Annotated in this window: 344 protein-coding genes, 3 tRNA genes and 1 other RNA gene (2 of these 348 running past the window's edge); 202 read left to right on the top strand and 146 right to left on the bottom strand. The window is 72.2% G+C overall.

Going from position 1 to position 358,068, the window contains the following annotated elements:
- The 3 genes from LOK46_RS12850 to LOK46_RS12840 all read left to right on the top strand — a co-directional run.
- Window positions 1-1,161, top strand: partial view of an autotransporter assembly complex protein TamA gene (locus tag LOK46_RS12850; protein WP_273564587.1) — the 3' portion only. 798 nt of this gene lie to the left of the window's left edge; the window shows 1,161 of its 1,959 coding nt (coding positions 799-1,959); its start codon lies off the left edge, out of view; it ends in the stop codon at window positions 1,159-1,161.
- On the top strand, window positions 1,162-5,517 hold the full coding sequence (locus LOK46_RS12845) for a translocation/assembly module TamB domain-containing protein (protein ID WP_273564111.1): 4,356 nt from the start codon (window positions 1,162-1,164) through the stop codon (window positions 5,515-5,517). It begins immediately after the preceding gene.
- 132 nt (window positions 5,518-5,649) lie between these two features.
- Entirely contained in the window at window positions 5,650-5,967 is a 318-nt protein-coding gene (locus tag LOK46_RS12840) for an HPr family phosphocarrier protein (protein WP_273564110.1), read from the top strand.
- 3 nt (window positions 5,968-5,970) lie between these two features.
- Here LOK46_RS12840 and LOK46_RS12835 read toward each other — a convergent pair whose 3' ends face one another.
- From LOK46_RS12835 to LOK46_RS12820, 4 genes are all read right to left on the bottom strand, one after another.
- Complete coding sequence (locus LOK46_RS12835; protein ID WP_273564109.1) at window positions 5,971-6,690, bottom strand: endonuclease III domain-containing protein; 720 nt, start codon at window positions 6,688-6,690, stop codon at window positions 5,971-5,973.
- A 62-nt stretch (window positions 6,691-6,752) separates the two neighbouring features.
- On the bottom strand, window positions 6,753-7,616 hold the full coding sequence (locus LOK46_RS12830; protein WP_273564108.1) for a hypothetical protein: 864 nt from the start codon (window positions 7,614-7,616) through the stop codon (window positions 6,753-6,755).
- A gap of 104 nt (window positions 7,617-7,720) precedes the next feature.
- Window positions 7,721-8,815, bottom strand: a complete 1,095-nt coding sequence (locus LOK46_RS12825; protein ID WP_273564107.1) for a CobW family GTP-binding protein — start codon at window positions 8,813-8,815, stop codon at window positions 7,721-7,723.
- A gap of 78 nt (window positions 8,816-8,893) precedes the next feature.
- Window positions 8,894-10,411: a D-alanyl-D-alanine carboxypeptidase family protein gene (locus LOK46_RS12820; RefSeq protein ID WP_273564106.1), complete on the bottom strand. Its 1,518-nt coding sequence runs from the start codon at window positions 10,409-10,411 to the stop codon at window positions 8,894-8,896.
- A gap of 268 nt (window positions 10,412-10,679) precedes the next feature.
- On the opposite strand from LOK46_RS12820, the gene queE reads away from it, so the two are divergent.
- Complete coding sequence (gene queE, locus LOK46_RS12815; protein ID WP_273564586.1) at window positions 10,680-11,312, top strand: 7-carboxy-7-deazaguanine synthase; 633 nt, start codon at window positions 10,680-10,682, stop codon at window positions 11,310-11,312.
- A gap of 279 nt (window positions 11,313-11,591) precedes the next feature.
- Here queE and LOK46_RS12810 read toward each other — a convergent pair whose 3' ends face one another.
- The gene (locus tag LOK46_RS12810) at window positions 11,592-12,503 is read right to left on the bottom strand and encodes a DUF6925 family protein (RefSeq protein ID WP_273564105.1); all 912 of its coding nucleotides are present in this window, start codon (window positions 12,501-12,503) and stop codon (window positions 11,592-11,594) included.
- A gap of 175 nt (window positions 12,504-12,678) precedes the next feature.
- Here LOK46_RS12810 and rfbC point away from each other — a divergent pair, with 175 nt between their 5' ends.
- From rfbC to rfbA, 4 genes are all read left to right on the top strand, one after another.
- On the top strand, window positions 12,679-13,230 hold the full coding sequence (gene rfbC / locus LOK46_RS12805; RefSeq protein ID WP_273564104.1) for a dTDP-4-dehydrorhamnose 3,5-epimerase: 552 nt from the start codon (window positions 12,679-12,681) through the stop codon (window positions 13,228-13,230).
- Between the two features lie 93 nt (window positions 13,231-13,323).
- Window positions 13,324-14,373, top strand: coding sequence for a dTDP-glucose 4,6-dehydratase (rfbB, locus tag LOK46_RS12800; protein ID WP_273564103.1), 1,050 nt, complete (start codon window positions 13,324-13,326; stop codon window positions 14,371-14,373).
- The gene (gene rfbD, locus LOK46_RS12795) at window positions 14,373-15,278 is read left to right on the top strand and encodes a dTDP-4-dehydrorhamnose reductase (protein WP_273564102.1); all 906 of its coding nucleotides are present in this window, start codon (window positions 14,373-14,375) and stop codon (window positions 15,276-15,278) included. Before rfbB ends, rfbD begins: the two co-directional genes overlap by 1 nt.
- Window positions 15,275-16,174 carry a glucose-1-phosphate thymidylyltransferase RfbA gene (gene rfbA / locus LOK46_RS12790; protein WP_273564101.1) on the top strand — a complete coding sequence of 300 codons (900 nt, stop codon included), beginning with the start codon at window positions 15,275-15,277 and terminating at the stop codon, window positions 16,172-16,174. The genes rfbD and rfbA overlap by 4 nt, the downstream gene beginning before the upstream one ends.
- 30 nt (window positions 16,175-16,204) lie before the next feature.
- Here rfbA and LOK46_RS12785 read toward each other — a convergent pair whose 3' ends face one another.
- Entirely contained in the window at window positions 16,205-16,471 is a 267-nt protein-coding gene (locus LOK46_RS12785) for a hypothetical protein (RefSeq protein WP_273564100.1), read from the bottom strand.
- A 169-nt stretch (window positions 16,472-16,640) separates the two neighbouring features.
- On the opposite strand from LOK46_RS12785, the gene LOK46_RS12780 reads away from it, so the two are divergent.
- The 4 genes from LOK46_RS12780 to LOK46_RS12765 are packed head-to-tail and all read left to right on the top strand — an operon-like array spanning window position 16,641 to window position 21,098.
- Entirely contained in the window at window positions 16,641-17,738 is a 1,098-nt protein-coding gene (locus tag LOK46_RS12780) for an OpgC family protein (protein ID WP_273564099.1), read from the top strand.
- Entirely contained in the window at window positions 17,699-18,565 is an 867-nt protein-coding gene (locus LOK46_RS12775) for an SGNH/GDSL hydrolase family protein (RefSeq protein WP_273564098.1), read from the top strand. The genes LOK46_RS12780 and LOK46_RS12775 overlap by 40 nt, the downstream gene beginning before the upstream one ends.
- 56 nt (window positions 18,566-18,621) lie before the next feature.
- Window positions 18,622-19,962, top strand: a complete 1,341-nt coding sequence (locus LOK46_RS12770) for a lipopolysaccharide biosynthesis protein (protein WP_273564097.1) — start codon at window positions 18,622-18,624, stop codon at window positions 19,960-19,962.
- Window positions 19,959-21,098 carry a GNAT family N-acetyltransferase gene (locus LOK46_RS12765; protein ID WP_273564096.1) on the top strand — a complete coding sequence of 380 codons (1,140 nt, stop codon included), beginning with the start codon at window positions 19,959-19,961 and terminating at the stop codon, window positions 21,096-21,098. The genes LOK46_RS12770 and LOK46_RS12765 overlap by 4 nt, the downstream gene beginning before the upstream one ends.
- Before the next feature lie 154 nt (window positions 21,099-21,252).
- Here the strand turns inward: LOK46_RS12765 and LOK46_RS12760 are convergent, their stop codons facing one another.
- Entirely contained in the window at window positions 21,253-21,537 is a 285-nt protein-coding gene (locus LOK46_RS12760; protein ID WP_273564095.1) for a hypothetical protein, read from the bottom strand.
- A 171-nt stretch (window positions 21,538-21,708) separates the two neighbouring features.
- On the opposite strand from LOK46_RS12760, the gene LOK46_RS12755 reads away from it, so the two are divergent.
- Complete coding sequence (locus LOK46_RS12755; protein WP_273564094.1) at window positions 21,709-21,963, top strand: hypothetical protein; 255 nt, start codon at window positions 21,709-21,711, stop codon at window positions 21,961-21,963.
- 10 nt (window positions 21,964-21,973) lie between these two features.
- Here the strand turns inward: LOK46_RS12755 and LOK46_RS12750 are convergent, their stop codons facing one another.
- The 3 genes from LOK46_RS12750 to LOK46_RS12740 form a co-directional block, all read right to left on the bottom strand.
- Window positions 21,974-24,355 (bottom strand): sensor histidine kinase, encoded by a 2,382-nt coding sequence (locus LOK46_RS12750; protein WP_273564093.1) that lies wholly within the window; start codon window positions 24,353-24,355, stop codon window positions 21,974-21,976.
- Window positions 24,356-24,542: 187 nt separating this feature from the next.
- Window positions 24,543-27,167, bottom strand: coding sequence for an aminopeptidase N (gene pepN, locus LOK46_RS12745; RefSeq protein WP_273564092.1), 2,625 nt, complete (start codon window positions 27,165-27,167; stop codon window positions 24,543-24,545).
- A gap of 105 nt (window positions 27,168-27,272) precedes the next feature.
- Window positions 27,273-28,115 carry an acyltransferase family protein gene (locus LOK46_RS12740; RefSeq protein WP_273564091.1) on the bottom strand — a complete coding sequence of 281 codons (843 nt, stop codon included), beginning with the start codon at window positions 28,113-28,115 and terminating at the stop codon, window positions 27,273-27,275.
- 707 nt (window positions 28,116-28,822) lie between these two features.
- Here LOK46_RS12740 and LOK46_RS12735 point away from each other — a divergent pair.
- The 9 genes from LOK46_RS12735 to murD all read left to right on the top strand — a co-directional run bounded on the left by LOK46_RS12735 (window position 28,823) and on the right by murD (window position 39,194).
- The gene (locus LOK46_RS12735) at window positions 28,823-29,263 is read left to right on the top strand and encodes a VOC family protein (RefSeq protein ID WP_273564090.1); all 441 of its coding nucleotides are present in this window, start codon (window positions 28,823-28,825) and stop codon (window positions 29,261-29,263) included.
- 51 nt (window positions 29,264-29,314) lie between these two features.
- Window positions 29,315-29,713, top strand: an RNA gene (rnpB, locus tag LOK46_RS12730) — RNase P RNA component class A.
- Between the two features lie 424 nt (window positions 29,714-30,137).
- Window positions 30,138-31,202 carry a 16S rRNA (cytosine(1402)-N(4))-methyltransferase RsmH gene (gene rsmH / locus LOK46_RS12725; protein ID WP_273564089.1) on the top strand — a complete coding sequence of 355 codons (1,065 nt, stop codon included), beginning with the start codon at window positions 30,138-30,140 and terminating at the stop codon, window positions 31,200-31,202.
- The gene (ftsL, locus tag LOK46_RS12720; protein WP_273564088.1) at window positions 31,199-31,612 is read left to right on the top strand and encodes a cell division protein FtsL; all 414 of its coding nucleotides are present in this window, start codon (window positions 31,199-31,201) and stop codon (window positions 31,610-31,612) included. Before rsmH ends, ftsL begins: the two co-directional genes overlap by 4 nt.
- 6 nt (window positions 31,613-31,618) lie before the next feature.
- Window positions 31,619-33,511 (top strand): peptidoglycan D,D-transpeptidase FtsI family protein, encoded by a 1,893-nt coding sequence (locus tag LOK46_RS12715; protein ID WP_273564087.1) that lies wholly within the window; start codon window positions 31,619-31,621, stop codon window positions 33,509-33,511.
- 24 nt (window positions 33,512-33,535) lie between these two features.
- On the top strand, window positions 33,536-34,993 hold the full coding sequence (locus LOK46_RS12710; protein ID WP_273564086.1) for a UDP-N-acetylmuramoyl-L-alanyl-D-glutamate--2,6-diaminopimelate ligase: 1,458 nt from the start codon (window positions 33,536-33,538) through the stop codon (window positions 34,991-34,993).
- Window positions 34,994-35,012: 19 nt separating this feature from the next.
- Window positions 35,013-36,461 carry a UDP-N-acetylmuramoylalanyl-D-glutamyl-2,6-diaminopimelate--D-alanyl-D-alanine ligase gene (locus LOK46_RS12705; RefSeq protein WP_273564085.1) on the top strand — a complete coding sequence of 483 codons (1,449 nt, stop codon included), beginning with the start codon at window positions 35,013-35,015 and terminating at the stop codon, window positions 36,459-36,461.
- Between the two features lie 77 nt (window positions 36,462-36,538).
- The gene (gene mraY / locus LOK46_RS12700; protein ID WP_273564084.1) at window positions 36,539-37,624 is read left to right on the top strand and encodes a phospho-N-acetylmuramoyl-pentapeptide-transferase; all 1,086 of its coding nucleotides are present in this window, start codon (window positions 36,539-36,541) and stop codon (window positions 37,622-37,624) included.
- Between the two features lie 205 nt (window positions 37,625-37,829).
- On the top strand, window positions 37,830-39,194 hold the full coding sequence (murD, locus tag LOK46_RS12695) for a UDP-N-acetylmuramoyl-L-alanine--D-glutamate ligase (RefSeq protein WP_273564083.1): 1,365 nt from the start codon (window positions 37,830-37,832) through the stop codon (window positions 39,192-39,194).
- Window positions 39,195-39,207: 13 nt separating this feature from the next.
- Here the strand turns inward: murD and LOK46_RS12690 are convergent, their stop codons facing one another.
- A complete protein-coding gene (locus tag LOK46_RS12690; RefSeq protein ID WP_273564082.1) occupies window positions 39,208-40,683 on the bottom strand; it encodes a methyl-accepting chemotaxis protein in 1,476 nt (491 codons plus the stop codon).
- Between the two features lie 265 nt (window positions 40,684-40,948).
- Here LOK46_RS12690 and LOK46_RS12685 point away from each other — a divergent pair, with 265 nt between their 5' ends.
- The 12 genes from LOK46_RS12685 to LOK46_RS12630 all read left to right on the top strand — a co-directional run bounded on the left by LOK46_RS12685 (window position 40,949) and on the right by LOK46_RS12630 (window position 55,630).
- Window positions 40,949-42,115: an FtsW/RodA/SpoVE family cell cycle protein gene (locus tag LOK46_RS12685; RefSeq protein WP_273564081.1), complete on the top strand. Its 1,167-nt coding sequence runs from the start codon at window positions 40,949-40,951 to the stop codon at window positions 42,113-42,115.
- On the top strand, window positions 42,112-43,221 hold the full coding sequence (gene murG, locus LOK46_RS12680; RefSeq protein WP_273564080.1) for an undecaprenyldiphospho-muramoylpentapeptide beta-N-acetylglucosaminyltransferase: 1,110 nt from the start codon (window positions 42,112-42,114) through the stop codon (window positions 43,219-43,221). The genes LOK46_RS12685 and murG overlap by 4 nt, the downstream gene beginning before the upstream one ends.
- Before the next feature lie 50 nt (window positions 43,222-43,271).
- Window positions 43,272-44,678, top strand: coding sequence for a UDP-N-acetylmuramate--L-alanine ligase (murC, locus tag LOK46_RS12675; protein WP_273564079.1), 1,407 nt, complete (start codon window positions 43,272-43,274; stop codon window positions 44,676-44,678).
- A 199-nt stretch (window positions 44,679-44,877) separates the two neighbouring features.
- Entirely contained in the window at window positions 44,878-45,804 is a 927-nt protein-coding gene (murB, locus tag LOK46_RS12670) for a UDP-N-acetylmuramate dehydrogenase (RefSeq protein ID WP_273564078.1), read from the top strand.
- A 111-nt stretch (window positions 45,805-45,915) separates the two neighbouring features.
- Window positions 45,916-46,839: a D-alanine--D-alanine ligase gene (locus tag LOK46_RS12665; protein ID WP_273564077.1), complete on the top strand. Its 924-nt coding sequence runs from the start codon at window positions 45,916-45,918 to the stop codon at window positions 46,837-46,839.
- Entirely contained in the window at window positions 46,806-47,759 is a 954-nt protein-coding gene (locus LOK46_RS12660; RefSeq protein ID WP_273564076.1) for a cell division protein FtsQ/DivIB, read from the top strand. Before LOK46_RS12665 ends, LOK46_RS12660 begins: the two co-directional genes overlap by 34 nt.
- Before the next feature lie 52 nt (window positions 47,760-47,811).
- Window positions 47,812-49,134, top strand: a complete 1,323-nt coding sequence (gene ftsA / locus LOK46_RS12655) for a cell division protein FtsA (RefSeq protein WP_012319319.1) — start codon at window positions 47,812-47,814, stop codon at window positions 49,132-49,134.
- A gap of 92 nt (window positions 49,135-49,226) precedes the next feature.
- Entirely contained in the window at window positions 49,227-51,002 is a 1,776-nt protein-coding gene (gene ftsZ, locus LOK46_RS12650; protein ID WP_273564075.1) for a cell division protein FtsZ, read from the top strand.
- A gap of 437 nt (window positions 51,003-51,439) precedes the next feature.
- The gene (gene lpxC, locus LOK46_RS12645; RefSeq protein WP_273564074.1) at window positions 51,440-52,387 is read left to right on the top strand and encodes a UDP-3-O-acyl-N-acetylglucosamine deacetylase; all 948 of its coding nucleotides are present in this window, start codon (window positions 51,440-51,442) and stop codon (window positions 52,385-52,387) included.
- A 187-nt stretch (window positions 52,388-52,574) separates the two neighbouring features.
- On the top strand, window positions 52,575-53,456 hold the full coding sequence (locus LOK46_RS12640; protein ID WP_273564073.1) for an outer membrane protein assembly factor BamD: 882 nt from the start codon (window positions 52,575-52,577) through the stop codon (window positions 53,454-53,456).
- A gap of 183 nt (window positions 53,457-53,639) precedes the next feature.
- Window positions 53,640-55,313: a DNA repair protein RecN gene (gene recN / locus LOK46_RS12635; protein ID WP_273564072.1), complete on the top strand. Its 1,674-nt coding sequence runs from the start codon at window positions 53,640-53,642 to the stop codon at window positions 55,311-55,313.
- Between the two features lie 116 nt (window positions 55,314-55,429).
- A complete protein-coding gene (locus LOK46_RS12630) occupies window positions 55,430-55,630 on the top strand; it encodes a hypothetical protein (protein WP_024830024.1) in 201 nt (66 codons plus the stop codon).
- Between the two features lie 15 nt (window positions 55,631-55,645).
- Here the strand turns inward: LOK46_RS12630 and LOK46_RS12625 are convergent, their stop codons facing one another.
- Window positions 55,646-55,891 carry a hypothetical protein gene (locus tag LOK46_RS12625; protein WP_273564071.1) on the bottom strand — a complete coding sequence of 82 codons (246 nt, stop codon included), beginning with the start codon at window positions 55,889-55,891 and terminating at the stop codon, window positions 55,646-55,648.
- 304 nt (window positions 55,892-56,195) lie between these two features.
- Between LOK46_RS12625 and pstS the strand changes: the two genes are divergently transcribed.
- The 6 genes from pstS to phoB all read left to right on the top strand — a co-directional run bounded on the left by pstS (window position 56,196) and on the right by phoB (window position 61,697).
- Window positions 56,196-57,236, top strand: a complete 1,041-nt coding sequence (pstS, locus tag LOK46_RS12620) for a phosphate ABC transporter substrate-binding protein PstS (protein WP_273564070.1) — start codon at window positions 56,196-56,198, stop codon at window positions 57,234-57,236.
- 85 nt (window positions 57,237-57,321) lie between these two features.
- Window positions 57,322-58,299 carry a phosphate ABC transporter permease subunit PstC gene (gene pstC, locus LOK46_RS12615; RefSeq protein ID WP_273564069.1) on the top strand — a complete coding sequence of 326 codons (978 nt, stop codon included), beginning with the start codon at window positions 57,322-57,324 and terminating at the stop codon, window positions 58,297-58,299.
- A 12-nt stretch (window positions 58,300-58,311) separates the two neighbouring features.
- A complete protein-coding gene (gene pstA / locus LOK46_RS12610) occupies window positions 58,312-59,202 on the top strand; it encodes a phosphate ABC transporter permease PstA (RefSeq protein ID WP_273564068.1) in 891 nt (296 codons plus the stop codon).
- A 22-nt stretch (window positions 59,203-59,224) separates the two neighbouring features.
- Entirely contained in the window at window positions 59,225-60,040 is an 816-nt protein-coding gene (gene pstB / locus LOK46_RS12605) for a phosphate ABC transporter ATP-binding protein PstB (RefSeq protein ID WP_273564067.1), read from the top strand.
- Window positions 60,041-60,152: 112 nt separating this feature from the next.
- Window positions 60,153-60,872, top strand: a complete 720-nt coding sequence (phoU, locus tag LOK46_RS12600; protein WP_273564066.1) for a phosphate signaling complex protein PhoU — start codon at window positions 60,153-60,155, stop codon at window positions 60,870-60,872.
- Window positions 60,873-61,001: 129 nt separating this feature from the next.
- Window positions 61,002-61,697, top strand: coding sequence for a phosphate regulon transcriptional regulator PhoB (gene phoB, locus LOK46_RS12595; RefSeq protein ID WP_273564585.1), 696 nt, complete (start codon window positions 61,002-61,004; stop codon window positions 61,695-61,697).
- A gap of 171 nt (window positions 61,698-61,868) precedes the next feature.
- Here phoB and LOK46_RS12590 read toward each other — a convergent pair whose 3' ends face one another.
- Window positions 61,869-64,052 carry a protein-disulfide reductase DsbD family protein gene (locus tag LOK46_RS12590; RefSeq protein ID WP_273564065.1) on the bottom strand — a complete coding sequence of 728 codons (2,184 nt, stop codon included), beginning with the start codon at window positions 64,050-64,052 and terminating at the stop codon, window positions 61,869-61,871.
- 167 nt (window positions 64,053-64,219) lie between these two features.
- Window positions 64,220-66,058: an aminopeptidase P family protein gene (locus LOK46_RS12585; protein WP_273564064.1), complete on the bottom strand. Its 1,839-nt coding sequence runs from the start codon at window positions 66,056-66,058 to the stop codon at window positions 64,220-64,222.
- A gap of 138 nt (window positions 66,059-66,196) precedes the next feature.
- Here LOK46_RS12585 and LOK46_RS12580 point away from each other — a divergent pair, with 138 nt between their 5' ends.
- On the top strand, window positions 66,197-66,451 hold the full coding sequence (locus LOK46_RS12580) for a hypothetical protein (protein ID WP_273564063.1): 255 nt from the start codon (window positions 66,197-66,199) through the stop codon (window positions 66,449-66,451).
- Here LOK46_RS12580 and LOK46_RS12575 read toward each other — a convergent pair whose 3' ends face one another.
- Together LOK46_RS12575 and LOK46_RS12570 are read right to left on the bottom strand one after the other, a co-directional pair.
- On the bottom strand, window positions 66,452-66,640 hold the full coding sequence (locus LOK46_RS12575) for a ribosome modulation factor (protein ID WP_273564062.1): 189 nt from the start codon (window positions 66,638-66,640) through the stop codon (window positions 66,452-66,454). It lies immediately after the preceding gene.
- Window positions 66,641-66,690: 50 nt separating this feature from the next.
- Window positions 66,691-67,611 carry a 50S ribosomal protein L11 methyltransferase gene (locus LOK46_RS12570; protein WP_273564061.1) on the bottom strand — a complete coding sequence of 307 codons (921 nt, stop codon included), beginning with the start codon at window positions 67,609-67,611 and terminating at the stop codon, window positions 66,691-66,693.
- A gap of 277 nt (window positions 67,612-67,888) precedes the next feature.
- On the opposite strand from LOK46_RS12570, the gene LOK46_RS12565 reads away from it, so the two are divergent.
- The 4 genes from LOK46_RS12565 to modB all read left to right on the top strand — a co-directional run bounded on the left by LOK46_RS12565 (window position 67,889) and on the right by modB (window position 70,050).
- The gene (locus tag LOK46_RS12565; protein WP_273564060.1) at window positions 67,889-68,032 is read left to right on the top strand and encodes a hypothetical protein; all 144 of its coding nucleotides are present in this window, start codon (window positions 67,889-67,891) and stop codon (window positions 68,030-68,032) included.
- 156 nt (window positions 68,033-68,188) lie between these two features.
- A complete protein-coding gene (locus tag LOK46_RS12560; RefSeq protein ID WP_273564059.1) occupies window positions 68,189-68,386 on the top strand; it encodes a hypothetical protein in 198 nt (65 codons plus the stop codon).
- 140 nt (window positions 68,387-68,526) lie between these two features.
- A complete protein-coding gene (gene modA / locus LOK46_RS12555; RefSeq protein WP_273564058.1) occupies window positions 68,527-69,342 on the top strand; it encodes a molybdate ABC transporter substrate-binding protein in 816 nt (271 codons plus the stop codon).
- Between the two features lie 15 nt (window positions 69,343-69,357).
- Window positions 69,358-70,050: a molybdate ABC transporter permease subunit gene (gene modB / locus LOK46_RS12550; RefSeq protein ID WP_273564057.1), complete on the top strand. Its 693-nt coding sequence runs from the start codon at window positions 69,358-69,360 to the stop codon at window positions 70,048-70,050.
- 30 nt (window positions 70,051-70,080) lie between these two features.
- Here modB and LOK46_RS12545 read toward each other — a convergent pair whose 3' ends face one another.
- Window positions 70,081-70,737: a glutathione S-transferase gene (locus tag LOK46_RS12545; protein ID WP_273564056.1), complete on the bottom strand. Its 657-nt coding sequence runs from the start codon at window positions 70,735-70,737 to the stop codon at window positions 70,081-70,083.
- Window positions 70,738-70,799: 62 nt separating this feature from the next.
- Here LOK46_RS12545 and modC point away from each other — a divergent pair, with 62 nt between their 5' ends.
- From modC to LOK46_RS12530, 3 genes are all read left to right on the top strand, one after another.
- The gene (gene modC, locus LOK46_RS12540) at window positions 70,800-71,903 is read left to right on the top strand and encodes a molybdenum ABC transporter ATP-binding protein (RefSeq protein ID WP_273564055.1); all 1,104 of its coding nucleotides are present in this window, start codon (window positions 70,800-70,802) and stop codon (window positions 71,901-71,903) included.
- A gap of 179 nt (window positions 71,904-72,082) precedes the next feature.
- Window positions 72,083-72,523, top strand: coding sequence for a TadE/TadG family type IV pilus assembly protein (locus LOK46_RS12535; protein WP_273564054.1), 441 nt, complete (start codon window positions 72,083-72,085; stop codon window positions 72,521-72,523).
- Window positions 72,520-74,163, top strand: a complete 1,644-nt coding sequence (locus LOK46_RS12530) for a TadG family pilus assembly protein (protein WP_273564053.1) — start codon at window positions 72,520-72,522, stop codon at window positions 74,161-74,163. The genes LOK46_RS12535 and LOK46_RS12530 overlap by 4 nt, the downstream gene beginning before the upstream one ends.
- Before the next feature lie 38 nt (window positions 74,164-74,201).
- On the opposite strand, the gene LOK46_RS12525 is transcribed toward LOK46_RS12530, so the two are convergent.
- The 6 genes from LOK46_RS12525 to LOK46_RS12500 all read right to left on the bottom strand — a co-directional run bounded on the left by LOK46_RS12525 (window position 74,202) and on the right by LOK46_RS12500 (window position 79,536).
- Window positions 74,202-74,792 carry a PAS domain-containing protein gene (locus tag LOK46_RS12525; protein ID WP_273564052.1) on the bottom strand — a complete coding sequence of 197 codons (591 nt, stop codon included), beginning with the start codon at window positions 74,790-74,792 and terminating at the stop codon, window positions 74,202-74,204.
- A 467-nt stretch (window positions 74,793-75,259) separates the two neighbouring features.
- Window positions 75,260-76,420, bottom strand: coding sequence for a M20 aminoacylase family protein (locus LOK46_RS12520; RefSeq protein ID WP_273564051.1), 1,161 nt, complete (start codon window positions 76,418-76,420; stop codon window positions 75,260-75,262).
- Window positions 76,417-77,700, bottom strand: coding sequence for a GNAT family N-acetyltransferase (locus LOK46_RS12515; RefSeq protein ID WP_273564050.1), 1,284 nt, complete (start codon window positions 77,698-77,700; stop codon window positions 76,417-76,419). The genes LOK46_RS12520 and LOK46_RS12515 overlap by 4 nt, the downstream gene beginning before the upstream one ends.
- 134 nt (window positions 77,701-77,834) lie before the next feature.
- Complete coding sequence (locus LOK46_RS12510; RefSeq protein WP_443192896.1) at window positions 77,835-78,095, bottom strand: lysozyme inhibitor LprI family protein; 261 nt, start codon at window positions 78,093-78,095, stop codon at window positions 77,835-77,837.
- Between the two features lie 215 nt (window positions 78,096-78,310).
- A complete protein-coding gene (locus LOK46_RS12505; protein WP_273564049.1) occupies window positions 78,311-79,060 on the bottom strand; it encodes a glycerophosphodiester phosphodiesterase family protein in 750 nt (249 codons plus the stop codon).
- A 2-nt stretch (window positions 79,061-79,062) separates the two neighbouring features.
- Window positions 79,063-79,536, bottom strand: coding sequence for a RidA family protein (locus tag LOK46_RS12500; RefSeq protein WP_273564048.1), 474 nt, complete (start codon window positions 79,534-79,536; stop codon window positions 79,063-79,065).
- A 373-nt stretch (window positions 79,537-79,909) separates the two neighbouring features.
- Between LOK46_RS12500 and LOK46_RS12495 the strand changes: the two genes are divergently transcribed.
- The 4 genes from LOK46_RS12495 (at window position 79,910) to LOK46_RS12480 (ending at window position 85,020) form a co-directional block, all read left to right on the top strand.
- Window positions 79,910-81,100 carry an aspartate aminotransferase family protein gene (locus LOK46_RS12495; protein WP_273564047.1) on the top strand — a complete coding sequence of 397 codons (1,191 nt, stop codon included), beginning with the start codon at window positions 79,910-79,912 and terminating at the stop codon, window positions 81,098-81,100.
- A 168-nt stretch (window positions 81,101-81,268) separates the two neighbouring features.
- The gene (gene argF / locus LOK46_RS12490; RefSeq protein WP_020094164.1) at window positions 81,269-82,249 is read left to right on the top strand and encodes an ornithine carbamoyltransferase; all 981 of its coding nucleotides are present in this window, start codon (window positions 81,269-81,271) and stop codon (window positions 82,247-82,249) included.
- 277 nt (window positions 82,250-82,526) lie between these two features.
- A complete protein-coding gene (locus LOK46_RS12485; RefSeq protein ID WP_273564046.1) occupies window positions 82,527-83,564 on the top strand; it encodes an Hsp33 family molecular chaperone in 1,038 nt (345 codons plus the stop codon).
- 169 nt (window positions 83,565-83,733) lie between these two features.
- A complete protein-coding gene (locus tag LOK46_RS12480; RefSeq protein WP_273564045.1) occupies window positions 83,734-85,020 on the top strand; it encodes a hypothetical protein in 1,287 nt (428 codons plus the stop codon).
- A gap of 90 nt (window positions 85,021-85,110) precedes the next feature.
- Here LOK46_RS12480 and speG read toward each other — a convergent pair whose 3' ends face one another.
- Genes speG through apaG form a run of 3 tightly spaced genes read right to left on the bottom strand, consistent with a single transcriptional unit; the run spans window position 85,111 to window position 87,273 of the window.
- Window positions 85,111-85,680 (bottom strand): spermidine N1-acetyltransferase, encoded by a 570-nt coding sequence (gene speG / locus LOK46_RS12475; protein ID WP_441010247.1) that lies wholly within the window; start codon window positions 85,678-85,680, stop codon window positions 85,111-85,113.
- Window positions 85,677-86,846, bottom strand: coding sequence for an acetylornithine deacetylase (gene argE, locus LOK46_RS12470; RefSeq protein ID WP_273564044.1), 1,170 nt, complete (start codon window positions 86,844-86,846; stop codon window positions 85,677-85,679). The genes speG and argE overlap by 4 nt, the downstream gene beginning before the upstream one ends.
- Window positions 86,847-86,880: 34 nt before the next feature.
- Window positions 86,881-87,273, bottom strand: a complete 393-nt coding sequence (gene apaG / locus LOK46_RS12465; RefSeq protein WP_012319280.1) for a Co2+/Mg2+ efflux protein ApaG — start codon at window positions 87,271-87,273, stop codon at window positions 86,881-86,883.
- 256 nt (window positions 87,274-87,529) lie between these two features.
- Here apaG and LOK46_RS12460 point away from each other — a divergent pair, with 256 nt between their 5' ends.
- Both LOK46_RS12460 and LOK46_RS12455 read left to right on the top strand, forming a co-directional pair.
- Window positions 87,530-88,654 carry a 2'-deoxycytidine 5'-triphosphate deaminase gene (locus LOK46_RS12460; RefSeq protein ID WP_273564043.1) on the top strand — a complete coding sequence of 375 codons (1,125 nt, stop codon included), beginning with the start codon at window positions 87,530-87,532 and terminating at the stop codon, window positions 88,652-88,654.
- A 35-nt stretch (window positions 88,655-88,689) separates the two neighbouring features.
- Complete coding sequence (locus LOK46_RS12455) at window positions 88,690-89,151, top strand: Lrp/AsnC family transcriptional regulator (RefSeq protein ID WP_012319278.1); 462 nt, start codon at window positions 88,690-88,692, stop codon at window positions 89,149-89,151.
- Between the two features lie 22 nt (window positions 89,152-89,173).
- Here the strand turns inward: LOK46_RS12455 and LOK46_RS12450 are convergent, their stop codons facing one another.
- From LOK46_RS12450 to LOK46_RS12420, 7 genes are all read right to left on the bottom strand, one after another.
- The gene (locus LOK46_RS12450; protein ID WP_273564042.1) at window positions 89,174-89,695 is read right to left on the bottom strand and encodes a cysteine dioxygenase; all 522 of its coding nucleotides are present in this window, start codon (window positions 89,693-89,695) and stop codon (window positions 89,174-89,176) included.
- Window positions 89,696-89,942: 247 nt separating this feature from the next.
- Window positions 89,943-90,674: a 6-phosphogluconolactonase gene (pgl, locus tag LOK46_RS12445; RefSeq protein WP_273564041.1), complete on the bottom strand. Its 732-nt coding sequence runs from the start codon at window positions 90,672-90,674 to the stop codon at window positions 89,943-89,945.
- Between the two features lie 55 nt (window positions 90,675-90,729).
- Entirely contained in the window at window positions 90,730-91,707 is a 978-nt protein-coding gene (gnd, locus tag LOK46_RS12440) for a phosphogluconate dehydrogenase (NAD(+)-dependent, decarboxylating) (protein WP_273564040.1), read from the bottom strand.
- Window positions 91,708-91,869: 162 nt separating this feature from the next.
- Window positions 91,870-94,719, bottom strand: a complete 2,850-nt coding sequence (locus tag LOK46_RS12435) for a bifunctional transaldolase/phosoglucose isomerase (RefSeq protein WP_273564039.1) — start codon at window positions 94,717-94,719, stop codon at window positions 91,870-91,872.
- Between the two features lie 83 nt (window positions 94,720-94,802).
- Entirely contained in the window at window positions 94,803-96,878 is a 2,076-nt protein-coding gene (tkt, locus tag LOK46_RS12430) for a transketolase (RefSeq protein WP_273564038.1), read from the bottom strand.
- A complete protein-coding gene (locus LOK46_RS12425; protein ID WP_273564037.1) occupies window positions 96,875-98,764 on the bottom strand; it encodes a glycoside hydrolase family 15 protein in 1,890 nt (629 codons plus the stop codon). Before LOK46_RS12425 ends, tkt begins: the two co-directional genes overlap by 4 nt.
- A gap of 108 nt (window positions 98,765-98,872) precedes the next feature.
- Window positions 98,873-99,475, bottom strand: a complete 603-nt coding sequence (locus LOK46_RS12420; RefSeq protein ID WP_273564036.1) for a hypothetical protein — start codon at window positions 99,473-99,475, stop codon at window positions 98,873-98,875.
- Window positions 99,476-99,697: 222 nt separating this feature from the next.
- Between LOK46_RS12420 and LOK46_RS12415 the strand changes: the two genes are divergently transcribed.
- The 8 genes from LOK46_RS12415 (at window position 99,698) to LOK46_RS12380 (ending at window position 112,056) form a co-directional block, all read left to right on the top strand.
- The gene (locus LOK46_RS12415) at window positions 99,698-100,285 is read left to right on the top strand and encodes an ANTAR domain-containing response regulator (RefSeq protein ID WP_026605088.1); all 588 of its coding nucleotides are present in this window, start codon (window positions 99,698-99,700) and stop codon (window positions 100,283-100,285) included.
- On the top strand, window positions 100,282-101,283 hold the full coding sequence (locus tag LOK46_RS12410; RefSeq protein WP_273564035.1) for a CmpA/NrtA family ABC transporter substrate-binding protein: 1,002 nt from the start codon (window positions 100,282-100,284) through the stop codon (window positions 101,281-101,283). Before LOK46_RS12415 ends, LOK46_RS12410 begins: the two co-directional genes overlap by 4 nt.
- 891 nt (window positions 101,284-102,174) lie before the next feature.
- Window positions 102,175-103,443, top strand: coding sequence for an NAD(P)/FAD-dependent oxidoreductase (locus LOK46_RS12405; RefSeq protein WP_273564034.1), 1,269 nt, complete (start codon window positions 102,175-102,177; stop codon window positions 103,441-103,443).
- Between the two features lie 10 nt (window positions 103,444-103,453).
- A complete protein-coding gene (locus LOK46_RS12400; protein WP_273564033.1) occupies window positions 103,454-105,271 on the top strand; it encodes a NirA family protein in 1,818 nt (605 codons plus the stop codon).
- Entirely contained in the window at window positions 105,268-106,872 is a 1,605-nt protein-coding gene (locus tag LOK46_RS12395) for a sulfite reductase subunit alpha (protein ID WP_273564032.1), read from the top strand. The genes LOK46_RS12400 and LOK46_RS12395 overlap by 4 nt, the downstream gene beginning before the upstream one ends.
- A 170-nt stretch (window positions 106,873-107,042) precedes the next feature.
- On the top strand, window positions 107,043-109,739 hold the full coding sequence (locus LOK46_RS12390) for a nitrate reductase (RefSeq protein ID WP_273564031.1): 2,697 nt from the start codon (window positions 107,043-107,045) through the stop codon (window positions 109,737-109,739).
- 198 nt (window positions 109,740-109,937) lie between these two features.
- Window positions 109,938-111,410 carry a siroheme synthase CysG gene (cysG, locus tag LOK46_RS12385; protein WP_273564030.1) on the top strand — a complete coding sequence of 491 codons (1,473 nt, stop codon included), beginning with the start codon at window positions 109,938-109,940 and terminating at the stop codon, window positions 111,408-111,410.
- Between the two features lie 145 nt (window positions 111,411-111,555).
- Complete coding sequence (locus tag LOK46_RS12380) at window positions 111,556-112,056, top strand: cupin domain-containing protein (protein ID WP_273564029.1); 501 nt, start codon at window positions 111,556-111,558, stop codon at window positions 112,054-112,056.
- Between the two features lie 163 nt (window positions 112,057-112,219).
- Here the strand turns inward: LOK46_RS12380 and nudC are convergent, their stop codons facing one another.
- The 5 genes from nudC to LOK46_RS12355 form a co-directional block, all read right to left on the bottom strand.
- Window positions 112,220-113,122, bottom strand: a complete 903-nt coding sequence (gene nudC, locus LOK46_RS12375; RefSeq protein ID WP_273564028.1) for an NAD(+) diphosphatase — start codon at window positions 113,120-113,122, stop codon at window positions 112,220-112,222.
- A 7-nt stretch (window positions 113,123-113,129) separates the two neighbouring features.
- Window positions 113,130-113,549, bottom strand: a complete 420-nt coding sequence (locus LOK46_RS12370) for an HIT domain-containing protein (RefSeq protein ID WP_273564027.1) — start codon at window positions 113,547-113,549, stop codon at window positions 113,130-113,132.
- Window positions 113,550-113,630: 81 nt separating this feature from the next.
- Window positions 113,631-114,224 (bottom strand): hypothetical protein, encoded by a 594-nt coding sequence (locus LOK46_RS12365; protein WP_273564026.1) that lies wholly within the window; start codon window positions 114,222-114,224, stop codon window positions 113,631-113,633.
- 143 nt (window positions 114,225-114,367) lie between these two features.
- Complete coding sequence (locus LOK46_RS12360) at window positions 114,368-115,231, bottom strand: universal stress protein (protein WP_273564025.1); 864 nt, start codon at window positions 115,229-115,231, stop codon at window positions 114,368-114,370.
- Between the two features lie 27 nt (window positions 115,232-115,258).
- The gene (locus LOK46_RS12355; RefSeq protein ID WP_273564024.1) at window positions 115,259-116,407 is read right to left on the bottom strand and encodes an acyltransferase family protein; all 1,149 of its coding nucleotides are present in this window, start codon (window positions 116,405-116,407) and stop codon (window positions 115,259-115,261) included.
- 316 nt (window positions 116,408-116,723) lie between these two features.
- Between LOK46_RS12355 and LOK46_RS12350 the strand changes: the two genes are divergently transcribed.
- On the top strand, window positions 116,724-117,425 hold the full coding sequence (locus LOK46_RS12350) for a DUF4142 domain-containing protein (protein ID WP_273564023.1): 702 nt from the start codon (window positions 116,724-116,726) through the stop codon (window positions 117,423-117,425).
- A 218-nt stretch (window positions 117,426-117,643) separates the two neighbouring features.
- On the opposite strand, the gene LOK46_RS12345 is transcribed toward LOK46_RS12350, so the two are convergent.
- The 3 genes from LOK46_RS12345 to LOK46_RS12335 all read right to left on the bottom strand — a co-directional run bounded on the left by LOK46_RS12345 (window position 117,644) and on the right by LOK46_RS12335 (window position 119,725).
- Entirely contained in the window at window positions 117,644-118,309 is a 666-nt protein-coding gene (locus tag LOK46_RS12345; protein ID WP_024830057.1) for a carbonic anhydrase, read from the bottom strand.
- A gap of 44 nt (window positions 118,310-118,353) precedes the next feature.
- Window positions 118,354-118,869: an NUDIX hydrolase gene (locus LOK46_RS12340; RefSeq protein ID WP_273564022.1), complete on the bottom strand. Its 516-nt coding sequence runs from the start codon at window positions 118,867-118,869 to the stop codon at window positions 118,354-118,356.
- 112 nt (window positions 118,870-118,981) lie between these two features.
- Window positions 118,982-119,725, bottom strand: coding sequence for a DUF429 domain-containing protein (locus LOK46_RS12335; protein ID WP_273564021.1), 744 nt, complete (start codon window positions 119,723-119,725; stop codon window positions 118,982-118,984).
- A 126-nt stretch (window positions 119,726-119,851) separates the two neighbouring features.
- Here LOK46_RS12335 and LOK46_RS12330 point away from each other — a divergent pair, with 126 nt between their 5' ends.
- Both LOK46_RS12330 and dut read left to right on the top strand, forming a co-directional pair.
- Window positions 119,852-120,733 carry an HpcH/HpaI aldolase/citrate lyase family protein gene (locus tag LOK46_RS12330; RefSeq protein WP_273564020.1) on the top strand — a complete coding sequence of 294 codons (882 nt, stop codon included), beginning with the start codon at window positions 119,852-119,854 and terminating at the stop codon, window positions 120,731-120,733.
- Complete coding sequence (dut, locus tag LOK46_RS12325; RefSeq protein WP_273564019.1) at window positions 120,730-121,200, top strand: dUTP diphosphatase; 471 nt, start codon at window positions 120,730-120,732, stop codon at window positions 121,198-121,200. The genes LOK46_RS12330 and dut overlap by 4 nt, the downstream gene beginning before the upstream one ends.
- A 234-nt stretch (window positions 121,201-121,434) precedes the next feature.
- Here the strand turns inward: dut and LOK46_RS12320 are convergent, their stop codons facing one another.
- Complete coding sequence (locus LOK46_RS12320; protein WP_273564018.1) at window positions 121,435-122,310, bottom strand: ATP-binding protein; 876 nt, start codon at window positions 122,308-122,310, stop codon at window positions 121,435-121,437.
- A gap of 167 nt (window positions 122,311-122,477) precedes the next feature.
- Between LOK46_RS12320 and LOK46_RS12315 the strand changes: the two genes are divergently transcribed.
- From LOK46_RS12315 to LOK46_RS12295, 5 genes are all read left to right on the top strand, one after another.
- Window positions 122,478-122,921 carry an OsmC family protein gene (locus tag LOK46_RS12315; protein ID WP_091979120.1) on the top strand — a complete coding sequence of 148 codons (444 nt, stop codon included), beginning with the start codon at window positions 122,478-122,480 and terminating at the stop codon, window positions 122,919-122,921.
- 79 nt (window positions 122,922-123,000) lie between these two features.
- Window positions 123,001-123,366 (top strand): YybH family protein, encoded by a 366-nt coding sequence (locus tag LOK46_RS12310; RefSeq protein ID WP_273564017.1) that lies wholly within the window; start codon window positions 123,001-123,003, stop codon window positions 123,364-123,366.
- A 100-nt stretch (window positions 123,367-123,466) separates the two neighbouring features.
- The gene (gene serS / locus LOK46_RS12305; protein WP_273564016.1) at window positions 123,467-124,813 is read left to right on the top strand and encodes a serine--tRNA ligase; all 1,347 of its coding nucleotides are present in this window, start codon (window positions 123,467-123,469) and stop codon (window positions 124,811-124,813) included.
- On the top strand, window positions 124,813-125,577 hold the full coding sequence (surE, locus tag LOK46_RS12300; protein WP_273564015.1) for a 5'/3'-nucleotidase SurE: 765 nt from the start codon (window positions 124,813-124,815) through the stop codon (window positions 125,575-125,577). The genes serS and surE overlap by 1 nt, the downstream gene beginning before the upstream one ends.
- Window positions 125,574-126,221 carry a protein-L-isoaspartate O-methyltransferase family protein gene (locus LOK46_RS12295; RefSeq protein WP_273564014.1) on the top strand — a complete coding sequence of 216 codons (648 nt, stop codon included), beginning with the start codon at window positions 125,574-125,576 and terminating at the stop codon, window positions 126,219-126,221. The genes surE and LOK46_RS12295 overlap by 4 nt, the downstream gene beginning before the upstream one ends.
- 34 nt (window positions 126,222-126,255) lie before the next feature.
- Here LOK46_RS12295 and LOK46_RS12290 read toward each other — a convergent pair whose 3' ends face one another.
- The 6 genes from LOK46_RS12290 to LOK46_RS12265 all read right to left on the bottom strand — a co-directional run bounded on the left by LOK46_RS12290 (window position 126,256) and on the right by LOK46_RS12265 (window position 131,683).
- On the bottom strand, window positions 126,256-127,134 hold the full coding sequence (locus LOK46_RS12290) for a phytoene/squalene synthase family protein (protein ID WP_273564013.1): 879 nt from the start codon (window positions 127,132-127,134) through the stop codon (window positions 126,256-126,258).
- On the bottom strand, window positions 127,134-127,532 hold the full coding sequence (locus LOK46_RS12285; protein ID WP_273564012.1) for an Mth938-like domain-containing protein: 399 nt from the start codon (window positions 127,530-127,532) through the stop codon (window positions 127,134-127,136). Before LOK46_RS12285 ends, LOK46_RS12290 begins: the two co-directional genes overlap by 1 nt.
- A gap of 13 nt (window positions 127,533-127,545) precedes the next feature.
- Window positions 127,546-128,487: a protein translocase subunit SecF gene (secF, locus tag LOK46_RS12280; protein ID WP_273564011.1), complete on the bottom strand. Its 942-nt coding sequence runs from the start codon at window positions 128,485-128,487 to the stop codon at window positions 127,546-127,548.
- A gap of 189 nt (window positions 128,488-128,676) precedes the next feature.
- Window positions 128,677-130,281, bottom strand: coding sequence for a protein translocase subunit SecD (gene secD / locus LOK46_RS12275; protein WP_273564010.1), 1,605 nt, complete (start codon window positions 130,279-130,281; stop codon window positions 128,677-128,679).
- A gap of 56 nt (window positions 130,282-130,337) precedes the next feature.
- A complete protein-coding gene (yajC, locus tag LOK46_RS12270) occupies window positions 130,338-130,670 on the bottom strand; it encodes a preprotein translocase subunit YajC (protein ID WP_273564009.1) in 333 nt (110 codons plus the stop codon).
- A 131-nt stretch (window positions 130,671-130,801) separates the two neighbouring features.
- A complete protein-coding gene (locus LOK46_RS12265; protein WP_273564008.1) occupies window positions 130,802-131,683 on the bottom strand; it encodes an alpha/beta fold hydrolase in 882 nt (293 codons plus the stop codon).
- 126 nt (window positions 131,684-131,809) lie between these two features.
- On the opposite strand from LOK46_RS12265, the gene LOK46_RS12260 reads away from it, so the two are divergent.
- Window positions 131,810-132,202, top strand: a complete 393-nt coding sequence (locus tag LOK46_RS12260; RefSeq protein ID WP_273564007.1) for a YidB family protein — start codon at window positions 131,810-131,812, stop codon at window positions 132,200-132,202.
- A gap of 434 nt (window positions 132,203-132,636) precedes the next feature.
- Window positions 132,637-132,978, top strand: a complete 342-nt coding sequence (locus tag LOK46_RS12255; protein WP_273564006.1) for a YidB family protein — start codon at window positions 132,637-132,639, stop codon at window positions 132,976-132,978.
- Between the two features lie 145 nt (window positions 132,979-133,123).
- Here LOK46_RS12255 and LOK46_RS12250 read toward each other — a convergent pair whose 3' ends face one another.
- Window positions 133,124-134,590, bottom strand: coding sequence for a peptidoglycan DD-metalloendopeptidase family protein (locus LOK46_RS12250; RefSeq protein WP_273564005.1), 1,467 nt, complete (start codon window positions 134,588-134,590; stop codon window positions 133,124-133,126).
- Window positions 134,591-134,781: 191 nt separating this feature from the next.
- On the opposite strand from LOK46_RS12250, the gene LOK46_RS12245 reads away from it, so the two are divergent.
- Window positions 134,782-135,321, top strand: coding sequence for a GNAT family N-acetyltransferase (locus LOK46_RS12245; RefSeq protein ID WP_273564004.1), 540 nt, complete (start codon window positions 134,782-134,784; stop codon window positions 135,319-135,321).
- Between the two features lie 116 nt (window positions 135,322-135,437).
- Here the strand turns inward: LOK46_RS12245 and LOK46_RS12240 are convergent, their stop codons facing one another.
- The 5 genes from LOK46_RS12240 to LOK46_RS12220 all read right to left on the bottom strand — a co-directional run bounded on the left by LOK46_RS12240 (window position 135,438) and on the right by LOK46_RS12220 (window position 140,244).
- Entirely contained in the window at window positions 135,438-136,715 is a 1,278-nt protein-coding gene (locus LOK46_RS12240; protein WP_273564003.1) for a porin, read from the bottom strand.
- Between the two features lie 223 nt (window positions 136,716-136,938).
- Window positions 136,939-137,787 carry a 23S rRNA (adenine(2030)-N(6))-methyltransferase RlmJ gene (locus LOK46_RS12235; protein ID WP_273564002.1) on the bottom strand — a complete coding sequence of 283 codons (849 nt, stop codon included), beginning with the start codon at window positions 137,785-137,787 and terminating at the stop codon, window positions 136,939-136,941.
- 66 nt (window positions 137,788-137,853) lie between these two features.
- A complete protein-coding gene (locus LOK46_RS12230; protein WP_273564001.1) occupies window positions 137,854-138,528 on the bottom strand; it encodes a ribonuclease T2 family protein in 675 nt (224 codons plus the stop codon).
- A 2-nt stretch (window positions 138,529-138,530) separates the two neighbouring features.
- The gene (locus LOK46_RS12225) at window positions 138,531-138,992 is read right to left on the bottom strand and encodes a hypothetical protein (RefSeq protein ID WP_273564000.1); all 462 of its coding nucleotides are present in this window, start codon (window positions 138,990-138,992) and stop codon (window positions 138,531-138,533) included.
- Window positions 138,993-139,248: 256 nt separating this feature from the next.
- The gene (locus LOK46_RS12220; protein ID WP_273563999.1) at window positions 139,249-140,244 is read right to left on the bottom strand and encodes an extensin-like domain-containing protein; all 996 of its coding nucleotides are present in this window, start codon (window positions 140,242-140,244) and stop codon (window positions 139,249-139,251) included.
- Between the two features lie 111 nt (window positions 140,245-140,355).
- Here LOK46_RS12220 and LOK46_RS12215 point away from each other — a divergent pair, with 111 nt between their 5' ends.
- Window positions 140,356-141,588 (top strand): amidase, encoded by a 1,233-nt coding sequence (locus LOK46_RS12215; RefSeq protein ID WP_273563998.1) that lies wholly within the window; start codon window positions 140,356-140,358, stop codon window positions 141,586-141,588.
- 39 nt (window positions 141,589-141,627) lie between these two features.
- Here the strand turns inward: LOK46_RS12215 and LOK46_RS12210 are convergent, their stop codons facing one another.
- Entirely contained in the window at window positions 141,628-142,773 is a 1,146-nt protein-coding gene (locus LOK46_RS12210; protein WP_273563997.1) for an AI-2E family transporter, read from the bottom strand.
- 264 nt (window positions 142,774-143,037) lie between these two features.
- Here LOK46_RS12210 and LOK46_RS12205 point away from each other — a divergent pair, with 264 nt between their 5' ends.
- Window positions 143,038-143,184 (top strand): hypothetical protein, encoded by a 147-nt coding sequence (locus LOK46_RS12205; protein ID WP_273563996.1) that lies wholly within the window; start codon window positions 143,038-143,040, stop codon window positions 143,182-143,184.
- Window positions 143,185-143,211: 27 nt separating this feature from the next.
- Here LOK46_RS12205 and LOK46_RS12200 read toward each other — a convergent pair whose 3' ends face one another.
- The gene (locus tag LOK46_RS12200; RefSeq protein ID WP_273563995.1) at window positions 143,212-143,679 is read right to left on the bottom strand and encodes a molybdenum cofactor biosynthesis protein MoaE; all 468 of its coding nucleotides are present in this window, start codon (window positions 143,677-143,679) and stop codon (window positions 143,212-143,214) included.
- 167 nt (window positions 143,680-143,846) lie between these two features.
- Between LOK46_RS12200 and LOK46_RS12195 the strand changes: the two genes are divergently transcribed.
- Complete coding sequence (locus LOK46_RS12195; protein WP_273563994.1) at window positions 143,847-144,866, top strand: gamma carbonic anhydrase family protein; 1,020 nt, start codon at window positions 143,847-143,849, stop codon at window positions 144,864-144,866.
- 10 nt (window positions 144,867-144,876) lie between these two features.
- Here LOK46_RS12195 and LOK46_RS12190 read toward each other — a convergent pair whose 3' ends face one another.
- From LOK46_RS12190 to LOK46_RS12145, 10 genes are all read right to left on the bottom strand, one after another.
- The gene (locus tag LOK46_RS12190; protein WP_056534124.1) at window positions 144,877-145,605 is read right to left on the bottom strand and encodes an amino acid ABC transporter ATP-binding protein; all 729 of its coding nucleotides are present in this window, start codon (window positions 145,603-145,605) and stop codon (window positions 144,877-144,879) included.
- Window positions 145,606-145,757: 152 nt separating this feature from the next.
- Window positions 145,758-146,450 carry an amino acid ABC transporter permease gene (locus tag LOK46_RS12185; protein WP_273563993.1) on the bottom strand — a complete coding sequence of 231 codons (693 nt, stop codon included), beginning with the start codon at window positions 146,448-146,450 and terminating at the stop codon, window positions 145,758-145,760.
- Window positions 146,451-146,506: 56 nt separating this feature from the next.
- A complete protein-coding gene (locus LOK46_RS12180; RefSeq protein ID WP_059409257.1) occupies window positions 146,507-147,229 on the bottom strand; it encodes an amino acid ABC transporter permease in 723 nt (240 codons plus the stop codon).
- An 89-nt stretch (window positions 147,230-147,318) separates the two neighbouring features.
- Entirely contained in the window at window positions 147,319-148,242 is a 924-nt protein-coding gene (locus tag LOK46_RS12175; protein ID WP_273563992.1) for an amino acid ABC transporter substrate-binding protein, read from the bottom strand.
- Between the two features lie 391 nt (window positions 148,243-148,633).
- A complete protein-coding gene (locus LOK46_RS12170) occupies window positions 148,634-149,755 on the bottom strand; it encodes a branched-chain amino acid ABC transporter substrate-binding protein (protein ID WP_273563991.1) in 1,122 nt (373 codons plus the stop codon).
- Window positions 149,756-149,804: 49 nt separating this feature from the next.
- On the bottom strand, window positions 149,805-150,173 hold the full coding sequence (locus LOK46_RS12165; RefSeq protein ID WP_273564582.1) for a DUF6867 family protein: 369 nt from the start codon (window positions 150,171-150,173) through the stop codon (window positions 149,805-149,807).
- 5 nt (window positions 150,174-150,178) lie between these two features.
- Window positions 150,179-150,976 (bottom strand): ABC transporter ATP-binding protein, encoded by a 798-nt coding sequence (locus tag LOK46_RS12160; protein ID WP_273563990.1) that lies wholly within the window; start codon window positions 150,974-150,976, stop codon window positions 150,179-150,181.
- Entirely contained in the window at window positions 150,973-151,860 is an 888-nt protein-coding gene (locus LOK46_RS12155) for an ABC transporter ATP-binding protein (protein WP_273563989.1), read from the bottom strand. The genes LOK46_RS12160 and LOK46_RS12155 overlap by 4 nt, the downstream gene beginning before the upstream one ends.
- Window positions 151,860-153,254, bottom strand: coding sequence for a high-affinity branched-chain amino acid ABC transporter permease LivM (gene livM, locus LOK46_RS12150; protein ID WP_273563988.1), 1,395 nt, complete (start codon window positions 153,252-153,254; stop codon window positions 151,860-151,862). Before livM ends, LOK46_RS12155 begins: the two co-directional genes overlap by 1 nt.
- Complete coding sequence (locus tag LOK46_RS12145; RefSeq protein ID WP_012319217.1) at window positions 153,254-154,171, bottom strand: branched-chain amino acid ABC transporter permease; 918 nt, start codon at window positions 154,169-154,171, stop codon at window positions 153,254-153,256. Before LOK46_RS12145 ends, livM begins: the two co-directional genes overlap by 1 nt.
- A gap of 241 nt (window positions 154,172-154,412) precedes the next feature.
- On the opposite strand from LOK46_RS12145, the gene LOK46_RS12140 reads away from it, so the two are divergent.
- The 5 genes from LOK46_RS12140 (at window position 154,413) to LOK46_RS12120 (ending at window position 159,255) form a co-directional block, all read left to right on the top strand.
- Entirely contained in the window at window positions 154,413-155,693 is a 1,281-nt protein-coding gene (locus tag LOK46_RS12140; protein ID WP_273563987.1) for a dicarboxylate/amino acid:cation symporter, read from the top strand.
- A gap of 124 nt (window positions 155,694-155,817) precedes the next feature.
- Window positions 155,818-156,723, top strand: a complete 906-nt coding sequence (locus LOK46_RS12135) for an amino acid ABC transporter substrate-binding protein (RefSeq protein WP_273563986.1) — start codon at window positions 155,818-155,820, stop codon at window positions 156,721-156,723.
- Window positions 156,724-156,819: 96 nt separating this feature from the next.
- On the top strand, window positions 156,820-157,494 hold the full coding sequence (locus LOK46_RS12130; protein ID WP_273563985.1) for a DUF1007 family protein: 675 nt from the start codon (window positions 156,820-156,822) through the stop codon (window positions 157,492-157,494).
- Window positions 157,485-158,477 (top strand): nickel/cobalt transporter, encoded by a 993-nt coding sequence (locus tag LOK46_RS12125; RefSeq protein WP_273563984.1) that lies wholly within the window; start codon window positions 157,485-157,487, stop codon window positions 158,475-158,477. Before LOK46_RS12130 ends, LOK46_RS12125 begins: the two co-directional genes overlap by 10 nt.
- A 61-nt stretch (window positions 158,478-158,538) precedes the next feature.
- Window positions 158,539-159,255, top strand: coding sequence for a hypothetical protein (locus tag LOK46_RS12120; protein ID WP_273563983.1), 717 nt, complete (start codon window positions 158,539-158,541; stop codon window positions 159,253-159,255).
- Here the strand turns inward: LOK46_RS12120 and LOK46_RS12115 are convergent, their stop codons facing one another.
- The gene (locus LOK46_RS12115; RefSeq protein ID WP_273563982.1) at window positions 159,256-159,843 is read right to left on the bottom strand and encodes a histidine phosphatase family protein; all 588 of its coding nucleotides are present in this window, start codon (window positions 159,841-159,843) and stop codon (window positions 159,256-159,258) included. It lies immediately after the preceding gene.
- A gap of 44 nt (window positions 159,844-159,887) precedes the next feature.
- Window positions 159,888-160,283 (bottom strand): VOC family protein, encoded by a 396-nt coding sequence (locus LOK46_RS12110; protein WP_273563981.1) that lies wholly within the window; start codon window positions 160,281-160,283, stop codon window positions 159,888-159,890.
- A gap of 458 nt (window positions 160,284-160,741) precedes the next feature.
- Between LOK46_RS12110 and LOK46_RS12105 the strand changes: the two genes are divergently transcribed.
- Window positions 160,742-162,379 (top strand): methyl-accepting chemotaxis protein, encoded by a 1,638-nt coding sequence (locus LOK46_RS12105; protein ID WP_273563980.1) that lies wholly within the window; start codon window positions 160,742-160,744, stop codon window positions 162,377-162,379.
- Window positions 162,380-162,386: 7 nt separating this feature from the next.
- On the opposite strand, the gene recF is transcribed toward LOK46_RS12105, so the two are convergent.
- Window positions 162,387-163,541, bottom strand: a complete 1,155-nt coding sequence (gene recF / locus LOK46_RS12100) for a DNA replication/repair protein RecF (RefSeq protein ID WP_273563979.1) — start codon at window positions 163,539-163,541, stop codon at window positions 162,387-162,389.
- Window positions 163,542-163,762: 221 nt separating this feature from the next.
- Window positions 163,763-164,884 (bottom strand): DNA polymerase III subunit beta, encoded by a 1,122-nt coding sequence (dnaN, locus tag LOK46_RS12095; RefSeq protein ID WP_012319207.1) that lies wholly within the window; start codon window positions 164,882-164,884, stop codon window positions 163,763-163,765.
- A gap of 224 nt (window positions 164,885-165,108) precedes the next feature.
- On the opposite strand from dnaN, the gene LOK46_RS12090 reads away from it, so the two are divergent.
- Window positions 165,109-166,437, top strand: a complete 1,329-nt coding sequence (locus tag LOK46_RS12090; protein ID WP_273563978.1) for an MFS transporter — start codon at window positions 165,109-165,111, stop codon at window positions 166,435-166,437.
- A gap of 22 nt (window positions 166,438-166,459) precedes the next feature.
- Here the strand turns inward: LOK46_RS12090 and LOK46_RS12085 are convergent, their stop codons facing one another.
- Together LOK46_RS12085 and LOK46_RS12080 are read right to left on the bottom strand one after the other, a co-directional pair.
- Window positions 166,460-166,696: a hypothetical protein gene (locus LOK46_RS12085; protein WP_273563977.1), complete on the bottom strand. Its 237-nt coding sequence runs from the start codon at window positions 166,694-166,696 to the stop codon at window positions 166,460-166,462.
- 117 nt (window positions 166,697-166,813) lie between these two features.
- Window positions 166,814-168,073: a hypothetical protein gene (locus tag LOK46_RS12080; RefSeq protein ID WP_273563976.1), complete on the bottom strand. Its 1,260-nt coding sequence runs from the start codon at window positions 168,071-168,073 to the stop codon at window positions 166,814-166,816.
- Between the two features lie 314 nt (window positions 168,074-168,387).
- Here LOK46_RS12080 and LOK46_RS12075 point away from each other — a divergent pair, with 314 nt between their 5' ends.
- From LOK46_RS12075 to LOK46_RS12040, 8 genes are all read left to right on the top strand, one after another.
- Entirely contained in the window at window positions 168,388-168,822 is a 435-nt protein-coding gene (locus LOK46_RS12075) for a hypothetical protein (protein ID WP_273563975.1), read from the top strand.
- A 90-nt stretch (window positions 168,823-168,912) separates the two neighbouring features.
- Entirely contained in the window at window positions 168,913-169,314 is a 402-nt protein-coding gene (gene flgB, locus LOK46_RS12070; protein WP_273563974.1) for a flagellar basal body rod protein FlgB, read from the top strand.
- A 65-nt stretch (window positions 169,315-169,379) separates the two neighbouring features.
- The gene (flgC, locus tag LOK46_RS12065) at window positions 169,380-169,787 is read left to right on the top strand and encodes a flagellar basal body rod protein FlgC (protein WP_020094248.1); all 408 of its coding nucleotides are present in this window, start codon (window positions 169,380-169,382) and stop codon (window positions 169,785-169,787) included.
- Window positions 169,788-169,831: 44 nt separating this feature from the next.
- A complete protein-coding gene (gene fliE / locus LOK46_RS12060; protein WP_012319201.1) occupies window positions 169,832-170,146 on the top strand; it encodes a flagellar hook-basal body complex protein FliE in 315 nt (104 codons plus the stop codon).
- 48 nt (window positions 170,147-170,194) lie between these two features.
- Window positions 170,195-170,461, top strand: a complete 267-nt coding sequence (gene fliQ / locus LOK46_RS12055; protein WP_273563973.1) for a flagellar biosynthesis protein FliQ — start codon at window positions 170,195-170,197, stop codon at window positions 170,459-170,461.
- A gap of 51 nt (window positions 170,462-170,512) precedes the next feature.
- Entirely contained in the window at window positions 170,513-171,274 is a 762-nt protein-coding gene (fliR, locus tag LOK46_RS12050; protein ID WP_273563972.1) for a flagellar biosynthetic protein FliR, read from the top strand.
- A gap of 53 nt (window positions 171,275-171,327) precedes the next feature.
- Window positions 171,328-172,395 carry a flagellar biosynthesis protein FlhB gene (gene flhB, locus LOK46_RS12045; RefSeq protein WP_273563971.1) on the top strand — a complete coding sequence of 356 codons (1,068 nt, stop codon included), beginning with the start codon at window positions 171,328-171,330 and terminating at the stop codon, window positions 172,393-172,395.
- A 195-nt stretch (window positions 172,396-172,590) separates the two neighbouring features.
- Complete coding sequence (locus LOK46_RS12040; protein ID WP_273563970.1) at window positions 172,591-175,371, top strand: ATP-binding protein; 2,781 nt, start codon at window positions 172,591-172,593, stop codon at window positions 175,369-175,371.
- 132 nt (window positions 175,372-175,503) lie between these two features.
- Here the strand turns inward: LOK46_RS12040 and recA are convergent, their stop codons facing one another.
- From recA to rpsL, 16 genes are all read right to left on the bottom strand, one after another.
- Window positions 175,504-176,565 (bottom strand): recombinase RecA, encoded by a 1,062-nt coding sequence (recA, locus tag LOK46_RS12035; protein WP_373866322.1) that lies wholly within the window; start codon window positions 176,563-176,565, stop codon window positions 175,504-175,506.
- Window positions 176,566-177,066: 501 nt separating this feature from the next.
- Window positions 177,067-177,330 carry a 30S ribosomal protein S17 gene (gene rpsQ / locus LOK46_RS12030; RefSeq protein WP_273563969.1) on the bottom strand — a complete coding sequence of 88 codons (264 nt, stop codon included), beginning with the start codon at window positions 177,328-177,330 and terminating at the stop codon, window positions 177,067-177,069.
- A gap of 21 nt (window positions 177,331-177,351) precedes the next feature.
- Window positions 177,352-177,567, bottom strand: coding sequence for a 50S ribosomal protein L29 (gene rpmC, locus LOK46_RS12025; protein WP_020094255.1), 216 nt, complete (start codon window positions 177,565-177,567; stop codon window positions 177,352-177,354).
- Between the two features lie 12 nt (window positions 177,568-177,579).
- Complete coding sequence (gene rplP, locus LOK46_RS12020) at window positions 177,580-177,993, bottom strand: 50S ribosomal protein L16 (RefSeq protein ID WP_012319193.1); 414 nt, start codon at window positions 177,991-177,993, stop codon at window positions 177,580-177,582.
- 11 nt (window positions 177,994-178,004) lie between these two features.
- Window positions 178,005-178,751, bottom strand: coding sequence for a 30S ribosomal protein S3 (gene rpsC, locus LOK46_RS12015; protein WP_012319192.1), 747 nt, complete (start codon window positions 178,749-178,751; stop codon window positions 178,005-178,007).
- A gap of 10 nt (window positions 178,752-178,761) precedes the next feature.
- The gene (gene rplV / locus LOK46_RS12010; RefSeq protein ID WP_012319191.1) at window positions 178,762-179,148 is read right to left on the bottom strand and encodes a 50S ribosomal protein L22; all 387 of its coding nucleotides are present in this window, start codon (window positions 179,146-179,148) and stop codon (window positions 178,762-178,764) included.
- A gap of 1 nt (window position 179,149) precedes the next feature.
- Window positions 179,150-179,428: a 30S ribosomal protein S19 gene (rpsS, locus tag LOK46_RS12005; RefSeq protein WP_012319190.1), complete on the bottom strand. Its 279-nt coding sequence runs from the start codon at window positions 179,426-179,428 to the stop codon at window positions 179,150-179,152.
- A 5-nt stretch (window positions 179,429-179,433) separates the two neighbouring features.
- Window positions 179,434-180,270 (bottom strand): 50S ribosomal protein L2, encoded by an 837-nt coding sequence (gene rplB / locus LOK46_RS12000; RefSeq protein ID WP_273563968.1) that lies wholly within the window; start codon window positions 180,268-180,270, stop codon window positions 179,434-179,436.
- Window positions 180,271-180,295: 25 nt separating this feature from the next.
- Entirely contained in the window at window positions 180,296-180,592 is a 297-nt protein-coding gene (locus tag LOK46_RS11995; RefSeq protein WP_020094257.1) for a 50S ribosomal protein L23, read from the bottom strand.
- Complete coding sequence (rplD, locus tag LOK46_RS11990) at window positions 180,589-181,209, bottom strand: 50S ribosomal protein L4 (RefSeq protein WP_020094258.1); 621 nt, start codon at window positions 181,207-181,209, stop codon at window positions 180,589-180,591. Before rplD ends, LOK46_RS11995 begins: the two co-directional genes overlap by 4 nt.
- Window positions 181,209-181,934, bottom strand: coding sequence for a 50S ribosomal protein L3 (rplC, locus tag LOK46_RS11985; RefSeq protein ID WP_020094259.1), 726 nt, complete (start codon window positions 181,932-181,934; stop codon window positions 181,209-181,211). The genes rplD and rplC overlap by 1 nt, the downstream gene beginning before the upstream one ends.
- A 51-nt stretch (window positions 181,935-181,985) precedes the next feature.
- Window positions 181,986-182,294 carry a 30S ribosomal protein S10 gene (gene rpsJ, locus LOK46_RS11980; RefSeq protein ID WP_043351245.1) on the bottom strand — a complete coding sequence of 103 codons (309 nt, stop codon included), beginning with the start codon at window positions 182,292-182,294 and terminating at the stop codon, window positions 181,986-181,988.
- 81 nt (window positions 182,295-182,375) lie between these two features.
- The gene (tuf, locus tag LOK46_RS11975) at window positions 182,376-183,566 is read right to left on the bottom strand and encodes an elongation factor Tu (protein WP_012319185.1); all 1,191 of its coding nucleotides are present in this window, start codon (window positions 183,564-183,566) and stop codon (window positions 182,376-182,378) included.
- Window positions 183,567-183,623: 57 nt separating this feature from the next.
- Complete coding sequence (gene fusA, locus LOK46_RS11970) at window positions 183,624-185,699, bottom strand: elongation factor G (protein ID WP_273563967.1); 2,076 nt, start codon at window positions 185,697-185,699, stop codon at window positions 183,624-183,626.
- Between the two features lie 30 nt (window positions 185,700-185,729).
- Entirely contained in the window at window positions 185,730-186,200 is a 471-nt protein-coding gene (gene rpsG / locus LOK46_RS11965) for a 30S ribosomal protein S7 (protein WP_012319183.1), read from the bottom strand.
- A 128-nt stretch (window positions 186,201-186,328) separates the two neighbouring features.
- Window positions 186,329-186,700, bottom strand: a complete 372-nt coding sequence (rpsL, locus tag LOK46_RS11960; protein ID WP_007557568.1) for a 30S ribosomal protein S12 — start codon at window positions 186,698-186,700, stop codon at window positions 186,329-186,331.
- 401 nt (window positions 186,701-187,101) lie between these two features.
- Here rpsL and LOK46_RS11955 point away from each other — a divergent pair, with 401 nt between their 5' ends.
- From LOK46_RS11955 to LOK46_RS11870, 18 genes are all read left to right on the top strand, one after another.
- Window positions 187,102-187,416: a hypothetical protein gene (locus LOK46_RS11955; RefSeq protein WP_273563966.1), complete on the top strand. Its 315-nt coding sequence runs from the start codon at window positions 187,102-187,104 to the stop codon at window positions 187,414-187,416.
- 71 nt (window positions 187,417-187,487) lie between these two features.
- Window positions 187,488-188,291 carry an ABC transporter substrate-binding protein gene (locus LOK46_RS11950; protein ID WP_273563965.1) on the top strand — a complete coding sequence of 268 codons (804 nt, stop codon included), beginning with the start codon at window positions 187,488-187,490 and terminating at the stop codon, window positions 188,289-188,291.
- A 19-nt stretch (window positions 188,292-188,310) separates the two neighbouring features.
- The gene (locus tag LOK46_RS11945) at window positions 188,311-189,048 is read left to right on the top strand and encodes an amino acid ABC transporter permease (RefSeq protein WP_273563964.1); all 738 of its coding nucleotides are present in this window, start codon (window positions 188,311-188,313) and stop codon (window positions 189,046-189,048) included.
- A complete protein-coding gene (locus LOK46_RS11940; RefSeq protein ID WP_273563963.1) occupies window positions 189,045-189,740 on the top strand; it encodes an amino acid ABC transporter permease in 696 nt (231 codons plus the stop codon). Before LOK46_RS11945 ends, LOK46_RS11940 begins: the two co-directional genes overlap by 4 nt.
- A 201-nt stretch (window positions 189,741-189,941) precedes the next feature.
- Window positions 189,942-190,319: a hypothetical protein gene (locus tag LOK46_RS11935; RefSeq protein WP_273563962.1), complete on the top strand. Its 378-nt coding sequence runs from the start codon at window positions 189,942-189,944 to the stop codon at window positions 190,317-190,319.
- A 409-nt stretch (window positions 190,320-190,728) separates the two neighbouring features.
- Window positions 190,729-191,097 carry a 50S ribosomal protein L14 gene (gene rplN / locus LOK46_RS11930; RefSeq protein WP_010686182.1) on the top strand — a complete coding sequence of 123 codons (369 nt, stop codon included), beginning with the start codon at window positions 190,729-190,731 and terminating at the stop codon, window positions 191,095-191,097.
- On the top strand, window positions 191,097-191,411 hold the full coding sequence (gene rplX, locus LOK46_RS11925; RefSeq protein WP_012319178.1) for a 50S ribosomal protein L24: 315 nt from the start codon (window positions 191,097-191,099) through the stop codon (window positions 191,409-191,411). The genes rplN and rplX overlap by 1 nt, the downstream gene beginning before the upstream one ends.
- On the top strand, window positions 191,404-191,970 hold the full coding sequence (gene rplE, locus LOK46_RS11920; protein WP_020096277.1) for a 50S ribosomal protein L5: 567 nt from the start codon (window positions 191,404-191,406) through the stop codon (window positions 191,968-191,970). Before rplX ends, rplE begins: the two co-directional genes overlap by 8 nt.
- 40 nt (window positions 191,971-192,010) lie before the next feature.
- Window positions 192,011-192,316, top strand: coding sequence for a 30S ribosomal protein S14 (gene rpsN, locus LOK46_RS11915; RefSeq protein WP_010686179.1), 306 nt, complete (start codon window positions 192,011-192,013; stop codon window positions 192,314-192,316).
- Window positions 192,317-192,326: 10 nt separating this feature from the next.
- Window positions 192,327-192,722, top strand: a complete 396-nt coding sequence (gene rpsH / locus LOK46_RS11910; protein ID WP_010686178.1) for a 30S ribosomal protein S8 — start codon at window positions 192,327-192,329, stop codon at window positions 192,720-192,722.
- 22 nt (window positions 192,723-192,744) lie between these two features.
- Window positions 192,745-193,278, top strand: a complete 534-nt coding sequence (gene rplF / locus LOK46_RS11905; protein WP_192711550.1) for a 50S ribosomal protein L6 — start codon at window positions 192,745-192,747, stop codon at window positions 193,276-193,278.
- Window positions 193,279-193,288: 10 nt separating this feature from the next.
- A complete protein-coding gene (gene rplR / locus LOK46_RS11900) occupies window positions 193,289-193,651 on the top strand; it encodes a 50S ribosomal protein L18 (protein WP_020096279.1) in 363 nt (120 codons plus the stop codon).
- A 105-nt stretch (window positions 193,652-193,756) separates the two neighbouring features.
- Complete coding sequence (rpsE, locus tag LOK46_RS11895; protein ID WP_043355033.1) at window positions 193,757-194,344, top strand: 30S ribosomal protein S5; 588 nt, start codon at window positions 193,757-193,759, stop codon at window positions 194,342-194,344.
- Between the two features lie 12 nt (window positions 194,345-194,356).
- Complete coding sequence (gene rpmD, locus LOK46_RS11890; RefSeq protein WP_012319172.1) at window positions 194,357-194,548, top strand: 50S ribosomal protein L30; 192 nt, start codon at window positions 194,357-194,359, stop codon at window positions 194,546-194,548.
- Window positions 194,549-194,558: 10 nt separating this feature from the next.
- Complete coding sequence (gene rplO / locus LOK46_RS11885; RefSeq protein WP_273563961.1) at window positions 194,559-195,062, top strand: 50S ribosomal protein L15; 504 nt, start codon at window positions 194,559-194,561, stop codon at window positions 195,060-195,062.
- A gap of 146 nt (window positions 195,063-195,208) precedes the next feature.
- On the top strand, window positions 195,209-196,555 hold the full coding sequence (gene secY / locus LOK46_RS11880) for a preprotein translocase subunit SecY (RefSeq protein WP_149314229.1): 1,347 nt from the start codon (window positions 195,209-195,211) through the stop codon (window positions 196,553-196,555).
- Between the two features lie 171 nt (window positions 196,556-196,726).
- Window positions 196,727-197,329: an adenylate kinase gene (locus LOK46_RS11875; protein ID WP_273563960.1), complete on the top strand. Its 603-nt coding sequence runs from the start codon at window positions 196,727-196,729 to the stop codon at window positions 197,327-197,329.
- Between the two features lie 94 nt (window positions 197,330-197,423).
- Window positions 197,424-197,654, top strand: coding sequence for a hypothetical protein (locus LOK46_RS11870; RefSeq protein WP_273563959.1), 231 nt, complete (start codon window positions 197,424-197,426; stop codon window positions 197,652-197,654).
- 51 nt (window positions 197,655-197,705) lie between these two features.
- On the opposite strand, the gene LOK46_RS11865 is transcribed toward LOK46_RS11870, so the two are convergent.
- On the bottom strand, window positions 197,706-198,062 hold the full coding sequence (locus LOK46_RS11865) for a hypothetical protein (protein ID WP_273563958.1): 357 nt from the start codon (window positions 198,060-198,062) through the stop codon (window positions 197,706-197,708).
- 250 nt (window positions 198,063-198,312) lie between these two features.
- Here LOK46_RS11865 and rpsM point away from each other — a divergent pair, with 250 nt between their 5' ends.
- The 5 genes from rpsM to rplQ all read left to right on the top strand — a co-directional run bounded on the left by rpsM (window position 198,313) and on the right by rplQ (window position 201,889).
- Window positions 198,313-198,681 carry a 30S ribosomal protein S13 gene (gene rpsM, locus LOK46_RS11860; RefSeq protein ID WP_091789266.1) on the top strand — a complete coding sequence of 123 codons (369 nt, stop codon included), beginning with the start codon at window positions 198,313-198,315 and terminating at the stop codon, window positions 198,679-198,681.
- A gap of 172 nt (window positions 198,682-198,853) precedes the next feature.
- Complete coding sequence (rpsK, locus tag LOK46_RS11855) at window positions 198,854-199,243, top strand: 30S ribosomal protein S11 (RefSeq protein ID WP_010686167.1); 390 nt, start codon at window positions 198,854-198,856, stop codon at window positions 199,241-199,243.
- A gap of 34 nt (window positions 199,244-199,277) precedes the next feature.
- A complete protein-coding gene (locus LOK46_RS11850) occupies window positions 199,278-200,150 on the top strand; it encodes an MBL fold metallo-hydrolase (RefSeq protein WP_273563957.1) in 873 nt (290 codons plus the stop codon).
- Window positions 200,151-200,258: 108 nt separating this feature from the next.
- Entirely contained in the window at window positions 200,259-201,278 is a 1,020-nt protein-coding gene (locus tag LOK46_RS11845) for a DNA-directed RNA polymerase subunit alpha (RefSeq protein WP_010686165.1), read from the top strand.
- A gap of 200 nt (window positions 201,279-201,478) precedes the next feature.
- Complete coding sequence (gene rplQ, locus LOK46_RS11840; RefSeq protein ID WP_273563956.1) at window positions 201,479-201,889, top strand: 50S ribosomal protein L17; 411 nt, start codon at window positions 201,479-201,481, stop codon at window positions 201,887-201,889.
- Window positions 201,890-202,374: 485 nt separating this feature from the next.
- On the opposite strand, the gene LOK46_RS11835 is transcribed toward rplQ, so the two are convergent.
- From LOK46_RS11835 to LOK46_RS11800, 8 genes are read right to left on the bottom strand one after another with little or no spacing between them, the layout of a single operon-like run.
- Entirely contained in the window at window positions 202,375-204,261 is a 1,887-nt protein-coding gene (locus tag LOK46_RS11835; RefSeq protein ID WP_273563955.1) for a response regulator, read from the bottom strand.
- A complete protein-coding gene (locus LOK46_RS11830) occupies window positions 204,258-205,976 on the bottom strand; it encodes a response regulator (RefSeq protein WP_273563954.1) in 1,719 nt (572 codons plus the stop codon). The genes LOK46_RS11835 and LOK46_RS11830 overlap by 4 nt, the downstream gene beginning before the upstream one ends.
- A complete protein-coding gene (cheB, locus tag LOK46_RS11825) occupies window positions 205,973-207,037 on the bottom strand; it encodes a chemotaxis-specific protein-glutamate methyltransferase CheB (protein ID WP_273563953.1) in 1,065 nt (354 codons plus the stop codon). The genes LOK46_RS11830 and cheB overlap by 4 nt, the downstream gene beginning before the upstream one ends.
- Window positions 207,034-209,280: a hybrid sensor histidine kinase/response regulator gene (locus tag LOK46_RS11820; RefSeq protein WP_273563952.1), complete on the bottom strand. Its 2,247-nt coding sequence runs from the start codon at window positions 209,278-209,280 to the stop codon at window positions 207,034-207,036. The genes cheB and LOK46_RS11820 overlap by 4 nt, the downstream gene beginning before the upstream one ends.
- A 12-nt stretch (window positions 209,281-209,292) precedes the next feature.
- Window positions 209,293-210,966, bottom strand: coding sequence for a methyl-accepting chemotaxis protein (locus tag LOK46_RS11815; RefSeq protein ID WP_273563951.1), 1,674 nt, complete (start codon window positions 210,964-210,966; stop codon window positions 209,293-209,295).
- A 36-nt stretch (window positions 210,967-211,002) separates the two neighbouring features.
- The gene (locus tag LOK46_RS11810; protein ID WP_273563950.1) at window positions 211,003-211,575 is read right to left on the bottom strand and encodes a chemotaxis protein CheW; all 573 of its coding nucleotides are present in this window, start codon (window positions 211,573-211,575) and stop codon (window positions 211,003-211,005) included.
- Window positions 211,575-213,095 carry a CheR family methyltransferase gene (locus LOK46_RS11805; protein ID WP_273563949.1) on the bottom strand — a complete coding sequence of 507 codons (1,521 nt, stop codon included), beginning with the start codon at window positions 213,093-213,095 and terminating at the stop codon, window positions 211,575-211,577. Before LOK46_RS11805 ends, LOK46_RS11810 begins: the two co-directional genes overlap by 1 nt.
- Before the next feature lie 7 nt (window positions 213,096-213,102).
- On the bottom strand, window positions 213,103-213,597 hold the full coding sequence (locus tag LOK46_RS11800) for a chemotaxis protein CheW (protein WP_273563948.1): 495 nt from the start codon (window positions 213,595-213,597) through the stop codon (window positions 213,103-213,105).
- A gap of 206 nt (window positions 213,598-213,803) precedes the next feature.
- On the opposite strand from LOK46_RS11800, the gene LOK46_RS11795 reads away from it, so the two are divergent.
- The 7 genes from LOK46_RS11795 (at window position 213,804) to LOK46_RS11765 (ending at window position 220,933) form a co-directional block, all read left to right on the top strand.
- A complete protein-coding gene (locus tag LOK46_RS11795) occupies window positions 213,804-214,046 on the top strand; it encodes a hypothetical protein (protein WP_273563947.1) in 243 nt (80 codons plus the stop codon).
- Between the two features lie 270 nt (window positions 214,047-214,316).
- The gene (locus tag LOK46_RS11790) at window positions 214,317-215,138 is read left to right on the top strand and encodes a DeoR/GlpR family DNA-binding transcription regulator (RefSeq protein ID WP_273563946.1); all 822 of its coding nucleotides are present in this window, start codon (window positions 214,317-214,319) and stop codon (window positions 215,136-215,138) included.
- Between the two features lie 84 nt (window positions 215,139-215,222).
- Window positions 215,223-216,755, top strand: a complete 1,533-nt coding sequence (gene glpD, locus LOK46_RS11785; protein WP_273563945.1) for a glycerol-3-phosphate dehydrogenase — start codon at window positions 215,223-215,225, stop codon at window positions 216,753-216,755.
- 55 nt (window positions 216,756-216,810) lie between these two features.
- On the top strand, window positions 216,811-218,316 hold the full coding sequence (glpK, locus tag LOK46_RS11780) for a glycerol kinase GlpK (RefSeq protein ID WP_273563944.1): 1,506 nt from the start codon (window positions 216,811-216,813) through the stop codon (window positions 218,314-218,316).
- 293 nt (window positions 218,317-218,609) lie between these two features.
- Window positions 218,610-219,341 carry an MIP/aquaporin family protein gene (locus LOK46_RS11775; protein WP_273563943.1) on the top strand — a complete coding sequence of 244 codons (732 nt, stop codon included), beginning with the start codon at window positions 218,610-218,612 and terminating at the stop codon, window positions 219,339-219,341.
- A gap of 134 nt (window positions 219,342-219,475) precedes the next feature.
- Window positions 219,476-220,459 carry a lipoyl synthase gene (lipA, locus tag LOK46_RS11770; protein WP_273563942.1) on the top strand — a complete coding sequence of 328 codons (984 nt, stop codon included), beginning with the start codon at window positions 219,476-219,478 and terminating at the stop codon, window positions 220,457-220,459.
- Window positions 220,460-220,474: 15 nt separating this feature from the next.
- On the top strand, window positions 220,475-220,933 hold the full coding sequence (locus LOK46_RS11765; RefSeq protein WP_273563941.1) for a type II toxin-antitoxin system RatA family toxin: 459 nt from the start codon (window positions 220,475-220,477) through the stop codon (window positions 220,931-220,933).
- Window positions 220,934-221,044: 111 nt separating this feature from the next.
- Here the strand turns inward: LOK46_RS11765 and LOK46_RS11760 are convergent, their stop codons facing one another.
- Both LOK46_RS11760 and LOK46_RS11755 read right to left on the bottom strand, forming a co-directional pair.
- The gene (locus tag LOK46_RS11760) at window positions 221,045-222,262 is read right to left on the bottom strand and encodes an FAD-dependent oxidoreductase (RefSeq protein WP_273563940.1); all 1,218 of its coding nucleotides are present in this window, start codon (window positions 222,260-222,262) and stop codon (window positions 221,045-221,047) included.
- 23 nt (window positions 222,263-222,285) lie between these two features.
- A complete protein-coding gene (locus LOK46_RS11755) occupies window positions 222,286-222,783 on the bottom strand; it encodes a CinA family protein (RefSeq protein WP_273563939.1) in 498 nt (165 codons plus the stop codon).
- Window positions 222,784-222,886: 103 nt separating this feature from the next.
- On the opposite strand from LOK46_RS11755, the gene LOK46_RS11750 reads away from it, so the two are divergent.
- Complete coding sequence (locus tag LOK46_RS11750) at window positions 222,887-223,285, top strand: MAPEG family protein (RefSeq protein WP_273563938.1); 399 nt, start codon at window positions 222,887-222,889, stop codon at window positions 223,283-223,285.
- 343 nt (window positions 223,286-223,628) lie between these two features.
- Here the strand turns inward: LOK46_RS11750 and LOK46_RS11745 are convergent, their stop codons facing one another.
- Complete coding sequence (locus LOK46_RS11745) at window positions 223,629-224,960, bottom strand: bifunctional 2-C-methyl-D-erythritol 4-phosphate cytidylyltransferase/2-C-methyl-D-erythritol 2,4-cyclodiphosphate synthase (protein WP_273563937.1); 1,332 nt, start codon at window positions 224,958-224,960, stop codon at window positions 223,629-223,631.
- Window positions 224,961-225,131: 171 nt separating this feature from the next.
- Between LOK46_RS11745 and dusB the strand changes: the two genes are divergently transcribed.
- The 3 genes from dusB to ntrC are packed head-to-tail and all read left to right on the top strand — an operon-like array spanning window position 225,132 to window position 228,811.
- Entirely contained in the window at window positions 225,132-226,157 is a 1,026-nt protein-coding gene (gene dusB / locus LOK46_RS11740; RefSeq protein WP_273563936.1) for a tRNA dihydrouridine synthase DusB, read from the top strand.
- The gene (locus LOK46_RS11735; RefSeq protein ID WP_273563935.1) at window positions 226,154-227,296 is read left to right on the top strand and encodes a two-component system sensor histidine kinase NtrB; all 1,143 of its coding nucleotides are present in this window, start codon (window positions 226,154-226,156) and stop codon (window positions 227,294-227,296) included. Before dusB ends, LOK46_RS11735 begins: the two co-directional genes overlap by 4 nt.
- A gap of 48 nt (window positions 227,297-227,344) precedes the next feature.
- The gene (gene ntrC, locus LOK46_RS11730; RefSeq protein ID WP_273563934.1) at window positions 227,345-228,811 is read left to right on the top strand and encodes a nitrogen regulation protein NR(I); all 1,467 of its coding nucleotides are present in this window, start codon (window positions 227,345-227,347) and stop codon (window positions 228,809-228,811) included.
- Between the two features lie 101 nt (window positions 228,812-228,912).
- Here the strand turns inward: ntrC and LOK46_RS11725 are convergent, their stop codons facing one another.
- A complete protein-coding gene (locus tag LOK46_RS11725) occupies window positions 228,913-229,182 on the bottom strand; it encodes a hypothetical protein (protein ID WP_273563933.1) in 270 nt (89 codons plus the stop codon).
- An 88-nt stretch (window positions 229,183-229,270) separates the two neighbouring features.
- On the opposite strand from LOK46_RS11725, the gene LOK46_RS11720 reads away from it, so the two are divergent.
- The 11 genes from LOK46_RS11720 to LOK46_RS11670 all read left to right on the top strand — a co-directional run bounded on the left by LOK46_RS11720 (window position 229,271) and on the right by LOK46_RS11670 (window position 240,253).
- Window positions 229,271-229,444, top strand: coding sequence for a ribosome modulation factor (locus LOK46_RS11720; protein WP_012319140.1), 174 nt, complete (start codon window positions 229,271-229,273; stop codon window positions 229,442-229,444).
- Between the two features lie 107 nt (window positions 229,445-229,551).
- Window positions 229,552-230,742, top strand: coding sequence for a cystathionine beta-lyase (gene metC / locus LOK46_RS11715; RefSeq protein WP_273563932.1), 1,191 nt, complete (start codon window positions 229,552-229,554; stop codon window positions 230,740-230,742).
- Window positions 230,739-232,172 carry an MmgE/PrpD family protein gene (locus LOK46_RS11710; RefSeq protein WP_273563931.1) on the top strand — a complete coding sequence of 478 codons (1,434 nt, stop codon included), beginning with the start codon at window positions 230,739-230,741 and terminating at the stop codon, window positions 232,170-232,172. Before metC ends, LOK46_RS11710 begins: the two co-directional genes overlap by 4 nt.
- A 165-nt stretch (window positions 232,173-232,337) precedes the next feature.
- A complete protein-coding gene (locus tag LOK46_RS11705) occupies window positions 232,338-234,059 on the top strand; it encodes an ArnT family glycosyltransferase (RefSeq protein WP_273563930.1) in 1,722 nt (573 codons plus the stop codon).
- Entirely contained in the window at window positions 234,056-234,838 is a 783-nt protein-coding gene (locus LOK46_RS11700) for a glycosyltransferase (RefSeq protein WP_273563929.1), read from the top strand. The genes LOK46_RS11705 and LOK46_RS11700 overlap by 4 nt, the downstream gene beginning before the upstream one ends.
- Window positions 234,832-235,164, top strand: coding sequence for a lipid-A-disaccharide synthase N-terminal domain-containing protein (locus tag LOK46_RS11695; protein WP_273563928.1), 333 nt, complete (start codon window positions 234,832-234,834; stop codon window positions 235,162-235,164). The genes LOK46_RS11700 and LOK46_RS11695 overlap by 7 nt, the downstream gene beginning before the upstream one ends.
- Window positions 235,161-235,763 (top strand): pyridoxamine 5'-phosphate oxidase family protein, encoded by a 603-nt coding sequence (locus LOK46_RS11690; RefSeq protein ID WP_273563927.1) that lies wholly within the window; start codon window positions 235,161-235,163, stop codon window positions 235,761-235,763. Before LOK46_RS11695 ends, LOK46_RS11690 begins: the two co-directional genes overlap by 4 nt.
- Before the next feature lie 150 nt (window positions 235,764-235,913).
- Complete coding sequence (gene rarD, locus LOK46_RS11685) at window positions 235,914-236,810, top strand: EamA family transporter RarD (protein ID WP_273563926.1); 897 nt, start codon at window positions 235,914-235,916, stop codon at window positions 236,808-236,810.
- A gap of 52 nt (window positions 236,811-236,862) precedes the next feature.
- The gene (locus LOK46_RS11680) at window positions 236,863-239,253 is read left to right on the top strand and encodes a hybrid sensor histidine kinase/response regulator (protein WP_273563925.1); all 2,391 of its coding nucleotides are present in this window, start codon (window positions 236,863-236,865) and stop codon (window positions 239,251-239,253) included.
- A complete protein-coding gene (locus LOK46_RS11675; protein WP_273563924.1) occupies window positions 239,250-239,531 on the top strand; it encodes a hypothetical protein in 282 nt (93 codons plus the stop codon). Before LOK46_RS11680 ends, LOK46_RS11675 begins: the two co-directional genes overlap by 4 nt.
- 107 nt (window positions 239,532-239,638) lie before the next feature.
- Entirely contained in the window at window positions 239,639-240,253 is a 615-nt protein-coding gene (locus LOK46_RS11670) for an NIPSNAP family protein (protein ID WP_273563923.1), read from the top strand.
- 52 nt (window positions 240,254-240,305) lie between these two features.
- Here the strand turns inward: LOK46_RS11670 and LOK46_RS11665 are convergent, their stop codons facing one another.
- Together LOK46_RS11665 and LOK46_RS11660 are read right to left on the bottom strand one after the other, a co-directional pair.
- Window positions 240,306-240,572, bottom strand: coding sequence for a GCG_CRPN prefix-to-repeats domain-containing protein (locus LOK46_RS11665; RefSeq protein ID WP_273563922.1), 267 nt, complete (start codon window positions 240,570-240,572; stop codon window positions 240,306-240,308).
- Window positions 240,573-240,711: 139 nt separating this feature from the next.
- Window positions 240,712-241,734 (bottom strand): P1 family peptidase, encoded by a 1,023-nt coding sequence (locus tag LOK46_RS11660; RefSeq protein ID WP_273563921.1) that lies wholly within the window; start codon window positions 241,732-241,734, stop codon window positions 240,712-240,714.
- 109 nt (window positions 241,735-241,843) lie between these two features.
- Between LOK46_RS11660 and LOK46_RS11655 the strand changes: the two genes are divergently transcribed.
- Window positions 241,844-242,713 (top strand): NAD(P)-dependent oxidoreductase, encoded by an 870-nt coding sequence (locus LOK46_RS11655; protein WP_273563920.1) that lies wholly within the window; start codon window positions 241,844-241,846, stop codon window positions 242,711-242,713.
- 161 nt (window positions 242,714-242,874) lie between these two features.
- Window positions 242,875-244,533: a methyl-accepting chemotaxis protein gene (locus LOK46_RS11650; RefSeq protein WP_273564581.1), complete on the top strand. Its 1,659-nt coding sequence runs from the start codon at window positions 242,875-242,877 to the stop codon at window positions 244,531-244,533.
- A gap of 13 nt (window positions 244,534-244,546) precedes the next feature.
- Here the strand turns inward: LOK46_RS11650 and LOK46_RS11645 are convergent, their stop codons facing one another.
- Window positions 244,547-245,404, bottom strand: a complete 858-nt coding sequence (locus LOK46_RS11645) for a S49 family peptidase (protein WP_273563919.1) — start codon at window positions 245,402-245,404, stop codon at window positions 244,547-244,549.
- Window positions 245,405-245,637: 233 nt separating this feature from the next.
- Between LOK46_RS11645 and LOK46_RS11640 the strand changes: the two genes are divergently transcribed.
- The 6 genes from LOK46_RS11640 to LOK46_RS11615 all read left to right on the top strand — a co-directional run bounded on the left by LOK46_RS11640 (window position 245,638) and on the right by LOK46_RS11615 (window position 251,081).
- The gene (locus LOK46_RS11640) at window positions 245,638-245,943 is read left to right on the top strand and encodes a hypothetical protein (protein ID WP_273563918.1); all 306 of its coding nucleotides are present in this window, start codon (window positions 245,638-245,640) and stop codon (window positions 245,941-245,943) included.
- Window positions 245,944-246,157: 214 nt separating this feature from the next.
- Window positions 246,158-248,911 carry a DNA gyrase subunit A gene (gene gyrA, locus LOK46_RS11635; protein ID WP_273563917.1) on the top strand — a complete coding sequence of 918 codons (2,754 nt, stop codon included), beginning with the start codon at window positions 246,158-246,160 and terminating at the stop codon, window positions 248,909-248,911.
- 49 nt (window positions 248,912-248,960) lie between these two features.
- Window positions 248,961-249,464, top strand: a complete 504-nt coding sequence (gene coaD, locus LOK46_RS11630) for a pantetheine-phosphate adenylyltransferase (protein WP_273563916.1) — start codon at window positions 248,961-248,963, stop codon at window positions 249,462-249,464.
- Window positions 249,465-249,491: 27 nt separating this feature from the next.
- Window positions 249,492-250,040, top strand: coding sequence for a peptidylprolyl isomerase (locus tag LOK46_RS11625; protein WP_273563915.1), 549 nt, complete (start codon window positions 249,492-249,494; stop codon window positions 250,038-250,040).
- A gap of 7 nt (window positions 250,041-250,047) precedes the next feature.
- On the top strand, window positions 250,048-250,545 hold the full coding sequence (locus LOK46_RS11620) for a hypothetical protein (protein WP_273563914.1): 498 nt from the start codon (window positions 250,048-250,050) through the stop codon (window positions 250,543-250,545).
- Between the two features lie 77 nt (window positions 250,546-250,622).
- Entirely contained in the window at window positions 250,623-251,081 is a 459-nt protein-coding gene (locus tag LOK46_RS11615; RefSeq protein WP_091715579.1) for a peptidylprolyl isomerase, read from the top strand.
- 159 nt (window positions 251,082-251,240) lie between these two features.
- Here LOK46_RS11615 and mobA read toward each other — a convergent pair whose 3' ends face one another.
- The 3 genes from mobA to LOK46_RS11600 all read right to left on the bottom strand — a co-directional run bounded on the left by mobA (window position 251,241) and on the right by LOK46_RS11600 (window position 253,429).
- Window positions 251,241-251,855: a molybdenum cofactor guanylyltransferase MobA gene (gene mobA, locus LOK46_RS11610; protein WP_273563913.1), complete on the bottom strand. Its 615-nt coding sequence runs from the start codon at window positions 251,853-251,855 to the stop codon at window positions 251,241-251,243.
- Window positions 251,856-251,859: 4 nt separating this feature from the next.
- Complete coding sequence (gene apbC / locus LOK46_RS11605) at window positions 251,860-253,008, bottom strand: iron-sulfur cluster carrier protein ApbC (RefSeq protein ID WP_273563912.1); 1,149 nt, start codon at window positions 253,006-253,008, stop codon at window positions 251,860-251,862.
- A gap of 136 nt (window positions 253,009-253,144) precedes the next feature.
- Window positions 253,145-253,429 carry a hypothetical protein gene (locus LOK46_RS11600; protein WP_273563911.1) on the bottom strand — a complete coding sequence of 95 codons (285 nt, stop codon included), beginning with the start codon at window positions 253,427-253,429 and terminating at the stop codon, window positions 253,145-253,147.
- 127 nt (window positions 253,430-253,556) lie between these two features.
- Here LOK46_RS11600 and LOK46_RS11595 point away from each other — a divergent pair, with 127 nt between their 5' ends.
- The 8 genes from LOK46_RS11595 to LOK46_RS11560 all read left to right on the top strand — a co-directional run bounded on the left by LOK46_RS11595 (window position 253,557) and on the right by LOK46_RS11560 (window position 264,293).
- The gene (locus LOK46_RS11595) at window positions 253,557-254,060 is read left to right on the top strand and encodes a pyridoxamine 5'-phosphate oxidase family protein (RefSeq protein ID WP_024830124.1); all 504 of its coding nucleotides are present in this window, start codon (window positions 253,557-253,559) and stop codon (window positions 254,058-254,060) included.
- Between the two features lie 357 nt (window positions 254,061-254,417).
- The gene (gene pncB / locus LOK46_RS11590) at window positions 254,418-255,710 is read left to right on the top strand and encodes a nicotinate phosphoribosyltransferase (RefSeq protein ID WP_273563910.1); all 1,293 of its coding nucleotides are present in this window, start codon (window positions 254,418-254,420) and stop codon (window positions 255,708-255,710) included.
- A gap of 265 nt (window positions 255,711-255,975) precedes the next feature.
- Entirely contained in the window at window positions 255,976-257,430 is a 1,455-nt protein-coding gene (locus LOK46_RS11585; protein WP_273563909.1) for an MmgE/PrpD family protein, read from the top strand.
- 114 nt (window positions 257,431-257,544) lie between these two features.
- Window positions 257,545-259,620 (top strand): AI-2E family transporter, encoded by a 2,076-nt coding sequence (locus tag LOK46_RS11580; protein WP_273563908.1) that lies wholly within the window; start codon window positions 257,545-257,547, stop codon window positions 259,618-259,620.
- A 108-nt stretch (window positions 259,621-259,728) separates the two neighbouring features.
- Entirely contained in the window at window positions 259,729-260,517 is a 789-nt protein-coding gene (gene hisN, locus LOK46_RS11575; protein ID WP_273563907.1) for a histidinol-phosphatase, read from the top strand.
- Window positions 260,518-260,575: 58 nt separating this feature from the next.
- A complete protein-coding gene (locus LOK46_RS11570; protein ID WP_273563906.1) occupies window positions 260,576-261,703 on the top strand; it encodes a hypothetical protein in 1,128 nt (375 codons plus the stop codon).
- 87 nt (window positions 261,704-261,790) lie between these two features.
- Window positions 261,791-263,236 carry a YcjX family protein gene (locus LOK46_RS11565; protein ID WP_273563905.1) on the top strand — a complete coding sequence of 482 codons (1,446 nt, stop codon included), beginning with the start codon at window positions 261,791-261,793 and terminating at the stop codon, window positions 263,234-263,236.
- Between the two features lie 28 nt (window positions 263,237-263,264).
- The gene (locus LOK46_RS11560; RefSeq protein ID WP_273563904.1) at window positions 263,265-264,293 is read left to right on the top strand and encodes a YcjF family protein; all 1,029 of its coding nucleotides are present in this window, start codon (window positions 263,265-263,267) and stop codon (window positions 264,291-264,293) included.
- Between the two features lie 7 nt (window positions 264,294-264,300).
- Here the strand turns inward: LOK46_RS11560 and LOK46_RS11555 are convergent, their stop codons facing one another.
- From LOK46_RS11555 to LOK46_RS11545, 3 genes are all read right to left on the bottom strand, one after another.
- Window positions 264,301-264,528: a hypothetical protein gene (locus LOK46_RS11555; protein ID WP_012319110.1), complete on the bottom strand. Its 228-nt coding sequence runs from the start codon at window positions 264,526-264,528 to the stop codon at window positions 264,301-264,303.
- A 154-nt stretch (window positions 264,529-264,682) separates the two neighbouring features.
- Window positions 264,683-265,234: an RBBP9/YdeN family alpha/beta hydrolase gene (locus tag LOK46_RS11550; protein WP_273563903.1), complete on the bottom strand. Its 552-nt coding sequence runs from the start codon at window positions 265,232-265,234 to the stop codon at window positions 264,683-264,685.
- Window positions 265,235-265,280: 46 nt separating this feature from the next.
- On the bottom strand, window positions 265,281-266,354 hold the full coding sequence (locus tag LOK46_RS11545; RefSeq protein ID WP_273563902.1) for a UV damage endonuclease UvsE: 1,074 nt from the start codon (window positions 266,352-266,354) through the stop codon (window positions 265,281-265,283).
- A 113-nt stretch (window positions 266,355-266,467) separates the two neighbouring features.
- Here LOK46_RS11545 and LOK46_RS11540 point away from each other — a divergent pair, with 113 nt between their 5' ends.
- From LOK46_RS11540 to LOK46_RS11515, 6 genes are all read left to right on the top strand, one after another.
- Entirely contained in the window at window positions 266,468-267,658 is a 1,191-nt protein-coding gene (locus tag LOK46_RS11540; protein WP_273563901.1) for a YihY/virulence factor BrkB family protein, read from the top strand.
- Between the two features lie 99 nt (window positions 267,659-267,757).
- The gene (gene msrB, locus LOK46_RS11535) at window positions 267,758-268,168 is read left to right on the top strand and encodes a peptide-methionine (R)-S-oxide reductase MsrB (RefSeq protein ID WP_273563900.1); all 411 of its coding nucleotides are present in this window, start codon (window positions 267,758-267,760) and stop codon (window positions 268,166-268,168) included.
- 318 nt (window positions 268,169-268,486) lie between these two features.
- The gene (locus LOK46_RS11530; protein ID WP_273563899.1) at window positions 268,487-269,470 is read left to right on the top strand and encodes a hypothetical protein; all 984 of its coding nucleotides are present in this window, start codon (window positions 268,487-268,489) and stop codon (window positions 269,468-269,470) included.
- A 284-nt stretch (window positions 269,471-269,754) separates the two neighbouring features.
- Window positions 269,755-271,128 (top strand): dicarboxylate/amino acid:cation symporter, encoded by a 1,374-nt coding sequence (locus tag LOK46_RS11525; protein WP_273563898.1) that lies wholly within the window; start codon window positions 269,755-269,757, stop codon window positions 271,126-271,128.
- Window positions 271,128-272,066 (top strand): ROK family protein, encoded by a 939-nt coding sequence (locus tag LOK46_RS11520; RefSeq protein ID WP_273563897.1) that lies wholly within the window; start codon window positions 271,128-271,130, stop codon window positions 272,064-272,066. The genes LOK46_RS11525 and LOK46_RS11520 overlap by 1 nt, the downstream gene beginning before the upstream one ends.
- Window positions 272,067-272,166: 100 nt before the next feature.
- Entirely contained in the window at window positions 272,167-273,063 is an 897-nt protein-coding gene (locus LOK46_RS11515; RefSeq protein WP_273563896.1) for a bestrophin family protein, read from the top strand.
- A 3-nt stretch (window positions 273,064-273,066) separates the two neighbouring features.
- Here LOK46_RS11515 and LOK46_RS11510 read toward each other — a convergent pair whose 3' ends face one another.
- Entirely contained in the window at window positions 273,067-273,648 is a 582-nt protein-coding gene (locus LOK46_RS11510) for a histidine phosphatase family protein (protein WP_273563895.1), read from the bottom strand.
- 151 nt (window positions 273,649-273,799) lie between these two features.
- Between LOK46_RS11510 and LOK46_RS11505 the strand changes: the two genes are divergently transcribed.
- The 3 genes from LOK46_RS11505 to metH all read left to right on the top strand — a co-directional run bounded on the left by LOK46_RS11505 (window position 273,800) and on the right by metH (window position 279,772).
- A complete protein-coding gene (locus tag LOK46_RS11505) occupies window positions 273,800-274,810 on the top strand; it encodes an ArsR/SmtB family transcription factor (protein WP_273563894.1) in 1,011 nt (336 codons plus the stop codon).
- A 56-nt stretch (window positions 274,811-274,866) separates the two neighbouring features.
- On the top strand, window positions 274,867-275,784 hold the full coding sequence (gene metF, locus LOK46_RS11500) for a methylenetetrahydrofolate reductase [NAD(P)H] (RefSeq protein ID WP_273563893.1): 918 nt from the start codon (window positions 274,867-274,869) through the stop codon (window positions 275,782-275,784).
- A gap of 235 nt (window positions 275,785-276,019) precedes the next feature.
- Window positions 276,020-279,772: a methionine synthase gene (gene metH / locus LOK46_RS11495; protein ID WP_273563892.1), complete on the top strand. Its 3,753-nt coding sequence runs from the start codon at window positions 276,020-276,022 to the stop codon at window positions 279,770-279,772.
- Window positions 279,773-279,907: 135 nt separating this feature from the next.
- Here the strand turns inward: metH and LOK46_RS11490 are convergent, their stop codons facing one another.
- The 4 genes from LOK46_RS11490 to LOK46_RS11475 all read right to left on the bottom strand — a co-directional run bounded on the left by LOK46_RS11490 (window position 279,908) and on the right by LOK46_RS11475 (window position 284,861).
- Window positions 279,908-280,912: an SMP-30/gluconolactonase/LRE family protein gene (locus LOK46_RS11490; protein ID WP_273563891.1), complete on the bottom strand. Its 1,005-nt coding sequence runs from the start codon at window positions 280,910-280,912 to the stop codon at window positions 279,908-279,910.
- A 51-nt stretch (window positions 280,913-280,963) separates the two neighbouring features.
- Window positions 280,964-282,694 carry an L-arabinonate dehydratase gene (araD, locus tag LOK46_RS11485; RefSeq protein ID WP_273563890.1) on the bottom strand — a complete coding sequence of 577 codons (1,731 nt, stop codon included), beginning with the start codon at window positions 282,692-282,694 and terminating at the stop codon, window positions 280,964-280,966.
- 16 nt (window positions 282,695-282,710) lie between these two features.
- A complete protein-coding gene (locus tag LOK46_RS11480) occupies window positions 282,711-284,060 on the bottom strand; it encodes an MFS transporter (RefSeq protein WP_273563889.1) in 1,350 nt (449 codons plus the stop codon).
- Between the two features lie 81 nt (window positions 284,061-284,141).
- Window positions 284,142-284,861, bottom strand: a complete 720-nt coding sequence (locus tag LOK46_RS11475) for a ribonuclease activity regulator RraA (RefSeq protein WP_273563888.1) — start codon at window positions 284,859-284,861, stop codon at window positions 284,142-284,144.
- 240 nt (window positions 284,862-285,101) lie between these two features.
- Here LOK46_RS11475 and LOK46_RS11470 point away from each other — a divergent pair, with 240 nt between their 5' ends.
- The 6 genes from LOK46_RS11470 to LOK46_RS11445 all read left to right on the top strand — a co-directional run bounded on the left by LOK46_RS11470 (window position 285,102) and on the right by LOK46_RS11445 (window position 290,538).
- Entirely contained in the window at window positions 285,102-285,755 is a 654-nt protein-coding gene (locus LOK46_RS11470; RefSeq protein ID WP_273563887.1) for a GntR family transcriptional regulator, read from the top strand.
- A gap of 129 nt (window positions 285,756-285,884) precedes the next feature.
- Window positions 285,885-287,555, top strand: a complete 1,671-nt coding sequence (locus LOK46_RS11465) for a thiamine pyrophosphate-binding protein (RefSeq protein WP_273563886.1) — start codon at window positions 285,885-285,887, stop codon at window positions 287,553-287,555.
- A 59-nt stretch (window positions 287,556-287,614) separates the two neighbouring features.
- A complete protein-coding gene (locus LOK46_RS11460) occupies window positions 287,615-289,192 on the top strand; it encodes an aldehyde dehydrogenase (NADP(+)) (protein ID WP_273563885.1) in 1,578 nt (525 codons plus the stop codon).
- Between the two features lie 82 nt (window positions 289,193-289,274).
- Window positions 289,275-289,349 (top strand) — tRNA-Gln (locus LOK46_RS11455).
- A gap of 155 nt (window positions 289,350-289,504) precedes the next feature.
- Entirely contained in the window at window positions 289,505-289,912 is a 408-nt protein-coding gene (locus LOK46_RS11450) for a hypothetical protein (protein ID WP_273563884.1), read from the top strand.
- A gap of 77 nt (window positions 289,913-289,989) precedes the next feature.
- The gene (locus tag LOK46_RS11445; RefSeq protein WP_273563883.1) at window positions 289,990-290,538 is read left to right on the top strand and encodes a metal-dependent phosphohydrolase; all 549 of its coding nucleotides are present in this window, start codon (window positions 289,990-289,992) and stop codon (window positions 290,536-290,538) included.
- Between the two features lie 53 nt (window positions 290,539-290,591).
- Here the strand turns inward: LOK46_RS11445 and LOK46_RS11440 are convergent, their stop codons facing one another.
- The gene (locus tag LOK46_RS11440) at window positions 290,592-290,831 is read right to left on the bottom strand and encodes a hypothetical protein (protein ID WP_273563882.1); all 240 of its coding nucleotides are present in this window, start codon (window positions 290,829-290,831) and stop codon (window positions 290,592-290,594) included.
- Window positions 290,832-291,709: 878 nt separating this feature from the next.
- On the opposite strand from LOK46_RS11440, the gene ybaL reads away from it, so the two are divergent.
- Complete coding sequence (ybaL, locus tag LOK46_RS11435; RefSeq protein WP_273563881.1) at window positions 291,710-293,584, top strand: YbaL family putative K(+) efflux transporter; 1,875 nt, start codon at window positions 291,710-291,712, stop codon at window positions 293,582-293,584.
- Between the two features lie 61 nt (window positions 293,585-293,645).
- Here ybaL and LOK46_RS11430 read toward each other — a convergent pair whose 3' ends face one another.
- The 3 genes from LOK46_RS11430 to LOK46_RS11420 form a co-directional block, all read right to left on the bottom strand.
- Window positions 293,646-294,824 carry a DUF1624 domain-containing protein gene (locus LOK46_RS11430; protein ID WP_273563880.1) on the bottom strand — a complete coding sequence of 393 codons (1,179 nt, stop codon included), beginning with the start codon at window positions 294,822-294,824 and terminating at the stop codon, window positions 293,646-293,648.
- On the bottom strand, window positions 294,824-295,042 hold the full coding sequence (locus LOK46_RS11425) for a hypothetical protein (RefSeq protein WP_273563879.1): 219 nt from the start codon (window positions 295,040-295,042) through the stop codon (window positions 294,824-294,826). The genes LOK46_RS11430 and LOK46_RS11425 overlap by 1 nt, the downstream gene beginning before the upstream one ends.
- 181 nt (window positions 295,043-295,223) lie before the next feature.
- Complete coding sequence (locus LOK46_RS11420; protein ID WP_273563878.1) at window positions 295,224-296,126, bottom strand: AraC family transcriptional regulator; 903 nt, start codon at window positions 296,124-296,126, stop codon at window positions 295,224-295,226.
- Between the two features lie 96 nt (window positions 296,127-296,222).
- On the opposite strand from LOK46_RS11420, the gene LOK46_RS11415 reads away from it, so the two are divergent.
- The gene (locus LOK46_RS11415; RefSeq protein ID WP_273563877.1) at window positions 296,223-296,969 is read left to right on the top strand and encodes an SDR family oxidoreductase; all 747 of its coding nucleotides are present in this window, start codon (window positions 296,223-296,225) and stop codon (window positions 296,967-296,969) included.
- Window positions 296,970-297,011: 42 nt separating this feature from the next.
- Here LOK46_RS11415 and LOK46_RS11410 read toward each other — a convergent pair whose 3' ends face one another.
- The 5 genes from LOK46_RS11410 to LOK46_RS11390 form a co-directional block, all read right to left on the bottom strand.
- Entirely contained in the window at window positions 297,012-300,053 is a 3,042-nt protein-coding gene (locus LOK46_RS11410; RefSeq protein WP_273563876.1) for a PAS domain-containing protein, read from the bottom strand.
- Complete coding sequence (locus tag LOK46_RS11405; RefSeq protein ID WP_273563875.1) at window positions 300,037-300,249, bottom strand: hypothetical protein; 213 nt, start codon at window positions 300,247-300,249, stop codon at window positions 300,037-300,039. The genes LOK46_RS11410 and LOK46_RS11405 overlap by 17 nt, the downstream gene beginning before the upstream one ends.
- A 123-nt stretch (window positions 300,250-300,372) precedes the next feature.
- Window positions 300,373-302,835: a two-component system VirA-like sensor kinase gene (locus tag LOK46_RS11400; protein WP_273563874.1), complete on the bottom strand. Its 2,463-nt coding sequence runs from the start codon at window positions 302,833-302,835 to the stop codon at window positions 300,373-300,375.
- Complete coding sequence (locus LOK46_RS11395) at window positions 302,832-303,893, bottom strand: cytochrome-c peroxidase (protein ID WP_273563873.1); 1,062 nt, start codon at window positions 303,891-303,893, stop codon at window positions 302,832-302,834. Before LOK46_RS11395 ends, LOK46_RS11400 begins: the two co-directional genes overlap by 4 nt.
- A gap of 2 nt (window positions 303,894-303,895) precedes the next feature.
- Window positions 303,896-304,657 carry a response regulator gene (locus LOK46_RS11390; protein ID WP_273563872.1) on the bottom strand — a complete coding sequence of 254 codons (762 nt, stop codon included), beginning with the start codon at window positions 304,655-304,657 and terminating at the stop codon, window positions 303,896-303,898.
- Window positions 304,658-305,032: 375 nt separating this feature from the next.
- Between LOK46_RS11390 and LOK46_RS11385 the strand changes: the two genes are divergently transcribed.
- The 4 genes from LOK46_RS11385 to LOK46_RS11370 all read left to right on the top strand — a co-directional run bounded on the left by LOK46_RS11385 (window position 305,033) and on the right by LOK46_RS11370 (window position 308,866).
- Window positions 305,033-305,335, top strand: a complete 303-nt coding sequence (locus LOK46_RS11385; protein ID WP_273563871.1) for a hypothetical protein — start codon at window positions 305,033-305,035, stop codon at window positions 305,333-305,335.
- 149 nt (window positions 305,336-305,484) lie between these two features.
- Window positions 305,485-306,768 (top strand): glycosyltransferase, encoded by a 1,284-nt coding sequence (locus LOK46_RS11380; RefSeq protein ID WP_273563870.1) that lies wholly within the window; start codon window positions 305,485-305,487, stop codon window positions 306,766-306,768.
- Window positions 306,759-308,012 (top strand): Bcr/CflA family efflux MFS transporter, encoded by a 1,254-nt coding sequence (locus LOK46_RS11375; protein ID WP_273563869.1) that lies wholly within the window; start codon window positions 306,759-306,761, stop codon window positions 308,010-308,012. The genes LOK46_RS11380 and LOK46_RS11375 overlap by 10 nt, the downstream gene beginning before the upstream one ends.
- Window positions 308,009-308,866 carry an alpha/beta fold hydrolase gene (locus tag LOK46_RS11370; RefSeq protein ID WP_273563868.1) on the top strand — a complete coding sequence of 286 codons (858 nt, stop codon included), beginning with the start codon at window positions 308,009-308,011 and terminating at the stop codon, window positions 308,864-308,866. Before LOK46_RS11375 ends, LOK46_RS11370 begins: the two co-directional genes overlap by 4 nt.
- Before the next feature lie 39 nt (window positions 308,867-308,905).
- Here the strand turns inward: LOK46_RS11370 and LOK46_RS11365 are convergent, their stop codons facing one another.
- Complete coding sequence (locus tag LOK46_RS11365; RefSeq protein ID WP_273563867.1) at window positions 308,906-309,145, bottom strand: hypothetical protein; 240 nt, start codon at window positions 309,143-309,145, stop codon at window positions 308,906-308,908.
- Between the two features lie 244 nt (window positions 309,146-309,389).
- Between LOK46_RS11365 and LOK46_RS11360 the strand changes: the two genes are divergently transcribed.
- From LOK46_RS11360 to LOK46_RS11345, 4 genes are all read left to right on the top strand, one after another.
- On the top strand, window positions 309,390-310,640 hold the full coding sequence (locus LOK46_RS11360) for a cytochrome P450 (RefSeq protein WP_273563866.1): 1,251 nt from the start codon (window positions 309,390-309,392) through the stop codon (window positions 310,638-310,640).
- A 391-nt stretch (window positions 310,641-311,031) separates the two neighbouring features.
- Window positions 311,032-312,333, top strand: coding sequence for a glycosyltransferase (locus LOK46_RS11355; protein ID WP_273563865.1), 1,302 nt, complete (start codon window positions 311,032-311,034; stop codon window positions 312,331-312,333).
- Window positions 312,334-312,598: 265 nt separating this feature from the next.
- Window positions 312,599-312,844 (top strand): hypothetical protein, encoded by a 246-nt coding sequence (locus LOK46_RS11350; RefSeq protein ID WP_273563864.1) that lies wholly within the window; start codon window positions 312,599-312,601, stop codon window positions 312,842-312,844.
- A gap of 8 nt (window positions 312,845-312,852) precedes the next feature.
- Window positions 312,853-313,803, top strand: coding sequence for an adenylate/guanylate cyclase domain-containing protein (locus LOK46_RS11345; RefSeq protein WP_273563863.1), 951 nt, complete (start codon window positions 312,853-312,855; stop codon window positions 313,801-313,803).
- A 344-nt stretch (window positions 313,804-314,147) separates the two neighbouring features.
- Here LOK46_RS11345 and LOK46_RS11340 read toward each other — a convergent pair whose 3' ends face one another.
- Window positions 314,148-315,752 carry an ATP-binding cassette domain-containing protein gene (locus tag LOK46_RS11340; RefSeq protein WP_273563862.1) on the bottom strand — a complete coding sequence of 535 codons (1,605 nt, stop codon included), beginning with the start codon at window positions 315,750-315,752 and terminating at the stop codon, window positions 314,148-314,150.
- A gap of 237 nt (window positions 315,753-315,989) precedes the next feature.
- Between LOK46_RS11340 and LOK46_RS11335 the strand changes: the two genes are divergently transcribed.
- From LOK46_RS11335 to LOK46_RS11300, 8 genes are all read left to right on the top strand, one after another.
- On the top strand, window positions 315,990-316,739 hold the full coding sequence (locus LOK46_RS11335) for an SDR family oxidoreductase (RefSeq protein WP_273563861.1): 750 nt from the start codon (window positions 315,990-315,992) through the stop codon (window positions 316,737-316,739).
- Window positions 316,736-317,728 carry a sigma-70 family RNA polymerase sigma factor gene (locus LOK46_RS11330; protein ID WP_273563860.1) on the top strand — a complete coding sequence of 331 codons (993 nt, stop codon included), beginning with the start codon at window positions 316,736-316,738 and terminating at the stop codon, window positions 317,726-317,728. The genes LOK46_RS11335 and LOK46_RS11330 overlap by 4 nt, the downstream gene beginning before the upstream one ends.
- Window positions 317,729-317,814: 86 nt before the next feature.
- Window positions 317,815-318,312, top strand: a complete 498-nt coding sequence (locus LOK46_RS11325) for a peptide deformylase (protein ID WP_273563859.1) — start codon at window positions 317,815-317,817, stop codon at window positions 318,310-318,312.
- Window positions 318,313-318,458: 146 nt separating this feature from the next.
- Window positions 318,459-319,226, top strand: coding sequence for an FkbM family methyltransferase (locus tag LOK46_RS11320; protein WP_273563858.1), 768 nt, complete (start codon window positions 318,459-318,461; stop codon window positions 319,224-319,226).
- A gap of 183 nt (window positions 319,227-319,409) precedes the next feature.
- Window positions 319,410-320,528, top strand: a complete 1,119-nt coding sequence (locus tag LOK46_RS11315; RefSeq protein ID WP_273564580.1) for a sensor histidine kinase — start codon at window positions 319,410-319,412, stop codon at window positions 320,526-320,528.
- Entirely contained in the window at window positions 320,525-320,983 is a 459-nt protein-coding gene (locus tag LOK46_RS11310) for a response regulator (protein WP_273563857.1), read from the top strand. Before LOK46_RS11315 ends, LOK46_RS11310 begins: the two co-directional genes overlap by 4 nt.
- 67 nt (window positions 320,984-321,050) lie before the next feature.
- Window positions 321,051-321,245: a ComEA family DNA-binding protein gene (locus LOK46_RS11305; protein WP_273563856.1), complete on the top strand. Its 195-nt coding sequence runs from the start codon at window positions 321,051-321,053 to the stop codon at window positions 321,243-321,245.
- Window positions 321,246-321,634: 389 nt separating this feature from the next.
- Window positions 321,635-322,879: a capsule biosynthesis protein gene (locus LOK46_RS11300; protein WP_273563855.1), complete on the top strand. Its 1,245-nt coding sequence runs from the start codon at window positions 321,635-321,637 to the stop codon at window positions 322,877-322,879.
- 278 nt (window positions 322,880-323,157) lie between these two features.
- Here the strand turns inward: LOK46_RS11300 and LOK46_RS11295 are convergent, their stop codons facing one another.
- The 3 genes from LOK46_RS11295 to LOK46_RS11285 are packed head-to-tail and all read right to left on the bottom strand — an operon-like array spanning window position 323,158 to window position 328,416.
- Entirely contained in the window at window positions 323,158-325,881 is a 2,724-nt protein-coding gene (locus LOK46_RS11295) for an ATP-binding protein (RefSeq protein WP_273563854.1), read from the bottom strand.
- A 58-nt stretch (window positions 325,882-325,939) separates the two neighbouring features.
- Window positions 325,940-326,977, bottom strand: a complete 1,038-nt coding sequence (locus LOK46_RS11290; protein ID WP_273563853.1) for an HD-GYP domain-containing protein — start codon at window positions 326,975-326,977, stop codon at window positions 325,940-325,942.
- Between the two features lie 53 nt (window positions 326,978-327,030).
- A complete protein-coding gene (locus tag LOK46_RS11285) occupies window positions 327,031-328,416 on the bottom strand; it encodes a TadE/TadG family type IV pilus assembly protein (RefSeq protein WP_337251970.1) in 1,386 nt (461 codons plus the stop codon).
- Between the two features lie 429 nt (window positions 328,417-328,845).
- Between LOK46_RS11285 and LOK46_RS11280 the strand changes: the two genes are divergently transcribed.
- Both LOK46_RS11280 and LOK46_RS11275 read left to right on the top strand, forming a co-directional pair.
- Entirely contained in the window at window positions 328,846-329,448 is a 603-nt protein-coding gene (locus LOK46_RS11280; RefSeq protein WP_273563851.1) for a TadE/TadG family type IV pilus assembly protein, read from the top strand.
- A complete protein-coding gene (locus LOK46_RS11275) occupies window positions 329,442-330,029 on the top strand; it encodes a TadE/TadG family type IV pilus assembly protein (RefSeq protein ID WP_273563850.1) in 588 nt (195 codons plus the stop codon). Before LOK46_RS11280 ends, LOK46_RS11275 begins: the two co-directional genes overlap by 7 nt.
- Window positions 330,030-330,117: 88 nt before the next feature.
- Here the strand turns inward: LOK46_RS11275 and LOK46_RS11270 are convergent, their stop codons facing one another.
- Window positions 330,118-330,339, bottom strand: coding sequence for a hypothetical protein (locus tag LOK46_RS11270; RefSeq protein WP_273563849.1), 222 nt, complete (start codon window positions 330,337-330,339; stop codon window positions 330,118-330,120).
- 429 nt (window positions 330,340-330,768) lie between these two features.
- Here LOK46_RS11270 and LOK46_RS11265 point away from each other — a divergent pair, with 429 nt between their 5' ends.
- Window positions 330,769-330,936: a hypothetical protein gene (locus tag LOK46_RS11265; protein WP_273563848.1), complete on the top strand. Its 168-nt coding sequence runs from the start codon at window positions 330,769-330,771 to the stop codon at window positions 330,934-330,936.
- Between the two features lie 20 nt (window positions 330,937-330,956).
- Here LOK46_RS11265 and LOK46_RS11260 read toward each other — a convergent pair whose 3' ends face one another.
- A complete protein-coding gene (locus LOK46_RS11260) occupies window positions 330,957-331,337 on the bottom strand; it encodes a TonB family protein (protein ID WP_273563847.1) in 381 nt (126 codons plus the stop codon).
- Between the two features lie 87 nt (window positions 331,338-331,424).
- Window positions 331,425-332,174: a sigma-70 family RNA polymerase sigma factor gene (locus LOK46_RS11255; protein ID WP_273563846.1), complete on the bottom strand. Its 750-nt coding sequence runs from the start codon at window positions 332,172-332,174 to the stop codon at window positions 331,425-331,427.
- Window positions 332,175-332,473: 299 nt separating this feature from the next.
- Between LOK46_RS11255 and LOK46_RS11250 the strand changes: the two genes are divergently transcribed.
- The gene (locus LOK46_RS11250) at window positions 332,474-332,719 is read left to right on the top strand and encodes a hypothetical protein (RefSeq protein WP_273563845.1); all 246 of its coding nucleotides are present in this window, start codon (window positions 332,474-332,476) and stop codon (window positions 332,717-332,719) included.
- Between the two features lie 35 nt (window positions 332,720-332,754).
- On the opposite strand, the gene LOK46_RS11245 is transcribed toward LOK46_RS11250, so the two are convergent.
- From LOK46_RS11245 to LOK46_RS11190, 12 genes are all read right to left on the bottom strand, one after another.
- Entirely contained in the window at window positions 332,755-333,072 is a 318-nt protein-coding gene (locus tag LOK46_RS11245) for a metal-sensitive transcriptional regulator (RefSeq protein WP_273563844.1), read from the bottom strand.
- A gap of 109 nt (window positions 333,073-333,181) precedes the next feature.
- Window positions 333,182-334,039 carry a manganese catalase family protein gene (locus LOK46_RS11240; protein WP_273563843.1) on the bottom strand — a complete coding sequence of 286 codons (858 nt, stop codon included), beginning with the start codon at window positions 334,037-334,039 and terminating at the stop codon, window positions 333,182-333,184.
- 431 nt (window positions 334,040-334,470) lie between these two features.
- Window positions 334,471-334,752 (bottom strand): hypothetical protein, encoded by a 282-nt coding sequence (locus tag LOK46_RS11235; protein WP_273563842.1) that lies wholly within the window; start codon window positions 334,750-334,752, stop codon window positions 334,471-334,473.
- Between the two features lie 123 nt (window positions 334,753-334,875).
- Window positions 334,876-334,950: transfer RNA gene (locus LOK46_RS11230), tRNA-Thr, on the bottom strand.
- 103 nt (window positions 334,951-335,053) lie between these two features.
- Window positions 335,054-335,488 carry an NUDIX hydrolase gene (locus tag LOK46_RS11225; protein WP_020092221.1) on the bottom strand — a complete coding sequence of 145 codons (435 nt, stop codon included), beginning with the start codon at window positions 335,486-335,488 and terminating at the stop codon, window positions 335,054-335,056.
- Between the two features lie 226 nt (window positions 335,489-335,714).
- Window positions 335,715-337,322: a heme biosynthesis protein HemY gene (locus LOK46_RS11220; RefSeq protein WP_273563841.1), complete on the bottom strand. Its 1,608-nt coding sequence runs from the start codon at window positions 337,320-337,322 to the stop codon at window positions 335,715-335,717.
- A gap of 125 nt (window positions 337,323-337,447) precedes the next feature.
- Entirely contained in the window at window positions 337,448-339,373 is a 1,926-nt protein-coding gene (locus LOK46_RS11215; protein ID WP_273563840.1) for a translation initiation factor 2, read from the bottom strand.
- Between the two features lie 372 nt (window positions 339,374-339,745).
- Entirely contained in the window at window positions 339,746-340,453 is a 708-nt protein-coding gene (locus tag LOK46_RS11210; RefSeq protein WP_273563839.1) for a uroporphyrinogen-III synthase, read from the bottom strand.
- 3 nt (window positions 340,454-340,456) lie between these two features.
- Window positions 340,457-341,332 carry an aldose 1-epimerase family protein gene (locus LOK46_RS11205; RefSeq protein WP_273563838.1) on the bottom strand — a complete coding sequence of 292 codons (876 nt, stop codon included), beginning with the start codon at window positions 341,330-341,332 and terminating at the stop codon, window positions 340,457-340,459.
- A 76-nt stretch (window positions 341,333-341,408) separates the two neighbouring features.
- On the bottom strand, window positions 341,409-343,160 hold the full coding sequence (locus LOK46_RS11200) for an ABC transporter ATP-binding protein (RefSeq protein ID WP_273563837.1): 1,752 nt from the start codon (window positions 343,158-343,160) through the stop codon (window positions 341,409-341,411).
- A gap of 79 nt (window positions 343,161-343,239) precedes the next feature.
- Window positions 343,240-343,608: a hypothetical protein gene (locus tag LOK46_RS11195; RefSeq protein ID WP_273563836.1), complete on the bottom strand. Its 369-nt coding sequence runs from the start codon at window positions 343,606-343,608 to the stop codon at window positions 343,240-343,242.
- A 25-nt stretch (window positions 343,609-343,633) separates the two neighbouring features.
- The gene (locus LOK46_RS11190) at window positions 343,634-344,320 is read right to left on the bottom strand and encodes a DNA-binding protein (RefSeq protein WP_273563835.1); all 687 of its coding nucleotides are present in this window, start codon (window positions 344,318-344,320) and stop codon (window positions 343,634-343,636) included.
- 328 nt (window positions 344,321-344,648) lie between these two features.
- On the opposite strand from LOK46_RS11190, the gene LOK46_RS11185 reads away from it, so the two are divergent.
- Both LOK46_RS11185 and LOK46_RS11180 read left to right on the top strand, forming a co-directional pair.
- Window positions 344,649-345,314 carry a response regulator transcription factor gene (locus LOK46_RS11185; protein WP_020092230.1) on the top strand — a complete coding sequence of 222 codons (666 nt, stop codon included), beginning with the start codon at window positions 344,649-344,651 and terminating at the stop codon, window positions 345,312-345,314.
- Entirely contained in the window at window positions 345,314-346,645 is a 1,332-nt protein-coding gene (locus LOK46_RS11180) for a sensor histidine kinase (RefSeq protein ID WP_273563834.1), read from the top strand. The genes LOK46_RS11185 and LOK46_RS11180 overlap by 1 nt, the downstream gene beginning before the upstream one ends.
- A 9-nt stretch (window positions 346,646-346,654) precedes the next feature.
- Here the strand turns inward: LOK46_RS11180 and LOK46_RS11175 are convergent, their stop codons facing one another.
- On the bottom strand, window positions 346,655-348,046 hold the full coding sequence (locus LOK46_RS11175) for an aminotransferase-like domain-containing protein (protein WP_273563833.1): 1,392 nt from the start codon (window positions 348,044-348,046) through the stop codon (window positions 346,655-346,657).
- A gap of 114 nt (window positions 348,047-348,160) precedes the next feature.
- Between LOK46_RS11175 and LOK46_RS11170 the strand changes: the two genes are divergently transcribed.
- On the top strand, window positions 348,161-348,484 hold the full coding sequence (locus LOK46_RS11170) for a DUF1127 domain-containing protein (RefSeq protein WP_273563832.1): 324 nt from the start codon (window positions 348,161-348,163) through the stop codon (window positions 348,482-348,484).
- Window positions 348,485-348,579: 95 nt separating this feature from the next.
- On the top strand, window positions 348,580-349,482 hold the full coding sequence (locus tag LOK46_RS11165) for an EamA family transporter (RefSeq protein ID WP_273563831.1): 903 nt from the start codon (window positions 348,580-348,582) through the stop codon (window positions 349,480-349,482).
- 93 nt (window positions 349,483-349,575) lie between these two features.
- Here LOK46_RS11165 and LOK46_RS11160 read toward each other — a convergent pair.
- Window positions 349,576-349,652: transfer RNA gene (locus tag LOK46_RS11160), tRNA-Asp, on the bottom strand.
- 372 nt (window positions 349,653-350,024) lie between these two features.
- Between LOK46_RS11160 and LOK46_RS11155 the strand changes: the two genes are divergently transcribed.
- The 9 genes in view from LOK46_RS11155 to nuoH are tightly spaced (at most 42 nt apart) and all read left to right on the top strand, a layout consistent with a single transcriptional unit that may run on beyond the window.
- A complete protein-coding gene (locus LOK46_RS11155; RefSeq protein ID WP_007560754.1) occupies window positions 350,025-350,390 on the top strand; it encodes an NADH-quinone oxidoreductase subunit A in 366 nt (121 codons plus the stop codon).
- A 42-nt stretch (window positions 350,391-350,432) separates the two neighbouring features.
- The gene (locus tag LOK46_RS11150) at window positions 350,433-351,020 is read left to right on the top strand and encodes a NuoB/complex I 20 kDa subunit family protein (RefSeq protein ID WP_010686017.1); all 588 of its coding nucleotides are present in this window, start codon (window positions 350,433-350,435) and stop codon (window positions 351,018-351,020) included.
- A 9-nt stretch (window positions 351,021-351,029) separates the two neighbouring features.
- Window positions 351,030-351,677, top strand: a complete 648-nt coding sequence (locus LOK46_RS11145) for an NADH-quinone oxidoreductase subunit C (protein WP_273563830.1) — start codon at window positions 351,030-351,032, stop codon at window positions 351,675-351,677.
- Window positions 351,678-351,693: 16 nt separating this feature from the next.
- A complete protein-coding gene (locus LOK46_RS11140) occupies window positions 351,694-352,884 on the top strand; it encodes an NADH-quinone oxidoreductase subunit D (RefSeq protein ID WP_273563829.1) in 1,191 nt (396 codons plus the stop codon).
- 10 nt (window positions 352,885-352,894) lie between these two features.
- Entirely contained in the window at window positions 352,895-354,268 is a 1,374-nt protein-coding gene (nuoE, locus tag LOK46_RS11135; RefSeq protein WP_273563828.1) for an NADH-quinone oxidoreductase subunit NuoE, read from the top strand.
- Between the two features lie 9 nt (window positions 354,269-354,277).
- Window positions 354,278-355,579, top strand: a complete 1,302-nt coding sequence (gene nuoF / locus LOK46_RS11130) for an NADH-quinone oxidoreductase subunit NuoF (RefSeq protein WP_273563827.1) — start codon at window positions 354,278-354,280, stop codon at window positions 355,577-355,579.
- Between the two features lie 5 nt (window positions 355,580-355,584).
- Window positions 355,585-355,794, top strand: coding sequence for a hypothetical protein (locus LOK46_RS11125; protein WP_273563826.1), 210 nt, complete (start codon window positions 355,585-355,587; stop codon window positions 355,792-355,794).
- A 10-nt stretch (window positions 355,795-355,804) separates the two neighbouring features.
- A complete protein-coding gene (gene nuoG / locus LOK46_RS11120) occupies window positions 355,805-357,886 on the top strand; it encodes an NADH-quinone oxidoreductase subunit NuoG (RefSeq protein ID WP_273563825.1) in 2,082 nt (693 codons plus the stop codon).
- Between the two features lie 13 nt (window positions 357,887-357,899).
- On the top strand, window positions 357,900-358,068 hold the 5' end (the start) of the coding sequence (nuoH, locus tag LOK46_RS11115; protein WP_273563824.1) for an NADH-quinone oxidoreductase subunit NuoH. 854 nt of this gene lie beyond the right edge of the window; 169 of the gene's 1,023 nt are visible here — the first part of the coding sequence; the start codon lies at window positions 357,900-357,902; its stop codon lies off the right edge, out of view.

Raw genomic sequence — 358,068 nt, 5'->3', positions numbered from 1 at the left:
TACTCGCCCCAGGCGGTGGCGGCGATCCGCCGGTCGGTGGCGCGGATCGAGGGGATCGGCGGCGTGCGGGTCCGAGAGGGGACGACCCTCGACGCCGACGGGAACCTGCCGCTGTTCGTCGCGGTCACCGAGCGCGAGCGCAACCTCGTGGGCGTCTCGGCGCGCTACTCCACCGTCGACGGGCCGGGGGTGCGGGCCTACTACGCCAACCGCAACCTGTTCGGCGGCGGCGAATCTTTCCGGGTGGACGCCGACATCTACTATCTGGGTCTCGGCAACGACCCGTTCGCCAACCAGCGCAAGCTCGCGGGGATCGGCACCAACGGCCTCGGCGGACGCCTCTCGGCGACCTACGTCCAGCCCGCCCTTTGGGGGACACGCAACGATTTCCTGGCGAACGCCTTCATCACCCGCGAGGTGCAGCAGAGCTACTTCGTGGACGGGGGCGGCGTCTCGGGGGCGATCCGCCACCGGTTCTCGGACACGTTCTCGGCGCAGATCGGGCTCGACGCGCAGGCGGGCCGGTCGAAGGATGCCCTCGGCACGGTCAATTACCGGCTGATCGGCGTGCCCGCCTCGGTCACCTACGATTCCACCGACAGCCTCCTCGACCCGACCCGGGGCGTCCGGGCCATCGCGTCGCTGGCGGTCTATCCCGGCGCGATCTCCTCGCCCGGCATCGTCGTGGCCAAGGCGCAGGGCTCCACCTACTACGCCCTGGACGACGAGGCCCGCGTGATCCTGGCCGGCCGCGTCGGCTTCGGCTCGGTCTCGGGCGCGCCGCTGGGGGAGATCCCCGACAATTTCAGGTTCTTCGCGGGCGGCGGCGGCTCGGTGCGGGGCTACCCGTACCGGACCCTCGGGCCGATCGGTCCCTTCAACCTGCCGATCGGCGGCCGCAGCCTGCTCGAGGCCTCGATCGAGGCGCGCATCAAGGTCACCGACACGATCGGCGTGGTGCCGTTCTTCGACGCCGGCACCGCCTTCGCCTCGGCGACGCCGGATTTCGACGAGAAGATCCGCAAATCCGTGGGCATCGGCCTGCGCTACTACACCGGCATCGGCCCGATCCGCGCGGACGTCGCCTTCCCGCTCGACCCCTACAAGGGCGGACACGTGCGTCCCGCCGTCCTGTATCTCAGCCTGGGGCAGGCGTTCTGAATGGTGTTCCGAACCGGACTCACGAAGCGCGCCGCGCACAAGCCCGCCCGCCACGGTCGGTGGGAGCTGGCGCTCGTCCTGATCTGCCTCGCGCTGCTGCTGCCCTATACCCTCGCGGTGACCCGCGCCGACGACGGCGACAAGTCCGTGCTGGGCGGCCTCCTGTCCCGCGCCCTCTCGACGCCCTCGTCGCGGGTGGCGATCGGCGCGATCGACGGCGCCCTGTCCTCGGACGCGACCATCCGGGACGTGGCGATCAGCGACCGCGACGGCGTCTGGCTGAAGCTCGACCGGGCCCGCATCGTCTGGCGACGGCTGGCCCTCCTGTCGGGACGGCTCGAGGTCGACAGCCTCGAGATCGGGCATCTCGACGTCCTGCGCCGGCCGATCCCCAGCCCACCGCCGCCGGAGGCCAAGCCCGACGGGCGCCTCCTCCCGGACCTGCCCGTCAAGGTCGAGATCAAGGGGTTCAAGCTGGCCGAACTGACGCTGGGCGAGGCGGTGGCCGGGCAGCCGGCGCGGCTGTCGGCCGAGGGCAGGGCGAAGCTCGGCGCGGCCAGCGAGGGGCTCGACCTGCAGGCCCGGGCGCAGCGCCTCGACGCGCCGGGCCGCTTCCTGCTGTCGCTGCTGTTCGTGCCGGACGGCGAGCGGCTGGAGCTGAAGGCGAACCTCGTCGAGCCGGCGGGCGGCCTGCTCTCGAAGGCCGCGAACCTGCCCGGCACCCCGCCGATCGACTTCGCGCTCGACGGAACGGGCACACTGGACGCCTGGGGCGCCAAGCTGGACTTCACGGCGGGTCCCGACATCGGCGCCAAGGGCGGGGCGAAGATCTCCCGGATCGGGGCCGAGCGACGGCTCGCCCTCGACCTCGCGGCGCGGATCGAGGGGCTGATGCCCGGCCCGGCCGCGGCGGTCTTCGCCGGCACCACCAAGCTCGACGGCGGCCTCGCCTTCGCGGATAGCGGCGCGTTCCGGATCGACCGCCTGGACCTGACTTCCCGCACGGCGCGCCTGACGGCCGGCGGCAGCCTGACCCGCGACCGGGTCGCCGACCTGACGCTGCAGGCGCGCGCCCTGCCGACGGAGGGCGACGTCACCCGGGCCGGCGAGGCCGAGATCGGCAAGCTCGTCTTCGACGGCAGCCTCAAGGGACCGCTGGCGGCACCGACTGTCCGAGGGCGCCTCGACGCGGCCGCCCTCCGCAGCCGCGAGTCCAGCCTGGACCGGATCGACGCCAGCCTCGCCGTTGACCCGCAGGGCGACCCGTCGGCGCAGCGCTTCGCCATCGCGGCGGACGGCCGGGTCGACGGGCTGAAGCTCGCCGACCCGGCCCTGCGCCGAGCGATCGGCAGCCGGGCCACCGTCACGCTCCGGGCCTCGACCGGTGCCGACGGCGTGCTCGACGTCGCGGCGCTCAAGCTCGACTCCGACACGGCGCGGGCCGCCTATGCCGGCCGGGTCGGCCAGAACACCCTGACCGGCACCGTCGACGCGGCGCTGCCGGACCTCTCCGTCTTCTCGGGCCTCGCGGGCCAGGGCCTCGCCGGCAGCCTCGACGCCAAGGCGCGGCTCAGCGGCGATCCGGCGCGCAAGGCTGTTGCCGCCGACCTCGCCGTGACGACGAGCGGCCTCGTCACCGGGATCCGGGCGGCCGACCGCACCCTCGGCCGCGCGCCCGGCCTCCAGGGGCGCGTCTCCCAGACCTACGACGGGTACGGCTTCGACCATCTGCGCCTGGAAGGCGCCGGCGTCACCGCGACCCTGCAGGGCGAGGCGACGGCGTCCCGCGCGGACGTCACCGGACGGATCGATCTCAAGAGCCTCGCGGATCTCGACGGGCGCCTCACCGGCAGGGCCGGGGTCGACGCGCGCCTGACCGGATCTCTGGAGCATCCGGACGTGAGTGCGACCCTGACGGCGCCGTCCGCCACGGCGGCCGGCAAGCCGATCCGGGATCTCCGCGTCGAGGCGGTCCTGCGGGACGCGCTCCTCGCGCCGGATGGCACGGTCCGGCTCGGCGGCGACGTCGGCGGCAAGCCGCTGACCGGCGGCGCGCACCTCGCGCGCGTCGGCGGGGACTGGGTCCTCGACCGGCTCGGCCTCGATCTCGGCTCGGTGTCCGTTGTCGGCCAGGCGACGATCGCGGCCGAGACGTGGCTGTCGGCCGGCGCGCTCACCGTGCGGGCCGGCGACCTGACGGACATCGCGCCCCTGGTCCCGGAACCGGTCGCGGGCCGCCTCGACGCCGCGCTGACCCTCGCCCGCGACGGCGGGCGCCAGGACGTGACCCTCCGCGCCACCGGGGCCGGTCTCCGCTACGGCGAGACCGCCCTCGCGCGGCTCGACGCGGACCTCACGGGCCGCGACCTGCGCGCCCACCCGGTCCTCGACGGGCGCGTCGAGGCCGACCGGCTCGTGGCCGCCGGCCAGCAGGTCGACACGATCCGACTCGCCGCGAACGGCACCCCCGCGTTCAGCGACGTGAGCCTCAACGCGAAGGCGCGCGGGTTCACTCTCGACGGTGCCGCGCGCGTCGTCCCGGCCGCGGACACGCGGATCGAGATCCAGCACCTGTCGGCGGCGCGCGGCAACGACCGCTTTGCCCTCACCGGGCCGGCGTCGATCACCCTCCGGGACGGCGGCGCGGTGATCGACGGCCTGTCGATCGCGGCGGGGTCAGGCCGCATCACGGTCGCGGGCCGCGCCGGGCGGGATCTCGACCTCAAGGTGGCGATCCGGTCCCTGCCCCTGTCGCTCGCCCGGATCGCCGCGCCGAGCCTCGCCCTCTCGGGGACCCTGGACGGCGAGGCGGATCTCCGCGGCCCCGCGACGCGTCCGGAGGGGCGCTACGCGGTCAGCGTCTCCAAGCTGGTCGCCCCGGAGACGCGGCAGGCCGGGCTGCCAGCGATCGACGCGACCGCGAAGGGCACGCTGTCGGACGGGCAGGCGAGCCTGGACGGCCGGGTGACGGCCGGGCGCGGCGTCGCCCTGACGGTCTCCGGGTCGCTGCCCGTGGAAGCCGGGGGACCGCTGGACCTGCGCGCGCGCGGGACGCTGGATGCCGCACTCGCCAATTCCCTGCTGAGCGTCGGCGGCCAGAGCGTCACCGGCAAGGTCGCCATCGACGGCGGCGTCACCGGCACACTGGCGGCGCCGCGGGCCCAGGGCGCGGCGGTCCTGAGCGGCGGCAGCTTCACCGATCCGCTGAACGGGCTCCGCTTCACCGGGATCGAGGGTCGGGTCACCGGCCGCGGTGACAGCGTCGTGGTCGAGCGCCTGACCGCCACCGCCCGCAACGGCGGCCAGGTCTCCGTCACCGGCCGCGTCTCCCTCGCGCCCGACTTCCCGGGCAACTTCCACGTCGTCGCCGACAAGGCCGAACTCGTGTCGAGTCCGCTGATGACGGCCGTGTCGAGCCTCGACATCACGTTGGCCGGCCCGCTGGCGCGGACGCCGCGGATCGCCGGCCGGGTGAACGTCGTGTCGATCGACGTCGCGGTGCCGGACCGGCTGCCGGCCACCATCCGGCCGCTGCCGGGCGTCCGGCACGTCAACACGCCGCCGGCCGTGAGGGCGCGCCTCGCGCAGCGGGCGGAGCGGAAGGCCGCGACCCGTCCCGGGCGGCGGGGCGGGAAGCCGGCTGTCCCGTTCGACGCCACCCTCGACGTGACGATCGACGCCCCGAGCCACATCTTCGTGCGCGGGCGGGGCATCGACGCCGAACTCGGCGGCGCGCTGCGCGTCACCGGCACCTCCGCGTCGCCCAACGCCAACGGGGCCTTCTCGCTGCGGCGCGGACAGTTCGAGCTCGTCGGCCAGCGCCTGGATTTCAGCCGCGGCCGGCTGACCTTCGCCGGCAGCCTGACCACGCCCGAACTCGATTTCGTTGCCGAGACCAAGGCCACCGACGTGACCGCCCGCATCGCCGTCTCGGGCTTCGCGGACGCGCCGCAATTCTCCCTGACCTCGGATCCGGTCCTGCCGCAGGACGAGATCCTGTCGCGGATCCTGTTCAAGAAGGCGTCGGCCGGCCTGTCGCCGTTCCAGGCGCTGCAGCTCGCCCAGGCGGTCGCCCAGCTCTCGGGGGGCGCCGCCGGTCCCGACGTGTTCGAGCAGGCACGCAAGAGCCTCGGCCTCGACAGCCTCGACGTCTCCACCGGCGCGAGCGGTGGGCCGGCGATCGGCGCCTCGCGCTACATCTCGGATCGGGTCAGCGTCGGCGTGAAGGCCGGGGCGAAGCCGGCCGACACCGCCGTCGGGGTCGACTTCGACGTCACGCGGCGGATCAAGCTGAAGGGCGAGGCCGGGAGCGACGGCCGCACCAGCCTCGGCGTCGGCGCCGAGTACGAGTGGTAGCCGGCGCGGGGTCACACAGCCGCCCGTTCGACCGCGCCCTGGGTGCTGCGGGATCGACACGCCCGGTCAATGGTTTAGGTTCGACGCAGGCGGCCGCCAGGGCTGCCATTCGGGCGGGAAACATCACGGGCGATGGACGAGCTTTTCGAGACCGATGACGATCCGCCGGTTCCGGAGGGCGGCCTTCTCCGCAAGCTCCCGATCATCAACAGGCGGGGCCTCCATGCCCGCGCCTCCGCGAAGTTCGTGCAGACCGTGGAGCGCTACGACGCCGCAGTGACGGTCACCCGGGCCGGCGAGACGGTCGGCGGGCGCTCGATCATGGGCCTGCTGACGCTCGGGGCCGCCATGGGCACGCAGATCGCCGTCACCGCCGTCGGCCCAGACGCGGCGAGCTGCCTCGACGCCATCGAGGCCCTGCTGGCCAACCGCTTCGGCGAGGACGAGTAGCGTCTAGACTGTCGCCTTGCTCGGCCACGCGCACAGGTCCGAGACCGGGCATCGGGGGCAGTCGGGCTTCCGGGCCGTGCAGATGTCCCGCCCGTGTCGGAACAGCCAGACATGGGCGTTGTCCTTGAAGGCGTCGGGCACGATTCGGGCGAGACCGTCGGCCACCGCGTCGACCGTCGGGCCCTGGACGAGGGGGATCCGGTTCGAGATCCGGAAGATGTGGGTATCGACCGCGATCACCGGCTCGTGGAAGGCGAAGTTCGCCGTGACCTCGGCGCTCTTGCGGCCGATCCCCGGCAGGCGGCGCATCTCCGCGGCGCTGCGCGGGACAGTGCCGCCGTACTCCGCGACCAGGACCGCCGACAACCTGACGATGTTGCGCGCCTTGGAGGGCCCGAGCCCGACCGGCCGGACGATCTCCGTGATCCGCGCCTCTCCCAGCGCCGCCATGCCGGCGGGATCGCGGGCCTGGGCGAACAGCGCCTCCGCGATCCGCGAGACGGTCGGGCCGGTGGACTGAGCCGAGAGCAGCACGGTCACGAGCAGCCGGAACGGGTCGGTGCGGTCGAATCCGGCCTTCGGATCCGGGTCCCTCTCGGCGAGGCGCGCGAGGATCGCCGCCGCCCGGTCCGCGTCGGACGGCCCGCGCGGCCGCGGCGCCGCCCGTGCGGCCACCTTCCGGCGCGGAGCGGGTCGAACGCCGTGGGGCAGGTCGCGGGTCATGGAGGCGAGCTAGGGTCGGCCGCCCCGGTCGACAGGCGTCCCGGACGCGGCGGATTGACCGCTCAGGCCCGGGCGCGGCGCCAGGGCACCGCGTGGGCGCCGGCGCACAGGTGGAGCGTCCCGGCGACCACCGCGCCGGCCCGGCGCCGGAACTCGACCCGCAGCGCGCCGCGGCGGGCGAACAGCCGGGTGACGACGCGGACCAGCGACGCCTCGGCGGGGTCGGCTATGATCGGCCGCGCGGCGGTGCGGGCATCGAGGGCGAGGAAGGTCTCGACAGCGTCGCGGACCGCCGCCGGCTCGGTGACGGCGAGCATCTCGGTCTCCGCCGGCTCCCAGCCCTCGGAACGCACGCCGATCAGGTTTTCGGCCGGGATCGGCCGGGCCCCCGCCGGGCGGCTGGCCGCCAGGACGGGGCGCCGCGGCTCCGGATCCGGGGCCGGCGCGGATCGGCCGACCAGACGGAGAGGGCGGCGCAGCGCCCCGAGGCGCTCCCGCAGCGCCCGGTCGACGGCCTCCGCGGCCGCGCGCTCCACGAGAGCGGCCGCGTCGGGCTCGGCGGGCTGCCAGGGCCGAGCGCGGCTGCCCCAGACCGATTGCGGCATCGCCAGCGGGACGACCCCGCGCAGGGTCTCGGGACCGTCGCCAGCGTCGCGGCTCCAGGCGAGGGCGACGGCGACCGGACCGCCGGCCGGGCGGTGCTGGGCGAGCGGGAGGAGGTGGTCCGGGTCGCGCAGCGGGTCGGCGACCGCGTTGCGCACCAGCATGGCCCGCCACGCGGCAACGGAGGCCGCGTCGACCGCACCGGGTCGCTGCAGATCGACCCGCCAGGTCGCGGCCTCGGCGCCGGAGCCGGCCTCAGGGGCCGGCACGAGCTCCGGTCGCTCGGACAGGCCGCCCTGTATCACGGTGAAGCGTCGCACCATCCGCGTGTCCTGCCTCTCGACGATCCGTCCCGATCCGGGACGATCCGGCGCCTCCGGGGCGCCCTTCGCGTCGAGGGCTTCAAGGACGGTGCCGACCGCCGGCGTCAGAAGCCGGGGATCGCCAGCGGGTTGTCGGTGAGGGCGGCGGCATCCGGCGCGTCGACCCGGGGGCGGCCGAGAAACGCGTCCCAGAGCTGGCGCACGAAGGCCGGATCGAGGTCGCGCAGGATCAGCACGAGCCGTGACGTGTGGTCGGGATCCGGCCAGGCCGGCAGGGTGACCGGCGCGTGGAACACGTGCTGGACGCCGTGGACGACGAGGGGACGCTCGGGATCGTCGGCGAGGGCGACGAGGCCCTTGAGCCGGAGCAGCTTCGGCCCGTGGCCGGAGCGCAGGAGATCCATGAACATCTCGAAGGCGGGGCGCGGGACGGGCGCCGCGCTGGTCAGGCAGACCGCCTGGATCGACGCGTCGTGGCGGTTCACGTCGGCGTGGCGGTGATCCGCCTGCTCCAGCGCCGCGTCGCCGAGCCACGCGCGCACGTCGGCGGTCTTGCCGTCGAGGCCGAACAGGCCGCCGAGGAGCGTCTCCGAGGGGGCGTCCGGCGCGACGATCGGGGCGGCCGGGTTGAGCGCAGCGAGGCGCGCGCGGATCCCCGAGAGGTCGCCCGCGAGGTCGGCCTTGGTCAGCACGATCCGGTCGGCGATCGCGGCCTGCCGCAGGGCTTCCGGATGGGCGTCGAGGGTCGCGGCGCCGGTGAGCGCGTCCACCACCGTCACCACGGCCTGGAGGCGGTACCGCAGCACGAGGTAGGGGTGGTAGATCAGCGCGTGCAGGATCGGCGCCGGATCGGCGAGGCCCGTCGTCTCGATCACGACCCGCCGGAACGGCCGGATCCGGCCGTTGTCGCGCTTGCGCAGCAGATCCTCGAGGGTGGCGATCAGGTCGCCCCGCACCGTGCAGCACAGGCAGCCGGCGCCGAGCAGGATCATGTCCTCGTCGACGGTCTCGATCAGCAGGTGGTCCAGGCCGATCTCGCCGAACTCGTTGACGATCACCACCGTGTCGGCGAGCGCGGGATCGCGCAGCAGCCGGTTCAGCAGGGTGGTCTTGCCGGCTCCGAGGAAGCCGGTGAGCACGGTCAGCGGGATCGGCTCCGGGCGGCGCGGGTCCGGAGCGGGGGCGGCGGTCTCTGACATGGGCGACGGCATGGGCGACGAAGTGGGGTGTGGCGGCCTCCGCGGCAACGCGGCGGCCGGCCGGGCACCCGCGCGGGCCTACTCGTCGGCCGCCGCCTTCTTGGCGGCCGGCTTCCTGGCCGGAGCCTTCGCGGCCGCCTTGTCGGACTTCGTCTCGGCCTTGGCGGGCGCCGGCTTGTGGGCGGCCGCCTTCGGCGCCGGCTTGGTCAGGCCCTTCCCGGGCTTGGCCTCCGGCATCCCCGGCGTGACGTCCGACGTGTAGGCGCTGGCGTTCCGCGGCACGCCGTGGCCCGGCTTCGCGGCGACCTTCGGGGCGGATCTGGCGGCGGCTTTCGCGGCCTCGGCCCGCTCAAGACGCGCCGCGCGCGCCTGCTTGGCCGCCTCCGCGGCCGCCATGCGCTTGGCCTTGGCGGCCTCGAGCTTGGCGGCGCGGGTGTTGGCGGCGGCGGCCTTCTGCTCGGCCTCCTGGGCCTCGAGGATCTGCTGGCCCTCGGCCGGGTTGCGACCGACCCAGACGGCGATCGGCTGGAGCGGCGCCCGCGGCGGCAGGGACCGCGCCCGCAGGGCCGGGTTGGAGAACGCCGCCAGCGCCAGCGCCGGCGAGTTCGCCGCCGAGCCGCCGATCAGCTGCGCGGCCGAGCCGGGAGCGCTCAGCGCGCCGGGGCCGTCCTCGATGGCGGGGGGCTTCTTGCCGCCGCACACGAAGGGACGCATGTCCGGGGGCGCCGGGATTGCGGAGGCCGGCAGCGCGTCGAGGGTCGGGCTGGTCCAGCCGGCGCTCTGGCCGAAGGCGTAGTCGAACAGGTCGGCGGTCTTCACGTCGCGCTCGCGCGGGGTCGGCTGCCCCATCACGATGGTGACGATCCGCCGGCCGTTGCGCGTGGCGGTCGCCACGACGTTGAAGCCGCCCGAGCAGATGAAGCCCGTCTTCATCCCGTCCGTGCCGGGATAGCGCCCCAGCAGGCCGTTGTGGTTCGCCATGACGGCGCGGCCGAACTGGATCGCCGAGATCGAGAACAGGTCGTGGGAATCCGGGAAGTCGCGGATCAGCGCCCGGGCGAGGACCGCCATGTCGCGGGCGGAGGTCCACTGGCGCGGGTCGGGCAGGCCGTTGGGATTGTACCAGCGGCTGTCGTGCATGCCGATCCGCTGCGCGGTCTCGTTCATCAGCGCGGCGAAGTTCTCGACGGATCCGCCGAGCGACTCGCCGATCGCGTAGGCGACGTCGTTCGCCGACTTGACCATGATGATCTTCAAGGCGTTGTCGAGGGTGAGCTGCGTCCCCGGCTTGAACCCCATCTTCGAGGGCGGCTCGGCGGCGGCGGCGGCCGAGATGGTGATCATCGAGTCGAGCGAGACCTTGCCCTGCCGGACGAGGTCCAGGGCGACGTAGGTCGTCATCAGCTTCGTGATCGAGGCCGGGTACCAGGGATCGGTCGGCGCCTGCGCGTAGATGACCTTGCCGGAATCCACGTCGGCCACGAGGATCGGCACCGTCACGGCGTTCGCGGCGCCGATCCCGACCAGGCCCGCCCCGAGCAGACCCGTCAGCGCCGCAAGCCCGACGGTGAGGCGTCGGTGGAGAGAAGAGGACATTCGAGCCCGACTCGTCAGAGGATCGCCTGGATCGACGCCCTGGGGCGTCGGATTTCCGGCCGGCCAGCCGGAGAGCGGCGCAACCCGGTCGGCCGAAGGCGGTCGCCGGACTGCATCTCGGCATGAACGAGCCTACCGTGGCAAGAGCAAGGCGAGATCGTATCGCGGGTCTGCACGGCGCGGTTGTCGGTGGCCCGCGGGAGCGGCACGGCTTATGTGCAGGCCGAGCGCGCGGGCCGGATCGCGCGCGGCGGTGACTGGGACGGTTGTGGCTTACGCGGTCAAGGAGATCTTCCACACGCTCCAGGGGGAGGGCGCGCAGGCGGGCCGTGCCGCCGTGTTCTGCCGCTTCGCCGGATGCAACCTCTGGTCCGGGCGCGAGGCCGATCGCGCCGCCGCGGCCTGCCGGTTCTGCGACACCGACTTCGTCGGGATGGACGGGGAGGGCGGCGGGCGCTTCGCGGACGCGGCCTCCCTCGCCGGCGCGATCGCCGCCACCTGGGCCGGGGGCGCCGAGAACCGCTACGTCGTCTTCACCGGCGGCGAGCCGCTGCTGCAGCTCGACACGCCGCTGATCGAGGCCGTTCACGCGGCCGGTTTCGAGATCGCGATCGAGACCAACGGCACGCTGCCGGCGCCTCCGGGGATCGACTGGATCTGCGTCAGCCCCAAGGGGAGCAACGCCCTCGCGCAGGTCTCCGGCCACGAGCTGAAGCTCGTCTACCCGCAGGCGGACGCCGATCCCGCGGCATTCGTGGGCCTCGCCTTCCAACACCGCTTCCTCCAGCCCATGGACGGGCCTGACCGGGTCGCCAGCACCGAGGCGGCGATCGCCTATTGTCGGCGGGACGCCCGCTGGCGGCTCTCGCTGCAGACCCACAAGATGATCGGCATTCCCTGAGGGGCTCGTGTCCGGTCCCGCGATCGGGTTCGGACGAAGTGATCGCCGAGCCGGTGCCGCACGAGGCGCCGGTCCCCTCTCCCGTGCGGGAGAGGAACAGGGTGAGGGATCAGGTCCGTCCGAAAAAGGCGCGAGCTGACGGAGCTTCGAGGGCGTGCGACCCGGACGCGTCTCGTCCCTCACCCCAACCCTCTCCCGCACGGGAGAGGGGGCATGGCGCGGCTGTCTCGACCGGGATGTCCGGCCCTCCGAACCGGTGCGACGCGCTCGGAAACGGCCCTAGCCGCCGCTGGCCCTCAGCTGCGCGCGCGCCGCGCGGATCGCCAAGCGCGCGTACCGCCCGCCCGCGCGGGACGGATCGGGATCCTGGCCGTCCAGCACAGCGCGGCGCAGGGCCACCAACTCGGGATCGCCCCATCGGTCGAGGACACGCCCGAACGCCGCGTGGCGCCCGGCGTCGAAAGGGGTCGGCCGCCCGGCCCCGTCACGCGCGGGATGGGCCGGGTGCAGCGTCCCGCAGGGCACCCAGCCCCGCGGGATCGGCGCGGTGGCCGCGTGCGTCCGTCCGAGTCGCAGGATCTGCGGCAGGACGTGGGTCCGCGGCACAGGCCCCGCGGCCGCCCGATCGGCCTCCGGGGCGAAGACCTCGACGCGACCGATGCGGGTGACGACGACCTGGTCCAGACCCGAGACGAGAGCGGGCGGCATCGCCCCGTCGCCGGTCGCGAGGAGCGGTCGGCCCGCCGCGGCGCGCAACCTGCCGATCCGCTCGGGGTCGGCGGTCCGCAGGCAGGCATCCGCGGCGCGCAGCCCGAGGCCGAGGTCGAACACGAGCGCGGCGCGGTCCTCCGTTCGGACCGCCGCCACGTCGGGGCCCAGCTCGGTCAGAACGGTGCGCCGGCCCATCGCGCAGGCGGCCTCGGGAAGGCAGAGCGCGACCGCCTGGCTCCAGCCGCCATCGAAGCCGGTCTCGTAGGCGAACGGCCGGAGATCCGGATGCGCCCGGATCGCGAGCGCGCCGCGGAGCGTGACGAGGCCGGTCGCGCCGTCCCCGAGGGGCCACGCCGGCTCGTCGGGTTCCCGCGCGAACGCGGCGCCGGCTCCGTAGGCGCCGAGGCTCCACGTGCAGGCCGGATCGGCCAGCTGGACGCACAGCAGGCCGTCCACCGCGGGTCCGGCTCCGCCCGTCATCGGCCCCTCTCGTGCACGCCACCGCAGCCGGCACGCCTTGACACGGACAGCGAATGACCGGAAGTCGCGGGGCATCACCGAGGTTGTGGTCGGCGAGGCGGGCGCGCGACCCGGAACGACCGACGCGGAGACGTCCGCTGGACCTCGCGACGGGATCCGCAAGAAGGGCGCTGGCATGGACGTCATCGAGACCGAGATCCCGGACGTGAAGCGCATCGTCCTGAAGCGCTTCGGCGACGCGCGGGGCTGGTTCTCGGAGACCTTCCGGGCCGACACCCTGGCGCGGGCCGGCATCACCACGCCGTTCGTGCAGGACAACCAGTCCTTCTCGGCCCCGCAGGGGACGGTCCGCGGCCTGCACTTCCAGATCGCCCCCCGCGCGCAGGCCAAGCTGATCCGCGTGCTGCAGGGCGCGATCGTCGACGTCGCGGTCGACATCCGCACCGACTCGCCGACCTACGGGAAGTACGTCGCCGTCACCCTCGACGCCGAGAACGGCGAGCAGCTCTACATCCCGCACGGCTTCGCGCACGGCTTCTGCACCCTGACCCCCGACGTCATGGTCGCCTACAAGGTCGACGACTACTACAGCCCGGAGCACGACCGCGCGCTGTTTTGGAATGATCCGGCGATCGGGATCCCGTGGCCGATCTCGGCCGAGGCCGCGATCCTGTCCGACAAGGATCGCCGGGCGCCGAAGCTCGCGGATCTCGGCCGCGTCTTCTGAAGAGCGCGGCCCGGCCGCAATTTTGTCACGACGGCCGGTCTTAGGCTGCCCCGACTTTCTCAGTTCTCGTTCGATCCGAAGAGGTAACCCACCATGCGCATCCTGGTGACCGGAGGCTGCGGCTTCATCGGCTCGGCGCTGGTGCTGCACCTCGTCAACGATCTCGGCCACGACGTCTGCACCCTCGACGCGATGACCTACGCGGCCAACCCGGTCTCGCTGGCGCCGCTCGCCGACAACCCGCGCCATCGCCTGGTCGAGGCCGATATCTGCGACCGCGCCGCCGTGCAGAAGGCCTACGCGGACTTCAAGCCCGAGGCGGTGATGCATCTGGCCGCCGAGAGCCACGTCGACCGCTCGATCACCGATCCGGGCGCCTTCGTGCGCACCAACGTGATCGGCACGCAGACCATGCTGGACGGCGCCCGCGGCCATTACGAGGCCTTGCCGGAGGCCGGGAAGAAGACCTTCCGCTTCCTCCACGTCTCCACCGACGAGGTCTACGGCTCGCTGCCGCCGGACGCGTTCTTCACGGAGGAGAGCCGCTACGATCCGCGCTCGCCCTACTCGGCCTCGAAGGCGGCCTCCGACCACCTCGCCCGCGCCTGGCACGAGACCTACGGCCTGCCGGTCCTGGTGACCAACTGCTCGAACAATTACGGGCCGCGTCACTTCCCCGAGAAGCTGATCCCGCTGATGATCCTCAACGCCCTCGAGGGCAAGAAGCTGCCCGTCTACGGCGACGGCCTGAACGAGCGCGACTGGATCCACGTGGAGGACCACGCCAAGGGCCTCGTGGCCGTGCTGGAGCGTGGCCGGATCGGCGAGACCTACCTGCTCGGCGGCCGCGCGGTGCGCAACAACCTCGCGGTGGTCAAGGCGCTGTGCGCGGCCTTCGACCGGCTGCGCCCGCAGGGCGCCCCGCACGAGCAGCTGATCAGCTTCGTGGCCGACCGTCCGGGCCATGACCGGCGCTACGCGATCGACTGCACCAAGGCCGAGAGCGAGCTCGGCTGGCGCCCGCAGAAGACCTTCGAGCAGGCGCTGGAGGAGACCGTGACCTGGTACCTCGGCAACGAGGGCTGGTGGCGCCCGATCCGCGAGGGCCGCTACAAGGGCGAGCGCCTGGGGCTCAACGGCTGATGGACGTCCTCGTCCTCGGCGGCGCCGGGCAGGTCGGCACCGAGCTGCAGGCCCTGGCTTGGCCGGACGGCGTCACCGTCCACGCGCCGGGCCGCGCGGAACTCGACATCACCGACGCGGACGCCGTCGCGGCGGCGCTCGCCGCCCGCGCCTACGGGGCGGTGATCAACACCGCCGCCTACACGGCCGTCGACAAGGCCGAGTCCGACGTCGTGGCGGCGTGGCGCCTCAACGCCCTCGCCCCGGCGATCCTGGCGGCCGCCACGGCGGCGCGCTCCATCCCGCTGGTGCACGTCTCGACCGACTACGTCTTCGCCGGGACGAAGCCCGACGGGGCCTACCCGCCCGACGCGCCGATCGACCCGCAGAGCGTCTACGGCGCCAGCAAGGCCGCCGGCGAGCTGGCGGTGCGCACCGGCAACCCGCGCCACGCCATCGTGCGGACCGCCTGGGTGGTGAGCCCGCACCGGGGCAACTTCGTCAAGACGATGCTCCGGCTCTCGGCCGAGCGCGACGCCCTGACCGTGGTGAACGACCAGCACGGCTGCCCGACCTCGGCCGCCGACCTCGCCGCCGCCCTCGCGACGATCGCGCGAGCCATGGCCGCGGATCCGGACGCGCCCGCCGGCACGTTCCACTGCGTGAACCGGGGCGACACCACGTGGTGCGGCTTCGCCGAGGCGATCGTGGCGGGCTCGGCCCGGCGCGGCGGGCGCTCCGTGCCGGTCAAGGGCATCCCGACCTCCGTCTACCCGACACCGGCCCGGCGGCCGGCCAATTCGCGCCTGTCCACCGACAGCCTCACGGCCGCCTACGGCATCGCGCCGCGGCCCTGGGAGGCGGCGCTCGACGACATCCTGGATCGGCTCGTCGGGCCGGTCTCAGAGGGAGTTTCCAAGCCATGAAGGGCATCGTTCTGGCCGGCGGATCCGGCACGCGCCTGCACCCGGCCACGCTGTCGATCAACAAGCAGCTCCTGCCGGTCTACGACAAGCCGATGATCTACTACCCGGTCTCGGTGCTGATGCTGGCCGGCATCCGCGAGATCCTGATCATCTCGTCGCCGGAGCACCTCGACAACTACAAGCGCCTGTTCGGCACCGGCGAGCAGTTCGGCCTGAAGTTCTCCTACGCCCTCCAGCCGCGGCCGGAGGGCCTCGCCCAGGCCTTCGTGATCGGGCGCGACTTCGTGGGCGACGACGACGTGGCGCTGATCCTCGGCGACAACCTGTTCTTCGGCGCCGGCATGGGCGAGCTCCTGGAGCGCGCGTCGAGCCGCAAACAGGGCGCGACCGTCTTCGCCTACCATGTCGACAACCCCCAGGCCTACGGCGTGGTCAACCTCGACAAGTCGGGACGGCCGACGAAGATCGTCGAGAAGCCGCAGACCCCGGAATCGACCTGGGCGGTGACCGGCCTGTACTTCTACGACAACCAGGTGCTCGACATCGCCGCCGACGTGAGGCCCTCGGCCCGCGGCGAGCTGGAGATCACCAGCGTCAACGAGGCCTACCTGCAGCGCGGTCAGCTGCACGTGGAGCGCATGTCCCGCGGCTACGCGTGGCTGGACACCGGGACCCACGACAGCCTGCTGGAGGCGAGCGAGTTCGTCCGCACCCTGCAGAACCGGCAGGGTCTTCAGGTGGCCTGCCTGGAGGAGATCGCCTACCTGCAGAAGTTCATCACCCGCGACCAGCTGGTGGCCCGCGGCGAGATGTTCGCCAAGACCAATTACGGGCAGAACCTGCTGCGGCTCTCCCGCGAGAGCGAGGAAGATCTCCGCCTGCGTCGCGGCAAGTAGCGCCGTCGGCGGCGCCCGGTCGCCGCCCCGCTAGCGGGGGGCGCAGCCGATGCAGATGCCGCGCATGAGCCTGTCGTTCTTCGCCTCGCGCGGCGTGCGCACGCGCCGGTCGTCCGGTGTCGCCGCGCCGGCCCCGCGGCTCGGCGGCATGACGCGGCCGACCGTCGAGGTGTTGGGGGCGGTCGCCGTGGAGGCGGGGCCGCCGCCGGTGCCGGTCTGGGCCTGGGCCAACGCGGGGCCGGCCGCCAGGACCGGCAGGAGGAACGCGAGGCCGAGGGCAACGAGGGGGCGGGTCATGGGTGCGGAACTCCGTGCCGGGCCATAACGCGGGTGTGACCATCCGGTTCGACCGGGCGGCGCGATCCCCACCTTTGTTCGCCTTTGCAGAAGCGATGCGGCGCCGTATCACGGGCCGCGTTCCCGCCGCCGCCATCCTGAAGCGTCGAAACTCGGAGCCGCCGCGACGATGCGGGACCCCAACGCGATCGACTTCTGGCGCGGCTTCGCCCTGATCACGATCTTCATCAACCACATCCCGGGCAACACCTTCGAGCGCTACACCTTCTCGCAGTACGGCATCTCGGACGCGGCCGAGCTGTTCGTGTTCCTGGCGGGCTGGTCGATCGGGATCGCCACCCGAGGGCGCGACGGCAACCCGGAGCCGCCCGGCCGGAGCGTGGTGCGGCTCCTCGCCCGCACCGTCGAGGTCTACCGGGCGCAGCTCACCGTGATGCTGCTGGCGCTCGCCCTCATCGCGGGCGCGGCGCTGCTGCTCGACAACCCGCTGATCCTCGAGTGGCACAATGCCGGCAACTTCTTCGCGGACCCGATCCAGTCGGTCTGCGGGATGGCGCTGCTGACCTACCAGCTCGGCTACTTCAACATCCTGCCGCTCTACGTTCTGCTGATCGGCATCGCGCCCGTCTTCGTGCTGGTCGGCCGCTTCAGCCTGCTCTCGGCCCTGGGGCTGTCCGTGAGCGTCTACCTCGCGAGCCTCGTCTTCGGGTGGAACGTGCCGTCCTGGCCGGGCGAGGGCGACTGGTTCTTCGATCCGCTCTGCTGGCAGCTCCTGCTGGTGCTGGGCTTCGTCCTGCAGGGCTGGAACCTGCGCTCCGACGCCCTGCGCCGCTGGTCGCGGCGCCTGTTCCCGGCGGGCGTCGTCATCGTTCTCCTCGGGATCGTGCTCGCCGTGACGGAGATCCGCCCGGACCCGATGCTCGTTCCGGAGCCGCGCCTGCTCTTCACGTTCGAGAAGACTTACCTGACACCGGCGCGACTGCTACATTTCCTGGGGGTATTGTTAGCGTTTGCACCGCTTTACGCGGTTCTCGCCCCCCGAATCGGCCGCGTCGTCGGTTATCTGAGTCAGATGGGCCGGAATTCACTGGCTGTGTTCTCGATGGGCTCGATCCTGAGCCTGATCGGGCAGCTCGTGCGTTTCCAGACGGGCGGCGGCGCGCTGATCGATATGCTGGTCGCCGGCTCGGGCCTGGTCGGGCTGGGGTTTACGGCATGGTTCGTCGAATGGCGCAGCCGCAGCAGATCGGCGCGACCCCGCACATGACGCGGGTCCGGCTCGCCGCGGCGCTGGCCGCCGTCCTGCTGTCGGGCACCGCCGGCGGAGCGGCCGAGCAGGCGGCCGTTCCGGCAGCGGACGATCCGGCCCTGTCGCAGGAATGCCGGGTCCCGGGCGCGCAGCTCTACACCGTCGCCCAGCTCGGCGCCGTCAAGGCGGCGCTGGCTGAGAACCGGCCCCTCAAGATCCTGGCGATCGGCGGGAGCGCGGCCCCGGGCGCCTCGGCCTCCTACCCGGCCAAGCTCGAGGCCGCCCTGGAACACGCCCTCCCGAAGGTCGACGTGGTGATCGACCACCGCGGCCTTCCGGGCGAGATCGCCTCCGGGGCCGCCGAGCGCCTGCGCACCATGGTGGCCGAGGCCGAGCCCGACCTCGTCGTCTGGCAGGTCGGCACCCACGACGCCATCGCGCGCGTCGACGTGGACGCCTTCGCGAGCGCGCTGGCCGAGGCCGTGGGCTGGATGCGGTCCCACGGGATCGACGTGGTGCTGGTCGACCCGATCTACACGGCCAGCATGGCGGCCGACGTCGACTACAACCGGATCGTCGAGGCGGTGCGCAGCGTCGCGACCCAGCAGGGTGTGCCGCTGGTCCGGCGCTACGAGGCGCTGCAGTACCTGTCGCGCCGCAGCGACAAGGGCGAGGGCCACATGCTCGGCCGCCAGTTCCGGCTCAACGACCTCGGCCTGCGCTGCATGGCCGAGCACGTGGCCCTGACGATCGCGACCTCGCTGCTGCGGACGGAGGCGCCCAAGGAGCCCAAGGCGGCCCCGGCCCAGCCGCCCTTAACCGAGCCGCAACGCGCCCCGGGCTAGACCGGACGGCCAGAGATCGGCCTCCCGCCGAGTTCGGGTCCGGCGCGGAGCGCGTAGTGTCAGCCACGGCCCTCCCTGTCCTCGCGCTCCGGCACCTCCGGGCGCTGCGCGGCGGCCCGCAGCGGGCTGCCCTGACGGTCTTCGCGATCCGCGTGGGGTCGGCCGGCTTCGCCTACGGCGCCCAGGTGCTCGCGGCGCGGCTGATGGGCTGGGACGCCTACGGGATCTTCGCGTCGGTCTGGGTCTGGACCGCGATGCTGGGCCACACCCTGACCCTCGGCCTGTCGCAGGGCGCGTGCCGGTTCGTGCCGGGCGATCAGGCGCAGGGCGACCTCGACCTCGCGCGCGGCTACATCCGGGCCGGCGCCCTCGTGACCGGCGGGGCGGCGCTCGCCGTGGCGGGCCTCGGCGCGGCGCTGCTCGTTCTCGAGCCGGACCTGTTCGCCCCCGCCTACTGGGCGCCGATCATGGTCGCGCTCTGCGTGATGCCGCTCTTCGCGCTCCAGGATTACCTCGAGGGCGTTGCGCGCAGCCAGAACTGGGTCGGGCTCGCCATCGCGCCGCCCTACCTCCTGCGCCAGACCCTGATGATGGCCTGCATGGTCGCGGCGATCCTGCTCGGCGCGCCGCCCCGGGCCGAGGTCGCGATGGCCTGCATGCTGATCGCCGCCGCGGTCGCGACCGCTCTGCAGGCCGGCCTGCTCGCCGCGCGGCTCCGGCGGGAACTGCCGCCCGGGCCGCACCGCTACCGGTGGCGCACGTGGCTCGGCACGGGCCTGCCGATCGCCGCGATCGACCTCGCCAATGCCGGCTTCACCTTCGTCGACGTGATCGTGCTCGGCGCCCTGGTGAGTCCGGCGGAAGTCGGGGTCTACTTCGCGGCGACGCGCATCCAGCAATTCGTGGTGTTCGTGCATTACGCGGTCAGCGCGGCGACGCTCCAGCGCTACAGCGCCGCCCAGGCGCAGGCCAACCGCTTCCTCCTCGCCGAGCTGGTCCGGCGCCAGGGCCGCCTGACGGCGGCCGCGACGCTCGTGGTCGGCGGCGCGATCCTGGCGGTCAGCCCCCTGCTGCTGGCCATGTTCGGGCCGGGTCTCGGCGACAGCGTGCCGATCCTGTGCATCCTGATCGCCGGCAGCGTCGGGGCGAGCCTGTTCGGGCCGGGCGAGGATCTGCTGACCATGCTGGGCGGGGAGCGGCTCTGCGCCGGCATCACGGCGGGGAGCCTCCTCGCCGCCGCCGGCCTGTGCCTCGCCCTGGTCCCGGCCCTCGGGATCCTCGGCGCGGCCGTGGCGGTGGCGGTGGCGACCGTGGGCCGGACCGCCCTGCTGGCGCGCGCCGCGGGGCGGATCCACGGGCTGCCGACGCCGGTCTGGGCCGCCGGGACGGTCCGATGATCCCGGCGCGCACCCTCGGCACGGCGACCGGAGGCGCGGTCACCCTCGGCGACGCACCGGAGCCGGAGGCCTGGGACGCGCTGGTCGCGGCGAGTGCCGCGCCGCACCCGCATTTCTCGCGGCACGTCATCGAGGCCCATCGGACCGCCGGGCTGCTGCCGGCGGCCCTCCGTTACGTCACGGTCCGCGCGGGCGACCGGCTGGTCGCGCTGCTGCCGTACCGGGCGGCCCGGGACCTGTCGGTCCTCGGCGGCCGGAGCCTGCGGCCCTTCCTCTCGCCCTACGTGACCGCCACGGCGCCCCTGATCGCCGACGGTCCGGACCGGGCCGCTCACGCGCTGGCCCTGGTGGGCGGCCTCGAAGTCGCCGCCGGCGGCCGCGCCTGGCGCTGGCCGCTGCTGCCGACCGGGGAGGGCGCCGTGCCGGAGATGCTGGCGGCGATGCGCGCGCGGGGCTGGGCCATCGGCACGGTCGCGGGCTTCGACCGCCCGGTCATGGATCGGCGCGCCGATCACGCGGCGTTCCTCGCCGATCATCCCGACCGCGCGCGCTTCAAGGATCTGCGCCGCCGGGCGCGCCGCCTGGCGGAGATCGGAACCGTCACCCTCGCGAGCGCCACGGCCGGCGCGGAGCTCGCCCGCCTCGTCGCGGCCTTCCTCGACCTGGAGCGCGCCGGGTGGAAGGGGCGGGCCGGCACCGCCATGGCCTGCCGGCCCGAGAGTGCCGCGCTGGCCCGGGCGCTGTTCACCGCCGCTCCGGGTCCGGTCGGCGTCCGGGCCGACGCGCTGACCCTCGACGGCCGGCTGGTCGCCGTCAGCCTCGCCCTGGTCAACGGCGGTGTCGCGACCTTGCTGAAGACCGCCTACGACGAGGACCTGCGCAGCCACGCCCCGGGCCTGCTGCTGGAGGCCGAGATCGTGCGCGCCTGCCACGAGACCGCTTTCGCCGACCGGCTCGACTCGGCGACTCTGGAGGGATCGGCCCTGGAAGGTCTCTACCGCGACCGGGTTCCGGTCGCCGAGATCATCGCCGTCCCGCCCGGTCGACAGGTGATCTCGTTGGAGCGGCGCCTCCGGCTCGCCCGGTTCGAAGGGGACGGGCGGGCGGCCGCGAAGCGGGCCCTGCGGCGGCGCTAGCGCCGGTCGCGATCGGCTCAGACGGCTTGGAAGGCCGGCGACCCCGGTCGAGACATCCGCGCCGTGCTCCCTCTCCCGCGCGGGAGAGGAGACCCGCGCCTCGCCCGGCGCCGGCCCGACGATCGCCTCCGTCTCGCTTCGAGCGGGCGCGGCTCTAGCGGCCCCGGTACAGACCGTCGCCCTGCACCTGGTCGTAGACGCCGTGCCCGGTCCGATCGCGATAGGCGCGGCCGGCGATCGCGCCGGGGGTCGGCGGCGTGCCGGGCTGCGCGAAGCTCGTCTCCGGCCGGTAGGCCGGCCCCCAGCCGATCTCCTCGTCACCCGCGGGATCCTTGCCCGGGAAGCCGGTGACGTAGCCCGTGCTCTGCGCGAGCGCGGGCCCGGCGGCGAGCCCGAGCAGGAGCGCCAGGGTGCAGCGGTACGTTGTCTTGGATCGCATCGGCCGTATCCTCCACGTCCGGTCCGCCGAGCGGACCACCTGCGGAGCAAACCCGGATCCGGAACGGAGGGTTTTCCGGCGTGTACTCATGCCGCGGGCGAGACGGCGAGCGGGCTGCTCGGACCACCGGCGGCCCGCGCGGGGCGGGCGATGATCGCGGAGGCGGGCATCATGGACGACTGGAAGGCGGGGCTCCGGGCGGAGATGCGGGCCATCGACATCGCCACGGGCGACGCGGCCTCGGCGCAGCTGCCGGACCTGCTGCGACGCCTCAGGCGCCATCAGGCCGGTCTCGGCGGCAACCCGGTCCTGTCCCTCTACCGGCGCTGGCGCATCCGGCGCCTCGCGCGCGCTGTCGCCGAGGCGCGCTGGCACGCGGAACAGGCGCGTCTCGCGCGCCGCGGCGGGCTCGATCCGCGTCCGTGAGCGGTCCCGCTCAGGCGACGGCGGAGCGGCCTGCCGCGGTCCGGGCCGCCCGCGGCGCCTCGCGCATGACCGTCGCCGCATCGGCCGTCGCGGAACTGGTCGAGCCGGTCGGAACGAGGGCCTCCGGCCGCTCGGCCGGGGCGGCCGGCAGCCGTACGAGCACGATGGTGCCCACCGTCTCCTCGGAGCGGATCCGGAGCGAGCCGCCGTGCAGCTCGACCATCGAGCGGGTGATGGCGAGCCCCAGGCCCGAACCCTTGTGGCATCGGGTCATCTGCCGCTCGACCTGCGTGAAGGGCCGGCCGAGGCGGGCGAGGTCGGTGCGCGGGATGCCGATGCCGTTGTCCTCGATGTAGAGGTGGGTGCAGGCGCCGGCGCGGCGGCCGCGGACCGCGACGCGGCCGCCGGCGGGCGTGAACTTCACGGCGTTCTGCACGAGGTTGGCGAGGATCTGCCCGATCGCCTGCGGGTCGGCCAGGAGCTCGAGCCCCGGCACGACGTCGACGCTGACGGTGATCGCCTTCTCGCGGGCGGCCGCCTCGACGGGCGCGAGGGCCGCACTGACGGCGGTCTCGGCGGAGATCGCCCTCGGGCTCAGGCGCACGCGCCGGGCCTCGAGCCTGGCCATGTCGAGGATGTCGTCGATCATGGACAGCAGGTGCGAACCGCTCTCGCGGATGTCGCGGCAGTACTCGGTGTAGCGCGGGGTGCCGAGCGGGCCGAGCACGGCGTTCTCCATCACGTCGGCGAAGCCGATGATGGCGTTGAGCGGCGTGCGCAGCTCGTGGCTCATATTGGCCAGGAACTCGGCTTTGGCCTGGTTGGCCGCCTCGGCGGCCGCCTTCTGGTCGAGGTAGCGCTCGGCGAGGTCCGCGAGCTGCTGGGTCTGGAGTTCGAGGGTGCGGCGGGACCGTTTGAGGTCCTTCACGGTCTCGATCAGTTCGCGCTCGGAGGCGAGGAGCTGTTCCTGATTCCGCTTCAGGCTGGTGATGTCGGTCCCGACCGAGACGTAACCGCCGTCCTTGGTGCGCCGCTCGCTGATCTGCAGCCAGCGGCCGTCGCTGAGTTCGGCCTCGAAGGTGCGGGCCGCCACGCCGGTCAGCGCCATCCCGGCCTCGGGCGATTCCCGCCGGACCTGGGGCAGCACGCCGCGGCCCATCACGTCCGTGTAGCTCCGGCCGGCCTGCGCATCCTCGGGGCTCAGGGCGTGGAGGTGGCGGAACTTCGAATTGCACAGGACCAGGCGGTTGCCGGTATCCCAGAGCACGAAGGCCTCCGAGATCGCCTCGACGGCGTCGCGCAGACGCATGTCGGCCGCGGCGTTGGTCTCCTCCAGGGCCCGCTGCTCGCTGATGTCGTTGGCGATGCCGACGAGGTGGCGACCACCGTCGGCGGCGTCGGCCACGACCTCGGCGCGGGCGCGCAGCCAGACATAGGCCCCGTCGGCGCCGCGCATGCGGAAGGCGTGGTCGATATGTGTCTGGTTGGCCGCGAGCCCCCGGGCGAGGCTGTACAGGTCGCCGTCGTCGGGATGGACGAGGCCGTTGACGTCCCCGAACGAGAGGTACTCGTGCTGCCGCCGGTAGCCGAGGAGGGTGTACATCGAATCGGACCAGTAGATCCGGCCCCGCGCGATGTCCCAGTCCCACAGCCCGCAGGCGCCCCGGCGCAGGGCGGTCTCCAGGCGGCCGCGGATCTGCTCGCGGGCGCGGTCGGCGCGGGCGGCCTGACGGGTCTGAAGGCCGTAGGCGAGCCCGACGCCGACGATGACGATCGCGGCGGCGGCGATCAGGACGATCTGGTCGCGGGTGCGGGCACTCCAGCCGCGCAGCAGCGGCTCGACGGGCTGGAGCACCGCCACCTGTCCCGCACCGCCGGGCAGGCTGTGCATGGCGGCGAGCACGCTCTCGCCGCCGGGAAGTTCGAGCGCCATGGCGCCCGCGCGCTCGCCGAGGCCGGAGAGCGGCTCGCTCTCGCCGAGCACCGCCGCGAGGGTCGTCCGGTCGGCGGGCAGCGGCGGATGGGCGGCGACGATGCGGGTGTCGGGGCGGACCACCAGCAGGCGGCGGCCGGGATGCCGCTCGCTCTCGGGCATCAGGGCGCGCAGGTCCTCCGCCACGGTGCCGGCCGGGTCCACCGCCCGCGCCGCCAGACGGGCGAAGCCCTCGACCTCGGCCTTCGCACCCGCCAGGATCTCGGCCCGCTGGCCCTGGATGTGGAGCGCCGCGAGCCCGACGAGGCAGGCCAGAAACACCGCGAGCGTTCCCGGCACGGCGTAGCGCAGCCAGCGCTCGGCCTGGCCGAGCCGCGGGTCCCGGCTCCGCATGGGCCAGGAGATCGTGAGACTCGAATCCGCACGCGCGGAGAAGGAAGCGGAAGCCGCCTCCGGCATGGCCGAACCTCGCCCGTGGGAACTGTGATCCGGTGCGGGCACCCGGCCCCCGAAGGCCCCCCGAATCTGACTGAATACAATCACTTCGGGGGGCAGTTTGTCCACGGATTTTTTACCATAAGGGCTTGACGAAAGCCGGGTGTTGCCCGGCCGCCCGAGAATCGATTTCTACCGCAGGTTCAGATGCTTAGCCACCTCCGAGGGTGCGCGCGACGATGTCGGCCGTGTCCCGGGAAAGCCCCGGGATCGCCTTGATCCCATTCAGCATTTCGACCGCTTTGGCGCCGCGTGATTTTTCCAGCCGGCGCCAGGATCCGAAGGCCGTGAGGAGCCGCGCGGCAACCTGTGGGTTGGTCGAATCGAGCGCCGCGACCGTGTCGGTCACGCGGGCGAACCCCGCCCCGTCCCGCCGGGCGAACTGGGTCGGATTGCCGAACGCGAAGCTCCCGATCAGCGCCCGCACGCGGTTCGGGTTGGTCATGGTGAAGGCCGGGTGTTCCTGCAGCCGCGCGATCCGGTCGAGGGTGCCGGGCTCCGGGATCTGGGCCTGGATGGCGAACCACTTGTCGAGGACGAGGGGCTCGTCGGCGTAGCGGGCCGCGAACTCCGCGAAGGCGGCCTCGCGGGTCTCCCCGGGGATCAGCGCCAGCGTGCCGAGGGCGGCGAGCCGGTCGGTCATGTTGGTGGCCTCGGCCAGGCGCTCGGCGGCGCGGGCGGCGCCCGCCCGGGGATCGCCGGCGGCGATCAGGTCGAGGGCGGCGTTGCGGAGCGACCGGCGTCCCGCCGAGGCGGCGTCGGGGCTGTAGGGCGCACCGGCCACCGGCGCGAGCGCCGCGTCGATCGATTCGAGCCGCGGCCGCAGGGCCTGGCCCAGACGCGCCCGCAGGTCGAATCGCGCGCGGTGGATCGCGTCGGGATCCACGTCGGCCGGGACCGCGTCGGCGGCCTCGCCCTCGCTCGGCAGCGCCAGGACCAGGGCCGCGAAGGCCGGGTCGGCCAGGGCCTCGGCGTCGAGGAACCGGCCGAGTGCCGCGGCGAACGCCTCCGTGCGATCGGCGTCGGGCTCGAGGATCAGCCGCAAAGCCACGTCCTGCGCGGCCTGCCAGCGGTTGAACGGGTCGCTGTCCTGCGCGAGGAGCCGCATCCGCTCCGCGTCGGTCAGGGCGAGGTCGAGCCGTACCGGGGCCGAGAAGTCGCGCAGGAGCGAGGGGACCGGCTCCTCGGCGACCGCGTCGAACACGATCTCGGCCTCGGGGCGGTCGAGCACGTAGACGCCGTCCCGCACGTCCGGGCAGGTCGCCGCCGTCAGCGGCCCGGTCGGCCCGACCAGACCGAGGGCCACGGGGATCACCAGGGGCGGCCCGTCGGGCTCCGCGCCGCCGCCGGGCAGGCTCTGGGCGAATCGGAGGGTGCAGCGCGCGGCGGCCGGATCGTACGCGGCCGCGACGGCGAGGCGGGGCGTGCCGGGGCGCTCGTACCAGCGGGCGAAGGCGTCGAGATCGCGCCCGGTCACCGCCGCGAAGGCCGCGAGGAAGTCCTCCACGGTGGCGGCGCGCCCGTCATTGTCGGCGTAGTACCGGTCCATGCCGGCCCGGAAGGCCTCGGGACCGATCAGCGTCCGCAGCATCCGGACGATCTCGGCGCCCTTGTCGTAGACGGTCGCCGTGTAGAAGTTGTTGATCTCGGCGTAAGCCCGCGGCCGCACCGGGTGCCGCAGCGGCCCGGCATCCTCGGCGAACTGGCGCGCCCGCAGGGAGCGCACCTCGGCGATGCGGTGCACCGGCCGCGAGCGCATGTCGGAGGAGAATTCCTGGTCGCGGAAGACCGTGAGCCCCTCCTTCAGGCAGAGCTGGAACCAGTCCCGGCACGTGACCCGGTTGCCGGACCAGTTGTGGAAGTACTCGTGGGCGATGATCGCCTCGATCGCGGCGTAGTCGCCGTCGGTCGCGGTCTCGGGGCTCGCCAGGACGTATTTGTCGTTGAAGATGTTGAGGCCCTTGTTCTCCATGGCGCCCATGTTGAAGTCGGACACCGCGACGACGTTGAACACGTCGAGGTCGTAGGCGCGGCCGAAGGCGGTCTCGTCCCAGGCCATGGAGCGGATGACGGCGTCGAGGGCGTAGCCCGCCCGGTCTTCCTTGCCGGGCTCGACGTAGACCGCGCAGGTGACGGGGCGACCCTCCATGGTGGTGAAGCGCGTCTCGACCTTCCCGAGCCGGCCGCCCACGAGGGCGAACAGGTAGGCGGGCTTCGGGTGGGGATCGTGCCAGATCGCGAAGTGGCGGCCCGGCCCGGCCTCGCCGGTCTCGACGGGATTGCCGTTGCCGAGCAGGACCGGCGCCTCGGCCCGGTCGGCCTCGATGCGCGTGGTGTAGACCGACAGCACGTCCGGCCGATCGAGGAAGTAGGTGATCCGGCGGAAGCCGTCGGCCTCGCACTGGGTGCAGTAGACCCCGTTCGACCGGTAGAGGCCCATCAGCTTGGTGTTGGCGGTCGGATCCACCTCCGTGACGAGGCGCAGCGCGAAGGGCCGCCGCGGCGGATCGCGGAGGATGAGTCCGGACGGCGTCGCCGCGAAGGCGTCGGGCGCCAGCGGCGCGCCGTCGAGTTCGGCCGAGACCAGCCGGAGATCGTCGCCGTCGAGGGTGAGCGGCGCCGCGGGAACACCCACCGGGTTCGGCCGCAGCGTCAGGGTCGCGTCGATGCGGGTCGCGTGCGGGTCGAGACGGATGTCGAGGTCGACGCGATCGATCAGGTAGTCGCTGGGCCGGTATTCCTCGAGGCGGATCAGCGGCGGCGTCTCGGTGCGCATTCGGCTCACTCCGTGTGCGGGAGGGGCCCGTTCTGGTCCCTCGGAGCGCGCGGCGCAACGATCGGAGCCGTCGAAACGGCGCGCGTCGGGCGGCCTTCGCCCGGCTCAGAGCCCCGGGGCGGGGCGGCTCTCCGCGAGGAGGGGGCGGTCAAGGCCGATCCTGTCGAGCGTGGCGGACAGGCGGCCGCGGACGAACGGCTCGGCCCAGCGCATGACGGCGAAGCTCAGGAGCAGCATGGCGCCCCACGCGGCCACGAGCGCCGCGTAGGGCGGGACCCCGGCGCCGACGAGGCGGTGAATCAGGGCGGCCCCGTTAACGTTGTGCAGGAGGTAGAGCGGGTAGGTCATCAGCCCGAGCCGCCGGGCCAGCGCGCAGCCCCGCTCGCCGAGCCGCGCGCGGAGCCACGCGTTGCCGCGCACGCTCGCGACGATCATCAGGACGCGGACCGCGAAGACGAGGCGCGGGAGGAGCGGAGCCTCGCTCCGGCTCATCTGGAACAGGAACGACTCGGCCGCGTCGCCGATCTCGACGAGCGCCCCGACCGCGCAGACGGCGATCACGCACAGACGTCCAGCCGTCGGCCCCTTGACCAGCGATAGCCACAGGAAGACGCCGAGCGCGAAGAAGCAGCCGTGGCGCAACAGCGTCAGCTCGGCCACGCGGCTCGCCGCGAGGGCGCCGAGGCTCGGCACGGCCAGTGTCGCGACCCAGAAGAGGGTGCTGGCGGCGCCGACCGCCGCGCAGACCGGGCCGATGCTCCGGAATCGCCCGAGCCGCAGCAGCGCGAAGACGAGGGCGTAGAAGGCGATCTCCACGCCGAGGGTCCAGTAGACCCCGTCCAGCCACGGCTCGACCGGAACGAACAGGACGCAGTCGAGATAGGCCCGCAGCACGTGCCGGACGGATCCCATGCGGCCGATGGCGAGTGAGACGAGCGCGGTGAGCATGGCGCAGATCCAGACCGCCGGCACGAGACGCAGGAGGCGGCTGCGCAGGAAGGCGCGCGGTCGCGTGCTCGGCCGAGTAGGCGATCACGAAGCCCGAGATGACGAAGAACAACTCGACCCCGATCCATCCGAACCACGTCCAGGCGAACAAGCCCGGGTAGGCCGCGGCGGAATCGAAGGCCCGCCCGGCCGTCGAGAGCGGCGCCTGCCAAGCGTAGGCGCCGAGATGAAACGTCATGACCAGTATCGCGGCGAGTAATCGCGCCGCATCGAGGCCGATCATCTGTGCATCATGCCTGCCGCGCCCGGGTTCCTGCGCCTTCATCACGGCCTCCGACGTTCGAAACCGCGCGCGTCATCCCGTTGAGTAAGTCCAATCCGTCGCAACGGGGCTACAACTTGCTGGGTAAGCCGCGCACCATCCTTTGGCCGAAGGATCTCTCCGTCGGCGGATCCAGAGAGTGCTGCGGGACCGACCGGATGCACGCGGCGCGGCATCGGCCGTCGGGCGGATGGCTCCGGAGGGCAGGTCGCCACAGTCTCGAGTTCGGCTCGACGGGTTCCGGCTCGCCGGAACGTCCGGGCCGTTTTGTCCCGAGTCTGTACCGGACGGCCTTCTCACCGCCGGGACGGCCGCTAGCTAGCGGGGCGAGTCAGCCGGAGGCGGGCCAGGGGTCCGTTCTCGAAGAGCAACAGGACAGGTCCCGATGGAATTTCTACACACCATGGTCCGGGTCGCCGACCTCGACCGGGCGCTCGCCTTCTACGTCGACACGTTCGGCCTGAAGGAGGTGCGCCGCGTCGAGAACGAGAAGGGCCGCTTCACCCTCGTGTTCCTCGCCGCGCCCGGCGATGTCGAGCGCGCCTCGACGACCAAGTCACCGCTGATCGAGCTCACCTACAACTGGGATCCGGAGACCTACTCGGGCGGGCGCAATTTCGGCCATCTCGCCTACCAGGTCGACGACATCTACAGCTTCTGCGCCAAGTTGCAGGAGAAGGGCGTCACCATCAACCGGCCGCCGCGCGACGGCTACATGGCCTTCGTGAAGTCGCCGGACGGCATCTCCATCGAGATCCTCCAGAAGGGCGGCGCCAAGGAGCCGCAGGAGCCGTGGAAGTCAATGGAGAATACCGGCACCTGGTAGCGGGCCCGCACCCTTGACCCGGACGGCCCCGCGGGCGCATCTGCCCGCGGATCAGCCGGCCGGGCGGCCGCTCCGGACGCGCGAGCGTACGGGGAGGAAAGTCCGGGCTCCATGGAGAGACGGTGCCGGATAACTTCCGGCGGGGGCGACCCCAGGGACAGTGCCACAGAGAGCAGACCGCCCCGGATCCGTCCGGGGTCAGGGTGAAAGGGTGCGGTAAGAGCGCACCGCGGACGCGGCAACGCGGACGGCACGGCAAACCCCACCGGGAGCAAGACCGAATAGGGGCGGCGCGCCCTTCGCGAGAAGGGCAGGCCGGCTCTCCAGGCCAGTCGCCCGGGTTGGTTGCTCGAGGCGGTCGGCAACGATCGTCCCAGAGGAATGGCTGCCACGTCGGCGCGCGCGAGCGCTCCGGCCCTACAGAACCCGGCTTACAGGCCGGCTGATCCACCTCCCGATAAGACCTGCGGCTTCAACGCCTTATCGATCCGGCGCCGCGTCCGCGGCGGACGCGGCGCCGAAGATTCCGGTGCGGCAAAAACCTTCGGTTAACCTTGCCGGGTTCAGATCGGTCCGCGCGGCAGCGCCAAGCTTGTGCGTTGACGATCCTCCGAGGCCCATGATACCCGGCATACTCCCGTCAACGGCGTGTATCGGATCGCCGAGCGCACCCTGCCATCGCGCAGGTCCCGTCCGTGCGCGGCGTCTTGCGCGCTCCGCATCCGGTGCCGTTCCCGTCACGCGCGCCGCGCTCGCGCGGCCCGGCACAGGGCACCATGAGACGCACGAGCCGCACCCGCGCCCGGATTTCCAGGGCGCGCCGACAATCCGCCCGTCCTCGCGCGCCACGGCGCGCCGCACCGGCGAGGCGGTCATGAGCCGGCGCCGCTCCTCCCCCGAGAGTTCGCCCCACCACGGCGGCGGCGATGCGGCGGCAGAACTGCACGTCCCCGTCCTCCTCGCGGAAGTCGTCGACGCGCTCGGCACCGCGGGCGGGATCACGGTCGACGGCACGTTCGGTGCCGGCGGCTACACCCGCGCGCTCCTCGCGGCGGATCCGGCCCTGCAGGTCGTCGCGATCGATCGCGACCCCACGGCGATCGCGGGCGGACAGGCGCTCGTCGCCGAGTCCGGCGGGCGCTTGCGCCTCCTGTCCGGCCGCTTCGGCGACCTCGACAGCCTCCTCGTGGAGGCCGGCATCGCGCAGGTCGACCGGGTCGTCCTCGATATCGGCGTCTCGTCGATGCAGCTCGACGCGCCGGAGCGAGGCTTCTCGTTCCGCAGCGACGGCCCCCTCGACATGCGCATGGCCAGCGACGGGCCGAGCGCCGCCGATCTCGTGAACGAGGCCGACGAGACCGTGCTGGCCGACATCATCTACCATTTCGGCGAGGAGCGGCGATCGCGCGCGGTCGCGCGGACCATCCTCGAGGCGCGACGCCGCGGGCGGATCGAGTCCACCGCGCAGCTGGCCGAACTCGTAGCGGGCGTGGTCCGGACCGAGCCCGGAAGCCACATCCACCCGGCGACGCGGACCTTCCAGGGCCTGCGGATCGCCGTGAACGACGAGCTCGGCGAGCTGGTCCGTGCCCTGCACGCGGCCGAGCGCGTGCTCAGGCCCGGCGGCCGGCTCGCCGTCGTGACGTTCCACTCGCTCGAGGACCGGATCGTCAAGCAGTTCTTCGCGGCGCGCAGCGGTCGCTCCGCGCAGGGCTCGCGCCACCTGCCCGGCGGCCCCGTCGAGACCGTCCGCAGCTTCCGTCCCGTCACCAAGGGCCCGGTCCTGCCGGGCGAGGCCGAGACCGCCCGCAACCCGCGCGCCCGCTCGGCCAAGCTCCGGGCCGCGGAGCGCACCGAATCCGACGTTCCCGAACCGCTGGCCGCGCTGACCGCGCTGGCGAGCCTGCCCGACGCGGCCCGCGGAGGCCATCGCCGATGATCCGCCTCCTGAACCTGCTGGCGGTGGCCGGCCTCGTCGCCTCGGCGATCTACGCCTACTCGATCAAGTACGACACGCTCTACCAGGGCGGACAGGTCTCGAAGCTGCAGACCGCCCTGCACAAGGAGCGGCAGGCGATCGCCGTGCTGCGCGCCGAGTGGCAGCTCCTGACGCGGCCGGACCGCCTCCAGGCGGCCGTCGACAAGCACCTCGCCCTGGAGCCGATCGGCACCAGCCACCTCGCGCGCCTCTCGGATCTGCCCGCCCGGCCGGAGCGCGGCGACGAGATCGGCCGGCTGCTCGCCGCCACGGCGACGCCCAAGGACAAGGGCGCGATCGAGCCGCGCACGACCGGCGCGATCACCCGCACCGTCACCACGACCCGCACCCCGACGACGGCTTCGAGGTAAACCCCCGTGTCCGATCACGCCGACCAGACCCTAGACCCGGCGGTCGAGCCCGCCGTGTCGGACCACGAGGCGGCGCTGCTCGAAGCCGCCGCGCTGGCGCACGCCGCCAGCGCGCCGCGCCCCCTGGAAGAGGAGGCGCGCGAGCCCGAGCCGCGCGCCGACCGCGCCAAGGCGCTCGTGCGCAGCATGTTCCGGCTGGCGATCGAGCGCTCGCACATGCGCGTCGCGATGGTCGGGCTGGTCTTCGTCGGCGTGTTCGGGACGATCTCGGCCAAGCTCCTGATGATGGCGATCTTCGGGGAGCCGCCCAGCCAGGAGCACCGGGTCGCGGCCGCGTCCTCGACCGCCTTCCGGCCCGACATCATCGACCGCAACGGCGAGATCCTGGCCACCGACATCCGCACGGTCTCGGTCTTCGCCGAGCCGGGCAACATCTACGACAAGGACGAGGCGGTCGAGCTGCTCACCGCCGTCCTGCCGGAACTCAACGCCTCCGAGCTGCGCGCCAAGCTGACGCAGCGCAAGGACAAGAAGGGCGCGGGCTTCGTCTGGGTGAAGCGCGAGCTGACGCCGAAGCAGCAGGCCGAGGTCCACCGGCTCGGCATCCCCGGCATCGGCTTCCTGCCCGACCACAAGCGGGTCTACCCGAACGGCGTCGCGGCTGCCCACATCCTGGGCGCGACGAACCTCGACGGCATCGGCATCGCCGGCATGGAGAAGTACATCGACTCCACCGGCCTGCAGGCCCTCAACAGCTTCGGGCTGATCAACAAGCAGGCCGACCTGAAGCCGGTGCAGCTGTCACTCGACCTGCGGGCGCAGTTCGCCGTGCGCGACGAGCTGGCCTGGGGCATCGACCACTTCAAGGCCAAGGCCGGCGCCTCGATGATCCTCGACGTGAAGACCGGCGAGGTCATCGCGCTCGTCTCCATGCCGGATTTCGACCCGAACGACCCGAAGGACGCGCTCTCGCCCGACCGCATCAACCGGATGAACGTCGGCGTCTACGAGATGGGCTCGACCTTCAAGGCGATGACCCTCGCCATGGCGCTCGATTCCGGCAAGTACAACGTCAACTCGACCTTCGACACCCGGGGCGGCGTGTTGAACTGGGGCCGGCAGAAGATCCACGAGTACCACGGCACCAACCGCGTCATCACCATGCCGGAGGTGTTCACCCACTCCTCCAACATCGGCTCCGCCAAGATGGCGCTGGGCGTCGGGGTGCCCGGCCACAAGGCCTTCCTGAAGAAGATGGGCCTGCTCGACCGGCTGCGCACCGAGCTGCCCGAGAGCGCGGCGCCGATCGTCCCGTCGCGCTGGACCGAGATCAACACCATCACGATCGCGTTCGGCCACGGCATCGCGGTGGCGCCGATCCAGGCCGCGGCCGCGGTGGCGGCCATCGCCAACGGCGGCGACCTGATGACGCCGACCTTCCTCAAGACGACGCCCGAGGCGAGCAGGGCGCGGGCCACGCACGTGCTCTCCGGCCAGACCTCCGAGGCGATGCGCTACATCATGCGGCTCAACGCGGCCGAGGGCTCGGCCAAGAAGGCGGCGGTCCCGTACTACTTCGTCGGCGGCAAGACCGGCACCGCCGAGAAGGTCATCGGCGGCCGCTACATCCACAACCGCCTGTTCACGACCTTCATGGCGGCCGCGCCGATGAACGATCCGAAGTACCTGTTCGTCACCATCATGGACGAGCCGCAGGGCCTGCCGGAATCGGGCGGCTACGCCACGGCGGCCTGGAATTCCGGCGTGGTCACCGGCAAGGTGATCGAGCGCGTGGCGCCGATCCTCGGCCTGCCGCCGCAATTCGAGCCGCCGGTGAGGCCGTTCCCGCAGATGGTCAAGCTCAACGCCTACCACGTCAACCAGCTCGGCGGCCCATGAGGGTGGATCGATGAGGGTGGATCGATGAGCGCGCGGCTCGCCGACCTCTTCCCCGAGGCCGCCGGCCCCGCCGCGGACCTGACCGCCGCGGACCTCACGGCCGACAGCCGGCAGGTCGCGACCGGCACGGTGTTCGTCGCCGTTCCCGGCACGAAGGCCGACGGCCGACGCTTCGCCGCGCAGGCCGCCCAGCGCGGCGCCGTCGCGGTGGCCGGGGAGGGGAGCCGTCCCGCCGACCTGCCGGACGCGGTCGCCTGGATCCCGGTCGCCGACGCGCGCCGGTCGCTCGCCCTGGCGGCGGCCCGCCTCGCGGGCCCGCAGCCCGAGACCGTGGTGGCGGTCACCGGCACCGCCGGGAAGAGCTCGGTGGCCGACTTCGTCCGCCAGATCCTGGCGCGCCTCGGCCGCGACTCCGCGAGCCTCGGCACCGTCGGCATCGTCACCAACCGCGGCGCGCAGTACGGCTCGCTCACGACTCCGGATCCCGTGACGCTGCACCGGACGCTGGCGCGACTCGCCGCGGACGGCGTCACCGACCTCGCCATGGAGGCCTCCTCCCACGGGATCGAGCAGCGCCGGCTCGACGGCGTGCGGCTCGACGCGGCGGGCTTCACCAATCTCGGCCGGGACCATCTCGACTATCACGCGAGCATCGAGGAGTACCTCGCGGCCAAGCTGCGCCTGTTCACCGACCTGCTGCCGCCGGGCCGGCCGGCCATCGTCAACGCCGACGGCGCCTATGCCGAGCGGGTGATCGCCGCGGCGGAGGCCGCCGGCCGGCCGGTCCGCACGGTCGGGCGCGGCGGCCGGGACCTGCGGGTCGAGGGGGTCCGCACGGAGGGGTTCGCGCAGGCCGCCCGCGTCCTGTTCGCGGGTCGGGCGCGGGACCTGCGCCTGCCGCTCGTCGGCGAGTTCCAGGTCGAGAACGCCCTGGTGGCGGCCGGCCTCGCGCTGGCCACCCCGGCGGGGGCGGCCGATCCCGACGGGGTCCTCGCGGCCCTCGACCATCTCACCGGCGTCCCGGGCCGCATGGAGCGGATCGGCGAGGCGCGGGGCGGACTCTGCCTCGTCGATTACGCGCACAAGCCCGAGGCCCTGGAGAGCGTGCTCGCCGCGCTCCGCCCCTTCGCGTCGGGCCGGCTGATCGTGGTGTTCGGCTGCGGCGGCGACCGCGACCGGGGCAAGCGCCCGCTGATGGGCGCCATCGCGCAGCGGCTCGCCGACGTCGTCATCGTCACGGACGACAACCCGCGCACCGAGGACGCGGCCGCCATCCGCCGGGCCATCCTGGACGCGGCGCCGGGCGCGGAGGAGATCGGCGACCGGTCGGAGGCGATCGGCAGCGCCGTCAACCGGCTCGGTCCGGGCGACGTGCTGGTCGTCGCCGGCAAGGGCCATGAAACCGGCCAGATCGTGGGGGATCGCACGCTGCCGTTCTCGGACCACGCGGTCCTGCGCGCCGCGATCGACGCGGCGGCCTGAGGACGACGGGGGACCGACGATGACCGCACTCTGGACGCGGGAGGAGCTGGAATCCGCTACGGGCGGCCGGTTGACCGGCGCCGGGCGCGCGATCGGCGGCGCCTCGATCGACACCCGCACGCTCCAGCCCGGCGACCTGTTCTTCGCGATCCGCGGCGACACCCGCGACGGCCACGACTTCGTCCCCGACGCCCTGGGGCGCGGGGCCGGCGCCGCCGTTGTGGGCGCCGCGCGCGCCGAGGCGCTCGCCGCCCACGGCCCCGTCCTGGCGGTCCCCGAGGAGGGCGCCGACCCGGTCCTGACCGCGATGGTGCGCCTCGGCGCCGCCGCCCGGGCCCGGACGCGCGCGCAGGTCGTGGCGGTCACCGGCTCGGTCGGCAAGACCGGGACCAAGGAGGCGCTGCGCCACGTGCTGTCGGAGCAGGGCGAGACCCACGCCTCGGCGGCCTCCTACAACAACCACTGGGGCGTGCCCCTGACCCTGACGCGGATGCCGCGCTCAGCGCGCTACGGCGTGTTCGAGATCGGCATGAACCACGGCGCCGAGATCGTGCCGCTGACCGCCCAGGTCCGGCCGGACATCGCGCTGATCACCACGATCGCGCCCGCCCATATCGAGCATTTCGCCTCGCTGGCCGCGATCGCGGACGCCAAGGGCGAGATCTTCTCCGGGCTCCAGCCCGGCGGCGTCGCGATCCTGAACCGCGACGCCCCGCATTTCGACCGGCTGGCCGCCCACGCCCAGGCCTCCCGGGCGGGCCGGGTGGTGACCTTCGGCGAGCATCCGGATTCCGACGTCCGCGCCCTGAAGATCGTGCTGCGGCCCGACCTGTCGGTGATCGACGCGGCGGTGATGGGCCAGCCCGTCACCTACAAGCTCGGCACGGCCGGCCGGCACGCGGCGCTGAACTCGCTGGGCGTCATGGCGGTGGTCCACAGCCTCGGGGCCGACCTCGCCCGCGCGGCCCTGTCGCTCGGCGGGCTGACGCCGCCGGCGGGGCGCGGCGAGCGCACCGCCCTCGAGATCGGCGGCGGCACCGCCTACCTCGTCGACGAGAGCTACAACGCCAATCCCGTCGCCGTCCGCGCGGCGCTGGCGACCCTCGCGGGGATCGAGACCGGACCGCGCGGCCGCCGGATCGCGGTGCTGGGCGATATGCTGGAGCTCGGCGCCGCCGCACCCGACCTGCATCGCGGCCTGGCGGAGGCAATCGAGGCGGCCCGGGTCGACCTCGTCTTCACGGCCGGTCCGCTGATGCGCAACCTGTTCGAGGCCCTGCCGGTGAGCCGCCGCGGCGCGGTGGCCGACACCGCGGCCGACCTGCTCGAGCCGCTCGCCCGGACCCTGCGGTCCGGCGACGCCGTCATGGTGAAGGGATCGAACGGCAGCCGCATGGGCCGGATTGTCGAGGCGCTGAAAGCCCGCTACGCGGTCGATCCGACCCGGCGGACCCAGGCCGTCCCGTGACCGACACGCCTGCGCGCACGGCGCGACTGGCGCCGTCCCCCGTAACCCGCGCCTGAACAAGGGGGCCGAGCGCCCGGATGCTGTACCTTCTCTCGGACCTGAGCAGCAGCTTCACGCCGCTCAACGTGTTCCGCTACATCACCTTCCGCACCGGCGGCGCGCTGTTCACGGCGGGCCTGTTCGTGTTCTGGTTCGGGCCCTGGATCATCTCGCTGCTGCGGATCCGCCAGGGCAAGGGCCAGCCGATCCGCGAGGACGGGCCGCAGACCCATCTGCTGACCAAGCGCGGCACGCCGACCATGGGCGGCCTGATGATCCTGGCCGGCGCCGTCGTGGCGATCCTGCTCTGGGCCAACCCGCGCAACCACTACGTCTGGGTGACGCTGACCGTCACCCTCGGCTTCGGCGCGATCGGCTTCTATGACGATTACCTCAAGGTCACGAAGCAGTCGCACAAGGGGTTCTCGGGCAAGTTCCGGCTCGCCCTCGAGGCGGTGATCGCCATGGCGGCCTGCCTGACCATCGCGGTCTACTCGCCCGCCGCGCTCCAGAACCAGCTCGCCTTCCCGGTGTTCAAGGACGCGCTCCTCAATCTCGGCTGGTTCTACCCGCTGTTCGGCGCCTTCGTGATCGTCGGCGCGGGCAATTCCGTGAACATGACCGACGGCCTCGACGGCCTCGCGATCGTGCCGGTGATGATCGCCTGCGGCACCTTCGGCTTCATCGCCTACCTCGTCGGCAACTCGTTCACCGCCAGCTACCTGCAGGTGAACTACGTTCGCGACACGGGCGAACTCGCCGTCGTCTGCGGCGCGGTGATCGGCGCCGGGCTCGGCTTCCTCTGGTTCAACGCGCCGCCGGCCCAGATCTTCATGGGCGACACCGGCTCCCTGGCGCTGGGCGGCCTGCTGGGCTCCATCGCGGTGGCGACGAAGCACGAGATCGTCCTGGCGATCGTCGGCGGCCTGTTCGTGCTCGAGATGATGTCGGTGATCATCCAGGTCGCGTCGTTCAAGCTCACGGGCAAGCGCGTGTTCCGCATGGCGCCGATCCACCACCATTTCGAGCAGAAGGGCTGGAAGGAGCCGCAGGTCGTGATCCGGTTCTGGATCATCGCGGTGATCCTGGCGATGGCCGGCCTGGCGACGCTGAAGCTGCGCTGAGAAATCGTGCTAGAGGGGCGACCTGAGAGGTCGATCCGATCCTCGCCCTCGTCCTGAGGCGCGGCCGCGGAGGGGAGCCTCGAAGGAGGCATCCGGCCGGCCGCGCGATCCCGGGAGCCCGCCTTCGGGGTCGCCGATGCCGGAAGCTCGGGATCAGGGTCCGATTCGGATCGGCTGGGTCCGGCCGCCGCATTCAGAGTTCCGCATGACACCCGTCACCGTCTTCCAGGACAAGACCGTCGCCCTGTTCGGGCTCGGCGGCTCGGGGCTCGCCACGGCGCTGGCGCTGAAGGCGGGTGGCGCGGGCGTGCAGGCCTGGGACGACAATGCCGACAGCCTCGCCCGCGCGCGGGAGGCCGGCATCGAGACGCGGGACCTGCGCGAGGCCGACTGGTCCGACTTCGCCGCCTTCGTGCTGAGCCCCGGCGTGCCGCTGACCCACCCCGAGCCGCACTGGAGCGTCCGGCTCGCCCGGGACGCCGGCGTCGAGATCATCGGCGACATCGAGCTGTTCTGCCGGGAGCGGCGGGCGCAGGCGCCGGAGGCGCCGTTCGTGGCGATCACCGGGACCAACGGCAAGTCGACCACCACGGCGCTGATCGCCCACGTGCTCGCGCAGGGAGGCCGCGACGTCCAGATGGGCGGCAACATCGGCACCGCGATCCTGTCGCTGGAGCCGCCGGCCGCCGGCCGCGTCCACGTGATCGAGATGTCGTCGTTCCAGATCGACCTGACGCCGAGCCTCGACCCGAGCGTCGGCGTGCTGATGAACATCACGCCGGACCATCTCGACCGGCACGGCACGATGGAGCAGTACGCGGCCATCAAGGAGCGCCTGATCCGGGGCGCCGGCCTCGCGGTGGTCGGAGTCGACGACGCCCCGAGCCGCGCCATCGCGGATCGCCGCGGCGCCGACCTCTTGCGCGTCCACGTGCCCCACGGCGACGTGCTGTGCACCGACGCGCTGACCGTGCGCGACGGGATCGTCCGCGAGCCGGACGGCACGGCCCTCGCCGACGTCAACGGGATCGGCTCGCTCCGGGGGGCCCACAACTGGCAGAACGCGGCGGTCGCGGTGGCCGTCGCGCGGGCCCTCGAGCTGTCGCCGGAGCAGATCCAGGCCGGGCTGACCTCGTTCCCGGGCCTGCCGCATCGGATGGAGGAGGTCGGGCGGCGCGGCCACGTGCTGTTCGTCAACGATTCCAAAGCGACGAACGCGGATTCCACCGAGAAGGCCCTGACCGCCTTCCGCGACATTCACTGGATCCTCGGCGGCAAGGCCAAGGAGGGCGGCATCTTCCCGCTCGTGCCGTATTTCGAGCGGGTCGCCCACGCCTACCTGATCGGCGCGGCCTCGGACGCCTTCGCGGCGACCCTGGAGGGCGCCGTGCCCTACACCCGCTGCGAGACCCTCGAGAACGCCGTCCCGAAGGCCGCCGAGAACGCAGCCGCCTCGGGCGCACCGGAGCCGGTGGTGCTGCTGTCGCCGGCCTGCGCGTCCTACGACCAGTTCCGGAACTTCGAGATCCGCGGCAACCGCTTCCGCGAGCTGGCGCAGGCGCTGCCCTGAGGCAGCGCAGCCTTCATCGCGCCAGGACCTTGGCGGCGTCGCGGGTGGTGTCGACCGCCTGCGAGACGTTGGCCACCGACTGGACGATCGCCCCGATATTGCCGGTGATCGCCGTGACGGCCCCCGCGGCGCTCTGCATGCTCTCGGCCAGATCCCGGGTCACGGCGCTCTGCTCCTCGATGGCGGCCGCGGTGGCCACCACGGTCTCGCGCATCACCGAGACCGAGGCCCCGATCGAGCCGAGCGCCTGCACGACCTCCTGCGAGACGCGCTGCACGCTGGCGATCTCACCGTTGATCTGACCGGTGGCGCGCGCCGCCTGGTCGGCCAGCGCCTTCACCTCCGAGGCGACGACCGCGAAGCCGCGACCCGCCGCGCCTGCGCGGGCGGCCTCGATGGTGGCGTTCAGCGCCAGCAGGTTGATCTGGCCGGCGATGTCCTGGATCAGGCCGACGATGCCGGTCATGGCGGTCGCGGTCTCGGCGAGGCGCTTCGTGTGGCCGTCCGCGTCCTGGACGCAGGCGTAGGCGGTATCGGTGGCGCTCTGGGAGCGCACGATGCTCTGGGACATCTCGGCCACCGAGGCCGCCAGCTCCTCGGCCGCCGCCGCGACGGTCTGGACGTTCCCGGAGGTCGAGTCCGCCGCCGAAGAGGCCAGCGAGGCCGCCCGGGTCGAGTGCGTCACCGCCTGCTCGATCTCGCCGAAATTCTGATCGATCAGGGTCCGCAGATTGGCGAACAGCCGGACCTGATCGCTGATGTCGGTGGCGAACTTCACCACCTTGTAGGGGCGGCCGGCGGCATCGAGGATCGGGTTGTAGGAGGCCTGGATCCAGACCTCGCGCCCGTCCTTGCCGATCCGCCGGAACTGGGCCGCCTGATAGGTGCCGTTCCGCAGGGCCGCCCAGAAGGCCCGGTAGGCCTCGCTCTCGCGGTAGGCGGGCTCCACGAACAGGCTGTGATGCTGCCCGATCACCTCGGCGCGGCTGTAGCCCATCGCGGCGAGGAAATTGTCGTTCACCGCGATCACCGTGCCGTCGAGGTCGAAGGCGATCACGGCCTGCACCTTGTCGATCGCGGCGATCTGCCCGGCGCGGTCGGCCTCCTCGGTCCGCTGCTGCGTGATGTCGGTGGCGAACTTCACCACCTTGTAGGGCCGGCCGCGGACGTCGAGCATCGGGTTGTAGGACGCCTGGATCCAGATCGATCGGCCGCCCCGGCCGACCCGCTGGAACTGGCCGGACTCGAACGCGCCGGAGCGCAGGCGCTCCCAGAACGCCCGGTAGTCCGGGGCATCGCGCTGGGCCGGTTCCATGAACATGCTGTGGTGCTGGCCGACGATCTCCGGCAGCGTGTACCCGACCACGTCGAGGAAATTCCGGTTCGCCGACAGGATCCGTCCCGCCAGATCGAACTCGATCACGCCCTGAACCCGGTCGAGGGCCGCGAGCTTGGCATGCGCTTCACGGACGTTCAGGGCAGAAAACATGGCGTGCCGGCTTCCGCTGGGCGGATCGGGCGCGGTGCACCGCGACCCGCCGGGGGGATACATCCGGAAGTTGCAATGGGAAGATTAACATAGAGTATCTTTTTACTAGTATTGCGCCTGCTTAATACAGCATTTCAGCGGCTGCGGGTCGCGCGCCCGGCGCGCGCCGACGCGTCGGCCATAAGGCTCCGTTTACCATTCCTGCCGAGGATCCCGGCCGACCCGCGCGGATCGGCATCCGCGCGGCCTGGAGTCGTTGCCCGGCATGATGTCACGCGCGGAACGCACCCCCCTGACGGACTGGTGGTGGACGGTCGATCGCGGGCTGCTCGCGGCCCTGTTCGCCCTGATGGTCGCGGGCCTCGTCTTCCTGATGGGCGGCGGCCCGCCGGTGGCCGAGCGGATCGGCCTGCCGACCTTCTACTTCCTCAACCGGCAGGCGATGTACCTCGCGCCGACCATCCTGCTGATCTGCGCGGTCTCGTTCCTGTCGCTGCGCGGCATCCGGCGGCTCGCGCTGGTCACCTGGGTCTGCGGCGTCGTCCTGTGCCTGCTCGCCGGCAAGTTCGGGCCCGAGATCAAGGGCGCGCATCGCTGGATCCAGTTCGGCTCCTTCGGCCTGCAGCCCTCGGAGTTCGTGAAGCCGGCCTTCGTGGTCGTCGCCGCCTGGGCCTTCTCGGAGGGCGCCCAGCGCCGCGACATGCCGGGCGGCATCCTGGCGCTGCTGCTCCTGCCGATCACCATCGTGCCGCTGCTGCTCCAGCCCGATTTCGGCCAGACCATGCTGATTACCATGGTGTGGTGCGCGCTGTTCTTCGTGGCCGGCCTCCACCTGATCTGGGTGGCCGTCCTCGGCGTGCTGGGCCTCGGAGGTGTGTTCGCTGCCTACCTGTTCTTCCACCACGTCCGCGAGCGCTTCAACAAGTTCCTCGACCGGGATTCCGGCGGCGGCTTCCAGGACTTCTGGTCGCGCGAATCGTTCCGCTCGGGCGGCTGGTTCGGCACCGGGCCGGGGGAGGGCGTGGCCAAGCGCCACCTGCCGGACGCGCATACCGACTTCATCTTCTCGGTCACCGGCGAGGAGTTCGGCGTGATCGTCTGCCTCTGCCTCGTGGCGCTGTTCGCCTTCATCGTGCTGCGCGGCCTCAAGCTGGCGCGGCGCACCGACGACACCTTCTCGCGGCTGGCGATCACCGGCCTGACCACGCTGTTCGGCCTCCAGGCCTGCATCAACATGGCGGTGAACACCCAGCTGATGCCCGCCAAGGGCATGACGCTCCCGTTCGTCTCCTACGGCGGCTCCTCGCTGATCTCGCTGGCGCTCGGCACCGGCTTCCTGGTCGCACTGACCCGCAAGCGGCCCCGCACCGTCATGCTCAGCCAGAAGCCCCCCGGCACCGCGCCCGCCACCGTCGCCGGGGTGATGCGGTGACCGTCTTCACGCCCACGATCCTGCTCTGCGCGGGCGGCACCGGCGGACACCTGTTCCCGGCCGAGAGCCTCGCCCACGCGCTGCGGGCCCGCGGCATCCGGGTGGCGCTCGCCACCGACGCCCGGGTCGATTCCATCGCGTCCGAGTTCCCGGCCTCGGAGGTCGTCACCATCGCCTCGGCGACGCCGTCGGGCCGCTCGCCGCTGAAGCGGGCCGGCGCGGTGCTCACGCTCGGCCGGGGCTTCGGCGTGGCCGCCAGGGAGATCCGCCGGATCAACCCGGCCGCCATCGTGGGTTTCGGCGGCTACCCGACCGTTCCACCGGTGCTCGCCGGCCAGATCCTACGCGTGCCGACGATCCTGCACGAGCAGAACGCCGTGATGGGCCGGGCCAACGCCTTCCTGGCGCGGGGCGCCCGCACCATCGCCACCGGCTTCAAGGTCGTGCGCGGCGTGCCCGACAAGGCCCGCGCCCCGCGGATCCACACCGGCAACCCGCTCCGCCCCGCGGTGATCGAGGCGGTCAAAATCCCGTATCCCGCTTTCGGCGAGGGCGACGCCCTGCGGCTCCTGGTGTTCGGCGGGAGCCAGGGCGCCCGCGTGATGGGCGAGGTCGTGCCGGAGGCGATCGCCCGCTTGCCCGACGCGCTGCGCGCCCGGCTGCACCTCGTCCAGCAGGTCCGCCCCGAGGACCTGACGGCGGTGCAGAACCGCTACCTCGCCATGGGGCTCGCCGGGATCGAGGCGGCGCCGTTCTTCAAGGACCTTCCGGCGCGGATGGCCGCGAGCCACCTCGTGGTCTCGCGCTCGGGTGCCTCGACGGTCTCGGAACTCGCGGCGATCGGCCGCCCGGCGATCCTCGTGCCGCTGCCCGGCTCCCTCGACCAGGACCAGGCCGCCAACGCCGCGACCCTCGACGCGATCGGCGCGGCGCTGGCGATGAAGCAGGCGGATTTCACGCCGGAACGCCTCGCCGCGGAGCTCACCGCCTGCTTCGAGACGCCGGCAAAATTGACCGCGGCGGCCGATGCGGCCAGAAGCGCGGGCATCCACGACGCCGCCGAGCGGCTGGCCGAGGTCGTCATCGAGACGGCCGCCCGCACCTGATTCCTTGAGGGATTCCGCACCGGCGGGCCCGCCACCAGACGGTTCGACCCATGAAGCTGCCCGACAAGCTCGGCCCCATCCACTTCATCGGCATCGGCGGCATCGGCATGTCCGGCATCGCCGAGGTGATGCACAATCTCGGCTACACGGTGCAGGGGTCGGACGCCTCCGACAACGCCAATGTCCGCCGCCTCGCCGAGAAGGGCATGCGCACCTTCGTGGGCCACAACGCCGACAACGTCGCAGAGGCCGCGCTGGTCGTGGTCTCGACGGCGATCCAGCGTGACAACCCTGAACTGCAAGCCGCCCGGGAGCGCCGGCTGCCCGTCGTGCGCCGGGCCGAGATGCTGGCCGAGCTGATGCGCTTCAAGTCCTGCGTGGCCATCGCGGGCACGCACGGCAAGACCACGACCACGTCGCTCGTCGCCACACTGCTCGACGCCGGCAACCTCGACCCGACCGTGATCAACGGCGGCATCATCAACGCCTACGGCACCAATGCCCGCATGGGCGCGGGCGAGTGGATGGTGGTGGAGGCCGACGAGTCGGACGGCACCTTCCTGAAGCTGCCGGCCGATGTCGCGATCGTCACCAACATCGACCCCGAGCATCTCGACCATTTCGGCTCGTTCGACGCGATCAAGGACGCGTTCCGGCGCTTCATCGACAACATCCCGTTCTACGGGTTCGCCGTGATGTGCATCGATCACCCCGTGGTGCAGGACCTCGTCGGCCATATCGAGGACCGGCGGATCATCACCTACGGTGAGAACCCGCAGGCCGACGTGCGCCTCATCGACGTGGACCTGCGCGGCGGCCAGAGCCGCTTCCGGGTGATGATCCGCGACCGTCGCCCCGGTTACCGGATGGAGATGGAGGATCTCGTCCTGCCGATGCCCGGCAAGCACAACGCGCTGAACGCCACCGCGGCGCTCGCCGTCGCGCACGAGCTCGGCGTGAAGCCGGACGCGATCCGCCAGGCGCTCGCCGGGTTCGGCGGCGTGAAGCGGCGCTTCACCCGCACCGGCGAGTGGAACGGCGCGACGATCTTCGACGATTACGGGCACCATCCGGTGGAGATCAAGGCGGTGCTCAAGGCCGCCCGCGCCTCGACCGAGCACGGTGTCATCGCCATCGTGCAGCCGCACCGCTACACCCGGCTGCAGTCGCTGTTCGACGATTTCTGCACCTGCTTCAACGATGCCGACACGGTCATCGTCGCGCCGGTCTACGCGGCCGGCGAGCAGCCGATCGAGGGCTTCGACCGCGACAGCCTCGTGGCTGGCCTCCGCTCCCGCGGCCACCGCGACGCCCGGGCGCTGGAGCGGCCGGAGGAACTCGCCGGGATCATCGCGGACCTCGCCAAGCCCGGCGACTACGTGGTCTGCCTCGGCGCCGGCACGATCACCCAGTGGGCCTACGCCCTGCCGGACGAACTCGCCGCGCGGGGACGGTAGGCGCGGTGCGTGAGCCCGCCCCGGGAGGCGTGTCGGGTCGGCGGCGCCGTCGACCGTCCACACTGGGCTGCGCTCTGAGGATGAACCCGGTGGCGACTCTCCGGACCCCGGCCTCGCAGCGTCCGCCGCAACCCCGATGCGACGACACCAGGATCGCCGCATCCCTCTCCCCGCGGGCGGGGCGAGGGGAGACACACAGATGACCGCCTCTCTGCACGATCGCATCCGGGCCGCCGCGCCCGACCTCCGCGGGCGCCTGCTCGCCGACCAGCCGCTCGCCGACCTCACCTGGTTCCGGGTCGGCGGACCGGCCGAGGTCCTGTTCACCCCGGCCGACGAGGAGGATCTCGCCCGCCTGCTCGCGTCCCTCGATCCGGACGTGCCGGTCACGGTGATCGGGCTCGGCTCGAACCTGATCGTGCGGGACGGCGGCGTTCCGGGCGTCGTGGTCCGCCTCGGCGGCAAGGCCTTCGGCAGCGTCGCGATCGACGGCGACACACTGACCGTCGGCACCGCGGTCCCGGACATGCGCCTCGCCAAGGCGGCCGCCGAGGCCGGGCTCGACGGGCTCGCCTTCTATCGCGGCATCCCCGGCTCGATCGGCGGCGCGCTCCGCATGAACGCGGGCGCGCACGGCGGCGAAACCACCGACGTGCTGGTGGAAGCCCGCGGCATCGACCGCGGGGGCGCGTTGCGCACCTTCGGCCACGCCGACATGGGCTTCTCCTACCGGCACTCGGACGCCCCGGAGGACGTGATCTTCACGCGCGCTGTCTTCCGCGGCCGGGCCGGCGACCGGGTCGCCATCGAGGCCGAGATGGAGCGGGTCACCGCCGCCCGCGAGGCCGCGCAGCCGATCCGCGAGCGGACCGGCGGTTCGACCTTCGCCAACCCGGACGGCGGCAAGGCGTGGCAGCTCGTCGACGCCGCCGGCTGCCGGGGGCTGAGGCGGGGCGGGGCCCAGGTCAGCGAGATGCACTGCAACTTCCTGATCAACACCGGCAGCGCGACCGCGGCCGACATCGAGGGTCTCGGCGAGGAGGTTCGCCGCCGCGTCCGGGACACCAGCGGGGTCGAACTGCGCTGGGAGATCCGGCGCATCGGCCGGCCCACCGGCGCGACGTAAGAACTGTGTTCCGGACGCGCCGGTGCGGCCGAGATACGACGCTCGGCCGCCACCGCGACCGTTCGGGTGCGTCCAGATCCTGATTGAAGCCGACCTATTCGAGGTGCCCTGATGTCCAAGCACGTCGCCGTCCTGCTGGGCGGCACCTCCGCCGAGCGCGAGGTCTCCCTCAGTTCCGGCAAGGCCTGCGCCGACGCGCTCGAAGGGGAGGGCTACCGGGTCACCCGGGTCGATGTCGGCCCCGACATCGCCTCCGTGCTGACCGCGCTCAGGCCGGACGTGGCCTTCAACGCGCTCCACGGACCGGACGGCGAGGACGGCACCATCCAGGGCCTGCTGGAGATCCTCAAGATCCCCTACACCCATTCCGGCGTCCTCGCCTCGGCGCTGGCCATGAACAAGGAGCGGGCCAAGACCGTCATGCGCGCCGCCGGCGTCGACGTGCCCGAGGGCCGGATCGTTAACCGTCGTGAGGCCGCCAGGACACACCCCCTGCCGCCACCCTACGTCGTGAAACCGATCGCGGAAGGCTCATCGGTGGGTGTCATCATCGTGCGCGACGGCCGCTCGCACCCGCCCCAGATCCTCGCCTCCGAGGAATGGACGTTCGGCGAGCAAGTCCTTGCAGAACCTTACATTGCTGGCCGCGAACTCACCTGCGGCGTGATGGGCGACAAGGCCCTCGGGGTCATCGAGGTGAAGGCCGCCACGGGGGACTGGTACGATTACGACGCCAAGTACGCCCCGGGGGGGTCGGTTCACGTGCTCCCGGCCGAACTTAAACCAAATGTTTACCAGCGTGTCCAAGAACTGTCGTTAACGGCGCATCAAGCACTGGGCTGTCGGGGCGTCAGCCGTGCCGACCTTCGCTACGACGACACACCGGGTGGAACCGGTCTGCTCGTGGTGCTGGAGGTCAACACGCAACCCGGCATGACCCAGACGAGCCTTGTGCCGGAGATGGCGGCCCATGCGGGCCTGAGTTTCGGTGAGCTCGTCCGATGGATGGTGGAGGACGCTTCCCTGAATCGCTGAGCGGCGACGCCGCCGGCCGGAGCGGTCCCGCGCGCCTCGCCGGCGCGATCCTGGGCCGGCTCGCCGGCCGCGTGACGTCCCGGTCGCTCTCGGTTCGTCGGGCCCGCCCGAGTCAGCGCCTGAGCGAGCGCCTGCCCCGCGGCGCCGGAATCGTGGCGGTCTCCGTGTCCGCCGCGGCCGTGGCGCTCGCCGGTTTCGTGGCGAGCGGCCGCTACGACGCTTTCGTGGCCGAGCAGGGCCGCCCCCTCGACATCGCCGCGCGCGTCGCCGGCTTCGGCGTCGAGCGCGTCACCATCTCGGGCATCTCCCGCATGTACGAGCGCGAGGTCCTGGCGGCCGCCGGGATCGACTGGCGCTCCTCGGTCCCGTTCCTCGACGTCAACGACGTGCGCGAGCGGCTGCTCCGCGTGCCGTTGATCGCCCAGGCCTCGGTCCGGAAGATCTACCCCAACGAGATCGCCATCACCCAGGTGGAGCGCGAGCCCGCGGCCCTCTGGCAGAAGAACGGCGAGATCAGCGTGATCGCCGCCGACGGCACCGTCATCGACGCGATGCGGGACGACCGTTACGCCAGCCTGCCCCTGGTGGTCGGCGAGGACGCCAACACCAAGCTCCCGGAATACCTCGCCCTCATCGCCGCCGCCGGGCCGCTCGCCGAGCGGATCAAGGCCGGCACCTACGTGTCCGGCCGGCGCTGGACCCTCAAGTTCGACGGCATCGACGTGCGCCTGCCCGAGGCCGACCCGGCCGCCGCGCTCGCCCGCCTGGTCCGGTTCGAGCGCGAGGCCGGCCTGCTCGAGAAGGACATCATCGCGGTGGACCTGCGCATGCCGGACCGCCTGGTGGTGCGCCTGACCGAGGAGGCCGCCGCCGCCCGCGCGGAAGCCCAGAAGGCGAAGAAGAAGGGCGCGGCCAGCTGATGCCCTTCCTGTCGATCTCCGCCCGTCCCGCATCCCGCGCCCGGTAGCGTCAATGCACAGCCAACACGGCCTCACGCCGCGCTTGAAGCCGCTCTCCGCCCGGCGCTCGACCACCCTCTCGGTGCTCGACATCGGCACGAGCAAGGTGGTCTGCCTCATCGCCGAGCTGCAGCCCGCCGAGGCGCTCACGACGCTCCGCGGCCGCACGCACCTCGCGCGCATCATCGGCATCGGTCACCAGCGCTCCCTGGGCCTGAAAGGCGGCGCCATCGTCGATCTCGCCGCGGCCGAGAGCGCGATCCGTCAGGCGGTGCACGCCGCCGAGCGGATGGCCAAGGTCGAGGTCCAATCGGTCATCGTCAACATGTCGGGCGGCCGGCTCGCCTCGCAACATTTCCAGGCGCGGGTGAACGTCCGCTCGGGCACCGTCACGGGCAGCGACGTCGAGCGGGTGCTCGAGACCGCGAGCGCCCACGGCGTCAGCCCCGGCCGGGCCGTGCTGCACGCGCTGCCCACCGGCTACGCCCTGGACGGGCAGGGCGCCGTCATCGACCCGTCGGGCATGATCGGCGAGGCGCTCAGCGTCGACCTGCACGTCGTCACCAGCGAGCTCGCGGCCGCCCGCAACGTCATGCTGGCGGTGGAGCACTGCCACCTCGGCGTCGAGGCGGTGATCGCCACGCCCTACGCGGCCGGCCTCTCGGCGCTGGTCGACGACGAGGCCGAGATGGGCGTCTGCGTCGTCGACATGGGCGGCGGCACCACCAGCGTCGGCGTGTTCTCCGGCGGCCACCTCGTCCACGTGGACGCCCTGGCGGTCGGCGGTCACCACGTCACCATGGACATCGCCCGCGGCCTCTCCACCCGCATGGCGGCGGCCGAGCGGCTGAAGACCCTCTACGGCTCGGCCCTGTCCACCCCCTCCGACGACCGCGACATGATCGCCGTGCACGGCGTCGGCGAAGACGAGGGCGAGGCGCCGGCCCACATCCCGCGCTCGCAGCTCGTGCGGATCATCAAGCCGCGCGTCGAGGAGGTGGTCGAGCTGGTGCGCGATCGCCTGCGCGACGCGGGCTTCGCCGCCCAGGCCGGGCGGCGGGTCGTCCTCACCGGCGGCGCCAGCCAGCTCGTCGGTCTGCCCGAGGTCGCCCGCCGCGTCCTCCAGGGTCAGGTGCGGATCGGACGGCCCCTCGGCATCCGGGGTCTGCCGGAAGCCGCCAAGGGTCCGGCCTTCTCGGCGGCGGTCGGCCTGCTCGTCTACCCGCAGGTGGCTCATGCCGAGCACTTCGAGCCGCGCGGGCACGGTGCCTTCGCGGCCACGGGCACCGACAACTACCTGAACCGGGTCGGCCGCTGGCTCCGGGACAGCTTCTAGGTTTCACGCCCGCCCGCTCGCGCGGGGGGATCGAAGGGAATCCGGCGCCCAGGCGTCGCACGGACAGCACAGTTAGCGAGAGGCTCGACACCATGGCCATCACCCTCCAGGCGCCGGACATCCGGGAACTGAAGCCCCGCATCACCGTCTTCGGCGTCGGTGGCGCCGGCGGCAACGCCGTCAACAACATGATCGAGTCGGGCCTGCTGGGCTGCGAGTTCGTCGTCGCCAACACCGACGCGCAGGCGCTCACCTCCTCGAAGGCCGAGCGGGTGATCCAGATGGGCCTGGGCGTCACCCAGGGCCTCGGCGCCGGCTCGCACCCGGAGGTCGGCTCGGCCGCGGCCGACGAGGTGATCGACGAGATCCGCGACCAGCTGTCCGGCGCCCACATGTGCTTCATCACCGCCGGCATGGGCGGCGGCACCGGCACCGGCGCCGCCCCGGTCATCGCCCGCGCGGCCCGCGACATGGGCATCCTGACGGTCGGCGTCGTGACCAAGCCGTTCCAGTTCGAGGGCATGCGCCGCATGCGCACCGCCGAGTTCGGCATCCAGGAGCTGCAGGCCGCGGTCGACACCCTGATCGTGATCCCGAACCAGAACCTGTTCCGGGTCGCCAACGAGAAGACGACCTTCGCGGACGCCTTCGCGATGGCCGACCAGGTGCTCTACTCGGGCGTCGCCTGCATCACCGACCTGATGGTGAAGGAGGGCCTCATCAACCTCGACTTCGCCGACGTGCGGGCGATCATGCGCGGCATGGGCAAGGCCATGATGGGCACCGGCGAGGCGTCGGGCGAGAAGCGCGCCAACCGCGCCGCCGAGGCGGCCATCGCCAACCCGCTCCTCGACGACGTGTCGATGAAGGGCGCCCGCGGCCTGCTGATCTCGATCACGGGCGGCTCCGATCTGACCCTGTACGAGCTCGACGAGGCCGCCACCCGCATCCGCGAGGAGGTCGACCAGGACGCCAACATCATCCTGGGCGCGACCTTCGACGAGAGCCTCGACGGCATCATCCGCGTGTCGGTGGTCGCCACCGGCATCGAGCCGGCCCTGATCTCGGCGAACTCGCCCAACAACCCGGCGATCGCCGAGACCGAGCAGCGCATCGCCGAGGTTGCCGAGCGCCTGCGCGCCGAGGCCCGCTCGCGCGCCGCCTCGCCGGTGCCGAGCATCCGCACCGAGTCGGTCGCCCCGGCGCCGATCCCCGCCCCGGCCCCCGCGCCGCTCTCGGCCCCCGAGATGCGCCCCGAGGCGCGGATCGAGAGCCGCATCGAGGCCGCCGCGCCGATGAACCGCGACGACGTCGTGCTCGCCCCGGTCCAGGCCCGCGCCGCGGCGCCGTTCGTCCCGGCCCCCGCGCCGCAGCGCGTCGAGGCGGCGCCCGCCGTCGAGGCCGGCCCGTTCGTGCCGCCGCGTCCGGCGGCCCCGACGGGCACGCCGCTCGCCCGCGCCCCGCGCATGCCGCAGATCCACGAGCTGCCGCCGATCGCCCAGACGCAGATCATGGCGAACCGCGCTGCCGAGGAGGCCGCTCCGGAATCCAAGCGGACCTCGCTGCTGCGCCGGCTCGCGACGGTGGGCTTCGGCGGTCGCCGCGAGGACATGGAGGGTGCCCCGGCGGCCCGGCCGGCCTCGGCCGCCGCCCCGCAGCCCCACATGGCCCAGCCCCACATGGCCCAGCCTCACATGGCGCAGCCCCACGTGCCGCCGGCCCCGCGCGCTCCGGCCGCCCCGGCGGTCCCGCAGTACCGCCCGGCCCAGGGCAACCTCGACGCGCAGGGCCGGCTCGCGCCTCAGCCGCGGATGATGGACGACGATCAGCTCGAGATCCCGGCCTTCCTCCGCCGCCAGGCGAACTGAACGGTCCGGGTCTCCGACACGGTCTGGGGCTGGCGGGAAACCGCCGGCCCCTTCGCGCTGCAGCAAAGCAACTCATGGTTGTTGCAGTGGTGAATTGAGTTCGACAAGGCTGTGCACCGTGGCGCTCGAGCCGGGGCGCGTGGTGCATCCGCGCCACAGAACGGCCGCGGGTTAGTCACGTATTAACCAACCTTTAAGCCTTTGGTGGACCAGCGCTTTGTGGTGACGAACCGCTAAGCGTGTCTGTAACAGACCGTAAGAATCCGTGATTTGGCTGCCCTGTGCGGCGCAGCTATAGAAACCATGTGATCGAGACGACACGCAGCAGGACACAACCTGATCGCGTGGGCTAGGGCATCAAGCAGCGGACGGATCAGTCAGCTTCTCCTCACCTCCAGTCGGGGTGTCGGGATCTGGTCGCGCCCGGGGGCTAAGGAATGCGAACGCATAAACAGACGACCCTCAAAGGGCCGGCGACTCTCTCGGGGATCGGAGTTCACTCCGGCAACCCCGCGGAGATCACCATCCGACCCGCTCCGGCCAATCACGGCATCGCCTTCCTCCGCACCGGTACCACTCACGGCAACGACCGCCTGATCAAGGCGCATCACGCCCTCGTCTCAGCCACCGAACTCTGCACCGTCCTGGGTGACGTCGAGACCGGCGCCGTCGCCACCGTCGAGCACCTGATGTCCGCCCTGTACGGCCTGGGCGTCGACAATGCTCTGATCGAGATCGACGGCCCCGAGATGCCGATCCTCGACGGATCGGCGCTCCCCTTCGTCCAGGCGATCGACCAGATCGGGATCGCCACCTGCGACACGCCGCGCCGCTGGCTCAAGATCCTCCGGCACGTCCGGATCGAGGCCGGGACATCCTTCGCGGAGCTGCGCCCGATCGATCGCGGTTTCCGCCTCGACGTCGAGATCGATTTCGAGAGCCCGGTGATCGGCCGCTCCCGCAAGGCGATGGACCTGTCGCCCGCCACCTACCGCCGCGAGATCGCCGGCGCCCGCACCTTCGGGATGATGCGGGACGTGGAGCGCTACTGGAAGGCCGGCTTCGCCCTCGGCGCCTCGCTGGAGAACACCGTGGCGGTCGGCGAGACCGCGGTGGTCAATCCCGAGGGTCTGCGCTTCCAGGACGAGTTCGTCCGCCACAAGATCCTCGACGCCGTCGGCGACCTCGCCCTGGCCGGCCTGCCGATCCAGGGGGCCTACCGCTCCTATTGCGGCGGCCACCGGATGAATGTCGGGGTGCTGTCCGCCCTCTTCGCCGACCGGGCGAACTACGCCATCGTCGAGGCGCAGGGCTCGCGCCGCGAGACCGTGCTGTCCGAGCTCGGCGTCGGCCTCGGCATCGCCGCCTTCGCGGGCGACCTGTAGCCCCTGTGACCGGCGGGACACAGCCCGCGACCGATCCTGGCCGCCGCAGCCTTGCCGCTTTCGTGCCCGAATCGAGCGGCAGGGTTTAACGGTCCGTGAACGGCGGGCACGGCCCGGGGCGGGCCGGATCCACCCACGCGATGGCATGACGGCGCGAAACGGCGCCGGTTCCGGGAAAGAGCGCCAGATGCCTGTCACCATTCGTCATCGCCGGGCAGCGGCCTTCGCGATGCCCTTCGTGGCCGTCCTCGGCCTGGGCCTCGGCGGCTGCGACTTCGACCCGACCAGCATCTTCGCCGAGAAGTACAAGCCCGAGGTCGTGCCGGACGTTCCGGCCGACAAGCTGTACAGCGACGGCCTGGCGAAGCTCGAGGACAGCGACTACGAGGGCGCGGTCAAGAAGTTCGACAACCTGGACAAGCAGTACCAGTATTCCGAGTGGTCCCGGAAGGCGCTGCTGATGACGGCCTACGCCAATTACGAGGGCCAGAAGTACGACGACGCGATCAGCGCCTCGAAGCGCTACCTGCAGCGCCACCCGGCCAGCAAGGATGCCGCCTACGCGCAGTACCTGATGGCGATGTCGAACTATAAGCAGATCCCGGACGTCACCCGCGATCAGGAACGCTCCGAGAAGGCGCTCGTCGCGCTGCAGGAGCTGGTCCAGAAGTACCCGACCTCGGAATACGCCGCGGACGCGAAGGCGAAGATCCAGATCACCCGCGATCAGCTCGCCGGCAAGGAGATGGAGATCGGCCGCTTCTACCTCGAGAAGCGCAATTTCCCCGCGGCGATCAACCGCTTCCGCGACGTGGTCGCCAAGTATCAGACCACCCGGCACGCCGAGGAGGCGCTCGAGCGCCTGACCGAGGCCTACTGGGCGCTCGGCATCACCCAGGAGGCGCAGAACGCCGCCGCGGTGCTCGGCCACAACTTCCCGGAAAGCCCGTGGTACAAGGACGCCCACGCGCTGCTGGCTCAGGGCGGCCTCGAGCCCCGCGAGGAGAAGACCTCGTTCCTCTCGAAGATCTACCGCACGGTGACCGGCAAGACCGCCTCGGCGGAGTAAGCCTGCGAGCCCGCTCAGGGCTGTCCCGAGAATCGTCGAGGCCCGGAGCCGCCGCTTCGGGCCTTTCCCGTTGCGGCGCCCGTTGCGGCACACCGCCTGAGCGGTGCGACGCATTTTTGGGGTGAATCCGCGCCGCAGCGGCCTTATGTCTGCGGTCCCATCCTGAGGAATCCCCGTCGCCGCATGCTGGCGCAGCTCGCGATCCGCGACATCGTCCTGATCGACAGGCTCGAACTGAATTTCCGATCGGGGCTCAGCGTCCTGACCGGGGAGACGGGCGCGGGCAAATCGATCCTGCTCGACGCCTTCGCCCTGGCGCTCGGCGGCCGCGGCGTCGGCCGCCTGGTCCGCCACGGCGAGGCCCAGGGCGCGGTCACGGCCGTGTTCGACCTGCCCCTCGATCATCCGGCGCGCCGGATCGCGGCCGAGGCCGAGATCGACACCGAGGGCGACCTGATCCTGCGCCGGACCCAGATGGCGGACGGCCGGACCCGCGCCTTCGTCAACGACCAGCCGGTGGGCGTGCAGGTCCTGCGGGCGATCGGCGCGGCCCTCGTGGAGATCCACGGGCAGCACGACGACCGGGCCCTGGCCGATCCCGCCTCGCACCGGGCGATCCTCGATGCCTTCGGGGGGCTTCAGACCCAGCTCGCCAAGGTCGCCGCCGCGTCGCGGACCGTGCGGACGGCCCGCACCGCGCTCGCCGAGCACCGCGCCCGCGTGGAGGCGGCCCGCAAGGAATCCGACTTCCTGCGCCACGCCGTGGAAGAGCTTGCCGCCCTCGCGCCGCTCGCCGGCGAGGAGGCCCAGCTCGCCGAGCGCCGCACGATCATGCAGCAATCCGAGAAGGTCGCGCGCGAGCTCAACGAGGCGCTCGAGGCCGTCGGCGGGCCCCATTCCGGCGTGCCGCACCTCTCGGCCGCCCTGCGCAAGCTGGAGCGGCGCGCGGCGCAGCTGCCCGCGCTGGTGGACCCGTGCGTGAACGCCCTCGACGCCGCCATGGTCGCCCTCGACGAGGCCCGCGCAGTCCTCGAGGCGGCGGTGGCCGAGACGGAGTTCGACCCCCGCGACTTGGAGCGCGTCGAGGAGCGGCTCTTCGCCCTGCGCGCCGCGTCGCGCAAGTACGATGTCCCGGCCGACGACCTCGCGGCCCTGGCGGAGCGCTACGCCGGCGACGTGGCGGCGATCGACGCCGGCGAGGCGGCGCTAGCCGGGCTCGAGCAGGCGCTCGCGACGGCGGAAGCCGCCTACGCCGAGGCGGCCGAGAAGCTCAGCGCCGGGCGGCGCCGGGCGGCCAAGCAGCTCGACGCCGCCGTGAAGGCCGAGCTGCCGCCGCTCAAGCTGGAGCGGGCCCGCTTCATCACCGAGATCGCCACGGATCCGGAATCCCGCGATCCGGCGGGAACCGACCGGGTCGAATTCTGGGCCCAGACCAATCCCGGGACCAAGCCCGGCCCGATGATGAAGGTCGCCTCGGGCGGCGAGCTGTCGCGCTTCATGCTGGCGCTGAAGGTCGTGCTGGCCGACAAGGGCTCGGCCCCGACGCTCATCTTCGACGAGATCGACACCGGCGTGGGCGGCGCGGTGGCGGACGCCATCGGGATGCGGCTCGCCCGGCTGGCGGCCACCGTGCAGGTGGTCGCGGTGACCCACGCGCCCCAGGTCGCCGCGCGGGCCGAGACGCATTTCCTGATCGCCAAGGCGCCCGTGAAAGGGGCCAGCCGCGTCGCCACGCGCGTGGCGAGCCTGCCCGTCGCCGAGCGCCGGGAGGAGATCGCCCGGATGCTGGCCGGCGCCACCGTCACCGACGAGGCCCGGGCGGCCGCGGCGCGGCTCCTTCAGGGCGCCGACGCGTGACCCGGCGACAACCTTAACCGTTGGTTGAAGGTAATAATTCGTTAACCATTCATAGTGAGAGTACCGACATCCCGGTGCCGCGGCAGGTTTGGGCGGTTGAAGGGCGGGAGGGAGCCATGAAGCCGTCAGTCGTCGAGTCCGATGGGTCTCTGCCTGCGGGACAGCCTCTGAAACGGGCGGTCGACACCCGCCAGCTCGGCCTCACGCTCCGCACGGTCTACGAGGGCAGCGTCGACACGCAGCCCATCACCGACACGCATGTCGAGCTGCTCCTGCGCCTGCGCCAGAAGGAGCGGGAGCTGCGCCGGGCGGTCTGACCCGGCACCGCGCCGCTACCAGCGGCGCGCGCCCGGCCGCCGACGATACTCGGCGGCGCGAATCAGCGTCAGCACGCGGTCGAGACTCACCAGCAGCTCCGCCTCCTCGACGCGCGCCGCGGAGGCCGCGTTTGGATCGCGGCTGAACTTCTGACGGGCCTGCGCCAGCGCCAGGGCCCGCTCCACGGCTTCCCGCTCGGCGTGCAGGGCCAGCCAGGCCGGATCGGATTCCGTCGCCGCATCCACCTCGTCGCCGCCCACGATCCGCGCGTCCTTCTGCTGCCGGCTGCTGCTCCTGGTGGAGAGGAACGCGCGAGAGCCCGGAACCGTGCCGCGCCCGGGCGAAGCGCGATGGCATCCCGCGCGTCACCCCGCGCATCACCCCGCGCATCACCCCGCGCGTCACCCCGCGTGTCATCCCGGTGTCATCTACTTGTCGTAACCGCCCGGCCATCGGGCGGCCGGCGCTGGGTCTCTTCGGAAGATCGGCCGCAGAGCTCTGCCGCGGGCACGGGCTCGCCGGCGGGGCAGCGCAGGCTCAAGCCCGACGGCAACGGAGATTCCTTTGAGACCCTTCGCTTACGCGCTCGCCGTCGGCCTCGCGACGGTTCAGCTGGCGTCCGCGGCGCTCGCCGCCGATATCACCGGCGCCGGCGCCACGTTCCCCTTCCCGGTCTACTCCAAGTGGGCCGAGGCCTATCGCAAGGAGACCGGCTCGGGCCTCAACTACCAGTCGATCGGCTCCGGCGGCGGCATCAAGCAGATCCAGGCCAAGACGGTCGATTTCGGCGCCACCGACGCGCCCCTGAAGCCCGAGCAGCTGACCAAGGACGGCCTCGTCCAGTTCCCGACCGTGATGGGCGGCGTCGTTCCGGTGGTGAACATCCCGGGGATCGAGCCGGGCAAGCTGAAGCTCACCGGCGACGTGCTGGCCGACATCTACGCCGGCAAGATCGCGAAGTGGAGCGATCCGCGCATCGCCAAGCTCAATGACGGGCTGAAGCTCCCCGACGCCAACATCACCCCGGTCTACCGCTCCGACGCGTCGGGCACGACCAACATCTTCACCACCTACCTGTCCCAGGTCTCCGAGCCCTGGAAGAAGGAGTACGGTGCGGCCACGACGATCTCCTGGCCGGTCGGTCAGGGCGGCAAGGGCAACGAGGGCGTGACCGCCACCGTGAAGCAGGTTCCGAACGCGATCGGCTACGTCGAGTCGGCCTACGCCAAGCAGAACAAGCTCTCCTACGCCCTGCTGCAGAACAAGGCCGGCAAGTACCCGCAGCCCGACGACAAGGCGTTCCAGGCCGCGGCGGCGAGCGCCGACTGGAAGGCGACCCCGGGCTTCGGCATCTCGCTGACCAACCAGCCGGGCGAGGAGGCGTGGCCGATCACGGCCGCGACCTTCATCCTGGTCCACAAGGACGCCGCCGACCCGGCCAAGTCCGCCGCCGTGCTCAAGTTCTTCGACTGGGCCTACAAGAACGGCGACAAGCTCGCCACCGACCTCGACTACGTCCCGCTGCCGGACAACGTCGTCGAACTGATCCACCAGGAGTGGAAGGACGTGAAGGGCAAGGACGGAAAGCCTGTCTTCAACATGTGAGCGTGGCGGGGAGGGGGTGGGAACCTCCTCCCTCGCTTCCGGGAACGCACCGCGCTACCACGCCACCCTTCGCAGAGAACCGCGGATGCCCGCTTTGACCGAATCGATCGCCCTCGGCCGAACCCGTTCCGCGACCGCGCGGAAGGCGCCGAGCCGGAGCCTCGACACCCTGTTCCGGACCTGCTCGTACGGCGCGGCCCTGCTGGTGCTGCTCGTGCTCGCCGGCATCCTCGGCTCGATCCTGTACGGCGGCTGGCCCGCCTTCCGCGAGTTCGGCTTCGGCTTCCTGACCTCCAGCGCCTGGAACGTCGGGACCGAGCAGTACGGCGCCCTGGTCGCGGTGATCGGGACCGTCGCCTCCGCGTTCCTGGCCCTGCTGATCGGCGTGCCCGTCTCGCTGGGCATCGCGGTCTACCTCACCCAGCTCTGCCCGGGCTGGGCCCGCAAGCCGGTCGCCATGACGATCGAGCTGCTCGCGGCCGTGCCGAGCATCATCTACGGCATGTGGGGCCTGTTCGTGTTCGCGCCGCTCTTCGCGCGCTACATCCAGATCCCGGTCTCGAACCTCGTGGAGGGCATGCCGATCGTCGGCACGCTGTTCTACGCCCGGGTGCCGTCGGGCGTCGGCGTGTTCACCGCCGGGATCATCCTGGCGATCATGATCGTGCCGTTCATCGCCTCGATCGCCCGCGACATGCTCGACCAGATCCCGACCGTGCTGCGCGAGAGCGCCTACGGGATCGGCTGCACCACCTGGGAGGTCGTGCGCCACGTGCTGGTGCCGCAGGCGGCCGTCTCGATCATCGGCGCGATCATGCTCGGCCTCGGACGGGCGCTCGGCGAGACGATGGCGGTGACCTTCGTGGTCGGCAACGCCAACCGGCTCTCGGCCTCGATCTTCGACCCCAGCTCGACCATCGCGTCGCGCATCGCCAACGAGTTCAACGAGGCGGACGGCCTCCAGCTGAACGCGCTGATGGCTCTGGGCTGCATCCTGTTCGTGATCACCTTCGTGGTGCTCATCATCGCCCGGCTGCTGACGCGCCGCGTCCAGGCCGCCTGAGGAGCACGCGCGATGGTTTCCTCCAGCACGATCGCCGCCACCGCCCAGCGCCGCCCCGGCCGGGTCCGCCAGGGGCGCCGCGTCGCCGACCGGACACTGCGCATCGCCTGCACCGGCGCCACCGTGGTGGGTGCCCTGGTCCTCGGCTCGATCCTGGTGATGCTGATCGTCCAGGGCGTGCGCGGCTTCACGCCGGCCCTGTTCACCAACCCGACCCCGGGCCCCGGCTCCGAGGGCGGCGGCATCGCCAACGCCATCCTGGGCAGCGTCGTGCTGACCGGGATCGGCATCCTGATCGCCACGCCGGTCGGCGTCATGGCCGGGACCTTCCTGGCCGAGTACGGGCGCGGCTCGAAGCTGGCCGCCCTGATCCGCTTCCTCAACGACGTCCTGCTCTCGGCGCCGTCGATCCTGATCGGCCTGTTCGTCTACACCCTGATGGTGCGGCCGATGGGCACCTACTCGGGCTGGGCCGGCGGCGTGGCGCTCGCGATCATCGCCGTGCCGGTGATCGTGCGCACCACCGAGGACATGCTGCGCCTCGTCCCCGGCACCCTGCGGGAGGCCGGCGCGGCGCTCGGCGCGCCGCCCTCGACGGTGATCATGAGCGTGACCTGGCGGGCGGCCTCGGCGGGCATCGTCACCGGCATCATCCTGGCGCTCGCCCGCATCGCCGGCGAGACCGCGCCGCTGCTGTTCACCGCGCTCAACAACAATTCCTGGTTCTCGGCCAACCTGATGGGCGGCGTCGCGAACCTGCCGGTGATGATCTACCAGTTCGCCCTCTCGCCCTACCCGAACTGGCAGGGCCTCGCCTGGGCGGGCGCGCTCCTGATCACCGCCACCATTCTGGCGCTGTCGATCATCGCGCGCCTCGTGATCAAGCCGCAGATCTCGCGCTGAGCCCCCCTTCGAGGACACGACGATGAACGCCGCCTCCGCGATCCCCACGGTCGAGCTGAACCGCAACCGCGCCGAAGAGGGCGGCCCCGTGCGGATCGCCGTCAAGGACCTGAACTTCTACTACGGCAGCTTCCACGGGCTGAAGGACGTCAATCTCAACTTCCACGACCGGCAGGTGACGGCGCTGATCGGGCCGTCCGGCTGCGGCAAGTCCACCCTGCTGCGCTGCTTCAACCGGATCTACAGCCTCTACCCGGAGCAGCGGGCCGAGGGCGAGATCCTGCTCGACGGCGAGAACATCCTCAGCCCCTCCGTCGACCTGAACGAGCTGCGCTCGCGGATCGGCATGGTGTTCCAGAAGCCGACGCCGTTCCCGATGTCGATCTACGACAACGTGGCCTTCGGCCTGCGCCTCTACGAGAAGCTGCCGAAATCCGAGCTGGACGGCCGGATTGAGGAATCCCTGCGCAAGGCTGCCCTCTGGGACGAGGTGAAGGACAAGCTCCGGCAGGCGGGGACCGGCCTGTCGGGCGGCCAGCAGCAGCGCCTGTGCATCGCCCGGACCGTGGCGCAGAAGCCGGAGGTGATCCTGTTCGACGAGCCGACCTCGGCCCTCGACCCGATCTCCACCGGCCGCATCGAGGAGCTGATCGAGCAGCTGCGAGACGAGTTCACCATCGTGATCGTCACCCACAACATGCAGCAGGCGGCGCGCATCTCGCAGTTCACCGCCTTCATGTATCTGGGGCAGCTCGTCGAGTTCGGTCCGACCAACCGGATGTTCATGAACCCGACGGAACGCCGCACACAGGACTACATCACCGGCCGCTTCGGCTAGTCTGACCGGAGGCTCCGGTCCCGGGACCTGCCGGTCGGCGCCCCGGGCGCGCCGGCAAGTCCCCGCAAGCCGCCCCGGCGCGCCGTTCCCGGGACCCATCGAAGGATCCACCATGCCCGGCCATATCGTCACCTCCTACGACACCGACCTGGAGAACCTGCGTCGCTCGATCTCGGAGATGGGCGGCGTGGCCGAGAAGATGACCGCGGAGGCGACCGACGCCCTCGTGCGCCGGGACGACACGCTCGCCCAGGCGGTGATCCTCGCCGACAAGCGCCTCGACGCGCTGCAGCGGGACATCGAGGAGCGCGCCGTGCTGCTGATCGCCCGGCGCCAGCCCCTGGCGATCGACCTGCGCGAGACCATCTCGGCGATCCGCGTCTCCGGCGACCTCGAGCGGATCGGCGACCTCGCCAAGAACGTCGCCAAGCGCGTGGTGGCGATCTCCGACCAGGCGCCGGCCCAGAAGATCGTGCTCGGCGTGCGGCACATGAGCGACCTCGCCGAGGCCCAGCTCAAGGACGTGCTCGACGCCTACGCGAGCCGCGACGTCAAGGCGGCCCACGACGTCTGGGAGCGCGACGGCGAGATCGACGCCCTGTACAATTCGCTGTTCCGCGAGCTGCTGACCTACATGATGGAGGATCCGCGCAACATCTCGTTCTGCACGCATCTCCTGTTCTGCGCCAAGAACGTCGAGCGCATCGGCGACCACACCACCAACATCGCCGAGACGATCCACTACCTCGCCACGGGCGAGACCCTGGCGGGTGACCGGCCGAAGAACGACGCGTCCAACTACGCGACGGTGGACGGCATCCAGGCGCCGTGAGCCCCCGACCCCGGCTCCCGCGCCTTCCTGTGGGCGCGGCCGGGGTCACTCTCCGTGCAGGTTGAGGCAGGGCGGCGCCTCCTGCACCTTCCGCGGGACCGCCGGTAGAACGAGTCTTCGAACGTGAGCATGCAAGTCCTGATCGTCGAGGACGAGGAGGCCCTGACCACGCTGCTGCGCTACAACCTGGAGGCCGAGGGCTTCCTGGTGGACTCGGCGGCGCGCGGCGACGACGCCGAGCTGCTCCTGGCGGAGCGGATCCCGGACCTCGTCCTGCTCGACTGGATGCTGCCCGGCCTCTCGGGGATCGAGCTGTGCCGCCGGATCCGGGCGCGCCGCGAGACCGAGCGCCTGCCGGTGATCATGCTCACCGCCCGGGGCGAGGAGGGCGACCGCGTCCGCGGTCTCGGCACGGGCGCCGACGACTACATCGTCAAGCCGTTCTCCGTCCCGGAGCTGCTCGCCCGGATCCGCGCGCTGCTGCGCCGGGCCAAGCCCGCCCACGTCTCGGACCGGCTGGCGGCGGGCGACCTGGAGCTCGACCGCACCGGCCACCGCGTCCGCCGCGGCGGCGAGGAGCTGCATCTGGGCCCGACGGAGTTCCGGCTCCTGGAGTTCCTGATGCTGGCGCCGGGCCGGGTCTTCTCCCGCGAGCAGCTCCTCGACGGGGTCTGGGGCCACGACGTCTACATCGACGAGCGTACCGTCGACGTCCATGTCGGGCGGCTGCGCAAGGCGCTGAACGGCCCGCGACAGACCGACCCGATCCGCACGGTCCGCGGCTCGGGCTACGCCTTCGACGAGACCTTCTCGCTCGAGGCCTGAGGCGGCCTCACGGGCCGTCCGGATAGGACATCGCTCCGGCGCGCCGTCATCGCGAGCGCGGCGAAGCGACCCGGGGCGGCGGGACGCCGGTGAGCGTGGCGCTGCTGGGTTGCTTCGCTCGCGATGACGGTGGGACGGGCGCGCCGATATTCAGCGTCCCCCCTCAGGGACTCAGCGCGCCAGCGCCGCGCTCCGGCCCGCGGCGGCCGGCACCGCCTCCAGCGCCGCCAGCACCGTCCCCTCGGTCAGGATCTGCGGGAGCACCTGGGGCTCTCCCGTCCCGGTGTAGAGCAGGTAGAGCGGGACGCCGCTCCGCCCGTGCTTCTCGAGGAGGCGGGTGATCTCGGGGTTCTGGTTGGTCCAGTCGCCCTTCATGTAGGTCACGCCGCGCTCGGCCATCGCGGCCCGCACCGCCCTGGTGTTGAGCGAGGTCGCCTCGTTGACCGCGCAGGTGATGCACCAGGCGGCGGTCATGTCCACGAAGACGGGGCGGTGCGCGTCGACCAGGGCGTCGAGGCGCGCCTGCGTGAACGGCTCGACCCCGTCGGCGGCGGCCTGCGCGGCCGGCGCGGCGCGGTCCCGGGGCAGGGTGACGGCGAGGGCCCCGACGGCGGCCAGCGCCAGCGCCGCGGCGGCCTGCGCGATCCGGCCGGCCCGGGGCGGGGCGGCGCGGCCGTGCTCCCAGGCCCAGGCGGCGAAGCCCACGAGGACGAGGCCGATCAGCGCCGCCAGCAGCCCGCGCGGGTCGACCTGCTGCGCCAGCACCCAGATCAGCCACGCCACGGTGGCGTAGACCGGGAAGGCCAGGACCTGCTTGAGGGTCTCCATCCAGGCGCCCGGCCGCGGCAGCGCGCGCAGGGCCGGCGGCCAGAGCGTCAGGAGCAGGAAGGGCAGGGCGAGGCCGAGCCCGAGGCTGGCGAAGACGGCGAGCGCCACGCCGGCGCTCTGGGTCAGCGCGAAGCCCACCGCCGAGCCCATGAACGGCGCCGTGCAGGGCGTCGCCACCAGGGTGGCGAGCACGCCGGTGAAGAAGGAGCCGCTCAGGCCGCCGCGGCGGGTGAGGCCGTCGCCGAGGCCGGCGAGCCGGCCGCCGACATGGACCGCGCCGGAGAGGCTCAGGCCCATCGCGAACAGCAGGTAGGCGAGCCCCGCCACGATGGCGGGCGACTGGAGCTGGAACCCCCAGCCGATCGCGGCCCCGCCGCTCTTCAGGCCGATCAGCGCGGCGGCGAGCGCCAGGAAGCTCGCCAGGACGCCGGCCGTGTAGGCGAGGCCGTGGAGCCGCAGCCGGGCCGGCCCCTCGCCCGCGTGCCGCACGAGGCCCAGCACCTTGATCGACAGGACCGGGAAGACGCAGGGCATCAGGTTGAGGATCAGGCCGCCGAGGAAGGCGAAGGCCGCGGCGGTTGCCAGCGTCAGCGCGTCGAAGTCGGCGGCGGCCGGCGTGGTCGCAGGCGGCGTGGTCGCAGGCGGCGCGGTCGCGGCCGGCGCCGCGGCGGCCGGCAGCACCGGCTCGTCGCCGTACGCGAAGGCGAGCCGGCGGGTCCCGGCGGCGTCGACCTCGTCGACCGTCAGGACGCCGGGCAGAGTGGAGGGGACCGGATCGGTCGGGCTGCTCCGGGCGAGGGTCAGGTGCAGGCCGGTCTCGTCGACCGCCATCACCTGCGCGGCGGCGTTGTCGATCGCCGTCTCGGCGTACGGGAAGTACGCGGCGTTCCGGACCGCCTCGGGCTTGAGGCCGGTCGCGGCGAAATCGAGGCGCAGGGTGTCGCCCTGGCTCGACAGGCGCAGGGGCCAGAGCGCCGGAACGGGCAGCGCGGCGCGGGCGCGCGCGAACAGCGCGGCGTTGGCCGGGTCCGGCTCGGCCCTGCCCACCGGCAGGGTCAGGGCGAGGTCGGCCGAGCCGGGCACGCACTCGGTCTCGCAGACGAGATAGGTCAGCTTCGCCTGGATCCGCACCGGGTCCGCCGGGTCGAGGCTCGGCGGCGGCGTCACCGGGACGAGGAGCGTGACCTCGCCCTCGTAGCCGTAGTTCATGAGCGTCGCGATCGGGATGCGCTCCGGCGCCGGCCAGCGGATCGCGCTCGCGTTGAAGCCGGCCGGCAGGGTCCAGGTCACCTCCGGAGGCAGGCCGGAATCTCCCGGATTGCGCCAGTAGACGTGCCAGCCGGGCTTGATCTGCATCCGCACCGCCAGCGTGAACGGCTGCGCGCCGGCGACCGCGGCGGGCTCGGCCACGAGGCTCGCCCGCACGAGGTCCGCGGGCGTGCGGAAGCCCTGCGGGAACCCCTGCGCCGCGGCGGCCGAGAGGCTCGCGGCGAGGGCCAGGATCAGGATGGCGAGGCGGCGGATCATGCTGTCCCTTCGCGCGCGGGGCGGCCGCGGTTTCACGCGCGGCGCGTCGGGCCCGGCGCGGGCGTTTCCGTGGCGCCGGGTCTTACCATGGACCGCGTCCGGGGTCGCGTCCGGGGTCGCGTCCGGGGTCGCGTCCGGGGTCCCGTCCGGGGTCGCGTGCGTGCGGCTCACCCCTCCAGCGGTGCCGTCGCCCGCTCCAGCCAGTCGCGCGTCGCGGTGTCGAGCCCGGGCGCCAGGGTCTCGCGCACCCGGGCGTGATAGGCGTCGATCCAGGTGCGCTCCCCGGGTTCGAGCAGGTCCGGCCGGATCAGCCGGCGGTCGTAGGGGGCCAGCGTCAGCGTCTCGAAGCCCAGCATCGGGCGCTCGCCGCCCGCGATCGTCCGGGTCTCGACCAGGACGAGGTTCTCGATCCGGATTCCGTAGGCGCCGCGCGCGTAGTAGCCCGGCTCGTTCGACAGGATCATGCCGGGCTCGAGCGCCACCGTGCCGGTCTTGGCGATCCGCTGCGGCCCCTCGTGCACCGACAGGAAGGCGCCGACGCCGTGACCGGTGCCGTGGTCGAAGTCGAGGCCGGCCTGCCAGAGCGGCGCCCGCGCGAAGGCGTCGATCTGGGCGCCGGTCGTGCCGACCGGGAACACCGCCCGGGCGATGGCGACGTGACCCTTCAGCACCCGCGTGAAGCGGTCGCGCATCTCCGGGCTCGGCGCGCCGACCGCGACCGTGCGGGTGATGTCGGTGGTCCCGTCCGGGTACTGCGCCCCGGAATCGATCAGGAACAGCTCGCCCGGCCGGACCGTCCGGTCGGTGGCGCGGCTGACCCGGTAATGGACGATCGCGCCGTTCGGCCCGGACCCCGAGATGGTGGGAAACGAGACTTCGCGCAGGTCGCCGCCCGCGGCCCGGAAATCCTCCAGCGCCTCGACGGCGGCGATCTCGGTGAGGCCGCCGGCCGCGGCCGCACCGTCGAGCCAGGCGAGGAAGCGCGCGACGCTCGCCCCGTCCCGGGCATGGGCGGCGCGGGCACCCGCGATCTCGGCGGCGTTCTTGACCGCCTTCATGCCGGTGATCGGATCCTTGCCGACATCGGCCGTGCCGCCGGCAGCCTCGATCTTCTCCTTCAGGGCGACGGCGCCGGTCGCCGCGTCGAGGCGGACGCGCGCGCCCGCCAGGGACGCCAGCCCGTCGTCCAGGTCCGCCCGCGTCAGGATCTCGGCGATCGGCGCGAGCGCGGCCCGCAGGGCCGGATCGACGTTCGGCGAGACGAGGAACAGCCGCGCCAGCCCCTCGCGCGGCAGGATGGCGTAGCCCAGCGCCAGGGGCGTGTGGGCGACGTCGGACCCGCGCAGGTTGAAAGCCCAGGCCAGATTGTGCGGGTCGGAGATCACCAGGGCGTCGCAGCCGCCCTCGGCGAGCGCCGCCCGGATCCGGCCGAGCTTGTCGGCGGACGCCTCGCCGCACAGCGCGTCCGGGTGGACCACCACCGGCCCGGCCGGCGGCCGCGGCCGCCCGGCCCAGACCGCGTCGACGAGGTTCGGCACCGCCCGCACCGTACCGCCGGCGCGGGTCACGGCCCGCTCCAGGCGCGCCAGACCGTCCGGCGTGTGCAGCCAGGGATCGTAGCCGAGCACCTGATCCCGCCGCAGGTTGGCGCCGATCCAGGCCTCCGGCGTCGATTCGGCGAGCGGTACCACCGTGACGAGGCCGGTATCGACCTGCTCGGGCGCCTGCAGGGTGTAGCGCCCGTCGACGACCAGCGCCGCGGACTCCATCAGGATCGCGGCCGTCCCGGCCGAGCCGGTGAAGCCGGTGAGCCAGGACAGCCGCTCGGCGTCGGCGGGAACGTATTCCGACTGGTGCTCGTCGGCCCGCGGCACCACGAAGCCGTCGAGCCCGGTCTCGCGCAGGGCCGCCCGCAGCGCCTCGATCCGCTCGGCGCCCTTCCGGTGGCTCGGGTCGTCGAAGCTCTGGAAGCGCTGACGCGGTCGGGACGGCTGGGTCTCGGTCATGCGGCGAGCCTAGCGCCCGCCGCTCCCGCGTCGCAACACCCTGTTCTCACGACAAAGAGGTTGGTCGGAGGTTGGTTGCGGTGCTTAATGATCGTTAGCAATCTTATCACACCGCCGATTTTCGCTTATTACTCAGACATGCCACGCCGCGTTTACTACCGGATCAGCGACAGACCCGACGGCCGCTTCGACGCCGTCGTGACGATCGAGCCCGACACGGTGGTCCGCCGCGACGGTTTCGACTCGCTCGCCGAACTCGAGGAGTGGATCGACGGCCTGCGCGCACTGATGGCGGCGCTCGGCGCACCCGTGTCGCAGGCGGACGCGGCCGGGTCGCCGGCCGAGACCGCGGACGAGCCGGATCGGCCGGGCCGGCTGCGGACCGCGCGCTGATCAGCCGTTCGTGATCGGCAGGTCCGGCGCGCGGTCCGCGGGCGCCCCGTCGTAGCCCTCGATCCAGGCCCGGCGCGCGGGCGAATCGACCGGATAGGGGCAGGCATCCTTGGGTCGGCCCTGTGCCCGGGCGCGGGCGCCCTCGGCGATGGGGTCCGCGGGCGGATCGTGGAGCGGCGTCTGGCTCATGGCCGGACAACACGCCGGCGCGCGGGGAGTTCTGGGCGGTTCCGCGCCGGTCAGCGCCGCGGACGCGGTGCCGCACCGCCGCGCGTCAGGACCAGGGCGACCCACCCCTCGATCACGCCGCGCCGCACGAGGGAGAAGCCCTGGAGGCGGTAGGCGGAGAGCACGCCGGGCACGTCGCGCTCGATCAGGCCGGACAGGACCAGCACCCCCTCGGTGGCGACGACGCGCGCCAGGGTCGGCGCGAGGAGCCTGAGCGGCCGGGCCAGGATGTTGGCGAAGACGAGGTCGAAATGGCGCGGCCGGTCGGCGAGGCGGTGGCGGACCCCGGGCCCCTCGTAGAGCTTGAGATAGGGGCCGAGCCCGTTGGCGCGGGCGTTCTCGCGGGCCGTGCGCACGGCCTCCGCGTCGAGGTCACCGGCCACCACGGGCTGCCGCAGCGCCTTGGCGGCCGCGAAGGCCAGGATCCCGGTTCCCGTACCGACATCGAGGACGTGGATCGGGCGTCGGCGCTTCAGCTCCGAGACCAGGGCGCGGAGGCAGCCCAGGGTCGTTCCGTGATGCCCGGTGCCGAAGGCGAGGGCGGCCTCGATCTCGATGGCCAGATCGTTGCCCCGCACGGAGTCGCGGTCGTGCGAGCCGTGCACGAGGAAGCGGCCGGCCCGCACCGGCTTCAGGCCCTCCAGCGATGCGCGCACCCAGTCCTGCTGGGCGATCGTGCGGAACTCCGCCGCGTCGGCCGAGTCGCCGATGACCGGGCGGATCAGCGCGCGGACGTACTCCTCGTCGGGCGCGTCCGCGAAGTAGGCCTCCAGGCGCCACGTGCGCCCGTCCTCGTCCTCGAAGGCCGCCACCGCGGTCTCCGTGGGATCGAACATCTCGCCCAGCAGGTCGGTCATCGCGCGGGCCGAGCGTTCGTCGGTCAGCAGACGCAGGACGTGGGACGGGCGATGGGGCGGCAGGCCTTCGAGCATGGTGCCGGGCTGTAACCCCGGAGCGCGCCGGGGCCCAGGGGCCGGCGCGAAAAAATCCGGGCCCGGCCGGGGCGGGCAGCCGGAGCGGAGCCGCAATCCCGCCCTTGTTGCCGGACAGTCACAAGCGCCAATACTTATTTTTCATGCGACCCAAATCAGTGTCCATGGCCGCATCGTGTGCTTAAACAATCTCGGCTTCCCCAAGGCCAGACCCTCAACTCGGGCGCGCCGCACTTCCCGGAGCGGCGCGCCGGTTTTGACAGACGATCGTGCTGCCATGACCGCGCCTCTCCTCATCAGCGTCGCCTTCGCGGCCGTGACCACGGCCGCGGCCACGCTCTGGGCGCTGCTGGTCGCGAACGGCATGAACGGCCTGCCGGAGGCGCGCCCAATCGAGCGGCACGATATCCGGACCTGGTAGGACCGCGGGCCCGATTCGCGCGAGCCGGCGCTCAGGAATGCTGCAGGATGTTCGCGCGTTAACCAAATGATGTACCGCAGCCGCGGAACCGGCCGCTGACAGCGGCGTTTTTGCCGGCTTTTTCCGTGAATCACGATTGAGCAGGGTGCGTACAGCGTGACCAAGTCCCGGCGTTCCGGCCCCCGCGGGCCCGTGGTCGTCAACTGCACGGCCTTGCATGTCCGACCGCGCGAGCGGATCTTCGGGGGCCCCGCACCGGACGGGCCGCTCCCGGGCCATCTCCTGGTCCTGCTGAGCCGCCTGCATCGGGCGGAGGCCGAGCCCAAGGACCGGCCGGAGGCCAAGCTCGGCTGACCTGGACTGGCTTCGACTGACGTTGCGGGGACCGCACGATCCGCCGAGGCCGCTGGCCCTTGGCCGGCGGATCGCGCGCTCCTATGATCCCCGTCGTTCCCCGCCGTATATAGCGGGTCGCGACCGGGGAGATTTCACTGATGCGCCTGACCCGACGGATCCTGGCCGCGCTCGCGCTCGCGGCCCTGGCCCTCGCGCCGACAGACAGGGCCGCGCGCGCGGACGAGCCGGTCGTCGTGTTCGCGGCCGCGAGCCTCAAGAACGCCCTCGACGACGCCGCCGCCGCCTGGACGAAGGCGACCGGCAGGACCGCGCGGATCTCCTACGCGGGCTCGAACGCCCTCGCGAAGCAGATCGAGGCCGGGGCGCCGGCGGACCTGTTCATCTCGGCCGACCTCGCCTGGATGGCCTACGTCGACCGGGCCGGGCTGCTGAAGACCGGCTCGCGGATCGACCTCCTCCGCAATGCCCTGGTGTTGATCGCCCCCGGGCCGAGGGACAGCGCCGCGGATCCGCAGGTCGCCCTGGCGCCGAACCTCGGCACCACGCTGACGCGGATGCTCGGCGGCGGGCGGCTGGCGATGGCGACGATCGACGCCGTTCCCGCCGGCAAGTACGGCAAGGCCGCCCTGGAGAAGCTCGGCGCCTGGGACGCCGTGAAGGGGCAGGTCGCCCAGGCCGAGAACGTGCGCGCCGCCCTCCTGCTGGTTGCCCGGGGCGAGGCGCCGCTCGGCATCGTCTACGCCACCGACGCGGCCGCGGACCCGAGCGTCCACGTAGTCGCGACCTTCCCGGCCGACAGCCACCCGCCGATCGTCTATCCGGCGGCCGTGACCCGGGATTCGCGCAACCCGGACGCCGGGACGCTGCTCGCCTACCTGCGCGGCCCGGACGCCCGGGGCTCCTTCGAGCGCCAGGGCTTCACGGTGGTCGCGCCGCCCGGCGCCAGCCAGTAGCGGCGCGCCGCCCCCTTGCTCGGCCTCACGCCGGAGGAGTGGATCGCCGTCGGCCTGAGCCTGCGGGTGGCGACGGTGGCGACGCTCGCCAGCCTCGTGCCCGGCCTCGCCGTGGCGTGGCTGCTGGCGCGGCGCCGCTTCCCGGGCCGCGCCCTGCTGGACGGCCTGGTCCACCTGCCGCTGATCCTGCCGCCGGTCGTGACCGGCTACCTGCTCCTGCTGGCCTTCGGCCGGCGCGGACCGCTCGGCGCGCCCCTCGCCGAGATCGGCGTCGTCTTCTCCTTCCGCTGGACCGGGGCGGCGCTCGCCTGCGCGGTGATGGGATTCCCGCTCATGGTGCGGGCGATGCGGCTGTCGATCGAGGCCGTGGACCGGCGCCTGGAGCAGGCGGCCGGGACATTGGGCGCGAACCCCTTCGCGGTGTTCCTGACGATCACGCTGCCGCTCAGCCTGCCCGGGTGCCTCGCGGGGGCCGTGCTGGCCTTCGCCAAGGCGATGGGCGAGTTCGGCGCGACCATCACGTTCGTCTCGAACATCCCGGGCGAGACCCAGACGCTGCCGTCGGCGATCTACACGCTGACGCAGGTTCCCGGCGGGGAGGGGCCGGCCCTGCGCCTCACCCTGATCTCGATCGCGCTGTCGGTCACGGCCCTGCTGGTCTCGGAGTTCCTGGCGCGGCGGGCCGGTCGGCGGCTGGGGGCGGGCTGAATGGCGGCTGATCCGGGGCGAGACGCCCGCTCAGGCATACGCGTAGGGGCCGCCCTGCTGCAGCGCCCGCCGGTAGGCCGGGCGGGCGTGGATGCGCGCGAGCCAGTCCGCGACGCGCGGGCCCGCGCCCGTGCCGCGCGCCGCGAAGGCCTCCAGCGGGAAGCTCATCAGGATGTCGGCCGCGGTGAAGTCGGCGCCGCAGAAATACGGCCGGCCGGCGAGCTCCGCCTCCCAGAAGGCCGCGTGCCGGCGCAGGTCCGGATCGACGAAGCCCCGCAGCACCGTGTCGGCGATCCGGCGGACGAGGGGCCGCAGCGGCCAGGGGCTGCCCGGCGCCAGCCGCCCGAAGATCAGCTTCAGCAGCAGCGGCGGCATCGCCGAGCCCTCGGCGTAGTGCGACCAGTAGACGTAGCGCCGCCGCTCCTCCGTCCCGGGTCCGGGCACCAGCCGCGCGCCGGCCAGATCCGTCAGGTAGGCGACGATCGCGCCGGTCTCGGCGACCACCGTCTCGCCGTCGGTGATCACCGGCGCTTTGCCGAGGGGGTGCACGGCCACGAGTTCGGGCGGCGCGCGCAGGGTCCGCGGATCGCGGGCGTGGCGGATCACCCGGTAGGGGAGCCCGAGTTCCTCCAGCAGCCAGAGCACGCGCTGCGAGCGGCTGTTCTCGAGATGGTGGACCGTGATCATCGCGGGCAAGTCCGGGCCGGCGCCGGGACGCGCCGGGGCTCGTGTTACCCGAGTCCCGGCGCGTGAGCATCCAGGTCGACGTCCAGCTCCGGCGCGGCGCCTTCGTGCTCGAGGCCGCCTTCGAGGCCGGGCCGGGGCTCACCGCCCTGTTCGGGCGCTCGGGTTCGGGGAAGACCACGCTGATCGACCTGATCGCCGGCCTCGCGCGGCCGGACCGGGGCCGGATCGTGGTCGGCGGCACCCCGTGGGTCGACACCGCTTCCGGCTTGATCCTGCCGCCGCACCGGCGGCAGGTCGGCGTGGTGTTCCAGGACGCGCGGCTGTTCCCGCATCTCAGCGTCCGGTCCAACCTCGGCTACGGCCGGGTCTTCGCGCGGCACCGCGCCGACCCGGCGGCCTTCGCGGCGGTGACGGGCCTGCTCGGCATCGACCACCTCCTCGACCGGCGGCCCGCGGGCCTCTCGGGCGGCGAGCGCCAGCGGGTGGCGATCGGGCGGGCGCTGCTGGCCAGGCCGCGCCTCCTGCTGATGGACGAGCCCCTGGCGGCCCTGGACGAGGCCCGCAAGGCCGAGATCCTCCCCTACATCGAGCGCCTGCGCGACGAGGCCGGCGTGCCGGTCATTTATGTCAGCCACGCCGTCTCCGAGGTGGCCCGGCTCGCCACCACGGTGATCGTGCTGGAATCGGGGCGGGTGGCCGCCGCCGGCCCCGCGGAGACGATCCTGCGCCGCGCCGACCTCGTGCCGATCCACGAGGCCGAGGCCGGCGCGCTCCTCGACATGGTCGTCGAGGCCCTCGACGCCGCCACCGGGCTCACGCGCCTGACGGGCGCCGCCGGGAGCCTGCTGGTGCCGGGCCTGTCGCGCCCGGCCGGGACGCGGCTGCGGGTGCGCATCCCCGCCCGCGACGTGCTCGTCGCCACCGAGCCTCCCCGCGGCCTCAGCGCCCGCAACGTGCTCGCCGGCCGGATCTGCGGCCTGACCGCCGCGGGCGCCGAGACGGCAGTGGAGATCGACTGCAACGGCGCCCGTCTCGTGGCGCGCGTGACCGGCGCGGCCGTCCGCGAACTCGGCCTCGCGCCGGGGCGCGAGGTCCACGCCATCGTCAAGAGCGCGTCCTTCGATCCCGCCGGGATCGGTCTGCTGCGGCCGCCGCGGGCGATCTGAGGCCGCGACACTGCGCGGTGGCAACGAGCCCGTCGCGCGCGGGAGACGCGTCCGCGGCGTCGACTGCTCGTCTTGGTTGTAAAATCAAATATCAAAACAACCATTAGTTAGAACATCGCCGCCACGATGGGCCGTGCAGTGGTCTCGCTGCGCGAGTCGCGGAGGGCGATGCGATGGGCATGCGGCGCTTGCGCCGGCGGAGCGCGCCGAGCGGATGGACCTGCCGGCGCGGCAGCTCCGCGGTGGAGTTCGCCCTCGTGGCGCCCGTGCTGTTCCTGCTCTTCGCCGGGATCGCGGTGTTCGGGATCTGTCTGGGCGCCGCCCACAATCTCCGCCAGATCGCCGCCGAGGCCGCCCGCGCCTCCGTGGCCGGCGTCACCGACGCCGAGCGCGCGAACCTCGCCCAGACCATGGTGAACCGGAGCCTGAGCGCCGGCGCGATGTTCCGGCCGGGCAGCATCGTCGTGCAGGTCGGGCCGGATCCCAGCGACGCGACGGTGTACACCGTCACCGTCACCCTCGACGCCGCGACGCTCGGCGTCAACGTCTTCGGGCGGCTGCTGCCGATGCTCCCGACCGTGCTGCGCAGCAGCGTCAGCGTCCGGAAGGGCGGCCTGTGACCGGCCGGGGCGGGTGCCTGCGGCGCTTCGGGGTCGCGCGCGGCGGCAACGTCGCGATCCTGGTGGCGCTCGGCAGCGCGATGCTGATGGGGGCGGGCGCGGTTGGGATCGATCTCGGCCTGGTCTTCCAGGCGCGGCGCAAGGCGCAGGGGGCGGTGGACATCGCCGCCATGCTGGCGGCCGTCGATCCGAGCCAGGCCGACACGGTCGCCCGCCGGTCCCTCGGCGACAACGGCTACGGCGCGGCGACCGCCACGGTCGCGCCCGGCAGCTACGACGCGAGCACCAAGGGCGTCGCGCCGGGCGGCCGGTTCAGCGCCGGCGGCAGCCCGGCGAACGCGGTGCGGGTCGGCCTCTCGACCTCGGTCCCGGTGACCTTCGGCCGGGCGATCGGCCTGCCCGCCACGGTGCCGCTGCGGGTGACGGGGACCGCCGCGAGCGCGCAGTTCGCCGCCTTCACGATCGGGTCCGGCACCCTGAAGCTCGAGGGCGGCATCGCCAACGCCCTGCTCGGCGCGCTGCTCGGGGCCAAGCTGTCGCTCAGCGTCAGCGACTACGATGCCCTGGCCAGCGCCCGCGTCGACGGGCTGCGCGTCCTCGACGCCCTCGGGGCGAGCCTCAACATGCAGGCCGCGAACTACACCGACATCGTCCAGGCGAATGCCAGCGTCGGTCAGATGCTGATGGCGCTCCGGGTCGCCGCGTCGGACAACGGCAGCGCGGTGTCGGCCCTGTCGGGGATCCTCAACGCCCTGCCGAATGCCGGAAACCTCGTCGCGATCGGCCAAGTGGACGGGCTCGGCGACGCCGCCGCGCTGGCCCCGCCCCGGGGCTTCGCCGGCCCCTCGCTCAACGTGCTGAACCTCCTGGGCGCCGCCGCCTCCCTGGCGAACGGCCAGAACCAGGTGGCGGTCGATCTCGGAGCCACCGTGCCGGGACTGCTCTCGACCCGCCTGACCCTGGCGATCGGCGAGCGCAAGCGCAGCTCCGGCTGGGTCCGGCCGGGCAGCCGGAACGCCACCGTGCAGACGGCGCAGACCCGGCTGCTGATCGAGACCACCGTCACGGCGCTCGGACTCGGAACCATCACCCTGCCGGTCTACGCGGAGGTGGCACCGGCACAGGCGACCCTGCGGTCGCTCAGCTGCGCCGGGTCCGGCGGACGCAAGGTCACCCTCGACGCGCAGACGGGACTGGCGACGCTGGCGATCGCGCAGGTGCCGCGCACCGCGATCAACGGGGGCAGCGCGAGCCCCGACCTGTCGCAGCCCGCGCCCCTGATCACGCTGCCACTGTTGGGGATCACCGTCTCCGGGCGCGCCCAGGCGACGCTCGGCACCGCGTCGCAGACCCTCGTGTTCTCGGACGCGGACATCGCCAACCACACGGTGCGCACGGTCGCCTCGGGCAACCTGACCCAGTCGCTCACCGGCAGCCTGCTGCGCAATCTCGTGCTGAGCGTCGGCGACGTCGGCGTGCCGCCGCTGATCCATTCGACCCTGACGACTGCTCTGGGCACCGTGACGCCGGGTGTCGACCTCGTGCTCGACACCGTCCTGCGCAGCCTCGGCCTGCGTCTGGGCTACGCCGACCTCGACGTCGACGGCACCCTCTGCAACCAGGCCGTGCTGGTGCAGTGAGCCGGGCCGGACGGCCCGGCAGGACGCGGCAGCCCCGCTCAGTGGCCGCCGTGCCGCGCGCCGGTCGCGGAGGCCTTGGCGATGCGCCGTCCGAGGTGCAGCAGCAGCATGTCGATGAGGAGTTGAAGCTCGGAATCCGCCACCCCCTCGAGGGCGTCGCGGCATTCGAGAGCGCGGTCGACCGCCTGGGTGAGCGCGTCCGCGGGCTCGGCCATCGCGCGCGTCGCCGACGGCTCGTCGGTCACGTCGATGATGACGCCGTGCCCGAGGCGCCGGCTCGACGCGCCCGGCGGGATCCGGCCGCGATCGAGGATCCGGCGGACCTGACCCGAGGGCGACAGCGTCCGGTACTCGGCCACGAACAGGCCGCCGCGCTCGCGCACCGCCTTGAACTGCCGCACCACGGCCGGCCGATCCTCGGGATGGACGCAGGCCTTGGCGACCGAGAGCGTGAGGGGGCGACCGGCGAGTCCGGGATCCCCGGCCAGCACCTCGGCGGCGCCGGCATCGAGGACGCACCGCTCGGCGCGCGGGGACCACGACCACGTGCCGATGATCCCGGAGGCGTCGAGGGCGGCCGAGAGGTCGACCGGCCGAGGGCAGGGGCCCTGGATTGCGTCGGCAATCATGGGCGAACTCCGGTTCCAGCGCGCACCATGCCCGCCTTCGTCGGAGACATACAACCGCTGATGGAATTAATGAGCGGTTAACTCAACTCGATAGCCCATCACCCATCAACGGCATTCCCCTGTGCGGACGGCGAAATCCCGATCCCCTGGGGGCCGGACCCCGTCGATCCGACCCCAGATCGACCCGCTCAGGTTGCAATTGTGAGCGCGCCTCAGCCGAGCTGCGTGAGCAGCGTGAAGGCGCCGAATATCAGGACCGCCCCGACCGAGGTGGCGAGCAGGATGAGCGCCGCGCGCGATTCCCGCATCTCCGGTGACATGGCGCCCTCCCATCGCGGCCCGCGTTGGCTCGCGGGCGAATTCCGTCAGGATTCGCACCGATCGGCCGCGCTGTCGACGGCGACCGGGCGCGCGCGGCGACATCGCCCGCCGTCCGGAAAGTCCCGGACGGCGGGGACCGCCTCACGTCAGGCCGCGGTGCGGCGCTCCACCATCCGCGCCAGGAAGGCGCTGCCGATCGGGATGATCGAGTCGTCGAAGTTGTAGCCGGCATTGTGCAGGCCGGGCCCCGGATTGGCGCCGAGCCAGACATAGGCGCCGGGGACCGCCATGGTCATGTCGGCGAAGTCCTCGCTGCCCATCTTGGGCACGACGTTCGCCTCGACCTTGTCGGCGCCCAGGAGCTCGGTGGCGACCTCCGTGGCGGCGGCCGCCTGCGCGGGGGCGTTCTCCAGGACGGAGAACACGTCCTGCAGGTCGACCGTGACCTCGGCGCCGTAGGCCGCGCCGAAGCCGGCCGCCAGCTCGCGCATGCGGGTGCCGGCGAGCGCCCGGATCTCCTTGTCGAAGGTGCGGATCGTGCCGGCGAGATGGGCCGTCTCCGGGATCACGTTGTAGGCGGAGCCCGCCTCGATCCGGGTGATCGACAGGACGATGGACTTCAGCGGATCGGCGTTGCGCGACACGATCGACTGGAGGGCCTGGGCGAGGCCGGTGGCGATGATGATCGGGTCGACGCCCCGGTGCGGCTGGGCGGCGTGGATGCCCTTGCCGCGGATGTGGATGTCGAAGAAGTCCGCCGCCGCCATGATCGGGCCCGGCCGCAGCTTGATCATGCCGTGGCCGCCGCCGGGCTGGTTGTGCAGGCCGTAGATCTCGTCGCAGGGGAAGCGCTCGAACAGGCCGTCCTTCAGCATGGCCCGGGCGCCGCCGCGCCCCTCCTCGGCCGGCTGGAACACGAACACCGCGGTGCCGTCGAAGTCGCGGGTCTCGGCGAGGTAGCGCGCCGCGCCGACCAGCATCGTGGTGTGCCCGTCATGGCCGCAGGCGTGCATCTTGCCCGCGTAGGTCGAGCGATAGGGGAGGTTGGTCTCCTCCTCGATGGGCAGGGCGTCCATGTCGGCGCGCAGGCCGATGCGCTTCCCGTTGTCGGTGCGGCCCTTGAGCAGCCCGACCACGCCGGTGCCGCCGACGCCGCGATGGACCTCGCAGCCGAACGTCTCGAGGAGGTCGGCCACGATGCCGGCGGTGCGCACCTCCTCGAAGCCGAGCTCCGGATGGGCGTGCAGATCGCGGCGCAGGGCCGTCAGCTCGTCGGCGTAGGTCTTGATGCGGTCGATCGGGCTCATGACTCGGCACTCTCGGGGGAGGATGTGTTGGGAGACGAGGTTTCGGACGGCGTCGCGCCCTCGCGGGCGTCGCCCGCGTCCGTGCGCCGGAACGGCGTCAGCGTGTCGAGGACGTCGACCGCCTCGGCGACGTGGGCGCGCTCCCGCTGCAAGTAATCGGCCACCGCGCGGCGCAGCGCCGGGTCGGCGATGTCGTGGGCCGAGTGCATCAGGACCGGCCGGTAGCCGCGGGCGAGCTTGTGCTCGCCCTGGGCCCCCGCCTCGACCCGCTTCAGGCCCCGGGCGATCGCGAAGTCGATCGCCTGGTAGTAGCAGATCTCGAAATGCAGGAAGGGGTGGTCCTCGATGCAGCCCCAGTTGCGCCCGTAGAGCGCCGTGTCGCCGATCAGGTTGATGGCCCCCGCGATGTAGGCGTCGCCGCGCTTGGCCATCACGAGGAGCACCCGGTCGGCCATGCGCTCGGACAGGAGCGAGAAGAACCGGCGGTTGAGGTAGGGCCGTCCCCATTTCCGGGAGCCCGTGTCCATGTAGAAGGCGTAGAACGCGTCCCAGTGGGCCTCGGTGATGGCCGCGCCGGTCAGGTGCTCCACGGTGATGCCGGGCGCCAGGGCGTCGCGGCGCTCCTTGCGGATGGTCTTGCGCTTGCGCGAGGCGAGGGCGGACAGGAAATCGTCGAAGGTCGCGTAGCCGTCGTTGTGCCAGTGGAACTGCTGGTCGGTGCGCTGCAGGAAGCCGGCCGCGCCGGCCCGCTCCCACTCCGCCTCGCGCATGAAGGTGACGTGGACCGAGGAGGCCTTGGTCTCGCCCCGCAGCGCCCGCAGGCCCGCGACGAGGCCCGCCGTGGCCTCGTCGGGATCGGCACCCGGGGCGATCAGGAAGCGCGGCCCGGTCACCGGCGTGAACGGCACGCTGACCTGGAGCTTGGGGTAGTAGGCGCCGCCGGCCCGCTCGTAGGCGTCGGCCCAGCCGTGGTCGAAGACGTACTCGCCCTGGCTGTGCGATTTCAGGTAGCAGGGCGCCACGCCGAGGCGCGCGCCGTCGCGCTCGACCGAGACGTGGAGCGGCAGCCAGCCGGTCCTGCGCGAGACGCAGCCCGAATCCTCCAGCGCCGACAGGAAGGCGTACGACAGGAAGGGGTTGTGGGTCTCGTCGCCCGCCGCCAGGGTCTCGGGCGAGAAGGCGCAGGCATCCCAGTCCGCTGCGCCGATCTCCTTCAATCCGGGAAGCGCGCGCACGGTCAGTGCGGCGGTCTCCGGCGTCGGCCCGGGTGCTTGCTTCATGGGCCGGAGTCTAGCCCGTGACCGGCCGGGAGCAAGCGGGCGGATGCGCGCGGCGACCATGGCAGCGTTGTCAGACGGCCGCCGACGTCACCCGCCGCGCGCTCCGAACCGGACGGCGCCGTCGCGGCCCGCGCTCACTCGCCGAGCCGGCCGACGCACGAAACGTCGTCCGGCTTGCAGTCGAGGTACCCCTTGAGGACCTTGGTCCGCGCGTCGGTGAGGCCCTTCAGGCAGCCGTTGTACTCCATCGCGTAGGCCGAGCCCCCGTCGAATCCCATGGTCTCGAGGAAGCAGGTCGCGTCCCGGTACGGCAGCCAGGCCTTCTGGGCGCCCCGCAGGGCGTCCTTCGTCTTCGGACCGATCTTCTTCATCAGCTGCCCGTAGACGGCGTTCAGCGCCGTGTCGGCGGCCCGGTAATCGGCAGCCGCGCAGGCGTTGAGATCCGCCTGGGTCGTGCCCTCGCACGGGTCGGCCGCCGAAGCGGGCGCCGGGGAGAGCAGGGTCGCGGCGAGGGCGAGCCCCCGCAGAGCCGCGCGAAGCGTGCGCGCGCGTCACTCGAAGCGGTCATGGCGATCTTGGTCGGACGGAATCGGTCAGGGCGTAGGAAAATTTACGGGACGAACCCCTCGAACACCATCTGATCCGCGTGCGCGGCCGCGCGGGCGCGCTGCTCCGCGGTCCGGACCGTCCAGGTCATGACGGGGACCTGACCGAGCAACCGGCAGAGGTAGGTCGGCGCGCAGGGCAGGTCGTCCACCCGCCAGGACAGGAAGTCGGGCCGCGTCTCGGCGAGGTGCAGCAGGTCGGAGAGGGACCGGCGGAGCGAGGGCGTCAGGGCCGCGTAGACCGGATCGTCCTGCGTCGTCTCCGCCACGATGCCCCGCGGGACCGTGGCGGGGCAGAGGTCGCGCAGGGCCGCGACCACCTGCGGGTCGAAGGATTTCAGCGCCACCGGCCCGGCGCAGGCCGCGGCGATCTCGGCGGTGCGGGTCGCGAGCCGCAGGTCGCCGTCGTAGCGGGACTTCACCTCGATCACCACCGGCACTGCCCCGGCCACCGCCGCCAGGAAGGCCGGCAGCGTCGGGATCGTCTCCCCGGACCCGGCGACGGTGAGCGTCCCGAGTTCGGCGGCCGACCGGTCGGCGACCGCCGCGCTCGTCCCGGTCAGGCGCCCGAGGGCGGCGTCGTGGAAGACCATCGCCTCGCCATCGGCGCTCAGCTGGACGTCGCACTCGATGGCGAAGCCGCCCGCGGCCGCCGCCCGGGCCGCCGCCAGCGTGTTCTCCGGCCGGCCCGCCGCGCGGTCGTGCAGGCCGCGATGGGCGATCGGCCGCGCGGTGAGCCAGTCGGGGGCGGCCACCCTCAGCGGACCTCGAACATCGCCTCGACCTCGACGGCGGCGTCGAGGGGCAGCTCGGCCACGCCGACGGTGGAGCGGGCGTGGCGCCCGCGGTCGCCGAGGAGCTCGACCATCAGGTCGGAGGCGCCGTTCATCACGCCGGCCACGGCCGAGAAGCCCGGCGCCGCGTTGATGAAGCCGCCGAGCCGCACGCACTGGACCACCGCGCGATCGAGGTCGCCCACCGCGGCCTCGAGCTGGGCGAGGACGTTGAGGGCGCAGAGGCGCGCGGCCGCCTTGCCGGCCTCGGCCGAGACGCCGCCGCCGACCTTGCCCTTGTGCTCGGCCGCGATGGCGCCGTCCGCGCCGAAGCAGACCTGGCCGGAGATCACCACGAGGTTGCCGGTGTGCACGAACGGCACGTAGTTGGCGACCGGCGCCGCCGCCTTCGGCAGGGACAGGCCCAGCGCCTCCAGGCGTTCCTTGATCGAGCTCATCGGGTTCTCCCTGGTTCCTGCGAATCCGCGGGAGCAGGAGCACGGCCGCCCCCCGCGGCGCAAGGGCCGCGCGCCGCGAGGGCCGGGATCGCGGCGCCGGCGACCTGTCCCGGTGCCGGCCTTCCGGCCCGCTCCGCCGACCCGCGATTCTCCGGCGGCCCCGGGCCGGACCGCCGCAGATTTGCCGCCGAGATCAGCTCTATCGGTGTCGCGTGCAGGCCTGCCGTGCGGGGCCGCCGGGCACTGAAACGTTGACAGGGGCCGGCTCTTTCATAGTAATCGCGCGCGTGCCGCCCAGGACTGAGGCGGCACTTTCATTTGGAGCCGGCTCAACGCTCGCTCCGGGATCCTGCGTGAAACGGAGATGGGACCCGTGACGTCAGCCCTTCTGCCGACCTACGTCCGCGCGCCGCTCGCCTTCGAGCGCGGCGAGGGCGCCTGGCTCGTGACGGAGGGCGGGGAGCGATACCTCGACTTCGGCGCCGGCATCGCGGTGAACGGCCTCGGCCACGCCCACCCGCACCTCGTCGGCGCGCTGACCGAGCAGGCGGGCAAGATCTGGCACACCTCGAACCTGTTCCAGATCCCGGGCGGCGAGCGCCTCGGGCAGCGCCTCGTCGACGCGACCTTCGCGGACGTGGTGTTCTTTTGCAACTCGGGCGCGGAGGCGAACGAGGCGGCGATCAAGATCGCCCGCAAGTACCACGCGGCCGGCGGGCAGCCGGAGCGCTACCGGATCGTCACCTTCGCGGGCGCCTTCCACGGGCGGACGCTGGCGACGCTCGCGGCCGGCGGGCAGGAGAAGTACATCGAGGGCTTCGGTCCGAAGGTCGAGGGCTTCGACCAGGTCCCGGCCGGCGACTGGGCGGCGCTGGAGGCGGCGATCGGGCCGGAGACGGCGGCGCTGATGATCGAGCCGATCCAGGGTGAGGGCGGCGTGCGGGAGATCCCCCACGCGGACCTGCGCCGGCTGCGCGAGATCTGCGACGCCAACGGCCTCCTGCTGATCATGGACGAGGTCCAGACCGGCGTCGGCCGCACCGGCCGGCTGTTCGCGCACGAATGGTCCGGCATCACCCCGGACATCATGAGCGTCGCCAAGGGCATCGGCGGCGGCTTCCCCCTGGGCGCCTGCCTCGCGACCCGCGAGGCCGCGCGCGGCATGACCGCCGGCACGCACGGCACCACCTTCGGCGGCAACCCGCTCGCCATGGCGGTGGGCAACGCCGTGCTGGACGTGGTGCTGGCGGAGGGTTTCCTCGCGCGCGTCGCCCGCTCCGGCCTGCTGCTCAAGCAGAAGCTCGCGGCCCTGCGCGACCGCCACCCGCACGTCATCCAGGAGATCCGCGGCGAGGGGCTGATGCTCGGCCTCAAGCTCGGCGTGCCGAACACCGAGTTCGCCGCCGCCGCGCGGGACGCCCATCTGCTGGTCATCCCGGCGGGCGACAACATCGTCCGCCTGCTGCCGCCGCTGACCATCGGCGAGGCCGAGATCGACGAGGCGGTCCGCCGCCTGGACGCGGCGGCGTCCGGCTTCGAGGCCGTGCGCGGCGCGGCCGAGTAGGATCGATCCGCGCGATTGAGAACACCGCCCTCCGGACCCCGGAGGGCGGCCCGAAGCATTTCCGGGCGCGGTCGATCCCGCCGCGCGTGACGGACATGCCCCTGCCAGGAGGTAGAGTGCGGTTCATGATCAGGTGATCGTTGAGCAGACTCTAGTTATTGTGACGCGATGAAAGCCCAGATTGACGGCCGGGCACAGGCCCCGGCCAGGCACCTGAACGGTGCCGGCCCTCGTCATTTCCTCGACCTCAAGGATTTCTCCGGGGCGGAGCTGCGCCGGGTCCTCGATGCCAGCGCCGCCATCAAGGCGCGCCGCCGCAAGGGCGAGCTGGCCGCCGAGCGCCCGCTCACCGGCAAGACCCTCGCCATGGTGTTCGACCGGCCCTCGACCCGCACCCGCGTCTCCTTCGACGTGGCGATGCGCGAGCTCGGCGGCGAGACCCTGATGCTCACCGGCTCCGAGATGCAGCTCGGCCGCGGCGAGACCATCGGCGACACCGCGCAGGTGCTCTCGCGCTTCGTCGACGCGATCATGATCCGCATCCTCGACCACGGTCAGATGCTGGAGCTGGCCGAGTACGCCACCGTCCCGGTGATCAACGCCCTGACCAAGGTCTCGCACCCGTGCCAGATCATGGCCGACGTGCTGACCTTCGAGGAGCATCGCGGGCCGATCCGGGGCCGCAAGGTCGCGTGGTCCGGCGATTCGAACAACGTGCTGGCGAGCTGGGTCCACGCCGCCGCCCGGTTCGACTTCACGCTCAACGTCGCGAGCCCGCCGGAACTCGCGCCGCCGCCGGCGCTCCTCGCCTGGGCGCAGCAGGAGGGCGCCGACGTCCACGTCACCACCGACGCCTTCGCGGCGGTGGACGGCGTCGATGCCGTCGTCACCGATTGCTGGGTGTCCATGGGCGACGACGACGAGGCGCACCGGCACAACCTGCTCAGCCCCTATCAGGTCAACGACAAGCTGATGGCGGCGGCGAATCCGGGCGCGATCTTCATGCACTGCCTCCCGGCCCACCGCGGCGAGGAGGTGACGGCCGAGGTGATGGACGGTCCGCGCTCCGTGGTGTTCGACGAGGCCGAGAACCGCCTGCACGCGCAGAAGGGCATCCTGGCCTGGTGCCTCGGCGCCAGCGGGCTCTGATCCCGCCGGCACACTGTCCGGCCTCGCGCTCGCGGGGTCGGCGCACCATATAGGCGTGAGCGGGCGGCCCGTGCTGCCCGTCTCCCCATCACGGCCGCCGGAAGGCGGCATCCCGGCGACGAGCGGGGCGCGCTGCGCCGCCGCTCCCGCTCCGGGCTGGACGGGGTGAGGGATCCGATCGCTCCGCCAAGGTCATCGCCTCACGCCGCCCGGCCTCCGGGAGGACGGATCCCCGCATTGCCGGCACGCGCCGCCGGACGCATCGATCGGAGAGGGCATGACCTCAGGAACGCAGTCGCACCCCCAGTCGCCATCCCAGACCCAGAATGCCGGCAACGGCCATGCCGGCGCGGACGACGCCGTGCTGCCCTTCGCCGTCGAGGCGCTGGACGTGCGCGGCCGCGTCGTCCGGCTCGGCCCGGCCGTCGACACGATCCTGCGCCGCCACGGCTACCCGGACCCGGTTGCGCGCCTCCTCGGCGAGGCCGCGGCGCTGACGGTGCTGCTCGGCTCGTCGCTGAAGTTCGAGGGCCGGTTCCAGCTCCAGACCAAGACTGACGGTCCGGTCGCGATGATCGTGGTCGATTTCGAGGCCCCGGATCGGCTGCGCGCCACCGCGCGGTTCGAGCCGGAGCGGGTCGCCGCCCTCGGCACCGGCCCGCTCAAGGATGCCGAGCTGATCGGCACCGGTCATCTCGCCATGACCATCGACCAGGGCACCGCCGCGAGCCGCTACCAGGGCGTCGTCGCCCTCGAGGGCCAGAGCCTGGAAGAGGCCGCGCACCAGTATTTCCGCCAGTCGGAGCAGATCCCCACGCAGGTGCGCCTCGCCGTGGCCGAGGCCGTGGAAGAGGGGGCCGGGCGCTGGCGGGCCGGCGGCCTGCTCGTGCAGTTCCTGCCCCAGTCGGTCGACCGGGCGCGCCTCGCGGACCTGCCCCCGGGCGACATCCCGGAGGGCCACGCGCACCTCTCGGGGAACGCGCCGGAGGACGATGCCTGGGTCGAGGCCCGCTCGCTGGTCGCGACCATCGAGGACCACGAGCTGGTTGATCCGCACGTGTCCAGCGAGCGGCTGCTCTACCGCCTGTTCCACGAGCGCGGGGTGCGGGTGTTCGACCGTCAGCCGGTCCACGAGACCTGCCGCTGCTCGCGGGAGCGCGTGATGGGCATGATCCGCTCGTTCACCCCGCAGGAGCGGCACGAGATGGTGGCGGACGACGGGCGCATCGTCATCACCTGCGAGTTCTGCTCCCGGCGCTACGACCTCGATCCCCGGGAGGTCGAGGCCGAGATCTCCGGACAGCCGAGCCAGTAGAAGGCCGGGCAGCGGGTGTGCGGAGCAGCATACCCCCGTCTACGGCCAAGCTTTTCCGCGCGAAACGCACTGAGATCGGTATTCGTTGCGTAAATTTTTGAGCCCTCGAGGCTGAACCGTTTCGCGACCTTTGACGTTGCGTGGCAGATTCAACATTGGAGGGTTCGCCATGCGGAAATTGTCGATCGGATTGGCCGCGCTGCTGATCAGCACCTCGGCCTACGCTCAGCAGGGTGGCGCCGATCGCGGCGCCGGGATGGGCGGTCGCGGCGGTCAGGGTGGCGCCGAGTCCGGCATGAAGGCCGGCGGCGGCGAGCGCGGCGGCATGCAGGGCAGTGCGCAGGGCAGTGCGCAGGGTGGCGCGCAGGGTGGCGCGCAGGGCGACATGAAGGGCGGTCGCCAGGCGGCGTCCGACCGCTCCGGCGCCGAGGCGGGGCGGTCCGCGCAGGGCCGCGAGGCCGGCGGCGAGGGCCGCACCGGCCAGGATCGCACGGCTCAGGACAAGGACCGGGCCGGCGCCGAGCGGGGCGACCGCGACGGGGCCCGCGCCGACCGGAACGAGCGCGGTGATCGCGACGGCGCGCGTGCCGATCGCGGTGACCGCCGCGGTGACCGTCGCGCCGACCGCGCCGATTTCCGCGGCCGGACCGACGCGAGCCGGACGGATGTCCGGTCCGAGCGGGTCGAGGGCGGCTTCCGCCACGAGGGCCGCTACGTGTTCATCGGCGGCCGCCGGGTCGTCTACGGCTCGCCGGAATATCGCCGCCTGATCGTCACCGAGAACCGCGGCCCGCGCGAGCGCTACGTCGTGATCCGTGGCCAGCGGGTGCTGTACGGCTCGCCCGAGTACCGCCGCCTGGTCAGTGTCCGCGAGACCGGCCCGCGCGAGCGCTACGTCGTGATCCGCGGGCAGCGGGTCCTGTACGGCTCGCCCGAGTACCGCCGCCTCGTCACCGTCCAGGAGGACCGCTTCGTGACGATCCGCGGCCAGCGGGTGCGCTACGGGTCGGCCGAGTACCGGCGCCTGAGCGGCGGCGGCGCGGTCAGCGCGAGCTTCCGCTCCGAGCAGCGCGCCGGCGCGCGCTTCGACAACCGCGGCGAGCGCGACGGCATCCGCAACGCGTCGCGGAACGAGGGCCGCAACGACGGCCGGACGGACCGGAACGACCGCGGCCAGGATCGCGGGATGGACAAGGCCTCTCGTCAGCAGGAGGGCAAGAACGACGGCATGCGCAACAGCGACATGCGCGGCGGCCAGCAGGACGGCATCCGCAACGCCTCGGATCGCGGCGGCCAGCAGGGCGGCATGAAGTCCGGCGCCGAGGGCGGCCGGACGGGCGGCGCCGAGCGCGGCGGCATGAGCGGCAGCGCGGGCGGCACCGGCTCCATGGGCGGTGGCGCGCAGGGCGCCGGACGGGCCGGCGGCCAGGCGGGCGGTGCTGCCGGCCGCAACTGAGCGGCGTGCGCGTGGGGGGAGGGGCCGACGGGCTCCTCCCCCGCGTCGTTTCGGGTCGACGGCGTCCGCGGGCGGCGAACCGGACCCGGTTCAGACCTTCAGGACGGGCTCCGCGATGTCGCCGCCCCCGCCGCGGGCCCTCAGGTATTCGGGCTGGAACAGGCACATCCGCACGGCGTCGCGGTAGCGCCCGTTCACGAAGAACTCGTCCTTCAGCACGCCCTCGGGGTGGAAGCCGCAACGCTCGTAGATCCGCACGGCCCGGGCATTGTCCCGGTCGACGTGCAGGTAGAGCTTGTGGATGTTGAGCACGCTGAACGCGTAATCCATGGCGATCCGGGTGGCCTGCCAGGCGTAGCCGCGGCCCTGGAAGCTCGGGTGGATCGCGATCTGGAACTCGCAGCGCCGGTGCAGGTGGTTGATCTCGACGAGCTCGATCAGCCCGGCCGGCTCCCCGCTCGGATCGGCCACGATGAAGCGCCGCTCGGTCTGATTGTGGATGTTGCGCTCGTACAGCTGCTGGAGTTCCGCGAAGGACTCGTAGGCCTCCTCGAACCAGTAGCGCATGATGCTGTCGTTGTTGTTGAGCTGGTGGACGAAGCGCAGGTCCTCCCGCTCCAGCGGTCGCAGCTTGATGGTGATACCGGTCATCGCATTCATGACGCGCGGGCCTCGATCAGTTTGCGCAGGAACTGCTCCCCCTGGCCCAGGGCGTCGAGGGTGATGAACTCGTCCGGCTGGTGCGCCTGGGCGATGTCGCCGGGGCCGCAGACCACTGTCGGGAGTCCCGCAGCCTGGAACCGCCCGGCTTCCGTGGCGTAGGGGACCGCGACGGTGCGGTTGCGTTCGGCGAGGCGCAGGCAGAGGCGCTCGGCCGCAGAGCCCGGCTCCGGGGCGAGGCCGGGGATGTCGACCTCCTCCAGGGTCTCGATCCGCCCGAACTCGCCGTAGCGGTTGAGGCGCTCGCGGGTGACCCGCTCGACCTCGACCGCGAACAGCCGCGGGATCTCGGCCGGGTCGAGATCCGGCAGGCCGCGGTACTCCCAGAGGAAGCGGCACTCCTTGGCGAGGATGTTGCGGGCGGTGCCGCCCTGGATCGTCCCGACATGCACCGTGGTCGAGGCCGGGTCGAACCGCCCGGACCGGTCGCCGCGCTCGATCATCAGGTCGGCGATCCGGTTGAGGCCGGCGACGAGGTCGCAGGCCGCCGACACGGCGTTCGCGCCGAGGGCGGGGCGGGCGGAATGGGCCTCGTGGCCGTGGACCGTCGTGAGGCAGGTGACGATGCTCTTGTGGGCGTCCGCCACCTCCATCCCGGTGGGCTCGCCGACGATCACCGCGGCCGGCCGGGGCAGCCCGGCGCCGAACCGCGCGATCCCGTCCATGGAGCCGAGGCAGGTCGTCTCCTCGTCGTAGGAGAGCAGGATGTGGATCGGCCGCGTCAGGCCGGCGGCGATCATGTCCGGCACCAGGGCCAGGGCCAGCGCGTCGAAGCCCTTCATGTCGACCGCGCCCCGTCCGTAGGCCCGACCGTCGGCGACGCGCAGGGTGAACGGGTCGCCGGTCCAGGCCTGGCCCGCGACCGGCACCACGTCGGTATGGCCGGACAGGACGGTGCCGCCGTCGACCATCGGGCCGACCGTGGCGAGGATGGCGGCCTTGTCGCCCGCCGCGTTCGGGAGGCGCAGGTACGGGACGTCCCAGCCGTCGAGATAGGCGCAGACGGCGTCGATCAGGGCGAGGTTGGACTTGTCGCTCTCCGTGTCGAAGGACACGAGGCGGGCGAGCATGTCGAGCGGGCTCAGCCGCTCGCCGGTCGCGGACATGGGTTCCTCCGGGGCGAGGCCCCGGGCCGGGACCTCAGTGCAGGCTGCGGCGGACGTGCGGGCTGTCGAGGGAGAAGGCGGGGATCTCGGCCTCGAAGCTCTCGCCGGCCACCGTCGCCATGGTGTAGCTGCCGGCCATCAACCCGTCGGGCGTGTTGAGCGGACAGCCGCTGGTGTAGCAGAAGGACTCGCCCGGCTCCAGCACCGGCTGCTTGCCGACCACGCCGGTGCCGCGGACTTCCTGGCAGGCCCCGTGGCCGTCGATGATCCGCCAGTGGCGCGAGCGCAGCTGGACCTGCTCGCTGCCGTTGTTCACGATCTCGACCGTGTAGGCGAAGAAATACCGGCTCTCGGTCGGCGAGGACTCCTCCTCGACGAAACGAGACTGGACCGTCACACTTATTCCCCGCGTCTCGGCCTTGTACATCGCCCTAATTGGCCCTTCTTCGGACGGTACGACTCGTTGAAGCCGAATGGAACGCGCTTCCTGGCCGGTGGTAGTGGGCGGCGGAATCGCCGTCAATTGCGGCGGACTACCTCGCGCGGCGCGGCGACCCGCCGGGCGCGGCGCCGGCATGACCGGGCCTCCGGAAGCGGTTAAGCCCGCGTTAGCGGGTCCCGGCGGACAACGCTGATCGGAGTGACGCGGACCTGCCGGGGCGCGCGAGGGAGTCAGGGGCGCGATGAACGCGGGCGCAGCCACGGGAGCCGCCGAGTCGAGCGCGGACGGCCGGTCGGGCATCCTGCCGGCCCAGGCGATCGCCGCCCTCGCGCAGGCGGGCGCCATCCGGACCGCGAGCCCCTTCGCAGCCGATCAGATCCAGCCCGCGAGCCTCGACCTGCGCCTGGGCGCCAAGGCCTACCGGGTGCGGACGAGCTTCCTGCCCGGCTCGGGACGGACGGTCCAGGCCTGCGTCGACCGGCTGTCGCTGCACGCCGTGGACCTGCGCCCGGGCGCTGTCCTGGAGACGGGCTGCGTCTACATCGCGGAGCTTCAGGAGAGCCTCGCCCTGCCGGCCGACCTCGCGGCGGCCGCGAACCCGAAGAGCTCGACCGGGCGCATCGACGTCTTCACCCGCGTGATCACCGACCGGGGCGAGGCCTTCGACCAGGTCGAGCCCGGCTACGACGGGCCGCTCTACGCGGAGATCTCGCCGCGCACCTTCCCGGTCCTCGTGCGCAGCGGCTCGCGGCTGTCGCAGATCCGCTTCCGCCGCGGGGCGCCGCGGCTGACCGAGACCGAGCTCGGCCTGCTGCACGCCCGCTCGGCCCTGGTCGACGCCGGCAACCCGTCCTTCCAGGGCGGCGTGGCGGTGTCGGTGGACCTCGCCGGCTTCGACGGCCTGATCGGCTACCGGGCGAAGCGCCACACCGGCCTCGTGGACGTGGACGCCCCCGGCCGCCACCGGGCCGCGGATTTCTGGGAGCCCCTCGCGGCCGACGGGTCGGGCAGCCTGATCCTCGATCCCGGCCAGTTCTACATCCTGGCCTCCAAGGAGGCGGTGCAGGTCCCGCCGGACCACGCCGCCGAGATGGTGCCGTTCGATCCCCTGGTGGGCGAGTTCCGCGTCCACTACGCGGGCTTCTTCGACCCGGGCTTCGGCTATGCCGGGGCCGGCGGCGCGGGCGCGCGGGCCGTGCTGGAGGTCCGCTCCCGCGACGTGCCCTTCCTCCTGGAGGACGGGCAGATCGTCGGCCGCCTCGTCTACGAGCGGATGCTCGACCTGCCGGAGACGCTCTACGGGGCGGGCGCCGGCTCGAACTACCAGGCCCAGGGGCTCAAGCTGTCGAAGCACTTCGCCCTGTAGTCCGGTCCGGACCCGCCGACGGGAGCATCGCTCGCATGGACGCCGTGGACCGGAAGATCCTCGATCTCCTCCAGCAGGACGCGACCCTCCCGGTGGCCGAGCTCGCCGAGCAGGTCGGCATCAGCGCGGCGCCGTGCTGGCGGCGGGTGAAGAAGCTGGAGGCCTCCGGGGTGATCCGCCGCCGGGTCGCCCTGGTGGACCGCCGCAAGGTCAACGTCCCCACCACGGTGTTCGTGGCCGTCAAGGCGCCGCGCCACGCCGCCGACTGGTCGGACGCGTTCCGGCGGGTGGTCGCCGGCTTCCCGGAGATCGTCGAGGCGTGGCGCCTGACCGGCGAGATCGACTACCTGCTGCGGATCGTCGTCCCGGATATCGAGGCCTACGACGCGGTCTACCAGCGCCTCATCGCCAAGCTCGACTTCTCGAACCTGTCCTCCTCCATCGCCATGGAGGAGATGAAGTACACGACCGCCGTCCCGACGATCTACGTGGCGTGACGCGGCCGCGCCGCGGCGGGACTCAGCCCGCCGCCACCGCGTAGGTCCGGTGGATCGACGAGTCCTGCGCCCGGTGGTCGTAGCCGTAGACGTGGATCGAGACGGCCGCCTCCGGCCCATCGTTCGCGATCCGGTGCAGGTTGGGTCCCGAGGGCATCATGCAGGCGACGAAGCCGGGCGCGCGGACGACGTCCCGCGTCGCCACCGCGTGGGTCTCGCTGATCGGGCGGTACCACGTCTCCCGCAGGCTGCCGCGCAGCAGGCCGAAACAGCACGAGCAGTGATGGTCGTGGACCGGCGTGACCGTGCCGGGCGCCCAGACCATCGCCCAGACGCTGATCGCCTCGGTGCCGAACAGGAGGTTCCGGCTCAGGCCGGGCCCCCGGCCGACCAGCCGCGACGGATCGAGCAGGTCCGGCTGGGCCAGCAGGCGCACCAGGGTCGCCCGGGCCGAGGCCAGATAGGCCTCCGGCGAGCGGCGCGCGGAGCGGGCGAGGTTCGCCATCATCGCCTCGACGTCGGTCGGGGTCGTGGTCTGCGGCATCGGCCGGTCTCCTTCGGTGCCCTTCACGAGGCTGCGCGAAGGATATCCGAGGCCCGGAACCGGCGGGTTGCGTTCTCGAGCGCGATATGGCGCCCGACGGCAAGATCATTGCGCGAAACCACGCGCGCGGGAAATCCGGTTGCGAGGGTGCCGTCATCCTCGCGAGACTGACGCCGGAATCCCGACCCTGGTGGCGAAGCACAGCCACGCGCGCGGACGGGCCGTCCGCGGGTAGCAGGATCGACGGTCAGATTTGACCGGCGGCGGCCTCGTCGAGCAGCCACGCCACGGCGCCGGTGCTGGTCACGCGCCCGGCGGGCAGGGACTCGCCGGCGGCCAGCCGGGCCAGCGGCGCCCGCTTGCCGGCCCCGGTGACGAGGAACAGCACGTGCCGGGAGGACGCGAGCGTCGGCAGCGTCAGGCTGACCCGGGGGACGAACGGCTCCAGGCCGGCCTCCGGCACGGCGGCGACGAGCCGCCGGGTCTCGTCGACGGCGGGCTTGCCGGGAAACAGCGAGGCGGTGTGGCCGTCCTCGCCGAGGCCGAGCAGCACGAGGTCGAACAGCGGCCGGGCGGGATCGAGGCGCTCGGCGCCGTAGAAGTCGAGGAGCGTCCGCTCGTAGGCGCGGGCGCCCGCCTCCGGGCCCGCGTCGGACGGGATGAAGTGGAGATGCGTCGGCGGGATCCGGGACCCGTGGCCGAACGCCTCCCGGACCATCCGGACGTTGCTGCGCGGATCGTCCCAAGGCACGGCGCGGTCGTCCCCGAAGAACCAGTGAATCCGCTCCCACGGCACCCGGGCCGCGTAGTCCGGCCCGGCGAGCAGGCCGTACAGCACCTTGGGCGTCGAGCCGCCCGAGAGGCAGAGCGCGATCCGCTCGGACCGGCTCTCGCCGCAGGCCACGATGATCCGCTCGGCCGCCTCGCGAGCGACCGCCTCCGGATCCTTCAGGACGTGGGTTCCGACGGGAAGGCTCATGGGTTCGGGCCCTGCGGCTTCGGGGGTCGGACAGGTCGGCCTGCGGGCGTCCCGCTCAGCCCTTCGGCTCCTGGTGGCCGCCGAAGCCCTTGCGCATCGCCGAGAGCAGCTTGTCGGCGTAGCTCGCGTGCTCGCGGGAGCGGAAGCGGCGGTAGAGGGCGGCGGAGAGCACCGTCGCCGGGACGCCCTCCTCGACGGCGGCGTTGATGGTCCAGCGGCCCTCGCCCGAGTCCTCGACGTAGCCGGAGAAGTCGGTGAGCTGCTCGTCGCCCGCGAGCGCCTGGGCGGTCAGGTCGAGTAGCCAGGACGAGACGACGCTGCCGCGGCGCCAGACCTCGGCGATGTCGCCCATGTTGAGATCGAAGCGGCGCTCGGCCGGCAGGTCGGACGCGTTGGCGTGGCGGAGGATGTCGAAACCCTCCGCGTAGGCCTGCATCAGGCCGTACTCGATGCCGTTATGGACCATCTTGACGAAGTGGCCGGCGCCGGTCGGCCCCGCGTGGATGTAGCCCTGCTCGGCGCGGGGGTCGCGCCCCTCGCGGTTCGGCGTCTTCGGGATGTCGCCGATGCCGGGCGCCAGGGTCTTGAAGATCGGGTCGAGGCGGTCGACCGCCTCTTTGTCGCCGCCGATCATCATGCAGTAGCCGCGCTCCAGGCCCCAGACGCCGCCCGAGGTGCCGACATCCACGTAGTGCAGGCCCTTCTCCTTCAGGGCGGCCCCGCGGCGGACATCGTCGCCGTAGAAGGAGTTGCCGCCGTCGATGATGCAGTCGTCCGCCTGCATCAGCCCCGAGAGCGCCTCGACGGTCTGCTCGGTGATCGCCCCGGCCGGCAGCATCACCCAGGCCGCGCGCGGCACCTCCAGCTTGGAGACCAGATCCTCCAGGCTCGACGCGCCGACCGCGCCGGCCTCGACCAGGGCGGCGACGGCCGCCGGGTTCTGGTCGAACACCACGGCGGTATGCCCGTCGCGCAGGAGACGCCGGACGATGTTGCCGCCCATCCGGCCGAGGCCGATCATGCCGAGTTGCATTGCTGCCCTTCCTTACCGATTGCCCCCGCGCGGCGAGGGTCAGGCCCCTACGGCTTCACCGACGTCACAGGCGATCCGCGCGCCTCGCCCGCTCGCGGGACGAGGCCTGCCGCGGCGGCCCGGCGGCGGGCCGGGAAGCACCCCGCCGCCGGTCCGGGGCGGCTAGACGACCGCCATCTTCAGGGCTGCCGCGACCCGGACGAGGCCGGCCTTCGTGTCGCCGCCCTTGAGATGGACCCGCAGCGCCCGTCGGCCGCGCTCGGCGAGGACGGCGAAGTCCCCCCGCGCCTGCGCCGCGACGACGGTGCTGAACCCGAGCTTCCGGCCCGGGATCGGCAAGTCCTCCGCAGCGTCCGAAGTGATCTGCAGGAACACGCCGGTGTCCGGGCCGCCCTTGTAGGCCTGGCCGGTCGAGTGGAGGAACCGCGGCCCGAATTCCAGGCAGGTCGCGACCTTGCGGGCGTCGCGCACGGCGATCCGCGGCTCCTGCAGGATGGCGGCGGCCTCGGCGTCGCGCGGGACGTAGGCCAGGAGCCCCAGGTAATCGCCGTCCTTCAGGCGTCCGATCTGCGCCTTGATCGCGGCCTCGAGCCCCTCGGCGGCCGGCTTGAGGGCGTCGGCGTTCCGCGGATCGGCGTAGAGCGCCACCCAGTCGTCCTCGTAGAGCGGCGTCTCGGCGGGGAGGGCGCCCTTCGCCTCGGCCTCGGCGAACAGCTTCTTGGTCTCGACCTTGCTGGCCTCGACGTCGGGCTGGTCGAACGGGTTGATCCCGATCACCGCGCCGGCCACCGCGGTGGCCATCTCCAGGCGGTAGAATTCCTGCGGCAGCTGCTCGATCGAATCCAGAGTGATGCGGGCGATCGGGTGGCCGTCCCGCTCCAGGGCGCGCAGGGCCTCGTCCTGCGAGGCCTCGGCGTTGCCGTCGAGGCGGAGGTAGATGAAGAACCGGTCGTGGCCGTAGACCGCCGGAACGCCGACCGGCTCGCCATCCACCGGCACGAGGCCCTTGCCCTGCTTGCCGGTCGATTCCGCGATCAGCTGCTCGGCCCAGGCGCCGAAGCTCGCGATCGCCGGGGAGGCGACGGTCGTCACCTTGTCGCGGCCGGCGAGCGCCGCGGCTCCGATGGCCGTACCCAGCAGGACGCCCGGGTTCACGGCCGGCGGCACGGCCGGGCCGCAGGAGCGGACCATGATGCGGGCGGTCTCGAGGAGCGCCTTCACGTCGAGGCCCATGGCGGCGGCCGGCACGAGGCCGAAGGCGGAAAGCACCGAGTAGCGCCCGCCGATCTGCTTCACGCCGTAGAAGATCTTCTTGAAGTTGTCCGCCTGCGCGGCGCGCTCCATGTCGGAGCCCGGATCGGTCACGGCCACGAAGTGGTCGCCGGCCCGGTCGCCGAGCACCGCCTTGGCGCGGGCCAGGAAGTAGTCGCGGAAGACGTTCGGCTCCAGGGTCGAGCCGGACTTGGACGCGACGATGAACAGCGTCTTGGCCAGGTCGATGCTCGCCTCCAGGGCGCGCACCTGATCCGGGTGAGTCGAGTCGAGGATCTGGAGCTTCGGGAATCCCTCGCGCTGGCCGTAGGTCAGGCTCAGGACCTCCGGGCCGAGGCTCGACCCGCCCATGCCGAGCACGACCGCGTCGGTGAAGCCCTGCGCCCTCACCCAGTCGGAGAAGGCGGCGTAGTCGGCGGCCTTCTCGAGCTCCTCCTCGACGATGTGCAGCCAGCCGAGCCAGCTCGCCTCGTCGTGGCCGGACCAGACCGAGGCGTCGCCCGCCCAGAGCCGGCGGATCGACCCGCTGGCACGCCAGGACTCGACGGCCTTCTTCGCCTCGGTCGCCAGGGTGTCGTCCATGGCGAGGCTCTGGCCGTCCAGCCGGTGCCCCAGCAGCGCGACGCGCTTGCCGGCGACGGCGCCCAGCAGGTTGTCGGCGGCGTCGATGAAGAGCTGCACGCCCTCCTTCACCAGCTGCTCGGCGACCGCCTCGATGTCGATCCCGGCCCGGGCGAGGCGGCTCATCACCGCCTCGGCGCCCGGCACGTCCTCCTCGATCGTCGCCCGCACCACGCCGTGGTCGCGGAACGCGTCCATGGTGGCGGGCGGCATCGTGTTGACGGTGTTCGGCCCGATCAGCTCCTCGACGTAGAGGACGTCGGAGTAGGCCTTGTTCTTCACGCCCGTGGAGGCCCAGAGCAGGCGCTGCGCCTTGGCGCCCTTCTCGGCCAGGGCGGTCCACTTGGATTCGGCGAAGATCGTCTTGTAGCGCTGGTAGGCCAGCTTGGCGTTGGCGATCGCCACCTTGCCCTTGAGCTGCTCCAGGGCGAACTTCTCGTCCGGGTCGTTGGCCTGCGCGATCTTCTCGTCGAGGAGCTTGTCGACCAGCACGTCGATCCGGCTGATGAAGAAGCTCGCCACGCTGGCGATCCGCGACACGTCGTGGCCGGCCTTCGCGCGCGCGTCGAGACCGTCGATGAAGGCGCGGGCCACGGCCTCGTAGGCCTCCTGCGAGAACAGCAGGGTGACGTTGATCGAGATGCCCTCGCTGGTCAGCTGCCGGATCGCCGGAATGCCCTGCGGCGTGGCCGGCACCTTCACCATCAGGTTGTCGCGCGAGACCGCCTTGTGCAGGCGCCGCGCCTCGGCCAGCGTCTCCTCGGTGTCGAGGGCGAGGTAGGGCGAGACCTCCAGGCTGACGTAGCCGTCGGCGCCGTCGCTCGCCTCGTAGACCGGGCGGAGCACGTCGGCGGCCGCCTGGATGTCGGCGATGGCGAGCCCCTCGTAGAGGTCGATGACGCGGCTGTCGCCGGTCGCCTGCACGGCCTTCAGGCTGTCGTCGTACTCGTCCGAGTGGCCGATCGCCTTCTCGAAGATCGACGGGTTGGAGGTGACGCCCCGCAGGCCGTCGCGCTCCACGAGCTGCTTCAGCTCGCCCTTCTCGATGAATCCGCGGGCCACGAAGTCGAGCCAGACCGCCTGATCCTGTTCGTCGTGCAGGGCCTTGAGCGCGTTCATGTCGGTTCCTCGCCTCGCGTACCGCGTACTCTCGCCCGAACGCACCCTCCCGCCCGGATCGGGCGGGAGAGCGGGCCCCCGGGCTACGTCCTGTGCTTGGCCACCTGCGCCTTCGCGGCGTCCAGGACCTTCTCGGGGGTAAAACCGAACTTGGTCTGGAGATCCTTGATCGGCGCCGAGGCGCCGAAGGTGTGCATGCCGATGATCGCGCCCTCGGAGCCGGCGTAGCGGTCCCAGCCGATGACGCTGCCCTGCTCGACGGCCACCCGGGCCTTGACGGCGGGGGGCAGCACCGAATCGCGGTAGGCCTCGTCCTGGCGCTCGAACAGGTCCCAGGACGGCATCGACACCACCCGGGCCTTCACCCCCTCGGCCTTCAGGGCCTCGTAGGCGCCGACGCAGAGCTGCACCTCGGAGCCCGACGCGAGCAGGATCACGTCGGGCGTGCCCTCGCTGTCGGCCAGCACGTAGCCGCCCTTGGCGGTGCCGGAGGCGGCCCCGTACTTCGCGCGGTCGAGGGTCGGCAGCGGCTGGCGCGAGAGGGCGAGAACCGCCGGCTGGTTCTTCAGCGTGAAGATCACCCGGTAGGCCTCGGCGACCTCGTTGGCGTCGGCCGGGCGCAGGGTCACGAGGCCCGGGATGCAGCGCAGCGACAGGAGCTGCTCCACCGGCTGGTGGGTCGGCCCGTCCTCGCCCACGCCGATCGAGTCGTGGGTGAAGATGTGGAAGACCGGCAGCTCCATCAGGGAGGCGAGCCGGATCGGCGGCCGCATGTAGTCCGCGAAGACCAGGAAGGTCGCGCCGTAGGCCCGCAGCCCGGAGAGGCCGAGCCCGTTCACGATCGAGCCCATGGCGTGCTCGCGGACGCCGAAATGCAGGTTGCGACCGCCCGGCGAGAACGGGCCGAACGAGCCCGCGCCCTCGAAGGTCAGGTTCGACTTGTTGGACGGGGCCAGATCCGCCGAGCCGCCGAGCAGGAACGGCACGTGCTGGGCGATGGCGTTCAGCACCTTGCCGGAGGATTCGCGGGTGGCGAGGCCCTTGGCGTCCGGCTCGAAGACCGGGATGTCCTTGTCCCAGCCGGCCGGCAGGCGGCCTTCCAGGAAGGCGTTCAGGTCCTCGGCATGATCGGCATCGGCCGCCTTCGCCTTGCCGAGCAGGTCCTGCCACGCGTCGTAAAGGCCGGCGCCGCGCTTGCCGATGCCGTTGCGGAAGTTCTCCTGCACGCCGTCCGGCACGAGGAACTGGGCGTCCTCCGGCCAGCCGTAGGCGCGCTTGGCGCCCTTCACCTCGTCCTCGCCGAGCGCGTCCGAGTGGGCCTTGGAGGTGCCCTGCTTCTTCGGCGCGCCGTAGCCGATCACCGACTTCACGATGATGAGCGTCGGGCGGTCGTTGGTGGCCAGGAAGGTCTCGATCGAGCCCGCCAGCGCGTGCACGTCGTTGGCGTCGGCCACGCGCAGCACCTGCCAGCCGTAGGCCAGGAACCGGGTCGCGACCTCTTCGCCGAAGGCCAGCTCCGTGTGGCCCTCGATGGTGACGGTGTTGTCGTCGTAGATCCAGCAGAGGTTGGCGAGCCGCAGGTGGCCGGCCAGAGAGGCGGCCTCCGAGGCGACGCCCTCCATGAGGTCGCCGTCCGAGCAGACCGCGTAGACGTTGTAGTCGAACAGCGGCAGGCCCGGCCGGTTCAGGTGCTGGCCGAGGAAGCGGCTGCCCATGGCCATGCCGACCGAGTTGGCGACGCCCTGGCCGAGCGGGCCCGTCGTGGTCTCGACACCGGTGGTGAAGTGGTATTCCGGGTGGCCCGGGGTGCGGCTGTCGAGCTGGCGGAACTTCCTGATGTCCTCCAGCGACACCGCCGGGGCGTTGCCGCCGTCGCTCTCGGCGACGCCCGCGAGGTGCAGCAGCCCGTAGAGCAGCATCGAGGCGTGGCCGCAGGACAGCACGAACCGGTCGCGGTTCGGCCAGTGCGGGTGCGCGGGGTCGTAGCGCAGGTAGCGGTTCCACAGGGTGTAGGCGACAGGCGCCAGCGCCATGGGCGCGCCGGCATGGCCGGAGTTGGCCTTCTGCACCGCGTCGATCGCGAGCGTCCGGATCGTGTTGATGCTGAGCGTATCGATCTCAGCGAGGGCCGCCTTGGCGGGAGTGTCAGCACCGCTCATGATGTCGCGTCTTCCAGTTCGCCTCGCGCGGTCCGCTTCGCGGCTTCGCGCTGCCGTAGGACGGCGGGAGGGGCTCCGTTGGCCTTACCACCCTGCCGATCCGCCGGCCCTTCGCCGCGCGTATAGCTGAGCAGCGTGTTGACGAGCGCGACGTGGGTGAACGCCTGAGGGAAGTTACCCACAAGACGCTTGGCTTGCACGTCGTATTCCTCGCTGACGAGGCCGAGATCGGTGCAGATGCCGATCAGGCGCCCGATCAGCGCCCCGGCCTCGTCGCGCCGCCCCAGGCCGATGAGGTTGTCGACGTACCAGAAGGTGCAGGGGAGGAAAGCCCCCTCGGTGCCGGTCAGCCCGTCGGTGGTCTGCCCCTCGGTCTCGTAGCGCAGGATGAAGCCGTCCCGCATCAGCCCCTTTCCGATCGCCTCCACGGTGCCGACCACCCGGGGATCGTGCTGCGGCAGGAAGCCGGTATGGGCGATGAGCAGCAGGCTCGCGTCCAGCGCCTTCGCGCCGTAGGACTGCACGAAGCTGTTGAGGGCGGGATCGAAGCCCTTCTCGCAGACCTCGGCGTGGATCTCGTCCTTGATCGCGCGCCAGCGCGCGGCCTGCTCGTCGGTGGCGCCGTTCTCGTGCATCTCGTGCATGCGCAGGGCCCGGTCGAACGCCACCCAGGCCATCACCTTCGAGTGGGTGAAGTGGCGGCGTCCGCCGCGCACCTCCCAGATCCCCTCGTCGGGCTCGCGCCACGCCGTCTCCAGGTGGTTCAGGATCGCGAGACCGACCCGTATCCCGTCCTTGCTCACCGGCAGGCCGCGGGCATGGGCCTGATAGAGCGCGTCGAACAGCTCGCCGTAGACGTCGAGCTGGAACTGGCTGGCGGCAGCGTTGCCGATGCGGACGGGCCGCGAGTTCTCGTAGCCCGGCAGCCAGTCCAGCTCGATCTCGGGCAGCAGCCGCTCGCCGGCGATGCCGTAGAGGATGTGCGCCTGCTCGGGATTGCCCGCCACGGCCCGGAGCAGCCAGCCCAGCCAGTCGCGCGCCTCGTCGATGTAGCCCCCGTCCATCAGGGCGATCAGCGTCAGGGTCGAGTCGCGCAGCCAGCAGAAGCGGTAATCCCAGTTCCGGATCCCGCCGAGCCCCTCGGGCAGCGAGGCAGTGGGCGCCGCCACGATGCCGCCGGTGGGTTCGTAGATCAGCGCCTTGAGGGTCAGCAGCGAGCGCTGGAGCATCCGGTCCCATTCCGTGCCGCCGGTGCAGCGCGACGACCATTCGCGCCAGTGCTGGTCGGTGGCCTCGAGGACCTTGCGCGGCTCGATCGGGGCCGGGTCGTCCTCGTGCGAGGGGCCGTAGCTCAGGACGAAGCGGTGCTTCTCGCCGGCGTGGACGGTGAACTCGGAGACCGTCGTCTGCGCGTCCGATCCTTTGAGATGGACGTCGGTGCGCAGCACGACCTTGTGGGGGCCCGAGACGGCGCGCAGGTCGCCCAGCTCCGAGCGGGAGACCCAGGGCACGGCCGAGCCGTAATCGAAGCGGACCGCCATCTCCATCCGCATGGCGACGCGCCCGTGCACGCCCTCGACGAGCCGCACCAGATGGGACCCGTCGCCGACCGGCATGAAATCCGTGACCAGGACCTCGCCCTGCCGCGTCGTGTGGCGGGTCTCCAGCACGAGGCTGCCCGGCCGGTAGGACCAGCGGGTCTCGACGTTCTCGGCCTCGGGGAAGATCTTCCAGAAACCGTGAGCCTCGGTTCCCAGGAGGCTGGTGAACAGGGCGGCGGCGTCGAAGCGCGGCCAGCACAGCCAGTCGACGCTGCCCTGCCGGCTGATCAGCGCGGCGCTGCGGCAATCCCCGACGAGCGCGTAATCCTCGATGCGTGCAGCCATCCGGCCCCGGCTCCGGTCCGCGGCCGGCCGTCCGGGCCGTCCGCTGCGACGCACCTAGGACGTCGGGTCACGAGATCCAGAGGTTCGGGCGCTCGCCGCCGGGCGCGGTCAGCGCAGGCAGTCGGCCACGGCCAGGGCCACCGTGCCCTGGACCGCCTTTGCGCTGCTGCGCACGAGATTCGCCGCGTCGCCGACGGCCCGCGCGGCCGGAACCAGGGTCTCCACCACCGAGGCCGCGAAGGGCAGGGCCTGCGACGGGAGCAGGGCGTCCTCGACCTCATCGCCGGCCGCCGCGCGCGCGGGCGCCATGGGATCGGGGTTGCTGCGCGGCGTCTCGGGGCAGCGCCGGCCCGGGCAGGCGTGCCGGCCCGCGGCCGCGACGTGAGAGGTCGCGCGGGCGGCCACGGCCGGACGGGCGGGCAGGGACCCCGTCCGCGCGATCACGGCGTCGAGCGGGTACTGCTCGGCGAACGCGATCACGGCGGGCGGACGGCCCGGCGCCGCGACGGCGGCCATCGGCGCGAAATCCGTGGGTCCGGGAGCGGCGGACACCCCCGCCTCGGCCCGTGCGTCGGGCTGTCCCGGCTTCGAGGTCGGGCAGTAGAGGGAGGCCACGCCCAGGATTGCCACGACGGCCAGCGTCGGCAGGAAGGGCATGGACACGCGGCCGTGGGCGGCGTCCGTCAGGGCGGGCTGATCTGGCCTGCGCATCCGAATCACCGATCTCCCTGACCGCCGCGAGGCCTGCACAGTGCGGCCAGCATTGCGGCGGAAGCTGGACCGTTTCTTTGCGCAGGGGTTACTGGTGCCGCGGGATGGGATTCCGCGGAAACCTCCGCCGACGGGCCCGCCGCGGGCACGGGCCTTGCTTAGCTTGCGGTGGCCCGAGCCGGGCCGGGCTCCAGAAGAAGACCCGCCCCGTACCGGGCCAAGATGACCGAAACCAATCTCACCGTCGCCGTGATCGACCCGAGCCGCGCCCGCGCGGCGATCCTGGAAGAGGGCCTGCGCGCCGCCGGAATCGGGCGCGTGGTCGTGATTCCCGACACCGCCGACCTCATGGAGCGCGTCGCCGCGCTCAAGCCCGACGTGGTGGTGATCCATCTGGAGAGCCCGAGCCGGGACATCCTGGAGCAGATGTCGGGCGTCTCCCGGCAGGTCGAGCGGCCCGTGGCGATGTTCGTCGACCGCTCGGACTCGACCATGATGCAGGCCGCCGTCGATGCCGGCATCTCCGCCTACGTGGTGGACGGGCTGCGCGCGGAGCGGATCAAGTCGATCCTCGACATCGCGATCCTGCGCTTCAACGCCTTCGCGCGCCTCCAGCGCGAGTTGACGGAGGCGCGGGGCGAACTCGCCGATCGCAAGCTGATCGAGCGGGCGAAGGGCATCCTGATGACCATGAAGGGCCTCTCCGAGGACGAGGCGTACAAGCAGCTGCGCCGCAAGGCCATGAACGAGAAGCGCAAGATCGCCGACATCGCCCGGGCGATCGTCACCACCGCGGACCTGCTCGGATGAGGCTCCAGCTCGGCTACGTTCCGCTCTGCGATGCGGCGCCCCTGATCGCGGCCCACGAGCTGGGCTTCGCCCGGGCCGAGGGGCTCGACCTCGACCTCACAGCCGAGCCCTCCTGGGCGACGCTGCGCGACCGGCTGGCGCTCGGCCATCTCGACGGTGCGCACATGCTGGCGCCGCTGGCGCTGGCGAGCCGGCTCGCCCTGTCGGGTCCGCCCTCCGACCTGATCGTGCCGCTCCAGCTCAGCACCGACGGCAACGCCATCACGCTGTCCCGCACCCTCTGGACCACGATGGACCCGGACAGCGAGGCCGTGGCGGATGTCGCCCGCGCCTTCGCGGGCGTGGCGGAGGCGCGGCACCGCGCCGGCAGCCCCCTGACGCTCGGCACGGTGCACCCCTTCTCGTGCCACAGCTACCAAGTGCGGCTGTTCGCCGAGGCCGGCGGCCTCGACGCGGCGGCGTTCCGCACGGTCGTGGTCCCGCCGCAGCATTGCGTGGAGGCCCTGGCGCGCGGCCTGGTCGACGGGTTCTGCGCGGGCGCGCCCTGGAACGACGTGGCGGCCGCGGCCGGCCACGGGCGGATCGCGGTCCACGGCAGCGCCCTCGCGCCGAACGCGACCGAGAAGGTGCTGGCCGTTTCCGCGCGGCTCGACGGCGCGATCCTGCCGCTGGTGCGGGCGGTCGCGCGCGCCGGACGCTGGTGCGCCGATCCGGACAACCGGACCGAACTGATCCATCGCCTCGCCCGCCGGACCTACCTCGACCTCGATCCCGCTCTGGTCGGGCGGGCCTTCGCCGGCGATCCGGTCGCGTCCGCCGAGCCGGGCCCGCGCATCCGCTTCGGCGAGGCGGTCGAGGAGCCGCGCGCCGCGCAGGCCCGGTGGCTGCTGGAGCAGATGCGGGCGACGCAGCAGGTCCCCGCGCAGTTCGACATCGCGGCGGCGATCGCGACCGTCTACAGGCCGGATCTGTACCGGGCGGCGATCGCCGATTCCTGATGGCGGCGACACTTCGCGCCGTTCGTCACGGGCCCGCGGAATCGACGCGAACAGTCGCGGAACGTCGGGCAGGCTCGCCCGTTGTGCTTCCGCCATGCCTGGATGCCGCAAGCTCGAAACTGGATCGTTGATCTCGCATCCGCGCGGGCGGGTCGAGCTTCGACGCTATGTGACCCGGGGAGGCCGGGTGCCCCGCGCCTGCAACGACAATCGTCGGGCGGGCTCGCACCACGCCTGGTACTGGGTCCTGGCCGCCGGCGCGATGCCGACGCTGGGGCTTCTGGCGATGCTGTCGACCTTGCTCTAGCGGATCGCCGCTTCCAGACGTCGGATCACGACGAGGGTCTGGACGCCCGCGAGACGTCTATGGGACGACGTCGCGCTTCCGCCAACACGATACTGTAGACAACGGCGCAGCGGCATCGCTGCGGCAATTATCGAATTCATTAGATCTCAGTCAAAAACGTCGCATCGCCGATCGCGCCACTCGTGCACGCGCACCGATCGACTGCGCGCGAGCCCGCCGCCGCCGCGAGCTCTGGAATCTCCCGACCTCTCACCACGCCCCCGAAGCTCCGGTCTGCCGGTGATCGCTTTTGCGACGGGCCGCACAGTTTTTGTGCAGTGCCGCGGCCGCCGCTCCGACCCGCTGCCAAGCACCCGCGCGCCGTTGATCCTGGGGATCCGCGCGCCCCTCGCGGGCCGCGTCGCGTCTGGCACGGAACCTGCAATCCTCCCTGGGTCCGTCAAAGGCGACGGACAGCGCCGTCAGCGAGGCCGCTGATCCGGTTCTCCCTGAGGCTGAAGCCTGCCGGGAGACGACCGGCAGCGGCTTTTTCGTGGGCGGTCCGCCAACGACCCTGCAATCGAGGTTCCAGACGCGATCGAGCGATGGCGACATCCCCTAAGGACACACGCGGACACGACGCGCGCGCCGGGAACGGCCCGCCGCGCGAGAGGCTGGTCGTCGTCGGCAACGGCATGGCCTCCCTGCGCTTCCTGGAGCGGCTGACCGAGGCCGCGCCCGGCCGCTACGAGATCACCTGCATCGGGGCCGAGCCCACGGCCGCCTACAACCGGGTCCTGCTCTCCTCGCTGCTCGGCGGCGAGGTCGACGAGGCGGCCTGCGCCTTCCGCGGCCTCGACTGGTACGCGGATCACGGCATCCGCCTGATCACCGGCGCGCCGGTGACGCGGATCGACCGGGAGAACGGGCTCGTCGTCGTCGGCGAGACCCACGTCCTGCCCTTCGACAGGCTGGTCCTCGCGGTCGGCTCCCTGCCGATCCGCCTGCCGAAGCCCGGCATGGACCTTCCCGGCGTCATCACCTTCCGCGACCTCGCCGACGTGGCGGCGATCCGCACGGCGGCCGTCCGGCACGCCCGGGCCATCGTCATCGGCGGCGGCCTCCTGGGCCTCGAGGCGGCGGTCGGGCTCGCGCGCCTCGGTGTCGAGACCACGCTCCTCCACGTCATGGACCGGCTGATGGAGCGCCAGCTCGATCACCACGCCGCCGGGCTGGTGAAGCGCGCCATGGAGGCGCGGGGCGTGCGGGTCATCCTCAAGGCCGACACCGCCCGGATCGAGGGCGCGTCCCGGGTCGAGCGTCTGGTCCTGGCGGACGGCACCGCGCTCCCGGCCGACCTCGTGGTGATGTCGGTGGGCGTGCGCCCCTCGGTGGCACTGGCCCAGGCCGCGGGGCTGGCGATCGGCCGGGGCATCACGGTCGATGACCGGATGACGACCTCGGACCCGCGCATCTTCGCGCTCGGCGAGTGCGCCGAGCACCGCGGCCAGATCTACGGCCTGGTCGAGCCCGCCTACGAGCACGCTGACACGCTCGCCCGCCACCTCGTCGGGGAGCCGGCCGAGTACCGGGGCACCGCCCTGTCCACGAGCCTCAAGGTGTCGGGCCTGCCGGTCTTCTCGGCGGGGATCGTGGACACGCCCGACGATGCCGAGGCGATCGTGCTCTCCGACCCCGGCGCCGGCCACTACCGGAAGCTGCTGGTGCGCGACGGCCGGCTGATCGGCGCGGTGTTCGTCGGCGACATCGCCGAGCAGGGCGCCTGCAAGGGGCTGATCCGCTCCGGCGACCCGATCGAGAATCTGGACGACTTGATGTTCGGGCGCCCCGTGCCCGAGCCGCTCGCTGCTTGAGGAGGCGCGGATGTCCGAGACCACCACCCAGAGCGCCGCGGGCGCGTTCGAGGCCGAGCAGAAGCGCTACCTCGAAGGCTTCGCCTCCGGGATCGCCGCCGTCCGCCTGACCGGCGGCCTCGCCGCCGGCGGGGCTGGGGCGGCCGCACCGCCCGCCGAGCCCACGGGCCCGGACGCGATCCACATCAAGGCTCAGGACCGGACCGTCAAGGATGGCGGCAAGCTCTGCGACCAGGAGAAGTGGAAGCGCGCCGAGAACCCCTTCGACGGCCACAACCGCCTGATCCAGGAGGCCGCCGCCGGCAAGCAGCCGAAGCCGGAGGACAATTTCCGCTGGCGCTACCACGGGATGTTCTGGGTCGCGCCCAATCAGGTCTCGTACATGTGCCGGATGCGGATCCCCAACGGGATCCTGCACCATTGGCAGTTCGCGGGCGTCGCCGACCTCGCCGACCAGCACGGCGGCGGCTACGTCCACGTGACCACCCGGGCGAACCTGCAGGTGCGCGAGATCGGCCCCGAGCACGCCCAGCCGTTCCTCGACGGGCTGACCGATATCGGGCTGACTGCCCAGGGCGCCGGCGCCGACAACATCCGCAACGTCACCGGCTCGTCCACCGCCGGCATCGACGCCCAGGAGCTCTTGGACACGCGCCCGCTCGCCAAGTCCTGGCACACCTGGATCCTGAACGACCGCTCGCTCTACGGCCTGCCGCGGAAGTTCAACGTCGCCTTCGACGGCAGCGGCGTGATGCCGACGCTGGAGGAGACGAACGACATCGGCTTCCAGGCGGTGGAAGTGCTGGACGGCGCCGCGGTGGCGCCCGGCATCTACATGCGCCTCGTGCTCGGCGGCATCTCGGGCCACCGGGACCTCGCCCGCGACACCGGCATCGTGCTGAAGCCCGAGCAGTGCAACGCGGTCGCCGACGCGATCATCCGGGTGTTCATCGAGAACGGCGACCGGACGAACCGCAACAAGAGCCGGATGAAGTACGTCCTCGACGCCTGGGGCTTCGACAAGTACCTCGCGGCCGTCGAGGACAAGCTCGGCCGCAAGCTCGACAGGGTCGCGCCGGAGCACGTCGCGCCGCGCAAGCCCACCGACCGCTTCGCCCATGTCGGCGTGCACGCCCAGAAGCAGCCCGGCCTCAACTGGGTCGGAGTCGTGCTGCCGGTCGGCAAGATGACCAGCGATCAGGTGCGGGCGCTCGCCAAGATCGCGTCCGAATGCGGCGACGGGCAGATCCGCCTGACCGTCTGGCAGAACTTCATCTTTTCGGGCGTGCCGGACGCCAAGGTGGCGGAAGTCGAAGCCCGCGTGGACGCGCTCGGCCTGACTACGAAAGCCGCGGGCATCCGCTCCGGCCTCGTCGCCTGCACCGGTGCCCGCGGCTGCAAGTTCGCGGCCTCCGACACCAAGGGTCACGCCCTGGTCATCGCCGACCACATCGAGCAGGCGCTGCCGAACCTCGACGTGCCGGTGAACGTCCACCTCACCGGCTGCCACCACAGCTGCGCCCAGCACTACATCGGCGATATCGGGCTGATCGGCGCCAAGGTGGTGGTTTCCGAGGAGGGCGACACGGTCGAGGGCTACGACGTCGTGGTCGGCGGCGGCTTCGCCGAGAACCCGAAGATCGGCACCGAGATCTGGAAGGCCGTGAAGGCCGAGGATGCGCCCGCCCGCGTCGAGGCGCTGCTGCGCGCCTACCTCGCCCTGCGCCAGGGGCCCGAGGAGAGCTTCCAGGCCTTCACCGGCCGCACCGGCGCGGAGGCGCTCCGCGACGCCGCCGAGGACCAGCCCGCCCTGAAGGCCGCCGCATGACTCAGCACGTCTCGCCCCCCCTCGTCCTGATCCCCGAGACCGCGCCCTTCAACGAGGACCAGCGCGCCTGGCTCTCGGGCTATTTCGCGGCTTTGCTCGGCCCCTCCGTCGCGGGTGCCACGGCGCTGGCCCCCGGCGATGCACCCGCGACCGGCCCGAAGCTCGCCGACAACGACGACGCGCCCTGGCACGACCCGTCCGTGCCGATCGGCGACCGGATGGCGATGGCCAAGGACCGGTCCGAGCCGCAGAAGCTGATGGCCGCCATGGCCCAGCAGGATTGCGGCCAGTGCGGCTACAACTGCGCGGACTACGCCAACGCCATCTTCCTCAAGAACGAGGCGCGCCTGAATCTTTGCCAGCCCGGCGGCAAAGAGACCCTGCGCATGCTCAAGAAGCTGGACGAGGAGTTCGGCGCCGCCGGAGGGGCCCCCGCGGCGCCGAAGGCGGACGACGACGCCCCGAAGGCGGCGGCCGACCTCGGGCCGCTGGGCTACTGCCGCGAGAACCCGGTCGAGGCGCTGTTCCTGTCCCGCCGCCGCCTCAACGATCCGGGCGGCGAGAAGGAGACGTGGCACGTCGAGATCGGCCTCGACGGCACGCCGATCCAGTACGAGGTCGGCGACTCGCTCGGCCTGTTCCCCGCCAACGCCCCGGCGCTGGTGGACGCGGTGATCGCGGAGCTCGGCGCCCGCCCCGAGCGGGTGATCGGGGAAAAAACCCTGCGCGAGCACCTGCTGATCAACTACGCGCTCGGCGCGGCGCCCGACAACCTCTACCAGCTCCTGTCGCTGCTCACCTCGGGCGCGGCGCGCAAGAAGGCCCAGGCGCTCGCCTCCGGCGAGGATCCGGACGGCGACGCCGCCTATCTCGACGTGCTCGGCGCGCTGCACAAGTTCCCCGGTGCGCGGCCCGACGCCGAGGTCTTCCTCGAGGCCCTCGACGAGCTGCAGCCGCGGCTGTACTCGATCTCGTCCTCGCCGAAGATGGATGTCGGCCGCGTGTCGCTGACGGTGGACGCGGTGCGCTACAACCACCGCTCGCGGCTGCGGCTGGGCGTCGCCTCCACCCACCTGGGCGAGCGCCTGCCGGAACAGACCAAGGTGAAGGTCTATCTCCAGAAGGCGCACGGCTTCGGCCTGCCGGCCGACCTGTCGAAGGACGTGATCATGTGCGGCCCCGGCACCGGGATCGCGCCGTTCCGGGCCTTCCTGCGCGAGCGCGCCGCCACGCGGGCGCCGGGCCGCAACTGGCTGTTCTACGGCCACCAGCGGCAGGCCTCGGACTTCTTCTACAAGGACGAGCTGAACAGCCTGAAGGACGACAAGGTGCTCACCCGCCTGTCCCTGGCCTGGTCCCGGGACGGCAAGGAGAAGACGTACGTCCAGGACCGGATGCGCGAGAACGGCGCCGAGCTGTGGAAGTGGCTCGAGGGCGGCGCGCACTTCTACGTCTGCGGCGACGCCAAGCGCATGGCCAAGGACGTCGAGCGGGCGATCATCGACGTGGCGGCGCAGTTCGGCGGCAAGAGCCCCGAGGACGCGGTGGCCTACCTCGCGGCGCTCAGGAAGGCCGGCCGGTATCAGGCCGACGTGTACTGAGGCGCGCCGCGCGCTCCTCCCCGTCGCGGAGGGGAATCGGAGTGGGGGACTGGAGGGACCGAGACGCTCGATCCTGAGCCACCCCACCCCCTGACCCCTCCCCACGAGGAGGAGGGGAACAGCGGCGCGAAGCTTGCTCCCGCCCAGGACGACCCTGCGAGGATCCAGCCATGACCCAGCCAGTGGCGGCGCCGACGGTGCGGACCACCTGCCCCTATTGCGGGGTCGGGTGCGGCGTGCTCGCGACTCCGGACGGGCAGGGCGGCGCCACCATCGCGGGCGACGCCGACCACCCGGCCAATTTCGGCCGCCTGTGCTCGAAGGGCTCGGCGCTGGGCGAGACCCTGTCGCTCGAGAACCGCCTGCTCCACCCGCAGGTCGACGGCGCGCGGGTCTCGTGGGACGCGGCGCTCGACACGGTCGTGGGCAAGCTCCGCGCGGTGGCGGACGAGCACGGGCCGGACGCGATCGCCTTCTACCTCTCGGGGCAGCTCCTGACCGAGGATTACTACGTCGCCAACAAGCTCGCGAAGGGCTTCATCGGCACGCCGCACGTGGACACCAACTCGCGGCTCTGCATGTCGAGCGCGGTGGCGGCCCACCGGCGGGCCTTCGGCTCCGACACGGTGCCGGGCTGCTACGAGGATCTCGACGAGGCCGACCTGATCGTGCTGGTGGGCTCCAACACGGCCTGGTGCCACCCGATCCTGTTCCGCCGCATGGCCGACGCCAAGGAGCGCCGCGGCACCAAGTTCGTGGTCATCGACCCCCGCCGGACCCAGACCGCCCAGGAATCCGACCTGTTCCTCGGCATCCGGCCGGGCACCGACAGCGCCCTGTTCTCGGGCCTGCTGGTCTACCTGTCCGACAACGGTTTTCGCGATCGCGCCTTCGTCGATTCCCATACGGCCGGCCTCGACGGCGCCCTCGACCGCGCCCGCCAGATCGCGCCGGATCTGGCGGCGGTCGCCGCCGTCACCGGCGCGCCGGAGGCCGACATCGCGGCCTTCTACGCCCTGTTCGCCGGCACCCGCCGGGTCGTCACGGCCTTCTCGCAGGGGGTGAACCAGTCGGCGCAGGGCACCGACAAGGGCAACAGCATCATCAACTGCCACCTCATCACCGGCCGCATCGGCGAGACCGGGATGGGTCCGTTCTCCCTGACCGGCCAGCCCAACGCCATGGGCGGGCGCGAGGTCGGGGGGCTGGCCAACATGCTGGCCGCCCACATGCACTTCACCCCCGAGGAGGTGGACCGGGTGCGCCGCTACTGGGGCGCCCCGCGGATCATCACCGGCGAGGGTATGAAGGCGGTGGCGCTGTTCGAGGCGGTCAGCCGGGGCAAGATCAAGGCCCTCTGGGTGATGGGCACGAATCCGCTGGTCTCGATGCCGCGGGCCGACGCGATCCGCGAATCGCTCGCCGGGCTCGATCTCTACGTGGTGTCCGAGGCGGTCGCGGATTCCGACACGGCCCGGGGATGCGGCAAGACCACCGTGCTTCTCCCCGCCCAGGCCTGGGGCGAGAAGGACGGCACGGTCACCAACTCCGAGCGGCGGATCTCGCGCCAGCGCCGCTTCCTCGCGAGCCCGGGCGAGGCCCGGCCGGACTGGGCGGCGCTGGCCGAGGTCGGCCGCCGCCTCGGCCACGCCCGGGCCTTCGCGTTCGACTCCGCCGCGGGGATCTTCCGCGAGCATGCCGGGCTCTCGGCCTACGAGAACAACGGCACCCGCGACTTCGACCTCGGCGCGCTCGCGGACATCGGCGACGCCGCCTACGACGTGACCCTGCCGGTTCAGTGGCCGATCCCGAAGCGCTCCGGCTTTCGCGGCACCCATCAGGGCAAGGCGAGGCTGTTCGGCGACGGCCGGTTCTACACCTTCGACCGGCGCGCCCGCTTCGTCGCGGTGCAGCCGCCGGCCCTCGCGCTCGCGGCCTCGACGGCGTTCCCGCTCATGCTCAACACCGGCCGGGTCCGCGACCACTGGCACACGATGACGCGCACCGGGAAGAGCCAGCGCCTCTCGGCGCACCGGGCCGTCCCGTTCGTCGAGGTCCATCCGGACGACGCGGCGACCCACGGCCTGGTGGAGGGCGACATCGCCCGGCTGACGACCGCGCACGGCGCGGCCGAGTTGGAGGTGATGGCCACCGACACGGTGGTGCCGGGCAGCCTGTTCATGCCGATGCACTGGGGCGGCGCCTTCGCGTCGCAGGCCCGGGTCGGGGCGCTGGTGCGGGGCATGACCGACCCCGTCTCGGGTCAGCCCGAACTCAAGGCGACGCCCGCGGCGATCGCCCCCGTCGGCTACCGCGCCCGCGGCTTCCTGATGACCCGCCGGCAGGTGGCCATGCCCGAGGGCTGGTGGTGGGCGCGCGCCGCGATCACCGGCGGCTGGGGCGCGCAGTTCGCCACCGCCGACAGCTCCCGGGCGGTGGCGCTTATGGTGCGCGGGCTGATCCAGAGCGAGGCGCTGTCGGGCTGCGAGCTGGCGGAATATGCCGACCACGCCCGCGACCGCTACCGCTGCGCGGTCTACGACGGCGACCGCCTCGTCGCCTGCCTCGCCTACGCGCCCGCCGGGGAACGGCCGGATTGGGAGGCCGCCAAGGCCCTGTTCGCAGCCGAGGCGCCCGGCCCCGCCGAGCGACGGGCGCTGCTCTCGGGCCGCGCGGCCACCGCTTCGGCAGGGCCGGTGGTCTGCGCCTGCCACGGCGTCGGCGCCGACGTCATCGCCACGACCATCGCGGGGGGCGCCGCCTCCGTGGAGGCGGTGGGCGCCGCCTGCAAGGCCGGCACGAATTGCGGCTCGTGCATACCGGAGATCCGCAAGATGCTGGCCGGGCAGACCGCCCGCGCCGCGTGATTATCTGATACACTCGCTGACGAGGACTGATCGGCCCATCCGATCCCCTCATCCTGAGGCGCCCGCGTCGGCGGGCCTCGAAGGCGCCCTCCAGCCGGCCGCGCAATCCCTGGAGCCCTCCTTCGAGGCTGCTGCGCAGCACCTCAGGATGAGGGGGCAGACGGCAGCGGCCGGTTCGAGACGATTCAGGACAGGCCCGTGACCGAGACCCCCCTGCGCGCAGCCCGCGCCCCCCGCGAGACCAAGGCCGCCGGCCTGGAGCCGCTGGCGGTGCTGCCCGTCTTCGTGCCCCTGCGCGGCAAGCGGGTGGTCCTCGCCGGCTCGTCCGGCGGCGCCCCCTGGAAGGTCAAGGTCCTCGCGGCGGCCGGCGCCCATGTCGACGTCTACGCGCCCGAGCCCAGCGAGGAGTTGCGCGCGGTGCCGGGCGAGATCGTCGACGGGCAGGTGGTCCTGCACGCGCGCGCCTGGAGCCCGGACGATCTCTGGGGCGCGGCCTTCTGCATCGGCGCGATGGAGGACGAGGCCGAGTGCGTCGCCTTCGTGGCGGCCGCCCGCGGGGCCGGCGCCATCGTCAACGCGGTGGACCGGCCGCATCTCTGCGACGTGAAGTTCGGCGCCATCGTCAACCGCTCGCCGCTGGTGGTCGGCATCTCGACCGAGGGCGCCGCCCCGGTCTTCGGCCAGACCGTGCGCGCCCGGATCGAGGCGATGCTGCCCCGCGGGTTCGCCCGCTGGGTCGCGGCCGCCCGCGACTGGCGCGACGGCGTCACCGCCCGCTTCCACGGATTCGCCGACCGGCGCTTCTTCTGGGAGCGCTTCACCGACCGGGCCTTCGCGGAGCCCGACCGGGCGCCGTCGGATCAGGATCTCGCCGAGCTGCTCGGCGAGACCGAGACCGCCCCGAAGGGGGGCGCCGTGACGCTGGTCGGGGCCGGCCCCGGCGACGCGGAGCTCCTCACGCTCAAGGCGCTGCGGGCGCTGCGCAACGCCGACGTCATCCTCTACGACGACCTCGTCGCACCCGAGATCCTGGACTACGCCCGCCGCGAGGCCCGCACCATGCTGGTGGGCAAGACCGGCCACGGCCCGTCCTGCCGCCAGGACGACATCAACGCGCTGATGGTGCAGCTCGCCCGCTCCGGCAAGCAGGTGGTGCGGCTGAAATCCGGCGACCCGCTGGTCTTCGGCCGGGCCGGCGAGGAGATCGAGGCCTGCCGGGCGGCCGGCATCCCGGTGACCGTGGTGCCGGGCGTCTCGGCCGCACAGGGTGCGGCGGCGTCCCTCGGCCTGTCCCTGACCCATCGCGACGCCGCGCGCCGCCTGCAATTCGTCACCGGCCACGACCGCCGCGGCGCCCTGCCGGACGATCTGAACTGGGGCGCGCTCGCCGATCCGAGCGTCACCACGGTGGTCTACATGCCGAAACGGACCCTGCGGGCGCTGCTCGCGCGCGCCGTGGCGGAGGGTCTGGCGCCCGCGACGCCGGCGCTGCTGGTGTTCAACGCGACGCGCCCGAACCAGCAGGCGCTGCGCGGCACGGCCGCCGACCTCGCCGACCGGGTCGAGGCGGCCGGCCTCGACGGTCCGGCGCTGCTGATGGTGGGCGAGGCCTTCTCCGAGATGCGCGGCGCGCTCCCGGTCCAGGCCGAGCAGAGCCGGGTCGCGGTCTGAGGCTGTCCACGCGGACGGCGCTCCGCGGGACGATGCCAGCTCCTCCCGCGACGATCTGCGGCGGCCGCGGAACCTAGGCAACAGGGGAGCCGGAGCCACAACAGGCCGCGGGGACGAGATCCCCGGCACATCTCGGGAGGGTGGAATGACGCGATCCTGGCTTCGCGCAGCAGCGGCGCTGGCGGTGCTCGGAGGCGTCGCGCCGGCGACGGCCGCGGAACACGATCACGCCGGCCTCGTGGTCGTTCCTGACGGAGCCGCGGCCATCTACGAGCCGGGACCGCCGAACCTGCCGAAGGGCACGCAGATCAGCCGGGTCGCGGGCGATCCGTCGAAGCCCGGCCCGTTCGTCCTGCGGGTGAAGGTCCCTGCCAACTCGGTGATCGCGCCGCACACCCACGCGAAGCCGGAGACGCTGACGATCCTCTCGGGCTCGATCTATCACGAGCACGGGCGCACCCTGGACAGGACCAAGGGCTCGGCCCTGAAGGCGGGCGGCTTCGTCTACCTCCCGGAGGACATGCCCCACTCCCTCTGGACCACTGACGAGCCGGTGGAGTTGCAGGTCAACGGGTCCGGCCCGTTCGGGCTGAAGTACATCAACCCCGCCGACGACCCGAGCCGGAGCGCCGGCAAGCCCGGCTAGAGCGGCTGCCCCTTCGTGCGCGTGGGTCGACGCGTTCCGCTCCGTCATCACGAGCGGAGCGCCGTGATCCAGGGCAGCGCGACATCGGTCAGCGGAGCGCCGCCTGGATTGCTTCGCTCCGCTCGCGAGGACGGCAGCGCCGGAGTCATCGACGCTCCGGGGCTCAGGTCTCGCCGGCCACGAAGGCGCGCATCAGGTAATTGGCGATCGCCATGGGCGGCGGGGCCTGGATCCCCTCGGGATGCGTCCCCGCCAGCATGGCCGCGACCTCGGCCCGGGTGAACCAGCGCGCATCCTCCAGCTCGCTCGGATCGGTGACGATGGCCGCGTCGAGGCCCTCGGCGGCGCAGCCGAGCATCAGCGAGGACGGGAACGGCCAGGGCTGCGACGTCCGGTAGGTGACCGCGCCGACACGGATCCGCGTCTCCTCGAACACCTCGCGGCGGACCGCGTCCTCGATCGTCTCGCCGGGCTCCAGGAAGCCCGCGAGGCAGGAATACATGTGCGGCCGGAAATGCGGCCCGCGGCCGAGCAGGCAGGTGTCGCCCCGGCGCACCAGCATGATCACCACCGGGTCGACCCGGGGGAAGTGGTGGGCGCTGCAGCTCGGGCACTCGCGCCGGAAGCCGCCGGCCCGCGCCACGGTCGCGGTTCCGCAATTGGCGCAGAAGCCGTGGCGGGCGTGCCAGTCGAGCATCGACTTGGCCACGGCGAGCAGGCCGAGCTCCTCGGCCTCCACGGCGGCTTCGGTGGCGATCGACCGGAGGTCGAGGGTGCGGGTCGGCCCGTCGGCGAAGCGCTCCGCGGCCTCGGCGGGCGCGGCGGCGGCGAAGACCGGCCGCCCGTCCCGGTGCCCGAGGAAGATGCGCGTCCCGCCCTCGAGACCCGCCGCCTCCGCGACCGCGATCAGCGCGGTCTCTCCGCGCAGCACGATCCGGTCGCCGCAGATCAGCACGAGGCGGGCCTCGGGCGTGTCGAAGGCGGGCACCGCCTCCTCGGGCTGCTCGGCCGAGTGGCGGTCGAGGCGGTTGCGGACGAAGCCGAGGGTGTCGCGGGGATCGGTCATGCCAGGGTCAGGCCGCGGAGAAGAGGGCGCCGGCGCGCTCGAGGAGCTGGGCGCGGGCGTGGAGCGGGTAGGGCTTGCGCGTCTCGAACCCCCAGACCGGCCCCGGCCAGGCGGGATCCGACCGGAAGCGGCCGACGACGTGGACGTGGAGTTGCGACACCACGTTGCCGAGCGCGCCGATATTGACCTTGTCGGGCTTGGACAGGGCCTGCATCACCCCCGTGGCGAGATGGATCTCCTGCCAGAGCGCCGCCGCCTCGGTTTCGGAGAGGTCGGTGATCTCGGTGAGGTTCGGGCGGCGCGGCACGAGGATCAGCCACGGGAACCGGGCGTCGTCCATCAGCAGCACGCGGCACAGGGCGAGGTCGCCCACTTCGGCCGTGTCGGCCGAGAGGCGCGGATCGAGGGTGAAGGCGGACTCGGTCATCACCGACCGGTGTAGCGCAGCTTCCGCGTCGGCGCGCGGGTTTGCTGCGCCGTCGGTGACGCAGCGTCCCGGCCGGCCGGGTCAGAGCCCCGGCACGACGCCCTGGCGGCCCACCGCGATCGTCCCGGCCACCAGCTCGCCGTCGTCGCCGGAGCGCGCGAAGATCGTCACGGCGGCGCCCGGCTGAAGCATCGCCTTCTCGCCCGGCGAGAACTGCGTCACCGGCGTGCCGTCGGGGATCGCGAAGGACGATTGGCCGCCGTTGTAGGCGACGGTCAGGCGCATCGGCGCGCCCCGCTGCAGGTCGGCGACCCACCCGGCGGTGAGGCGCGCACCCTGCCCGGTGTCCCACGACTGGCTACCCGCCTCGAATCCGCGCTCGGAGGGCGAGTACAGGGTCACGGCGCTCGCTTGCCGCGGCTCGGAATCGGACGCGCCGAGGATGCTGACGTAGCTCTCCGGCTTGATCGCCCGCAGGCTGGCGCCGTTGACCGCGTAGATGCGGGTCCGGGGGCCCATCTGCACCGCCAGGGTGCTGCCGCTGGCGCGGCGGATCTCCAGGCGCTCCGAGTCGGCCCGGACCACGGTGCCGCGGAACCGGACGGTCGTCGGCTCCGCGCGGGCGGTGGGGATCGCTGCGATCGACAGAAGACCGGCGAGGAAGAGACGTCTCACGGGGCTCGTCACGGGGCTCCTTTCGAAGAGGGCAAGCCGTCGGGCGTGCCGTCCGGGTGCGGGACCCGAACGCCGGGGACCGGCCCCGGTTCCCGGCGCTCGCAGGACGGTGCCGTGTCCCGTCAGTGGGGTTCGCGGCGGGCTCAGTGCGCCATCAGGACCGGCATGTCGGCGTAGGCGAGGACGTGGCTGGTGACCCCGCCGAAGATCATCTGGCGCAGGCGGCTCTGGGTGTAGGCGCCCTTGATGAGGAGGTCGCAGCCGAAGGCACTCGCCTCCGCCAGGAAGGTCTCGCCGGGCACCCGCCGGCCGGCCGGCAGGGCCCGGTGCGACGCGTCCACGCCCTCGCAGGCCAGCGCCTGGGCGAGATCCTGCGCCGTCGGGCCCGGCACCATGCCGCCCTCGACGCTGAGCACGAGCACCCGCTCGGCCCGCCGCAGGAACGGCATCGCGAAGGCCACCGCCCGGGCGGTCTCGGTCGAGCCGTTCCAGGCGATGACGACCGCCTCGCCGAGGCTCGCCGGTGCCGCGGGCGGCGCCAGCAGGATCGGCCGGCCGCTCTCGAACAGGGCCGTCTCGAAGGTGGTCATGCGCGGGGCGTTGTCGGTCGTGCCCGGGCGCCCGACCACCGTGGCCGAGAACAGCCGCGCGTACTGGCCCAGGAACGCGTCGCCGGTGGGCACGTCCTGCCGCCAGCGGTAGCGCGGGCCGGCATCCGGCACGCGATCCGGTATGCAGAGCCCGTCGCGGGCGTGCCGCGGGATACCGGCGCCGTCCATGAAGGCGATGAAGCGGCCGCCCGCCTCCTCAGCCTCGGCCCGGTCGGCCTCCTCGTCGCGCAGCCACGTCATGCCGCCGACCATGTCGACCGGCACGTACTCGGCCAGCGCCGGGCGCAGGGACACGCCCTCGATCAGACTGCCGAAGCGCGTCGCCGCCAGCCGCGTCGTCTCGAAGACGGAGGGCAGGGCGTCGTGCATCGCGACGGGTACGAGCAGGGTCTTCATGCTGGCCTCCTCCTCGGGCACGCGAGGCTAATCCGCCCGGCCGCCCGGTGGAACAGGGGCCGGCACGGCGCGCACACGGTTTTGCGGCGCGCCCGGGTCGAGCCGCCGCCGGAGGGCCCGGGTCAGGGGCTGCTCGACGAGGCGGTGGACCACGAGCGCGGCCGCGGCGCTGCCGGCGAGCATGAGCGCCATGCTGCCCCAGGGATGCAGGGCGGGGGCCAGGCCGAACCGGAGCAGCACTTCGCGCACGAGGCGCAGCGCGAACGGATGCACGAGGTAGAGGGCGTAGGACGCGTCGCCGAGCCCGACGAGCCCGCGCACGGGGGACGGCAGCCGCGCGAGCGCGGCCGCGTCGCGGGCCGGCCCGAGCGCGGCGGCCACCAGCAGGACGGCCGGCCCGCCGACGAGGAGCGGGCGCAGGAACCCGTCGGCCTCGCCGAGACCCGCGAACGCCCGCGCGGCCAGGGCCAGCCCGAGCACCCCCAGCACCGCGAGCCCGACCCGCACGGGGAGGGCGGGCCGGAATCCCGCGCCCCAGGCGAGGGCGAGACCGGCCCCGGCGGCGAACTCGAGCACGATCGGGTCCGACCAGAAACGGAGCGGCACGGGCAGGCCCGGCACGAGGGCGCCGAGGGCGACGAGGCCGGCCAGGATCGCGCACAGCCACGCGACGGCGCCGCGCCGCCCGAAGCCGAGGCCCGCGGCGAAGAGTGCGTAGAAGGCCGCCTCGTAGTTCAGGGTCCAGCCGAGGCCGTAGAGCGGCTGGACGGTGCCGTCCGGGCGAGCCGCCGGCCAGAACAGGAAGCTCGCGACGAGGGCGGCCGGGTCGCGCACCAGCGCCGCCGCCTCGCCGAGAAGGTCCGGCCGCGCGAGCGCGAGGACGAGGTAGAGCAGGCTCACCAGCCAGTAGAGGGGCACCACACGGGCGACCCGGTGGCCGAGGAAACGGACGCGTCCGCCCGGCCGACCCGCGAGCCGGCCGCCGGCATGGACGATGACGAAGCCGGAGATCACGAAGAACAGGTCGACCCCGCCCCACCAGGGCAGCAGCGTCGCGGGGTCGATCGCTGGGCCGGCGCCGCGGCCGGCGAGGAGCCCCGCCTCGTGCCGCGCGTGGTGCCACGCCACCATGAGGGCGGCGGCGGCGCGCAGGACCTGGACGGCGACGAGGATCACGGGGCGCCCGCGCGCGCAGCGACGCCATTCGCGACGCAAGCCGCAGCCGGCGTGACCCGGCCGCGGCCGGGCTCGCATCCCCGAAGGAGCGTGACCGGCACCCTGTCGGATCCGCCGGAACGGCGGCGGGCGCGCGGGATTAGTTCGGCTCGGGAACCGTAGCTCTCGCGGCGAAAACGGCAGGAACCATAAGCCGATAACCTCGTTGACGGACCAATTCGCGAACACGCCGGCGCCGAGTGGTCAGCCAAGGCGTCCGTGCTGCGCATGCGGCGTCCTTCCGCGGTTCGCGTGTCCATTTCGAACAGAGGTCCCGATGCTGAAGAACTACGCTGCCGCGTCCGCGCTCGTCCTAGCGCTGTCGACCCCGGCCATGGCTCAGAGCGCCAACGACTTCCGCATGCAGTCGATGCAGGCGAACGCCTTCGAAATCCAGTCCTCGCAGATCGCCCTGTCCAAGTCGCGCAACCCGCGCATCCGCTCCTACGCCCAGGAAGTGCTCCGTGACCACCGCGCCGCCAACGTGGCCCTGGCCGGCGGACAGATGAACGGCGTCGCCGGCGATCCCGGCCTCGGCGGCCTGATCACCGCGCCGATCGCGGTGGCGGGCAGCGCCGTGGGCGCTGGCGTCGGTGCGGCGACCGGCGTGGTCGGCGGCACCCTGTCGGGCGGCCCGGTCGGCGGCCTCGAGGGCGCGGGTGCCGGCGCGGCGCGCGGCGCCGCCGCGGGCGGCCAGATCGGCCGCGGCGACGTGGCGGCTACCGGCGCGTCGACGATCGTCCCGCCGAACCCCGAGCAGCAGGCGATGCTGGCCCAGCTGTCGGCCGCTCCGGCCGGCGCGCGCTTCGACCGGCTGTACGCCTCGCAGCAGATCCAGGCCCATCAGATGACCATCGCGATGACCCAGGCCTACGCCCAGGGCGGCCCGAACCCGGCGCTGCGCAACTACGCCCAGCAGGCCCTGCCGGCCCTGGAGATGCACCTGCAGCACGCCGAGCGTCTCCCGGGCGCCATGTAAGGCGGCAACGCCCGCGGCCCGGCCTCGGCCGGGCCGAACGAGAGGCGGTGGGCGCGAGCCCGCCGCCTTTTTTGTCGGTGGGTCTGTCGCGGCCGTGATGAGCGCAGACCCGACGGGATGGTCGACCTTCGCGGATGCGCCGCGTCCCGGCGGGCCGGCCGGTCCAGATCCGGGACACGATTGGTCGGGCCCCGGATCTCAGCGTTCGCGCTAGGCGCTCACTCGCACGCGATGGCGGCGACGGAGCGGACGGCCTGGCCGGTCGTGTCGATCGGCGCCTTGAACACGCCGGACTGCGGATCGCGCACCAGCAGGGAGCCGCTGGCCACGCCGAAATGCGCGCCGTGGATCTCCAGGCGTCCGTCGTCGACCCGCTCCTTCACGAACGGGAAGGTCAGCAGGTTCTCCATGCTCTGGACGACCACGGCGTGCTCCAGCTTGGTCAGGTAGTCCGGCGCGCCGGGATCGCCGGCCTTGTCCTCGGCCTGACCCACGAGCGAGACCCACTTGCCGATGAAGTCGCCGGGCGAGAGCGGCTTGGCCTTGTTGGCCCAGGCCTTGATGCCGCCGCAGGTGGCATGCCCGAGCACGACGATGTGCTTCACCTCCAGGGCCTGGACGGCGAATTCCAGGGCCGCCGAGGTGCCGTGATACTGGCCGTCCGGCTGGTAGACCGGCACGAGGTTGGCGACGTTGCGGATCGTGAACAGCTCGCCCGGGCCGGCATTGAAGATCGCGCTCGGGGAAACCCGGCTATCGCAGCAGCTGATGACCAGGATCTCCGGATTCTGCGTGGAGGCGAGCTGCGCGAAGCGCCGACGCTCGGTCGGGAAGCGATCGAGGAGGAAGGACCGGTAGCCTTCGGTCAGGTAGACGGGGAACATAAAGTCGTCTCCAGTTAGACAAATCCGCGACAGCGGGAGTGAAATCAAAGTCCTCGCCAAGCAAGAACGCGCGGCTGGGCCGGAATAGTCCCGCGCGCGAGATCCGACGCGAGATCGGCGAGGCCGGCCGGCTCGACGTGCTCGCCGCTGGCGCGCAGCTCGTCGATCGGCCACCAGCGCGTCCCGATCAGCGGGTTGTCCTCGGTCTCGGCGAGGCGGCTCGTGTCGACCCGGTCGTCGGGCAGGCGGACGAGGAAGTAGCGCTCGCGGGCGTCCCGCGCCTGCCGGAACAGGTGGAACGGGCCGTCGCAGGCCCCCACCTGCGGGCCGATCGCGGCGTCGCCGCGGCCGATCTCCTCTTCGAGCTCCCGGCGGCAGGCGGTGACGTGGTCCTCGCCGGGCTCCAGGCCGCCGCCGGGCATGAACCAGAACCGGAGCGGCTCCCCGTCAGGCCCTCTCGCGTGGACCGACGTGTAGGCGATCAGCAGGATCCGATCCCGCGGATCGAGCACGATCGCGCGGGCGATGTGACGGACGGGCAGGGGGTTCGCGGCGCTCATGCAGCCAGAGCTAGCGCGCGCGCCGGGAACGGACACCGGCCGCGCGCGCACCAGCGTGCAAAACAGCACGTTGCGGCCCGTCGGCGCGCCCAGCCGCGATGGGCCCGGCGGCTCAGGAAGGCGGGCGCAGCGCCGGCGCCCAGATCACTACGGGGAGCCCGAACGCGTCCCGCTCGGGCGGATCCGGCAGCGGCACGGCCCGACCGAGATGGATCTCGCGGGCCACCACCAGGGCGGCCAGGGCGTCGAGATGGTCGTCTTCCGGGACGCCCGTCACCCGCGACCCGATCAGCGCGCCCGGCAGGCCGGCCGCCGCGAGGAGCGCCCGCCGGAGGTCCAGCCCCTCGCGGGCGCGCCTGCCCTTCTTGGGCAGGCCGAGAGGCCGCCCGCCGTTGAGGGCGTGGAAGGCCACCTCGGGATGGACCTCGTGGAGCCGCGCGCGCGCCTCCGGGCGCTCGCGCAGGAGCACGTCGACCGCCCGGACGTAGCGGAAGATGTTGTAGCCCTGGATCGACGGCGCGAAGGGCGGGTCGCTCGCCGCCCGCGAGGCGGCCTTCGCGGCCGCGTAGTCGGGGGCGTAGACGGCGCTCCTGGGCGGCATCGGGAACACCGACGCCCGGGCCGGCCCGAGCCGAGCGCGGGCGGCCCGGTCGGCGGCGCGGCCGCCGCCGGTGATCCGCTCGGGCAGCCCGATCGGCACGTCGATCCCGACGATGGCGGGCCGCTCCGGCGCGTCGAGGAGCGCGGCGACGTCCGTGAACAGGGCGCAGCGGTGCCGGTCGGGGTCGTCCAGGTCGAGGAGCGCGCCCGCCCAGGCGCCGCGGCAGCCGTCCAGTCCCGCGATCCAGCGCGCCATGCCGTTCCTCCGCCGCCGTCCGCGCGGCCGCCGTTCTCGCCGGACGTTCTTGCCGGCGTTCTTGCCGGGATGCGCGCGGAAAGCTATCCGCGTCGCCGAGGGCGTCGCCGGCCCGGGAGAAGCGTGATGAGCGAGATCCGTCCCCGTCGCAGCGTGCTGGCGATGCCGGGCTCCAACGCCCGGGCGCTGGAGAAGGCGCGGTCGCTCCCCGCCGACGTGATCCTGATCGACCTCGAGGACGGCACCGCCCCCGCCGCGAAGGCGGCGGCCCGCGCCCAGGTCGCCGCCGCGGTCGCCGCGCGGGGCTTCGGCCAGCGCGAGATCGTGGTCCGCATCAACCCGCCCGAGACCGAGGAGGGCGAGGCCGACCTCGTGGCGCTCGCGCCGGCCGCCCCGGACGCGATCCTGGTGCCGAAGGTCCGGACCTCCGACGCGCTGATCGCCGTGGGCTCCCGCCTGCGCCGGCTCGGCGCGCCGCTGGCGACGCGGGTCTGGGCGATGATCGAGACGCCGATGGCGGTGGTCAACGCCGCCGAGATCGCGGGCGCGGCCCGGGACGTGGACGGGCGGCTCGGCGCCCTGGTGATCGGCCCGAACGACCTGCTGAAGGCGTCGCGGATCCGGCCGCCAGGCCGGGCCGCGCTGATGCCGTGGCTGATGAACGTCCTGGCCGCCGCGCGGGCCTACGAGATCGAGGCGATCGACGGCGTCTTCACCGACCTCAACGACGCGGCCGGGTTCGAGGCCGAGTGCGCGCAGGGCCGCGACCTCGGCTTCGACGGCAAGATGCTGATCCACCCGAGCCAGATCGGTCCGGCCAACGCCGCCTTCGGGCCGGACACCGCGGAGATCGCGCACGCGCGCCGGCTGATGGACGTCTTCGACGCGCCGGAGAACCGCGAGCGCGGGGTCATCGCGGTGGACGGCAAGATGGTCGAGCGCCTCCACGTCGAGGCGGCGCGGCGGACGCTCGCCATGGCCGAGGCGATCGCGCGGATATCCGCGTGAGCGACCTGCCGGAGGTCGGGCTGCGGCTGCTCGACCCGCGCCTGCCGGGCTGGGGCTTCCCGCGCTGGGGCTCGTCGGCCGCGGCCGGCCTCGACCTGCACGCCTGCCTCGACGCGCCCCTGGAGCTGCAGCCCCGAGGGAGGCCGGTCCTGATCCCGGCGGGGTTCAGCGTGCTGATCCGCGATCCCGCCTGGTGCGGGCTGATCTTCCCCCGCTCGGGGCGCGGCCACCGCGAGGGCCTCGTGCTCGGCAACGGCACCGGCGTGATCGACGCGGATTACGAGGGCCCGCTGCTGGTCTCCGCCTGGAATCGCGACGAGTCCGAGCCCGTGCGGATCGAGCCCGGCGAGCGGATCGCGCAGCTCGTCTTCACGCGGATCACCCGGCCGGCGCTGACCGTGCTGGAGGGCGCGACCGGCCCCGGCTCGGAGCGGGGCGCGGGCGGGTTCGGGTCGAGCGGGCGTTAGCGCGCCTCCCGCCGACCTGGATACCGGTCCGGCGCAGGAGAGGGCGTCAGACCGGTTCCGATTGAGGCCTCGGTGGGTGTGCCAATCCGTCATCACGAGCGGAGCGAAGTGACCCAGGGCAGCGCGACATTGCCAGGCGTGGCGCTGCCTGGATTGCTTCGCTCCGCTCGCAAAGACGGTGGGGCCGACGCGAGCACCGGGAATCGGGTCACACCAAAGACTTGGAGCTGCCCCTCAGTCCAGCGTCTTGCCGAGCCGCCCGGCCAGGTCCTGGATGAACTGGAACGCGGTCCGGCCCGAGCGCGAGCCGCGGGTGGTGGCCCATTCCAGGGACTCGGCGCGCAGCTGCTCCGACGGCACGGCGAGGGCGTAGCGGTCGGCGTAGGCGCGGATCATCGCCAGGTACTCGTCCTGGCTGCACTTGTGGAAGCCGAGCCAGAGGCCGAACCGGTCCGAGAGCGAGACCTTCTCCTCCACGGCCTCGCCGGGGTTGATCGCGGTCGAGCGCTCGTTCTCCACCATGTCGCGGGCGAGCAGGTGCCGGCGGTTCGAGGTGGCGTAGAACAGCACGTTCCCAGGACGCCCCTCGATGCCGCCGTCGAGCGCCGTCTTGAGCGACTTGTACGAGGTGTCGTCGGCGTCGAACGAGAGGTCGTCGCAGTAGACGAGCCAGCGGTGCGGGTCCGGCCGCAGCAGGGCCATCAGGTCCGGCAGCGCCTCGATGTCCTCGCGGTGGATCTCCACGAGCTTCATCGGCAGGCTGCCGGCGGGCCGGCGGGCGTTGATCTCGGCGTGGGCCGCCTTGACCAGCGAGGACTTGCCCATGCCGCGGGCGCCCCACAGCAGGGCGTTGTTGGCCGGCAGGCCGCGGGCGAAGCGCTCGGTGTTCTCCACCAGCGTGTCGCGCGCGCGGTCGATGCCGGTGAGCAGGGCCATCTCCACCCGGGCGACCTGCGGCACCGGGGTCAGGCGGCGCTCGGGCCCCCACAGGAAGGCGTCGGCGGCGTTCGGGTCGAAGGCCGGCGGGGTGGCGGGCGCGGACCGCTCCAGCGCATTGGCGATGCGCTCCAGGAGCGGCATCAGGGTGTCGAGGGTCGCGGGGCTCGTCATCGGATCGGGGGGTTCGCGTGCGGATCGGTCGGGCGGCCGGTTCTACGGGGAAGATGCGGGGAAATCATCCGTTTCCGGATGCATGGCGCGGTCCTCGCGAACGCGAACCGGGATCGGGCGTTGATACTCCCGGCAGGTCGCGCCGACACGTCCGCCGGGGAGCATCGATGGAAGCGGAACCGACGATCCGGATCACCCAGGTCGCGGATTACGTCTTCACCGTCGACTTCAGCGCCGCCCTGCCGGCGCTCCGCACCGACGAGGCGCCGCCGATCGGCGGCGGGACCGGGCCGTTCCCCGAGCAACTCCTGATCTCCGGGGTGGCGAACTGCCTCTGCGCCAGCCTCGTCTTCGCCCTCGGCAAGTTCCGCCAGGACGCGCGCGGCGTCGCGGCCGAGGCGTCCTGCCGGGTGGAGCGCAACGCCGAGGGGCGGCTGCGCGTCACCGGGATCGGCGTCCACATCCAGCTCGGGGCCGCCGCCGCCGACATGCCGCGGATCGACCGGGTGCTGGAGCAGTTCGAGCGGTTCTGCACCGTCTCGGAGAGCGTGAAGGCCGGGATCCCGGTCGCCGTGTCGGTGGCCGACCGCGACGGCACGCGCCTGAAATGACGCGCGCTATGGAAAGATCGGCCGACCGGCGCATTGCCGCAGCACCGAACGGCCGCGAGGGCCGAACTGAGGAGACGCCATGACGGACCAGACGCGAGAGCCCGCCCGCGCCCCCGAGGCGCTCGCCGCCCTGTTCAACCGGCGCGCCAATGCCGGCGACGTCGAGGGGCTCGTCGCCCTCTACGAGCCCGACGCGGTGCTGGCGGCGGGCCGCGTCGTCGCCACGGGCCACGCCGAGATCCGGACCTTCTACGCCGACCTGCTGGCGCGCAAATCCGACTTCCCGGCGCCGGAAACGCCGCCGCCCCTGCGCAACGGCGCGCTGGCCATGACCTTCGCGCGGCTGCCCAACGGCGCGTTCTCGGTGGAGGTCGCCCGCGAGCAGCCGGACGGCACGTGGCTCTGGGCGATCGACCAGCTCAAGCTCGCGCCGCCGAAGGACTGAGGGCCGCCTCGGACCCTCCCGCGCGCTTGTCCCACCGGACGCGATGCGGCAAAGCGGGGCCCGCGCGCTCGACGCCGCGCAGAAGACCCGAGCCGACTCGATGCACGACATCCGCGCCATCCGGGAGAACCCGGACGCCTTCGACCGCGACCTCCAGCGCCGGGGCCTCGCGCCGCTCTCGGCCGAGCTGATCGCCCTCGACGAGGCGCGGAAGTCGTCGGTCTCGGCCGCGCAGGCCAACCAGGAGCGGCGCAACGCGCTGGCCAAGGAGATCGGCGGCGCCAAGAAGGCCAAGGACGAGGACCGGGCCGCCGCCCTGATGGCCGAGGTCGCGGCCCTGAAGGGCGCCGAGCCGGAGTTGAAGGCCGCGCAAGACGCGGCCGACAGGACCCTGGTCGACCGCCTCGCCGCGATCCCGAACCGGCCGAAGCCCGACGTCCCCGAGGGCGCGGACGAGCACGGCAACGTCCTCTACCGCAGCCACGCCGCGACCCGCGAGCGTCTGACCGAGGGCAAGGAGCATTTCGAGCTCGGCGAGGCGGCCGGCCTGATGGATTTCGAGGCGGCCGCCAAGCTGTCCGGCTCGCGCTTCGTGGTCCTGAAGGGCCAGCTCGCGCGGCTGGAACGGGCGCTCGGCCAGTTCATGCTCGACCTGCACACGCAGGAGCACGGCTACTTGGAGGTGGCGCCGCCGGTGCTGGTGCGCGACGCCGCCATGTTCGGCACCGCGCAGCTGCCGAAGTTCGAGGACGACCAGTTCTCGGTCTTCAAGGGCCTCGATTACGTCAAGTCGCTGCAGGGGAAGGCCGGGGCGGACTCCGGGCCGGTCAGCGACGAGCATTTCTGGCTCGTCCCCACCGCCGAGGTGCCGCTGACCAACCTCGTCCGCGAGTCGATCCTCCGCGAGGAGGAACTCCCCCTGCGCTTCACCGCGCTGACGCCCTGCTTCCGGGCCGAGGCCGGGGCTGCGGGGCGCGACACCCGTGGCATGTTGCGCCAGCACCAGTTCAGCAAGGTCGAGCTGGTCTCGATCACGACGCCGGAGGAATCCGCCAACGAGCACGAGCGGATGCTGACCAGCGCCGAGGCGGTGCTGAAGAAGCTCGATCTACCCTACCGGGTGATGACCCTCTGCACCGGCGACATGGGCTTCGCCAGCCAGAAGACCTACGACATCGAGGTCTGGGTGCCGGGCCAGCGCACCCACCGCGAGATCTCGTCCTGCTCGGTCTGCGGCGAGTTCCAGGCGCGGCGGATGAACGCCCGCTACCGGGGCAAGGACGGGAAGCCGGCCTATGTCCACACCCTCAACGGCTCGGGCGTCGCGGTCGGCCGCGCGCTCATCGCCGTGATGGAGAACTACCAGAACCCGGACGGCAGCATCACGATCCCGTCGGTGCTCCACCCCTACATGGGCGGGCTCAACCGGATCGAGGGCACCCGCTGATGCGCATCCTGGTCACCAACGACGACGGCATCCACGCCCCGGGGCTCAGTACCCTGGAGGAGATCGCCCGGGAGCTCTCGGACGACGTCTGGGTCGTGGCGCCGGAGAGCGACCAGTCCGGCGTGTCGCACTCGCTCTCGCTCAACGACCCGCTGCGGCTGCGGCAGGTCTCCGAGCAGCGCTTCGCCGTGAAGGGCACGCCGTCGGACTGCGTGATCCTGGGCGTGCGCCACATCCTAGGCGATCACGGGCCGGACCTCGTCCTGTCGGGGGTCAACCGCGGCCAGAACGTCGCCGAGGACGTGACCTATTCGGGCACGATCGCGGCCGCCATGGAGGGGACGATCCTCGGCATCCGCTCCATCGCGCTGAGCCAGGCCTACGGCGCGGGCGGGCGCGGCGCGCTCAAGTGGGACTGCGCCCGGACGCACGGCGCGAAGGTCGTCCGCAAGATCCTGGAGACCGGGATCGAGCCCGGCATCCTGGTCAACGTGAACTTCCCGGACTGCGAACCGGCCGACGTGCAGGGGATCGCCGTGGCGGCGCAGGGCTTCCGCAACCAGGCGCTGCTGTCGATCGACGCACGGGTCGACGGGCGCGGCAACCCGTATTTCTGGCTGGCCTTCGCCAAGGCCCGGTTCGAGCCGGGCCACGGCTCCGATCTCAAGGCCATCGCCGAGAAGCGGATCTCGGTGACGCCCCTGCGCCTCGACCTCACCGACGAGCCGACGCTCACGCGCTTCGCGCAGGCCTTCGCCGAGTGATCGATCTGGGCAGCCTGGAGGCGGCTGCCGGCAACGCGGCCTTCGTGATGGCGCTCCGGGGCCGCGGTCTGCGAGACACCGCGGTGCTGCGGGCTATGGAGCAGGTCCCGCGGGACACCTTCGCGCCGCCGCCGCATCGGGAGCACGCGCGGCGCGACATCGCCCTGCCGCTGTCCTGCGGCGCCTCGATGACGGCGCCGTCCACGGTGGCGCTGATGCTGGCGCGGCTGCGGCTGGAGCCCGGCCAGCGCGTCCTGGAGATCGGCACGGGCTCGGGCTACGTGACCGCGCTGCTCGCCCAGCTGGGCGCCGGGGCGGTGCTCAGCCTGGAACGCTACACCTCGCTGGCCGGGGCGGCGACGCGGCGGCTCGCGGCCCTGTCCGAGGTGCATGTCGTCCGGGCGGACGGGCTCGCCCCGGACCTGCCGGACGGCGGCTTCGACCGCATCCTCGTCCACGGCAGCGTCGCGGCGATCCCGCCGCACTGGCGCGCGGCCCTCGAACCTAGCGGACGGCTGGTGACGGGCCTCAGCGGCGACGGGGTTTGCCGGGTCGCGGTGCTGGCGACGCCGGAGGCCGAGCCGGAACTGGGTGCGCCGGTGCGGCTCGCAGCGCTGGTGCCGGGGCTGGCGCGCGTGCTCTGACAACGCTCCGCCCGCAGAGACGCCGAAGCCGCGGCTATCCCACCCGCCTTGCCGCCCGCCAGAGACGCCACAGCCGGCGCCAGCGCGGAAGCTCGACGAGTGTGTTGAGCGGATCGTAGGAGGCTCGCTCCATGGCGGCGAGGTAGGGTTCGACCAGTGCCACGGGCAGGAACGCCGCCCCCGCCGAGGGCGCGATGGTCGGGCGCGCCGCCTCGAAGGCCTTCAGGTGCTGCCGGGCGAGGTCGCGCAGGTCGGCGCAGGCCCTGCGCAGGCCCGGCCCGCCGCGGCCGGTGACGATGTCCTCGCGGGTGACGCCGTAGCGGCCGAGGATGTCGGCCGGCAGGTAGACCTGGCCCGAGCGGGCGTGCCACGGCAGGGCGCGCAGGAGCCCGGTGATCCCGTAGGCCACTCCGGCATGCCCGGCCGCGCCCGCGCCGCCCGGCTCGGTGCCGTTGCCGATCACGAGGCTCGCCAGCCGGAACAGCGCCGAGGCGGTCTCGCCGCAATACCCCTCCAGGTCGTTCACCCGGGGCATCGGATCCTCGTAGAGGTCGAAGACGCGGGCGTCGATCAGGTCGACGAAGGGCTGGCGGCCGAGGCGGTTCGCCCGGATCGCCTCTTCAAGGGCCGCTGCCACCGGGTTGGCGCGCACGTCGCCCCGCGCCTCACCCTGTAGGGCGTCGCGCCACCATTGCAGGCGGATCTCGCCGGCCATCGGGTTCGAGACGGCCTCGCGCACCCGCGCGATGGTCAACGAGAAGGCGTAGAGGGCGAAGAGGTGCGGGCGGGCGGCGGCCGGGGCGAACAGGGTCGCGTAGTAGCGGTCCGGGTCGCCGGCCCGCACGAGGCCCTCGCAATGGGACTGCGCGAAGGCGAGCCCGGTCTCGGCGGTCTGGCCGTCGACCTCCGGCATCAGGCCACCGCGATCAGCGCGGCCGCGACCTTGCGGTTCTCGGCCACCAAAATGTTGTAGGTCCGGGCCGCGGCGCCGGTCTGCATCACGTCGAGGCCGACGCCGAAATCCTTCAGCCAGCCCCGGAGCGCGGGGTCGATCGCCGCGATGTCGAGGCCGGTCCCGACCAGCAGCAGCTCGACGCCGCCGGCCTCGGCCTGGACCGGGCGCAGGGCCGTGCGGTCGATGCCCCGCGGGTCCGTCACGTCCCAGGCGCGGACCCCGGAGGGCAGCAGCAGGAGCGAGCCGCGATGCGACATCCCGGCGAAGCGGAAGCCGCCGTTGCCGTAGGTGTCGATGATGTGGCGCCCCGGCACGAAGCCGGAATCGAAGCTCTTCGGACTTGGCTGATCGGCCATCTCGGGAAAGGGACTACTCCGCCGGTTGCGGGACGCCGGACCGCTCCGACGCCGCGCGGGCGCCCGAGAGCATCAGGCCCAGATAGATCAACACCGGTGTCGAGACGAAGATCGCCGAGTAGGTGCAGATCAGGACGCCGCAGAGCATCACCACGGCGAAGCCCTTGATCGCCTCGCCGCCGAACAGCACCAGCGCCAGCAGCGACAGCGCGGACGAGATCGACGTCATCACCGTGCGCGACATGGTCGAGTTGATCGACAGGTTGAGCAGATCGACGGTGGGAATCGTCTTGTAGCGGCGCATCAGCTCGCGGGTCCGGTCGAACACCACCACGGTCTCGTTCAGCGAGTAGCCGACGATCGTCAGGATCGCGGCGATCGAGGTCATGTTGAACTCGATCCGGCTGATGATGAACACGCCGACGGTCAGCACGATGTCGTGGAGGGTGCCCACGATGGCGCCGAGCGCCAGCTCCCGCTCGAACCGGAACCAGAGGTAGAGCAGCACCGCCACGACCGACAGGACGACGCCGAGCGTGCCGGACTGGACGAGCTCGCCGGAGACGCGCGGGCCGACGGTCTCGGTGCGGCGGAAATCGTAATCCTTGTCGAAGGCGGCGTGCGCCTTGTTCATCACCGCGGTCTGGCCCTGCTCGCCGGGCTGGAGCGGCAGGCGGACCAGCACGGTGCCCTGGTTGCCGAGCTCCTGCACCTCCGGCTCGCCGAAGCCGAAGCCCGCGGCCGTGTGCCGGATCGACGCCACGTCCGCGGTACCGGACTTCGCCTGCAGCTCCACCAGGGTGCCGCCCTTGAAGTCGATGCCGAAGTTCAGGCCGATCGTCAGGAACAGCGCCACGGTCGCGAGCGAGAGCAGCGCCGAGAGCGGGAAGGTGAGGCGCCGGAATCGCATGAAGTCGAAATGCGATTCATCGGGCCAGAGGCGGAGCAGGCGCATGGTCGATACTCTATTCGCGGACAGTCGCGACGAAGATGGGCGGGCGCGGGTCCCCTCTCCCGTGCGGGAGAGGGACAGGGTGAGGGGGTGCCCTGTCCAGATAGGTCGTACCCTCACCCCAACTCTCTCCCGCACGGGTGAGGGGGTCCGTCGCGCCGCCCGCGCTTCCTTCGTCGACCCTCCAAAAAATCAGAACGGCAGGGCCTTCGGCCGGAAGGTCTTGTACCACACCGCGATCATCATCCGGGTCAGCGTCACTGCCGTGATGACCGTGGTGAGGATGCCGAGGATGAAGACCACGGCGAAACCCTTCACGGGGCCCGAGCCGAGGAAGAACAGGATCAGGGCGGCGATCGCCATGGTCGAGTTCGAGTCGATGATGGTGGCGAAGGCCCGGTCGAAGCCCGCCTGCAGCGCCGAGATCAGCGAGCGGCCGGCATGGCTCTCCTCGCGCATGCGCTCGTAGATCAGCACGTTCGAATCCACCGCGGTCCCGATGGTGAGCACGATGCCGGCGATGCCCGGGAGTGTCATGGTCGCCTCCAGCACCGACATCAGGCCCAGGATCAGCCCGACGTGGACGATCAGCGCGATGTTGGCGATGAAGCCGAAGGTCCCGTAGGTCGCGAACATGAAGGCCACCACGAGGCCCGCCGCCACCAGGGTCGCGAGCTTGCCGGCCTCGATGGAGTCGCGGCCGAGGCCCGGGCCGACGACGCGGCGCTCGACCACGGTGAACTTCGCGGGCAGCGCGCCGGCGCGCAGCAGGACCGCGAGATCGTTGGCCTGCTGCACGGTGAAGTTGCCGGTGATCTGGCCCGAGCCGCCGGTGATCGCCGAGCGGATCACGGGGGCCGACACGACCTCGTTGTCGAGGACGATCGCCATGCGCCGGCCGATATTCTCCGAGGTGGCCTGACCGAAGCGCTGCGCGCCGCGCAGGTTGAACTTGAAGCTCACCATCGGCTCGTGGGACTGCTGGTCGAAGGCCGGCTGCGCGTCGGTCAGCTCACCGCCATCGGCCATCACCCGGCGCTCGACCGGGACCTTGGCGCCCTTCTCGTCCTTGGAGGGCAGCATGTCGACGTCGCCCGAGGGGCTGTCGGCGAGCATGCGGAACTCGAGCTTGGCGGTGGAGCCGAGCAGCCTCTCCAGGCGCTCCGGGTTCTGCTCGCCCGGCACCTGGATCAGGATCCGGTCGGCGCCCTGCTGCTGGATCGACGGCTCGGTCGTGCCGGTGGAGTCGAGGCGGCGCCGGATGACCTCGATGCCCTGGCTCACGGCCCGGCGAGTCCGGTCGGTGATCCCGGCATCGGTCAGGGTCAGGCGGATCACGCCGCCGGGCTGCTCGGCGATGTCGAGGGTGCGGGCCGCCGTCTGGCCCAGCGAGGTGGTGATCGGCTGCGACAGCTCCTGGAGCTTCGGCAGGACCTTGGCCCGCGCGGCGGCGTCGTCGATCTTCACCTGGACGCCGCGCTGGAGCAGGCCGATGCCGCCGTCGGCGCGGACATTCTCCTGCTGGAGCACGCGGCGCACGTCGTCGCGCAGGGCCTTGGCCTGCGAAGCGATCAGCTCGTTCTGGTCCACCTCGAGCAGGAGCTGCGAGCCGCCCTGCAGGTCGAGGCCGAGCACGATGGCGCGCGTCGGCACGACCCAGCTGGGGAACCAGGAGGGCAGGCTGGCGACGAAGCTCTTGCGCTGCTCGGGCGAGAAGAAGCTCGGCACGGCGAGCATCAGCCCCACCAGGATCAAGCCCAGCGTCGCGATGATCTTCGCACGGGAGAAGCGCAGCATCGGCCGTCTTTTTCTCTTTTGGGCCGGCGCACGGCGCCGGCCGGTTCAACCGGAAATCAGGCGGCCTTCACCGTGCCCTTGGCGCGGACCTCGGAGATCATCGTCCGGACCACCCGCACGCGAACGTTCGGGGCGATCTCGACCTCGATCTCGGGCTGGTCGTCCGAAGCCTTGGTCACGCGGCCGACGAGGCCGCCGTTGGTGACGACCGTGTCGTCGCGGCGCACGGACTTGAGCAGCGCCTGGTGGTCCTTGACCCGCTTCTGCTGCGGTCGCAGGATCAGGAAGTACATGATCACGAAGATCAGGACGAACGGGACCACCTGAAAGGCGATCTCCGCTCCGCCAGCGGCCGCACCGGCCCCTTGCGCAAAGGCGGGGGTGATCAACGAGCGTCTCCTGCGAATGGTGCGCAGGCCTGCCGCCGGATGTGGCGCCCGCAGACCTGTCGAAAAGCGCGCGGACTATAGCCAGGGGCTTCCCGAAAGCAACGCCGAAGCGTCGGGCATCCGCGGCGCGCTCACAGCAGGGCGCGGATCGCCGCCGCGAAGGCGTCCGGCGCCTCCTGGGGAAAGTTGTGGCCGACCCCCGCGACGATCTCACGCCGGTACGGGCCGGTGAAATGGCGGGCGCCCGTGTCGGTGGCGGGCGGCGGCCCGACGCCGTCATCGGCGCCGAGCAGCACGATCGACGGCACCGTGATCGCCGGCTGGGCCGCCAGCCGCGCCTCGATCCCGACCAGCGCCGGATCGCTCGGCACGAGGCCGAAGCGGTGGCGGTAGGAATGCACCACCACGTCGACGAAATCGGGATTGTCGAAGGCGCGGGCGGTCTGCGCGAAGGTCTCCGCGTCGAACGCCCAGGTCGGCGACCAGAGCTGCCAGAGCAGGCGGCAGAAGGCGTCCCGGTCGTCGGCGAGGCCGGCGCGGCCGCGCTCACCGTGCAGGTAGTACTGGTACCAGAGGCGGTGCTCGGCCTCCGGCGCGACCGGCCGCCCGGCGGCCGGGATGTTCTGGATGTTGTAGCCGACGCCGCAGCTGACGAGGCCCCGGGCCCGGTCCGGCCAGAGCGCCGCCACCACGCAGGCGGCCCGGCCGCCCCAATCGTAGCCGGCGAGCACGGCGTTCCCGATGTCGAGGGCGTCGAGGAAGGCGAGCAGGTCGGCCCCGAGCGCCGCCTGCTCGCCGGAGCGCGGCGTGGCCGGATCCAGGAATCGCGTCGGCCCGTAGCCGCGCAAGTACGGCACGAGGCAGCGCACGCCGCCCGCGGCGAGCCGCGCGGCCGCGGACGCGCAGGCGTGGACGTCGTAGGGGAAGCCGTGGAGCAGCACCGCCGGCGGTCCGTCGGCCGGACCGTATTCGAGATAGGCGACCTCCAGGACGCCGGCACGCACGCGCTTCATCGATGGCTCCCGGGTTCGCGACGCCGGGATCCTAGCGGGTTCGCCGCGCAATTGCCGCACGCGCTTGCCGTCGCCGGTTCGCGCCCGACTTCACGCTGCGACGAAGAAGCGCGACGGTGGAGAACCATGGGCCTGCTCGACGGTGCGAAGACTCTGATCGGCGATGTGGTGGCAGCGGCCGACCGGGTCCTCGAGGAGACCGGCAGCGGCAAGCTCGCGCTGTCGCTGGCGAAGTTCTATCCCGGCGGCCTCCCGGCCTTCCTCGACCGCCTGCGGGAGACCGGGCACGGGGATGCGGTGGGATCCTGGCTCGGTTCGGGCGCGCGGCAGACCGTGCCGGAAAGCGCCATCGCGGCCTGCCTGCCGGAGGGCGTGACCGAGCGCCTCGCCTACGACCTCGGCGTTCCGGAGGCGCGCGTCCCCACGGTGCTGGCGGAGTTCGTGCCGGCGGCGGTCGCCGGCCAGAGCGAGAACGGCACCCTGAAGCCGCAGCCGAATTTCAGCACGCAGGTCCGCTGATCGCTCAAGGTCTCGCGGGACGGTGCACGTCATCCGCGGCGGCGCGGTCGCGCCGCTCAGGTGGCAACTCTGCCTGGCGAGGCTTAACCACGACAGTGCGCCGCTCTTCAGGCAGGAGCCGCCGCAATGGCGGTACGCGCCGTTGAGCGGTCGGACGAAGACTCCATCCGCCACAGGGCGCTCCTGGGCCGGGCGCACCGTCTCCACGTCCGACACCGCCGCGCCGACGGACGCGACCGCGAGCAGGCATGACGGCGCCAGGGATCTCATGAGAACCGACCGGGGACCGACGTCCCGGCCGGAATTCCAGGCCGAAGACCGGGCGCTGTCGACTAATTCGCGGCCCACCCGGGCGCGCCGCGATCGGCCGGCCTCTCCCTCTTGGCGGAGATCGCCCTAGACTCCCGGAGATCGATCATTCGACGGGGGTCCACATGAGTCTGCTCAACACTCTCGGCGGCTCGCTGGGGCAGATCGCGCTCAAGGCGCTACCGGGCGTGATCCAGCAGGTGCTGCCCGGCGGCCTGAACGCGCTGCTCGATCAGCTCCGGCGCTCCGGCTACGAGAGCAAGGTCAATTCCTGGCTCGGCCGCGGCCCGAACGAGCCGATCACGGCCGACGACCTGCGCAAGGTCCTCGACAACGAGCAGGTGCGCCAGATGGCGGAGAAGCTCGGCGTCCCGATGGACCAGCTGTTCCCGACCCTGGCGCAGGCCCTGCCCGAGACCGTCGACCGTCACAGCCCCGACGGGACGCTGCAGGCGCCGAAGTCCTAGGACAGCCGGAGAAGGTCCGGAGGCGGGGCGGCGCGGCCGACCGGCGGACGATAACGCGAAACGGCGGCCCCGTCCGGGACCGCCGCCGCGTCTTGCCGTCCCGTTCCATCCGGCGCGGTCTTGCCCCCGCGTCGCGCCGTTCGCCTCAGTTGCTGGCGAGCTGGGACATCGGGTCCACGGGCGCGCCGCCCTTGCGGATCTCGAAGTGCAGCTGCGGCGAGGTCACGTTGCCGGAGGCGCCGGACTTCGCGATGGTCTGGCCGCGCTTGACCTTGTCGCCGGGCTTCACGTCGATCTCGCCGTTGTGGGCGTAGGCCGAGACGTAGCCGTTGGCGTGGCGCACGAGGACCAGCTTGCCGTAGCCCTTCACGTCGGACCCGGCGTAGGCGACCGTGCCCTCCTCGGCGGCCTTGACCGGGGTGCCCTCCGGGACGGCGATGTTGATGCCCTCGTTGCCGGAGGTGCCGTAGCCGGAGATCACCCGACCCTTGGCGGGCCAGCGGAAGTTCTCCGCCGCCTCGGCCACCGAGCCGGTGGCGGCGGGCTCGGACTTGGCCGGCGCGGCAGCGGCCGGGGCGGCCTTCGGCGCCTCCTTGGCGGCGACCTTCTCGACCTTCTCGGCGGCGGCGGCCTTCTGGGCGGCCTCCTTGGCGGCCTTCGCCTCGGCGAGCTTCTGGGTGGCCTCCGCCTTCGCGGCGGCCTTCGCCTCGGCCTTGGCCTCCTGAGCCTTCGCCTCGGCCTTCGCTCTGGCCTCGGCCTTCGGATCCGCCTTCTTCTCGTCGGCCTTAGCGACCTGTCCGGGGCGCACGTGCTTCGGCTTCTCGCCCTCCTTCAGGGCGACGTCCTTGCGGGTCTTGGCGTCGGCGACCTTGCGGGCGGCGGCGTCGCGGGCGAGCGCCTCCTTGCGCTCCGCCTCCTTCTCGGCGGCGGCGGCTTTCTGCGCGGCCTCCTTGGCGGCCTTCGCCTCGGCCAGCTTCTGGGCGGCCTCCTTGGCGGCTTCCTTGGCCTCCTCGCGCTTGGTCGCGATCTTGTTCTCGACCTGCTTGGCGTCCTCGCGCTTCTCCTCGGCGGCCCGGGCCGGCCGGGCGGTCATCGGGGACGCGGCGGGGTTCAGCCCGGAGGCGTTGTAGACCGGGATCACGATCTGGCGGCCGGGCGTGATCTGGTTCGCGTTGCTCAGGCCGTTGGCGGCCAGGATCGCCGAGGCGGGCACGCCGAAGCGGGTCGACATCTGGTTCAGGCTGTCGTTGCGCGACACGGTGATCTGCGTTCCGCCCTCGGCGCTCCAGCCGACCTTGCCGGTCGAGGCGACGCGGGTCGCGGGGGCGGCGGCGTTGGTCTGAACCGGCGTCGCGGCGGCGGACGGCCGCGCGGCGGCGGGCGCGCCCAGCGCCTCCGACTGGATGCGGCCCGTCCGGACCGGCGGGACGGATTTGAGGCTCCCGTCCGGCAGGCTGCCGGTGGCGGAGGGTTCCGAGTCGAACGGGTTCGAGAACGGGTTGGTCAGACGCGACGCGTCCGAGGAACAGGCGGCAGCCGCACCGCCGATGATGCCGATGAGCGCGACGCGCGACAGCGTCCGCAACATCTGACCCGTACCGCGCACCCGCATCGACGCACCCGTTTGCCTGACGCAACCTGATGCGCCAATGAAGACGGATTCAGGTTAAGCAACCGTTCCCGTTCAGGATGTCTGCGACCCTCGAGCGAAGGTGGGTGCAAGGTTTTCGCTCGGTGCCGGGGATGATTCCCGCTTGCGGGATCGTCCCTTTTCGTAACCGGCCGGCACCCCACATCGAATCCATGTTTACCATCCGCGGCGCGCGCGACACCCTGGTCGACCTGCCGACGATCGAGACGGCGCGTCTCGCGATCGCCGCCCTCCGGCCCGCGGACGCGCCGGCCGTCCGCGCGCTCACCGACGATCCGGCGATCACCGCGGCGGTGGATTTCCTGCCGACGCCGTTCACCCTGCAGGATGCCGAGGACCTGATTCGCAGCGGCGCGCGGGGCCGGGACTGCTTTCTCGGCGCCTGGACGCGGGACGGCGCGGCCGATTCGGCCGGCGGCGCGCTCGTCGGCGTCTTCGGCACGCATCTGCGCGGCGCCGGCACGATCGAGATCGGGTACTGGGTCGGCGGTGCCGCCCGCGGGCGCGGATTCGCCTACGAGGCCGTCTCGGCGATCCTCGGGCTTCTCGGCGCGCGCTTCCCGGCGCGCCTCGTCGTGGCGGAGTGCCGTCCCGCGAACGTCGCCTCCTGGGGCCTGCTGGAGAAGCTCGGCTTCCGCGACACCGGCGAGGAGGGGCACCGGCCGGGTCGGCGCCTGCTCAGGCGGAACTGACGCCCGGGGATCGGATCGGGTTGTGACCCGACGGCGCGCGCCCACGAGAAAGCCCCCGGACCGGAGGCCGGGGGCTCGAGGACGACCGGTTTCCTGAACCGGACCGGGCGGTCCGATCAGAAGGTGATGCCGGTCTCGACCATGTAGCGGTCCTGTGAGGTGCGGTTGCCGGTGCGGCCGAAGCCGGTGCCCAGCGTGCCCTCCGCGATGTTGCCGCGGGTGATCCCGCCGAGCTCGACGTGGGCGTACTCCACCCGGAAGAAGTAGCGGTCGAAGGTGAAGGTCGGGGTGACGGTCACCGAGAAGGCGTTGCTGCCCGCGCCGAAGCCCAGCAGGTTGGTCCCGCCCGACCCGCGGACGCCCGTCTGCTCGGTGTACTCGACGCGGCCGGCCAGGGCGAAGTTGTCGGTGAACGAGTAGGCCGCCAGCAGCGCGCCGCCGTAGGTCGAGGCCGAGTTGGCGATGCCGACGCGCAGGTCACGCTCGACGTTGGTGAACTGGAAGTACGGCGAGATGATCCACGGACCGTTCGCGTAGGTGTAGTTGATGTTGAAGATGCCGCTGTTCTGCTGGAGGTTCGGCGTCGCGAACTGGTAGCGCGGGCTGCGGTCGAGGGCGTTGGTCCGGCCGAGGTTCAGGCCGCCGTTGACGCCGATCGTGTTGTAGTCGTCGAGCTTGTAGGCGACGTTCCCGGTGAACCACGTGATCTCGTTGGAGAAGAACCCGTCCGTACCGGCGACCGACACCGAGAGCGGGCCGCTGCTGTAGTTGACCTGCACGCCCTGGTTGATGAAGTTCTCCTGCACGAACAGGAGGCCGCGGTTGATGTTCAGGTTCTGATAGGTGAACAGCAGCTCGGTGCCGATCATGGTGAACATCCGGCCACCCTGGACCGACCATTCATCGTTGATCTGGATCTTGCCGTAGGCGACCGGGACCGGGCCGAACAGCAGGTCGGTCTGGGTGAAGGTGCTGAGCGTGGGGAAGCCGAGCTGCGGGATCGAGTAGCCGCCGGCCTGGATGTAGAACTGGAACGCGCCCTCGGGCTTCTGGATGATGCCCTGGACGTTCGAGAAGTCGAACCGGGCCGAGCGGTCGCGGTCATTGGGCGCCGCCGGGGTCGAGAACGACGCGAACGGGTTCGACTGGGTGTAGCCGTAGCCGGTGATGGCGCCGCCCACGTAGAGGTCGCCGAGCGGTCCGGCCGAGAAGCAGCTCGGGTTCGGATTGGCCTTGATCACGCCGCCGTAGGCCGGGCCGAGGAGCGTGGCCTTGCAGGGCTCGGCGGGCGGCGCGACCGGAACCGGCGCCGGGGCCGACAGGTCGGCCGCGAGGATGCTGGTCGAGGACAGCAGCACGGTGGCCAGGCCCGCCAGGGTGGATCGCTTCAGCATGGTGTCGCAGCTCGTTCGGGTTCGTCGACGGCCAAGCTGACATCGCGATGCGATTGACACAAAATCAAACATGAAGCAGTTGCTTAATTTTTAAGCAGTTCCGTATCGCTGCTTACGTTCGATGCGGAAATGTGACTTTGCCGCCACAATTGTATCGGAACCCCGACCTTTTCCTTCCGCGAGGGTCCGGAGGTCTTCCGCGCGGCGCCCCAATTCTACCGAGTCAGGCCGCTGGCCCGATCGGGTCGCAGCGAAATCCTCCGAAATCCTGCCGGGCCAGACGTTCGGCGAGCGCCGGCAGGAACAGCATCGCTTCCTCGGCGAGGCGCCAGGGCGGGTTGACCACGATCAGGCCGCTGCCGGTGAGTCGCGTCGGATCGTCCGGCCGGTCGATCAGCAGGTCGAGCCGCAGGGCCGGCCGGGGCAGGGCCGCGCCGAGGTCGCGGACCATCCGGTCGAGGGCCGCGGCGTCCTTGACCGGGTACCAGGCCAGGAACAGGCCGGTCGGCCACTTCGCCACCGCGCGGGCCAGATGGGTGCCGAGGCGCTCGATCTCGCCGGGCACCTCGTAGGGCGGGTCGATCAGCACGAGTCCGCGCCGCTCCGGCGGCGGGATCTGCGCGTTGATCGCGGTCCAGCCGTCGAGGTTCATCACCTTGGTGCGGGGATCGCGGGCGTAGCGGCCCTGCAGGGTAGCGGCGTCCGCCGGGTGCAACTCGACGAACACGCCCTTGTCGCCGGGGCGGAGCGCCTCGCGGATCACGGCCGGCGAGCCCGGGTAGGCGGTGGCGCCGTGGCGCGCCCGCACCGCCGCCACAGCGGCGCGATAGGGCGCTAGCAGCGCCTCCACCTCCGGCGCGAAGGGCGCCGCCATCCGGCCCCAGCCGTCCCGCCACTCGCCGGTGCGGGCCGCCTCGTCGGCCTCGAGATCGTAGACGCCGAGCCCCGCGAAGGCGTCCAGCGCCCGGAACGGCTTGTCCTTGAGGCGCAGGTGGTCGAGCACCCGCGCCAGGACGAGGTGCTTGAGGACGTCGGCGTGGTTGCCGGCGTGGAAGGCGTGCCGATAGTTCATGGCAGCGCGCTCAAGCTGATCCCGCGCGCCGGGTCCAGGGTCCGGCGCGCAAAAGACCGAAAAAACTCAGCGGGCGGCGTCGAGACTGACCTCGGGCGCCCGGCAATTGCCGCGGGCGACCTCGGGGCAGGGGGTGAAGCCGCGCAGGTCCTTGCCGAAGCAGATCCGGACCTCCTGCAGCTGCCCGCGGGTGCAGGTGACCGCCATCATGTCGGGGCGCAGGCCGCGATTGGCCGCCACGAACTGCCGGGCGATCTCGATCGGCGCGAGCGTCTGCGGCGAGGAGCCGCCCTTGAGCCCGTCGGGGATCGCCACCGCGAGCCGCGCCGCCCGGGCGGCCGCGAAGTAGGCGGTGGGATCGAGACCCGAGCAGGTGCCGTGCTTGCGCCACTCGTAGCGGGCCAGACCCTCGCTCGGGTAGACCTGCCCGGCGACCTCCATGGCCTGCCGGGTCGGCGCGCGGTTCACCGCCGAGCAGTTCTGCGGGTAGCCGCTCGCATATTGCGGCCACAGGCCGTGGACGACGAAGCCTAGGCCGCGCCCGGGGGCGCACTGGACGGCGTCCTGGCGGGCGCCCGGCCCCGCGCAGTAGGTCGGCGACCACGACAGGGCGAGCACGTAGAAGTTGAAGTCGCCGGGCGTGCCCTGGCGTCCGAAGCCGCCGTAATCCTGGGCGGCGGCCGGGGCGGCGACCGACCCGGCGAGGAGCAGGCCCGCGAGGCCGGCGACGCGCCCGCGCATCGTCAGGGACGCGCCATCCGGCAGGCGGTGGCGTAGGCGTAGGAGAGGTCGCGGTCGAGGCCGTGGATGCAGAACTCGACGCCCCAGGTCGCCCCGATGATGCCGAGGCTCTCGCGCACCGAGTAGTCGACCTTGCGGCGGACCCCGTCGGAGGTGGTCACGGTCGCGGTGCAGAACCGGCGCGGATAGGTGTCGAGGCCCCAGGGCCGCCAGGCGGTGCGCTCGATCGTGTCGAAGGACAGGATCGTCATCGACGAGTTCCAGAACTTCGCCTCCTTCTCGGCGAAGTTGGTCGAGACCCGCTCCAGCACCGACGGGTCCTGGCAGCCGGGGATCTGCGCGTCGAACGGGAAGATCCGCTCCTCGGCGGGCTCGATGTCCTCCCGGGCCGAGCGGGCGAGCGCCGGCTGGACCAGGGCGAGAAGGGCCAGCCCGAGGGCGAAGCCGTGAAAGACCGGGCGCATGGCGCGTGCCTCGACGGATGTGCGATCCTGCATCCGCGAACGATGGCTTCGCCGCGCCGCCAGTCAAGCTCCGGCAGTCCCGCGCCGGCGCTTTGCCGGCCTGTGCGGCGCGGCCGCTACAGTCGCCGGTCGAAGGAAGAGGCGGGATCGGTATTCAGCCGGATCCGCCTCCGTCCTCGCGAGCGCCGGAGGCGAACCCGGGATGATGGCCTTCGGACCGGCGCCCGGTGCGGAGCCGGGGGCGCCGCGCCGTCTCTCAGTAGATCGGCTCCGCGCTCGGCGGCGCGCCGAGTTGCAGCGGCTCGTCGTACTCCTGCGCGGGCTCCTCGGGGGCGGCGGCGACCCGGGGCGCCGGCCGCGCGGGCGGCGCCGCGGTGTAGGCCGAGGCCGCGGCCGGGCGGTCGAGGGGCCGGGCAGGCGCCCGGGCGACCTGGGTCGCGCTCCCGGCCTTCGACATCGGCGACACGCCGTAGGGATCGTCCTCCTCGACATCCACCGGCGCCTGAGGGCCGGCGGGCTGGCGCTGCGGCGGGATCGGACGGCTCAGCGGCCGCTCGGCGCCGGTGCCGAGTTGCGGCGTGAACTTGATCAGCGGCTTGCAGATCCGGCGCAGGCCGCGCGGGTCGTGCCGGGCGAGATCGACGTGGATGTGGTCGTAGTGGAACACGTTCGAGCCGGGCGCCAGCACGGTGGTGAAGCGCTGGCAGGCGCCCAGGAAGATCTCGCGCAGGAAGCCCTGCTCGGCCTCCGTGCCGCGCCAGCCGCCCTTGACGGTGATCACGTGGCCGTCGGCGAGCTTGATCGACATGACGTCGATCGCGTTCCCGAAACCGTGCTCGGAGAGCTTGGCGCCGGGCTGGTTGTTGCGGCCGCGGCAGGAATAGGAGCCGGCGTTGATCTCGGCCACCGGCACGCCGAAGTAGAGGTTGGCGGCCGGCTGGATCGTGTCGGCGAGCCACGCCTCGGCCTCGGCCAGCGCCGGGCAGCCCAGCGTCATCCGCTGCTTCAGCAGCACCGAGCCGCCCCCGAGCCGCGTCACCCGGAAGGGCTGCTGCATGCCGCAAGGCCCCGGACCATCCATCGCCGCGATGGGCGTGATGTACTCCGAGGGCTCGACGAGCTTCTTGGCCAGGCAGACCTGCTCCGCCTGATCGCGCCACGGTTCGCGTCGCTCGAAATGGTTGATCGAGCACGCGGTGAGGCCCGCACCGAACAGCGCAAGGGCCGAGAACAGGGATACGCCACGCCACATGACCCGGACGATGCGCACGGTCGCGTAAAGCGTTCGTCAACGGCGTTTCGGGAATGCCGTCGGCTGTGGCGTCTCGGTTGACAGCGCCGCGGACCGCGGACTGAATGCATTATGCTCTCGCTTCTCGACCTCCGCGCCCGCATCGAAGCCGGCACCCTGACGCCCGCGGGCGCGATCGACCTGTGCCGCGCCGCGATCGCCGCGCGGGAGCCGGACCTGCGCGCGCTGGTCACCCTCGACGCGGCCCCGGCGATCCCCGAGACCGGGCCGCTCGCCGGCATCGCGGTCGGCGTGAAGGACATCATCGACAGCGCGGGCCTGCCGAGCCAGATGGGCTCGCCGATCTACGCGGGCTGGATGCCCCGGGGCGACGCCGCGGTCGTGAGCCGGCTGAAGCAGCTCGGCGCCGTCGCCCTCGCCAAGACCACCACGACGGCCTTCGCGAGCAGCGATCCGACCGAGACGGTCAACCCGCACGATCCCGGCCACACGCCCGGGGGCTCCTCGGCGGGCTCGGCCGCCGCCGTCGGCGCCGGGATGCTGCCGCTGGCCCTGGGCACGCAGACGGCGGGCTCGGTGATCCGGCCCGCGAGCTTCTGCGGCTGCGCGGCGGTGAAGCCGTCGTTCCGGCTGATCCCCACGGTCGGCGTGAAGACCTACTCGTGGGCCCTCGACACGGTCGGGCTGTTCGCCGCCGGGGTCGCGGACGTCGCGCACGCCCTCGCGCTCGTCACCGGGCGGCCGGAGATCGAGCGGGCGGAGGCGGGCTCGGCGCCGCGCATCGCCGTGGTGCGGCAGGACTTCGCCGGCCCCCCCGAGCCGGAGGCCGAGGCCGCGCTCACCCGCGCCCGGCAGGCGGCCGAGCGGTCCGGGGCGCGGGTGAGCGACCTCGCCCTGCCGACGGAGCTGGCGCAGGCCTGGGAGCGCCACCGTCTCATCCAGAACTACGAGGGACGGCTGGCGCTGGCCTGGGAGTACGACACGCAGGCCGACGCGCTGCCGCCGCGCACCCGCGCGCATCTCGACGACGGGGCCACGATCAGCCCGGCCCAGTACGACGACGGGCGCCGCCACGGCCATCACGCCCGGCGGGTGCTGAAGGGCCTCTTCGCCGATTACGACGCGATCCTGACCTTCTCGGCGCCGGGCCCGGCACCCGCGACCCTGGTCTCGACCGGCGACCCGCGCTTCAACCAGCTGTGGACGCTGATGGGCGTGCCCTGCGTGAACGTGCCGGTGCCCGGACACCGCCTGCCGGTGGGCGTCCAGGTGATCGGCCGGTTCGGCGACGACGGCCGGGCCCTGGCGGTGGCCCGGATGATCGAGGCCGCGCTGCGCGGCTGACCGGCCGGCCGCGCCCGACGGCGCGGGTGCCCGGGACGCTCAGCTGCTCGGCTGCTCGTGGAGCGTGTCCTCCACGTAGAGCTGCTCCAGCAGGACCTTGATCACCGCCATCAGCGGCAGGGCGAGGGCGATGCCCCACAGCCCGAAGATCACGCCGAGGATCAGCTGGCCGGCGAAGATCGTGGCCGGCGGGATGTCGAGCGCCCGCTTCTGGATGAACGGCGTCAGGCCGTAGCTCTCCAGGCACTGGACCGCGAGATAGACGCCGACCGCGCCGATCACCGCCTTGGTGCCCGAGGCCAGGGCGGCCAGGACGATGACGAGGCCCGCCACCAGCGGCCCGACCGTGGGCACGAAGGCGAGCAGGCCCGCCTGCAGGCCCAGGATCAGCGCGCCGCCGATACCCAGGAAGGCGAGGCCGGCCCAGGTGCACAGGAAGATCACCGCCATGATGATCAGCTGGCCGAACAGCCAGTGGCGGAGGGTCTCGCCGGCCCCGTCGAGGACCTGGCTGGCGCGCCAGCGCTTCGCCGGCGGCACGAACCGGACCACGCCGTCCCGGTAGGCCTTCGGGTCGGCCGCGAAGGCGAGCCCCAGGAAGGCGATCACCAGGACGTTGCCGAGGGCGTCGAACAGGCCGAGGATCACGGCCGCGGCCGGCCCCAGGACGCTGCCGGCATCCGAGACGATCGAGCTGCTGCCCTTCAGGAGTCCGTTCGCGAGGCCGCCGAGCCCCCCCTCGCGCTGGCCCGAATCCGTCGAGCCGTCCTTACCACCGCCCTCCGGCGCGAGGCTCGGCACGTCGATGCCGCGCTCGGACAGCCAGCCCGTGACGGTCCCGGCCTGATTCTTGATCGTCGTCCCGAGATCGCGGCCCTGCTGCACGATGGTGGCGCCGCCGTAGCTCCCGAAGCCGATCACCGCGACGGCGACCGCGAGGCTGGCGATGGACAGCCGCAATCCCCGCGGCAGGGGCAGGACACGGCCGAGCCCGCGGGTCAGGCCGTCGAGGAACACGCCGAGTAGCACCCCGGCGAAGATCAACAGGAGCGTGCCGGCCGACATCCAGGCCAGGGCCAGCGCCGCCACGAAGCACACCACGGCGATCCCGGAGGCCGCCATCGGCGCCGCCCCGCGCCAGGACCCGACCGGGCCGTCCTGTTCCTGAAGCCTGCTGTCCGACATCGTCACTCCTGCACCGCGGGCTCACGAACGCCGCCGGCCCTCGGGGGTCAAGTGCGGGCACGCGGGTTCTCGGGGTGAAGCGTCCCGGAAATGTCGTTCCGCGCCGGCGGGCGGCGCCTCCGGCTCGCTCGGCGCCGCGGACTGTCCTCATCGACCGTCGTTCCAGGGCCGCGGCGCCGCGCGGCCCCGGGGACCGCAGGGCCTCCCGCGCGTTGTCCGCGCACGCCGCCGGACAGCAGGGTCCGGCCGATTAGGAGAGTCCCCATGAGCACCCACGGCGACACCTATGTCCGTTCCCTCGGCCCGGGCCAGACCGTCGATACCGGCGATCAGCTCAGCAGCGTGGTCCTGCTCGGGATCGCGGTCGCCGGCGCCGCGGTCGCGGTGCTGCTCAACGCGCTGATCGTGTAGCGGCCCCTGCGGCCCGGGGCTCGGTCCTCAGCCCCAGCGGCCGGCCGCGGCCTCGTCCTGGGCGGTCGCGTCGACCCAGCCGCCGGTCGTGCCGTCGGCGAGGTGCTCCCGCTTCCAGAACGGGGCGCGAGTCTTGAGGTAGTCCATCAGGAAGTCCGCGGCCTCGAAGGCCGCGACCCGGTGGCTGGCGGCGGTGACCACCAGCACGATGCCGTCGCCCGGGCGGACCAGGCCGTGCCGGTGGATCACCCGCAGGGCCTGGAGCGGCCAGCGGGCCATCGCCTCGTCGGCGACGCGCCGGATCTCGGCCTCGGCCATGCCGGGGTAGTGCTCCAGCTCCAGGGCTGTCAGCCGGCCGCCCTCGTCCCGGCACAGGCCGGTGAAGGTCACGACGGCGCCGGCCCGGCCGCCCAGCGCGGCGCTCAGGCCGGCGATCTCGGCGGCGGTGTCGAAGGGCTCGGCCTGGATGCCGACGCTCGGGACGGGGACGCTCATGGCCCGATCCATAGGAGTCCGCGGCTTTGCCGGCCAGCCCCGTCCCTGTCACACCCGGTGCCGCCTCTATATGACACGGTCCGTCGCGCCCTGCCGGCCCGGCGCGCGGCCCGCCATCGTCCGGATGTCCCCGCGGGCTCCGGACGGCGCTGGAGAAGGATATCCGCGTGACCCCCGACCTGATCCTACCCTACGACGGCGTCCAGCCGGACTTCGCCAGTCGCCCCGTCTGGTGCGGCCGCGGCAGCACGGTGATCGGCGCGGCCCGGATCGGCGCGCAGGCCTGGATCGGCGACGAGGCGGTGATCCGCGCCGACGGCCAGACCGTCACCCTCGGCGACCGCTTCTGGCTCGGCCACCGCTCGACGGTGCACATCGCCACCCGGACGCACGGCACCCGGGTCGGCGACCGGGTCACGGTCGGGCGCAACAGCGTCGTCCACGCCTGCACGCTCGGCTCCGACGTCGTCGTCGAGGACGACGTGGTGATCCTCGACGGCGCCGAGGTCGGCGACGGCGCGGTGATCGAGGCCGGCGCGACCGTCTTCCCCCGGGCGTCGCTGCCCGGCGGCTTCGCCTACGCGGGCAGCCCGGCCCGTCCCAGTCGCGCGATCGGATCCGACGAAGTCGCCGAGCGTGCCGAGCGGGTGCGCGAGCGGATGGGCGACGGGCCCGCGCTTCCGCCCCGGGACGCGCCGGAGATCGAGGACAGCGTCTTCGTGGCGCGCACCGCCCGCCTGCGCGGGCGGGTGAGCCTCGGCGCCGGCGCGAGCGTGCTGTTCTGCTGCGACCTGAACGCGGAGGTCGGACCGATCGTGGTCGGCGCGGACACCAACATCCAGGACAACACGGTCATCCGCCCCCGGGCAGACGGGGTCGTCATCGGGCGCGACACCACCATCGCCCACAATGTCCGGATCGCCGATTGCAGGATCGGGGCGCGGGCGCTGATCGGCATCGGCGCCACGATCGCCTCAGGAACCCTGATCGCCGACGACGTCATGCTGGCGGCCGGGGCCACCACCGATCCCGGGCAGATCCTGGAGGCCGGCTACCTCTGGGGCGGCCGCCCGGCCCGCATTCTCGCGCCCCTCGACGCCGAGAAGCGCGCCATGATGATCCGCATCGTCGAGGGCTACTGCCGGCACGGTCGGGAATACCGGGCCGCGCAGGAGGCGCTGGCCTGACGGCCCGCCGTCAGTGCTGCAGGATCTTCGACAGGAAGGTCTGCGCGCGCTCGGAGCGGGGGCTGCCGAAGAACTCGTCCTTCCTGGCATCCTCGACGATCTCACCGCGATCCATGAAGATCACCCGGTCGGCGACCTTGCGGGCGAAGCCCATCTCGTGGGTCACGACCATCATGGTCATGCCCTCCTTGGCGAGCTCGACCATCACGTCGAGCACCTCGCCGACCATCTCGGGGTCGAGGGCCGAGGTCGGCTCGTCGAACAGCATCACCACCGGGTTCATGGCGAGGGCCCGGGCGATGGCGACGCGCTGCTGCTGACCGCCCGAGAGCTGGCCCGGGAACTTGTTCGCGTGGGCGCCCAGGCCGACCCGGGCGAGCAGGTCGAGGCCGCGCTTCTTGGCGTCCTCGCCGCTGCGGCCGAGCACCTTGCGCTGGGCGATGGTCAGGTTCTCGGTGATCGACAGGTGCGGGAACAGCTCGAAGTGCTGGAACACCATGCCGACTCGCGAGCGGAGCTTCGGCAGGTTGGTGGCCTTGTCGGCCACCTTGGTGCCGGCCACCGTGATCTGGCCCTTCTGGAAGGGCTCCAGGGCGTTGACGCACTTGATCAGGGTCGACTTGCCCGAGCCCGAGGGTCCGCAGACGACCACGACCTCGCCCTTGGCGACCTGGGTGCTGCAGTTCGTCAGAACCTGGAAGTCGCCGTACCATTTGCTGATGTTGTCGATGGCGATCATCGTCTCGCCGGGGGCCGCCGCGGGCGCGCCGGAGATCAGGCTGCCCGGCTGCAGGCCGGCATCCTTCGGCGCGTGGCTGGCATCGGCGACGGGTTCGGCGGCGGTGGGGGCCGGCATCGGGGACGAGGTCATGACACGGTCTCCAGTGTCGGTCAGCGGATGATGGCCACGCGGCGCTGCAGGCGGCGCACGAGGTACGAGGCCGAGAAGCAGATCGCAAAATAGACCACCGCGGCGAAGACATACATCTCGACGAGACGGCCGTCGCGCTGGGCGACCTTCGAGGCGGCGCCCATGAAGTCGGTCAGCGAGAGCACGTAGACCAGCGACGTGTCCTGGAAGAGGATGATGGTCTGCGTCAGCAGCAGCGGCAGCATGTTGCGGAAGGCCTGGGGCAGGATCACGTTGCCCATGGTCTGCCAGTAGTTCATCCCGAGGGCCTGGGCGGCGGCCGTCTGGCCCTTCGGGATCGACTGGATGCCGGCGCGCATGATCTCCGAGAAGTAGGCCGCCTCGAAGGCCATGAAGGTGATCAGGGCCGACGGGAAGGCGCCGACCTGGATCGGCGTCGAGGATCCGGTCAGGTAGGCGCCGATATACGGCACCAGGAAGTAGAACCAGAAGATCACCAGAACCAGCGGCAGCGAGCGGCAGAGCTCGACGTAGCCCTTGGCGAGGTGCCACAGGCCGGGAATGCCCGACAGGCGCGCCATCGCCAGCAGCGTGCCGATGATCACCCCGCCCACGGCGGCCATGGCGGTGAGCGTCACGGTGAAGACCATGCCCTGACCGAACAGGTAGGGCAGGGACGAGACGATGACGGAGAAGTCGAAATTCGAGAGCATCGGGGCCTGTTACCGGTGGCCGTCGGGCGGGGTGGCGGAGTGGAAGCGGGCGGCCCTCAGCGCTGGCCGGGGATGGCGACCGCCTTCTCCAGGAAGGTCGCCGCCGTGACGACCACGAGGTTGATGATCACGTAGAGGATCGTCGCCGCCGTGAACGCCTCGAACACCTGGAACGAGAATTCCTGCATCGAGCGGGCCCGGGCGGTCAGTTCCAGCAGGCCGATGGTCAGCGCCACCGACGTGTTCTTGAGATTGTTGAGGAATTCCGAGGTCATCGGCGGCAGGATGATCCGGTAGGCGTTGGGCAGCAGCACGTAGCGGTAGGTCTGGTAGGTGGTGAAGCCCATGGCGGTGCCGGCCATGCGCTGGCCTCGGGGCAGCGACTGGATGCCGGCGCGGACCTGCTCGGCCACGCGGGACGCGGTGAAGAAGCCGAGGCAGACCACCGCCGTGTAGAACGGCGCGTCCGGCAGTTGCTTGATCGCGTCGCCGATCCGGGTCGGCACCACTTCGGGCAGCACGAAGTACCAGAGGAACATCTGCACCAGCAGCGGCACGTTGCGGAACAGCTCGACATAGGCCGTGCCGATCGCGTTCGCGGGCTTCGACGGCAGGGTGCGCAGCACGCCGACCAGGGAGCCCAGGAAGAAGGCGATCACCCAGGAGCACAGCGCGGTCGTGATCGTCCACATGAGCCCCGAGAGCAGCATGTCGAGATACGTGCCGTTGCCCTCCGGCGAGGCGTCGAAGAAAATCCGCCAGTTCCAGTTGTAGTTCATCGCGCCGCTTCTACCGTGAACTTACAGAGACGCACCGCAGGCCGGAGCCCGCGGTGCGCATCATGGCATGAAACCGTACCGAACGGATCTCAGTAGGCCGCCGGATCGGGGCTCGAGATCGGGGTCGTGAACTGCTTCTTCATCTCCGCGCTCATCGGCAGGTTGAGGTTGATGTTGCGCGGCGGGATCGGCTTGGTGAACCACTTGTCGTAGAGAGCCTTGCCCTCTGGGCTCGTGTAGAGCTTGGCAGTGGCGTCGTCCGCGACCTTCTTGAACTCCGTGTCGTCCTTGCGGAGCATGATGCCGTAGGGCTCGGGCTTCGACAGGGCCTCGGTGGAGATCTCGTAGGCGGAGGGGTCCTTCGACGAGGCGGCGAGCGAGGCGAGGAGCACGTCATCCATCACGAAGGCGGCGGCGCGGCCGGTCTCGACCATCAGGAACGCCTCGGCGTGGTCCTTGGCCGGCAGGATCGTCAGGCCGAGCTTCCGCTCCGTGTTGGCCTCGTTGATCTGCTTGATGTTCGTGGTACCCGAGGTCGACACGACGGTCTTACCCTTCAGGTCCTCGATCGTGTGCAGGTTGGCCGACTTCTTCGAGACGTAGCGGGTCGCAGTCAGGAAGTGCGAGTTGGTGAACCACACCTGCTTCTCGCGCTCGGCGTTGTTGGTGGTCGAGCCGCACTCGAGATCGATCGTGCCGTTCGCCATCAGCGGGATGCGGGTGGCGGAGGTGACCGGGTTGAGCTTCACCTCGAGGTTCGGGAGGTTGAGCTTGGCCTTCACGGCGTCGGCGATCTTGAAGCAGATGTCCATCGCGTAGCCGATCGGCTTCTGATCGGCGCCGAGATACGAGAACGGCACGGAGGCGTCGCGGTAGCCGATGACGATGGCGTTGGCGTCCTTCACCTTCTTGAGGGTGCCGGTCAGCTCCTGCGCCCCGAGGCTCATCGGAGCGAGGGCGAGGGTCAGGCCCAGCGCCGCGGCGACGCCGCGGCGAGCGATATCAGACTGCATCGGTACGGAACTCCTGGATCGGGCCGAACGACATCGGCCGGCGGCGGGGTACGCGGGCCCGCCCGCTCGGGCGACGCCTTTGCAATGATGGTGCCGGGAGAAAGCTCGAAGCGCCGCGCGAGCCTGCGGCTGAGTACGGACAAGTCGCGGCCAAGCCTCTGCGCACGTCCGCAGATGCGGTCCCTGCCGTCCTCATGGCCTCCTCCCAGGCGCTGAGCCGGCCTCACGCTCGCGCCGGCGGCATCATGCACACTTCTTAGGCGTACGCACGCGGTGCGGAGGACGGATCCGCCCGGAAAGCTGACGAATCCACGGTATAGAAAACGACGCCGCCGCCCCCCGCGGTATCGGGAGGCGGCGTCGGACTGAAAACCCGGTTCGTGGCTGCGGCTTACTTCGTCAGCTCATTGCCGCTGTAGTCGATCTTGCCGTCCGGTCCCTTCTTCCACTCGTACATGACGTAGTCGGGACGGGTGATGTCGCCCTTCTTGTCGTAGGCGATCGGGCCCACGACGGTGTCCACCGGCTTGCCCTGGTGCAACCACTCGGCGAGCTTCTTGCCGTCGCTGGAGCCGGTCTCGGCCATCGCCTTCGCCAGCACCTGCACGGCCGCGTAGGAGTAGAGGGTGTAGCCCTCGGGATCGATGTTCTTGGCCTTGAACGCGGCGAGCGCGGCCTTGGCGTTCGGGTTCTTGCGGGCGTCCGGCGGGAAGGTGGTCAGCGTGCCCTCGGCCGCGGGACCAGCGATCGCCACGAGCTCGCGGTCGACCATGCCGTCGCCGCCCATCATCGGCGCCTTGAGGCCCTGGTCGCGCATCTGGCGCAGGATCAGGCCGGCCTCGGTGTAGTAGCCACCGAAATAGACGACGTCGACGTTGGCCGACTTCAGCTTGGAGACGAGGGCGGAGTAGTCCTTCTCGCCCGGGTTGATGCCCTCGTACATCACGTCCTTGCCACCCTTGGCCTTCAAGGCCTTCAGGGTCTCGTCGGCCAAGCCCTTGCCGTAGGGCGTCTTGTCGTGGACGAAGGCGATCTTCTTGCCCTTGAAATGCTCGGCCAGGTAGTTGCCGGCCACCGCGCCCTGCTGGTCGTCGCGGCCGCAGGTGCGGAACGTGTTCCACATGCCGCGCTCGGTGAACTTCACGTTCGTCGAGGCGGGCGTGACCTGGATGATGCCGGCGTCGAGGTAGACGTCGGAGGCCGGGATCGAGACGCCGGAATTGTAGTCGCCGACGACCATCTTGACCCCGTCGCTGGCGAACTTGTTGGCCACCGAGACGCCCTGCTTCGGGTCCGAGGCGTCGTCGCCGACCGTGACGGTCAGCGTCGTGCCCTTCAGCGTGCCGGCCTTGTTGAGGTCCTCGACCGCCTGACTCGCGCCGTTCTTGAGCTGGGCGCCGATGGCGGCGCTGTTGCCGGTGATCGGCGCGGCGACGCCGAGCTTGACCTCGGCGGCCTGCGCGGCCGCCACCATCGCGCCGAGGGCGAGCCCGGCCAGCAGAATCGATCTCATCGCGTACTTCCCCTTAGTGTCAGGACCGCACGTGCGGATCCGGCCGCACTCATCGGACCTCGCCGGCCTCGGGCGCCCGCGCGCGCCATGTCAGCGGTGAGGTCTTCTCGTAGAGCCAGCGGTACTGGCTCGTCATCTGGCGCGTCCGCGTGTAGCGGAAGCCCGCCGCGCCGATGATCATGACGACGACCGCGTCGACCGCATAGTAGTGCAGCGACAGCAGGGTGCCCGAAAACAGGGCGTAGTGGATGAAGCGCACGGCGGCCGCCACCAGGAGCAGCGCGAGGGCGCAGTGCCAGAACGGCCGCCAGCCCCGAGCGATGCCGCGGGCCGCCATCCAGCCGGCCCAGCCGCCCATCACCACGGTCACCAGCAGGAACAGCCAGGCCGACGGCTCCTCGTACAGGATCCCCTGCAGCATGCTCATGTCCCGACCGGGCCCGAATGGCCCCCCTCCAGATAGGCGGCCTGGACGTTCGGATCGTCCAGGAGCGCCCGCCCGGTCCCACTCATCGTGACCCGGCCGTTGACCAGCACGTAGCCGCGATGGGCCAGCTTGAGGGCGTGGTAGGCGTTCTGCTCCACGAGGAAGATCGTCATGCCGTCGGTCCGGTTCAGCTCCCGGATCGCGTCGAAGATGCCCTTCACCACCAGCGGCGCGAGGCCCAGCGACGGCTCGTCGAGGAGCAGCAGCCGCGGGCGGCTCATCAGCGCCCGCGCGATGGCCAGCATCTGCTGCTCGCCCCCCGACATGGTGCCGGCGCGCTGGTTCAGGCGCTCCTTCACCCGCGGGAACAGGGCGCAGACCTTCTCAAGATCCTCGGCGAAGAAGCGCCCGTCGTGGAGCGCGGCCCCCATCTGGAGGTTCTCGTAGACGGTCATGCGCGGGAAGACCCGGCGGCCCTCCGGCGACTGGGCGATGCCGAGCCGGGCGATGGCGTGGGTCGGCAGCCGGGTGATCTCGCGGCCGTCGTAGGTGATCGTCCCCGAGCGCGCCTGGGGGCTGCCGAAGATCGTCATCATCAGGGTCGACTTGCCGGCGCCGTTGGCGCCGATCAGCGTGACGATCTCGCCCTCCGCGACGTCGAGATCGACCCCGCGCAGGGCCGCGACGCTGCCGTAATAGGTCGAGACGTCGCGCACCGCGAGGAGCGGGGGCTTGGCGCCCGCCTGGATCGCCCGCGTCTCCTCGACCAGGACGTTGATGCCGGCGACGCTCATGCCGAGGCTCCCGTCTGGGTGTCGGCGTGCGGCACGGTGATCCCGACCTCGGCCTCCACGGCCTCGACCTCCTCGTCCTCGACGCCGAGATAGGCGGCGATCACCTTCGGGTCGGCCCGCACCTCGGCGGGGGAGCCGTCGGCGATCTTCACGCCGTAATCGAGCACGACCACGTGGTCGGAGATCTCCATCACCACCGACATGTCGTGCTCGATTAGCAGCACCGAGGTGTCGTGCTCGTCGCGGATGTGGCGCAGGAGCCCGTTGAGCTCCGCCGATTCCCGCGGGTTGAGGCCGGCGGCCGGCTCGTCGAGGCAGAGCAGCACCGGGTCGGTGCACATCGCCCGGGCGATCTCCAGGCGCCGCTGCGCGCCGTAGGGCAGGGCGCCGGCCGGGTCGTCGGCCCGCTTCATCAGGTCAATCCGGTCGAGCCAGGCCTTCGCCCGCTCGATCGCCGCGGCCTGCGCGTCCCGGTAGGTCCTGAGACCGAGCAGCCCGAGGATCGTGTAGCCCGAGGCCCGCATCAGCGGCGCGTGCTGGGCGACGAGCAGGTTCTCCAGGACGGTCATGCCCTGGAACAGGCGGATGTTCTGGAAGGTGCGGGCGACCCGCGCGGTGCGGTTCACCTTGTGGTTGGGAAGCCGCTCCAGCAGATGCGACGTGCCGTCGGCGTGGGCCAGCGTCAGCATGCCCTCGGTGGGCTTGTAGAAGCCGGTGATGCAGTTGAACACCGTGGTCTTGCCGGCCCCGTTCGGGCCGATCAGCGCGGTGATGTCGCCGCGGCGCGCCTCGAAGGACAGGTCGGAGACGGCGGTGAGGCCGCCGAACCGCATGGTCAGGTGCTCGACCGTGAGCACCGGCGGGGGGAGGGGTGACGTCGCCATCAGCCGTGCCCCTCGCTGACGTGGGCGCCCGAGACCGCGCGCCGCTGGCCCAGCGACACCGACGGCATGCGCTCGGAGATCAGGCCGCGGGGGCGCCAGACCATCATGGCGACCATGGCCAGCCCGAACAGGAGCAGGCGGTACTCGCTCGGGTCGAAGCCCTCGCCGAACACGGCCTTCAGGAAGCCGAGGTTGCGCAGCATCTCGGGCCCGCCGACCATCGCCACCGCGGCGATCGCGACGCCGACCTGGCTGCCCATGCCGCCCAGCACCACGATCGCCAGGATGATGGCGCTCTCCAGGAAGTTGAAGCTCTCCGGGCTGATGAAGCCCTGGCGCACGGCGAAGAACGAGCCGGCGAAGCCCCCGAAGGCCGCGCCCAGCGCGAAGGCCGTGAGCTTCGTGGCGGTGGTGTCGATGCCGAGCGAGCGGCAGGCGATCTCGTCCTCGCGCAGGGCCTCCCAGGCCCGCCCGATCGGCAGGCGGCGCAGGCGAAGGGTGACGAAGTTGGTGATCAGCGCCAGCCCGAGGATCAGATAGTACAGGAAGATCAGCCGGTGCATCGAATCGTACGGGATGCCGAAGGTCGCGGCGAACCCGCCCTCGCCCGCCGTGAACGGGATGCCGAAGAAGGTCGCCCGCGGGATCGACGAGATGCCGGCCCCGCCACCGGTGACGTCGGTCCAGTTGATCAGGACCAGGCGGATGATCTCGCCGAAGGCCAGGGTGACGATGGCGAGGTAGTCGCCGCGCAGGCGCAGCACCGGGAAGCCGAGGATCATGCCCCACAGGCCGGCGAACAGGCCCGCCAGCGGCAGGCAGACCCAGAACGACAGGCCGAAGGTGGTCGACAGCAGCGCGTACGAATAGGCCCCGACCGCGTAGAAGGCGACGTAGCCGAGGTCGAGCAGGCCCGCGAGGCCGACCACGATGTTCAGGCCCCAGCCGAGCATGACGTACGTCAGGATCAGGATGCCGAGGTCGATCCAGTAGCGGGCCGAGGACAGGCCGCCGGTCGCCAGCGCGGAGATCATCGGCAGGGTCAGCGCGACGAAGATGAACAGCCAGAGGCCGACCTTCGAGGTCTTCTGAGCCGCGTCGGGCTCGCCGTGCACGGCCTCGGTCGCCTGGGCCGGGGAGGGGGTCAGGGCCCGCCGCGCGTCGCGGCGCAGCAGCACGAGGCGCTGGACGAGGCGCAGCACGAAGATCGCCGCGCAGAGCGCCGCCACCAGCCCCCAGCGCGGCACGAGCACCAGCTCGCTCCCGGGCCCGGGGTCGGTGCGGTAGGCGATGATCGGGACGCAGAGACCGAAGGTGACGAGGGCGTAGAGGCCGGCGTCGCGCAGGATGCCGGCCATCGCGGAGCCGGGGAGAGCGTTCTGCGAGCCGGCCATCAGACTTTCTCGACCTCGGGCCGGCCCAGAATGCCCGACGGCATGAAGATCAGCACGATCGCCAGGATCGAGAAGGCGGCGACGTCCTTGTACTCGATGGAGAAGTAGGCGGACCAGAAGGTCTCGATCAGCCCGATGATCAGGCCGCCGAGCACGGCGCCCGGCAGGGAGCCGATGCCGCCGAGCACCGCGGCGGTGAACGCCTTCACGCCGGGCACGAACCCGTCCGAGAAGGACACGACGCCGTAGTACATCAGGTAGAGGACCCCCGCGACGGCCGCCAGCGCGGCGCCGAGCACGAAGGTCAGCGAGATCGTGCGGTCGACGTCGATGCCGAGCAGCGCCGCCATCTTGCGGTCCTGCTCGCAGGCGCGCTGCGCCCGGCCGAAGGGCGTGCGCTGCACGAGGTACCAGAAGCCGGTGAGCAGCACGGCGGTGACCGCCATGATCAGCACCTGCTTCCAGGCCAGGAACACCGCGTAGCCGTCGCGCTCGAACAGGGTGATGCCGCCCGACAGCATCGGCGGCGTCGGCTTGTTGCGGGCGCCCTGCACGACCTGCACGAAGTTCGACAGGAAGATCGACACGCCGATCGCCGAGATCAGCGGCGCGAGGCGGAACGAGCCGCGCAGCGGCCGGTAGGCCACCCGCTCGATCGCCCAGCCCCACAGGGCGGTCAGCGCCATGGCGACCACCAGCACGACCAGGAAGGCCAGCGCGATGGAGCTGACCCCGAGCCAGACTGTCAGCAGCAGGAAGGTGATGAGCGCGATGAAGCAGGAGACCATGAAGACGTCGCCGTGGGCGAAGTTCACCATGCCGATGATGCCGAACACCATCGTGTAGCCGATCGCGATCAGGCCGTAGATCGAGCCGAGCGTCAGCCCGTTGATGAGCTGCTGTACGAAGACGTCCATGAACTCTCGCGCGCAGGTTGCTTGGGCCGCCTACGGAGAGCGCAGGCAGCTTGGCGGGGCAAGTCTCGTACCGCAGCCGTAGCACACCGGCCACAGGTTTCATCGCCGCCCAAGCGTCGCGTGAAAACAGTCGACCACGCCAGTAACACCCCCCGGCCGGGCTTGCGTGTGGCGCAGTTCCTGCGACACGTTAACGAATTGAAATGCTCGATCATCCCGGGCTAGGCGAGGAGCAGTACCGATGGCAGGGTCGCGACTCACGACGATGATCTTCGTCGGCATGCTCCTCGGCATCGCCGTGGGCTACGCCTGCAGCATCACCTGGCCCGACCCGCAGACCGCCAAGGAGATCGCCGGCTACATCGCGCTGGTCTCCGACGTGTTCCTCCGCCTGATCAAGATGATCATCGCGCCGCTGGTCTTCTCCACGCTGGTCGTCGGCATCGCCCATCTCGGGGATACCGCCTCCGTCGGCCGGGTCGGCGGCAAGGCGCTGCTCTGGTTCGTCGGCGCCTCGTTCTGCTCTCTGATGCTCGGCCTCATCATGGTCAACCTGATGCAGCCCGGCCACAACCTGAACCTGCCGCTGCCCGATGCCGGCGCCGGCACCGGGCTCAAGGCGGCCTCGCTCTCGCTCAAGGAGTTCGTCACGCACCTCGTGCCGAAGAGCGCCGTCGAGGCGATGGCCAACAACGAGATCCTGCAGATCGTGGTCTTCTCGATCTTCTTCGGCGTGGGCCTCGCCGCCCTCGGCGAGAAGGGCCGCCTGCTCGCGCAGGGCATCGAGGGCATCGCCGACGTCATGCTCAAGGTGACGGGCTACGTGATGATGTTCGCCCCCGTGGCGGTGTTCGCCGCCATCGCGGCGACGATCACCACGCAGGGCATCGGCGTGCTCGTGACCTACGGCAAGTTCCTCGTGGAGTTCTACATCAGCCTCGGCGTGCTCTGGACGCTGCTCATGGGCGTCGGTTTCCTGCTGCTCGGCGGCGGCGGCATCATGCGTCTGTTCAACCTGATCAAGGAGCCCTTCGTGCTGGCCTTCTCGACGGCGTCGAGCGAGGCCGCCTACCCCAAGATGCTCTCGAACCTGGAGAAGTTCGGGGTCCCGAACCGGATCACCTCGTTCGTGCTGCCGATGGGCTACTCGTTCAACCTCGACGGCTCGATGATGTACTGCACCTTCGCGGTGATGTTCATCGCGCAGGCCTACAACATCCCGCTGAGCTGGGGCCAGCAGCTCACGATGCTGCTCCTGCTGATGGTGACCTCGAAGGGCATGGCCGGCGTGCCGCGCGCCTCGCTGGTGGTGATCTCGGCGACGCTGTCGCATTTCAACATCCCGGAGGCCGGGCTGCTGCTGATCATCGGGATCGACCAGTTTCTCGACATGGGCCGCTCGGCCACCAACGTGCTGGGCAACAGCGTCGCCACCGTGGCGGTCGCCAAGTGGGAGGGCCAGCTCAGCACCACCGACCAGCGCCTCGACCATGTCGGCACGGTGGCCTCGCCCGCGGAGTAGGGGCCGGTCCGGAAGAATCTGCGCGCGCCGGAATGGCGGGCGCAGGACGGCCGCTCTCATGAGCGCTCTCACGGGCGCCCGGAATCGCGGTGTGACTTGTGCGGTGCCCTTCGGAGGCGGAGTGATGACGATGCGGCTCGTCGCGGTTCTGGCGCTGGCGCTGGCGGCGACGCCCGCCTCCGCCGTCGAGGTGCTCACCGGGACGCTCAGGAGCGTCGCCGAGCGCGGGGAAATCGTCCTCGGCTACCGGGAGAGCTCGGTGCCCTTCTCCTTCGTGGAGGGCAAGCAGTCGGACGGGAGCCCCCGACCGATCGGCTACGCCATCGACCTCTGCGGCGAGATCGCCGACGACGTCCAGGCGGCGATCGGCCGGCCGGTGAGGATCCGCTACGCACCGGTCACCGCCGAGACGCGCATCGAGGCGGTGACCTCGGGCAAGATCGACCTCGAGTGCGGCTCGACCACCGCCAATGCCGAGCGCCGCAAGCAGGTCGCCTTCTCGCCGGTGGACTACATCAGCGCGACGCAGCTGCTGGTGAAGCGCGGAGCGGGCATCGCCTCGTACCGGGATCTCGGTGGCAAGACCGTCGTGGTCACCGCGGGCACCACCAACGAGAAGGCCGTGCGCGACCAGCTCGCCCGGCTGAAGATCGACGCGCAGGTGGTGACGGCTCCCGACCACGCCGCCTCCTACGCGATGGTGAAGGCCGGCAAGGCCGAGGCCTTCGCCACCGACGACGTTCTGCTCTACGGGCTGATCGCCACGGACGCGAAGGACGGGGCGGACTACACGGTGCTGCCCGACAAGCTCTCCTACGAGCCCTACGGCATCATGTTCCGCAAGGACGACCCGGAACTCGCCGGCCTCGTGCAGCAGACCTTCACGCGGCTCGCCGAGTCCCGGGCGCTGCGCTGGACCTACGAGCGCTGGTTCCTCAAGCGCCTGCCCAACGGCGAGCGCCTCGACATCCCGATGTCGAACGACCTGCGGGTGAGCTTCCAGCTGATGGGCCTCGACGGCGGCGAGTGAGCGGCACGGGGGATCGGCCGGCGCCTCGCTTTCGCCCAACCGGCACGCGAGGAAGACCCGGCCTGACCGCCTCCCTCCGCGAGCGTGCCTCCGCCCATGCCGATCGCCGCGCCCTGCCCGAAACCGCTCGCCCTGGTGCTGGCCGCCGCCCTCGGCTGCGCCGCCTCGGCGGCCTCTGCCCACCCGCACGTCTGGGTGACCGCCAAGGCCCAGCTCGTCTACGCTGACGGCAAGCTCGTCGGCGTCCGCGACACGTGGAGCTTCGACCCCGAGTACACTTCCTTCGTCACGCAGGGCCTCGACACCGACAAGGACGGCAAGCTCAGCCCGGAGGAGCTCGCCGGGCTCGCCGCCGAGAACACCGCCAACCTCGCCGAGTTCGGCTACTTCACGAAGCTGAAGGTCGGCGGCAAGGAGCAGGCCTTCGGCGATCCGAAGGAGCCGGCGGCGCACATGGACGACCGGGCGCTGGTCATGACCTTCCTGCTGCCCCTGAAGACGCCGGTCCAGCAGGGGCGGGGGGTCGCCGCGCTCGAGGTCTACGACCCGACCTACTTCGTCGCCTTCTCGTTCGCCGAGGGCGCCGACGCCGCGACCCTCGCGGGGGCGCCCCAGGGCTGCGCCGCCACGGTCACCCGGCCGAAGACCGAGCAGCCGAAGACGGCCGATGCCGGATCGCCGGGCATGACCGAGGCCTTCTTCGAGGCGCTCACCGCCGCCTCGACCTACGGGGTGCAGTTCGCCAGCCGGGTTCTCGTGGCATGTCCGTAGGCATCGGGATCGCCGCCCCCGCGGGGGCGGGGCGGCTGGGCCTGCGGCTCGGCCTCATGGCCCTGGCCATCGGGCTGGCCGCGCTGCTGGCGGCCGCGATCGCGTGGCTCGTCGCGCCCGGCCTCGCCGCGCCGCCGCCGCGCTCGCCCTTCGGCATCGGCTTCCGGGAGGCCGCGCCGGCCGCCACGGGGCTCGGCGGCGTCATCCTGGCGCTGCAGGCGAGCTTCTCGCGCAGCCTCAACGCCGCGGTGAGCGCGCTGCGGGGCGGCGGCAGCTGGACCCCGCTGATCGGCCTCGCCTTCGCGTACGGCGTGTTCCACGCCGCCGGCCCGGGCCACGGCAAGGCGGTGATCGCCGGCTACATCCTGGCGGGGGAGCGGGCGCTCCGGCGCGGCGCCGCGCTGAGCGTCTGCGCCGCGCTGCTCCAGGCCTGCGTGGCCGGAGCGATCGTCGGCCTCGGCACGCTGGTCCTCAACGCCACGGCGGCGAGCATCACCCGGGCCGGTACCCTGATCGAGACCGTGAGCTTCGCCCTCGTCGCCCTGGTCGGGCTGGTCCTGACGTGGCGCAAGGCCGGTCGCCTCGCCCATCTCGGCGCGGGCTGCGGCCCGGGCTGCAGCCACCTGCCGGGACCGCAGGCGCTCGACACCCTCGACACGTGGCGCGAGCGGGCCGGGGTGGTGCTGGCGGCGGGCACGCGCCCCTGCGCGGGGGCGGTGCTGGTCCTGGTCTTCGCGGTCTCGCAGGGCGTGCCCGGCGCGGGCGTGCTGGCGGTCCTGGCGATGGCCCTCGGCACGGCGGTGACCACGACCGCGCTGGCCTGCCTCGCGGTCTTCGCCAAGCGGACGGCGCTGCGCCTCGCCGGCGGGAGAGGTCAGGCCGGGCTCCTGGCGCTCGGCGGCCTCGAACTCGTCGCCGCCGCCTTCGTGCTGGTCCTGGGCACCGCGATGCTCTCCGGCCTCGCGCCGGGCCTCGGCGGCTGAAGGGCCTCGCCTTCCGGGGCGCGGCGTGCCACGCTGCGCGACCGAGACGGAGAGCGCGCCGATGCATCCCGACTTCGCGACGATCCTGAACTGGCGCCTGCTCGCCGGATCGCATCCCTTCCCCGGCCCCGACGGCGGGACCTGCATCAACGAGGCGGCGATCGTCGCCGCGGGGCTGCCCTACCGGGCGATCCGCTCCAGCGCCGACTGCCCGCCCTGCTTCTCGCGGCCTGCCGCCGCCTACGCCCTCGGGCTCAACGACGCCATGCCGGACGAGGCGCGGCCCCAGCTGATGGCCTTCGTCCTGCGCCTGTCGGGCAGCGCCGACACCCCGGAGATCGAGGTCGCCCGCACCCGGCAGCTGGCGCTGGAGAGCGTCCGCCGCATCCTGGCGCCGCTCTGCGCGGTCGCCGGGATGGTCGAGGACGCGGAAGCCTGCTCCGGCGCGCCGGACTGGCCCGCGGCCCTGGCGGCGGCCCACGCGGCCGCGTGGCGGGGCGGAGCGCGCGCGCAGGCGGCGGCCCAGGCGCGGCGCTGGCGGGAAGGCGCGCTGACCGCGGCGGTGTCCCGCACCGCGACGGCGGCGGAACGCGCCGGCGAGGACGCGCGCTGCGCCGCCGAGGTGGCCGAGGGCGCGGCGCCCTTCGTGGCCGGGACCTGGACCGAGGCCTGCGCGATCCTCGCGGACGTCCTCGCCATCGGCCGGCAGGCGCCCGAGATCGCCGTCGCCGGCGCCCGGCAGCGCCTGGACGCGGCGCGCGCCCGGGTGCCGGCCTGATCAGGCCGCCGCAGGCGCGGCGTCGAGATCGAAGTCGATGGTGCCGCAATTCTCCAGGAACGTGCCGGTGAGGTGGTAGAAGAATGTCCCGTGGCCGACCACCGCGATGGTGGTCTCCGGCCTGGCCCGCAGCCAGTCGCGGAACGCCGCGACCCGGGCGTCGAACAGGGGGCGCGGCTCCACCGGGTAGCCGCCGACCTCGCAGCCCGGCTCCGCGTGCCACCAGACCTCGGGCAAGTGCCCGACATCGAGGTGGGGGAATTCCGCGGCGATCTCCGAGGCGGCCCGGCCGACATCGCAGCTGCTCTCCTGGCACTCGCGGTGCAGCACCTCGACGAGCACCCGCGGCCGGCTCGGATGCTCGCCGAACAGGATCGCGGCGGTCTCGATGGCGCGGGTCAGGGGCGAGACCACCACGAGGTCGAAGGGGACCGGCCGGAGCCGCTCCCGCGCGGCCCGCGCCTGGGACTGACCGAGTTCGGTCAGGCGCGCGTCGAGCAGGCCGGGATCGCCGCGCCCGAGCTTGTGCGCGGCGTTGAAGGTCGACTGACCGTGGCGGATGCAGACGATGCGGGTCTTGTCCGGCATGGATCTCGGAAACGTGTCGGGATGGGAGGGGCGCGCCGGGAAGGTCACGCGAAGCGGCCGCCGCGCTGGATGACCTCGATCTTGTAGCCGTCCGGGTCGGTGGCGAAGAAGAACCGCGCGAGCACGTCGTCCCCGTGCTTGAGGGTCTTGACGTCGGTGGCCGCGAAGCCCTCGCGCCGGTGCCGGGCGTGCTCGGCCTCCACGTCGTCGACCACGAAGGCGATGTGCCCGTAGCCGTCGCCGAGATCGTAGGGCCTGTCGCGGCCCTTGTTCACCGTGAGCTCCAGCTCGAACGGCGAGGCCGGGTCCCGCATGTAGACGAGGGTGAAGTCCGGGAAGTCGAACCGGTCGGAGACCTCGAGGCCGAAGGCCCGGGCGTAGTAGTCGCGCGCGCGCTCCTCCTCGAGGACGCGGATCATGGCGTGGACGGGCTTGGACATGCGCTCGGGATTCCGTGGGCACGCGACCGGCGTGCAAGGTCCCCTATGTGGCGCCGGGCGCGGCCGCGGAAAGTCCGCCGGGCGCGGCACCGGCGTCGCGCACGGTACAGGCGCGCGGGCCGGGACCGAGGAACCGCCTCGAGACAACCGTGATCCCGTAATAACGGGCGAAGATTTCCATTCGTTCTTTTAAGCGTTCTAGAAAAAATATTCGGCTCAATTCGGTTCAGATAATACTTATAATCGGCGATTGTCCAGCATATAAAACAACTCGAACGCGTCAGGTAGATATTACATGGCTTGACTCCACCAATCCATTAGGATCATTTTTACGCCAGAGGATCAGTCTGAATGACGACAGATCAGACGGACAGCCATCGTTTCCGTTCAGGGGCAATAAGACCGTGTTGCGGCTATCAAATATCAATCTTCTTCCGAAAATTGCCGCCGTCATCGCCATGATCAGCGCGATCGTCGGCGGGTGCATCTGGTACGCGCAGGCGCGGATGACGACGATCGACGACGGATACAGCCAGTTCATCGTCAACGAGGCGGCGGCCGTCGCCGATGCCCGCCGGCTGAATCGCCTGGTGATCGAGCTGAACTACTGGGTCTACCGGATCATCGCGGAGACCGATCAGCGCCAGATGCGGGACGCCAACGCGGGCTTCGAGGCCGTCCGGCCCCAGGTGCAGGCGCTGCTCCCGGTCCTCCGGTCGCACGCACCGACCTTCGCGGGGCGCATCGACGAGCAGACGGCGCGGATCGAGCGCTATCTCCGCGACGTGAGCGAGGTCTGCCGGCTCGGCACCGCCAATCAGAACGAGCAAGCCATCGCGCTGGTCCACGCGGCGATCGATCCGACCTTCTCCGGCCTGCTCGAGGAGGGCAACAGGATCGCCGAGGACATCGCCGCCTACATGCGGAAGGGGTCGGACGAACTCACCGACCAGACCAACCACACCCGGCGGACCCTGATCGCCGTCGGCGCCCTCGGGATGCTGGCGGGTCTGCTCGCGGCGGTGTTCATCACCACCGTCGGGATCACGCGCCCCCTCGGCCGGCTGGTCAAGGTTCTGCAGCGCATGGCGCAGGGCGAGGTCGAGGCCGACATCGCGGGTGCGGCGCGGCGGGACGAGATCGGCGCGGTCGGCCGGGCGGTGGAGGGGATCAAGACGATGGTCGCCCGGAAGGCCGCCGAGGAGGCCGAGGTCCGGCGCATCGCCGACGCGGCGGCCCTCGCCGAGCGGCGGCGCACTATGCTGGATCTCGCCGACGGGTTCGAGCGGGCGGTCGGCGGCATCATCGGGCTGGTCTCGTCCTCGGCCACCGAGCTGCAGGCCACCGCCCAGGCGATGACGTCGAGCGCCACCGAGACGGCGAGCCAGTCGACCACGGTCGCGGCGGCCGCCGAGCAGGCCTCCGCCAACGTTCAGACCGTGGCGGCAGCCGCCGAGGAGCTGGGCACGTCGGTGCAGGAGATCGGCCGGCAGGTCCTCGGCTCGGCCACCCTCGCGCAGACGGCGGTCGGTGAGGCGGACGAGACCCAGCACCTCGTGCAGGCCCTGAGCCAGGCGGCCACCCGCATCGGCGACATGGTCGGGATGATCTCGACCATCGCCGGGCAGACCAACCTGCTGGCGCTGAACGCCACGATCGAGGCGGCCCGCGCCGGCGATGCCGGGCGCGGCTTCGCGGTGGTCGCCGCCGAGGTCAAGGAACTCGCCGGGCAGACCGCACGGGCCACCGAGGAGATCAGCCAGCAGATCGGGCAGATCCAGGACGTGACCGGGCAGGCCGTCGCCGCCATCGACATGATCGCCGCGCGCATCCGCGAGATCGACGCGGTCGCGACGACCATCGCGGCGGCGGTGGAGCAGCAGGGCGCGGCCACGCACGAGATCGTCCGCAACGTCTCCCAGGCGGCCGCCGGGACCGACCAGGTCACCAGCAACATCACGGGCGTGGCCAAGGCCTCCGAGGAGACCGGCGCGGCGGCCGCCCAGGTGCTGGGCGCGGCCGGCGCGCTGTCGCGCCAGTCCGAGTCTCTGGGGACCGAAGTCTCGCGCTTCCTCGGGACGGTCCGGGCCGCCTGAGGCCGGGTCAGCCCCCGATCCGCAGCACCTCCGTCCGGGTGCCGGCCTGCGCGAAGGCGTCCGGGTCGGCGCCGGTCATCCAGACCTGCCCCGGGAGCGCCTCCAGGGCCTCGAACAGGCCGGCCCGGCGGCGGGGATCCAGGTGGGCCGCCACCTCGTCGAGGAGGATCAGCGGGGCGATGCCGCTCATGGCGCGCACCAGCCGCGCGTGGGCGAGGACGAGCCCGATCAGCAGCGCCTTCTGCTCCCCCGTGGACGCCGTGCCGGCGGGGACGTCCTTGGGGCCGTGGCGGACCACGAGGTCGCTGCTCTGCGGCCCGATCAGGGTGCGGCCGGCGGCCCGGTCCCGGTTGCGGCCGTTGCGGAGCGCCATCCGGTAGCGGTCCTCGGCCTCGATGGCCGGCCAGACCGCCACCAGATCGTCGAGGTCGCCCTCGAGGCGGATGGCCGCCCAGGGGAAGGGCTGCGCGTCGTCCCGGGTCTCGGCGATCAGCCGATCGAGGCGCTCGGCGGTCTCGCGCCGGGCGAGCGCCACGGCGACGCCCAGCTCGGCGACCTCCCGCTCCACCGCGTCGAGCCAGCGGTCGTCGTCGGGCCGCTCCTCCAGCAGGCGGTTGCGCGAGCGCAGGGCCCGCTCCATCGCGGAGACCCGGGCGCCGTGGGCGGCGTCGACCGCCAGCACGAGCCGGTCGAGGAACCGCCGCCGGTCGCCGGCCGCGCCGCGGAACAGCCCGTCGAGGTCGGGGGTCAGCCAGACCACCCGCAGGAACTCGCTGAACGCCACCGGCGAGGCCGCAGTGGCGCCGTCGATCCGGCAGAGCCGGCTCGTCCGCCCGTCGGGCCCCGGGGGCTCCAAGCCGGTGCCGAGCCGGTGCTCGGCGCCCTCGCGGTCGAGGGTGAGCGAGACCGCGAATCCCCCCGGGCCGCCGTTGCGCGCCATGGCGGCGAATTCCGCCCGGCGCAGGCCCCGGCCCGGCACGAACAGCGAGAGCGCCTCCAGCAGGTTGGTCTTGCCCGCGCCGTTCTCCCCGACCAGCGCGACGAAGCGGGCCCCGGGCGTCAGTTCGAGGTCCGCGTGGTTGCGGAAATCGCGGGCGATCAGGCGCGTGACGCGCAGACCCGACCCGTCGGGCTCGACCCGCGGATCGAGGACGTCGCTCATCGATGACCCGAGGGGTGAACCGAGCGGCCGAGACGCGCCGCGCTCAACCGTCCCTTGCTGTCTGACATCCCAACCAACCACCTCATCCCGCGGTCCCCGCGTCAGCGGGCCGCGCGGGCGGGCTCCAGAAACCACATCGCCGTCCCGGGACCTCCCGCGCGACCCCCCGCTTCACTCCGGCACCTCGGGACGAGGGCGGGAGCGGGATCCGCGCGGCGGCCTCACACCCGCATCGGCATCAGCACGTACAGCGCCGGCGCGCCCTCGCGATCCTGGATCAGGGTCGGCGAGCCGGGATCCGCGAGCTTGAACAGGGCGGTGTCGCCCTCGAGCTGCGCGGTGATGTCGAGCAGGTAGCGAGCGTTGAAGCCGATATCGAGGCCGGCCGCCTCGTAGTCGACGTCGAGCTCCTCGGTGGCGCTGCCCGAATCCGGGTTGTTCACCGAGAGCGCGAGGCGCCCCTCGGCCAGCCCGAGCTTCACCGCGCGCCCGCGCTCCGACGAGATCGTCGAGACCCGGTCCACGGCCTTCGCGAAGGCGTCGCGCTCGACGGTCAGCCGCTTGTCGTTATTGGCCGGGATCACCCGCTGGTAATCCGGGAAGGTGCCGTCGATCAGCTTGGAGATCAGCGTCAGGCCGCCGGCGAAGCGCAGGCGGATCTTGGCGGGCGACAGGTCGACCGCGACGGTCTCGCCGCCGTCGTCGAGGAGCTTCTGGATCTCGGCGACGGCCTTGCGGGGCACGATCACGCCCGGCATGCCGACGCTGCCCTGCGGGGCCGGGATCTCGACGCGGGCGAGCCGGTGGCCGTCCGTGGCCACCGCCCGCATCGCCGGACCGTTCTCGGTCTCCAGCGTGTGCAGGTAGATGCCGTTGAGGTAGTAGCGGGTCTCCTCGGTGGAGATCGCGAACTGGGTCTTCTCGATCAGCCGCTTCAGGTCGGCGGCGGCGATCTCGAACCCGTGCGGCATCTCGCCGGCGGCGAGGTCCGGGAAGTCGCCCTCCGGCAGGGCGCCCAGGGCGAAGCGCGAGCGGCCGGACCGGATCGTCATCTGGCCGGACTCGCCGCCGGTCTCCAGGGAGACCTGCGCGCCGTCGGGGAGCTTGCGCACGATGTCGTAGATCACGTGCGCCGGCACGGTGGTGGCGCCCGCATCCGCCACGTCGGCCGGCACGCTCTCGGTCACCTCGATGTCGAGATCCGTCGCCCGCAGCTGGAGTCCCGATCCCTCCGCGCGCAGGAGCACGTTCGACAGGATCGGGATCGTGTTGCGGCGCTCGACGACCCGGTGCACGTGGCCGAGCGACCTGAGCAGGGCCGCGCGCTCGACAGTGACTCTCATCGCAATACTCAAGTGGTAGGGACGCCGCCGCGGCCGGCGACCGTCGCGGAATATGGCCGTTCAGCTTGGCGAAGGGGGAAGGGGAACGCAAGGCCGCCGTCGGTGCACCGCACAGCGACCTCCGCGTCCAGGTCGGATGCCCATGTCCGGAGCGGGGTATCGGCCCGCGGCGGCCCGTGCGAAAGCGCCGCGACCGACCCGGATCCCGCCTCCCCAACCCGATCATGTTGCAGACCATCGACACCGCGGGCACCACCGCAGACCCCTCGCAGGCCGCCCCGAGCGCCCCCCCGAGCGCTCGGCGGATCCTCGCCGCGAGCTTCGTCGGGACAGCGATCGAGTTCTTCGACTTCTACATCTACGCCACCGCCACCGCCCTGGTGATCGGCCCGGTCTTCTTCCCGGCCGGCGCGCCCGGCGTGCAGCAGCTCAGCGCCTTCGCGACCTTCGCCATCGCGTTCATCGCGCGGCCCGTCGGCGCGGCCCTGTTCGGGCATTTCGGCGACCGGGTCGGACGCAAGGCGACGCTGGTGGCGTCCCTGCTGATCATGGGCATCTCCACGGTGCTGATCGGCTGCCTGCCGACCTACGCGTCGGTCGGATGGTGGGCGCCGGCGGCGCTGTGCATCCTGCGCTGCGGGCAGGGGATCGGGTTCGGCGGCGAGTGGGGCGGCGCGGCACTGCTGGCGGTCGAGAACGCGCCGCCGGGCCGGCGCGCGTGGTACGGCATCTTCCCGCAGCTCGGGGCGCCGGTCGGCTTCATCCTGGCCAATCTCGGCTTCCTCGCCCTCAGCTTCGGCCTGACCCCGGAAAGCTTCCAGGCCTGGGGCTGGCGCCTGCCGTTCCTGGCCTCGGCGGCGCTCGTCGGCGTCGGGCTCTACGTGCGCCTGAAGCTCACCGAGACGCCGGCCTTCAAGGCGGCGCTCAGCCAGGCGCGGCCGGAGCGCGTGCCGTTCGCCACCACGCTGACCCAGCACGGCCACGCCGTCCTGGTCGGCACCTTCGCGATGGTGGCGGTCTACGCGGTGTTCTACCTCTCCACCGTCTTCGCCCTGGGCTACGGCACCGGCACGCTCGGCTACAGCCGGCCGACCTTCCTGCTGTTCGAGTGCATCGCGGTCTGCTTCATGGCGCTCGGCACCGTCGTGTCGGGGGCGGCGGCCGACCGCTTCGGCCGCCGACCGGTGCTGCTCTCCGGCATGGCCGTGACGTTCCTGCTGGGCTTCCTCATGGGACCGATGCTGGGCCACGCCGCCGGCACCGGCACCTGGCCGCCGGTCCTGGGCTTCCTCTGCCTCAGCCTTCTGACGATGGGCTGGGTGTTCGGGCCGATGGGCGCCGTCCTGCCCGAGCTGTTCCCGACGCGGGTGCGCTACACGGGCGCCTCGGTCACCTACAATCTCGCGGGGATCCTGGGAGCCTCGGGCGCGCCCTACATCGCGCAGCAGCTCGCGGCCTACGGCGGCATCGGCTTCGTCGGGTTCTACCTAGCGGGGGCCGCGATCCTCAGCTTCCTCGCCGTGCTGGCCATGCCGGAGACCGCCGGCCGCTGACGGGACTTTCCGCGCGCCTCCCTCAGCGGGCGGCGCGCTCCGGGCCCGCCGTGCCGGCGGGCTCGAAGCGCCCGAGGAAGCGGGTCCGCTCCCACAGCTCGATCGCGTCGCGCCCGACCATCGCGCGGGCGCGGCGGCGCGCCTGCGTGTCGTCCTCGGCCGACAGGATCTCGGCCGCGCAGACGCGACCGGCCCGGTCGAGCCTGAAGGTCCTGTAAGCGCGGCTCCGGTGAGCCGTTCCAGCATCCAGCGCGAGCATTGCCAAATCCTCCGGGACGAAACGTCCCGGAAGACGGTTAATCATCGGTAAATCGCGCTTCTCGCGATCGGGGACGCGGTCCCGACGCGCCCGCTCGGCAGCGGGCGACCGGGCCCCTCAGCTTCGCTTGTCGAGCGGGCGACCGAGCAGGCGGGCGAACTCGGCCTCGATCTCCTCCACCGAGAACGCGTTGCCGGATCCCTTCGCGTCCGGCGGCGGCACGGCCGGCGGTGCGGCTGGCGGCGGCGGGGCAGGCGGGGCTGGCGGAGGCGGGACGGAGTCGGCCTTCGGCATCGCCGGCGGCGGCAGGGGTATGGCCGGCGGCGGGGGCGGGGGCGGGGGCGGCGGGGCTTCCGGCTCGTCGGCCGGGGCCGGGGCCGGTTCGACCGGGACGCTCGCCATCGCGGCCGCCAGCGGATCGACGCCCTCGGGCACCGACGGGGCGGGTGCGGCCTGCGGCGGCGGCGTCACGGCCGAGGACGAGCGCGACAGGGCGGCCTGGAGCTGCCGGGCCATGTCGGACAGGACGACCGGATCGACCGACTTGCGCTCGGACGGCACCGCGAGGCTCGGGGCCTGGCGGGCGGGCTCTGGCTCGACCGGTGTCGGCTCAGCTGGTGCCGGCTCGGGCTTGCGCTCGGAGGCTGGGTTCGGCCGCGGCTCGATCAGCGGCGGCGCGGTCCGGCTCAGGATCCGCCGCGGCGCGACCGGCTCGCGCGGCGGGGGCGCGGGCAGCTCCACCGCCGGCGGCGGCACCGCAGGCGCGGGCGGGGCCTGGGGCGCGGGCGGCGGCGCGGCACTCAGCGGCGCGGAGACGTCCTGACCGGGCTCGTCGCCGCCGAACAGGCCGGGATCGAGGGGCAGCGTCACGGGTGGGGCGGAGGCCGAGCGCGGCACCGGCGACGGCACCACCACCGGCATCGCGAAGCCCGGGTCGAACAGCGGCTCCGCGCGCCGCCCACCGGATTCCGGGAGAACGCGGGGCGGCTCGGGCAGGCGGCCGCCCTGGACGAGCGGGTCCGGGAGCGGCTCGTCCAGCGGCTCGGGCGCCAGGTCCGGCCGGATCGCCGCCTCCGGCAGGGGCCGCTGGCCGCGCTGGATGTTGCGCTCGACCACCACGTCGTTGGGGCCGCCCACCAGGAGCAGGTGCTCGACATTGTCCCGGCGCAGCAGAATCAGCTGCCGCGCCCGATCGAGCTCGTATACGTCGACGATCCCCAGCCGCGGCTGGCGGCCGCGGCTTCCGGAACGCCCCGGCAGGGCGAGGCTCCGGCCGGTGAGCCGGCGCACCGTGAACACGATCGCCGCGAGCGCCGTGAAGATGACGGCGAAGATCACGATATACTGGACGATGGGGGAGCCGTCAGAGCCGAACACGGATTGCAGCCATCGCAAGATTACGCACTCGCACGTTCCGACCGCCGCGGGTGCGCGCCGGCAGGGACTTGATCCATACCACGCCGGAGGGGCGGCAAGGCAAACGACGTTAAGAGTTCGTTAACAGACCTTTTAATTGAGCGCCCGCAGGACAATAGGTCGGGACTGCGCGCCGGCCCGGCCGAACCGCCAGCCGGCGGCCCCTCGGCAGCCGCCCGGGATCGGCGTCCGGCCGGCGGAGACATCCCGGACACGTCGGGCGCCCAGTAGCCGCCGGTCCGACCCGCGCCCGCGGGTTGCCGCAGGCTCCCGCGATGACGCGCCCCCTCACGCTCTCCACCCTCGTCCTCCTGTCCGCCGGCGTCCAGGCCGCGGCGGCACCGCCGCAGCCCCCGACCTGGAGTCCCTACGAGCGGAGCGCAGGGCCGGACGGGGCGCCGTCGCGCTGCCTCCAGCACCGGCGCGGGACCGCGCGCGCCGGGAACGCGCGCTGGTACGTCTTCCAGGTGTTCAACGATTGCGGCCGGCCCGTCCGGGCGGTGTGCGACATCGCCTACACGCCGCTCTGCGACTACGGCCGGGACGTCGCGGTCGCGGCGCATCTCGACGCGCCGGTCGAGCCCCACGGCGAGTCCCAGCCCTTCGGCCACGCCGCGCCGCCGGTCGACGGCAGCGTGCCGGGGTGCTTCTTCGCCCGCTGCACCGAGGAGCTCCAGCCCCCGGCGCGACCCGGCATCGGCGATCCCTGAGGCGGGGCTTAACGCGCCGTTAACCATGCAGGCGGCAGATTTTGCCGAGCCCGCTCGTCCCGGCGCGGCCACGCCATCCCGGAGGCGACCATGGCCCTCACCGATCTGCCCGTGCTGAGCATGCTGCGCACGCGGATGCAATGGGCGCAGGCGCGCCAGGGCGTGATCGCCGAGAACGTCGCCAATGCCGACATGCCGGGGTTCAAGCCCCGCGACCTCGTGGAGCCGCGCTTCGACCGGGCGACCGGCGCCCTCGCCACCACCGGGTCCAGCCTGACGCTCACCAGCGCGGGCCACATGGCGCCGACCGGTCAGACGGTCGGGGCCGATCCCAAGCGCGCGAAGGGCTTCGAGATCCGCCCCAGCGGCAACGGCGTCAACCTCGAGGACGAGATGATGAAGGCCGGCGAGAACCAGTCGGACTACCAGCTCGCCGCCTCGCTGTACCAGCACAGCCTGACCACCCTGAAGATCGCGATCGGCAAGAGCTGATGCGCGCCGGACGACGGTCGAGCGCTGACGGCCGCGGGATCGCGGCGGCGGGAGGGTCCTGAGCCATGGAATTCACGAAGTCGCTGGCGGTGGCGGCCGCGGGCCTCAAGGCCCAGTCGGGCCGGATGCGCATCATCGCCGAGAACATCGCCAACGCCGACTCCGCGCCGGCCTCGGCCGGTGCGCAGCCCTACCGGCGCAAGATCCCGACCTTCACAAGCCACCTCGACGACGAGACCGGTGCCAAGCTCGTCGAGGCGGGGCGCGTCAGGCGCGATCCGTCGGCCTTCCGGACCAAGTACGAGCCGGGCAACCCCGCGGCCGACGCCCAGGGCGTGGTGCAGATGCCCAACGTCAACGCGCTGATCGAGAACATGGACCTGCGCGAGGCCCAGCGCTCCTACGAGGCGAACCTCAACATGATCAGCGCCACCCGCAAGATGCTGGCGCAGACCCTCGGCATCCTGAAGTGAGCCCCGGGGCCCGCGGCAGGACCGCATAGAAAGGACGCATGGCGATGGCTTCGAGCAACTTCGCGGCGGGTGCCTACGCGGCCGTCCAGGGCCTCGCCGGCGGCCGGCCCGCGCCCCGGGTGCAGCCGACGACCGGCACCGGCACCGACTTCATGCAGATGCTCGGGCAGACCCTGGACAGCGTCGGCGATGCCGGCCGTCGGGCCGATTCCCAGGCGGTCTCGGCCGCCGCCGGCAAGGCCAACGTCGTGGACGTGGTCACCGCGGTGGCCGAGAGCGAGACCGCCCTGCAGACCATGGTGGCGGTGCGCGACCGCATGATCTCCGCCTACGAGGAGATCATGCGGATGCAGATCTGACCGGCCGCCCGTTTCCCCGCCCGCTCTCCCCGCACAGATCGCATCCCCATGACCGGCCTCGCCATCCTCGACGTCGCCCGCGACGGCATCTTCGTGTTCCTCAAGGTGGCCGGCCCCCTGATGCTGGTCGCCCTGGCGGTCGGCCTCGCCGTGTCCCTGGTCCAGGCCCTGACGCAGATCCAGGAGCAGACGCTGATCTACGTGCCCAAGGTCGTGGCGGTGTTCGCCGCGCTCCTGCTGATGCTGCCCTTCATGGGCGACGCCATGGCCGGCTACATGACCCGCATCGCCGCCCGCATCGCGGCCGGCGGCTGATGCGCGCGCCGGTCGGGACAGGCGCGGCCCGCGCGTGCCATAGGGGCCGCGATGAACCTGCTCCTGCCCGGCATCGCCTCGGCCTACCTGATCACCTTCGCGCGCATCGGCACGCTGATCATGCTGATGCCGGGGATCGGCGAGCAGTCGGTGTCGCCGCGCCTGCGCCTCGCCTTCGCGCTGCTCACGACCCTGGTGCTGTTCCCGACCGTGCGCCCGCTGCTCGGCGGCACGGAGGGCGTCGCCGGCCCGCGGCTGATCGGGCTCCTGTTCGGCGAGACGATCATCGGGCTGGTGCTCGGCCTGACGGTGCGGATGATCCTCGCCGCCCTTCAGACCGCCGGGGTGATCATCTCGGCGCAGGTCGGGCTGTCCTACGCCATGACGGTGGATCCGAGCCAGGGCGGCCAGCAGGTGGCGATCGGCAACTTCCTGTCGCTGCTCGGGATCACGCTGATCTTCGCCGCGGACCTGCACCATCTCGCCATCGAGGGCGTGGCCCGCAGCTACGTGGTGCTGCCCCCCGACGGCGTGCCGGCCTTCTCGGACGCGCTGATGCTGGCCACGAAGGCGCTCGCCCGGGGCTTCACCCTGGCGGTGCAGATCTCCGGCCCGTTCATCGCCTTCGGGATCCTGTTCAACCTGGGGCTCGGCGTGCTGTCGCGGCTGATGCCCCAGATGCAGGTGTTCTTCCTGGCGGTCCCGGCCTCGGTGCTGATCGGCATGCTGCTGCTGATGGGCTGCCTCGGCGTCATGATGGGCGTCTTCCTGGACGATCTGGGCCGGTATCTCGGGGATTACGTCGGCCGCTGAGCGGCCGGACCGCCCGTGACCCGATGATGTCCCCGCTCTGAGCGCGACGCGAGATGGCCGACGATACCGACGACGAGGACAAGACCGAGGAGCCGTCCCAGCGACGGCTCGATCAGGCCATCGAGCGCGGCGACGTCGCGACCAGCACCGAGATCAACACTTTCGCGATGCTGGGCGCGTTCACCCTGGCCCTGCTGCTCGCGGCCCCGACCATCGCCACGAACCTCCTGCACGGACTCAAGGCCTACCTCGCCAACGCCCACGCCCTGCCGGACGACGCCACGGCCATGAAGGCCGCCATGACGCGCGGCCTGTGGCTGTGGCTCCAGGCCGTGGCGGTGCCGGTGGGGCTGGCCGTCGTGGCCGGGCTGGCCGCGGGGCTCCTGCAGCACCCGCTGGTCTTCTCCGCCGAGTCGCTGATGCCGAAATTCTCGCGCCTCTCGCCGATGGCGGGCGTGAAGCGGCTCCTCGGCGTCGAGGCCCTGTTCCAGTTCGGCAAGGGGCTGGCGAAGATCGCCGCCGTGGGCGTGGTCGGCGCCGTGATGCTGTGGAACGACCGCGACCGGCTGGAGGTGTTCGCCCGCCTGGACCCGGCCGCCTCCATGCCGGCGATCCTGTCCCTCAGCCTCAAGCTGCTCGCCGGCATGCTGTGCATGCACCTCGCGATCACCCTCGGCGACGCGCTCTACGCGCGGTTCCGCTGGCGCAAGCGCCACCGGATGTCGAAGGAGGAGCTCAAGCAGGAGATGAAGGAGTCGGAGGGCAACCCCGAGGTCAAGGGACGCCTGAAGCAGCTCCGGATGGCCCGGGTGAAGAAGCGCATGATGGCCGCGGTCCCGACCGCGACCGTCGTGGTGACGAACCCGACCCACTACGCGGTGGCGCTGCGCTACGAGACCGGCATGGCGGCGCCGGTCTGCGTCGCCAAGGGCGTCGACGCGCTCGCCCTGCGCATCCGCGCGGTGGCGGCCGAGCACGGTGTCGCGGTGATCGAGAACCCGCCGCTCGCACGGGCGCTCCACGCCACCGTGGAGATCGACCGGGAGATCCCGGCCGAGCATTACCGGGCTGTGGCGGAGGTCATCGGGTTCGTGCTGCGCCTGCGGAGACGGGCGGCGTAAGCCCCGCCCCCGATCCCCGCGCCGCGCCACTTCGCCGAGCTGTTTTGCCGAACGTCCGGGCGGGCGAAAGCCACGCTTCCTCCACCTTTTTTCGCGAGGCTGTGTCAAGGCTTGGCGCGACGAGACTGATGCCGCGCCCCGCATGTCCTGATATGGCCGGCGGACTCACCGGGTGACTGTTCTGGAATGAAGCCGATGGCCGACGTCACTGGACCTCCGGCGCCCGCCGCGGGCCCGCAGAATTCGGGTCCCCCGGTCGCGCAGGCCTCCTCCCTGCTGGGAACGGGCTCGATCGACCGCTCGGAGCAGCCGGGCCGGGTCGGCCTGCTCCTCGTGCTCGCCGGCCTGCTGGTCGGCGCGGCGATCGGCCTGTCCTTCGTGGCCAACGAGCAGGCCCAGTCGCTGATCGTCTGGCTGCTCGCCCTGCTGGCCATGGCGGGCGTGTTCTTCCTGTTCGCCCTCGCCATCGGGGCGCTCCAGCTCAGCGGCAGCGCAGCCCGGGACGACATCACCAAGGGCATCGTCGACGCGTCGCCGGACGGCAAGCTGGTGGTGGAGGACGGCGGCCGGCTGATCTACGCCAACGAGGCCTACCTGCGGATCGCCAGCGGCGACACCTTCTCGAACCTCGTGCCGGTGGAGCGCATCCTCGTCGGCTCCCCGGAGGTCTCCGAGGCGGTCTACCGCCTGTCGCAGGCCTCGCGCGACGCCCGCGCTCACACCGAGGAGGTGCGGATGTCGCCGCCCCTCGGACCCACGGCCGGCGAGCGCGGCTTCGGCTGGTACCGGGTCTCGGTGCGGCCCCTCGCGCGCCCGCGCCGGGCGGCCTCCCTCTGGACGGTGGCCGACATCACCGCCGAGCGCGAGCGGCAGGAGAACGTCTTCCAGGAACTCCAGCACGCTATCGACTACCTCGACCACGCTCCGGCGGGCTTCCTGTCGATCGATCCGGCCGGCGCCATCGTCTACATGAACGCGACCCTCGCGGCCTGGCTCGGCTACGATCTCGCCAGCGTCGGCCCCGGCGGCCCGCACCTCACCGAGATCGCCCCGGAAGCGGACGTCCTGGTGCGCACCGCCGGCCTGCCGGGCGAGGTCCGGACCGACCGCTTCGACCTCGACCTGCGCCGCCGCAACGGCCACACCCTGCCGGTCCGCCTCTACCACCGGGTCGCCTTCGGCAAGGACGGCAAGCCCGGCTCGTCGCGGACCTTCGTGATCAACCGTTCCGCCGGGGCCGAGACCGACGAGCCGCAGCGCGCCGCCGAGGTGCGGCTCGCCCGCTTCCTCAACAACTCGCCGATCGCCATCGCGACCCTCGACAGCGCCGGCCGGATCGCCCGCGCCAACGCGTCGTTCACGCGCCTGTTCGGCACGGTTCCGCGGCAGGCGGACGACGGCGCCCTGGACGGGGAGGGCGTGCCGCGGGTCGAGCCCAACGTCGCCGACTCGGTGGCCGACCGGACCGCCCTGGAAGCCGGTCTCGCCCGCGCCGCGAGCGGGCGGACCGATCCGGAGCCGATCGAGGTCCAGCTGAACGGGCCCGGCGGCCGCTCGGCCCGGGTCTGGCTCAGCCCGGCCGACGGCGGCGATCCCGGCCAGCAGACCGACGAGGCCGAGCGGGTGATCCTCTACGCCCTCGACACGACGGCGCAGCGCCAGCTGGAGCAGCAGGTCGCGCAGGCCCAGAAGATGAACGCGGTCGGCCAGCTCGCCGGCGGCATCGCGCACGACTTCAACAACGTCCTGCAGGCGATCATCGGCTACTCGGACCTGCTGCTCGCGAGCCACCGGCCGACCGACCCGGCTTTCCAGGACATCATGCAGATCAAGCAGAACGCCAACCGGGCGGCGGGCCTCGTCCGCCAGCTCCTGGCGTTCTCCCGGCGGCAGACGCTGCGTCCAGAGGTGATGAATGTCGGCGAGGCGCTCTCCGAGCTGACCCTCCTGCTCAAGCGGCTCCTGGGCGAGCGGGTCGCCCTGGAGCTGAAGCACGGCCGCGAGGTCTGGCCCGTGAAGGCCGACGTCAACCAGTTCGAGCAGGTGATCGTCAATCTCGCGGTCAACGCCCGCGACGCCATGCCGGAGGGCGGCAAGCTGATGATCCGCACCGAGAACGTCTCCGATCCGGGGACGGCCGCCGGGGCGGAGGGGCGCGGCGGGGCGCCGGCGGGCGACCACGTCCTGATCGAGGTGCGCGACACCGGCCAGGGCATCCCGCCCGAGCTGATGGAGAAGATCTTCGAGCCGTTCTTCACCACCAAGGAGATCGGCAAGGGCACCGGCCTAGGGCTCTCGACGGTGTTCGGCATCGTCAAGCAGTCCGGCGGCACCATCGACGTGCAGTCGAAGGTCGGGGAGGGCACCGCCTTCCGCATCTACCTGCCGCGTCACGTGCCCGTCGCCGAGCCCGAGGAGGTACCGGCCGCGGCCGCCGAGCCGACCCTGCCGCGCGCGGAGCCGCTCGCCCCGCAGCCCGGCGCCAAACCGGCCGCCACTTCGGCCGCCACGCCGGGGACGGGCAGCGACGGCGCCGCGCCGCAGGGCGAGGCGCCGCCCGCCAAGGCCGACAAGCTGCCGCCGCGCAAGCCCGCCGCCGACCATACGGGGCAGGGGACTATCCTGCTCGTCGAGGACGAGGACCCGGTCCGGGCGGTCAACAGCCGGGCGCTCTCGGCCCGCGGCTACACGGTGCTGGAGGCGGCCTCGGGCCTCGAGGCCCTGGCGATCGTCCGCGAGGGCGCGCAGACCATCGACCTCGTCGTCTCCGACGTGGTCATGCCCGAGATGGACGGCCCGACACTCCTGCGGGAGGTGCGCAAGCATCAGCCCGACCTGAAGGTGATCTTCGTGTCCGGATACGCCGAGGACGCGTTCCGCAAGAACCTGCCCGAGGGCGAGACCTTCAACTTCCTGCCCAAGCCCTTCAGCCTGAAGCAGCTGGTCGAGACCGTGAAGAAGACGATGGCGGATTGACGGACCGCGCCGGCGCGGCGCGTCCGCCCGCCGCCCCTCAACGCGAAGCGGCCCCGGAGAGACTCCGGGGCCGCTGATCTCGGTCGGTCGAGAGGTCCGCCGCGCGCCGCTCCCGGTGCGCGGCGGCGCGACTTAAGCCTCGCCCTCGTCGAGATCGTCCGCCGTCGGTGCGGCGTTCTCCAGGATCTTCTCGGCGACCAGACCGGAGTTCTGCCGGATCGAGCCCTCGATCTCGGCCGCGATCTTCGGGTTGTCGCGCAGGAAGCCCTTCGAGTTCTCGCGACCCTGGCCGAGGCGCTGGCTGTTGTACGAGAACCAGGCGCCGGACTTCTCGACGATGCCGGCCTTCACGCCGAGGTCGATCAGCTCGCCGACCTTCGACACGCCCTCGCCGAACATGATGTCGAACTCAACCTGCTTGAAGGGCGGCGCGACCTTGTTCTTCACCACCTTGACGCGGACCTGGTTGCCGATCGCCTCGTCGCGGTCCTTGAGGGTCGAGATGCGGCGGATGTCGAGGCGCACCGAGGCGTAGAACTTCAGGGCGTTGCCGCCCGTGGTCGTCTCGGGGCTACCGTACATGACGCCGATCTTCATCCGGATCTGGTTGATGAAGATGACCATGCAGTTCGAGCGCGAGATCGAGCCGGTCAGCTTGCGCAGGGCCTGGCTCATCAGGCGGGCCTGGAGGCCGGGCTGGCTCTCGCCCATCTCGCCCTCGATCTCGGCCCGCGGGGTCAGCGCGGCCACCGAGTCGACCACGAGCACGTCGATGGCGCCGGAGCGCACCAGCGTGTCGGTGATCTCGAGCGCCTGCTCGCCCGTGTCGGGCTGCGAGATCAGCAGGTCGTCGAGGTTTACGCCGAGCTTGCGGGCGTAGACCGGGTCGAGGGCGTGCTCGGCATCCACGAACGCGCAGACGCCGCCCTTCTTCTGGGCCTCCGCGATGGTGTGGAGCGCCAGCGTCGTCTTGCCGGACGATTCGGGACCGTAGATCTCGATCACGCGGCCGCGCGGAAGGCCGCCGACGCCGAGCGCGATGTCGAGGCCCAGAGAGCCGGTCGAGACGGTCTCGACCTCCTGGACCTTGTCGCTCTTGCCGAGCCGCATGATCGAGCCCTTGCCGAAGGCGCGCTCGATCTGAGACAGGGCGGCGTCGATCGCCTTGGACTTGTCCTTGTCCACCGGGGGCATGTCGACCACTTTCAATGCGGGCTGGGCCATCTGGCGGGCTCCTTATGAAGGGGTTGGACGCAGTTCACAACGCGCGTCGCCACCGCCTCTATGTACCCGTTTTGTTCTCATCGGACAAGGCCGGAACGCCGTTTTGCCACGCGCGGCTCACGAAATCCCGCCTCGACACTCGAATGCCCGCGACGACCACGTTCGATCCGTTCATCGGCCACCCGAGCGCGTGCGAAGGGGGGACGACCGCCCGGATCGGACGTGAGCTAAACGGCGAGCGCCTCTCACGACGAGCCCGGACGGCCGGCCGGTCGGAAGCCGACAGTCAGGCAAACGTCAGAAACGACGAAGCCCGGCACGAATCCGGCTCTCGCGAGTCGAATTGCGTCCGGGCAATCGTCGTACCGGTCACCGGGCGCTCCCGGGACGGCCACCCCGAGGGGCACCATCCGCGACGCCTCGGGCCGGTATCTGGCGGATGCGGAGACCGCAGCCGCCGGGATCCCGGGATCAGGCGGCCTCGCCGGCCTCGGCATGGGCCACCTCGCCCTCGACCAGCTTCCAGGTCTTGGTCTTCGAGAACGGGCGGCACTCCTCGATGAACACCGTCTGCCCGACCTTGGCGACGTTGCCCTCGTCGTGCGCGTGGTAGTTCTTCGACCGCCGCACGGTCTTCTTCATCACCGGGTGTGTGAAGCGACGCTCCACCTTCACCACGATGGTCTTCTCACCCTTGTCGCTGACGACGGTGCCCTGCAAGATGCGCTTCGGCATGGTTGTCTCCTAAAACCCGCCTCAGCCCTTGGCCTGCTGCAGCGTCTTGGAACGCTGCAGAGTCCGGACACGGGCGATGTCGCGACGGACCTCGCGGACGCGGGCGACGTTCTCGAGCTGGCCGGTGGCCCCCTGGAAGCGCAGGTTGAACTGCTCCTTCTTGAGGTTGATCAGCTCGTCATTCAGCTGATCCGGCGACAGCGCCTTCAGATCAGACAGTCTCTGGGTCGACTTCACGATATCCTCCGTTCAGTCGGCGATGCGCTGGACGACCCGCGTGCGGATCGGGAGCTTCGCGGCGCCGAGGCGGAGCGCCTCCTTGGCGATGTTCTCGGCAACGCCGTCGACCTCGAACATGATCCGGCCGGGATGAACCCGGGCCGCCCAGTAATCCGGGGCACCCTTACCGGAGCCCATGCGGACCTCGGTCGGCTTCGACGAGACCGGGACATCCGGGAAAACCCGGATCCAGACGCGGCCCTGACGCTTCATCTCGCGGGTGATCGCGCGGCGGGCCGCCTCGATCTGGCGGGCGGTGACGCGCTCGGGCTCCACCGCCTTCAGGCCGAACTGGCCGAAGTTCAGCTCGAAGCCGCCCTTGGCCGCACCGTGGATGCGGCCCTTGAACTGCTTGCGGAAGCGGGTCTTTTTCGGTTGCAGCATGGCTTCCTACCTTACGCGTGCTCGCGCTCGCGGCGTCCGCGCTCGCGGCCGCCCTCGCCATCGCGCTCACGGCGTCCGCCGGAACGGCCGCCCTCTTCCTGGGCCTTCTTGTCCTGGGCCATCGGGTCGTGCTCAAGGATCTCGCCCTTGAACACCCACACCTTGATGCCGCAGGTGCCGTACGTCGTGAACGCCGTGGCGGTGCCGTAGTCGACGTCGGCGCGCAGCGTGTGCAGCGGGACGCGGCCCTCGCGGTACCATTCCTGGCGGGCAATCTCGGCGCCGCCGAGACGGCCCGAGCAGTTGATCCGGATGCCCTCGGCGCCCAGACGCATGGCCGACTGAACGGCCCGCTTCATGGCGCGCCGGAAGGCGACGCGGCGCTCGAGCTGCTGGGCGATCGAGTCGGCCACCAGGGTGGCGTCGATCTCGGGCTTGCGCACCTCGACGATGTTGATGGTCACGTCGGCCTTGGTCATCGTGCCGACGAGCTTGCGCAGCTTCTCGATGTCCGCGCCCTTCTTGCCGATCACCACGCCCGGACGACCCGAGTGGATGGTGACGCGGCACTTCCGGTGCGGGCGCTCGATGACGATCTTGGAGACCGCCGCCTGCTTGAGCTGCTTCATGAGGGCGGCGCGGATCGCGACGTCCTCGTGCATGAGCTTCGCGTAGTCGCCCTTGTTGGCGAACCAGCGGGAGTCCCAGGTCCGGTTGATGCCGAGCCGGAGACCGATCGGGTTGACTTTCTGACCCATCAGATCCTCCTCAAGCCGCTTCGGCTTGGCGGACTTCGCGAACCACGATGGTGAGGTTCGAGAAGGGCTTCAGGATGCGCGCGCCGCGGCCGCGGGCGCGGGCGTGGAAACGCTTGAGAACCAGCGCCTTGCCCACGAAGGCCTGGGAGACGACAAGGTCGTCGACGTCCAGATCGTGGTTGTTCTCGGCGTTGGCGATGGCGCTCTCGAGGCACTTCTTGACCTCGGTGGAGATCCGCTTGCGCGAGAACTGCAACTCGGCGAGCGCCGTGTCGACCTTCTTGCCGCGGATCATCTGCGCCACGAGGTTGAGCTTCTGCGGGCTGACGCGCAGCATGCGCGCGACGGCCTTCGCCTCGTTCTCGGGGAGCGCGCGGGGGGTGGCTTGCTTGCCCATCTCAGCGCCTCTTCGCCTTCTTGTCGGCCGCGTGGCCCGGGAAGGTGCGGGTCGGCGAGAACTCGCCGAACTTGTGCCCGACCATCTCCTCGGTGACGTAGACCGGGATGTGCTTCTGCCCGTTGTGCACACCGAAGGTGAGCCCGACGAACTGCGGGAGGATCGTGGAGCGGCGGCTCCAGATCTTGATGACCTCGGAGCGCGAGGAGCCCCGCGCCGCCTCGGCCTTCTTGAAGAGGTAGCCGTCGACGAACGGCCCCTTCCAGAGAGAGCGTGCCATAGCGATTACTTCTTGCGGTTGTGGCGGCTGGACAGGATGAACACGTCGGTCCGCTTGTTGGACCGGGTCTTCTTCCCCTTGGTGGGCACGCCCCAGGGCGTGACCGGGTTGCGGCCGCCCGAGGTGCGACCCTCGCCGCCGCCGTGCGGATGGTCGACCGGGTTCATCGCCACACCGCGGTTGTGCGGGCGCTTGCCGAGCCAACGGTTGCGCCCGGCCTTGCCGAGCGAGATGTTCATGTGGTCCGGGTTCGAGACCGCGCCAACGCTGGCGAAGCACTGACCGTGGACCAGGCGCTGCTCGCCCGAGTTCAGGCGGAGCGTCACGTAGCCCTGGTCGCGGCCGACGATCTGCGCGTAGTTGCCGGCCGAGCGGGCGATCGCGCCACCCTTGCCGATCTTGAGCTCGACATTGTGGACGATCGTGCCCACCGGCATCGAGCCGACCGGAGCGGCGTTGCCCGGCTTGATGTCGACGCTCTCAGCGGCCACCACCTTGTCGCCCGGCTGCAGGCGCTGCGGGGCCAGGATGTAGCTCTGCTTCCCGTCGGGGAAGTTGATCAGCGCGATGAACGCCGTGCGGTTCGGATCGTACTCGATCCGCTCCACCGTGGCGGCGACGCCGAGCTGCTCGCGACGCTTGAAGTCGACGTTGCGCAGCACGCGCTTGTGGCCGCCGCCGCGGAAGCGGACGGTGATGCGGCCGAGATTGTTGCGGCCGCCGGAGGACGACTTGCCCTCCGTCAGCGCCTTCACCGGCTTGCCCTTGTAGAGCTCACGGCGGTCGACGAGCACGAGCTGGCGCAGGCTCGGCGTGACCGGTTTGAATGTCTTCAAGGCCATCGGCTTGGATCCCTAAATCCCGTCCTCAGAGCCCGGTCGTGACGTCGATCGAGTGGCCCTCAGCCAGGGTCACGATCGCCTTCTTCACGTCGGAGCGCTGTCCGCGGAGGCCGCGGAAAATCTTCTTCTTCCCCTTGGTGACAAGGGTGTTCACGGCCGTGACCTTCACGTCGAACAGCTTCTCAACCGCCTCCTTGATCTGAGGCTTGGTCGCCTTGGGAGCGACGCGGAAGACGACCTTGTTCTGCTCGGTCAGGTTCGTCGCCTTCTCGGTGATGACCGGGGAGACGACGATGTCGTAGTGGCGCGGATCGGCACTCATTTGAAACGCTCCTCCAGCGCGTCGACGGCAGCCTTCGTCAGGACGAGCGTGTCGCGGCGCAGGATGTCGTAGACGTTGATGCCCTGCACGGGCAGCACGTCGATCTGCGGGATGGCGCGGGCGGCCCGGCCGAAATTCACGTCGACCTCGGCACCGCCGATGATCAGCGCGTTCGAGAGGCCCATCTTGCCGAAGCGCTCGATGAGACCCTTGGTCTTGTGATCCTCGATCTTGATGTCGTCGACGACGATCAGGGTCGAGGCCTTGGCCTTGGCCGACAGGGCGTGGCGCAGGGCCAGCGCACGGACCTTCTTGGGCAGGTCGTGGCTGTGGTCGCGCGGCACCGGGCCGAAGGCGCGTCCACCGCCGCGGAACTGCGGCGCCGAGGCCGCGCCGTGGCGGGCGTTACCGGTGCCCTTCTGCTTGTAGAGCTTCTTGCGGGTCCGGTTCACGTCCGAGCGGTTCTGCACGGCGTGGGTGCCGGCGCGCCGCTTGGCGAGCTGCCAGCGAACCATGCGCTGCAGAAGGTCGGCGCGGGGCTCCAGGCCGAAGATCTCTTCGTTCAGCTCGACCGAGCCGGCACCGGCACCGTCGAGAGTTTTGATATCGAGCTTCATCACGCGGTCTCCTCAGCCGCAGGGGCCTCGGTCGCCGGGGCGGAGGCGCCGTTCTCGCGGAACTTGCCCGGCAGCGGAACGTCGGCGGGGAGCTTGCGCTTCACCGCGTCGCGGATCTGGATCCAGCCGCCGGCGACGCCCGGGACCGCGCCCTCGACCAGGATCAGGCCGCGCTCGGGGTCGGTGCGCACGACCCGCAGGTTCTGGGTGGTGACCCGCTCGACACCGAGATGGCCCGGCATCTTCTTGTTCTTGAAGGTCTTGCCCGGGTCCTGACGGCCGCCGGTCGAACCGATCGAACGGTGCGAGATCGACACGCCGTGGGTGGCGCGCAGGCCGCCGAAGTTCCAGCGCTTGATACCGCCAGCGAAGCCCTTACCGGTCGTGGTGCCGGTGACATCCACGAACTGGCCGGGGATGAAGTGGTCCGCGGTGATCTCGGCGCCGACCGGGATCAGCGCGTCCTCGGACACGCGGAACTCGGCGAGCTTCTTCTTCGGCTCAACCTTGGCGACCGCGAAACGGCCCCGCTCGGCGGCCGACACGTTCTTGACCTTGGCCTTGCCGACGCCGACCTGCAGCGCGACGTAGCCATTCTTCTCGACAGTGCGGTGGGCAACCACCTGGCACTGATCAATCTTGAGCACGGTGACGGGGACATGCTCCCCCGCGTCCGTGAAGACGCGGGTCATGCCGACCTTCTGTGCGATGACGCCTGAGCGCATAGGTTCTCTCCCTCGCGCGATGAAACGGTAAGCTCTAAGTCCTCAGCGGACTCAGAGCTTGATCTCCACGTCCACGCCAGCGGCGAGGTCGAGCTTCATCAGCGCGTCCACGGTCTGCGGCGTCGGATCGACGATATCGAGCACCCGCTTGTGCGTGCGCATCTCGAACTGCTCGCGCGACTTCTTGTCGATGTGCGGCGAGCGGTTGACGGTGAACTTCTCGATATGCGTCGGCAGCGGGATCGGACCCCGGATGGTCGCGCCGGTGCGCCGGGCCGTGGAGACGATCTCCTTGGTCGACGCATCGAGGATGCGGTGATCGAACGCCTTCAGGCGGATACGGATGTTCTGACCGTTCATGTTCCTGGAACCTTCAGAGGGACGGCGGGGTGTGCGAGGACTCGACCCCGCCGCGCCCTGCTAAGGATGCTTCTCTTGGGATCAGTCGTTGATGGCGGCGACGACGCCGGCGCCGACGGTGCGGCCGCCCTCGCGGATGGCGAAGCGCAGCTTCTCCTCCATGGCCACCGGCACGATCAGCGCCACGTCCATGGTCACGTTGTCGCCCGGCATCACCATCTCGGTGCCCTCGGGCAGCGTGCAGATCCCGGTCACGTCCGTGGTCCGGAAGTAGAACTGCGGCCGGTAGTTGGTGAAGAACGGCGTGTGGCGGCCGCCCTCCTCCTTGGTCAGGATGTACGCCTCGGCCTTGAACTTCGAGTGCGGCTTCACCGAACCCGGCTTGCACACGACCTGGCCGCGCTCCACGTCCTCGCGCTTCGTGCCGCGCAGCAGCACGCCGACGTTGTCGCCCGCCTGGCCCTGGTCGAGCAGCTTGCGGAACATCTCGACGCCCGTCACCGTCGTCTTGGTGGTCGCCCGGATGCCGACGATCTCGACCTCCTCGCCCACCTTCACGATGCCGCGCTCGACGCGACCCGTCACCACCGTGCCGCGGCCCGAGATCGAGAACACGTCCTCGATCGGCATCAGGAACGGCATGTCGATCGGACGCTCCGGCTGCGGGATGTAGGCGTCCACCGTCGCCATCAGCGCCAGCACCGCCTCCTTGCCGATCTTCGGCTCCTTGTCCTCAAGCGCCATCAGCGCCGAGCCCTTGGTGATCGGGATGTCGTCGCCCGGGAAGTCGTACTTCGACAGCAGCTCACGCACCTCGAGCTCGACCAGCTCCAGGAGCTCCTCGTCGTCGACCATGTCGACCTTGTTGAGGAACACCACCAGCGCCGGCACGCCGACCTGACGGGCCAGCAGGATGTGCTCGCGGGTCTGCGGCATCGGGCCGTCGGCCGCCGACACCACCAGGATCGCGCCGTCCATCTGCGCCGCGCCCGTGATCATGTTCTTCACGTAGTCGGCGTGGCCGGGGCAGTCCACGTGCGCGTAGTGGCGGTTCTGCGTCTCGTACTCCACGTGCGCCGTCGAGATCGTGATCCCGCGCGCCTTCTCCTCAGGAGCCTTGTCGATCTGGTCGTAGGCCGTGAACGTCGCCCCGCCCGTCTCGGCCAGAACCTTCGTGATCGCCGCCGTCAGAGACGTCTTGCCGTGGTCAACGTGCCCGATCGTGCCAATGTTGCAGTGCGGCTTGGTGCGGGAGAACTTTTCCTTGCCCATCAGAGCCTCCTAAATTCGAATTGATGTTGCGGAAGAAGGGGTGTCGAGGCGTGAGCCTCAGGCGTACTTGGCGATGACCTTGTCGGCCTCGCCGCGCGGCACCTCTTCGTAGTGGTCGAACTGCATCGTGAAGTTGGCGCGACCCTGGGAGAAGGAGCGCAGCTGGTTCACGTAGCCGAACATGTTGGCCAGCGGCACCATCGCGTTGATGACGTTGGCGTTGCCGCGCATGTCCTGGCCCTGGATCTGGCCGCGGCGGGAATTCAGGTCGCCGATGACCGAGCCGGTATACTCTTCCGGCGAGACGACCTCGACCTTCATCACCGGCTCGAGCAGGACCGAGCCGCCCTTCTGCAGCGCCTCACGGAAGGCGGCGCGGGAGGCGATCTCGAAGGCCAGCGCCGACGAGTCGACGTCGTGGTAGGCGCCGTCGATCAGCTCGACCTTGACGTCGACCACCGGGAAGCCGGCGAGCACGCCGGCGCCGAGGACCGAGTTGAGGCCCTTCTCGACGCCCGGGATGTACTCCTTGGGCACCGCGCCGCCGACGATCTTCGACTCGAACGAGAAGCCCGCGCCCGGCTCGTTCGGCTCGACCACGAACTTCACGCGGGCGAACTGACCGGTGCCGCCGGTCTGCTTCTTGTGCGTGTAGTCGATCTCCTGGCGGCGGGTCAGCTTCTCGCGGTAGGCCACCTGCGGCTGGCCGATATTCGCGTCGACCTTGTAGGTGCGGCGCAGGATGTCGACCTTAATGTCCAGGTGGAGCTCGCCCATCCCCTTGAGGATGGTCTGGCCGGATTCCTGGTCGGTGGAGACGCGGAAGGACGGGTCCTCGGCGGCGAGCTTCGAGAGCGCGATGCCGAGCTTCTCCTGATCGGCCTTCGACTTCGGCTCGACGGCGATCTCGATGACGGGCTCGGGGAACTCCATCTTCTCGAGGATCACGGCCTTCTGCGCGTCGCAGAGCGTGTCGCCGGTGCGGGTGTCCTTGAGGCCGGCCAGCGCGACGATGTCGCCCGCGAAGGCCTCCTTGATGTCCTCACGGTTGTTGGCGTGCATCAGGAGCATGCGGCCGACGCGCTCCTTCTTGTCGCGCGACGAGTTGAGGACGTTGGCGCCGGTATCGACCTTGCCCGAGTACACGCGGCAGAACGTGATCGTTCCGACGTGGGGATCGTCCATGATCTTGAAGGCGAGCATGGAGAAGGGGTCCGAATCCGTCGGGTGACGGACGGTCTCTTCCTCGGTCTTGAAGTCGATGCCCTTGATCTCGCCGCGATCGGCGGGGGAGGGCAGGTAGTCCACGACGGCGTCGAGGAGCGGCTGCACGCCCTTGTTCTTGAACGCCGAGCCGCAGAGCACCGGGTGGAAGGCGCGCAGCTGCACGGCCTTGCGCACCAGGGTGCGCATGGTTGCCTCGTCCGGCTCGGTACCGTCGAGGTAGGCCGCCATCGCGTTGTCGTCGAGCTCCACGCAGGCCTCGACCAGCTTGGTGCGGTACTCGACGGCCTGGTCCTTCAGGTCGGCCGGGATCTCGGTCTCGTCGAAGTTGGCGCCGAGCGCCTCACCCGACCAGACGATCGCCTTCATCTTGATGAGGTCGATCACGCCCTGGAAGTTCGACTCGGCCCCGATCGGCAGCTGTAGGCAGACGGGCTTGCCGGCGACGCGGTCGATGATGTCGGCGACGCACTTGAAGAAGTCGGCGCCGATCTTGTCCATCTTGTTGACGAACACGACGCGCGGCACGTCGTACTTGTCGGCCTGACGCCACACGGTCTCGGTCTGCGGCTCGACGCCCTGGTTGCCGTCGAGCACGCACACGGCACCGTCGAGCACGCGGAGCGAGCGCTCCACCTCGATGGTGAAGTCGACGTGGCCGGGGGTGTCGATGATGTTCAGGCGCTTGTCGCGCCAGAAGCAGGTCGTCGCGGCGGAGGTGATCGTGATGCCACGCTCCTGCTCCTGCGCCATCCAGTCCATGGTGGCGGCGCCCTCATGGACCTCGCCGATCTTGTGGGACTTTCCGGTGTAGTAGAGGATCCGCTCGGTCGTCGTGGTCTTGCCGGCATCGATGTGGGCCATGATGCCGAAGTTGCGGTAGTCCTCGATCGCGTGCGTGCGGGGCATCGAATTGCTCCTGAGAGACGGCGGAACCGCTTACCAGCGGTAGTGCGAGAAGGCGCGGTTGGCTTCCGCCATCCGGTGCGTGTCTTCCCGCTTCTTGACGGCGTTGCCGCGGTTGTTCGCGGCGTCGAGCAGCTCGGCCGAGAGGCGCTCGACCATGGTGCGGTCGTTGCGCGAGCGCGCGGCCTGGATCAGCCAGCGGATCGCTAGGGCCTGGCGGCGCTCGGTGCGGACCTCGACGGGGACCTGGTAGGTCGCGCCGCCGACGCGGCGGGAGCGGACCTCGATCATCGGGGCGACGTTGTCGAGCGCGGCGCGGAACACCTCGATCGGGTTGGCGCGGGCGCGGTTCTCGACGATGTCGAAGGCGCCGTAGACGATCCGCTCGGCGGTCGACTTCTTGCCCTCGTACATGATGGAGTTCATGAACTTCGTCAGCACCACGTCCCCGTACTTCGGGTCCGGGATGATCTCACGCTTCTCGGCAGAGTGACGACGGGACATCTTCTGAGACTCTCGAACGAAAGATCTTAAGCGCCCCGCGCAGGCCGCCTCAGCCCTGAGGCCGGCGACATCCTTGCGAGGCCGTGGAAACGCGGAGCGGCGCCCGGGAAATATCCGGGCGTCCGAACTTACTTCGGCCGCTTGGCGCCGTACTTCGACCGGCGCTGCTTGCGGTTCTTCACGCCCTGCGTGTCGAGCACGCCGCGCAGGATGTGGTAGCGCACGCCCGGAAGATCCTTCACGCGGCCGCCGCGGATCATCACCACGGAGTGCTCCTGAAGGTTGTGACCCTCGCCCGGGATGTAGCCAATCACCTCGAAACCGTTGGTGAGGCGCACCTTGGCGACCTTCCGGAGCGCCGAGTTCGGCTTCTTCGGGGTCGTCGTGTAGACGCGGGTGCAGACGCCGCGCTTCTGCGGGCAAGCGTCAAGCGCCGGAACCTTGTTACGGCTCCGCTGGATCTTCCGCGGCTGGGCGATCAGCTGGTTGATCGTCGGCATCCTGTGCCCTCTTCCTCGGTCACCTAGTCCGGACTGCACAGGGCAGTCCGCAATACGAATATGCGCCGGAGGGCCTGTCACGGACCCTCGGCGCGGTGTGGGCAGAGGAGCACGCCCGAAACGAACGCGCTCGTACCTACGGATCTGACTTACAGCGTCAGGCGATTTGAACCCTCGGAGCGCTCGGGGCGATGGCGGCGGCTTCCGGGGGTTTGCCCAAGGGCCGTCGGCAGCCGATGGCCGTCCGAAGTGGCGCGCTTCTAGACGCGGTTGTCCGTGAGGTCAATGCGGTTACGGCAGAAAACTGCACCGCGGCGGAGGTTAAGGATCGGTCAAGGGCGCGCGCCGCGCCGCGATCGCTGAGCCTCGGCGATGCCGGAGCCGAGAGCCTCCTATCGAGCATGGCGCTTGGTCGCGTCAACGCGGGCCTGGGCGGACAAGCCGAGCCGCTGCAACGCGCGGGCGACGCGCTGGCGAAGCCCCAGGCGCCACCCGGGCGGCGCAGGAAAATTTTCTCTGTCGCCGTCGGACCATTCGGCCAGTCGCACTCATCGGCGGCGAAAGAATGGAATGTTTCTCCGTTGATTTCTTGGGGCGCCGAAGATGATCATGGCTCGTCACTCGAGCCATCTCTGTCGATCAGCTTTCATCGGCGCGACGTTCCCGAAGCAATATGGATTTATATCTGTGTCCGAGCCATGACAAGCGCGATTTAGACCGGAAACACTCGCGAGACTTTAAAATACAACTACCTTTACCGATCCCGGACCGTCTTATGGAGCTACACGTGCGCCGCCTCCTCGCTCTCGCCCTCGCAGCCCTCCTGTCGGTCGGCCCGGCCCTGGCCGACCGCTTGGATGACATCAGACAGGCCGGCGTTCTCCGGGTCGCCGCCTTCGACAGCAACCCGCCTTTCGGCTTCGTCGATCCAGCGACGAAGCGGATCGCCGGCCTCGACGTCGACTACGCGCAGGCCATCGCCGACACGCTCGGCGTCAAGCTGGAGATTCGGCCGACCAACCCGGCGAATCGGATCCCGCTGCTCACCTCCGGCAAGGTCGATCTCGTTCTGGCGAACTTCACCATCACGGACGAACGGGCGAAGCAGCTCGATTTCAGCATTCCGTACTTCGCCTCCGGCCAGCAGTTCCTGGCGAAGAAGGGCACCCTGTCGTCGCCGGAGCAGCTGAACGGGCTCCGAATCGGTGCCGACAAGGGCACCACCAACGAGATCGTCCTGCGCCGCGACTTCCCGAAGGCGATTGTGGTGGCCTTCGACGACACGCCCTTCGCCTTCACGGCCCTGCGCAACGGCAATGTCCAGGCGATCACGCAGGACGGTCCGAAGCTCGTCGGGCTGCTCGCGAAGGTGCCGGACCGGCAGAACTACGAGATTCCCGCCTTCAGCATCTCCAACGACTATATCGGCGTCGGCGTCCCGAAGGACGAGGCGCGCCTGCGGGACCTCGTGAACGAGACTCTGCGCGGCCTGGAGGCGAGCGGCAGGGCGGCGGCGATCTACGACCGCTGGTTCGGCCCCACCACCGAGCAGCCGCTGCCGCGCCTGTTCCGGATCGGGGACCGTAGCTGACCGGGGCGGCACGGCAGCGATGGCCTCGCTGTTCGGCGATCCGCTCGCGCCACGCTACCTCATGTGGCTGCTGCAGGGCTTCGGGGTGACCCTGACCCTGTCGGCAGCCACCTGCCTCGCCGGTACGGCGCTGGGCCTCGCGGCGTGCGGGCTGCGGGAGGCGGGTGGCCCAGCGGGACGCGGCGTCGTCACCCTCTCCGTCGGCATCGTCCGCAACACGCCGCTACTGGTGCAGCTCTTCGTCTGGTACTTCGCGGTGGCCGCCGCTCTCCCGCAGGGCGTGGCCGTCTGGCTCAACGCGCCGCACGTCCTGGACCTGGGTCTCGGCGCCCTGCGGTGGCCCGCCTACGAGAGCCTGGCCGGGTTCTGCGGGCTCACGCTCTACGCGGGCGCCTACATCGCCGAGGAACTCCGCGCCGGCATCGAGGCCGTCCGGCCCGCCCAGCGTGAGGCGTCTCTCGCCCTCGGCCTCACGCCCGTCCAGGCGTTCCGCCACATCGTGCTGCCGCAGGCTCTGCGCGTCGCGTGGCTGCCGATCGTCGGCCAGTACCTCAACACGCTCAAGAACACGTCGCTGACCATGACGATCGGCCTCGCGGAGCTGTCCTACGCGTCCAGGCAGGTGGAGACTGAGACCTTCAAGACCTTCCAGGCCTTCGGCATCGCGACGCTCCTCTATGTTGCCGCGGCGGCCACGGCGGAGACGGCCGGGCAGATCCTCGACCGCCGCTCACGCCCCCCGGGCCGGCACCGATGAATCCGTCGGTCGTCGTCGACAATCTCGGCTACCTGATGGTCGGGGCCTGGCCCGAGGGACCTATCGGCGGGCTGGCCCTGACGCTGACTCTCTCCGGCCTGTCCGGTCTGGCCTCGGCCGCGCTCGGGCTCGTCCTCGGCATCGCCCTCGCGATGAGCGCGGGCGCCGCCCGGGCAGCGCTCACCGCCGGGCTCGGCTTCCTCCGCGCCGTGCCGGTCGTGATGCTGATCTTCTGGACCTACTTCCTGCTGCCGACCCTGTTCGGTGTGTCGATCCCCGAGGTCGGTACGGTCGCGGCGGCGCTGTCGCTCGTCGGCGGCGCCTACCTGTCCCACGGGGTGGCGGCGGGCATCGCGAGCGTCGGCCGCGGCCAGTGGGAGGCCGGCCTGGCGCTCGGCCTCGGACCATGGCGCACCCTGCAGTTCGTCATCCTGCCGCAGGCGCTGCGGCCCATGGCGCCGTCCTTCGTCAACCAGTGGACCGCGCTCATCAAGGACACGTCGCTCGCCTACGTGATCGGTGTGCCCGAACTCGCCTTCGTGGCGGCGCAGGTGAACAACCGCGCCATGGTCTACCCGGCCGAGATCTTCCTCTTCGTCGGTGCTGTCTACGGCGCCCTGTGCGTCTCCCTGGACGGGCTGGCCTCCTGGGTGACGAGCCCCGGCAAGGTACCGGCGCATCGTGCCCAGTGACGGCGCGGCCGGCCGATGGGCCGATGCGCCTGCGCCGGCCCGCGGGACACGGCCGATTCACCCGGGCACACGTGGAAGGCGTACCGGATCGGGGCAGGCGCGCACCGGCACGGTCTACGGAGAATTAAAGCGATCCATCGAATTGTCGCGCCCATCGGGTGGCCAGGTCGCCGCCGCAGGTTCGCGTCGAGGGTGTTGCGTATGGGTTGCGTCGCGGTCAGCAACGTCGTTCCGTTCCGGCGGCCGGTTCCCGCCCAGCCCCCCGGCGAGCGGGAGGCGCGCAACCGTCGCCGCAGTGAGCAGCGCGCCCTCCTGGACGCCGTCTACGCCACCGGCAGCATGGTCGTCGCCGCGGAGGATCGCGGCCTCAAGCTCACCGCCTCGCGCCTGCAGGTCTACGGCTTCCTGGCGATCGAGGAGGTGGGCGAGGACGGCCTGATGCGGCGGCTTCGCCCGTCCGAGGCGATTCGCGCCCGGTCGGAGCGGCCCTGGCGCCTCTCGAAGCCCGCGAGCGGGTCCTCGGTCACTATCCCGAGCCTCGACGGCTTCCTGTTCGAGACGGCCGGCCAACCGATCTGATCGATCCCGATCGCTGAACGACAACCGACCGGTGCGCCGACGGGCGCGCCGGTCGTCGAACGTCGGGGCCCGCCTTCGGCGGCCCCACCGCCGCACCGGCCGGCGCCGCCGCGATCGAACCGCGCGGCACCGCGAACAAGCCCTGAAACCGGATCAGCCCCCCTATGCGGCGGCGGCGATTTCCGGCCGCTCGGCTTGCCATCACCGGCTGCCCGTAGTATGCGCCCGGCCTTCGCGACATTTCCGTTGGGTGCTCGCACCCCGTGAACGCGGTGACCGCGCCGGTGTCTCAAGACATCGCCAGCGCGGTCGAACACATGAGCCGGGGACGTCAGGTCCCCATCAGGCGTCGTCCGCCGGGCAATACCGTCCGTGTGCGGAAACCCGCCTGAAACAAGGAGTCACGCACGTGATCCAGATGCAGACGAATCTGGACGTTGCCGATAACTCGGGTGCACGCCGTGTGATGTGCATCAAGGTTCTCGGCGGGTCGAAGCGCAAGTATGCCGGCGTGGGCGACGTGATCGTCGTCTCCGTCAAGGAGGCGATCCCGCGCGGTCGCGTCAAGAAGGGCGACGTCATGAAGGCGGTCGTCGTCCGCACGGCCAAGGACGTGAAGCGCGCCGACGGTTCGGTGATCCGCTTCGACAAGAACGCGGCCGTTCTGATCAACAATCAGAAGGAGCCGATCGGCACCCGTATCTTCGGACCGGTGCCGCGCGAGCTCCGCGCCCGCAACCACATGAAGATCATCTCCCTGGCTCCGGAGGTGCTGTAATGGCTGCCAAGATCAAGAAGGGCGACAAGGTCGTCGTGCTCACCGGCCGCGATTCGGGCCGGTCGGGCGAGGTGATCCAGGTTCTGCCGAAGGAAGGCCGGGCCTTCGTGCGCGGCATCAACCTGGTGAAGAAGCACCAGAAGCAGACCCAGAACCAGGAAGGCGGCATCATCTCCAAGGAGGCCGCCATCCAGCTCTCGAACATCGCGGTCGCGGACGCCAACGGCAAGCCGACCCGCGTGGGTTTCCGCATCCTCGAAGACGGGCGCAAGGTCCGGTTCGCCAAGACCACGGGGGATCAGATCGATGGCTGAGGCCGACAAGAACGCCTACACCCCGCGGCTGCGCAAGCACTACGACGAGGTGGTTCGGCAGAAGCTGATCGAAGAGTTCGGCTACAAGAACCCCATGGAAGTGCCGCAGATCACGAAGATCGTGATCAACATGGGCGTCGGCGAGTCCACCGCGGACTCGAAGAAGGCCTCGGTGGCGGCGGGCGACCTCGCCCTGATCGCCGGCCAGAAGCCGGTCATCACCAAGGCCCGCAAGGCCATCGCGACCTTCAAGGTCCGCGAGGGCATGCCGATCGGCTGCAAGGTGACCCTGCGCAAGCAGCGCATGTACGAGTTCATGGACCGGCTGATCACCATCGCGCTGCCGCGCGTGCGTGACTTCCGCGGCCTGAACCCGCGCTCGTTCGACGGCCGCGGCAACTACGCCCTGGGTCTCAAGGAGCACCTCGTGTTCCCGGAGATCTCCTACGACAAGGCCGAGCAGATGTGGGGCATGGACATCGTCGTGGCGACCACCGCCAAGACCGATGCCGAGGCCAAGGCGCTGCTCGCCGCCTTCAAGTTCCCGTTCCGGCAGTGAGGCCCTCGGGTCTCAGACGCGGACACCGGAGATAGACGATATGTCGAAGAAAAGCTCAGTCGAGAAGAACGAGGCCCGCAAGGCGCTGGTGAAGCGCTTTGCGGCCAAGCGGAAGGCGCTCCTCGAGATCGCCAACAACGACGCCCTCGAGATGGAGGAGCGCTTCGAGGCGCGCCTCAAGCTCGCGGAACTGCCGCGCAACTCGTCGGCCACCCGCATCCGCAACCGTTGCGGCATGACCGGCCGTCCGCGCGCCTACTACCGCAAGATGGGCATCTCGCGCGTGGCGCTGCGCGAGCTTGGCAACCGGGGCCTGATCCCCGGCTTGGTCAAGTCGAGCTGGTAAGGAGGTCCCCATGGTTAACGATCCCGTGGGCGACATGCTCACCCGCATCCGCAACGGCCAGCTGCGCCGTCGCAACGTCGTCCAGACGCCCGGCTCGCGCCTGCGCGCCAGCGTCCTCGACGTGCTGAAGTCCGAGGGCTACATCCGCGACTACGCGGCGACCGACCTCGGCAACGGCCGCACCGAGTTCGCCATCGAGCTCAAGTACTACGACGGACGCCCGGTGATCCGCGAGATCAAGCGCGTCTCGAAGCCGGGCCGCCGGGTCTACTCGTCGGTCGGCGAGCTGCCGCACGTGGCCGACGGCCTCGGCGTCACCATCGTCTCCACCCCGCAGGGCGTCATGGCCGACCACGAGGCGCGCGAGCGCAACGTCGGCGGTGAAGTGCTCTGCACCGTGTTCTGATCGGGACGGAGGAGGTTATCCCATGTCTCGCGTAGGCAAGAAGCCGGTCCCCGTGCCGGCCGGCGTTACCGCCACGGTCACCGGTCAGACGGTGAAGATGAAGGGTTCGAAGGGCGAGCTGTCGTTCGTCGTTCCCGCCCTCGTCAACGTGGCCCTGAAGGACGGCGCGATCTCGGTCGAGCCGATCAACCAGTCCAAGCCGGCGCGCTCCCTCTGGGGCACGTCGCGGGCGCAGATCGCCAACATCGTCGAGGGCGTGTCGAAGGGCTTCGAGAAGAAGCTCGAGATCACGGGCGTCGGCTATCGTGCGGCGATGGCCGGCAAGGCCCTCAAGCTGTCGCTCGGCTACAGCCACGACATCGAGTACGAGATCCCGGCCGGGATCACGATCGCGACCCCGAAGCCCACCGAGATCACGATCTCCGGGATCAACCGCCAGCAGGTCGGTCAGGTCGCCGCCGAGATCCGCGATTACCGCGGACCCGAGCCCTACAAGGGCAAGGGCGTGAGGTATGCGGGCGAGTTCATCTTCCGCAAGGAAGGCAAGAAGAAGTAAGGAGGGCATCATGTCTCGCAAGCTCGAAGCCCTCGATCGCCGCAAGGCGCGCGTCCGCCGCGCGCTGCGGGCGGCCGCCAACGGCCGTCCGCGGCTCTCGGTGTTCCGCTCGTCGAAGCAGATCTACGTGCAGGTCATCGACGACGTCGCCGGCAAGACGCTGGCCTCGGCCTCGTCGATCGACAAGGCTCTCAAGGGCGAACTCAAGACCGGCGCCGACGTCGCCGCCGCCAAGGCGGTGGGCAAGCTCGTCGCCGAGCGCGCCAAGGCCGCGGGCGTCACGAAGGTGATCTTCGACCGCTCCGGCTACATCTATCACGGCCGCGTCGCTGCCGTGGCCGAGGCCGCCCGCGAGGGCGGCCTGGAGTTCTAAGTCACGACGGCGGGCCGGGCGGATCCACTTCGCCCGGCATATCCGAAAACCCGATCGAGCGAGCGGCCCCGCCGGCCGCGTCAGTGAGATGGACAGGTAGACAACATGGCACGTGAACGTGAAGGCGGGGGCCGCGGCCGCCGCGATGATCGCGAGGAGCGCGACAGCGAGTTCGTGGACAAGCTCGTCCACATCAACCGCGTCGCCAAGGTGGTGAAGGGCGGCCGTCGCTTCGGCTTCGCGGCGCTCGTCGTCGTCGGTGACCAGAAGGGCCGCGTCGGCTTCGGCCACGGCAAGGCCCGTGAGGTTCCGGAAGCCATCCGCAAGGCGACGGAAGCCGCCAAGCGCGGCCTGATCCGCGTCTCGCTCCGCGAGGGCCGGACCCTGCACCACGACGTCAACGGTCGTCACGGGGCCGGCAAGGTGATCCTCCGCGCGGCCCCGCAGGGCACCGGCATCATCGCCGGCGGTCCGATGCGCGCCGTGTTCGAGACGCTCGGCATGCAGGACGTCGTCGCCAAGTCGCTGGGGTCCTCGAACCCCTACAACCTCGTGCGCGCCACCTTCGAGGCGCTCAAGAACGAGGACAGCCCGCGCTCCGTGGCGGCCCGCCGCGGCATCAAGGTTTCGACGCTCCAGTCGCGTCGCCGCGATGCCGACCCGGCGGACCAGTCCGAAGCCGCGGTCGCGTAAGGGGAGGGTCCGATGGCACAGAAGACTCTCCGCGTCGAGCAGATCGGCTCGCCGATCCGCCGCGAGGCCAGCCAGCGCCAGACGCTGATCGGCCTGAAACTCAACAAGCTCCACCGCGTGTCCGAGCTGGAGGATACTCCCTCCGTGCGCGGCATGATCCGCAAGGTTGCGCACCTCGTGCGCGTCCACGGCGACGTGGCGTGAGGAGGTCCCGATGAAGCTCAACGAGATCAGCGACAACCCGGGCGCAACCAAGAACCGGATGCGTGTCGGCCGGGGCATCGGCTCCGGAAAGGGCAAGACCGCGGGCCGCGGCGTGAAGGGCCAGAAGGCCCGGACCGGCGTGTCCATCAAGGGCTTCGAGGGCGGTCAGATGCCGCTGCATCGTCGCCTGCCGAAGCGCGGCTTCAACAACCTGTACGCCCAGGACCTGAACGAGGTGAACCTCGGCCGGATCCAGGAGGCCGTCGACGCGGGCAAGCTCGACAAGGCCGCCACCGTGACGGTGGAGAGCCTCGTCGCCGCCGGCATCATCGCCCGTCCCCGCGACGGCGTGAAGCTGCTCGGTGTCGGCGAGCTGACCGCGAAGCTCAGCTTCGAGGTGACCCGCGCCTCCAAGTCCGCCGTCGAGGCGGTCGAGAAGGCCGGTGGCTCGGTCAGCACCGTCTACGCCCAGGGTGCCTCCACCCGCGGCGGCAGCGAGGCGGCCACGTCCTGACGGGAGCGACTCCGGAACCCGTTGCACGGGCTCCGCGCACCCTTTAAGCCGATCCTTCGAGCGGCGGCCCTGCGACCACGCGGGCCGCCGTTTTTCGTTTCATCCGGGCACCCTTCGCCCGGCGACATGTCCAGGACGCGACGCTTATGGCCTCAGCCGCCGAGCAGCTTGCCGCCAACCTCAACTTCGGTGCGATCGCCAAGGCCGATGAGCTGAAGAAGCGCATCTGGTTCACGCTCGGCGCCCTCGTGGTGTTCCGGCTGGGCACGTACATCCCGATCCCCGGCATCGACCCGGAGCAGTTCGCCCGGAACTTCCAGCAGCAGGCGGGCGGCGTGCTGGGCCTGTTCAACATGTTCTCGGGCGGCGCCGTGGAGCGCATGGCGATCTTCGCCCTGAACATCATGCCCTACATCTCGGCCTCGATCATCGTGCAGCTTCTGACCTCGGTGATCCCGAGCCTGGAAGCGCTGAAGAAGGAGGGCGAGTCGGGCCGCAAGGTCATCAACCAGTACACCCGCTACCTGACGGTGGTGCTGGCACTGGTGCAATCCTGGGGCATCGCGATCGGCCTCCAGGGCTCCTCGGCCGCGATCGATCCGGGCCCGTTCTTCCTGGCCTCGACGGTGATCACCCTCACGGGCGGCACCCTGTTCCTGATGTGGCTCGGCGAGCAGATCACCTCGCGCGGCATCGGCAACGGCTCCTCGCTGATCATCTTCGCCGGCATCGTGGCCCACCTTCCGGTAGCGATCGCGGGCGCGCTGGAGCTAGGCCGCACCGGCGCCCTGTCGCCGGCGATCATCCTGGGCGTCGGCGTCGCGGCCGTGGCGCTCGTCTACTTCATCGTTTTCATGGAGCGGGCCCAGCGCCGGCTGCTGATCAACTACCCGAAGCGCCAGGTCGGCAACCGGATGTACGAGGGCCAGACCTCGTTCCTGCCGCTCAAGCTCAACACCTCGGGCGTGATCCCGCCGATCTTCGCCTCGTCGCTGCTGCTGCTGCCGGCCACCGCCGCGAGCTTCTCGGCCAACGGCGGCGCCACCGGCTGGCTCGGCACGGTCACGGCCTATCTCGGCCACGGAACGCCGCTGTTCATGGTGCTCTACGCGGCGCTGATCATCTTCTTCACGTTCTTCTACACCGCGGTGGTCTTCAATCCGCAGGAGACGGCCGACAACCTGAAGAAGCACGGCGGCTTCATCCCGGGCATCCGCCCGGGCGAGCGCACCGCGGCCTTCATCGACAAGGTGCTGACCCGCATCACGGTGATCGGCGCCCTGTACCTGACCCTCGTGTGCCTCTGCCCGGAGATCCTGTCGTCCTACGCGGCGGCCAGCCTCGGCTTCGGCGGCACCTCGCTGCTCATCGTGGTCTCGGTCACAATGGACACGGTGGCGCAGATCCACGGGCACCTGATGGCCCATCAGTACGAGGGCCTCGTGAAGAAGGCCAAGCTGCGTGGCGCCTCGACCACGCAACGGCGGCGCTGAGCCTGCTACAGAGGCGGGCCGACTCCCAGGAGCCGTCCCGCCTCTGGCCCAAAGGTCTGGATGCCTCCCCGGCGCGGACCGGCTAGAAATCCCTGAACCCGGCGATGCCAGGGAGGCTTCGCCACCACGGCTTGTGCCCACTGAGAGAGTGGGCCGAACGAGGACAACGCCATGCGCATCATTCTGCTCGGGCCGCCCGGTGCGGGGAAGGGGACGCAATCCGAGCGGATCGTACAGCGCTTCGGCATCCCGCAGCTCTCCACCGGCGACATGCTCCGTGCCGCGGTGGCCGCCGGTACGCCGGTAGGCCTCGAGGCCAAGGCCGTGATGGAATCCGGCGGCCTCGTCTCCGACCGGATCGTCGTCGGCATCGTCGCCGACCGGATCGAGGAGCCGGACGCCCGCCGCGGCTTCATCCTCGACGGCTTCCCGCGTACGGTCGCGCAGGCCGAGGCGCTCGGCGAGATGCTCGCCAGCAAGGGGCTGAGCCTGTCCGCGGTCGTCGAGCTGAAGGTCGATGAGAACGCCCTGGTCGGCCGCATCGAGAAGCGCGCCGCCGAGACCCTGGCCCGCGGCCAGGCCGTTCGGAAGGACGACACCCCCGAGGTGTTCAAGCAGCGGCTCGAGGCCTACCGCGCCCAGACCGCCCCCCTCTCGGCCTACTACGCGCAGAAGGGCACGCTGGAGACCATCGACGGCATGCAGCCGATCGACAAGGTCACCGCCGACCTGATGGCGGTGCTTGAGCCGCACGAGGAGCGCGTAGCCTCCTGACGCGATCGCGGCGCGCTGACCGATCGGTCAAGCGCGCCCGTGAACCCGGCGGTATCTCGGCTAGTTATGGGCTGGATCCACGATCGGAAACGCCATGACCGTCCGCCTTCTCGCCACCGCGTCCGTCCTGCTCGCGATGGCCGTCCCGCCGCTGCCGGCCTTCGCGCAGAGCCCGGCCCAGTCCTTCGTGTACGGCCAGAAGCGGTTCCGCCACGCCTGCCGGCCGCCGCTCAAGTACGCGGCGGGGACCTGCGTCCGCCGCTGCCCGGCGGGCTACCAGACCATGGGCGGCTACTGCCGGTTGCGGAACCAGGGCTTCCGCTGAGACGTCGCGCAGGCCGGCACGGTCCCGGGAGCCCGCGGCCGGGACCGGCGCTCAGATCCGTCCTTCGCGGCGGAGGCTCCCGAAGAAGTTGACGATGTCCATCTGCAGCGACCGATGGCCGAACAGGCGGAACGGGTAGCCGTCCGCGGTGCCGTCGCGCAGCTCGATCATCGCCGTCATCGTGTTGTAGCGGAACACCATGCGGCGCCCGACGAAGGTCGCCCAGAGCAGCGGCGGCCCGCCATCCTCGTCTTGGAGCGCGACCGAGCCGGGCTCCGCCTCGGCGAGCACGCCGCCGATCACCGCCAGCGTGACCGGCATGACCTCTTCCAGGGTCTCCTCCGCGGCGCGCAGCACCGAGTCGGCGAAGGCCCGCAGGGTCGCGCCGTCACTCGTCAGAACCGCCATCTCCGCTCCTCGAGCACATGTGTCGGGCAGGCATCGTGCGCGTGGCGGGACAGAGCCATGGCGACCCGTCGTTGACATTGGGTCGCCCGCGCGCTAGCAGGCCCTCCTTCGTCCAACCGAACGATGGTCCGAGGTGCCCTGTCCAGGGCTGCCCGCGGGCCGCGTCGTCGTTTCACGTGCGCAGGGGCCGGCCTCCACCGGACGCGCACGGCACTGGCCCGGATCCGCGGGCCCGACATGGAGAGTGATCGTGGCCCGTATCGCAGGCGTCAACATCCCGACCAACAAGCGCGTCGTCATCGCGCTCCAGTACATCCACGGCATCGGCGCCAAGAAGGCCGAGGAGATCACCCAGAAGGTGAACATCCCGGCCGAGCGTCGCGTCAACCAGCTGACCGACGCCGAGGTTCTCTCGATCCGCGAGACGATCGACCGTGACTACCTCGTCGAGGGCGACCTCCGCCGCGACGTGTCGATGAACATCAAGCGTCTGATGGATCTCGGCGCCTATCGCGGTCTGCGTCACCGCAAGCAGCTGCCGGTCCGCGGCCAGCGCACGCACACCAACGCCCGCACCCGCAAGGGCAAGGCGAAGCCGATCGCCGGCAAGAAGAAGTAAGCCTCTGGAACTCGGAGGCCGCGCTCCGCTCGGCCTCCGTTCCGTCGCGCCGGGTGTCCCGCATCGGGTCCGGCGTCGGTTGGAGCGCCCTGCACGGACGCTCCGGCCAAGTCCCGAAAGAATCCCGAGCGCCTGGCATTACGGGCGCGCCTGAAGGAAGAGTGAGACCAGAATGGCCAAGGAACCGCAACGCGTCCGTCGCCGCGAGCGCAAGAACATCGTGTCGGGCGTCGCCCACGTGAACGCCTCGTTCAACAACACGATGATCACCATCACGGACGCGCAGGGCAACACGATCTCGTGGTCGTCGGCCGGCGCGATGGGCTTCAAGGGCTCGCGCAAGTCGACCCCGTACGCCGCCCAGGTCGCCGCCGAGGATGCTGGCCGCAAGGCCGCCGAGCACGGCATGCGCACCCTCGAGGTCGAGGTGTCGGGTCCGGGTTCGGGCCGCGAGTCGGCGCTGCGCGCCCTCCAGGCCGCGGGCTTCACGGTGACGTCGATCCGTGACGTGACGTCGATCCCGCACAACGGCTGCCGGCCGCGCAAGCGCCGCCGCGTCTGATCCGAAGCTGCGAAGCCTTTTGACGGAGAAGCTCATGACGGGATCGAAGCCGCTTCCGGGCGTGCTGCGTTGGAACCTCGGCGACCTCACGGTCACCGCGCTCAACGACGGCTGGTTTCAGGCCAGCCTCGATCTCGTCACGGGTATCTCCAAGGAGGAGGCCGGGCGGCTCCAGTTGGCGGGCTTCCGCACCGAGCAGCCCAAGATCACGCTGAACGCGTTCCTGATCACGGGTCCCGGCCTCAAGCCGACCCTGATCGACACGGGTTACGGCGACCTCGCGCCGGCACCGACCCTGGGTCGGGCCGGCGCGGCGCTCGCGCTCACCGGCATCGAGCCGGAGGAGATCGGCACGGTGCTCGTCAGCCACCTGCATCCCGACCATGTCGGCGGTCTCGTGAAGGACGGCGCGGCGCGCTACCCGAACGCCGAGATCGTGCTGCACGCCGACGAGGCGGCGCACTGGCTTCCGGACGAGGCGCTGACCAAGGCGCCGGAGGCCGCGAAGCCCTACTTCGAGGGCGCCCGCAAGGCGCTCGCGCCCTACGCCGGCAAGGTGCGCGAGCACCGCGGCGGCGAGGTTCTGCCGGGGATCACGGCGGTCCCTCTGCCCGGCCACACGCCGGGCCATTGCGGTTTCCGCATCGTCTCCGGTGGACAGTCGCTGATGATGTGGACCGACGTGGTGCACCTGCCGGCGATCCAGTTCAAGAACCCGGAGGCCGGCGTCGGCTTCGACGTCGACGGCGACCAGGCGCGGGAGACGCGCAAGCGGATCCTGGACGAGGTGGCTCGGGAGCGGACGCTCATCGCCGGCGGCCATCTCGAATTCCCAGCGCTCGGCTACGTGGATCGGGACGGTGCTGGCTACAGCTTCGTGCCGGTGCTGTGGGTCGGCGGCGAGTAACGGCGGACAGACATTCAGGGACCGTTCGGGGCGCCAGGGGGCGGCACCGGGCGGCCGAAGCGCGGGGACGGGCGTCGCGGATCCCGGGCAAGGACGAGAGGTAGGATCGTGGTCATTCAGAAGAATTGGCAGGAACTGATCAAGCCGAACAAGCTGCAGGTCACGACCGGCGACGACCCCAAGCGGGTCGCCACGGTCGTCGCCGAGCCGCTCGAGCGCGGCTTCGGCACGACGCTGGGCAACGCCCTGCGCCGCGTGCTCCTGTCGTCGCTCCAGGGCGCGGCCGTGACCTCGGTGCAGATCGACGGCGTGCTGCACGAGTTCTCGTCGATCCCGGGCGTGCGCGAGGACGTCACCGACATCGTCCTGAACATCAAGACCATCGCGATCCGCTCGCAGACGGACGCGCCGAAGCGCATGACCCTGCGCAAGACCGGCCCGGGCCTCGTCACCGCGGGCGACATCGGCACGGTCGGCGACATCCAGATCCTGAACCCCGACCTCGTGATCTGCACCCTCGACGACGGCGCCGAGATCCGCATGGAGTTCACGGTCGCGACCGGCAAGGGCTACGTCCCGGCCGAGCGCAACCGTCCCGAGGACGCGCCGATCGGCCTGATCCCGGTCGACTCGCTGTTCTCGCCGGTCACCAAGGTCAGCTACCGCGTCGAGACGACCCGCGAGGGCCAGGATCTCGACAAGGACAAGTTGACCATGACGGTCGAGACCAACGGCGCGGTCTCGCCGGAGGATGCCCTGGCCTACGCCGCGCGCATCATCCAGGACCAGCTCCAGGTCTTCGTGAACTTCGAGGATCCGCGCAAGGAAGAGGCCGCGCCGCTCGCGCCGCAGCTGCCCTTCAACCCGGCGCTGCTCAAGAAGGTCGACGAGCTGGAGCTGTCGGTCCGCTCGGCGAACTGCCTGAAGAACGACAACATCGTCTACATCGGCGACCTGATCCAGAAGTCCGAGGGCGAGATGCTGCGGACGCCGAACTTCGGTCGCAAGTCGCTCAACGAGATCAAGGAAGTGCTCGCCGGCATGGGCCTGCACCTCGGGATGGACATCCCCGGCTGGCCGCCGGAGAACATCGAGGATCTCGCCAAGCGCTTCGAGGAACACTACTGAGAGGCGAAACTGCCTCGAGCTGAACCGGGCGGCGCTCCACGGCGCCGCCCGTCCGGCCGATCGAGACCCGGGACATCGCTGCGCCGGCGCGAGGTCCCACAGAATCCCGCCGCGGGGTCACGCGGACTCAACCGCCCCGTTCCCCGGGGCACCCGGCCGTACCGTGGCACGGCGGCCGAGACGAGAAGGAAGCCAGCACCATGCGTCACGCCTACCGCGGCCGCCGTTTCAATCGCACCGCCGAGCATCGCAAGGCGATGTTCGCCAACATGTCCGCCGCGCTGATCAAGCACGAGCAGATCGTCACCACCCTGCCGAAGGCGAAGGACCTGCGTCCGGTCGTCGAGAAGCTGATCACGCTCGGCCGCATCGACAGCGTGCACACCCGCCGCCTCGCCATGGCGCAGCTGCGCGACGCCGACATGGTCAAGAAGCTCTTCACCGTGCTCGGCCCGCGCTACAAGGGCCGTCCGGGCGGCTACTGCCGGATCATGAAGGCCGGCTTCCGCCAGGGCGACAACGCCCCGCTCGCGGTGATCGAGTTCGTCGACCGCGACGTCGAGGCCCGCGGCAAGGATTCCGGTCCGAGCCAGGTCGCCGACGCCGCCTGATCGGCACGGAGCGTCCCGACGCTCCCGGTCTCTGAGAAGCCGTCCCGGATCCCCCGGGGCGGCTTCTCGCGTTTCGCCGCGTCGTCTCCGCGAGCGCGGCGAAGCGATCCAGGGCGCGCACGGTCTCGAGCTGTCCCGTGTCCCGGGGTCGCTGCGCTCGCGATGACCGAGACGCGCCGATCATGAAAAAAACCCGCCGGCTCGCGCCGACGGGTTTGAAGCAGGGTCCACGTCTCGGATGGTCGCGGGAGCTCGCCCTGGGCGGCCCGTGTCAGACAGGCCGGGAACTCGACCGCGCCGCGCTCCGAAAACCCCTATCCCTGCCGAAACTCGTCCGGTGGACCGTCCTGGTCCAGGTCGTTGTCACGCCTGCGGCGCGGGAAGATGCCGTGATCGCTCATGGTCCACCTCCTCTTCGTAACCCGGGGCCTGCGGGCCCCACCCAGGGAGAATGAGCCGGCAATCGATTGGTTGCAAGTCCCCCGTCAGGCGGCGGGCCCGGCCGCGCCGTCGAGCAGCGTCGCGACCCGGGCCGCGAGGTCGGCGGAGCGGAACGGCTTCGTGAGGACCGGCAGGTCGTCGGGGATCTGCATCGCCTCGGCGTGGCCGGTGAGGATCAGGACCGGCAGGCGCGGATCCCGGTCGCGGATCTCGGCGGCCAGCTCGATGCCGCTCATGCCGGGCATGGCGAGGTCGGCCACGACGATGTCGTAGCGGTCGTCCCGGAGGAGCCGGAGCGCGGCCTCGCCGTCGCCGGCCTCCGTGGTGCTGTGGCCGAAGCCGTTGAGGAACGAGGCCGTCACGTGGCGCACCTGCGGATCGTCGTCGACGATCAGGACGCGGGCCCGTCGCCCGACGACCGGGATGGCACCGGAGGCCTCGGCCGCCTGCTCGGGCGCCTGGTCGGCGAAGGGGAGGGCGAGCTCCACGCGGGTGCCCCGACCGACCACGCTGTCGATCACCAGCCGCCCCTTGGATTGCTGCGCGAGGCCGAACACCATGGCGAGGCCGAGCCCCGTGCCCTGGCCGACGGCCTTGGTGGTGAAGAACGGCTCGCACACCCGGCGCAGGATCTCCTCCGGGATGCCGGTGCCCTCGTCGGTGACGCTGATGCCGAGATAGGTGCCGTCGGCGATCTCGGGATCGTCGCTGATGGCGAGCCGGCGCGTCGCCACCGTGATCGCGCCCCCGTCCGGCATGGCGTCCCGGGCATTGATGCAGAGGTTGAGCACGGCGAGCTCGAGCTGGTCCGGATCGACCTGGACCGCCGGCAGACCGTCCTCGAGGTCGGTCCGGACCGTGACGAGGCCGCCGAGGCTGCGGCCGAACAGGTCGCTCATCCCGGTGATCAGGGTGTTCACGTCGACGGCGCGCGCCTGGAGGTCGTGGGCGCGGCTGAAGCTGAGGAGACGCTTGGTCAGGGAGGCCCCGCGCTCGGCGGCGCCGCGGGCGTTCTCGATCAGGCGCTGGACCCGCGGCTGGTCGGCGACCTTCGGGCCCGCGAGCTCGAGGCTGCCGAGGATCGCGGTCAGCAGGTTGTTGAAATCGTGCGCGATGCCGCCCGCGAGGGTGCCCAGCGCCTGCATCTTGTCCGACTGGCGCAGGCGCGCCTCGAGGGTCCGCTGCTCGGTCACGTCGCGCTCGATCATCGCGAGGTGGCTGATCGTCCCGCCCGCGTCGCGGATCGGCACCCGCGTCACGTGGCTCCACTGCTCGGCGCCGGTCGGGCCGTCGCTGATGAGGCTCTCGGCCACCGCGCCGGACCGGATCGCGGCCTCGTCCGCCGCCGTCACGGCCTCCGCCTTCGGGCCGAGGAGTTCGTCCTCGCGCCGTCCCAGGCTGGCGGCGATGTCGTGGCCGAGGAGGGCGGCCTTGCGGCCGTTCAGCCGCACGAAGCGGCCCGCCGCGTCCTTGAAGCTGATCGCGTCCTGGGCGTGGTCGAGGAGGCCGCGCAGGAGTGCCCGCTCGGTGGCGAGGTCCCGGCCGAGGCGATGGCGCTCGAAGGCCTGCCGGACCGTGGAGCGGAGCAGCCCGGCATCCCAGGGCTTGGTCACGTAGCCGACGATGCCGCCGCGATTGAGGGCGGCGATCACCGCGGTGATGTCGGCGTAGCCGGTCAGCAGGATCGCCTGCGCGTCGTGGAAGGTGCGGGCCTCGGCGAGGAGCGCGTCGCCGGTGAGGCCCGGCATCCGCTGGTCCGAGAGCACGACGGCGATGTCGGGCTCGGCGCGCAGGATCTCCAGCGCCTCGGCCGGGCGCGAGGTCGTAAGAACCCGGTAGGACTCCTCGAACAGGTCCTCCAGGGCGATCAGGATGTCCGGCTCGTCGTCGACGGCCAGGATCGTCCCTACACCTGCCGTACCGTCACTCATGCACTGGCCGCCTGCCGCGGAATCCCGATCACGAAGCAGGCTCCCCCACCCGGGGCCGTCTCCACGGTGAGCGAGCCGCTATGCGCTTGAACGACGCTGTAGGCAATCGCAAGACCCAGGCCCGTACCGGATCCGACCGGTTTCGTCGTGAAGAACGGCTCAAAGATCTTCTCTCGCAGCGTATCCGGGATCCCGGGACCGGTATCGCTGATGCGGATCTCGTCGAGTTCGGGGTTCGACTGCGTCGTGATCCGGATCGTGCCGCCCTCCGGCATGGCGTCGGCGGCGTTGCCCAGGATGTTCATCACCACCTGATTGAGCAGCGCCGGGGTGCAGTGGATCTCGGCGCGACCCACGAAGCTGCGCTCCACGGCGATGCGCTCGCCGAGCTTGTGCTGGATCAGCGCGAGGACCGTCTCGATCGCCTCCGGCACGTTGACCAGGGCGCGCTCGCCCTCGTCGAGGCGCGAGAATTTCCGCAGGTTCAGCACCAGATCCTGGATGCGGGTCAGCCCCATCCGCATCGAGCCGACCCGCTGCCGGGCCTTGTCGATGGCGCGGGCGGCCTCCTCCGGGGCGGCGTCCGGCAACTCGCCCAGCAGGCGCTCGACCGTACCCTGGTGGGCCAGGATGAAGGCCAGGGGATTGTTGATCTCGTGGGCGATGCCGGCCACCAGCTCGCCCAGCGAGGCCATCTTGGCGGCCTGGACGAGCTTGGACTGGGCCTCGGTGAGCTGGCGGTTGGCGTCGGCGAGGTCGCGATTGGCCCGCTCCAAGGCGTCGGCGAGGCCCGCCCGGGCCTCGGCCGCCTCGGCCTCGGCGCGGGCGCGCTCCACCGCCCGCTCGCGCTCGCCGAACTGGCCGGCGATGCGCCGGTCGTCCTCCTCCAGGAGCCGCCGTCGGACGAAGCCGCGGACTCGGAGCGCCAGCACCTCGGCGTCGGTCTTCGAGACCACGTCGTCTGCGCCGGCCGCGTAGGCCTCGACGAGGAAGTCCTTGGCCGGATCGCTGCCGGCGATGCCGACGAGGTGGAAGCCCGCGCCGGCCGCCTGGCCCGAGCGCCGCTGGCTGATCGCCCGGCACAGGGCGAGTCCGTCGTAGGCGTGGCCCAGGAGATCGACCGTCACGCAGTCGAAGGCCTGGTCGCCGGCGGCCGCGTCCAGGGCGGCCAGCGCCGCCTCCGGCCCGTCGACGCTCGCCACGTGATGCCCGTCCTGGCCCATCACGCCGGCCAGGAAGGTCCGGTAGGTCGCGCTGCCGTCGATCACCAGGACCCGCCCGCGCCGGAACGCGGCCGCGCCCGGGCCCTCGCCGTCGGTCGTCGGCCGGCGCTCGCGCAGCAGGGCGCGGATGCGCAGGATCATCAGGTCGCGGTCGGCGGATTTCGGCAGGTAGGCGTCGGCGCCGCTCTCCAGGCCCTGGCGCTCGCCGCCGCTGCCGCCGGTCAGCATCAGGACGGGCAGGGCCCGGGTGCGCAGGGACAGGCGCATCTGCCGGATCAGCTCGTCGCCGTTCATGCCCGGCAGGTGGTAGTCGGCCACCACGAGGTCGGGCTGGCTGCGGTTGAGATGATCGAGGGCGGTCTCGGCCGAGGCGCAGCGCTCCACCGCGAAGCCGTGCGCCTCGAGCAGCAGGCGCAGTTCCAGGGCCTGCGTCTCCGAATCCTCGACCAGCAGGATCCGGGCCGGCACTTCCGCCGTGCCGGCCTCGCTCACGGCCGCGCCCCCGCGTCCACGAGGCGCAGGACGTGGTCGGCGACGCGGTCGACGGGCAGGATGGCCCGGGCGGCCCCGAGACGCACGGCCGCGGCCGGCATGCCGTAGACGACGGCGGTGCTCTCGTGCTCGGCCACGGTCTGGGCGCCGGCCTTGTGCATGTCGGCGAGACCGACCGCCCCGTCCTCGCCCATGCCGGTGAGCAGCACGCCGATGCCGGAGGCTCCGGATTGCCGGGCCATGGACCGGAACAGCACGGTGGCGGCCGGGCGCTGTCCCGAGACCGGCGCCGAGTCGATCACCCGCAGGATCCGGCCGGAGCCGATCTCCAGGTGGCGGTCGCCGGGGGCCACGTAGACCCGGCCGGGCTCGGCGCGCTCACCGTCCTGCGCGAGGGAGACCGGCAGGGCCACGACGCTGTCGAGCCAGCTGGCGAACCCGTCCATGAAGGCCGCGCCCATGTGCTGGACGACCAGGACCGGCAGGGGGAAGTCCTTGGGCAGGGCACCGATCACCCGCGCCAGCGCCGGGGGACCGCCCGTCGAGGCGGCGATGCCCAGGAGGCTCGGGGCCTGCCCGGACAGCTCGGCCAGCGGCGCCGGCGGCGCGGCGGTGCGGCCGGCCCACTCGGTGCCGATCGGGCGGCGGCGGATGACCGGCACCTGGGCCATGATCCGCAGCTGCGTGCAGATCTCGCCGGCGACGCCCTCGTAGCCGGCATGGGTCGTGGCCACGGGCTTCTCGACCACCGAGAGCGCCCCGGCCCGGAGCGCGTTCATCGAGATGCGCAGCGAGGAATCCTCGACCGAGTCCGCCACCACGACGATCGGGGTCGGGTGCTCGGCCATGATCCGGCGCGTCGTCTCGAGGCCGTCGATCCCCGGGAGGCGGATATCCATCGAGATCACGTCCGGCCGCACGGTCCGGAGCCTGTCGAGGGCCTCCTCGCCGGAGGCGACCGCGGCCACGAGTTCGAGGCGGGGATCGCGGGAGACGATGTGGCGCAGCAGCTCGCGCACCACGAGGCTGTCCTCCACGAGCATCACACGGACGGGGGTCATAGGAGCTGCCCGATCGTATCCAGCAGCTGGCGCTGGTCGAACTTCTGCTTGGTCAGGTAGGCGTCGGCGCCGAGATCCAGGCCCCGCGCGACGTCGGCGGCGTCCCCGCGGGAGGTCATCAGGATCGTCGGTAGCCGGGCGAAGCGCTCGTCGGCCCGCAGGGCCTTGAGGAGGCCGAACCCGTCGAGGCGCGGCATCTCCACGTCGGCGAGCACCAGGTTCACGGGCTCGATCTCGGCGCGCAGCCGGTCGAGGGCGTCCTGCCCGTCGACGCAGACGACCACGCGGTAGCCGGCGGCTTCCAAGATTCCCTTCTCCAGAGTCCGGGTGGTGATCGAATCGTCGACGACCAGGATCGTCGCGCGCGCGGACGCGCCCGGCGTGGCGTGAGTCGTCGAACGTGGAGCCGGCGCCATCGTTCCGAGCGAACCGCCGGACATCCCGGCCTGGGCGCGCGCCGCGAGACCCTCCGGGTCGAGGACGAGCACCGGCACGTCCCCGTGCAGCACCGCCGTGCCGGCGATCAGCCCCGGATCGGCGCCGAAATCCGGCGCGGGCAGGACCAGGAACGGGCGGACGTCGTGCAGGCGGTCGACCGCCAGGGCCAGGCGGCCGCCGCCGGTCCGGAGCACCACGGCGGTCAGGGTGGCGGGATCGGCCGGGTCGGCGACCTGTCCGAGGATCGCGGCGAGGTCCGTCACCGGGTGGCTCGTCGCGGCCTCCCCGTCGCCGAGGCGCACGATCGTCCGGCCCATGGCGACGGGTAGCTCGCCCCGTTTCAGGCGCAGGAGGCGCTCCACGGCGCCCCCGGGGAGCGCGTAGCTGCGCCCGGCCGCCTCGACCAGCAGCAGGCTGCGCCGGGCCGCCGAGAGCGGCAGGCTGAAGATCAGGGCGGTTCCGGCCGGGTCGCGCGGCTCCAGGCGGACGCTGCCCATGAGCTGGCGGGCGGCGTCCGCGGCGACCGAGAGGCCGTAGCCGCGGCCCGACAGGGTGTCGACCGCCTCGGCGGTGGAGAAGCCGGGCTCGAACACGAGGCGGAGCAGGGTGTCGGGTTCCGCGGCGGACGCGGGGGCGAGGAGGCCGCGCTCGCGGGCCGTCGCCTCGATCCGGGCGAGGTCCGGGCCGGGCCCGTCGTCGGACACGGTGACCTGGAGGCGGGAGCCGCGCACCGCGACCTCCAGGCCGAGGCACAGGGCCTCCGGCTTGCCGGCCGCGCGCCGCACCTCCGGCGCCTGCCAGCCGTGGCTGAGGGCGTTGCGCAGGGCGTGGAGCAGCGGGTCCTTCAGGGCCTGCAGCGTGCCGCGCTCCACCGGCAGGTCGAGGCCCCGCAGGTCGAGATCGACCTCGCGGCCCTGCTCCCGGGCGGTCTCGCGCAGCGACCTTGCGAGGGGGGCCAGGACACTCTCGGCCGGGACCAGGGCGAGGCGCTCGGCGGCGGCGCGGACGCGGGTCGCGGCGCCCTCGACCGCGCTGGTCGCGGAGGCCTGGCGCCGCGACAGGTCCGCGGCCTCCCGGGCGAAGGCGCCGGCGCGCGCCGCGAGGGCGCGCCATTCGGGCCGCTCCGCGCCGGCCCCGGCCGCGAGGGCCTCGGCGCCGACGCGCAGGTCGCGGGCGAGCCGGGCGAGCCGGGCGAGGCTGTCGGCCGCTGGCGCCTGGCCCGCCAGGGTGCTGGCGAGATCGTGGCTCGCCCGGGCCAGCGCCTCGACGGCGTCCGCCGGCACCCGCAGGATCGCCGCGGAGGCCTCCGCCGGCTCTGAGCCGGGCTTCGGCGCGGCCGGCGGCGGCGCGGGCGGGGCCTCCGGGGCGACGGGCGGGGCGGGAACCGGTGGCGGAGCGGGCGGCGGGGCGGGCGGGTCCGCCGGCGGCGTCTCGCCCGGGAGCCGGAGGACGCGGCCGAGGGCCGCCAGGGCGTCGGGCAGCATGTCCGGACCGGCCCCGTCGGTGAGGCCGGCGACGTACGACTCGATCCGATCGAGGGCGAGGTGGACGGCGTTGGCCGCCTCGCGGTCGAGGGCGGTGGCGCCGGTGCGCACGCCCTCGAACAGCGTCTCGAGACGGTGGGCCACCGCCTCGACCGCCGGAAGGTCGACGGCGCGCGAGGCGCCCTTCAGGCTGTGGGCGCGGCGGAAGACGTCGTTCCAGTCCGGCGTGGCGCTGCCGAGCGCCCCGCGGATCGCCGCCACGTGCTCCCGGTGCTCGACGTCGAAGGCGGCGAGCAGGAGCTTGCGGATATCCTCGGCCAAGGGGCGCCCGCCTCAGTGCCGGTATCGCTCGGCCAGGGCCATGAGGGCCTGGGCGAGTTCGGTGAGGTTGGCGGAGGCGGCCTCGACCTGCCGCGTGCCGGCAGCGGTCTGCTGGCTGGCCTGGCGGATGTTCTGCAACGCCCCCATCACCTGCTCGATGCCCAGCTGCTGCTGGTTGGTCGAGGCCACGATCTGCTGGAACGTCTGCACGTTCTCCTCCACCCGCGCGGTGATCTCCTCGATCGTGCGCTGCGTCGTGTCCGAGCGCGTCTTGCCGGCCGCCGCGCGCTTGACCGCCTCCTCGGTCAGCATCACCGACGTGTTGATGCCCCGCTGGATCTCGCCCAGGATCCCCCGCACCTGACCGGTCGCCGCCTTCGCCTGGTCGGCCAGGAGCTTCATCTCCGAGGCCACCACCGCGAAGCTGCGCCCGCTCTCCCCGGCCGCGGCCGCCTCGATGGCGGCGTTGAGCGCCAGCAGGTGCGTGCGCTCCGAGATGTCGTTGACCGTCTCGATGATGTCGCCGATCGTCTGGGTCTTCTCCGACAGGCTGACGATGTTGCCGGCCACCGCCTCCGCCTGCTCGCGGATCGCGTCCATGGCCTTGGCGGTGTCGGAGACCGCGCGCAGGCCCTGGCGCGAGGTCTGGGCGGTCGCCTGCGCGGTGGCGATCACCTCGGTGGCGCGCTTGGAGATCTGCGCGCCCGAGTGGGTGATCTCGTCCACCGTGGCGGCGGTCTCCTGCACGGCCGCGAACTGCTGCTCGACCGAGGCCGCCTGCTCCTGCGCCGAGGCGCGGATCTCGGCCGCGGCCGCGTTCAGGTCCGCCGTCGCCGCCCGGTTCGTCCGCGCCAGGTCCGACAGACCCGCGACCATCGTGTTCAGCGTCGTACTCAGACGGCCGATCTCGTCGCGGCCGCCCGCCGCGAGCTGGCCGGACAGGTCGCCCTCGCCGACGCGGGCGACGAAGGCCATGACCGTCTCGAGGGGCCGCACCACCGCGCGGCTGATCAGCCACGTGATCAGGATCGCCAGCAGCACCGCGGCCGCCAGGGTCAGGTAGATCGAGAGGCGCGAGCGCTCGTAGACCTCCTGCGCGGCGCGCTGGCCCAGCGCCATGCCGCCGTCGAGCTGGGACCGGAGGTTCTTGATCCCCTCGAGGAAGGGCGCCTGCAGGCGGCCGATCTCCGCGTTGCGGGCCTCGACCGCCGCGACGTCCTGCTGGGCGATGGCGGCGAACTGCGCCTCGCCCTGCGCCTTGACCTCGCGGAACGAGCCCTGGACCGCGGTCGCCGCCGCGGCGATGCGGTCCCAGGCCGCGACGCGCTCGGCGGACACGACCTGCGTCCGGTACTGGGTGGCGAGCTGGATCGTCGTGGCGAGCCGGTTCTCGACCTGGGCCGCGGTCTGGCGCCAGGTCGCCAGGGTGTCGCCGGCCTGGGTCGGGCGCCCCTGGGCCCGCATCAGCATGGCGATCACGGCGGTGCGGCGCAGGAGGCCGAGGTCGCGCGCCTCGTTCCCGAGATCGTCGAGCTGGCGCAGGATCGTCATGTCCCGCCGGACGATCGCGTCGGTCGTGTCGCGCACCGCGCCGATCTGCTCCAGGGCGTAGAGCCCGAGCGCCACCACCACCACCGTGATGGCGAAGAAGCCGAGAAGGATGCGTTTTCCGATCGAGAGCGACACGGGCGGGGATGGCTCCGGTTGGGGCAGGCGGCCCGGTCAGGGCAGCGCGCGGCGCAGGAGGCGGGGGAGGTCGATGACGACGAAGTCGGGACGGCCGTCGCCCGCCGCCCCGGAGCCGGGGGCATAGACCGAGGCGGCCTCGTTGCCCAAGCGATCGGGATCGATCGCCTCCGCGGCGGCCGCGCCGGAGGCCCGGGCGATGCCCAGGACCCGGTCCACCGCGAGGGCCAGCGGCTGGGCGTGGACGCCGCGCAGCACGATCAGGTGGCCGGCCGCCGCCTCGGCGTCGGACGCGGCATCCGGTCGGCCGAGGGCCCTGGCGAGGCTGAGAACGCCGACGATCCGACCGGACAGGGCGATGAGGCCGTCCAGCGCCGGCACCGCCCCGGGCATCGGCGTGGCGGGGCGCGACGGCAGGACTTGGGCGACGGCCGCCAGCGGCACGCCGTAGCGCTCGCCGCCGCAGGCGCAGACGAGATGATCGACGCCCGAATCGGTCGCGACCGCGACGGCACCGCGCCGGGCAAGGGCGGCGGCGCGCTCCGCGCGCAGGTCCCGCTCCGGCCGCGTCCGTCGACGGCCGTCCTGTGCACTCGGGCGTGCCCCCATCAGGACCTCCTGCTGCCGGCGGCGCCGAGCGCGGCGCGGGCCGCGGCCGCGCTGGCCGCGATCTCGCCCGCGGAGGCGCCGTCACCCTCGGGCAGCGCCGTGTCCGGCCCGAGGGCTTGACTCAAGGCGACGGCGTTGTCGAGGGCGCGGACCGCCTCGTGCGGCCGTCGCAGCGCGATCAGCAGCAGGCCGAGGTGGTAGTGGGCCATCACGAAACCGCGGTCGAGGTAGAGCGCGGCCCGCAGCGCCCGCTCGGCCTCGGCGTCGCGTCCGAGGGTGCGGGCCAGAAGGCCCTCGTAGAAGCGCAGGGCCGTGTCGGTCGGGTCGCGGTCGAGGGCGACCCGCAGGGCCCGCCAGGCCGCGCCGGTCTCGCCGGAATCGGCGAGCGCGCGGATCCGGTCGAGATCGACGGCGTCGTCCTCTTCCGGCCGGTCATCCCGGGTCTCGGGCGCGGCGGGAAGCGGCGCGGCCCCGGGTGCGGCGTCCGGGTTCGGGGCGGGAACGGCCGCGGTGTCGGCTCCTGCGGCCCCGGACTGGCCGGGGCCGGGATCCGGCGCGGGCGCCGCCGCCACCTGGCGGGCCGGAGGAGCGGGATCCGGCGCCGGCATGCCGGGCGGGCCGGCCGGCGGTGCCTCCGCGCGCGGGCGATAGGCCACGGTCCCGGGCAGGCTGACCGCGTCGAGGAAGCTCGCGAAGGCGGGGCTCGGCTCGGCGTGGCCGAGGAGCAGCCACCCCTCCGGCCGCAGCCTGCGGCCGAGACCGCGCACCACCGCGGCGACCGTCCGGGCATCGAAGTAGATCAGCACGTTCCGGCAGAGGATCAGGTCGAAGGGCTCGCCCTGCGGCGGCCCCGGCTCGACGAGGGTCAGCAGGTTGCCGCGCTCGAACCGGACCGAACCGCGGTATTCCGGACGGAGGGCGTAGCCGCCCTCGCGCCGGATGCCCGGCGCGACCGGCAGCCGGGTGAAGTAGCGGAGCCGGTCCTCGGGCGGCATGGTCCGGAGGGCCCAGCGGCCGTACTCGGCGGCGCGGGCCGTGGCGAGTGCCTCGACGCTGATGTCTGTGCCGAGGATCGCGACCCGCCAGTCGGGCAGGGCGTCGCCGAGCAGTTCGTGCACCAGGATCGCCAGGGAATAGGGCTCGGCCCCGGTGGAGCAGCCCGCGCTCCAGATCCGGAGGACGCGCTCGGACGCCCGCGCGGCGATCAGTGCCGGGAGGATCGTCGCGCGCAGCGCGTTGAACTGCTCGGCGTAGCGGAAGAAGAACGTCTCGCCGACGGTGATCTCGGCCTCCAGCCGGGCCCATTCCGCCTCGCCCTCCGCCCCGCTCGACAGGAGGGCCGCGTAGGCGGCGCAGTCGGCCACGGCGGCGGCGCGGAACCGGCGGTGCAGCCGCTCGATCAGCAGCTCGTCCTTGTCGGTGTAGTAGTGGTGGCCGGTGCGCGCGATGATCCGCGCCTTGAGCGGCGCGTAGGCGGCATCGACACCCAGGTCGGGACGGGGATTCCCCGGACGGGCCATCGTGCGGTCAGACGGCGTGCGGCAGCGCGGCCAGACGTTCAGCGGCGGCCCGCGCCAGGGCGTCGACGCGGACCCGTTCCTGCACGGTCAGGAGGCGCTCCGGCGCCAGCGCGTGGACGAGGCGCTCGCCGAGGACCAGCTCGGCGGCGACGCAGCCGTTGAGCGTGTCGGCCGCCTCGGCCTGCCGGATCGCGGAATCCGGGACGATCGTGAGGTCGGCCGCGCGATCGACGAGATACGCGACGGTGGCGCCCTGCATCAGCACGAGATGGGCGTAGAGACCGGGCGTCGCGAAGGCCGGGCGCAGGCCGAGCAGGGCCGCGAGGTCGACCACGGGGACCGGCGTGCCGCCGAGATTGAGGAAGCCGGTGAGCCAGCCGCCGGAAGCGGGCGGCGCGTGCAGGTCCGGGAGCGGCAGGATCTCGGCCACCGCGCCGCGGGGCAGGGCGCAGGCCGTGCCGGCGACATCCAGCAGGAGATAGGCCGAACCGCTGCTGGCCACCGCCACCCGCTCCCTGTTGCTCGGTCGCGGCCGGGCCGGGACGGGTCGCGACATAGGCCGAGTTAACGCTGCCGGCAATTGTGCGCCGCACGGGCGCGATGACGCGGAACCAAGTCTCGTCTGAGCCGCTTATTTTCCGACGCAGCGGCAACGCGCCTGACGAGGCGCGGTGCTTTGCCTGCGCCGGTCTACGCCAGGGATTGACGATGAGGAAACTTCTGTTGGCCGCCGCGTCGCTGACGCTCCTCGCGGGCTCCGCCTACGCCCAGGGTAACTCACCCTACAACGCCTCTGGCGCTCAGGCCGGCGGCCCGCGCGGCGGCCTGGAGCGCGCCGGCGAGGCGGCCGCGATGGAGCAGGGTGCCGCTCCGGCCGCGCGTCCGACGATGCGCAAGCGCATGAAGCACAAGCGCATTAAGCATCATCGCCGGATGCGCCACCACATGTGAGTGGCAGGCACCGGGGCGCGCCGCAGGCGGCGTCGCCCGGGTGGCTCGGCCTGTCGCACCCGCGGCAGGCCTTTTTCGTGCCTGCTCCCGGGCGAAGCGGCGGCCGTGCGCGCCTCTGAAGCATAATGCAGTCCGGCTGCCGGTTGCGGGACGACGCGGCGCGGTCCAAGCTCGCGCGAAAGCCGCGGCGGTCGGGAATGTTCGCAAACGAACATCGCTCGGTCATCAGTACAGCGGCGCGGTGGCCTCACGGAAGGCGAGGGAGCATCGATGTCACGACCGATCGACCGGAGATCCGACGACAGGATCGAGGCGACCGGTGTCGAGGGGCGGCGCAGCGCCATCGTCGCCTCGGTTCGCCAGCGCGGCTTCGTGACGATCGAGGCCCTGGCGGCGCAGTTCGGCGTCACCGTCCAGACCATCCGCCGCGACCTCAACGAGCTGAGCGCCGAGGGGCGGCTGGAACGCTACCGCGGCGGCGGCGGCCTGCCATCCAGCGTCGAGAACATCGACTACGCCGACCGGCGGGTGACCCTGCTGCCGGAGAAGAGCCGGATCGGCCGCCTCGCGGCGAGCCGCATCCCGTCGCACTGCTCGGTCTTCATCAACATCGGCACGACGCCGGAGGCCGTCGCCCGCGAGCTGACCCGGCACGACGACCTCAGCATCATCACCAACAACCTCAACGTGGCGATCTCCCTGGCCGAGACGACCGAGTTCCGCATCGTCGTGGCGGGCGGGACCGTGCGGAACCGCGACGGCGCGGTGCTGGGGCAGCTCACCTGCGACACGCTCAGCCAGTTCCGGGTCGACGTGGCGGTGATCGGCATCAGCGGCATCGACGGCGACGGGGCGCTCCTCGACTACGATTACGAGGAGGTGCGGGCGACGCAGACGATCCTGGCCCATGCCCGGAAGACCTTCCTGGTGGCGGACCACACCAAGTTCACCCGCCGTCCGATGGTCCAGGTCGGCCGCCTGGAGCAGGTCGACACCTTCTTCACGGACCGGCCGCCGCCGGCCGAGATCGTCGCGCTCATGGAGCGGCAGGGCGTGACCCTGGCGGTCGCCGACAACGTGGCCGAACCCTAACGAACATCGATTTTTTCGCTTGCGAACGCCGAGGCCCGCGTCAATATAGTGCCGAACCGCCACCAAGGCGGCCCCGGAGGAACCATGGCGGCAGCACCGCGCCAGCGCGAGCCGTCCGACGCCTACGATCTCCTAATCATCGGCGGCGGCATCAACGGCACGGGCATCGCCCGGGACGCGGCCGGCCGGGGTCTGTCCGTCCTGCTGGCCGAGCGCGGGGACTTGGCCGGCTTCACCTCCTCGTCCTCGACGAAGCTGATCCACGGCGGACTGCGCTACCTCGAGTATTACGAGTTCCGCCTCGTGCGGGAGGCGCTCGCCGAGCGCGAGCGGCTGCTGCGGCTCGCCCCGCACGTGATCTGGCCCCTGCGCTTCGTCCTGCCCCACGACGAGGGCCTGCGGCCGGCCTGGATGCTGCGGCTCGGCCTGTTCCTCTACGACCACCTCGCCCGGCTGCGGACGCTGCCCGGCTCCGAGGGCGTCGACCTGCGCAGCTCCGCCTACGGCGCGCCGCTGCAGGAGCGGCTGACGCGCGGCTTCGTCTATTCCGATTGCTGGGTCGAGGACAGCCGTCTCGTCGTGCTCAACGCCATGGACGCCCGCGAGCGCGGCGCCACGGTGCTCACCCGCACCGGCGTGGTCTCGGCCCGGCGCGAGGGTGACGGCTGGGTCGCGACCCTGCGGGACGAGCGCGGCGGGACCGAGCGGACGATCCACGCGAAGGCCGTCGTCAACGCCGCCGGCCCCTGGGTCAGCGAGACGCTCGGCGGCGCGCTCGGCATCAACAGCCGCGCGGCGGTGCGGCTGATCAAGGGCAGCCACATCGTGGTCAAGCGCCTGTTCGCGGGCGATCAGGCCTACATCCTGCAGCAGCCCGACAAGCGCATCATCTTCGCGATCCCGTACGAGCGCGACTTCACGCTGATCGGCACCACCGACGTGCCCTACGAGGGCGAGCCCGGCCCGGTCTCGATCTCCGAGAGCGAGACCGACTACCTCTGCGGCTGCATCAACCGCTCCTTCGACACCACGATCACCCCGGCCGACGTGGTCTGGAGCTACTCGGGCGTGCGCCCGCTCTACGACGACGCGGCGGAGAACGCGTCGGCCGTGACCCGCGACTACGTCCTCGACGTGGAGGACCAGGGCGGGACGGCGGCGGTGCTGTCGGTCTTCGGCGGCAAGATCACGACCTACCGGCGGCTCGCCGAGCACGCGCTCGAGAAGCTGAAGCCCTACTTCCCGCACCTCAAGAAGGCGTGGACCGGCGACGCGGTCCTGCCCGGCGGTGCCATGAAGGACGCCGATTTCGACCAGTTCCTCGCCAAGCTGAGGGCCGAGACGCCGTTCCTGCCGGAGGAGACCGCCCGCCGCCTCGCGCGCGCCTACGGCACCCGGGCCCGGGACATCGTCGGGACGGCGCAGTCCATGGCGGATCTCGGCGAAGCCTTCGACGGCGGCCTCACGGCGGCCGAGGTCGACTACCTGCGCACCGAGGAGTGGGCGGTGATCGCCGACGACATCCTGTGGCGGCGCTCCAAGCTCGGCCTGCGCACCGGCGCCGAGAGCGCCGCGCGCCTCACCGCCTACCTCGACCGCAGGGCCGAGGCCGCCTGACGTTTTCGAACCCGATCCGGCGGCAGACCGGTCGGGCCTGATAGGGGAGGGAACGATGAGCCGTTACGTCGGGGCCATCGACCAGGGCACAACCAGCAGCCGCTTCATCGTGTTCGACCGGGAGGGCAGCGTCATCGCGCTCGCCCAGGCCGAGCACGCGCAGATCTACCCGGCCCCCGGCCATGTCGAGCACGACGCCACGGAGATCTGGACGAAGACGCAGGGCGTGATGCGCGAGGCGCTCGAGAAGGGCGGGCTCCAGCCCTCCGATCTCGCGGCGGTCGGCATCACCAACCAGCGCGAGACCACGCTGATCTGGGACCGGACGACCGGCAAGCCCCTGCACAACGCCCTGGTCTGGCAGGACACCCGCAACGACCGGCTGGTGGGCGAGTTCGCCCGCGACGGCGGCCGCGACCGGTTCCGCGACCTCACCGGGCTGCCGCTGGCGAGCTATTTCTCGGGTCTCAAGCTCCGCTGGCTGCTCGACCACGTCGAGGGCGCCCGCGAGAAGGCCGAGGCCGGCGACGTGCTGTTCGGCAACATCGACACGTGGCTCGTCTGGAACCTGACCGGCGGCACCGCGGGCGGCCTCCACGTCACCGACGTGACCAACGCCAGCCGCACGCAGCTCATGTCGCTGAAGACCCTCGACTGGGACGACGGCATGCTGACGACCTTCGGCATCCCGCGGGCGATGCTGCCGAAGATCGTCTCGTCGAGCGAGGTCTACGGCGAGACCAGGGCGCCGTTCGCGGGCGTGCCGATCGCCGGCATCCTGGGCGACCAGCAGGCAGCGCTGTTCGGCCAGACCTGCTTCAGCCCCGGCGAGGCCAAGAACACCTACGGCACCGGCTGCTTCGCGCTGATGAACACCGGCGAGGAGCCGGTCCCGTCGAAGGCCGGCCTCGTCACCACGCTGGCCTACCGCCTCGACGGCCAGAAGCCGGCCTACGCGCTGGAGGGCTCGATCGCCATCACCGGCGCCCTGGTGCAGTGGCTGCGCGACAACCTGCACATGATCAAGGATTCCGCCGAGGTCGAGACGCTCGCCACGACGGTCGAGGACAACGGCGGCGTCTACTTCGTGCCGGCCTTCTCGGGCCTCTACGCGCCGCACTGGAACGAGGGCGCCCGCGGCCTGATCATCGGCCTGACCCGCTACGTCAACCGCGGCCACATCGCCCGCTCGGTGCTGGAGGCGACCGCCTTCCAGACCCGCGAGGTGCTGCAGGCCATGGCCAAGGATTCCGGCATCCCCGTTAAGGAGCTGCGGGCCGACGGCGGCATGGTCGCCAACACCACGCTCATGCAGTTCCAGTCCGACCTGCTCGACGTGCCGGTGGTGCGCCCGAAGGTGGCCGAGACGACCGCGCTCGGCGCCGCCTACGCGGCCGGTCTGGCGGTCGGCTACTGGAAGGGCCTCGACGACCTCAAGCGCAACTGGGGCGTCGACAAGCGCTGGACGCCGAAGATGGATGCCGGGCAGCGCGAGAAGATCGCCGCCGCCTGGAGCCGGGCGGTGCAGCGCTCCTTCGACTGGAAGACCGACGAGGATTGAGCGGAGGACCGTCGGGTCCGCCCGCGCGGCGTGCGGGCCCGGGCCCGTCCTGGCCCGTTCGATCCCATCCGCGCCCGCATCCTGAGGTGACCGCGAGGCGGCCCTCGAAGGCGGGGTCCAGCCGGCCGCGCGATCCCCGAAGGCCGCCTTCGAGGCCCCCGCCGCACGCCGGCACCTCAGGATGAGGCAGGCGGATAGGATCCGCACAAGCATCGGTGACCGCCTCCGGCGATCACACGCTCGCACAAGCTTTCAGCGCTCACAAAAAAGCAGCGAACGGGGGAGACGACACCATGACATCACCCTTCCTGGGCGAATTCCTGGGCACCATGACCTTGATCGTGCTCGGCGACGGCGTCGTGGCCGGCGCCCTGCTCAAGCATTCCAAGGGCGAGAATGCCGGCTGGATCGCCATCACGGCGGGCTGGGCCTTCGCGGTCCTCGCGGGCGTCTTCGTGGCCAACGCCACCGGCAGCGCCGACGCCCACATCAACCCGGCCGTCACCGTGGCGGGCGCGGTCAGCTCCGGCGATTTCAGCAAGATCCCCGTCTACATCCCGGCCCAGATGCTCGGCGCCTTCGTGGGCGCCGTGATCGTCTGGCTCCACTACCTGCCGCACTGGGGCGCGACCCAGGATCCCGGCCTCAAGCTCGCCTGCTTCTGCACCGGCCCGGCGATCCGGGACGCGAAGGCCAACTGGCTCTCCGAGATCATCGCGACCTTCTTCCTGATCCTGACGATCTCCGCCCTCGTGACCACCACGCTGGGCACGGCCGGCGCGATCCCGCGGGCCGTCGCGCCCTACATGGTCGGCATGCTGGTCTGGGGCATCGGCCTGTCCCTCGGCGGGACCACCGGCTACGCCATCAACCCGGCCCGCGACCTCGGGCCGCGCGTGGCCCACGCGGTGCTGCCGATCGCCGGCAAGGGCAGCTCCGACTGGGGCTACGCGCTGATCCCGGTGGCCGCGCCCCTGGTCGGGGCGGTGCTGGCCGGGCTGTTCGTCCGGGCCCTCGGGATCTGACGGAACGGCCGCACCCTCAACCGCCGCGGGGCGGCCCGGCGTCGCGGCGGTTTGCGGCGCGCGGCCTTGGGCCTTAAGTCAGGGCGATCCCGACCGCGCCCCTGGGGCGCTTCCCCGCGGTGTGCCCCCGACCCATGGCCGTCGTCCTCGACACCCTGAAGAACGATCCGCGGCCGGTCCGCCTGCGCCACCCCGAGAAGGCGCACCGGCCCGACCAGCCCGTCCAGGCCAAGAAGCCGGACTGGATCCGCGTGAAGGCGCCCGGCTCCAGGGCCTGGTCCGAGACGCAGAAGATCGTGCGCGAGCACGGGCTCGTCACGGTCTGCGAGGAGGCGGGCTGCCCGAATATCGGCGAGTGCTGGGAGAAGCGGCACGCCACCTTCATGATCATGGGCGACACCTGCACGCGGGCCTGCGCCTTCTGCAACGTGCGCACCGGCCTGCCCGACGCCCTCGACCTGGGCGAGCCGGACAAGATCGCCGATTCGGTGGCCAAGCTCGGCCTGCACCACGTGGTGATCACCTCGGTGGACCGGGACGACCTGAAGGACGGCGGCGCCCAGCACTTCGCCCGCACCATCGCGGCCATCCGGCGGGCGAGTCCCGGCACGACGGTCGAGATTCTGACGCCCGATTTCCTGCGCAAGGACGGGGCCCTCGAGGTCGTGGTCGCCGCCAAGCCCGACGTGTTCAACCACAACCTGGAGACCGTGCCGGCCAAGTACCTCACGGTGCGGCCCGGGGCCCGCTACTTCCACTCGGTGCGGCTGCTGCAGCGGGTGAAGGAGCTCGACCCGACGATCTTCACCAAGTCCGGCATCATGGTCGGGCTCGGCGAGGAGCGGAACGAGGTGCTCCAGCTCATGGACGACCTGCGCTCGGCCGACGTCGACTTCCTGACGATCGGCCAGTACCTGCAGCCGTCGAAGAAGCACCACGAGGTCGTGCGCTTCGTCCCCCCCGACGAGTTCAAGGCCTACGAGACCACCGCCTACGCCAAGGGCTTCCTGCTGGTCTCGGCCACGCCGCTCACGCGCTCGTCGCACCATGCGGGCGAGGATTTCGCGCGTTTGCAGACGGCGCGTCTGGCCAAACTGTCGCCCGCGCTCTCGGCCTGAGGATATCCGAAGACCATGCCGTCCTTCCGGGTCACCCGCGCGGTGAAGCACACGCCGCAGCAGATGTACGACCTCGTCGCCGACGTGGAGCGCTATCCCGAGTTCCTGCCGCTCTGCGAATCCCTGCGGGTGATCCGCCGGCAGGACATGCCCGAGGGCGGGCAAGTCCTGATCGCCGAGATGGGCGTGGGCTACAAGGCGATCCGCGAGCGCTTCACCACCCGCGTCACCCTCGATCCGGCGAACCTCAAGATCGTCGCCGAGTACATCGACGGCCCGTTCCGGCACCTGGAGAACCGCTGGCTGTTCAAGGACAGTCCCGACGGCGGCTGCAACGTCGACTTCTTCATCACCTACGAGTTCAAGAGCCGCACCCTGGGGCTCCTCATGGGCACGATGTTCGACCGCGCCTTCCGCAAGTTCACCGATGCCTTCGAGGGCCGGGCGAACCGGATGTACGGGGCGCGGGCGTAGCCGCGTCATCGCGACCGCAGCGAGGCGACCCAGGGAAGCGGGACGCCTCCGAATGTGTCGTTGCCCTGGATCGCTTCGCTGCGCTCGCAGAGACGGCGCGCAGAGACGGCGTCAGGCCCGCGCCGGCACGCGCACGTGCTCGGGCCGCACGCCCATCCCGATCATCCGCGCCGGCAGGACCTGAAGCCGCGGCAGGGCGTCGAGGAGGCGTAGCGCCAGCGGCGCCCGGAACGGCGCGTCGGCCGCCAGCGACGCGGCGATCACGCGGGACTGGATCACGCGCTGCAGCGCCTGCGTCGCCCGCACCGGGAACATCCGCCGAGCCTGGACCCGGGCGAGGTCGGCCTCCGCGAGGCGACCCGCCCGCAGGGGCTCGGCCAGGAGATTGGCCGCCGCCACCGCGTCCTGGATCGCGAGGTTGATCCCGACGCCGCCCACCGGCGACATGGCGTGCGCGGCGTCGCCGATGCAGAGCAGGCCCGGGCGGTGCCAGCGGTCGAGCCGGTCGACCGTCACGGTCAGGAGCTTGACGTCGTCCCAGTCGGCGATGGCCTCGGCGCGGTCGGCCAGGAACGGGGCGATCTGCGCCACCGCCGCGCGGAAGGCCGGCAGGCCCTTCGCCCGGAGCGCGGCGTCGCCGCCCTTCGGCACCACGTAGGCGCATTGCCACGTGTCGCCCCGGTCGAGGGTGATGAGGATCCGTCCCGGTCCGAACCGCCCGGCCGCCGCCTCCGGGTCGCCGTCCCGGCGCGGCAGGCGGAACCAGAGCACGTCGATCGGCGCGCCGAAGGCCCGAGGCGCGAAACCCGCCTGCGCGCGCATCCGCGAGTGACGGCCATCCGCGCAGAGCACGAGATCGGACCGGATCTCGACCGGACCGTCCGGCCCGGCGGCGCGCGCGCCCACGATGCGGCCCTCCGCCTCGATCAGGTCCTGCGCCTCGGTGCGGCGGATCAGGCGGAACGCCGGGTAGCGGGCGGCCTCGCCGGCCAGGAAATCCAGGAAGTCCCATTGCGGCATGAAGGACAGGAAGCGGTTCCGGGTCGGCAGCCGGCTGAAATCGGCGACCCGGTAGCTGCGCCCGTCGACGACGCCGGAGAAGTTCTCGACGCGCCGCTGGGGGAGGGCGCGGAAGCGCTCGGTGAAGCCCAGCTCGTCCATCAGGTCGAGGGTGGAGGGGTGGATGGTGTCGCCGCGGAAATCGCGGAGGAAGTCCGCGTGCTTCTCCAGCACGGTGACGTCGATGCCCGCGCGGGCGAACAGCAGTCCGGCCATCATCCCGGCGGGGCCTCCGCCGACGATGCAGAGGCGGGTCGTCACCGTATCCATGGGCCGTCCTTCCCGTACCGTGATCAGTCGCCGAGGGCGTCCTCCAAGAGGCCGAGCGCGTCGGCCACGGCGGCGCGGCGGATGCCCGCGCGCCCGAGATCACCGTAGCGCCGCTCCAGGTGACGCGTCTCGCCGTCCCGCTGGCCGAGGCCGAAATGCACCAGCCCGACCGGCTTCTCGGCGCTCCCGCCCCCGGGGCCGGCAATGCCGGTGATCGCCACCGCGACGGAGGCCCGCGACGCGGCCAGCGCCCCGACGGCCATCGCCCGGGCCACGGCCTCGCTGACCGCGCCGTGCCGGCCGATCAGGTCCATGGGCACGCCGATCGCCTCGGCCTTCGCCTCGTTCGAGTAGGTGACGAAGCCGCGCTCCAGGACGGCCGACGAGCCCGGCACCGCGGTGAGCAGCCCGGCCACGAGGCCGCCCGTGCAGGATTCGGCGGTGGCGACGGTGCGCCCGTCCGCCGCGTAGGCGGCCACCAGCGCCTCGGCCCGGGCGAGAAGCTCTGCGTCGTCGACCATCGCGAACGGGCTCCCCTCGGGCGGCGGCGCCCTATCTCATGTTGTGACGCAAGGCCGAGCCCGGCTCAAGGACCGGCGGCCGCCGATCGGAGACACCCATTCCATGATCTTCCCCGCGACCACGGCCTTCTATGCCGGGCTGCTCGCCCTCGTGTATCTGGGCCTCTCGGGATGGGTGATCGCGAGCCGGGTCTCCGAGAACGTTCTGTTCGGCGACGGCGGCGACGACACGGTGCTCAAGCGCGTGCGCTCGCACGCCAATTTCGCGGAATACGTCCCGCTCGCCCTGATCGTCATCGGCCTGCTCGAGGCGAGCGGCGGCAGTCACGGGCTGGTCCGAGCCCTGCTGATCGCCCTGCTGGTCGCCCGGATCCTGCACCCGATCGGGATGTTCGCCCCCCCGAACTCGCCGCGCCAGTTCGCCTGCCGGGGCGGCGGCATCCTGCTGACGATGGCGACCATGGGCGTCGCGGCGATCGCGCTGCTGGTGCGGGTGGCCTGATCAGCACCGCGGCCGGTCGTGGGCCCGATCGCCCGAACGGGCCACGGTACGCACACTACTCCGGCAGAGACCGACGCCGAGGCCTGAGCGCGACGCGCCCCCTCTCCCGTGCGGGAGAGGGTCGGGGTGAGGGACGAGAAGCGTCAGGATCGAGGACGCCGTCGACGCGCGTGCGCGGGGCATCCGCTCGGGAGGGCGGGGATCCCTCACCCGCCTCTGCGAGAGCAGACCTCTCCCGTGCGGAAGAGGGGACCCGCGCCCGGTCCTGAAACCGCGCTGATCGGCGAGCCCGCGACGGTGGGGCCGGTCGCCCCTGCTCCGACCGCGCTCGCCCCGAAACCGCTCAGCCCTGCCGCATCGCGGTCTCGGACTGCGCGTCGAGGGCGGGGCCGTCCTCCTCGGGCAGCCGGACCGTCGCGGCGGCCTGCGCGGCGAGACCCTCCGCCCGCCCGACGAAGCCGAGCTTCTCGGTGGTCGTCGCCTTGATGGAGACCGCCGAGAGCGGCACGCCCGCGATGGCGGCGATGCGCGCCCGGATCTCCTCGCGGTGCTTGCCGATGCGCGGCGCCTCGGCGAGCACCGTGATGTCGAGGTGGTCGATGCGGCCGCCGCGGGCGCGGACCAGGTCGCAGGCATGGGCCAGGAACTGGTCGGAGGCGGCGCCGCGCCAGCGCTCGTCGGAGGGCGGGAAGTGGGTGCCGATATCGCCGTCCGCGATGGCGCCGAGCAGAGCGTCGGTCAGGGCGTGCAGCGCCACGTCGCCGTCCGAATGGGCGAGCACGCCGCGGTCGGCGGGGATCTTCACCCCGCCCAGCCAGACATGGTCGCCGGTGGTGAAGGCGTGCACGTCGAAGCCGGTGCCGAGGCGGGTCACGTAGGTGGTCATGGCGCGGGCTCCCGGCGCTGGCAATTCGGTGGTCTCGGTCGCGAAGGCGCGGTCCGCCTCGATCAGGTCGGCGGGCTGGGTGATCTTGCGGTTGGCGACGTCGCCCGCGAACACCACCACCGGCAGGCCGGCCCATTCGGCGAGGGCGCCGTCGTCGGTGAAGCCGTCGAGGCCCTGCGCGGCGGCGTCCCGGTGGCCCTTGAGCAGCGGGCCGAAGGCGAAGGCCTGGGGGGTCTGGACCGCGCGCAGGTGCTCCCGCGGCGGGGTCTCGTGCACCCGGCCGATGCCGGGCGCGATGTCGACGACGCGCTTGACGGTGTCGGTCACCGGCACGCCGGGAACGGCCGCGCCGTGGTCGCGCCCGGCCGCGATCGCCCGAGCGATCAGCGCGGAATCCACGTAGGGGCGGGCGGCATCGTGGACGAGCACGATCTCCGGCGCGTCGCCGGCGGCCAGCGCCTCGAGACCGGCGCGCACGGAGAGCTGGCGCGTCGCGCCGCCGTCGACCGGCGGGGTGATCTTGGCGCGAAGTGCCGGCGCGAGCTCCTCCAGGCAGCTCCGGAAGAAGTCCGCCGCGTCGGCCGCGATCACCGGCTGGATCCGCGCTATCGCGTCGTCCGCCGCGAGCGCCGCCAGGGTGCGCGTCAGGACCGCCTGCCCGCCGACCCGGCGGTACTGCTTGGGGGTGCCGCCGCCGATGCGGATGCCGCGTCCGGCCGCGACCACCACCGCGGCGACGCCGGCTCCCGCGCTGGCGGGTCCGGTGGCTGGCGTGCCGGTGGCGGGCATGGGCAACGAACTCGTGAGGTCCTGAGGGGCGGAGGGGCGGCCAGCGCGCGGGCCAGCAGTGCCGCCGTAACCCTGCCGCCGAGGGTGCCCGTCGTTTAAGCGGGGGAGGGCCCGAAATCAACGCGCGGTCCCGCTTGCCAGCGGACCGGACTTGCCTCATTGTTGTGCAGAATGACGACTGACCATTATTTGAGCGCGCTGCGCCGCGCGGGAGCGACGACGGAAGGGGCAGACCCCGCCCCGCTCTGCCTGCTCGCCCCGCTCTCGGGCGTCACCGACCTGCACATGCGCCGCGTCGCCCGCCGCTGCGGCGCCGACGCGGTCATCTCCGAGATGGTGGCGGCCCGGGAATTCACCCGCGGATCCGGCGAGGCCACTTTGCGCGCCGAGGGTTCAGGCGTCGATCTGCACGTCGTCCAGCTCGCGGGCTGCGAGGCGGGCCCGATGGCGGAGGCCGCCCGCCTCGCGGAGGCCGGGGGCGCCCACGTGATCGACGTGAACATGGGCTGCCCGGCCAAGATCGTGACCGGGATCGCGTCGGGCTCTGCGCTGATGCGCGATCTCGACCACGCCGAGCGCCTGCTCGCCGCGGTGCGGGGCGCGGTCTCGGTCCCGGTGACCGTGAAGATGCGCCTCGGCTGGGACGACGCGAGCCGCAACGCCGCCGACCTCGCCGCCCGCGCCGAGCGCCTGGGCCTGAACGCCGTGACGGTCCACGGACGCACCCGCCAGCAATTCTACAAGGGCAGCGCCGACTGGGCGGCGATCCGCGCCGTCGTCGCGGCGGTGTCGATCCCGGTGATCGCCAACGGCGACGTGACCGACCTCGCCAGCGCCCGCGCCTGCCTGGACGCCTCGGGCGCCGCGGGGGTCATGATCGGCCGCGCGGCGACCGGCCGCCCCTGGCTGGTCGGGCAGGTCGCCGCCGCGCTCGCCGGCCGGCCGGCCGCGGAGCCGTCCCGGGCCGAGCAGGCCGCCCTGGCCGCCGAGCACTACGCGGGGCTGCTGTCGCTCTACGGTCGCGACATGGGCGTGCGCCACGCGCGCAAGCACCTCGCCGCCTACGCGGAGACCGGCGGCGCGCTCGGTTCCGCGGAGCGCGCGACCCTCCTCACCACCACCAATCCGGAGACCGCGCTGACCCTGCTGGCCCGGGCCTTCGCGGGCGCGGCGAACCCCGTCCGGGAGGCCGCGTGAGCGACGAGCCCCTCCCGCGCGAGCCCGGCACCCGGCGCGACACCGCCGCCGAGGCCGTGCTGAACGCGCTGCCGCTGCCGGTCCTGACCATCGGCGCCGACGAGCAGATCCTCCACTGCAACCACGCCGCGGAGGCGTTCTTCGACTACTCGGCGCGGCTGATGCAGCGCCGGCGGCTCCGCGACATCATCCCGTTCGCCTCGCCGATCATCGCGCTGGTGGCCGAGGTCCGGCGCCGCCGCGCCAGCGTCAGCGAGTACCGGGTCGAGCTGACCCAGCCGCGCCTCGGCCTGGAGCGCAGCGTCGACGTGTTCGCGACGCCGCTCGGCGACGACGGCGACGCCGTGGTGATGATGCTCCAGGAGCGCACCATCGCCGACAAGATGAACCGCCAGCTCACCCATCGCGGCGCGGCGCGCTCGATGGTGGCGCTCGGCGCGATGCTGGCCCACGAGATCAAGAACCCGCTCGCCGGCATCCGCGGCGCGGCGCAGCTCCTCGAGAGCACCGGCGCCGAGGAGGACCGGCTGCTCACCCGCCTGATCTGCGACGAGTCGGACCGGATCGTCCGCATCGTCGAGCGCATGGAGCTGTTCGGCGACGAGCGCCCCTCGGATCGCGGCGCGGTCAACGTCCACGGGGTGCTCGACCAGGTGAAGCGCTCGGCGCAGTCGGGCTTCGCGCGGCACATCCGGTTCATCGAGACCTACGACCCGTCGCTGCCGCCGGTGCTGGGCAACCGCGACCAGCTGATCCAGGTGATCCTGAACCTCGTGAAGAACGCCGCCGAGGCGATCGGCCCGGACGCGGTCGAGGGCGAGATCACCCTGTCGACCGCCTTCCGCACCGGCCTGCGCCTGCAGGTGCCGGGCTCCCGGGAGCGGGTCAGCCTGCCGATCGAGGTGGCGGTGCGCGACAACGGCCCGGGCATCTCGGCCGACCTGCTGCCCGACCTGTTCGACCCGTTCGTCACCACCAAGGCGCAGGGCTCCGGCCTGGGTCTTGCTTTGGTGGCCAAGATCGTCGGCGATCACGGCGGGATCGTCGAGTGCGACCCCGCCCCGCGCCGCACGGCGTTCCGCATCCTTCTGCCGATGTCGAGTGCCCGGGACGGGCGCGAATCGGCGGTCGATCCGTGATGTCGATCCCCGAATCCGGCCCCCCGTCGGAGGTCTGAGTAGAGAGTCATGCCGAACGGCCACATCATCGTCGCCGACGACGACGCCGCCATCCGCACCGTGCTGAACCAAGCGCTGTCACGGGCGGGCTACGAGGTCCGCTCGACGGGCAATTGCGCCACCCTCTGGCGCTGGGTCGCGCAGGGGGAGGGCGACCTCGTCATCACCGACGTGGTCATGCCCGACGAGAACGTGTTCGACCTGCTGCCGCGCATCAAGCGGGTGCGGCCGGAGCTGCCGATCATCGTCATGAGCGCGCAGAACACCTTCATGACGGCGATCCGCGCCTCGGAGCGGGGCGCCTACGAGTACCTGCCGAAGCCCTTCGACCTGAAGGAGCTGATCGCCATCGTGGGCCGGGCGCTCTCGCGCCCCCGCGGCGCGGCGCCGGCCGGGGCGCCCCCCGAGAACGAGGACATCCCGCTGGTCGGCCGCTCGCCGGCCATGCAGGAGATCTACCGGGCCCTCGCCCGGCTGATGCCGACCGACCTCACCGTGATGATCACCGGCGAGTCCGGCACCGGCAAGGAGCTGGTCGCCCGGGCGCTGCACGATTACGGGCGCCGCCGCACCGGCCCGTTCGTGCCGGTCAACATGGCGGCGATCCCGCGCGACCTGATCGAGTCCGAGTTGTTCGGCCACGAGAAGGGCGCCTTCACGGGGGCGCTCCAGCGCTCCGCCGGCCGGTTCGAGCAGGCCGAGGGCGGCACGCTGTTCCTCGACGAGATCGGCGACATGCCCATGGAGGCGCAGACGCGACTCCTGCGCGTGCTCCAGCAGGGCGAGTACACGACGGTGGGCGGGCGGGTCCCGATCCGCACCAACGTCCGGATCATCGCGGCCACCAACAAGGACCTGCGGGTCTCGATCCAGCAGGGCATCTTCCGCGAGGATCTGTTCTTCCGCCTCAACGTCGTGCCGCTGCGGCTGCCGGCCCTGCGCGAGCGCTCCGAGGACGTGCCCGACCTCGTCCGCCACTTCTTCGTGCTGGTCGAGCGCGAGGGCCTGACCCGGAAGACCCTCGACGGCGACGCCATGGAGCGGCTGAAGCGCTACCGCTGGCCCGGCAACGTCCGCGAGTTGGAGAACCTCGTCCGGCGGCTCGCCGCGCTCTACCCGCAGGAGACGATCACCGGCCCGGTGATCGAGGCCGAGCTCGACACGCTGCCGCTGGCGACGCCCGCGTCGCCGACCGCCAACGGCGCCGCCCGCAAGGCCAATGGCGAATCGGAGACCCTGTCCAGCGCGGTGGAGCGCCACCTCTCGGACTACTTCTCCGGCTATCGCGACACGCTGCCGCCCCCCGGGCTGTATCACCGGATCCTGCGGGAGATCGAAGGCCCGCTGATCGGCGCGGCGCTCGCCGCCACCCGCGGCAACCAGATCCGCGCCGCGGAGCTGCTCGGCGTCAACCGCAACACCCTGCGCAAGAAGGTCCGCGACCTCGACCTGCAGGTCTTCCGGACGGCGCGGTAGGGCGATCCCCGGCCGATCCGGCCAAGTCCCCACATCCCGAGGTGCGCGCGGCGCGCCCCGGGATCGGGCCGAGGGTGGGATGCGCGCGATCCCGCCCGCTCTCAGCGGCCCGGCAGGATCGGGTCGCCGCGCATCAGCGCGTGCAGCCGCTCGGTGTCGAACCCGTTCGGGATGCTGGGCACGGCCGGCTTCGGCGCGGGCGCGGCCTTCGCGGGGGCCGGGATCGACCCCGTCGCCGAGGGCTCGGCCTGGGCGGCACGGACCACCGGCGCCGGCGCCAGATGGGCGAGCCGGTCGGCGCTGACGAGGGCGACGGTCGCCGTCGAGACGAGGACGAGGACGGCGCCGAGGAGGGAACGCAGGATACGCAAGCGACGACCCGGGACGCGACTTGAGACGGCAACAGATTTACGGCGCGGCCGTTAACGAAGCCCCACTCCAAGTCTTCGGGAGGCGATATTGACCAACGTCCAGGCCACCGCGAGCGACAGCCCGTTCATCCAGGGCCGCAACGCGCGCCTCTACGGGAAGCCCGTGAGCGAATGCCCCTATCCGGAGGGCTCCCAGGAGCGCGCCGCGTGGATGGAGGCCTACGAGGAGGCCGTCGTCTCGGATCCGCCCGAGAAGCCGTGATCGCGGAAAACGCGGCGGCCCGGCGCTGCGAGCCCGCGCGTCCGGCTTGACCTCGCCGGGCGCGGCGCGCTTCGTGCGGTGCACCGCAACGCGATCTCCGAGCCTCGATGTCCCTGAAGCCCTCGCCCGACGCCAAGCAGACCTTCGCGCCCGCGACGCGCCTCGTCCACGCGGGCCGCGACCCGGGCGAGCAGCACGGCTTCGTGAACACCCCGATCTACCGCGGCTCGACGGTCCTCTACCCGACCTACGACGCGATCAAGAACCGGCGCGGGCGCTACAATTACGGCACCTCGGCGACGCCCACCATGGACGCGCTGACCGAGGCGTGGACGGAAGTCGCCGGCGCCGCCGGCACCGTCGTGACGCCCTCCGGGCTCGCGGCGCTCACCGTCGCGCTGATGGCCGCGGTGTCGGCGGGCGACCACCTCCTCGTCACCGACTCAGCCTATCGGCCGACCCGCCAGTTCTGCGACGGCGTGCTGGCGCGCTACGGCGTCGAGATCACCTACTACGACCCGGTCATCGGGACCGGCATCGCGGCGCTGATGCGCCCGAACACCCGGGCCGTGCTGGTCGAGGCGCCCGGCTCGCAGAGCTTCGAGATGCAGGACATCCCGGCCATCGCCGAGGTCGCGCACGCCAACGACGCCTGCGTGATCATGGACAACACCTGGGCGACGCCCCTGCTGTTTCCCCCGCACGCGCGCGGGGTCGACATCGCCGTGGAGGCCGGCACCAAGTACCTGAGCGGCGGCTCGGACCTGCTGATCGGACTGACCTCCGCCAACGCGCGCTACTACCCGGCCGTGCGCCGCACCTTCGACCATTTCGCCATGTGCGCCGGCGCCGAGGACATCTTCCTGGCGCTGCGCGGCCTGCGCACCATGAACCTGCGCCTGCGCGAGCACGGCCGCGCCGGTCTGGAGATGGCCCGGTGGTTCCAGGCGCGGCCCGAGGTGCTGCGGGTGCTCCATCCCGGCCTGCCGGAGGATCCGGGCCACGCGATCTGGAAGCGCGACTTCTCCGGCGCCTCCGGCCTGTTCGGCGTGATCCTCGAGCCGGTGCCCGAGGCCGCGGTCGCCGCCATGCTGGACGGCCTGCAGCTCTTCGGAATGGGCTTCTCGTGGGGCGGCTTCGAGAGCCTCGTGATCCCGTTCGACTGCGCCGGCTACCGGACCGCGACCCGGTGGGCCCCCGGCGGACCGGCGCTCCGCTTCCACATCGGGCTCGAGGACACGGCCGACCTCAAGGCCGACCTCGACGCCGGCTTCGCGCGCCTCCGGGCGGCGTCGTGAGCGGGCCGAACCGGCGTCACCTGATCGGAGGCGCCGGCGCTCTCGCCCTCGCGGGGGCCCTCCCGGTCTCGGCCGCGGAGGCGGACGTGACCGGTCGGCTCGCGCACTACATGGCCGCGGCGCGGGACCAGGCGCTGCCGCCGGAGGTCATGACCGCCTGCAAGCACCGGATCCTCGACACCCTGGCCGCCATGGTCTCGGGCGCGCGGATGCGGCCGGGCGAGATGGCGCTCACCTATGTCCGCGGCCTCGGAGGCACCGAGCAGGCGGGCGTCGTCGCGTCCGGCTTCCGGACGACGACGGTGAACGCGGCCCTGGCCAACGCCATGTGCGCGCACGCCGACGAGACCGACGATTTCGAGCCCGTGACCAAGGCTCATCCCGGCTGCGCGACGGTCCCGGCGGCCCTGGCGCTCGCCGAGCTGCACGGCAGTTCCGGCCTCGAATTCATCCGGGCCGTGGCGCTCGGCTACGACCTCTGCTGCCGCCTGCTCCTGGCGCTCGGCCCCGATCTCGTGCGCGGCACGCACCGGAGCGCCGAGGGCACCAGCTCCACCTTCGGCGCGCTCGGCGCGGCGGCCTCCCTCGCCCGGCTCGACGAGCGCGGCATGCGGTTCGCGCTCTCCTACGGGGCGCAGCAGGTCTCCGGCCTGTGGAGCTGGGTGCGCGACGAGGACCACGTCGAGAAGGCGTTCGACTTCGCCGGCATGGGCGCGCGCAACGGCGTCACGGCGGTCGGGATGGTCGAGGCGGGGCTGACCGGCGTCGCCGACGTGCTCGACGGACGCCACAACCTGCTCAACGCCCTCTCGAGCGCGCCGAAGCCCGAGCTGATGCTGGAGGGGCTTGGCAGCCGCTTCTTCGTCACCGAGACGGCGATCAAGACCTACTCGGTGGGCTACCCGATCCAGTCACCGCTCGACGCGACGCTGACGCTGCGCCGGCAGTACGGCCTGACACCGGATTCGGTCCGGCACATCCTCGTGAAGGTGCCCACCGACGCGGTCGGCATCGTCGGGTCGAGCGCCATGCCGGATGTCAGCTGTCAGCACCTCGTCGCGCTGGCGCTGGTGAAGGGGGCGGTGTCCTTCGCCGACAGCCACGATGCCGGGCTGATGCACGATCCCGCGATCGCGGCCCAGAAGGCCAAGGTCGAGCTGGTCGGCGATCCGGCGCTGATGGACCCCGCGGCCCCGCGCGGCGCCGTCGTGGCGATCACGCTCGCGGACGGCCGGATCGTCGAGCATCACACGCGACATCCGCCCGGGACCCGGGAGAACCCGCTGAGCACCGAGGCGGTGAACGCGAAGGCGCGGGACCTAATGACGCCCGTGCTCGGACCGGACTCGACCGAGCGCCTGATCGGGCGCGTCAACGCGCTGGAATCGGTACCCGACATGCGCGCGCTGAGACCGCTGCTGACCGCCTGAGAGCGGGGCCGCGGCCCCTCAGGGTCGCACGCCTCTCGCAGCGCGCGATGGGCCGCGGACGCGGCACCGCGACCCGGGGGCGGTCCGACGCGAGTCGGCCCCGGGATCAGGAGGAAGCGCCCGTCCATTTGACCTCGCGCCGCGTTCCTGATTGACCGGCCCGGCATGACCACGAGCCTCTCCGCCGGCGGCGCGCCGCGCCTTGCCCCCGTCGACCGGATCGGCCGCGGGCTCGACGCGCTGAGCCTCACCCATGCCCGGGCCGTCGCCGCCCTGCTGGCGCTGTGCCTGATCCTGTTCCTGCCGGGCCAGATCTCGCTGCAGCCGATGGACCGGGACGAGCCCCGCTTCGCCCAGGCCTCGAAGCAGATGCTGGAGAGCGGCGACCTCGTGGATATCCGCTTCCAGGGGGAGGCGCGGCACAAGAAGCCGGTGGGGATCTACTGGGCGCAGGCCGCCGCCGTGGCGGCCGGCGAGGCGCTGGGCGTGCCCGAGGCGCGCACCCAGATCGCCCTGTACCGCATCCCCTCGCTGATCGGCGCCGTCGCCTCGGTGCTGCTCGCCTACTGGGCGGCGCTCGGCTTCGTGCCCCGGCGGTCGGCGCTGCTGGCGGCCGCGCTCTACGGCGCCTGCCTGATGCTCTCGGCCGAGGCCCACCTCGCCAAGACCGACGCGCTGCTCGCGGCCTGCGCCACCGCGAGCCTCGCGGCGCTCGCCCGCGCGTGGCTGGCGCCGCGCGACGGCAGGCCGGTCTCAGGGCCGACCTTCGCGGCGTTCTGGCTCGGGATGGCGGTCGGGATCCTGGTGAAGGGGCCGATGGTGCCGCTCTTCGTCGCGCTGCCGGCGCTCGGCCTGTCGCTCGCGGCGCGGTGCGGCCGCTGGCTGCTGCCGCTCCGGCCCTGGCCGGGCCTCGCCCTCACGCTCCTGCTGGTGGCGCCCTGGTTCGCGGCGATCGCCTGGAAGAGCGGCGGCACCTTCTACGCCGAGGCGGTCGGGCACGACATGCTCGGCAAGGTCGGCGGGGCGGCCGAGCGGCACTGGGGACCGCCCGGCGCCTACGCGCTCGTCTTCTTCGCGACCTTCTGGCCGGCGGCGGCCTTCACCGCCATGAGCCTGCCCTTCGCGTGGCGGGCGCGGCGGGAGGCCGCCCCGGCCTTCCTCATCGCCGCGGTGCTGCCGGCGTGGCTGATCTTCGAGGCGGTGCCGACCAAGCTGCCCCACTACGTGCTGCCGCTGATGCCCTGGCTCGCGATCCTGACCGTGCTGGCGCTGAACCGGGGGGCGCTGGACCCGCGCCTGCGGGGCGCCCGCCTGACGGCCCTGCTGCTGCCGGCGATCCCCGTCGCCCTGACCCTCGGCCTCTGCCTCGCCGGCTGGCGCCTCGACGCCCACACGATCCCGTGGCCGGCCCTCCCGCTGCTCGCAGCCGCCTGCGCGGTCGCGATCCTGGCCTGGCTCGCCTTCGCGCAGGGATCCGCCGAGCGCGCCCTCGTCCTCGGCGTGCTGGCCTCAGCCCTGCTCGGGCCCGCGGTGCTGGGCGTGGCGCAGCGCTCGCTGCCGGCCCTGAAGGTCTCGCCGCGGCTCGCGGCCCTGCGCGAGCGGATGCCCTGCCCGAACCCGCTCGTGGCGAGCCTCGGCTACCGCGAGCCGAGCCTCGTCTTCCTCGTCGGCACCGGCCTCGCCCTGCCGCCCGACGGGGCCGCGGCCCGGTCCTTCCTCGAGGGCGGCGGCTGCCGCCTGCTCTTCGTGGAATCCCGCGACCGCGACGATTTCAACGCGGCCTGGCCGGTCGGCCGCGGCGCGCCCGCGCCCCTGGCGGAGGTCGAGGGCTTCAACCTCAACACCGGCCGCCGGGTCTTCGTGACGGCCTACGCGGTGGCTCCGTGAGCGAGTCCCCCCATCTCACCGTCGTGGTGCCGGTCAAGAACGAGGCCGGCAACATCGCGCCCCTGGTGGCCGAGATCGAGGCCGCCTGCGTGGGTCTCGCCTTCGAACTGATCTACGTGGATGACGGCTCCACCGACGGCACGCCGGCGGCGCTGGCGGCGGCCCGGGCCGGGCGCCCCTGGCTGCGGGTGCTGCGCCACGCGCGGGGCGGCGGCCAGTCGGCGGCGGTGCGCAGCGGCGTCCTGGCAGCCCGCGGCGGGATCGTCGCGACCCTCGACGGCGACGGCCAGAACGATCCGGCCTTCATCCCCGCGCTGCTCGCGGCCCTGGAGGCGGCGGGACCGGCGGCCGGCCTCGCCCAGGGCCAGCGGCGCGGCCGCAAGGACGGCCGCTTCAAGATGCTCCAGTCCCGGATCGCCAACGGCGTGCGCGGGCGGATCCTCAACGATTCCACCCGCGATACCGGGTGCGGCCTGAAGGTGTTCCGCCGCGCCGTGTATCTCAGGCTGCCGTACTTCGACGCCCTCCACCGGTTCATGCCGGCCCTGGTCGCCCGCGAGGGCTTCTCCGTCGTTCATCGCGACGTGGTCGACCGGCCGCGGCTGACGGGGGTGTCCAATTACGGCCTGTTCGACCGCCTCTGGGTCGGGCTCCTCGACCTCGCCGGCGTCTGGTGGCTGATCCGGCGCAAGCGCGCGGACCCGCGGCCCGAGGAGATCGCCGGCCCGGCGGCGGACCAGCCGGCCGGCCAACCCGCGGACCAGGACGTCGGATGCTGATCCAGCTCGCCCACGATCTGCCGGCCTATTTCTACGACGTGTTCGTCACCCGGCTCGACTTCTGGCTGGTGTTCGGCATCGTCGCCCAGCTGGTGTTCGGATCGCGCTTCATCCTGCAATGGATCGCGAGCGAGCGGGCCGGGCGGAGCGTGATGCCGCTGTCGTTCTGGTTCCTATCGATCCTCGGCGGGATGATGACACTGGTCTACGGGTTCGTGCGCCGCGAGCCGGTGATCATCATCGGCCAGGGCCTCTCCACCGGCATCTACCTGCGCAACCTCGCGCTGATCTTCCGCGAGCGGCGGAGGAAGCGGGGCGCCGCATGACACGGACGCCGCTGCCCGCCTTCTACGACGACCTCGACGCCACCTTCGCCGAACTCTGGCGGCTGCTGGCGGACGGGGCCGCCCGTGGCCGTGGCGGCCTCCACCTGCCGACGCTGGCGACGCTCGGGGCCGACGGCGGGCCCCGGCTGCGCACCGTGGTCCTGCGCGCCGCCGACCCGGCCGAGGGAACGCTCCGGTTCCACTGCGACCGCCGCTCCGACAAGGCCGCCGAGATCCGGGCCGCTCCCGCCTGCGCCCTCGCGGCCTACGACGCGGCCGCGAAGATCCAGATCCGCGTCGAGGGCCGCGCCGCGCTGCACACCGACGACGCGCTGGCCGAGGCGGCCTGGACCGGGTCCCGGGCGATGAGCCGGGTCTGCTACGGGGCGGAGCCCGGCCCTGGCGCGGCGCTGCCGGCGGGGGACGCCTACAGCCTGCCGGACGAGACCGCGGCCGCGACGCGCGGCCGGCCGCACTTCGCCGCCGTTCTGGTCCGGGCCGAGCGGCTGGATTTCCTCTATCTCGACCGCCGCGGGCACCGCCGGGCCGCCTGGCATCGGCTGGCCGGCGGGTGGTCCGGTGGCTGGATCGCGCCGTAACCGGAGCGCCGTCCGGGAGCCGGGCCGGTCCGCACGGGCTGGCCCGCCGGTCCGGATGGCAGCCCTGCACCGCCCGGCCTGTCGCGATCGGGCCGTCCGGGCTAAAGCCCGCGGACCCGGCCGCCCAACCGGGTCGATCGGGAGGACTCCGTGGGCCTCGTCTACGCGCTCGCCGCCTATCTGAGCTGGGGCCTCCTGGTCCCGGTGCATTTCCGGATGCTCGGGGCCTACTCCCCGTACCACATCCTGTCGGAGCGGATCGTCTGGTCGAGCGTGTTCGCCGGCGCGCTGGCGCTGATCCTCGCGGCGCGCCACCGCCTGAACCTGCCGCTGCCGCTCCGGAAGCGCCACGCGCTGCTGCTGCTCTCGGCGGCGATGATCGGCGTGAACTGGCTGCTCTACCTCTACGCGGTCAGCGGCGGGCACCTGCTCGACGCGAGCCTCGGCTACTACATCAATCCCCTGGTGAGCGTGGCGTTCGGCCGGGTGGTGCTGGGCGAACGCCTGCGCCCGGCACAGGCGGTCGCGATCGGCGTCGCCGCGACCGGCGTCGCCGTCGCGGTGGTGTGGGCCGGGGAACTGCCGCTGATGTCGCTGTCGCTGGCGGTGAGCTTCGCCCTCTACGGCCTCGCCCGGAAGATCGTCGGCGTCGACGCGCTGGTCGGCTTCCTGACCGAGACCCTGCTGCTCCTGCCGGCCGCGATCGTCTGGCTCGTCCTGTCGCCCGAGCCGTTCCTGCCGGCCGCGCCGGGGGACCGCGCCCTGCTGATGCTCACCGGCCTGACCACCGCGCTGCCGCTGATCTGGTTCGCCGCCGCGGCGGTGCGCCTGCGGCTCACGACCCTGGGTCTCCTGCAGTACGTGGCGCCGACCTGCCTGCTCGTCCTGAGCGTCCTCGTCTACGGCGAGCGCGTCGAGCCGCATCGGGCCCTGATGCTCGCGCTGATCTGGGTGGCGCTCGCGCTCTACACGATCGACGCTCTGCGGTTTCGCCGGCTGCCGCCCCCCGCGGCCGCGCGGTCGGATCCCGACGCGATGCGTGTATAAGGAATACTGGTATGAACCGCCGCGGGGCGGGTGACGGGACAGCGTCGGTTCGATGAGCGAGACTGAGAGCGGCCCAGGGTCCGTCACGGATGCCGATTACCGCAACCTCGCCGAGACGCTGCCGCAGCTCGCCTGGATCGCCGAGGCCGACGGCACCATCGTCTGGTACAATCAGCGCTGGTACGACTACACGGGCACCTCCCTCGACGAGATGCGGGGCTGGGGCTGGCGTACGGTCCATCACCCGGACCACGTCGCGGCGGTGACCGAGCGCTACCGCGCCGCGATCACGCTGGGCCGGTCCTGGGAGGACACGTTCCCGCTGCGCGGCCGCGACGGGAGCTACCGCTGGTTCCTGTCGAAGGCGCTGCCCCACCGGGGCCAAGCCGGGCGGATCCTGCGCTGGTACGGGACCAACACCGACATCACCGGCCGCCGCGCGGTCGAGGAGCGCCTGCGCCATTCCGAGCAGCGCTTCCGGGCGCTGGTGGACGCCTCGGCGGCGGTGATCTGGAACACCGACGCGGCGGGCGAGCTGATGCCGCCGCAGGTCCGGTGGAGCATCTATACCGGCCAGACCGAGGAGGCCTATCAGGGCTGGGGATGGCTGGACGCCGTCCATCCCGACGACCGGGGCCACGCGGCCGATGCCTGGGCGGCCTGCGTGGAGGCGCGCGCGACCTACGAGGTCGAGTACAGGCTGCGCCGGCACGACGGGGTCTGGCGCGCCATGGAGGTGCGCGGCGTACCGGTTCTCGCCGAGGACGGCTCCCTGCGGGAATGGGTCGGCACCTGCGTCGACGTCACCGAGCGCAAGGAGGCCGAGGAGGCGGTGGAGCGCGCCCGGCAGGCCGCCGAGGCGGCGAACCGGGCCAAGAGCCAGTTCATCGCCAACATGAGCCACGAGCTGCGCACGCCGCTCTCGGCGGTGATCGGCTATTCCGAGATGCTCGGGGAGGAGCTGGAGGATATCGGCCAGGCCGCCCTCCTGCCCGACCTGCGCAAGATCGAGGCGGCCGCCCGCCACCTGCTGTCGCTGATCAACGACGTCCTCGACATCTCGAAGATCGAGGCCGGCCGCATGACCGCCTCGGCCGAGACCTTCACGGTGGCCGACCTGCTCCGGGACGTCTCCGATTCCACCGGATCGCTGGTCGAGAAGAAGGGCAACCGCTTCGTCCTCGACGCCGGCGCGGCGGGCGAGGCCGGCCTCGGGTCCATGCACCAGGACCAGACCAAGATCCGCCAGTGCCTGCTGAACCTGATCGGCAACGCCGCGAAGTTCACCGAGCGGGGGACGATCACCCTGACGGTGCGGCGGCACCGGGAGGAGGCGGCCGACTGGCTGTCCTTCGCGGTCGCCGACACCGGCATCGGCCTGACCGAGGCTCAGATCGGCCGCCTGTTCGAGCGCTTCGTCCAGGCCGACGATTCGACCACCCGGCAGTTCGGCGGCACGGGCCTCGGGCTCGCCATCACCCGCGCGTTCTGCCGGACGATGGGCGGCGATATCGGCGTCGCCAGCACGCCGGGCGCCGGTGCGACCTTCACGATCCGCCTGCCCGCGACCCTGAGGCCCGAGGACGCGCCGCCCGCGGAGGCCGAGGCGCACACGCCGGTGGAGCCGCACGAGGAGCACGAGACCGTGCTGCTGGTCGACGACGACCCGGCTGCCCGGGAGTTGCTCCAGCGCTTCCTGGAGCGCGAGGGCTTCCACGTCCGCAGCGCCAACGACGGCCGCGCCGGCCTGACCCTCGCCCGGGCCCTGAAGCCGCGGGCGATCCTGCTCGACGTCGAGATGCCGCGCATGGACGGCTGGGCGGTCCTGCACGCGGTCCGCAACGACCCCGACCTCGCCGGGACGCCGGTGATCATGACCTCGGTGGTGGCCGAGCAGGGGCTCGGCCAGGCGCTCGGCGCCACCGACTACTTCGTCAAGCCGATCGACTGGGACCGGCTCAAGGGCCTGATGGAGCGCTACCGGCCCGCGGCGCCGAACGAGGCGCGGGTCCTCGTGGTCGACGACGACGCGGACGCCCGGGAGCGCCTGCGCCGGTCGCTCGGCCGCGAGGGCTGGACCGTCGACGAGGCGGAGAACGGCCGGATCGCCCTGGAGCGGGTCAGCCAGGCGCGGCCGAGCCTGATCCTGCTCGACCTGATGATGCCCGAGATGGACGGGTTCGGCTTCCTGCGGGCCCTCCGGGCGCGGCCCGACGGCGACGTGCCCGTGGTGGTGCTCACCGCCAAGGAGGTCACGGCGGCCGAGAAGGAGAGCCTGAACCGGCAGGCCGAACGGGTGATCGCCAAGGGCTCCATGAGCCTCGCGGAGATCGGCCGGCAACTGCGCGTCCTCTACGCGCGTTCGGCGACCGAGCCGGTGCCGGGGCAGCTCCAGGGGTTGCTCGATCGGCTCGCCGAGAAGGACGCGGGAGAACCACGATGAGTGCGGACGGGATCGATCCGGAGAAGGCGGTGGCCATCCGGCTGCGGGCGCGGCTCGCGGTGGTGGAGCGCGCGGCGTGGTTCGGCTTCGTCCACGCGATGAAGACCCGCCCGGTCGAGACCGAGGCCTACATCGCCGCGGAGCGGGCGCGCTGCACGGACGGGTTCGGCAGCGGCGCCTGGGCCAAGGACCTCACCGACGCCGAGCGGTCGATGCTCGCCGACGAGGTCGACAGCGGGCTGGCGCAGCTGCTGGAGGACGCCCGCGCCGAGCTGTGAGACCTGCCCGTCCGCGCGGCGACTTGGCCGCGCGACCCGACGGCAACGAACGGCGTTCTCCCGCTTTGACGGCATGACGTCGACGGGACGACGTCGCCGAGGCGCCCATGCTGTACGAACTCGCGACCCTCTCGTGCCCACTGCTCGCGGTGGGCCAAGTCTCGGAGGGCGTCCGGGCCTGGCTGGACGACGCCGACGCCAAGGGTGAGCTGGTCGGCTGCTGGCGCACCGAGATCGGCGCACTGGGGCGCCTGATCGTGCTGCGCGGGTTCGCGGCACCCGAGGACATGACCGCCGAGCGCCGGCGCGCCCTCCTCAGCGCCAACCCGTTCAACGCCGGGAACGTGATCACAGGGCTGGAGATGGACAGCTACGCCCCGTTCCCCTTCCTGCCGCCGATCCGGACGGGCGACCGGGGCGGGGTGTACGAGGTCCGGACCTATCGCCTGAAGCCGGGGGGCCTGCCACCGACCCTCGCGGCCTGGGAGGCCGCGATCGAGCCGGCACGCGCCTACACGCAGCACCTCGTCGTGAACATGTACGCCCTCGACGGAGCGCCGCGCATCACGCACGTCTGGGGTTTCCGCAGCCTGGAGGAGCGGGCCGCGCTGCGGTCCCGCGCCTACGATGCGGGGATCTGGCCGCCGAAGGGGGGCCCGGACCAGATCGCCGAGGCGACCTCGACGATCGCGCTGCCCCAGGGGCGCTCTCCCCTCTGCTGAACGCCGGTCCGACGAGAGGCGCCGCCCGTGCGGGCGGCGCCAGCGCGGTCACTCAGCGGCGGCAGCCGCCCCGCGGGCCGCGATAGAGGCCGGGCGGGCAGCCGCCCGGGGCGCCGGTGATGGCGCGGCGGATCGCACCGCGCGGCCCACGATTCAGGCGGCAGCCGCCGTAGGCCCCGCGATGGGCGCCGAACCCGCAGCCGCCGCGGACGAGGGTGATCGCGGCGTCGCCGCCGGTCAGCGGTGCCACGGGCATCGCCTGGGCTCCGCCGGCGAACAGCGCGACGGACGCGGCGACGATCAGGCCGGTCATTCTCATGAGGTTTTCTCCCACTGGGCACAGGGCGCGGCCCGGGGAGATCCGGGACGCGCCACGGCCTCCGGCCGCGGCCGCTAACCCCGGTCCCACGGCATCGTTCCGCGCGCGGGCGGAGCCGGAACCGCCGATCAGCCGCCGATCAGCCGCCGAACACGTCGCGCCAGGCCGGCGGAAGCCCCGTGCCGGCCAGGGGCGGCGACGGCGCGTGGCCGGGCAGGCTCGTCGCGGAGAACACGCCGCGCGCGACCGCGCGGGCCAGGACCCGCGCGGCGACGTCGCCGAGGCGGGCGAGGTCCACCACCGGATCGGCGAGGGGCACGGCGCCGGTCGCCGCGGCGAAGACCAGATCGCCGTCGAGGGGCGTGTGCGCCGGCACGAGGGCGCGGGCGAGGCCGTCCTGCGCCGCCACGGCGAGGCGCCGGCACTGCGCCTTGGTCAGCGCCGCGTCGGTCGCCACCACGGCCAGCGTCGTGGCGGCGCCCGGCAGCGCCCGGGCCGGGAAGGCGAGGGCCTCCGGCGGCACCCGGACCGGCACGCCCAGGCCGCCGAACTCGTCGTCCACCTCGAAGGGCGCGGCCCAGAAATGCGGCCCGCCGCCGATCGTCGCGTTGCCGAAGGCGTTCACGGCCGCGAGGGCCCCGACCCGGAAGCCCGTGCCCGGCACGGCCGCCGAGGCGGATCCGATCCCGCCCTTGAGCCGGCCGGTGCGCGCGCCGGTCCCGGCGCCCACGGAGCCCAGGTCGAACGCCTCGGCCGCGGCGGCGGCGGCCTGGAAGCCCAGCTCGCGATAGGGCGGATAGCGGCCCCACGCCTTGTCGCCGCCGTTGGGGAGATCGAACAGGACCGCACCCGGGACGATCGGCACCCGCATGATGCCGACCGGGAAGCCGCGCCCGGCCTCGGCGAGCCACGCCGCCACGCCGGCCCCCGCATCGAGGCCGAAGGCCGAGCCCCCGGAGAGGACGAAGGCGTCGACCCGCTCCACGGTGCGCTCGGGATCGAGCAGGTCGGTCTCGCGGGTGCCCGGCCCGCCGCCGCGCACGTCGACCGCGGCGATGGCCGGCTCATCGAACACGATCGCGGTGACGCCGCTGGCGAGCCGCAGGTCGGTGGCGTGGCCGACCCGCAGGCCGGGAATGTCGGTGATGCGATTCTGCGGCATGGAGCGAGCTTGCCACGGCGGGCCATCGGCGCAAATCCGGCCGGGGCCGTTGACCGTCGTCCGGGGTTACCCAGGTTGGCAGACGGCAGAGCGCGTCGAGGAGCACGGCATGGACGTCGGATTCATCGGAATGGGGCGGATGGGTCGCGCCATGGCGGCCAATCTCGCGCGGGCCGGCCACACGGTCCGCGCCTGGAACCGCTCGCCGGAGGCCGCGCGCGGCCTCGACGGCGTCACCCCGGTGGCGAGCGCCGCCGAGGCCTTCGCCGGGGACGCCGTCGTCACCATGCTGGCCGACGACGCGGCCCTCGAGGCCGTGATCGTGGCCGGCGGCCTCCTCGACCAGCCGGAGCGGCCCGGCCTGCATATCGGGATGAGCACGGTCTCGGTGGCCCTGGCGAGGCAGCTCGCCGCCGTGCACGCGCGGGCGGGCGTCCCCTACATCTCGGCGCCGGTCTTCGGGCGGCCGGACGTGGCGGAGGCCGGCAAGCTCAACATCGTGGCGGCGGGGGAGGCGGCCCAGATCGACCGCGCGGCCCCGCTCCTCGACGCCATGGGCGCCAGGACCTGGCGCTTCGGCGACGACCCGACGCGGGCGAACGCCGTCAAGCTCGCCGGCAACTTCATGCTGATCTCGGCCATCGAGGCCATGGCCGAGGCCTGCGCCCTCACCGAGGGCCACGGGGTCCCGGGCGCCGACTTCCTCGACCTGATGACCAACACGCTGTTCGCCTCGCCGGTCTACAAGGGCTACGGCGCCTCGATCGCGCAGAACCGCTACGAGCCGCCGGGCTTCATCCTCAAGCTCGGGGCCAAGGACGTGCGGCTCGCCCTCCAGGCGGCCGAGGGCGCCGGGGTGCCGATGCCCTTCGCGAGCGTGCTGCGGGACGGTCTCATCGAGGCGATCAGCCACGGCGACGGCGAGAAGGACCTCGCGGCGCTCGCCCGCGTCTCCGCCCGGCGCGCAGGGCAGGGTTGAAATCGGCGGCAGTGGCTCGCCATTTTGGCGAGCCTTAACCCGCCATTTCGACCTTGCGAAAGAGTGTCCGCGCCAGCAATAGACACGGATACCAATAGATGCGCACACATTCCTATTCGCCGCGCAGGCTGACTCTGTCTACGAAAGTCATCCTGCTGGCGATGCTCGCCGTGACACTCACCGCCGGCGCCATCTGGATTACGGTCTCGCGGCAGACCTGGTCGCAGATGGAGGCGGGTCAGCGCACCGACGGCGAGCGCAACCTGAGAACTCTGGCGCTCGTCCTGGCGGCGCGGGTCGAGGGCGCGGCGGCGGACCTCGACGGGGCGCGCGTCGCCAGGGTGTCGACGCCGAGCCTGTCGGGCTTCGCCGATACCCGCGTCGTGGACGACGCCGTCGCCTATTCGGGCGGCCTGGCGACGGTGTTCAGCTACGAGCCCGCCTCCGACAGCTTCGTGCGGCGCCAGACCACGGTGCGCCGGGAGGACGGGACCCGCGCGGTCGGCACGGCGCTCGCCGCCGACAGCCCGGCCCAGGCCGCGATCCGCGCCGGGCGGACCTACGAGGGGCCGGCCGCCCTGTTCGGGCGGCGCTACCACACGGTGTACCACCCGACGGTCGACGCCGCCGGCAAGGTGAACGGCCTCCTGTTCGTCGGGCTGCCGATCGAGATGTACTTCGACGCCCATGCCCGGACGATGACGAGCCTCAGCGTCGCCGCCCTGGCCATCGCGGTGCTGGCCTGCGCCCTCGTCGGGCTGGCGGCGGCGCGGCTGTTCCGGCCCTTCACGACGATCGCGGCGCGGATCGAGGCCCTCGCGACCGGCGACCTGGATACGGCGATCCCCCACGCGGCGCGCGGCGACGAGATCGGCACGGTGGCGCGCGCCGTCGAGGTGCTGCGCGTCTCCGGGCTGCGCACCCGGGAGCTCGAGAGCCTGCAGAGCGCGGGCGCGGCCGACGAGACGCGGCGGCGGGCCGCGCTCGACCGGGCCATCGAGGCGTTCCGGGGCCAGGTCGTCCGCCTGAAGGACGCGCTGACCGCCAGCACCGGCGCCATGCGCGCCCGGGCCGGCGAGATGGCGGCCAGCTCCGCCGAGGCGGAGGTCGCCGTCGCCGAGACCGAGCGCGGCTCGCACGAGACCTCGGCCAGCGTCCAGACCGTGGCGAGCGCGGCCGAGGAGCTCTCCGCCTCGATCGCCGAGATCGGGAGCCAGCTCGACCAGGCCGAGGCCCTCGTGGCCACGGCCGCCGCGGAGTCGGACGCCATGAACGCCGAGATCGGCGAGCTCGCCGAGGCCGCGGGGCGCATCGGCGCCGTGGTCGGGCTGATCCGCCAGATCGCCGAGCAGACCAACCTGCTGGCGCTCAACGCCACGATCGAGTCCGCCCGGGCCGGCGCGGCCGGCAAGGGCTTCGCCGTGGTGGCCGCCGAGGTGAAGGCGCTGGCGTCGCAGACCGCCAGGGCCACCGAGGAGATCGGCAGCCAGATCGCCGGCGTGCAGGCCTCGACGACGGCGGCCGTGGCGGCCATCGGCCGGATGGGCGAGCGGATGCGGGCGGTCAGCGCCACCACGGGCGGGATCGCGTCGGCGGTCTCGGCCCAGGGCGCGGCCACCGCCGAGATCTCCCGCAACGTCGCCGACACGGCCGGCGCCACCGAGGCGATCGCGGGCGGCCTGACCACGGTCGCCGGCGCCGCCCGGCGCTCGGCCCGGATGGCCGCCACTGTCACCGAGGCGGCTCAGACCGTCGACACGGTCGCGGCCGACCTCGAGGGCGAGATCGAGCGCTTCCTCGGGCAGGTCGCGGCGGCTTGAGTCCTCAGAGCCCTCAGAGCCCGTAGCGGGCGAAGGCCGCGCGCTCCGCGAACGCGGCCATCGCCCCCTCGGCCAGGTCGATCCCGCCCGGCGCGCCGCCACGGCGCAGCAGGCGGGACAGGAACCCGCCCCGGGCCTCGGCGACGAGGCGCAGGTCGACCTTCTCGCCGAAGCGCGCGCGCATCGCGGTGCGCACGTCGCCGAGGGCGTCGACGAGGCCGAGGGGCAGCGCCTGCCGCCCGGTCCAGACCGCGCCGGTGAACAGGTTCTCGGCCCGCGACAGGGTCGGGCGGCGGGCCGTGACGAGGCCGGTGAACAGGTCCTGCACGTCGGCCTGGATGCGCTTCAGGCGCTCCACGTCGGCGGGATCCTCCGGGCGGAACGGGTCGAGCATCGACTTCGCCTCGCCCTGCGTGTGGACCCGGCGCTCGACGCCGAGCTTCTCAAGGAGGCCATGGAAGCCGAACCCGGCCGAGACCACGCCGATGGAGCCGACGATCGAGGTCGGGTCGGCGACGATCTCGTCGGCCGCGCAGGCGATCATGTAGCCGCCGGAGGCCGCGACATCCTCCACGAAGGCGATCACCGGCACGCCCTTCTCCTCGGCCAGCGCCCGGATGCGGCGGTGGATCAGGTGTGACTGCGCCGGCGAGCCGCCGGGCGAGTTGATCACCAGCGCCACCGCCTTCACCCCCGGCATCCCGAAGGCGCGTTCCAGGCTGCCCGCCACGCCCCCGATCGAGAGGCCCGGCCGGAGCGGCGAGACCGCCCCGATCGTGCCCGACAGCCGGACCACCGCGACCCGCGGGCGGCGGTCCCGGAAGCGGCGCGGGAGGAGGGCGCGGAATGTGTCGGGGATCGCGAACGCCATGGGAGTCTTACGCGGCTCATCGGGAAGCCGGGCGGGGGACGGCCCGGAAGCGCCTGTTGCGGAAACTGGGCGCTATCCGGCCCCGCGCAAGGGCGGGGCGCGACGGCGGCGCATCTGCGCAGTCAGAACGGATCGAACCGTTTGCCGACCTTCGCCGTTTCAGGCGACGGCGCGAGCCTCGTGCCGGCCCGGATCCGCTGGACTCGGACGGGCGCTCACACGGGAGAGAAACGATGCGACCCTGGCCGATCCTGGTCCTCCTCGCCGCGCTGCTCGGCGGGCTGGCGGCTGCGCCCGCGCGCGCGGCACCCCTGCCGGTCCCCGCGAGCGCCGAGGCCGCGGCGCCCGCTCCCGCGGTGCAGCAGGCCCACTGGCGCTACCGTCGCCACTGGCACCGGCGTCACCACTGGCACCATCGCCGCCACTACTGGCACCGCCGCCATCACTGGCACCGGCACCACCATTTCCGCCGCCACTGGCACCGCCACCACGTCTGGCACGGCCGCCGGTACGGCCACCGCCACGTCACGTTCTACTGAGCGCAGGCCCCCAGCGTCCCGGCCCGATCCGGCCGGGACGCGCCCCTGCCGGGAACCAGGCCGGCAGCCGCGCGGCGACCTTGCGGCCGGCCTCGGAAAACCTTATTTAACCGTCTGATATCACTGCTCTTCCGAGAGGCCGTTCCGGCGCATCGCGCGCCACCTGGGAACGGCCGTGAGCACCGCCCGTCCGGGCTTCAGAACGGATACCGACTTGGCCGAGAACGATCCGACTGGCGCCGCCCCGCCCGCCAGCGACATCCGCCCCGTCTCCATCACCGACGAGATGCGCCGCTCCTACCTCGATTACGCGATGAGCGTGATCGTGAGCCGGGCGCTTCCCGACGCCCGCGACGGTCTCAAGCCGGTGCACCGGCGCATCCTGTACTCCGCCTTCGAATCCGGGCACCTGCCCGAGCGGAAATACGTCAAGTCGGCGCGCATCGTCGGCGACGTGATCGGTCTCTACCACCCGCACGGCGACCAATCGATCTACGACGCCCTCGTGCGGATGGCGCAGGACTTCTCGATGCGCCTGATGCTCATCGACGGGCAGGGCAATTTCGGCTCGGTGGATGGCGATCCGCCGGCCGCGATGCGCTACACCGAATCGCGGCTGGCCAAGCCCGCCACGGCGCTGCTCACCGACATCGACAAGAACACCGTCGATTTCGGGCCGAACTACGACGAGTCGCGCGAGGAGCCGAGCGTCCTCCCGGCCCGCTTCCCGAACCTTCTGGTCAACGGCGCCGGCGGCATCGCGGTCGGCATGGCGACCAACATCCCGCCGCACAATCTCGGCGAGCTGATCGACGCCTGCGTGGCGCTGATCGACGAGCCGGGCCTGACGATCGAGCAGCTCACCGAGATCGTCCCCGGTCCGGACTTCCCGACCGGCGGGATGATCCTCGGCCGGGCCGGCACCCGGCAGGCCTACGCCACCGGCCGCGGCTCGGTGATCATGCGCGCCAAGTCGCACGTCGAGGAGTTGCGCAAGGAGCGCGAGGCGCTGATCTTCACCGAGATCCCCTATCAGGTGAACAAGGCGACGCTCGTCGAGAAGATCGCCGAGCTGGTGAAGGAGAAGCGCGTCGAGGGCATCTCCGACCTGCGCGACGAGTCCGACCGGACGGGCATGCGCATCGTCGTCGAGATCAAGCGCGACGCCATGGCCGACGTGGTGCTGAACCAGCTCTACCGGTTCACGCCCCTGCAATCCTCCTTCGGCTGCAACATGGTGGCGCTGAACGGCGGCCGCCCCGAGCTGATGAACCTGAAGGACCTGCTCCAGGCCTTCGTGGATTTCCGCGAGGAGGTCGTCTCCCGCCGGACCAAGTTCCTCCTCGGCAAGGCCCGCGAGCGGGCCCACGTCTTGTGCGGCCTCGCCATCGCGGTCGCCAACATCGACGAGGTGATCCGCCTGATCCGGACGTCGCCGGACCCGAACACGGCCCGCGAGGCCCTGATGGCCCGCGACTGGCCGGCCCACGACATCGCGCCGCTGATCGCGCTCGTGGACGACCCGCGCCACCGGGTCGCCGAGGACGGGACCTACCGCCTGTCCGAGACCCAGGCCCGCGCCATCCTCGACCTGCGCCTGCAGCGCCTCACGGCCCTCGGCCGCGACGAGGTCGGCGACGAGCTGAAGACGCTCGCCGACGAGATCGCCGATTACCTCGACATCCTGCGGTCGCGCGCCCGCATCCAGGGGATCGTGAAGGGCGAGCTCGCCGAGGTGCGCGAGCAGTTCGCCACCCCGCGCCGGACCGAGATCGTCGACTTCGACGGCAGCGTCGAGGACGAGGACCTGATCGCCCGCGAGGACATGGTGGTGACCGTGTCGCACGCCGGCTACGTCAAGCGCGTGCCGCTCTCGACCTACCGGGCCCAGCGCCGCGGCGGCAAGGGCCGCTCCGGCATGGCGACCCGCGACGAGGATTTCGTCACCCGCCTGTTCGTGGCCAACACTCACACGCCGGTGCTGTTCTTCTCCAGCCAGGGCCAGGCCTACAAGGAGAAGGTCTGGCGCCTGCCGATGGCCGCCCCGAACGCCCGCGGCAAGGCGCTGGTCAACATCCTGCAATTGCAGGACACCTCCGAGCGCATCACCACGATCATGCCGCTGCCCGAGGACGAGGCGTCCTGGGAGACGCTCGACGTGATGTTCGCGACCGCGCGCGGCAACGTCCGGCGCAACAAGCTGTCGGACTTCACCACGGTGAACCGCAACGGCAAGATCGCCATGAAGCTCGATCCGGGCGACCACATCGTCCACGTCGAGATCTGCCGTCCGGACCAGAACGTGCTGCTGACCACGGCGCTCGGCCAGTGCATCCGCTTCCCCGTCGAGGACGTGCGCGTCTTCAAGGGCCGCGACTCGACCGGCGTGCGCGGCATCCTGCTGGCCAAGGACGACCGGGTCATCTCGATGACGATCCTGAACGCCTTCGACGCCAGTGCCGAGGAGCGCGCCGGCTACCTGAAGATGCGCCGCGCCGTGACCGGCGAGTCCGAGGAGAACGGCGAGGCCGAGGCCGAGGACGGCGCCGAGGCGGCGGCGATCTCGCTCGAGCGCTACCACGAGATGGGCGCGGCCGAGCAGTACGTGCTGACCCTGTCGGAGCGGGGCTTCGGCAAGCGCTCCTCGTCGTTCGAGTACCGGACCTCGGGACGCGGCGGAAAGGGCATCACGGCGATGCGGGTCAATCCCCGCAACGGCAGCCTCGTGGCGTCCTTCCCGGTGGAGGCCTCGGACCAGATCATGCTGGTCACCGACGGCGGCCAGCTGATCCGCGTGCCGGTGGACGACATCCGCATCGTCGGCCGCGCCTCGCAGGGCGTGACGGTGTTCAACACCGCCAAGGACGAGAAGGTCGTCTCGGTGGAGCACATCGAGGGCGAGGACGAGGGCGCCGAGGCCGGCCCGGAGGGCGGCGAGCCTGGCCCGGAGGGCGGCGAAGAGGTGTGAGGCGCCGCCCGGTTCCGTCCGGCGCGAAAATGCTCTAGGTCGGGTCGCGATGACCCGCACCGCCCTCTACGCCGGCTCGTTCGATCCGGTCACGAACGGCCATCTCGACGTGGTCCGCCAAGCCTGCCGGCTGGTGGACCGCCTCGTGATCGCCATCGGCGTCCATCCCGGCAAGGCGCCGCTGTTCTCCGCCGAGGAGCGGGCGGCGCTCCTGACCGAGACCTGCGGGCCGGTGGCCCAGGCCGAGGGCGCGGCGCTGGAGATCGTCACCTTCAACGATCTCGCCGTCTCGGCCGCCCGGCGCTGCGGCGCCGCGATCTTCATCCGCGGCCTGCGCGACGGCACGGATCTCGACTACGAGATGCAGCTCGCCGGCATGAACGGCGCGATGGCGCCCGAGGTGCAGACGGTGTTCCTGCCCGCCTCGACGCAGGCCCGCCCGATCACCGCGACGCTGGTGCGCCAGATCGCCGGCATGGGGGGTGACGTCTCGCCCTTCGTGCCCGCTCCCGTCGCCGCGCGCCTCCGGCAGCGCTTCGCCGCCCATTCCTGAGACCGGCCCGACCCTGGAAGGACTTCGATGAACCGACGCCACGCCCTCCTCGCGCTCGCCCTCACGCTCGGCACCGCCCAGGCCGCCCGGGCCGCCGACGCCAACACGGTCTACCTCCAGACCAAGGACGGGCGGATCACCATCGAGCTGCGGCCCGAGATCGCGCCCAAGCACGTCAAGCAGATCAAGACGCTGGTCTCGCAGGGCTTCTACAACGGCCTCAAGTTCCACCGCGTCATCGACGGCTTCATGGCCCAGACCGGCGACCCGAAGGGCAACGGCACCGGCGGCTCCAGCCTGCCGAACATCCCGGCCGAGTTCACGCAGTCGGCCCAGTTCCGCCGCGGCACCGTGGGCATGGCCCGCTCGCAGGATCCGAACTCGGCGAACTCGCAGTTCTTCATCTGCCTCGGCGACGCGCCGTTCCTGAACGGCCAGTACACGATCGTCGGCAACGTCACGGACGGGCTCGACGTCCTCGACAAGATCAAGAAGGCGGCCCCCGGCGCCCCGGGCGGGGCCGTGCAGGATCCCGACAAGATCGTCAGCATGACGCTCGCCGAGAAGGCCAAGTAGCGGCCGCATGCCGGGCCGGCGCGCCGCCTCGATCCTCCTGCTGAGCCTGATCCCGGCGGCCGCCGCGGCCTATGACGGCGTGCCCTTCTACGGGTACGCCGACGGGCCGGGGGGCGGCTATCCGCTGAGCCTGCCCCAGACCCTGCGCGCCACGGTCCCGGTGCCGGTCGCCCGGATGGCGACCAGGCCCGCCGACACCCTGGCGGAGCTCTACCCGGCGCTCGCCGCCTGCTGGCAGGCGCCGGGCGGCCTCGGCCGCCCGAGCGGCGGCGCCGACGACATCGAGATCACCCTGCGGCTCGCGCTGCGGCGCGACGGCAGCCTGATCGGGCCGCCCCGCGTCACCTACGCGGCGGGGGTCGCGGGCGATCAGCGGACCGCCCTGGTGCGCGGGACACTCGACGCCCTCGCGCGCTGCACGCCGGCCCACATCACGCCGGGCCTGGGCCGGGCGATCGCGGGCCGGCCGGTAGCGCTCCGCTTCGTCTACCGCCCGCCGGCCTGAGCGCCGGCGAAGCCGTCACGGGCGCTGGCCGGATCCGGCGCGCGCCGATACAGTTCCCCCAACCGGAAGGAAAGACTATGGCCGACAACGAGACCATCGTGCTGGAGACCACCAAGGGCCGCGTCGTGATCGCGCTGCGCCCCGACCTCGCCCCGGGCCACGTCGAGCGGATCAAGACGCTCGCCGCCCAGGGCTTCTACGACGGCGTGCCGTTCCACCGGGTGATCGACGGGTTCATGGCCCAGACCGGCGACCCGACCGGCACCGGTTCGGGCGGCTCCGACCTGCCGGATCTGAAGGCCGAGTTCAACGCCGAGCCGCACGTGCGCGGCACCTGCTCCATGGCGCGGACGAACTTCCCGCACTCGGCGAACTCGCAGTTCTTCATCTGCTTCGACGACGCCCGCTTCCTCGACAAGCAGTACACGGTGTGGGGCAAGGTCGTGGAAGGCATGGACGTGGTCGACACGATCAACAAGGGCGAGCCGCCGCGCTCGCCGGACAAGATCGTGAAGGCGACCGTCGCGGAAGCCTGAGACCGAAGCGTTATCTCGCAGGTCCGAGACCGTCCACGTGTGATGGTCTCGGCACCCCCGTCTTTGCGAGTGAAGCGAAGCAATCGAGTAGCGCCGCGTCTTCAGGCGTCGCGCTGCCCTGGGTCACTTCGCTTCGCTCGTGATGACGGCGGCCCCGCGTTACCCGCGGAATAGGGCTTGAGCCGCCACCAGATCCTCCGGCGAATTGATGTTGAGGAACGGGTCTACCGGCTCGACCGGCCAGGTCGCGACCGCGGCCCCGTGGCGCGCGATGAAGGCGCCGACGCGCCGCTCGCCGCGTTCGAGACAGTCCCGAAGTGCATCGCTCAGAGCCGTCGGCCAGAGCGCGATCGTGTAGTGCTGCCGCTCCCCTGAGGCCGCGAGCGCGATGCCGGTTTCCGACGCGACAGCGTAGAGCCGCGCCACCAGATCCCCCGGCAGAAACGGCGCGTCGCCCGAGACGCTGACGATCCGCGGGACACCCCGCGCGTCGGCGTGCTCCAGCCCGGCGAGGATGCCGGCGAGCGGGCCCGGCTGTTCCGGCAGGGGGTCCGGCAGGACCGGACCGGGAAACCCGGAGAACCGCGCCGGGTCGCCGTTGGCGCTGAGCGCCAGACCGGCCCCGCATTGCGGCCCCAGCCGCTCGACCACCCGCTCCAGCAGGGTCCGCCCGCCGAGGCGCAGCAGCGGCTTGTCGCCGCCGCCCATCCGCCGCGCCTGCCCGCCGGCCAGGATCAGGCCCAGGACCGGCAGAGAGACAGCCGGCGGCGCCACGGCCTCACTCGAAGACGATCTTCGGCGCCGTCCGACCGGCCGGCGCGCCGGACAGGTTCGCCCAGAGCTGAGCGGCGATGTCGCGGTAGACCTTGGCGTGCGGCCCCTCCGGGTCGGTCGCCACCACCGGCCGACCGGAATCCGAGGTCTCGCGGATGGTCATGTTCAGCGGCACCTCGCCGAGGAACGGCACGCCGAGGCGCTGCGCCTCGTTCCGCGCGCCGCCATGCCCGAAGATGTGCGAGGCGTGGCCGCAATTCGGGCAGACGAAGGTCGCCATGTTCTCGATCACGCCGAGGATCGGCACCGCGACCTTCTTGAACATGGTCACGCCGCGTCGCGCGTCGATCAGCGCGAGGTCCTGCGGGGTCGAGACGATCACGGCGCCGGAGAGCGGCGTCGCCTGCGCCATGGTGAGCTGCGCGTCGCCGGTGCCGGGCGGCATGTCGACGAGCAGCACGTCGAGTTCGCCCCAGAGCACGTCGCGCAGCATCTGGGTGATCGCCGACTGGACCATCGGGCCGCGCCAGATCATCGCCGTCTCGGGCTCGATCAGGAAGCCGATCGACATGACCTTGAGCCCGTAGCCGACCATCGGCTCCATGGCCTTGTTGTCGACCACGGTCGGCTTGCCCGAGAGCCCGAACAGCTTCGGCACGGACGGACCGTAGATGTCGGCGTCGAGGAGGCCGACCTTCAGCCCCTGCGCCTGGAGCGCCAGGGCGAGGTTGCAGGCGGTGGTCGACTTGCCGACGCCGCCCTTGCCGGAGGCGACGGCCACGATGTGGCGCACGCCCGCGATCTGCGGCCCCTGGTTCGGCGGCGCGCCGGGCCGCGGCGGCGCCACCGGCGGCGGCGTCACGGGGCGGGGGGCGGCGCCGCTCTGGGCCGGGTGGCTCTGGTTCCGCTCGGAGGTAAGGCTCGCGAACACGCCCGAGACGCCCGGCATCTGCAGGACGCGCCCCTCGGCCTGGCGCCGCACCGGCTCGAACCGCTCGGCCTCGCTGGCATCGACCAGGATCGAGAACATCACCCGGTTGTTCGGATCGACCACGACCTGGGAGAGCCGTCCCGAGCCGGGCAGGGTGGTGCCGGCGGCATCGACCGTGATGCCGGCGAGCGCCTTCAGCACGTCGTCGCGGGTGATCGCCAAGATGTCCTCCAGCGGGGCAAGCAGGTATGCCAGTGCATGTAACCGAGCGGGCCGAGAACACCAGACCCCGGGCCCGCAATCGGCTTCGGCGCCGGCGGCCTGCGTCCCCGTGGCCGTCCCGGCCGGGCGGTTCGCCTCAGTGCGGGCGGGCGACGAGGTTGCATGCCTCCATGGGTCCGCGCACCACGGTCCCGTCGCCGCGCCGGTAGACCCCGTGGCGCAGGCGGCGGCAGCCGAGCGGGCCGCGCAGGCGCTTCACGCGCTCGATATGGACGCTGCCGTAGCGCCGGTTCGAGAAGTCGTGGCCGCCGATGCGCACGCCCGGGCCGAAGCGCACCTCGGCGGCGGCCGGCAGCGCGCAGAGGCCGAGCCCGCAGAGCGCCAGCGCCGCCGCGCGGCCGATCCCCCGAACACGTCGCATCCGAACCTCCTCGCCGCACGGGCAAGCTGAACCAACGGGAGATTGATCCGTTGTCGGGGCAGCCTTCGGCCGGGGCCCCCTCCGGGGACCCCGCCGGGACCGAAACGACGTGTAGGAGACCATTTTCATGCATCAGGGCAACCACCGCGACCACGAGGGCGCGAAGAAGCTGTTCGAGCTCATCAAGGACGTGAAGATCGCCATGATGACCACCGTCGATTCCGACGGCACGCTCAACAGCCGCCCGATGTGGAACAACGACGCCGACGAGAACGGCGACCTGTGGTTCTTCACCAAGCTGCACTCGCCGAAGACGGCCGAGATCAGCAAGGACAACCAGATCAACCTGGCCTATTCCGACCCGTCGAGCCAGAACTACGTCTCGGTGGCCGGCAAGGCCGAGATCGTCCGCGACCAGTCGATCATCGACGCGAAGTGGAATGAGAGCTTGAAGACCTGGTTCCCCAACGGCAAGGACGATCCGGAGGTCGCGCTGATCCGCGTCCACCCGGAGAAGGGCGAGTACTGGGACAGCCCCAACAGCACGATGCTGCACCTCTACGGCTACGTGAAGGCCTCGCTCACCGGCGAGAGCCCGAAGACCGAGACCAAGAAGGTCGATCTCGCCTGAGCGTCCGAGGCTGACGCACAGACATGCCGGATGCCTCATCCGGTGCATGGTGCCGGGTCACGGAGTGCATGCTCCTGACCCGACGCCCTTCGATGTCATTCCCGCCATTCGGGGACTGCGGAGCAGGGCCCGGAAGCCAGTAACCGCGCGGCGTGGTCGGCTGGGCGCTGTCGGCGGCTCTGGATTGCCCGCCTCCGGCGCCCCGGAATAACGGCCGAGACGCGGTGCAACCAGGGCCGTAATAGCTTAGCCCCGTAAACCGTTTTCCAGGTCCGGGCAGCGCCGCCCGTCTCCTTGACGGGGCCGCGCTCGGCATGCGCTCTGCGCGGGAGAAGCGCACGGTCGAGTCCCGAGAGCATGCTGGATCTAGCGAAGCGAGTCTACGACCACAGCTTCCGCATCGACCCGATCGTGCGGTCGCTGCTCGACACTGATTTCTACAAGCTCCTGATGGCGCAGACGATCCTGCGCCGGCATCCCGACATCCGGACCACCTTCGGCATCACCAACCGCACGCGGCGCATCCGCATCGCCGACGAGGTCGATGCCGGGCTGCTGCGGGAGCAGCTCGACCACGCCCGGACCCTGCGCCTCAGCAAAGGCGAGATCACTTGGCTGCGCGGCAACGTCTTCCGCGGCCAGGGGCGCATCCTCGGCCCGGAATTCGTGAGCTGGTTCGAGGGCTTCCAGCTCCCCGAATACGAGCTCGCCGTCCATGACGGCCAGTACGAGCTGACCTTCCACGGCCCCTGGGTCGAGACCACGATGTGGGAGGTCCCGGCGCTCGCGATCCTCAACGAGCTGCGGGCGCGGGCCGTGCTGCGGGGCCTCGGCAAGCTCGACCTGCAGGTGCTCTACGCCCGCGCCATGACCCGGGTCTGGGAGAAGATCGAGCGGCTGCAGAGGCTGCCGGACCTGTCGGTGGCGGATTTCGGCACGCGCCGGCGCCACGGCTTCCTGTGGCAGGACTGGTGCGTGCAGGCGATGGCGGAGGGCCTCGGCGGCGCGTTCCTCGGCACCTCCAACTGCCTGATCGCGGCCCGGCAGGAGGTCGAGCCGGTCGGCACCAACGCCCACGAGCTGCCGATGGTCTACGCGGCGCTCGCCGAGGACGACGCGGCGCTCGCCGCCGCGCCCTACGCGGTGCTGGCCGACTGGCAGGAGGATTACGGCGGCAACCTGCTGGTGATCCTGCCTGACACCTACGGGACCACCGGGTTCCTGGCGAACGCCCCGGACTGGGTCAGCGACTGGACCGGCATCCGCATCGACTCGAAGGACCCGATCGAGGGCGGCGAGGAGACGATCCGCTTCTGGCAGGATCGCGGGCACGACCCGAGGGACAAGCTCGCGATCTTCTCCGACGGGCTCGACATCGACGAGATCGAGCGCATCCACGCCCGGTTCCACGGCCGCATGCGCATCGGCTACGGCTGGGGCACGCTGCTCACCAACGATTTCCGCGGGCTCCTGCCGGAGGGCAAGCTCGACCCGGTCTCGATCGTCTGCAAGGTCACCGAGGCCGACGGCCGGCCGACCGTGAAGCTCTCCGACAATCCCACCAAGGCACAGGGGCCGGCCGACGAGGTCGCCCGCTACCGGCGGGTGTTCGGTGTGGGCGAGCAGGAGGCGCTGCCGGTGGTGGTGTGACGGAGGGGTCTCGCCATTACCGGCAGCGCCGTCTTTGCGAGCGGAGCGAAGCAACCCAGTCGGCGCCAGCTTCATCGAGTTCGCGCCGCCCTGGGTCACTTCGCTCCGCTCGTGATGACAGCGATGCCGCGTCCACCGAAGCTCTCGCGCGGAAAGGGTGTCAGACCCGGCCGTGTGAAACACGGATGCCGCCGACCCAGGGATGAATTCATTATCATGTCCGGCAATCGGAGCCGCCCCGGGCGGCCCTGTCCGGGAGAACGCCATGTCGATGAATCGCCGCTCGCTCATCGGGGCCGCGGGCCTCGCCCTGACGGCGCCCGCCCTTCAGGGGGCGCAGGCGGCCGAGGCCGCGAAGCCGGCCGCGAAGGCACCGCCGCCTCACGTGACGAAGATCCTCGCGCAGTGGATCCTGGGATCGTCCTACGACACTCTGCCGGAGGCCGTCCGCCGCGAGGGCGTGCGCAGCTTCCTCAACTGGGTCGGGGTGGCGATCGGCGGCTCGCACCACGAGACCGTGGACGTGGCGGTCTCGGCGCTGCAGCCCTTCTCCGGGCCGCCGCAGGCCGGGCTGTTCGGCCGGACCGAGCGGTTCGACATCATGAACGCCGCCTTCCTCAACGGCGTGTCGAGCCACATCTTCGACTTCGACGACACCCACCTGAAGACGATCATCCACCCGGCCGGCCCGGTCGCCTCGGCGATCCTGGCCTACGCGGCGATGAAGCCGGTCTCCGGCAAGGACTTCCTCGACGCGCTGGTGGTCGGGATCGAGGCCGAGTGCCGGATCGGCAACGCGGTCTACCCGAACCACTACGACGCCGGCTGGCACATCACCGGCACCTGCGGGCCGTTCGGCGCCGCCGCGGCGGCCGGCAAGCTGATGGGGCTCACCGAGCAGCAGATGGTCTACGCCCTCGGCCTCGCCGCCTCGCAGCCGGTGGGCCTGCGCGAGTCGTTCGGCTCGATGAACAAGAGCTTCAACCCGGGCCGGGCCGCGTCCAACGGCCTGTTCGCGGCGATCCTGGCGGCGAAGGGCTTCACCTCGTCGGACGGGATGATCGAGGCCAAGCGCGGCTGGGCCAACACGATCTCCACCAAGCAGGACTGGTCCGAGATCACCGACGGCCTCGGCACCCGCTACGAGGCGCAGCTCAACACCTACAAGCCCTTCGCCTGCGGCATCGTCATGCACCCGACGATCGACGCGGCGGTCCAGATCCGCGACGCGGACCACGTCAAGCCGGAGGACATCCAGCGCGTCGACCTGAAGGTCCACCCGCTGGTCCTGGAGCTGACCGGCAAGACCGCGCCGAAGACCGGCCTGGAGGGCAAGTTCAGCATCTACCACGCGGCCGCGGTCGCCTTCGTGGAGGGCGCGGGCGGCGAGAAGCAGTTCAGCGACCGGGCGGTGAACGATCCGCGGGTGGTGGCTCTGCGCCAGAAGGTGGTCCCGGTGATCACTCCCGGCGTCGACCCCGCGCAGGTCGACATGACCGTGACGCTGAACGACGGGCGGACCTTCCACCGGCATATCGAGCACGCCATCGGCAGCGTCGAGAAGCCGATGTCGGACGCGCAGCTGGAGGCGAAGTTCACCGACCTCGCCGCCGGGATCCTGCCGGACGCGCAGGCCAGGAAGGTGATGAAGCTGTGCTGGTCGCTGCCCGAGCTGAAGGATGCGGGCGACGTGGCGCGGGCCGGCGTCGCGGGGGCCTAACCTAGACGCGAAACCCGCGGGATCGTTTTCGCGTCCTGTGCCGTTCCCCGTCCGCGAGGCTTCCGCGGCTCCCGGCGGCCGCCCGCGCGTGGCGTTCGGGACGTGGATCACGGTATGGGCACGAGAACCCCGGTCGGGGTCGAACCGGCAGCGCGGCCCGGGACGCCCCTGATCCCGCCGCGACCGACCCGCGTCGCCGCGGCCGAGACGCCGCGGGCCGCCATGGCGTCGCCGGTCGTGGTCGGCGCCACCATCATCGCGGCGCTGTATTTCGGCCGCGAGATCTTCATCCCGATCGCGATCGCGCTGCTGCTGTCGTTCGTGCTGACGCCGCTGGTGAACCGCTTGCGGCGGCTGCGGCTGCCGCGGCTCGTGGCGGTGGGCGTCAGCGTGCTCCTGACCCTGGGCATCGTGGCCGCGCTGGCGACTCTGATCGGCATCCAGGCGGCCGATCTCGCGGGGGACGTCCCGCGGTACCGGGCGACCATCGAGCGCAAGATCAACGGCCTGCGCGACTCGCCCGTGGGCCACGTCACGGAGTACGTCGCCAATATCGGGCGGGCGCTCCACGGCGGCGCCAAGGAGGCCGGAAGCCCGGAGGCGCAGCCGGCCGCGCCGTCCCCGTCGCCGTCGCCGTCGCCGTCGCCAAGTGCCGAGCAGGCCCCGGCCGCGCCTAAGCCCGTCCTGGTCGAGGTCGCCACGAGCCCGCCGGGCTCCCTGGAGATGCTCTCGACCGTGCTCACGCCGGTGATGCATCCCCTGGCCACGGTCGGCATCGTCTTCGTGGTGCTGCTGTTCGTGCTGATGCAGCGCGAGGACCTGCGCGACCGCATGATCCGGCTGGCCGGATCGAGCGACCTGCACCGGACCACCGTGGCCATCGACGACGCGGCCAAGCGCCTGAGCCGCTACTTCGTGGTGCAGCTGGCCCTCAACGCCGCCTTCGGCGTGGTCATCGGCATCGGCCTCTACGTCATCGGCGTGCCGAACCCGGTGCTCTGGGCGATCTTCGCGGCCCTGATGCGCTTCGTGCCGTATCTCGGGGCGGTCCTGTCGGCGATCCTGCCGATGGCGCTCGCCGCCGCGGTCGATCCCAGCTGGAACATGATGATCGCCGTGGCGATCCTGTTCGTCGTCCTGGAGCCGCTGACCGGTCAGGTCTTCGAACCGATCTTCTACGGGCAGTCCACCGGGCTCTCACCCTTCGCGGTCCTGGTCTCCGCCCTGTTCTGGACGTGGCTGTGGGGGCCGGTCGGCCTGCTGCTCTCGACGCCGCTGACCGTCTGCCTCGTGGTGCTCGGCCGCTACGTCGAGCACCTGGAGTTCCTGGACGTGCTGTTCGGCGACCGGCCGGCGCTGACGCCGGTCCAGAATTTCTACCAGCGCATCCTGGCGGGCGATTCCGAAGAGGTGCTGGGCCATGCCGAGCTGATCCTGCAGCAATGCTCGCTCTCGTCCTACTACGACGACGTCGTGCTCAAGGCGCTGGAACTCGCTGCCCGCGACGCGGCCCGCGGGGTGCTGACCGCGCAGCAGAAGGGCGCGATGCGGTCCGCGCTCACCGAGCTGATCGCCGACCTCTCCGACCGGAGCGACGCCGTCACGGGGGCGACGGGCGACGGCGAGGAGAGCGCCTGCAGCCCGCTCCCGATGGGTCCGGCCCCGGAGGCGCTGCCCGCTGCCTGGACGCGCGAGGGCGCGGTGCTGTGCGTGGCCGGGCGCGGCTTCCTGGACGAGGCCGCGGCCGCGATCCTCGCGCAGATCCTGGAGAAACGCGGCCTCGGCGTCCGCACGGTCCCCTTCGCCGAGACGGCCTCCGTGCGGATCGGCCGGTTCGCGGCCGGGCCGGCGCGCATCGCCTGCGTGGTCTCCCTGGCGCTCGACGGCGAGCCGACGCACCTGCGCCGCCTGATCCGCCGGCTGCGGGACCGGGTCCCCGGCGTGCCGGTCCTGCTCGGCCTGTGGCTCGCCCAGGATGACGGGGCGAACCGTCTCGCCGGCGGGCCGGGGGGCGCCGCCGAGGCCGACGCGCAGGTGGGATCGCTGCGCGAGGCCGTCGAGGCTATCCTGGCGGCCGCGCAGGAGGACGCGACCGGCGCGGCGGCGGACGGCGGATCGGACGGCGCGGCGGAGAGCGCCCCGGACGCCCGCGGCGAGGCGGAGCGTCTGCCCGCGCCGGCCGGGGCGTGAGCCGAGGATGCGCGGGGGCGGGGGCTTGACGGGCAGGGGCGCGCCCCGGTTTCGTCGGGACGGGCCGGTTGGCCGGGCGGCCTTCGGGCGAAACAGGGGACGGAACGGATGAGCGTCGTCGAACTCGGCCGGTTCATGGACGACCTCGCGGACGCGTCCGGGAAGGCGATCCTGCCGTTCTTCCGCGCCCAGTTCGGCCTGGACGACAAGGCACGCGGCGGGGCGCCCTTCGATCCGGTCACCGAGGCCGACCGGGCCGCCGAGGTCGTCCTCCGGGCGATGATCGGCCAGACCTTCCCGGGTCACGGCATCCTCGGCGAGGAGTTCGGCGCGGAGCGCACCGACGCCGAGTGCGTCTGGGTCCTCGATCCGATCGACGGCACCCGCGCCTTCATCGGCGGCCTGCCGACCTGGGGCACCCTGATCGGGCTGACCCGCAACGGCGTGCCGGTGCGGGGGATGATGCATCAGCCCTACCTCGCGGAGCGGTTCACCGGGGACGGGCGCAGCGCCAAGCTCCGCGCGCCGGCGGGCGAGCGGACCCTGCGCACCCGCCGCTGCGGCGACCTCGCCCAGGCGATCCTGGCCACCACGGACCCCCGGCTGTTCGCGGCCGGAGACGAGGCCGCGCGCTTCCGCGCGCTGGAAGGCCAGGTGCGGATGTCCCGCTACGGCGCGGATTGCTACGCCTACTGCATGCTGGCGGCCGGCCAGATCGACCTCGTGGTCGAGGCCGGGCTGAAGCCCTACGACATCGTCGCGCTGATCCCGATCGTCGAGGGCGCTGGGGGGCGGGTCACGGCCTGGGACGGCGGCCCCGCCGCCGGTGGCGGCCGCGTGATCGCGGCCGGCGACCCGCGGCTGCACGAGGCCGCGCTCAAGGTTCTGAACCCGTGACGCGCGGCCGAGCCAGGGCCGTCCGCCGGCTCGCCCGCCGCCGCGAAGGCCCGCCCGCGTGCTGCTGAACGCGCTGATCCTGGTCACGACCCTGGTGCCGCACGCCGAGGCCGGCGCGGACGCCCTCGCGCGGGCGCTGCCGCCCCGCGCGGCGGCCGCCGCGCCGGCGGACAGCCAGCCCCCGCGCTTCGATCCCGCGACCCGCTCCGTGTCCAACTGGCACGCTCAGACCGGCGCGCAGCTGACGCCGCGGGCGCTGGCGGTCACGGCCTCGCTGGCCGACGACCCGCCCTACGTCGCCCGCTGCGTGCGGCTCAACAACGGCTGGTGCATCAAGTCCGCCCGCTGGCCCGGCGAGATCGGCGCCGACGGGGAGGGCCACACCGCCTTCGCCACCCTCGACGACGGCGCCGACGCCGCCGCGAGCCTGCTGCGGCGCTACTACCGCGACTACGGCCGCCGCACGGCGCTGGCCATCGTGCGCCGCTGGGCGCCGGCCGAGTGCCGCGTCGGTGCCGCGCCCGCGCGGCCGGGCCGGGCGGTGGCGACGCCGGCCGTCTCGGCGGCCCTCGCGCCCCGGGGACTCGGGCGGACCCTGAGGGCCCGCTACCTCGCCGCGCACCGCCCCGGCGGCGCCCCGCGGGGCCGGGCGGGCCTGCGGGTGCAGCCCTGGTCGCCGCTCGCCCGGATGGCCGGCCGCCCGACGCGGCGCCCCGTCGCCATCCCGCGGGTGGCGATGCTCCAGCCGGTTCCCGACATCGCCGCGGGCATCTCCGCCTCCACCGGCCGCCCGGCCGGGACCGTCGCCGACCCGTCGGCGCTCCTCGACCGGAAGCCAAGCCGCGTCCCGAGCGCCGACCGGATGGTCGCCGAATCCGCGCTGCTGCCGGCGATCGCGGCCGGCCTGCCGGTCCTCGACCTGCGCCTGCCGGCCCCGCTCTGCACCGGCGACGAGGTCCGGATCCAGGCCTACGCCAACCGGATCAGCGGCAGCGTCGGCCTGAAGCCCGGCGACGACCTCGACCTGTTCGGGCCGGACGGCGCGCCGCGCGCCAATCTGGCGCCCGTCATGCTGGCGATGTCGGCGGTGGAGCTCGGCACGCTGCGCGCCGGCCCCGACCTCGTCGCCGGGGCGATCGCCCGGCTGAGGCCGCTCACGCCGGCCGCCAACACGGCGCCGCCCTAGGGGCGGCTTCCCGGGCGGCAAGCCTTGCGGTTCGGCCCCGGCCGCGCCACCTCTGCCCGGCCCGTTCCCCTCACCACGAGCCCGCCCGTGCCCCTGATCGACCTTGCCGCGCGTGCCGGCTCGGCCGTCAAAGCCTTCGCCGAAGCCTCGCACGACCTGCTGGTCCAGCCGACCCTGCGGCTGGGCGTGACCGGGCTCGCGCGCTCGGGCAAGACCGTGTTCACCACGGCGCTCATCCACCACCTCGTGGAGACCCACGCGCTGCCGGCCTTCGCGCCCGCCCAGGAGGGCCGCCTCCGCCGGGCCAAGCTGGTGCCCCAGCCCGACGACGACGTGCCGCGCTTCCCCTTCGAGGAGCATTTCGCGACGCTCACCGAGGCGCGGCGCTGGCCGCGCTCCACCGACCGGATCAGCCAGTTCCGCCTGGAGATCGCGTACGAGCGCGCCGCCGGCTGGCGCTCCGGACCCGCGACCCTGATGCTCGACGTGGTCGACTACCCGGGCGAGTGGCTCCTCGACCTCGCCCTGATCGAGACCAGCTACACGGCGTGGTCCCGGGCCACGATCGGCGGCACGCGCCGGCCCGGCCGCGCCGCCGTGGCGGCGCCGTGGCTGGAGGCGCTGAAGGGCTTCGACCCGAACGGCCCCCTCGACGAGGTCGCGGCCGAGCGGGCGAGCGACGCCTTCAAGACCTACCTCGCGGGCCTGCGCGCCGGCCCGGAAGCCGTGGCGACGACGCCGCCGGGCCGGTTCCTGATGCCGGGCGACCTCGCGGGCTCGCCGGCGCTGACCTTCGCGCCCCTCGACCGGCTCACCGAGACGGTCGCCCCCGACAGCCTCGCCGGGCTGATGGAGCGGCGCTTCGAGGCCTACAAGGCCAAGGTCGTGACGCCGTTCTTCCGCGACCATTTCCAACGGGTCGACCGGCAGATCGTGCTGGTGGACGTCCTGTCGGCGGTCGATGCCGGCCCGACCGCCCTGGCGGAGCTGGAGGAGGCGCTGGACGCGGTGCTGCTCAGCCTCAACATCGGCCGCAACACGGTGCTGTCGCGGCTGTTCGCGCCCCGGGCCGACCGGGTCCTGTTCGCCGCCACCAAGGCCGACCACCTCCACCAGACGAGCCACGACCGGCTCGACGCGCTGCTGCGGCTGCTCGTGTCGCGGGCCATGCGGCGGACCGAGGCCGCGGGCGCCCGGGTGGGCACCGTGGCGCTGGCCTCCGTGCGCGCCACCCGCGAGACCACCGTCCACGACGGGTCGGAGACGCTGCGGGCGGTGGCCGGCACCCCGGAGCCCGGCGAGGTGGTGGGCGACGAGGTCTTCGACGGCGCCAGCGAGGCCGCGATCTTCCCGGGCGAGCTGCCGGCCCGCGCCGAGGCGGTGCTGGAGGGCGCGGTCGAGCCGGGCTCGCTGCGCTTCCCGCGCTTCCGGCCGCCGCTGGTGCGGCCCGACGGGCTCGGCCGCGCCGGGCACCTGCCGCAGATCCGGCTCGACCGGGCGATGCAGTTCCTGATCGGCGACCGGCTGGCGTGACGATGTGTGCGATGCGGAGCCCGCGACCATGACCTCCGGCCAGAAGCCCCGCGCCTTCCGGATCACCCCCGAACCGGCCGCCGAGCCGAGCGTGACCACGACGCCGCTCGGCCCCCGGCCGCCGCAGGCCCGGATCGTGGAGGAGCCCTTCGAGATCGTCGACGCCGCCGACGGCGTCGCCGTGCCGGTGGCGCCGCGCTCGCGCTCGCCCTGGGGCGCCCTGCTCCTCTCGGCGGTGGGCGGCCTCGTCTCCCTGGGCGTCGGCCTGTCGGTCGAGCGGATGATCAGCGACCTGTTCCAGGCCGCCCCCTGGCTCGGCTGGGTGGCCCTGGCGCTCCTGGGCCTCGCCGCGCTGGCGCTGCTGGCGATCGTGGTGCGGGAACTCGCCGGCCTGCGTCGGGAGCGCAAGATCGAGCGGCTGCGCCAGTCGGCGCTGGACGCCCTCGCCACCCGCGACCACACCGGCGCGCAGGCGGTGGTGCAGGCGCTCTCGACCTTCTACGCGGACCGCGACGCCCTGTCGGCGGGCCGGGCCCGGATCGACGCCGCCGCCGACGCGATCCTCGACGTCGACGACCGGATCGGCCTGGCCGAGCACGAACTGCTGGCCGGGCTCGACCGGCAGGCGCGCAACGCCATCGCGACGACGGCCAAGCAGGTCTCGGCGGTGACGGCGCTGAGCCCGCGGGCGATCGTCGACGTGGCCTTCGTGGTGTTCGCGGCGGTGCGGCTGCTGCGCCGGATCGCGGCGATCTACGGCGGCCGGCCGGGCTTCCTGGGCTTCCTGCGGCTGGGGCGCGCGGCGCTCGCGCACCTCACCGTCACCGGCGGCATGGCGGTGGGCGAGAGCGTGATGCAGCAGGTGCTGGGTCTCGGGATCGCCGCCCGGGTCTCCGCCAAGCTGGGGGAGGGCGTGCTCAACGGGCTGATGACCGCCCGGTTCGGGCTCGCGGCGCTCAACGTCTGCCGGCCGCTGCCGTTCGTGCGGGAGGCACCGCCGCGGCTCGCCGACGTCGCCGGCGAGCTGCTGCGCTCGGCCGAGGCCGAGCCAAAATAGGGGCGGCCTACTTGGCGCCCGCGGCGGCGCGGCGGTTGGCGATGCGCGAGAACATGTTGCCGGTGTAGTCGGCGGTCTTCGGCTTCTCGGGCTCGCCGAGCTTGGCCTCGAAGGCCTCGATCCGCTTGAGCAGCGTCACGTCGTTGAACAGCGAGCTGTTGAAGTTGCTCTGGGCCCGAGGGCCGAGGGCGGTCTGCACCGCTTCGAGTCGTTCCAGAAGCTCTTTGCGCGTCACGGTGCTCTCCAGGGGCGGCTTCGGGACGAAGGACCGCCCGTGCCGCCACTGAAGAGGGCGGTGGTAAACAGCGCGTTAATGCGACCCGCGTCGGTCCCATCCCGCCGAGGCAAGGGGACCCCGATCGTCCTCGCGTCCAGCAGGGCTCGCAGGCTCACAGCCCCTTCAGGAACCCGGCGAGCCGCATCAGCCCCTCGGGCCAGGGACCGTGCCCGCTCGCCACGTTGAGGTGGCCGGATTCGCCCGCGTCGACCGTGAGCGCCCCCCAAGCATGGGCGAAGTCGTCCGCCCGCTCGTAGCGGCAGTAAGGGTCGGTGCGGCTGGCGACCAGCAGGGACGGGAAGGGCAAGGGATCGCGCGGCACCGGCGCGAAGGCCCGGACCGCGTCGGGCAGGTCCGGCGCCTCCTCGACGTCCGGGAGCGCCACCAAGAGGGCGCCGCGCACCACCCCCGCGGGGAAGCGCGGCACCGCCTCGACGCACGCCACCACGCCGAGGCTGTGGGCGATCAGGATGACCGGCCGCGTCGCCGCCGCGACCGCCTCGGCGATGCGCCCGCACCACGCCGCCGGGGTCGGTTCGTGCCACTGGTCCTGCTCGACCACGCGCGCGGTGGCGAGGCGGCCCGCCCAGCGGGCCTGCCAATGGTCCTCCTCGGAGCCCCCTAGCCCCGGGACGATGAGGATGTCGCAATCGGCGGTCTTCATATCGGGATGCGTAGTGCGGACCGGCGGACGCGTCGAGACCGTCCCGTCACTCGGCCGCGATCGGCGCGGTCGCCTCGAGCGCCCGGACGTGGCGGGCGATCTGCACGGAGGCGCAGTTCTTCGCCTTGGCCTCGATCTCGAAATCCGCCCAGGCGAGGTGGCGGGCGACGAGGTCGTTCACCGCCCGGTTCCACATCATGTCGGAATGGGCGGCGAGGTCCCGGACCCCGTGGCCGGCCGCGCGCAGGGCCGGGAAGTCGGGCAGGGCGTCCGGATCGCAGGCGGCGGAGACCGCCTCGCGCGACACGCTGATGTGGGCGACGGGCCGGACGCCGCGCCAGGACTCTCTCACCCGGGCGATCCGGGGGTCGTCGGGCTCGAGATACGCGCCGCCGCTCTCGACCCAGTGGTGGTGCAGGTCGAGCACCACCGGCACGATGTCGGCGAGCCGCAGCACCGCGTCGAGGCCGAAGACGTTCTCGTCGTTCTCCACCGTCACGAGGTCGCGCGCCACCTGGCTCGCCCGGGGCAAGGTCTCGCGGAAGCCCTCGACCCCCGGGTCGCCCGCGCCGACATGGATGTTGATGTGGGCGCCGTGCGGGTGCCAGCCGCCGCCGTAGCCCATCCTGTCGAAGATCTCGGCGTGGTAGTCGAGCTCGGACAGGCCGTTGGCGATCGCGGCCGGGTTGCGGCTCGCCAGCAGGCAGAACGGTCCCGGGTGGAAGCTCAGGCGCACACCGAGCCGGCGGGCCAGCGCCCCGGCCTCGGCGAGGCCGCGCTCGACCAGCGCCGCCATCTGGGGCTCGGCGTAGAGCGCCTGCGCGATCGGGTGGGTGTAGCCCGGCAGGACGTTGCTCGCCATGCGCAGGAGGCGCTCCAGTGGCGGCCGGGCCCCGACCCAGGCGATCTGGCGGGCGAGGGCGTCGAGGTTGTGGGCAACGAGGCCGGCGAGCTTCGCCCGCCGGGCGGCGGGCTCCAGCTTGGTGAGATGGGCCATCGTCACGCTGGTGAGGTTCATGTGCAGCGTGGCCTCCCGCTCCGCCTTGAGGGTGGCGTGGGTGCCGGGAGGCTCGTCCAGGACGAACTTGCAGCAGAATCCTAGACGGGGGTGGTCGCGCATAACGAGCACAACGCGCGAAGGGCCGCGGCGTCCCCGTCCGACGCGCGGAACGGCCGCGGCACGACGACGTTGGGAGTCCCGAGCGCGGCAGTTCCGCGCACTGGCCCCGACCCATGCCCCCGTCACCGTCGCGTTCGACCGGCTCTCCCGAGACCGGCTCGATCCTCTGGATCCTGATGCTCGGTTCGGCGCTGGTCGCCCTCGCGGCCGCGCCGGCGCGGCGCGGCGTGGCGGCGGCTCTCCCCGCCGACGAGCCGCCGGCAGACCGCGATCCGCCCCGCGACGAGCCGGGCCTGCGGAAGGGCGTGGCCGCGGGGGCGCGCTCGATCTCCGGGCGCGCCGCGCAGCTCACCGCGGTGACCCAGCCGGAGCGCGGCCGCGCCGCCGACAGCCCCGCCGAGATGACGCGGTCCGGCTGGAAGGACATCGCCGTCCGGGTCTACCTGGAATTCAACAAGGACCGGGTCCTGGCGGTCGCCGCCGGCGTGACCTTCTACACGCTGCTGTCGCTGTTCCCCGCCATCGCCGCGCTGGTCTCCTGCTACGGCCTGTTCGCCGACGTGACCGTCATCAACGATCACCTCGCCCAGCTGCACGCGGTCCTGCCGTCCGGCGCGGTCGAACTCATCGGCGACCAGGTGAAGCGCATCGCCGCCAAGGGCAGCGGCTCCCTCAGCATCACGTTCTTCTCCAGCCTGCTCCTGTCGCTCTGGAGCGCCAACGCGGCCATGAAGGCGATGTTCGACGCGCTGAACGTCGTCTACGAGGAGGAGGAGAAGCGGAACTTCTTCTGGCTCAACCTCCGGTCGCTAACCTTCACGGTCGGCGCCCTCCTGTTCATCATCGTCGCGCTCAACGTGATCGTGGTCGTGCCGGTGGTGCTGAACTTCCTGGGGCTCGGCTCGACCGCGTGGCTGCTCGCGACCCTGCGCTGGCCGGCGATCCTGATCGTCCTCCTCGGCGGCCTGTCGGTGCTCTACCGGTTCGGGCCGAGCCGGGAGCATGCCCGCTGGCGCTGGGTCGGGGTCGGCAGCGTGGTCGCGGGCCTGCTCTGGCTCGCGGCCTCGCTCCTGTTCTCCTGGTACGTCGCCAATTTCGGCACCTACAACGAGACCTACGGCTCGCTGGGCGCGGTGATCGGCTTCATGACCTGGATCTGGATCTCGTCCACGATCGTGCTGCTCGGCGGCGAGATCAACGCCGAGCTGGAGCACCAGACCGCCCGCGACACCACCACGGGCGCGCCGCTGCCGATGGGCGCGCGCCGGGCGCGGATGGCCGACACCGTCGGCGCCGCCGCCTGAACGCGGCGTCTACGCTTCCGGCTACGCCCTGCGGCATCCTCCGGGACTGCCGGAGACGGCGCGCGATCCCTATATAGCGCGGCGAGAAGGGAGATCGCCATGGCCGACACGCCGACCACCAGCCCGGAGACCCGCAGCGACGACGAGTGGCGCTCGGCGCTGACGCCGGAGCAGTACCGGGTCCTGCGCGAGCACGGCACGGAGCGGGCCGGCACGAGCTGCCTGCTCGCCGAGAAGCGGGCCGGGACTTTCACCTGCGCCGGCTGCGGGCAGCCGCTGTTCGAGCAGGGCACCAAGTTCGAGTCCGGGACCGGCTGGCCGAGCTTCTTCGAGCCGATCGACGGCGCCGTCGAGACCACGGTGGACCGCAGCCACTGGATGGTCCGCACCGAGGTGCACTGCGCCCGCTGCCAGGGCCATCTCGGCCACGTCTTCGACGACGGCCCGGCGCCGACCGGCCTGCGCTACTGCATGAACGGCGCGGCGATGAATTTCGAGCCGGCCGATTGAAACGCGGACCTCGCTAACCTGGGTTCGGAAACCCGGCGCGAAAGCCGGGATATCGGGGACAGAGAGCGCCGTGGCCGGATCCTCGACCGGATCCGGTCTTGATTTCGTCGCGTTTTTGCTTAGCGCTCTATAGTCTCAGATTGTCGCTGTCCGGTGATTGGCGACGGAAGCGGTCAGGCTCTGACGAATACGGCGTGGCAGTCAGCTTATACGCCGTGCGGGTCGGCTCCACTTGTCCCCTTCCGTGCGGCCCGGCGGCGCTGAGGGCTGTCCGCCGGATCGGCGCGCCGCCGACCAAGCGGGAGGGGTTTTGAGTTCATGAGCACCGTTCGCCGATTTCTGGTCGCACCGTCCCTGGTCCGCCTGATCCGCAAGGAGCGGGGCGGCGCCCGGATCACCGAGGGTCACTTCGCGCCCCAGGGCGGCCGCGCCTCCTACGTGCGCGTCGACGGCCAGATCTGTCAGCTGGTCCTGGTGAACAAGGGGCCGGACGGCATCCCGGTCGAGGAGCGCACCGACGTCCCGCGCGCCCACGGCGACGCGCTGCTGGACGTCTGCCCCGGCAAGGCCGCCTACGACCGCACGACCCTGAATGCCGGCGGCCGCGAGATCGCGATCGACCGCTACGTCACCCCCGGCAGCCTGGACCTGATCAGCGTCACCTTCGACAATGACGGCGAGGCCGCCGGCTTCCACGCCCCGGGCTGGTTCGGCCGCGAGGTCAGCAACGAGCCGGCCTTCGAGCGGGCGGCCCTGGCCATCCAGGGCGTGCCGGCCGCCGAGGAGGTGGCGCTGAGCAACGCCGCGCTGGACGCGGTGCTGGACCTGATCGAGCCCCGGTTCGGCTTCGGCCGCTACGGCAGCAGCAGCAGCCGGACGACCGAGTCCGACGAGGGCGCGATGGGCGCCATGCGCCGGGCCGCGCCCGCCGCCGCCGCTGCCGCGCCGGTCGTCGCGGCCCCGCCGCCGGCTCCGGAGCCCGCCGCTTCCGCCCCGCGCCCGCCCGAGCCGGTCCCCGAGCATCACCCCGAGCCCGAGCCGCAGCCGGAACCCGCGCCGGAAGCGGCCGCGCACGCCGCGCACGCCGCCGAGACGCCCGCCCCGCAGGCCGGCACCGGCGACGCCCTGCACGGGGACGCCCGCATCGACGACGTGATCGAGAGCCTGTCGCAAGCGCTCGGCGCGGCGATCCACCAGCAGCCCGATCCCGCCGCCGAGAACAAGGACGGGAAGAGCGAGGATCCCGCCTCGATGTTCGAGCGCTGGACCGTCCGTCCCCGCCGGACCCAGCAGCAGACCTGAGCCTCGACGCCGCACCGCGGCGCAACGACGCGAGACACGAACGCGAGACACGAACGCGAGACACGAACGCGAGACACGGACGGGCCGCAGCGCAGATCGCGCTGCGGCCCGTCCGCTTTCGCGGACCCGCGCATCGGTCGGACGAGAGCAGTCTCCGCCCGGGATCGACAGGTTTTTGTCACGGATGGTTCGGGGCAGATAAGCGTGCAGCGTTGAGGCGCCGGGTGATAATCGCTAGCGTGCCGGCAAATCGGGAGGGTGCGCGGTCGTCGCACGGGATGGACATGGCACAGGCAATCCAGGCGACGGCTCCCGCCGCAGCGCCCCGCGAGCCCTGGTACAAGGTGCTCTACATCCAGGTCCTGATCGCCATCGCGCTCGGCGTGCTGCTCGGCTGGTACGATCCGGCCACCGGCAAGTCGATGAAGTGGCTCGGCGACGCCTTCATCGGCCTGATCAAGATGATGATCGCGCCGATCATCTTCTGCACGATCGTCCACGGCATCGCGTCGATCGGCGACCTGAAGAAGGTCGGCCGCGTCGGCCTGAAGGCGCTGGTCTACTTCGAGGTGGTGTCCACCATCGCGCTGCTGATCGGCGTCATCGTCGGCGAGGTGATCCGACCCGGTGCCGGCTTCAACGCCGACCCGTCGAAGCTCGATGCCAGCAAGGTCGCGACCTACGCCAGCAAGGCGGCGGCCGACTCCACGGTCGCCCACATCCTGGCGATCATCCCGAAGAGCTTCCTCGACCCCTTCGCCACCGGCGACCTGCTGCAGGTGCTGCTGATCTCGATCCTCACCGGCGTCGTGGTGACGAATCTCGGCGAGCGCGCGGCCTCGGTGAACCACGCGATCGACACCGCCGGCCAGATCTTCTTCCGGATCATCGGCATCGTGGTGAAGCTCGCCCCGGTCGGCGCCTTCGGCGCCATGGCGTTCACGATCGGCGAGTACGGCATCCAGAAAGTCTACGATCTCGCGTGGCTCGTCGGCACCTTCTACATCACGGCGATCCTGTTCGTGCTGCTGGTGCTCGGGACGATCGCCCGGGTGGCGGGCTTCTCGATCCTGCGCTTCCTCGCCTACATCAAGGACGAGCTGCTGATCGTGGTCGGCACGTCGTCCTCCGAGACGGTGCTGCCGCAGCTCATGACCAAGATGCGCCGCCTCGGCGCCTCGGACTCGGTCGTCGGCCTCGTGGTGCCGACCGGCTACTCGTTCAACCTCGACGGCACTAACATCTACATGACGCTGGCGACGCTGTTCCTGGCGCAGGCCGTGGGCGTGGACCTGTCGATCAGCCAGTACGCGACCATCATCCTGGTGGCGATGCTGACCTCGAAGGGCGCCTCGGGCGTCACCGGCGCGGGCTTCATCACCCTGGCGGCGACCCTCTCGGCGATCCCCAACAGCCCGGTCCCGGTCGCCGCCATGACCCTGGTCCTCGGCATCGACAAGTTCATGTCCGAGTGCCGCGCGCTCACCAACCTCGTGGGCAACGGTGTCGCCTGCGTGGTGGTCAGCCGCTGGGAGGGCGAGCTCGACGTCGCCAAGCTCAACGAGGTGATGGCCCACCCGGTCGCCATCGGCACCCACATCGCCGACGAGTCGCCGCAGCCGATGGGCACCGACAGCAAGGTCGCCGCCGCCGAGTGATGGGATCGCCCGCGGCGGAGTACAAAGGTCGCCCGCGCCTCGGCATCGATCTCGGCGGCACCAAGATCGCCGGGATCGTGCTCGGCCGGGACGGGACGACCCTGGCCGAGGCGCGGATGCCCGCCCCGCGGGGCGCCTACCGGGCCACCGTCGAGGCCGTGGCCGACCTCGTCCTGCGTCTCGAAGCCGAGGCCGGCGCGCCCTGCAGCGTCGGCATCGGCATGCCGGGGAGCCTGTCCCCGGCGACGGGCCTCGTGCGCAACGCCAACTCGCACTGGCTCAACGGACACCCCTTCGCGGCCGATCTCGGCGCGCGCCTGGAGCGCCCGCTCCGGATCGAGAACGACGCCAACTGCCTGGCGGTGTCGGAGGCGATCGACGGCGCCGGCGCCGGGGCCCGCGTGGTCTGGGCGGTGATCCTGGGCACCGGCGTCGGGTCCGGCATCGCCGTCGACGGTCGGGTGCTCACGGGCCGCAACGGCATCGCGGGCGAGTGGGGCCACGGCCCCCTGCCGGCGCCCCGCGACGACGAGCGGCCGGGCGCCGCCTGCTATTGCGGCCGCCGGGGCTGCGTCGAGACCTGGCTGTCCGGTCCCGGGCTGGCGGCGGACCACGCGCGGCGGCACAGCGGCGACCTCACCGCCGAGGCGGTCGTCGCCGAGGCCCGGGCCGGTAGCCCGGCGGCGCGGGAGACGCTCGCCGTCCACCTCGAGCGCCTCGGGCGCGCGGCCGCCCAGGTGGTGAACCTCCTCGATCCGGACGTGATCGTGATCGGCGGCGGCCTGTCGCGCATTCCGGAGCTGATCGCGGGCCTGCCGGCGGCGATCGCCCCCCACGTCTTCTCCGACGCCTTCGACACGCCCGTGCGGGCGAGCCTGCACGGCGACGCCTCGGGCGTGCGCGGCGCGGCGTGGCTGTGGGAGGCGGAGACAGTCTGAGGCCCGTCCGAGCTCGGTCCACGACACAGCTCACAGAGACGTCGCTTGCGGGTCCGGAGGGGGCAGGGCAGGACGGAAGCACCGCATCGCCGAAGCCCCGATGATCGTCCGCACCCGGCCCAACCTGCTGACCCTGCTGTTCACCCTGCGCGGCTCGATCCTGCCGCGGGTGGCGCCCAAGCTCGCGGGGATCGTGGCGGTCTCGTGCGCGGTGGTGTGGGCGGAGGCGCGGTGGCCCGCGCTGTTCCCGGTCAGCGCCGGTGTGACGCCGTTCACCGTGGTCGGCCTCGCCCTCTCGATCTTCCTGAGCTTCCGCAACAACGCCTGCTACGAGCGCTGGTGGGAGGCCCGGAAGCATTGGGGCAACCTGATCGGCGAGGTGCGCAACCTCGCCCGCGCCCTCCCGGCCCTCCTGCCCGAGCGGGAGGCCGCGCTCCAGCTCCGGCGCCTGTCGGCCTTCGCGCACGGCCTCCACGCCCGCCTGCGCGACCTGGACGAGGCCGCCGCCGTCGACCGGACGAGCCCCGGATCGGACCTGTCCGGCCCGAATCCCACCGACTCGGTCCTGGCCGCCATCACCCGCGACCTCGCCGCGCTGACGCGCGCGGGCCGGCTCAGCGACATCCAGTTCGGCATCCTCGAGGCCCGGATCGAGGCGCTGTCGGGCGTGCACACCGCCTGCGAGCGGCTCGCCAACACGCCGCTGCCCTTCGCCTACACGCTGCTCGTGTACCGGACCGCGTGGCTCTACTGCCTGCTCCTGCCGGTGGGCCTCACCGGATCCCTCGGCTGGGCGACCCCGATCGTGGTCGCGCTCGTGGCCTACACGTTCTTCGGCCTCGACGCCCTCGGCGACGAGCTCGAGGAGCCGTTCGGCACCGAGCCCAACGACCTCCCCCTCGACGCCATGGTCCGCGCCGTGGACCGCATCGTCCACCACGCCCTGGGCGAGCCGATGCCCAAGGCGCTGGCGCCCGACGGGTATTGGCTGCGCTAGCGCCTACCCGTTCCAGGCGCGCAGCACGGGTTCGGTGCGGTCGTGCTCGTAGCCGAGGACCGAGACGCTCGCGGTGCCGAGCACGAGGAGCGCGCCGCCCTGCGGCTCGAGGCCGATCCAGCGCGCGGCGAGCACGCGCAGGACATGCGCGCTGGAGAACACGATGAGGTCGGCGTCGCGGGCGCGGGCCCGGGCGATGACCCGGTCCGCCCGGGCACCGACATCCGCCGCCGTCTCGCCCCCGGGGCAGCCGTCGCGGAACAGCCGCCAGTCCGGCCGCTCGGCCAGGATCGCCTTCGTGGTCCGGCCCTCGTAGGCGCCGTAATCCCACTCCGCGAGATCCGGGTCGGTCGCGCGGCGGTCGCCGAAGCCCGCCAGCGCGCAGGTCGTGGCCGCCCGGCCCGACGGGCTCGACCAGACCTCCGCGTAGGCGCGGGCCGCCAGGCGCGGGGCGAGGGCGCGCGCCGCTTCCTCGCCCTCCGGCGTCAGAGGGATGTCGCTGCGCCCGGTATGCTGACCGGACCGGCTCCAGGCAGTCTCGCCGTGGCGGACCAGCGTGATCTGCGGGAACGGACTCTCGGCCATGCACGCCTCCCGGGCGCGCGATCCGCGGCCCTGCCATCAACGCGGGCGCCGCGCTTCGGTCTCAACGGTTCGGCAAAGCCGTCTCGATCGGTCGCGGGCCAGATCAAGATCGTGCTTGCGCCCGCGTCGAAACGGACATAAACATATCTTTATGTCTATCGAACGCAGGCAAGAAGCGGGGTCGATCCCCTTTCCGGAAGCCCTGGGCGTCCTGCGTGCCGCCGCAGAGGAGACGCGCCTGCGCATCCTGGCACTGCTCGTCGAGGGGGAGCTGTCGGTCTCCGACCTCACCGACATCCTCGGCCAGTCCCAGCCGCGGATCTCCCGCCACCTGAAGCTCCTGGTCGAGGCCGGCCTGGTCGAGCGTCACCGCGAGGGGGCCTGGGCGTTCTTCCGGCTGTCCGACGCCCGCGCCGGCCTAGCGGACCCGCTGCTGTCCGGGCTCGACCGGACCGCGCCGCCCCTGTCGGAGGACCGCGCGCGGCTCGACGCCGTCCGGGCGCAGCGGGCCGAGGCGGCCACGACCTTCTTCGCCCGGCTGGCCCCCAAATGGGACGAGCTGCGCTCCCTGCACGTGCCCGAGGCGACGGTGGAGGCCGCGGTGCTCGACGCCCTGGGCGACCGCCCGATCGGCAGCCTGATCGATCTCGGCACCGGCACCGGCCGGATGCTCGGCCTGCTGGCGCCGCGGGCTGCCCGCGCCACCGGGCTCGATTCGAGCCACGCCATGCTGTCCGTGGCCCGGGCCAACCTGGAGCGCCAGGGCCTCGCGCGCGTCGATCTGCGGCAGGGCGACATCCACGCGCCGCCCTTCGCGCGGGCGAGCTTCGACCTCGTCGTGGTCCATCAGGTGCTGCACTACCTCGACGACCCGGCCCGGGCGCTCCGCGGCGCCGCGCGGCTCGTGGCGCCGGGCGGCCGCCTGCTGGTGGTGGATTTCGCGCCGCACGAGCTGGAGTTCCTGCGCACCGGTCAGGCCCACCGGCGGCTCGGCTTCTCCGCCGATCAGGTCTCCGGCTGGCTCGCCGAGGCCGGCCTCGCGACGGTCGCCACCCGCGATCTGGCGCCGCGCGAGTCCGGCCAGCTCACCGTCACCCTCTGGCTGGCCCAGGACGGGCTGGCCGACACCGACACAGAACAGCCTCAGCGCGCCGTCGCCTGAGACACTGACCTCCGCAGACTTCGTCTGAACCGATCGACATAGAGGACGAGACCCCGATGCGCCGTTCCACCCACCGCGCCAGCCGCGACGGCTACCACCCGATCCGCGTCTCGATCGAGTTCTTCCCGCCGAAGACCGACGAGATGGAGAAGATCCTCTGGAACTCCATCGAGCGCCTCGCGCCGCTGCAGCCGAGCTTCGTCTCGGTGACCTACGGGGCCGGCGGCTCGACCCGCGAGCGCACCCACAACACGGTGGCCCGCATGGTCCGCGAGACCGGCCTGAAGCCGGCCGCCCACCTCACCTGCGTGGACGCCTCCCGCGACGAGATCGACGCGGTGGTCCAGTCCTACTGGGACGCGGGCGTGCGCCACATCGTGGCGCTCCGGGGCGACCCGGCCGAGGGGGTCGGCCACGCCTACCGGCCGCACCCGGAGGGCTACGCCTCGACCGCCGAGCTGGTCGAGGGGATCAAGCGGATCGGCGACTTCAAGGTCTCGGTCTCGGCCTATCCCGAGAAGCACCCCGAGGCGGCCTCGCTGGACGCCGACATCGACGCCCTGAAGGCCAAGGTCGATGCCGGGGCCGACCAGGCGATCACCCAGTTCTTCTTCGAGAACGAGATCTACCTGCGCTACTTGGAGAAGGTCCGGGCCGCCGGGATCACCATCCCGATCATCCCGGGCATCCTGCCGGTGCAGAACTTCAAGCAGGCGGCGAACTTCGCCCGCCGCACCGGCGCCTCGGTGCCCTACTGGCTGGCCGCCCGGTTCGAGGGCCTGGAGAACGACGTCGAGACCCGCCGGCTCGTGGCGGGCGCGGTGGCGGCCGAGCAGGTGCTCGACCTCGTGGACGAGGGCGTCAACGACTTCCACTTCTACTCGATGAACCGGTCGGATCTGGTCTACGCGATCTGCCACCTGCTCGGCCTGCGCGCGCAGGCGCCGAAGCTGGCGGCGGCGAAGGCGGCTTGAATAAGGCTGTCTCATAAGCATCCTACCCCGTCATCGCGAGCGCTGCGAAGCGACCCAGGGCAGCGCGACATCTGTTAGCGTGGCGCTGCTGGATTGCTTCGCTCCGCTCGCAAAGACGGCGGCGTGGTCGCGCAAAGGGCGCGAAAACGCCTGACAGGACGAAACTTCGAACCCTCCTTCGAGGCCTCCGCTTCGCTCCGGCACCTCAGGACGAGGTGATCTGACAGGACGCACGATGACCGCTTTTGCCCCCGTCGACGGCACCGAGATCGCCCAGGCCCTGCGCCAGCGCGCGGCGGAGAAGATCCTCGTCCTCGACGGGGCGATGGGCACCGTGATCCAGCGGCTCAAGTACTCGGAAGAGGATTTCCGCGGCGAGCGCTTCGAGGACCACGGCCACGATCAGAAGGGCAACAACGACCTGCTGATCCTGACCCAGCCCGACGCGATCCGGCAGATCCACCTCGACTACTTCCTGGCCGGCGCCGACGTCTGCGAGACCAACACCTTCTCGGGCACCACCATCGCCCAGGCCGATTACGGCATGGAGTCGATCATCCACGAGCTGAACGCCGAGGGCGCCCGGCTCGCCCGGGAGGCCGCCAAGCTCGCCGAGGAGAAGGACGGCCGCCGCCGCTTCGTGGCCGGCGCCATCGGGCCGACGAACCGGACTTTGTCGATCTCGCCGGACGTGAACAACCCGGGCTTCCGGGCCGTGACCTTCGATCAGGTCAAGCAGGCCTACGTGGAGCAGGTCCGCGGCCTGATCGACGGCGGCGCCGAGCTGATCCTGATCGAGACGATCTTCGACACGCTCAACGCCAAGGCGGCGGTTGCGGCCGCGTGGCAGGTCTTCGACGAGACCGGCATCCGGCTGCCGATCCAGATCTCCGGCACGATCACCGACCTCTCGGGCCGCACCCTGTCGGGCCAGACCCCGGCGGCCTTCTGGCACTCCCTGCGCCATTCCGAGCCGCTGACCTTCGGCCTCAACTGCGCGCTCGGCGCCCGCGAGATGCGCGGCCACATCGCCGAGCTGTCGCGGATCTGCGACACGCTGGTCTGCGCCTACCCGAATGCCGGCCTGCCGAACGAGTTCGGCCTCTACGACGAGAGCCCGGAGGCCATGGGCAAGCTGGTCGGCGAGTTCGCCGAATCCGGCCTCGTCAACATGGTCGGCGGCTGCTGCGGCACGACCCCGGACCACATCCGCGCCATCGCGGAGGCCGTCGCCGGCAAGGCGCCGCGGCCAATCCCCGAGATCCCCCGCCTGATGCGGCTCTCCGGCCTCGAGCCCTTCGTCCTCACGCCGGAAATCCCGTTCGTGAACGTCGGCGAGCGCACGAACGTCACCGGCTCGGCCAAGTTCCGCAAGCTCATCACCAACGGCGACTACGCGGCGGCGCTGGACGTCGCCCGTGATCAGGTGGCGGCCGGCGCCCAGGTGATCGACGTCAACATGGACGAGGGCCTGCTCGACTCGCAGAAGGCGATGGTCGAGTTCCTGAACCTCGTCGCCGCCGAGCCCGACATCGCCCGGGTGCCCGTGATGGTCGATTCCTCGAAGTTCGAGGTGATCGAGGCCGGTCTGAAGTGCATCCAGGGCAAGCCGATCGTGAACTCGATCTCCATGAAGGAGGGCGAGGAGAAGTTCATCGAGGCCGCCAAGATCTGCCGCTCCTACGGGGCCGCCGTGGTGGTGATGGCCTTCGACGAGCAGGGGCAGGCGGATTCCTACGAGCGCAAGGTCGAGATCTGCACCAAGGCCTACCGGATCCTGACCGAGCAGGTCGGCTTCCCGCCCGAGGACATCATCTTCGACCCGAACATCTTCGCCGTCGCCACCGGTATCGAGGAGCACAACCCGTACGGCGTCGCCTTCATCGAGGCGACCCGGACGATCCGCGAGACCCTGCCGCACGCCCACATCTCGGGCGGCGTCTCGAACCTCAGCTTCGCCTTCCGCGGCAACGAGCCGGTGCGCGAGGCGATGCACGCGGTGTTCCTGTTCCACTGCATCAAGGCGGGCATGGACATGGGCATCGTCAATGCCGGTCAGCTCGCCGTCTACGACGAGATCCCGGCCGAGCTGCGCGAGCTCTGCGAGGACGTGGTCCTCAACCGTCGGGACGATTCCACCGAGCGCCTGCTGGAGGCGGCCGAGCGGTTCAAGACCGGCGCCTCGGCCCAGGCCAAGACCGCCGACCTGACCTGGCGCGAGGCCCCGGTCGCGAAGCGCATCGAGCACGCGCTGGTCAACGGCATCACCGAGTACATCGTGGCCGACACCGAGGAGGCGCGCCAGGGCGTGGAGCGCCCGCTCCACGTGATCGAGGGCCCGCTGATGGCCGGCATGAACGTGGTCGGCGACCTGTTCGGCTCCGGCAAGATGTTCCTGCCGCAAGTGGTGAAGTCCGCCCGCGTGATGAAGCAGGCGGTCGCCTATCTCGAGCCCTTCATGGAGGAGGAGAAGCGCGCCAACGGCGGCGACGGCAAGCGTCAGGCCGCCGGCAAGGTGCTGATGGCCACCGTGAAGGGCGACGTCCACGACATCGGCAAGAACATCGTCGGCGTCGTGCTGGCCTGCAACAACTACGAGATCATCGATCTCGGGGTGATGGTACCGGCCGCCAAGATCCTGGAGACCGCCAAGACCGAGAAGGTCGACATCGTCGGCCTGTCGGGCCTGATCACCCCGTCGCTCGACGAGATGGTCCACGTGGCCGGCGAGATGGAGCGCGAGGGCCTCGACGTGCCGCTGCTGATTGGCGGCGCCACCACCAGCCGCGTCCACACGGCGGTGAAGATCCACCCGGCCTACGCCAAGGGGCAGGCGGTCTACGTCACCGACGCGAGCCGCGCGGTCGGCGTGGTGTCGAGCCTGATCTCCAAGGAGACCCGCGGGCCCACGATCGAGAAGGTCCGGGCCGAGTACGCCAAGGTCGCCGACGCCCACAAGCGCTCGGAGGCCGACAAGCAGCGGCTGCCGCTCGCCAAGGCGCGGACCAACGCCTTCAGGATCGACTGGTCGGCCTACAAGCCGGCCAAGCCGACCTTCACCGGCACCCGGGTCTACGGCTCCTACGAGGTCGCCGACCTCGTGCCCTACATCGACTGGACGCCGTTCCTGCAGACTTACGAGTTCAAGGGCCGCTTCCCGGCGATCCTGGACGATCCCGAGCAGGGCCCGGCCGCCCGCGCCCTCTACGAGGACGCGCAAGAGATGCTGAAGCAGATCGTGGAGGAGCGCTGGTTCAACCCGAAGGCGGTGATCGGCTTCTGGCCGGCCAACAGCGTCGGCGACGACATCGCGCTCTACACCGGCGAGAGCCGGTCGGAGCGGCTCGCCACCTTCCACGGCCTGCGCCAGCAGCTCTCGAAGCGCGACGGGCGGTCGAACACCTGCCTGTCGGACTTCGTGGCGCCTTCCGAGACCGGCATCGCCGATTACGTCGGCGGCTTCGTGGTCACGGCCGGCCTGGAGGAGGTGCGCATCGCCGAGCGCTTCGAGCGGGCGAACGACGATTACCGGGCGATCCTCGTGAAGGCGCTGGCCGACCGCATCGCCGAGGCCTTCGCCGAGCGGATGCACGAGCGCGTGCGCAAGGAGTTCTGGGGCTACGCGTCTGAGGAGGCCTACGCGCCCGAGGAGCTGGTGCTGGAGAAGTACGACGGCATCCGTCCGGCTCCGGGCTACCCGGCCCAGCCCGACCACACCGAGAAGACCACGCTGTTCGACCTGCTGAAGGCCGAGAGCCGGATCGGCGTGAAGCTGACCGAGTCCTACGCCATGTGGCCGGGCTCGTCGGTGTCGGGGATCTACATCGCCCACCCGGAGGCGCACTATTTCGGCGTCGCCAAGGTGGAGCGGGATCAGGTCGAGGATTACGCCGCCCGCAAGGGGATGGATGTCCGCGAGGTCGAGCGCTGGCTCGGGCCGATCCTCAACTACGACCCGGCGCGGTACCTGCCGCAGGCGGCGGAGTAGGGGCGAGGCACCGCCGTCATCGCGAGCGTGGCGAAGCGACTCGGGGCAGCGCGACATCGGTCAGCGTGGCGCCGCCCTGGTTTGCTTCGCGCCGCTCGCGAGGACGGCAGGGCGGCCCGAACCGCCCATCCGATCTCAGCAGGTCCCCGCGCCCCGCGTGTTCACGTACAGTGAATAGACCGAGTGCGACGCCGTCATCAGCAGCAGGTTGCGGTTGACGCCGCCGAAGCACAGGTTGGCGCAGCGCTCCGGCAGGCGGATCCGGCCGATCAGCTTGGCCTGCGGCGAGAGCACGATGACCCCGTCCTCGGCCTCGCTCATCCCCCAGCCGCACCAGAGATTGCCGTCGACATCGACGCGGAAGCCGTCCGGCGTGCCGGTGCCGGCATCGTAGAACACCCGCCCGTTCGCGGTCCTGGTGCCGTTCTCGACCACATCGTAGACGCGGATCAGGCGGTTCGGCTTCGCCCGCGCCTCGATGACGTAGAGCTTGGACTCGTCCGGCGAGAAGCAGAGCCCGTTCGGACCCGCCACGCCCTCGACCACGACGCTGGCCTGCCCCGTCCTGGGGTCGATCCGGTAGACGTTGCCGGGCAGTTCCGGCGCGGCCATGGACTCGTGCGGGTTCGGCCCGAAGGCCGGGTCGGTGAACCAGACCGCGCCGTCTGAATGGCAGACCACGTCGTTGGGCGAGTTCAGCGGCTTGCCGTCGAACCGGTCCATCAGCGTGGTGAGGCTGCCGTCGTGCTCGGTCCGGGTCACGCTGCGCGTCTTGTGCTGGCAGGTGATCAGGCGGCCCTGCCGGTCGCGGGTGTTGCCGTTGGCGTAGTTCGACGGCTTGCGGAACACCGAGAGCGCGCCCGACGCCTCCTCCCACTTCATGATCCGGTCGTTGACCACGTCGCTGAACAGCAGCGATCCCATGTCGCCGAACCAGACCGGGCCCTCGGCCCAGCGGAAGCCGGTGGCAACCCGCTCGACCGTCGCCGAGGCGAGGCGGTACTTGGCGAAGGCCGGATCGACGATCTCCACCGCTGGGTCGGGCACCCGCTGCGACGGCTCCCAGCCGGCTCCCGCCGCCCGCGCGGCGCCGATCAGGGCCGCTCCGGCGAGCAGCCCCCTGCGTGCGATCGTGACCATGGTACCTCCCTGTGGTGCGGCCCGCCGCCTGTTGCCGACGGCTCGGGCCGGTCAGTGAATCTCGGGTTCCGGGATCCCGCCGGCGCCCTCAAGAAAGTCGAAATCGCAGCCCTCGTTGGCCTGCCGCACGTGCTGGGCGAACAGCCGGTTGTAGCCCCGCGGATACACCCGGTCGGGCGGCACGAAGGCCTTCACCCGCGCCGCGATCTCGGCGTCGTCGAGGTGCAGGTGGATCCGCCGCCCGGGCACGTCCACGGTGATGAGGTCGCCGTCGCGCACGGCGGCCAGTGGCCCGCGCGCGGCCGATTCCGGCGCCACGTGCAGGATGCACGCGCCGTAGCTGGTCCCGCTCATCCGGGCGTCCGAGATGCGGACCATGTCGCGCACGCCCTGCCGGAGGAGGACCTTGGGGATCGGCAGCATGCCCCATTCGGGCATGCCGGGGCCGCCGATCGGGCCGGCATTGCGCAGGATCATCACGTGGTCGGGCGTGACGTCGAGGTCGAGGTCGTTCACCGCCGCGCTCATCGCGTCGTAGCTGTCGAAGACCAGCGCGGGGCCGGTATGGTTCAGGAAACGCGGGTCGGCGGCCGGCGGCTTGATCACGCACCCGTCCGGCGCGAGGTTGCCGTACAGGATCGCGGTTCCGCCCATGGAGACGATCGGCCGGTCGAGCGGGCGGATCACGTCGTCGTTGAACACCTTCATGCCGGCGAGCCCGTCGCCGACCGTGCCGCCGGTGACCGAGCGGGCGTCGAGGTGGAGGAGCGGGGACAGGCGCGCCATCAGGGCGCGGATGCCGCCCGCGATGTGGAAATCCTCCATCAGCCACTGCCCCGAGGGCCGAAGGTTGGCGATCACCGGCACCTTCTGGGCGAAGTCGTCGAACTCGGTGAGCTTGACCGGGATACCGGCCCGCCCCGCCATGGCCACGAGGTGGATCATCGCGTTGGTGGAGCCGGCCAGCGCGTTGTGAACCACCAGCGCGTTGTCGATCGAGCGGCGGTCGAGGATGTCGGACGGCTTCAGGTCCTCCCAGATCATCTCGACAATCCGCCGGCCGCAGGCGCCGGCCATGCGCGGATGGTCGGCGTCGGCCGCCGGGATCGAGGCCGAGCCGGGCAGGGACAGCCCCAGCGCCTCGGTGATCGCCGTCATGGTCGAGGCCGTGCCCATGGTCATGCAGGTCCCGGCGGAGCGGGCGATGCCCGCCTCCATGTCGTTCCATTCCTGCGTGGTGATGTTCCCGGCCTCCTTCTCGGCCCAGTACTTCCAGACATCCGAGCCGGAGCCCAGGATCGTGCCGCCGAAATGCCCGCGCATCATGGGTCCGGCCGGGAGGAAGACCATCGGCAGGTTCATGGAGATCCCGCCCATGACGGTGCCGGGCGTGGTCTTGTCGCAGCCGCCCATCAGCACCGCGCCGTCGACAGGATGCTGGCGCAGCAGCTCTTCCACCTCCATGGCCAGGAGGTTGCGGTAGAGCATCGTGGTCGGCTTGACGAAGTTCTCCGACAGCGACAGCGCCGGCAACTCGATCGGGAAGCCGCCCGCCTGCCAGACGCCGCGCTTCACGTGCTCGACGCGCTCGCGGAAATGCTGGTGACAGGGATTGATGTCGCTCCAGGTGTTGACGATGCCGACGATCGGCTTGCCGGTGAAGTCCGCCCGCTCGTAGCCCATCTGGAGCATGCGGGAGCGGTGGCCGAAGCTGCGCAGGTCGGTGGCGCCGAACCAGCGCTGGCTGCGCAGGTCGTCCAGGGTCTTCTTGCGCGCGGTCATCGCTCTGTCTCCGGTCTCACGGGTCCGGCCCGGCCGGGCGGACGGCGCCGCGCCGCGGATCCGTCCCGCCGCGGCCGGGCCGGCCCGCGACGAGCGTGATCGCCGCGGAGGCGAGCGCGCACGCCGCCAGGAAGTAGAGGCCGGCCTCGTAGGTGCCGGTGTAATCCTTGAGCCAGCCCAGGACGTAGGGGCCGACGAAGCCGCCGAGATTGCCGATCGCGTTGATCAGGGCGATCCCCCCTGCGGCCGCGGGCCCGGCCAGGAACTCCCCCGGCATCGCCCAGAAGGCCGGCTTGCTCCCGTAGAGCCCGACCGTGGCCACCGACATCGCCGCGAGCGCCCAGAGGCTGCCGAGCACGGGTCCGGAGGCGATGAGGCCGAGGGCGGCGACCAGCGCGGCGATCGCGAAGTGCCAGCGGCGCTCGTCGCGCCGGTCCGACGACCAGCTCCAGGCGATCATGCCCAGGGTCCCGACGAGGTAGGGCACCGCCGTGGCGACGCCCGTCTCCCAGTCGGTGAGGTGCAGGCTCTTCAGGATCGGCGGCAGGAAGAAGGTGATGCCGTAGGTGGCGGTGCCGATGCTGAAGTAGATCGACCCCAGCGCGAGCACGCGCCGGTCGGTGAGGACCTGCCCCAGGGTGAAGGGCCCGTGGGCCCTGACCGTGCCGTCCCGCTCCGCCGCGATCGCGGTCCCGAGCCACAGCCGCTCCTCGGGGGTGAGCCACGCCGCCTGTTCGGGACGGTCGGTCATCAGCGCCAGGACCGCGAAGGCCAGCAGGATCGAGGGGGCCGCCTCGAGGAGGAACAGCCACTGCCAGCCGTGCAGGCCCAGCGCCCCCTCGAGCTGGAGCAGCGCCCCCGAGATCACTGCCGTGAGGGCGTTCGAGCCCGGGACCGCCAGGAACAGCGCGGCGACCACGCGCGCCCGGTACCGCTTCGGGAACCAGTAGGTGAAGTAGAGGATCACGCCGGGGAAGAATCCGGCCTCGGCCACGCCCAGCAGGAAGCGCAGGGCGAGGAAGCTCGCCGGGCCGGTGATGAGGGCCATGCTGCCCGCCACCAGTCCCCAGGTGACCATGATCCGGGCGATCCAGAGCCGCGCCCCGGCGCGCTCCAGGAGGACGTTGCTCGGCACTTCGAAGATGACGTAGCCGAGGAAGAAGATGCCGGCCGCCCATCCGTAGACCGTGGCGGAGAACCCGAACTCCCGGCTCAGCCCGAACGAGGCGAAGCCCACATTCGTCCGGTCCATGTAGGCGACGAAGTAGATCAGGACGATCAGCGGCAGGAGACGCCGCGACACCTTGGCGATCGTCCGCCGCTCGATCTCCGGCGCCGCATCGCCCCCGCGCAACCCCGCCGCCATGGCGTCCCCCCGAGCCGAATCCGACGCGTCCCGGCCCATTGCCGATCGCGGGCCGGGCCGGAGCGGGCCGGTACGGCACGCTCAGCGACCGGTCCGCTTCCGCCAGGCGGCGAAATCGGCGAGGCTCTGCTCGTCGGTGGCAGGGTAGAGGCCGAGGATTGTGCGGCCCTTGCGAACCTCCTCGGTGACGAAATCCTCGTAGGCGGTCATCTCGACGGCCTCGTCGGCGACCGCGTCGGCGAGGTGGGCCGGGATCACCGCGACCCCGTCGCCGTCGCCGACGACCACGTCGCCGGGGAAGACGGGCGCGTCGCCGCAGCCGATCGGCACGTTGATGTCGATCGCCTGGTGGACCGTGAGGTTCGTCGGTGCCGACGGGCGCGCGTGGTAGCTCGGCATCTCCAGCCGGGCGATCTCGTCGGCATCGCGGAAGCCGCCGTCGGTGACGAGCCCGGCGCAGCCGCGCACCATCAGGCGGGTCGCCAGGATCGAGCCCGCGGAGGCGGCCCGGGCGTCCTTCCGGCTGTCGATCACCATCACGGCGCCGGGCGGGCACTCCTCCACGGCCTTGCGCTGCGGGTGCGCGCGGTCGCGGAACACCGTGATCGGGTTCAGGTCCTCCCGGGCCGGGATGTAGCGCAGGGTGTAGGCCTCGCCGACCATCGTCGGGCCACCGGCCTTCAGGGGCAGCACGCCCTGGATCATCTGGTTGCGGAAGCCGCGCTTGTAGAGGGCGGTCATCAGCGTCGCGGTGCTGACGGTCTTCAGCTTGGCGCGCGTCTCAGGGGACAACCCGGACATCCGCTTCTCCTCCCCGGGCCTCGGTCTCGGCACCCGCGCACGGTGACAATCACGCGTCGCTTGTGCCGGCCTTGGCTCCCGCCCGCGCTGCGCGCGGACTGATATCCCAGCTCTTGAGTAACACGGCGCGCGGCGCCATTGTCAACCGACGCGGGTCGCGCCAGACACGGGCGGAGATCGACGGGGAAGCCCTTGGCCGAATTGGGATTTGCGGGCGGCGGGAGCGCGACGGCGGCGGAGGTGCCCAGGCCGCGCTCGCTCGCCGAGACCGCCTACGACGCCATCGAGCAGATGATCATCAGCCGCCGCCTCGCGCCAGGCGCCATGGTCTCGGAGGGCGAACTCGGCGCGGAGCTCGGCCTCGGCCGGACCCCGGTCCGCGAGGCCCTGGCGCGGCTGAAGACGATCGGGTTCGTGGAGGTCCATCCGCGCCGCGGCGTCCTCGTCACCCAGGTCGACGTCGTCAAGCACCTCGAGCTGCTGGAGGTGCGGCGCCCCCTCGACGAGACCGTGGCCCGCTGCGCCATCGCGCGCGGCACCGGGGACGACATGGCGCGGCTGCTGGACCGAGTCGCCGGCCTGCGCGGCACCGCGGAGGCCCGTGACCGGGAGGCGTATTTCCGGCACAAGCGCGCCCTGCACGAGGGGCTGGTCGGCGCCGCCCACAACCCGACGCTCACCGGCACCATGGCGGCGCTGCACGCGCAGTCGCGCCGGTTCTGGTACACCTACGAGCCGACCGCCAGCTTCCCGGACTGCGCCGCGATCCACGCGGCGATCGTGTCGGGCATCGCGGCGCGGGACGCGGGCGCGGCCCTTGCCGGGATCGGGACGCTGTTCGACTTTCTCGACCAGATGACCCGCCGGGCCCTCGACCGGCGCCCCCTGGTCTGACAGGTTGACCGCCTCGAACCCGCCCCTATCCTGAAACTGGGATATCAGACGCATCTCAGCGACGGGCGGGTCCACGGCCGACCCCGGCGCCACGCCCCGGATGCGGCCCGAGCGCCAGGGAGGAACGGCTTGAGCGGATTGCCCCCACGCACCGGCGCGCAGGTGCTCGTCGACCAGCTCCGCGCGCAGGGCGTCGAGCGCGTGACCTGCGTCCCCGGGGAGAGCTACCTCGCGGTGCTCGATGCCCTGCGCGACAGCGGCATCGACGTGCTGGTCTGCCGGCAGGAGGGCGGCGCGGCGATCATGGCCGAGGCCGCCGGCAAGCTCACGGGCCGCCCCGGCATCTGCTTCGTCACCCGGGGCCCCGGCGCGACCAACGCCTCCGCCGGCGTGCACATCGCCCGCCAGGATTCGACGCCGATGATCCTGTTCGTCGGCCAGATCGCCCGGCGGATGCGCGACCGCGAGGCCTTCCAGGAGGTGGATTACCGGCAGATGTTCGGCGGCGTCGCCAAGTGGGCGGTGGAGATCGACGACGCGGCGCGCATCCCCGAGATCCTCGCCCGGGCCTTCCGGGTCGCGCTGCAGGGCCGCCCGGGCCCCGTCGTGGTCGCCCTGCCGGAGGACATGCTCGACGACGTCGCGGCCGTGCCGGACGCGCCGCGCGTCGTCCCGGCCGCGCCGGCCCCGTCGGGGGACGACGTTGCGCGCCTGCGGGCCATGCTGGCGGAAGCGCGGCGGCCGGTGGTGCTGCTCGGCGGCTCCCGCTGGACGGAAGGCGCCGTCGCCGCCCTGGCCGCCTGGGCCGAGCGCCACGACCTGCCGGTGGCGGTCTCGTTCCGGCGGGCCCAGCTCTTCCCCGCCGACCACCCGAACTTCGCGGGCGAGCTCGGGATCGGGCCGAACCCGGCGCTGCTCGCCCGGATCCGGGAGGCCGACCTGCTGCTGATGGTGGGCGGGCGCCTCTCCGAGATGCCGGCGCAATCCTACGGCCTGCTCGGCATCCCGGATCCCGGCCTGCCGCTGGTCCACGTCCACGCCGACGCGGCGGAGCTCGGCCGCGTCTACCAGCCGGCACTGGCGATCGAGGCGGCGCCCGCGACCTTCTGCGCGGTCCTGCCCGATTTCGAGGCCACCGGCACCGGCCGCGCCGCCGAGGCCCACGCCGCCTACCGCGCGTGGTCCGAGACGCCGGAGCCGAAGCCCGGGGCGTTCCAGTACGGCGCGGCGATCGCGTGGCTGCGCGAGCGTCTGCCGCCGGACGCGGTGATCTGCAACGGCGCCGGCAACTTCGCCACCTGGGTCCACCGCTACTACCGGTTCCGCGCCTTCGGCACGCAGCTCGCGCCGACCTCCGGCTCCATGGGCTACGGCCTGCCCGCCGCCGTGATGGCGAAGCGCAGCCGCCCGGATCGGATCGTCGTGGCGCTGGCCGGCGACGGCGACGTGATGATGACCGTGCAGGAATTCGCGACCGCGGTTCAGTACGGGATCGCCGTCGTGGTGGTGGTGCTCGACAACGGCATGTACGGCACGATCCGGATGCACCAGGAGCGCGAGTATCCCGGCCGCGTCTCGGCGACCGAGCTGCGCAACCCCGACTTCGCGGCCCTCGCCCGCGCCTTCGGCGGCCACGGCGAACGGGTGGAGCGCACCGAGGAGTTCGCCCCCGCCTTCGAGCGCGGCCTCGCCTCCGGGCTGCCGGCCATGATCCACTGCCTCGTCGATCCCGAGGCGCTGACCCCGACCATGACCCTCGCGGCCATCCGCGAGAAGGCCCTGGCGGCGCAGCGGGCCTGACCGCCCGCGCGCGTCGTCCCGGTGCGGCCCGCCCGCACCCCCACCGAGAGGAGCAGCTCATGACCCTGCGCGGCGAGAACCTGATCGGCGCCGAGGCGCGGCGCGGCACCGAGGCGACCTTCCGGGCCGTCGAGGCGGCCACCGGACAGGCCCTGGAACCGGACTTCCCGGGCGCGAGCCGGAGCGACCTCGACCGGGCCTGCGCGCTCGCCGAGGCCGCCTTCGACACCTTCCGGGAGACCGACCCGGAGGCGCGGGCCGCTTTCCTGGAGGCGATCGCCGCGAACATCCTGGAGATCGGGGACGACCTCGTCACCCGCTGCATGGCCGAGACCGGGCTGCCCCGGCCGCGGATCGAGGGCGAGCGCGCCCGGACGGTCGGCCAGCTGCGCCTGTTCGCCGGCGTGGTCCGCGAGGGCAGCTACGTCGAGGCGCGGATCGACCCGGCCCTGCCGGACCGCAAGCCGCTGCCCCGCCCGGACCTGCGCCTGCGCCGGATCGCCGTCGGCCCGGTGGCGGTGTTCGGCGCCTCGAACTTCCCGCTGGCCTTCTCGGTGGCGGGCGGCGACACCGCCTCGGCGCTGGCGGCGGGCTGCCCGGTAGTGGTCAAGGCCCATCCCGCCCATCCCGGCACCTCGGAGCTCGTCGGCCGCGCCGTCCAGAAGGCGGTCGCCGCCTGCGGCCTGCCGGAGGGGACCTTCTCGCTGCTGTTCGATGCCGGCCAGTCGATCGGGCAGGGGCTGGTGGCCGATCCCCGGATCGCCGCCGTCGGCTTCACGGGCTCGCGCCGGGGCGGCACCGCCCTGATGGCGATCGCGGCCGGGCGCCCGTCGCCGATCCCGGTCTACGCCGAGATGAGCAGCATCAACCCGGTGCTGCTGTTCCCCGGCGCGCTCGCCGCGCGGGGCGCGGCGATCGGCAAGGCCTTCGCGGCCTCGCTGACGCTGGGCGCCGGGCAGTTCTGCACCAATCCCGGCCTGATCCTGGCGCTGCCCGGCCCGGGCCTCGACGCCTTCCTGGAGGCGACCGGCGCGGCCCTGCGCGAGAGCCCGGCCGCGACCATGCTGACGCCCGGCATCCAGCGCGCGTACCGCGAGGCCGTGGCGCGGGTGGCCGGCCACGCCGCCGTCACCCGCATCGCCGAGGGCGCGGAGGGCGGGGCGACCCAGGGCCGGGCCACCCTGTTCGCCGCGGAATCGGACGTGTTCCTGGCGGATCCCGAGTTGCAGGAGGAGATGTTCGGCGCCTCGGGGCTCGTGGTGCGCTGCGCGGACTTCGCCGCGATGCGGGCGGTCCTGGAGCGCCTGGAGGGCCAGCTCACGGCCTCGCTGCACCTCGCACCGGAGGATCACGCGGCCGCGCGGGACCTGCTGCCGCTCCTGGAGCGCCGCGTCGGCCGGATCCTGGTGGACGGGTTCGGGACCGGCGTCGAGGTGGCGCACGCCATGGTGCATGGCGGCCCCTATCCGGCGACCTCGGACGGGCGCACGACCTCGGTGGGCAGCCTCGCGATCGACCGGTTCCTGCGGCCGGTGAGCTACCAGGACGTCCCCGACGCCCTGCTGCCGGCGGCGCTCCAGGCCGCCAATCCGCTGGGCCTGCCCCGCCGGATCGACGGCACGCCCGAGCGCCGCTGAGCCGCTCCGGGCGGGGGCCGGACGGCCGCGATCCGCCGCTTGCCAGGGGCGGGCGCGGCGTCTAGACAGCCTCCGCTCACCTTGGGGCGTCGCCAAGTGGTAAGGCAGCGGTTTTTGGTACCGCCATTCCCAGGTTCGAATCCTGGCGCCCCAGCCAAATTTCCCAAGAGAAGCAGAACCTTCGGGACCGGGACTGAGCGGGCACGCCGGGACGCACGGCGTCTCCCCACGGCACGAGAATCCGCACGGTCCCGAGTGGCCCGCGGGCCCTCAGGCGCCGGCGCTCTGCACCGTGAGGCCGGGATCACCGCTGTGGAGAGCGAGACCGCGACGCTTGCCGACCCGAAGGCCGCGACGGCCGAGCCCTTCACGCTCTCGACAGAGCCACCACGTCGACGTGGCGGACGCCATCGAAATGCGCTCTCAGGCGAGGAGCCTGCGCGCCGCCACCGACACCGCGCCGGGGCTTCGCCGCACGAGGGTGAAGACCGCGGTCACCAAGGGCTTTCCGAGGCCGACATGAGCGACGTGCCCGATCAGAAGCGTAAGACAATCGCCGACAGCGTGCTGGTTCGTCTCAGCACGTTCGCGCTGGGCGCCGGCCTGTACGAGGGCATCGCCCGGAGCATCGTCGAGAAGGTGGTTGCCGACATGCCGGAAGCCTCCGTCGAGCAGATCGCGGCGGCGGCACGGATGATGATGCTGTTCGTGTCGAGCTGAGAGCGGTCCATGGCCCCGACAGCGGACCTGCTGGTGCATCCGGTGAAGGCTGGCGCATCCGGTGAAGGATTGAGCGCGTGATCCTGCCTCCCCTCCGCCGGACCGCGGCCGACGCGCGGACGGTGGCCACCGTCGTCCACGAAGGCCAGGTCGACAAAGCCGGCCGGCCGTACACCGAGCATCTGGCGCGGGTCGTTGCCGGCGTGCTCAGGCTGTCAGAGGGGTGCCCGTTCTGGTCCGACCTGGAGCGGGACGAGGCGGCGCAAGCCGCATGGCTGCACGACGTGGTCGAGGATACCAGCTACGGGTTCGGCCACTTGGCCAAGGAGGGCTTCAGCGACAACGTGCTGACCTCCGTCGCCATGCTCACGAAGCCCGGTGGGCGCGTCACCTACGCGGCCTGGATCAACAACATCGCGAAAGTGGGCACCCTCCGGGCGACCCTCGTCAAGCTCGCCGACCTCGAGGACAATTCGGATCTCGGGCGTCTGGCGCTCCTGCCCGCGGAGACCCGCGAGCGGCTTCGTCTCAAGTACGAGCCGGCCAAGGAGATCCTCCGCGCGGCGGCGGCGGCGAAGGGCTGGCTCGGTTCACCGACGACGGTCGAAGGCAGCGGGCCGCGTTAGCCCCGCGCCTTGCCCATGCGGCGAAGCTTCGCGCGACCGGCGCCGCCCCGCTGTCACGGCCGAGGCATGCCCGGCGACCCGCGCCGCGACACCTCTGACAGATCGGCGCCGAACCTCCCGCGCGCGTACACCGAGACAGCGAAGTCGTCCTCGACGGTCTGATGGAGAAACCGCTCGGCCATCTCGGTCAGCACGAGGTCGGGCTTCACGCGATCGACCAGTCCGTCATCGACCGAGGTCGACCAGACGACGGGGACCTCCCGGATCATCGCGGCGAGCAGGGTCGTCAGCATGATCGGCGCCCGGTGGCTGACACTGTTCCCGAAGAGCAGCAGCCGCCCGCGACCAAGACCCGGACAATCGAGGGAAGGTAAATCATCCTCTTTCCAGATCGTTGACGTGCGCCAGCGCACGCGATTTGCAATGCTCACGGCTCCTGCGCGGATGAAGGGCCGATCATGTGAACGTTAATACAAGGGGCCTCGATCTCTGGAGGCATCGCGTGAGCCGCACGTATCCGAACACTCGCAAAGGGCGAGCTTTGCTGTTCAGCCGTCAAGCTGAACCGACCATTCGGACGTCGGATCTGGTCGGAGCCACGGCCGGGGTCGCACTCCTGGGCGGCCTGTGCTTGCTGCTCGTGGCCCTGCTCACCAGCGAGGCCCAGGGGTTCACGGATCTCACGTCGATCCTCACGGACAGGTAGAGCAATACCCGACCCTGCTGCGTCCGGACGCGCGCCCGCTTCCGGGGCCGCGTGACGGAGTCGCGCATCCCGGTCAGACTACCACACCTCGAGCGGGCGGCACCGCTCCCCCGGCGCGGGCCCTGACGAGGCGCCCGGTTCCGGCAGCGGCGAGGCCGCGGGTTCCAGGTCCCGGCCGATCGTCCCGCCCCGACCCGCCTCGGCCCTCGACCGCGCGCCGGATGTCTGCACGATGGGCGATCGGGACGCGCGGACGCGGGCGACGCCCGCCGCCGTGTCGCGGGACAGTACGCCGAACGACCGTCGAGGCTCGACGGGCGGTGGCCTCGCAACGCGCGAAGGGGACGCGGGGATCGCCGACGACGGTTCGCGCCGACGTTCGGCCGGAAGAGCGTTGAAACGCGACCGCCATTCGGAAAGGGTCGCTCCGCCCGACCCGCATCAGCCCTCGGAGGTGAAGACCCTGTGCCGCACGCGACCGAACTGATCGCCGTCATCGCCCTCGGGCTGACCCTCGCCTTCATCTGCGGGATGGTCGCGCAGCGCCTCAGGCTGCCGCCGCTGGTCGGTTACCTGGTCGCGGGCGTCCTCGTCGGCCCCTACACGCCGGGCTTCGTGGGCGACAGCAACCTCACGGGTCAGCTCGCCGAGATCGGCGTCATCCTGCTGATGTTCGGGGTCGGGCTGCACTTCTCCTTCAAGGACCTGATGGCCGTGCGCTCCATCGCCCTGCCCGGCGCGGTGGTGCAGATCACGGCGGCGACCGCCATGGGCATCGGCCTGGCCTTCGCCTGGGGCTGGACCCTCGGCCAGGGCCTGGTCTTCGGCCTCGCCCTCTCCGTCGCGAGCACGGTCGTCCTGCTCCGCGCGCTGGAGGAGCGCGGCCTCCTCGACACCGACAACGGCCGCATCGCGGTCGGCTGGCTGATCGTCGAGGATCTGGCGATGGTGCTGACCCTCGTGGTCCTGCCCGCCCTCGCGCCCTCGCTCGGCGGCGAGGCCGGGGGCCTCGGGCACGGCACGGCCCACGCCCTCACGGACCTCGTCGCCCAGCTCGTCGGGCCCGAGCACGCGCAGAGCCTCGCGCTCACCGTCGCGCTGACGCTCGCCAAGGTCGCGGTCTTCGCGGGGCTGATGCTGGTCGGCGGACGGCGCTTCGTGCCCTGGCTGCTCGATCAGGCGGCGCGCACCGGGTCGCGGGAGCTGTTCACCCTCGCGGTCCTGGCCCTAGCCCTGGGCATCGCCTTCGGCTCGGCGGAGCTGTTCGGGGTCTCCTTCGCGCTCGGGGCGTTCTTCGCCGGGATGGTGCTCGCCGAGTCCGATCTCAGCCATCAGGCGGCCGCCGACTCGCTGCCGCTGCAGGACGCCTTCGCGGTCCTGTTCTTCGTCTCCGTCGGCATGCTGTTCGATCCGGGCATCCTCCTGCGCGCGCCGCTCTCGGTCCTGGCGGTGCTCGGCGTGATCATGGTCGGCAAGTCCCTGGCGGCCGTCGCCATCGTGCTGGCCTTCCGGCACCCGCTGGGCACGGCCCTGACGATCGCCGCGAGCCTCGCCCAGATCGGCGAGTTCTCCTTCATCCTGGTGTCGCTCGGGCTGTCGCTGAAGCTCCTGCCGGAGGAAGGGCGCAACCTGATCCTGGGCGGAGCCCTGCTGTCGATCACGCTGAACCCGCTCTTCTTCGCCCTGGCGGCCCGGATCGAGCAGGTCTTCGCCGACCGGCCCGATCTCGCCGCCCGCTTCGAGCGCAAGGGCGTGGTCGACGTCGCCGTCTCGGGCGGGGAGCCGCCGCGACGGGACCACGTCGTGATCATCGGCTTCGGGCGCGTCGGCAGCAGCATCGGCGCGACGCTGGAGACCTGGGAGCTGCCCTACGTGGTGGTGGAGCGCGACCGCCGCCGCGTGCTGGCCCTGCGCGCGGCGGGCACGCAGGCCGTGTTCGGCGACGCGACGGCGCCCGGCATCCTCGAAGCGGCCGGCATCGGCACGGCGCGCCTGCTCGTCGTCGCCACGCCCGACGCGCACCAGGCCCGCCGGCTCGTCGAGGCCGCGCGCGCGGCCAATCCGGGGATCGACACCGTGGTCCGCACGCACAGCGAGGCGGAGCGACGCCATCTCGAGGAGGACGGCGTCGGCCTCGTGCTGATGGGCGAGCGGGAGCTGGCCCTCGGCATGTCCTTCTACGCGCTGCGCAGTCTCGGCGTGCGGGAGGGCGAGGCCCGCGTCTTCATCGACACGGCCCGCGCCGAGACCCGGAGCGACGCGGAGCGGACGGCGGGGCCGGTGAGGGGGACTCCCGAGCTGCGCCACCAGCACGACCGCGACGGGGCGGACCTGTCCTGACGCGGGAGCACGCGGGCGTCCCGGTCGTGGCCGTCCCCGGCCGGGACGCGGGGAGCCGCCGTCAGAGGTAGCTCAGGGCCGGCCAGGTCGAGGCCCGCTTCAGGCGCACCATGGCGCGGCACGCCAGCCAGAGGGGAACGGTCAGGGCGGCCGCGATGAGCCAGAGCGCGAGGGGCGAGCCGGCCTCCACCCGTCCCGACGCTCCGGCGAGGCCCAGCCCCGCGGCACCGTCGTGGAGGACGCGCAGCAGCGCGAGGTGCAGCAGGTAGAAGAACAGCGGCGCGCCGCCGAAGACGCGCAGGCCGCCGAGGAGCCGCCGCGGCAGCGTCTCGAACAGCGCCAGCAGGCCGAGGCCGAGCCCGAGCGTCAGCAACAGGAAATCGGCCGAGGGCGGGTACTTGGTCAGGTTGACGAAGGACAGCGCGGTGGCGAGCGGCGTGGCCCCCGTCTGCCACGGCACCGGCTCGCCGTAGCCGTTGAGCGCGCGCAGGGTGAGGAAACCGACCAGGGCAACCGCACCGAGCCCGAGGAGGCCCGCGCGCCGGCGCGCGGCGTCGACCCCGCCGGCGAAGAGCGGCCCGAGGGCGTAGCCCGCCGCGATCACGCCGATCCAGGGCAGGAGCGGGTACGAGGTCCGCGCCAGGCCGCCCCAGGGCAGCGCGATCACCCCGCGCTGGTGCAGGATCGACCAGAGCACGTAGCCCGGCTCGTCCGCCCGGATCGCTACCCCGTCGAGCAGGTTGTGGCCGAGCATGAGCGCCAGGGCCCCGGCCACGAGGGCGGCCTGCGGCAGCCAGAGCAGCCCGGCCAGCGCCACCATGCAGAGACCGATCACCCAGATCACCTGCAGGTACAGGATCGGCGGCCGGACGCTGCCGGCCCAGGCGACGTTGACGAGCGTCACCTCCAGCAGGATCAGGAGCAGCCCGCGCTTGAGCAGGAAGGCGGCGGCCCCCCGCCTGCCGTGCTTCTGCCCGTAGAGGTGGGCCGAGAGGCCGGTGAGCAGGACGAAGACCGGCGCGCAGAGGTGCGAGGCCGCCCGCGTCAGGAACAGGTCGGGCGGCGTCGCGGCGAGGTCCATCGGGTCGCGGACCTGCGCGTGCAGGTAGAAGAACTCCCGCACGTGGTCGACGAGCATCAGCAGCATCACCAGCCCGCGCAGGGCGTCGATGGAGCCGACGCGCCGGGATGCCGCCGGACCGCCGGTCGCGGCGGCGGGCGCCCGGGAACGTGAGACCATCAGGAGCGCGCCGTCGTGCTGCGGGTGCCCCGCAGGGGCGCGCCGGTGCCGACCCGGACGCCGGCGATCGCGCGGATTGCCGGCGGCGTTCGACCGGCGCGGTCCTGGCGGCGGCTCGCACGGGCGCCGGCCTGGGAGTGGAGGGCCTGCGAGTGGAGGGCCTGCGGGTCGGTGATCAGGACATTCTCCTGCGCGAGGGGGCGAGGCGCGTCGGTCACGCCGCGGCGGGTGCGGCGGTCGCGCGCGATCCCGGTCTCGTAGCCGAACCCGGCCTCGGGGCGAAGGGTCGGTCGGCCCCGCCGACGCCGGTGTCGGACCGGAATGGGGCCGCCGCGCCGCGCCCGCGGCACGTCCGTGGCACGTCCGTGGCACGTCCGGGACACGGTCAGCCGGCCCGGATCACCGCGCCTGCCGCTCGCGGGCGTACCGGATCGGCGGCCGACCGACGTGCCGGGCGAAGGCGACGCTGAACGTGCTCGCCGAACTGTAGCCCACCCGCTCCGCCACCTCGGCCATCCCGACCGCCCCGCGGCTCAGCAGATCCTTCGCCAGCGCCATCCGCCACGCCAGCAGGTACTCCATCGGCGCGACCCCGACCGCGCGGCGGAACCGCTCGAAGAACGTGGACCGGGAGAGGCCCGCCTCCCGCGCGAGCGCGGCCACCGTCCAGCTCTCCGTCGGTCGATCGTGCATCCCCCGCAGCGCGGCGGCGAGCCGGTCGTCGGCGAGGCCGCGCAGCAATCCGGAGGGCGCCGCCGGCCCGGCGGTGGCGCGCAGCGCCTCGATCAGCACGACCTCCAGCAGGCGGGCCAGGACCACGTCGCGGCCGGGCCGGTCGGCGCGCGTCTCCTCGTTCACGAGGCCGAGCAGGGTGGTCAGTCGGGCCGCGCCGCGGACATGCACGTACCGGGGCAGCAGCGACACGAGCAGGTCCGCGTCGCTCGACGCGAAGGCGCAGTGGCCCACGAGCATCCGGACATTCGGCGGCCCCTCGGCGTCGCCGAGCCGGAACACGCCGGGGCCCACCGCGACGGGAGGCAGCGCGGCACCCCGCGGCGGCGGATGGAGGCTGGAGGTGGTGAACGCGTGGGCCGCGGGAATGAGGACGAAGTCGCCCTCGCGGAGCACGATCCCGGCCTCGCCGTCGATCGCGAGACGGCACCCGCCCTCGAGGACGGCCGCGTAGAACGGCCGCCCGGAATACGAGCGCCGCACCGCCCAGGGACCGGACCCGGTGACGAGCTTGGACAGCGGGGCGCTCGGCCGGAGCAGGCCGACCACCTGGGTGAGCGGATCGGGCATTCTCGGACGCTCGCCAACGCGAACCGGACTTGCGCACGTATCAGGTCCGGCCTGCGCTCCCTATCACCCCGTTGCCCCTTCTGCACGGGAGTTCCCATGAACACGATCCTGATCACCGGCTGCTCGTCCGGCTTCGGCCTGGAGACGGCCCGCACCTTCCTCGAACGGGGCTGGCGCGTGGCAGCGACGATGCGCCGGCCGCGGAGCGACCTGCTGCCGCCCTCCGATCGTCTGAGCATCCTGCCGCTGGACGTGACCGACCGCGACAGCGTCGCCCGCGCGGTCGCGGCGGCCGGACCGGTCGACGTCCTGGTCAACAACGCGGGCGTCGGGCTCCTGAACGCGCTGGAGGGCGTCCCGATGGAGGCCGCGCGCGAGGTGTTCGAGACCAACACCCTCGGGACCATCGCGATGACCCGGGCCGTGCTGCCGCAATTCCGGGAGCGCCGCGCGGGCGTCGTCGTCAACGTGACGTCGAGCGTGACGCAGCGCCCGCTGCACCTGCTGTCGGTCTACACGGCGAGCAAGGCGGCGGTGAACGCCTTCACCGAGTCGCTGGCGCTGGAGCTCGAACCGTTCGGCGTGCGCGCGCGGCTGGTCATCCCCGGCCGCGCCCCGGAGACCGCGTTCGGCGCCAACGCGCGCGCCCGCATGGGCATGGACATCCCCGAGGCCTACGCGGCGGTGGCCGCGCAGGTCTTCGCCGGCTTCCAGCACGCGGACGCGGACCTGACCCGGCCCTCGGACGTGGCGGAGGCGGTGTGGCGCGCGGCGACGGACCCGTCATGCCCCATGCGCCTGCCGGCCGGTGCCGACGCTGTGGCGTGGGCAAGGGCGGGCTGAGGCCGGGCTGAGGGCGGGCTTCGGCGGGCGCGGGGCCCGCGCTCAGGACGGATCGGCGAGCGCGCCGGCCTTCCGGCGCAGGCCCAGGGCCTGATGCAGGATGCGGCCGAGCTGCTCGGCCGAGTACGGCTTGTGCAGCAGCGTGAAGTCGTGGGCGTCCGACTGCGCGAGCACGTGGCTGTAGCCCGACGTCAGCACCACGGGCACCTGCGGCGCGCGCCTCCGGAGCTCCTGCGCGAGCGCGACGCCGCCCATTCCGGGCATCACCACGTCCGAGAAGACCAGGTCGAACCGGTTCCCCGCCCGGCCGAGTTCCTCCAGCGCCTCCTCGGCGTTGGCCGCCCAGGTCGGCCGGTAGCCCAGATCCTCCAGGATCTGCGTCGCGAACTGCCCGACGCCGACATTGTCCTCCACGACCAGGACGCGCTGCCCGCTCCCGAGCGGCGCGAGGTCCGCATCCGGCAGGCGGTCACCGGCCGGGCGCTCCTCGGACGGCACCTCCGGCAGGTAGAGGGTGAAGGCGGTGCCGGCACCGAGGGTGCTGCGCACGTCGACGTCGCCGCCCGACTGCTTGGCGAAGCCGAACACCTGGGACAGGCCGAGGCCGGTCCCCTTGCCCACCTCCTTGGTGGTGAAGAACGGCTCGAAGATCCGCCCGATCTGCTCGGGCGGGATGCCCGTGCCGGTGTCGATCAGCGACACCGCCGCGAAGGGCTTCCGGGAGCCGGCATGGCCGCGGATGGCCGGCAGGGCCGCGCCGCAGGTCACGCGGAGGGTCAGCGTGCCTTCCCCGTCCATGGCGTCGCGGGCGTTGACCGCCATGTTGACGAGCGCGGTCTCGAACTGGCTCACGTCCGCGCGGACCGGGCAGGTCGTCTCCGGCACCTCGGTCACGACCTGCACCCGCGCGCCGGTCAGCGTGTCGAGCATGTCGGCGATCGCCCGCACCCTCTGGCCGACGTCGAACACCTCGGGCTTGAGGGCCTGACGGCGGGCGAAGGCCAGCAGCTGGCCCGTGAGCTTCGCGGCCCGCTCCACGGTCTCGGAGACCGCGTCGAGGTAGCGGCGCTTGCGGACCTCCGGCAGATCGGGCCGGCGCAGGAAGTCGACGGACGAGCGGATGATGGTCAGCAGGTTGTTGAAGTCGTGCGCGACGCCGCCGGTGAGCTGGCCGACCGCCTCCAGCTTCTGGGACTGGCGCAGCGCCTCCTGCGCCTGGGCCAGGTCGGCCTGGCCGCGCAGCCGCTCGGTGACGTCCATGACGAACTGGTAGCAGCCCGTGCGCGCGCCCCGCGCGTCGCGCAGGGTGCGGAAGCTGATCTCGTAGCAGGGCCGCGCCCGCCCGGCGTCGCCGAACGCCTCGACCAGGGTGATCTCCTCGCCGGCGAGCCCGCGCCCCCATCCCGCCCGCACCTGCGCCTGGTGCTCGGGCTGGTCGGCCAGCAGGTCGAGCATGTTGTCGCCCACCTTCGGCCTCACGCCGTAGATGCGCGCGAACTCGTCGGCATTCGCCTTGTTGATCGCCAGGATGTTGTAGTCGAGATCCGCGGCCATCACCATGATGTCGGTTCTCTCGACGATCGTGGCGAAGAGATTGCGCTCCGCGGTGCGCTCGGAGACCTGCAGCTCCAGGGTCTCGTTCAGGTGCTGGAGGCGGCGCTCGCTCTCGGCCAGGCGCTGCTCGGCCTCCTTGCGCCGGCTGAGATCGGCCGTGACGATCAGCAGGCTCTTGAGCCTGCCGTCCGCGTCGTCGAGGCGCCGGATGCTGCTGCTGGCCCAGATCGCGCCGCCGTCCGGGCGGAGATACCGCTTGTCGAGGGCGATGCTGCGGTCGGTCTCGAGGGCCCGCGCCAGCGCGGCCGCGCTCGGCGACCGGTCCGCGGGATCGGTCACGTCGGCGACGCCGAGCCGCAGCAGCGCGTCCTCCGAGCGCCCGAGGATGCGGCAGAACTCGGTGTTGACCCGCAGGAAGCGCCCCGCGGCATCCACCTCGGACAGGCCGACCGAGGCGCCGGCGAAGATCGCCGCCAGGTGCTCCTCGCTCCTGCGCAGGGCCGCCTCGGCGCGGGCGCGCTCGATCGCCGCCTTCACGCGCTCGCCGACGTCGCGGATCAGGTTTCCCTCGGCGGTGGTCCAGGCGCGCGGGACCGCGCTCTGCACCGCCAGCAGGCTGACCCACTCCGCGCCGCGGAACAGCACGACGTCGACGAAGGCCGCGACCTCGCGGGACCCGAGGCCGGCGCGCGCCGCGTCGCTGAACCGGAGATCGGCGGCCACGTCCTCGACCGCGACCACGGTCCCGTCGCGGTAGGCGGCCAGGAGATCCGGGCCGAACGCCGCCAGGGAATGCTCCCCCACGATCGAGCCGACGCCCCGGACGTACTCGCGCTCGACCTTCATCAGGCTGCCGCAGATCTCGGCGTAGAAGACGCGGCTCGCCCCGACGCGCTCGCCGAGGCGCCGCGAGGCCACCTCGACGATCTCCGTCGACGCGGTCAGCGGGCGGAGCGTGTCGCTGAGATCCAGCAGGAAGGATTGCCGCTCCTCGTTGTCCCGGCGCGACGCCTCCGTCTCGCGCGGACGGCGCGCGGCGGGCCCGGGGCCGGCGAGCGCCGTGCAGGCCCCGTAGAGACCGGCGACGTCCCCCGCCGTGTCCCGGACCGGCACCAGGGAGAGGGAGACGCGCGCCGCGTCGGCACCGTCGGCCCCGTGGAGGACGTGCTCGCCATCGGCCGTGTGGACCGCGCGGCCGGAATAGGCCCGCTCCACCAGGGGCGCGAGACCGGCCCCGACCCCGTGCCAGACCTCGAGATAGTCCCGGCCGAGGGCCGCCGGATGCCGGTCGCCGAGGATCTGCGCGTAGAGATCGTTGTACAGGAGCCGCCGCTCCGGGCCCCAGACGATGAACATCGGCCGGTTCGCGCCGAACATGATCCCCACGAGGGTGGTCAGGGATTCGGGCCAGGCGAACAGGGCGCCGAGGGGCGTGCGGTCCCAGTCGTGCGCGCGCAGGAGCACGCCCATCGCGCCGCCGTCCGCGAGGAAGGCCGGGTCGCGGATCGGGGCGTCAGATCTGCCGTGCATGGCGTCCTGACGCGGCTTCGAAGGGCATCGGGGATTCCTCGGGCGACGGGGTCGGATGCCGGTCTCGCCCGATCCGTCGGGCGGCCGGCCGCGGTGCGGCGCGCGCCGGCGGATCATCGAGCGCGGGGGTCAGCGCGAAGGTCGACCCGGTCCGTTCGATCGTCGGGGCGGCATCGCGCATCTGGTCGCCCGGCATGCCAGAGCGGTCCCACGAGACGCCGAGCTTGTCAAAGCCAGCTTCGCGATCGCGCTACCCGCCTCGCGGGATCCTGATACCGCCGGAGGATCGGCACACCCCGCCGCGCGTCGTCCGGTCCCCTCAGGAGACGGCGGCCGGATCGCGCACCGTGCGGGCGGAGGCGAGCTGGCGCCGCAGGGTCAGCGCCAGGGCGTTCGAGCGCCACGGCCGCCGGACGATGTCGGCGACGGGAACCGCCGCGAGAAGCTCCGGCTGCACCGCGTCAGTCGCCGACAGCGAGAGCACGATCGGCCGCCCGGAGATCCGTGCGGCCCGGTGCGCGAAGGCGAGGCCCGAGAGATCGGCGAGGCGGTTCTCGACGATCAGCAGATCGAACCGTCCCGGCTCCCGCCGCAGGACGGTCAGGGCCGCCTCGGGGTCCGCGTAGCCGACCGGCTCGTAGCCCAGCGCCGCCAGCGTCTCCTCGTCGTCCTGGACCGACCTGGGCGTGCGCCCGACCAGCATCACGGTCCCGCCGGCCGACGCGCCGCCCTCGACCTGCGGGATCACCGGCAGCCACACCGCGAAGGCGCTGCCCCGGCCCGGCGCGCTGCGCACGTCGAAGGCGCCGTCGTGCTCCTGAACGAACTCGTAGGCCGTGGCGAGCCCCAGGCCGGTCCCGGCCGGGCGGGTGGTGAAGAACGGCTCGAAGATCCGCGCCAGCGTGGCCTCGTCCATGCCGCGGCCGGTGTCGGACACGCGGATCCGGACGTAGTCGCCGGGCCGCAGGGTGCCGTGGGTCAGGGTGCCGGGACGCGGCAGCGCGACGCGGTCGAGCCGCACGTCGACGGCCGCGCCCGGCTCGGAGGCCTGGACGGCGTTGCGGATCAGGTTGTGGACCACCTGCTGCAGCTGCGCCGGCTCGCCGCCGACGCGGGTGCCCTCCGCGGTGCCCGTGAGCGCGATCCTGGCCGGTCCGGCCGTGGAGGCGCGGATCTGCGCCACGGTCTCGTGCACCACCGCGTCCGCCGCGCTGGTGCACTGCGCGGACCGCCCGCGGCGGCCGAAATCGAGGATCTGGCCGGCGATCTCGCGCGCGCGGCCGCCGGCCTGGACCAGCAGCCCGAGATGCTCGGCCGCCCGCCCGGGATGGGCCGGCAGGGCGTCCCCGGCGATCTCGGCGTGGCCCAGCATGACGTTGAGGACGTTGTTGATGTTGTGGGCGACGCCGCTCGCGAAGGTGCCGATCGCCTCGAGCCGCTGCGCGCGGCGCAGGGCCGCCTCGATCTCCCGGCGCTCGGCCCAGACGTGCTGCCGCTCCAGGGCGGCCGCGAAGCTGTCGGCGACGACCTGCAGCAGGCCGCGCGAGTGCCGCAGCCACGGCGGCAGGCCGGAGGTGGTGCGCTCGAAGCACAGCAGGCCGACGATGCGCTCGCCCCGGCGCAGCCGCGCGCAGGCCCACGAGACGACGCCGCGCTCGGCCAGGGACCGGCGCAGCGCCGGCGGCCCTGTCTCGTCCGCCACCTCGACGAAGAGGAGGTCGCTGGCGGCGGCCGCGACGTCGTGGACGAGGGCCTGCTGCGCCGCCGGCCAGCCGCTCGGCGGCGCGAGCCCCGGCCGGTTCCAGAGGTGCACCGCGCCGGTGCCGTCGAGCATGAGGACGTAGCCGTGATCCGTATCGAGACCCTCGCCCACGATGGCGAGGACGTCCACGATGCGCGTGGCGGTCTCGTCGGGCTGGCTCGCCAGGAACCGGTTGGCCGCCCGCGCCACGACGGTCTGGAAGGCCACGGTCCGGCGCAGGATCCGGGTCCCGGCGCGCATCAGCAGGCCCACGCGGACCACGAGGGCGAGGAGCGCCAGGGCGACGGCGTAGAGCGCGAGGCGGAACCCGTCCGCCCGGGCCTGGCGCCGGTCGCGGAGGTCGCGGCGGGCGTCGAGGAGCGCCTCGCGGGCCGCCTCGCTCGACGAGGCCGGCAGCGAGCGCGTGACCGCGTCGACGTGCGGCAGAAGCTCCAGGAGCTGGCGCCCGTGCAGGACGATGGCGTCGACGTCGGCGACCCGGGCGGCCGCCCCGTCGGCGGTGTGGAGCGTGTCGAGGCGGCCCCGGATGTCGGCGAGGCGCGCCGGCGTCGAGTCGCGCACGAGTTCCGAGACCCGGATCTGGAGCGCGGCCACCGCGCGCGCGAGGCCGGGGGCGATGTCGGACTCGGATAGCCGGTCGCTGAGCGAGTCGAAGTAGGCGATCGAGTTCTGCACCAGGGCGTTGCCGGTCTTGAACCGTTCGACCATCTCGGCCTCCCGCTCCACCGCCTCGGCCAGCGCCCGGACGTCGGCATCGCCGGCATTGCTCGCCTGCAGGTCGGCCACGGCCTCCCGCATCTCGCGCAGGTGCGCGACGATGGAGTCGTAGTTGCGCAGCAGGCCGGTCCGGGCCCTCAGCACGTCGTGCTGCATGCGCGACTCGGCCAGCGCCAGGGCGTCGACGGTCCGCTGGGTCGCCACGTAGGCGGCCTCCATCCCGCCGTTGCCGTTGATCAGGAGCCACGTCAGCAGCGCCGCGAGCAGCGCGCCGAGCGTGACGGCCTGCAGGGTCAGTCTCATAGCTGCGGCTTGCCGTCCTGGCGCGCCCCGTCCTGCAACCCCGCGCCGGGCGCCGGCGGCGCGGACAGGGGCCGGCCCTCGTAGGTGCCGGTCAGGGTCCCGAGGAAGGCGACGATCCCGTCGACCTGCGCCGGGGTGAGCTCCCGGCCGAGCTGCGCCCGCGCCATGAGCCGCACCGCCTCGGGGAGCGTGGCGATCCCGCCGTCGTCGAAGTAGGGCGCGGTGACCGCGACGTTGCGCAGGCTGGGCACCCGCAGCACCTCGGCGATCTTGTTGGGGATCGTGACGAAGATCCCGACCTTCTCGAACAGATTGCCGCCGACATTGACCCCCTGGTGGCAGGACGCGCAGCCGATCCGGCGGAACAGGTCGTAGCCCGCCCGCTCCGGGTCGGTGATGGCGCGGGCGTCGCCGCGCAGCCAGCGGTCGAAGCGGCTGTCCGGGGTGAGGAGCGTGCGCTCGAAGCTGTTGATCGCGTCGATCACCGTCTCCCGGTCGGCCGCGCGCCCGTAGGCCGCCTGGAACATCGGGGCGAGCACCGGGTCGCCGCGGACCGTCTGCAGGATCCGCGGCCAGGAGCCGCCCAGGAACTCGGGCCGCGTCAGGGCGAGCTCGGCCTGCTCGCGCAGGCTCGGGATGTCGCCGGCCCAGCCCAGCCGGAAGCTGAGCGCCGCGTTGAAGGCCGTCGGCGTGTTGCGCGGAACCGGCGTGCCGTCGGCGGTCAGGTTCCGGGGCACCGCGCTCGCGCCGCTGGCGCGGATGTCGTGGCAGGTGATGCAGGCCCGGTCGCCCCCGCGCGACAGCCGCGTGTCGGTGAAGAGCAGGCGGCCGATGGCGGCCCGGTCCGGGTCCGCCCCCAGGGTACTCGGCACCGGCGTGATCACACCCAGGGCATCAGTGGCCTCGGCCGAGAGCGCGGCGTCGACCGGCCTCTCGTGCGGCCTCGCGTGCGGCGTCTCGTGCGGCGTCTCGTGGGCGGCCGCCGCGAGGATCGCCAGGACGCTGCCGACGAGCGCGGCGACCACGACGCGGCCTCGGCCGGGACGGGACCGGGCCACGGCTAGAGCTTCTCGACGGTCGTGGTGAGGACGTAGCCGACGCCGCGCTCGGTGACGATCAGGCGCGGCGCGCTCGGGTCCGCCTCCAGCTTGCGGCGCAGCCGCAGGATCTGGACGTCGATGCTGCGGTCGAACACGTCCTCGTGGACGCGCGTGGCCTGCAGCAGCTGCTCGCGGCTCAGCGGGCGCTGGGGCGCGTCGAGGAAGGCCACCAGCAGGGCGTACTCGCCCTTGCTGAGCGCGACATCCGCGCCGTCGGGGTTGGTGAGGCGCCGGCGGCGCCGGTCGAGCACCCAGCCGGCGAAGCGGCTGCGATGGGACTCCTGGACCCGCGCCGGCGCGGGCGCCGCCTCGGCCCGCCGCAGGATGACCCGCACACGCGCGAGCAGCTCGCGCAGGCCGTAGGGCTTCACGAGGTAATCGTCTGCGCCGAGTTCGAGGCCGATCACCCGGTCGATCTCGTCCCGGCGATGGCCGGTGGTGATGATCACCGGCAGATCGCTCCGGGCCCGCAGGTCGCGCAGCAGGTCGAGCCCGTTCTCCGAGCCGAGCCGCAGGTCCAGCACGACGAGGTCGAATTCGGCCTCCGCGAGCCGTTTCTCCGCCTCCGCCCGATTGATCGCCGGGGTCACGGCGACGTCGTGGTCGGCGAAGTGGTCCGAGACGATGCGCTGCATGCCGGCGTCGTCCTCGACGAGGAGGATGCGGGTCGTGCCGGCGCGCGCGCCTCGACCCTGACTCCGGTCCAGACTGGATTCGATCATGGCCACCTCCGGTTCGCGGCGGCCCGCCGCGACGGCACGATCTCGACGCGCCGGCTCGGGGGGCGGGAGGCGCGTCCGGTCGGGCGGTTATCGCCGACCGGAAGACCTTCGCGTCCGTCACCGGTCCGCCCCGGCGGCCTATCTGGGCGCGTCCGGTCATCGGGCCTTACACGGCTGAGTTGATATCACGCCCCCTAAAAGATCGCGCCCTTCATATTGTGCGCAGCAGCACAGCGCGAGCATTCGCGCCCGCTCGTACCGTATCGGACAAACGGAATTCGTCTAGGTTACCGTTGTAACGGGAAACATCCTGGTCGGACACGGGGATGTAACCCGCCAAAACCACGATCATGCTCTCGCAATAGAGAGGTGATCATGCCTGACGCCGCGATCCCGGAGATCCGTCCGCGCCGGCGACGACACTTCGGCGAGTCCGGGCCCGACTTTCGGACTTCGCCGGTTGACCTTGCCGGACCGCCGGGGCGCCCGTCGCGGGAGCGCGACGGCCCGACCGCGTCTCCCGCCGCCGCCCCGCAACCGGCGGGCGGCGGCCTCGGACGATGGCTGCTCGACGCGCTGGTGATCAGCTTCGCGTTCGGCGGCTGCATCCACAGTATCCACCCGGATTACGTCGACTTCCTGCGCGATATCGGCAGCAGAAATCGCCACGCGCTCTGATTGTCCTGCCGTCGGCAGAACAACCTCCTCCAGATCGATCCGGACAGGTCCGCCGCGTCGCGGCCTCACCGCGCGCCTGCGTCGCGGGACATGCCCCCGAGCAGGGCGGGCGTGGCGCCCGCGCGCGATCAGCTTGGGACATCCAGACCATGTCGCTCAATCTCCTCTGCATCTCGTGGGGCACCACGGGCAATCTCAGCCCCGTGCTCACGGCGGCCCGGCAGCTGCGCCGGGCGGGGCACCGCCCGCGCGTCATGGCCGACCCGGCGATGTGCGGGGAGGTCGAGGCGGCGGGCTTCCCGTTCGTCGGGTGGCGCCGGGCCCCGACCGGCCTCGACGCCGATCCGGCCGACTTCTCGGACCTCGCCGACTGGCTGCGCCGGACCATGTTCGCCCCGGCGGGCGCCTACGCGGCCGACACGCTCGACGAGATCCGCCGCCTCCCGACCGACGCCGTCCTGAGCCTCGATCTGCTGCCCGGCTGCACCCTGGCGGCCGAGGCGGCCGACCTGCCGTTCGCGGTCCTGTCGCCGCATGTCAGCATTCGCCCGCTCCCCGGCATTCCGCCCGCCGCGAGCGGCCTGACGCCGCCGCGGACCGAGGCGGAGCGGGACGCGGTGGACGCGGCGACCGCCGCGATCGTGTCGGCGATGGAGCAGGGCCGGCCGGCGCTCAACGCCGCGCGGCGCGCCTTCGGGCTGCCGCCGGTCGCCAGCGCCTTCGCCCATTTCGATCGCGCCGACCGCGTCCTGCTGGCCGTCAGCCGCGCCTTCGACTTCGACACGCAGGCGCTGCCCGCCAACTACCGCTACATCGGCCCGCTGCTCGACGAGCCGGGCTGGTCCCGCGGCGCGCTGACCGCGTGGCCCGGGGCGCGGCGGCCGCGGATCCTGGTCGCCGGCAGCACCGGCGCCCAGAACCAGACCGACCTGCTGCGGCGGGTCGCCCGCGCCGTCGGGTCGGTCGAGGCCGAGACCGTCGTGACGACCGGCCCGAATGTCGGGGCCGGGGCGCTGGACGCTCCCGCCGCCGTCCGCGTCGTGGCGGCCGCCTCCCACGACGCCCTCATGGCGCGGGCCGATCTGGTGGTGTGCCAGGGCGGGCACGGCACGGTCAGCCGCGCGCTGCTGCACGGCGTGCCGCTGCTGGTGATCCCGCTGGCCCGCGACCAGGCCGACAACGCCGCCCGCGTCGCCCTGCGCGGCGCCGGCCTGCGCCTTCCCGCCGGGGCGGGCGAGGCCGAGATCGCCGCGGCCGCGCGCCGGGTCCTGGCGGAGCCGGGTTTCCGCAGGGCCGCCGAGGCCCTCGGGGCGGCCGTGCGGGCCGATCTCGACGCGGGCGGTCTCGTCCGCGAGATCGACGCGATGGTGGCGGCGCGCCGGGATCCCGCGAACCGGGGTGTTGCTCGGGGCGGAGACCGGCTTTGGGCCTGATCCGCGCGTCCGCGCCGGCGCGTTCCCGCATCCGCCCCGGCTCGGCCGCCTTCTCGGCGCTGCTCGGGCTGCTGGCGGCGCTCCCCACCTTCGGGATCGACATGATCCTGCCGAGCCTGTCGGACACGGCGGCCGCGCTGCACGTGCCGGCCACCGCGATGGGCGCGGCCATGGGCGTCTACCTGCTCGGCTTCGGGGGCGCGCTGCTGGTCTACGGGCCGGTCTCGGACCGGCTGGGCCGCAAGCCGGCCGTCGTCTGCGGCTGCCTCCTCCTCGTCGCCGGCAGCCTCGGCTGCGGCGCGGCGCGGTCGCTGCCGGATTACCTGCTGTTCCGGGCGCTGCAGGGGATCGGCGCGGCGGGCCCGGGCATGGCGGTCCTCGCGATGGTGCGCGACCTGTTCGAGGGCGCGGCGGCGCGCGCCCGGATGTCGTTCGTCGTCCTCACCATCAACGTCGTGCCGATGGTGGCCCCGACCGTCGGCGCCGGGCTGATGCATCTCGGCGGCTGGCGGCTGATCCACGCCGCGCCGGTCGCCGCCGCCCTGGCGGCCCTGGTGGCGATCCGGCACATCGACGAGCCCCTGCGGCGGAGCGCGGCCCCCGGGCCGGCCTCCGGGATCCTGCGCGGCTACGGGCGGATGCTGGCGAGCCGGGTCTTCCTCGGCCACGCCCTGTGCAACGCCGCGGCGGCCGGGGCGGTCTTCGCCTACATCACCGGCTCGGCGCTGGTGTTCATCGACGCCCTCGGCCTCGATCCGCTGACCTACGGGCTGGTCTTCGGGGCGAGCTCCCTGTCGGTGATGGTGGGCGCCTTCCTGAACGGGCGCCTCGCGGCCCGGGGCGTCTCGCCGCCGCGGGTGATCGCCGCCGGCCTCGCCCTGGCGACCGGCGCGGCCGCCGCGCTCCTCGTCGCCGCGCTGGCCCGGCCGCCCGCCGCCCTGCCGGTGGTCGCCGCGATGGTCGGCGTGGCCCTGGCCTTCGGCCTCGTCTCGCCCAACGCCGTGCACGGCGCCACGGAGCGCAACCCGGCGGAGGCGGGCGCGGCCAGCGCCGTCGCGGTCTTCCTGCAGATGCTCGGGGCGGCCGTCGCCAGCGACCTCGTGGCCCGGTTCTTCGACGGCCGGTCCGCCCTGTCGATGGCCGCCGTGATGCTCGGCTGCGGCCTCGCGGCCGCCGCCGCCCACGCGGGCCTCGCCCGATCGGCGCCCCGCGCCCCCGCCCAGTCCCACGGAGAACCCGCATGATCTTCGACCCGCCCCCCTGGCCGCCCCTCTACCTGACGCGCGAGGACGGCCGGCTCGCCCATATCGAGGCCGGGCCGCTCACCCCCGAGGGGCAGCCGCTGCTGCTGATCAACGGCTGGACCGGCGATCACGGCATCTTCACGCCGCAGATCCGGCACTTCGCCAAGACGCGCCGCGTCGTGGCGGTCGACCTGCGCGGCCACGGCGCCAGCGACGCGCCGGAGCGCGACTACACGGTCGCGGGCTTCGCCGAGGACGTCGCGTGGCAGAGCCGGACGCTGGGCCTGGTGAAGCCGATCGTGATCGGCCACAGCTTCGGCGGCGCGGTGGCGCTGGAGCTGTGCGGCCGCCACCCCGACCTCGCCGCCGGCCTCGTCATGATCGACTCGATCGTCCTGCCGTCGGCGGACAGGGCGGGCGGCGCCGAGATCGAGCGGCTGCTGGCCGGCGTCGGCGGCCCGGATTACCGGTCCGTCGTCCGCGAGATGGCCTGGGCGATCGGCGGCGCCTACGACCATCCGGCCCGGCGGAAGGCGATCTTCGAGACGTTCATCCTCGGCGGCTGCCAGCGGACGCCGCAGCACGTGGCCTACGGGGCGCTGCGCGACATGGTGCTGCGCCACGATCCCGTCCCGGCCGCGCGCGCCTGCCGGGTCCCGATGGCCTACATCTCGGCGGACGTGCCGCTGGTGGCGGCGGCCCGCGACCTCGACCGGCTGCGGGAACTCTGCCCGCAGCTCGTGACCGCCCAGACGCTGCTGGCGGGCCATTTCAACACGATCGAGGTGGCCGAGCAGGTCAACGCGATGATCGAGCGCTTCCTGGCGGTCGGCCTGAGGCCGCGCGCGCGGTAGCGGGACGCCGCGGCACCAGCGCCGGACGGGCGGGGCGCGTCAGGACGCCCGGCCCGCCTCCGTCCGGTCGCCCAGGAGGCGGCGCGCCGACGAGATGACCTGGAGCGTCTGGGAGCTCAGCTGCTCCTCGCGCGCCCGCACCTCGTAGTGCCTCAGGCGGACGATGAGGCCGTCCTCGTCCGGGATCCCGTGGTCCATACCGCCGATCACGAAGTCGGTGATCGTCCGTCGGAGCAGCGTCTCGAAGACATCGTCCGTATTCGCCAGCCCTGCAACCATGAGGACTTCTCCTTCTGCGAAGCGGCGCCTTTTTCGAAGGATCACGTTACGGCATGATTTCGGAACATCTCACACACCGAATCCGCGGCGCCGGACGTGCTCTTCCGCACAAGCCGGGCGTCGGGGCGCCCGGCTCACCGGAACACCGAATGTTATGGCTGTAATCATCGGCCAAGCTCCCGCAATAATCCTGTAGCTCGGTCTTCCGAGAGTTCTCGCGCAACACAGCAGCGAGACTTCATAGATGAATGCGACCGAAGATCTGACGCGACGGACCGGCCCGACCGACTCCCGGCCCGGCGCCCCGGCCGATGTCCCGACGCTGACGGTGGCGGAGCTGGAGGCCGACCCGCACGGCGTGTTCCGCGCCTGGCGGCCGCGGCTGCCCTTCGTCGGGCACGAGGTCGCGGGCTTCCTGATCCTCCGCGCCCGCGACGTCGATCTGCTGATGCGCGACCCCCGCGCCCAGGCGACCGAGACGCTCTATCCGGAGTCGCGCGCGATCCCCGAGGGCGCGCTGTTCGACATCTTCGCGCACGGCATGCTCACCGCCAACGGCGCGGTCCACCGCCGGCGCCGCTCGCCCTTCACCCGCACCTTCGCGGCCCGTCTGATCGAGGGCCTGCGCCCTCGGATCCGCGTCGCCGCGGAGGGCCTCGTCCGCGACTGGCTGGGGGAGGGGGAGATCGACCTCGTCGCGCGCTACACCGCCCAGATCCCCGCCCAGGCGATCGCCGACATCCTCGGCCTGCCGCGCGACGACATCCCCCGGTTCACGCACCTCGCCTACGAGGTCTCCCGGGTGCTGAGCTTCACCTTCGGACCGGAGGACATCCCGGATCTCGAGGCGGCGGCGGTCGCGCTGCAGGACTACGTGGCCGCGATCCTCGCCGCGCGCCGCTCGGCGCCCCGCGACGATTTCCTGTCGCGCTTCCTCGCGGAGGCCGAGGCGGCCGGCGAGCTCACGCCGCAGGAGGTGGTGATCCAGCTCGTGCAGATGATCATCGGCGGCACCGACACGACCCGGGTCGCCGGCGCCATGCAGGTGGCGCTGCTGCTGCAGCATCCCGAGCAGTGGGCGGCGGTCGGCCGCGATCCCGACCTGATCCCGGGCGCGGTGGCGGAATCCCTCCGCTACGAGCCGAGCGCCGGGTCCGCCGGCCGGGTCGCCCGGGAGGACATCCCCCTCGACGGGCACGTCGTGCCGGCCGGGAGCCTGATGCTGCTCTCGACGCTGTCGGCGATGCGGGACGAGGCGGTCTACGCGCGTCCCGACACCTTCGACATCCGGCGCACCGACCTCCCGCGCCTCCACCCGGTCTTCGGCGGCGGCGCGCACCGGTGCATCGGCGAGGCCCTGGCGCGGGTCGAGCTGGAGGAGGGACTGGGCGCCGTGCTGCGCCTCGCCCCGCGCCTGCGCCTGATCGGTGCGATGCCGGTCCTCCGGGGCCACAGCGGCATCCGCCGCATCGACGCGCTGCGGGTCGCCGCCTAGCGCGGCTCCCGACCCGGGCGGGACGGCGGCGGTCGCCACCCCCCCTGCCGCACGTGGCGCGGGTCCCCTCTCCACCCGAGTCGGGCCCGCCCGACCTGGGGCTTCTCGAGCCGGATCTCGGGCAGGCCCGAGATCCGCCGGGTGAGGGACGGGCCGAGGGATCCGACCTCTCCGGAACGACCGGGTCCCTCACCCCAACCATCTCCCGCACGGGCGAGGGGCCTCTCCCGCGTCCCCCGCGCGTCCCCCGCGCGCCCGTTGCAGCCGTAACCGCTTCGGCCCCGGGCCGCAGCCGCGCCGTAACGGGCCGCCCCCAGCCTCGCTCCCGGACGCCCCGTCGATCGCGCCGCGATCAGGCGGCGCCCTCACTCCCCCACGGAAAGGACATGCGATGAAGGTCCTCCTCTGCTCGACGCCCGCCACGGGCCATCTCAATCCCCTCCTCGCCATCGCCCACATGCTGACCGCGGACGGCCACGAGGTCATGGTCCACTCGGGCTCGGCCTTCCGCGACCGTATCGTGGCGGCGGGCGCCCGGTTCATGGCCCTGCCGGGCGCGGCGGATTTCGACGGCCGCGACCTCCGCGCGGTCGTGCCCGAACTGGCCCAGATCGCGCCGGGACCGGACTGGCTGCGCGTCGCCATGGAGCGCGTGTTCGTCGACCGGATCCCCGACCAGGCGCGCGGCCTGCGCGCGGCACTGCAGGCCTTCCCGGCCTCGGTGGTCATCGGCGACGACATGTTCTTCGGCGCCCTGCCGCTGCTGCTGGGGCCGCGCGCGGAGCGCCCCGCCATCGTCCTGTGCGGCACCTCGATCCTGCACTGCGCGCGGCCCGACCGGGCTCCGGCCTTCCTGGGCCTCCCGCCGGCCGAGACGCCCGAGCAGGAGGCCGCCTACGGCCGCATCGCCGAGGCCTACGACGCGGCCGTCGACCGGCCGGTCGGGCTGAGCCTCGCCGCCAAGCTGGCGGAACTCGGCCGGGCCGCCCCGCCCTGGCCGCTGTTCGACGCGGTGGTGCGGCTCGCCGACACCTACCTGCAGCTCACCGTCCCGAGTTTCGAGTACCCGTTCCCGCGGCCGCCGACGGTGCGCTTCATCGGCGCCCTGCCGATCGTCCCGGGGCAGGCGGCGCTCCCGCCCTGGGCGGCCGACCTCGACGGCGCCCGCAAGGTCGTGCTGGTCACGCAGGGCACGGTCGCGAACCACGATTTCGGTCTGCTCGTCGGCCCCGCCCTCCGGGCGCTGGCCGATGAGCCCGACATCCTGACCGTGGTGACGGGCGGCGGCCGGGGGCTCGAGGCCATCCCGGGCCCGATCCCGGCCAACGCGCGGCTCTCGCCCTACCTGCCCTTCGAGTGGCTGCTGCCCCGGGTCGACGCCATGGTGACCAACGGCGGCTACGGGAGCGTGAACCAGGCCCTGAGCCACGGGATCCCCCTCGTCGCCGCCGGCCTCACCGAGGACAAGGCCGACGTGAACGCCCGCATCGCGTGGTCGGGGGCCGGGATCGACCTCGCGGCGAACGACCCGACACCGGAGGCGATCCGGCTGGCGGTGCGAAAAGTGCTCGACGCGCCCGGCCATCGCCGGGAGGCGCGGCGCCTCGCCGCCGAGTTCGCCGCCTACGACGCGAGGGCCGAGATCCTGCGGCTCCTGTCCAGCCACGGCGGCCGCGCGCGCAGCGCCGCCTGACCGTTCCCGCTCGCGACCCGAGGGCCGTCCCGACGGGGACGGCCCTCTCATCGGCGCCCATCACGGCACCCGGTCCGGCGGACCGGGTGCCGCTCGCACGACGGCCCATGGAAATTGGTTCCCCGGCCCCGCCGTCCCGGCAACGATCCGGATCACGCCCGTCGATCGCGCCTCATTTCCGCTGTCATTGTTTTCCGATCCGCCGAAATCGCGGTGAAAGATCGGATTTTTACTTTGGATGCTCCACCACGAGGAGCACGAGATCATGATCTCTCACCGCACACGAGCCGCCGCGGCCCCCGCGATCGGGACGCTTCTGATGGTCCTGGCGGCCCCGACCGAGGCGCGGGCGCAGCCGGTCCCGCGCTTCGCTCAGGCCGACGTTCCGAGCCTCGCGGCGATCATCCATGCCCGCCCGTTCCGGACGGATCTGGACCTCCGCTCCCCCACCGTGGAGCGCGAGCACGCCCGGGCACAGCGCATCATCGGCCGCGTCTGCACGGGCTGCTGATGCCCGCGATGGCGCTCCGGGAGCACCGCGCGGACGGAGCGGATGCCTGTCCCGGCCGCGCGGGTGGGATCAGGAGACGGGCGAGGGCCGCCCCGATCCGCCGCCGCCTCGCCGTCGCGGCGGCGGGACATGGCCAGCTCCTCGCCGCGGCGCCGCTGCCGCTGCTCCTGGCGCTCGCGGCCACGACGACGCCGGAGCCCGTCACCGTCGGGCTCGGCGGGCTCGCCCTGGCGTGGCTCTCGCTGCGGGTGCAGCGCCTGCGCGGAGCCGCGCGCGCCGCGACGCGGCAGCGGAACAACCTCGCGCGCCTGACCGCGCCGGCGGTCGCCCGATGGGTCGCGGAGACGGATCGCGCCGCCCGGCGCCCCGGCTGGGAGCAGGAGGCGACGGTGCTCTTCGCCGACATCCGCGGCTTCACCCGCCTCTGCGAGGGCATGGCGCCCGGCGAGGTCGCGGCGTTCCTCGCCGCGTTCCGGTCCCGCGCCGCGCGCGCGATCGAGGCGGCGGGCGGGCTCGTCGACAAGTTCGTCGGCGACGAGGTGATGGCGGTGTTCGGCGTGCCGGGCGCGGCGCCCGGGGACGCCGACCGCGCCGTCGCGGCGGCCCGCGCGCTCGCGGCCGCGATGGCGGCCTGGAGCCGGGAGCGCGGCGAGGCCGGCCTGCCGCCGGTGCGGCTCGGCATCGGGCTGCATCGCGGCCCGGTCTTCATCGGCGTCATCGGGGCGGAGCGCGTGGAGTTCACGGCGGTCGGCGACACCGTCAACGTGGCCCGTCGCCTGGAACAGATGACCCGCGCGCTGCCCTGCGACTGCCTCGCCTCGGAGGCGGTGGTCCGGGCCGCGCCGTCCGGCGGGGCGCGGGTGATCGCCGTCGGGCCGGTGCGCGGCGCCCGCACCGTCCTGCGCCTGTTCACCCTCCGGCTCGACCCGGCGGGGCCGCCTCGGGACGGGTCCGAGTGATCCCGCGGACGCGGCGGGACGGTGTCCGGCAGGCCGGCGGTCGGGCCGCCCGCCACCCGCGCGGCCGCCAGACGATCCGGACCGGCCACCCCTGACGGGCGCGCCAGAGCTGCTCCCGATCGTGTTGCGACGGGTTGGAAGGACGACGACTCCGGTTGAGACAGCCGCGCCGTGCCCCCTCTCCCGTGCGGGAGAGGGCTGGGGTGAGGGATGCGATCTCTCCGGATAATTCTCCTCCCTCACCCTGTCCCTCTCCCGTGCGGGAGAGGGGACCCGCGCCACGTGCGCCGAGGGCTCGACGAGCGCCGCGCGGTCCTCGTCCCGCCGCCGTTCCGGATGCCCCCTCAGGCGCGGGGTCGGTCGGCGAGATCGTCGAGGTCGACGCGGCGGGTGATCCCCAGCGCGTCCAGGAAGGCCGCGTCGTGGCTGACGACGAGGAGCGCGCCGTCATAGGCCGCCAACCCGGCCTCGAGAGCCGCGACCGCGTCCAGGTCGAGGTGGTTGGTCGGCTCGTCGAGGATCAGGAGGGGCGGGGGCGCGCGGTTGCCGAGCACGCAGGCGAGGGCGGTCCGGACCCGCTCGCCGCCGCTCAGCGCCGCGACGGGGCGGTCGGCGGCCGCCGCCCGGAACTGGAACCGCGCCAGGGCCGCCCGGCACCCGTTGGCGTCCTCCTCCGGGTTGAGACGCGCGAAGTTCTCCGCCACGGTCCGGTCGCGGTCGAGCAGGGCGAGGCGCTGATCGATCAGCGCGGCGCGCACGCCGACCGACACCCGGCCCGACCACGGGCTGAGGCGACCGGCGACCAGGGCGAGCAGGGTCGACTTGCCCGAGCCGTTCCGCCCGCAGAGGGCGACGCGCTCCGGACCCGTGAGCGCGAGGGACACGCCCTTCAGGACCGCCTGTCCCGGCCGGTAGCCGACCGTCACGTCGGCGATCGCGAGGACGTGCCGGTCGGCGTGGAGCCCGCTTGGCGGGACCGCGATCGCGGCCGGCTTCACCGACGCGATCCGGTCCCGGGCCTGGACCAGCTCGGCCTCGGCGCCGGCGCGCTGGCGCTCGGTGAGGCGCGCGCTCCCGCCCGCCGTCCGCTCGGCATTGTCCCGGCGGGCCCCGGCCAGGATCCGGGGCAGGTCGCCCCGCGCGGAGCGGCGGTGCCCGGCCGCGTCGCGGCGCTGCTGGCGCTCGACCCGCTCCTGCGCCCGGCGGCCGAGGTCCGTCGCCCGCTTCTCGGCCACCGCGAGGTCGTGCTCGGCCGCGGCGAGACGCGTCGCCTTGGCCTGCCGGAAGGCGTCGAAATTGCCCCGGTAGCGGGTCGCCTCCGCCGGCGCGAGGTCCACGATGGCGTCCATCGCGTCCAGCAGGGCCCGGTCGTGGCTGACCACGATCGCGCCGGCGCGCCAGCTCTGCAGCAGCTCGTGGACCGCCCGCCGCCCGTCGCGGTCGAGATCGTTGGTCGGCTCGTCGAGGAGCAGGAAGTCCGGCGCGGCGAAGATCGCCGCCGCGAGCGCCGCGCGGGCGCGCTGCCCGCCGGAGAGGCGCCGCAGCGGCGCGTCGGGGCTGACCGGCACGCCCATCCGCGCCAGGGCTGCCGTCAGGCGCTCCGCGAGCGTCCAGTCGGCGGCGGCGAGCTCGTCGGCCTCCGCCGCGCCGGTCTCCGCGCGGCGGAGCAGCGCCAGGCCCGCCGTCGCGCCGAACAGGTCGCCGACGGTCTCGTCCGCGGTCGGGCCCGCGAACTGGCGCAGCAGCGCGACCGTGCCGTCGCGGTGGACGGTGCCGCCCGTCGGCGCCAGGCGACCCGCCATGAGGCTCAGGAGCGTGCTCTTGCCGGCCCCGTTGCGGCCGACGATGCCGGTCCGCTCCTGCGCGAAGCTGGCCGTGATGCCGGAGAGGACGGCGCGCCCGTCAGGCGCGGTCCACGCGATGTTCAGAAGGGAGAGCTGTGCTGGCATGCGGAGAGACGGTCCTGGCGGCAAGGCGGGGCGGCGTTGCGGTCAGGTTCAGTCTCATCGGCGTCTCGGCTCCAGCGGGGGGCCTCCGTAGCGCCGGCCGCGGTCTCTCGCAACGCCGCGGCCGTCGCTTTTTGCGGCCGGATGTCACAAACCGGGATGCTGCATCGTCCTGTTGCCGACCGGGACGCCGGAGCGGCAGGGTGCCCCTCGGCCCGGTCCGCGCGGGAGACGGAAATCATGAAGATCGTGGTGATCGGCGGCAGCGGGTTGATCGGCCGGCATCTGACGGCCGAGCTGGAGCGCGCGGGCCACGAGGCCGTCCCGGCCTCCCCGAGCACGGGCGTCGACGCGGTCACGGGCGTCGGCCTCGCCGAGGTTCTCGTCGGTGCCGACACCGTGGTCGATGTGGCGAACGCGCCCTCCTTCGAGGACGCGGCGGTGCTCGACTTCTTCGAGCGCTCGAGCCGCAACCTCCTCGCCGCCGGCCGGCAGGCGGGCGTCAGGCACCACGTCGCCCTCTCGATCGTCGGCACGGACCGCGCGGACGGCAACGGCTACTTCCGCGCGAAGGTCGCGCAGGAGCGGCTGATCGCGGCCTCGGGCCTTCCCTACACCATCGTCCGCGCGACACAGTTCTTCGAGTTCATCGCCACGATCGCCGAGGCCTTCGCGGTGGGGGATCGGATCGTCGTGCCGGACGCGGATTTCCAGCCCATCGCGGCGGCGGACGTGGCCGCGGCGCTCGCCGCGGTGGCGGTCGCCGCGCCCGTCGGCGGGACGATCGACGTCGCGGGGCCGGAGCGGCTGCCGTTCCGGGCGTTCGTCGCCCGGCGCGTGGCGGCCGCCGGTGACGGCCGCGCGGTGACGGTCGACGGCGCCGCCCGGTACTTCGGAGCCCCGCTGGCGCGGGGCTCCCTGGTTCCCGACGACGGGGCCGCGGCCCGCCTCGGCGGCACGCGCTTCGAGACATGGCTCGCGACGGCATGACGCGCCCCGACCGTCCGCGCGGACAGGTTCGGCCGCGACGCGTCCGGGCGTCCGGTCCGGTCGCGCGGCCGATCTACGGGGAGGGAACCGCCACCTTCGAGGCGCACCGCCCCCGGCTCCTGCGCGTTGCCTACCGCATGCTCGGCTCGCGCAGCGAGGCCGAGGACGTCGTGCAGGACGCGTGGCTGCGCTGGGTCGCGGCGGACCGGGCCGGGGTCGCGGCGCCCGACCGGTTCCTCGCCCGCGTCGTGACGCGGCTCTGCCTCGACCAGATCAAGTCGGCGCGCGCGCGGCGCGAGAGCTATGTCGGCCCCTGGCTGCCGGAGCCGCTGGTCGAGGCGGGCGCGGACTGCGTGGACGAGGACGACCTCACCCTGACGCTGATGCTCGCGCTCGAGCGGCTGTCCCCCTTGGAACGCGCGGCCTTCCTGCTCCACGACGTGTTCGGCCTGCCGCTCGGCGACGTCGCGGAGACGCTCGAGCGGGAGGCGCCGGCCGTGCGCCAGCTCGCGGCGCGCGCGCGCCGGAACGTCCGGGCCGCGCGGCCGCGCTATCCGGTGACCCGCGACGAGGGCGAGCGCGTCGCCCGGGCGTTCTTCGAGGCCTCCGCGAGCGGCGATGTCGCGCGGCTGCGGACGCTGCTGGCCGACCGCGTGACGCTGTCCTCGGACGGGGGCGGCAAGGTGCTCGCCTTCGTCAATCCGATCCGGGGGTTGGAGCGCCTGCTCCGGCTCTACGCGGGCGCGCGGCGCAAGTGGGGCGACGGCCGGGCGGCGCTGATCGCGTTCGTGTGGATCGACGGTCTTCCGGGCTACGTCAGCCGCGAGCGCGGCGGCCTCCTGCAGACGACCGCCCTCGCGATCGAGAACGGCCGGATCGACGCCATCTACGTCACGCGCAATCCCGACAAGCTCCGCCACGTCGCGCGCGCCGTCGCGGCCGGGCCGGGGCTCGGCGACGCGGGCGGGACCGGGGCGCGCCCGTCTTGACGACCCGCCCCGCGGCGCGGCTTGCATGGCGCGCGGCGGGCTCTCGCGTCGCCGCAGGTGGACCGACCAACGCGGACTGATCAACCATGCCGGCGCGCCCGCTCGTCCTGTTTCCCGATCCGCGCCTGACGCGCCCGGCCGAGCCGGTCGACGCGTTCGGCCCGGCCCTGAAGGCCATCGCCGACGATGTCCGCGACACGCTCATGGCCGAGAGCGCCATCGGCCTGACGGCCCCGCATATCGGCGTCCCCGCGCGCCTCGTGGTGGTCCGGATCTCGCCGGACGAGAGCGCCCGCGTCTACGTGAACCCCGTCGTGTCCTGGGCGTCCCCCGAGACGGCAACCCACGACGAGGGCAGCGTGAGCATGCCGGGGGTGCGCGAGCGGATCTCCCGGCCCGCCCGCATCCGCCTGAGCTACCGCGACCTCGACGGGTCCGCCCACGAGGAGGAGACGGAGGGCTTCCCGGCCGCGGTCCTCCAGCACGAGATCGACCAGCTCGACGGCGTGTTCTGGATCGCCCGCCTGTCGCGGCTGAAGCGCGAGCGGCTGCTGAAGCGGTTCGAGAAGGGCCGGTCCGCCTAGACCGGTCCGGGCCCGGCCGGCGGGAGTCGACACCCTGCCGCGGACCGCCCCGCCGTGAGCGCGCTGGCGGAGCCGGCGCAGGGAGGGCTACATGGGCGCGACGTCGCCAGCCCTCCGGACCCGTCGCCGCAGAACGGACCTTGCGCATGCATCCTGCCGTGGCCGCCGCCAAAGCCTTCAAGGCGGTTCATGACACCGGTCAGGTCCCGGACTACGAGCGCATCCTGCGGCAGGGTTACAGCCGCTTCCTCGCTCCGGGGGACGTCGTCGTCGATGTCGGCGCCCATACCGGGCTCCACCTCGTCGCGTTCGCCGACATCGTCGGCCCGACCGGCAAGGTCCACGCCTTCGAGCCGATCCCGTTCCTGATGAAGGACCTGGCGCGGCGTTTCGGTCGGCGGCCCGAGGTGGAGCTGCACGACGTCGCCCTCTCCGACACGGCGGGGCGCACCGATTTCACGGTCGCGAGCGTGCCCGGCGAGAGCGGTCTCCTCGCCCGCTACTTCAGCAGTCCCGCCATCACGTCGAAGACGATCAAGGTCAGGACGGAGAGGCTCGACACCGCGCTCGGTCACGTCCCCGCGGTGGCCTACATCAAGATGGACATCGAGGGCGGGGAGTTGAACGCCCTGAGCGGCGCGACCCAGCTCCTCCGGCGATGCCGCCCGATCGTCAGCGTGGAGTACGGCTGGGCCGGCTACTCCGCCTACGGGCACGCGCAGGACTCCCTCTACCGGTTCGCCGAGAGCCACGGCTACGTCTGCGCGGACATCACCGGAAACCTGATCGACGACGCGAGCACGTGGCTCGCGGTCAGCGACTACGTGACGTGGGATTTCTTCCTCGTCCCGCTGGAGCGTCGACCGGACTGGGGCGCGATGTCCGCGCGCCGGCCGGTGCCCGGACCCGCGTGATCCGGACCCGGGCGGGACAGCGCGACCGGTCCGGCCGCGCGGCGGAACAACCGCCGCGCATGGTGCGTTGCACGCTCCCGCCTCTGCGCCGCCCGGCGCGGCCGTCCATCGTGCCCAGTCCCGAAGGTCCGCCAGGACCGCGCGCAGGGTATCTCAGACCAACCCGCGTGAAGGGTCGTGACCGTGCCGAACTCGCGGCAGCCGCTGCAATCCTCGTCCGCCGCCAGCGCGCCGCTGGTGAGCCTGCGTCGCGGATCGGGCCAGCTCTTCGAGAGCGAGCGTCGCCTCAACGCGGTCCTCGACAACGCCTCCGTGTCGATCTTCCTGATGGATGACCGCCAGCACTGCATCTACATGAACCGCGCCGCCGAGCAGCTGACCGGCTGGACGCTGCGGGAGGTTCTCGCCCGCGACTGCCCGCTGCACGACATCGTCCACCACACCTACCCGGACGGCCGGCCGTTCCCGCTTGAGGAGTGCGCGATCGACCGCGCCTTCCCGGAGAACAACCAGGAGCGGGGCGAGGAGGTGTTCGTGCACAGGGACGGGCACTTCTTCCCCGTGGCGTTCACCGCCAGCCCGATCCGGGACGACGCGACCAACATCATCGGCACGATCATCGAGGTCCGCGACATCAGCGAGGAGAAGGCGGCGGCCGAGCGCCAGCGCCTGCTGATCAACGAGCTCAATCACCGAGTGAAGAACACCCTCGCCACGGTGCAGTCGATCGCCGCGCAGACCTTCCGCGGGCAGACGGACCAGACGGCGCGCGCCGTCTTCGACGCCCGGATGGCCGCCCTGTCCAACGCCCACAACGTGCTGGTCGAGGACAATTGGGAGAGCGCCAGCCTGCGCAGCGTGGTCGAGCGCGCGCTCGCCCCCCACCTTCTGGCGGAGGTCGACGCCGGCCGCTTCCGGTTACAAGGACCGGACGCGCGATTGCACCCTAAGGTGGCAGTGACGCTGGCGATGGCTCTGCACGAGTTGATGACCAACGCGGCGAAGTACGGCGCCCTGTCGACACCTGAAGGGCAGGTCGCGGTGACGTGGTCCCTGCACGACCGGGATGACGACCGACAGCAACTCGACCTGTTCTGGGAGGAGCGGGGCGGCCCAACGGTCGCACCTCCAACCTGCAAGGGGTTCGGCTCACGGCTCATCGAGCGGCAATTGCCGCTGGAGTTCGACGGCAGCGCGGCGATCACCTACGCGCCCACGGGCGTGACCTGCCAGATGCGGATCCCGCTGACCCGGCTCGGCTGGATCGGCCAGGAGACGGTCGAAGGGCCGCGCGCGCCATGACGCCGCTCTCCGGACGCCGGGTCCTGCTGGTCGAGGACGAGAGCCTCGTCGCCATGCTGGCCGAGGACATGCTGCTCGACTTGGGCTGCGAGGTCGTGGTGGCGATGCGCCTCGACAGGGCCCTGACCCATGCCCGGACCGAGGCGTTCGATCTCGCGGTGCTCGACGTGAATCTCGGCGACGCGCGCAGCTACCCGGTCGCCGACCTCCTGCTGGCGCGCGGCACGCCGTTCCTGTTCGCCACCGGGTACGGGCAGCACGGCCTGGACGCCGCCTATCAGACCGTTCCGGTGCTTCAGAAGCCCTATCAGGCGGCGCCCCTCGAGCATCTGCTGCTCCGCCTGCTGAGCGGCGAGGACTCGTGCCGCGCGGACCCGACCGGCCTGCCGCCGTCCTGCCGCTGTCACGCGTCCGAGCCCGCCCACCGGCAGTTCCGCGCCGATCCCACCCGCTGAGGCGGCCGGACTGACGCGGGGACCGGAGCGAACTGGCACGGCGCCGACCGGCGCGGAGTGGAGCACCATGATCGATCTCAACACGGCGACGGCCGAGGAGCTGGACAGCGTTCCGGCCCTGAAGGGCCACGGCTTCGAGATCGTGCGCTACCGGGAGGAGCGCGGCCGGTTCACCAGCCTGCGGCAGCTCGACGAGGTGCCGGGCCTCAGCGGCAAGACCGAGGGCGTCGCCGATCAGATCACGGTCGCGGAGAGCCCCTAGCGCCGGTCCCGACCGCATCGGGCCCGAGGCGATCACCGGGCCCGTGTCGCATGCGGCGCGGGTTCCGTCTCCCGCACGGGGTTGGCGGCATGGCGCGGCCGTCCCGACCGGGGTCGCCGTCCTTCCAAACCGTTGCAACGCGATCGGGAACGGCTCCGGCGCCGGTCCCAGTGGGGGCACACCGGTGCAGCACGGTCCTCGGACACACGGATCTATCGCGGCGGCGGATCGCGGGACTGCTGGCCCGGCGTCATAGCGGGATGCGGCCGAACCCGGAGGATCGCGGCTGACATGCTTTCGCCGCCTGTCCGTGTGATGGCCTGCGCGAGCGGCGTGAAAGCCGCGCGGGCGGACGATGCCCGCGCAAGCCCGAGCTTCGAGAAGCAACGATGAACATGCAGGTCGAGAAAGCCCAGGGCAGGCCGCTGAAAGGCATCGACCGGAACAAGGTGATTGCGCAATCGCTGCGGCAGTTCGCGCGCCTCCCGGGCCTGCCCGACACCAAGAAGGGCGTGCGCTCCTATCAGAGCCACGTCAAAAGCGATCCCTGGCTGCCGCTCCTGTTCGCCGTCTGCTTCGTCCTCCCGACCCTGGCCGCCGGGATCTACTACGGGCTGATCGCCTCCGACCGCTACGTCACCGAGGCGCGGTTCGCGATCCGGCCGACCATCGGCACCGCCGACAAGGCGACGCCCGACACGGTCGGCACGAATGCCGGCGTGATCAAGGCGACCGTCGCCCAGGAAACGCTCATCGCGCAGGAGTACATCCACAGCCGGCCGATGGTCGAAGCGGTCTCGGCGGAACTCCCGATCCGCGCGTGGTTCGGTCGGGACGACATCGACATGTTCTCCCGCTTCAACCCGGAGAAGCCGGTCGAGAAGTTCCTGCGGTACTGGCGGCGGCGGGTCGATGTCGACGTCGAATCCGCGTCCGGCATCATGTCGCTGACTGTCGAGGCCTTCGATCCCGACGAGTCGCTCGCCATCACCAAGGCGGTCATGGCGGACACCGAGCGGATGTTGAACGACCTCAGCATGCCGTCCCGGAAGGACGCCCTCGACGTGAGCACGCGCGTCCTGAAGCTCGCCGAGGAGCGGGAGGCCAAGGCCAACGCCGCCCTGAACGAGCTGCGCAACCGCGAGGGCGTGCTCGACGTCATCAAGTCGAACACCGCCACCATCAAGTCGGTCTCGGAACTGCGGGAGACGCGCACCAAGCTCGCCGTTCAGCTCTCGGTGCTCCAGCGGGACCTCGGCCCGCAATCCCGCAGCATCATCGACCTGAAGCAGCAGATCGGCGATCTCGACGCGAACATCGCGCGGGTCCAGCAGCAGCTGGCCGGCACCGCGCCGACGGAGAAGCGGCGCCTCTCGGACGCGCTCACCCGGTTCGAGGATCTCGAGCACGAGCGCGAGAACGCCGAGAAGTATCATCGGGACGTGCAGCTGGCCTATGACCGGGCCCGCATCGTCGCCCAGCAGCAGGTCGTGGCCCTGGTGCCGATCGTCGAACCCATCAAGGCCGGGTCCTCGACCGAGCCGCGGCGCATCCTGATGACGAGCATCATCACCGCCGCCGCCGCCGTGCTGTTCGCGGCCGCGATGTTCACCCGCCGCATGCTCATCACCTGATCCCGAGCCGGGTCGGCACACGGACGTGGCCGGGCCGGCCCAGGGACCGCCGGTCCGGGACCGGCACCACGAAAAAGCCCGCCGCGGCGAACCGGGCGGGCTGAGGGAGTGCTTGGGAGGAAGCGGAACCGTACGGCCGAACCCTCTGGCATGCCAGATACCGAAGCGCAGGGCAGGTCTGCGAAATCGCGCGGTCTGCCGAGGGAATACTTTTCCGGAACGCGTCGACGGGCCGGCCCGGCAGCGCGCCGAGGCCGTCGGGCGTGCCCGCCTCGTTCCTAGGCGGCCTCCGCCCGGGACCGGGTCCGACCCTCGAGGCCGCGAATGGTCGCGGCGAGCAGCCTGTCCAGGGCGTCGCACGCGTCCGCCCGCTCGGCGCAGGCGGCGCTCCGGGCGGCCTCCTCGATGACGCGCAGCCGCGCCACGAGGGCGCGCGCGCCGACATTCGCGCTCATCGACTTGAGGCTGTGCGCGGCCCGGGCGATGGCCGGCTGATCGGAGGCGGCGAGGGCCTCCCTGAGATGGGCGAGCGCCACCGGACCCTGCGCCCGGTACAGGTCGAGGACGCGGTCGAGGAAGGCACCGTCCCCGAGGCCGAGCAGCCCGTCCAGGACCTCGGCGTCGAGGAGGTCGTCGGCGTCGGCCGCCTCGGGCGGCGCGGCGACCGGTCCGCCCGGTTCGGGTGTGCCGGATCGCGCCGGGGCGTCCGCCGGCGCGCCGCGGAGCGCCGGCACCTGCGCCTGCAGCAGGTCGGCGAGCTGGCGCAGGGTGAAGGGCTTCAGGAGCGTCCCGTCCATGCCGGCCGCCGCCGCGGCGTCCGCGGCCTCGCCGAGGACGTGCGCCGTGAGGGCGACGATCGGAACGCGCCCGCCGATGACCGCCTCGCGCTGCCGGATCCGCCGCGCGGCCGCGAAACCGTCCAGGACCGGCATGCTGCCGTCCATCAGGATCAGGTCGAAGCGGCGCGCCTCGACGGCCGCCACGGCCGCGGCCCCGTCCTCGACGGTCACGACATCGGTCACGCCGCAGCGGGCCAGCGCCTCGAGGGCGACCTCGCGGTTGACCGCACTGTCGTCGGCGACGAGCACCCGCGCGGCCGGGAATTGCGGGAGCGCCTCGACCGTGGCGGCGGGCTCGACCGAGGGCGCGGACGCGGCGAGGGCGTCCCCGGCGGCCAGCGCAGCCAGGACGGGCTGCCACTCCGCCTGGGTCACCGGCCAGCGCAGCACCGCGTCGGCGAGACCGGCGCGGAGCGCCGCGTCCGCCGCGCCGTCGCCCGGCCCCGCGACGGCGAGCACCCGCGCGGCCCGGTCCGGCCGGCGCCCCGCCGCCACGAGGGCGGCCGCGTCGCCGATCCAGTGGGCGGCGGCGCTCCCCGGCGCGACCGGCGCGAAGCCGGCCGCGCGCAGGCCGGCCGCGAGGGCGGCGCGGGTGGCGGGACCGGCCGTGTCCAGCACGATCGCGGCGGGCACCGCGTCGCGGCGCCGGACCGAGCGGGCCGGCTCGGCGACGATCACGGGGATGCGCGCCGAGAAGGTCGAGCCCGCGCCGACGCGGCTCGTCACCGCCACGGTGCCACCCATCGCGGCAACGATCTGCTGGGCGATCGAGAGCCCGAGGCCGGTGCCGCCGAAGCGGCGGGTCGTCGACTGGTCGGCCTGCGTGAAGGCCGAGAAGATCGTGGCCAGCTTGTCCCGCGGGATGCCGATCCCGGTGTCGGAGACGGCGATCACGAGGCACCCGTCGCCGGCATCGACTGCCATCCGGACGGCGACGTGGCCGGCCTCGGTGAACTTCAGCGCGTTCGACACGAAGTTGCTCACCACCTGCCCGAGGCGGACCGGGTCGCCGAGAATCGCCCGCGGCACCTCCGGCGCGACCTCGGCCGCGAGGTCGAGCCCGGCCGTCCGGGCCCGCTCGGCGAAGAGCGTCACCGCGGTGTCGGCCAGTTCCGCGGGGCTCACGGGCACGCGCTCGAGCTCGAGCTTGCCCGCCTCGACCTTCGCGAAGTCCAGGATGTCGTTGATGATCGCCAGGAGCGACCGGCCGGACCGGGCGATCACCTCGGCGTAGCGGCGCTGGCGCGCGGGCAGGTCGGACCCGGCCAGCAGCTCGGCCATGACCAGGACGCCGTTCATCGGGGTCCGGATCTCGTGGCTCATCGTGGCCAGGAAGGCCGACTTGGCGGCGTTGGCGGCGTCGGCGGCCTGCTTGGCCTCGCTCAGGTCGGCCGTCCGGGCGCTGACTTCCGCCTCGAGGTGGGCGCTGTGGGCGGCGAGCCGGTGATCGCGCTCGTTCACCGCCGAGAGCAGGTCGTTGAAGGTCCGCGCCAGCGCGCCGACCTCGTCGTCGCCGCCCACGGGCGCGCGCTGCGCGTAGTCGTGGCGCAGGCGGACCGCCTCCATGGTGCGGGCGAGGGCGGCGAGCGGGCGCGTGACGCTGCGCTGCAGGTAGAGCGACACGCCGACGCCGATCGCGACGGCGAGCAGCGCCGCCAGCGCGGCGTTCTGCGCGGCGGCCCGGAGGTGGCCGAGGATGTCGTCGGTCTCGCCGATCAGCACGACCCGGCCGACGGGGCGCCCGTTCTCCACGATCGGCGCGGTCGCCTGGAGGCTCCGGGTGGCGAGCAGGTGCAGGAGGGACAGGTCCGCGCCGTCCCGGGCGGCGTCCTGGGCCAGGCGCAGGCCGATCCCCTGCTCGGCGAGGACGGACCCGTCCGGCCGCTCGATCGCCGCGTAGACGATGGACTGTACCTTGCCGATCGCCCGCAGCGACGCGTCCGCCCCGTCGGCGTCGCCCGCGGCGGTGGCCCGGGCGCCGCCATGCGCGAAGACCTGCGCGACGGCCTCCAGCGCCGCCTGCTTGTCGGCGGCGTAGCGGGCGACCTCGCGCCAGACCGACAGGGCCGTCGCCAGGACGAGCGCCGCCGTCACGGCGCCGGTCACCGCCAGAGCCAGCCGGCCCGCCAGGGAGCGCCGGGGCCTCAGCCACGCGAGATGCACGCTCTGCTCCTTCAGGTGGCCCGGCCGGGCCCGATCGCGGGGAGGGGCGGGGACGGGGTCAGGCGGCGGCGCGCAGGCAGGTCCGCGTCACCGCGTCCCAGCTCGCCAGGAAGGCCTCGACGCAGCGCGGGTCGAAGTGGCGGCCGGCCTGGTCCGCCACGAAGGCCCGCGCCCGCTCGAGCGGCCAGGCCGCCTTGTAGGGCCGCTCGGTCACCAGCGCGTCGAACACGTCCGCCACCGCCACGATGCGGCCGGAGAGCGGGATCGCCTCGCCGCGCAGGCCCTTCGGGTAGCCGGTGCCGTTCCAGCGCTCGTGGTGGCTCTCGGCGATCTCGGCGGCCAGCCGCACGACGTCGGAGGTGCTGCCCTCCAGGATCCGCCGGCCGCGCTCGGCGTGCTTCTCCATCTCGGCGCGCTCCTCGGCGGAGAGCGGTCCCGGCTTGAGCAGGATCGCGTCGGGCACGCCGATCTTGCCGACATCGTGCATCGTGGAGGCGAGCTTCAGGATCCGGATCTTCGCCGGGTCGAAGCCGAGGTTGCGGGCGATGACGCCCACGTAGCCGGCCACCCGGGCGATGTGATCGCCGGTATCGGTGTCGCGGTGCTCGGCGGCGCGCATCAGGAGGGCGATGATCTCGCGCTCCCGCGCCTCGATGACGGCGACCGCGGCCGCGACCTCGCGGGCGAGCCACGCGGCCCGGTCCTGCTCCTGCCGGTGGGCCGCGCTGATCTTCATCAGGTTGGTGATGCGCGCCTGGATCTCCACGGGATCGCAGGGCTTGCCGAGGAAGTCGGTGGCGCCGGCGCGCAGGGCCTCGTGGCGCAGGCTGCGCTGGTCGAGGCTCGTCACCATCACGATCGGCACGTGCGCGAAGCCCGGGACCGCCCGCGCCGCCGCGATGACCTCGAGGCCCGTCAGGCCGGGCATGTCGTAGTCGGTGACGACGACCCCGATCCGGTCGACATGCGCCCGCAGGAAGTCGAGCGCCGTCACGGGGCACGTGAAGGCGACCGGCTCGCAGTCGGCCACGGGTTTGAGCGCCTGCATGATCAGCAGGTTGTTCATCTCGGAATCGTCGAGGATCAGCGCGAGCACCGTGTCACTCCCAGGCGACGAGTCATCGACGAAGGGTCCGCATCGCGTCTTCCCTACTGCGACAGCAGCAGCTTGCCCGAGAGGGGTCCGACCCCCTTGGGCACCGGCACGCTGGTCGCGTCGTAATTCGCGTTCAGATAGAGGTTCGGGCCCTGGTACAAGTTGACCTGCTGCGCCACGATCACCGTGTAGGCCGACTGGTCGGCGACGGGCTTGCTGGCGTCGATCACCACGCGGCCGGCCGGCAGGTACAGCGTCCCCAGCATGGTCCGCGCGTTGTCGCTGATGATGCGGTAGGTCCGCATGGGCTTTGTCGCGGCGAGCGGCGGCGGGGTCGGCGACGGTGGCGGCGACAGCAGCGGCGTGACGGTCTGGTCCACCAAGCCGGCGAGGATTGCCGCGGGGTCGACGGGATCGCTGACCGTGCGCTCCTCCATCATCAGCAGGCCGGCCATGGAGCCGGTGGTCGGGGCCGACAGGCTGACCGTGGTCTTCTTGTCGAAGAGGAGGCCGCCCTTGTTGCCGGTGAAGTAGAAGGCGACGTCGGTCCCCGTCATGGCGGCATTCTTGTCGACGATGAGCGGCCCGTCCTTCATCACGTAGGTGCCGGCGCGCAGCGTCACCGATGCGTTCTTGGTGATGTGCAGGCCGCCGCAATAGGTGCCCGGTTCGAGGGTGGCGCTCTGGTCGACGAGGTTGCCGCCTGTGTCGCGCTTGCTGTTGGCGGAGGACGGGATCGCCGCGCAGGCGCCGATCGGCGGTGCCGCCCTGTCCTTCAGGGGATCCTGGATCGGCGGACAGCCCGTCTGCGGCGGCGGCGCGAAATTCGCGCGGGCGCCGTCGAAACCGCCCGCGGTACAGATCGTCTGCGCCCGGGCATAGGCGCTGTCCTTGCCGACCATGCCGCGGGGACTCTGCGAGTTGCTGTAGAGCGAGCAATCCTGGGCGGTCACCTCGGCGCTCTTCTCCAGCTCGAACGCGCCGGCGGCGAGCGGGTCCAGCGTCAGCAGGCACAGGCGCATCTTGCCGACGACGCGGACCGTCGAGCGGACCGAGACCTTGACGGTCGGTACGCCGACGAATCCGCCGAAGGAGAGCCTGACGGTCTCGTCGACCGCCGTGGCGACGCTGGTCTTGTCGTCCGCCACGTCGACCCGGACGGCGTAGGGGCTCTCGGGTCGCGGCGCCGCCTGGGCGTGGACCGTGTCGACCACGATGCTCTTGGCCGCCGCCGACGTGGAGACGGCGAGCTTGAGGTAGTTGCCCGCCGCGAGAACGCCGGCATCGGCGGCGTTCTGGAGCTGGCTGCGCCGAGAGGCGAGGCGGGCGTAATCGATGCCGCCGCCGGTCAGGCCGAGCAGCACCACGGCGCTCAGGCCGAAGGTCAGGGCCACCGAGCCGGACCGGTCCGTCAGGGCTCGCGAACCGACGCGGAGCACTCTCCAGAAGGGAAAAATAGGGGGCTCTCCCAGGGCGGGACCGGATCGGCGGCTGCGGCGGCACCGGCCACCGATCCGGTAGGCGTAAAGTCCAGCTCCTAAAAATCCGTCGCGCCGGAGCCCCGGAAAGCTGTCAGCACTCGAATAAGCCTCCTTTCGCTGTGAACAACTTCTATACGCCGCCCGCCAATGCCCGCCGCCGCCTCGACGACTGGCTGCGTCGGGGCCAGCCCCGCGAGGGAATACAACAATACACAACCTGAGGGCGAATCTAGCCCCTCTTCAAGCGTCGCCCCCGCAAAATCTTGCTGAAGACGCAATTTCTACTCAGATTTGAACCGTTTTTAAACGGCCTCATCATAGGGTTATTTTCGTCCGCGCTTCTGCGTCCGGACAGCGGCGGGCACGGACCTGCAGAGTTCGTTTGGCATGATGGGCATCTTGCGGCGCGTCGCGACCGTCCGCCGTCCGGGCGGGACCGAGGGCACCGCCGGGCCCGTTCGACGGTTCGCCGGCCACCGGACCGGGGCTTCGGCGGTGGAGTTCGCGCTCCTGGCCGCGCCGTTCCTGGCCCTCCTGGGCGTCGTTGCGGAATCGGGCGTCATCGCCATCGAGCAGCAGACCCTGGACATCGCGGTCGACCGGAGCGTCCGGCAGCTGCGCACCGGCACCTTCCAGGACGGCTCGGACGGCAGCGATCCGGGCCAGCGCCTCCGCAGGATCGTCTGCACCGGTCCCTCGGCGCTGTTCCCCTGCGCCGATCTGCGCCTGGACGTCTCGCGGACGCCCTCGTTCTCGGCCTCGCAGCCGGCGGAACCGTTCGACAAGACCACCAAGACCTGGACACCCGGCTTCGGCCAGCGGTTCGAGTGCCCGCAGGGCGGCGACACCGTCACGGTCCGGGTCGCCGTGCCGGTGATGCGGCTGTTCCAGATGCTGGATTTCACCGGTCGGATCATGTCCGACAAGACGCAGCTGCTGGTCACGACCGAGATCTTCCGGGCCGAGGATTACGAGCCCAAGCCGTGCTGAGCGGACGTCTGCGCGCCCGCCTGACCCGCCTGATCGGCGACCGGGAGGGCGTCAGCGCGATCGAGTTCAGCGTGATCGCCCCGATCCTGCTGCTGATCCTGATGGGATCGATCGAGCTGCCCCGCGCCTACATGATCGGGAAGCGTCTCGACAACGCGGCGGCCACGATGGCGGACCTGATCTCCCGCGGGAGCTACGCCGACCTCAAGCCGGTCTTCGCCGCGACGGGGGCGATCTCCAACCCCTACGACGTGAGCCGGGCGAGCATCGTGCTGACGGCGGCGGGCACCTACAGCAACGGCGGCTCGGCGACGACCAAGGTCTGCTCGAGTGCCGAATCCAACGGGCAGGCCCGCACGGCGGGCTCCTCGCTCGGCGCGCCACCCGCCGGGATGACCCGGAACGGAGACCGCTTCGTCGTGTCGGAAGTCACGATGATCTACCACCCGATCTTCCCGGTCCTCTCGAACCTGACCCGGTGGACCTTCCAGTACAAGAAGATCTGGCCGGTGCGCGGCGGCGAGATCTACAACGGGCAGAGCGAGGTTGTTCTGCCCGGGGGCAAACCCTGCCCGGTCTGACGGGCGGGCGGACACCTCGTGCCGGGCCGGCGCTGCGGCCGGCGCCACCGGATCGCCCGGTGGCGCCGGATCGCGGCCACGCCCCGCCTCAGCGGACCGAGACCGCGGTGGCGACGACCCGCCGCGAGGCCGGGCTCGCCGGGACGAGGCGCGGCGTCGTGGTCAGCTCGGAGGCCGGCCGCACGGCGGCCGTGGGACGAGCCTGCTCCCGGTAGAGCGGCGGGGTCAGCGCGATGGTCTCGTCGGCCTGAGCGGTGCCGATCATCGGGACGGCGGCGAGGGCGGCGAGAACGATGGTGCGAACGGTCATGGTCGGAAGTCCTCTCGTTGTCCGGGTCGTGCCCGGCTTCGAGGGACTATCTACGTTGCAGAGCAACATGATCCAAACAGATGCGATCGATTCGAGTTATCGATTTCGTCAATGACCTCGCGTCTGCCGGTCGGCTGCGGCGCTCGGTTGGCAACCTGCTTGCGTGCCTGACTGTCCGAGCGACGCCAGCAGAGCGATCATGCCCGACGCCGGCCTCTGACGAACCGCCCGGGGAGACCCGCCGAGTTAATGCTAAATTAAATCCCACCCTCGAAGGTCGGGCACGCAGTCGAAAATCCGTGAACTGCCAGAGGTTTAGCGCGTAAAAGTTTATCTTTTCGCGCGGAAGGAGACGGCCCGTTGCTGGTTGCGGCCCTGCTTTTCGCGGTGGGCATATGGGAGGGCTGGCGGTATCGCGCACCGGTTTTGATGGCCAGCTCGATGCTGGTCACCCTCGCTTGGCTGGCCCTCTGGGTCTTCGTGTGGGCTCAGCTAGACGCCGAGAAGGTCCTGCTGCTCCTCGCCTACCTCACCGCCCTTCAGGCCGGCTACCTCGTCGGGGCCTATCTCGGCGCCGATACCGATCCGAACCGCTGACTGGACCGGCCGACGCCCGCTCAGCGGCCGAGCGCGACCGGGATGCTGAGATCGACGATCCCGTCGTCGCCCAGGAGTGCGGCCGGCGGCACCGGGGCCGGACTGATCCCCCGGACGGCGCGGAGCGCGCGCTGGTCGAGTTTCGAAGAGCCCGAGCTCTCCTCGATCTCCGCGCCCTGAACAGCCCCGTCCGCGGCGATCTGGACATGGACGACGACGGTTCCGCGGCCCCGGCCGGGACCCGGCCGCGTCCCGGCACGGTCCGCGGCATCGATCCGCGTCACGAGATCCGAGAGCCACGCCCGCGCGGCGGGCCCCGGGGCGGTCCGCGCCCCGGCCGCCCCGGGCGACAGGGTCAGACCGAACACGACGGCGGCGGAGATCACGGCGCGCGGCGACATGGGAAACGGCGGCTCCTCGAGCCCGGGATCGGGGATCGACCCTACGCGCAGAGGCGGGTCCCTAGCGACCCCGTCGGCTGGCCGCCGTCACGAGACAGCGGTGGATTTCCGGCCCTTCGGCCCCGCGGCGGCCAGCATGACGTCGTCGCTGCCGACCTCGAGACCGGTATAGCCCAGCATCTCGGCGAGCTGCGTCCGGGCCCGCCAGACCCGGCTCTTCACCGTGCCGATCCGGCACTGCATGACGGTGGCGGTCTCCTCGTAGGTGAGGTTCTCGATCGCCACGAGCACCAGCGCCTGCCGCATCGGCGGCGCCAGGCGGTCGAGGGCGGCCTGGACGTCGCTCAGGTCGAGATGGCCGCACTGCTCGGGCAGCGAGACCATCCGCTCCGCCTGCGCGCCGTCCTCGTCCTGCACCTCGCGCCCGCGCTTGCGGTGCTCGTTGTAGAACTGGTTGCGCATGATCGTGAACAGCCACGCTTCCAGGTTCGTGCCCGGTGCGAAGCTGGCGCGCGAGCGCCAGGCCCGGAGAAGCGTGTTCTGCAGGAGATCGTCGGCACCGACATGGCTGCGCAGGAGCGAGCGCGCGAAGCGCTGCAGGTTCGGCACCATGGCGAGGAGCGAGGCCTGGAACGCCTTCTCGCGGCCGTCCTGCGCCCGGCCGAAGGCGCCGTCGAGCAGCCTCAGCAGTTCGGCGAAGCGATCCGCGATGGTCGGCTCGACGTTGTCCTGCGCGTAGGTCGCCGCGAGCAGATGGCCGAGATGATACTGCACGCTGTCGGGGAGCCGGGGGCCCTGCGCGTCGATTGTATCAGCGTCGAGCGAGAGTTCGAGCATGATAGCCGATCACCTGAAGGGTATGAAAAATCGCGTGGCGCCATTAATCGCTGATTACGCCATATCCGCCGCAACATAGATCAGCGGATAGGCACATCTTCGGACTGATATATGCTCGCATCCGCGGCAATCGCGACAGAGATGTCGACGAAAAGAGGGAATTCGATGAGGTCATACGCACCGGAAAACTGTTCGCCGCACGACCGTATCTGCGGCAGCGCACGCGGAGATCTCGCTCCTGCGAATGCCCACCGCAAGCGGGACCGGAGCGGGACGCCCCGGACGGGGGAGTCGCGCCCATGACCCGGCTCTCGGATCTTGAGGACGATCCCGCCTTCCAGGAGGCCGTCCTGGCCCTGCGGGGCGCGGCCAGCACCCTGAGCGGCCGTGCCGTGACCCTGGAGGAGGCCCGGTTCCTCGTCGGCATCGCCCTGACGACCTTCGCGCATGCCGGCGGTCTCGAGGAGCCGAGCCGCAGCCGGCTGGCCCGCTTCTCGGCGCGCATCGGGCCGGGCACCGTCGTCGAGACGCTGACCAAGCACTGAGCGCGGGCGCCGGGGGCGCGGGCCGGGTCCGACGCCTATCCGGCCTCCGCCATGGCCGCCCGCAGAACCCGGAGGAGGTCCGCCATGACCACCTCCCGGTCCGGGTCGCGCGCCGCGAGGCGGAGCCCCGCGGCGACGTGCTGGTCGATGATCAGGAGGCCGACCTCGCGCAGGGCCGCGGTGGCCGCCCGGATCTGCTGGATCTCGTCGAGGCAGTGCCGGTCGGCCTCGACCATCGCCCGCAGGCCGCGGACCTGACCCTCGATCCGCCCCAGCCGCCGGACCAGCGGCGCGCGCTCCGCGTCGGTTCGGGCGAGGCAGACACGACCATCGACGAGCGTGCCGCGTGTCACGGTTCTGCGAGCCACCTGTTCCCGTCTGTACGCGGGTCGCGGCGCGCCGGAGCGCCGCGCCCTCGGATGGAGCCGTCCCGGCCGGCGGACCGGCCGGGCGCCCTGCGGATCAGCCGATCTGCTGGGCCTCGGCGCCGCTGTCGGGCCGCGCCGGGCCGAGGACCGGCTCCTCGCCCATCGGCTGGTTCTGGACGACGCTGAACTCGCCCTTCCCGTCGAGCGACGGGCCCTGCGTCCAGCGCCCGGCCGGCGGCGGCGAGCCGTCCGCCGACGTCGAGAAGAAGTTGTAGTTGAACTTCTGGTTCTCCTTCTCCTGCGGGAAGGAATTCGGGATCGGCAGCGTGCCGGCATGGCCGCCCAGCTCCTCGATGACCGCCAGCCATTGCTGCTGGTGCATCGTGTCGCGAGCGATGAGGAAGCTCCACATGTCGCGCATGCCGGCGTCGTTGGTGGCGTTGTAGAGCCGCACCGCCAGGACGCGCCCGGTGCTCTCGGCGGCGACGTTGCAGTACATGTCGGCCGCGATGTTGCCGCTGGCGTAGATGTGGCTCATGTCGAACGACTGGCCGTCGGAATTGCCCGGGAAGGCGGCCATGCCGGTGGACAGCAGCGTCTTGTGCAGCATGCCCTCGGCGATGTGGCGCGGGTTCTCGCCGCCCATCACGGCACCGACGATCGCGTCGGCCGCCCCGGCCTCCTGGACCTTGGTGGGGGCGTTCTCGAGGTTCAGCGCCACCGCGGTCGCGAGCATCTCGATATGGCCGATCTCCTCGGTGGCCGTATTGAGCAGCATGTCGCGGTACTTGGTGGTCGGGGCGCGGTTCCCCCAGGCCTGGAAGAAGTACTGGAAGGCGACCCGGATCTCGCCCTCGATGCCGCCGATCGCCTGCTGGAGCATGCGGGCGTAGATCGGGTCGGGGCTGTCGACCTTGACCGGGTACTGAAGCCGCTTGTCGTGATAGTACATGATGTCTGTCCCTCGCGAGAGGCACGGCGTGCTCAAGCCCACCGCACGATCGGCCGTCGGCCCGGTACTCCGTGGGAGCATCGAACCTCGCACCCTGTCCAACCGCGCTTCGGGACGACGGTTCGATCTTTCGCGAACTTTATAACGATCAATATTTGACCGAACTCATTTTATCGCGCCCTGCCAGGCTATTGGCACGACAATCCGCGATCAAGGCCGCGCTTAACCGGCCAGAATTACACAACGTATGTTAAGGGCACCTCATCCATGTTAGGTGGGCGCCGCGGAGGACCGGATCACCGGCCGCTCTCTCTGGCCGCGCGGTGCGCTGCGCGAGAGCGCTCGAGGGCGCGGCGGGGGGCAGCTTACTCGCGAGCGTGGAGCCGGGCGCGCGATCGGTGCGGTCGCGGAACGCGCGGCTTTGAGGGCGCCTACAGGAGCCCGGTGCGCCGGGCGAGCATCATCCCGAAGGCGAGGCAGGCGGCGAGGCTGACCGCCAGCATGGCGACGTTGGTCCAGAACCGGACCGGCCTGCTGGACCCGTCGATCCCGCTCGCCCGCAGCCGCACCCACGGCACGTAGAGGTAGAGGGCGATCAGAGTCAGGATCAGGAACGCGAACGTGGCGAGCCGCCCGGTGATCAGGGCGGCGCCGGCCAGGACCGCCCAGCCGATGACGAGGCCCAGCATGGTGAACAGGGCGGTCGAGTTCACGTCGGCGCGTCCCCTTCAGCGGATGGTGTCGGCCGGGCAGCCGCCGCGATCCTCAGTCTGCGACAGGCTCCGCTAGGGAACCCTTAGCATCGTCCGGACTGATTGCGAGATCGGGAAGGTTTCTGGTGCTGCGAGAGAGGATTGAACTCTCGACCTCTTCATTACCAATGAAGTGCTCTACCACTGAGCTACCGCAGCAGGTGACCGGGGCGCCCCCGCGGGGGGCGTGTCCGTCCGGCCGAGTGGGGCCATAACGGATCGCCGCCGCGTTGGCAACGCCGTGTTGGGCGTTCGCGCCGTTTTAGGTGCGCGACGCGGCCCGGATCAGGGCGGCGAGGCCGGGCTCGGACACCGCCTCGGCGGCGTCCGACGGGGTGAACCAGCGGAGCTCGCGCTGACGCGCCTCGGGGAAGTGCTTGAGCTGCTTGCGCACCTCCAGGGGAAACACCTTCACCTGGCACAGGACCGTGTCGAGGTTCCTCAGACGCTTCTGGTAGAGGTACAGCCCGATCGGGCGCTTGCCGACCGCACCGCGCAGGCCGGCCTCCTCATAGGCCTCCCGCGCGGCCGCCTCGAACGGCTTGCGGCCCTTCATCGGCCACCCCTTCGGGATGACCCAGCGGCGGCTCTCCCGCGACGTCACCAGCAGGATCTTGGTCTTGCCGTCGCGCCCGTGCCGGAACGGCAGGGCCCCGACCTGCCGGCGCGGCTCGCCGTCCTCCTCGAGGACGGTCACGACCGCACCGCGCGGCGCGGGACGCCGCCCCGGTCCGACCGGATCGACGGCGCGCGCGGGCTGTGAGCGGGCTGGGGGATGATCGGATCCTCGGTCGACGGCTCACGACAAGCTACACGGCGAGCCGGCTCATTCAACTTGCAATAGTCCAGCGCCGCGGCGTGCCCGTGACCCCGCGGCGCTCCTGTCATGCCGCGTCCGGATGGCCGGCGCGCGCTGCGGCCGGTCAGCCGATCCTGCGGACCGCGCGCTCACCCGAGCCGGATGGCGGCAGCGCCGCGGCCGCCATCCCGGCCGAGACCGGGTCGGCACCGGCCGCCTTCGGGGCGCCCGGCTTCGCCGGAAGAACGGTCGGGATCGGCGCGGCCAGGGCCGGGCCGGCTGAGGCCGATGCCGCCGACGCGACCGATGCCGAAACCGCCGCGGGGGTCGAGGGGGACATCGACGCGGGGACCGGCTTGGCGACCGGCGCCGCCGCGTTCGGGGCCGCCGGCACGAGGGCCGGACCGGCGGCGGCCGCTTCCGGCTCCACCGCGGGCGCGGCACCGAGCGTGTTCGGCGGCTCGCGCCACGCGAAAGCGTCGAGGCGCCCGGTCACCGGCGAGACCGGCGCCCAGGTATCGGTGGCGATGCCGTCGGCGATCCACACGCGGTCGCGCGGCGCGCGGGCGGCCCGGGCCAGCCACTCGCGGGCCTGGCCGGACGCGGCCCCGTGCTCGGCCTCCTCGATGGCCGCCATCATCAGGCAGGCCCGGGCGGTCGGACGGTCGGAGAGCAGGGGCTTCACGGCCTCCCGGGCCCGCTTGTAGTCCCGCGCGTCGAGGGCGGCCTGACCCAGGGCGAGGCGGGATTCCGGGTCCCAGACCGATAGCTTCGCCAGGACCTCGGCGCGGGCGAGGCGGTCGCGGACAGAATCGCCTGGACGCAGGCCCAGGTAGACCTTGGCGAGGTCGGGATGGGGATTGGCCTTCCAGGCCGCCTCGACGATCCGGGCGGCCTTCTTGACGTCGCCGCGGCGGGCGAGGAGGCGTCCGGCGATGCAGGCCGCCGGCACGAGGTCGGGTGCGAGCTTGACCGCCTGCAGGACCCGCTCGGTGGCGAGTTCCGGCTCGCCGGCCTCGCGCTCGCCGGCGATCGCAGTGAGGAGCACCGCCCGCTGGCGCCGGGCCGCGGCCTTGTCGATCAGTCCGAGGGACGAGCGGCGCTCGATCGTCTCCAGGGCGGCCGCCCAGTCGCCGTCGGCGCTCTGCGCCTCCAGCAGGGCCTCGTTGGCCCAGGTGACGCTCGGGGCGAGGCGGGCGGCCTCGGTGGCGTAGGCGCGGGCGGCCGTCTCGTCCTCGCGGCGCCGGGCCTCCACGAACAGGCCGCGCAGGCCCAGGACCCGGGTCTCGGGATCGTCGACCATGCGCTGGAAGGCGCTCTCGGCCGCGTCCCGGTCGCCGGAGATCTGCGCCGCCTGCGCCTTGAGCAGGAGGGTCAGCGGCTCGGTGCCGAGGAGCCGCTCGGCGTCGCCCGCGAAGCGGCGGGCCGCCAGGGGATCGCCCGAGCCCACCGCCACCATGCCGCGGGAGAGGGCCGAGAGGCCCTTGGCCCGGCGCCGCTCGGTCGAGCCGCGGACCAGGGCTTCGGGCAGGCCGATGACGCCGCGCACGATCGCCCAGAGGACGCCCAGGACGATCGCCGCCGCGATCACGCCGACGAGGGCGACCGCGAGGCTGGTGCCGATCTGGTAGCCGTTCCAGACGACGGTGACGGTGCCGGGCCTGTCGGCGATCCAGACCGCTCCGAAGGCGGCGAGTGCGAGCAGGGCCAGGAAGGCGAGGGCGCGCCACATGGGGTCAGTATCTCCTGTCGGCGGCCGGCTGGCGGCCGTCGCGGGGTGCGGGAGGAGCGGGGCGCCTGGGCGCCCGCTCTGAGATGGTGCGGCCGCGCGGCGCGCGGATCGGGGCCCTCACCGGACTAGCGCCCGGGGGCGGCCTGGGCCGGCTGGGCGGCGCCGACCGGCAGGGCCTTGAAGGCGCCGTCGAGCAGCGCGCGCACGGCCTGCTCGGCCTCGGCCCGGGCCTTGAGCTTGGCGCCGAAATCCCCGGCCTGCTCCCGGGCCTCGGCCGGGAGCGCCGCGAAGGCCGCCGAGGCCGCCGTCAGGTCGCCGCGGTCGAGGGCCGCCTGGACCTTGCTCTCCGGATCGTCCGCGGCCTCGGGGGCGGGCGCGTCGGCCTTGCGGATCTGCACGAGACCGTCGGCCATGCTGAGGAGCTTGGTGCGGAAATCGCCGGTCTCGGCCGCGTCCTTGGCCCGCTGCGCCTGCCGCTTGGCCGCGATCCGCTCGGCGATCGGCCGGAACGTGTCGGCGAGATCCCCCGCCGAGGGGGCACCGCCCTCGGCGAAGGGCGCCAGCGCCTTGGCCTGCGCGTCGGTCCCCGGATCGAGCTTGCGCAGGGTCGCGAGCGGCTCGGCGTAGCTCGTCCCGGATTCCAGGGCGGCCGCCACGCGGTCGGCGACGACGACCCGGAGCGCTGCCTGGACGGTGCTGGCCTCGGCGCGCTGCGCCACGCTCTTGTCCAGAGCAGCGATCTGGTCGGCCTGCTCCTGCAGCCGCCGGTCGACCGCCTTCGCGGCCTCGGCGGCCTGGGCCTGTCCCGCCTCGGCGGCGGTGCGGCTCGCCTGGGTCGCTGCCTGGACCGCCTCGGTGGCGGCCTTCACCCGCGCGTCGACGGCCTGCTGCAGCGAGTCGAGGCGCTGCCCCAGGGCCGCGTCGGCCTCGGCGTTCGCCTTGGTCTTCTGCTCCACCTCGCTCTGTAGCGCCGCGACCTTCCGGGCGGCCTCCTCGGCAGCGCCCTTGTTGGCGCCGCCATCCTCCACCGCCTTCAGGCGGGTCTCGAGGTCGGCGATCTGCTTGGCGTTGTCCTGGACCACGCCGAGCTTCGAGTCGGCCGGCTGGTCGCGGCCGGGCTCCTGGCCGGGCTCCTCCTGCAGCGCCGCGACGCGCTGGTCGAGGCTGTCGAGGCGGGCGACGAGATCCGGCGGCACGGCCGGGGCCTGACCGGAGGACTGACCGGCAGCTTGCCCGTCGGCGGCGGACGCGGGCGCCGCGCCGGACTTGTCCAGGGCCTGCTTGGCGCTCGCCTCCGCGGCGGCGACGCGCTTGTCGAGCGCCGTCACCGCGTCGCGCGGGGCCAGCCCGTCGAGACGCTTGTCGAGGGACGCGAGCTGGCTGGAGAGCCTCTGGTCCAGGGCGTTCAGGCGCGGGTCGGGGCCGATCCCGGCCTTCTCGGCGCCGAACAGCAGGCCGGCGCCGATCACGCCGCCGAGCAGCCCCGCGGTCGCGAGCGAGCCGAACCCGGCCCGGGCCCGGCCGGAGGGTGCGGAGGCGCTTCGAGCGGGGTCGACGGCAGCCGCCGCGGGGATCGGGCCCTTCGGCGGCTCCTTGCCGTCCCTCGAGGCGTCCCTGGCGGCGTCCTTGGGAGCATCCTTGGAAGCATCCTTGGACGGCTCCTTGCCGGCGGCCGGCGGATCCGGGATCCGCTTGGCCTTCAGGTCGATGATCGGACCGGCCGTCACCGCGCTGGCCGCCGCCGGGCCCGCGGCACCGGAGGCGGATCCGCCCGGACGGGGACCGCCCTGCGGGCCTGTTCCGGGCTGCGCGGCCTTCGGATCGATCTTCGCTCCGGACGCGCCGGACGCGGTGGTGGACGCCGTCGACGACGACGCGGACGTTCCGGCCCTGGTGTCGGAGGCCGACGACGCGGCGCCCACCTTCACGGGATCGGGCTCGGCGCCGGCCGGCTGACCGGCCGGGCCGGTCGACGGCTTCAGGCTGTCGGCCCCGGAAGCCGTCTTGCCGGCGTCGGGCTTCGGATCGACCGTGCCGGGCTTGGCGGTCACGACCGGCTCGGTCGCCGGCCTGGGCGGCGTTCCGGGCGCGGATCCCTGCGGCCCTTTCGCGCCGCCGGCGGCGGTGGAAGACGTGGAGGCAGACATGGAGGCCGATGTCGCGGACGTCGTCGCGGACGTCGAGGCGGTGGACGCCGAGGTCGCGGCCGGTCGCGACGCGCCCGCGGGCGGGCTCGACTGCCCGGGCTTGCCGGGGGCGGCGTCCGGCTTCCGGCCGCCGGGACCGGGCTTGTCGGCGTCGCTGGGTGGTGGCGTCACGGGCAAGTCCTCCAACTCTTCGGCGTCGCCGCGCCCCCCTAGCACCGCGGCGGCGCCGGGCGCGAGGGCGAGATACGGCGGCCCGGCCTCCCTGTCACCGCGCGGTTAGCCCGGTCGCCCTGGCAGGGCGTCGAGCAGGTCCGCTTCGCGCGGGCGTGCCGCGACGAAATGGACCGGAACACCGGCCGCTTCCAGGGGTGCCGCAACATCCGGCGATAGGCAGTAATGCCTCAGCCGGCGGAAAGCTCCGCCGTGCTCCGATCCATCCGCGAGGGCAAGGGCGACGGCGGCGCTGCGCCGGGAATAGTGAAGGGCCGCCTCGAGGTGGTTCCCGGCGAGTTCGCGGCCGACCGCCGGGGGCAAACGCTCCAGCGCCTCGGCCCGGTAGGCCACGAAGGCCGTGACCCGGTATCCGGCCTCCGCCAGCGTCGCTGCCGGTTCCGGCTTGCGCTCGGCTCCCATCGCGTGGAGGAGCGGTTCGCCGGGCGGCAGCGTCGCCGCCACCAGGGCGGCGAGCCCCGCGGCGTCGCCGGGCCCCTCCCGCACGGGGTCTAGGCCGGCCTCGCGGGCCAGGGCGGCCGTCCGCGCGCCGACGGCGAAGACCGGGAGGCCGCGCAGGGCCGGCGCGTCCCGGAGCGCCGGCACCGCGTTGGCGCTGGTGAGGAGCAGCGCGGCGAAGGGTCCCACGGGCGGTACCGCCGCGGTCGGCCGCACCGCCAGGACGGGGGCCACGAGCGGCGCGTGGCCCAGGCCCGCGAGGGCCGCCCCAGTCCGCGTCGCCCCGGGCTCGGGCCGCGCCACCCAGATCCGCAAGGGCTAGGTCTCCAGCGTCAGGCGGACGCCGTGGCGCGCCGCGGCGCCGGGGGCGAGCAGGCGCTGCGAGTCGCGTTCCGCGAGGTCGCCCGCGAAGTCCGCCCAGTCGGCGTAGCCGGTCCAGCACTCGAGCGACAGGAACGGCGCGGTGGGCTTGGTCCAGACCGCCAGGTGGGGGAAATCCGCCATCTCCATGCGGATCGCCCGGCCGGGGCCGGTGAAGCGCATCCAGCGGCTGCGGGCGTTCCGGAACACGAAGGCCTCGGTGAAGAGCGCCGGATCGAGGGGCAGCGTGTCCCCGGCGAGGGGGATCGGCTGCTCGTCCCGCAGCAGCAGGCCGCCCGGGCCGACCTGGGGCGCGAAGGGCCGCTCCGCCCGCTCGAACGCCACCGCGTAGCCGCCATCCCGCGCGCGGGTGCCGCCCGCGAAGGGCCACGGGAAGGCCGGGTGGAAGCCGAGGGCGTAGGGCAGGGGGACGTCGCCGGGATTGGCGACGGTCACGTCGAGGTCGAGACCCGCCGGTCGGACCCGCGCGGCGACGTCGAGCCGGAACGCGAACGGGTAATGCGCCCGCGTCTCGGGCCCGTCGGTCAGGCGCAGGGTCACCGCGTCGGCGCGCCGGTCGACCACCGCGAAGGGCAGGTCCCGGGCGAAGCCGTGCTGGGCCATCGGGTAGCGCTCGGACCCGACCGTCACGTGCCCGCCCGCCGAGGCGCCGACCACCGGGAAGAGCCAGGGCGCGTGGCGGTTCCAGTGCTCGGGATCGCCGCTCCAGAGATACTCGGTCCCGCCGACCCGCCAGGAGACCGGCTCGGCCCCGTGGGTCGCGAGCGTCGCGGTGGTGCCGTCCGGTGCGGTCAGCTCGATGCGCGTGGTCACGGTGCTCTCCCGGTCTGCCTCGGAGAGCCGAGGTAACGGAGGCGGGGCCGGACGCAAGGCCCCCGCGAGCGGTTGCTCAGGCCGCCGTTCCGAGCCCCGGCAGGACCGCCTCGGGCGGACCGGAGGCGACGATCCGGCCGGCCTCCAGGACGTGGACCGCGTCGGCGCCCTCCAGGGTCGAGAGGCGGTGGGCGATCAGGATCAGCGTCCGCCGGCCCGAGAGGGCGCGCAGCGCCAGCATCACGGCCGCCTGCGTCTCGTCGTCGAGGGCCGAGGTCGCTTCGTCGAAGACGATCACGTCCGGGTCGTGGTAGAGTGCCCGGGCGATGCCGACGCGCTGGCGCTGGCCGCCGGACAGCCGCGCCCCGCGCTCGCCGACCCGCTCGGCGTAGCCGTGCGGCAGGGCGGCGACGAAGTCGTGGGCGCCGGCGAGCCGCGCCGCCCGCTCGACGGCGGCGAGGTCCGGCGCGTCGAGGCCCAGCGCGATGTTCTCCGCCACGGTCCCGTCCACCAGGAACACCTCCTGCGGCACGTAGCCGATCCGGTTCTGCCACGCGGGCAGGGTGCCGGCATCGAGGGGCCGGCCGTCCACGGTGATCCGCCCTGCGGTCGGGCTCAGCACGCCGAGGATCAGGCCCGCCAGCGTCGACTTGCCCGAGCCGGTGCGCCCGGCGAGGCCGACCGTGGCGTTGACCGGGATCGTCAGGTCGATCCCGGCGAGGGCCGGACGGCCGGTGCCGTAGTCGAAGCCGAGGCCCTCGAGCCGGATCGCCCGCGCGAAGGGCAGCCGCTCCGCGGTGCGGGGCCGGGGCTCGCGCTCGTCGGCGAGCTCGTCGACGATCACCCGCACCGCCGGCAGGGTGAAGCGCATCAGCGCCACCGAGGTGAAGATGTTCTGGAAGGCCGGCAGCATGCGGTAGCCCGCGAAGGCGAACAGGCCGAGCAGCGGCAGGATCCCGGCGACGTCGAGCCCCTGGGCCAGCGCGAACAGCACCACCACGATCACCCCGCCGAAGGCCAGGGCCTCGATGACGAAGCGCGGCATCTGGCCGGTGAGCTGGCTCGCCGCGGTGGCGAGGGCGTAGGCCCGGGCCGGGGCGTCGAACCGCGACGCGAACGCCTCCGCGCGCCCGTAGAGCTTCAGCTCGGTGAGCGCCCCGAAGGTCTCCTGCACGATCCGGAAGCGGGCCTCGTTGTCGGCGACGGTGCGGCTTCCCAGCCGCGCCAGCCGGGCGCGCATCACGAGGTAGATCCCGACGTAGAGGCCGCCGAAGCCGCCCCCCAGGATCAGCGCGAGCTGCGGCGCGTAGGCCAGCAGGAAGGCGATCACCGCGAGCGCCGAACTCGCCCGCGAGGCGAGGACAGTGGCGGGCGTCAGGGCGCCGATCACCAGCCGGTCGGTCTCCGACAGCACGTTCTTGGCGAGCTCGGCGCTGTTGGCCTTCGCGAAGAACAGCCGCTCCCGGTCGAGGTAGCGGAACAGCAGCCGCCGGCTGAGGCTGTAGCCGGCCAGGTGCGTGAACCGGAGCTGCGCGTAGGTCAGCCCGGCATTCACCAGCGCGGTGACGAGGATCGCCGCGAGCGCCGCGCCACCGGTCACCAGCAGGAAGCCGCGCTCGTCGGTCAGGCCGAGGGCGCCCCGGGCCTGGGCCAGGTAGGGGATCCGGGTCGCCGCCGACGGGTCCCCGACCAGCGTCAGGAACGGGATCACCGAAGCGACGCCCACGACCTCGAGCAGCGCCGCCGCCGCGAGGCCGAGGGCGATCAGGGCGAGCCGGCGCCGGTCGGCCGCCCGCATGGCGCGGACGAGGTCGATCAGCGCACGCATGGCATCGCGGGGTCTGGCAGGACGGCTCGCATGGTCGGGCCGGGCTTAAGCGCGCCGTCCCGGCCTGTCCACGCCGGGCTCAGTCGAGCTTCTTCAGGGCGCCCAGGTCGACCTCGCCGTCCTGGCCGGTGAAGGTCAGGGTCTTGGCGGTCCCGTCCCCCTGCGCGACGCCGCCGATCCGGTGGTCGCCGCTGTCGTAGGTCGAGACCTGCCCGTCGCGGTCGACGAGGAGGCGGCGCTTGTCCGGGAAGAACGCGTACTTCATCCCGTTCTGCGCGCCGCTTGTCGCGGGCTCGCCGAGATCCTTCGGCCACCAGGGCTCCGCGCCCTTCATCGGCTTCATCGGCTCCATGGGCTTCATGGGTTCCATCGGCTTCATCGGCTCCACGGCGCGCACCTCCTGTCCGGCGAGAGACAGGACGACGCGGCAGGCGCGGAAGGGTTGCACGCGGGCCCTCCCGCCCGGGCCCGGCTCAGAGCGGCGGCAGCCCCGGCACCGGGCGCTCCCGCACCTGGCCGTCGAAGCCGACGTGAAGCTGGTGCTCGCGGCCGTCCCGGTCCTTCGCGGCCACCTCGAAATGACGCGGCCCGCGGCCCGTGACCCGCACGTCGCCGTAGCCCGCCGCCTGGACCGAAGCGGTCAGGGCGGTCACGTCGGGCTTCGGCCCGAGGCCGAGCCGGTCCTTGGCCCAGTCCAGGCTGCCGGTCGGAGGGCCGCCGGCCGGCCCGAGCAGCAGCGTGCGCCCGTCCCCGTGGGTCAGGACCCGGGCGTGCAGGAAGCCGGTCTCGAAGCGGCCCTGCACCGTCACGGTCTCACCCTTGGCGACGAGGCCGCCGCCCTCGCCCTCGCGGCCCGTTTCCACGAGGGCCCGCCCGGTGCCGTCCTGCACCACGAACTTGTTGCCGAAGATCTCCGCGACCTCGCCCTTGATGGCTGTCGCGCCCGACGGGGTCAGGGCCTGGATGGCCACCGGCGCGACCGGCGTCGGCTGGAACGGCGTTCCCTGCGCCAGGGACAGGCCGACGGCGCCCAGGGCCAGCGGCAGCGCCACCGCGCCGACCACCCAGGGCCGCCGCGGGACCGCCCTCGACGCCGGCCTGGCGGCCTCGGGCTCGCGGACCTCCCGCGCGGTCCCGTCGATGGTCTTGTCGTCGCTCATGGTCTCGTCCTCTGAAGGGTCCGGATCCGCTCGATCCGATGCCCCTTCCTAGGGAGCCGCCGGCAATCCGGCCTGAACCGCGCGGTTCAGGCCCGGTTAAACGCACCGTCCTAGAGCGCTCCGTGTGGAACCCGTGCGGGTTCAGAGGCTTGGCAGCGGGCACTGATGCGGGCCGGAAGGTCGACGCCCGCGCGGCCGTCCCGGCAGCTCAGGTGAGGCCACGGCCCTAAGTCCTGGCGGCATTGGGCGAAACCGGCCGCCCGCCCGGCGCATCGTTCCGCCGGCGGTCGAATCCGGCCGCCGAGTGCCAGACGGGGAGGTGAGACCGGTGAAGATCCTGCTGGTGGAGGACGACGCCGCCCTCGCGGCGGAGGTCGCCAAGGTCCTGCGCGCCGAGAACTTCGTGCTCGACCACGCCGCCACCGGCGAGGACGCCCAGCATCTCGGCGAGACCGAGGGCTACGACGCCGTCGTGCTCGATCTCGGCCTGCCGAAGGGCGACGGGGTCTCGGTGCTGCGGGCCTGGCGCGGGGCCGGACGGACCCTGCCGGTGCTGGTGCTGACCGCCCGGGACGGCTGGAGCGACAAGGTCGCGGCCTTCAAGGCGGGGGCGGACGACTATCTCGTGAAGCCGGTCCGCGTGGAGGAGCTGGTGATCCGCCTGCGCGCCCTCGTGCGCCGGTCCCAGGGCGGAGGCGCGAGCCGGATCACCTGCGGTCCCCTGAGCTTCGATCCGGGCCTCGGCGCCTTCGAGCACGAGGGCCTGCCGCTCAAGCTCACCGGCCTGGAATGGCGGGTCCTATCCTGCCTGATGCTGAACCGCGAGACCGTGGTGCCGCGCCCGCACCTGATCGAGCGGGTCTACGAGGGGGACGCCGACGTCGATTCGAACTCCGTCGAGGTGATCATCACGCGCCTGCGCCGGAAGATCGCCCCGGCGCGGATCGAGAGCGTGCGCGGCCACGGCTACCGCCTGCACGCGGAGCCCGCCTAATGGCGGCGACGGCGCGGCGCCGCTCGCTCCGCACACGGCTGCTCGCGTCGGCCCTGGTGCTGGTGCTGGCGGCCCTGGTGGTGGCGGGCCTCGCCATCGGGGTGATCCTGCACCGCTTCGTGCGCGGGCAGCTCGACGGCCGGCTCGACGCGCAGATCGTCGCCCTGCGGGCCGGGCTCGAGGCCGGGATCCTCCCGCAGGATCTCGACGCGCCGCCCTTCGACCGGCCCGGCCCCGGCTGGGCCTGGGAGGTGCGCCGCGGCGGCGAGACGATTCGCTCCGGCTCCCTGCGCGGCGGGGACATCCGCCTGTCCGATCCGGGACCGGACGACGAGCCGGGCCGGCCGCGCCCGGCCTCGGGCACGGGCCCGCGCGGCGAGCCCCTCGTCGCCCGCGTGCTCGCCGTGCCCGGGCCCGGGCCCGAGCCGGCGACGATCGTGGTGGCGGCGCCGGAGGGGGAGCTGCGCGGGCCGCTGCGCGAGGCGCTGACGAGCCTCGCCCTGGCGCTCGGCATCCTCGGCCTGTGCCTGCTCGCCGGCCTGGCCTTCCAGGTGCGCCTCGGCCTCGCGCCGCTGACGCGCCTGCGCGCGGACCTCGCGTCGGTCAGGGCGGGGCGGCGCGAGCGCGTGCCGGCGGACCAACCGGCCGAGATCGCGCCGATGGTGGCGGAACTCAACGCGCTCCTCGACCAGAACGCGCAGAACCTGGAGCGCGCCCGCGGCCACGTCGCCAACCTCGCCCACGCCCTCAAGACGCCGCTCGCCACCCTGTCGATGGCGCTCGCCGAGCCCGCCCGCGACCCGGACGGCGCGCTGCGCCGGCAGGTGGACGACATGGACCGGCGGGTGCGGCACCACCTCCGGCGCGCCCGCGCGGCGGCCCTGGCGGGTTCGGCCCGGGGCCGCACGGCCCTGGCGCCCCGGCTGTCGGACCTGCGCGCGGCGCTGACCCGGATCCACGCCGAGAAGGGCGCGGCGATCGACCTCGACGTCCCGGAGACCCTGTCGGTCTCCTGCGAGGGCCAGGATCTCGACGAGATGCTCGGCAACCTCGTGGACAATGCCTGCCGCTGGTGCCGCGGCCGCGTGCGGGTCTCGGCGGCGGCGCGCGACGGCGCGGTGGCCGTAGTCGTGGAGGATGACGGGCCCGGCCTCGACCCGGAGGCGGCCTCCGCCGTCATGGCCCGGGGCCGGCGCCTCGACGAGGGCGTGCCGGGCCACGGCTTCGGGCTGCCGATCACCCTGGAGCTCGCCGAGCTGTACGGCGGTGGCCTGAGCCTCGGGCGGTCGGATCTCGGCGGCCTGCGGGCGGAGCTGCGGCTGCCGGCCTGACCGGGCCCCTCAGCCCAGCGCCTCCCGGAGGATCGGCCGGATCCGCGGATCGGCGCAGTGGGCGACGTTGAAGCGCATGTAGCCGTTCCACGCCTCCGACAGGCTGAACGACGTCCCGGGCGCCAGCACCATGCCGCGGGCCAGCGCCCGGCGGGCGACGTCGGCCCCGTCGCGCCCGTCGGGCAGCCGCATCCACAGGAAGAAGCCGCCCCGCGGCTGCGCCCAGGTCTCCAGGCCGCAGGCGCGCAGCTCCGCGGAGGCCTGCACCATCGCGCCGGCGAGCCGGCGGCGGGTCTCGGCGAGGTGTCGTCGGTAGGCGCCCTCGGTGATCAGGGCGTGCACCAGCGCGGCCGTGATGTGGCCGTTGCCGAGGCTGAGCGCCAGCTTGAGGTCGACCAGCGGCTCGACCCAGTCGGCCCGGAGCGCGATCCAGCCGCAGCGCGCGGCCGCCGACAGGGTCTTGGAGAAGCTGCCGATCTGGATCACCCGCTCCAGCCCGTCGAAGCCGGCGAGCCGCGGAGCGGCCTCGGGCTCGAGGTCGCCGAAGATCTCGTCCTCGACGATGAGCGTGTCGTGCGCCTCGCACAGCTTGAGGAGCCGGTGCGCCACGGTCGGCGCGAGGCTCGCCCCGGTCGGATTCTGGAGGGCCGCGTTGGTCAGGTAGAAGCGCGGCCGGTGCTGCTCCAGCAGGGTCGCGAGCGCCTGCAGGTCCGGCCCCTCCGGCGTGATCGGCACGCCGACCACCGCGACGCGCTGCGCGCGCAGCAGCGCCAGGAAGTTGAAGTAGCAGGGATCGTCCACCAGCACGGTGTCGCCGGGCTGGAGCAGGAAGCGGCAGACGAGGTCCAGCGCCTGCGTGGCCGATTCGACCAGCACGATCTGGTCGGGCTCGGCGCCGACGCCCTTCTCGCCGACCTTGCGGGCGATCTGGTGGCGCAGGGGCTCGTAGCCCAGGGGCCGGTCGTAGTTGGTCATCTCGGCGAGGTCGGCGCGGGCCACCCGGCGCAGGCCCCGGCGGATGGCCTCGTGGGGCATCCAGGAATCGGGCAGCCAGCCGGCCCCGGGCTTCAGCTGGTCGGAGCCGGCCTGCTGCGCCTGCCGGGTGATCCAGAGCGGGTCGACGATTCGGTCGAGCCGGGGCCCCATCGCCTGGAGCGAGAGCGGCCGGGTCTTGCCGGCGACGTAGAAGCCCGAGCCCGGCCGCGGCACCACGGCGCCCTCGGCGGCGAGGCGCTCGTAGGCCTCGACGACGGTGGATTTCGAGACGCCCATCGTCTCCGCGAAGGCCCGCACCGAGGGGATCCGCACGCCCGGGACCAGCCGCCGCGCCGCGATCCGCTCGCGGATCTCGCCGACCACGGCCTCGACGCGCGTCCCGGGACTTCTGACTGCGATCGCCATCCGTACTGCTCTTTCGTCCGGACAATTCTTCCGAACCGTACCGAAGTGTTCCTGTCGCCGCCAGCCCCCGGCCGCCAGGATCGTGACGCCCCAGAACGATGGAGGAGGGGATCCATGACCCAGTGCCTGATCGAAACCGGCGACCTCGAAGCCCGGATCTCAACCCGGCCCGGATCGCGGAGCGGATGGCTCGCCCGGATGGCCAAGTCGGTGCTGGCCGTCGCCGCGTCGGCGCGCGCCGGCCTGTCGCGGACGGCGATGAACCGGCGCGTGCTCCAGCGCCTGTCGACCCTGTCCGACCGGGAGTTGAGGGATATCGGCCTGACGCCGCAGGACGTGGCGGATGCCTGCGTGCCGGGCACGGGCGACGCGATCCACCTGCTGGTCGGCCGGCGCGACGAGCGCCGCCGGGTCCGGGCGGCCGTGCGGCCCTGGTGACGCGGTGGCGACGCGGTGGCGACGCGGTGGCGACGCGGTGGCGACGCGGTGCTGAAGCGATGGTGACGCGACGGAGCGCGGCGTAGGATGCGCCCATGACGCTGCGCGACGGGCTCGCCGCAATCCTGGTGGTCACCATCCTCGGGCTGGCCTTCGTGGCCATCAAGGTCGGCCTGGAGACGGTGCCGCCGCTGATGCTGTGTGCCCTGCGCTTCGGCTTCGCGGCCCTGCCGGCGGCGCTGGTGATCCGGCCGCCCCGGGCCCCCGTCGCCCTGGTGGCCGGATTCGGCCTCGCCCTCGGGGTCGGCCAGTTCGGGCTGCTGATGACGGCGATCCGCCTCGGCATGCCGGCCGGGCTGTCGTCGCTGCTCATCCAGGTCCAGGTCCCCTTCACGGTGGCGCTCGCCTGGGCGCTGCAGGGGGAGCGCCCGCGGGGGCTTCAGGTCCTGGGCGGCGGCATCGCGCTCATCGGCGTCGCCGCGGTGGCGCTCGGGCGGAGCGGAGGCGCCCCACTCGGCCCGCTGCTCCTCGTCGTCGGCGCGGCCCTGGCCTGGGCGAGCGCGAACGTCATCGTGAAGCGGATCGGCCGGGTCGACCGACTGGCGCTGATGGTCTGGGGCAGCCTCGCCACGACGCCGCCCCTGCTCATCCTGTCGCTGATCAGCGAGGGAACGGACGCCCTGGCGCCGCTGACGCATCCGAGCTGGGGCGCGATCGGATCGGTCGCGTTCCAGGCCTACCCGACGACGCTCCTCGCCTTCGGCCTCTGGAACGGGCTCCTGACCCGCTACCCGGCGGCCGCCGTGACCCCCTTCGCCCTGCTGGTGCCGGTGGCTGGCATCCTGAGCACGCACCTCGTCCTGGGCGAGCCGCTGAGCGCCGACATCCTGGCCGGGGGCGGCCTGATCCTGACGGGAATCGCCCTGAGCCTGCGCGGCACCCGGCCGGGCGCGGTCGCTCGGCAGAGACCTGACCCCGAATCGTCGAAGGTCGCCTGACCGTTCGGCCGGGAGCGGCACGGCTCGCTCCAACCGGCGCGCGATCGCGTCGGCTCGGTGCACCGCGAGATATCGAAAGGGGATCAGGGGACGTGGCGCGGGCGACGGGGCTCGAACCCGCGACCTCCGGCGTGACAGGCCGGCACTCTAACCAACTGAGCTACGCCCGCACGGCGTGGTCGCTTCGAAGGGGCGTTTCGCCCGGCGACGGGGCGGGGTTTATGGGGCGCCCGGGGCCCTGTCAAGCGCATCCGCCACGGATTCGTATCCGCGCCGTTCGAGGCCCTCGGGCACAGGCATACCAGCCCCCCGACTCGGGGCCTGCGCGCTTCCGTCGTGTTGTATCGCGGCCGCGCAAGCCCATCTCCGACATGTCTGACAGGAAGGCTGACAGCGCGCTTTGTGCGACGCGACAAGCCATTGTCACGGGCCGGCGGCTCGACTAAGCCTCCGGCCGCGCGCATCCTGGCATAAGAACAATTCCACGGGCGGATCCGGGTCGGCGTCGCACCGCGGTTTCACTCGTCTCGCGAGGCCCTGGCATGACCGGATTGTTGGCGGATTACCTGCCGCTCATCGTGTTCATCGGCGTGGCGCTGTTCATCGCCACGGCTCTGCTGGTCGTCCCGTTCCTGGTGGCCTTCAAGAGCCCGGATCCCGAGAAGCTCTCGGCCTACGAGTGCGGCTTCAACGCGTTCGACGATGCCCGCATGAAGTTCGACGTGCGCTTCTACCTCGTCGCCATCCTGTTCATCATCTTCGACCTCGAGGTCGCGTTCCTCTTCCCCTGGGCGATCACCTTCGGGGATCTGGGCTGGTTCGGCTTCTGGTCGATGATCGTCTTCCTGGGCGTGCTGACCGTCGGCTTCGTCTACGAGTGGCGCAAGGGCGCCCTCGAATGGGATTGATGTCCCGCCGCTCGCCGCCCGCACTGAATTCCTGAGTCGCCGATGGCCCTGATCACCGATACCAACCGCGCCCCCGCGATCGCGCCCCAGCCGAAGGGGATCATCGATCCCAACACCGGCCGCCCGATCGGCGCGGACGACCCGACCTTCCTGTCGATCAGCGACGAGCTGGCCGACCGGGGCTTCCTGCTCACCACCACGGACGAGCTGATCAACTGGGCCCGCACGGGCTCGCTGATGTGGATGACCTTCGGTCTCGCCTGCTGCGCGGTCGAGATGATGCAGATGTCGATGCCGCGCTACGATTGCGAGCGATTCGGCTTCGCCCCGCGCGGCTCGCCGCGCCAGTCCGACGTGATGATCGTCGCCGGCACGCTCACCAACAAGATGGCCCCGGCGCTGCGCAAGGTCTACGACCAGATGCCGGAGCCGCGCTACGTCATCTCGATGGGCTCCTGCGCCAACGGCGGCGGCTACTACCACTACTCCTACTCGGTGGTGCGCGGCTGCGACCGGGTGGTGCCGGTGGACATCTACGTGCCCGGCTGCCCGCCCACCGCCGAGGCGCTGCTCTACGGCGTGCTGCTGCTGCAGAAGAAGATCCGCCGGACCGGCACGATCGAGCGCTGAGGAGCGGCCATGACGAACGGCATCTCGATCCTCCCCCACACCCAGCCGGTCTACGGCGAGGACGCGGTCGCGGCCATGGCCGAGCGCGTCGTCGGCGCGCTGGGGCCGGCGGTGGTCTCCCACAGCATCGCGTTCGGCGAGCTGACGCTGGTGATCCAGGCCTCCGACATCGTCTACGCGCTCACCTACCTGCGCGACGATCCGGCCTGCGCGTTCCGCAACTTCATCGACATTTGCGGCGTGGACTACCCGCAGCGCGAGAAGCGCTTCGACGTGGTCTACCACCTGCTCTCCCTGCGCCATAACCTGCGCATCCGGCTGAAGGTGCAGACCGACGAGGTGACGCCGGTCCCCTCGGTGATCGAGGTCTTCCCGGCGGCCAACTGGTACGAGCGCGAGACCTACGACCTCTACGGGATCCTGTTCTCGGGCCATCCCGACCTGCGCCGCCTGCTGACCGATTACGGCTTCGAGGGGCACCCCCTGCGCAAGGACTTCCCGCTCACCGGCTTCGTCGAGGTCCGCTACGACCAGGACCAGGCGCGGGTCGTCTACGAGCCGGTGCAGCTGACGCAGGAATTCCGGAACTTCGACTTCTTGTCGCCGTGGGAAGGCACCGACTACGTGCTGCCCGGCGACGAGAAGAAGTCGGCATGAGCCGCGGAGACCGTCCGTGACCGAACACAACATCCGCAACTTCGCGATCAACTTCGGCCCGCAGCACCCGGCGGCGCACGGCGTGCTGCGCCTCGTGCTGGAACTCGACGGCGAGGTGGTCGAGCGGGTCGACCCGCATATCGGGCTGCTCCACCGCGGCACCGAGAAGCTGATCGAGTACAAGACCTACCTGCAGGCGACGCCCTATTTCGACCGGCTCGACTACGTGTCGCCGATGAATCAGGAGCACGCCTTCTGCCTGGCGATCGAGAAGCTCGCCGGGATCGAGGTGCCGCGGCGCGCGCAGCTGATCCGCGTGCTGTTCTGCGAGATCGGCCGCCTGCTGTCGCACCTGCTCAACGTCACCACGCAGGCGATGGACGTCGGCGCCCTCACGCCCCCGCTCTGGGGCTTCGAGGAGCGCGAGAAGCTGATGATCTTCTACGAGCGGGCCTCCGGCGCCCGGCTCCACGCCAACTACTTCCGGCCCGGCGGCGTCCACCAGGACCTGCCGCCGAAGCTGATCGACGACATCGACGCGTTCTGCGACCCGTTCCTGCAGGTCGTCCAGGATCTCGACGACCTCGTCATGGCCAACCGCATCTTCAAGCAGCGCAACGTCGACATCGGCATCGTGTCGGTGGACGAGGCGATGGAGTGGGGCTTCTCGGGCGTGATGGTGCGCGGCTCCGGCATCCCGTGGGACTTGCGCAAGGCGCAGCCCTACGAGTGCTACGAGGAGATGGAGTTCGACATCCCCGTCGGGAAGAACGGCGACACCTACGATCGCCAGGTGATCCGGATGGAGGAGATGCGCCAGTCGGTGCGCATCATGAAGCAGTGCGTCGCCAAGCTGCGCGAGCCCGCCGGCCAGGGGCCGATCGCCTCGCTCGACGGCAAGTTCGCGCCGCCGCCGCGCCGGGAGATGAAGCGCTCGATGGAGGCGCTCATCCACCACTTCAAGCTCTACACCGAGGGCTTCCACGTGCCCGAGGGCGAGGTCTACGCGGCCGTCGAGGCACCGAAGGGCGAGTTCGGCGTGTACCTGGTGTCCGACGGGACCAACAAGCCGTATCGCTGCAAGATCCGCGCGCCGGGCTTCGCGCATCTGCAGGCGATGGACTGGATGTGCCGCGGGCACCTTCTCGCCGACGTGTCCTGCGTGCTCGGCACGCTCGACATCGTGTTCGGCGAAGTGGATCGGTAAGACAGAAGCGATGGCAAACCGCAGACTCGCCCCCGCCTCGGAGCAGCCCGAGAGCTTCGCGTTCTCCCCCGAGAACGCCGAGTGGGCCAGGACCCAGATCGCCAAGTACCCGGAAGGCCGTCAGGCCTCCGCGGTGATCTCGCTCCTGTGGCGGGCCCAGGAGCAGAACGGCGGCTGGCTGCCGCGGGCGGCCATCGAGGCCGTGGCGGCCGAGCTCGGCATGCCGAACATCCGCGTGCTGGAGGTGGCGACCTTCTACACGATGTTCGCCCTCGAGCCCGTGGGGCGCTACTGGATCCAGGTCTGCGGCACGGTCCCGTGCGATTCCTGCGGCGCGCGGGGCCTCAAGGAGATGCTCCAGGCCCGTCTGGGCCCGGCCGGCCACGTCTCGGCCGACGGCACCTTCTCGTGGCTCGAGGTCGAGTGCCTCGGCGCCTGCTGCAACGCGCCGATGGTCCAGATCAACCAGGACTACTACGAGGACCTGACGCCCGAGTCCCTCGGCCAGCTGATGGACGACCTCGCCGCCGGCCGGCTTGTGAAGGTCGGCTCACAGACCGGGCGCGTCTCGTCCGAGCCCCAGGACGCCGTGAACACCCTCACCGACCAGACGCTGTTCGACGGCTCCCGGGTCGGGGCGTGGCGCAAGCGCTTCGAGGAGGCCGGCAAGGCCGAGGAGCCGGCCGCCGGCCCGGCCTCTCAGACGGGCGAGGCGGCCTCCGGAACCCAGCAGGCCGCCGAGAACCCGAAGCCGGCCCGGCCCGACGCCGGCCGTCCGGTGGAGCGTCAGGTAAGCGACGCCCCCGCCCAGCGCGCCGCCAACGGCGAGACGCCGGTGAAGCCCGAGGATAGCGCCGACGCGGCCGAGCGCGGCCGCTCGACCGCCAAGCACGGCGCCGCCCGTCCGGGCGACGCGGACGTGCTCGACTCGCCGGCCAAGCGCGTCGCCGAGGGCGAGCCCGCCGCCGGCGAGCAGGGCCGCCAGGAGGTGCCTGGCCGCGACGCCGTCCCGCAGCAGCCGGAAGCCTCCGGCGCCAGCGAGGGCGAGGTGGCGGCCGAGACCGAGGAGGCGCGCATCGCCGGCGCGCTCGCGGCCCTGCCGAAGGACGCGAGCCCCGAGCAGAAGGCCGATGCCGTGGGCAGGCGCCCCCCGGGGCTGGAGGCCGCCCGCGCCGGGAAGCCGGACGACCTCACGCGCATCAAGGGCATCGGCCCGGGCAACAGCCAGCGCCTCAACGGGCTCGGCATCTACCATTTCGACCAGATCGCCGCCTGGTCCCGCGACGAGATCGCCTGGGTCGGCACCTACCTCGCGTTCCCGGGTCGCATCGACCGGGAGAACTGGGCGGGGCAGGCCAAGGCCCTGTCGGCGCCGGCTCAGTGAGGACCTGACATGCTGTCGGATCAGGATCGCATCTTCACCAATCTCTACGGCCTGCACTCGCCGGGCCTAGAGGCCGCCAAGAAGCGCGGCGCTTGGGACGGGACCAAGTTCCTCCTGGAGCAGGGCCGCGACTGGATCATCGAGGAGATGAAGGCCTCGGGCCTGCGCGGCCGCGGCGGCGCGGGCTTCCCCACCGGCCTCAAGTGGTCGTTCATGCCCAAGAAGTCCGACGGGCGCCCGCACTACCTCGTCGTCAACGCCGACGAGTCGGAGCCGGGCACCTGCAAGGACCGGGAGATCATGCGGCACGACCCGCATCTCCTGATCGAGGGCTGCATGCTGGCCTGCTTCGCCATGGCGGCGCACGCCTGCTACATCTACATCCGCGGCGAGTACGTCGCCGAGAAGCACGCCCTCCAGAAGGCCGTGGACGAGGCCTACGCGGCCCGCCTCGTCGGCCAGTCGAACGTCCACGACTACCCGTTCGACATCTACGTCCACCACGGCGCGGGTGCCTACATCTGCGGCGAGGAGACGGCGCTGATCGAGAGCCTGGAGGGCAAGAAGGGCATGCCGCGGCTGAAGCCGCCGTTCCCCGCCAATATGGGCCTCTACGGCTGCCCCACGACCGTGAACAACGTCGAGTCGATCGCGGTCGCCGGAACGATCCTGCGCCGGGGCGGCGCGTGGTTCGCGGGGCTCGGCGGCAAGAACAACACCGGCACCAAGCTCTTCTGCGTCTCCGGGCACGTCAACAAGCCGTGCAACGTCGAGGAGGAGCTCGGCATCACCTTCCGCGAGCTCATCGACCGCCACTGCGGCGGCATGCGCGGCGGCTGGGACAACCTGCTGTGCTCGATCCCGGGCGGCTCCTCGGTTCCGCTGGTGCCGGCCGAGCAGATCGTCGACGCCAAGATGGACTTCGACACCCTGCGCAACCTGGGCTCCGGCCTGGGCACCGCGGCGGTGATCGTGCTCGACAAGTCCACCGACATCGTCGCGGCGATCACCCGGATCTCGTACTTCTACAAGCACGAGTCCTGCGGACAGTGCACGCCCTGCCGCGAGGGCACCGGCTGGATGTGGCGCGTCATGCAGCGCATGACCGAGGGCCGCGCGCAGAAGCGCGAGATCGACATGCTGTTCGAGGTCACCAAGCAGATCGAGGGTCACACGATCTGCGCGCTGGGCGACGCGGCGGCCTGGCCGATCCAGGGCCTGATCCGCCACTTCCGCCCCGAGATCGAGAAGCGCATCGACCGCTACACCGCCAACCCGCACAGCGAGCCTGTGCCGATGGCCGCGGAGTGAGCACGATGACCGCCGAACCCGACAACCTCGTGCTGGCCCTTCTGCGGCGCATCGACGGGAAGGTTGATCGGCTCATCGACAACGTGAACGACCTGAAGGCCCGAACTTCGGCGGTCGAGGAGAACCTTGCGGGCGTGCACCGCCGCATCGATCGCCTCGAGCTTCGAGTCGAGCGCATCGAGCGCCGGCTCGACCTCGCCGACGCGCCGCACTGAGAGCGAGACCATGACCAAGATCCTCGTCGACGGCACCGAGGTCGACGTCCCCGCCGATTACACGCTGCTCCAGGCCTGCGAGGCCGCGGGGGCCGAGATCCCGCGCTTCTGCTTCCACGAGCGCCTGTCGATCGCCGGCAATTGCCGCATGTGCCTCGTCGAGTTGAAGGGCGCGCCGAAGCCGGTGGCCTCCTGCGCCTACGCGGTGAAGGATTGCCGCCCCGGCCCGAACGGCGAGCCGCCGGAGGTACTGACGCGCTCGCAGGGCACGAAGAAGGCCCGCGAGGGGGTGATGGAGTTCCTCCTCATCAACCACCCGCTCGACTGCCCGATCTGCGACCAGGGCGGCCACTGCGACCTGCAGGACCAGGCCATGGCCTACGGGGTCGATTCGACCCGCTACACGGAGAACAAGCGCGCGGTCGAGGAGAAGCATATCGGCCCGCTGGTGCGGACCGCGATGAACCGCTGCATCCACTGCACCCGCTGCGTGCGCTTCCTCGCCGAGGTGGCGGGCGTGCCGGACCTCGGCGCCATCGGGCGCGGCGAGGACATGGAGATCACCAGCTACCTCGAGCAGTCGATGGCCTCGGAGCTCCAGGGCAACGTCGCCGACCTCTGCCCGGTGGGCGCCCTCGTGCACCGTCCGCAGAGCTACAACGTCCGGCCGTGGGAGTTGAACAAGACCGAGTCGGTCGACGTGATGGACGCGGTCGGCTCCTCGATCCGCATCGACACTCGCGGCCGCGAGGTCATGCAGATCGAGCCGCGGATCAGCGAGGAGATCAACGAGGAGTGGATCTCCGACAAGACCCGCTACCACATCGACGGGCTGCGGATGCAGCGCCTCGACCGTCCGTACCTGCGCGAGAACGGCCGGCTCCGGCCCGCCTCGTGGGGTGAGGCCTTCCAGGCCATCGCCGCGAAGGTGAAGGGCGCGGATCCGAAGCGCGTCGGCGCCGTGGTCGGCGACCTCGCGGGCGTCGAGGAGATCTTCGCACTGCGCGAGCTGATCAGAACCCTCGGCTCGCCGAACCTCGACTGCCGCCAGACCGATGCCGGCCTCGACCCGGCGCTCGGCCGCGCATCGTACATCTTCAACCCGACCATCCCGGGCATCGAGGCGGCGGACGCGATCCTGATCGTCGGCGCCAACCCGCGCACGGAGGCCTCGCTGCTGAACGTCCGCATCCGCAAGCGCTGGCGCATGGCGCCGCTGGCGGTGGGCGTGATCGGAGAGCCGGTCGACCTGACCTATCCGAGCCACTACATCGGCGCCGGCCCCGATTCGCTGGCCGCACTCGCCCGCGGCGAGCACAGCTTCCTTGAGGTGCTGAAGGAGGCGAAGGCGCCGCTCGTGATCGTCGGCGCGAGTGCCGAGCCGGGCATCCTGGCCGCGGCGGCCACGCTCGCCAAGGAGATCGGCGCGGTCTCGGCCGAGTGGAACGGCTTCGGCGTGCTGCACACGGCCGCCGCACGCGTCGGCGCGCTCGATCTCGGCTTCGTGCCGGGGGAGGGCGGCCTGACCTTCGCGCAGATGCTGGAGCCGGGCGCGCTCGACGTCGTGTTCAACCTCGGCGCCGACGAGCGCGACGTCGCCCCGGGCGCCTTCGTGGTCTACCAGGGCAGCCACGGCGACCGCGGGGCTTCCCGCGCCGACGTGATCCTGCCGGGCGCCGCCTACAGCGAGAAGTCGGCGACCTGGGTGAACACGGAGGGCCGGGTCCAGATGGGCAACCGCGCCGCCTTCCCGCCGGGCGACGCCCGCGAGGACTGGGCGATCCTGCGCGCCCTCTCGGACGTGCTGGGCAAGCGCCTGCCGTTCGATTCGCTCACCGCGCTCCGCCGGGCGCTCTACACCGCCCACCCGCATCTCGCGGCGGTCGGCGCCGTCGAGCCGGGCAACGTGACCGAGGCGGTCGACCGGCTCGCCGGCATCGGCGGCGCCGCGACCGGCCCGGCCTTCGCGTCGCCCGTCACCGACTTCTACCTCACCAACCCGATCGCCCGCGCCTCGCGGATCCTCGCGGAGTGCTCGCGCCTCGCCCGGGAGCGCGCCGCCGAGGCGCGGCCCCTGGCGGCGGCCGAGTAGGAGCTCAAGACCGATGACGTCGCTCGAAATCCTCGGGACCGTGCTCCTGATCGTGCTGAAGAGCTTCGTGCTGCTCTCGGCACTGCTCGTCTTCATCGCCTACGCGCTGCTCGCCGACCGCAAGATCTGGGCGGCGGTGCAGCTCCGGCGCGGCCCGAACGTGGTCGGGCCGTTCGGCCTGT

The organism is Methylobacterium sp. NMS14P (assembly GCF_028583545.1).
In the GTDB taxonomy this organism is placed as follows: Bacteria; Pseudomonadota; Alphaproteobacteria; order Rhizobiales; family Beijerinckiaceae; genus Methylobacterium.
This window is presented reverse-complemented; position numbering and strand designations above follow the sequence as displayed.

Bases quoted from the DNA above. Each gene is read 5' to 3' on its own strand.
- rplR (WP_020096279.1), top strand. From the start codon at position 193,289: ATGTCTCGCAAGCTCGAAGCCCTCGATCGCCGCAAGGCGCGCGTCCGC.
- LOK46_RS12525 (WP_273564052.1), bottom strand. From the start codon at position 74,792: ATGATTGCCGACGCAATCCAGGGCCCCTGCCCTCGGCCGGTCGACCTC.
- LOK46_RS12775 (WP_273564098.1), top strand. From the start codon at position 17,699: ATGGCGCAGCCGCAGCAGATCGGCGCGACCCCGCACATGACGCGGGTC.
- LOK46_RS11935 (WP_273563962.1), top strand. From the start codon at position 189,942: ATGGGTTGCGTCGCGGTCAGCAACGTCGTTCCGTTCCGGCGGCCGGTT.
- msrB (WP_273563900.1), top strand. From the start codon at position 267,758: ATGGCCGACACGCCGACCACCAGCCCGGAGACCCGCAGCGACGACGAG.
- LOK46_RS12185 (WP_273563993.1), bottom strand. From the start codon at position 146,450: ATGCTCTCGAATTTCGACTTCTCCGTCATCGTCTCGTCCCTGCCCTAC.
- LOK46_RS11270 (WP_273563849.1), bottom strand. From the start codon at position 330,339: ATGACCGTTCGCACCATCGTTCTCGCCGCCCTCGCCGCCGTCCCGATG.
- LOK46_RS12260 (WP_273564007.1), top strand. From the start codon at position 131,810: ATGGGCCTGCTCGACGGTGCGAAGACTCTGATCGGCGATGTGGTGGCA.
- secD (WP_273564010.1), bottom strand. From the start codon at position 130,281: ATGCTGCGCTTCTCCCGTGCGAAGATCATCGCGACGCTGGGCTTGATC.
- LOK46_RS12690 (WP_273564082.1), bottom strand. From the start codon at position 40,683: ATGTTTTCTGCCCTGAACGTCCGTGAAGCGCATGCCAAGCTCGCGGCC.
- pstA (WP_273564068.1), top strand. From the start codon at position 58,312: ATGGTTTCCTCCAGCACGATCGCCGCCACCGCCCAGCGCCGCCCCGGC.
- ntrC (WP_273563934.1), top strand. From the start codon at position 227,345: ATGCCGAACGGCCACATCATCGTCGCCGACGACGACGCCGCCATCCGC.
- LOK46_RS11875 (WP_273563960.1), top strand. From the start codon at position 196,727: ATGCGCATCATTCTGCTCGGGCCGCCCGGTGCGGGGAAGGGGACGCAA.
- LOK46_RS11510 (WP_273563895.1), bottom strand. From the start codon at position 273,648: ATGGCCGAGAGTCCGTTCCCGCAGATCACGCTGGTCCGCCACGGCGAG.
- speG (WP_441010247.1), bottom strand. From the start codon at position 85,680: ATGAATGCGATGACCGGTATCACCATCAAGCTGCGACCGCTGGAGCGG.
- LOK46_RS11995 (WP_020094257.1), bottom strand. From the start codon at position 180,592: ATGAGTGCCGATCCGCGCCACTACGACATCGTCGTCTCCCCGGTCATC.
- LOK46_RS12285 (WP_273564012.1), bottom strand. From the start codon at position 127,532: ATGGCCGATCAGCCAAGTCCGAAGAGCTTCGATTCCGGCTTCGTGCCG.
- LOK46_RS11170 (WP_273563832.1), top strand. From the start codon at position 348,161: ATGACCCAGTGCCTGATCGAAACCGGCGACCTCGAAGCCCGGATCTCA.
- LOK46_RS11955 (WP_273563966.1), top strand. From the start codon at position 187,102: ATGGCGCTTGGTCGCGTCAACGCGGGCCTGGGCGGACAAGCCGAGCCG.
- LOK46_RS12120 (WP_273563983.1), top strand. From the start codon at position 158,539: ATGCATCCCGACTTCGCGACGATCCTGAACTGGCGCCTGCTCGCCGGA.
- LOK46_RS12140 (WP_273563987.1), top strand. From the start codon at position 154,413: ATGGCAGGGTCGCGACTCACGACGATGATCTTCGTCGGCATGCTCCTC.
- tuf (WP_012319185.1), bottom strand. From the start codon at position 183,566: ATGGGCAAGGAAAAGTTCTCCCGCACCAAGCCGCACTGCAACATTGGC.
- LOK46_RS11240 (WP_273563843.1), bottom strand. From the start codon at position 334,039: ATGTACTATCACGACAAGCGGCTTCAGTACCCGGTCAAGGTCGACAGC.
- LOK46_RS12685 (WP_273564081.1), top strand. From the start codon at position 40,949: ATGATGTCACGCGCGGAACGCACCCCCCTGACGGACTGGTGGTGGACG.
- LOK46_RS12750 (WP_273564093.1), bottom strand. From the start codon at position 24,355: ATGCCGGAGGCGGCTTCCGCTTCCTTCTCCGCGCGTGCGGATTCGAGT.
- LOK46_RS12500 (WP_273564048.1), bottom strand. From the start codon at position 79,536: ATGAGCTCGATCAAGGAACGCCTGGAGGCGCTGGGCCTGTCCCTGCCG.
- LOK46_RS11175 (WP_273563833.1), bottom strand. From the start codon at position 348,046: ATGGCGATCGCAGTCAGAAGTCCCGGGACGCGCGTCGAGGCCGTGGTC.
- LOK46_RS11670 (WP_273563923.1), top strand. From the start codon at position 239,639: ATGCTGTACGAACTCGCGACCCTCTCGTGCCCACTGCTCGCGGTGGGC.
- LOK46_RS11620 (WP_273563914.1), top strand. From the start codon at position 250,048: ATGCCGGGCCGGCGCGCCGCCTCGATCCTCCTGCTGAGCCTGATCCCG.
- LOK46_RS12545 (WP_273564056.1), bottom strand. From the start codon at position 70,737: ATGATCACGGTCCACCATCTCGAGAACAGCCGCTCGCAGCGCGTGCTC.
- argF (WP_020094164.1), top strand. From the start codon at position 81,269: ATGAAAGCCCAGATTGACGGCCGGGCACAGGCCCCGGCCAGGCACCTG.
- rplP (WP_012319193.1), bottom strand. From the start codon at position 177,993: ATGCTGCAACCGAAAAAGACCCGCTTCCGCAAGCAGTTCAAGGGCCGC.
- LOK46_RS12145 (WP_012319217.1), bottom strand. From the start codon at position 154,171: ATGGACGTCTTCGTACAGCAGCTCATCAACGGGCTGACGCTCGGCTCG.
- flhB (WP_273563971.1), top strand. From the start codon at position 171,328: ATGGCCGACGATACCGACGACGAGGACAAGACCGAGGAGCCGTCCCAG.
- LOK46_RS11515 (WP_273563896.1), top strand. From the start codon at position 272,167: ATGATCGTCCGCACCCGGCCCAACCTGCTGACCCTGCTGTTCACCCTG.
- LOK46_RS12665 (WP_273564077.1), top strand. From the start codon at position 45,916: ATGTCCAAGCACGTCGCCGTCCTGCTGGGCGGCACCTCCGCCGAGCGC.
- LOK46_RS11545 (WP_273563902.1), bottom strand. From the start codon at position 266,354: ATGCGCGACCACCCCCGTCTAGGATTCTGCTGCAAGTTCGTCCTGGAC.
- LOK46_RS12155 (WP_273563989.1), bottom strand. From the start codon at position 151,860: ATGGCGACGTCACCCCTCCCCCCGCCGGTGCTCACGGTCGAGCACCTG.
- LOK46_RS11760 (WP_273563940.1), bottom strand. From the start codon at position 222,262: ATGGATACGGTGACGACCCGCCTCTGCATCGTCGGCGGAGGCCCCGCC.
- LOK46_RS12170 (WP_273563991.1), bottom strand. From the start codon at position 149,755: ATGAGATCGATTCTGCTGGCCGGGCTCGCCCTCGGCGCGATGGTGGCG.
- pgl (WP_273564041.1), bottom strand. From the start codon at position 90,674: ATGAGCCTTCCCGTCGGAACCCACGTCCTGAAGGATCCGGAGGCGGTC.
- LOK46_RS11255 (WP_273563846.1), bottom strand. From the start codon at position 332,174: ATGCTCGAACTCTCGCTCGACGCTGATACAATCGACGCGCAGGGCCCC.
- lipA (WP_273563942.1), top strand. From the start codon at position 219,476: ATGGCCGTCGTCCTCGACACCCTGAAGAACGATCCGCGGCCGGTCCGC.
- glpD (WP_273563945.1), top strand. From the start codon at position 215,223: ATGGCGGCAGCACCGCGCCAGCGCGAGCCGTCCGACGCCTACGATCTC.
- LOK46_RS11345 (WP_273563863.1), top strand. From the start codon at position 312,853: ATGGCGCTCCGGGAGCACCGCGCGGACGGAGCGGATGCCTGTCCCGGC.
- LOK46_RS12225 (WP_273564000.1), bottom strand. From the start codon at position 138,992: ATGCGCCCGGTCTTTCACGGCTTCGCCCTCGGGCTGGCCCTTCTCGCC.
- LOK46_RS11260 (WP_273563847.1), bottom strand. From the start codon at position 331,337: ATGTCGCCGCGCGCCGTGATCTCCGCCGCCGTCGTGTTCGGTCTGACC.
- LOK46_RS12290 (WP_273564013.1), bottom strand. From the start codon at position 127,134: ATGCCGGAGGTCGACGGCCAGACCGCCGAGACCGGGCTCGCCTTCGCG.
- LOK46_RS12085 (WP_273563977.1), bottom strand. From the start codon at position 166,696: ATGCTCGCGCTGGATGCTGGAACGGCTCACCGGAGCCGCGCTTACAGG.
- LOK46_RS11540 (WP_273563901.1), top strand. From the start codon at position 266,468: ATGCCCCCGTCACCGTCGCGTTCGACCGGCTCTCCCGAGACCGGCTCG.
- LOK46_RS12240 (WP_273564003.1), bottom strand. From the start codon at position 136,715: ATGCTGAAGCGATCCACCCTGGCGGGCCTGGCCACCGTGCTGCTGTCC.
- rfbA (WP_273564101.1), top strand. From the start codon at position 15,275: ATGAAGGGCATCGTTCTGGCCGGCGGATCCGGCACGCGCCTGCACCCG.
- ftsA (WP_012319319.1), top strand. From the start codon at position 47,812: ATGCACAGCCAACACGGCCTCACGCCGCGCTTGAAGCCGCTCTCCGCC.
- LOK46_RS12130 (WP_273563985.1), top strand. From the start codon at position 156,820: ATGCCGATCGCCGCGCCCTGCCCGAAACCGCTCGCCCTGGTGCTGGCC.
- LOK46_RS12780 (WP_273564099.1), top strand. From the start codon at position 16,641: ATGCGGGACCCCAACGCGATCGACTTCTGGCGCGGCTTCGCCCTGATC.
- LOK46_RS12345 (WP_024830057.1), bottom strand. From the start codon at position 118,309: ATGTTCCCCGTCTACCTGACCGAAGGCTACCGGTCCTTCCTCCTCGAT.
- rpsN (WP_010686179.1), top strand. From the start codon at position 192,011: ATGTCGAAGAAAAGCTCAGTCGAGAAGAACGAGGCCCGCAAGGCGCTG.
- araD (WP_273563890.1), bottom strand. From the start codon at position 282,694: ATGACCGCGCGCAAGAAGACCCTGGACGACCTGCGCAGCCAGCGCTGG.
- LOK46_RS12190 (WP_056534124.1), bottom strand. From the start codon at position 145,605: ATGATCGCCATCGACAACATCAGCAAATGGTACGGCGACTTCCAGGTT.
- LOK46_RS12320 (WP_273564018.1), bottom strand. From the start codon at position 122,310: ATGACGAGCCCCGCGACCCTCGACACCCTGATGCCGCTCCTGGAGCGC.
- LOK46_RS12235 (WP_273564002.1), bottom strand. From the start codon at position 137,787: ATGAACTATCGGCACGCCTTCCACGCCGGCAACCACGCCGACGTCCTC.
- LOK46_RS11480 (WP_273563889.1), bottom strand. From the start codon at position 284,060: ATGGCGGCGGGGTTGCGCGGGGGCGATGCGGCGCCGGAGATCGAGCGG.
- LOK46_RS11320 (WP_273563858.1), top strand. From the start codon at position 318,459: ATGCATCCTGCCGTGGCCGCCGCCAAAGCCTTCAAGGCGGTTCATGAC.
- LOK46_RS11870 (WP_273563959.1), top strand. From the start codon at position 197,424: ATGACCGTCCGCCTTCTCGCCACCGCGTCCGTCCTGCTCGCGATGGCC.
- LOK46_RS11165 (WP_273563831.1), top strand. From the start codon at position 348,580: ATGACGCTGCGCGACGGGCTCGCCGCAATCCTGGTGGTCACCATCCTC.
- rpsH (WP_010686178.1), top strand. From the start codon at position 192,327: ATGGTTAACGATCCCGTGGGCGACATGCTCACCCGCATCCGCAACGGC.
- livM (WP_273563988.1), bottom strand. From the start codon at position 153,254: ATGGCCGGCTCGCAGAACGCTCTCCCCGGCTCCGCGATGGCCGGCATC.
- fliE (WP_012319201.1), top strand. From the start codon at position 169,832: ATGGCTTCGAGCAACTTCGCGGCGGGTGCCTACGCGGCCGTCCAGGGC.
- LOK46_RS12835 (WP_273564109.1), bottom strand. From the start codon at position 6,690: ATGACCCGCGACCTGCCCCACGGCGTTCGACCCGCTCCGCGCCGGAAG.
- LOK46_RS11265 (WP_273563848.1), top strand. From the start codon at position 330,769: ATGGCCAGCTCGATGCTGGTCACCCTCGCTTGGCTGGCCCTCTGGGTC.
- LOK46_RS11365 (WP_273563867.1), bottom strand. From the start codon at position 309,145: ATGGTTGCAGGGCTGGCGAATACGGACGATGTCTTCGAGACGCTGCTC.
- LOK46_RS12075 (WP_273563975.1), top strand. From the start codon at position 168,388: ATGACGCGCCCCCTCACGCTCTCCACCCTCGTCCTCCTGTCCGCCGGC.
- rpsK (WP_010686167.1), top strand. From the start codon at position 198,854: ATGGCCAAGGAACCGCAACGCGTCCGTCGCCGCGAGCGCAAGAACATC.
- LOK46_RS12105 (WP_273563980.1), top strand. From the start codon at position 160,742: ATGATCAGCGCGATCGTCGGCGGGTGCATCTGGTACGCGCAGGCGCGG.
- LOK46_RS12135 (WP_273563986.1), top strand. From the start codon at position 155,818: ATGACGATGCGGCTCGTCGCGGTTCTGGCGCTGGCGCTGGCGGCGACG.
- LOK46_RS11580 (WP_273563908.1), top strand. From the start codon at position 257,545: ATGGGCACGAGAACCCCGGTCGGGGTCGAACCGGCAGCGCGGCCCGGG.
- LOK46_RS12205 (WP_273563996.1), top strand. From the start codon at position 143,038: ATGAGCACCCACGGCGACACCTATGTCCGTTCCCTCGGCCCGGGCCAG.
- LOK46_RS12220 (WP_273563999.1), bottom strand. From the start codon at position 140,244: ATGTGGCGTGGCGTATCCCTGTTCTCGGCCCTTGCGCTGTTCGGTGCG.
- LOK46_RS11370 (WP_273563868.1), top strand. From the start codon at position 308,009: ATGATCTTCGACCCGCCCCCCTGGCCGCCCCTCTACCTGACGCGCGAG.
- fliR (WP_273563972.1), top strand. From the start codon at position 170,513: ATGAACCTGCTCCTGCCCGGCATCGCCTCGGCCTACCTGATCACCTTC.
- LOK46_RS11305 (WP_273563856.1), top strand. From the start codon at position 321,051: ATGATCGATCTCAACACGGCGACGGCCGAGGAGCTGGACAGCGTTCCG.
- flgC (WP_020094248.1), top strand. From the start codon at position 169,380: ATGGAATTCACGAAGTCGCTGGCGGTGGCGGCCGCGGGCCTCAAGGCC.
- LOK46_RS11410 (WP_273563876.1), bottom strand. From the start codon at position 300,053: ATGCACGGCAGATCTGACGCCCCGATCCGCGACCCGGCCTTCCTCGCG.
- LOK46_RS11625 (WP_273563915.1), top strand. From the start codon at position 249,492: ATGAACCGACGCCACGCCCTCCTCGCGCTCGCCCTCACGCTCGGCACC.
- LOK46_RS11775 (WP_273563943.1), top strand. From the start codon at position 218,610: ATGACATCACCCTTCCTGGGCGAATTCCTGGGCACCATGACCTTGATC.
- LOK46_RS11150 (WP_010686017.1), top strand. From the start codon at position 350,433: ATGGCCCTGATCACCGATACCAACCGCGCCCCCGCGATCGCGCCCCAG.
- fusA (WP_273563967.1), bottom strand. From the start codon at position 185,699: ATGCCCCGCACGCACGCGATCGAGGACTACCGCAACTTCGGCATCATG.
- LOK46_RS12230 (WP_273564001.1), bottom strand. From the start codon at position 138,528: ATGCGCGGGCGCGTCGCCGGCCTCGCGGGCCTGCTCCTCGCCGGGTCG.
- lpxC (WP_273564074.1), top strand. From the start codon at position 51,440: ATGCGAACGCATAAACAGACGACCCTCAAAGGGCCGGCGACTCTCTCG.
- LOK46_RS12115 (WP_273563982.1), bottom strand. From the start codon at position 159,843: ATGCCGGACAAGACCCGCATCGTCTGCATCCGCCACGGTCAGTCGACC.
- apaG (WP_012319280.1), bottom strand. From the start codon at position 87,273: ATGTACAAGGCCGAGACGCGGGGAATAAGTGTGACGGTCCAGTCTCGT.
- pstB (WP_273564067.1), top strand. From the start codon at position 59,225: ATGAACGCCGCCTCCGCGATCCCCACGGTCGAGCTGAACCGCAACCGC.
- LOK46_RS11250 (WP_273563845.1), top strand. From the start codon at position 332,474: ATGACCCGGCTCTCGGATCTTGAGGACGATCCCGCCTTCCAGGAGGCC.
- LOK46_RS12310 (WP_273564017.1), top strand. From the start codon at position 123,001: ATGACGGACCAGACGCGAGAGCCCGCCCGCGCCCCCGAGGCGCTCGCC.
- LOK46_RS12400 (WP_273564033.1), top strand. From the start codon at position 103,454: ATGTCCGAGACCACCACCCAGAGCGCCGCGGGCGCGTTCGAGGCCGAG.
- LOK46_RS12585 (WP_273564064.1), bottom strand. From the start codon at position 66,058: ATGACCGAGACCCAGCCGTCCCGACCGCGTCAGCGCTTCCAGAGCTTC.
- rsmH (WP_273564089.1), top strand. From the start codon at position 30,138: ATGAGCCGGCGCCGCTCCTCCCCCGAGAGTTCGCCCCACCACGGCGGC.
- LOK46_RS12450 (WP_273564042.1), bottom strand. From the start codon at position 89,695: ATGCCGCAGACCACGACCCCGACCGACGTCGAGGCGATGATGGCGAAC.
- hisN (WP_273563907.1), top strand. From the start codon at position 259,729: ATGAGCGTCGTCGAACTCGGCCGGTTCATGGACGACCTCGCGGACGCG.
- rpsL (WP_007557568.1), bottom strand. From the start codon at position 186,700: ATGCCGACGATCAACCAGCTGATCGCCCAGCCGCGGAAGATCCAGCGG.
- rplB (WP_273563968.1), bottom strand. From the start codon at position 180,270: ATGGCCTTGAAGACATTCAAACCGGTCACGCCGAGCCTGCGCCAGCTC.
- LOK46_RS11865 (WP_273563958.1), bottom strand. From the start codon at position 198,062: ATGGCGGTTCTGACGAGTGACGGCGCGACCCTGCGGGCCTTCGCCGAC.
- LOK46_RS11695 (WP_273563928.1), top strand. From the start codon at position 234,832: ATGCTGATCCAGCTCGCCCACGATCTGCCGGCCTATTTCTACGACGTG.
- rpmD (WP_012319172.1), top strand. From the start codon at position 194,357: ATGGCACAGAAGACTCTCCGCGTCGAGCAGATCGGCTCGCCGATCCGC.
- pstC (WP_273564069.1), top strand. From the start codon at position 57,322: ATGCCCGCTTTGACCGAATCGATCGCCCTCGGCCGAACCCGTTCCGCG.
- LOK46_RS12735 (WP_273564090.1), top strand. From the start codon at position 28,823: ATGGAATTTCTACACACCATGGTCCGGGTCGCCGACCTCGACCGGGCG.
- rplV (WP_012319191.1), bottom strand. From the start codon at position 179,148: ATGGGCAAGCAAGCCACCCCCCGCGCGCTCCCCGAGAACGAGGCGAAG.
- metC (WP_273563932.1), top strand. From the start codon at position 229,552: ATGTCCCTGAAGCCCTCGCCCGACGCCAAGCAGACCTTCGCGCCCGCG.
- LOK46_RS11340 (WP_273563862.1), bottom strand. From the start codon at position 315,752: ATGCCAGCACAGCTCTCCCTTCTGAACATCGCGTGGACCGCGCCTGAC.
- rpsC (WP_012319192.1), bottom strand. From the start codon at position 178,751: ATGGGTCAGAAAGTCAACCCGATCGGTCTCCGGCTCGGCATCAACCGG.
- LOK46_RS12580 (WP_273564063.1), top strand. From the start codon at position 66,197: ATGCCACGCCGCGTTTACTACCGGATCAGCGACAGACCCGACGGCCGC.
- rplO (WP_273563961.1), top strand. From the start codon at position 194,559: ATGAAGCTCAACGAGATCAGCGACAACCCGGGCGCAACCAAGAACCGG.
- LOK46_RS12755 (WP_273564094.1), top strand. From the start codon at position 21,709: ATGGACGACTGGAAGGCGGGGCTCCGGGCGGAGATGCGGGCCATCGAC.
- LOK46_RS11550 (WP_273563903.1), bottom strand. From the start codon at position 265,234: ATGAAGACCGCCGATTGCGACATCCTCATCGTCCCGGGGCTAGGGGGC.
- LOK46_RS12160 (WP_273563990.1), bottom strand. From the start codon at position 150,976: ATGAGCGTCGCCGGCATCAACGTCCTGGTCGAGGAGACGCGGGCGATC.
- LOK46_RS12840 (WP_273564110.1), top strand. From the start codon at position 5,650: ATGGACGAGCTTTTCGAGACCGATGACGATCCGCCGGTTCCGGAGGGC.
- coaD (WP_273563916.1), top strand. From the start codon at position 248,961: ATGACCCGCACCGCCCTCTACGCCGGCTCGTTCGATCCGGTCACGAAC.
- rpsS (WP_012319190.1), bottom strand. From the start codon at position 179,428: ATGGCACGCTCTCTCTGGAAGGGGCCGTTCGTCGACGGCTACCTCTTC.
- LOK46_RS11355 (WP_273563865.1), top strand. From the start codon at position 311,032: ATGAAGGTCCTCCTCTGCTCGACGCCCGCCACGGGCCATCTCAATCCC.
- LOK46_RS11310 (WP_273563857.1), top strand. From the start codon at position 320,525: ATGACGCCGCTCTCCGGACGCCGGGTCCTGCTGGTCGAGGACGAGAGC.
- LOK46_RS11805 (WP_273563949.1), bottom strand. From the start codon at position 213,095: ATGGCCCGTCCGGGGAATCCCCGTCCCGACCTGGGTGTCGATGCCGCC.
- LOK46_RS12660 (WP_273564076.1), top strand. From the start codon at position 46,806: ATGGATGGTGGAGGACGCTTCCCTGAATCGCTGAGCGGCGACGCCGCC.
- murC (WP_273564079.1), top strand. From the start codon at position 43,272: ATGAAGCTGCCCGACAAGCTCGGCCCCATCCACTTCATCGGCATCGGC.
- LOK46_RS11835 (WP_273563955.1), bottom strand. From the start codon at position 204,261: ATGAGTGACGGTACGGCAGGTGTAGGGACGATCCTGGCCGTCGACGAC.
- rplX (WP_012319178.1), top strand. From the start codon at position 191,097: ATGGCTGCCAAGATCAAGAAGGGCGACAAGGTCGTCGTGCTCACCGGC.
- LOK46_RS11440 (WP_273563882.1), bottom strand. From the start codon at position 290,831: ATGCTGACGACCCTGCTCGCCGCGATGATCCGGGAGGTCCCCGTCGTC.
- pepN (WP_273564092.1), bottom strand. From the start codon at position 27,167: ATGCGCACCGAGACGCCGCCGCTGATCCGCCTCGAGGAATACCGGCCC.
- LOK46_RS12630 (WP_024830024.1), top strand. From the start codon at position 55,430: ATGAAGCCGTCAGTCGTCGAGTCCGATGGGTCTCTGCCTGCGGGACAG.
- LOK46_RS11405 (WP_273563875.1), bottom strand. From the start codon at position 300,249: ATGCCGGGCGACCAGATGCGCGATGCCGCCCCGACGATCGAACGGACC.
- LOK46_RS12565 (WP_273564060.1), top strand. From the start codon at position 67,889: ATGACCGCGCCTCTCCTCATCAGCGTCGCCTTCGCGGCCGTGACCACG.
- LOK46_RS11490 (WP_273563891.1), bottom strand. From the start codon at position 280,912: ATGGTCACGATCGCACGCAGGGGGCTGCTCGCCGGAGCGGCCCTGATC.
- LOK46_RS11360 (WP_273563866.1), top strand. From the start codon at position 309,390: ATGAATGCGACCGAAGATCTGACGCGACGGACCGGCCCGACCGACTCC.
- LOK46_RS11125 (WP_273563826.1), top strand. From the start codon at position 355,585: ATGACCGCCGAACCCGACAACCTCGTGCTGGCCCTTCTGCGGCGCATC.
- murB (WP_273564078.1), top strand. From the start codon at position 44,878: ATGACCGCCTCTCTGCACGATCGCATCCGGGCCGCCGCGCCCGACCTC.
- LOK46_RS11675 (WP_273563924.1), top strand. From the start codon at position 239,250: ATGAGTGCGGACGGGATCGATCCGGAGAAGGCGGTGGCCATCCGGCTG.
- LOK46_RS11400 (WP_273563874.1), bottom strand. From the start codon at position 302,835: ATGAGACTGACCCTGCAGGCCGTCACGCTCGGCGCGCTGCTCGCGGCG.
- dnaN (WP_012319207.1), bottom strand. From the start codon at position 164,884: ATGAGAGTCACTGTCGAGCGCGCGGCCCTGCTCAGGTCGCTCGGCCAC.
- ftsL (WP_273564088.1), top strand. From the start codon at position 31,199: ATGATCCGCCTCCTGAACCTGCTGGCGGTGGCCGGCCTCGTCGCCTCG.
- LOK46_RS12315 (WP_091979120.1), top strand. From the start codon at position 122,478: ATGGAAGCGGAACCGACGATCCGGATCACCCAGGTCGCGGATTACGTC.
- LOK46_RS11650 (WP_273564581.1), top strand. From the start codon at position 242,875: ATGCTCGCCGTGACACTCACCGCCGGCGCCATCTGGATTACGGTCTCG.
- LOK46_RS11940 (WP_273563963.1), top strand. From the start codon at position 189,045: ATGAATCCGTCGGTCGTCGTCGACAATCTCGGCTACCTGATGGTCGGG.
- murD (WP_273564083.1), top strand. From the start codon at position 37,830: ATGACACCCGTCACCGTCTTCCAGGACAAGACCGTCGCCCTGTTCGGG.
- rpsG (WP_012319183.1), bottom strand. From the start codon at position 186,200: ATGTCCCGTCGTCACTCTGCCGAGAAGCGTGAGATCATCCCGGACCCG.
- modA (WP_273564058.1), top strand. From the start codon at position 68,527: ATGCGCCTGACCCGACGGATCCTGGCCGCGCTCGCGCTCGCGGCCCTG.
- LOK46_RS12485 (WP_273564046.1), top strand. From the start codon at position 82,527: ATGACCTCAGGAACGCAGTCGCACCCCCAGTCGCCATCCCAGACCCAG.
- LOK46_RS12210 (WP_273563997.1), bottom strand. From the start codon at position 142,773: ATGTCGGACAGCAGGCTTCAGGAACAGGACGGCCCGGTCGGGTCCTGG.
- LOK46_RS12360 (WP_273564025.1), bottom strand. From the start codon at position 115,231: ATGAAGACCCTGCTCGTACCCGTCGCGATGCACGACGCCCTGCCCTCC.
- nudC (WP_273564028.1), bottom strand. From the start codon at position 113,122: ATGACCGATCCCCGCGACACCCTCGGCTTCGTCCGCAACCGCCTCGAC.
- metH (WP_273563892.1), top strand. From the start codon at position 276,020: ATGACCGCTTTTGCCCCCGTCGACGGCACCGAGATCGCCCAGGCCCTG.
- LOK46_RS11530 (WP_273563899.1), top strand. From the start codon at position 268,487: ATGAGCACCGTTCGCCGATTTCTGGTCGCACCGTCCCTGGTCCGCCTG.
- ftsZ (WP_273564075.1), top strand. From the start codon at position 49,227: ATGGCCATCACCCTCCAGGCGCCGGACATCCGGGAACTGAAGCCCCGC.
- cheB (WP_273563953.1), bottom strand. From the start codon at position 207,037: ATGACCCCCGTCCGTGTGATGCTCGTGGAGGACAGCCTCGTGGTGCGC.
- LOK46_RS11145 (WP_273563830.1), top strand. From the start codon at position 351,030: ATGACGAACGGCATCTCGATCCTCCCCCACACCCAGCCGGTCTACGGC.
- LOK46_RS12765 (WP_273564096.1), top strand. From the start codon at position 19,959: ATGATCCCGGCGCGCACCCTCGGCACGGCGACCGGAGGCGCGGTCACC.
- LOK46_RS11850 (WP_273563957.1), top strand. From the start codon at position 199,278: ATGACGGGATCGAAGCCGCTTCCGGGCGTGCTGCGTTGGAACCTCGGC.
- nuoE (WP_273563828.1), top strand. From the start codon at position 352,895: ATGGCAAACCGCAGACTCGCCCCCGCCTCGGAGCAGCCCGAGAGCTTC.
- LOK46_RS12520 (WP_273564051.1), bottom strand. From the start codon at position 76,420: ATGAGCCCGATCGACCGCATCAAGACCTACGCCGACGAGCTGACGGCC.
- LOK46_RS11220 (WP_273563841.1), bottom strand. From the start codon at position 337,322: ATGTGGCGCGCCCTCGCCTTCCTGGCCCTGCTCGCACTCGCCGCCTTC.
- rfbC (WP_273564104.1), top strand. From the start codon at position 12,679: ATGGACGTCATCGAGACCGAGATCCCGGACGTGAAGCGCATCGTCCTG.
- LOK46_RS12200 (WP_273563995.1), bottom strand. From the start codon at position 143,679: ATGAGCGTCCCCGTCCCGAGCGTCGGCATCCAGGCCGAGCCCTTCGAC.
- LOK46_RS12415 (WP_026605088.1), top strand. From the start codon at position 99,698: ATGACCGAAACCAATCTCACCGTCGCCGTGATCGACCCGAGCCGCGCC.
- serS (WP_273564016.1), top strand. From the start codon at position 123,467: ATGCACGACATCCGCGCCATCCGGGAGAACCCGGACGCCTTCGACCGC.
- LOK46_RS11335 (WP_273563861.1), top strand. From the start codon at position 315,990: ATGAAGATCGTGGTGATCGGCGGCAGCGGGTTGATCGGCCGGCATCTG.
- LOK46_RS11280 (WP_273563851.1), top strand. From the start codon at position 328,846: ATGATGGGCATCTTGCGGCGCGTCGCGACCGTCCGCCGTCCGGGCGGG.
- LOK46_RS12255 (WP_273564006.1), top strand. From the start codon at position 132,637: ATGAGTCTGCTCAACACTCTCGGCGGCTCGCTGGGGCAGATCGCGCTC.
- rpsE (WP_043355033.1), top strand. From the start codon at position 193,757: ATGGCACGTGAACGTGAAGGCGGGGGCCGCGGCCGCCGCGATGATCGC.
- LOK46_RS11810 (WP_273563950.1), bottom strand. From the start codon at position 211,575: ATGGGGGCACGCCCGAGTGCACAGGACGGCCGTCGACGGACGCGGCCG.
- LOK46_RS12410 (WP_273564035.1), top strand. From the start codon at position 100,282: ATGAGGCTCCAGCTCGGCTACGTTCCGCTCTGCGATGCGGCGCCCCTG.
- LOK46_RS12705 (WP_273564085.1), top strand. From the start codon at position 35,013: ATGACCGCACTCTGGACGCGGGAGGAGCTGGAATCCGCTACGGGCGGC.
- LOK46_RS11655 (WP_273563920.1), top strand. From the start codon at position 241,844: ATGGACGTCGGATTCATCGGAATGGGGCGGATGGGTCGCGCCATGGCG.
- LOK46_RS12175 (WP_273563992.1), bottom strand. From the start codon at position 148,242: ATGCAGTCTGATATCGCTCGCCGCGGCGTCGCCGCGGCGCTGGGCCTG.
- LOK46_RS11200 (WP_273563837.1), bottom strand. From the start codon at position 343,160: ATGCGTGCGCTGATCGACCTCGTCCGCGCCATGCGGGCGGCCGACCGG.
- LOK46_RS11750 (WP_273563938.1), top strand. From the start codon at position 222,887: ATGATCTTCCCCGCGACCACGGCCTTCTATGCCGGGCTGCTCGCCCTC.
- LOK46_RS12710 (WP_273564086.1), top strand. From the start codon at position 33,536: ATGAGCGCGCGGCTCGCCGACCTCTTCCCCGAGGCCGCCGGCCCCGCC.
- phoB (WP_273564585.1), top strand. From the start codon at position 61,002: ATGCAAGTCCTGATCGTCGAGGACGAGGAGGCCCTGACCACGCTGCTG.
- LOK46_RS11690 (WP_273563927.1), top strand. From the start codon at position 235,161: ATGACACGGACGCCGCTGCCCGCCTTCTACGACGACCTCGACGCCACC.
- dusB (WP_273563936.1), top strand. From the start codon at position 225,132: ATGACGACTGACCATTATTTGAGCGCGCTGCGCCGCGCGGGAGCGACG.
- LOK46_RS12040 (WP_273563970.1), top strand. From the start codon at position 172,591: ATGGCCGACGTCACTGGACCTCCGGCGCCCGCCGCGGGCCCGCAGAAT.
- LOK46_RS11640 (WP_273563918.1), top strand. From the start codon at position 245,638: ATGCGACCCTGGCCGATCCTGGTCCTCCTCGCCGCGCTGCTCGGCGGG.
- phoU (WP_273564066.1), top strand. From the start codon at position 60,153: ATGCCCGGCCATATCGTCACCTCCTACGACACCGACCTGGAGAACCTG.
- rplQ (WP_273563956.1), top strand. From the start codon at position 201,479: ATGCGTCACGCCTACCGCGGCCGCCGTTTCAATCGCACCGCCGAGCAT.
- LOK46_RS11180 (WP_273563834.1), top strand. From the start codon at position 345,314: ATGGCGGCGACGGCGCGGCGCCGCTCGCTCCGCACACGGCTGCTCGCG.
- LOK46_RS12350 (WP_273564023.1), top strand. From the start codon at position 116,724: ATGCTGAAGAACTACGCTGCCGCGTCCGCGCTCGTCCTAGCGCTGTCG.
- LOK46_RS11155 (WP_007560754.1), top strand. From the start codon at position 350,025: ATGACCGGATTGTTGGCGGATTACCTGCCGCTCATCGTGTTCATCGGC.
- LOK46_RS12340 (WP_273564022.1), bottom strand. From the start codon at position 118,869: ATGAGCGCCGCGAACCCCCTGCCCGTCCGTCACATCGCCCGCGCGATC.
- LOK46_RS12460 (WP_273564043.1), top strand. From the start codon at position 87,530: ATGAACGCGGGCGCAGCCACGGGAGCCGCCGAGTCGAGCGCGGACGGC.
- LOK46_RS12760 (WP_273564095.1), bottom strand. From the start codon at position 21,537: ATGCGATCCAAGACAACGTACCGCTGCACCCTGGCGCTCCTGCTCGGG.
- LOK46_RS11520 (WP_273563897.1), top strand. From the start codon at position 271,128: ATGGGATCGCCCGCGGCGGAGTACAAAGGTCGCCCGCGCCTCGGCATC.
- tkt (WP_273564038.1), bottom strand. From the start codon at position 96,878: ATGAGCGGTGCTGACACTCCCGCCAAGGCGGCCCTCGCTGAGATCGAT.
- LOK46_RS11430 (WP_273563880.1), bottom strand. From the start codon at position 294,824: ATGGTCTCACGTTCCCGGGCGCCCGCCGCCGCGACCGGCGGTCCGGCG.
- LOK46_RS11595 (WP_024830124.1), top strand. From the start codon at position 253,557: ATGCATCAGGGCAACCACCGCGACCACGAGGGCGCGAAGAAGCTGTTC.
- LOK46_RS12250 (WP_273564005.1), bottom strand. From the start codon at position 134,590: ATGCGGGTGCGCGGTACGGGTCAGATGTTGCGGACGCTGTCGCGCGTC.
- LOK46_RS12575 (WP_273564062.1), bottom strand. From the start codon at position 66,640: ATGAGCCAGACGCCGCTCCACGATCCGCCCGCGGACCCCATCGCCGAG.
- LOK46_RS11505 (WP_273563894.1), top strand. From the start codon at position 273,800: ATGTCTATCGAACGCAGGCAAGAAGCGGGGTCGATCCCCTTTCCGGAA.
- LOK46_RS11390 (WP_273563872.1), bottom strand. From the start codon at position 304,657: ATGATCGAATCCAGTCTGGACCGGAGTCAGGGTCGAGGCGCGCGCGCC.
- rfbD (WP_273564102.1), top strand. From the start codon at position 14,373: ATGGACGTCCTCGTCCTCGGCGGCGCCGGGCAGGTCGGCACCGAGCTG.
- LOK46_RS12110 (WP_273563981.1), bottom strand. From the start codon at position 160,283: ATGTCCAAGCCCGTCCACGCCATGATCCGCGTCCTCGAGGAGGAGCGC.
- LOK46_RS12785 (WP_273564100.1), bottom strand. From the start codon at position 16,471: ATGACCCGCCCCCTCGTTGCCCTCGGCCTCGCGTTCCTCCTGCCGGTC.
- LOK46_RS11560 (WP_273563904.1), top strand. From the start codon at position 263,265: ATGACCTCCGGCCAGAAGCCCCGCGCCTTCCGGATCACCCCCGAACCG.
- LOK46_RS12820 (WP_273564106.1), bottom strand. From the start codon at position 10,411: ATGTCCTCTTCTCTCCACCGACGCCTCACCGTCGGGCTTGCGGCGCTG.
- LOK46_RS11585 (WP_273563909.1), top strand. From the start codon at position 255,976: ATGTCGATGAATCGCCGCTCGCTCATCGGGGCCGCGGGCCTCGCCCTG.
- LOK46_RS12380 (WP_273564029.1), top strand. From the start codon at position 111,556: ATGACGCGATCCTGGCTTCGCGCAGCAGCGGCGCTGGCGGTGCTCGGA.
- LOK46_RS11385 (WP_273563871.1), top strand. From the start codon at position 305,033: ATGCCTGACGCCGCGATCCCGGAGATCCGTCCGCGCCGGCGACGACAC.
- flgB (WP_273563974.1), top strand. From the start codon at position 168,913: ATGGCCCTCACCGATCTGCCCGTGCTGAGCATGCTGCGCACGCGGATG.
- nuoF (WP_273563827.1), top strand. From the start codon at position 354,278: ATGCTGTCGGATCAGGATCGCATCTTCACCAATCTCTACGGCCTGCAC.
- LOK46_RS12845 (WP_273564111.1), top strand. From the start codon at position 1,162: ATGGTGTTCCGAACCGGACTCACGAAGCGCGCCGCGCACAAGCCCGCC.
- LOK46_RS12215 (WP_273563998.1), top strand. From the start codon at position 140,356: ATGCTCTCGCTTCTCGACCTCCGCGCCCGCATCGAAGCCGGCACCCTG.
- LOK46_RS12640 (WP_273564073.1), top strand. From the start codon at position 52,575: ATGCCTGTCACCATTCGTCATCGCCGGGCAGCGGCCTTCGCGATGCCC.
- LOK46_RS12480 (WP_273564045.1), top strand. From the start codon at position 83,734: ATGCGGAAATTGTCGATCGGATTGGCCGCGCTGCTGATCAGCACCTCG.
- rplD (WP_020094258.1), bottom strand. From the start codon at position 181,209: ATGAAGCTCGATATCAAAACTCTCGACGGTGCCGGTGCCGGCTCGGTC.
- LOK46_RS11380 (WP_273563870.1), top strand. From the start codon at position 305,485: ATGTCGCTCAATCTCCTCTGCATCTCGTGGGGCACCACGGGCAATCTC.
- LOK46_RS12245 (WP_273564004.1), top strand. From the start codon at position 134,782: ATGTTTACCATCCGCGGCGCGCGCGACACCCTGGTCGACCTGCCGACG.
- LOK46_RS11945 (WP_273563964.1), top strand. From the start codon at position 188,311: ATGGCCTCGCTGTTCGGCGATCCGCTCGCGCCACGCTACCTCATGTGG.
- LOK46_RS11795 (WP_273563947.1), top strand. From the start codon at position 213,804: ATGAGGAAACTTCTGTTGGCCGCCGCGTCGCTGACGCTCCTCGCGGGC.
- LOK46_RS11325 (WP_273563859.1), top strand. From the start codon at position 317,815: ATGCCGGCGCGCCCGCTCGTCCTGTTTCCCGATCCGCGCCTGACGCGC.
- LOK46_RS12590 (WP_273564065.1), bottom strand. From the start codon at position 64,052: ATGATCCGCCGCCTCGCCATCCTGATCCTGGCCCTCGCCGCGAGCCTC.
- secF (WP_273564011.1), bottom strand. From the start codon at position 128,487: ATGCGCCTGCTCCGCCTCTGGCCCGATGAATCGCATTTCGACTTCATG.
- LOK46_RS11415 (WP_273563877.1), top strand. From the start codon at position 296,223: ATGAACACGATCCTGATCACCGGCTGCTCGTCCGGCTTCGGCCTGGAG.
- LOK46_RS12425 (WP_273564037.1), bottom strand. From the start codon at position 98,764: ATGGCTGCACGCATCGAGGATTACGCGCTCGTCGGGGATTGCCGCAGC.
- LOK46_RS11460 (WP_273563885.1), top strand. From the start codon at position 287,615: ATGACCCTGCGCGGCGAGAACCTGATCGGCGCCGAGGCGCGGCGCGGC.
- LOK46_RS11665 (WP_273563922.1), bottom strand. From the start codon at position 240,572: ATGAGAATGACCGGCCTGATCGTCGCCGCGTCCGTCGCGCTGTTCGCC.
- rfbB (WP_273564103.1), top strand. From the start codon at position 13,324: ATGCGCATCCTGGTGACCGGAGGCTGCGGCTTCATCGGCTCGGCGCTG.
- mraY (WP_273564084.1), top strand. From the start codon at position 36,539: ATGCTGTACCTTCTCTCGGACCTGAGCAGCAGCTTCACGCCGCTCAAC.
- LOK46_RS11705 (WP_273563930.1), top strand. From the start codon at position 232,338: ATGACCACGAGCCTCTCCGCCGGCGGCGCGCCGCGCCTTGCCCCCGTC.
- LOK46_RS11350 (WP_273563864.1), top strand. From the start codon at position 312,599: ATGATCTCTCACCGCACACGAGCCGCCGCGGCCCCCGCGATCGGGACG.
- gnd (WP_273564040.1), bottom strand. From the start codon at position 91,707: ATGCAACTCGGCATGATCGGCCTCGGCCGGATGGGCGGCAACATCGTC.
- metF (WP_273563893.1), top strand. From the start codon at position 274,867: ATGCGCCGTTCCACCCACCGCGCCAGCCGCGACGGCTACCACCCGATC.
- LOK46_RS11745 (WP_273563937.1), bottom strand. From the start codon at position 224,960: ATGCCCGCCACCGGCACGCCAGCCACCGGACCCGCCAGCGCGGGAGCC.
- LOK46_RS11600 (WP_273563911.1), bottom strand. From the start codon at position 253,429: ATGCGACGTGTTCGGGGGATCGGCCGCGCGGCGGCGCTGGCGCTCTGC.
- LOK46_RS12370 (WP_273564027.1), bottom strand. From the start codon at position 113,549: ATGACCGAGTCCGCCTTCACCCTCGATCCGCGCCTCTCGGCCGACACG.
- LOK46_RS12570 (WP_273564061.1), bottom strand. From the start codon at position 67,611: ATGCTCGAAGGCCTGCCGCCCCATCGCCCGTCCCACGTCCTGCGTCTG.
- LOK46_RS12180 (WP_059409257.1), bottom strand. From the start codon at position 147,229: ATGAACTACAACTGGAACTGGCGGATTTTCTTCGACGCCTCGCCGGAG.
- LOK46_RS11615 (WP_091715579.1), top strand. From the start codon at position 250,623: ATGGCCGACAACGAGACCATCGTGCTGGAGACCACCAAGGGCCGCGTC.
- recN (WP_273564072.1), top strand. From the start codon at position 53,640: ATGCTGGCGCAGCTCGCGATCCGCGACATCGTCCTGATCGACAGGCTC.
- LOK46_RS11790 (WP_273563946.1), top strand. From the start codon at position 214,317: ATGTCACGACCGATCGACCGGAGATCCGACGACAGGATCGAGGCGACC.
- LOK46_RS12330 (WP_273564020.1), top strand. From the start codon at position 119,852: ATGAGCGAGATCCGTCCCCGTCGCAGCGTGCTGGCGATGCCGGGCTCC.
- LOK46_RS12125 (WP_273563984.1), top strand. From the start codon at position 157,485: ATGTCCGTAGGCATCGGGATCGCCGCCCCCGCGGGGGCGGGGCGGCTG.
- argE (WP_273564044.1), bottom strand. From the start codon at position 86,846: ATGTCCGCGACCGGCGAGCGGCTGAGCCCGCTCGACATGCTCGCCCGC.
- LOK46_RS12435 (WP_273564039.1), bottom strand. From the start codon at position 94,719: ATGAACGCGCTCAAGGCCCTGCACGACGAACAGGATCAGGCGGTCTGG.
- recF (WP_273563979.1), bottom strand. From the start codon at position 163,541: ATGAGCGACGTCCTCGATCCGCGGGTCGAGCCCGACGGGTCGGGTCTG.
- LOK46_RS12515 (WP_273564050.1), bottom strand. From the start codon at position 77,700: ATGAAGCAAGCACCCGGGCCGACGCCGGAGACCGCCGCACTGACCGTG.
- LOK46_RS11660 (WP_273563921.1), bottom strand. From the start codon at position 241,734: ATGCCGCAGAATCGCATCACCGACATTCCCGGCCTGCGGGTCGGCCAC.
- rplF (WP_192711550.1), top strand. From the start codon at position 192,745: ATGTCTCGCGTAGGCAAGAAGCCGGTCCCCGTGCCGGCCGGCGTTACC.
- LOK46_RS11330 (WP_273563860.1), top strand. From the start codon at position 316,736: ATGACGCGCCCCGACCGTCCGCGCGGACAGGTTCGGCCGCGACGCGTC.
- rplE (WP_020096277.1), top strand. From the start codon at position 191,404: ATGGCTGAGGCCGACAAGAACGCCTACACCCCGCGGCTGCGCAAGCAC.
- LOK46_RS12335 (WP_273564021.1), bottom strand. From the start codon at position 119,725: ATGGCGCGCTGGATCGCGGGACTGGACGGCTGCCGCGGCGCCTGGGCG.
- LOK46_RS11755 (WP_273563939.1), bottom strand. From the start codon at position 222,783: ATGGTCGACGACGCAGAGCTTCTCGCCCGGGCCGAGGCGCTGGTGGCC.
- LOK46_RS12390 (WP_273564031.1), top strand. From the start codon at position 107,043: ATGACCCAGCCAGTGGCGGCGCCGACGGTGCGGACCACCTGCCCCTAT.
- LOK46_RS12810 (WP_273564105.1), bottom strand. From the start codon at position 12,503: ATGACGGGCGGAGCCGGACCCGCGGTGGACGGCCTGCTGTGCGTCCAG.
- fliQ (WP_273563973.1), top strand. From the start codon at position 170,195: ATGACCGGCCTCGCCATCCTCGACGTCGCCCGCGACGGCATCTTCGTG.
- LOK46_RS12090 (WP_273563978.1), top strand. From the start codon at position 165,109: ATGTTGCAGACCATCGACACCGCGGGCACCACCGCAGACCCCTCGCAG.
- LOK46_RS11300 (WP_273563855.1), top strand. From the start codon at position 321,635: ATGAACATGCAGGTCGAGAAAGCCCAGGGCAGGCCGCTGAAAGGCATC.
- LOK46_RS11680 (WP_273563925.1), top strand. From the start codon at position 236,863: ATGAGCGAGACTGAGAGCGGCCCAGGGTCCGTCACGGATGCCGATTAC.
- nuoG (WP_273563825.1), top strand. From the start codon at position 355,805: ATGACCAAGATCCTCGTCGACGGCACCGAGGTCGACGTCCCCGCCGAT.
- LOK46_RS11475 (WP_273563888.1), bottom strand. From the start codon at position 284,861: ATGTCCGGGTTGTCCCCTGAGACGCGCGCCAAGCTGAAGACCGTCAGC.
- surE (WP_273564015.1), top strand. From the start codon at position 124,813: ATGCGCATCCTGGTCACCAACGACGACGGCATCCACGCCCCGGGGCTC.
- LOK46_RS12740 (WP_273564091.1), bottom strand. From the start codon at position 28,115: ATGCTCACCGCGCTCGTCTCACTCGCCATCGGCCGCATGGGATCCGTC.
- glpK (WP_273563944.1), top strand. From the start codon at position 216,811: ATGAGCCGTTACGTCGGGGCCATCGACCAGGGCACAACCAGCAGCCGC.
- LOK46_RS11645 (WP_273563919.1), bottom strand. From the start codon at position 245,404: ATGGCGTTCGCGATCCCCGACACATTCCGCGCCCTCCTCCCGCGCCGC.
- recA (WP_373866322.1), bottom strand. From the start codon at position 176,565: ATGCCCCCGGTGGACAAGGACAAGTCCAAGGCGATCGACGCCGCCCTG.
- LOK46_RS11190 (WP_273563835.1), bottom strand. From the start codon at position 344,320: ATGAGCGACGACAAGACCATCGACGGGACCGCGCGGGAGGTCCGCGAG.
- pncB (WP_273563910.1), top strand. From the start codon at position 254,418: ATGCTGGATCTAGCGAAGCGAGTCTACGACCACAGCTTCCGCATCGAC.
- rplC (WP_020094259.1), bottom strand. From the start codon at position 181,934: ATGCGCTCAGGCGTCATCGCACAGAAGGTCGGCATGACCCGCGTCTTC.
- LOK46_RS11525 (WP_273563898.1), top strand. From the start codon at position 269,755: ATGGCACAGGCAATCCAGGCGACGGCTCCCGCCGCAGCGCCCCGCGAG.
- LOK46_RS12830 (WP_273564108.1), bottom strand. From the start codon at position 7,616: ATGGTGCGACGCTTCACCGTGATACAGGGCGGCCTGTCCGAGCGACCG.
- LOK46_RS12825 (WP_273564107.1), bottom strand. From the start codon at position 8,815: ATGTCAGAGACCGCCGCCCCCGCTCCGGACCCGCGCCGCCCGGAGCCG.
- LOK46_RS12265 (WP_273564008.1), bottom strand. From the start codon at position 131,683: ATGAAGCGCGTGCGTGCCGGCGTCCTGGAGGTCGCCTATCTCGAATAC.
- rpsQ (WP_273563969.1), bottom strand. From the start codon at position 177,330: ATGCCGAAGCGCATCTTGCAGGGCACCGTCGTCAGCGACAAGGGTGAG.
- LOK46_RS12395 (WP_273564032.1), top strand. From the start codon at position 105,268: ATGACTCAGCACGTCTCGCCCCCCCTCGTCCTGATCCCCGAGACCGCG.
- secY (WP_149314229.1), top strand. From the start codon at position 195,209: ATGGCCTCAGCCGCCGAGCAGCTTGCCGCCAACCTCAACTTCGGTGCG.
- LOK46_RS11765 (WP_273563941.1), top strand. From the start codon at position 220,475: ATGCCGTCCTTCCGGGTCACCCGCGCGGTGAAGCACACGCCGCAGCAG.
- LOK46_RS11420 (WP_273563878.1), bottom strand. From the start codon at position 296,126: ATGCCCGATCCGCTCACCCAGGTGGTCGGCCTGCTCCGGCCGAGCGCC.
- rpsJ (WP_043351245.1), bottom strand. From the start codon at position 182,294: ATGAACGGTCAGAACATCCGTATCCGCCTGAAGGCGTTCGATCACCGC.
- LOK46_RS12420 (WP_273564036.1), bottom strand. From the start codon at position 99,475: ATGCGCAGGCCAGATCAGCCCGCCCTGACGGACGCCGCCCACGGCCGC.
- LOK46_RS12405 (WP_273564034.1), top strand. From the start codon at position 102,175: ATGGCGACATCCCCTAAGGACACACGCGGACACGACGCGCGCGCCGGG.
- LOK46_RS12455 (WP_012319278.1), top strand. From the start codon at position 88,690: ATGGACGCCGTGGACCGGAAGATCCTCGATCTCCTCCAGCAGGACGCG.
- LOK46_RS12535 (WP_273564054.1), top strand. From the start codon at position 72,083: ATGCGGCGCTTGCGCCGGCGGAGCGCGCCGAGCGGATGGACCTGCCGG.